Annotated in this window: 338 protein-coding genes, 7 tRNA genes, 1 other RNA gene and 7 pseudogenes; 166 read left to right on the plus strand and 187 right to left on the minus strand. The window is 71.1% G+C overall.

Annotation, left to right across the window (positions count from 1 at the left end):
- Positions 1-120 precede the first annotated feature (120 nt).
- Both ACZ7EG_RS03310 and ACZ7EG_RS03315 read right to left on the minus strand, forming a co-directional pair.
- Positions 121-1941, minus strand: a complete 1821-nt coding sequence (locus tag ACZ7EG_RS03310) for a YfjP family GTPase (protein WP_471071494.1) — start codon at positions 1939-1941, stop codon at positions 121-123.
- 3 nt (positions 1942-1944) lie between these two features.
- On the minus strand, positions 1945-3552 hold the full coding sequence (locus ACZ7EG_RS03315; protein WP_471071497.1) for a dynamin family protein: 1608 nt from the start codon (positions 3550-3552) through the stop codon (positions 1945-1947).
- A 321-nt stretch (positions 3553-3873) separates the two neighbouring features.
- On the opposite strand from ACZ7EG_RS03315, the gene ACZ7EG_RS03320 reads away from it, so the two are divergent.
- Positions 3874-3949: transfer RNA gene (locus ACZ7EG_RS03320), tRNA-Arg, on the plus strand.
- A 75-nt stretch (positions 3950-4024) separates the two neighbouring features.
- Here the strand turns inward: ACZ7EG_RS03320 and ACZ7EG_RS03325 are convergent.
- Both ACZ7EG_RS03325 and ACZ7EG_RS03330 read right to left on the minus strand, forming a co-directional pair.
- The gene (locus ACZ7EG_RS03325; RefSeq protein ID WP_471071500.1) at positions 4025-4471 is read right to left on the minus strand and encodes a tyrosine-type recombinase/integrase; all 447 of its coding nucleotides are present in this window, start codon (positions 4469-4471) and stop codon (positions 4025-4027) included.
- Positions 4472-4752: 281 nt separating this feature from the next.
- Complete coding sequence (locus tag ACZ7EG_RS03330; protein ID WP_471072454.1) at positions 4753-5055, minus strand: hypothetical protein; 303 nt, start codon at positions 5053-5055, stop codon at positions 4753-4755.
- On the opposite strand from ACZ7EG_RS03330, the pseudogene ACZ7EG_RS03335 reads away from it, so the two are divergent.
- The 3 genes and pseudogenes from ACZ7EG_RS03335 to ACZ7EG_RS03345 all read left to right on the plus strand — a co-directional run.
- A pseudogene (locus tag ACZ7EG_RS03335) lies at positions 5015-5209 on the plus strand (PIN domain-containing protein); the annotation flags it as partial. The gene ACZ7EG_RS03330 and the pseudogene ACZ7EG_RS03335 sit on opposite strands and share 41 nt — an antisense overlap.
- Before the next feature lie 112 nt (positions 5210-5321).
- Positions 5322-5411: pseudogene (locus tag ACZ7EG_RS03340) on the plus strand (VOC family protein); the annotation flags it as partial.
- A gap of 288 nt (positions 5412-5699) precedes the next feature.
- Positions 5700-6659, plus strand: coding sequence for a D-2-hydroxyacid dehydrogenase family protein (locus ACZ7EG_RS03345; protein ID WP_471071503.1), 960 nt, complete (start codon positions 5700-5702; stop codon positions 6657-6659).
- Between the two features lie 156 nt (positions 6660-6815).
- Here the strand turns inward: ACZ7EG_RS03345 and ACZ7EG_RS03350 are convergent, their stop codons facing one another.
- The 4 genes from ACZ7EG_RS03350 to ACZ7EG_RS03365 form a co-directional block, all read right to left on the minus strand.
- The gene (locus ACZ7EG_RS03350) at positions 6816-7091 is read right to left on the minus strand and encodes a hypothetical protein (RefSeq protein ID WP_471071506.1); all 276 of its coding nucleotides are present in this window, start codon (positions 7089-7091) and stop codon (positions 6816-6818) included.
- A gap of 144 nt (positions 7092-7235) precedes the next feature.
- Positions 7236-7505, minus strand: coding sequence for a hypothetical protein (locus tag ACZ7EG_RS03355; protein WP_471071509.1), 270 nt, complete (start codon positions 7503-7505; stop codon positions 7236-7238).
- Between the two features lie 235 nt (positions 7506-7740).
- Positions 7741-8019, minus strand: coding sequence for a hypothetical protein (locus tag ACZ7EG_RS03360; protein WP_471071513.1), 279 nt, complete (start codon positions 8017-8019; stop codon positions 7741-7743).
- 82 nt (positions 8020-8101) lie between these two features.
- The gene (locus ACZ7EG_RS03365; RefSeq protein WP_471071516.1) at positions 8102-8380 is read right to left on the minus strand and encodes a hypothetical protein; all 279 of its coding nucleotides are present in this window, start codon (positions 8378-8380) and stop codon (positions 8102-8104) included.
- A 388-nt stretch (positions 8381-8768) separates the two neighbouring features.
- Between ACZ7EG_RS03365 and ACZ7EG_RS03370 the strand changes: the two genes are divergently transcribed.
- Complete coding sequence (locus tag ACZ7EG_RS03370; RefSeq protein ID WP_471071519.1) at positions 8769-9068, plus strand: chaplin; 300 nt, start codon at positions 8769-8771, stop codon at positions 9066-9068.
- A 77-nt stretch (positions 9069-9145) separates the two neighbouring features.
- Here ACZ7EG_RS03370 and ACZ7EG_RS03375 read toward each other — a convergent pair whose 3' ends face one another.
- The 4 genes from ACZ7EG_RS03375 to ACZ7EG_RS03390 form a co-directional block, all read right to left on the minus strand.
- A complete protein-coding gene (locus ACZ7EG_RS03375) occupies positions 9146-10012 on the minus strand; it encodes a tyrosinase family protein (RefSeq protein WP_471071523.1) in 867 nt (288 codons plus the stop codon).
- On the minus strand, positions 9996-10484 hold the full coding sequence (locus tag ACZ7EG_RS03380) for a tyrosinase family oxidase copper chaperone (protein ID WP_471071526.1): 489 nt from the start codon (positions 10482-10484) through the stop codon (positions 9996-9998). The genes ACZ7EG_RS03375 and ACZ7EG_RS03380 overlap by 17 nt, the downstream gene beginning before the upstream one ends.
- A gap of 197 nt (positions 10485-10681) precedes the next feature.
- Entirely contained in the window at positions 10682-10804 is a 123-nt protein-coding gene (locus ACZ7EG_RS03385) for a hypothetical protein (protein WP_362038711.1), read from the minus strand.
- Between the two features lie 564 nt (positions 10805-11368).
- Positions 11369-12145, minus strand: a complete 777-nt coding sequence (locus ACZ7EG_RS03390; protein WP_471071528.1) for a hypothetical protein — start codon at positions 12143-12145, stop codon at positions 11369-11371.
- 397 nt (positions 12146-12542) lie between these two features.
- Between ACZ7EG_RS03390 and ACZ7EG_RS03395 the strand changes: the two genes are divergently transcribed.
- From ACZ7EG_RS03395 to ACZ7EG_RS03430, 8 genes are read left to right on the plus strand one after another with little or no spacing between them, the layout of a single operon-like run.
- Entirely contained in the window at positions 12543-13631 is a 1089-nt protein-coding gene (locus ACZ7EG_RS03395) for a DUF3344 domain-containing protein (protein WP_471071531.1), read from the plus strand.
- A 50-nt stretch (positions 13632-13681) separates the two neighbouring features.
- Positions 13682-14932, plus strand: a complete 1251-nt coding sequence (locus ACZ7EG_RS03400) for a glycosyltransferase family 4 protein (protein WP_471071534.1) — start codon at positions 13682-13684, stop codon at positions 14930-14932.
- The gene (locus tag ACZ7EG_RS03405) at positions 14929-16356 is read left to right on the plus strand and encodes an exopolysaccharide biosynthesis polyprenyl glycosylphosphotransferase (protein ID WP_471071537.1); all 1428 of its coding nucleotides are present in this window, start codon (positions 14929-14931) and stop codon (positions 16354-16356) included. The genes ACZ7EG_RS03400 and ACZ7EG_RS03405 overlap by 4 nt, the downstream gene beginning before the upstream one ends.
- Positions 16357-16361: 5 nt before the next feature.
- Positions 16362-17702 carry an O-antigen ligase family protein gene (locus ACZ7EG_RS03410; protein WP_471071540.1) on the plus strand — a complete coding sequence of 447 codons (1341 nt, stop codon included), beginning with the start codon at positions 16362-16364 and terminating at the stop codon, positions 17700-17702.
- Positions 17699-19399, plus strand: a complete 1701-nt coding sequence (locus ACZ7EG_RS03415) for a lipid II flippase MurJ (RefSeq protein WP_471071543.1) — start codon at positions 17699-17701, stop codon at positions 19397-19399. The genes ACZ7EG_RS03410 and ACZ7EG_RS03415 overlap by 4 nt, the downstream gene beginning before the upstream one ends.
- Complete coding sequence (locus tag ACZ7EG_RS03420; RefSeq protein ID WP_471071546.1) at positions 19383-20147, plus strand: polysaccharide deacetylase family protein; 765 nt, start codon at positions 19383-19385, stop codon at positions 20145-20147. Before ACZ7EG_RS03415 ends, ACZ7EG_RS03420 begins: the two co-directional genes overlap by 17 nt.
- A gap of 1 nt (position 20148) precedes the next feature.
- Positions 20149-21300, plus strand: a complete 1152-nt coding sequence (locus ACZ7EG_RS03425; protein ID WP_471071549.1) for a glycosyltransferase — start codon at positions 20149-20151, stop codon at positions 21298-21300.
- The gene (locus ACZ7EG_RS03430; protein ID WP_471071552.1) at positions 21297-21953 is read left to right on the plus strand and encodes a YveK family protein; all 657 of its coding nucleotides are present in this window, start codon (positions 21297-21299) and stop codon (positions 21951-21953) included. The genes ACZ7EG_RS03425 and ACZ7EG_RS03430 overlap by 4 nt, the downstream gene beginning before the upstream one ends.
- Positions 21954-22011: 58 nt before the next feature.
- Here the strand turns inward: ACZ7EG_RS03430 and ACZ7EG_RS03435 are convergent, their stop codons facing one another.
- Positions 22012-23322 carry a glycoside hydrolase family 26 protein gene (locus ACZ7EG_RS03435; RefSeq protein ID WP_471071555.1) on the minus strand — a complete coding sequence of 437 codons (1311 nt, stop codon included), beginning with the start codon at positions 23320-23322 and terminating at the stop codon, positions 22012-22014.
- A gap of 167 nt (positions 23323-23489) precedes the next feature.
- Here ACZ7EG_RS03435 and ACZ7EG_RS03440 point away from each other — a divergent pair, with 167 nt between their 5' ends.
- Both ACZ7EG_RS03440 and ACZ7EG_RS03445 read left to right on the plus strand, forming a co-directional pair.
- On the plus strand, positions 23490-24740 hold the full coding sequence (locus ACZ7EG_RS03440) for a carboxylate--amine ligase (protein WP_471071557.1): 1251 nt from the start codon (positions 23490-23492) through the stop codon (positions 24738-24740).
- Positions 24740-26008 (plus strand): NAD(P)-binding domain-containing protein, encoded by a 1269-nt coding sequence (locus tag ACZ7EG_RS03445; RefSeq protein ID WP_471071560.1) that lies wholly within the window; start codon positions 24740-24742, stop codon positions 26006-26008. The genes ACZ7EG_RS03440 and ACZ7EG_RS03445 overlap by 1 nt, the downstream gene beginning before the upstream one ends.
- 358 nt (positions 26009-26366) lie before the next feature.
- Here the strand turns inward: ACZ7EG_RS03445 and ACZ7EG_RS03450 are convergent, their stop codons facing one another.
- The 4 genes from ACZ7EG_RS03450 to ACZ7EG_RS03465 all read right to left on the minus strand — a co-directional run bounded on the left by ACZ7EG_RS03450 (position 26367) and on the right by ACZ7EG_RS03465 (position 32819).
- Positions 26367-27083 (minus strand): chaplin, encoded by a 717-nt coding sequence (locus ACZ7EG_RS03450; protein ID WP_471071563.1) that lies wholly within the window; start codon positions 27081-27083, stop codon positions 26367-26369.
- 399 nt (positions 27084-27482) lie between these two features.
- Positions 27483-29024, minus strand: a complete 1542-nt coding sequence (locus ACZ7EG_RS03455; RefSeq protein ID WP_471071566.1) for a vWA domain-containing protein — start codon at positions 29022-29024, stop codon at positions 27483-27485.
- A 274-nt stretch (positions 29025-29298) separates the two neighbouring features.
- Positions 29299-30165, minus strand: a complete 867-nt coding sequence (locus tag ACZ7EG_RS03460; RefSeq protein ID WP_471071569.1) for an ABC transporter permease — start codon at positions 30163-30165, stop codon at positions 29299-29301.
- A complete protein-coding gene (locus tag ACZ7EG_RS03465) occupies positions 30162-32819 on the minus strand; it encodes a CocE/NonD family hydrolase (RefSeq protein WP_471071572.1) in 2658 nt (885 codons plus the stop codon). The genes ACZ7EG_RS03460 and ACZ7EG_RS03465 overlap by 4 nt, the downstream gene beginning before the upstream one ends.
- 1273 nt (positions 32820-34092) lie before the next feature.
- Here ACZ7EG_RS03465 and lxmK point away from each other — a divergent pair.
- The 7 genes from lxmK (at position 34093) to ACZ7EG_RS03500 (ending at position 41928) form a co-directional block, all read left to right on the plus strand.
- Positions 34093-35151: a class V lanthionine synthetase subunit LxmK gene (gene lxmK / locus ACZ7EG_RS03470; protein ID WP_471072457.1), complete on the plus strand. Its 1059-nt coding sequence runs from the start codon at positions 34093-34095 to the stop codon at positions 35149-35151.
- Entirely contained in the window at positions 35148-36212 is a 1065-nt protein-coding gene (locus tag ACZ7EG_RS03475) for a T3SS effector HopA1 family protein (RefSeq protein WP_471071575.1), read from the plus strand. The genes lxmK and ACZ7EG_RS03475 overlap by 4 nt, the downstream gene beginning before the upstream one ends.
- 63 nt (positions 36213-36275) lie before the next feature.
- On the plus strand, positions 36276-38090 hold the full coding sequence (locus ACZ7EG_RS03480; protein WP_471071578.1) for an ABC transporter ATP-binding protein: 1815 nt from the start codon (positions 36276-36278) through the stop codon (positions 38088-38090).
- A complete protein-coding gene (locus ACZ7EG_RS03485) occupies positions 38087-38728 on the plus strand; it encodes a flavoprotein (RefSeq protein WP_471071581.1) in 642 nt (213 codons plus the stop codon). Before ACZ7EG_RS03480 ends, ACZ7EG_RS03485 begins: the two co-directional genes overlap by 4 nt.
- Positions 38729-38748: 20 nt before the next feature.
- Positions 38749-39552: a class I SAM-dependent methyltransferase gene (locus ACZ7EG_RS03490; RefSeq protein ID WP_471071583.1), complete on the plus strand. Its 804-nt coding sequence runs from the start codon at positions 38749-38751 to the stop codon at positions 39550-39552.
- Positions 39553-39646: 94 nt separating this feature from the next.
- A complete protein-coding gene (locus ACZ7EG_RS03495) occupies positions 39647-40642 on the plus strand; it encodes an ABC transporter ATP-binding protein (RefSeq protein WP_471071586.1) in 996 nt (331 codons plus the stop codon).
- The gene (locus ACZ7EG_RS03500) at positions 40639-41928 is read left to right on the plus strand and encodes an ABC transporter permease (protein ID WP_471071589.1); all 1290 of its coding nucleotides are present in this window, start codon (positions 40639-40641) and stop codon (positions 41926-41928) included. Before ACZ7EG_RS03495 ends, ACZ7EG_RS03500 begins: the two co-directional genes overlap by 4 nt.
- A gap of 273 nt (positions 41929-42201) precedes the next feature.
- On the opposite strand, the gene ACZ7EG_RS03505 is transcribed toward ACZ7EG_RS03500, so the two are convergent.
- Complete coding sequence (locus ACZ7EG_RS03505; RefSeq protein WP_471071592.1) at positions 42202-43551, minus strand: M16 family metallopeptidase; 1350 nt, start codon at positions 43549-43551, stop codon at positions 42202-42204.
- On the minus strand, positions 43548-44873 hold the full coding sequence (locus ACZ7EG_RS03510; protein WP_471071595.1) for a M16 family metallopeptidase: 1326 nt from the start codon (positions 44871-44873) through the stop codon (positions 43548-43550). Before ACZ7EG_RS03510 ends, ACZ7EG_RS03505 begins: the two co-directional genes overlap by 4 nt.
- A gap of 180 nt (positions 44874-45053) precedes the next feature.
- On the opposite strand from ACZ7EG_RS03510, the gene ACZ7EG_RS03515 reads away from it, so the two are divergent.
- On the plus strand, positions 45054-45233 hold the full coding sequence (locus tag ACZ7EG_RS03515) for a hypothetical protein (RefSeq protein ID WP_159030605.1): 180 nt from the start codon (positions 45054-45056) through the stop codon (positions 45231-45233).
- Between the two features lie 103 nt (positions 45234-45336).
- Here the strand turns inward: ACZ7EG_RS03515 and ACZ7EG_RS03520 are convergent, their stop codons facing one another.
- Entirely contained in the window at positions 45337-45804 is a 468-nt protein-coding gene (locus tag ACZ7EG_RS03520) for a hypothetical protein (protein WP_471071598.1), read from the minus strand.
- Entirely contained in the window at positions 45801-46073 is a 273-nt protein-coding gene (locus ACZ7EG_RS03525; protein ID WP_471071601.1) for a helix-turn-helix transcriptional regulator, read from the minus strand. The genes ACZ7EG_RS03520 and ACZ7EG_RS03525 overlap by 4 nt, the downstream gene beginning before the upstream one ends.
- Before the next feature lie 95 nt (positions 46074-46168).
- On the opposite strand from ACZ7EG_RS03525, the gene ACZ7EG_RS03530 reads away from it, so the two are divergent.
- Genes ACZ7EG_RS03530 through ACZ7EG_RS03540 form a run of 3 tightly spaced genes read left to right on the plus strand, consistent with a single transcriptional unit; the run spans position 46169 to position 48709 of the window.
- Positions 46169-47158 carry an LLM class flavin-dependent oxidoreductase gene (locus ACZ7EG_RS03530; RefSeq protein ID WP_471071604.1) on the plus strand — a complete coding sequence of 330 codons (990 nt, stop codon included), beginning with the start codon at positions 46169-46171 and terminating at the stop codon, positions 47156-47158.
- Complete coding sequence (locus ACZ7EG_RS03535) at positions 47151-48335, plus strand: phosphotransferase family protein (protein WP_471071607.1); 1185 nt, start codon at positions 47151-47153, stop codon at positions 48333-48335. Before ACZ7EG_RS03530 ends, ACZ7EG_RS03535 begins: the two co-directional genes overlap by 8 nt.
- Complete coding sequence (locus ACZ7EG_RS03540; RefSeq protein ID WP_471071610.1) at positions 48320-48709, plus strand: hypothetical protein; 390 nt, start codon at positions 48320-48322, stop codon at positions 48707-48709. Before ACZ7EG_RS03535 ends, ACZ7EG_RS03540 begins: the two co-directional genes overlap by 16 nt.
- Positions 48710-48810: 101 nt before the next feature.
- Here ACZ7EG_RS03540 and ACZ7EG_RS03545 read toward each other — a convergent pair whose 3' ends face one another.
- From ACZ7EG_RS03545 to iolC, 6 genes and pseudogenes are all read right to left on the minus strand, one after another.
- On the minus strand, positions 48811-49503 hold the full coding sequence (locus tag ACZ7EG_RS03545; protein ID WP_471071613.1) for a GOLPH3/VPS74 family protein: 693 nt from the start codon (positions 49501-49503) through the stop codon (positions 48811-48813).
- Positions 49504-49557: 54 nt separating this feature from the next.
- Positions 49558-51060 carry a CoA-acylating methylmalonate-semialdehyde dehydrogenase gene (mmsA, locus tag ACZ7EG_RS03550; protein ID WP_471071616.1) on the minus strand — a complete coding sequence of 501 codons (1503 nt, stop codon included), beginning with the start codon at positions 51058-51060 and terminating at the stop codon, positions 49558-49560.
- 14 nt (positions 51061-51074) lie between these two features.
- Positions 51075-52958 carry a 3D-(3,5/4)-trihydroxycyclohexane-1,2-dione acylhydrolase (decyclizing) gene (gene iolD / locus ACZ7EG_RS03555; RefSeq protein ID WP_471071619.1) on the minus strand — a complete coding sequence of 628 codons (1884 nt, stop codon included), beginning with the start codon at positions 52956-52958 and terminating at the stop codon, positions 51075-51077.
- A 71-nt stretch (positions 52959-53029) separates the two neighbouring features.
- Positions 53030-53158: pseudogene (locus tag ACZ7EG_RS03560) on the minus strand (5-deoxy-glucuronate isomerase); the annotation flags it as partial.
- Between the two features lie 64 nt (positions 53159-53222).
- A complete protein-coding gene (locus ACZ7EG_RS03565) occupies positions 53223-54113 on the minus strand; it encodes a Cgl0159 family (beta/alpha)8-fold protein (RefSeq protein ID WP_471071622.1) in 891 nt (296 codons plus the stop codon).
- Positions 54110-55060 carry a 5-dehydro-2-deoxygluconokinase gene (iolC, locus tag ACZ7EG_RS03570; RefSeq protein WP_471071625.1) on the minus strand — a complete coding sequence of 317 codons (951 nt, stop codon included), beginning with the start codon at positions 55058-55060 and terminating at the stop codon, positions 54110-54112. The genes ACZ7EG_RS03565 and iolC overlap by 4 nt, the downstream gene beginning before the upstream one ends.
- Before the next feature lie 451 nt (positions 55061-55511).
- Here iolC and ACZ7EG_RS03575 point away from each other — a divergent pair, with 451 nt between their 5' ends.
- Positions 55512-55712 carry a helix-turn-helix transcriptional regulator gene (locus tag ACZ7EG_RS03575; protein WP_104779857.1) on the plus strand — a complete coding sequence of 67 codons (201 nt, stop codon included), beginning with the start codon at positions 55512-55514 and terminating at the stop codon, positions 55710-55712.
- 58 nt (positions 55713-55770) lie between these two features.
- On the opposite strand, the gene ACZ7EG_RS03580 is transcribed toward ACZ7EG_RS03575, so the two are convergent.
- Positions 55771-56814 (minus strand): zinc-dependent alcohol dehydrogenase family protein, encoded by a 1044-nt coding sequence (locus ACZ7EG_RS03580; protein WP_471071629.1) that lies wholly within the window; start codon positions 56812-56814, stop codon positions 55771-55773.
- A 78-nt stretch (positions 56815-56892) separates the two neighbouring features.
- Positions 56893-59100 (minus strand): MMPL family transporter, encoded by a 2208-nt coding sequence (locus ACZ7EG_RS03585; protein WP_471071632.1) that lies wholly within the window; start codon positions 59098-59100, stop codon positions 56893-56895.
- 160 nt (positions 59101-59260) lie between these two features.
- On the opposite strand from ACZ7EG_RS03585, the gene ACZ7EG_RS03590 reads away from it, so the two are divergent.
- From ACZ7EG_RS03590 to ACZ7EG_RS03600, 3 genes are all read left to right on the plus strand, one after another.
- Entirely contained in the window at positions 59261-59938 is a 678-nt protein-coding gene (locus tag ACZ7EG_RS03590; protein WP_471071635.1) for a TetR/AcrR family transcriptional regulator, read from the plus strand.
- A 70-nt stretch (positions 59939-60008) separates the two neighbouring features.
- Positions 60009-60248: a heavy-metal-associated domain-containing protein gene (locus ACZ7EG_RS03595; RefSeq protein ID WP_053671716.1), complete on the plus strand. Its 240-nt coding sequence runs from the start codon at positions 60009-60011 to the stop codon at positions 60246-60248.
- A 148-nt stretch (positions 60249-60396) separates the two neighbouring features.
- Positions 60397-62646: a heavy metal translocating P-type ATPase gene (locus ACZ7EG_RS03600; RefSeq protein WP_471071639.1), complete on the plus strand. Its 2250-nt coding sequence runs from the start codon at positions 60397-60399 to the stop codon at positions 62644-62646.
- 661 nt (positions 62647-63307) lie between these two features.
- On the opposite strand, the gene ACZ7EG_RS03605 is transcribed toward ACZ7EG_RS03600, so the two are convergent.
- Positions 63308-64597, minus strand: coding sequence for a citrate synthase (locus ACZ7EG_RS03605; RefSeq protein ID WP_471071642.1), 1290 nt, complete (start codon positions 64595-64597; stop codon positions 63308-63310).
- A gap of 179 nt (positions 64598-64776) precedes the next feature.
- Entirely contained in the window at positions 64777-67056 is a 2280-nt protein-coding gene (gene recD2, locus ACZ7EG_RS03610; protein ID WP_471071645.1) for an SF1B family DNA helicase RecD2, read from the minus strand.
- Positions 67057-67588: 532 nt separating this feature from the next.
- On the opposite strand from recD2, the gene ACZ7EG_RS03615 reads away from it, so the two are divergent.
- Together ACZ7EG_RS03615 and ACZ7EG_RS03620 are read left to right on the plus strand one after the other, a co-directional pair.
- Positions 67589-67759, plus strand: coding sequence for a hypothetical protein (locus tag ACZ7EG_RS03615; RefSeq protein WP_471071648.1), 171 nt, complete (start codon positions 67589-67591; stop codon positions 67757-67759).
- 149 nt (positions 67760-67908) lie between these two features.
- The gene (locus ACZ7EG_RS03620) at positions 67909-68424 is read left to right on the plus strand and encodes a GNAT family N-acetyltransferase (RefSeq protein ID WP_471071651.1); all 516 of its coding nucleotides are present in this window, start codon (positions 67909-67911) and stop codon (positions 68422-68424) included.
- Between the two features lie 453 nt (positions 68425-68877).
- Here ACZ7EG_RS03620 and ACZ7EG_RS03625 read toward each other — a convergent pair whose 3' ends face one another.
- From ACZ7EG_RS03625 to ACZ7EG_RS03655, 7 genes are all read right to left on the minus strand, one after another.
- On the minus strand, positions 68878-69195 hold the full coding sequence (locus ACZ7EG_RS03625; RefSeq protein ID WP_471071654.1) for a hypothetical protein: 318 nt from the start codon (positions 69193-69195) through the stop codon (positions 68878-68880).
- A gap of 205 nt (positions 69196-69400) precedes the next feature.
- Positions 69401-71584, minus strand: coding sequence for a bifunctional polysaccharide deacetylase/glycosyltransferase family 2 protein (locus ACZ7EG_RS03630; protein WP_471071657.1), 2184 nt, complete (start codon positions 71582-71584; stop codon positions 69401-69403).
- Between the two features lie 922 nt (positions 71585-72506).
- Positions 72507-72896 (minus strand): D-ribose pyranase, encoded by a 390-nt coding sequence (rbsD, locus tag ACZ7EG_RS03635; RefSeq protein WP_471071660.1) that lies wholly within the window; start codon positions 72894-72896, stop codon positions 72507-72509.
- A complete protein-coding gene (locus ACZ7EG_RS03640) occupies positions 72893-73795 on the minus strand; it encodes a ribokinase (protein ID WP_471071663.1) in 903 nt (300 codons plus the stop codon). Before ACZ7EG_RS03640 ends, rbsD begins: the two co-directional genes overlap by 4 nt.
- A 77-nt stretch (positions 73796-73872) precedes the next feature.
- Entirely contained in the window at positions 73873-75822 is a 1950-nt protein-coding gene (locus ACZ7EG_RS03645) for an ABC transporter permease/substrate-binding protein (protein ID WP_471071666.1), read from the minus strand.
- Entirely contained in the window at positions 75812-77350 is a 1539-nt protein-coding gene (locus ACZ7EG_RS03650; protein WP_471071669.1) for a sugar ABC transporter ATP-binding protein, read from the minus strand. The genes ACZ7EG_RS03645 and ACZ7EG_RS03650 overlap by 11 nt, the downstream gene beginning before the upstream one ends.
- The gene (locus ACZ7EG_RS03655; RefSeq protein ID WP_471071672.1) at positions 77347-78366 is read right to left on the minus strand and encodes a LacI family DNA-binding transcriptional regulator; all 1020 of its coding nucleotides are present in this window, start codon (positions 78364-78366) and stop codon (positions 77347-77349) included. Before ACZ7EG_RS03655 ends, ACZ7EG_RS03650 begins: the two co-directional genes overlap by 4 nt.
- 228 nt (positions 78367-78594) lie before the next feature.
- Here ACZ7EG_RS03655 and ACZ7EG_RS03660 point away from each other — a divergent pair, with 228 nt between their 5' ends.
- Together ACZ7EG_RS03660 and ACZ7EG_RS03665 are read left to right on the plus strand one after the other, a co-directional pair.
- Complete coding sequence (locus ACZ7EG_RS03660) at positions 78595-78960, plus strand: cupin domain-containing protein (RefSeq protein WP_471071675.1); 366 nt, start codon at positions 78595-78597, stop codon at positions 78958-78960.
- Positions 78961-79047: 87 nt separating this feature from the next.
- Positions 79048-79695 (plus strand): dihydrofolate reductase family protein, encoded by a 648-nt coding sequence (locus ACZ7EG_RS03665; RefSeq protein ID WP_471071678.1) that lies wholly within the window; start codon positions 79048-79050, stop codon positions 79693-79695.
- 7 nt (positions 79696-79702) lie between these two features.
- Here the strand turns inward: ACZ7EG_RS03665 and ACZ7EG_RS03670 are convergent, their stop codons facing one another.
- On the minus strand, positions 79703-80503 hold the full coding sequence (locus ACZ7EG_RS03670) for an MBL fold metallo-hydrolase (RefSeq protein ID WP_471071681.1): 801 nt from the start codon (positions 80501-80503) through the stop codon (positions 79703-79705).
- A gap of 86 nt (positions 80504-80589) precedes the next feature.
- On the opposite strand from ACZ7EG_RS03670, the gene ACZ7EG_RS03675 reads away from it, so the two are divergent.
- Positions 80590-81183: a CGNR zinc finger domain-containing protein gene (locus tag ACZ7EG_RS03675; protein ID WP_471071685.1), complete on the plus strand. Its 594-nt coding sequence runs from the start codon at positions 80590-80592 to the stop codon at positions 81181-81183.
- 16 nt (positions 81184-81199) lie between these two features.
- On the opposite strand, the gene ACZ7EG_RS03680 is transcribed toward ACZ7EG_RS03675, so the two are convergent.
- On the minus strand, positions 81200-81427 hold the full coding sequence (locus ACZ7EG_RS03680) for a hypothetical protein (protein WP_471071688.1): 228 nt from the start codon (positions 81425-81427) through the stop codon (positions 81200-81202).
- 416 nt (positions 81428-81843) lie between these two features.
- Here ACZ7EG_RS03680 and ACZ7EG_RS03685 point away from each other — a divergent pair, with 416 nt between their 5' ends.
- Both ACZ7EG_RS03685 and ACZ7EG_RS03690 read left to right on the plus strand, forming a co-directional pair.
- Complete coding sequence (locus ACZ7EG_RS03685; protein WP_471071691.1) at positions 81844-82668, plus strand: helix-turn-helix domain-containing protein; 825 nt, start codon at positions 81844-81846, stop codon at positions 82666-82668.
- The gene (locus ACZ7EG_RS03690; protein ID WP_471071694.1) at positions 82655-82864 is read left to right on the plus strand and encodes a DUF397 domain-containing protein; all 210 of its coding nucleotides are present in this window, start codon (positions 82655-82657) and stop codon (positions 82862-82864) included. The genes ACZ7EG_RS03685 and ACZ7EG_RS03690 overlap by 14 nt, the downstream gene beginning before the upstream one ends.
- Here ACZ7EG_RS03690 and ACZ7EG_RS03695 read toward each other — a convergent pair.
- A complete protein-coding gene (locus ACZ7EG_RS03695) occupies positions 82861-83256 on the minus strand; it encodes a MerR family transcriptional regulator (protein WP_471071697.1) in 396 nt (131 codons plus the stop codon). The two genes, ACZ7EG_RS03690 and ACZ7EG_RS03695, sit on opposite strands and share 4 nt — an antisense overlap.
- A gap of 50 nt (positions 83257-83306) precedes the next feature.
- Here ACZ7EG_RS03695 and ACZ7EG_RS03700 point away from each other — a divergent pair, with 50 nt between their 5' ends.
- Complete coding sequence (locus ACZ7EG_RS03700) at positions 83307-84191, plus strand: NAD(P)-dependent oxidoreductase (protein ID WP_471071701.1); 885 nt, start codon at positions 83307-83309, stop codon at positions 84189-84191.
- 286 nt (positions 84192-84477) lie between these two features.
- On the opposite strand, the gene ACZ7EG_RS03705 is transcribed toward ACZ7EG_RS03700, so the two are convergent.
- Genes ACZ7EG_RS03705 through ACZ7EG_RS03715 form a run of 3 tightly spaced genes read right to left on the minus strand, consistent with a single transcriptional unit; the run spans position 84478 to position 86906 of the window.
- Positions 84478-85281 carry a sugar phosphate isomerase/epimerase family protein gene (locus ACZ7EG_RS03705; protein WP_471071704.1) on the minus strand — a complete coding sequence of 268 codons (804 nt, stop codon included), beginning with the start codon at positions 85279-85281 and terminating at the stop codon, positions 84478-84480.
- An 11-nt stretch (positions 85282-85292) separates the two neighbouring features.
- The gene (locus tag ACZ7EG_RS03710; RefSeq protein ID WP_471071707.1) at positions 85293-86258 is read right to left on the minus strand and encodes a bifunctional helix-turn-helix transcriptional regulator/GNAT family N-acetyltransferase; all 966 of its coding nucleotides are present in this window, start codon (positions 86256-86258) and stop codon (positions 85293-85295) included.
- Positions 86259-86309: 51 nt separating this feature from the next.
- Positions 86310-86906, minus strand: a complete 597-nt coding sequence (locus ACZ7EG_RS03715) for a TetR/AcrR family transcriptional regulator (protein ID WP_471071710.1) — start codon at positions 86904-86906, stop codon at positions 86310-86312.
- A 116-nt stretch (positions 86907-87022) separates the two neighbouring features.
- Between ACZ7EG_RS03715 and ACZ7EG_RS03720 the strand changes: the two genes are divergently transcribed.
- Positions 87023-87826: an alpha/beta fold hydrolase gene (locus ACZ7EG_RS03720; protein ID WP_471071713.1), complete on the plus strand. Its 804-nt coding sequence runs from the start codon at positions 87023-87025 to the stop codon at positions 87824-87826.
- A gap of 144 nt (positions 87827-87970) precedes the next feature.
- A complete protein-coding gene (locus tag ACZ7EG_RS03725) occupies positions 87971-88543 on the plus strand; it encodes a dihydrofolate reductase family protein (RefSeq protein WP_471071716.1) in 573 nt (190 codons plus the stop codon).
- 283 nt (positions 88544-88826) lie between these two features.
- Here ACZ7EG_RS03725 and ACZ7EG_RS03730 read toward each other — a convergent pair whose 3' ends face one another.
- The 3 genes from ACZ7EG_RS03730 to ACZ7EG_RS03740 all read right to left on the minus strand — a co-directional run bounded on the left by ACZ7EG_RS03730 (position 88827) and on the right by ACZ7EG_RS03740 (position 91247).
- Complete coding sequence (locus tag ACZ7EG_RS03730) at positions 88827-89234, minus strand: VOC family protein (RefSeq protein WP_471071719.1); 408 nt, start codon at positions 89232-89234, stop codon at positions 88827-88829.
- 181 nt (positions 89235-89415) lie between these two features.
- Entirely contained in the window at positions 89416-90633 is a 1218-nt protein-coding gene (locus ACZ7EG_RS03735; protein WP_471071722.1) for a PP2C family protein-serine/threonine phosphatase, read from the minus strand.
- 374 nt (positions 90634-91007) lie between these two features.
- A complete protein-coding gene (locus ACZ7EG_RS03740) occupies positions 91008-91247 on the minus strand; it encodes a YozE family protein (RefSeq protein WP_471071725.1) in 240 nt (79 codons plus the stop codon).
- 449 nt (positions 91248-91696) lie between these two features.
- On the opposite strand from ACZ7EG_RS03740, the gene ACZ7EG_RS03745 reads away from it, so the two are divergent.
- Positions 91697-91924 carry a hypothetical protein gene (locus ACZ7EG_RS03745; protein WP_471071728.1) on the plus strand — a complete coding sequence of 76 codons (228 nt, stop codon included), beginning with the start codon at positions 91697-91699 and terminating at the stop codon, positions 91922-91924.
- A 251-nt stretch (positions 91925-92175) separates the two neighbouring features.
- Here the strand turns inward: ACZ7EG_RS03745 and ACZ7EG_RS03750 are convergent, their stop codons facing one another.
- Entirely contained in the window at positions 92176-93225 is a 1050-nt protein-coding gene (locus tag ACZ7EG_RS03750; RefSeq protein ID WP_471072460.1) for a LacI family DNA-binding transcriptional regulator, read from the minus strand.
- 340 nt (positions 93226-93565) lie between these two features.
- Here ACZ7EG_RS03750 and ACZ7EG_RS03755 point away from each other — a divergent pair, with 340 nt between their 5' ends.
- The 6 genes and pseudogenes from ACZ7EG_RS03755 (at position 93566) to ACZ7EG_RS03780 (ending at position 100103) form a co-directional block, all read left to right on the plus strand.
- Positions 93566-94717, plus strand: coding sequence for a Gfo/Idh/MocA family protein (locus ACZ7EG_RS03755; RefSeq protein WP_471071731.1), 1152 nt, complete (start codon positions 93566-93568; stop codon positions 94715-94717).
- Entirely contained in the window at positions 94714-95868 is a 1155-nt protein-coding gene (locus tag ACZ7EG_RS03760) for a dihydrodipicolinate synthase family protein (protein ID WP_471071734.1), read from the plus strand. The genes ACZ7EG_RS03755 and ACZ7EG_RS03760 overlap by 4 nt, the downstream gene beginning before the upstream one ends.
- A 32-nt stretch (positions 95869-95900) precedes the next feature.
- A complete protein-coding gene (locus tag ACZ7EG_RS03765; RefSeq protein WP_471072463.1) occupies positions 95901-96698 on the plus strand; it encodes a sugar phosphate isomerase/epimerase family protein in 798 nt (265 codons plus the stop codon).
- A gap of 15 nt (positions 96699-96713) precedes the next feature.
- Positions 96714-97160: pseudogene (locus ACZ7EG_RS03770) on the plus strand (LysR substrate-binding domain-containing protein); the annotation flags it as partial.
- A gap of 331 nt (positions 97161-97491) precedes the next feature.
- Complete coding sequence (locus tag ACZ7EG_RS03775; RefSeq protein WP_471071737.1) at positions 97492-99333, plus strand: glycoside hydrolase family 3 protein; 1842 nt, start codon at positions 97492-97494, stop codon at positions 99331-99333.
- Positions 99334-99446: 113 nt separating this feature from the next.
- On the plus strand, positions 99447-100103 hold the full coding sequence (locus ACZ7EG_RS03780; RefSeq protein ID WP_471071740.1) for a hypothetical protein: 657 nt from the start codon (positions 99447-99449) through the stop codon (positions 100101-100103).
- 24 nt (positions 100104-100127) lie between these two features.
- Here ACZ7EG_RS03780 and ACZ7EG_RS03785 read toward each other — a convergent pair whose 3' ends face one another.
- The 4 genes from ACZ7EG_RS03785 to ACZ7EG_RS03800 all read right to left on the minus strand — a co-directional run bounded on the left by ACZ7EG_RS03785 (position 100128) and on the right by ACZ7EG_RS03800 (position 106541).
- On the minus strand, positions 100128-100673 hold the full coding sequence (locus ACZ7EG_RS03785; protein ID WP_471071743.1) for a DUF4760 domain-containing protein: 546 nt from the start codon (positions 100671-100673) through the stop codon (positions 100128-100130).
- Between the two features lie 97 nt (positions 100674-100770).
- Positions 100771-102207 carry a S28 family serine protease gene (locus tag ACZ7EG_RS03790; protein ID WP_471071746.1) on the minus strand — a complete coding sequence of 479 codons (1437 nt, stop codon included), beginning with the start codon at positions 102205-102207 and terminating at the stop codon, positions 100771-100773.
- Positions 102208-102321: 114 nt separating this feature from the next.
- Entirely contained in the window at positions 102322-102714 is a 393-nt protein-coding gene (locus ACZ7EG_RS03795; protein WP_471071749.1) for a hypothetical protein, read from the minus strand.
- A 107-nt stretch (positions 102715-102821) separates the two neighbouring features.
- The gene (locus ACZ7EG_RS03800; RefSeq protein WP_471071752.1) at positions 102822-106541 is read right to left on the minus strand and encodes an ABC transporter ATP-binding protein; all 3720 of its coding nucleotides are present in this window, start codon (positions 106539-106541) and stop codon (positions 102822-102824) included.
- A gap of 141 nt (positions 106542-106682) precedes the next feature.
- Here ACZ7EG_RS03800 and ACZ7EG_RS03805 point away from each other — a divergent pair, with 141 nt between their 5' ends.
- Positions 106683-107048: a hypothetical protein gene (locus ACZ7EG_RS03805; protein ID WP_471071755.1), complete on the plus strand. Its 366-nt coding sequence runs from the start codon at positions 106683-106685 to the stop codon at positions 107046-107048.
- Positions 107049-107274: 226 nt separating this feature from the next.
- On the opposite strand, the gene ACZ7EG_RS03810 is transcribed toward ACZ7EG_RS03805, so the two are convergent.
- Positions 107275-108126 (minus strand): serine hydrolase, encoded by an 852-nt coding sequence (locus tag ACZ7EG_RS03810; RefSeq protein WP_471071758.1) that lies wholly within the window; start codon positions 108124-108126, stop codon positions 107275-107277.
- A gap of 167 nt (positions 108127-108293) precedes the next feature.
- Between ACZ7EG_RS03810 and ACZ7EG_RS03815 the strand changes: the two genes are divergently transcribed.
- From ACZ7EG_RS03815 to ACZ7EG_RS03825, 3 genes are all read left to right on the plus strand, one after another.
- Positions 108294-110525: an ArnT family glycosyltransferase gene (locus tag ACZ7EG_RS03815; RefSeq protein ID WP_471071761.1), complete on the plus strand. Its 2232-nt coding sequence runs from the start codon at positions 108294-108296 to the stop codon at positions 110523-110525.
- 115 nt (positions 110526-110640) lie between these two features.
- Complete coding sequence (locus tag ACZ7EG_RS03820; RefSeq protein ID WP_471071764.1) at positions 110641-111261, plus strand: DUF7691 family protein; 621 nt, start codon at positions 110641-110643, stop codon at positions 111259-111261.
- Positions 111262-111435: 174 nt separating this feature from the next.
- Positions 111436-112050 (plus strand): hypothetical protein, encoded by a 615-nt coding sequence (locus ACZ7EG_RS03825; RefSeq protein ID WP_471071767.1) that lies wholly within the window; start codon positions 111436-111438, stop codon positions 112048-112050.
- Between the two features lie 25 nt (positions 112051-112075).
- Here ACZ7EG_RS03825 and ACZ7EG_RS03830 read toward each other — a convergent pair whose 3' ends face one another.
- The 3 genes from ACZ7EG_RS03830 to ACZ7EG_RS03840 form a co-directional block, all read right to left on the minus strand.
- Positions 112076-113761, minus strand: a complete 1686-nt coding sequence (locus tag ACZ7EG_RS03830; RefSeq protein ID WP_471071770.1) for a thiamine pyrophosphate-binding protein — start codon at positions 113759-113761, stop codon at positions 112076-112078.
- On the minus strand, positions 113758-114738 hold the full coding sequence (gene speB / locus ACZ7EG_RS03835) for an agmatinase (protein WP_030838119.1): 981 nt from the start codon (positions 114736-114738) through the stop codon (positions 113758-113760). The genes ACZ7EG_RS03830 and speB overlap by 4 nt, the downstream gene beginning before the upstream one ends.
- Before the next feature lie 66 nt (positions 114739-114804).
- Positions 114805-116268, minus strand: a complete 1464-nt coding sequence (locus ACZ7EG_RS03840) for a sodium:solute symporter family protein (protein ID WP_471071773.1) — start codon at positions 116266-116268, stop codon at positions 114805-114807.
- Between the two features lie 123 nt (positions 116269-116391).
- Between ACZ7EG_RS03840 and ACZ7EG_RS03845 the strand changes: the two genes are divergently transcribed.
- Positions 116392-118179 carry a PucR family transcriptional regulator gene (locus ACZ7EG_RS03845; RefSeq protein ID WP_471071776.1) on the plus strand — a complete coding sequence of 596 codons (1788 nt, stop codon included), beginning with the start codon at positions 116392-116394 and terminating at the stop codon, positions 118177-118179.
- A 188-nt stretch (positions 118180-118367) separates the two neighbouring features.
- The gene (locus tag ACZ7EG_RS03850) at positions 118368-119156 is read left to right on the plus strand and encodes a phosphatase (RefSeq protein ID WP_471071779.1); all 789 of its coding nucleotides are present in this window, start codon (positions 118368-118370) and stop codon (positions 119154-119156) included.
- Here the strand turns inward: ACZ7EG_RS03850 and ACZ7EG_RS03855 are convergent.
- From ACZ7EG_RS03855 to ACZ7EG_RS03865, 3 genes are all read right to left on the minus strand, one after another.
- Positions 119149-120030, minus strand: coding sequence for an acyl-CoA thioesterase (locus ACZ7EG_RS03855; protein ID WP_471071782.1), 882 nt, complete (start codon positions 120028-120030; stop codon positions 119149-119151). The genes ACZ7EG_RS03850 and ACZ7EG_RS03855 overlap by 8 nt on opposite strands.
- A gap of 35 nt (positions 120031-120065) precedes the next feature.
- Entirely contained in the window at positions 120066-121223 is a 1158-nt protein-coding gene (locus ACZ7EG_RS03860; protein WP_184558413.1) for an acyl-CoA dehydrogenase family protein, read from the minus strand.
- A 273-nt stretch (positions 121224-121496) separates the two neighbouring features.
- The gene (locus ACZ7EG_RS03865; protein WP_471071786.1) at positions 121497-122108 is read right to left on the minus strand and encodes an SACE_7040 family transcriptional regulator; all 612 of its coding nucleotides are present in this window, start codon (positions 122106-122108) and stop codon (positions 121497-121499) included.
- Positions 122109-122195: 87 nt separating this feature from the next.
- Between ACZ7EG_RS03865 and ACZ7EG_RS03870 the strand changes: the two genes are divergently transcribed.
- The 10 genes from ACZ7EG_RS03870 (at position 122196) to ACZ7EG_RS03915 (ending at position 135423) form a co-directional block, all read left to right on the plus strand.
- Positions 122196-123812 (plus strand): carboxyl transferase domain-containing protein, encoded by a 1617-nt coding sequence (locus tag ACZ7EG_RS03870; protein ID WP_471071789.1) that lies wholly within the window; start codon positions 122196-122198, stop codon positions 123810-123812.
- Between the two features lie 14 nt (positions 123813-123826).
- A complete protein-coding gene (locus ACZ7EG_RS03875; protein ID WP_471071792.1) occupies positions 123827-125743 on the plus strand; it encodes an acetyl/propionyl/methylcrotonyl-CoA carboxylase subunit alpha in 1917 nt (638 codons plus the stop codon).
- A complete protein-coding gene (locus tag ACZ7EG_RS03880) occupies positions 125740-126690 on the plus strand; it encodes a hydroxymethylglutaryl-CoA lyase (RefSeq protein WP_471071795.1) in 951 nt (316 codons plus the stop codon). Before ACZ7EG_RS03875 ends, ACZ7EG_RS03880 begins: the two co-directional genes overlap by 4 nt.
- Before the next feature lie 5 nt (positions 126691-126695).
- Entirely contained in the window at positions 126696-127856 is a 1161-nt protein-coding gene (locus tag ACZ7EG_RS03885) for an acyl-CoA dehydrogenase family protein (RefSeq protein WP_471071798.1), read from the plus strand.
- A 324-nt stretch (positions 127857-128180) separates the two neighbouring features.
- Positions 128181-129224 (plus strand): ABC transporter substrate-binding protein, encoded by a 1044-nt coding sequence (locus ACZ7EG_RS03890; RefSeq protein ID WP_471071801.1) that lies wholly within the window; start codon positions 128181-128183, stop codon positions 129222-129224.
- Between the two features lie 149 nt (positions 129225-129373).
- A complete protein-coding gene (locus tag ACZ7EG_RS03895; RefSeq protein ID WP_471071804.1) occupies positions 129374-130228 on the plus strand; it encodes a siderophore-interacting protein in 855 nt (284 codons plus the stop codon).
- Between the two features lie 168 nt (positions 130229-130396).
- Positions 130397-131839, plus strand: coding sequence for a lysine decarboxylase DesA (desA, locus tag ACZ7EG_RS03900; protein WP_471071807.1), 1443 nt, complete (start codon positions 130397-130399; stop codon positions 131837-131839).
- Positions 131823-133109: a lysine N(6)-hydroxylase/L-ornithine N(5)-oxygenase family protein gene (locus ACZ7EG_RS03905; RefSeq protein ID WP_471071810.1), complete on the plus strand. Its 1287-nt coding sequence runs from the start codon at positions 131823-131825 to the stop codon at positions 133107-133109. Before desA ends, ACZ7EG_RS03905 begins: the two co-directional genes overlap by 17 nt.
- Complete coding sequence (locus ACZ7EG_RS03910) at positions 133106-133657, plus strand: GNAT family N-acetyltransferase (RefSeq protein WP_471071813.1); 552 nt, start codon at positions 133106-133108, stop codon at positions 133655-133657. The genes ACZ7EG_RS03905 and ACZ7EG_RS03910 overlap by 4 nt, the downstream gene beginning before the upstream one ends.
- On the plus strand, positions 133654-135423 hold the full coding sequence (locus tag ACZ7EG_RS03915; RefSeq protein WP_471071816.1) for an IucA/IucC family protein: 1770 nt from the start codon (positions 133654-133656) through the stop codon (positions 135421-135423). Before ACZ7EG_RS03910 ends, ACZ7EG_RS03915 begins: the two co-directional genes overlap by 4 nt.
- 271 nt (positions 135424-135694) lie before the next feature.
- Here ACZ7EG_RS03915 and ACZ7EG_RS03920 read toward each other — a convergent pair whose 3' ends face one another.
- Positions 135695-137230 carry a beta-N-acetylhexosaminidase gene (locus ACZ7EG_RS03920; RefSeq protein ID WP_471072466.1) on the minus strand — a complete coding sequence of 512 codons (1536 nt, stop codon included), beginning with the start codon at positions 137228-137230 and terminating at the stop codon, positions 135695-135697.
- A gap of 148 nt (positions 137231-137378) precedes the next feature.
- On the opposite strand from ACZ7EG_RS03920, the gene ACZ7EG_RS03925 reads away from it, so the two are divergent.
- A complete protein-coding gene (locus ACZ7EG_RS03925) occupies positions 137379-138260 on the plus strand; it encodes a DUF4429 domain-containing protein (protein ID WP_471071819.1) in 882 nt (293 codons plus the stop codon).
- Between the two features lie 202 nt (positions 138261-138462).
- Here the strand turns inward: ACZ7EG_RS03925 and ACZ7EG_RS03930 are convergent.
- Together ACZ7EG_RS03930 and ACZ7EG_RS03935 are read right to left on the minus strand one after the other, a co-directional pair.
- Positions 138463-139046 (minus strand): annotated as a pseudogene (locus tag ACZ7EG_RS03930) (RNA-guided endonuclease TnpB family protein); the annotation flags it as partial.
- Positions 139047-139188: 142 nt separating this feature from the next.
- Positions 139189-139449: pseudogene (locus ACZ7EG_RS03935) on the minus strand (phosphoesterase); the annotation flags it as partial.
- A 73-nt stretch (positions 139450-139522) separates the two neighbouring features.
- Here ACZ7EG_RS03935 and ACZ7EG_RS03940 point away from each other — a divergent pair.
- Both ACZ7EG_RS03940 and glmS read left to right on the plus strand, forming a co-directional pair.
- Entirely contained in the window at positions 139523-139780 is a 258-nt protein-coding gene (locus tag ACZ7EG_RS03940) for a hypothetical protein (RefSeq protein WP_104779792.1), read from the plus strand.
- Between the two features lie 12 nt (positions 139781-139792).
- Positions 139793-141610 (plus strand): glutamine--fructose-6-phosphate transaminase (isomerizing), encoded by a 1818-nt coding sequence (glmS, locus tag ACZ7EG_RS03945; RefSeq protein ID WP_471071822.1) that lies wholly within the window; start codon positions 139793-139795, stop codon positions 141608-141610.
- A 167-nt stretch (positions 141611-141777) separates the two neighbouring features.
- Here glmS and ACZ7EG_RS03950 read toward each other — a convergent pair whose 3' ends face one another.
- Entirely contained in the window at positions 141778-142092 is a 315-nt protein-coding gene (locus ACZ7EG_RS03950; protein ID WP_471071825.1) for a hypothetical protein, read from the minus strand.
- Positions 142093-142216: 124 nt separating this feature from the next.
- Entirely contained in the window at positions 142217-142744 is a 528-nt protein-coding gene (locus ACZ7EG_RS03955) for a universal stress protein (RefSeq protein WP_062927012.1), read from the minus strand.
- Between the two features lie 306 nt (positions 142745-143050).
- On the opposite strand from ACZ7EG_RS03955, the gene ACZ7EG_RS03960 reads away from it, so the two are divergent.
- The 6 genes from ACZ7EG_RS03960 (at position 143051) to ACZ7EG_RS03985 (ending at position 147741) form a co-directional block, all read left to right on the plus strand.
- The gene (locus tag ACZ7EG_RS03960) at positions 143051-143383 is read left to right on the plus strand and encodes a hypothetical protein (RefSeq protein WP_471071828.1); all 333 of its coding nucleotides are present in this window, start codon (positions 143051-143053) and stop codon (positions 143381-143383) included.
- A gap of 377 nt (positions 143384-143760) precedes the next feature.
- Positions 143761-145005 carry a helix-turn-helix domain-containing protein gene (locus ACZ7EG_RS03965; protein ID WP_471071831.1) on the plus strand — a complete coding sequence of 415 codons (1245 nt, stop codon included), beginning with the start codon at positions 143761-143763 and terminating at the stop codon, positions 145003-145005.
- A 104-nt stretch (positions 145006-145109) separates the two neighbouring features.
- Positions 145110-145712: an oligoribonuclease gene (gene orn, locus ACZ7EG_RS03970; RefSeq protein WP_352098053.1), complete on the plus strand. Its 603-nt coding sequence runs from the start codon at positions 145110-145112 to the stop codon at positions 145710-145712.
- A 116-nt stretch (positions 145713-145828) separates the two neighbouring features.
- A tRNA-His gene (locus tag ACZ7EG_RS03975) sits at positions 145829-145901 on the plus strand.
- Positions 145902-145998: 97 nt separating this feature from the next.
- On the plus strand, positions 145999-147189 hold the full coding sequence (locus ACZ7EG_RS03980) for an MFS transporter (RefSeq protein WP_471071834.1): 1191 nt from the start codon (positions 145999-146001) through the stop codon (positions 147187-147189).
- Positions 147190-147210: 21 nt separating this feature from the next.
- The gene (locus ACZ7EG_RS03985) at positions 147211-147741 is read left to right on the plus strand and encodes an NUDIX domain-containing protein (RefSeq protein WP_471071837.1); all 531 of its coding nucleotides are present in this window, start codon (positions 147211-147213) and stop codon (positions 147739-147741) included.
- Positions 147742-147799: 58 nt separating this feature from the next.
- Here ACZ7EG_RS03985 and ACZ7EG_RS03990 read toward each other — a convergent pair whose 3' ends face one another.
- Complete coding sequence (locus ACZ7EG_RS03990) at positions 147800-148855, minus strand: LacI family DNA-binding transcriptional regulator (RefSeq protein WP_471071840.1); 1056 nt, start codon at positions 148853-148855, stop codon at positions 147800-147802.
- A gap of 410 nt (positions 148856-149265) precedes the next feature.
- Here ACZ7EG_RS03990 and ACZ7EG_RS03995 point away from each other — a divergent pair, with 410 nt between their 5' ends.
- From ACZ7EG_RS03995 to ACZ7EG_RS04010, 4 genes are all read left to right on the plus strand, one after another.
- Complete coding sequence (locus tag ACZ7EG_RS03995) at positions 149266-150591, plus strand: ABC transporter substrate-binding protein (protein WP_471071843.1); 1326 nt, start codon at positions 149266-149268, stop codon at positions 150589-150591.
- Between the two features lie 5 nt (positions 150592-150596).
- Entirely contained in the window at positions 150597-151607 is a 1011-nt protein-coding gene (locus ACZ7EG_RS04000) for a carbohydrate ABC transporter permease (protein ID WP_471071846.1), read from the plus strand.
- Positions 151608-151619: 12 nt separating this feature from the next.
- Positions 151620-152525 carry a carbohydrate ABC transporter permease gene (locus ACZ7EG_RS04005; RefSeq protein ID WP_471071849.1) on the plus strand — a complete coding sequence of 302 codons (906 nt, stop codon included), beginning with the start codon at positions 151620-151622 and terminating at the stop codon, positions 152523-152525.
- 97 nt (positions 152526-152622) lie between these two features.
- Positions 152623-154059, plus strand: a complete 1437-nt coding sequence (locus tag ACZ7EG_RS04010; RefSeq protein ID WP_471071852.1) for a GH1 family beta-glucosidase — start codon at positions 152623-152625, stop codon at positions 154057-154059.
- A gap of 61 nt (positions 154060-154120) precedes the next feature.
- Here ACZ7EG_RS04010 and ACZ7EG_RS04015 read toward each other — a convergent pair whose 3' ends face one another.
- The 6 genes from ACZ7EG_RS04015 to ACZ7EG_RS04040 all read right to left on the minus strand — a co-directional run bounded on the left by ACZ7EG_RS04015 (position 154121) and on the right by ACZ7EG_RS04040 (position 161010).
- Positions 154121-155437, minus strand: coding sequence for a glycoside hydrolase family 36 protein (locus tag ACZ7EG_RS04015; RefSeq protein ID WP_471071855.1), 1317 nt, complete (start codon positions 155435-155437; stop codon positions 154121-154123).
- Positions 155438-155463: 26 nt separating this feature from the next.
- Positions 155464-156405, minus strand: a complete 942-nt coding sequence (locus tag ACZ7EG_RS04020) for a carbohydrate ABC transporter permease (protein WP_471071858.1) — start codon at positions 156403-156405, stop codon at positions 155464-155466.
- A complete protein-coding gene (locus ACZ7EG_RS04025; protein ID WP_471071861.1) occupies positions 156402-157385 on the minus strand; it encodes a carbohydrate ABC transporter permease in 984 nt (327 codons plus the stop codon). The genes ACZ7EG_RS04020 and ACZ7EG_RS04025 overlap by 4 nt, the downstream gene beginning before the upstream one ends.
- Before the next feature lie 32 nt (positions 157386-157417).
- On the minus strand, positions 157418-158731 hold the full coding sequence (locus ACZ7EG_RS04030; protein ID WP_471071864.1) for an ABC transporter substrate-binding protein: 1314 nt from the start codon (positions 158729-158731) through the stop codon (positions 157418-157420).
- 186 nt (positions 158732-158917) lie between these two features.
- Positions 158918-160315: a sensor histidine kinase gene (locus tag ACZ7EG_RS04035; protein ID WP_471071867.1), complete on the minus strand. Its 1398-nt coding sequence runs from the start codon at positions 160313-160315 to the stop codon at positions 158918-158920.
- Positions 160312-161010 carry a response regulator transcription factor gene (locus tag ACZ7EG_RS04040; RefSeq protein WP_471071870.1) on the minus strand — a complete coding sequence of 233 codons (699 nt, stop codon included), beginning with the start codon at positions 161008-161010 and terminating at the stop codon, positions 160312-160314. The genes ACZ7EG_RS04035 and ACZ7EG_RS04040 overlap by 4 nt, the downstream gene beginning before the upstream one ends.
- Before the next feature lie 131 nt (positions 161011-161141).
- Between ACZ7EG_RS04040 and ACZ7EG_RS04045 the strand changes: the two genes are divergently transcribed.
- Positions 161142-161651: a hypothetical protein gene (locus tag ACZ7EG_RS04045; RefSeq protein ID WP_471071873.1), complete on the plus strand. Its 510-nt coding sequence runs from the start codon at positions 161142-161144 to the stop codon at positions 161649-161651.
- 192 nt (positions 161652-161843) lie between these two features.
- Here ACZ7EG_RS04045 and ACZ7EG_RS04050 read toward each other — a convergent pair whose 3' ends face one another.
- Positions 161844-162713, minus strand: coding sequence for a spermidine synthase (locus ACZ7EG_RS04050; protein WP_471071876.1), 870 nt, complete (start codon positions 162711-162713; stop codon positions 161844-161846).
- Positions 162714-162778: 65 nt separating this feature from the next.
- Complete coding sequence (locus ACZ7EG_RS04055; protein ID WP_471071878.1) at positions 162779-163174, minus strand: hypothetical protein; 396 nt, start codon at positions 163172-163174, stop codon at positions 162779-162781.
- A 297-nt stretch (positions 163175-163471) separates the two neighbouring features.
- Between ACZ7EG_RS04055 and ACZ7EG_RS04060 the strand changes: the two genes are divergently transcribed.
- Positions 163472-164923: a hypothetical protein gene (locus tag ACZ7EG_RS04060; protein ID WP_471071881.1), complete on the plus strand. Its 1452-nt coding sequence runs from the start codon at positions 163472-163474 to the stop codon at positions 164921-164923.
- A 200-nt stretch (positions 164924-165123) separates the two neighbouring features.
- On the opposite strand, the gene ACZ7EG_RS04065 is transcribed toward ACZ7EG_RS04060, so the two are convergent.
- Positions 165124-165717 (minus strand): histidine phosphatase family protein, encoded by a 594-nt coding sequence (locus tag ACZ7EG_RS04065; RefSeq protein ID WP_471071884.1) that lies wholly within the window; start codon positions 165715-165717, stop codon positions 165124-165126.
- Positions 165718-165904: 187 nt separating this feature from the next.
- Between ACZ7EG_RS04065 and ACZ7EG_RS04070 the strand changes: the two genes are divergently transcribed.
- The 7 genes from ACZ7EG_RS04070 to ACZ7EG_RS04100 all read left to right on the plus strand — a co-directional run bounded on the left by ACZ7EG_RS04070 (position 165905) and on the right by ACZ7EG_RS04100 (position 172774).
- Positions 165905-166930 carry a phosphatase PAP2 family protein gene (locus tag ACZ7EG_RS04070; RefSeq protein ID WP_471071887.1) on the plus strand — a complete coding sequence of 342 codons (1026 nt, stop codon included), beginning with the start codon at positions 165905-165907 and terminating at the stop codon, positions 166928-166930.
- A complete protein-coding gene (locus ACZ7EG_RS04075) occupies positions 166881-168209 on the plus strand; it encodes a hypothetical protein (RefSeq protein WP_471071890.1) in 1329 nt (442 codons plus the stop codon). Before ACZ7EG_RS04070 ends, ACZ7EG_RS04075 begins: the two co-directional genes overlap by 50 nt.
- Entirely contained in the window at positions 168200-169792 is a 1593-nt protein-coding gene (locus ACZ7EG_RS04080) for a hypothetical protein (RefSeq protein WP_471071893.1), read from the plus strand. Before ACZ7EG_RS04075 ends, ACZ7EG_RS04080 begins: the two co-directional genes overlap by 10 nt.
- Entirely contained in the window at positions 169789-171123 is a 1335-nt protein-coding gene (locus tag ACZ7EG_RS04085; RefSeq protein ID WP_471071896.1) for an AAA family ATPase, read from the plus strand. Before ACZ7EG_RS04080 ends, ACZ7EG_RS04085 begins: the two co-directional genes overlap by 4 nt.
- A 312-nt stretch (positions 171124-171435) precedes the next feature.
- Positions 171436-171804: a hypothetical protein gene (locus ACZ7EG_RS04090; RefSeq protein ID WP_471071899.1), complete on the plus strand. Its 369-nt coding sequence runs from the start codon at positions 171436-171438 to the stop codon at positions 171802-171804.
- A gap of 135 nt (positions 171805-171939) precedes the next feature.
- Positions 171940-172710: a bifunctional DNA primase/polymerase gene (locus tag ACZ7EG_RS04095; protein WP_471071902.1), complete on the plus strand. Its 771-nt coding sequence runs from the start codon at positions 171940-171942 to the stop codon at positions 172708-172710.
- Positions 172701-172774 (plus strand) — tRNA-Lys (locus ACZ7EG_RS04100). Before ACZ7EG_RS04095 ends, ACZ7EG_RS04100 begins: the two co-directional genes overlap by 10 nt.
- Before the next feature lie 148 nt (positions 172775-172922).
- Here ACZ7EG_RS04100 and ACZ7EG_RS04105 read toward each other — a convergent pair.
- Positions 172923-174218 carry a M6 family metalloprotease domain-containing protein gene (locus ACZ7EG_RS04105; RefSeq protein WP_471071905.1) on the minus strand — a complete coding sequence of 432 codons (1296 nt, stop codon included), beginning with the start codon at positions 174216-174218 and terminating at the stop codon, positions 172923-172925.
- 277 nt (positions 174219-174495) lie between these two features.
- Between ACZ7EG_RS04105 and ACZ7EG_RS04110 the strand changes: the two genes are divergently transcribed.
- A complete protein-coding gene (locus ACZ7EG_RS04110) occupies positions 174496-176361 on the plus strand; it encodes a putative bifunctional diguanylate cyclase/phosphodiesterase (RefSeq protein ID WP_471071908.1) in 1866 nt (621 codons plus the stop codon).
- On the opposite strand, the gene ACZ7EG_RS04115 is transcribed toward ACZ7EG_RS04110, so the two are convergent.
- Both ACZ7EG_RS04115 and ACZ7EG_RS04120 read right to left on the minus strand, forming a co-directional pair.
- Positions 176331-177449, minus strand: a complete 1119-nt coding sequence (locus ACZ7EG_RS04115) for an LLM class flavin-dependent oxidoreductase (protein WP_471071911.1) — start codon at positions 177447-177449, stop codon at positions 176331-176333. The genes ACZ7EG_RS04110 and ACZ7EG_RS04115 overlap by 31 nt on opposite strands.
- Positions 177450-177540: 91 nt before the next feature.
- On the minus strand, positions 177541-177810 hold the full coding sequence (locus ACZ7EG_RS04120) for a hypothetical protein (RefSeq protein WP_471071914.1): 270 nt from the start codon (positions 177808-177810) through the stop codon (positions 177541-177543).
- 259 nt (positions 177811-178069) lie between these two features.
- Here ACZ7EG_RS04120 and ACZ7EG_RS04125 point away from each other — a divergent pair, with 259 nt between their 5' ends.
- Positions 178070-178291, plus strand: a complete 222-nt coding sequence (locus tag ACZ7EG_RS04125; protein ID WP_471071917.1) for a hypothetical protein — start codon at positions 178070-178072, stop codon at positions 178289-178291.
- A 362-nt stretch (positions 178292-178653) separates the two neighbouring features.
- Here ACZ7EG_RS04125 and ACZ7EG_RS04130 read toward each other — a convergent pair whose 3' ends face one another.
- Positions 178654-179385, minus strand: coding sequence for a maleate cis-trans isomerase family protein (locus ACZ7EG_RS04130; RefSeq protein WP_471071920.1), 732 nt, complete (start codon positions 179383-179385; stop codon positions 178654-178656).
- On the minus strand, positions 179382-180197 hold the full coding sequence (locus ACZ7EG_RS04135; RefSeq protein ID WP_142163762.1) for a maleate cis-trans isomerase family protein: 816 nt from the start codon (positions 180195-180197) through the stop codon (positions 179382-179384). The genes ACZ7EG_RS04130 and ACZ7EG_RS04135 overlap by 4 nt, the downstream gene beginning before the upstream one ends.
- Positions 180198-180393: 196 nt before the next feature.
- On the opposite strand from ACZ7EG_RS04135, the gene ACZ7EG_RS04140 reads away from it, so the two are divergent.
- Both ACZ7EG_RS04140 and ACZ7EG_RS04145 read left to right on the plus strand, forming a co-directional pair.
- Positions 180394-181341: a D-2-hydroxyacid dehydrogenase gene (locus ACZ7EG_RS04140; RefSeq protein ID WP_471071922.1), complete on the plus strand. Its 948-nt coding sequence runs from the start codon at positions 180394-180396 to the stop codon at positions 181339-181341.
- 17 nt (positions 181342-181358) lie between these two features.
- The gene (locus ACZ7EG_RS04145) at positions 181359-182774 is read left to right on the plus strand and encodes an amidase (RefSeq protein WP_471071925.1); all 1416 of its coding nucleotides are present in this window, start codon (positions 181359-181361) and stop codon (positions 182772-182774) included.
- On the opposite strand, the gene ACZ7EG_RS04150 is transcribed toward ACZ7EG_RS04145, so the two are convergent.
- Positions 182755-183249: a DUF3830 family protein gene (locus tag ACZ7EG_RS04150; protein ID WP_471071928.1), complete on the minus strand. Its 495-nt coding sequence runs from the start codon at positions 183247-183249 to the stop codon at positions 182755-182757. The two genes, ACZ7EG_RS04145 and ACZ7EG_RS04150, sit on opposite strands and share 20 nt — an antisense overlap.
- A 107-nt stretch (positions 183250-183356) precedes the next feature.
- Between ACZ7EG_RS04150 and ehuB the strand changes: the two genes are divergently transcribed.
- From ehuB to ACZ7EG_RS04180, 6 genes are all read left to right on the plus strand, one after another.
- Entirely contained in the window at positions 183357-184286 is a 930-nt protein-coding gene (gene ehuB, locus ACZ7EG_RS04155) for an ectoine/hydroxyectoine ABC transporter substrate-binding protein EhuB (protein WP_471071931.1), read from the plus strand.
- Positions 184283-184999 (plus strand): ectoine/hydroxyectoine ABC transporter permease subunit EhuC, encoded by a 717-nt coding sequence (ehuC, locus tag ACZ7EG_RS04160; protein WP_471071934.1) that lies wholly within the window; start codon positions 184283-184285, stop codon positions 184997-184999. Before ehuB ends, ehuC begins: the two co-directional genes overlap by 4 nt.
- Positions 184996-185646, plus strand: coding sequence for an ectoine/hydroxyectoine ABC transporter permease subunit EhuD (gene ehuD / locus ACZ7EG_RS04165; RefSeq protein ID WP_471071937.1), 651 nt, complete (start codon positions 184996-184998; stop codon positions 185644-185646). Before ehuC ends, ehuD begins: the two co-directional genes overlap by 4 nt.
- Entirely contained in the window at positions 185636-186433 is a 798-nt protein-coding gene (gene ehuA / locus ACZ7EG_RS04170; RefSeq protein WP_471071940.1) for an ectoine/hydroxyectoine ABC transporter ATP-binding protein EhuA, read from the plus strand. Before ehuD ends, ehuA begins: the two co-directional genes overlap by 11 nt.
- Before the next feature lie 208 nt (positions 186434-186641).
- Positions 186642-187400, plus strand: coding sequence for an IclR family transcriptional regulator (locus ACZ7EG_RS04175; protein ID WP_471071943.1), 759 nt, complete (start codon positions 186642-186644; stop codon positions 187398-187400).
- Between the two features lie 96 nt (positions 187401-187496).
- Positions 187497-187570: transfer RNA gene (locus ACZ7EG_RS04180), tRNA-Lys, on the plus strand.
- 35 nt (positions 187571-187605) lie between these two features.
- Here the strand turns inward: ACZ7EG_RS04180 and ACZ7EG_RS04185 are convergent.
- The 5 genes from ACZ7EG_RS04185 to ACZ7EG_RS04205 all read right to left on the minus strand — a co-directional run bounded on the left by ACZ7EG_RS04185 (position 187606) and on the right by ACZ7EG_RS04205 (position 191636).
- Positions 187606-187770, minus strand: a complete 165-nt coding sequence (locus ACZ7EG_RS04185) for a hypothetical protein (protein WP_471071946.1) — start codon at positions 187768-187770, stop codon at positions 187606-187608.
- Positions 187771-187810: 40 nt separating this feature from the next.
- Complete coding sequence (locus ACZ7EG_RS04190) at positions 187811-188275, minus strand: DUF3592 domain-containing protein (RefSeq protein ID WP_471071949.1); 465 nt, start codon at positions 188273-188275, stop codon at positions 187811-187813.
- Between the two features lie 106 nt (positions 188276-188381).
- Positions 188382-188987 carry a lytic polysaccharide monooxygenase auxiliary activity family 9 protein gene (locus ACZ7EG_RS04195; protein ID WP_471071952.1) on the minus strand — a complete coding sequence of 202 codons (606 nt, stop codon included), beginning with the start codon at positions 188985-188987 and terminating at the stop codon, positions 188382-188384.
- A gap of 101 nt (positions 188988-189088) precedes the next feature.
- Positions 189089-190210: an SPFH domain-containing protein gene (locus ACZ7EG_RS04200; RefSeq protein ID WP_471071955.1), complete on the minus strand. Its 1122-nt coding sequence runs from the start codon at positions 190208-190210 to the stop codon at positions 189089-189091.
- Between the two features lie 112 nt (positions 190211-190322).
- The gene (locus ACZ7EG_RS04205; RefSeq protein WP_471071958.1) at positions 190323-191636 is read right to left on the minus strand and encodes a peptidoglycan-binding protein; all 1314 of its coding nucleotides are present in this window, start codon (positions 191634-191636) and stop codon (positions 190323-190325) included.
- 196 nt (positions 191637-191832) lie between these two features.
- Here ACZ7EG_RS04205 and ACZ7EG_RS04210 point away from each other — a divergent pair.
- From ACZ7EG_RS04210 to glxA, 4 genes are all read left to right on the plus strand, one after another.
- Positions 191833-191906 (plus strand) — tRNA-Lys (locus tag ACZ7EG_RS04210).
- A gap of 98 nt (positions 191907-192004) precedes the next feature.
- Entirely contained in the window at positions 192005-192718 is a 714-nt protein-coding gene (locus ACZ7EG_RS04215) for a FadR/GntR family transcriptional regulator (protein ID WP_471071961.1), read from the plus strand.
- Between the two features lie 326 nt (positions 192719-193044).
- Positions 193045-195045, plus strand: a complete 2001-nt coding sequence (locus ACZ7EG_RS04220) for a glycosyltransferase family 2 protein (RefSeq protein ID WP_471071964.1) — start codon at positions 193045-193047, stop codon at positions 195043-195045.
- Positions 195042-196982: a radical copper oxidase GlxA gene (glxA, locus tag ACZ7EG_RS04225; RefSeq protein WP_471071967.1), complete on the plus strand. Its 1941-nt coding sequence runs from the start codon at positions 195042-195044 to the stop codon at positions 196980-196982. Before ACZ7EG_RS04220 ends, glxA begins: the two co-directional genes overlap by 4 nt.
- A gap of 88 nt (positions 196983-197070) precedes the next feature.
- On the opposite strand, the gene ACZ7EG_RS04230 is transcribed toward glxA, so the two are convergent.
- From ACZ7EG_RS04230 to ACZ7EG_RS04255, 6 genes are all read right to left on the minus strand, one after another.
- The gene (locus tag ACZ7EG_RS04230) at positions 197071-198108 is read right to left on the minus strand and encodes a glycoside hydrolase family 6 protein (protein ID WP_471071970.1); all 1038 of its coding nucleotides are present in this window, start codon (positions 198106-198108) and stop codon (positions 197071-197073) included.
- Positions 198109-198446: 338 nt separating this feature from the next.
- Positions 198447-199124: a class F sortase gene (locus ACZ7EG_RS04235; protein ID WP_471071973.1), complete on the minus strand. Its 678-nt coding sequence runs from the start codon at positions 199122-199124 to the stop codon at positions 198447-198449.
- Between the two features lie 2 nt (positions 199125-199126).
- Positions 199127-199801 carry a hypothetical protein gene (locus ACZ7EG_RS04240; protein WP_471071976.1) on the minus strand — a complete coding sequence of 225 codons (675 nt, stop codon included), beginning with the start codon at positions 199799-199801 and terminating at the stop codon, positions 199127-199129.
- Between the two features lie 120 nt (positions 199802-199921).
- On the minus strand, positions 199922-200701 hold the full coding sequence (locus ACZ7EG_RS04245; protein WP_471071979.1) for an HAD-IIA family hydrolase: 780 nt from the start codon (positions 200699-200701) through the stop codon (positions 199922-199924).
- 108 nt (positions 200702-200809) lie between these two features.
- On the minus strand, positions 200810-201634 hold the full coding sequence (locus tag ACZ7EG_RS04250) for a hypothetical protein (RefSeq protein ID WP_471071982.1): 825 nt from the start codon (positions 201632-201634) through the stop codon (positions 200810-200812).
- A 115-nt stretch (positions 201635-201749) separates the two neighbouring features.
- Complete coding sequence (locus ACZ7EG_RS04255; RefSeq protein ID WP_471071984.1) at positions 201750-201965, minus strand: hypothetical protein; 216 nt, start codon at positions 201963-201965, stop codon at positions 201750-201752.
- Between the two features lie 121 nt (positions 201966-202086).
- Here ACZ7EG_RS04255 and ACZ7EG_RS04260 point away from each other — a divergent pair, with 121 nt between their 5' ends.
- Positions 202087-202878 (plus strand): TetR/AcrR family transcriptional regulator, encoded by a 792-nt coding sequence (locus ACZ7EG_RS04260; RefSeq protein ID WP_471071987.1) that lies wholly within the window; start codon positions 202087-202089, stop codon positions 202876-202878.
- On the opposite strand, the gene ACZ7EG_RS04265 is transcribed toward ACZ7EG_RS04260, so the two are convergent.
- Complete coding sequence (locus ACZ7EG_RS04265) at positions 202836-204269, minus strand: ROK family transcriptional regulator (protein ID WP_471071990.1); 1434 nt, start codon at positions 204267-204269, stop codon at positions 202836-202838. The two genes, ACZ7EG_RS04260 and ACZ7EG_RS04265, sit on opposite strands and share 43 nt — an antisense overlap.
- A 251-nt stretch (positions 204270-204520) precedes the next feature.
- On the opposite strand from ACZ7EG_RS04265, the gene ACZ7EG_RS04270 reads away from it, so the two are divergent.
- The 3 genes from ACZ7EG_RS04270 (at position 204521) to ACZ7EG_RS04280 (ending at position 207095) form a co-directional block, all read left to right on the plus strand.
- The gene (locus ACZ7EG_RS04270) at positions 204521-205612 is read left to right on the plus strand and encodes a Gfo/Idh/MocA family protein (RefSeq protein WP_471071993.1); all 1092 of its coding nucleotides are present in this window, start codon (positions 204521-204523) and stop codon (positions 205610-205612) included.
- A complete protein-coding gene (locus ACZ7EG_RS04275) occupies positions 205609-206130 on the plus strand; it encodes a heme-degrading domain-containing protein (protein WP_471071996.1) in 522 nt (173 codons plus the stop codon). Before ACZ7EG_RS04270 ends, ACZ7EG_RS04275 begins: the two co-directional genes overlap by 4 nt.
- A gap of 98 nt (positions 206131-206228) precedes the next feature.
- The gene (locus tag ACZ7EG_RS04280; protein ID WP_471071999.1) at positions 206229-207095 is read left to right on the plus strand and encodes an LLM class F420-dependent oxidoreductase; all 867 of its coding nucleotides are present in this window, start codon (positions 206229-206231) and stop codon (positions 207093-207095) included.
- 139 nt (positions 207096-207234) lie between these two features.
- On the opposite strand, the gene ACZ7EG_RS04285 is transcribed toward ACZ7EG_RS04280, so the two are convergent.
- From ACZ7EG_RS04285 to ACZ7EG_RS04295, 3 genes are all read right to left on the minus strand, one after another.
- Positions 207235-208092 (minus strand): fumarylacetoacetate hydrolase family protein, encoded by an 858-nt coding sequence (locus tag ACZ7EG_RS04285; RefSeq protein WP_471072002.1) that lies wholly within the window; start codon positions 208090-208092, stop codon positions 207235-207237.
- Between the two features lie 145 nt (positions 208093-208237).
- A complete protein-coding gene (locus ACZ7EG_RS04290) occupies positions 208238-208948 on the minus strand; it encodes a YidC/Oxa1 family membrane protein insertase (RefSeq protein WP_471072005.1) in 711 nt (236 codons plus the stop codon).
- Positions 208949-209039: 91 nt separating this feature from the next.
- On the minus strand, positions 209040-209351 hold the full coding sequence (locus ACZ7EG_RS04295; protein WP_366718706.1) for a DUF6412 domain-containing protein: 312 nt from the start codon (positions 209349-209351) through the stop codon (positions 209040-209042).
- A gap of 224 nt (positions 209352-209575) precedes the next feature.
- Between ACZ7EG_RS04295 and ACZ7EG_RS04300 the strand changes: the two genes are divergently transcribed.
- The 5 genes from ACZ7EG_RS04300 (at position 209576) to ACZ7EG_RS04320 (ending at position 215447) form a co-directional block, all read left to right on the plus strand.
- Positions 209576-211051, plus strand: a complete 1476-nt coding sequence (locus ACZ7EG_RS04300; RefSeq protein ID WP_471072010.1) for a glycoside hydrolase — start codon at positions 209576-209578, stop codon at positions 211049-211051.
- 120 nt (positions 211052-211171) lie between these two features.
- Positions 211172-212188, plus strand: a complete 1017-nt coding sequence (locus ACZ7EG_RS04305; protein WP_471072013.1) for an SEC-C domain-containing protein — start codon at positions 211172-211174, stop codon at positions 212186-212188.
- Positions 212189-212689: 501 nt separating this feature from the next.
- Positions 212690-213091 (plus strand): very short patch repair endonuclease, encoded by a 402-nt coding sequence (locus ACZ7EG_RS04310; protein WP_471072469.1) that lies wholly within the window; start codon positions 212690-212692, stop codon positions 213089-213091.
- Positions 213088-214083 (plus strand): DNA cytosine methyltransferase, encoded by a 996-nt coding sequence (locus ACZ7EG_RS04315; protein WP_471072016.1) that lies wholly within the window; start codon positions 213088-213090, stop codon positions 214081-214083. The genes ACZ7EG_RS04310 and ACZ7EG_RS04315 overlap by 4 nt, the downstream gene beginning before the upstream one ends.
- Before the next feature lie 11 nt (positions 214084-214094).
- Entirely contained in the window at positions 214095-215447 is a 1353-nt protein-coding gene (locus tag ACZ7EG_RS04320) for a DNA cytosine methyltransferase (RefSeq protein WP_471072019.1), read from the plus strand.
- 16 nt (positions 215448-215463) lie between these two features.
- Here the strand turns inward: ACZ7EG_RS04320 and ACZ7EG_RS04325 are convergent, their stop codons facing one another.
- The 3 genes from ACZ7EG_RS04325 to ACZ7EG_RS04335 are packed head-to-tail and all read right to left on the minus strand — an operon-like array spanning position 215464 to position 219478.
- A complete protein-coding gene (locus ACZ7EG_RS04325; protein WP_471072022.1) occupies positions 215464-216342 on the minus strand; it encodes a DUF6339 family protein in 879 nt (292 codons plus the stop codon).
- A complete protein-coding gene (locus ACZ7EG_RS04330; protein ID WP_471072025.1) occupies positions 216339-217331 on the minus strand; it encodes a hypothetical protein in 993 nt (330 codons plus the stop codon). Before ACZ7EG_RS04330 ends, ACZ7EG_RS04325 begins: the two co-directional genes overlap by 4 nt.
- 2 nt (positions 217332-217333) lie before the next feature.
- Positions 217334-219478, minus strand: coding sequence for a helix-turn-helix transcriptional regulator (locus ACZ7EG_RS04335; RefSeq protein WP_471072028.1), 2145 nt, complete (start codon positions 219476-219478; stop codon positions 217334-217336).
- A 542-nt stretch (positions 219479-220020) separates the two neighbouring features.
- Between ACZ7EG_RS04335 and ACZ7EG_RS04340 the strand changes: the two genes are divergently transcribed.
- From ACZ7EG_RS04340 to drmB, 5 genes are all read left to right on the plus strand, one after another.
- Positions 220021-220227 (plus strand): hypothetical protein, encoded by a 207-nt coding sequence (locus ACZ7EG_RS04340; RefSeq protein ID WP_471072031.1) that lies wholly within the window; start codon positions 220021-220023, stop codon positions 220225-220227.
- 199 nt (positions 220228-220426) lie between these two features.
- On the plus strand, positions 220427-225187 hold the full coding sequence (locus tag ACZ7EG_RS04345) for a DEAD/DEAH box helicase (protein ID WP_471072034.1): 4761 nt from the start codon (positions 220427-220429) through the stop codon (positions 225185-225187).
- Entirely contained in the window at positions 225184-227085 is a 1902-nt protein-coding gene (locus ACZ7EG_RS04350) for a UvrD-helicase domain-containing protein (RefSeq protein ID WP_471072037.1), read from the plus strand. Before ACZ7EG_RS04345 ends, ACZ7EG_RS04350 begins: the two co-directional genes overlap by 4 nt.
- Entirely contained in the window at positions 227082-230342 is a 3261-nt protein-coding gene (locus ACZ7EG_RS04355; protein WP_471072040.1) for a helicase-related protein, read from the plus strand. The genes ACZ7EG_RS04350 and ACZ7EG_RS04355 overlap by 4 nt, the downstream gene beginning before the upstream one ends.
- Entirely contained in the window at positions 230339-232201 is a 1863-nt protein-coding gene (drmB, locus tag ACZ7EG_RS04360; protein ID WP_471072043.1) for a DrmB family protein, read from the plus strand. Before ACZ7EG_RS04355 ends, drmB begins: the two co-directional genes overlap by 4 nt.
- A gap of 18 nt (positions 232202-232219) precedes the next feature.
- Here the strand turns inward: drmB and ACZ7EG_RS04365 are convergent, their stop codons facing one another.
- The gene (locus ACZ7EG_RS04365) at positions 232220-232867 is read right to left on the minus strand and encodes an ATP-binding protein (protein WP_471072472.1); all 648 of its coding nucleotides are present in this window, start codon (positions 232865-232867) and stop codon (positions 232220-232222) included.
- 216 nt (positions 232868-233083) lie between these two features.
- On the opposite strand from ACZ7EG_RS04365, the gene ACZ7EG_RS04370 reads away from it, so the two are divergent.
- Positions 233084-233929 carry a helix-turn-helix domain-containing protein gene (locus tag ACZ7EG_RS04370; protein WP_471072046.1) on the plus strand — a complete coding sequence of 282 codons (846 nt, stop codon included), beginning with the start codon at positions 233084-233086 and terminating at the stop codon, positions 233927-233929.
- A 35-nt stretch (positions 233930-233964) separates the two neighbouring features.
- A complete protein-coding gene (locus tag ACZ7EG_RS04375) occupies positions 233965-234144 on the plus strand; it encodes a DUF397 domain-containing protein (protein WP_471072475.1) in 180 nt (59 codons plus the stop codon).
- Between the two features lie 12 nt (positions 234145-234156).
- Here the strand turns inward: ACZ7EG_RS04375 and ACZ7EG_RS04380 are convergent, their stop codons facing one another.
- From ACZ7EG_RS04380 to ACZ7EG_RS04415, 8 genes are all read right to left on the minus strand, one after another.
- Complete coding sequence (locus ACZ7EG_RS04380) at positions 234157-234501, minus strand: hypothetical protein (protein ID WP_471072049.1); 345 nt, start codon at positions 234499-234501, stop codon at positions 234157-234159.
- Positions 234502-234550: 49 nt separating this feature from the next.
- Complete coding sequence (locus tag ACZ7EG_RS04385) at positions 234551-234955, minus strand: VOC family protein (protein WP_471072052.1); 405 nt, start codon at positions 234953-234955, stop codon at positions 234551-234553.
- A gap of 96 nt (positions 234956-235051) precedes the next feature.
- A complete protein-coding gene (locus ACZ7EG_RS04390; protein ID WP_471072055.1) occupies positions 235052-237766 on the minus strand; it encodes a beta-galactosidase in 2715 nt (904 codons plus the stop codon).
- A complete protein-coding gene (locus tag ACZ7EG_RS04395; RefSeq protein ID WP_471072058.1) occupies positions 237763-238680 on the minus strand; it encodes a carbohydrate ABC transporter permease in 918 nt (305 codons plus the stop codon). The genes ACZ7EG_RS04390 and ACZ7EG_RS04395 overlap by 4 nt, the downstream gene beginning before the upstream one ends.
- On the minus strand, positions 238680-239657 hold the full coding sequence (locus ACZ7EG_RS04400; protein WP_471072061.1) for a carbohydrate ABC transporter permease: 978 nt from the start codon (positions 239655-239657) through the stop codon (positions 238680-238682). Before ACZ7EG_RS04400 ends, ACZ7EG_RS04395 begins: the two co-directional genes overlap by 1 nt.
- A 6-nt stretch (positions 239658-239663) precedes the next feature.
- Positions 239664-240950, minus strand: coding sequence for an ABC transporter substrate-binding protein (locus ACZ7EG_RS04405; protein ID WP_471072064.1), 1287 nt, complete (start codon positions 240948-240950; stop codon positions 239664-239666).
- A 382-nt stretch (positions 240951-241332) separates the two neighbouring features.
- Positions 241333-241794: a DUF2267 domain-containing protein gene (locus ACZ7EG_RS04410; protein WP_471072067.1), complete on the minus strand. Its 462-nt coding sequence runs from the start codon at positions 241792-241794 to the stop codon at positions 241333-241335.
- A gap of 107 nt (positions 241795-241901) precedes the next feature.
- On the minus strand, positions 241902-242327 hold the full coding sequence (locus ACZ7EG_RS04415; RefSeq protein ID WP_471072070.1) for an Hsp20/alpha crystallin family protein: 426 nt from the start codon (positions 242325-242327) through the stop codon (positions 241902-241904).
- Between the two features lie 170 nt (positions 242328-242497).
- On the opposite strand from ACZ7EG_RS04415, the gene ACZ7EG_RS04420 reads away from it, so the two are divergent.
- Together ACZ7EG_RS04420 and ACZ7EG_RS04425 are read left to right on the plus strand one after the other, a co-directional pair.
- Positions 242498-242800: a hypothetical protein gene (locus ACZ7EG_RS04420; protein WP_104779710.1), complete on the plus strand. Its 303-nt coding sequence runs from the start codon at positions 242498-242500 to the stop codon at positions 242798-242800.
- 482 nt (positions 242801-243282) lie between these two features.
- The gene (locus tag ACZ7EG_RS04425; RefSeq protein ID WP_471072478.1) at positions 243283-244737 is read left to right on the plus strand and encodes an alginate lyase family protein; all 1455 of its coding nucleotides are present in this window, start codon (positions 243283-243285) and stop codon (positions 244735-244737) included.
- Positions 244738-245235: 498 nt separating this feature from the next.
- Here the strand turns inward: ACZ7EG_RS04425 and ACZ7EG_RS04430 are convergent, their stop codons facing one another.
- Positions 245236-246756, minus strand: a complete 1521-nt coding sequence (locus ACZ7EG_RS04430) for an MFS transporter (protein WP_471072073.1) — start codon at positions 246754-246756, stop codon at positions 245236-245238.
- A gap of 67 nt (positions 246757-246823) precedes the next feature.
- Positions 246824-248167, minus strand: a complete 1344-nt coding sequence (locus tag ACZ7EG_RS04435; RefSeq protein ID WP_471072076.1) for a DUF445 domain-containing protein — start codon at positions 248165-248167, stop codon at positions 246824-246826.
- Positions 248168-248361: 194 nt separating this feature from the next.
- Here ACZ7EG_RS04435 and ACZ7EG_RS04440 point away from each other — a divergent pair, with 194 nt between their 5' ends.
- Positions 248362-249696: an SGNH/GDSL hydrolase family protein gene (locus ACZ7EG_RS04440; protein ID WP_471072079.1), complete on the plus strand. Its 1335-nt coding sequence runs from the start codon at positions 248362-248364 to the stop codon at positions 249694-249696.
- 368 nt (positions 249697-250064) lie between these two features.
- Here the strand turns inward: ACZ7EG_RS04440 and ACZ7EG_RS04445 are convergent, their stop codons facing one another.
- From ACZ7EG_RS04445 to ACZ7EG_RS04460, 4 genes are read right to left on the minus strand one after another with little or no spacing between them, the layout of a single operon-like run.
- Complete coding sequence (locus ACZ7EG_RS04445) at positions 250065-250790, minus strand: DUF1707 SHOCT-like domain-containing protein (RefSeq protein WP_471072082.1); 726 nt, start codon at positions 250788-250790, stop codon at positions 250065-250067.
- Between the two features lie 33 nt (positions 250791-250823).
- Positions 250824-251831, minus strand: a complete 1008-nt coding sequence (locus ACZ7EG_RS04450) for an ABC transporter ATP-binding protein (protein WP_471072085.1) — start codon at positions 251829-251831, stop codon at positions 250824-250826.
- 1 nt (position 251832) lies between these two features.
- Entirely contained in the window at positions 251833-252654 is an 822-nt protein-coding gene (locus ACZ7EG_RS04455; protein WP_471072088.1) for an ABC transporter permease, read from the minus strand.
- Positions 252647-253447, minus strand: coding sequence for an ABC transporter permease (locus ACZ7EG_RS04460; RefSeq protein ID WP_471072481.1), 801 nt, complete (start codon positions 253445-253447; stop codon positions 252647-252649). The genes ACZ7EG_RS04455 and ACZ7EG_RS04460 overlap by 8 nt, the downstream gene beginning before the upstream one ends.
- Positions 253448-253923: 476 nt before the next feature.
- Here ACZ7EG_RS04460 and ACZ7EG_RS04465 point away from each other — a divergent pair, with 476 nt between their 5' ends.
- Positions 253924-256335: a transglycosylase domain-containing protein gene (locus tag ACZ7EG_RS04465; RefSeq protein ID WP_471072091.1), complete on the plus strand. Its 2412-nt coding sequence runs from the start codon at positions 253924-253926 to the stop codon at positions 256333-256335.
- A 94-nt stretch (positions 256336-256429) separates the two neighbouring features.
- Here the strand turns inward: ACZ7EG_RS04465 and ACZ7EG_RS04470 are convergent, their stop codons facing one another.
- Positions 256430-256786, minus strand: coding sequence for a GroES family chaperonin (locus ACZ7EG_RS04470; RefSeq protein ID WP_104779699.1), 357 nt, complete (start codon positions 256784-256786; stop codon positions 256430-256432).
- Positions 256787-256829: 43 nt separating this feature from the next.
- The gene (locus tag ACZ7EG_RS04475) at positions 256830-257159 is read right to left on the minus strand and encodes a DUF3618 domain-containing protein (protein ID WP_344454100.1); all 330 of its coding nucleotides are present in this window, start codon (positions 257157-257159) and stop codon (positions 256830-256832) included.
- Positions 257160-257254: 95 nt separating this feature from the next.
- On the opposite strand from ACZ7EG_RS04475, the gene bcp reads away from it, so the two are divergent.
- From bcp to ACZ7EG_RS04490, 3 genes are all read left to right on the plus strand, one after another.
- Positions 257255-257722, plus strand: a complete 468-nt coding sequence (gene bcp, locus ACZ7EG_RS04480) for a thioredoxin-dependent thiol peroxidase (RefSeq protein WP_471072100.1) — start codon at positions 257255-257257, stop codon at positions 257720-257722.
- 835 nt (positions 257723-258557) lie between these two features.
- Positions 258558-259358, plus strand: coding sequence for an HNH endonuclease signature motif containing protein (locus ACZ7EG_RS04485; RefSeq protein WP_471072484.1), 801 nt, complete (start codon positions 258558-258560; stop codon positions 259356-259358).
- 7 nt (positions 259359-259365) lie between these two features.
- Positions 259366-259444 (plus strand) — tRNA-Leu (locus ACZ7EG_RS04490).
- Positions 259445-259505: 61 nt separating this feature from the next.
- Here the strand turns inward: ACZ7EG_RS04490 and rdgB are convergent.
- The 4 genes from rdgB to ACZ7EG_RS04510 all read right to left on the minus strand — a co-directional run bounded on the left by rdgB (position 259506) and on the right by ACZ7EG_RS04510 (position 261938).
- Positions 259506-260108 carry an RdgB/HAM1 family non-canonical purine NTP pyrophosphatase gene (rdgB, locus tag ACZ7EG_RS04495; protein ID WP_471072103.1) on the minus strand — a complete coding sequence of 201 codons (603 nt, stop codon included), beginning with the start codon at positions 260106-260108 and terminating at the stop codon, positions 259506-259508.
- A 158-nt stretch (positions 260109-260266) separates the two neighbouring features.
- A complete protein-coding gene (locus tag ACZ7EG_RS04500) occupies positions 260267-260665 on the minus strand; it encodes a hypothetical protein (protein ID WP_471072106.1) in 399 nt (132 codons plus the stop codon).
- Positions 260666-260859: 194 nt separating this feature from the next.
- Entirely contained in the window at positions 260860-261597 is a 738-nt protein-coding gene (gene rph / locus ACZ7EG_RS04505) for a ribonuclease PH (protein ID WP_471072109.1), read from the minus strand.
- A 107-nt stretch (positions 261598-261704) separates the two neighbouring features.
- A complete protein-coding gene (locus tag ACZ7EG_RS04510; RefSeq protein ID WP_086602225.1) occupies positions 261705-261938 on the minus strand; it encodes a PTS sugar transporter subunit IIB in 234 nt (77 codons plus the stop codon).
- Between the two features lie 167 nt (positions 261939-262105).
- On the opposite strand from ACZ7EG_RS04510, the pseudogene ACZ7EG_RS04515 reads away from it, so the two are divergent.
- Together ACZ7EG_RS04515 and ACZ7EG_RS04520 are read left to right on the plus strand one after the other, a co-directional pair.
- Positions 262106-262282 (plus strand): annotated as a pseudogene (locus tag ACZ7EG_RS04515) (PTS transporter subunit EIIC); the annotation flags it as partial.
- 203 nt (positions 262283-262485) lie between these two features.
- A complete protein-coding gene (locus ACZ7EG_RS04520) occupies positions 262486-263748 on the plus strand; it encodes a PTS transporter subunit EIIC (protein ID WP_471072113.1) in 1263 nt (420 codons plus the stop codon).
- Positions 263749-263877: 129 nt separating this feature from the next.
- Here ACZ7EG_RS04520 and ACZ7EG_RS04525 read toward each other — a convergent pair whose 3' ends face one another.
- On the minus strand, positions 263878-264630 hold the full coding sequence (locus ACZ7EG_RS04525; protein ID WP_471072116.1) for an MBL fold metallo-hydrolase: 753 nt from the start codon (positions 264628-264630) through the stop codon (positions 263878-263880).
- A gap of 216 nt (positions 264631-264846) precedes the next feature.
- Between ACZ7EG_RS04525 and ACZ7EG_RS04530 the strand changes: the two genes are divergently transcribed.
- Positions 264847-265293, plus strand: coding sequence for a type II toxin-antitoxin system PemK/MazF family toxin (locus tag ACZ7EG_RS04530; RefSeq protein WP_471072119.1), 447 nt, complete (start codon positions 264847-264849; stop codon positions 265291-265293).
- Positions 265294-265395: 102 nt separating this feature from the next.
- Here the strand turns inward: ACZ7EG_RS04530 and ACZ7EG_RS04535 are convergent, their stop codons facing one another.
- The 7 genes from ACZ7EG_RS04535 to clpS all read right to left on the minus strand — a co-directional run bounded on the left by ACZ7EG_RS04535 (position 265396) and on the right by clpS (position 270245).
- The gene (locus ACZ7EG_RS04535) at positions 265396-266346 is read right to left on the minus strand and encodes a PLP-dependent cysteine synthase family protein (RefSeq protein ID WP_361295438.1); all 951 of its coding nucleotides are present in this window, start codon (positions 266344-266346) and stop codon (positions 265396-265398) included.
- Between the two features lie 6 nt (positions 266347-266352).
- The gene (locus ACZ7EG_RS04540) at positions 266353-266631 is read right to left on the minus strand and encodes a MoaD/ThiS family protein (protein WP_030241696.1); all 279 of its coding nucleotides are present in this window, start codon (positions 266629-266631) and stop codon (positions 266353-266355) included.
- Positions 266632-266746: 115 nt separating this feature from the next.
- Positions 266747-266842, minus strand: coding sequence for a putative leader peptide (locus ACZ7EG_RS04545; RefSeq protein ID WP_311688247.1), 96 nt, complete (start codon positions 266840-266842; stop codon positions 266747-266749).
- Positions 266843-266940: 98 nt separating this feature from the next.
- The gene (locus ACZ7EG_RS04550; RefSeq protein ID WP_031140077.1) at positions 266941-267363 is read right to left on the minus strand and encodes a M67 family metallopeptidase; all 423 of its coding nucleotides are present in this window, start codon (positions 267361-267363) and stop codon (positions 266941-266943) included.
- Positions 267364-267496: 133 nt separating this feature from the next.
- Positions 267497-268921, minus strand: coding sequence for an amino acid permease (locus ACZ7EG_RS04555; RefSeq protein ID WP_471072124.1), 1425 nt, complete (start codon positions 268919-268921; stop codon positions 267497-267499).
- 365 nt (positions 268922-269286) lie between these two features.
- On the minus strand, positions 269287-269895 hold the full coding sequence (locus tag ACZ7EG_RS04560) for a DUF2017 domain-containing protein (protein ID WP_471072127.1): 609 nt from the start codon (positions 269893-269895) through the stop codon (positions 269287-269289).
- 32 nt (positions 269896-269927) lie between these two features.
- On the minus strand, positions 269928-270245 hold the full coding sequence (gene clpS, locus ACZ7EG_RS04565; protein ID WP_020270284.1) for an ATP-dependent Clp protease adapter ClpS: 318 nt from the start codon (positions 270243-270245) through the stop codon (positions 269928-269930).
- A gap of 183 nt (positions 270246-270428) precedes the next feature.
- Between clpS and ACZ7EG_RS04570 the strand changes: the two genes are divergently transcribed.
- Together ACZ7EG_RS04570 and ACZ7EG_RS04575 are read left to right on the plus strand one after the other, a co-directional pair.
- Positions 270429-271775 (plus strand): nicotinate phosphoribosyltransferase, encoded by a 1347-nt coding sequence (locus ACZ7EG_RS04570; protein ID WP_471072131.1) that lies wholly within the window; start codon positions 270429-270431, stop codon positions 271773-271775.
- Between the two features lie 115 nt (positions 271776-271890).
- Positions 271891-272481 (plus strand): nicotinamidase, encoded by a 591-nt coding sequence (locus ACZ7EG_RS04575; protein WP_471072134.1) that lies wholly within the window; start codon positions 271891-271893, stop codon positions 272479-272481.
- 28 nt (positions 272482-272509) lie between these two features.
- Here ACZ7EG_RS04575 and ACZ7EG_RS04580 read toward each other — a convergent pair whose 3' ends face one another.
- Both ACZ7EG_RS04580 and ACZ7EG_RS04585 read right to left on the minus strand, forming a co-directional pair.
- Entirely contained in the window at positions 272510-272854 is a 345-nt protein-coding gene (locus ACZ7EG_RS04580; protein WP_471072137.1) for a hypothetical protein, read from the minus strand.
- 122 nt (positions 272855-272976) lie between these two features.
- Positions 272977-275325 (minus strand): immune inhibitor A domain-containing protein, encoded by a 2349-nt coding sequence (locus ACZ7EG_RS04585; protein WP_471072140.1) that lies wholly within the window; start codon positions 275323-275325, stop codon positions 272977-272979.
- A gap of 415 nt (positions 275326-275740) precedes the next feature.
- Here ACZ7EG_RS04585 and ACZ7EG_RS04590 point away from each other — a divergent pair, with 415 nt between their 5' ends.
- Positions 275741-276019, plus strand: a complete 279-nt coding sequence (locus tag ACZ7EG_RS04590; protein WP_471072487.1) for a hypothetical protein — start codon at positions 275741-275743, stop codon at positions 276017-276019.
- Positions 276020-276063: 44 nt separating this feature from the next.
- On the opposite strand, the gene ACZ7EG_RS04595 is transcribed toward ACZ7EG_RS04590, so the two are convergent.
- Positions 276064-276822: an RDD family protein gene (locus ACZ7EG_RS04595; protein ID WP_471072143.1), complete on the minus strand. Its 759-nt coding sequence runs from the start codon at positions 276820-276822 to the stop codon at positions 276064-276066.
- Positions 276823-276882: 60 nt separating this feature from the next.
- Positions 276883-278709: an RDD family protein gene (locus tag ACZ7EG_RS04600; protein WP_471072146.1), complete on the minus strand. Its 1827-nt coding sequence runs from the start codon at positions 278707-278709 to the stop codon at positions 276883-276885.
- Positions 278710-278955: 246 nt separating this feature from the next.
- Between ACZ7EG_RS04600 and ACZ7EG_RS04605 the strand changes: the two genes are divergently transcribed.
- Positions 278956-279366: an SsgA family sporulation/cell division regulator gene (locus tag ACZ7EG_RS04605; protein ID WP_471072149.1), complete on the plus strand. Its 411-nt coding sequence runs from the start codon at positions 278956-278958 to the stop codon at positions 279364-279366.
- A 10-nt stretch (positions 279367-279376) separates the two neighbouring features.
- Here ACZ7EG_RS04605 and ACZ7EG_RS04610 read toward each other — a convergent pair whose 3' ends face one another.
- On the minus strand, positions 279377-280792 hold the full coding sequence (locus ACZ7EG_RS04610) for an FAD-binding oxidoreductase (RefSeq protein ID WP_471072152.1): 1416 nt from the start codon (positions 280790-280792) through the stop codon (positions 279377-279379).
- Between the two features lie 218 nt (positions 280793-281010).
- Positions 281011-282156 (minus strand): 4-hydroxyphenylpyruvate dioxygenase, encoded by a 1146-nt coding sequence (gene hppD, locus ACZ7EG_RS04615; protein WP_471072155.1) that lies wholly within the window; start codon positions 282154-282156, stop codon positions 281011-281013.
- 123 nt (positions 282157-282279) lie between these two features.
- On the opposite strand from hppD, the gene ACZ7EG_RS04620 reads away from it, so the two are divergent.
- The 7 genes from ACZ7EG_RS04620 to ACZ7EG_RS04650 are packed head-to-tail and all read left to right on the plus strand — an operon-like array spanning position 282280 to position 287262.
- A complete protein-coding gene (locus ACZ7EG_RS04620) occupies positions 282280-282750 on the plus strand; it encodes an Lrp/AsnC family transcriptional regulator (RefSeq protein WP_031140050.1) in 471 nt (156 codons plus the stop codon).
- 40 nt (positions 282751-282790) lie between these two features.
- The gene (locus tag ACZ7EG_RS04625) at positions 282791-283438 is read left to right on the plus strand and encodes an ABC transporter permease (RefSeq protein WP_471072159.1); all 648 of its coding nucleotides are present in this window, start codon (positions 282791-282793) and stop codon (positions 283436-283438) included.
- A complete protein-coding gene (locus ACZ7EG_RS04630) occupies positions 283431-284690 on the plus strand; it encodes a betaine/proline/choline family ABC transporter ATP-binding protein (RefSeq protein ID WP_471072162.1) in 1260 nt (419 codons plus the stop codon). Before ACZ7EG_RS04625 ends, ACZ7EG_RS04630 begins: the two co-directional genes overlap by 8 nt.
- Positions 284687-285487, plus strand: a complete 801-nt coding sequence (locus ACZ7EG_RS04635) for an ABC transporter permease (protein ID WP_471072166.1) — start codon at positions 284687-284689, stop codon at positions 285485-285487. The genes ACZ7EG_RS04630 and ACZ7EG_RS04635 overlap by 4 nt, the downstream gene beginning before the upstream one ends.
- Complete coding sequence (locus ACZ7EG_RS04640) at positions 285484-286446, plus strand: glycine betaine ABC transporter substrate-binding protein (RefSeq protein ID WP_471072169.1); 963 nt, start codon at positions 285484-285486, stop codon at positions 286444-286446. Before ACZ7EG_RS04635 ends, ACZ7EG_RS04640 begins: the two co-directional genes overlap by 4 nt.
- A 47-nt stretch (positions 286447-286493) precedes the next feature.
- Positions 286494-287081, plus strand: coding sequence for an ArsR/SmtB family transcription factor (locus ACZ7EG_RS04645; RefSeq protein WP_471072490.1), 588 nt, complete (start codon positions 286494-286496; stop codon positions 287079-287081).
- Positions 287082-287091: 10 nt separating this feature from the next.
- Positions 287092-287262, plus strand: a complete 171-nt coding sequence (locus ACZ7EG_RS04650) for a hypothetical protein (protein WP_471072172.1) — start codon at positions 287092-287094, stop codon at positions 287260-287262.
- On the opposite strand, the gene ACZ7EG_RS04655 is transcribed toward ACZ7EG_RS04650, so the two are convergent.
- From ACZ7EG_RS04655 to ACZ7EG_RS04670, 4 genes are all read right to left on the minus strand, one after another.
- Entirely contained in the window at positions 287259-288050 is a 792-nt protein-coding gene (locus ACZ7EG_RS04655) for a S16 family serine protease (RefSeq protein ID WP_471072175.1), read from the minus strand. The two genes, ACZ7EG_RS04650 and ACZ7EG_RS04655, sit on opposite strands and share 4 nt — an antisense overlap.
- Positions 288051-288407: 357 nt before the next feature.
- On the minus strand, positions 288408-289049 hold the full coding sequence (locus ACZ7EG_RS04660) for an IclR family transcriptional regulator (RefSeq protein WP_471072178.1): 642 nt from the start codon (positions 289047-289049) through the stop codon (positions 288408-288410).
- Positions 289050-289385: 336 nt separating this feature from the next.
- On the minus strand, positions 289386-291185 hold the full coding sequence (locus ACZ7EG_RS04665; RefSeq protein ID WP_471072181.1) for a DEAD/DEAH box helicase: 1800 nt from the start codon (positions 291183-291185) through the stop codon (positions 289386-289388).
- A 271-nt stretch (positions 291186-291456) separates the two neighbouring features.
- The gene (locus tag ACZ7EG_RS04670) at positions 291457-292950 is read right to left on the minus strand and encodes an MFS transporter (RefSeq protein ID WP_471072184.1); all 1494 of its coding nucleotides are present in this window, start codon (positions 292948-292950) and stop codon (positions 291457-291459) included.
- A 193-nt stretch (positions 292951-293143) separates the two neighbouring features.
- Here ACZ7EG_RS04670 and ACZ7EG_RS04675 point away from each other — a divergent pair.
- A tRNA-Cys gene (locus tag ACZ7EG_RS04675) sits at positions 293144-293215 on the plus strand.
- A 150-nt stretch (positions 293216-293365) separates the two neighbouring features.
- Here ACZ7EG_RS04675 and ACZ7EG_RS04680 read toward each other — a convergent pair.
- On the minus strand, positions 293366-294265 hold the full coding sequence (locus ACZ7EG_RS04680) for an RICIN domain-containing protein (RefSeq protein WP_471072187.1): 900 nt from the start codon (positions 294263-294265) through the stop codon (positions 293366-293368).
- Positions 294266-294619: 354 nt separating this feature from the next.
- A complete protein-coding gene (locus ACZ7EG_RS04685; protein ID WP_471072190.1) occupies positions 294620-295108 on the minus strand; it encodes a DUF6083 domain-containing protein in 489 nt (162 codons plus the stop codon).
- A 223-nt stretch (positions 295109-295331) separates the two neighbouring features.
- Here ACZ7EG_RS04685 and ACZ7EG_RS04690 point away from each other — a divergent pair, with 223 nt between their 5' ends.
- On the plus strand, positions 295332-296552 hold the full coding sequence (locus ACZ7EG_RS04690) for an LPXTG cell wall anchor domain-containing protein (protein ID WP_471072193.1): 1221 nt from the start codon (positions 295332-295334) through the stop codon (positions 296550-296552).
- 12 nt (positions 296553-296564) lie between these two features.
- Here the strand turns inward: ACZ7EG_RS04690 and ACZ7EG_RS04695 are convergent, their stop codons facing one another.
- The 10 genes from ACZ7EG_RS04695 to ACZ7EG_RS04740 form a co-directional block, all read right to left on the minus strand.
- On the minus strand, positions 296565-297731 hold the full coding sequence (locus ACZ7EG_RS04695; protein ID WP_471072196.1) for an SUKH-4 family immunity protein: 1167 nt from the start codon (positions 297729-297731) through the stop codon (positions 296565-296567).
- A gap of 496 nt (positions 297732-298227) precedes the next feature.
- A complete protein-coding gene (locus tag ACZ7EG_RS04700; protein ID WP_471072199.1) occupies positions 298228-300546 on the minus strand; it encodes a xanthine dehydrogenase family protein molybdopterin-binding subunit in 2319 nt (772 codons plus the stop codon).
- The gene (locus tag ACZ7EG_RS04705; protein ID WP_471072202.1) at positions 300543-302909 is read right to left on the minus strand and encodes a 2Fe-2S iron-sulfur cluster-binding protein; all 2367 of its coding nucleotides are present in this window, start codon (positions 302907-302909) and stop codon (positions 300543-300545) included. Before ACZ7EG_RS04705 ends, ACZ7EG_RS04700 begins: the two co-directional genes overlap by 4 nt.
- Positions 302906-303799 carry an FAD binding domain-containing protein gene (locus ACZ7EG_RS04710; RefSeq protein WP_471072205.1) on the minus strand — a complete coding sequence of 298 codons (894 nt, stop codon included), beginning with the start codon at positions 303797-303799 and terminating at the stop codon, positions 302906-302908. Before ACZ7EG_RS04710 ends, ACZ7EG_RS04705 begins: the two co-directional genes overlap by 4 nt.
- Before the next feature lie 259 nt (positions 303800-304058).
- On the minus strand, positions 304059-305684 hold the full coding sequence (locus tag ACZ7EG_RS04715; RefSeq protein WP_471072208.1) for a beta-N-acetylhexosaminidase: 1626 nt from the start codon (positions 305682-305684) through the stop codon (positions 304059-304061).
- A gap of 1 nt (position 305685) precedes the next feature.
- A complete protein-coding gene (locus ACZ7EG_RS04720; protein WP_471072211.1) occupies positions 305686-306531 on the minus strand; it encodes a carbohydrate ABC transporter permease in 846 nt (281 codons plus the stop codon).
- Positions 306528-307526, minus strand: coding sequence for a carbohydrate ABC transporter permease (locus tag ACZ7EG_RS04725; protein ID WP_471072214.1), 999 nt, complete (start codon positions 307524-307526; stop codon positions 306528-306530). Before ACZ7EG_RS04725 ends, ACZ7EG_RS04720 begins: the two co-directional genes overlap by 4 nt.
- Before the next feature lie 5 nt (positions 307527-307531).
- Positions 307532-308830 carry an extracellular solute-binding protein gene (locus ACZ7EG_RS04730; protein WP_471072217.1) on the minus strand — a complete coding sequence of 433 codons (1299 nt, stop codon included), beginning with the start codon at positions 308828-308830 and terminating at the stop codon, positions 307532-307534.
- Positions 308831-309040: 210 nt separating this feature from the next.
- Entirely contained in the window at positions 309041-309316 is a 276-nt protein-coding gene (locus tag ACZ7EG_RS04735; RefSeq protein WP_033308193.1) for a DUF3039 domain-containing protein, read from the minus strand.
- Between the two features lie 29 nt (positions 309317-309345).
- Positions 309346-309918 carry a YqgE/AlgH family protein gene (locus ACZ7EG_RS04740; RefSeq protein WP_471072493.1) on the minus strand — a complete coding sequence of 191 codons (573 nt, stop codon included), beginning with the start codon at positions 309916-309918 and terminating at the stop codon, positions 309346-309348.
- 254 nt (positions 309919-310172) lie between these two features.
- Between ACZ7EG_RS04740 and murA the strand changes: the two genes are divergently transcribed.
- The gene (murA, locus tag ACZ7EG_RS04745; protein WP_362233679.1) at positions 310173-311513 is read left to right on the plus strand and encodes a UDP-N-acetylglucosamine 1-carboxyvinyltransferase; all 1341 of its coding nucleotides are present in this window, start codon (positions 310173-310175) and stop codon (positions 311511-311513) included.
- A gap of 158 nt (positions 311514-311671) precedes the next feature.
- Here murA and ACZ7EG_RS04750 read toward each other — a convergent pair whose 3' ends face one another.
- The 15 genes from ACZ7EG_RS04750 to ACZ7EG_RS04820 all read right to left on the minus strand — a co-directional run bounded on the left by ACZ7EG_RS04750 (position 311672) and on the right by ACZ7EG_RS04820 (position 330552).
- Positions 311672-311953: an HU family DNA-binding protein gene (locus tag ACZ7EG_RS04750; protein WP_003990598.1), complete on the minus strand. Its 282-nt coding sequence runs from the start codon at positions 311951-311953 to the stop codon at positions 311672-311674.
- 330 nt (positions 311954-312283) lie between these two features.
- Positions 312284-313717, minus strand: coding sequence for an NAD-dependent malic enzyme (locus ACZ7EG_RS04755; RefSeq protein WP_471072222.1), 1434 nt, complete (start codon positions 313715-313717; stop codon positions 312284-312286).
- A 353-nt stretch (positions 313718-314070) separates the two neighbouring features.
- Positions 314071-316368 carry a HelD family protein gene (locus ACZ7EG_RS04760; RefSeq protein ID WP_471072225.1) on the minus strand — a complete coding sequence of 766 codons (2298 nt, stop codon included), beginning with the start codon at positions 316366-316368 and terminating at the stop codon, positions 314071-314073.
- A gap of 126 nt (positions 316369-316494) precedes the next feature.
- A complete protein-coding gene (locus ACZ7EG_RS04765; protein WP_471072228.1) occupies positions 316495-317325 on the minus strand; it encodes an anti-sigma factor family protein in 831 nt (276 codons plus the stop codon).
- Positions 317325-317846, minus strand: coding sequence for a sigma-70 family RNA polymerase sigma factor (locus ACZ7EG_RS04770; RefSeq protein WP_010039908.1), 522 nt, complete (start codon positions 317844-317846; stop codon positions 317325-317327). The genes ACZ7EG_RS04765 and ACZ7EG_RS04770 overlap by 1 nt, the downstream gene beginning before the upstream one ends.
- A gap of 352 nt (positions 317847-318198) precedes the next feature.
- Positions 318199-318789, minus strand: a complete 591-nt coding sequence (locus tag ACZ7EG_RS04775) for a CGNR zinc finger domain-containing protein (protein ID WP_471072231.1) — start codon at positions 318787-318789, stop codon at positions 318199-318201.
- Between the two features lie 502 nt (positions 318790-319291).
- Positions 319292-320440 (minus strand): uroporphyrinogen-III synthase, encoded by a 1149-nt coding sequence (locus ACZ7EG_RS04780; protein ID WP_471072234.1) that lies wholly within the window; start codon positions 320438-320440, stop codon positions 319292-319294.
- A gap of 117 nt (positions 320441-320557) precedes the next feature.
- Positions 320558-321943, minus strand: coding sequence for a nitrate/nitrite transporter (locus tag ACZ7EG_RS04785; RefSeq protein ID WP_471072237.1), 1386 nt, complete (start codon positions 321941-321943; stop codon positions 320558-320560).
- 159 nt (positions 321944-322102) lie between these two features.
- Positions 322103-323107, minus strand: a complete 1005-nt coding sequence (locus tag ACZ7EG_RS04790; protein ID WP_471072240.1) for a hypothetical protein — start codon at positions 323105-323107, stop codon at positions 322103-322105.
- Between the two features lie 101 nt (positions 323108-323208).
- Positions 323209-324498, minus strand: a complete 1290-nt coding sequence (locus ACZ7EG_RS04795; RefSeq protein WP_471072243.1) for an acyltransferase family protein — start codon at positions 324496-324498, stop codon at positions 323209-323211.
- Complete coding sequence (locus ACZ7EG_RS04800) at positions 324495-326696, minus strand: polysaccharide deacetylase family protein (protein ID WP_471072246.1); 2202 nt, start codon at positions 326694-326696, stop codon at positions 324495-324497. Before ACZ7EG_RS04800 ends, ACZ7EG_RS04795 begins: the two co-directional genes overlap by 4 nt.
- A 348-nt stretch (positions 326697-327044) precedes the next feature.
- Positions 327045-328070: a hypothetical protein gene (locus ACZ7EG_RS04805; RefSeq protein ID WP_471072249.1), complete on the minus strand. Its 1026-nt coding sequence runs from the start codon at positions 328068-328070 to the stop codon at positions 327045-327047.
- Between the two features lie 168 nt (positions 328071-328238).
- Positions 328239-329204 carry a LysR family transcriptional regulator gene (locus tag ACZ7EG_RS04810; protein ID WP_471072252.1) on the minus strand — a complete coding sequence of 322 codons (966 nt, stop codon included), beginning with the start codon at positions 329202-329204 and terminating at the stop codon, positions 328239-328241.
- A 241-nt stretch (positions 329205-329445) separates the two neighbouring features.
- A complete protein-coding gene (locus tag ACZ7EG_RS04815; protein WP_471072255.1) occupies positions 329446-330294 on the minus strand; it encodes a hypothetical protein in 849 nt (282 codons plus the stop codon).
- Between the two features lie 12 nt (positions 330295-330306).
- Positions 330307-330552, minus strand: a complete 246-nt coding sequence (locus tag ACZ7EG_RS04820) for a hypothetical protein (RefSeq protein ID WP_471072257.1) — start codon at positions 330550-330552, stop codon at positions 330307-330309.
- A 249-nt stretch (positions 330553-330801) separates the two neighbouring features.
- On the opposite strand from ACZ7EG_RS04820, the gene ACZ7EG_RS04825 reads away from it, so the two are divergent.
- Complete coding sequence (locus ACZ7EG_RS04825; RefSeq protein WP_471072260.1) at positions 330802-332022, plus strand: MFS transporter; 1221 nt, start codon at positions 330802-330804, stop codon at positions 332020-332022.
- A 75-nt stretch (positions 332023-332097) separates the two neighbouring features.
- Entirely contained in the window at positions 332098-334347 is a 2250-nt protein-coding gene (gene yicI, locus ACZ7EG_RS04830) for an alpha-xylosidase (protein ID WP_471072263.1), read from the plus strand.
- A gap of 78 nt (positions 334348-334425) precedes the next feature.
- Here the strand turns inward: yicI and ssrA are convergent.
- From ssrA to ftsE, 5 genes are all read right to left on the minus strand, one after another.
- Positions 334426-334814: a transfer-messenger RNA gene (gene ssrA / locus ACZ7EG_RS04835) on the minus strand.
- 99 nt (positions 334815-334913) lie between these two features.
- Positions 334914-335396, minus strand: coding sequence for an SsrA-binding protein SmpB (smpB, locus tag ACZ7EG_RS04840; protein ID WP_471072266.1), 483 nt, complete (start codon positions 335394-335396; stop codon positions 334914-334916).
- A 46-nt stretch (positions 335397-335442) separates the two neighbouring features.
- The gene (locus ACZ7EG_RS04845) at positions 335443-336612 is read right to left on the minus strand and encodes a S41 family peptidase (protein WP_471072268.1); all 1170 of its coding nucleotides are present in this window, start codon (positions 336610-336612) and stop codon (positions 335443-335445) included.
- A gap of 68 nt (positions 336613-336680) precedes the next feature.
- Positions 336681-337598: a permease-like cell division protein FtsX gene (gene ftsX, locus ACZ7EG_RS04850; RefSeq protein ID WP_471072270.1), complete on the minus strand. Its 918-nt coding sequence runs from the start codon at positions 337596-337598 to the stop codon at positions 336681-336683.
- Positions 337599-337638: 40 nt separating this feature from the next.
- A complete protein-coding gene (gene ftsE, locus ACZ7EG_RS04855) occupies positions 337639-338328 on the minus strand; it encodes a cell division ATP-binding protein FtsE (RefSeq protein WP_003990615.1) in 690 nt (229 codons plus the stop codon).
- 256 nt (positions 338329-338584) lie between these two features.
- Between ftsE and ACZ7EG_RS04860 the strand changes: the two genes are divergently transcribed.
- Positions 338585-338776 (plus strand): hypothetical protein, encoded by a 192-nt coding sequence (locus ACZ7EG_RS04860; RefSeq protein WP_471072272.1) that lies wholly within the window; start codon positions 338585-338587, stop codon positions 338774-338776.
- Between the two features lie 99 nt (positions 338777-338875).
- On the opposite strand, the gene ACZ7EG_RS04865 is transcribed toward ACZ7EG_RS04860, so the two are convergent.
- The 4 genes from ACZ7EG_RS04865 to ACZ7EG_RS04880 all read right to left on the minus strand — a co-directional run bounded on the left by ACZ7EG_RS04865 (position 338876) and on the right by ACZ7EG_RS04880 (position 344078).
- Positions 338876-339562 carry a hypothetical protein gene (locus tag ACZ7EG_RS04865; RefSeq protein WP_471072274.1) on the minus strand — a complete coding sequence of 229 codons (687 nt, stop codon included), beginning with the start codon at positions 339560-339562 and terminating at the stop codon, positions 338876-338878.
- Positions 339563-339851: 289 nt separating this feature from the next.
- A complete protein-coding gene (prfB, locus tag ACZ7EG_RS04870; RefSeq protein ID WP_471072276.1) occupies positions 339852-340958 on the minus strand; it encodes a peptide chain release factor 2 in 1107 nt (368 codons plus the stop codon).
- Between the two features lie 58 nt (positions 340959-341016).
- Positions 341017-342264 (minus strand): serine/threonine-protein kinase, encoded by a 1248-nt coding sequence (locus ACZ7EG_RS04875; RefSeq protein WP_471072279.1) that lies wholly within the window; start codon positions 342262-342264, stop codon positions 341017-341019.
- 122 nt (positions 342265-342386) lie between these two features.
- Entirely contained in the window at positions 342387-344078 is a 1692-nt protein-coding gene (locus ACZ7EG_RS04880; RefSeq protein WP_471072282.1) for a serine/threonine-protein kinase, read from the minus strand.
- Between the two features lie 362 nt (positions 344079-344440).
- Between ACZ7EG_RS04880 and ACZ7EG_RS04885 the strand changes: the two genes are divergently transcribed.
- From ACZ7EG_RS04885 to ACZ7EG_RS04925, 9 genes are all read left to right on the plus strand, one after another.
- Positions 344441-348838, plus strand: coding sequence for an FtsK/SpoIIIE domain-containing protein (locus ACZ7EG_RS04885; protein ID WP_471072285.1), 4398 nt, complete (start codon positions 344441-344443; stop codon positions 348836-348838).
- Positions 348839-349015: 177 nt separating this feature from the next.
- The gene (locus tag ACZ7EG_RS04890) at positions 349016-350428 is read left to right on the plus strand and encodes an ABC transporter substrate-binding protein (protein ID WP_471072288.1); all 1413 of its coding nucleotides are present in this window, start codon (positions 349016-349018) and stop codon (positions 350426-350428) included.
- A gap of 4 nt (positions 350429-350432) precedes the next feature.
- Positions 350433-351779, plus strand: a complete 1347-nt coding sequence (locus ACZ7EG_RS04895) for a carbohydrate ABC transporter permease (RefSeq protein WP_471072291.1) — start codon at positions 350433-350435, stop codon at positions 351777-351779.
- Positions 351776-352636, plus strand: a complete 861-nt coding sequence (locus tag ACZ7EG_RS04900; RefSeq protein WP_471072294.1) for a carbohydrate ABC transporter permease — start codon at positions 351776-351778, stop codon at positions 352634-352636. Before ACZ7EG_RS04895 ends, ACZ7EG_RS04900 begins: the two co-directional genes overlap by 4 nt.
- A gap of 143 nt (positions 352637-352779) precedes the next feature.
- Entirely contained in the window at positions 352780-355041 is a 2262-nt protein-coding gene (locus ACZ7EG_RS04905; RefSeq protein ID WP_471072297.1) for a bifunctional glycosyltransferase/CDP-glycerol:glycerophosphate glycerophosphotransferase, read from the plus strand.
- Positions 355042-355206: 165 nt separating this feature from the next.
- Positions 355207-357405, plus strand: a complete 2199-nt coding sequence (locus ACZ7EG_RS04910; protein ID WP_471072300.1) for a bifunctional glycosyltransferase/CDP-glycerol:glycerophosphate glycerophosphotransferase — start codon at positions 355207-355209, stop codon at positions 357403-357405.
- Between the two features lie 8 nt (positions 357406-357413).
- Positions 357414-359654, plus strand: a complete 2241-nt coding sequence (locus tag ACZ7EG_RS04915) for a bifunctional glycosyltransferase/CDP-glycerol:glycerophosphate glycerophosphotransferase (protein WP_471072303.1) — start codon at positions 357414-357416, stop codon at positions 359652-359654.
- On the plus strand, positions 359651-361492 hold the full coding sequence (locus ACZ7EG_RS04920; RefSeq protein WP_471072306.1) for an arabinofuranosyltransferase AftB family protein: 1842 nt from the start codon (positions 359651-359653) through the stop codon (positions 361490-361492). The genes ACZ7EG_RS04915 and ACZ7EG_RS04920 overlap by 4 nt, the downstream gene beginning before the upstream one ends.
- 72 nt (positions 361493-361564) lie before the next feature.
- Complete coding sequence (locus ACZ7EG_RS04925; protein ID WP_471072309.1) at positions 361565-363124, plus strand: hypothetical protein; 1560 nt, start codon at positions 361565-361567, stop codon at positions 363122-363124.
- A 19-nt stretch (positions 363125-363143) separates the two neighbouring features.
- Here ACZ7EG_RS04925 and ACZ7EG_RS04930 read toward each other — a convergent pair whose 3' ends face one another.
- The gene (locus ACZ7EG_RS04930) at positions 363144-363557 is read right to left on the minus strand and encodes an organic hydroperoxide resistance protein (RefSeq protein ID WP_033308229.1); all 414 of its coding nucleotides are present in this window, start codon (positions 363555-363557) and stop codon (positions 363144-363146) included.
- 95 nt (positions 363558-363652) lie between these two features.
- Between ACZ7EG_RS04930 and ACZ7EG_RS04935 the strand changes: the two genes are divergently transcribed.
- Complete coding sequence (locus tag ACZ7EG_RS04935; RefSeq protein WP_471072312.1) at positions 363653-364171, plus strand: MarR family winged helix-turn-helix transcriptional regulator; 519 nt, start codon at positions 363653-363655, stop codon at positions 364169-364171.
- Here ACZ7EG_RS04935 and ACZ7EG_RS04940 read toward each other — a convergent pair.
- Positions 364098-365651, minus strand: coding sequence for a glycosyltransferase family 39 protein (locus tag ACZ7EG_RS04940; protein ID WP_471072315.1), 1554 nt, complete (start codon positions 365649-365651; stop codon positions 364098-364100). The two genes, ACZ7EG_RS04935 and ACZ7EG_RS04940, sit on opposite strands and share 74 nt — an antisense overlap.
- A gap of 145 nt (positions 365652-365796) precedes the next feature.
- Between ACZ7EG_RS04940 and ACZ7EG_RS04945 the strand changes: the two genes are divergently transcribed.
- Entirely contained in the window at positions 365797-367512 is a 1716-nt protein-coding gene (locus ACZ7EG_RS04945) for a glycosyltransferase family 2 protein (RefSeq protein WP_471072318.1), read from the plus strand.
- Between the two features lie 81 nt (positions 367513-367593).
- On the plus strand, positions 367594-368574 hold the full coding sequence (gene galE, locus ACZ7EG_RS04950; protein ID WP_471072321.1) for a UDP-glucose 4-epimerase GalE: 981 nt from the start codon (positions 367594-367596) through the stop codon (positions 368572-368574).
- Positions 368575-368820: 246 nt separating this feature from the next.
- On the opposite strand, the gene ACZ7EG_RS04955 is transcribed toward galE, so the two are convergent.
- Positions 368821-369447, minus strand: a complete 627-nt coding sequence (locus ACZ7EG_RS04955) for a TetR/AcrR family transcriptional regulator (RefSeq protein ID WP_104788443.1) — start codon at positions 369445-369447, stop codon at positions 368821-368823.
- 183 nt (positions 369448-369630) lie between these two features.
- Here ACZ7EG_RS04955 and ACZ7EG_RS04960 point away from each other — a divergent pair, with 183 nt between their 5' ends.
- The 4 genes from ACZ7EG_RS04960 (at position 369631) to ACZ7EG_RS04975 (ending at position 375336) form a co-directional block, all read left to right on the plus strand.
- Positions 369631-370551, plus strand: coding sequence for an ABC transporter permease (locus tag ACZ7EG_RS04960; protein ID WP_471072325.1), 921 nt, complete (start codon positions 369631-369633; stop codon positions 370549-370551).
- Positions 370544-371380, plus strand: coding sequence for an ABC transporter ATP-binding protein (locus tag ACZ7EG_RS04965; RefSeq protein ID WP_471072328.1), 837 nt, complete (start codon positions 370544-370546; stop codon positions 371378-371380). The genes ACZ7EG_RS04960 and ACZ7EG_RS04965 overlap by 8 nt, the downstream gene beginning before the upstream one ends.
- A 117-nt stretch (positions 371381-371497) precedes the next feature.
- Entirely contained in the window at positions 371498-373693 is a 2196-nt protein-coding gene (locus ACZ7EG_RS04970) for a CDP-glycerol glycerophosphotransferase family protein (protein ID WP_471072331.1), read from the plus strand.
- The gene (locus tag ACZ7EG_RS04975; RefSeq protein ID WP_471072334.1) at positions 373690-375336 is read left to right on the plus strand and encodes a glycosyltransferase family 2 protein; all 1647 of its coding nucleotides are present in this window, start codon (positions 373690-373692) and stop codon (positions 375334-375336) included. The genes ACZ7EG_RS04970 and ACZ7EG_RS04975 overlap by 4 nt, the downstream gene beginning before the upstream one ends.
- 160 nt (positions 375337-375496) lie before the next feature.
- Here ACZ7EG_RS04975 and ACZ7EG_RS04980 read toward each other — a convergent pair whose 3' ends face one another.
- The 3 genes from ACZ7EG_RS04980 to ACZ7EG_RS04990 all read right to left on the minus strand — a co-directional run bounded on the left by ACZ7EG_RS04980 (position 375497) and on the right by ACZ7EG_RS04990 (position 382158).
- Positions 375497-380449, minus strand: coding sequence for an NAD-glutamate dehydrogenase (locus ACZ7EG_RS04980; RefSeq protein ID WP_471072337.1), 4953 nt, complete (start codon positions 380447-380449; stop codon positions 375497-375499).
- 458 nt (positions 380450-380907) lie between these two features.
- The gene (locus ACZ7EG_RS04985; RefSeq protein ID WP_471072340.1) at positions 380908-381573 is read right to left on the minus strand and encodes an HAD family hydrolase; all 666 of its coding nucleotides are present in this window, start codon (positions 381571-381573) and stop codon (positions 380908-380910) included.
- A 69-nt stretch (positions 381574-381642) separates the two neighbouring features.
- Positions 381643-382158 (minus strand): DUF6912 family protein, encoded by a 516-nt coding sequence (locus ACZ7EG_RS04990; protein WP_471072343.1) that lies wholly within the window; start codon positions 382156-382158, stop codon positions 381643-381645.
- A 332-nt stretch (positions 382159-382490) separates the two neighbouring features.
- Here ACZ7EG_RS04990 and ACZ7EG_RS04995 point away from each other — a divergent pair, with 332 nt between their 5' ends.
- The gene (locus ACZ7EG_RS04995) at positions 382491-383528 is read left to right on the plus strand and encodes an Rv3235 family protein (RefSeq protein ID WP_471072346.1); all 1038 of its coding nucleotides are present in this window, start codon (positions 382491-382493) and stop codon (positions 383526-383528) included.
- A gap of 125 nt (positions 383529-383653) precedes the next feature.
- Here ACZ7EG_RS04995 and secA read toward each other — a convergent pair whose 3' ends face one another.
- Positions 383654-386500, minus strand: a complete 2847-nt coding sequence (gene secA / locus ACZ7EG_RS05000; RefSeq protein ID WP_471072349.1) for a preprotein translocase subunit SecA — start codon at positions 386498-386500, stop codon at positions 383654-383656.
- Between the two features lie 281 nt (positions 386501-386781).
- On the opposite strand from secA, the gene ACZ7EG_RS05005 reads away from it, so the two are divergent.
- Complete coding sequence (locus ACZ7EG_RS05005; protein WP_471072352.1) at positions 386782-387348, plus strand: GNAT family N-acetyltransferase; 567 nt, start codon at positions 386782-386784, stop codon at positions 387346-387348.
- A 69-nt stretch (positions 387349-387417) separates the two neighbouring features.
- Positions 387418-388590, plus strand: coding sequence for a winged helix-turn-helix domain-containing protein (locus ACZ7EG_RS05010; RefSeq protein ID WP_471072355.1), 1173 nt, complete (start codon positions 387418-387420; stop codon positions 388588-388590).
- Between the two features lie 9 nt (positions 388591-388599).
- Here ACZ7EG_RS05010 and ACZ7EG_RS05015 read toward each other — a convergent pair whose 3' ends face one another.
- From ACZ7EG_RS05015 to mtnA, 7 genes are all read right to left on the minus strand, one after another.
- On the minus strand, positions 388600-389346 hold the full coding sequence (locus tag ACZ7EG_RS05015; protein WP_362038614.1) for a response regulator transcription factor: 747 nt from the start codon (positions 389344-389346) through the stop codon (positions 388600-388602).
- A gap of 206 nt (positions 389347-389552) precedes the next feature.
- Positions 389553-390248 (minus strand): ribosome hibernation-promoting factor, HPF/YfiA family, encoded by a 696-nt coding sequence (hpf, locus tag ACZ7EG_RS05020; RefSeq protein WP_362038616.1) that lies wholly within the window; start codon positions 390246-390248, stop codon positions 389553-389555.
- Between the two features lie 310 nt (positions 390249-390558).
- Positions 390559-391482, minus strand: a complete 924-nt coding sequence (locus ACZ7EG_RS05025; protein WP_471072360.1) for a ComF family protein — start codon at positions 391480-391482, stop codon at positions 390559-390561.
- A gap of 294 nt (positions 391483-391776) precedes the next feature.
- Positions 391777-393606 carry an LpqB family beta-propeller domain-containing protein gene (locus ACZ7EG_RS05030; RefSeq protein ID WP_471072363.1) on the minus strand — a complete coding sequence of 610 codons (1830 nt, stop codon included), beginning with the start codon at positions 393604-393606 and terminating at the stop codon, positions 391777-391779.
- Positions 393596-395803 (minus strand): MtrAB system histidine kinase MtrB, encoded by a 2208-nt coding sequence (gene mtrB / locus ACZ7EG_RS05035; protein WP_471072366.1) that lies wholly within the window; start codon positions 395801-395803, stop codon positions 393596-393598. Before mtrB ends, ACZ7EG_RS05030 begins: the two co-directional genes overlap by 11 nt.
- A 1-nt stretch (position 395804) precedes the next feature.
- Positions 395805-396494 (minus strand): two-component system response regulator MtrA, encoded by a 690-nt coding sequence (mtrA, locus tag ACZ7EG_RS05040; protein WP_009188938.1) that lies wholly within the window; start codon positions 396492-396494, stop codon positions 395805-395807.
- A 173-nt stretch (positions 396495-396667) separates the two neighbouring features.
- Entirely contained in the window at positions 396668-397816 is a 1149-nt protein-coding gene (mtnA, locus tag ACZ7EG_RS05045) for an S-methyl-5-thioribose-1-phosphate isomerase (protein WP_471072369.1), read from the minus strand.
- Positions 397817-397956: 140 nt separating this feature from the next.
- On the opposite strand from mtnA, the gene ACZ7EG_RS05050 reads away from it, so the two are divergent.
- The 5 genes from ACZ7EG_RS05050 to ACZ7EG_RS05070 are packed head-to-tail and all read left to right on the plus strand — an operon-like array spanning position 397957 to position 403564.
- Positions 397957-399300: a DUF7847 domain-containing protein gene (locus ACZ7EG_RS05050; protein WP_471072372.1), complete on the plus strand. Its 1344-nt coding sequence runs from the start codon at positions 397957-397959 to the stop codon at positions 399298-399300.
- Positions 399301-399304: 4 nt separating this feature from the next.
- Positions 399305-400072, plus strand: a complete 768-nt coding sequence (locus ACZ7EG_RS05055) for a DUF4129 domain-containing protein (protein ID WP_471072375.1) — start codon at positions 399305-399307, stop codon at positions 400070-400072.
- Entirely contained in the window at positions 400069-401265 is a 1197-nt protein-coding gene (locus tag ACZ7EG_RS05060; RefSeq protein WP_471072378.1) for a DUF4350 domain-containing protein, read from the plus strand. The genes ACZ7EG_RS05055 and ACZ7EG_RS05060 overlap by 4 nt, the downstream gene beginning before the upstream one ends.
- Positions 401265-402254 carry an AAA family ATPase gene (locus ACZ7EG_RS05065; protein WP_361925588.1) on the plus strand — a complete coding sequence of 330 codons (990 nt, stop codon included), beginning with the start codon at positions 401265-401267 and terminating at the stop codon, positions 402252-402254. The genes ACZ7EG_RS05060 and ACZ7EG_RS05065 overlap by 1 nt, the downstream gene beginning before the upstream one ends.
- Complete coding sequence (locus ACZ7EG_RS05070; protein WP_471072381.1) at positions 402254-403564, plus strand: DUF58 domain-containing protein; 1311 nt, start codon at positions 402254-402256, stop codon at positions 403562-403564. Before ACZ7EG_RS05065 ends, ACZ7EG_RS05070 begins: the two co-directional genes overlap by 1 nt.
- The last annotated feature ends 124 nt before the right edge of the window (positions 403565-403688 follow it).

Consider the following 403688-nt stretch of genomic DNA (forward strand, 5'->3'; position numbering starts at 1 on the left):
CGTAGCGTCCCTCACCGCCGTAGCGTCACCTCACCGCCCCACCCGGCACCTCACCGCCGTAGCGTCCCTCACCGCCCCACCCGGCACCTCACCGCCGTAGAGTCCCTCACCGCCGTAGCGTCACCGTCCCGCTCCCACCACCCTCCCGAACTGCTCCCTGACCTCCCGGTAGCGCAGCAGCTCCGCCGCCACCGGGTCCAATACCCGGGCCCTGCCGCATCCGGACGCCGCCTCCCGCAATCGGCGTTCCGCCTCCAGGCCGTAGCGCCGGGCCGGGCCGCGGGCCGCCATCCGGCAGCTCCACTCGATGATTGGGCCGCCGACGATGCCGATCGCCATCAGCAGCACCGGAACCCCCAGGTTGGGCGACACGACTCCGATGATCTGGCCCAGCAGCCACAGCCCGCCCAGGAACTGCAGGATCGTCATGGACGCCTGGACCAGTACGGCCACCGGCCACCACCCGGGCCGCGGCGGCCGCCCCGTGGGCACGCCCGCACGCGCGGTCAGCTCGTCCAGCGCCTCCGGCAGCCCCTGCGAGCCTCGCACGGCGGCCTCGCGCACCGCCTGCGCCCAGGGCGCGGGCAGCCCGGCCGACGCCCGGTCGGCCACCGTCCGCACCGCCTGCTCGACCCGCTGACGGGCGGTCGCCTCCTCGTCGGCCTGCGTGCGCCCGGGGAGCCGTCCCGTGGTGGGCTCGCCGCGGTCCTGGTACCAGCGCCACAGCCGCAGCCAGGGCGTACCGCAGGCCCGGTTGGCGTTGCGCAGCCACGCCCGCTCGGCCGCCTCGCCCGCCGCCGTGGCGCCCACCGCGTCCGCGAGCCGGTCGGAGAACTCCTCCCGGGCCTGTTCGCTGAGCCCGGTCCGCCGCTGGGTGGCGTAGACGGGCCACAACCGGGCCGCGGCGATGTCCACATCGGCCGAGATGCGACGGTTCGCCGCCCCGCGCTCCGAGACGAACTGGCCGAGCGCCTCGCGCAGTTCACTCACGCCGTCCCCGGTGAGTGCGGACAGCGCGAGCACGGTCGTGCCCGGTTCGCCGTACTCCCCGAGGGCGATGCCGTCCTCGTCCAGGAGCCGCCGCAGATCGTCGAGGACCTGTTCGGCGGCTTCCCCGGGCAGCCGGTCGATCTGGTTGAGGACGACGAACATGACCTCGGCGTGGGCCGCCATGGGCCGCAGATAACGCTCGTGGAGGACGGCGTCCGCGTACTTCTCCGGATCGACGACCCAGATGACCGCGTCGACGAGCGCCAGGATGCGGTCCACGTGCTGACGGTGCTGTACGGCGGCGGAGTCGTGGTCGGGCAGGTCGATCAGGACGAGTCCGCGCAGCGGCGACTCGCCGTCCCCGGACGGCAGCGGGCGGCGGCGCAGCCGGGGCGGGATGCCGAGCCGTTCGATGAGGCCGGCCGCCCCGTCGCTCCAACTGCACGCGATGGGTGCCGCAGTGGTGGGACGGCGTACGCCCGTCTCCGAGATGGTCACCCCCGCGAGCGCGTTGAACAGCTGCGACTTGCCGCTTCCGGTGGCGCCCGCGATGGCGACGACGGTGTGCTGCCCGGAGAGCCTGCGCCGCGCGGACGCCTCGTCGAGCACCCGGCCGGCCTGCGACAGCGTCCGGCTGTCGAGCCGGGTACGGGAGAGCCCCACCAGTTGGCGCAGCGCCTCCAGCCGGGAGCGCAGCGCCCCCTCGTACACCAGTGGGGTCACCGGCGGCGGGACGGCGGAGCGGCTGTCCGTCATGGGGAACCGGTCTCCTTCGGCTGTCTCGTTGACCCGGCGAGCGATGAGCCCGTCGTCCCAGGTTTCCGCTGAGTCGGTGCGCGTCGCGCGTTCGCCGTCCGGGGCACTCCGGTCGGCGGCGCTTGCCGCCTTGCGGGCGTCGTCGTCCGGCTGATCGGCGTGCTCGGTGGGGTCCTGGTCAGTGACGGCGGTCACCGGTCACCTCTCCTTCTGCAGTACGGACAGCGCGGCGATGAGTTCGGCCTGTGGCTCGGGATGGACGTCCAGCGCGTCGAGCGGGGCGAGCCGGCGCTCGCGTTCGGCGTGCAGGACGCGGTCCACGTGCTCGGCGAGCAGCCGCCCGGCCCGGTCGCGCAGCCGCAGCGCGCCATGGGCGCCGATCCGCTCGGCGAGTCCCTCCCCGGCCATCCGGCCCCGGCGGCCGCCCAGCAGGGAGGTGGCGACCAGGGCGGCGACCAGTTCGGGGTCGGGCGCGAGGTTGCGGTCGAGCTCGCGCACCTCGTCCTCGGCGTGCTCCTCCAGTTCCCGCCGCCAACGCCGTACGGCCAGCCCGATGCGTTGCTCGGCGCTGTCCGCCCCCGAGTCGCATGCGGTGAGTTCGGGGGCGGCGGACGCCGGTTCACGTCGCCAGGCGTCTTGGACGCGCTCGTCGGCGGCGGTGACGGCGCACAGCAGCAGCGCGCTGAGGCTCTCCACGAGCGCGTCGAGGAGTTCACCGGCGGTGCAGTCCAGAGGGAAGGCGCGCCACCTCTTGAGCGCGTCCCCGGCGAGGACCGCGCCGCTCTGCAACCGGCCCCGCACGCGCGTGTGCTCGCTGTCGTACGCCCCCTCGACGGCGGAGGTGAGACGCAGTGCGGCGGCGTACTGCGCGGCGGCGGCACCGGCCAGCTCGGGCATCCGGGACTTGAGGGAGTCGAGGACGCCGTACGCCGTGCGGGCGAGGACGTGCTGCCGGGCCGCGGGGTCCTGGGCCTGGTGGATGAGCCAGGTGCGCAACTGGGCGACGGCGGAGGCCGGCAGGAGCCCGCCGCCCCAGGCGGACTCGGGCAGCTCGGGCACGGTGAAGCGCGGCACTTCGCCGAGCCCGGCCTTGGTGAGCAGGGCCCCGTACTGCCGTGACACCTCGTTCACCACCTGGTGGGGCACACGGTCGAGCACGGTCACGAGGGTGACGTCGTACTCCTTGGCGGTGCGCAGCATGTGCCAGGGGACGGCGTCGGCGTAACGGGCGGCGGTGGTGACCATGACCCAGATGTCGGCGGCGCAGATGAGTTCGGCGGCCAGGACGCGGTTGTCGGAGACCAGGGAGTCGATGTCGGGCGCGTCGAGGAGGGCGAGGCCGGGCGGGAGGGTCTCGGCGGCCTCGACGCGCAGCACGCGCGCGGGGTCCTCGCCGGGGAGCAGCAGATCCTCGGTGGATTCCTCCTGGGCCACCCACACGCGCGTGAGATCGGGCAGCACCCTCATCCCACTGAACCAGTGGTGGTCCTCCGGATGGCAGACCAGCACGGGGGTGCGTGTCGTCGGCCGCAGCACGCCCGCCTCGCTGACCCGCCGTCCCACGAGAGAGTTCACCAGGGTCGATTTCCCGGCTCCGGTCGACCCGCCCACGACGGCCAGAAGCGGCGCTTCGGGGTCCCGCAAGCGGGGCACCAAGTAGTCGTCGAGCTGCGCGAGGAGTTCATCGCGGTTGGCACGCGCGCGTGGGGCCCCCGCCAGGGGCAGCGGGAAGCGTGCGGCGGCGACACGGTCGCGCAGGGCGGAGAGTGCGTCGAGCAGCTGAGGCCGTACGTCCAAGGTCACCACATGTGAAGAATGCCCAATTTTAGGGGAATTCTGAAGCATATGAGCATGTCTGCGCGCCGACAGAACACAAGGGACGGAAGGGACGACTGGGACACGGGCACACTCCAGGCATAACGAGTGCACAACACCCGATGCGTCTGACGCCAAAAGCGGTGCACGATTCGTACCTGCCTGCGATTATCAGGACCGCTTCACCGAACCTCCACATCGAGCCACGGAGGCGAAGCAACAGGGACAAGGACGCGGGAGCCCTATCCTTGTCCCCGGCAACGTCACGGTTCGGCCCACACCCGGGCACCAGGACAGAGGCCACCACACCCGGCCCCCGTAGCTCAGTGGATAGAGCAGGCGCCTTCTAAGCGCTTGGCCGCAGGTTCGAGTCCTGCCGGGGGCGCCACCTCCTACCAGCAAAAACGCCCCAGAGGGGATCTCCCCTCCAGGGCGTTTCGCGTCTCTGACGGCAACGGCCTCGTCACTCGCCGGACAGCAGGTCTCCCAGCTTGTCCAGAGCGGCCCGCTTCTCCGTCATGCCGACGTGCGCGTAGATGTTCATCGTCACATCAAGGGCGCTGTGCCCGACGATGTCGCGGACGATGTGCGGCAGGATGCCGAGGCCGAGCAGCAGGGTCACGCAAGTGTGGCGCAGGCCATGAAAGCGGACGTCCAGGCCGAGCCGCTCGCGGATCGGGTAGAACTGCCGGTTCAGGTTCCGTGGCTCGATCGGGATCCCCCGCCGGGTGGTGAAGACCAGGCCGTTTTGCGCGCGCCGCCTCTGCGGCGCGGCCTGCCTCCTGTCTGCGCCCCGGCTGGCGCGCCCGGCGGCTGCGGGTATGAAGGTGGGGGCATCGGCAAGCGGCGTGCGGGATTTTCTGAACTTGCTTCGACATGCTGAGGACCGACCACGAAGGCGAGCAGACATTCGCGCGAGGAGTCCTGCCCCAGCATGCGAGTTGTGCGCCTGTTCAACGGTCGGCCACGCCCCCTGGTGCCCGACAGGTGTGGGCCACCAGGAGGCCGACTGACCAACACACGAAGCGCCCTCCCGGGCCGTCCAGGGGCCATGGAAGGGCGCTCGACGGTGACCAACGCCGACAACTGCCGACAGCTCAGCAGCAGGTCAGAGCGTTGATCGATTAGGCGGCCGCAGGTCACGGCCGCCGATGATCAGTTGTGGCTGCACTGAGGGAGCCACCCTCAGGTTCACCATGAGTGAGATCGCGTTCGATCACGGTCGAGAAGTCTCCGGATCAGCAGGAACGCGCCCACGGCGATCAGGGCCATCCCCATGATGATCAAGGTAGCCCCGACGGCGACCAGAAACGTCCCAATGAAGATCAGGAGCGTCCCTATGATGAATAGAAAGATCGCGAGGACGGTCACAGTTGTCTCCTGTCCTCCCTCCCGCTTTACCCCCTTCCCCGCTCCCGCGCCAATACTCTGCTGCACGCTACCGACGGCTTGCCACGGCAGGATCTGCGCCGCCGTCGTCTCCGCCGGCCGCAAGCCCCGTCCCCGTGTGGCCGACCTGATGATCGCCGCCGTCGCGGCCGCCGAGGAGTTGCCCCTCTTCACCACCACCCCCGATGACTTCCAGGGCCTCGACGACTTGATCACCATCGTGCCCGTCACCCGGCCCGAGGTCCGGCACGACCGGTAGTACCCGTCCGCCCGCCCTGCGCCGGAAGCCAAGGTGCTTCCACTCCAGGTCGCGGACACCCACCGTCCGTCACACGTCACGTGAGACCTCGGTCTGCACGACGATGGCGCCCGCGGAATGCGCACGACTGGTCCCGCTCGGTGCAGTGCTCCTGCGCACGCTGTACGACGGCAAGGATTCGTGCATCCCGATGCTCGAGCTGTTCTTCGAGCTGTTCTTCGAGCTGCTCGACGAGTTCCGCGACGAGTCCCGTGGTGAGTTCCCCGGCGAACAGGGCCGGTCGCAGCCCCATTAGTCCAGATCGAGGGCCCACCCCAACGCTCCCAGTGCTTCGGGACGAAGACGAAGGGGTCGGCGCGAGGCGGTGTCGAGGTTCTGCCGCTTCCCGCAGCCCCAGGGTACGCGCGATCATGGTTTCCTTACCCGAACCGGACCATGCACCGTGAAAACCCTGCACCGTGAAAACCCTGCACCGTGAAAGGGGCCAGCCGTGCGGCTGCGATGCGCTGTACTGGACGACTTTCAGAAGGTCGCGACCGAGGTCGCCGACTGGGCGGAGGTCGCGGACGACGTGGAGGTCGTGGCCTTCGACCGGCACATCGAAGGCGAGGACGACCTGGCAGCGGCGCTGGCCGGCTTCGACATCGTCGTGACCCTGCGCGAACGCGTGCCGTTCCCCGGGGAGTTGATCGCCCGGCTGCCCCGGCTGAAACTGATCGTCGCCTCCGGCATGCGGAACTCCGTCATCGACTACGCGGCCGCCGAGGCCCACGGTGTCACGGTGTGCGGCACGGCCAGTTCCTCCACCCCGCCGGTCGAACTGACCTGGGCGCTGCTGCTCGGCCTCGCACGCGGGATCGTCGAGGAGAGCAACGCCCTGCGCTCCGGCGGCCCCTGGCAGAGCACCGTCGGTGCCGATCTGCACGGCCGACGTCTCGGGCTGCTCGGACTCGGGAAGATCGGCAGCAGGGTCGCGCAGGTCGGGCTCGCCTTCGGCATGCGGGTCGGGGCGTGGAGTCAGAACCTCACCCGGGAGCGTGCCGACGAGGTCGGCGTGGAACTCGCCCCCTCCAAGGAGGAGCTGCTGACGGACAGCGACTTCGTGTCGGTCCATCTCGCTCTCGGCGACCGCACCCGCGGCCTGCTCGGCCGGTCCGAACTCGCCCTCCTCAAGCCGTCCGCCTACCTGATCAACACCTCACGTGCGGCGATCGTCGACCAGGACGCTCTCCTCGACGCCCTGCACGCGGGCCGTATCGCCGGTGCCGGCGTCGACGTCTTCGACATCGAGCCCCTTCCGGCGGACCACCCGATGCGCACGGCACCGCGCCTCCTCGCCACGCCGCACCTCGGGTACGTCTCCCGGACCAACTACGCGACGTACTACGGGCAGGCGGTCGAGAACATCCGCGCGTTCCTCGCGGGCGCGCCCGTTCGCCGGCTGCCTTGACCCGCGTGCGGTGGCGCGCTTTCCATCGGCGGCCACCGGCCGCAGATCCACGACACGCGCATGGCCGGGACCCGGCATCGGGTCCCGGCCATCGCCGGCTGTACGGGTGGTCTCAAGGTCGCCGCCATGAACGAGGCGCCTCGGTCTCGACGGAAGTCAGGCCTTCTTGCCGGGAACGACGGCGCTGCTGACGCAGGACACCTGGCTGTGCGAAGTCGGGCACTCCTGCGTCGAGTGGTTGACGACGGTGACCTTGCCCTGGTCGGTGGTGTACGTGTACTGGCTCAGTTCCACGCAGCGAACGTGACCGTTGCCGTCGTCGACGCACTTGCCGGGGCCACCGTCGGCAGAGGCCTGGGCGGCACCGACACCGATCAGAGCAAAGCTCCCCAGAACTCCCGCTACCGCTGCGATCTTCTTCGAAGTGAGCATTTACCTTTTCCTTTTACGGTCGACCCGCCGCCGGGCAGCCGAGTCGTTCCGGACGCATTAGCGGCAAAGAAGCCAAATGACAGGCCCCGCGGCTCGGACACCTGGTTCGAGCCCCGGGGCCTGCCTGCATCACCTGGTCGGTGATTACTTGCCCAGAGTGAAGGCCTGCGAGCAGTTCACGGACTCGCGCTCGCTGTTGTCCTGGTTGGCGAGACCCAGGATGGCGAGGTTGACGTTGATGTCGTCGATGTTGATGAGTCCCTCACGCGAGTCGTTCTGCTCGCACGACTGGGCCTGCTGGTTGTCGATCTTGACCTTCTCGTCGCCGTCCGAAGCGTGACCAACGCCAGCGCCAAGGAAGCTGACGCTGCCGAGCATGGCCGCGACGACCGCGGCCTTCTGGTACTTGCGCATTACTTCTCCGATTCCTCGAATCGACACAGACCGTAGTGGGCTGGTCACCAACAGTTGCCAACCCTAGGTTGGCTGTGCGTCTTTCGCTCGGGCGAAACGCCCAATCGCGTAAGTTTCTGGAAAAGACGTTTTGTAGTTCCACACACCGGCACACAGCGGGTGACAGAACCCCGAGTCGCCGCCGGGGGCCGCGCACGTCCACGGACAGAGCGAGCCCGCACCGGCCGGCGAGGCGTCAGCTCCCCGCGACGGGAACCGCGACACTGTCGACACAGCTGACCTGGCTGCGCGACGACGGGCAGGTCTGCGTCGAGTCGTTGACGACGGTGACGCTTCCGCGCTTGTCCTTGATGACCTGGTACTCACTCATCTGCACGCAGCGGACATGCCCCGCACCGTCCTCGACGCACGTGCCGGGGCCACCCTGGGCCGACGCCTGGACGGCCCCGAGGCCCATCAGGGCGAAGGTCCCCAGAACCGCCGCCACCGCAGCGGTCTTCTTCGAGTCGAACATCTACCTTTTCCTTCAGTCAGGCGGCAGGCCCCGGGGCTCGGACGCATGGTTCGAGCCACGGGGCCTGCCTTGATCAACCTGATCAGTGGCCGCCACGCAGGGAGAAGGCCTGCGAGCAGGTCAGGGACTCGCGCTCGCTGTTGTCCTGGTTGGCCAGGCCCAGGAGGGCGGCCACGTTGACGTTGACGTCGTCGACGTTGACCAGACCCTGGGTCGAGTCGTTCTGCTCGCACGACTGGGCCTGCTCGTTGTCGAGCTTGAACTTGTCGTCCCCGCCCGCAGCGTGACCAACGCCAGCGCCGAGGAAGCTGACGCTGCCGAGCATGGCCACGACGACCGCGGCCTTCTGGTACTTGCGCATTACTTCTCCGATTCTCGAGTCGACACAGACCGTTATGGTCCGGTCACCGACAGTGGCTAAGATAAGTGGCGTTTGCGGCTTTTGCCACGCGAAACGCCCTGCGGCGTGGCTTTCTCGTGAAAACGCACGTCACAGCGGAGTCGCGCGTCCCCCCGATGGCCCCGTGCCGGACGGCAACCCCGGCCCCGCTGCCGCCCCCACCTGTACAGCCGGCGGAAGAGCGGGGACAAGCGGGGGCCCGCGATCAACACCCGTTTGGCCGAGCCGCTGTTCAAGATGGGTGATCCGGAGAAGATTTGTCGTGACTGGTTCGGGTTCGTCGCGTTGTACGAGCAGTGCGGCCGCTCGTACTGCTGCCGCACTTACCTAGTCAGTAAGGGAGAACGTGATGTCTCGCATCGCGAAGGTTGGCGCTGTTGCTCTCGGCACGGGCGCCGTGGTGCTCAGTGGAGCCGGTCTCGCCGCCGCGGACGCCGGCGCCCACGGCGCTGCCATCGGCTCGCCCGGCGTCCTGTCCGGCAACGTGGTCCAGGTTCCGGTTCACGTGCCGATCAACGTGTGCGGCAACACCGTCAACGTGGTCGGCCTGCTGAACCCGGCTGTCGGCAACGAGTGCAAGAACGAGAGCCACAAGAAGCACGACAAGAACCACGACAAGAAGAGCAAGAAGAGCGGCCACCGCCACTGACTTCTGCTGTCGTGACCCGAGAGCCCCGGCCCCCAAGGCCGGGGCTCTCCTCGTGTCCGGTGAGAATCCGTGTCGGCTCACGCGTAGCGGTAGATCCGGCCGACGTCCTCCAGTTCCGCCGGCGTCACGTCCCACGGCGGCAGGCTCTGGTGCCGTGCCACGATCCGGCCGTGCTGCCGGTCGCCCCGTCCCGGCGGTCTCGCGGGGAGGTAGCCGGCACCGCGGTGCCGGCGTTGCCAGCGGTACCACTGCAGGTCGATGAAGGCGTGGTGCAACCAGAACACGGGGTCGTTGACGGAGGCGCCGCCGAGCATGTCCCCACCGACCCAGCCGTGGACTCGATTGTGGTTGCGCCAGGCCGTGTTGTCGCGGCCGGTGCCCCAGCCCTCGAGTCTGTTGCGGAAACCCCGGGTGACCGTCGAGTCCCAGGGCGCCACGTCGTAGACAGGGTCCTCCAGCGCCCGCTCCAGCTCGCCCTTCGTGGGCAGGCCGACCGGGTTGCCGGGGCGTCCGAGGTTCCGGGTGAGGAACTCCCTGTCGGTCACGTTCACCTTGATGGTCCAGTTGCCTTCCCGGTAGGCGAACGGACCGGTCATCACCTGATGGTCGGAACGGCGCCCGTCGCCCCCGAGGAGATGGGCCGTCCAGGGCGCGGAGGTGGTCTTGCGGTCGCGCGTCCAGTCCCAGTACGGCACCGTCACCGAGGGGTCCACCCGGCGCAGGGCGCGCTCCAGGTCGAGCAGGAACCGGCGGTGCCATGGCAGGAACGACGGCGCCATGTGCGCGGCGCGCAGTCCGAGCTCGCCGTCCGCGGAGAAGTACTCGATGTGCAGCCGCACGAACTCGTCGTACTCGCCCCGCCGTTTGACCTCCAGCAGCGCCTTGACGAACCGCCGCTGCTCGGACCTGGTGAGCGTACCGGCGTCCCTACGTACGTACGCCACGCCGGTTCTCCGTGTGGACGTGGCCCGCGCTTGCCGGGGCCGGCTCACGCAGGCGCTGGCCGGGGCCGAGTGCGTCGACGGCGGCGCGGGCGGCCTCGATCGGTGAGGGATGGGAGCAGTAGTGGTCGACCATGCTCAGCCAGGTGCCGTCGGCCCGGCGCATCAGATGCAGAGGGCGTCCGTCCACCGTGACGTGCCACCGGCCCTGCCCGGCCGGGCCGCGGGGTGGGTTCCACACCATGACGATGCGGCGTCCGTGACGGGTCTCGGTGAAGACGGTGGCGCTCGGAGCGTCCCCGGCCCCGGGGCTCTGCGACCGGAGGGCGGCGGCCACCGGGGCCGCCACAGCGGCGGCGAAGGCGCAGACACGCAGACCGCGCGCCACCTCCCGCCGTGTACTGCCCCGTTTGGGCCTCGCCGGGGCCGCCGGCGCCCCGTCTCCCTCCCGCCCTCCGCCGATGCTGACGGCCATGGTCCACTCCTCGTCCGGTTCCGGTGTCGTAGCCGTAACCGCCGGACGTCCCGTGCGGTCACCGCCGTGCGGCCAGACAAGTGATCGTCCGTCTCCTCCGGGGGGAGGAGGCCGGCCGCGTCACCGGGGGGACACGTACGGAGGGCCGGTCCTCGGACTTTCCGAGGACCGGCCCTCCGTACGGGGTGTTTGCCGCCCTAGAACCACAGGTTGCCGTGCATCGGCTTGGCGTCGTTGACCGCGGACGCGGCGTTCTTCGCCGTGTGGACCAGAGACTCCTTGCCCTCGGCGGTGACGTCCAGGGGGACCTTGGTGCTCACGCCGCCGGTGAAGTCGGTGGACGCCAGGTCGCGCGTGCTCTGAGTGGCCGGAGCGGGCTGAGGGGCGGGGGCCGGGGCGGGCTGGGCGACCGGCGCAGGCTGGGCGACCGGCGCAGGCTGGGCAACCGGCGCAGGCTGAGGGGCCGGAGCAGCCTGAGGGGCGGGAGCAGCCTGAGGGGCGGGAGCAGCCTGGGCAACCGGAGCGGGCTGGGCGACCGGGGCGCTCTGAACCGCCGGAGCGCTCTGGGCGACGGGAGCACTCTGAACCGGAGCAGCCTGAGGAGCCGGCGCAGCCTGAGCAACCGGAGCGGCCTGCACGTCCGGAGCGCTCTGAGCGGCGGGCGCACTGGGAGCGACCATGGCGTCCTGGGCGAACGCGGGCGTGGCGGAACCGGCGGCGATCAGGGATCCGGCAAAGACGGCGGCGGCCTTCAGAGACTTCATCGTGTTCCTTTCTTCGGCAACGCGCGTCGCCGGAGGGGATTCTGTCGCCGTGCCTAACGAGCCCTGGCCTGGGCGGAAACCGGAGATGCCGAAGATTGCCAATACCTCATACGAAATCTATTAAACGACCGAAGAACAACAGTCGTGGCGCCGCTCCCCCGCGAGCGGCGCCACGACCGGGCGGGGGGGGCAGGACGTCGGTGGCAGCACCGGCTCCAGCAGCGGCACATCGGGGAGGATGACGGCCGTCTCCTCGGGGTCCGCCGTCGACGACGGGCCGGACGAATCGTCGGCCACATCGTCGGACGGTGTCGACACGGCGGGTTCCTCCTGGAGCGAGGGGGTGCCCCCGGTCAGCGCGGCGAGGAGGTCGTCGACCCCGCTCAGCAGGTCGTCGACCGAGGGAAGGACGCCGCCGACACCGGAGGTGATCGCCTTCAGGAGGCCGTCGACCGCTCCGACCACGAGGTCCAGCAGGTCGGTCACGGGGTCGGCGGCGCGCGGCACCGACACTCCGGGTACCGCGGCGGGCAGGGCGGGAGCCGGCAGCCGCACCACCGTTGACACGAGCGAGGTCGGCGCACCCTTGGCGGCCGACTCGGCCAGGGCGGTCTTCGCGGCGGCTGCCAGCCTTTCGGCCTCGGCCGGGGGCAGCGTCCCGTTGCTGTCCCGGAGCACGGCGTTCAGCAGGTCGGCGACGGGGGTGAGCTCGCCCCAGTTCAGTTTCCCGACCTGCGCGAGCCGCGCGTCCGTGCCGGGAAGCCGGGCCTCGGGCGCCACACGGTGGCCGTGCCCCCGGGACGATTCGGCCGCCATGGCGACGGGGCCGGTGATCCCGACCAGAACGGCGGCGCAGAGCGCGCCGGACACGATGCGCCGTGCGGACAGAGCGCACATGGGGATTCCTTTCGACGGCGTTGGATCTTGAGCCCACCGTGAAAGCGCCCACTACTTCCCGCAACCGCTCATACGCTTTTCGGGATTTCGCAGTTCCCCCTTTTGCTGTGTCCAGCCTGATCAGACGGTTTGTCAGGGCGCACTCTTCGGACCCCTGATGGAGCAAGGCGGCGGCCCGCGCCGAACGGAAGCCCTCTCCGGGAACGAGTCGACGGCCGGAACCAGCAAATATGTGCGATTTCACGATTCCGACACACTTGTCAGATTTCATCGAATTTCATCGACTATGTCCGGTTGATGACTAGAGTTGCGAACCGCCCGACGCACTCTCAGCGCGGACACATCGCATTCGTGGCGCTCTGCCACGGCCCCCCGTTCGAAAGGGCAACGACCGGTCATGCGTCATTCCTTGGGCCCGCTGTTCCGCCGCGCGACCGTGGGCGTCCTCGCTCTTGCCGCTGTGTGGGCGGCCGGCAGTTCGCCCTCCGCCGCACCGGCCGCCGCGCCCGCGCCGGAAGCCGAGCGTCTCAGCTTCACCGAGCGGTACCGCGCGCTCCAGCACGGCGGCATCGTACGCGCTGCCAACGCATCGATCACCTGCCGCACGGCCCAGGGCCCTTCGTGTCCGGCGGCCCAGGCAGGCGGTCCCGGTGTGAACGGCGACTTCGACATGTTCTACGTCGACGTCGACCGCGACGCCAACACGTACAACTCCACCCGCGCGGAGGTCCGTCTCCCCAGTGGCTCCCGGGTGACGTACGCGCGCCTGTACTGGGGTGGAAATCTGCGCGTGGGCGAACAGAAGCCGCCACAGGACAACGGACGCGTGCTGATCGCCGAACCCGGCGGCGAGTACAAGGAGTTGCTCGCGGACACGACGGTCGGACACCGCGTCATGGACGGCATGGACGCCTTCCAGGCCTCGGCCGACGTGACACGGCTGGTGCGGGAGGGCGGAGCGGGCCTGTACACCGTGGCGCAGGTCAACATCGCCATGGGCAGATCCACGGCCGGGGCCTGGGGCGGCTGGACGCTCGTGGTGGCCTACGAGAACCCGGCGGAGCCGCTGCGGCACCTCGCGGTCTGGGACGGTTTCACCCCGCTGGGGCCCGGTACGGGACAGGAGATCGGCCTGGGCGGCGTCGATTTCGCCGCGGGCGCGTGGGGCCGTGCCGGCCTGGTGGCGTACAACGGCGACCGCGGCACCGGCGGAGACTCGCTCACCGTGACGAGCGGCCAGGCCGTGTCCGCCCTCAGCAACGCCGCCAACCCCCGCGACGACGTCCTCAACTCCACCATCAGCGAGCCCGGGGGGGATGCGGCACGTGTGCCCGCCTACTCCCACACCCTCGGCTACGACTCCGACGTGTTCGATCTCGGAAGCGCCCTGCAGTTCGGCGGGGGCCAGGCCACCTTCCGGATCCAGTCTCAGCAGGACGCGGCGTGGGCCGGCGTGCTCTTCGCCGCCGTCGACGCACGGCGGTGAGCACCCCGCCGCCCGCCCCGAACGCCTTAGCGAGCGAGGAATCCGCGCACATGCACCTGTCATCCACCGCACCTCACCCCAGAGTCCTGCACCTCACCCAGCCGGTGGACGGCGGTGTCGCACGCGTCGTCACCGACCTGGTCCAGGCGCAACTGTCGGACGGCCTGGACGTCACCGTGGCCTGCCCCGACAGCGCGCTCACCACGAAACTGCGGACGCTCGGCGCGCGCGTACGGCACTGGCACGCCACGCGGTCTCCCGGTACGTCGCTCATCCGGGAGGTACGGCACCTGGCACGGGTCATCGACGAGGTGCGTCCCGATCTGATCCACGCGCACAGCGCGAAGGCCGGGCTCGCCGGACGCCTCGCGGTACGCGGGCGGATCCCGACGGTCTTCCAGCCGCACGCCTGGTCGTTCGAGGCGGTCGGCGGAGGCACCGCGACCCTGGCGCTCATGTGGGAACGCTGGGGAGCGCGGTGGGCCTCACGCGTGGTGTGTGTGAGCGAGGCGGAACGCGCGACCGGCATGGGCGCCAGGATCACCGGCCGCTGGACCGTCGTCCCCAACGGCATCGACCCGGAGCGCTTCCGCCCGGCCGCCGCCGACGCCGTACGGGCCAAACTCGCCCCGCTCGCCGGCATCCACCCCACGGCACCGCTCGCCGTGTGCGTGGGACGGCTGTGCCGGCAGAAGGGGCAGGACGTCCTGCTGCAGGCGTGGGAGACCGTCGAACAGCAGGTGCCCGACGCCCGTCTCGTCCTGGTCGGCGACGGGCCGGACCACGACCGGCTTCGCGAGAGCGCCCCGCGCTCCGTGGTGTTCGCCGGAGCCGTCGCCGACGCCTCCCCCTGGTACCAGGCCGCCGATCTCGTCGTCCTGCCGTCCCGCTGGGAGGGCATGGCCCTGGCGCCGCTGGAGGCCATGGCCTGCGGACGGCCGGTCGTGGTCACGGACGTCGACGGCGCCCGGGAGAGTCTGCCTTCCTCCACCTCCGCCCGGTGCCTGGTTCCGCCGGAGGACCCGGCGGCGCTGGCCCGGGCCGTCACCGCGCTGCTGGCAGACCCGCTGCTGCGCGCATCGCTCGGCGACCAGGGCCGCCGGCACGTGCTGTCCGCCCACGACGTGCGGCACACCGCCGAAGCCGTCTCGGACGTCTATCGCGACCTGCTCGGCCCATGGACCGCCACCACCCCCAGCGCTGAACACGGTCAGCCGCTCGACACCGGACGTGGCGCCGAGGCGAACCGGCCAGCACAGCGCGTCGAGCCCACCGAGTACAGGGAGTCCATCCACTCGTGACCGCCGAACGTACCGTGCCCTCCCCCGGCGTACCGCCACGGGACCACGGGTCCTCACCAGTCTCGGTCATGCCCCCGCGCGGCACGACCACCGGCTTCCGGTCGTCCGCCCCGCGGCCCCCGACCCGGCCGGCCTCACCCGTTCCGCTGCTCGTGGCCGACGGCTTCGCCGCCCTTGCGGGCACGCTCGCGCTCACCGGGGCCCAGCGCCACCCGCTCCTCGTCACCCTGCTGATCGTCGCCTCGCTGCTGCCGCGCCGCCGCGACGGGCGGCCGCCCTTGCCCGGGCTGCTGGACGAACTGCCCGCCCTGTGCGGCCGCATCGCGGTGGCGTGGCTGGCCTTCGCGGCGCTTCTGGCGGCGTACCGGCCGGAGCACGCGTTGTCCCTGCCCACCGTGTTGACGGGCCTCGCCCTGCACACTGCGGCCGGCTGCGCGCTGCGCGGAGCCGTGCACGCGCGGCGTCGCGCCGCGTTGCTGCGCCACCCGCACACGGCACTCGTCCTCGGGCCGGTCACGACCGCACAGCGGGTGGCCGCCGCCGTACTGCGTCACCCGCGCTGCGGCGTCCGGCCGGTGGGGATCGTCGCCGAGCAGCCGGAGGGCACCGAGACTCTGCCGGTGCTGACGACCGCCGAGGAGGTGGAGCGTGCGGTCATCCAGAACGGGGTGCGGGCGGTGCTGGCCGTGCACCCCTCCGTACGTTCCGAACAGGAGCCGCTGCTGCGGGTGCTGGCCGATTCGGGCTGCGTGGTCTGGGAGGTCGACGCCGACACCCCGTCGTACGCGGCACGGGAACGACTGGCCGGGTTCTCCTGCCGACGGCTGGACATGTCCCCGGTCCGGCGTGACAGTGCGGCCAAACGGACGCTCGACATCCTTGTGTCGGGGACGCTGTTGTTGCTGGTCAGCCCGCTGCTGCTGACCTTCGCCGCGGTGCTGCGGATCAGCGACGGGCCGGGCGTGGTGTTCCGGCAGGAGCGCATCGGCAGGGGCGGCAAGCCGTTCACACTGCTGAAGTTCCGCACGCACCGCCCGGTCGACGAGCACGAGTCGGCAACCCGGTGGAGCGTGGCGAACGAGAACGAGATGCGCTGGTTCTGCCGGATGCTGCGGCGCACCTCGCTCGACGAACTGCTCCAGCTGTGGAACGTGCTCCGGGGCGACATGAGCCTGGTCGGACCTCGACCCGAACGCCCCTATTTTGTGGCCCAGTTCGGCCAGACCTATCCCGGTTACTCGGTCCGCCACCGGATGCGGACCGGCATCACCGGACTCGCCCAGGTCCACGGCCTGCGCGGCGACACCTCGATCGAGGACCGCTGCCGTTTCGACAACGCCTACATCGACGACTGGTCCCTGTGGCAGGACGTCTGCATTCTGCTGCGCACCGCCGCCACGGTGGTACGTCCCACGGGGAGCTGAGACAGGTGAGCCTCGCACTGACGCCCCTTCCCCGCCGCGACGCCGCGCTGACACCGGCCCTGCTCGTCGTGGCCGTACCGGCCTTGCTGGCGCTGCCACTGACGTCGGACGGAGCGGGGCCCGCCGACGTGTTCTCCGGGCTGGTGGTGGTCTACTGCGTGATGCGTCTCCTGCTCGAACGGCGGCGCCCGCTGTCACCCGCCGCCGCCGTGATTCTGGGTCTGCCGGTCGTGGGGCTCGCGCTGTCCACCATGGGGGCGTTCTCGCCGCAGGCCGGGCTCACCGGCCTGGGACGCTATCTGCAGACCTTCGTTCTCGTTCCGGCGGCCGTACTGCTGCTGCTGCGCGACCGGACCGGCTTCCGGATGGTGGCCTGGGCGTTCGTGGGGCTCGGTCTGTGCCAAGGGGCCCTCGGCGTCCACCAGTTCGTCACCCGGACCGGTGCCTCCTACCAGGGCGCGAACATCCGGGCGGTGGGCACCTTCGGGTCGCACGACGTGATGGGCATGGCGACGGCGGTCTCCCTCGGCCTGGTGTGCGCGGTCGGTATCGCGCTGGGCCGGGTGTCCGTACGGCAGCGGGCGGCCGCCGCCGCGTGCGCAGCGGTGCTGCTGCTGCCGCTCGCGCTCTCCTTCAGCCGGGGAGCCTGGATCGCGACGTTCCTGACGTGCGCCGTGCAGCTGGTCCTGACCGGATGGCGGCGGGCTCTCAAGGTGGCCGCGGCCGCGGTCGCAGCGGGTGTGATCCTGGTGGGCGGGTTCGGTGTGGGCTCGGCTCTTCTGCAACAGCGCATCGGCAGCATCGCCCAGGTCGCCGACGCCCCCGACCAGTCCGTCGTCGACCGGTACACCCTGTGGGCGTCCGCCACGGAGATCTGGCGGCAGCACCCGCTGACAGGGGTCGGGCTGAAGGGTTTCCCCGAGTACCGGGACGGACACGCCACGCTGGCGCTGTCGTCGGGCAGCGAGACCGAAGGCGCGGGAGCTGCGTACCAGCGGCAGCCGCTGCTGTCTCCGCACAACATGTACCTGCTGGTGCTGAGCGAGCAGGGCCTGATCGGGCTGCTCGCGCTCGCCGGGAGCTGGCTGGCGCTGCTGGTGTGCGGGGTGCGGCGGCTTGTGCGCGTCCGCGACCGCGGCCCGGGAGTCGACTGCGGGCTCGTCGCCTGCGGGCTGCTGATCTGGCTGCTGACCGACTTCATGTACGGCGACATCGGCGGACCCTCGACCGTGCTGATCGCCGTGGCGATGGGGCTCGGGGCCTGGTGGGCGCTGACCGGCGACGCGCACGCGGATGCGCCCCGCAGCTCAGTACGTGAGCCCGCCGAGGAGGCTCTGGTTCGATGACGGTGGTGCCTTCGCATTCCCCCGGCTCCGAAACGGACGAAGCGGTGACCGTGCCCCCGGCGCGGACCGCCACCAAGACCGGCGACGGTACCGACCAGGCCTCGGCGCCGTCGTCGGTCTCCAGGAGCTTCCTGGCCAGGGCCGCGCTCGTCACGGCTTCGCTGTCCATCGCCGGTTCACTGCTCGGCCTGGTGCGCGACCAGTCGCTGGCGCGGCTGTTCGGCGCCGGGAGCGACACCGACGCCTTCCTGGTGGCGTGGACGGTTCCGGAGTTCGCCGCCACGCTGCTCATCGAGGACGGGCTGGCGATCGCGCTGATCCCGGCGTTCAGCATGGCGCTGGCCCGTCGTGCCCGGGGCGCACCGGGCGACCCGGTCCGCGCCCTGGTCGGCGCCACCCTGCCCCGGCTCTGTCTCGCCCTCGCCGCGGTGGCCGCCCTGATCGCCGGCACGGCTCCCCACCTGGTCCAGGCTCTCGCTCCCGGTCTGCCCGACCCCCGGCTCGCCGCCGACTGCACCCGGATCACGGCTGTCTGCGTGCTGGCCTTCGGGCTCGCCGGATACTGCAGTGCCGCCCTGCGGGCACACCGCTGTTTCCTCGCGCCCGCGGCGATCTACGTCGTGTACAACACCGGCATCATCGCCGCGATGTTCCTGCTCGGCGAGGGCTGGGGCGTGCGCTCCGCCGCGGTCGGGGTCGCGGCGGGCGGCTGTCTGATGGTGGCGGTGCAACTGCCGTCGCTGTGGCGGCGGCTGGCGTCGCCCACGCCGCACCTCGCCAAGGCCGGGGCGGTGGTCGAGGAGCGGCCGATGCAACTCGCCCTGATCGCCGCGGTGCTCCTGTTCGCCCTGTGCCGCCAGTCGCAGGTCCTCGTGGAACGCTTCCTCGCCTCCGGCCTGCCCTCAGGTGCCATCTCGCACCTGAACTACGCGCAGAAGGTCGCCCAGATCCCGATGACGCTGTCGCTGATGGTGTGCACCGTCACCTTCCCGGTGGTGGCGCGGGCTCTCGCGGACGGCGACACCGCGCGGGCCCGCAGCCGCGTGGAGCGGGATCTGGCGCTCGCCTCGTGGCTGGTGCTGCTGGGCATGTGCGCGGTGGTCGCCTGCGCCCCCCAGATGATCGAACTGCTCTTCCAGCGGGGAGCGTTCACCCCGAGCGACACCGACGCGACAGCGGACGTCATGCGCGTGTACGCCCTCGGGCTGCTGAGTCAGACCCTGGTGGGCGCCCTCGTGCGGTCCTACTTCTCGGCGGGCCGGGCCAGCTGGTACCCGCTCGGCGCGATGGCGGCTGGCATCGCCGTGACGTCCTGGATCGGCGCCGGCTCCGTGCACTCCTGGGGAGTGGCGGGGATCGCCGCCGCGAACGCCCTCGGCATCACCGTCACGGCGACCCTGCTGCTCGCCGGGCTGCGAACGGGCCGGCCGAACAGCACTCACGGCGTCTCGGTCCGGGTCCGGCCGGTCCTGGCCGAGCTGAGCAGGCTGGTGGCCGCCGCGGCCGTCGCCACGGCCGCGGGGGCGTTCGCCGCGAGCCGGCTGCCGTCCCCGGCGGTGGGCCTCACGGCCGGCCTCCTGACCGTGACCTTCGTCTTCGTCCCGCTCAGCTGGGCCTTCGGTGCCCAGAGTTCCGCGTCCGCTCTGCGCTCCCTACGCGCCGTCACACGAAGGCTGGCACATGGCCGTTCCCGTTGACTCCCTCGACACCGACAGACCCCGGGCCCCGCACAGGGGGCCGGCCCCCTGGGTGGCGATGTACCACTCGGTGGGCCACTGCTCGGACGACCCGTACCGCATCACGGTCACGCCCGCACGGCTCGGGGTGCAGCTGGCCTGGCTGCGCCGGCGCGGGCTGCGGGGCGTGTCCGTGACCGAGCTGCTCGCCGCCCGCGCCCGGGGCGAGGGGCACGACCTGGTCGGGCTGACCTTCGACGACGGGTACGCCGACTTCGTCACCGACGCCCTGCCGCTGCTGCACCGCTGGGACTGCGGCGCGACCCTCTTCGTGCTGCCCGGACGGCTCGGTGGCGTCAACGCCTGGGATCCGCTCGGCCCGCGCAAGCCGCTGCTGACCGGGGACGGTATCCGGCGCGCGGCCGCCGAAGGCGTGGAGATCGGCTCGCACGGGCTGACGCACGTCGACCTCACCAAGGCGGACGACCGCACGCTCAAGGCCGAGGTCGCCGAGAGCCGCGCACAGCTCGAGGAGCTGACCGGCACCCCGGTCGACGGCTTCTGCTACCCGTACGGCGCGATCGACGCCCGCGCCGTGGAGGCCGTACGGGAAGCGGGGTACACCTACGCCTGCGCCATTGACCCGGGCCCGCTGACCGGTCCGCACGCCCTGCCGCGCGTGTACGTCGGCCAGGACGACACGGCGTGGCGCCTGCACCTCAAGCACTGGCTGCACCGGCTGCGCCGGCGCGCGGTGGAGGGCCTGTGAGATGAGGGCTCTGCACATCATCACCGGCCTCGGCGTCGGCGGGGCCGAGCAGCAGTTGCGCCTGCTGCTGCGTCATCTGCCCGTCGACTGCGACGTCGTGACGCTCACGAACCCCGGCGCGGTCGCCGAGGGCCTGGCGGCCGACGGGGTCCGTGTCACGCATCTCGGCATGGGCGGCAACCGTGACCTGGCCGCGCTGCCGCGCCTGGTCCGGCTGATCCGCGCCGGCGGCTACGACCTGGTGCACACCCACCTCTACCGGGCCTGTGTCTACGGCCGCTTCGCCGCACGGGTGGCCGGGGTCCGGGCGGTCGTCGCCACCGAACACTCCCTGGGCGACTCACAGATGGAGGGCCGCAGCCTGACGGCAGGGGTGCGCGGGCTGTATCTCGCCAGTGAGCGGCTCGGTTCGGCGACGGTCGCCGTCTCCCCGACGGTGGCCGAGCGCCTGAAGCGCTGGGGCGTGCCCGCGCACCGCATCGAGGTCGTCCCGAACGGCATCGACCTCGACGGCTTCCGCTTCGACCCGGAGCGGCGCGCGCTCGCCCGCCGGCATTTCGGCCTGCCGGAGGACGCCTGGGTCGTGGGCGGTGTCGGCCGGCTCACCGCGGGGAAGCGGTTCGACGTCCTCGTCCGCGCGCTCGCCCTGCTTCCGGACGAGTGCCGGCTGCTGCTGGTGGGCGGCGGCCCCGAGGAGCACGCCCTGCGTCGCACGGCCCACGAGGCCGGAGTGGCCGAGCGCGTCGTCTTCACCGGCGAACGTCCCTACGTGCGCGACGACTCGCCGGGTCCGGACCTGCCTTCACTCACCTCGGCGATGGACCTGCTCGCGTCCCCCTCCACGGAGGAGGCCTTCGGTCTGGCGGCCGTGGAGGCTCTGGCGTCCGGGCTGCCGGTGCTCTACGCCTCCTGCCCGGCCATCGAGGATGTGCGGCCGCCCGCTGCCGCCGGCGCCCGGTGTGTGCGCGGCGGCCCCGAGGCATACGCCCACGCGATGGCCGAGGTCCGCGCGGCCGGCGCCCGGCCACGCAGGGCCTCGGAGGTCGCCCACCACTACAGCATCACCCACTGCGCGGCCCGTCTCACGGACGTGTACGCGACAGCGGTCTCCAGTTCGCCGTCCCTCTCACCTCTGGGAGCCACCTCCTCATGACCGACACTCCGACCCGTCAGCACCGCCTGTCCCCGGCTCGTCTCAGGGGCCTTCCCCTGTGGTCCGTGCTGGCGGCCGGCACCCTCGTCGGGGGTCTGCTCGGCGGCTCCTACGGCTTGCTCACACCCTCCACGTACACGGCCACGAGCTACGTCATCGCCGTACCCACCGAAAAGTCCACGCCGGACGCCGCCCTGGGCTTCGCTCAGGCGTACGGCCGGGTCGCCACGCAGCTCGCGGTGCTCGGGGACGCTCAGGTGTACGCGGGCGTCCCGGTGCGCACCCTGCAGCACAGTGTGCGCACGGCGACGTCGCCGGACGCGCCGATGGTCGCCGTCTCGGCCACTTCCTCGCGTCCCGGCCTCGCCGTCGACATGGCCAACGCGGTCACCCGCTCTCTGACCCGCCACGCGGACGACAGCAGTGACAGCACCCACGTGCGGCTCGTGCGGTTCTCCCGGGCGGTGGAGCCGCGCGAGCCGACGTCCGCGTCACCGGCGGTGACCGGTCTGGTGGGGGCGAGCGCCGGCGGTCTGCTGGGCGGCCTGGCCCTGCTGGCGCGGCCCAGGAAGAGCGGCCGGGACGGCGAGAGTGCCCCGACCCCCTCGGTGCCCGGCCCGGCCGCCGCCGCCGATGTGCGCGGACAACGGTGACGACGGCGGGCCCGGCCCAGCACGGCACCGGGGAGCGGCGTTTCACCAGGCCGGTGGATCACCACCAGTCGAAGCGGAGGCAGAGCTTCCCGCCGAGCCACTCCTCCACCCAGCTGCCCAGGTCCAGCGGTGTGCAGTCCGCCGGGGGCGGCGTCGTGCTGGGCGGGGTCGGCTTCGGCGTGAGGGGCGGGGTCGCCTGGTCGCCGCGGCCGTACAGGGCGGACCGGTAGACGTGGGACGACTTCGGGTTGGCTCCGCACTGCCACACACCGTGCGGGCAGTAGTCGGTCAGCGTGTTGTAAAGCGGCCTGTACTCGTCCATCCAGGCGAGCATGCGCCGCATGTACTCGGGATTGTCACCGTTGCGGAAGAGCCCCCATTCCGGGTAGGAAATGGGTTTGCCGTGAGCCTTCGCGAAATCCACGTGGTGCTGCAGCCCGTAGGGCTCTTTCACCTGTTGGTCGAACGACATTCCGTTCGGCTGGTCATAGGAATCCATGCCGATGACGTCGACCGTGTCGTCCCCCGGATAGCATTTCGTCCAGGGAACGGCATCCCGGCCACGGCTCGGCGTGAAATCGAACCGGAACTTCTGGCCCGGCACGGCACGCATGGTGGCGACGATTCTGTTCCAGTACTTTTTCCAGGCCTCCGGGTCGGGCCCACAGCGATGGGTGTACGTGGTGCCATTCATTTCCCAGCCGAGCACGATGACCGTGTCCGGCACCTTCAGCTCGACCAACCGCTCGGCGAGGACACGGAAGTGGTGATCGAACTCCCCGGCCGCGCCGCGCCGCAGCAGCTGCCTGACCTCGCCGTCGGAGACACCCTCCTCGTTGCGCTCCTGCATGGGGACGTTGAGGACCAGCATCCGGTCGGCCTTCTTGTTGCGCCAGTGCGCCCACACGTCCAGGAAGTCGGCAGCACCCTCGATGTCGCGCCAGCGGTGTCCCGGCAGGTAGGTGTGGCCGACGCGGAGCTCGGTGCCGCCCAGCCAGTGGCTGAACAGCGGCATCCGCGCCACGCCACGGGCGTCGGACCTGAGGAAGACACCGAAGGCGGGAATCTCCTCACCGGCCGCCGCGGTGGTGGCCGGGGCGGGTGTCGGGGGCTGGGTGAGGGCCGGAGGCATGAGGGCCGGAGGGGTGACAGCCGGAGGGGTGAGGGCCGGAGGGGTGAGGGCCGGAGGGGTGAGGGCCGAGGGCGTGGCGGCGGGCGCCACCGGGGTCGGCGCCGGAGCCCGGGGCTCGGCGGCCTGCGCCACCCCCACCTCCGCCACGAGGCCGGAGGCCAGGGCGGCCGACGCGGCGACCGCTGCCGCGCCCAAGGTCAGCCGGCGGACCTTGGCCCGCCTGTGCTGTGGGGCCATGCCTGCTCCTTTCTTCGCTCTCGTGCGGAGTGCTGCCGTAATTGGTGTTATTGACGGGCAGTCATATAAGTGAGTCATAGAAAGACCTGGAACGCCAGTGCCGTTGCGGCTTTCGAGTGCCGGGCTCGCCCGAGCGGGTGAGACGGTCGAAGAGAAAGAGAGAATTCGTGTCGCTGCTCGACATCCGCGTCCCCGCTGTTGTACTGCGGATCGACCGGAATCCTTTCCACCACGGAACACTGGGGGCCGTGCGCTCGCTCGGCAGAGCGGGAGTGGAAGTACACGTCGTCGCTGATACCGCGGGAAGTCCCGTCGGAGCGTCACGTTACGTACGTCAAATGCACCCCCCGCCGCCCCCGGGCGCGTCCACGGAGGACATCCTCGCCGTGCTGCGCCGCGTGGCCGACCGGATCGCGCGGCCCGCCGTACTCGTCCCGATGGACGACGCGAGCGCGATCACCGTGGGGCGGACACGGGACGAGCTCGCGTCCTCCTACCTTCTGCCGGAGATGCCCGGCACCCTGGCCGAGCGCGTCGCCGACAAGGCCGAACTGTCCTCCGTGTGCGCGTCCGCCGAGGTCCCGCACCCCCTGACGCTGATCCCGGACAGTGCGGCCGAGGTCGACGAGGCCGTGCGGCGGCTCGGGCTGCCGCTGGTGGCGAAGTGGAGCCGTCCCTGGCTGCTGCCCGCCGGCGGCGGACTGCGCAGCACGGTGCTGGTGCGGTCCGTACAGCAGGCCCGGGAGCTGTTCTCGCGCACCGAGGAAGCGGGCAGCCGTCTGCTGCTGCAGGCGTACCTGCCACCGGGGCAGGACCGGGACTGGTTCTTCCACGGCTACGCCGACCGCTCGGGTGGCGTGCGCGCGGGCGGGCCGGGCCGCAAGCAGCTGGCCTGGCCGCGGGGGGCGGGCCTGACCGCCGTGGGCTGCTGGACCCCCAATCCCCAGGTGCAGGCGCTGGCCGAGCGGCTCACCGGCGAGCTGGGCTACCGGGGCATCTTCGACCTGGACTTCCGCCGCTGCGGCGAGACGGGCCGATACCACCTGCTCGACTTCAACCCGCGCGCCGGCGCCCAGTTCCGGCTCTTCGCGGACAGCACGGGCCTGGACGTCGTACGGGCCCTGCACCTGGATCTGACGGGCCGTCCACTGCCGGCCGGGGCCCCGATGGCCGGGCGGGCGTTCGTGGTGGAGAACTACGCGCCGTTGGCGGCGCTGCGTGCGGCGCCGGGCGGGCGCGAACTGGCCTGGTACGCCGCGGACGACCGCTCCCCCGGACGGGTCATGTGGGCCCAGTGGTGCCGGCACGCGTCCCGCCGGCTGTGGGAGCGGCTGGGCACGACGACGGTGCCGACGCCCCGGCTGATCCCCCGGGCGGCCTCGCCCTCCCTGACCGACAACAAGAAAGCGAGCAGTTGATGGTGTACGACCTTCTGGTGGTGGGCGCAGGCCCGTACGGTCTGTCGATCGCGTCCCACGCCGCGGCCGCCGGGCTGAACCTGCGCGTGTTCGGCCGGCCCATGGCGTCCTGGCGGGACAACATGCCCCGCGGCATGTTCCTGAAGTCGGAACCGTGGGCGTCCAACCTCTCCGACCCGGCCGGGCAGTGGCGTCTGGAGGTCTACTGCGAGCAGCACGGCTTGACGGCACGTCATGCGCAGCCGATCCCGGTCGAGGCGTTCGCGGAGTACGGCCTGTGGTTCGCGCGCAATGCCGTACCGGAGGTGGACGAGCGCACGGTGACCCGCGTGGCGAACGGGCCCGGCGGTTTCACGGCGGTCACCGAGGACGGGGAGGAGGTGCAGGCGCGCACGGTGGCCCTGGCGGTCGGTGTGATGCCGTTCGTCGAGGTACCGCAGGCACTGCGCGGACTGCATCCCGCCCTGGTGACGCACAGCAGCCACCACAGCGACCTCGACCGCTTCCGCGACAAGGACGTCACGGTGATCGGCGGCGGGCAGGCGGCTCTGGAAACGGCGGCCCTGCTCGCCGAACAGGGCACGCGTGTCCGTGTCCTGGCGCGGGCGGAACAACTGCGGTGGAACGACGTGCCACCGCCCTGGGAGCGCCCCTGGTACCAGTCGGCCCGCTCCCCCCACAGCGGCCTCGGCCCCGGCTGGCGGAACTGGTTCTACGCCGAGCGCCCGAATCTCTTCCGGCGGCTGCCGGAGCCGACCCGGGCACGCATCGCGACCACGGCGCTGGGGCCGGCGGGCGCGTGGTGGGTGCGGGACCGGGTGGAGGGCGTGGTGGAGCTGCTGCCGGGCCATGAGGTCACCGCGGCCAGTGCGGTGCCGGGCGGGGTACGGCTGGACATGGCGAGCCGTACGGGTGCCCTGCGCAGTCTGGAGACCGAACACGTCATCGCCGCCACGGGGTTCCGGGCGCGTTGCGACCGGCTCGGACTGCTCTCCCCCGAGTTGCGCGGAACGCTGGCGGCCCTGCCGGACGGCTCCCCGTCGGTCGGGCGCAGCTTCGAGTCCTCCTGCCCCGGCCTGTTCCTCGCCGGTCTGGTGACGGCCTCGGGCTTCGGCCCGGCCATGCGCTTCGTGCAGGGCGCGTCCTTCACGGCGTCGACACTCGTCCGCGGAGTACGCCGCCGACTCGGGGCGATGCCGGTGGGCGGCGTCGTCCCCGCTCCGGTGGACGGCAGCCGGAGCGAGTCGCCGTCGCCCGTGCACCGCTGACGGGGCCCCACACGGTGACCCGTGGGCCGCTGACGACGACAGCGTCGTCAGCGGCCCGCTCTCGTGCCGGGAAGGGCGGGTCGGCCAAGCCGTGCGACGCGACGGCCGACACCCCCCGGACCTTGGTCGACGGGGGGTGCGGGTGATGCGGTCCGAGGCGGCCACGGCCTCGCGCCGGGGGAACGGCACGTACCGGGGCCACGCCGGCGGTAGCCGCGCTGCCGGTCCGGCCCGTGCGGCGCCCGGTCGCCGGATCGGCTGGGATGTGCCATCGATGACGGCAGGCGCCGGTCTTCCGGCGTGCGGGTGCGGGTGCGGATGCCGGAGAGGTATCCGCACCCGGCCACCCAGGGAACGGCTAGCGGGACGAGGTGGTGCGCCCGCGGCGGTACATCATCACTCCGCCCGCGATCAGGACGGCACTGGCGGCCGATGCCGCGGCCAGGGCCTCGCTGCCGGTCTCGGCCAGCTGCGGCAGGGTGCCGGGCTCCTCCTGCTCCTCCGCTTCCTCGGTGACGGACGAGTCCTCGCTGTCCGGAGGCGTGGAACGCGGCGTCTCGCTGTCCGGCGGGACGGAACCGTCCTTGGCCGGGGGCTTCGGCTCCTCTTCCGTCGACGGCTTGTCGTCGTCGCCGTAGCCGCCGCCGTAGGAGCTGTTCTCACAGTCGTTCTCGAGCGCGTCGTTGAACAGAGCGCCCCCGTCGACGCTGTTGCCGCAGGCGTTCACGGGCACCTCGATCGGCACCTGCACGTTGTTCCCGGACCCCACGCCGGGAGAACCCTTCACCACCGCCGACGCGTCCGAGCCCGCCTCGTGGCCCGACGACTTGTGCGAGATGTTCCTGCAGGAGTTGCCGAACGCGGTGTTCAGCGCCGCGAGCACGTTGACGGTGTTGCCGCACACGTTGACCGGCACGTCCACCGGCACCTGCACGCTGTTCCCGGACAGCACACCAGGGGAATCCTTCGCCACTCCCGACGCGTCGGAGTCAGCGAGGGCGGGGCTGCCGTACAGGGACAGAATCCCCGTGGCGGCGGCCGCCGCGAAAGCTCCCTTGCTCAGGGTCTGTCGCATTGCAGTTGTCCTCCTGCTTGAAGAATTGGGGCGGCCGGCCTCGGAGCGGAGATCCACATCCAGGGCCGACGATGCGGCGGCATGAACAGGTCGCAGTGCTGAACAGGAATCAGGCGTGTGGAATGCTGTCCCGCTGCACAGGGGCTGCGGAGGCAGCGTTACTCGCCGTTGCCCTGCGCGACGGCCGGTCCGCCGGCGAGTGCCGGGACAGCGGCCGTCACCGGCACATCAATGGCGGAAGCGGCGGCCGCCGCAGCGATCATTGCCTCCTTGAGCACTGCGCGTTCCTTTCTCGTGGCGCCGCATGGCTCTACTGCCTCATCAACCCGGTGCAGAAGAATTGGTTCCGCAGGTTCACCCGGTTGGCCCGCGTCCCCGTCCCGGAAGTCCGGGAGGTGTTCAGTCCCGCTGCCGTTCCGCCTGTTCGATGGCCCGGGCGAGTGCGCGCACTGCCCCGTCCTCCGTGCGGTCGGACAACACGCGGGCACGGTGCGCGAGTTCGGTGAAGCCGGCCGGAGCTCCCGGGAGACGGTCGTGGCGGTCGTGGCGGTCGTGGCGGGAGCGGAGGGCGTCGGCGAAGTAGGCCGCCACCGCGGTGACCTGGAAACGGCTGGGGGCGGCCCGCAAGGAGCCGTGGAGGGCGTCGGTCTCCAGGTCACCGGTCTCCTCGTACGGGTCGCGGGTCTCCGGGTCGAGCCAGCGCACGGTGGCGGTGGCGAGGTGGCCCTCGGCGCCGGGCTCGGTGCGCACGGCGTACAGGGCGGTGACGGTGTGGCCGGGGCCGACCTCGCCGCCGTCGACGCGGTCGTCGCGGAAGTCCTCGTCGGCGACGCGCCGGTTGTCGTAGCCGACCAGGTGGAACTCCTCGACCGTCTCCGGGTCGAAGGCGACCTGGGCCTTGGCGTCGCGGGCGGTGAGGTCGACGTTGCGCGGGAGCTGCTCGGAGAAGACCTTGCGGGCCTCGTCGGAGTCGGACACGTAGACGGTGTGGCCGTCGCCCTTGTCGGCGAGGCGTTCCATCAGGGCGTCGCCGTAGTCGCTGCCGACGCCGACGCCGAAGAGGGTGATGCCGTGCTCGCGGCGTTCACCGGCGATGCGCTCCAGGATGGTGTCCGCGTCGGTGTCGCCGGTGTTGGCGAGCGCGTCGGAGATGAGGACGACCCGGTTGGTGGCGCCCTCGCGCAGGCCCTCGGCGGCCGTCTCGTAGCCGGTCTCGACGCCCGCGCCGAGGTTGGTGGAGTCCTGGATGTCCAGGTCGGAGACGGCGTCCTGGATCTCGTCGCGGTTGCCGTCGAGGCGGGTCATGGGCAGGACGGTCTCGGCCTCGTCGCTGAAGGTGACGAGCGCGACCGAGTCGTCGTCGCGCAGCCGGTCCGTCATCACCGAGAGGGACTCCTTGGCGAGGTCCAGGCGGCCCGGTTCGTCCATGGAGCCCGAGACGTCGATGACGAAGGTGAGGGCGGCGGGCGGGCGTTCACCGGAGCGTTCCGTCGTGCGGGTGGCGAGGCCTACGCGGACCAGGGACCAGTCCTTCTCGTCGGTACGGGCGCCGTCGACGGTGACCGAGAAGCCGTTGCCGTCGGGGCGGTCGTAGTCCTGGCGGAAGCTGTTGACGAACTCCTCGGGGCGGACGGTCGACGGGTCGGGCAGCCGCCCGTCGGCGAGGGCCCGGCGGGCGTAGTCGTAGGAGGCGGTGTCGACGTCCAGGGCGAAGGTGGAGAGGTGGTCGGGGTCTTCCCGGCGTTCCTCGCGCTCGTCCGCGTCCCGGCTCGCGGCGGGTGCGGGCTCTTGTGCTCCGTAGTCGGGGCGGTCGGCGGCCTTGCTGTCCTCCCCGGTGTCGGCGCCCCCGCTGCACGCGGTGAGCAGCAGGCCGCTCGCGGCCGTGAGGGCGAGCAGCGCCTTTCGTGTCCGGAACCGCTCCATCGTCCGTACCCCCTGCATCCGTTGACGTCGGCTTCTTGCGACCGTGAGGGTGCAGGGGGCCGGAACGTGCGGTACGCCCTGCATCCGTCGGCGTCGGCTTCTTGCGACTGTGACGGTGCAGGGGGCCGGAACGTGCGGTACGCCCTGCATCCGTCGGCGTCGGCTTCTTGCGACTGTGACGGTGCAGGGGGCCGGAACGTGCGGTACGGGGCGTTGCGGAAGCGTCTCGAAGCGGCCACGGGGGCGGCGCTTCGAGACCGGTGGGTGATCCTCCGTTGACCTGTCCGTAGGCCTAGGAGACGACGTCCTTGCGGGCGAAACCGCGGAAGGCCAGGGCGAACAGGACGAGTGCGTAGGTCACGGAGATCGACGTGCCCTGGATCATGTCCGACCACTCCAGCTGGGGCCGGACGGCGTCGAGCCAGGCGTACTGCCAGTGCGCGGGCAGGAAGTGGCGCCAGTCGCCGAGGGCCGTCACCTCGTCGAGGACGCTGCCGATGATGGTGAGGAACACCGCGCCGCCGACCGCGCCGAGCGGAGCGTCCGTCCGGGTCGACAGCCAGAACGCGAGGGCGGCGGTGACCAGTTGGGACACCATGATGTACGCGACGACGATCAGGATGCGCTGGGCCGCCGTGCCGGTGGACAGGGCGCCGCCGGTGGGGAGTTCGAGCGGGCCCCAGCCGTAGGCGGCCGTCCCCACGAGGAGGGCGACGACCGGGAGCAGGACCATCGCAGCCAGGCTCAGGGTGAGTCCGACGGCGAGCTTGGACCACAGCAGCCGGGCCCGGGGCACGGGGGCGGCGAGCAGATAGCGCAGGGACGACCAGCTCGCCTCGGAGGCGATCGTGTCGCCGCAGAACAGGGCGACGGGGATGACGAGCAGGAAGCCCGCGGCGGAGAAGAGGTTGACGGCGGCGAAGTTGGCCCCGGAGGCGGTCGCCGTGTCCATGAGGTTGACGCGGTTGTTGTTGCCGCCCGGGTCACCGCCGACCTGGAAGGCGATCAGCAGGATGATCGGCAGGGCGAACAGGACGCCGCCCATGACCATGGTGCGGCGCCGCTTCAGCTGCCGGGCCAGCTCGACGCGGAAGGGCAGGGTGCGGCCCGCGCGGTAGCCGTCGGCGACCTCGACGGGCGGCTCGGCGAGCGTGCTCATGCTTCGGCTCCGATCAGGGTGAGGAAGGCGTCCTCCAGGCGGCGGTGGGGGCCCACCGAGCGCACCGCCACGTCCAGGCGTACGAGGTCGGCGACCAGACGCTGCGGGGTGCCGTCGGCGTCGAGCTGGACCAGGAGGCCCTCGTCGGCGCGCACGGCCGAGGCGACGCCGGGAAGGGCGCCGACCTTCTCCACGACGGGCTCGTCCACGGGCGTGGCCGTGCCGACCAGGAGGGTGTCGCCCGAGCCGACGATGTCCTCGACGGGGCCCGCCTGGACGAGCTGCCCGTGGTCCATCACCACGAGGTGGGTGCAGGTCTGCTCGACCTCCGCGAGGAGGTGGCTGGAGACGATGACCGTGCGGCCGGCGGCGGCGTAGCGGATCATCACCTCGCGCATCTCGCGGATCTGGGGCGGGTCCAGGCCGTTGGTCGGTTCGTCGAGGATGAGCAGGTCCGGCAGGCCGAGCATGGCCTGGGCGATGGCGAGGCGCTGGCGCATGCCCTGGGAGTAGGTGCGTACTGCGCGGGCGAGGGCGTCGCCGAGGCCCGCGATCTCCAGGGCCTCCTCCAGGTGCGCGTCCTCGCGCGGGCGGCCCGTCGCGCGCCAGTACAGCTCCAGGTTCTCGCGGCCGGACAGGTGGGGCAGGAAGCCGGCGCCCTCGACGAAGGCGCCCACCCGGGAGAGGACCGGGGCACCCGGGCTGATGGCGTGGCCGAAGACGCGGATCTCGCCGCCGTCGGGCTTGATCAGGCCCATCAGCATGCGCAGGGTGGTCGTCTTGCCCGCCCCGTTGGGGCCGAGCAGCCCGAGGACCTGGCCCTGCTCCACACGGAAGGAGAGGTCCTTGACCGCGTACCGGTCGGTGGACTTCGCGTACCGCTTGGTGAGGTCCGTGATCTGGAGGGGGACTTCGGCCAGGGCCGGGTCCGGCGGGGCGGGTGCGGCCGTGCGGCGGCGGCCCGTGATGATCAGCGCGAACGCGATGCCGGCGCCGGCCAGCGGCAGCCACCACACCCAGGCGGGCAGCCCGTCCTGGGTGTCGCGCTGCCCGAGGGCCGAGGGGACCTTCAGGTCGCCCTCGAGGGAGACGGTGTACGTCGCCGGGGCCGTCGGGGAGGCGTAACCGAGGTCGGTGGAGGCGAGGACCAGGCGGAGCCGGTGGCCGTCGTCGATCTCGTGGTCGATCGCCGGGAGCGTGACGGTGACGTCCTTGCCGGCCTTGGCGCCCTCGACCCTGAGGGGGGTGACGAGTTGCGAGGGCAGCACCTGCTGCGTGCGGCCGCCCGGGCTGACGTCGTAGAGCTTCGCGAAGAGCACGGCGTCGTCGCTGGTGGACTTCACGTGGACGGTGGCGGTGGGCGAGCCGGTGATCTGGAGGTCCTCGCGCATCGGCGCGGACTCGAACGCGGCGAACTGGCCGGGGAAGTCGAGGGAGACGCCGATGCCGAGGGTGGAGAGCTGGCTGAGGCCGCCGGCGGCGCCGAGGCCCGGCAGGGCGGAGACGCCGGGCGGGCTGGCGCCGGGCGGGTTGTCGAAGCTCTGCTCGCGGCCGGCCAGGGAGACGGAACGCTGCTTGCTCTCCAGGCCGGGGTAGCGGTCCGAGGTCACTCCGGTCAGGCGGGATTCGCCGTCGCCGGAGCCCGTGCCGAGGGTGCGGGTGACGCGGAAGGCGGGGCCGGTGTCGGCGCCCTTGTCGTCCTTGAGGTAGCGGTCGAACCAGGATGTCACCCGGCCTTCGATCCGGCCGGTCTCCATGTCGCCGCCGTCGTGGCCGCCGGCGATCCAGTCGACGTCGACGGGGGCGCCGTTGGCTCGGATCGCCTTCGCGGCCTGGTCGGCGTGGCCGAGCGGGAAGAGGGAGTCGGACTGGCCCTGCGTCAGCAGCGTCGGCACCTTGATGTTCTTGCCGACCGCGGACGGCGAACGCTCCTCCAGCAGCTCGCGCGCCTCGGCGTCGGGCCTGCCCGACTCGGCGACCCGCTCGTACATCCGGCACAGCTCGGGCTCGAACTTCAGGCAGCCGCCGCCGGAGTTGACGAAGATGCCGGCCCAGAGCTTCTTGAAGACGCCCTTCGGGAAGAGGGCGTCGGCGAGGTTCCAGTACGTGATCGCCGGGGCGATGGCGTCGACGCGGTCGTCACGGCCCGCGGCGAGCAGGGCGATCGCGCCGCCGTAGGAGGCGCCCGCCATGCCGACGCGGGGGTCGCCCTTCTTGTCGAGCTCGACCTGGGGCTGCTTCGCCAGCCAGTCGATGAGCTTCGAGACGTCGGCGACCTCGCCCTCGGGGTCGTTCAGGCCGATCTTCCCGTTGGACTTGCCGAAGCCGCGGGCCGACCAGGTCAGGACCGCGTAGCCGTCCCGGGCGAGGTCCTCGGCCTGCTGCCGTGCGTCGTTCTTGCTGCCGCCGAAGCCGTGCCCGATCAGGACGGCGGGGCGGCGGCGGTCTGCCCCGGAGGTGAAGAACGAGGTGTCGATGCGGACGCCGTCACCGGTGGCCAGGAACCGGTCCTCGCGGTGGACCGGGGGCGTCTCGTCGTTCGCGACGGCCGTCCACGTGCCCGCGCCCGCGAGGACGACGACGGCGGCCCCGGCGGCGAGCAGCCTCCGGGGCCTCCGCAGCAGCCCGTGGAGTCCGGGCAGTCGAAGATCCATGCGTCAACGGTACGGGGTGAAGCTGTCGGACAGTTGTCGACCGTGGGTCGAACCGGCACCCCTCCCAGAGGAGTACGGGGCTCCTCGGCATACCGCGTCCGCGGTACGCCGACCAGGGGCACTCGCCGCACTCGGCATTCCTTTGTTCTTGGATCGGTGAGCAGAGCACCGACCCGACACCCGTTTTACATGCGAACAAATCCCGAGGGGAGAGCAAAGCACAATCGGAACCTCAAATTCCGCGAAAGTATTTGTAATGTGATGCCCATCACATGGGTAAAGCATTGATCAAGCCGAGTCGACCCTTCGTATACTGTCCGGGTGGACGATCACTGTCCGATGAATGACTCCACGGACAAACCGACCCTTCCACCTCCCGCCCGAAAGGCGCTATCGAAGGGCCGTCCGCACTGTTCGCGTGACCGAACGGCTAGGGGGAAGCATGCTTCAGGCCAAGACTCGCACGATTAGTCCGTACCAGCTCAGTCTCTGATCAGTAGCTCCGCCTGACGCGCGCCTCAGAGGATCTTCACTCCACCGAATTCCTCTTTCTTGACGGCGTGGCGGGCGTGCCGGCCTGGTCGAATGACCGCGGACACATGATGCTGGCATCGACGCCGAGAGAAGAACCGGCGTTTTTGACATGCGCGCCCGTGGGACTGCTGCACGGCCAGGCGAGCAGCGCAATTCTCACGCCCTCAGGCGGAGCTCCGACGCCCCACCGTCGGAGGAAAACATGAGGTTTGACAGGTGACATTGAATAGTTCCTTGAGAGAGCCCCACCTCAGATTAGGGAACGATCACTTGAGAATATTGCAACTCGTCTCCCAGGGCTGCACCATGACGCAGGTCGCCAGACGAATGGAGATGAGCGACCGCACACTACGTCGTAAACTCCGGTCGATCTGCGACTGCGTCGACGTGGAAACCCCGATAGAAGCAGTGGTGTGGGCCGTGCGTCGAAGAATCATCTGACCCGGGAGCGCACGGCAGGCAGGCCGATGCGGCGGCGGATGACGGTTAGCGGAGGAAACCGTCACCCGCCGCCCTTCTTTCCGCCCCGCCGCGACCCCGCTTCACCGCGGCCCGGCGCCGTGACCTGTCACGTCGCCGGGCGGCCTTGCGAACCGCCGCACCTGGGCCCCGCCGGCCGTGGCCGATGCCGGTCAATTCGTTGTCCGGCGGCAGCGCCCCGCGATAGAAAGCCCATGTGGCAGGAGAAAAGATTACATATCCGCAGGGTCGGTCTTCCGCGTCGGCTGTTGACAGCCCCGTGGATCCAGCGGTCGAACAGCTGCTGAACCGGCTCGGGTTGGGATCGTTGAAGGCCTCGGAGCTCTACTCCTATCCCGGTCGGAACGACAACTGGTCAGGTATCACGGACACCGGAAACTCGGTATTCGTGAAAAGACTCAAAGGGAACCCCAAGGAATCCCTGAAACGGTACCGGAGAATCCTGCTCTTCGAGCGTCTCGCACGGGACGGCGAACACCCCTTCCCCCGCCCCGAGTTTCTCGGGGGCGACGAGGAGCAGCGGCTGCTGGTGTTCCGGATGCTCGACGGCATCAGGTCCGGCAGCGAGCTCGCCGCGGACCAGGAGTTCACCGAGTCCATGTCCGCCGAAGCCGGACGGACGCTGGCGGCGCTGCACCGGCTCCCGTACACGGCCGGGGACTTCCCGGAAGCGGATCCCCATCCGTACCCACCGGTCGAGGACCTGCGGTCGCTTCCGCTGGAGAGCTACGTCAACGCCACCGGTGCCTTCGTCGAGGCGTGGGGGATGCTCCAGCGCGACGCCCCGCTGGTCGAGGAGCTGGAGCGGCTGCGAGCGACCGAGGCCGGGGCCCCACGCGTGCCCGTCCACGGAGACCTGCGGCTGGATCAGTTCCTGATCACCGACACGGCGTTCTACGTCAACGACTGGGAGGAGTTCCGGCTCGGCGATCCGGCACGCGACGTCGGATCGTACGTCGGCGAGTGGCTGCACCGTGCGGTGCTGCGCATTCCCGCCCAGGAGACGGACGACGCCTTCTCGGCCGTGCTCACCCACGAGGAGGTCGTGGCGCGGGGCAGTGAGGAGCTGACCCGGGTGCTTCCGCTGATCTCCGCCTTCCACCGGGGCTACCGCGAGGGCGGCGGCCCGGACGACGACGGGTTCGTGGTGCGCGCCACGTCCTACGCCGGATGGCACCTGATCGACCGTCTGATCGCCTCGACCAGGGAGAGCGGCCGGCTGTCGGCCATCGTCCGGGCGGCGGCGGGCATCGGCAGGACCGCACTACTGGATCCGGGGAGCTTCGTCTCCACGGTCGGACTCGGGGAGGCAGCATGAGCACGGGCATCCAGGAGGCCGCCACGGCCGTCCGCCGGCCGGGACGGGCCGACGCGCAGGGGGGAGCGGTACCGGAGCTCGCGGCCGGGCTCCGCCGGGCGCTGGAGGACGTACGGATCACACCGGACGGCAGGACGGCATGGGTGCGCGATGACGAGGTGACCGCCGAGTCCGCGTCGGCGATGCGCTTCCTGCTGGCCCGCACGTTGTACGAAGTGCTGCACACCGGGCGGGGTGTCAAGGACCGCGAGGCGCCCAGGACCTTGCGCGCGCCGGACTTCGAGGCACGGCTGGCAGAGGCGACTCCGCACCGCGAGACGGTCGCAGCGGGAATCCTCACCGGGCAGCGCACGGCTGCCGGCCGGCAGGTCGTGCAGATCGACGGCCTGCGCGTGAACGTACCGGACTCGGTCACGCTGCGGGACAGCGGGCGCACGGCGGGCGATCCCGCACGCCCGGTGGTGCGGATGAACCTCCCGTCGGCCCGCCCGCTCGTCTCTCCCGGGTTCTTCCTCGTGGACAGCGGCGCGGGCCGCACCACCGGCGGCGGCGCTCTGCTGCGGCTGTATCTGAGGGTGGCCGACCCCGACGCGGCGCCCGAGCTGTGGCATGCCGTGCTGAGCGCTCTGGAGGACCGCTCGGCGACCTACCGGGCGAAGATCATCTCCAATCCGGCGAGTCTGCCGCGCAACGACGGCATGGTCGTCTACCTGGGTTCGGGTTCCTGGGACGCCGTCGACACGGTGGTCGAAAGCGCCCTGGCCACCGCCCTGCCGGAGGGGCCCGCCCCCGCTTTCGCCCATGTGCTGGCGCCGGGTGTGACGGCTGCGTGGGAGCCGAAGGACGAGCGGACGGGCATGCGTGCCCTGAGCTTCGGCGAGCACCGGGCGCATGTGGTCGCGCGGGCCTTCGTGGACGCGGCGGAACAAAACCGTGAGCGTCCGACGGCCGCCGAACTGGCCTCCGCGTGTGTCGCGGCGAACGTGGACCCCGCCGACCCCGCCCGCAATCTCGACTCGGACGACTGGCCGTGGAAGACGGCCCTCCGGTCCACGATCTGAGCCGTCCGCCGTGCCTGTGACGGCCGGCCGGATGTCACCGCACACTGCAGGAGGTCCCTCACCATGGCCAGAGCCCCCCGCCCGGACGGCACGGACGAACTACGTGTCTTCGCACAGCTCCTGAAGGGCCGTAAGGCGACCGTCGCCGCCGCGGTGGTGCTGAGCCTGCTCTCCGCCGCCGCCACCCTCGTCCTCCCCCTCCAGGTGCGCGACCTGGTGATGGCCCTGGCCGAGGACGAACGTCCCGTCGGTCCGCTGCTGACGATGGCGGGCCTCGCGGTGGGCGCCGGGCTCGCGTCGGCGGGGTCCTCCTACCTGCTCGCCCGTGCAGGTGAGGGCCTGGTCTCCGAGGCACGGTTCCGCATCGCCTCGCACATTCTGACCCTGCCGCTGCGACGGGTTCGGCGGGAAGGGGCCGGCAACCTGGTCGCCCGGGCCAACTCCGACAGCACCCAGCTGCGTTCCGTCGTGGACGTCGGCGTGGCGCAGATCCCGTCCTCGCTGTTCCTGGCCGTCGGCACCCTGATCGCCATGGGCCTGCTGGACGGCGTCCTGCTGCTCGTCGTGCTCGCCACGTTCACGATCGCCGGCGTCGGCATCTTCCTGTGCGTACGGTCGATCCGCAGCGGTGTCGAACGCCAGCAGAACGCCGTCGGCACCATGTCCCAGCACATGACCGCGGCCGTGCTGTCACTGCCCACGGTCAAGGCGTTCCTCGCCGAACGCCAGGTGGCGGCCACGCTGGGCCACAGCATCGAGGACGCCCGCAAGGCCGCTGTGTCGGTCGCCCGGGTGACGGCCCTGGTCGGACCCACGATGCAACTCGGCCAACAGCTGTCGATCGTCGCGGTGATGGTCACCAGCGGCGCCCGGCTCGCCTCCGGCGACCTCCACATCGGCGAGTTCGCCGCCTTCATCGTCTACCTGCTGCAACTCGTGGCGCCGCTCACCCTGCTGGTCTCGGGGGTCGCCAGAATGCAGAGTGGCCTCGCGGCCCGCGCCCGCCTGAACAGCGTGCTCACGATCGCCCCGGAGAACCCCGGGGGCCTCTCCCCCATCCAGCCGTCACCGACCGCGTCCGCGGTGGAGTTCGAGTCGGTCACCTACCGGGACGGCGGGCGCACCATCATCCACGAGGCGACGTTCGCGGCCCCCGCGCGCGGGCTCACCGCCATCGTCGGGCCGTCGGGGGCGGGAAAGACGACGCTGCTCGGCCTCACCGAACGCTTTCTCCTGCCGGAGTCCGGCCGGATCGCCGTCTGCGGACTGCCTGTCGAGCAGTGGCCCCTGCACCAGTTGCGCGGCGCGATCAGCTACGTCGACCAGAGCTTCACCCTCGTGGAAGGCACGGTACGGCAGAACCTCCTGCTCGGACGGGACGACGAGACGGGTGCCCTGCCGGACAGGGAGCTGTGGCGGGCGCTGGAGGCAGTGGCGCTGCGCGACGCCGTGGAAGCGCTGCCGGACGGCCTGGACACCGAGCTGGGACGGGCCGAGGACCTGTCCGGCGGTCAGCGGCAGCGGCTTGCGGCCGCCCGCGTCCTGCTGCGGGACTCGGCGATCGTCCTGTTCGACGAACCGACGTCGCAACTCGACAGCGAGAACGAGGAACGGCTGCGGACGCTGATGCGCACCCTCGCCGAGGAGCGCGCGGTACTCGTGATCGCGCACCGCATCTCCACGGTGCAGGACGCCGATCTGATCGTGGTCGTGGACGAGGGACGCATCGTCGACCGGGGCACCCACGAGGAGCTGCTGACGCGCTCCGCGCTGTACCAGGAGCTGGTGCACGGACAGTCGCTGCGCGGCGGTGTGCGGCAGCCGGCCGGCGGCGAGCCGGCGCCGGCCACACCGGCGGTCGGGGCGGGGGTCCGGTGAGCAGCGCGGCGACCGCGGCCGAGCCGGTGGGGGCGCGGCGCCTGCTGGTGATCGGGACGGGTTCGGTCACCGCCGCGCATCTGCCCTTCTGGGCGAGCTGGCTGAAGATCGGGCACCCCGCGACGGAGGTGCGGTACGTGCTGACCGGGGCGGCCGGCAGGTTCGTCACCCGGGAGTCGCTGGCCGCCATCGGCGGCTGTGAAGTGCAGACGGACCGGTGGCCCGACGAGCCGGAGCCGAGGGCGCGGCATGTGGACCTCGCACAGTGGCCCGACACGGTCGTCGTCTTCCCGGCGACGCTGAACTACCTGGCCAGGCTTGCTCTGGGGCTGGGCGACTCGCCCTCGCTCCTCGCGCTGCAGTGCACGCGGGCGGCGATCGCGCTGGCGCCCGCGCTGCCGCCCGGTGGCGCGGAGAGCGCGGCGTACGCGGAGCACTCCGCCAAGCTCGGCGCGCGGCGCAACGTGGCCGTCGTGACGCCCCACCCCGGCCGCAGCACGACCAGCGGGAAACGCGAGGCGTGGGCGCCCGCGCCCTTTCCCGACGTGCTGTCCGCGGCCGACCGGCTGCGGGCGGCGCTGGAGGAACCGGCCCTCGGCGGCCCCGACGGACACGAGCCGGAAACCGTATCCACCTGACACCGCACGGAGGCAGCACGATGACCACCGAGACACACCGGCCGACCGACGCCGAGGCGACTTCCGGCGGGAGTGCCGCACCGGGTGGGAACAGCAGCGCGTACGGCGAGTCGCTGGCCGACGTCTACGACTCGCTCTATCCCGCCACCGGCCCCGCCATCGACTCGATGGTCGGCTTCCTCCAGGAGCTGCGCCCCGCCCCGGCCTCCCTGCTCGAACTCGGGGTCGGCACCGGCCGGCTGGCCATTCCGCTGGCCCGGAACGGCTATCGCGTCCACGGAGTGGACGCATCCCCCGCGATGCTGGCGAAACTCCACGAGAACGACTCCACCGGCCGTGTCACCACCGCGGTGGGCGACTTCAGCGCGCTGGTCGTCGAGGAGCGTTACGACCTGGTGCTCACCGCGCTCAACACCTTCTTCATGCTGCCCACCCAGGAGCAGCAGATCAGTTGCCTGCGCGGCATCCACGACGCGCTCGCGGACGACGGTGTCGCCGTCTTCGAGACCTACAACCCGCAGGTGTACCACCGGCTCACCGAGGCGACGACCCGGGTCGGTCATCTGGCACCGGACGCGCTGCTGCTCGACACGATCCAGGTGAACCAGTCGCTCCAGTCCGTCCTGGTCGTCCACACGATCATGAGCGCCGGCGGGCTGCGGAAGGTGCCCGAGGTCAGCCGGTACGCCTGGCCCGCGGAGTTCGACGTGATGGCCCGGCTCGCGGGACTGCGCGTGACGGACCGCTGGGCGGACTGGGACCGCAGCCCGGTCACGGGTCGGTCGGAGAAGCACGTCTACGTGGTAGAGCGGCAGAACGTATGACTACCTTGACGGAGTGATGTGTTAACGCGATACTGTTAACGCAACACTTCATCGAGATAGTGCATCACTCTGTACTTCGCTCTGGAGGTACGACATGACTGCGCCTGTGCTGGAGGTCGACGGCCTGCGCAAGAGGTACGGCAGACGTCAGGCAGTCGCGGACATGACCTTCGGCATCCGTGCCGGTGAGCTGTTCGGCTTCGTGGGGAGCAACGGGGCGGGCAAGACCACCACGATGCGGATCATCCTCGGCGTCCTCACACCCGACGAGGGGGAGGTCCGCTGGCGCGGCCGCCCGGTCGATTTCGCCGCCCGCAGGCAGTTCGGTTACATGCCCGAGGAGCGCGGCCTGTATCCACGGATGAAGGTCGCCGAACACCTGCGGTACCTGGGCGAGTTGCACGGCATGTCGTCGGCTGCCGCGCGGACGGCGGCCGACCGGTGGGTCGAGCGGCTGGACCTCTCCCGGTACGCCTCCGAGGAGGTCCAGAACCTCAGCCTCGGCAACCAGCAGCGGGTCCAGCTGGCCGCGGCGCTGGTCCACGATCCTCAGGTGCTGGTGCTCGACGAGCCGTTCTCGGGCCTGGATCCGGTGGCGGTGGACGTCATGCACGACGTGCTCGTCGAACGGGCCGCCGACAGGGTGCCCGTCATGTTTTCCAGCCACCAACTGTCGCTCGTCGAGCGCGTCTGCGACCGGGTCGGCATCGTCTCGGGCGGGCGCCTCATCGCCTGCGGCACGATCGAGGAGCTGAGCGAGAACGCCGACCGCCGACTGCTGGTCGACGCCCCGGAGGCGGGCGAGAACTGGGCCGCGGGGCTGCGGGGTGTGTCGGTCGTGAGCCGCGAGGGCTCTCGTACGCGGCTTCGCCTGGCGAAGGGCGCGGACGACCAGCGGGTCCTGCACGCGGCGCTGGCCACCGGGCCGGTCTTCACCTTCGTGTCCGAACGCCCCCCGCTGTCGGATCTGTACCGCGACCTGGTCGCCGGAACCGGCGCACACGGGGAGGACACCGGGCGGACGCCGGACACGGAGACCACGGCAGGCGTCGCGACGACAGTGAACGACACCGACGGGGACGAGACATGAACACTGTGACACCAGCGCCGGGCGACACGCGCGGCCCGGACGTCCCGGACCAGGAGTGCGCCTCCGACCCGGGCGGGGGCCCCTCCGGCCCCCGGGACGGCACCGGCGCGCTGTCGGCCCGCCGGGCGGTCGGCCTGGTCGCCCGGCGGGAGATCAACAGCCGGATGCGGACCAGGTCCTTCGTCCTGAGCACCCTGGGGCTCCTGCTCGGCCTCGGCGTCTACGCCCTCGTGATCCTCCTCGCCAAGGACGGCCCGGCCGAGGTGGGCGTCGAGCGGGAGGTCGCGGCGATGCGCCCGGCGCTCGCCGCTGTCGCCGAAAAGGCGGGGGGCGACTTCGAGTTCGTCACCGTCGACGGCGACCGTACGGACCGGATGCTGCGCGACGGAGACCTCTCCGCCGTGCTCGGCGGCACCGACGGGCGGCTCACGCTCTCCGTGGAACGTGAGGCGGACGAGGACCTGCTCGGCGTCGTGCGCGCCACGATCGCCGAGGAGCGCACCACCCGGGAGCTCGAACGCGCCGGCGTGGACCCTGTGGAGTTCAGGGAGCGCGTGGCATCGGCCACGGTAAGGGTCCACGCACTCGAGCCGTCGGAGAACAGCGCGGCCGAGCAGTTCGCGCTGATCATCTCCTCCACCGGGCTGCTGTACTTCTTCTTCGTCTTCTACGGGATCACCCTGGCGCAGGGCGTGGTGGAGGAGAAGAGCAGCCGCGTGGTGGAGTTGCTCCTCTCCACCATCCGCCCCTGGCAGCTCCTCGCCGGAAAGCTCATCGGTGTCGCGGTCGCCGGCCTGACCCAGCTGCTTCTGCTCGGCGGAGCCGCGGTGGCGCTCGCGCAGGGCACCGGCGCCCTCACCCTGCCGAACGCGGTGGGCGGGTCGCTGGTCACGATGGGCGTCTGGTTCCTGCTGGGCTTCTTCCTCTTCGCCGCCCTGCTGGCCGCAGCCGCCGCGCGGGTCTCACGGCAGGAGGACCTGCAAGGGGTGGTGCAGCCGGTGATGCTGCTCATCACCATGCCGTTCGTGCTGGGCATCGCCCTGCTGAGCAAGGACGCGCACGACCCGTTGATCGAATGGCTGTCGCTCGTACCGCCGCTCAGCCCGATCCTGATGCCGGCCCGCATGCTGCTGGGCACCGCCCCCGCCTGGCAGATCGCTCTCTCCCTGGTGCTGGCGGTCGCCGCGCTGGTGGGGATGACCCGTGTCGCCGGGCGGATGTACGCGGGCAGCGTGCTGCGCAGCGGCTCCCGGGTGCCGCTCGCCGAAGCCCTGCGGCTGCGTTAGTTCCCGCCGTACCCGACCGACCCCCTCCTGTCCCTCAGCCCCTGCTGTCCCCACCCCTCCTGACCCCACCCCCTGCTGTCCCCGGCCGACCCCCTGCCGAAAAACCTCGAAGGAGCACCTCATGAGCATGGCCCTCTGGATCGCCGTCGGTATCGCCGTTGTCGTCGCCGTCGTCGCGGGAATCAAGAAGAGCCGGGGCTGACCCGCCCGATCGGCTCACCCCGAGGGGCTGTGCTTCCGAGTGGTCACTCGGAAGCACAGCCCCTCGGGCCGTCAGAAGCTCAGTTCGCCGGTGGTGCCCCTGCGCAGGGGCGCCACCGCCGTCTCGTCGGCGACGACGACCCCGGTGAAACCGGCGGGCCGGAAGAACCGGCGGGCCGCCTCGCCGACCTGGTCGCGGGACACGCCGTCCAGCATTGGCCCCCAGTGGTGCAACCAGTCGGCACCGACCCCGACATGCAGCAGGTTCGCCAGCCCGGACGCCAAGGCTCCCGGTGACGACATCGCCGTCGCGGTGGAACCGACCGCGTAACTCCTGGCGGCATCGATCTCCCGCGCCGAGGGCGGATCGGCGGCCATGCGCTCCAGCTCTTCCCTGATCACCGCGAGAGCCGCGACGGTGTGCTCGGCAGCGGTGTCGGCCTCGACCATCAGCGTCGATGCCCCCGGCACCGACTCCACACCCGAACCGAGCTGGTAGGCGTACCCCTTGTCCTCGCGCAGGCGCGTGACCAGCCGCGAGGCGAAGGACCCGCCGAAGACCAACTGGGCCAGGTGCAGGGCCGGGTAGCCCGGGTCCGTTCGCGGCAGGGCGGGGGCGGCCAGCCGTATCACGCTCTGGACGGCCCCGGGCCGGTCCACCTGCCGCAGGGGCCCGCCCGGGAACCAGGGCGGCACCTCGGGTACGTCGCCTTCGGGCCCGGGCTCCCACGCCTCGAACAGCTCGGTGACCGAGGCCAGGGTTTCCTCCGGCTCCAGGTCTCCGACCAGCACGAGCACCGCGCTCCTGGCGCCCAGATGCCGCGCGTGCAGTCGAGCCAGGTCCTCCCGCGTGCAGGCGGCGGCCTGTTCGGGCGTCGGCTGCCAGCGGGCGGCTCGCTCCTCGCCGTACCTCCGCCGCAGCAGTGCGTGCTGTGCGAGCGCCGCCGGCTGGTGGGTGGCCAACCGTATGCGGCGTGCCAGCCGTTCGCGTTCGTGGGCGACGGCTTCCTCGGTCAGCGGGGGCCCGACGACGGCTTCGGCCAGCAGGGCGAGTACGGCGGGCAGGCCGTCGGCCATGGTGTGACCGGTGACGGTGAGCTTGCGGGCGTCCGCGGAGGCGTCCAGGGTGGCGCCGTGTGCGGCCAGTGCCGCGTCGTGGTCGTCGGCGCTCCGGTGGGCCGTGCCGCGCAGCAGGAGCTCGGCCAGCAGCTGGCAGTGCGCCACCTCCCCGGGTGCCGTGGCGGCGTAGGGCACGGTGAGCCGGATCTCCACCAGAGGGACGACGGGAGCCGAACACACCACCACGCGCAGTCCGTTGCCGAGGGTGAGGTCGGCATCGGGCAGCGGCAGCCGCCCCCGCGCGACGCCCGCCTCCGGCCGGCCGCCGTACCCGAAAGGTGTTGTCGCCGCACCGCCGGTCATGCCGTCCTCTCCCGTGCGATGTCCCGCGGCACGGCCTGGCGCCCTGGCACGAAGCGCACGACCGCCCGGTGGGAGGACCTGAGCCGGGCGGCCGCCCGGCTCACCTGTTCGCCGGTCACGCCGGCGCGTACGAGCTCCGGCAGCGCATGGGTCAGCTCTGCCTCGCCGAAGAGCGTCTCGCGCAGGCCGAGCAACTGTGCCCGGGTGCCCGGATCACCGAGGTCGCGCATCGCCCCGGCGGCCCAGCGGGCGGTCGTGGCACGCAGCTGCCCGGCAGCGGCCTCGTTCGTCGCCAGCGCTTCCAGCGTGCCGTCGAGCGCGTCCAGGACGTGCTCGGCGCCTCGCTCGTGCTCGTGCACGGCGAACAGCGTCAGCAGATCCGGCCCCACCGTGTCCAGGGGCAGCCCGAAGAGACCGCAGCCCACCGAGAGGCTCGACGCCCCCGCGGCCGCGGTGGGACCTCGGCGCAGCAGGGCGTGTCTGCCCTGTCCGAGCAGCGCCGCCAGGACGAGGTGCGCGAGGTAGTCGGCACGCTCGGTGACCGGGTCCGGCATCCGGTAACCCACCGCCACGGCGGGTGAACCGGCGTGCGGGTCGACGACCGTCAGCCGCCGCTCCTCCTCCGGCGCCGGCTCAGGATGATCGGGCGACCGCACCGTCGGACGCGCCGGCAGGTCCTCGAAGTACCGGCGTGCAAGACGTTCCGCCGTGTGGCGGTCGAAGGCGCCGGTGATGGTCACCACGGCATTTCCGGGACCGTAGTGATCGGCGAAGAACCTTTCGCACAACGCGATGTCGAAGGCGGCGAGGTCGACGGTTTCGCCGTAGCCGTCCCTGACGTTCTCCGGGCGCCGGTGCAGGGCCCGCGGCAGTGCCCAGGGATGAGTTCCGTACGGGCGATTGCGGACCATGAGCCGGATCTCCTCGTCGATCACCGCGATCTGTGTGCGGAGGTTCCCCGCGGAAATACAGGGCGAGCGCATTCGGTCCGCTTCGAGCGCGAGCAGCATTTCCAGTGCGGAGCTGGGTCCGGCGGCATAATAAACCGTCACGTCCTGGCGGGTCCGGGCGTCGCCGAAACCGCCGGCACGCTGTACCCGTGGCAGATAACCCTCGGGCTCGGCGCCCCTGCCCCCGCGGAACATGAGGTGCTCGAAGAGATGCGCCAGGCCCGTACGGCCTTCGGGTTCCGTGCGGAAACCGACGCGGTAGTGCACAGCAACACCGATCGAAGCGCCCACGGGATTCGGTGCCAGCAACACCCGAAGGCCATTGTCCAATACCAAGCGATGCAGCTGATCTCGGCTCATCCCGGCGAGCATAGGACCGGGTCAAGTACCGGTTCAACAGGGGACGTTGACCGATTGCGGACAGTGTCCGCATGCGGTCAACTCCGTTGCCATCACGGCACCGTTCGAGGAATGGTTCTGCCACGGCCGGAACGCGGTTGCCGAAATCGCCGGTCCGGTCACCGTCAGAAATCCGAGAACACGGGAGTCGACATGAACACCCAGTCCCTCATCAGCGGTTACTCCACCTACGCCGCCGCCGACGAGATCGTTCCCGCGGTGGAGGCCCCGGCCGCCACCATCACGATCACCACCTCGTCGCAGGCGTGCATCTCCGCCGCGTCCGCCGTTTCGGCCGTCTCGGTCGACAACACCTTCGACCACTCCTGCTGAACCGCGTGACCCGCTGAGAAAAAGGGGCGGGTGCCCACCGCCGCAATCGGTGGGCACCCGCCCTGTCGCACGAGACCCTGATTCCCGCTCCACGCCGGTCGAATCACTCGTCCTCGTCCGCGTCGGCGTCCTCGACGCCCACGCCGGACATTCCCAGGATGACGGAGGGCACGGCGGACGCGGTCAGCATGAGGGTCGTCAGCAGCGCGGGCATCCGTTCGATCATGTCCGGCTGGTTCTGGAAGACGACCATGAGCAGCACCACGGCCATGCCGGCGCCGACCGCGCACTGGTAGCCGATGAAGGAGACCTGGTCGCGCAGCCCGCGTTCGCGTTCGTCCAGTCCCGCCTGGGGCCGTTCGGCCACTCCGCGGGTCATCGAGCGCAGCACCCCCCACAGCAGCAGCCAGAGCACGAAGGCCACGAGCCACCACGAGTCGGAGAACGCGTTGCCGTCCGAGATGAGTGACAGCACCACCATGACCGCGCTCAGCACGCAGAGGGAGAGCGCCACCGGACGCATGGGACTGCGCGTCAGATCCGTCGTCCCGTTGACACCTTGGCGGCTCACGAGCGGTCCTCCTTGTTGTACAGCTGGGCGGAGAGAGGGGCGAAGGGCTTGCGGTTGAAGATCGCTTCCACCGGAAGCTCGAACACGTCGCTGAGCCGGAACGCCAGGTCGAGACTCGGGAAGTAGTCACCCCGCTCGATGGCACCGATGGTCTGCGGGTGCACCTCCACCAGCCCGGCCAGCGCGACGCGACTGAGGCCCCGCTCGGCGCGGAGCACTCTCAGCTGGTTGTAGATCTGCATTCCCTCGCGATGACTCACTGGGCTCATGGAAAAAACGTAGTAGAAACACAACAGTTCGTCAAGGAACAGCAACAGCTCCGGCAGATGTCAGAGCACCAGCGACATAAGGAAGGTGTCCAGCCGTGACCGCCGACAACGTGCTCCCGAGCGTGCTCGTGCCGAACATGCCGGAGACCCCGGACTCCCTGCGGCCCCACACCGAGCTGGTCCGCGACACCGGAGTGCGCCGCCTGTGGACAGGTCAGTCGCTCAAGGTGGAGGCCCACCAGGCGTTCGCCCACCTCGCCGGCGCCGGCATACGCGTCCCCGTCGGCCTCAGCGTGACCCTGATGCCGCTGCGCCATCCGTACGAGGCCGCCCTCCAGGCCCGCTCGCTCGCCCTGCTGACCGGCCTGCCGGTGGTGGCCGGCTACGGCGTCGGCTCGACGGCGTTCGTCCGCAGCCTCAACGGACGCCCGTTCGCCAGCCCGCGCACGATGGCCGCCGAATACCTGCGCACCGTTCGGGCCCTGCTCGACGGGGAGATCGTCGACCACGCGGGCGACTACCACCAGTTGCAGGGCCGGTTGATCCCCATGGAGCATCCGCACGTGGAGGTCGGCGTGGGCGTGCTGCGCCCCAACATGGCCCGGACCGCCGGCGGTGTCGCCGACGTCGCCATCACCTGGATGACCCCGCCCGGGTACATCGCCGAGACGCTGCTGCCCGCCCTGGAGGAAGGGGCCAAGGACAGGGACAGGGACACCCGCTGCCGGGTCGCGACCGTCGTCCATGTCGCGGTGGAGCGCGAAGGCAGGGACCCGCACGTGCTCGCTCACACGGCTGCCTCCGGGCACCTCACCATGGAGCACTACACGGACATGCTGCGCCGGGCCGGCGTGCCCGTCGATCCGGCGGACCCGGTGGCCGGTGCCGCCGCCCTGGTGGACAGTGGCACGTACCTGTACGGCTCGGCCGACCACATCGCCGCGGAGCTGGAGAAGTACCGGAACGCCGGCGTGGACGAGGTGATTCTCAACTGCGCCGGAGTGCTGTTCACCGAGGGCCAGTCAGCGGCGTTGCGGGACACCCGGGAGATCATCGAGGCGGTCGGGCGGCGGAACGGTGGCTGAGCCGGTCGCTTCCGAGCCGGCAGCGCCCGCGGGGCCGCCGGACACGGGGCAGCCTCCCGACACGGAGCCGGTCACCGTACGCGAGTACGGGACGCGCTATCTGCGGATCACCGTGCGCTACCACGGAGCCGCGGGATTCAGCTGGCTGCGCGCCCCGGGACCGGCCCACACCGCTCCACAGCGCCTTCCCCCGGCGGAGGCCGGCGCGGCACTGCGCCGCGTCGACAGCGCCGTCGGTACGGCCGCGGCCGGGACCCGCAGCACCGCCGAAGCTCCGCGCGGCGCCCGGCTCGCCCTGGGCGAACCGGCCGTCGGCTGCGCACGGGACGGGGCGCCCCTGGCGGGCTCGGGCGTGCTCTACCGCGTGCCCGGCGCCGTCTCGGTGGCACGGCTGCTGCCCTCCGGAGACGACACCGCCTTCCGGCTCTCGGTCGACGCGCTGGCCGATCTGGGCAGGACCCTGCGAAGGCTGCACCAGGAGCCGTGGGACCTCCCGGAACGACCGCCCCACCCCGGAGTGCGACGGCTCATGGCCTGGCTCTCCGGGGAGGAGGACGCTCCAGGAACGTCCCGGCTGCGCACGCTGGCCCGTACCCGGCTCGGTCCCTCCCTGTGGGCCCGGCTGACGGACTGGTCCGGGGCCGCGGACGCGCCACCCGGAGGCGGCACGGTCCTGCTGCACGGAGCGCCCAGCACCGGCTGGCTGGTCCCCTCCACTGCCGGTGGCCACACCGCCCTGCTCACCGGCGAAGAGGTCACCGGAGGCGACCCGGCCCTCGATCTCGGCTGGACCCTCGGCGAGTTGCACGAACTGCGCGCCGCCGCCGCCCGGGGCCTCGGCTCCGCCGGAAAGGGCCCGCGGGTGGACTACCCGGCCGCGGCCCACGCTCTGCTCCGCGGTTACACCGGCGGCGACGGCACCGCCGCCGTCCCGCCGGGCACCGCACGCGCGGCCACCCTCCGGCTGGCCGTCCACATGCGGGACTTCGCGTCGTTCGTCGGCTGGCACGAGGACCTGCGCCACTACTGCGACCTGCTGGCGGAAGCACTCAGCGAGGACGGCACTCCCTGCCTTCGCTGGCCCGCGCCACGGTCGTCCGCCGGGGGCGCCCTTTCGGAGACGTCCCCGGGAATTCCGGCACATCAGAAGGGATCGGACCCATGTCACGCACGATGAAATCCCTGGCGGGCGCCGCGCTGCTCGCCCTGGCGCTCTGCGCCCACGGCACGACCGCCCACGCGGCCGAGGGGTGGTCCGTCTCCCACGCGACGGCCTCCGCCTCGGGAACGACCCAGTCAGTGGACTCGGGAGGGCTGTGGCCTGACACCGCCGTCGAGGGAGAACTCCGCAACACCGGCTCCGGGTGCTACACGCTCTGGATCCAGTGGACGGTGGACCTGACCGTGGGACCACCGTTCAAGATGGGCACGCAGTGCGGCGCAGGTTCCGTCCCGGTCCGCTTCCAGAAGCCGGGCGGCCTGGGGACGACCTGGGTGAAGATCTGCCGCGACACGCAGCACACGGACTGCAGCCCCATTCAGTACGTGTGACGAGACGGGCCCACGCCGGTCCAAAGCCGCGCCGGCCCCTCCCCGGAGACCGGGGAGGGGCCGGCGGCTGCCCGTTGCCGGCTCTCCGCCGACCGCTGGGGTCAGCTGCCGGCGGCGATCGTCGTCGTCGCCGTCACGGCGACGATCACCGCCAGCGCCTCCTCCGCCGCCCGCACGACCTGGCGCACCGCCGTCGCGGACCACTGGCCGTGGGAAATGGCCTCCATGGCCTCCCGGACCGCGCGCGCATCGGAGTCCGGGAAGGCCAGCCGGTGCAGCTTCGCGCCGTGCAGCAGGGCGACCAGGGACGCCGTACGCTCGTCCGGCGCCGCTCCTCGAAGGACGGCCGCGTCGAGCCGCTGCCGTACCGCCGCCTCCGCCGAACCGTCCGCCTCGGGATAGCGGCGCACGGAGAAGAGGCCGAGCACCTTCTTCTTCTCCTCCCGGACCAGACCCTTCTCGATCAGGCCCCGGTTCGCCCAGGCGGTCGCGTCCGTCTTCAGCCGGGTGATCCAGTCCCTGGTTCTGCCCGGCCTGTCCCTGCCGGCGATGTCGGCGAGTGCCGTGTCCAGGGCGGGGTCACCCAGCGGCGTGGCGTCGACGACCGTCACCTTGTCGTCGGTCACATCGATCCGGCCGGCCAGCGCCAGCTCCACCAGCAAGGCAGCGGAGACCGCCGGCGCCACCTTCGCCGACTCCTTCGCCGCGCCGGACTCGTCGTCCAGCGAGAGAAGCACGAGCTGCTCGCCCAGAGTCGTCGGGGTTTCCGTGGGGGGGTGCATCGGTGTGTGCATGCCCACAGTCTCCGTGATCGACCGCTCACCCGGCGAAGGAGTGGCCGGTAGCGGTCAGTGGTTGCGCGGGAAGCCCAGGTCCACGCCCGCCGGGGCGTCGGCCGGGTCCGGCCAGCGGGTGGTGACGACCTTGCCGCGGGTGTAGAAGTGCGTGCCGTCGTTGCCGTAGATGTGGTGGTCGCCGAAGAGCGAGTCCTTCCAGCCGCCGAAGGAGTGGTAGCCCACGGGGACCGGGATCGGGACGTTGATGCCGACCATGCCGGCCTCGACCTCCAGCTGGAAGCGGCGGGCCGCGCCGCCGTCCCGGGTGAAGATCGCGGTGCCGTTGCCGAACGGGGAGGCGTTGATCAGGTCCAGGGCCTCCTCGTAGGTCTCGGTGCGCAGCACGGTCAGCACCGGGCCGAAGATCTCGTCCTGGTAGGCCTTGGCGGACGTGGGCACCTTGTCGAGCAGCGAGATGCCGATCCAGTGGCCGTCCTCGAAGCCGTCGACGGTGAAGCCGGTGCCGTCCAGGACGACCTCGCAGCCCTCGGCGGCGGCGCCCTCGACGTAGGAGGCGACCTTGTCGCGGTGGACCTTGGTGATGAGCGGGCCCATCTCGGAGGCCGGGTCGTTGCCCGGGCCGATCTTGATCTTCTCTGCGCGCTCGCGGATCTTCTCCACCAGCTCGTCGCCGATCGAGCCGACGGCGACGACCGCGGAGATGGCCATGCAGCGCTCACCGGCGGAGCCGTAGGCGGCCGAGACGGCGGCGTCGGCGGCCGCGTCGAGGTCGGCGTCGGGCAGCACCAGCATGTGGTTCTTGGCGCCGCCGAGGGCCTGGACACGCTTGCCGTTCGCGGAGGCCGTGGTGTGGATGTAGCGGGCGATCGGGGTCGAGCCTACGAAGGAGACGGCCTTGACGTCCGGGTGCTCCAGCAGCCGGTCGACGGCCACCTTGTCGCCGTGGACGACGTTGAAGACACCGTCGGGCAGGCCCGCCTCGGCGAGCAGTTCGGCGATCTTGATGGAGGCCGACGGGTCCTTCTCCGACGGCTTCAGCACGAAGGTGTTGCCGCACGCGATGGCGAGGGGGAACATCCACATCGGCACCATCGCCGGGAAGTTGAACGGGGTGATGCCCGCGACGACGCCGAGCGGCTGGCGGATCGAGGAGACGTCGACGCGGCTGGCGACCTGCGTGGACAGCTCGCCCTTCAGCTGCACGCTGATGCCGCAGGCCAGGTCGACGATCTCCAGGCCGCGTGCGACCTCTCCGAGGGCGTCGGAATGGACCTTGCCGTGCTCGGCGGTGATCAGCTCGGCGATCGCGTCCCGGTTGGCGTCCAGCAGGGCGCGGAACGCGAACAGGATCGACGTGCGCTGGGCCAGCGAGGACTGGCCCCAGGTCAGGTAGGCCTCCTTGGCGGCGGCGACCGCCGCGTCCACCTCGTCGACCGAGGCGAACGCGACCTTCGTCGTCACCTCGCCGGTCGCCGGATCGGTGACCGGCCCATGCGTGCCCGAGGCGCCTTCGACGGTCTTGCCGCCGATCCAGTGGTTGACGATCTTCGTCATGGCCGGGAACTCCTTCACAGATGGCGGCGTCGGGTGGAGACGTGCCGTTCGTACAGCTCACGTGCCTTGACCGCGGACGGCCGTGTCGCGGTCTCGGCCACAGGTACATCCCACCAGGCCTGCGCGGGAGGCGCGCCCGACACTGTGTCTGCCGTTTGGGTCTCGACGTAGACACATGTGGGAGTGTCGGCCGCCCGGGCCTCGGCGAGGGCCTCCCGCAGGTCCCGGACGGTCTTCGCGCGCAGGACGCGCATGCCGAGGCTGGCCGCGTTGGCGGCGAGGTCGACGGGCAGTGGCGGCCCGGTGTACGAGCCGTCCTCGGCCGGGTAGCGGTAGGCGGTGCCGAACCGCTCGCCGCCCACCGACTCGGACAGGCCGCCGATGGAGGCGTAGCCGTGGTTCTGGACGATCAGGACCTTGATCGCGATGCCCTCCTGCACGGCCGTCACGATCTCCGTCGGCATCATCAGGTACGTGCCGTCGCCGACCAGCGCCCACACGGGCCGGTCCGGGGCGGCCATCTTGACGCCGATGGCGGCCGGTATCTCGTAACCCATGCAGGAGTAGCCGTACTCCAGGTGGTACTGGTCGCGCGACCGGGTCCGCCACAGTTTGTGCAGGTCACCGGGGAGGGAGCCGGCGGCGTTGATCAGGATGTCCGAGGCGTCGACGATCTCGTCCAGGGCGCCGAGGACCTGGGGCTGGGTCGGGCGGGTGTCCGGTTCGTCGACCTCGTAGCAGGCGTCGACGCGCTGCTCCCAGCGTTCCTTGTCCTCGGTGTACTCGGTGGCGTAGGCGGCGGCGACCCGGTGCGCGTGCATCCGGAGGGCCTCGGTCAGCTCCTGCAGGCCGCTACGGGCGTCGGCGACCAGGGGCTGCCCGGCGAGCTTGTGGCCGTCGTAGGGCGCGATGTTGAGGTTGAGGAACCGGACGTCCGGGTTGCCGAACAGCGTGCCGGAGGCGGTGGTGAAGTCGGTGTAGCGGGTGCCGACGCCGATCACCAGGTCGGCGGTGCGGGCGAGTTCGTCCGCGGTGGCGGTGCCGGTGTGGCCGACGCCGCCGACGTCCTGGGGGTGGTCGTGGCGCAGGGAGCCCTTGCCGGCCTGGGTGGAGGCGACCGGTATGCCGGTGGTGTCGGCGAACTCGGCGAGGGCGTCCTCGGCGCGGCTGTGGTGGACGCCGCCGCCCGCGATGACCAGGGGCCTCTTCGCCGAACGGACGATCCGTACCGCCTCGGCCAGTTCCGTCGGGTCGGCGCCGGGGCGCCGTACGGTCCAGACGCGCTCGGCGAAGAACTCCTCCGGCCAGTCGTACGCCTCGGCCTGCACGTCCTGGGGCAGGGCGAGGGTGACGGCGCCGGTCTCGACGGGGTCGGTGAGGACGCGCATCGCGTTCAGCGCCGAGGGGAGCAGGGCTTCGGGGCGGGTGATCCGGTCGAAGTACCTGGAGACCGGGCGCAGGCAGTCGTTGACCGACACGTCGCCCGCGTACGGGACTTCGAGCTGCTGGAGGACCGGGTCGGCGGGGCGGCCGGCGAAGATGTCACCGGGCAGGAGCAGCACCGGCAGGTGGTTGATGGTCGCGAGGGCGGCGCCGGTGACGAGGTTGGTGGCGCCGGGGCCGATGGAGGTCGTCACCGCGTGCGTGGACAGGCGGTTCGACTGGCGGGCGTAGCCGACCGCCGCGTGCACCATGGCCTGTTCGTTGCGGCCTTGGTGGTACGGCATCTGCTCGGCGTGTTCGAGGAGGGCCTGGCCGATGCCGGCGACGTTGCCGTGGCCGAAGATGCCCCAGGTGGCGCCGATGAGCCGCTGCCGGACGCCGTCGCGTTCGGTGTACTGGGCCGACAGGAAGCGCACGAGCGCCTGTGCGACCGTCAGCCTCGTCGTCGAGGTCATCGGTGTCCCTCCCTCTGGGTGGTCACGGATACGCGACGCCCGCACCGGGCGTTCACCGGACGAGGCCGCGTACGCCTGTCCTCGGAGACCTCCGGCGCGGGGCCGTAGCGGGCGGGGAGTTGTCGCTCGCTCTTCGCTCCTGCCAAAGCAAAGCGGCTTCCCGCGCCGGAGGCGATCTGGACCCGGGACCTGCCCGGGAGGGGGAACGCTCGGTGTTCTGTGCTGTCGCCCGTGGTGAAGGTGTGGGTGGTCATGGCGCAGCCCTCACAGCAGTCCGACGGCGGTGTCCACGGCGGCGGCCACATCGCCGTCCGCCGGATACAGCAGCGAGCGGCCGACCACCAGCCCGCGCACGGTGGGCAGTCGCAGGGCGCCACGCCACTTCTCGTACGCCCCGGCCTGCTCCTCGGGGGAGCCCCCGACCTCTCCGCCGAGCAGGACGGCGGGAAGGGTGGAGGTCGCCATGACCTCGGCCATGTCGTCGGGGTTGTCGGTGACCGGCACCTTCAGCCAGGTGTAGGCGGAAGTGCCGCCCAGGCCCGAGGCGATGGCGATCGACTTGGTGACGGCCTCGGCGGAGAGGTCGTTCCTGACCTTGCCCTCGCAGGTGCGGTGGCTGAGGAACGGCTCGACGAAGACGGGGAGCCGACGCGCGGCCATGTCGTCGATCGCGCGGGCGGTGGACTCCATCGTGGTGAGGGAGCCCGGGTCGTCGTAGTCGATGCGCAGGAGCAGCTTGCCCGCGTCGAAGCCCAGGCGCTCGATGTCCTCGGGGCGGTGGCCGGTGAAGCGGTCGTCGAGTTCGAAGCGCGCGCCCTGGAGGCCGCCGCGGTTCATCGAGCCGAGGACGACCTTGCCGTCGAGGGCGCCGAGCAGGAGCAGGTCGTCGAGGATGTCGGCGGTGGCGAGGACGCCGTCGACGCCCGGGCGGGACAGGGCCAGACAGAGGCGTTCGAGGAGGTCGGCGCGGTTGGCCATGGCCATGCTGCGGCCGCCGGCTCCGAGGGCGCCGCGTGCCGGGTGGTCGGCGGCGACGATCATCAGGCGGCCGCTCGTGGCCAGCAGCGGCCGGCGGGTACGGCGGGCGGCGGCCTCGGCGATCGCCTCCGGGCGGTGGCTGCGCAGGTTGACGAGTTCGGAGATGTCGACGGTCACCGGACGGCCCCCGCGGTGACGGCCGCCTCGATCTCGTCCGGGGTGGGCATCGCGGAGGAGCACTCCAGGCGGGAGGCGACGATGGCCCCGGCGGCGTTGGCGTGCCGCATGGTCTTCTCCAGGTCCCAGCCGGCCAGCAGGCCGTGGACCAGGGAGCCGCCGAAGGCGTCGCCGGCGCCGAGTCCGTTGAGGACGTTCACCGGCAGCGGCGGGACTTCGGCGCTCTCACCCTCGCGGTTCACGGCGAGGACGCCCTTGGGGCCCTGCTTGACGACGGCGAGTTCGACGCCCGCGTCGAGGAGCGCACGGGCGGCGGCGTGGGGTTCGCGCACGCCTGTCGCAACCTCCACCTCGTCGAGGTTGCCGACGGCGACGGTGGTGTGCCGCAGTGCCTCCGCGTAGAAGGGGCGGGCCGCGTCGGGGTCGCTCCAGAACATCGGGCGCCAGTCGAGGTCGAAGACCGTCGTGCCGGACTTGGCGCGGTGGGCGAGGGCCGCGAGGGTCGCCGTACGGCTGGGCTCCTCGCTCAGGCCCGTGCCCGTGACCCAGAAGACCCGGGCGTCACGGACGGCGTCGAGGTCGAGCTCGTGGGCGTCGATCTCCAGGTCGGGGGCCTTGGGCCGGCGGTAGAAGTACAGCGGGAAGTCGTCCGGCGGGAAGACCTCGCAGAAGGTGACCGGGGTGGGCAGGCCGGGGACCGGGGTGACCCAGCGGTCGTCCACGCCGAAGTCCCTCAGGGCCTGGTGGAGATAGGTGCCGAAGGGGTCGTCGCCGGTGCGGGTGATCACCGCCGTCCGCCGTCCCAGACGGGCCGCCGCGACCGCGACGTTGCTCGCCGAACCGCCGAGGAACTTGCCGAAGGACGTGACCTGCGGCAGCGGGACGCCGGTCTGCAGCGGATACAGATCCACTCCGATCCGCCCCATGGTGATCAGGTCGTACGTCATCGGTGTCCCCTCGATGCTCGGCTCTCCCCGGCTTTGTAGCCCCCTCTCGACGCCCTGTCAATGTTTTGTCCGGACATTCGGACCAGATCATGACAGCGCTTTCCCCGTGGCGGCGCCCCTGCGGCACCCGCGACCTCACGGTCCGAGTCTTCAGCTCTCCGTCGCGGCCCGCCTCTCCGGTCGGCCGGCGATCGGACCCGAGTGGAACGTCAAGACACCCCGCCGCCGTTACGGCGCGCGTCTTTGCCCCGGATGTGTCACAAACGCCCCTCCTCTGTCACACATGTCACGTGTACGCGGGTCTTCCGTCACACCCGGCGCACAGGCCCTGCCCGGTATCACCGGGCGTCGTTGACCGGACACAGGCTTGTTGATCGCCAGCGCAGCGCCCGGCTCCCCCGGACGGCCGTCCACGGCCGCCGCCGTGGTGCGCGCGGGGAGGGTGCACGTCATGACCGACCGAAGACTCTGGTCGTACAAGGAGATCGCGGCGCACATCCGGGTGCAGCCGGACACCGTGCGGTCCTATCGAAAACACGGGCTGCTGCCCCCGCCCGACCATGTCGAGGGCGGCAAGCCCTACTGGTACGCCGACACGGTCCGGGCCTGGGTCGCCTCCAGGCCCGGCAACCGCGGCCGAAGAACCGACTGACCGGCCCTTGCGCCTTCGTGCCGCACCCTCGCGTGGGGCACGGTCGTCCGCCGGCGCGTCAGCTCCACGGCTCGATGACCGTCGCCCCCGCTCCCGGCGCCGTCCCCATCGCCGCCAGCGCGGCCGGGACCTCCTCCAACGCGATCGTCGACGTCACCAGCAGGTCGGGGCGCAGCACACCGCTGCGGACCAGTTCCAGCATCGGCGGGTAGCTGTGCGCGGCCATGCCATGGCTGCCGAGGAGTTCGAGCTCAAGGGCGATCGCGCGGGCCATCGGCACGGGTGTCGTGCCGTCCGGCGAGGGCAGCAGGCCGACCTGGACGTGCCGGCCGCGGCGGCGCAGGCCGTTCACGGAGGCCGCGCAGGTGCCGGGTGAGCCGAGGGCGTCGAGCGAGAGGTGGGCGCCGCCGCCGGTGAGGTCCCGGACGGCCGCCGCGGTGTCCGGCACGGACGTGGCGTCCAGGCACTGTGCGGCCCCGAAGTTCCGCGCCAGCTCCAGGGCCTGGTCCGACACGTCGACGGCCACCACCCGCGCGCCCGACGCCGCCGCGATCATCACGGCGGAGAGTCCGACCCCGCCGCACCCGTGCACCACGACCCACTCCCCCGCCGCGACCCGGCCCTGCTGCACCACCGCCCGGTACGCCGTGGCGAACCGGCAGCCCAGCGAGGCCGCCGTCGCGAAGGACAGCTCCCCGGGCAGTGCCACGAGGTTCACGTCGGCGTGGTCCAGCGCCACGTACTGGGCGAAAGATCCCCAGTGGGTGAAGCCGGGCTGGGTCTGGCGCTCGCACACCTGGTGGTCGCCCGCCGCGCAGGACGGGCAGGTGCCGCAGGCACAGATGAACGGCACGGTGACCCGGTCGCCGGGCCGCCATCCGGTCACCCGGGCGCCTACGGCCTCGACGACCCCGGCCAGTTCGTGCCCGGGCACGTGCGGCAGGGCGATGTCCGGGTCGTGGCCCTGCCAGCCGTGCCAGTCGCTGCGGCACAGACCGGTGGCCTCGACCCGTACGACGACCCCGTGCTGCGCGGGCTCCGGGTCCGCGACCTCCCGTACCTCGGCCGTCTCCCCGTACCGCTCGAACACCACGGCCCGCATGGACCCACCCGCCTTTCCGTTCGTCTCCGGGACCGCCGACCGCCCTCGCGCCCCCGTCGGTCGCGACTCGGGGGAACGCTAGCCCCGGGCCCCGGCCTTGTCCCGTGCCGGTACCGGCTCCCCCGCCGGCGCCGGCTCCCCCTCGGTCAGGCCGAAGCGCTCGTGGAAGCGGCGCAGGGGGCCCGGGGCCCACCAGGTGGCGCGGCCCGTGAGGCGCATGACCGCGGGGACCAGGAGGCTGCGGACGATCATCGCGTCCATCAGGACCGCCAGGGCGATGCCCAGGCCGAGCATCTTGGTGTTGGTCACCCGGGAGGTGCCTATCGCGACCATGACCACGGCCAGGATGACCGCCGCCGCGGTGATCAGCCCGCCGGTGCGCTGGAGGCCGTGGCGGACGGCCCGGTCGTGGTCGCCGGTGTGGTCGTACTCCTCCTTGACACGGGAGAGCAGGAACACCCCGTAGTCCATGGACAGGCCGAAGGCCACGCAGAACATCAGGACCGGCAGGGTCGTCTCGATGGATCCGGGGCTGGTGAAGCCGAGCAGTCCGGAGAGGTGGCCGTCCTGGAAGACCCAGACGACCGCGCCGAACATGGCCGTCAGACTGAGCGCGTTCAGCACGACCGCCTGGATCGGAATGAGCACGCTGCCCGTGAGGAGGAAGACCAGGAGCAGGGTGACGATCGTGATGAAGACGGCCGCGAGGGGCAGGCGCTCCGCTATGGCGTCCTTGGAGTCGACCAGGACGGCCGCCGTGCCGGTCACCTCGGTGTCGAAGGGGGCTCGGAGCTCGCGCAGTTCACCGACGAGACGCTGCGCCGGATCGCCGACCGCCTCCCCCTTCGGCAGTACCGTGAAGTACGCGGAGTCACCCTTCACCAGCGGCCCGTCCACCCGTGCGACCTCGGGGAGCCGGGCGATCCGCTCCTTGTAGGCGCCGTACTGGGCCTCGGTCGCACGCCCCTCGGCCAGCACTTCGAGGCCGCCGCCGGGGCTGCCCGGGAAGCCCTCCCGGATGTGCTGCTGCACGACATGGGACTCGGAGGCCGAGGGAAGCTGACGGTCGTCCGCGGTGCCGAACTTCACGCCCAGGAAGGGCAGTCCGAGCAGGACGAGGACGGCCGTGGTGCCCAGCGCGAAGACCGGGGCGCGCCGCATGACGAGCGTCGCCGTACGCGCCCAGGCACCGCCCTGTTCCCCGGCCGGCTCCGGCCGGTGGCCCCGCCGGAACACACGGCGCAGGTCCCAGGAGTTGATCCGGTGCCCGAGCAGTATCAGCGCGGCCGGGAGCAGGATCAGCGCGGCCGCCGCGGCCAGCAGGACGACGGCGATCCCGGCGTAGGCGAACGACCGCAGGAAGTACTGCGGGAAGACCAGCATCGCGGCCAGCGACACCGCGACCGTGAGGGCGGAGAACAGCACGGTGCGGCCTGCTGTGCGCAGGGTGGTGCCGATCGCCGTCAGGGGTTCGGCACCCGTCGACAGTTCCTCGCGGAAGCGGCGGACGATGAACAGGGCGTAGTCGATGGCGAGGCCGAGTCCGAGTGCCGTGGTGAGGTTGATCGCGAACACGGACACGTCGGTGAGTTCGGTGAGGCCGCGCAGGATCGCGTTGGTCCCGAGGATGGCGACGATGCCGATGCCGAGCGGCAGCAGGGCCGCGACGGCACTGCCGAAGACCATCACCAGCAGGACGAGCGTCACCGGCAGGGCGATGAGCTCGGCCCGGGTCAGGTCCTCCTGGATGATCGTCTGCATCTCGTGCCGCACGGCGACCGGGCCGCCGACCGTGACCTTCGCCGGGCCGTGCACGCCGCGGTAGTGGGGCGCGATGCGCTCCAGGGTCTCGCCGGCGGTCTTCTCGTCGCCGGTGATGCGGGCGGCGATCAGTGCCTTGTGACCGTCCTGCGAGCGCAGGGCCGCGGCGCGGGACTGCCAGTAGGAGCCGATGCCGGTGACGCCCCGCTCGCTCGCCAGCCGCTCGGTGAGCCGCTGGGCCTCGGCGGCGACGGCCGGGTCGTCGACCGAGGTGTCGCCCGCGTCGAGCAGGAGCAGGAAGTTGGGCTGGGAGCCGGGGAACTCGCGCTCCAGGGCCTTGGTCGCGTATGTGGACTCGGCGGCCGGGTCCTCCCAGCCACCGGCGCCGAGCCGGTCGGCGACGCCGCTGCCGGCCAGCACCGCGAGCGTGGTGAGCACCAGCGCCACCAGCAGCGACAGTCTGGGCCGGGCGGTGACGAAACGGGTCCAGCCCCCGACGCGCGGTGGTGTGTTGACTTCGGTCATCGTGCGGTGTCCCCTTCACCGAGACCCGTGTCCAGGCGCAGCCTGACAGCATGGAGCTGCCATGGACCGACAAACACGAGAGATCGCTCGCATTCCAGGATCCAGAATGCGAGTGACCGCTCGCGTTTGTCAATCACGTGATCAGACCTGGGGATAAGGCGTGCCCGAGAAGCCCGAGAAAGCCGGAACCGAGACGACGGCGGCGGCGGCCGAAGACCGGCCGCGCCGCCGCCAGGCCCGCGGCGAGCGCCGCATCACCCAGCTGCTCGAGGCCGCCGCCGCGGTCTTCTCCACGACGGGCTACACGGCCGCGAGCACCAACGCCATCGCCCGCGAGGCGGGCGTCTCACCGGGCACGCTGTACCAGTTCTTTCCGAACAAGGAAGCGATCGCGATCGAGCTGGGCAGCCGGCTCATGCACGAGATGCGGCAGTCGTACGACGAGGTCCTGACCCCGATCGATCCCGCCTCGACCCCGCTGGAGGAGGTGATCACCGGGGCCGTCGACCGCTTCATCGAGTTCAACGGCCGCCACCCCGCCTTCTTCGCGCTGATGCACGGGCCCGACATCCCGGGCCGTATCGCCGAGGAACACGACGCGCTGCACACCACCCTCGTCGCCCGGGTCGAGGCGCTCCTCGCCCCGTTCGTCCCCGACGCGTCCAGCCCGGCCGTGACCCGCACCGCCCAGATGTGCGTCGGCATCTACAAGGCCGGCCTGGAGCTGATCCTGGCCCACGAGGGCGCCGAGCGGGAGGCGTACGTCCAGGAGCTCAAGGAAGCCCTTCTGCGATACCTGCAACCGCTGGCGGGGGCTTCGTGCGTTGATACCCCCTAGGGGTACAGTTGCCGGTACGGATCCCCCAGCGGACCCCACAGCCCCACATGCCTCTGCGAGGAGTAACGACATGACCGCCCAGACCGACACCACGGGCCCCGTCACCACCGTCTTCAAGGTGAGCGGCATGAGCTGCGGACACTGCGAGGGCGCGGTCTCCGGCGAGATCTCCCAGATCTCCGGGGTGAGCTCGGTGACGGCCGTCGCCAAGACCGGCGAGGTCACCGTCGTCTCCGCGGCCCCGATCGACGACGAGGCCGTGCGCGCCGCCGTCGACGAGGCCGGCTTCGAACTGGCCGGCCGGGCCTGAGTCACCCGGGTCCGGCGGCCGGCAGGTCTGAGACGCGCCGGGCCTGGCACTCGTACCCGTGTACGGGCCGTACGCCGCCGCCCCGGCCCGTACGGCCCGTACGGCCCGTTCCGCGTGCGGGGCGCCCCGCATCTCCAGGAGTGAGGACATGACCAGCACCACCGCCAAGGCGCCGACCGGCCGGGAGCCCGCGCTCGCCGAGGTCGAGCTGCTCATCGGCGGGATGACCTGCGCCTCCTGTGCGGCCCGCGTCGAGAAGAAGCTCAATCGCATGGACGGCGTCACGGCCACGGTCAACTACGCGACGGAGAAAGCACGGGTCGCGTACCCCGAGGGCACCGAGGTCGCCGATCTGATCGCCACCGTGGTGAAGACCGGCTACACCGCCGAAGAGCCCGCGCCCCCGCGGGAGGAGACGTCCGACACCGAGGAGGACACCGAGGAGGACACCGAGCTCTCGGCCCTCCGGCGGCGCCTCACCGTCTCCGCCGCCCTCGCCCTGCCCGTCGTCCTGCCGGCGATGGTCCCGGCCCTGCAGTTCGACAACTGGCAGTGGCTCTCGCTCACGCTCGCCGCACCGGTCGTCGTCTGGGGCGGGCTGCCCTTCCACCGGGCCGCCTGGACGAACGCCCGGCACGGCGCCGCCACCATGGACACGCTGGTCTCCCTGGGCACGCTCGCCGCGTTCGGCTGGTCCCTGTGGGCACTGTTCCTCGGCGACGCGGGCATGCCGGGCATGCGGCACCCGTTCGAGTTGACGGTCTCGCGCGGGGACGGCGCCTCCTCGGTCTACCTGGAGGTCGCCTCCGGCGTCACCGCCTTCATCCTGCTGGGCCGCTGGCTGGAGGCCCGCTCCAAGCGCCGCGCGGGAGCCGCGCTCAGGGCGCTGATGGAACTGGGCGCCAAGGACGTGGCCGTGCTGCGGGACGGGCGCGAGGTGCGGATCCCGGCGCAGCGGCTGGCCGTCGGCGACCGGTTCGTCGTACGGCCCGGGGAGAAGATCGCCACCGACGGCACGGTCGTCGAGGGGACCTCCGCGGTCGACGCCTCGATGCTGACCGGCGAGTCGGTGCCGGTGGATGTGACGGCCGGGGACACGGTCACCGGCGCGACGGTCAACGCGGGCGGCCGGCTGGTCGTCGAGGCCACCCGGGTCGGCGCCGACACCCGGCTCGCGCGGATGGCGAAGCTGGTGGAGGACGCGCAGAACGGCAAGGCCGAGGTGCAACGGCTCGCCGACCGGGTCTCCGGAATCTTCGTGCCGGTGGTGCTGCTGATCGCGGTGGCGACGGCCGGGGCCTGGCTCGGGCTGACCGGGGACGGCGTCGCCGCGTTCACGGCGGCCGTCGCGGTCCTGATCATCGCCTGCCCGTGCGCGCTGGGCCTGGCCACCCCGACCGCGCTGATGGTCGGCACGGGCCGGGGCGCGCAGCTCGGCATCCTCATCAAGGGCCCGGAGGTCCTGGAGTCCACGCGCCGGGTGGACACCGTCGTCCTGGACAAGACCGGCACGGTCACCACCGGCCGGATGACCCTCCAGGAGGTGCACGTCGCCGAGGGCACCGACGAGAAGGAAGTGCTGCGGCTGGCGGGCGCCGTCGAGCACGCCTCCGAGCACCCGGTGGCCCGGGCGATCGCGCGGGGCGCCGAGGAGAGCGCCGGGCCGCTCCCGGACGTCGAAGGGTTCGAGAACGTCCCCGGGCGGGGCGCACTCGGGCGCGTGGAGGGCCGGGACGTCGCCGTGGGGCGGCTCTTCGACGATGTTCCGCCGGAGCTGGCCCGCGCGCGGGACGAGGCCGAGCGGGCCGGGCGTACGGCCGTCCTGGCCGGCTGGGACGGGACGGCGCAGGCCGTGCTGGCCGTGGCGGACGCGGTCAAGGAGACCAGCGCCGAGGCCGTGCGGGAACTGCGCGCGCTGGGGCTCACGCCGGTGCTGCTGACCGGGGACAACCGGACGGTGGCCGCGACGGTGGCCGCGGCCGTGGGGATCGAGCAGGTGGTGGCCGAGGTCCTGCCCGAGGACAAGGTCGCCGCGGTACGACGACTGCAGGCCGAGGGGCGGGTCGTCGCGATGGTGGGCGACGGCGTCAACGACGCGGCCGCGCTCGCCGCCGCCGATCTGGGTCTGGCTCTGGGCACCGGGACGGACGCGGCGATCGAGGCGGGTGATCTGACGCTGGTCCGCGGCGATCTGCGGGTGGCCGCGGACGCGATCCGGCTGTCCCGCCGGACCCTGGCCACGATCAAGGGCAACCTGGTGTGGGCCTTCGGCTACAACGTGGCCGCGCTGCCGCTGGCCGCCGCGGGCCTGCTGAACCCGATGATCGCGGGGGCGGCGATGGCCTTCTCGTCGGTCTTCGTCGTCACGAACAGTCTGCGACTGCGGACATTTCGGTGAAGTAGTCCGAATTCCACCTAAGTTCACGGCGAACGTGATTTGAACCCCTCTGGAGTCCCGAGCCCGGCTCACATAAGCTCTTCACAAGGCTCGCGCATCATCCTTACGCTTGGGTCTCGGACGGGATATCCGGGCTCTTGCGCATCTAATGGACATATGCAAGAGACGCAGATCACAGTGATGTGAACGTAACCATCTAAGGGGTTCGAAGGTCTAAGTTGACGATGTCAGGGAGCGTCTTGGGGGGCGCACCTGGCATCTGGGGATGTCTTGGGGGACTTCCCCAGGTGGGGGTACCTCCCTGCTGCAACGGAGTTGTGAGCACGGGGGAGCGTTGCCGGGGCACGTACACCGGGAAGCTTTGAGCGGCCCTCCCGGGCGTGCGCTGTCCCGGCAGATCGCACCTCACAGAAGTACGGCGAGTTCTGCTCGTTCTGCTCAACAGCGATTCAGGCGCTGTCCTCACAGACGCCCGGCCGGATCCCGTGGGGGGAATCCGAACCGGGACTGGGAAGGCGCCCTGGTCGTCGGCCCGTGGGGGGACCGACGCCGGGGCGCCTTCTTCATTGCGTAAGAAATCCCGTGAGAGATCACGCGGAAGCCCAACGCGAAGGCCCCCGCACCCGGCAAGCGGATACGGGGACCTGACGCGGTACTGCGCTCAGCGCTCCTCGACGGGGACGAAGTCGCGCTCGACCACGCCCGTGTAGATCTGGCGCGGGCGGCCGATGCGGGAGCCCGGCTCCTTGATCATCTCGTGCCACTGGGCGATCCAGCCCGGCAGCCGGCCGAGGGCGAACAGGACCGTGAACATCTCGGTCGGGAAGCCCATGGCCCGGTAGATCAGGCCCGTGTAGAAGTCGACGTTCGGGTAGAGGCTGCGCTGGACGAAGTAGTCGTCGGAGAGCGCGTGCTCCTCCAGCTTCAGCGCGATGTCCAGCAGCTCGTCGGACTTGCCGAGGGCGGACAGCACGTCGTGCGCGGCAGCCTTGATGATCTTGGCGCGCGGGTCGAAGTTCTTGTAGACCCGGTGGCCGAAGCCCATCAGGCGGACGCCGTCCTCCTTGTTCTTCACCTTGCGGATGAAGGTGTCGACGTCGCCGCCGGAGTCGCGGATGCCCTCCAGCATCTCCAGCACGGACTGGTTGGCGCCGCCGTGCAGCGGGCCCCACAGGGCGTTGATGCCGGCGGAGATCGAGGCGAACATGTTCGCCTGCGAGGAGCCGACGAGGCGGACCGTGGAGGTCGAGCAGTTCTGCTCGTGGTCCGCGTGCAGGATCAGCAGCTTGTCGAGCGCGGAGACCACGGTCGGGTCCAGCTCGTACTCCTGCGCCGGGACCGAGAAGGTCATGCGGAGGAAGTTCTCGACGTAGCCGAGGTCGTTGCGCGGGTAGACGAACGGGTGACCGATCGACTTCTTGTACGCGTACGCGGCGATCGTCGGGAGCTTGGCGAGCAGGCGGATCGTGGAGAGGTTGCGCTGGCGCTCGTCGAACGGGTTGTGGCTGTCCTGGTAGAACGTGGACAGCGCCGAGACGACCGAGGAGAGCATCGCCATCGGGTGGGCGTCGCGCGGGAAGCCCTTGTAGAAGTTCTTGACGTCCTCGTGCAGCAGGGTGTGCTGCGTGATGTCGTTCTTGAACACGGAGAGCTCGTCGACGGTCGGCAGCTCGCCGTTGATCAGCAGGTAGGCGACCTCCAGGAAGGTGGAGCGCTCGGCCAGCTGCTCGATCGGGTAGCCGCGGTACCGCAGGATGCCCGCTTCGCCGTCCAGGTACGTGACGGCGGATTTGTACGCGGCCGTGTTGCCGTAACCGCTGTCCAGCGTCACCAGACCGGTCTGGGCGCGGAGCTTTCCGATGTCGAAGCCCTTGTCACCGACGGTGCTGTCGATCACCGGGTAGGTGTACTCGCCGTCGCCGTACCGCAGTACTACAGAGTTGTCGCTCACGTCTTCCCTCACCGACGTTGTGCCTCATCTTCGAGGTTGCCCTGACTGTCTCTACCATCCCCCACTTGGCTCAGGAGAGTGCACTCGGGGTCGACCATCGGGCCTATTGACGGCACTGAGTGCCGTCAACTCGCTCATCCTGCCCCCTGCGTTCCCCTTCCGGAAGTGTCTTGTGACCTTCACGACTCATTTGATCGATCATTTTTTGCTGAACCGAGCCGGAAGTCGAGTGCCGTGCACCGCCGGCCTGCCGAAACGGTGCGCACCGCCTGGCCGATCGCCTTGCGCGAACCGACGAGGACGACCAGCTGCCTGGCCCGGGTGACCGCCGTGTAGAGCAGGTTCCGCTGGAGCATCATCCAGGCGCCCGTGGTCACCGGGATGACGACCGCCGGGTATTCGCTGCCCTGGGAGCGGTGGATCGTCACGGCGTACGCGTGGGCCAGCTCGTCGAGTTCGTCGAACTCGTACGGCACCTCCTCGTCCTCGTCCGTGAGCACCGTCAGGCGCTGGTCGACCGGGTCGAGCGAGGTGACCACCCCGACGGTGCCGTTGAAGACACCGTTCTTGCCCTTCTCGTAATTGTTGCGAATCTGGGTGACCTTGTCGCCGACACGGAACACCCGTCCGCCGAATCTCTTCTCGGGCAGGTCGGGGCGCCCCGGGGTGACGGCCTGCTGGAGCAGGCCGTTGAGGGTGCCCGCGCCGGCCGGGCCGCGGTGCATGGGGGCGAGGACCTGGACGTCCCGGCGCGGGTCCAGGCCGAACTTGGCCGGAATCCTCCGGGCGGCCACGTCGACGGTGAGCCGGCCGGCGGCCTCGGTGTCGTCCTCGACGAAGAGGAAGAAGTCCTTCATGCCGTCCGTGACCGGGTGTCGGCCGCCGTTGATCCGGTGCGCGTTGGTCACCACACCGGACTGCTGGGCCTGCCGGAAGACCCGGGTGAGGCGGACCGCGGGGATCGGGCCGCCGTCGGCCAGGAGGTCCCGCAGGACCTCGCCCGCGCCCACGCTGGGCAGCTGGTCGACGTCCCCGACGAACAGCAGATGCGCCCCCGGCGGGACGGCCTTGACGAGCTTGTTGGCGAGGAGCAGGTCGAGCATGGACGCCTCGTCGACGACCACCAGGTCGGCGTCCAGCGGCCGGTCCCGGTCGTAGGCCGCGTCACCGCCGGGCTTGAGCTCCAGCAGGCGGTGGACGGTGGAGGCCTCGGCGCCGGTGAGCTCGGCCAGGCGTTTGGCGGCCCGGCCCGTGGGGGCGGCGAGCACGACCTTGGCCTTCCTGGCGCGGGCCAGCTCCACGATCGAGCGGACCGTGAAGGACTTGCCGCAGCCCGGGCCGCCGGTGAGGACGGCGACCTTCTCGGTCAGCGCCAGCCTGACGGCGGCCTCCTGCTCGGGGGCGAGATCGGTGCCCGTACGCCCCTTCAGCCAGCTCAGCGCCTTGTCCCAGGCCACGGTCCGGAAGCCCGGCATCCGGTCATCGCCGGTGTGCAGGAGGCGCAGCAGCTGGGCGGAGAGGGAGAGTTCGGCGCGGTGGAAGGGGACGAGGTAGATCGCGGTGACGGGCTCACCGCCGTCCGGGCCGGGCACCTTCTCCCGTACGACGCCGGGGTCCTCGCCGTCCTCCTGCGGCTCGGACAGCTCGGCCAGGCACTCGATGACCAGGCCCGTGTCGACCTGGAGGAGCTTCACCGCGTCCTTGATCAGCTGCTCCTCCGGGAGGAAACAGTGGCCCTGGTCGGTGGACTGGGACAGCGCGTACTGCAGGCCCGCCTTGACGCGCTCCGGGCTGTCGTGCGGGATGCCGACGGACTGGGCGATCCTGTCGGCGGTGAGGAAGCCGATGCCCCAGACGTCGGAGGCGAGCCGGTAGGGCTGGTTCTTCACGACCGAGATGGAGGCGTCGCCGTACTTCTTGTAGATGCGCACGGCGATGGAGGTGGACACCTCGACGGTCTGGAGGAAGAGCATGACCTCCTTGATGGCCTTCTGCTCCTCCCAGGCGTCGGCGATCTTCTTCGTGCGCTTGGGGCCGAGGCCGGGGACCTCGATGAGGCGCTTGGGATCCTGCTCGATGATCGTGAGGGTGTCGGTGCCGAAGTGCTGGGTGATGCGGTCGGCGAAGACCGGTCCGATGCCCTTGACCAGGCCGGAGCCGAGGTAGCGGCGAATGCCCTGGACGGTGGCCGGCAGAACGGTCGTGTAGTTCTCGACGTGGAATTGCTTTCCGTACTGCGGGTGGGAGCCCCAGCGGCCCTCCATGCGCAGGGATTCGCCGACCTGCGCGCCGAGCAGGGCGCCGACGACCGTGAGCAGGTCACCGGCTCCTCTGCCGGTGTCGACCCGGGCGACCGTGTAGCCGTTCTCCTCGTTGGCGTACGTGATGCGTTCGAGTACGCCCTCCAGTATGGCCAGTCGCCGCTCGCCCGTCTGGGCGGCCCCCGCCTGATCGGTCATGATCCGACCGTACCGCCCGGGTACGACAGGGCGGCGGGCCCGGACCTCCGCAGCGGCCCTCATCAAGCGACCGATCAGTATGCGGTCGGAGGCTCACCTTTCACGGCGAATCCACAAGAGAGCCTGAAACTTTACAGTTCAAGCATCCGGGCTGCCCTTTTGTGATTCCGCGACATGGAAGAATTCGGGGGTCATGAATAAAGGGGGGCGGACTCGATTCCGGAGCGACCGTGATGCCGATGCGTCCCCCAGGCCCGAGCACCCCCGGGCGCGCGTACACGGTGGGCACCCTTCTCGTCGGCCTGTGCGCCGTCAGCACGTTGGCCCTGCTCGTGACGGCTCCGCTGTCCGGGCACCGCGCGATCGTGGCCCCGGGGGTCACCGCGTTGAGCGGGAGCACACCCGGCCCTCCCCCGTCGAATGCGGCATCGCTGCCTGAATTCCCGCCCCTTCCGGGTCCGGGACCGGGTTGATTCCGCCTCGGCCGTCCCCTTCCCCGGGCCCGAATGACGGCGAACGACGACGAGGAACGATGTCACCTCAGGCCCAGAGCGTCGCTCTGTGGATCATGTCCGTGGCCATCAACATCACGGCGGCGTGCGCGGGGATCGCCTGGGGCTGGGAGGCCTTCGCGCAGTTCCTGCTGCCGGCGTTCGGGGCGGCGGTGGGGGCGTCGATGGTGAGCTACAGCCTGCGGCGGTGAGGACGCGGCCGTAAGCCCTGCGGACATGCGGCATCGTGGTGCGTCGGTGTCAGGCGGGAAGGGTCTGATCATGCGGGGGCAGAAGGACCCCGGGGGGTGGACGAAAGTCGATTGCCGCCCCGCGATGCCCCTGAGTAGTGTCCCCCGGCATGCCCCCGACCCTGCGCACCCCGCGCCTGTTGCTCGACGCCTACCGCCCGGACGACGAGGAGAGCTTCGTCGCTCTGTTCCAGGACCCGAGGGTGTCCCGGTGGATGGGTGACGGGCCTGCTGCCGAGGCCGAGGACCGGGCGCTGTTCGGGCGGATCTTCAGCAAGGTGTACGCAGGGGACCTGTTCGACGTGTGGGCGGTCCGGCGTGGCGGGCTCCTGGTCGGGCACGCGGAGATCAAGCGGACCGAAGAGGTCGGTGGTCACGAGATCGTCTATGCCCTGGGCCCTGAGGTCTGGGGCAGCGGGCTCGGAACGGAGCTGGCGGAGGCGCTCGTGGGTTACGGTTTCGAAGCGCTCGGGCTGACCGAGGTGCACGCCACCGTGGCCGCGCAGAACCGGGCGTCACTGCGCCTGTTGGGCAGGATCGGGTTCGAACACACCCGGGACATCGTCGAGGACGACGGCGCTCTCACGCGCGTGCTGACCCGCAGGCTCCCGGTGCGCTCTCGGTGACCTCGCGGTCTTGTCCCAGATCATGAGCGTCGCACCGGTCGCCGCGCCGGTGCTCGGCGGGCAGACTCCCGGTGCGCTCTCGGTGACCGCAGACTCCCGACGCGGCTCTTGGTGACCGCAGGCTCCCGGTGCGCTCTCGGTGACGTACGGGTACGGCGACGTCCGGCGGCTCGCCGGGTCGTACCGGTGGGGGCTCGCCAGGTCGTACCGGTGGCGGCTCGCCAGGTCGTACCGGTGGCGGCTCGCCAGGTCGTACCGGTGGCGGCTCTCCGGGTCGTACCGACCGGCGGCTCGCCGGGTCCTTTCCCCCGCCTACGGCGTCTCCCCGCGTCGGGAAGGCCGATGCGGAGACCGGTGCAGGAGGGAGCCCTGGGCTCCCTCCTGTACCCGAAACCGCCCGGCAGGGGCGCTGGGCGGCGCCCGCACCACTCGGCTGCACAGCGCGTCAGGAGGTCAGGAGGCCGGCACGGGCCCCATGACGCCTCTGGTCTCTTCCTGTTCGGCCGTCGCCGTGCCCCCGTCGCACCTGGTCTCCTGGGACCGCCGGCCCTGGGGCCCGAGCAGCGCACTCCAGACGATGTCGTCGAGGCCCTGCCTCTGCACGCGGGTGCTCTGGCACGAAGAGCTCTGGCCCTGGTCGCGGTCGGCCGGCGCGGCGGTGTGGGCCGCGACGGGGGCGGCGGACGTCAGGGCTGCTGCGAGGACGATGACGGTCGCGCCGGCCGAGTGAGCGAGCGAACGGTGCACGGAGTGCAGTCGAGAAGTTTTCATGATCACACCCTGTGCGCAGAAGCACCCGGGAGAAAGGCTGACGGCCCCGAGGGCGGCCCAACTCACCCGATCGTGCGATGCGCTGGGAGCGAGCGGGCGTCGGCGAGGGCGGCGTCAGAGCGTGTCGGTGACCTCGCTGACCTCGGTGAACCTCGTGAGCCATCCGGCCCACGAGGTGTCCGCACCGCCCGCCCTCGGGGCCGGGTCACGGCCGGCCGGTGGAGGGCTGAGGCGGCAGCATCACGTCGCCGCTGCGGTTGAGCCGCTGCCAGGGCAGTCGGTAGCCGTTGATCGCGGTCAGGCAGGACTGGACGAGGACCAGGTACATCACCTGGCGGTAGACGACCTGCTGGAGCGGGAGCGCCCACAGGGGCCGGAGTCGTTCGCCGTCGAGGTGGAAGGCGTACGCGGCGCTGACGGCCTGCACAGCCAGCACGCCGCTCCAGGCCAGCACCGTGGTGAGCGGGTTCCCGAACACCAGGCCGTACAGGGCCATGATGTCGATCAGCGGGGCGAGCAGCGGGGTGAGGATCTGGAAGACGGCCAGCAGGGGCAGCCCCAGGCGGCCGAAGCGGCCCGCGGGGCCACGCTCGACCAGCGCGTGCCGGTGCTTCCACGCGGCCTGCATGGTGCCGTAGCTCCATCGGTAGCGCTGGCGCCACAGTTGTCGCAGCGAGGCCGGTGCCTCGGTCCAGGCGAGGGCGTCCGGCGCGTAGCGGATCTCCCACCCGGCCCGGTGCAGGGCCATGGTGATGTCGGTGTCCTCGGCGAGGGTGTCCGCACTCATCATCCCGGCGTCCCGCAGAGCCTCGACGCGGAATGCCCCCACGGCACCGGGAATGGTGGGCAGGCAGTGCAGCAGGTCGTACATGCGGCGGTCGAGGTTGAAGCCCATGACGTACTCGATGTGCTGCCAGCGGCCGAGCAGACGCCGACGGTTGCCGACCTTGGCGTTGCCCGCGACGGCGCCGACGCGGGGGTCCGCGAACGGCTGGACGAGGCGGCCGACGGTCGAGGGGGCGAAGACGGTGTCGGCGTCCAGCATGACGACGAGGTCGTGCGAGGCCCGCAGGACACCGTTGTTGAGGGCGGACGGTTTGCCGCCGTTGGGCTGCCGGACGACGGTGACGTTCTCCAGGGCGAGGGACTGTGCGAGGTCGGCGGTGCCGTCGCGTGAACCGTCGTCCACGACGATGATCTCGACGGGGTGGTCGCTCGCGGCGAGCGAACGGAGCGTGTTGGGAATGCACAGCTTCTCGTCGTAGGCGGGTATGACGACGCTGACGGGCCGGGTGACGGGTCCGTGAGCGCCGGTGGGCCGGCGCCGGTACCGACGGGCGTGATGGCGGGCCAGCACGAGCAGGAGCACACACCGTGCCAGGACGAGCGAACCGACCACCAGCAGCAGCACGCTGACGGCCGACACCGCTGCCCCCGACACGGTGACGGCGGCCACGAAGATGCGGCCCTGCCACAACTCCGCGGTGCCGACGGGGCTGGTGAGACTGTCGGTGCCGACGAGGTCGGCGAGGGTGGTGAAGCGATACCCCTGGGCCTTCAGCCGGGGAATCAGAGTCTCGAGGGCTTCGACGGTCTGTGATCTGTCTCCTCCCGCGTCGTGCAGGAGGACGACCCCGCCGGCCGGCGCGTCGGGCATGGCCGCCTCGGCGATGGCCCGGGCGCCCGGCCGCCGCCAGTCCTCGGTGTCGTGGTCGATGAATGCCAGGACGTAACCCTGCTCACCCAGACGCCGGGTCACGGTCCACGCCCGGGTGTCGAGGGCCGAGGTGGTCGAGGAGTAGGGCATCCGCATCAGCGACGTGTTGATGCCCCCGGCCCCGGCGAGGGCGAGTTGGGTCAGCGCGAGCTCACGGTCGACGGCGCTCGGGGACTGGGTGGCCAGGTCCGGGTGGGAGAAGGTGTGCACACCGACCTCGTGACCGGAACGGGTCACACGACGCAGAACTTCCGGGTGCCGGACGGTCTGTTGCCCGGTGACGAAGAAGGTGCCGGGCGTTTCGAAGTGGTCGAGAACGGCCAGTACGCGGGGCGTCCACGTGGGGTCGGGGCCGTCGTCGAAGGTCAGCACGACGGTCTTGGCCGGTGCGCGATAGGTCCGCAGGCGGTCCTCGGTCGTGTCGACGACCGGGCCACCGCCGGCGATCTCGTGAGGGACGCCGGTGGAGGGGCGCCCGCCGCGTCCTTCCTGGTCACCGGCGAAGCCCCGCGTGGTGTACCCCTCGATCAGGAGGACCGAGGCGACGAAGGCCAGCAGGACGACGGGAACGACGATGCGAAACCGGTGCCGCGGCGGCAGGGACGCTCGCCTCCGCCGGGGACCGGGCGGCCTCGGTGGGCGGCCGGGTGGCCGGTGAGGGCGCCGTCGCATCAGGGGGCCTCGGCCGCCGAGGGACCCGAGGGCAAGAGGGTGGCGGTGGAGCCGGACGGCGCCACGGGACCGGGGGCCGGGGCAGGGGGCTGGGAGTCGGGCGGCGGCGTTTGCGCAGGGGACTCGGGGGCCGGTGGGGCGGTGGTCGGCGGAGCGGGTGGAGGCGAGGCGGGGGTGGTGCCCGCGCCGGGGGCGGGGGCGGGAGCAGCCGGATCACCGGTGTCCCCGGGCTGCGCCGGTGAGGAAGTCGGTGCTTGTGGTTCCGGTGTGTCAGGAGGTGCCGATGAGCCGACCGATGGGTCCCCGGGCTCCCGGGGCGGAGCGACGGGAGCGCCGGGCTCGGTGGATTGCGGAATGAGCAGGGTGCTCGGGGCGCCGGGGCCCAAGCGGTCCGACGCGGGAAGCTCGCCGGGTGCCCGGGGCGTCGGGCCGGGGGTATGAGGTCCCGGTGCGGCGGGCGCCGCGATGTCGCCGGGCAGGATGGCCCCTGGGGCGAAGGGAGTTGCTCCCATCAGGCTCAGGCCCAGTACCGCCATGTACGTGGCGGCGGCGGTGGCCAGCCCGTAGCCGGTGCGTCGCAGATACCGCGCACGCCGACCGGAGGAGTCGACGAACACAGGGGAGCTCCGCTCACCCGACGACCCCTGTCCCTTATGCCCCCTATTGGCCCGAAGAAGCGCCATAAATTCAGCGTACGCCGCCGCGGAGCGGGAGAGTTCCCCAAGAGACCGGCAAGAATTTCTTACTCCGCCGTGCAACCCTTCTCGCGCTTTGCGGGTCGTACTTGGTGTCAGGACCCTCGGGGGCGGGATCTGGGGGGATCGTGGGGGTTCCTGACGGGAGGGGAAAAGCCGAGGGGGCCCGGTCGACGGACCGGGCCCCCTCGAAACCGTTCAGAGCCTCCTGCGCCCCTTCGCGGATGTCAGAAGAAGACCCCGCACCTCAGCAGGACGTTCGCGTACGGCCGTGCCTCGCCCGTGCGGACGACCAGCCTCGCCCCGGCCGACAGCTCCTTGAGCCGTTCGTGCGACACGAGGTCAAGCCCCGGGAAGTGGCCTTCCAGCAGCGACGACGCCTCCGGGTTGGCTTCCCGCAGCTCCTGCGCCGCCGTCGCCCCCTCGACCACCAGCTCGGCCAGCAGACCCTCCAGTACCTCGGCGAACGACGGCACGCCCGCCCGGAAGGCCAGGTCCACCACCCGGGGGCCGTCGGGGATCGGCATGCCCGCGTCGCACACCAGCACCCCGTCGCCGTGACCCAGCTCGGCCAGCGCTCCGGCGAGGTGACGGTTCAGAATTCCGGCCTTCTTCATGAACCGGCGACCTCCGCCGCCGTCGGGAAGGACGCCTGCGCGCCCTCCTTCGTCACGGTGACGGCACCCACCCGCGCCGCGTACGACGCCGCCTCCACCAGCGACTCGCCCGCGCCCAGCCGGCAGGCCAGCGCCGCGGTGAAGGAGTCGCCCGCTCCCGTCGTGTCCACCGCGTCCACCTTCACGGCCGGCACACGCGCGACACCCTCCGACGACGCCACCAGCGCGCCCTGTCCGCCCAGCGTCACCACCACCGACCTCGGGCCCTTGGCGATCAGGATCCGCGCCCAGTCCTCGGGGGTGTCCCCCACGGCGGAGTCTCCCAGGATCACCTTCGCCTCGTGCTCGTTCACGATCAGCGGGTCGCAGGCCGCCAGCACCTCCTGCGGAAGGGGGCGTGGCGGCGAGGGGTTCAGCACGAAACGGCTCTCGGGCGCCAGGTTCCGTACGGCCTCCACCACCGTCTCCAACGGGATCTCCAGCTGCGCCGACACCACCTTGGAGCCCTGGAAGAGGCACCCGGCGGCCCTGACGTCCTCCGGTGTGAGACGGCCGTTGGCGCCCGGCGAGACGACGATGCTGTTGTCCCCCGACGGGTCGACCGTGATCAGTGCGACGCCGGTCGGCGCCCCGCCCACCAGGACTCCCACCGTGTCGACGCCCGCCTCGCGCTGCGAGTCCAGCAGCAGCCGGCCGTGCGCGTCGTCGCCGACCCGGGCGAGCAGTGCCGTGCGGGCGCCGAGCCGGGCGGCTGCGACCGCCTGGTTCGCGCCCTTGCCGCCCGGGTGGACGGCCAGGTCGGAGCCGAGCACGGTCTCGCCGGCACCGGGCCGGCGCTCCACTCCGATCACCAGGTCGGCGTTGGCCGACCCCACGACCAGGAGGTCGTAGTCGTACATGAGTTGCTCCCCACGTGAGTGACATGGCCGGGTGGTCACCACACGCTGTGGACAACCGCCCGGCCGTTCCCCGACCGTCAGCCGCTGAAGCCGGCCACGTTCTCCTTGGTGACCACCTTCACCGGCACCTTGACCGTCTCCTCGACGTCCTTGCCCTGCAGCGCCTTCAGGGCGTTGTGCACGGCGATCTTCCCCAGCTGGGACGGCTGCTGCGCCACGGACGCGTACAGCGTGCCGCCCTCGACCGCCTTCAGTCCGTCCGGCGTGCCGTCGAAGCCCACGACCGAGACCGACTTGCCGGCCTTGGAGCCCAGGGCCTTGATCGCGCCGAGCGCCATCTCGTCGTTGGCGGCGATGACGCCCTGGACGTCCGGGTGGGCCTGGAGCAGGTTCGACATGACGTCGAGGCCCTTGGTGCGGTCGAAGTCGGCGGGCTGCTGGGCGACGACCTGGATGCCGGGGAAGGCCTTGAGGCCGTTCGCGAAGCCCTGGGCGCGCTCACGGGCGGCGGAGGTGCCCGCCTGGCCCTGGAGGATCACGATCTTGCCCTTGCCGCCCAGCTTGTCGGCGATGGTCTTGGCGGCGAGTTCACCGCCGGCGACGTTGTCGGAGGCGACCAGGGTGTCCACCGCGGCCTTGTTGACGGTCCGGTCCACCGCGATGACCGGGATCTTCGCCTGGTCGGCGGCCTTGACGGAGTTGCTCGCCGCGTCGGAGTCCACCGGGTTGACGATGATCGCGCCCAGGTTCGAACTGGTGAAGTTCTGCAGCTGGTTGGCCTGCTGGGAGGCGTCGTTCTGGGCGTCCGTGACGGTCAGGTCGATGCCCAGCTTCTTCGCCTCGGCCTGGGCGCCCGCCCGGATCTGCACGAAGAAGGGGTTGTTGAGGGTCGACAGCGACAGGCCCATCTTGGGCTTGTCCGCGGAGGCGGCGCCGTTGTGCAGGAAGGACGTGGCGCCGACGATCGCGACGGTGACCACGGCCGCGAGCCCGTAGGTCGCCGCCTGCTTGCCCTTGCCTCCTGGAGAGGCACCGGCCACCGGGGTCGCCCCCGCCTTGCGCCGCAGCGTGTCGAACAGCACCGCGAGTGCGATGACGACACCGATGACGACCTGCTGCCAGAACGCCGAGACGTTCAGCAGGTTCAGCCCGTTGCGCAGCACGGCCAGGATCAGGGCGCCGATGAGCGTGCCGGAGGCCTTGCCGGTGCCGCCCGCGAGGGAGGCGCCGCCGATGACGACGGCGGCGATCGCGTCCAGCTCGTAGCCGTCGGCGGCCTGGGGCTGCGCGGAGGACAGCCGGGCGGCGAGGACGACACCGGCGACGGCGGCGAACACGCCGGAGAAGGCGTAGATGGCGAGCTTCTGCTGCTTCACGCGCAGGCCGGACAGTCGCGCGGCCTCCTCGTTGCCGCCGATCGCGTACATGGAGCGGCCGATGTAGGTCCGGCCGAGCACGAAGGCCGCGATCAGGCCCATGACGACCATCACCAGGACCGGCACCGGCAGCCAGCCGCCGAGGGTGTCCCCGAGGTGGGAGACGGAGTCGGGGAAGGCGATCGGGGAGCCCTCGGAGATCACCAGCGACAGGCCGCGCGCCACCGACAGCATGGCCAGCGTGGCGATGAACGGCGGGAGCTTGCCGTAGGAGATCAGGATGCCGTTGACCAGGCCGCAGACGATGCCCGTCGCTATGGCGAGGAGCACGGCGAGGAGGACCGGGACGCCCGCCGAGGTGGCGCTCCAGGCGAGGACCGTGGCGGACAGCGCCGCGACCGAGCCGACGGACAGGTCGATGCCCGCGGAGACGATCACGAACGTCACACCGAAGGCGAGGATGGCGGTCACGGCCGCCTGCACACCGACGTTGAGGAGGTTGTCCGTCGTCAGGAAGTCGCCGGACAGCGCCGACATCGCGATGACGAGGACGATGAGCGCGGTGAGCGCGCCGTTGTCGAGCAGGAGGCGGCGCAGGCCCCCCGAGGCGTCACCCGCGCCCGTTGTGCTCTTGAGCGTGTCAGTGGCCACGGGAGGCCTCCGTTCCGGTCGTGATCGTGGTCGTGGTGGTCGGGGTGCTGACGGCGAGTGCCATCACGGCGTCCTGGGTCGCCTCGTCGGCGGAGAGTTCACCGGCGATCCGGCCCTGCGCCATCACCAGCACCCGGTCGCTCATGCCGAGCACCTCGGGAAGGTCGCTGGAGATCATCAGGACGGCCGCGCCGGCGGCGGTGAGTTCGTTGACGAGCTGGTAGATCTCGACCTTGGCGCCGACGTCGATGCCGCGCGTCGGCTCGTCGAGGATCAGCACCTTGGTGTCGGCGAGCAGCCACTTGCCGATGACGACCTTCTGCTGGTTGCCGCCGGAGAGGGTGCGGACGTGCTGGCCGAGTCCGGCCATCCGCACGCCGAGCTGCTTCGCGATCCGCTCGGCGGCCTCGCGCTGCCCCTTGAGGTCGACGAGCCCGCCGCGGGTGGCCGACCGCAGGGTCACCAGGCCGAGGTTCTCCTCGACGGAGGCGTCCAGCACCAGGCCCTGGCCCTTGCGGTCCTCGGGAACGAGCCCGATGCCGGCGGTCATGGCCGCGTTGACGTCGTACTTGGCGATCGGGGCGCCGGAGACCTTCACCGTGCCCCTGTCGTACGAGTCGGCTCCGAACACCGCCCGGACGACTTCCGTACGGCCGGCGCCGACCAGCCCGGCGATGCCGACGACCTCACCGGCGTGCACCTCGAAGCCGACGTCGTGGAAGACGCCGTCGCGGGTAAGCCCCTCGACGGACAGCAGGGCGGCGCCGCGGTCGGCCCGCTCGCGCGGGTACTGCTGCTCGATGGAGCGGCCGACCATGAGCCGGACGAGCTCGTCCTCGGGGGTGGAGGCGGGGACCTGCCCGACGCTCTTCCCGTCGCGGATGACGGTCACCCGGTCCCCGAGGGCGGCGATCTCCTCCAGGTGGTGCGTGATGAAGACGATCCCGACGCCGTCCTCGCGCAGCGCGCGCACGATCGCGAAGAGCTTGTCGACCTCCTCGGAGGTGAGCACCGCGGTCGGCTCGTCCATGATCAGCACGCGGGCGTTCAGGCTGAGCGCCTTGGCGATCTCGACCATCTGCAGACGGGCGATGCCGAGTTCGCGGACCCGGGCGCGGGGCGAGACGTCCACCCCGACCCGCTTCAGCAGGGCCTCGGCGTCGGCCTCCATCCGCCCCCGGTCGATCATCCCGAACCGGCGCGGCTGGCGCCCGAGGAAGATGTTCTCCGCGACCGTGAGATCGGGTACCAGGTTGAACTCCTGGTAGATGGTGGCGATCCCGAGCCGTTCGGAGTCCTGCGCACCCTGGATGCGGGTCTCCTCACCGCCGACCAGGATCCGTCCGGCATCGGGGGTGTAGGCGCCGGAGAGCATCTTGATGAGGGTGCTCTTGCCGGCACCGTTCTCACCGAGCAGGACGTGCACCTCGCCCCGGCGCAGGTCGAAGTCGACGCCGTCCAGCGCGACCACGCCCGGGAAGGTCTTGCGTATGCCCTCGATGCGCAGCAACTCGTCCGCGTTGCTCACGTCGTGCTCCTTTGCACTGGGGTGGGATTCTCGCCGCACGAGCGGCGTACGACGAGCCGGGCGGGGAGGGTGACGGACTCGCCGGGCCGGCCCTCGATGCGGTCGACCAGGGCCCGTACGGCGGCCCGGCCCAGCTCGCCCGTGGGCTGGGCGATCGCGGTGATCGGCGGATCGGTGTGCACGAACCACCGGATGTCGTCGAACGCGGCCAGCGCGAGGTCGTCGGGGACGCGCAGGCCACGCGCGCGTACGGCGTCCAGCGCGCCGAGCGCCATCAGGTTGTCGGCCGCGAAGACGACCTCGGGCGGCTCGGCCAGGTCGAGGAAGCCCTCGGTGACCAGCCGGCCGCTCTCGGCCTGGAAGTCGCCCTGCCCTGTGTAGGCGTCGGGCAGTTCGAGGCCGTATTCGCCGAGCGCCTCCCGGAAGACCTCGACGCGCTCGCGGCCGGTGGTGGTCGCCGCCGGGCCCGCGATGATGGCGAGCCTGCGGTGCCCGAGCCCGTACAGATGCGCCACGAGGTCCCGCACGGCGCTCCGCCCGTCCGCCCGCACCACCGGCACGTCCACGCCCGGGATCCACCGGTCCACGAAGACCATGGGCGTCCCGGCCCGCACGGCGTCCAGCATCAGCGGCGAGCCGCCGTCCGTGGGGGAGACGAGCAGTCCGTCGATGCGGCGGTCCAGGAGGTTGCGTACGTGGTGGTCCTGGAGGTCCGGCCGCTCGTCGGCGTTGCCGATGATGACGCTGTAGCCCAGCGCGCGGGCCTCCTCCTCGACGGAGCGTGCCAGCTCGGTGAAGTAGGGGTTCATCACGTCGCTGATGACCAGGCCGAGGGTGTGGGTCTGGTCGGTGCGCAGGGAGCGGGCGACGGCGTTCGGGCGGTAGCCCAGGGTCTCGACGGCGGCCAGCACGCGGGTGCGTGCATCGGCGCTGACCGACGGGTGGTCGTTCAGGACGCGCGAGACCGTGGCGACGGATACGCCGGCCTCGGCAGCGACGTCCTTGATGCTGGCCACCGCCGCTCCACCTCCTTGTGGATCAGTCGGGGAGCACGGGGTGAGTGCTCGTGGAATCGATTACATCGACGGGAGCATGGAATCGATTACACGCGGCTGAAGCAAGCCCCCGGCGGTACCTCTTGACCGGATCGTGATGTCGCGGGGCGCGGCCCGGCGGGCCAGGCTGGAGGTACGGGGGTTTCCTGTGGGGCGTTCGTGGCCTTGGCGGGCCGGAGCGGAGGAACCATGACGGCGGCGACCCGGAACGACGTGCCCGTCGCGCTCGAAGGCGACGGCGTGGAACTGCGCATGATGCCGATCGGCGGCGGCCTGTCGGTGGGCTACATCTCCCTCCCCCGGGGCACGGACATGGGCCCGGCCCTCAAGGGCCTGCCCGACGACGCCCGCCAGTGCCCGCACTGGGGCTACCTGCTCAAGGGCCGGATCAGGATGCGCACGGCCACGGGCGAGGAGGAGTACGAGGCGGGGCAGGCGTACTACTGGGGCCCTGGCCATGTGCCGGTAGCGCTGGAGGACAGCGAGCTGGTGGAGTTCTCGCCGAGTGAGGACTTCCAGCAGGTGATCGAGCACGTGGTGGCGCAGGCCGGGTGAAGCCGGAGCCCTTGATGCGCCGGGCCCGCGCCGATGAGTTTCGCCGGGCCGGGCGGTCTTTCTTGCGTCGACCACAGGAGGAGCGCCGTGACCCAGCTGCTGCGCGTACAGAACTTCAACGTCTCGAGTGACGGATTCGGTGCCGGTGAGGGCCAGAGCCTTGAGAGGCCGTTCGGCCACGCCGACCCCGGCACGATGTTCGCCTGGGCCGGGGCCACGGCCAGCTGGCCCAACCGCACCGCCCCGGGCGGGAGCCGCGGCCTCGACGACTACCTGGTGCGCGACTTCCACCACAACATCGGCGCCGAGATCATGGGCCGCAACAAGTTCAGCCCGCAGCGCGGCCCGTGGGAGAACTACGAGTGGCAGGGCTGGTGGGGCGACGAACCTCCCTTCCATACGCCGGTGTTCGTGATGACCCACTACGAGCGCCCCTCGTTCACCCTCTCCGACACGACGTTCCACTTCGTCGGCGGGGATCCGGCCGAGGTCCTCGCCCAGGCGCGCAAGGCGGCCGGGGGCAAGGACGTACGGCTCGGCGGCGGGGCGACGGTCATCCGGGAGTTCCTGGACGCCGACCTGGTCGACACGCTGCACGTGACGGTCTCGCCCGGCGTGGTGCTCGGGTCCGGCTCACGACTGTGGGAGTCGCCCGAGGAACTGCTCGACCGCTTCCACTGCGATGTGGTGCCCAGCCCGAGCGGGGTGGTTCATCACCTGCTCTGGAGGAAGTGACGGCGGGTCAGGCTCCCTTGCCCCAGTCCAGGCGGTCGGCGAGTCCGGCGGCGGTGAAGGCGGCTGCCAGCTCGTCGCCCCCTTCGGTGAAGTGCGCCCAGCTGTCGTAGTGGACGGGGACGACGCGGCGGGCACCGAGGATCCGGGTGGCCTCCGCGGCCATGGCACTGTCCAGGACGATGACCTGGTTGTCGAAGAGGACGGGGAAGCGGGGAGCACCGGCGAAGAGCACGGCGGTGTCGACGGGGGCGAAACGGCCGGCGATCTCGCGGACCGCGTCGAGTGAGGCGTTGTCGCCGCTGACGTAGACGGTGGGCAGGCCCTCTCCGGTCAGGACGAAGCCGACGACCTGGCCGGTGAACGCCTCGACCTGCTCGCGCGGGCCGGGCCCGTGCAGGGCCGGGACGCCGGTCACGGTGACCGTGCCGCCGCCGGGCCGGTCCAGCTCGACGGACTCCCAGTCGGCCAGGCCCCTGACCTTGTCCCCCAGGCTCTCGCGCAGGCGCTCGCCGCCGCCGGGCGTGGTCAGGGTCAGGGGTATGCCCGGGAGCAGGGCCCGGCCGGAGGTGTCGAGGTTGTCGGGGTGCTCGTCGTGGGAGAGCAGGACCACGTCGACGCCGCCGAGGTCGGCGGGCGTGGCGGCGGCGGGCGCGGTCTTGGTCAGGAGCGGACCCCCGGGCCGGCCGTAGTCGCCGGGGGCGTCGAAGGTCGGGTCGGTCAGGAAGCGCAGGCCGCCGTACTCGAACAGGGCGGTCGGGCCGCCGAGGGCACGGACGGGGAAGTCGGTGGTCACGGGAACAGAAGACATGCAGCACCTCACGGATAGACACGAGCGAACCGTGAGATGACCGTAGCCGCTTCTCACGGATGCGGGCAACCCGTACCATGAGAAATATGGAGGAGCCCGTGACCGAACAGCCCGCCCCGCCGCCCGCCCAGGGCGAGGAGGAGCACCCCTCCCTCGCCCTCGCCAACACCGCGATCGCCCTCCCCGGCGGGCGTACGCTCGACCTCCTGGGCACCCCCGCGCAGGCGAACCAGTGGCTGACCCAGCGCGACCTCGCCCCGGTCGACGCCGGCATGCGGGAGATGTGCGCGGCCCAACTGCGGTCGCTGCGCGAACAGATCAGATCGCTGTTCGCCGCCCGCGTCGACGGCGTGCCCGCCCTGCCCGCGGCCTTGAACGCCGTGAACGACGCGATGACCAGGGTCCCGACGGCCCCGCTGCTGCGGTGGGACGACAAGACCGGCCCCTACCGCACCGCCCCGCACCCCACCACCGCGATCGTCGACCTCGCCCTGGCGACCCTCGCCGCGGACGCCGCCGACCTGCTCACCTCCCCCGAGGCCGAGCGCCTGACCGCCTGCGGCTCCCCGCCCTGCAACCGCTACCTGCTCCGCCACGGCCGCCGCCACTGGTGCTCCACCCGCTGCGGCGACCGCGCCCGCGCGGCCCGGGCCTACGCCCGCCGCACCGAGCAGCACTGACACCGTCCCCTCGCCGTCACGACCGGGGCGCCCGGGCGAGCCGCGCCCCCCTGCTCTCCGCGACCCTTTTGACGTCCCGCAGGGACTCGCTGAGCCGCCGAGCCAGGTAGTGCAGTTCCCCGCTCGTCACCCGGCGCTCCGCGAGGAGTTCGCCGGCATGCCCGAGCAGGGCGTCCGCCATGTCGATCTGCACGTCCTCGATCTCGTCGGCGAGCCGCGCGACATAGCCGGTTCCGTCGCTCACGAGGTAGCACGGCCTGCCTTCGACACTGGCCCACGGCAACAACCGCCCGGCCACAGCACGGCCTCGCTCCCCGCCGGTCATGCGCCCGCCTCCGCCATCAGATAGGGGCGCACCAGCCGGTTGTCCTCTCCCCGCAGCGGACGCTCGCCGGGACGACAGCAGGGCGCCGGGCACACGTACGGGCGCGGGGGTGGTGCCGGTGCCGCCGATCGCCGTCGCCTCCCCCGGGGAGGGAAGAGGGAACGGAGAAACGGTTCCAGGAGCCGGGCGATGAGGTCTACCACGTCTGTCTACCTGCCTTCTCACCTGCGGTGACTGCGTTCTGTTCCGGATCACTCACAGAGTGGGGTCGGCGCTCGCTACGCTGCCAGGGGGTGGAGCTTGACATCGCGCTTGTCAAGAAGAGGAGTTGGCCGATGGACGAACGCCGCATGCTTCGAACACCGCGTCAGAAGTACGGAGAGGAGCTGCGCCTGAGGCGGACCGCCGCCCGCCTCACCCAGGAGGAGCTGGGCGAACAGGTGGTGTGCTCGCCCACGCTGATCAGTCACTTCGAGGCAGGCAGACGCCTCCCCAAGCCGGATGACGCGCGGCGGATCGACCGGGCGCTGGGGACGGACGGGTTCTTCGCGCGGTGGTTGGAGGATCTGGAGTCGCGCTACACCGACCATTTCGCGGCGGTGGCCGAGCTGGAGCAACTGGCTACCCAGATCCAGCAGTTCGCACTCTCTCTGGTTCCCGGAGTGCTTCAGACCGACGACTACGCACGCGCCCTGTTCGGGGCCTACCGTCCCAACCACACGCCCGAGGAACTTGACGAGCTCGTTGTCATTCGAACGCAACGCCGCCGAATCCTCGACGGCCCAACTCAGCCCGTCGTCTGGACGCTGCTCGACGAGGCGGTCCTCCACCGTCGCGTCGGCGGACCGCGGGTCATGGCAGAGCAGTTGCACAAGGTCGCTGACATGGCCGAGTCGGGACGGCTGCGCCTGCACGTCCTTTCCTACGGCGTGGGGGCGCACGCACTCATGCAGAGTCTGCTCACACTCATGACCTTCGAGGACTCGGCCCCGGTGGCCTACGTCGAGGGCTTTCAGACCGGCAACTTGATGGACGATCCGGCTCTGGTGAGTGCCTGTCAGACCGCCTACGCTCTGGCGCTGAGCGACGCGTTGTCGCAGCAGGAGTCACTGGCCCTCGTCAGGGCGGCAGCGGAGGAACATACGCATGATCGACAGTGAGCACAACGCTCTCACCGGCTGGTACAAGTCCAGCTACAGCGGCGGCGATCAAGGCGAGTGCCTCGAAGTCGCCCCCGGCCGCCCCGACGTCCCCGTGCGGGACAGCAAGACTGCCCACGGACCCGCCCTGGCCTTCTCGCGGAGCGGCTGGGCGGTGTTCGTCGCCGCCGTGAAGGACGGGCACATAGGGGCCTAGGAAGACAGCGCGAGGCCGAGCGGCGAATAGCCCTCGCCGCCCATGCGCTCGGCCGCCTCGATGTAGTCGGCGAGGGCGTCACGGGACTGCGCGAGGCTCGCCAGCCGGTCGTCCAGCCGCCGCAGCCGTGACCGCATCGCGGCCAGCAACTCGGGACATCCGACCAGCGTCGGGGCCTCCCCGGTCGCGCAGGGCAGCAGGTATGCGATGTCCTCCGAGGAGAGGCCGGCTCCGAGCAGGTGGCGGATCTGTTTCACGCGCAGCAGGGCACTCTCGTCGTACTCGCGATAGCCGTTCGCCCCGCGGGCCGGTTCCAGCAGACCCTGGGCCTCGTAGTAGCGCAGCTGATGGGCGTTGACGCCCGTCCGTCGGCTCAGTTCCCCGATCCGCATCGACAACCTCGCTTGACCTTCACACCGGTATCAACGTTGACGATGCTGCCATGAACAACGAAACCGCAACACCCGTGACTGTCCTCGGGCTCGGCCTGATGGGCCAGGCACTCGCCGGGGCGTTCCTCAAGGCAGGGCACCCCACGACCGTGTGGAACCGTACGGCCGGCAAGGCCGACCGGCTGGTGGGCGAGGGCGCGCGATCGGCGCCGACCGTCGGCGACGCGGTCCGGGCCGGTTCCCTGACGGTCATCTGCGTCACCGACTACCGAGCCGTGCACGAGGCACTCGGCGCAGCCGATGTGAAGCTGGACGGCACGACCCTGATCAACCTGACCTCGGGCGACTCGGGCCAGGCCCGGGAGACAGCCCGGTGGGCCGAAGCGCGAGGCGCCCACTACTTGGACGGGGCCATCATGGCCATCCCCTCGACCATCGGTACCCCGGACGCGGTGATCCTGCAGAGCGGGACGCGCTCGCACTTCGACGCGTACGAGCCGGCACTCGGCGCGCTCGGCACCGTCACCTACCTCGGTGCGGACCACGGTCTGGCGTCGCTGTACGACGTGGCCGGCCTGGCCATGATGTGGAGCGTGCTGAACGCCTGGCTCCAGGGCACCGCCCTTCTGAGGACGGCCGGGGTCGACGCGGCGGCGTTCGCGCCCTTCGCGCGACAGATCGCCGCCGGTGTCGCCGAATGGCTGCCGGGGTACGCCGCCCAGATCGACAGGGGTTCGTTCCCGGCCGAGGTGTCGGCGCTGGAGACCGACGTGCGGGCGATGGCGCATTTGGTCGAGGAGAGCGAGGCGGCGGGGATCAATGCCGAGCTGCCGAGGCTGCTCAAGGCGATGGCCGATCGTGCGGTCGCCGCCGGACACGGCAAGGAGCAGTATCCGGTGCTGATCGAGGAGTTCGGCAAGCCCGGCGCCCGCTGACCGACGCCTTCGGCCGGAACGCGACATCGCCCCTGACCGGCGCGGGTGCCGTCGACAGACCTGCCAGTCTGCCCCCCGCGGTGCCCGCTGGAGGCGGCACCGGTCGCCCCGGAGGCGGCGTCGGTCCTGTGCACCGCCTCCTTCCAGGCGACCATCTCGACCGGCGCGCCTCGGGGGCGTCGCCCTGGACCGCACGTCGCCGTCCGCGGTCATGCTGCTCGGCGGGTGTATCGCCCTGCTCGCGGTCCTGGCCCCGGGGGCCGCCAGGGCCGCCGAGGCTGACGCGTCACGCCGACTCGTTCAGCAGCCTGCTCAGGTGCTCGCGTCCGGACTCCAGGAGATCGGGCAGGGGTGCCGCCGCCTCGTACCAGCGCTTCTCGTACTCCCAGCAGAGCCAGCCGTCCCAGCCGTGGCGGGAGAGGACCTCGACGCATTCGGCGAGCGGGAGGACGCCCGCGCCGAGGGGCAGGGGGGTCGTGTCGTCGGGGGAGGCGATGTCCTTGACCTGGACGTAGCCGAGGTGCGGGGAGAGCGCCGCGTAGGTCTCGGAGGGCTGTTCGCCGCCGAGCCAGGTGTGCATCACGTCCCAGAGGGCGCCGACCTGGCGGTGGCCGACGAGGCCGAGGATCCGCATCGCGTCGGCGGCGGTGCGGTGCGAGTCGTGGGTTTCGAGGAGGATGCGTACGCCAAGGTCATTGGCGTGTTCGGCGGCCGTGCCCAGGCGCCGGGCGGCCGTCGCGTCCGCCTCCTCGGGGGTCTGGACGTCGAGGTCGCCGCCGGGGAAGACGCGGATGTACGGGGCACCGAGGTCGCGGGCCAGGTCGAGGAGGGCGCGGATCTCGTCCAGGACGGGCTCGTCGTCGCCCGGCGCGGCGACCCGTGCGTAGCCCGCCAGGCCCAGGAGCTCTACGCCCACTCCCTTGAACTCGGCCGCGACGTCCGCCCGTTCGGCGGGGCCGAGGCCGGTGTGGACCGGTTCCTCGGGATGGGTGCGCAACTCCACGCCGTGATAGCCGTGGGCGGTCGCGAGCCGCAGGACGTCGGGCAGGGGCAGGCCGGGGACACCGAGGGTGGAGAACGCCAGCTTCATGTGGACGGACCCTACCCGGCACCCCCGCCTTCGACTCCTCTCCGTCGCTCCTGTGTTGCGTCAAGATCCAGCCGCCAGTCCTGGCCGGTCAGATCCCGGCCGAAGGAGCGGTGCGGTGTCTCCGCGACCAGCTCGAAACCGTGGCGCCGGTAGATGCGGCGGGCCGCGGCGAGGATGTCGTTGGTCCACAGGACCACCTCGCGGTAGCCGGCCTCGCGCGCGAAGTCCACGAGCGCGCCGACCAGGCGGTCGCCGATGCCGAGCCCGCGCGCGTCCGGCTCGACGAGCAGGAGCCTGAGCCGGGCGGCGCCGGGCGCGTCGTCCCGTACACACATCACGCACCCCACCGGCCGGCCGTCCAGCTCGGCGATCCAGGTCCGCTCGAGCCGCGGGTCGTGATCCTCGCCGTAGTCGGCGACGATCCTCGCCACCAGTGCCTCGTAGTCGGCGTCGAAGCCGTACTCGGCCGCGTACAGCGCGGCGTTGCGCTGCACGATCCAGCCGAGGTCGCCGGGGGCGGGCTCGCGCAGCACGACGTCCTCGGCGCGCGGGGCCCGGCTGTCGCCCAGGATCGTCCTCACGGTCCGCAGGGCCTCCGCCAGCCGCGGCCGGTCCTCGGCCCGGACCGTGTCCAGCATCGCCCCGACCGACTGCCGCGCCCGCTCGTCCAGCAGCGCGGCGGTCTGCCGGCCGGGCGTGGTGAGCGTGATGCGGCGGCGGCGCGGATCCGTCTCGGACGGGCCGCGCTCGACCAGCCCGTCCTCCTCGAACCTGTTCAGGATGCGGGTCAGGTACCCGGCGTCCAGGTGCAGCTGGGCCCGCAGGTCGGCGGCGTCCGTACGCGGCGCGTGCGCCAGCTCGTAGAGGACGCGGGACTCGGTGAGGGTGTAGGGGGCGTAGAGCCGGCGGCCGTAGTCGAGGGCGCCGATGAGGTTCGTGTAGAAGCGGTCGAAGGAGCGGATGTCCTGGACGGTCATGGGCCTCGACCCCCGATACTTGACTGAGTCAGAGATACCTGTGGACCGAGCCTAGCTGCTGCCCCTTCGGCTTGGTGTGAGTGCACGGATGACGTGGTCGATCAAGGTGTCGAGATACTCGGGCTCCGGCAGGCCGAGATGGAAGACCAGGCGGTGGTACAGCGGGCCGTAGAACAGATCGAGGGCGACGTCCAGATTCGCGTCCGGGTCGAGCTGGCCCCGTTCTTGAGCACGCCGCATACGCTGCTCGAACTCCTCGATACGCGGCCGGATCAGGCGCTCACGCACATGGCCTGCCAGTTCCGGGTCACGGAGAGCGTCGGCGATCAGCCCTGCGAGGGGGGCGTGCGACGGTGGGGAGAGGAAGCCGATGACGGCGGCCAGCTGTGTGCGCATGTCGGTGGCGAGGTCGCCGGTGTCGGGGTGGGGGGCCACCATGTCGGCCGCCTCGTGGAGGGCTTCGAGAACGACAGCACCTTTGGACGGCCACCACCGATAGATCGTCTTCTTGCTGACCCCGGCGCGGGCCGCGATGCCTTCGATCGTCACTCGGCCGTAGCCCTCTTCGCCACACAGATCGAGCGCCGCGGCGAGGATCGCGTCATGGCTCTTCTGGCTGCGCCGCTGCGGGTTGGGGGGCTTGGTCACGACACCACCGTAACAAGACACGACACGTAGCGTGTTGACAGATGCACGACCGCGCGGGCAGTCTCTGCGACACAGACGACACGCCACGTGTCGTGTCCTATCGAGTGGGGTTTCCTGTGGACAAGGTGTTCTCGGCCGATGGCACGGTCATCGTCTACGAACAGCAGGGGTCGGGCCCTGCGGTGGTGCTCGTCGGCGGTGCGTTCATGACCCGCGGTGATTCCGCCGAGCTGGCAGGCCGGCTGGCCGAACGCTTCACGGTGATCACGTACGACCGTCGCGGGCGCGGTGACAGCGGGGACGCTCCGACCTACGACGTGCAGCGCGAGGTCGAGGACCTGGACGCACTGATCGGGCACGCGGGCGGCAAGGCCATGGTCTTCGGCATGTCCTCCGGCGCCGTGCTGGCACTGGAGGCCACCGCCCGGGGCAGCGCCGTGACACGGCTGGCCCTGTACGAACCACCCTTCATCACCGATGCCGGCCGTCCGCCGCTGCCCACCGACTACGTGGCTCACCTCGAAGAACTCGTAGCGCAGGGCGCGTACGGCGATGCCGTGGCCTACTTCATGACGGCCGCGGTGGGCATGCCGCCGGAGGCGGTCGCCGGTATGCGGCAGGCCCCGTTCTGGGCCGCCATGGAGGCCACGGCCCGCACCCTGCCCTACGACGGTCAGGTCATGGGCGACACCATGTCCGGCCGCCCCCTGCCCGCCGAACGCTGGCAGTCCGTGACGATCCCCGTCCTCGTCGGCAGCGGAGACGCCGGCGCACCGCACATGCTCGCGGGCGCCCAGGAACTCGCCGCGCTGGCAGACAACTTCTCCCTGCACGTCTTCCCCGGCCAGGAGCACGGCATCGAGCCCGAGCTCCTCGCTCCCGTACTGACCGACTTCTTCACTGCCGATGTGCGGGCGTGAGGACCCGCTCGGGGACGGCGGAACCCGTATCCAGGACATCCGCGACCAGGCACGAGACGATCCGGACGGGAGACGGCCGATGAGTTTCTCCGTGTTCCGCAGTCAGAAGACCAGAACCCGACACGAGATACCGAGGAACCCACGATGCGTACGTTGATCAGCACGGCTTTCATCTCGCTCGACGGCGTCGTGGAGGCCCCGGGCGGCGAGCCCGGTTACCGGAACTCCGGCTGGACCTTCAAGTACACCGAGTTCCTTCCCGAGGCGTTCGAGATCAAGGGGCGGGAACAGAAGGAGGCCACGGCGATGATGATGGGCCGCACCAGCTACGAGGCGTTCAGTCCGGTGTGGCCCGACATGGAGGATTTCGCGGACTACAAGGTGATGCCGAAGTACGTCGTCTCCACGACCCTCGCCGAGGAAAACCTGGTGTCGAACTGGGGCGAGACGACGATCCTGCGCTCGCTCGACGACGTCGCCGCGCTGAAGGAGACCGAGGGCGGCCCGATCATCGTCCATGGCAGCGCCTCCCTGAACCAGGCCCTTTCCGACGCGGGCCTGATCGACCGTTACCACCTGCTCGTCTTTCCGCTCCTGCTCGGGGCGGGCAAGCGGCTCTTCAGCGCCACGGACAAGGACGCCCAGAAGCTGCGGCTCGTCGAGCACGAGGCCTATGCCAACGGGTTGCAGAAGAACGTCTTCGACGTCGTCCGCTGACGAGGTCACCCGGACGGGGCTCGCACACTCGCCCTGCCTGCGCGGTCCCGGGCGGGGCACGCTCCGGAGGGCTCGCCCGGCGGGGCTTGCTGGAGGTGCCCCCTGCCCGGCGGGGCTTGGCCGACGGGGCTTGCCCGGCGGGCCTAGCCAGCGGGGCCTGGCCGGAGGCGGCCGCCCGGCAGGGCATAGCCCAATGAGTCTTTCATGTATTCACCTGCAGCACGCGGTTACCCGGCAGCCGCACGGCGTGCGGCTGCCGGGGAGTCTGGCCGGTGGCAGTTGGTCACCGGGCCTGTCCGGGCTGGTAAGTACCAGCACTCCACTCGTGCCCTTCTGGGTCCAGAACCCGGGCGCGTCTGCTGCCCCAAGGTGTGTCCTCAGGCGGAATGACCGCGCGTGCGCCTGCACCGGTGGCGCGGTGATACCAGTCATCGACGTCAGAGGCGTCGGCAAGGCACAGATACAGGCCGCTTCCGCTGCTCGCAGACGACAGGGCCGCGGCGCCCTCCTCGGCGGTCGAGACCATCAGCACGACCTCGTCCTTGCACACCTCGGCGTGCTCGACGTTCCCGTCCGGCCCGTCCTGGCGCGTCGTGATCACGAACCCGAGAGCTGTCAGCCATTCCAGACCTCCTGCTGCGTCGGCGTAGCTCAGGTACGCGAACAGGCGCGTTCGCGAAACATTCGGCATGGTCGCTCCAGTGAGAGTTCCTATGTCTGCTTCGCCCGGCGCCTGCTTCGAGGATGCGTCCGCGCCGGGGCTTGACGTAATCGCGGAGTGGACGGTCCGTCGCCGTCGCCGTCCGCTGTCGAACCGGAGGGGGCGCACGCCTCAGGCATCGGCACGCCGTTGCGACGGCAAGAACGGCGTTTCAGTGCGGCAATCGGTGCTGCTGTTCCTCGGTGTGGTCGGTACGAGCCCGCACCCGCGCCGCGAGGACGGCGACGTCGTCCTCGGCGTGGTCGGTGCTGAGGCCGACGAGCAGGCGGTCGAGGACCTGTTCGGGGCTTGCGTCCGTGGTGAAGGTGAGACGGGTGAGCCGGAGCAGGGACTGGTCGATGTCTTCACCGCGTCGCTCGACGAGCCCGTCGGTGAACAGCACCAGGGTCTGGGACGCGTCCAGGCGGTGGGTGTGCGACTGATATCCGCCGAGGCCGGTGCCGAGGGGCGGGCCGACCGGGACGGGGAGCAGGGTCGCCCTTCCGTGCGTGTCGATCACCGCTGGGGGCAGGTGGCCGGCGCTGGCGAGGGCTACTTGTTCGCGGGCGGGGTCGACGCGCGCGATGAGGCAGGTGGCCGGGCGCCGGTCCGGCTCGCTGGAGGCGATCTCGTCAAGTTGGCGCAGCACGCGGTGGGGCGGCAGGTCGGCGGAGGCGGTGTAGCGCAGAGCAGATCGGTAGGCGGTCATGTCGACGGCCGCTTCCAGCCCGTGGCCCATGACGTCGCCGACCACGAGCAACGTCCGGCCGAAATGCAGCCGGACGGTCTCGCACCAGTCGCCGCCCACCATGGCGCTCTGCCCGGCGGGCCGGTAGCGGACGGCGATGTGCAGGTTGGGGTGGGGCCGGCCGGGCTCCACGCGCAGAGCGTTCTGCAGCTTGGCGACGAGACCGCTGACCTGCTCGTGCTCCCTGGCCTGCCGGATGTGGGAGGCCGCGCGCTCGACCAGCAGGACGCAGACCTCCGCGTCCAGACGGGTGAACGGCCGTGTGCCCGAAGTACACACCAGCGTGCCGTAGCTGTCGTTGCCGGTGGCGAGGGGCACACACAGCGCGGGCCGGGCGGGACCCGGCGGAGAGACCGCGTGTCCGACCCCGCTGGGATCGGCTTGCTGTCGCGCCATGGCCACAACCCATCGGGCATCAGGCAGCGTGTCCGGGTCACCGTGGACAGCCATGTACTGGGTGCCGGCCTCTCCGTTGCCGCGCAGAACGGCGGCCGCACCACCCATCTGCCGCACTGCCTCACGGGTCAGCTCGCCGCAGGTAGTGGCCTCGTCCAGGGTCGTGCCGATCCGAGCCATCGCCCTGCCCACCTCGACGAGACCGGACACGACCACCGCGTCGCGCGAGGACCGAGCGCCGGACACGGCAGACCCGGTCGCCACTGCTCTGCGAACCCACCGGATCCATCGCGCCACACGATCACCATAGAACGAGCCTCTTCAGCGGACCCGCCGCCCACTCGGCTGACCCCGCCCAAGTTCCTGGCCTGCGCGGAAACCCAGTGGCATGTAGTTCTCGAGCAGGCACCTGCCAACCGCGCAACCGTCCTGGCCGGCCCGCTGCCGCACGGGCGGCTGCCGTCCCGGTTCCAGCCTCGCCGCGTTGAAGATCTCACGGCTCTACGCAGGAAGACGTGCAGCGGGCCCGTGCCGGCCGTAACGGCGCGGACCCCTTGGCAGCCTTCCACACGATCAACGCCGGCGAGAGAGGCGCGCGCCTTCCGGATGATCTGGCGGGGTCAGCGGCGGGGTGCGCGTACTGTGGCTGTCTTGTCGTGCGCGGCGTACAGCACCCACGCGTCGACCAGGCTCTGGAGTGCCCCGGTGGAAGCGCCCGCCCGTTCCATGTGGTCGGTGTAGGTGGCCAGCCGGTCGGGCCCGTCGGGCCAGGCCGGGTCAGCGGCGGCCAGGCGGGCGAGGTCACCCAGCGGTGTGCGTGCCTGCTGGAACTGGGTCAGCCATCGCCGGAAACCCTGCATCGCCCGTGGGCCTCTCTTCACATACTCATGGATTGCGGTGCCATGCTGCGCGCCCTGTCATGCACGGTGCATGATCAGGATCGGTATTCGCGTGCTCATGCACCGTCTTGGGCGCCTTTGCCATTCTTCTCCGCCCGGGCCCTGATGGTGAAGGCGTGCTTCGGCCGTCGGCAGCCGGTTGATGCGCTTCCCTACCGATGCAGACTGGAGGGGACGCGCCTACCCGTGTGGGAGGCCGCTGTGGCAGCCAATCCCCCCTTCGTGCCGCCGGGTGTGGCGATCACTGCGGTCGACGGCCAGTGCGCCGAAGTGACCTTGAGCGGAGATGTCAGCGCTGTGATGCTCCGCGAGCTGGAGATCCTTCTCGCTGATCTGCGCCTGCAGAGGGCTCAGTACTGGGTGCTGGACATGCTCTGCCGGAGCAGGGGTTCGAGGCCTTGGAGGAGTCCGTGTCCGTCCATGGCTCGCTGCGGCTCGGCACCGACGGCTGCCGAATGGACTGGCACCTGATCGTCGCATGCCCGCAGCGCGGTCACGTCTGGCTGATCGACGAGTTCGGCGCGACCCCATTCGGCACCCCGCCTGATGCCTCCCTGACCCCCGGTTTCACCGGATGGGTGACCTACTGGGCCCAGGGCCGCTCGTGGTTCGCCGATGATCCAGAAGACGCGGCCTAGCCGGCGGGGCCCGCCCGGGGGCTGCCACAGCACGGCCACGACCGGCGTCAACGCCGCGCCCTGTCGAGCCACAGCTCTGACACCCCCGAGGCATCAACCCCCCGAGCCCCCAGAGCCACAGCCCCGAACCCACGCTCACGCCCCGAGCGCCTCGAACCACAGCCCCGAACCCACGCTCACGCCCCGAGCCCCTCGAACCACAGCCCCGAACCCACCCCCCTCAACGCCGCGCCCCCTCAAGCCGCAGAGTCTCAAGAAGAGCGCGGCACCCCGGAGGACCCCCGCACCATCAACTCCCCCCGCACCGACGCGATCCCCCCGGGCGGCGCCTCCTCACGCCCCATCGCGATCCGCCCGGCGCGGGCCCCGGCCTCGGCCAGCGGCAGCCGCACGGTCGTCAGCGAAGGCACCGCGTCGATGCTGAACGGCAGGTCGTCGAAGCCCGCCACCGACATGTCCTCCGGGATCCGCAGCCCCGAGTCCCGCAGCGCGGCGCACGCGCCCAGCGCGACGGAGTCGTTCGCCGCGACGACCGCCGTCAGCGACGGGTCACGCCGCATCAGCTCCAGTGTGGCCTCGTAGCCGGACCGCCGGTCGTAGCGTCCGTGCACCGTCCATCGCGGGTCCTCCTCGATGCCGTGCGCGGCCAGCGCGGCCCGGTGGCCCTCCAGCCGGTGCCGTGTGGTGGTCCGCTCCTCCGGGCCCGCGATGTACCCGAGCCGCCGGTGCCCGAGCCCGATGAGGTGCTCGGTCAGCTCCTGGCCGCCGCCTCGGTTGCCGAAGGTCAGCGCGATCGCCCCGGTGTCCGGCGCCTGCGGCCGCCCGCACAGCACGACTCGCGTCCCGGCCTCCACCAGCTTCCGCACCTTCGCGTCCATGGCCGCCTGGTGCGCCGCGTCCTCGATCGCCCCGCCGGTCAGCACCACGGCCGCCGCCCGCTGCCGCTGCAGCAGCGTGAGGTACGTCAGCTCCCGCTCGGGAGAGCCGCCGGTGTTGCAGACCACCGCGAGCCTCTCCCCGCCCGCGCGTCCGCCCGGCCCGCCGATCTCGCCCTGGATCGCGCTCGCCATGATTCCGAAGAACGGGTCGGCGATGTCGTTCACCAGGATTCCGACCAGGTCGGAGGTGGCGGCGGCCAGGGCGCTCGCGGGCCCGTTGAGCACATAGTCCAGCTCGTCCACGGCCTTCAGCACCCGCTCGCGGGTGGAGGCCGCCACGGGGTAGTTCCCGTTCAGCACGCGCGACACCGTCGCGGGTGAAACCTGTGCGCGGGCCGCCACGTCCGCCAGGGTCACCGTCATCTCGTCGTCCTCCGGTCGCGCATCTCGTCTCTCGTCTCCGCCCTCGTACACACCCAGACCACGGGCCATGGTTCCGAGCGGAACAGCAGGTCGACCGCCACTGCCCCGACGAACCCATGGCCATGGTTCCGAGCAGACCTTAAGCCCCCGACCCCCCGTTGTTCGCCCCCTCGAACAACTCGTCCTGGTCACGGTCTTGTCCGGACCAGGGTTCAGAGGCTAGCTTCTTCGTATGTAGAAAGCGCTTGCTGCAACGCTCACCAGTCCACGGCCGGCTCGACGGGCCGCCTGTGAAGGGTGGGGCGTACGCGGCGCGACGACCGCGTACGAAGGGAACGACGTGACACGCAAGACGGTGCGTATCGCCATGAACGGCGTGACCGGGCGCATGGGTTACCGCCAGCACCTGGTCCGCTCCATCCTCGCCCTGCGCGAGCAGGGCGGCCTCGACCTCGGCGACGGCACCGTGCTGTGGCCCGAGCCGATCCTGGTCGGCCGCCGCGAGCACGCGCTGCGGGCGCTGGCCGAGCAGCACGGGCTGGAGCACGTCTCGACGGACGTGGACGCGGTCCTCGCCGACGAGACGGTGGACATCTACTTCGACGCGCAGGTCACCTCCGCCCGTGAGGAGGCCCTGAAGAAGGCCATCGCGGCCGGCAAGCACATCTACACCGAGAAGCCGACCGCCACCGGTCTCGACGGCGCCCTGGCCCTCGCCCGGCTGGCCGACGAGGCCGGCATCAAGCACGGCGTCGTCCAGGACAAGCTCTTCCTCCCGGGCCTGCTGAAGCTGAAGCGCCTGATCGACGGCGGCTTCTTCGGCCGGATCCTGTCCGTGCGCGGCGAGTTCGGCTACTGGGTCTTCGAGGGCGACTGGCAGGCCGCCCAGCGCCCGTCGTGGAACTACCGGTCCGAGGACGGCGGCGGCATCGTCGTCGACATGTTCCCGCACTGGGAATACGTGCTGCACGAGCTGTTCGGCCGGGTGAAGTCCGTCCAGGCGCTCACCGCCACGCACATCCCGCAGCGCTGGGACGAGAACGACAAGCCCTACGACGCGACGGCCGACGACGCCGCGTACGGCGTCTTCGAGCTGGAGGGCGGCGCGATCGCCCAGATCAACTCCTCCTGGGCCGTGCGCGTCAACCGCGACGAGCTGGTGGAGTTCCAGGTCGACGGCACCGAGGGCTCCGCGGTCGCGGGCCTGCGCAACTGCCGCGTGCAGCACCGCAGCGCCACCCCCAAGCCGGTCTGGAACCCGGACATCCCCGCCACGGAGGTCTTCCGCGACCAGTGGCAGGAGGTCCCGGACAACACCGAGTTCGACAACGGCTTCAAGGCCCAGTGGGAGCTGTTCCTGCGGCACGTCTACGCCGACGCCCCCTACCACTGGGACCTGCTGGCCGGTGCCCGCGGTGTGCAGCTCGCCGAGCTGGGCCTGAAGTCCTCGGCCGAGGGCCGCCGCCTCGACGTACCGGAGATCTCGCTGTGACGATCCGACTCCCCGGCCCCGACGGTGCGCTGCGGACCTACGAGCCCCGCACCGAACCCCTGGCCGTGACTCCCGGCACGCCCTTCACCTCCCGCACGGTCTTCTCGGCCGCGCACGTCGTCGCCGACCCGTACGCCGACGTCTCCCCGGACTCGCCCGCCGCCGTCGACTGGGAGCTGACCCTCGCCTTCCGCCGCCACCTGTGGTCGCACGGGCTGGGCGTCGCCGAGGCCATGGACACCGCCCAGCGCGGCATGGGCCTGGACTGGGCGGGCGCGGCCGAGCTGATCCGCCGCAGCGCCGCTGAGGCCAAGGCGGTCGGTGGTCTGATCGCCTGCGGTGTCGGCACCGACCAGCTCACCGGCCCGGCGAGCCTGAACGAGGTCCGCGCGGCGTACGAGGAGCAGCTCGCCCTCGTGGAGGAGTCCGGCGCGCAGGCCATCCTGATGGCGTCCCGGGCGCTCGCGGCGGCGGCCTCCGGCCCCGAGGACTACCTGGAGGTCTACGGCCACCTGCTGCGCCAGGCCTCCGAGCCGGTGATCCTGCACTGGCTCGGCCCGATGTTCGACCCGGCCCTGGAGGGCTACTGGGGCTCGGCCGACCTGGACGCGGCGACGGACACGTTCCTGGAGGTGATCGCCGCCCACCCCGACAAGGTCGACGGCATCAAGGTCTCCCTGCTGGACGCCCGGCGCGAGGTCGGCATCCGCCGCCGGCTCCCGCAGGGCGTGCGCTGCTACACCGGCGACGACTTCAACTACCCCGAGCTGATCGCGGGCGACGAGCAGGGCTTCAGCCACGCGCTGCTCGGCATCTTCGACCCGCTGGGCCCGCTGGCGGCGGAGGCGGTCCGGGTCCTGGACACAGGCAACACGCAGGGCTTCCGCGAGCTGCTGGACCCCACGGTCGGGCTCTCCCGCCACCTCTTCCAGACCCCGACCCGCTTCTACAAGACGGGGGTCGTCCTCCTCGCCTGGCTCGCGGACCACCAGCCGCACTTCACGATGGTCGGCGGCCTGCAGTCGGCCCGCTCGCTGCCGCACCTCGCGAAGGCGTACGAACTGGCCGACGGACTGGGTCTGTTCCCCGACCCGAAGCTCGCGGAGGAACGGATGAAGACGCTGCTGAGCGTGTACGGGGTGAACCAGTGAGCGGGTCGTTGGAACGCTTCTCCATCAACCAGATGACGGTGAAGCAGCTGTCGTTGCCGGAACTGGCCGACGGCTGCGCCCGGTTGGGCATCCGCAACGTGGGGCTCTGGCGCGAGCCGGTGCGGGCGCACGGCCTGGAGGCCACGGCCAAGCTGGTCCGGGACGCCGGGCTGACGGTGACGACGTTGTGCCGGGGCGGCTTCTTCACGGCGATCGATCCGGCGGAGCGCGCCGAGGCCCTGACGGACAACCGCCGTGCGATCGACGAGGCGGCGGTCCTGGGCACGGACACCCTGGTCCTGGTCTCGGGCGGTCTGCCCGCCGGTTCCAAGGACCTGCACGGCGCCCGTGAACGCATCGCGGACGCCCTGGCGGAACTGGGCCCGTACGCGCGGGAGCGCGGTGTCCGTCTGGCCATCGAGCCGCTGCACCCCATGTACGCCTCGGACCGCTGTGTGGTGTCGACCCTGGCCCAGGCCCTGGACCTCGCCGAGCGCTTCCCGGCGGACCAGGTCGGTGTCACGGTCGACACGTACCACATCTGGTGGGACGACACCGCGCCCGCGCAGATCGCCCGGGCCGGTGCGGGAGGCCGCATCCACACCTTCCAGCTCGCCGACTGGACGACGCCCCTCCCGGAGGGCGTCCTCACCGGCCGCGGCCAGATCGGTGACGGGTCGATCGACATGCGGGAGTGGCAGGACCACGTGGAGGCGGCCGGCTACACCGGCGCCATCGAGGTGGAGCTGTTCAACGACGTCCTGTGGGCCCGGGACGGCCAGGAGGTACTGGCCGAGACGGCGAAGAGGTTCACCGAACACACTCGCTGACCGGCCCCCCGCACCGCGCCGCCGCCCCGCCCCGCTCACCGGGTGGCCGGGCAGCGGCATGCCCGGGCCCGCGCACCACACCCGTTCGCCGGGCGGACCGCCGTACGGCGGGAGGAGCTGGGCGGGGAACGGTGGATATGCCAGCCGCCGGGGCGGGTCTGCCACGACTGGCTGCTGCGAACGCTGCGCACGGCCGGGCACGAGCCGGACATCGTCCACCAGGCCGACGAGAATCCCACCCTCGTGGCCCTCGTGGCGGCCGGGCTGGGGGTCGCGCTCATCCCGCGACTGGGACGCGGTCCGCTGCCCGCCGGGGTGGTGGAGGTGCCGCTCGACCCGATGCCGGTACGGCGGCTGTACGCGCTGTGGCGGACGGGGGCGGCCCGGCGTCCGGCCATCGCGGAAACCGTACGGGTGCTCGGTGAGCAGTGGCCGAAGGTGGCGGCTCATCCGCCCCGTTGACCTCCTGTTTCCCCCTGCGTACCAACTTGCGGAAATCCGGGCCGGGTCGGGAACCCGGAGCGGACCGGCCCCGTCCAATCGCAGGCTGTCGGAGAGTCACCACGGTGCGGTGTCGGCCCTCGCCACTGGCTGCGATCGCTGACCACCCTCTCCGCCGTACCGCGGCCGGCGGCACCCGCCGCCATCGGCGCGCCCCCCTCCAACCGCGCCGGTGGCGGCCCCCGAGCGTTGCCGCGCGTTCCCTTGACTGGCAGAAACTTCCCGGATATTCGTGACCTCCTGGAAGTTTCCTTCAGTGGATCCGAGCGGATCACCTCCGGAAGGAGCGCACGTGCACGACACCGGCACGGGAAGCACGGGAAGCACGGGAAACACCGCACAGCCCTCCAGACGTACCGTCCTCGCCGCCACGGCCGGCGTCACCGCCGCCCTCGCGGCCGCCGGACCCGCGCACGCCGCCGCCCCGGACGACAGCCGGCTGCGCGCCCTCGTCTCCCGCATGACGCTGGAGGAGAAGGTCGGCCAGCTCTTCGTCATGCGGGTCTACGGCCACTCCGCCACCGCCCCCGACCAGGCCGACATCGACGCCAACCTCAAGGAGATCGGGGTCCGTACGGCCGCCGAGCTGGTGGCGAAGTACCGGGTGGGCGGCATCATCTACTTCACCTGGGCGCACAACACCCGCGAGCCGCACCAGATCGCCGACCTGTCCAACGGCATCCAGAAGGCCTCCCTCGAACTGCCGCGCGGGCTGCCGGTGCTCATCTCCACCGACCAGGAGCACGGGATCGTCGCCCGGGTGGGCGAGCCCGCGACGCTGTTCCCGGGCGCCATGGCCGTCGGGGCGGGCGGGTCGCGGTCCGACGCCCGTGTGCTCGGGCGGATCGCGGGCGCCGAGCTGCGGGCGATGGGAATCCGGCAGGACTACTCCCCCGTGGCCGACGTGAACGTCAACCCGGCCAACCCGGTCATCGGCGTACGGTCCTTCGGTGCCGATCCGCGGGCGGTGTCCGCGCTGGTGGCCGCCGAGGTCGCCGGGTACCAGGGGTCCGGGGTCGCCGCGACCGCCAAGCACTTCCCCGGGCACGGGGACACCAACGTGGACAGCCACACCGGCTTCCCCACCATCACGCACAGCCGGGAGCTGTGGGAGAAGCTCGACGCGCCGCCGTTCCGGGCGGCGATCGCCGCGGGCATCGACTCGATCATGACCGCGCACCTGATGGTCCCGGCCCTCGACGACTCCGGCGACCCGGCCACCCTCTCCCGCCCGATCCTCACCGGCATCCTGCGCGAACGCCTCGGCTACGACGGGGTCGTGATCACCGACTCCCTCGGCATGGAGGGCGTACGGACCAAGTACGGCGACGCCCGGGTGCCGGTGCTGGCGCTGAAGGCCGGTGTGGACCAGCTGCTCAACCCGCCCGACCTGGACCTCGCGTGGAACGCCGTCCTGACGGCCGTGCGCGAGGGCGAGCTCACGGAGGCCCGGCTCGACGCATCGATCCTGCGGGTGCTGCGGCTGAAGTCCAAGCTGGGGCTGTTCCGTTCGCCGTACGTCAGCCACGGCGGTGTGGACCGGACCGTCGGGACCCGGGCGCATCGGGCGGCCGCCGACCGGATCGCCGAGCGCACGACCACGCTGCTCGTCAACGAAGGACGGCTGCTGCCCCTGTCGCGGCGCCGGTACCCCAAGGTGCTGGTGGTCGGAGCGGATCCGGCCTCGCCGTCGGGCACGACCGGCCCGCCCACGGGCGTACTCGCCGGCGCGCTGAGCGAACTGGGCTTCACCGCCACGGCCCTGTCGACCGGCACGGCCCCGTCCGCCGCGACCGTCGCCAAGGCGGTCGCGGCGGCGCGGGAGGCGGACGCGGTGGTCGCCGCCACGTACAACGTCACCGCGAGCAGCAGCCAGAAGACACTGGTGGAGCAGCTCGTGGCGACCGGGAGGCCGGTCGTGGCGGTGGCGATCCGCAACCCGTACGACGTGGCCCGGCTGCCGTCCGTGCGGGCCTGTCTGGCCGCCTACTCCTGGACCGACGTCGAACTGCGGGCCGTCGCACGGGTGATCGCCGGGCGGGTGAGGCCGCGCGGGAAACTGCCCGTGCCGGTGCAACGGGCGGATGATCCGGAACAGGTGCTGTACCCCATCGGCCACGGACTGTCGTACTAGAGGTACGCCACGGACCGTACGCACCACCTCCAACGTGCGCAAACCGTCCTGTATGCCTGGTGTGCACCCGCTACGGCGGGTCACGCTGGGCGAGCACACTCGGGGGGTCGGCGATGCGTGAGCGAAGTGTTGTGGGGGTGGTCTGCGGGCTCCTGGTCCTGATCGGCGCGTTGCTGACCGGCTGCCAGAGTCCGTCACGAGGCGTGGCGGAGGACGGCCGGCCGGGCGAGCCGGCGACCGGGAGGACCACCACCATGTCGCCGGTGCCGACCCGGCCGTCCGGGTACGGGGCGGTGTTCCTCGCGGTCGGCGAGTGCTCCTCGTTCGGTACGACGAGCTTCACCGAGGTGCCGTGCACCGGTGAGCGGGCGGCGGCCCGGGTCGAGGCGCGGCACGACGGCACGGTGCGGGACGGACCGCGCTGTCCCTCGGCCACCGACTTCGTGCTGCACATCAGCGAGCAGCGGCCCGCCTCCGACGAGGACGGCGACGGGGCGGTCCCGCAGGGCTACGCCTGTATGCGCAACCTCCAGCCGCCGCATCCCGGTGATCCGGGTGGCGGGGGCGGGCCCCGCACGATCGTCGGCGACTGCGTCTACGACTCCGGTGACGGGAAGGTCCGCGAGACGGCCTGCGACGGCACGGGCGAACGGCGGCCGCAGTACAAGGTGGTCCGGGCGGTCGTCGAACGGGCCGACTGCCCCGGCCCGACGGCCCTGTACGTCCGGCTGGGCGGGAAACGGCCCGTGGGGTGCGCCCGGCTGCTGTGAGCGGTGCGTCCGTCATCGCCCGCGTCAACGCATCAGCCGGTTGCGCGAGGTTCGTCGCCGGGCCTCGGCCATCAGGTCGCGGACGTTCTCCGCGGGCAGGTCTGCCGCCAGTCGAGCCAGCTCCTCGAAGGTCGACAGGTACGTTCCGGTGCTGCCCTCGCCCCGCAACTGCCTCTCCCGCTCCACGAAGGGCCGGACGGCCTTCCAGACCGAGACGATCCGGGTGCGCAGGACCGTGACCAGCAGGGTCTGGTCGAGCAGACCGAAGACGGCGAGGTTGGCGAACGACTGGTAGTAGTACACGACGCTGCAGAAGGCCGTCTTGGCCTCGGCCGGTAACCCGCGTACTCCGTTCTCCGGGTCGTGCTCGGCTCCCAGGCGGGTGCACACGTAGTCGTGCTGCTCGTGGAACTCCGCGGAACGGAACTCCCTGAGCAGGTCGATCAGCACCGATATGTGGTTGGCGTGCTTCGCGGTGCGGGCCTGCCGTGCGCTGAACACGATGGAGGTCACCACTGCGACGACGGCGATGGCCGTGGTCACGACGTTGAAGACGACAGAACTGTCCATCCGGTCACCGTACGGAGCGTTCACCGCTTGCGCAGGGACATGCGAACCGCCCCTCGGCCCGGAGGGCGAGGGGCGGTCGTGTGCGGGCGGCGGGCGGTTACGGACGCAGCGTCATCTCACGCTGCACGTCCCGCTTGTCGAGCTTGGCGTCGAACTTCGCCAGCGGCTTGGCCGCCTGCGGGTCGGCCTGCACCGCACCAGGGGCGACGCCGGCCCAGTCGAGGATGCGCGCGGTGGCGAGGGCCTTCTGCTCGGGCACGAGGCCCGCGACGTTGGCGCCGTGGTTCATGCCGGGGGCGGTGAAGACGTAGGAGTCCTTCGCGCCCTTGCCGAGGCGGAACGGCTCCGCGCTCCACGGGTCGTTCTGACCGTTGACGAAGAGCATGTGGCGGGCGTTGTGCCGGACCCAGGTGTCCACGTCACGCATCGCCGACGGCTGGAACTTCATGGGGATGTCCCGGGGGACGAAGTTCCGCGGCGGCTGGTAGCCGTAGCGGATGTACTGCTTCTCGACGTGCGGGAACTGGATGGTCGGCGCGCCGAGCTGGGTGCCGGCCTGGTAGTAGTACGGGGTGTAGGTCGTCAGGCCCTGGTCGGCGTAGGCGGAGAAGCCGGAGATCGTGTCGACGGAGTCCCAGATCGCGTCGTCGGTGGCGTTCTTCGCGTCGGCCGGGATCTGGTCGCAGTCGGCCAGCAGGCTGTACTGCCAAAAGCCCCACACGTAGTCGAGGACGGTGGCCTCGTAGGCCTTGTCCAGGCTGCCGATGGTGGTGAAGGTGAGGCCGTTCTCCTCGGCGTAGGCCGCGTACTTCTTCTCCAGCGGCTCGCGGCGCACCAGCGCCTCGCGCTGCACGGCGTTCAGCCGGTCGCGGCACTCCTTGGTGCCGACCCGGGCGAAGAAGCGGTCGTAGGCCGAGTCCTCCTTGTTCACCACGTCGTTGGGGGCGACGTAGGCGACGACGCCGTCCATGTCCCGCGGGTAGAAGCGCTCGTAGTAGGTGGCGGTCATGCCGCCCTTCGAACCGCCTGTGGAGATCCACTTCTTGCCGTAGATGCCCTTCAGCGCCTTGAAGACGCGGTGCTGGTCGCTGGCGGCCTGCCAGATGTCCAGCTTGGACCAGTCGGCCGGGGCGGGCCGGGACGGGGTGAAGTAGCGGTACTCCAGGGAGACCTGGTTGCCGTCCACGATCTGGGTGGGCTCGCTGCGGCGGGGCGTCGTGGAGACGTTGTAGCCGCTGGTGAAGAACACCGTCGGGCGCGAGACGTCCTTGTGCAGCACGGTGATGCGCTGCTGGAACGTGCCCTTCGAGGGCTTTCGGTGGTCGACCGGCTGCGTGTAGTTCAGGACGAAGAAGCGGTAGCCGGTGTACGGCTTCTCCTCGACCAGGCTCATGCCCGGTACGGAGAGCAGTCTCTCCTTGATGTCGGTGGTGCTGTCGGTGCCGGCGGCGTCGGCGGCGGTGGCCGCTCCCGCCGTGCCCAGTGTGCCTATGAGCACCGTGAGCGCCAGCAGCCATCTGAGCGCCTTGCGCATGCGCACTCCCCTGTGAGACAGATGTGCGCCGGAAGCTAGCGGACCAACTCACCGGAGCACCAGGGGACATAGGGATAACCCTGTGCGCGGGGGCGTGTCACCGGGCGCGGGGTGTCAGCACAGGATCCAGCCGGGGCTGAACCTCCCTCGGCCGACCTGGCCCTTGAGCCAGACGCAGCGGCGCCCGGCGTGCACGGTCACCGGGCCCGCGCGGTAGGCGTACGTGCCCTGGTCCACGACCGGCCGGTTGCCGCGCGCCTGCACGCTCACCGACATCGTGCGCTTGGCGCCGGGTTTCCTGTTGAGGGTGACGGCACAGACGTAGCCGCCGCGCTTGTAGACGAGCACGGTCCCGGTGGAGAACGGCAGGGTGCGGACCTTGCGCCCGGGGCAGAGCGCGGATGTCGCGGCCTGCGCCTCGCCCGGGGCCGCGACGGCCAGCAGCCCGGAGGCGGTCAGCACGGCCAGCCCCAGCGCGAGCCGCCGACGTATCGCTCCACTGTCCACTGTCGTCCTCCCGTACCGCGTCCTCCGCGACCATCGGCGTACGCCTGTACGGACGCATGACGTATGTCGGATGGTTGCACGAGCGTTACGGAAACGCTGTCAAGTGATCAGCGGGACACGCCGACCGGCTCCTCCGGCTCCGGGGCGCCGATGAACGTCCGCCACAGCTCCGCGTACCGCCCGCCGCGCGCGAGCAGCTCCTCGTGCGTGCCGTCCTCGGCGACCCGGCCGTGGTCCATGACGACGACCCGGTCGGCGCGGGCGGCGGTGGTGAGGCGGTGGGCGACCACCAGGGTCGTGCGGCGGCCGGCGAGCCGGTCCGTGGCCTGGTTGACCTGGGCCTCCGTGGCCAGGTCCAGGGCGGCCGTGGCCTCGTCGAGCAGCAGCACGTCCGGGTCGACCAGCTCGGCGCGGGCCAGGGCGATCAGCTGGCGCTGCCCTGCGGACAGGTTGCGGCCGCGTTCGGCGACCTCGTGGAGGTAGCCGCCCTCCAGGGTGGCGATCATGTCGTGCGCGCCGACCGCGCGGGCCGCCGCCTCGACCTCGGCGTCGGTGGCGTCGGGGCGGCCGTAGGCGATGGCGTCGCGGACGGTGCCCTGGAAGAGGTACGCCTCCTGCGGGACGACTCCCAGACGGTGCCGGTAGGAGGTGAGGTCCAGGGCCCGCAGGTCGGTGCCGTCGACGGTGACCCGGCCGCCGGTGGGGTCGTAGAAGCGGGCGACGAGCTTGACGAGGGTCGACTTGCCCGCGCCGGTCTCGCCGACGAAGGCGACGGTCTGCCCGGCCGGGATGCGCAGGTCGACCCCGCCGAGGGCCTCTTCGTCGGTCCCGTAGGCGAAGTGCACGTCCTCGAAGGCGATGTCACCGCGCAGCGACGGGACTTCCAGCGGTTCGTCGGCGGACTTCGTCGACGTCGGTTCCCGGAGCAGCTCCTGGATGCGGCCCAGCGAGACGGTCGCCTGCTGGTAGCCGTCGAAGACCTGGGAGAGCTGCTGCACCGGCGCGAAGAACAGGTCGATGTAGAGCAGGTAGGCCACCAGCGAGCCGATCGCCAGGGTCCCGTCGTCGACCCGGGCCCCGCCCACGATCAGCACGGCAGCGGCCGCCACCGACGACAGGAACTGCACGAACGGGAAGTACACCGAGATCAGCCACTGGCCCCGGACGCGGGCCTGACGGTAGCTGTGGCTGCGCTCGGCGAACCGCCGCCCGCCGTCCCGCTCGCGCCGGAAGGCCTGGACGATCCGCAGACCGGAGACCGACTCCTGGAGGTCGGCGTTGACGACCGACACGCGTTCGCGGGCCAGCTCGTACGCCTTCACGCTCGCCCGGCGGAAGAAGACGGTGGCGATGATCAGCGGCGGCAGCGTCGCGAAGACGACCAGCGCGAGCTCCACGTCGATCACCAGCAGCGCGACCATGATCCCGAAGAAGGTGACGACCGAGACGAAGGCCGTGACCAGGCCCGTCTGGAGGAACGTCGACAGCGCGTCGACGTCGGTCGTCATCCGGGTCATGATCCGCCCGGTCAGCTCACGCTCGTAGTAGTCGAGCCCGAGGCGCTGCAGCTGGGAGAAGATCTTCAGCCGGAGCGAGTACAGGACCCGCTCGCCGGTGCGCCCGGTCATCCGGGTCTCACCGACCTGGGCCGCCCACTGCACCGCGACCGTCAGCAGCCCCAGCAGGGCCGCGGCCCATACGGCGCCGAGCGCGGCCTCGGTGACGCCCGAGTCGATGCCGTGCCGGATCAGCACCGGCAGCAGCAGGCCCATGCCCGCGTCGGTGGCGACCAGGGCGAGGCTGATCAGCAGCGGCAGTCCGAAGCCGCGCAGCAGCCGGCGCAGGCCGTAGGAGTCCTCCGGCTGGACGGCCCGCGACTCGTCGATGTCCGGGACGTCGGTGGCCGGGGGCAGCGCCTCGACCTGGGCGAGCAGCTCGGGGGTGGCCGGGCTCTCGGCGAGTGCGGTGTCCTTGCGCTCGCGGTCGCCGCTCCAGAGCCGTGGGGTGACCCCGCGCTCGGCGTCGAACTCGGCGTCCAGCTCGTCCCGTACCGAGGTGTCCTCGGGGGGACAGGCCGGCTGGGCGTGGCCCGGGGAGACCCCGCCCAGCTCGTCGGGGTCGGTGAGCAGACGCCGGTAGAGGGCGGAGCGCTGCTGGAGTTCCTCGTGGGTGCCGATGTCGGCGAGGCGGCCGCCGTCCAGGACGGCGATGCGGTCGGCGAGGTTCAGGGTGGAGCGGCGGTGGGCGATCAGCAGGGTGGTGCGGCCCCGCATGACCTCCTTCAGGGCCCCGTGGATCTCGTGCTCGACCCGCGCGTCCACGGCGGAGGTGGCGTCGTCCAGAACCAGCAGACGCGGGTCGCTGAGGATGGCTCGGGCGAGGGCGACGCGCTGGCGCTGTCCGCCGGAGAGGGTGAGGCCGTGCTCGCCGACCGTGGTGTCGTAGCCGTCGGGCAGCTCACTGATGAAACGGTCCGCCTGGGCGGCGCGGGCGGCCTTCTCGATCTCCTCCGAGGTCGCGTCCGGGCGGCCGTAGGCGATGTTGTTGCGGACCGTGTCGGAGAAGAGGAAGGAGTCCTCCGGGACCAGGCCGATCGCCGCCCGCAGGGACTCCAGGGACAGCTCGCGCACGTCGTGGCCGCCGACCAGGACGGCCCCGCGGCTGACGTCGTAGAAGCGCGGCAGCAGCAGGGAGAGGGTGGACTTGCCGGAGCCGGAGGAACCGACCACGGCGAGGGTCTCGCCCGGGCGGATCTCGAAGCTCAGCCCGTCGAGGACGGGACGGTCGGCGTCGTAGCCGAAGGAGACGTCGTCGAACTCGACCGTCGCGGGGGCGTCGGCGGGCAGGTCCTTGTGGCCGTCCTCGATGGACGGCTCGGTGTCGATCAGCTCCAGGACGCGCTCGGTGCCGGCGCGGGCCTGCTGGCCGACGGTGAGCACCACCGCGAGCATGCGGACCGGGCCGACCAGCTGGGCGAGGTAGGTGGAGAAGGCGACGAACGTGCCGAGCGTGATGTGCCCGCGCACCGCCAGCCAGCCGCCGAGCGCGAGCATGGCGACCTGGCCGAGGGCGGGGACGGCCTGGAGGGCCGGGGTGTAGACGGAGTTCAGGCGGACGGTGCGCAGCCGGCCCGCGAACAGCCGGCGGCCGACCTCCCGGAGCTTGCCGGTCTCCTGCTCCTCCTGCCCGAAGCCCTTCACCACGCGTACTCCGCTGACGGCGCCGTCGACCACGCCCGCGACGGCGGCGGCCTGGGCCTGGGCGTACCAGGTGGAGGGGTGCAGCCGGGTGCGGCTGCGCCTGGCGATCCACCAGAGGGCGGGGGCGACGGCCAGGGCGACCAGGGTGAGCGGGACGGACAGCCACGCCATGATCACCAGGGAGATCAGGAAGAGCATGAAGTTCCCGATGGTCATCGGGAGCATGAAGAGCAGGCCCTGGATCAGCTGCAGGTCGCTGGTGGCACGGCCGACGACCTGGCCGGTGGACAGCTCGTCCTGACGGCGGCCGTCGAGCCGGGTGATCGTGCCGTACATCTCCGTCCGCAGGTCGTGCTGGACGTCGAGGGCGAGGCGGCCGCCGTAGTAGCGGCGGATGTAGGTGAGGACGTAGACGACCAGGGCGGCCGCGACGAGGAGGCCGGCCCAGGTGGTCATGTCCCTGGTGTGCTCGCCGATGACGTCGTCGATGATCACCTTGGTGATCAGGGGGACGAGGGCCATGACGGCCATGCCGACCAGGGAGGAGCCGAGGGCGAGTACGACGTCCTTCGGGTGGCGCCACGCGTAGGCCCACAGTCGTCGTGCCCATCCCCGTTTCGGTGTCACACCGGTACCTTCCGTCCGTCCTGAGCTGCCGGAAGGCGTCAACGCGGGACACCCCCGATTTCATCCCGCGACGCCGCTTCCCCGACCAGAGGACCAGGAACCCGCGACTCATGGCCCAGGCCCGGGCTAGGCTCCCCGGCCATGGTGCCCTCACTCGCTCAGGTGACGCGTCGACCGCGCTTCGCGCGCGCCGAGACCATGGTGGCCCTGTGCGCCGCCCTGTGCTGGCGGATGCTCGCCTTCGCGATGTACGCGGAGGGCTACGACCTCGACCCGAGCGCGCCGCGCCAGATGTCCGGAGACGCGGCGATCGCACACCTGGCCCTGCTCCTCGCGCTCTCGGTCGCGGTGACCTGGTCGCTGCGTCTGCTGCCCTGGCCGCCGCTGCGCACCGCGGTGGACGCACTCGCCGTCGTGCGCCTCGCCGCGGTGCTGCTGCTGTCGGCGGTGATGGCTCTGGCCCTGCTCACCGGGGTCCGCGTTCCGCTGCTGGGCTGGGAGATGTGAGCACGCCGGAAGCGGGGCCCGCGGCATGGGCGTCACCGCAGGGGCGGGCCGGTGACGTCGGGTGCGTGGCCAGGTGAAGGTCGGCCGTTCCGGTGAATCGGCCACACGGAGAGCACTTGCCCCTCTTGTGGTCGTTTGCCCGGATATGGAAAACACTCTTCCCCCCGTGCTCTACACCATCCTCGCCGTCGTCAGGAGGCTCCTGGACGTCCTCGGCTGAGCCCCGTCAGCTCGCCGCCAGATCCTTGTGGATGACCTTGGCCACGGCCTGGATGGTGGCGATGCCGTAGTTCATCGTGCTGTTGCCGTGGGTCAGCACGGTCATCACATAGTCGTGGCCGCCGCCCTTGAACGCGCCGACACTGTGCACCCGCCACCCGTTGGTGGAGCGTTGCAGCCAGCCGTTCTTGACGGCCACGGTGACGCCCGACGGCACTCCGTAGGGGGTGCCCCAGCGCTGGGACGACACGACCTGGCCCATCAGCTTGAGGATGTAGGCCCGGGCGTTGTCGCTCAGGACCGCGTTCCTGGCGGTGAGGAGCTTCAGCAGCTTCTGCTCGTCGGTGACGGTGATCTGGGTCAGGCCCCAGTAGCCGTTCGCCCCGGGCTTGGTCTGCGTCATGCCGGCGGCCGCCAGGAAGTTCTTGATCTTCGTCATGCCGAGCTGCTTCCACAAGGTGGAGGTCGCCGCGTTGTCCGACTTGGTGATCATCGCCTTGGCGAGGGTGTTCTCGCGGTCGGTGAGATACCGGTTCGATTTCTTCGCGTCCCACAGCAGCGTGGCGAGGACGGTGACCTTGACGACGCTGGCCGAGTCGTAGGCGGAGCCCGCGCGCAGGGTGCAGGTCGTGTTGGTGCTGCGGTCGTGGAGGCCGACGGCGACCGTGCCCTTGCGGGTGGCGAGCGCGGCGGTGATGTCCTTCTTCAGCTTGGTGGCCAGCCCGGCCTTGGCCGACGTGCAGGCCACGGCCGGAGGGGCGGCGGAGGCGGGCGTGGCGGCGGCTACGAGCGGCACGAGCACGCCGGTACCCACGGCCACTGCCAGCACTCTCGCGCGGCGGGATATCCCAGAAGTCATGCCCCCCTTGACTCGCGGACGCGGCCGAAAGGTTGCATGGACAACGAGAGCTTGTACGAGTCGTTATCGGGAGCCGCTACGAGTCGTTGTCGGGAGCCGCCCGAATTCACAGACGGCGGCCAGCTTCGGCACAGCGGCCTCCCACCGGAGCTCCCCACCATGCTGGGGTGACCTCTGCCACCGAAACCCAGCTCCGGACCGCCGAGCCCCCGCCGGCCCCGCCCAAGGACGCCGCCCCCGCGCCGCGTTGGTCCCTCCCCGCGCTGCTCGCGATCCTCGCTCTGGCCGCGGCGCTGTACTCCTGGAACCTGTCCGGAGCCGGCCTCAACAGCTTCTACAGCGCCGCCGTGCTGAGCGGCACCGAGAGCTGGAAGGCCTGGTTCTTCGGCTCGTTGGACGCCGGGAACTTCCTCACCGTCGACAAGCCACCGCTCGCGCTGATGGTCATGGGCCTGTCCTGCCGGGTCTTCGGCTACGGCACCTGGCAGATGATGGCGCCGATGGTCGTCGCCGCACTGGCCACCATCTGGATCCTGCACTCCGGTGTGAAGCGGGTGTTCGGGCACGCGGCGGCGGCCGTCGCGGCCCTCGTCCTGGCCCTGACCCCGATCACGGTCGCCATCAACCGGGACAACAACCCCGACACCCTGCTGGTGTTCCTGATGGTGGCCGGTGCGGCGCTCGCCCTGCGTGCGACGCGCGACGGCCGGCTGCTGCCGCTGCTCGGTTCGGCGGCCTGCTTCGGGCTCGCCTTCAACACCAAGATGCTCCAGGGGTACATCGCGCTGCCCGCCGCGTTCGTCGTCTATCTGTACGCGGCGAAGCCGGCGGTGGTGAAGCGGATCGTGAACCTGTGCCTCGCCGCGGTGGTACTGGCCGTCTCCAGCTTCTGGTGGGCCGCGGCCGTGTCACTGGTCCCGGCCTCGGAGCGGCCGTACATCGGCGGTTCGACGGACGGCACCGCCTGGAACCTGATCATGGGCTACAACGGCCTCGGCCGGATCCTCGGCGGCGAGGGCAACGGCGGTGGCGGCGGAGGCGGAGGCTTCTCCGGAACGGCGGGCCTCGGCCGGATGTTCAACGACATCCTCGGCGGCCAGATCTCCTGGCTGATCCCCTTCGCGGGCATCGCGCTCGTCGGCGGCCTGGTGCTGTGCGGCCGCGCCCCGCGCACGGACCCCACCCGGGCCGCACTCCTGCTCTGGGGCGGCTGGACCCTGCTGCACTACCTGACCTTCGCCCTGGCCGAGGGCACCATGCACCCGTACTACACGACCGCACTCGCCCCGGGCATCGCGGCGCTGTGCGGAGGCGGCGGGGCGCTGCTGCTGCGGGCGTTCCGGTCCGACCGGCGGTGGGTGTGGGTGCTGCCGCTCGCGCTGGGTGTCACGGCCGTCTGGGCGGCGGTGCTGCTGCGGCGGGCCTCCGGCTGGCACACCTGGCTGTGGCCTTCCGTCCTGGTCGTCATGGCGCTGGCCGTCGCAGGCCTGCTCGTCTTCCGCTCCGGCGGCTCGGGGCGGCGGCTGCGGCTGCTGGCGGTGTCGGTGGCGGCCGCGGTCGTCGCGTCGGTGGCGGGCCCGGCCGCGTACGCCTGGTCGGTTCCGTCGTCGGGCGCGAGCGGCGGCATGGGCGGTACGAACCCGACGGCAGGACCGACCACGGGCAGCGGCTTCGGCGGGCCCGGGGGCGGGGGCGGCCGGGGCTTCCCGGGCGGTTCCGCTGCCGGGGAGATGCCGGGTGGCGGTGCTCGGCAGGGCGGTGACGACCGGGCCGGCGGCGGCTTCCCCGGCGGCGGGGTGCCGTCCGGCGGGCAGAGCGGGCAGACGCCCGACGGGGCGGGCGGCGAGGGCGGTACGCCCCCGAGCGGCACCGGCCCCGGTGGGGGCGGCACGGCCGGTGCCGGCATGCGCGGCGGCATGGGCGGCGGCATGGGCGGCGGCGCGAGCAGCGAGCTGATCGCGTACCTCAAGAAGCACCAGGACGGCGCCAAGTGGCTGCTGGCGGTGTCGAGTTCGCAGGGCGCCGCCCAGCTGATCCTGAGCAGCGGGGAACCGGTCATCTCCATGTGGGGCTGGTCCGGCAGCGACAAGGCGATGACGCTCGCCAAGCTCAAGGAGCTCGTGAAGAAGGGCGAACTGCACTACATCCAGCTCGGCGGCGGCATGGGCGGCGGTCCCGGTGGCGGCTCCACCGTCAGCTCCGAGGTCACGGCGTGGGTGCAGAAGCACGGCACGGCGGTGCGGGAGAGCGACTACGGCACGAGCGCGAACTCCGGCACCGGCACCGGCACCGGCTCCTCGGCGCAGTCGAGCCAGTCGGGCCAGTCGGGCCAGTCGGGCCAGTCGGGCCAGTCGGGCCAGTCGGCGGTCTACCGCCTCGACCCGTCCGACGTCAGCTGATCCCCCCTCACAATCCCGCACATACGAACGGCCTCGCGCTCTCGGCCCGGGGCTGTTCGCATGTCCCCGATCATGGACACCGGTGTCCGGCGAACGGGTGAAGGGAAGCGCAACGGTGGGCTACTGCCTCGAGATGAGCACCGGCGACATGAGAACGGTGGTGCGGCTGCTCACGGCAGTGGAGCGGACCGAGCGGCAGGAGCGCACCCTCGCCCGGGTGCGCACGGAGTGCGAGCGCACCGACGCCCGCTTCCGGGAGCAGGGCATCGACCTCGACGTCTCCATCGGCCGGGCCCTGGACGAGCTGATCGACGGCACCCCGAGCACCGATCGCTGTCCCGCGTACAGCTACGCCTTCTACCAGGCCGTCGCGGCGCACTTCTCCGACCCCACCGATCTCGGCGCCTGGCGCCGCCCGTCCTGGTTCCGCGCCATGGACGACGAACTGGCCCGGCACGGCGTGCCGTCCGACCTCCTCCCGGGCACGTTCCTGTTCAGCGGCCCGCCGCTGCGGCTGCCCCACCCCGGCGACGTGGTGCCCGCGATCGGCACGCTGCCGACCGGCCGCGCCGCCGGCCTCGCCGACGCCTACACGCGCGTACTCGACCGCCTCGACCCCGAATTCCGCGGCGCGGCCCGCCGGTTCGTCGATGCCATGCGGTGCGAGGCGCAGGAGTGGGAGAGCGCGCGGCAGCTCGGGACGAACCCCGACACGCTGCTCTTCTGGTTCCACTGACCCCTGCCGGAACTCTTGACGCCGCTTTTCCCACCGGGATACTTGCGGTCGACAGCGCGCCAACTGCCGCGTCGAACAAGGGAATTGAGCGGCGGCGTCAATCTGTCCGAGATCCCGAACGTCGTGCGAAGTTTCGCAAGTTTCGTGACGACCACCCCCACAGGAGGATCCGCAATGAGCCCACGCAAGGCATCCCACATGGCCCTCATAGCCGCCCTGACCACCGCTCTGCTGGTCGGCCCCGGCGTCGCCCAGGCCGCGACTGCCCAGGCTCCGCCCGCCCCCACCCGGGACCGCGCCGCCGCGGCGACCATCACCTGGTCCCTCGTCCGCGCGAGCAACCCCACCGAGGACCAGCGCTCGGCCTACGACCTCATCACGAAGGCCATGAACGCGGCGGTGGCCCGCTACAACAACCTCAGCGACCTGGGCAAGACCCTCACCGTCCGCTACGAACCGGGCGTCCCCACAGCCGACGGCAACATCAACGGCACCATCCGCTTCGGCAGCAACCGCAGCTACATGAGCGAGCGGACGGCCCTGCACGAGATCTCACACACCATCGGCGTGGGGACCAGCTCGGGCTGGTCCCGGCTCGGCGGCAGCGGCACCTGGACCGGCGGCCAGGCCACCGCGCTGGTCAAGCAGTACGACGGCTCGGGCGCCAAGATCTCCACCGGCGGCGGCCACTTCTGGCCCTACGGCCTGAACTACGACAACGAGTGGTCGGGCACGGCGGCCGACCGCCATGTCCGCATCGTCGCCGCGATGGTCCGCGACGGTCTGTAGACGACCGGGCGGGGCCGGCCGGCGCTCACCCCAGGTGCGTCGGCGCGAACATCCGCAGCACGGCCGGGAGCAGGACCACCGAGGGCCCGGGCGCCCGAAGCGCCTTCGCGAGGTCCTGCTCCAGGTTCTCCGGGGTCGTCCGGACCCCGGGGACGCCGAAGGACTCCGCCAGGGCCACGTAGTCCGGCCGGGTCAGTTCCGTCGCGGTCGCCTCGCCGAACGCGTCGTTCATGTACGCGCGCAGGATGCCGTAGCCGCCGTCGTCGACGATCAGCCAGGTGACGTTCAGGTCGTACTGGCGGGCCGTGGCCAGCTCGGCGATGGAGTACAGGGCCCCGCCGTCGCCGGAGACGGCGAGGACCGGGCGGGTCGGGTCGGCCGCAGCCGCGCCGAGTGCGGCGGGGAAGGCGTAGCCGAGGCCGCCGGCGCCCTGAGCGGAGTGCATGTGGTTGGGGCCCTTGGCGTCGAAGGCCGACCAGGCCCAGTACGCGAGGATCGTCATGTCCCAGAAGGACGGGGAGTCGGCGGGGAGTGCCGTGCGGACGGACGCCAGGACGTGCTGTTCCAGGGTGAGTTCCTGGGCGGCGATGCGCTCGACGACCTTGGCGAGCACCTCTCGGACCCGGTCCGCGGCCGTCGCGTCCTCGCGGTCCGGCACGGTCTCCAGCAGCGCCTGCAGCGCCAGCCGCGCGTCCGCGTGGATGCCCAGCGCGGGGTGGTTGGACTCCAGCTTGCCGAGGTCCGCCTCGATCTGGATGATCCGGCCACGCGGCTTGAACGTGTGGTAGTTCGAGGAGAGTTCGCCGAGCCCCGAGCCGACGACCAGGAGGACGTCGGCGTCCTCCAGGAAGTCGGTGGTGTGCCTGTCCTCGATCCACGACTGGAGCGACAGCGGGTGCTTCCAGGGGAACGCGCCCTTGCCGCCGGGCGTGGTGACGACCGGCGCCCGGAGCCGCTCCGCCAGCTGCTTCAGCTTGCCGGAGGCGTCCGCCCGGACCACTCCCCCGCCCGCGATGATCGCCGGGCGGGCGGCCCTCGACAGCAGATCGGCGGCCACGGCGGTCAGTTCGGGGCGCGGCGGCAGCTCCTCGGGGAAGGCGTCGCCGCCCGTCACGACCGGGATCGCCGTCTCGGCGAGCAGCACGTCCTGCGGGATCTCCACCCACACCGGGCCGTGCGGGGCGCTCAGCGCCGACGTCCAGGCAGCCTCGATCGCGGAGGGGATCTGGGACTGGGTGCGGACGGTGTGCACGGACTTGACCACGCCTCGGAACGAGGCGGCCTGGTCCGGCAGTTCGTGGAGGTAGCCGTGCCGGCCGCCGCCCAGGCCCGCCGTCGGGATCTGGCTGCTGATCGCCAGCACGGGCGCGGAGGCCGCCGCCGCCTCCTGGAGAGCGGCCAGGGAGGTCAGGGCACCCGGCCCCGTCGACAGCAGCAGGGGCGCGGCCTCGCCGGTGATCCGGCCGTACGCGTCCGCCGCGAACCCGGCGTTGTTCTCCACCCGCAGGCCGATGTACCTGAGGTCGGAGCGGCGCAGCGCGTCGAACATGCCGAGGGCGTGCTGGCCGGGCAGCCCGAAGACGGTCGTCGCGCCGAGCCCGGCCAGCGTCTCCACGACCAGGTCTCCGCCGTTGCGGCCGGAAGGAGGATTGAGGGCGGCCTCCGTCTGGGCGGGCGTGGGGCGGAGCACCAGGTCGTGGTCGTGAGTCACTTGGCTTCCGAGTCCTTCCGGGCCGCGGCGATCTGGCGCGACATGATCGTGGTCAGTTCGTAGGCGGTGTGGGACGCGGCCACCGACGTGATCTCCGCGTGATCGTACGCGGGGGCCACCTCGACCACGTCCGCGGAGACCAGGTTGCAGGAGGCCAGCCCGCGCAGGATCTCCAGCAGTTCGCGCGAGGTCATGCCGCCGGCCTCGGGGGTGCCGGTGCCGGGGGCGTGGGCCGGGTCGAGGCAGTCGATGTCGATGGAGATGTACAGCGGCCGGTCGCCGATGCGCTGGCGCAGCTGGTCGGCGACCTCGTCGGCGCCGCGCCGGTAGACGTCGGCCGAGGTGACGATGCCGAAGCCCATCTTCTCGTCGTCGGTCAGGTCCTGCTTGCCGTAGAGCGGGCCGCGGGTGCCGACGTGGGACAGCGCGGAGGTGTCGAGGATGCCCTCCTCGACCGCGCGGCGGAACGGGGTGCCGTGCGTGTACTCGGCGCCGAAGTAGGTGTCCCAGGTGTCGAGATGGGCGTCGAAGTGCAGCAGCGCCACCGGGCCGTGCTTCTTGGCGACCGAGCGCAGCAGGGGCAGCGCGATGGTGTGGTCGCCGCCGAGCGTCATCAGGCGGGCGCCCGTGCCGAGCAGGTCGTCCGCGGCGGCCTCGACGGTCTCGACGGCCTCGTTGATGTTGAACGGGTTGACGGCGATGTCGCCGCCGTCCGCGACCTGGGCGAGGGCGAACGGGGAGGCGTCCTGCGCCGGGTTGTACGGGCGCAGCAGCCGGGACGCCTCACGGATCGCGTTGCCGCCGAAGCGGGCGCCGGGCCGGTACGAGACGCCCGAGTCGAACGGCACGCCCACGACCGCGACATCGGCCCGGCCGACCTCGTCCAGCCGCGGCAGCCGGGCGAAGGTCGCGGGTCCGGCGTACCGCGGGACGCGGGAGGAGTCGACGGGGCCGCGCGGAGTCTCGTTGCTGCTCATGAAGAAATGCCTTCTTTCCTACGCTTCATCGCGTGTGTACTGCTATGCACTGCTTGTTCTACGACTCTACTTCGGAGCCGCGGCCGGTTCGGACGCGAGTTCGGGTGACCGTCCGGCCAGCCGCTCGCGCCAGGCGGTGAGGACGGCGGCGTCAGTGGCGGGGGTGGCCAGGGAGACCACCAGGTAGGCGGCGAGGGAGGCGAGCAGGCCGTAGTAGACGGGCTCGTTGGCGAGGATGCCGTACGTCGCCATCAGCACGATGACCGCGAGTCCGCCGACCACGACCGAGGCGAGGGCGCCGTAGACCGTGCCCCGCTTCCAGACCAGCCCGCCCAGGATCGGCACCAGCAGTCCGCCGACGAGGAGGTTGTAGGCGACGGTCAGGGCCTCCACCACGTTGTCGATCGCGATGGCCGTGGCGATGACCGCGAGGCCCATCAGCAGGATGAAGGCGCGGTTGCCCTTCACCTCGTCGTGGTCGCCCGCGGGCGTCCTGCCCAGGCCCCGCAGCCGGGACCAGATGTCGTTGTTGGCGACGGTGGCGCAGGCGATCAGCGCGCCTGAGGACGTCGACATCACGGCGGCGAGGGCGGCGGCCAGCACCAGTCCGCGCACTCCGACGGGCAGCTCGTCCTTGACGATGGTCGCGAAGGCGTCGTCCGGGCTGCCGAGCTTGGGGTACAGCACCTTGGCCGCGGTGCCGATGACGGCACCGGCGAGGGCGTAGGCGAGGCAGTAGGTGCCGGCCACGGTCCCGCCCCACTTGGCGGTCCGGTCGCTGCGGGCGGTGAAGACGCGCTGCCAGATGTCCTGCCCGATGAGCATGCCGAAGGTGTAGATCAGCACGTAGGTGAAGATCGTCTCGCCGCCGATGCCCAGGGGGTCGAAGTACTCGGTGGGCAGCTGCGCCTTCATCTCGCCGAACCCGCCGGCCTTCACGACGGCGATGGGCAGCAGCAGGAGCAGCACGCCGATGGTCTTCACGACGAACTGCACCATGTCGGTCAGGGTGATCGACCACATGCCGCCGAGGGTGGAGTACGCGACGACGATCGAGCCGCCGAGGACGATCGCGACCGTGCGGTTCATGTCGAACAGGACGTCGAAGATCGTGGCGTACGCGATGGTCGAGGTGACCGCGAGCATCAGCGTGTACGCCCACATGACGACACCGGAGATGACGCCGGCCCGACCGCCGCCGTAGCGCAGGTCGAGCATCTCGGAGACGGTGTAGACCTTCAGCCGGGCGATGCGGGCGGAGAAGAAGACGGAGAGGGCGAGCAGGCCGAGGCCGATGGTGAAGACCATCCAGGCGCCGGACAGGCCGTACTGGTAGCCCAGGCCCACACCGCCGATGGTGGAGGCGCCGCCGAGGACGATCGCCGCCATGGTGCCGGAGTACATGGCCGGGCCGAGGCGGCGGCCGGCCACGAGGAACTCGCTCTTGGAGCGGGCGCGGCGCATGCCCCACCAGCCCATGGCCAGCATGCCGGCCAGGTACACGACGATGACGGCGTAGTCGACGGCCATGAGGGCCTCCTTCGATCGGTGTCGCCGGCGGGTGACGAGGACTGACCTTAGGTGGCCGGAAAGCGACTGCGAAGTGTACGTTTCATCCATTCGAGCCGGTGCTGGATGGAGGGAACGCACACCATGCCGGAGCCGGCGGTTCCGCCCACCCCACCCGTCCCGCTGACCGCGCTGCTGGCCCGCGAGGACCTGGGCCTGCGGCAGCTCGCGGGGCCGCCCGCCGAGGGTGTCGTCCTCCACTGGGTGCACACCTCGGAGATGGCGGACCCGTTCCCCTATCTGCTGGGCGGCGAGCTGCTGCTCAGCGCCGGCGTGCACATCCCGGGCGCCGCGGACTCGCGGAGTTCCTACTTCGACGACTACGTCTCCCGGATCGTGGCGGCGGGCGGCGCGGCCCTCGGATTCGGGGTGGCGCCGGTGCACGACACCGTGCCGGAGGCACTGGTCGCGGCCTGTGCCTCGCACGGCCTGCCGCTGCTGGAGGTGCCGCCCCGGACCACCTTCTCGGGCATCGCCCGCGCGGTCTGGCAGCTCATGGCCCAGGCCCGCCTGGCGGAACTGCGCCGCGTGACCGAAGCCCAGCAGAGCCTCGCCGCCGCCGCGTCCCGACCCGACCCGGTCCCCTCGGTGCTCCGGCAACTCGCGGGGCGACTGAGCGGCTGGGCCGTGCTGTACGGCCCGGAGGGCACGGAGATCGCGTCGGCGGGACGGAAGCCCGGAGACGAGGTACGGGCGGCACTGACGCGGCTGACGGCGGTGGTACGGCCGGCCGGGTCGACGCCGACAGCGAGTGCGGCACCGCAGACCGGCCCCACCTCACCCACTGGCGGGCCGGTACGGCCGGCCGAGCGAGGCGCCCCGGCAGAGTCCGGCCGTCCCGCCACGGCAACGCCCCCCGACCCCGGCCGTCCCGCCCCCGACCCCGGCCGTCCCGCCCCCGCTTCCGCCACCGACACCGGCCGTCCCGCCACAGCAGCGCCCGCCTACTCCGGCCGTCCCGCCCCAGCTTCCCCCACCGACCCCGGCCGTCCCGCCACAGCAGCGCCCCCCGACCCCGGCCGTCCCGCCACAGCAGCGCCCCCCGACCCCGGCCGTCCCGCCCCCGCTTCCGCCACCGACACCGCCGCCGGCCTCCACCTCGCCGCGTACGCCCTCGGCGCCGGGCACGGCTTCGTACTCGGGGTGGCCGCCCCCCGGCGTGCCTCCGGCGACCACACCGTCGCCTCCGTGGGGGCCGTCCTGCTGTCGTTGCTCACCGGCGAGCAGCAGAGCGGCACCGGGGCCGCCCGTTCCTCGGCGCTGGTGCGGCTGCTGCTGGGCGCGCCGCCCGAGGAGGTCGCGGCGCTGCTGGGCGACGGGCCGTGGCTCGTAGTGCACGCCCGGCCGGACGGGGACGGCACCCCGGACCCCGTCGCGGCCTCCGCACTGGGCGCCGCACTCGGGTCCGCGCTGGTCGACCCGGCGGGCGACACCGTACGCGTCCTGGTCCCGGCCGGGCGGACACCGGCCCCGCTGCCCGGCTGGACCCTGGGCGTCAGCGCCGCCGTCACCCCGCACGACTGGCCCGCCGCCGACACGCAGGCCGCCCGCGCCCTGGCCCGGGCCCGCGCCACCCGCTCCCCGCTGCTGCGGCACAGCGCGCGCCCCGCCCTCGCCGACCTGGTCCCGACCGGGGAGGCGGCGGCCCATGCCCGCGCCGTGCTCGCCCCCGTCACGGCCCACCCCGCGCTCACCGAGACTCTGCGCACCTGGTTGTCCCTGCACGGCAGTTGGGACCGCACGGCCGTCGCCCTGTCCGTGCACCGCAACACCGTGCGGCAGCGCGTCGCCCGCTGCGCGGCCCTGCTGGAGACGGACCTCGACGACCCGGACGTACGGATGGAACTCTGGTTCGCGCTGCGGCACGTCTGAGTGGCTGCGACACGTGTGAGTGGCTACAACACGTCTGAGTCGCTGCGGCACATCTGAGTGGCTACGGCACATCTGAACGGCTACAGCACGTCTGAGTAGGTGAGCGGGGTCCCGCTGAGTACGTGACGCACATCCCAGCGCTCGATACGCCAGGGACGGCCCCCGTCGGCTGCCTCACAATGGATGCCATGCCGATATCCGGGACACCCAGCCGCGCCGAACTCGTCGAACACCTCGTCAGGACGCGCATCGCGGGCGACGTCGCCACCCCCCGCGAGAACAACCTCTCCCACTACCGCAAGCTGGCGAACAGCGACCGCCACTACTGGCTCGGGCTGGAACTCGGCGACCGCTGGAACGACGAGCAGGACGTCCTCGCGGTGATGGCGGAGCGGGTCGGCGTGAACGACGACCCCGAATACCGGTACGGCCAGGACACCATCGACCCGGAGCTGACCGTCGACGGTCTGGAGCGGATGGCCGGGCGGCTGCGCAAGGCGGCGGACGGCCAGCAGCGCGTCCTCTTCGCCACCGGCCACCCCGGCGGCCTCCTCGACGTGCACCGCGCGACCGCGTCGGCGCTGCGCGCGGCCGGCTGCGAGATCGTCGTCATCCCGGACGGGCTGACGACCGAGGAGGGCTACGTCATGCAGTTCGCGGACGTGGCGGTCCTGGAGCACGGCGCCACCCTGTGGCACACCCACTCGGGCGAGCCGATGAAGGCGATCCTGACGGCCCTGGAGCGCGCGGGCCGCCCGCTGCCCGACCTGGTCGTCGCCGACCACGGCTGGGCCGGCTACGCGGGTCAGCACGGCGTGGACTCCGTCGGCTACGCCGACTGCAACGACCCGGCCCTCTTCATCGCCGAGGCCGAGGGCACCGTGCAGGTGACGGTCCCCCTGGACGACCACGTGGTCAGCCCCCGCCACTACGACCCGATGACGGCGTACCTGCTCGCCGAGGCGGGCCTCAGCTAGTGCCCCGCTCGCGCGGGACGCGGACCACGCCCTCCTGGATCACCGTGATGGCCAGCCGCCCGTCCTGCGTGTAGATCCGTGCCTGTCCCAGTCCCCGGCCGCCGTACGCGGACGGGGACTCCTGGTCGTACAGCAGCCACTCGTCGGCGCGGAAGGGCCGGTGGAACCACATCGCGTGGTCCAGCGAGGCCCCGACGACATCCCCGACGGCCCAGCCACCGCGCCCGTGCGCGAGCAGCACGGAGTCGAGCAAGGTCATGTCGGAGACGTAGGTGGCGAGGACGACGTGCAGCAGGGGATCGTCCGCGAGCTTGCCGTTGGTGCGGAACCACACCTGCGAGTGCGGCTCGCGCGGCTCGCCGAACCGGCCGTACGGCGGCTCGTCGACGTACCGGAGATCGACCGCGGCCCGGGCCTCGAGGAACTTCTCCACCACGACGGGATCGAGATGCCCGTACCCGCGCAGCCGCTCCTCGCCGGTCGGGAGGGTCACGGGATCGGGCGAGGCGGGCATCTGCTCCTGGTGATCGAGCCCGTCCTCGTGCACCTGGAACGATGCCGACAGATGGAAGATCGGCTTGCCGTGCTGGACGGCGACCACCCGGCGGGTGGTGAAGGAGCGGCCGTCGCGGATCCGGTCGACCGTGTAGACGATGGGCGCGCCCGGGTCGCCGGGGCGCAGGAAATACGCGTGCAGCGAGTGCGCGGGCCGGTCCTCGGGGACCGTGCGCCCGGCGGCGACGAGCGCCTGGGCCGCGACCTGCCCGCCGAAGACCCGGGGGACGACGGCGGACCGGGACCGGCCCCGGAAGATGTCCTCCTCGATCTGCTCGAGGTCGAGCAGATCGAGGAGGCCCTGAAGTGCATTGCTCATGGCAACTGTTGTACCGGCCAAGGACTACGGCCGGTTTACAGACCCATGTCCTTCGCGATGATCGACTTCATGATCTCGCTGGTGCCGCCGTAGATGCGGTTGACACGGTTGTCCGCGTACAGGCGGGCGATGGGGTACTCGTTCATGAAGCCGTAGCCGCCGTGCAGCTGGAGGCAGCGGTCGATGACGCGGTGGGCGACCTCGGTGCAGAACAGCTTGGCGGAGGCGGCCTCGGCGGGGGTGAGCTCACCGGCGTCCAGGGCCTCGGTCGCGCGGTCGGCGACGGCCTCGGCGGCGTCCACCTCGGCCTGGCAGGCGGCCAGCTCGAACTTGGTGTTCTGGAAGGACGCGACCGTCTTGCCGAAGACGGTGCGGTCCTGGACGTACTGCTTGGCGAACCGCACGGCGGCCTTGGCCTGGGCGTAGGCGCCGAAGGCGATGCCCCAGCGCTCGGAGGCCAGGTTGTGGCCGAGGTAGTAGAAGCCCTTGTTCTCCTCGCCGAGGAGGTCCTCGACGGGGACCTTGACGTCGACGAACGCCAGCTCGGCGGTGTCGGAGGTCTTCAGGCCGAGCTTGTCGAGCTTGCGGCCGACGGAGTAGCCCTCGGACTTGGTGTCCACGGCGAAGAGGGAGATGCCGTGGCGGCGGTCCTCGGCGGTCGGGGCGGAGGTGCGGGCGCAGACGATCATGCGGTCGGCGTGGACGCCGCCGGTGATGAAGGTCTTGGCGCCGTTGAGGACGTAGTGGGTGCCGTCCTCGCTCAGCTTGGCGGTGGACTTCATGCCCGCGAGGTCGGAACCGGTGCCCGGCTCCGTCATCGCGATGGCCCACATCTCCTCGCCGCTGACGAACTTCGGGAGGAAGCGCTTCTTCTGCTCGTCGGTGGCGAGCATCTTGATGTAGGGCAGGGCGAGCAGCACGTGCACGCCGGAGCCGCCGAACGCGACGCCCGCGCGAGCGGTCTCCTCGTACAGCACGGCCTCGAACTTGTGGCTGTCCAGGCCCGCGCCGCCGAACTCCTCGGGCACGTTGATGCCGAAGATGCCCAGCTCACCGAGCTTGTAGTAGAAGTCGCGGGGCGCCTGGCCCGCCGCGAACCACTCGTCGTACACGGGTACGACCTCGGCCTCGATGAAGGCGCGAAGGGTCTCCCGGAACGCCTCGTGATCCTCGTTGAACACCGTACGGCGCACGCCGCCACCTCCAGGACTCCGCATGTCTAAGCGCTTGCTCAGCCTAAGATACCGGCGAGTATCGAGACGCGTCCAGGGTGGGGGCGGGGCGGGGGGCGTAACGCTCGTCACGCTGACGGGCCATCCCGGGCGGCGAGCCGGTGGCGGCATCCGAGAGGTGAGGAAACCCGAGAGGTCAGGACGAAGGAGCCGTCGCCGGCACGAGGAACACCTGCCACGGCGAGTACGCACGATCCGGACAGCTCCACCCGTACCCGGACGTGCCGGGCACCGTCAGCCGGTAGGGGTACCCGCCGCCGCGAACGCCCCCCGTGCCATCCGGTGCAGCAGCTCCGCCATGGCCCCCCGCCCGGGCAACGATCCCGCTCGTCCCAGGTGCGGCGTCGAGTTCAGCAGTCCGAACACCGAGTGCACGGCCGACCGGGCCGCGGGCTCCCCGAGCCCCGGGTACACCTCCCGCACCACCCCCACCCACAACTCCACGTACTGCCGCTGGAGCTGGCGCACCATCTTCCGGTCGGTGTCCCGGAGGCGGTCCAGCTCCCGGTCGTGCAGGGTGATGAGGGGCCGGTCGTCGAGCGCGAAGTCGATATGCCCCTCGATCAGCGAGTCGAGGACCACCTCCGCCCTCGCACCCCCGTCCGCCGCCGCGTCCGCCAGTCGCCGCTTCGCCCCCGTCAGCAACTGCCCGCTGATCCCCACCAGCAGCTCCGCGAGCATCGCGTCCTTGCCCGCGAAGTGCCGGTAGAGCCCGGGCCCGCTGATCCCGACCGCGGCCCCTATCTCGTCGACTCCGACCCCGTGGAAGCCCCGCTCGGCGAACAGCCGCGCGGCCTCCTTGAGGATCTGCTCACGGCGGGTGGGGGCGTCGGTTCTGGTGGCCATGAAATCAATTCTAGACAGGGAGGTTAGCGGTCGTTAACCTGAAGGAAATGCGTTAACGCTCATTAACAAGGTGAGGGGACCCGCAGGATGCACGAGGCACCGGAGCTCACGAGCGCGGCAGACCCCGCGTCGGAGGCCTTTCGGGCCAACGAGGAGGCGCACCACGCCCTCGTCGAGGAGCTGCGCACCAAGCTCGCCGCGGCCGCACAGGGCGGCGGCGAGAAGGCCCGCGCGCGTCACACCGCGCGCGGCAAGCTGCTCCCCCGCGACCGCGTGGACACGCTCCTCGACCCGGGCTCGCCGTTCCTGGAGCTGGCCCCGCTCGCGGCCGACGGGATGTACGAGGGCCAGGCCCCGGCCGCCGGCGTCATCGCCGGAATCGGCAGGGTCAGCGGCCGCGAGACGGTGGTCATCGCCAACGACGCGACGGTCAAGGGCGGCACCTACTACCCGATGACCGTGAAGAAGCACCTCCGCGCCCAGGAGGTCGCCCTCGACAACCGCCTCCCCTGTGTCTACCTGGTGGACTCCGGCGGCGCCTTCCTCCCCATGCAGGACGAGGTCTTCCCCGACCGGGACCACTTCGGCCGCATCTTCTACAACCAGGCCCGCATGTCCGGCGCCGGCATCCCCCAGATCGCCGCCGTCCTCGGCTCCTGCACGGCCGGCGGGGCGTACGTCCCGGCGATGAGCGACGAGGCGGTGATCGTCCGCAACCAGGGCACGATCTTCCTGGGCGGCCCGCCCCTGGTGAAGGCGGCCACCGGCGAGGTCGTCACGGCGGAGGAGCTGGGCGGCGGCGAGGTCCACTCCCGCGTCTCGGGCGTCACGGACCACCTCGCGGAGAACGACGCGCACGCCCTGCGCATCGTCCGCACCATCGTCTCCACCCTCCCCGCGCGCGGGACGCTCCCCTGGGAGGTCACTCAGGCGACGGAACCCAAGGTCGACCCGCACGGCCTCTACGGCGCGGTCCCGGTCGACTCCCGCACCCCCTACGACGTGCGCGAGATCATCGCCCGGGTCGTCGACGGCTCCCGCTTCGCCGAGTTCAAGTCCGAGTTCGGGCAGACCCTGGTCACCGGCTTCGCCCGGATCCACGGCCACCCGGTGGGCATCGTCGCCAACAACGGCATCCTGTTCTCCGAGTCCGCCCAGAAGGGCGCCCACTTCATCGAGCTGTGCGACCAGCGCGGCATCCCGCTGGTGTTCCTGCAGAACATCTCGGGCTTCATGGTCGGCAAGGACTACGAGGCCGGCGGCATCGCCAAACACGGCGCCAAGATGGTCACGGCCGTGGCCTGCACGCGCGTCCCGAAGCTGACGGTCGTGGTCGGCGGCTCGTACGGCGCGGGCAACTACTCCATGTGCGGCAGGGCCTACTCCCCCCGCTTTCTGTGGATGTGGCCGAACGCCAAGATCTCGGTCATGGGCGGCGAGCAGGCCGCCTCGGTCCTCGCCACGGTCAAGCGTGACCAGCTTCAGGCCCGCGGCGAGACCTGGCCCGCGGAGGACGAGGACGCCTTCAAGGCGCCCATCCGCGCCCAGTACGAGCGGCAGGGCAACGCCTACTACGCGACGGCCCGCCTCTGGGACGACGGTGTCATCGACCCGCTGGACACCCGTCAGGTTCTGGGCCTGGCCCTGACCGCCTGCGCCAACGCGCCCCTGGGTGACCCCCAGTTCGGCGTCTTCCGGATGTGAGGGGACGGACGACGATGTTCGAGACAGTGCTGGTGGCCAACCGGGGCGAGATCGCCGTACGCGTCATCCGGACGCTGCGGTCGATGGGCGTGCGCTCGGTGGCGGTCTTCTCCGACGCGGACGCCGACGCCCGGCACGTCCGTGAGGCGGACACGGCGGTGCGGATCGGCCCGGCCCCGGCTTCCGAGAGCTACCTGTCGGTGGAGCGCCTGCTGGAGGCCGCGGCCCGCACGGGCGCGCAGGCCGTCCACCCGGGCTACGGCTTCCTCGCCGAGAACGCCGCCTTCGCGCGCGCCTGCGCCGAGGCCGGCCTGGTCTTCATCGGCCCTCCGGCGGACGCGATCGCGCTCATGGGCGACAAGATCCGCGCCAAGGAGACGGTCCAGGAGGCCGGGGTGCCGGTGGTGCCCGGCGGCCGGGACCCGGAGCTGGCCGAGGCGGCCCGCGCGCTGGGCGCGCCGGTGCTGCTCAAGCCGAGCGCGGGCGGCGGCGGCAAGGGCATGCGCCTGGTGCGGGACCTGACCCGGCTGGAGGACGAGATCGCGTCGGCCCGCCGCGAGGCCCGTGCCTCCTTCGGCGACGACACGCTCCTCGTCGAGCGCTGGATCGACCGTCCCCGGCACATCGAGATCCAGGTCCTGGCCGACGGCCACGGGAACGTGGTCCACCTCGGGGAGCGCGAGTGCTCCCTCCAGCGCCGCCACCAGAAGATCATCGAGGAGGCGCCGAGCGTGCTCCTCGACGAGGAGACGCGCTCCGCGATGGGCGAGGCGGCGGTCCAGGCGGCCCGCTCCTGCGGCTACCGGGGCGCGGGCACGGTGGAGTTCATCGTCCCGGGCACCGATCCGTCGTCGTACTACTTCATGGAGATGAACACCCGCCTCCAGGTGGAGCACCCGGTCACGGAGCTGATCACCGGCCTGGACCTGGTCGAGTGGCAGCTGCGGGTCGCGGCCGGGGAGCCCCTCGGCTTCACCCAGCAGGACGTACGGCTGACCGGTCACGCGGTGGAGGCCCGCATCTGCGCCGAAGACCCGGCCCGCGGCTTCCTCCCCTCCGGCGGCGCGGTGCTCAGGCTGCGCGAGCCCCAGGGCGACGGCGTCCGCACCGACTCGGGCCTCACCGAGGGCACGGAGGTCGGCAGCCTCTACGACCCGATGCTCTCCAAGGTCGTCGCGTACGGCCCCGACCGCGCGACCGCCCTGCGCAAGCTCCGCGCGGCCCTGGCCGGGACGGTCACGCTCGGCGTGCAGACGAACGCCGGGTTCCTGCGCCGTCTGCTCGCCCACCCGGCGGTGGTCTCCGGCGACATGGACACCGGCCTGGTCGAGCGCGAGGTGGAGGGCCTGGTCCCCACGGACGTGCCGGAGGAGGTGTACGAGGCGGCGGCGGCCGTACGCCTGGAGGCCATGAAGCCCGAGCCGGGCGGCTGGACGGACCCCTTCTCGGTCCCCAGCGGCTGGCGCCTGGGCGGCGTACCGAAGCCGCCGGCCTTCCCCTTGCGGGTGCAGGAGCCCCTGGAGTACACCCCGCGCGGCACGGCCACGGTCACCGCCGACCGGGTCTTTGTCACGCTGGACGGCGTCCGCCACACCTTCCACCGCGCCGCCGACTGGCTCGGCCGCGACGGCGACTCCTGGCACGTACGCGACCACGACCCGGTCGCCGCGTCCCTCACCCGTGCCGCCCACGCGGGCGCCGACTCGCTGACCGCCCCGATGCCCGGCACGGTGACGGTGGTGAAGGTCGCGGTCGGCGACGAGGTGAGCGCCGGTCAGAGCCTGCTGGTGGTGGAGGCGATGAAGATGGAGCACGTCATCTCCGCGCCGCACGCCGGAAAGGTCACCGAACTGGACGTGGCACCCGGCACCACGGTCGCCATGGACCAGGTGCTGGCGGTCATCGCACCGCACGAGGAGGCGGCGGAATGACAGTCCCAGGACTTCCGATGGTCGTCCCGAGCAGTGACCTGCCCACCCGGGTCCGCATCCACGAGGTCGGCGCCCGGGACGGCCTGCAGAACGAGAAGGCGACGGTCCCCACGGAGGTCAAGGCGCGGTTCATCCACCGCCTGGCCGACGCCGGCCTGACGACGATCGAGGCGACGAGCTTCGTCCACCCGAAGTGGGTCCCCCAACTGGCGGACGCGGAGCAGCTGTTCCCGATGATCGCCGACCTGCCCGTCGCGCTCCCGGTCCTGGTCCCGAACGAACGCGGCCTGGACCGCGCGCTGACGCTGGGCGCCCGCCGGGTGGCCGTGTTCGCCAGCGCCACGGAGTCCTTCGCCAAGGCCAACCTCAACCGCACGGTGGACGAGGCGCTGGCGATGTTCGAGCCGGTGGTGGCCCGCGCGAAGGCCGATTCGGTCCACGTCCGCGGCTACCTCTCCATGTGCTTCGGCGACCCCTGGGAGGGCGAGGTCCCGATCCCCCAGGTGGTGAAGGTCTGCCGGGCCCTGCTGGACATGGGCTGCGACGAGCTGAGCCTGGGCGACACGATCGGCGTGGCGACCCCCGGTCACGTCGTCGCGCTCCTCGCGGCCCTGGACGAGGCGGGCGTCCCGCCAACCGCCCTCGGCGTCCACTTCCACGACACCTACGGCCAGGCCCTCGCCAACACCCTCGCGGCGCTCCAGCAGGGCGTCACGACGATCGACGCCTCCGCGGGCGGCCTGGGCGGCTGCCCGTACGCGAAGTCGGCCACGGGCAACCTCGCCACCGAAGACCTCGTGTGGATGCTGCGGGGCCTCGGCATCGACACCGGAATCGACCTCGGCCGTCTCGTCGCCGCGAGCGCGTGGATGGCCGCCCACCTGGGCCGACCCAGCCCGTCCCGCACCGTCCGAGCCCTGTCCCACGAGGACACCGAGGAGCACTGATCACCATGGACTACCGTCTCTCCCCCGAGCTGGAGGAACTCCGCCGCACGGTCGAGGAGTTCGCGCACGAGGTGGTGGCGCCGAAGATCGGCGACTTCTACGAGCGGCACGAGTTCCCGTACGAGATCGTCCGCGAGATGGGCCGCATGGGCCTGTTCGGCCTGCCGTTCCCCGAGGAGTACGGCGGCATGGGCGGCGACTACCTGGCCCTCGGCGTGGCCCTGGAGGAACTGGCCCGGGTCGACTCCTCGGTGGCGATCACCCTGGAGGCCGGCGTCTCGCTGGGCGCGATGCCGATCCACCTCTACGGCACCGAGGCCCAGAAGCGCGAGTGGCTCCCCCGCCTCTGCTCGGGCGAAGTGCTGGGCGCCTTCGGCCTGACGGAGCCGGACGGCGGCAGCGACGCGGGCGCGACCCGCACGACGGCACGCCTGGACGAGTCGACGAACGAGTGGGTCATCAACGGCACGAAGTGCTTCATCACCAACTCGGGCACGGACATCACGGGCCTGGTGACGGTCACGGCGGTCACGGGCCGCAAGCCCGACGGCAGGCCGCAGATCTCCTCGATCATCGTCCCGTCCGGCACGCCCGGCTTCACGGTCGCGGCCCCCTACTCCAAGGTCGGCTGGAACGCCTCGGACACCCGCGAGCTGTCCTTCACGGACGTCCGCGTCCCGGCGGCGAACCTCCTGGGCGAGGAGGGCCGCGGTTACGCCCAGTTCCTGCGCATCCTCGACGAGGGCCGCATCGCGATCGCGGCCCTGGCGACGGGGCTGGCACAGGGCTGCGTGGACGAATCGGTCAAGTACGCCAAGGAGCGCCACGCGTTCGGCAGGCCGATCGCCGCGAACCAGGCCATCCAGTTCAAGATCGCGGACATGGAGATGAAGGCCCACACGTCCCGCCTGGCCTGGCGCGACGCGGCGGCCCGCCTGGTGTCCGGCGATCCCTTCAAGAAGGAAGCGGCCCTGGCGAAGCTCCACTCGTCGACGGTGGCGGTGGACAACGCCCGCGAGGCCACCCAGATCCACGGCGGCTACGGCTTCATGAACGAGTACCCGGTGGCCCGCATGTGGCGCGACTCCAAGATCCTGGAGATCGGCGAGGGCACGAGCGAGGTCCAGCGCATGCTGATCGCGCGGGAGTTGGGGCTGGTGGGCTAAGAGGCCGACCGCTGCAGGAACGCCGGATCACCGGGCTCCGCAGGACATCCCCCGCCCCCCGATCCGCCGAAGCACGACCACATGACTTGAGGGCGCCCTCCGTACGGATCTCATGGAGGGCGCCCTCAGGCGTCTGCCGAGCCTTCCACACCACCTCGTGACTCGGATCACCGCACCCTCGGGCATCCCCGCCCTCACTCCCGGGCACACACCCCCCGACCCCCTGGACAAGATCTCAGGTTAGGCTAACCTAAGGTTGATCTCAGCCAAGCGGGTGTCGGCCATGCCCGCCGTGGTTCCGTACGCACGAAAGCAGACCCAGTCATGTCGAACGCCAGAACCGCCCGTTACTCCCGCCGCGGCCTGCTCGCCGCCGGTGGTGCTCTCGGGCTCGGCGCCCTCGTGACCGCGTGTGGCAGCGAAGACTCCAAGGGCGGCGGCTCGGACTCCAAGGGCGCCGCCAAGTCCGGCCCCTGGTCCTTCAAGGACGACCGCGGCAAGACCGTGAACCTGGACCAGGTCCCCACGAAAATCGTCGCGTTCACCGGCGTCGCCGCCGCCCTGTACGACTACGGCATCGAGGTCAAGGGCGTCTTCGGCCCGACGAAGACCAAGGACGGCAAGGCCGACGTCCAGGCCGGCGACATGGACGTCAGCAAGCTGACCGTCTTCGGCAACCAGTTCGACCAGTTCAACGTCGAGCAGTACGCGGCCTTCCAGCCCGAGGTGCTCATCACCACCACCTTCGACGACGCCGGCACCCTCTGGTACGTCCCGGAGGCCTCCAAGGACAAGATCGCCAAGCTCGCCCCGAGCGTGGCCGTATCGGTCTTCGACCGTCAGATGCCGAAGCCGCTGCAGCGCATGGCCGAGCTCGCCGAGTCGCTCGGCGCCGACCTGAAGGACGCGAAGGTCGTCGAGGCGAAGAAGCGCTTCGAGGCCGCCTCCGAGCGACTGCGCAAGGCCGCCAAGTCCCGCCCCGAGATCAAGGTGCTGGCCGGTTCCGCCTCGGACGCCATCTTCTACGTCTCCGGCTCCAACTTCTCCATCGACCTGGAGTACTTCAAGGCCCTCGGCGTGAACCTCGTCGAGCCCCCGAAGAAGGCCATGGAGGCCAACGGCGGCTGGTTCGAGAACCTCAGCTGGGAGAACGTCGACAAGTACCCGGCCGACATCATCATGATGGACGACCGCGCCTCGACCATCCAGCCGGCCGACATCACCGAGGCCACCTGGAAGAAGCTGCCCGCCGTCAAGGCCGGTCAGGTCATCGCGCGTTCGCCCGAGCCGATCCTGTCGTACGACAAGTGCACGCCCCTGGTGGAGAACCTCGCCAAGGCGATCGAGAGCGCGAAGAAGGTCGCCTGACGCCCCATCCGTGGGGGCGCTCCGGGGATGTGACGGGTGCGGGCCCTCGTGGCCGGTCGCGCCCGCGCGGCGGAGCCGCGTGCCGACACAGACCCGCGCCCCCCAGGGTGCCTCCGCCCAACCGCCCCTGACGATGAATCAGGAGTCCCATGACCACCGCCGTGGCCGCCCCGTTCCGTTTCTTCTCCCTCCAGGTCCTGCGGACGAGGCGGCTCGGGCCGTCCCTGGTCCGTGTCACCTTCACAGGCCCCGACCTGCACGCCTTCCACTCCGACGGGCAGGACCAGTCCCTGTCCCTGTTCCTGCCGCACCCGGGGCAGCCCGAGCCGGTCGTCCCGCTCGAACTCGGGGACGGCTGGTGGCAAGGCTGGCGTGAACTCCCGGACGACGTAAGGGCCGTGATGCGCTCGTACACCCTGCGCGACCTGCGCCGGGACCCGGACGAGATCGACATCGACTTCGCCCTGCACGGCATCGGACCGGACGCCTCCGTCCAGGCCGGCCCGGCCTCCCGCTGGGCCGCCCGCGCCACCGCCGGGGACCGGGTCCTGCTGCTCGGCCCTGCCGTCGCCGACAACCGGGCGATCCGCTTCCGGCCGCCCGAGGACACCGACCTCGTCGTCGTCTGGGCCGACGAGACCGCCGTCCCGGCCGCCTCCGCCATCGTCGAGTCGCTGCCGGCCGGCACCCGCGCCCGGGTCTGGCTGGAGGTCCCGCACGTCGGTGACATCCAGGACCTGGTGACCGAGGCCGACGCCGAGATCACCTGGCTGGTCAAGGAGGAGGGGACCGCCGAGGGGTCCCCCATGGCTCTCGGCGCCCTCCGCGACACCCCGCTGCCGCCGGCCGAGCGGCCGTACGTCTGGATCGCCGGCGAGTCCGGGTGCGTGAAGGAGCTGCGCCGGCATTTCGTGCGCGAACTCGGGATCGACCGGCGCAGGGTGACGTTCGTCGGCTACTGGCGGCGCGGTGTGAGCGAGGAGCAGCTGCGGGCGGAGGCGTAGCCGCGGCACCCCCCAGCCCCATCGGGGCCGAGTGACACGAGTGACCACGGTCACTGCGAAGCCCGCCACCACCTCGATCAACTTAGGTTAGGCTTACCTAAGTTCCTGGACGCCGGAGACCAGCCCCTCCCGTCCCACACCGGACTGTCCCCACCGGAGGACCCCCACATGCGCTCGCACCTGCTCAACGACACCACCGCGGAGCAGTACCGCCGCTCCGTGACCGCCGGAGTCGAGCGGGTGGCCGCCAAACTCGCCGCCACCGACCGGCCGTTCACCGGCATCAGCGTCGACGCCCTCTCCCCCCGCATCGACGAGATCGACCTCGACCAGCCGCTGCACGACACCACCGCGGTGCTGGACGAACTGGAGGACGTCTACCTCCGGGACGCGATCTACTTCCACCACCCCCGCTACCTGGCCCACCTCAACTGCCCGGTCGTCATCCCGGCCGTGCTCGGCGAGGCCGTCCTGTCCGCCGTGAACTCCTCGCTGGACACCTGGGACCAGTCGGCCGGCGGCACGCTCATCGAGCGGAAACTGATCGACTGGACGACCGAGCGGATCGGCCTCGGCCCCGCCGCCGACGGCGTGTTCACCTCCGGCGGCACCCAGTCCAACCTCCAGGCGCTGCTGCTGGCCCGTGAGGAGGCCAAGAGCAACGACCTCACCGAACTGCGCATCTTCGCCTCCGAGGTCAGCCACTTCAGCGTGAAGAAGTCCGCGAAGCTGCTCGGGCTCGGCCAGGACGCCGTGGTATCCATACCCGTCGACCACGACAAGCGCATGCAGACCGTCGCGCTCGCCCGTGAGCTGGAGCGCTGCGCGCAGGACGGCCTCGTCCCCATGGCCGTCGTCGCCACCGCCGGCACCACCGACTTCGGCTCCATCGACCCGCTGCCCGAGATCGCCGAGCTGTGCGAGCAGTTCGGCACCTGGATGCACGTCGACGCCGCCTACGGCTGCGGCCTGCTCGCCTCCCTGAAGCACCGGGACCGCATCAACGGCATCGAGCACGCCGACTCGGTCACCGTCGACTACCACAAGTCCTTCTTCCAGCCGGTGAGTTCCTCGGCCGTGCTGGTGCGGGACGCCGCCACGCTGCGCCACGCCACCTACCACGCCGAGTACCTCAACCCGCGCCGCATGGTGGAGGAGCGCATCCCCAACCAGGTGGACAAGTCCCTGCAGACCACCCGCCGCTTCGACGCCCTGAAGCTGTGGATGACGCTGCGGACCATGGGCGCCGACGGCATCGGGCAGCTCTTCGACGAGGTGTGCGACCTGGCCCGGGAGGGCTGGCGGCTGATCGCCGCGGACCCGCGCTTCGACGTCGTCGTGGAGCCGAGCCTGTCGACGCTGGTCTTCCGCTACATCCCGGCGGCCGTCACCGACCCCGCCGAGATCGACCGCGCCAACCTCTACGCCCGCAAGGCCCTGTTCGCCTCCGGTGACGCCATCGTCGCGGGCACCAAGGTCGGCGGTCGCCACTACCTGAAGTTCACCCTGCTCAACCCCGAGACGCAGGTGTCCGACATCGCCGCCGTCCTCGATCTGATCGCCGGCCACGCCGAGCAGTACCTGGGAGAGTCCCTTGACCGCGCGTCCTGAAAACCCGGCCCCCCTTCCTGCGACTCATGACTTCGTGGGCATCGGGCTCGGCCCCTTCAACCTCGGCCTGGCCTGCCTGACCGAGCCGATCGACGAGCTCGACGGCGTCTTCCTGGAGTCCAAGCCCGACTTCGAGTGGCACGCCGGCATGTTCCTGGACGGCGCCCACCTCCAGACCCCGTTCATGTCGGACCTGGTCACCCTCGCCGACCCGACCTCCCCGTACTCCTTCCTGAACTACCTGAAGGAGAAGGGCCGGCTCTACTCGTTCTACATCCGCGAGAACTTCTACCCGCTGCGCGTCGAGTACGACGACTACTGCCGCTGGGCCGCGAACAAACTGAGCAGCGTCCGCTTCTCCACGACGGTCGCCGAGGTGACGTACGAAAACGAGCTCTACGTCGTGCGGACCACCGCCGGTGACACCTACCGGGCCCGTCACCTGGTGCTCGGCACCGGCACCCCGCCCTACATACCCGAGGCCTGCCAGGGCCTGGGCGGCGACTTCCTGCACAACTCCCGCTACCTGAGCCACAAGGCGGAGCTGCAGAAGAAGGACTCCATCACGCTGGTCGGCTCCGGCCAGTCGGCCGCCGAGATCTACTACGACCTGCTCAGCGAGATCGACGTCCACGGCTACCGGCTGAACTGGGTCACCCGCTCCCCGCGCTTCTTCCCGCTGGAGTACACCAAGCTCACGCTGGAGATGACGTCCCCGGAGTACGTCGACTACTTCCGCGAGCTGCCGGAGGCGACCCGCTACCGCCTCACGGGCGAGCAGAAGGGCCTGTTCAAGGGCATCGACGGCGACCTCATCAACGAGATCTTCGACCTGCTCTACCAGAAGAACCTCGGCGGCCCCGTCCCCACCCGGCTGCTCACCAACTCCTCGCTGAACAGCGCGCGGTACGAGAACGGCACGTACACCCTCGGCTTCCGTCAGGAGGAGCAGGGCAAGGACTTCGAGCTGGACTCGCAGGGCCTGGTCCTGGCCACGGGCTACAAGTACGCCGAACCGGAGTTCCTCACGCCGGTCAAGGACCGCCTGGTCTACGACTCGCAGGGCAACTTCGACGTCGCCCGCAACTACGCGATCGACGTCACCGGCCGGGGAATCTTCCTGCAGAACGCCGGGGTCCACACGCACAGCATCACCAGCCCCGACCTGGGCATGGGCCCGTACCGGAACGCCTACATCATCCGCGAGCTGCTCGGCAGCGAGTACTACCCGGTGGAGAAGACGATCGCGTTCCAGGAGTTCGCCGTATGAGCGCCACCACCGGTATCGGAACGCTCACCGTGCGCCCCCTCGACCCGCTGAAGGACGCCGGGCTGCTGCACTCCTGGGTCACCCACCCCAAGGCGGCCTACTGGATGATGCAGGACGCGAAACTCCAGGACGTCGAGCGCGAGTACATGCGGATCGCGGCGCACGAGCACCACGACGCCTACCTCGGTCTGCACGAGGGCCGTCCGGCGTTCCTGATGGAGAAGTACGACCCCCGGTACGTCGAGCTGGTCGGCCTGTACGACCCGGAGCCCGGCGACGTCGGCATGCACTTCCTGGTCGCCCCGACCGACCGCCCGATCCACGGCTTCACCAAGGCCGTCATCACCACCGTGATGGACGAGCTGTTCGCCGACCCGCGCACCCGCCGGGTCGTGGTGGAGCCCGACGTGAGCAACAAGGCAGTCCACGCGCTCAACGAGGCCGTCGGCTTCGTGGCCGAGCGCGAGATCGACAAGCCGGAGAAGCGCGCGCTGCTCAGTTTCTGCACGCGCGCACAGTTCCTGGCCGCCCGAGGAGTAGCCGTATGACCCTGTCCGACGCCGTAGCGCATCTGTCCCCCCACCGCTGGGCGCGGGCCAACCGCCTCCTGATCCGCAAAGCGCTCGCGGAGTTCACGCACGAGCGGCTGATCACCCCCGAGCAGGACGGCGAGCAGTACGTCGTCCGCAGCGACGACGGCCTGACGAGCTACCGCTTCTCCGCGACCCGCCGCGCCCTGGACCACTGGCAGGTCGACGCCGACTCGATCACCCGCCACCGGGACGGCTCCGAACTCCCCCTCGCCGCACTGGACTTCTTCATCGAGCTGCAGAAGTCCCTCGGCCTGAGCGACGACATCCTGCCGGTCTACCTGGAGGAGATCTCCTCCACCCTCTCCGGCACCTGCTACAAGCTCACCAAGCCCGCGACGACGGCGGCCGAACTGGCCCGTGGCGACTTCCAGGCCATCGAGACCGGCATGACCGAGGGCCACCCCTGCTTCGTCGCCAACAACGGCCGGCTCGGCTTCGGCATCCACGAGTACCTGTCCTACGCGCCGGAGACGGCGAGCCCGGTCCGGCTCGTCTGGCTCGCCGCACATCGCTCCCGCGCCGCGTTCACGGCCGGCGTCGGCATCGAGTACGAGTCGTTCCTGCGCGAGGAACTGGGCGTGGAGACCGTCGACCGCTTCCACGGCGTCCTGCGCGATCAGAACCTGGACCCCGACGACTACCTGCTGATCCCGGTCCACCCCTGGCAGTGGTGGAACAAGCTCAGTGTCACCTTCGCGGCCGAGGTGGCCCGTCAGCACCTGGTGTGCCTGGGCGAGGGCGACGACGAGTACCTGGCCCAGCAGTCCATCCGGACCTTCTTCAACCGGACCAGCCCCGAGAAGCACTACGTCAAAACCGCCCTGTCGGTCATCAACATGGGCTTCATGCGCGGTTTGTCGGCGGCCTACATGGAGGCCACCCCGGCGATCAACGACTGGCTGGCCCAGCTCATCGAGGGCGACCCGGTGCTCAGGTCCACCGGCCTGTCGATCATCCGGGAGCGGGCGGCAGTCGGCTACCGGCACCTGGAGTACGAGCAGGCGACGGACCGCTACTCGCCCTACCGCAAGATGCTCGCCGCGCTGTGGCGGGAGAGCCCGGTGCCGTCGCTGAACGAGGGCGAGTCCCTGGCCACCATGGCGTCCCTGGTCCACGTCGACCACGAGGGCGCGTCCGTCGCGGGCGCGCTGATCGAGCAGTCGGGCCTCACCCCGACGCAGTGGCTGCGCCGCTACCTGGAGGCCTACTTCACGCCCCTCCTGCACAGCTTCTACGCCTACGACCTGGTGTTCATGCCGCACGGCGAGAACGTCATCCTGGTGCTGAAGGACGGGGTGGTGCAGCGCGCGATCTACAAGGACATCGCCGAGGAGATCGCGGTCATGGACCCGGACGCGGTGCTGCCGCCGTCGGTGGAGCGGCTGCGGGTGGAGGTCCCGGAGGACAAGAAACTCCTGTCGATCTTCACGGACGTCTTCGACTGCTTCTTCCGCTTCCTCGCGGCGAACCTCGCCACCGAGGGCGTCCTGGAGGAGGACGACTTCTGGCGCACGGTCGCGGACGTCACCCGCGCCTACCAGGAGTCGAGGCCCGAGCTCGCCGACAGGTTCAAGCAGTACGACATGTTCGCGCCCGAGTTCGCCCTCTCCTGCCTCAACCGCCTCCAGCTCCGCAACAACGAGCAGATGGTGGACCTGTCGGACCCGTCGGGCGCCCTGCAGTTGGTGGGCACCCTGAAGAACCCGATAGCCGAGTTCTGACCCCAAGCAGACGGGCACCCCGGAGTACGGTCCTCCGGGGTGCCCGTCATTGTGCTTCTCGGTGCGCAGGGAACTGCGCGTCTTTTCAGGGGCGCGGGGAACTGCGCGTCCTTTCAGGGGCGCGGGGAACTGCGCGTCTTTAGGGGCGCGGGGAACTGCGCGTCCTTTCAGGGGCGCGGGGAACTGCGCGTCCTTTCAGGGGCGCGGGGAACTGCGCGTCTTTAGGGGCGCGGGGAACTGCGCGACAAGCCCCCACCGTCCCGCAGACACATCACCCCCCGGCGGAGCCCCACGCCACCTGCGGCGACCGATACCACTCGATCCCCAGGGCATCCCACCGCTCGGCCTGCGCAGCAAGCCGCCCCCTGTAGCGCTCCCAGTCGTGAGAAGCCCCCGGCGACCACCCCAGCTCCGCGACCCCCGGCAACCGCGGGAACGCCATGAACTCGATGTGCGAGGAGTTCTCAAGGGTCTCCGACCACATCGGCGCCTCGACCCCCTTCACCGCACCGTCCGGCACCCCCGGCAGATACGCCCCGGGATCCCAGTCGTAGGACCGCCGCACCTCGACGTACCCCGCCCAGGACAGCCCCAGCGGCGTCTCCTTGGTGTACTTCATGTCGAGGTACACCCGGTCCGCCGGGGACAGGATCACCCCGGTCCCGTTCTGCGCGGCCTTCGCGACCCGCTGCTTCTCCTCGTCGCTGGTGCCGTCCAAGCCCCAATACTGGGCGAGAGCCCCCTTCGCCGGGGTCGCCCCGGTCAGCTGGTGCCACCCGACCACGGTCTTGCCGTACTTCGCGACGATCGGCTGCACCCGGTCCATGAACTTCACGTAGTCCTCATGGCTGGTGGAGTGCGCCTCGTCGCCCCCGATGTGCAGGTACTTTCCGGGCGTGAGCGCGGCGAGTTCCCGGATCACGTCGTCCACGAAGTCGTACGTGATCTCCTTGCCGACGCACAGCGAACTGAAGCCGACCTCGGTGCCGGTGTAGAGCGGCGGCGCCACACCGTCGCAGTTCAGGTCGGCGTAGGAGGCGAGGGCCGCGTTGGTGTGGCCGGGCATGTCGATCTCGGGCACGACCTCCAGGTAGCGGGAGGCGGCGTACCGCACGATCTCCTTGTAGTCGGCCTTGGTGTAGAAGCCGCCGGGGCCGCCGCCGACCTCCGTCGAACCGCCGTAGGTCGCGAGGCGCGGCCAGGAGTCGATGGCGATGCGCCAGCCCTGGTCGTCGCTGAGGTGCAGATGCAGCTTGTTGATCTTGTACAGGGCCAGCTGGTCGATGTAGCGCTTGACCTGGTCGACGGTGAAGAAGTGCCGGGAGACGTCGAGCATGGCGCCGCGCCAGCCGTAGCGCGGGGTGTCGGTGATCGTGCCGCCCGCGACCAGCCACGGGCCGGGCTGGACGGAGTCCCTCTCGACGGCCGCGGGCAGCAGCTGGCGCAGCGTCTGCACGCCGTGGAAGAGCCCGGCGGGCCGCGCCGCGGTGATGGTGACGCCGCTCGGGCCGCTGTCGAGCCGGTAGCCCTCGGCGCCGAAGGGGCCCTCGGCGATACGCAGCCGGATGCCGCCCGCGCCCTGGGCGGTGACGGGGAGACGGTAGCCGGTCGAGGGGCGCAGGAGCCTCGCAAGGTACTCGCCGACGCCCCGGGTCTCGCGGGAACCGTCGACGCGGATGTGGGTGCCGCGGGTGATCCGGTACGGGGAGCCGCCCGCCTCAGCCGAGGCGGGCGCAGGGACCACCCGGTCCAGCGGGGTGGGCTTCGCCTTCTGCGCGGGAGCGGCCCCGGTCACCGAGGCGGCCATCGCGACCAGCAGCAGGGAGCCGAGAAGGCGGAGCGTTCTGGGGTGCTGTCTCACACGGCCATCTCTCACAAGCGTGTCCCTTCACGAGCCGTTGAGCTCCAAGAGGTCTGGACCACTCTCTCGTGAGACGGGTGGAACAATCCACCCCATGGCGGAAATCATCCAGAAGGACGGCACATGGGCCTTCGACGGGGACGCACTGCGGCTGACTCCGGGACGGGACAAGAACGTCAGCCTGTTACGCAAGGAGCTGGGTGAACTGGTCGTGCCGCTGGGGGCGTTGGCCGGCGTCTCCCTGGAGCAGGGCAAGAAGTCGGGGCGGCTGAGGCTCCGGCTGCGCGACGGCGCCGACCCGCTGCTGCACGCCACGGGCGGCCGGCTCACCGAGCCGCACGACCCCTACCAGCTGATCGTGGAGTCCGACCGCTACGGCGTCGCGGAGTACTTCGTGGACGAGGTCCGCAGTGCCCTGCTCCTCGACCAGGTCCCCGCCGGGCCGGTCGACGCGTATCTGCTGCCGGGCCCGTCGGTCCCCCTGTCGGTCTCCGCCGGGGACGGCACCGCCGGCTTCGACGGCGAGCGCATACGCCTGGAGTGGAACTGGAAGACGGAGGACGCCAAGGCCGCAGCCGGCGCCCGTACGCTCGCGCTCACCGACATCACGGGCGTGGAGTGGCACCCGGCGGCCGGCCTGGAGAACGGGCATCTGCGCTTCACCGTGCGGCACGCTCCCACCAAGACCCCGCCCAAGTACGACCCCAATGCCGTGGAGCTGTGGGGCTTCAAGAAGGACCCGCTGATGGCGTTGGTCGCGGCGGCGGTCCAGGCCAGGCTTCCGCACCCGGCACGGGCCGCCGCGGACCCGGTGGACGCGCGACCGGAGCCGCCTTCTGCTCCGGTCGCGTCCGCCGAGGCCGACCACGACGCCCTGCTGCGCCGTCTGCGCGAGCTCGGTGAGCTGCACCGCACGGGCGTGCTGACGGACGAGGAGTTCACCCTGGCCAAGCAGGCGATCCTCAAGCGGATGTAGCGCGCGCGGCTACTTCGTCCGGCGGGCCACCGTGAAGTGGTCGACCTGGTCACCGTTCTCGGCGATGCCGCGCACCGTCAGCGTGGCCAGGCGCCCCTTCGGCGCGGGGGTGACGTCCACGCGCAGGAAGGAGTAGTCGAGTCGACAGGCTCCTCGGGCTGAAGCCCGAGGATTCTGGCCGTCCTCACCTGTTGCTGTGCCGCTACGCGGCACAGGTTCGGGCGAGGGTTCCATGGCTTCCTGTTTCTTCGCGCTGTGCCGGGACGAGTCCCGGTCTTACCGGCGCTCCGAGGCCGATGCCGCCAGTCCGGCGGCCTGTTTGACGTTGATCGCGGCGTTGTGGTCGCGGTCGTGGAGGGTGCCGCAGGCGGGGCAGGTCCATTCCCGTACGTGCAGGGGTTTGGGTCCGTCCCGATGCCCGCAGGTGGAGCACACCTGGCTGGTGGGCTCGAACCGGCCGATCTTGACGAAGGCCCGCCCGTACCGCTGCGCCTTGTACTGAAGCATGGCCACGAACTGCGACCAGCCCGCGTCATGCACACTCTTCGCCAGCCAGGTGCGCGCCAGTCCCGAGACCGCCAGATCCTCCACCGCGACCGCTTGGTTCTCGCGAATCAACTGAGTGGAGGGCTGGTGGTGAAACTCCTTGCGCGCGTCAGCCACGGCCGCGTGAGCACGGGCGACCTTCGAGCGGGCCTTGGCCCGGTTCTTCGATCCCTTCTGTTTGCGGGACAGCTCCCGCTGGGCTTTCCTCAGCTTCTTCTCCGCGCGGCGCAGAAACCGCGGGTGCCGGGAACACCCGTTCCCCGCCTCACCCCCATGACGCAGTGTCCGGCTCCGCCGGAACGACACCGCGACGCTCCGCGCCGCCGTCACGAGATTCGCTTCACCACCGGGCTGAAGCCCGATGCACTGCGAATGAAGCTCGGTAGCGCACCCGGGACCAGGCCACGGTCTCGTTCTGCTTGCCGCCCTTGACGTTGACGAACGAGGCCACGGAGTCCACGTCGTGCTCGTTGCCCTCGTACGACAGCGGGGCGCTGAACCCGTAGAGGCTGCGGCCCGCCGCACCGGCCGTCACATAGACCACGCCGTCGGTCTCGGGGTAGGCCGTGCCGCCGATCGGAAGCTTCTTGGTGACCTTGTTCCCCTTGATCACGTCGGTGCGCTCGTACTGGTGGCTGTGGCCCCGCCCACAGACACCTGCCCGAAATCGGGCAGAATTCTTGCGAAAGCGTCGCCGGTGCCCCAAGATCTAGCGAGTGCACGACGAACTCGTTGATCATCTGACGCGGTCCACCGCCCTCGGCCGGGGCGAGGCGCTGCGTGTGATCCAGGACGTGCTCGCCTACTTCGACGAGACGACCGAGGAGTACGTCCGTCGCCGCCACCGCGAGCTCCAGGCCCAGGGCCTGGTCAACGCGGAGATCTTCGAACGGATCGAGGCGGACCTCAAATACCGCGCGGTGGCCCCGCCGGAGCTCTCGCTCCGGCAGCTGCGGCGCATCGTCTACGGCTAGGAATACGTATACATGTGCGGAATCGTCGGTTACATCGGGAAGCGTGACGTCGCGCCCCTGCTCCTGGAGGGCCTCCAGCGCCTGGAGTACCGCGGCTACGACTCCGCGGGCATCGTCGTCACCTCCCCGAAGACGTCCGGCCTGAAGATGGTCAAGGCCAAGGGCCGCGTCCGTGACCTGGAGGCGAAGGTCCCGGCCCGCTTCAAGGGCACGACCGGCATCGCCCACACCCGCTGGGCCACCCACGGCGCCCCGTCCGACGTCAACGCCCACCCGCACCTGGACGCCGAGGGCAAGGTCGCCGTCGTCCACAACGGCATCATCGACAACGCCTCCGACCTGCGCCGCAAGCTGGAGGCCGACGGCATCGAGTTCCTCTCCGAGACCGACACCGAGGTCCTGGTCCACCTCATCGCCCGCTCGCAGGCGACCAAGCTGGAGGACAAGGTCCGCGAGACCCTCCGGCTCATCGAGGGCACGTACGGCATCGCCGTCATGCACGCCGACTTCCCCGACCGGATCGTCGTCGCCCGCAACGGCTCCCCGGTCGTGCTCGGCATCGGCGAGAAGGAGATGTTCGTCGCCTCGGACATCGCCGCGCTGGTCTCCCACACCCGCCAGATCGTCACGCTCGACGACGGCGAGATGGCCACCCTCAAGGCCGACGACTTCCGCACCTACACCACCGAGGGCACCCGCACCACGGCGGAGCCCACCACCGTGGAGTGGGAGGCCGCCTCCTACGACATGGGCGGCCACGACACGTACATGCACAAGGAGATCCACGAGCAGGCCGACGCCGTGGACCGCGTGCTGCGCGGCCGCATCGACGACCGCTTCTCCACCGTGCACCTGGGCGGCCTGAACCTGGATGCCCGCGAGGCCCGCCGCATCCGCCGCGTGAAGATCCTGGGCTGCGGCACCTCGTACCACGCGGGCATGATCGGTGCCCAGATGATCGAGCAGCTGGCCCGCATCCCCGCCGACGCCGAGCCGGCCTCGGAGTTCCGCTACCGCAACGCGGTCGTCGACCCCGACACCCTCTACATCGCGGTCTCCCAGTCCGGCGAGACCTACGACGTGCTGGCCGCCGTGCAGGAGCTCAAGCGCAAGGGCGCGCGCGTCCTGGGCGTGGTGAACGTGGTCGGGTCGGCGATCGCCCGTGAGGCTGACGGCGGCATCTACGTGCACGCCGGCCCCGAGGTCTGCGTCGTCTCCACCAAGTGCTTCACCAACACCACGGTCGCCTTCGCCCTCCTCGCCCTCCACCTCGGCCGCACCCGCGACCTGTCGGTCCGGGACGGCAAGCGCATCATCGAGGGCCTGCGCAAGCTGCCCGCGCAGATCGCCGAGATCATGGAATGCGAGGAGGACGTCAAGAAGCTGGCCCTGCAGTTCGCCGAGGCCCGCTCGATGCTCTTCATCGGCCGCGTCCGGGGCTACCCGGTGGCCCGCGAGGCCTCCTTGAAGCTCAAGGAGATCTCCTACATCCACGCCGAGGCCTACCCCGCCTCGGAGCTCAAGCATGGCCCGCTGGCCCTGATCGAGCCGGCCCTGCCGACGGTCGCGATCGTCCCCGACGACGACCTCCTGGAGAAGAACCGCGCCGCCATGGAGGAGATCAAGGCCCGCAGCGGCAAGATCCTCGCCGTGGCCCACCAGCCCCAGGAGAAGGCCGACGAGACGATCGTCGTCCCCAAGAACGAGGACGAGCTGGACCCGATCCTCATGGGCATCCCGCTCCAGCTCCTGGCGTACCACACCGCTTTGGTACTGGGCAGGGACATCGACAAGCCCCGCAACCTGGCCAAGTCGGTGACGGTGGAGTAAGCGCCCTGCATTCAGGGGCGCGGGGAACTGCGCGAGCAACCCCCGCGCTCCCGCACGGGCCTCTCAACGGGACGGACCCCCACGTGCTGCCGCCATCGCACGGGGGGTCCGTTTTCGTCGCCGGGAAGCCGCCCAACTCCCCGGCCCGCGCAGCTACCCGGTGGCCGTCACGCCCCGGCCGGCAGCGCGTCGTGGAAGAACGGTCGGCCGGAGGCACTCCCGGACACGGCCCACGTGAACGACAACGTCCCGAGCACCGAGAACGCCGTACCACCGGCCGCGTTCTGCTCCCGCAGGGCGACCGGCCCCGCGACGAAGAGCGCGATGCCGCCCACGTACTGGGAGATTGACACGGCGTCAGCGGCTGACACGCCGTCGATCAGAGCGGTGTGCCCCGGCCCGAAGGCCAACAGGGTGACTCCCCGGGCGAGTCGACCGGCCACGGTCGTGATTCCGCATCCCGCGAAGACGTCTTGGTCCACGGCGGGCTCCCTTCGCGCATGTGCAGGTGTGCGGTGTTCCGTATATGCCCTTCACAAAGGCACAAACACCTCTACGCGTCAGTGGATTCGCGCGACGCACAAGGGAGTTGCTGCTGCGTGAACGTCAGGGGATGACGATGACGGGCCGCTGCGCCCGCTTGGCGAGCCGCCCGGCGACGGAGCCGAAGATGCGCCCCACGAGACCGTGGGTGGAGCCGACGACGATCGCGTCGGCCTCGTACTCCCGGCCGACCTCTTCGAGTTCGTGGCAGATGTCACCGCCGCGCTCGACCAGGATCCAGGGCACCTCGGCGAGATAGTCCGCACAGGCCAGCTCGAGTCCGAGCACCTCGGTGCGGTGGTCCGGCACGTCCACGAACACCGGCGGCTCGCAGCCGGCCCACACCGTGGTCGGCAGCCGGTTGGCGACATGGACGATGATCAGGCCCGACCCGGAACGATGGGCCATGCCGATGGCGTAAGCCAGGGCGCGCTCACTGGACGTGGAGCCGTCGAAGCCGACGACGACCCCGTGCTTGAAGGCGGGATCGCAGGAATGGCGTGGCTCTTCCGCCGCCAGGGGCTCGGCCGCCGTGGGATCGGCGACGGGCCGCTTGCGGTCCGCGGGTTCGAAGAATTCGTGACCGGCCATGGCTGTCTCGGCGTTGTGATCCTTATACGGGAGGGACGACAGTGTGCGGCGGAGCTGTGTCCGGGAATGGTCTTCCCAACCCCATACCCTCAAGGGTACGGCGCCACGCCTCCTTAGCCCAGATCCCGCTCACGGTGCGTGCGGGTTCCAGGGAGCATGCACGAGGCACCGCCCGTAACGCAATGGTTGCTGCCCTGTACAGGCGGTTTGCACGGGATTCAATGACCCGCGGGGTGATCCGGGCAGCCAGTGACCGACGCCCCGGCCGCGCGTTGAACCCCGTGAGTCACGCCACAGGGAGCACGCATGTCCGCACCACGCCCCGCCGCCGAGGCGGACCGCGCGACCCCGCCGCCGCGGGACACCGCGACGGATGTGGTTCGCTGGGCTGCCTTCAGTTGCCTGCTCGTCCCGGTGGTACTCCTCGGCTGCGGCACCTCTCTCGCCGGTGCCGCCGGCACGGCCCTCGGGCTCGCGGCCGTCACGGGCGCCTGCCGGGTCCTGCTGCGCCAGTCCGAGCGCGGCGCGGCCCGGCTCGCGGCCGAGGACCGGGCACCCCACCGGGGCCGGCGGCACCGCACCGGAACGGGGTCGCACCGTGGCGGACGGCACACCGGGGGAGATACACCGGTCGGCTGACCGGTTTCCGCGCACAGACAGGGTGCTTTTCAGCCAACTTCTCGTACCTGTGCATCACCCCGTCCAACCACCCTCCAACCCCCGTTCGACCTGCACGGAAAGGGCCTCAGGGGGTCCGCGCACCCTACGTGGATTGGCCACCGCGACGAGGCGCACTTCCCTGCACGCCCCACGAGTGCAACGCTTCGTGATCGAATGCTTCACGCCAAGTTGCCAAGTCGACAATGTGCCGAGTGGTGAACCGGCCACTTCGGCACGACGGCACACAGTAGATTCGATCTTGACTGTCTACGGCGGGGGACTCGTGCAGGACCGAGGGGAAACGTGCAGGAGCGACACAACCGAGGAGCCGCGACCACCGAGGGGGGCTTAGCAGTATGAGCCACGACTCCACTGCCGCGCCGGAAGCCGCGGCCCGGAAGCTTTCCGGGCGACGCCGCAAGGAGATCGTCGCGGTGCTGCTGTTCAGCGGCGGCCCCATCTTCGAGAGTTCCATACCGCTGTCGGTGTTCGGGGTTGACCGCCAGGACGCCGGCGTACCGCGCTACCGACTACTGGTGTGCGGGGGCGAGGAAGGTCCGCTACGGACCACCGGGGGACTCGAACTCACCGCACCACATGGCCTGGAAGCGATCTCGCGCGCGGGTACGGTCGTCGTACCGGCCTGGCGTTCGATCACTTCGCCGCCACCGGAGGAGGCGCTGGACGCGCTGCGCCGCGCCCACGAGGAGGGCGCCCGCATCGTCGGGCTGTGCACCGGCGCCTTCGTGCTCGCGGCGGCCGGCCTGCTGGACGGCCGTCCCGCGACGACACACTGGATGTACGCACCGACGCTGGCCAAGCGCTACCCGTCGGTGCACGTGGACCCGCGTGAGCTGTTCGTCGACGACGGCGACGTGCTGACGTCGGCGGGCACGGCAGCGGGCATCGACCTGTGCCTGCACATCGTGCGCACGGACCACGGAAACGAGGCGGCCGGGGCCCTGGCCAGGCGGCTCGTCGTGCCGCCGCGCCGCAGCGGCGGGCAGGAGCGCTACCTCGACAGGTCTTTACCCGAGGAGATCGGCGCCGACCCGCTCGCCGAGGTCGTCGCCTGGGCGCTGGAGCATCTCCACGAGCAGTTCGACGTGGAGACGCTGGCGGCACGCGCGTACATGAGCCGGCGTACGTTCGACCGCCGCTTCCGCTCGCTGACCGGGAGCGCTCCGCTGCAGTGGCTGATCACACAGCGGGTCCTCCAGGCGCAGCGCCTGCTGGAGACGTCGGACTACTCGGTGGACGAGGTGGCGGGGCGCTGCGGCTTCCGGTCGCCGGTCGCCCTGCGCGGGCACTTCCGCCGCCAGCTGGGTTCGTCCCCGGCCGCGTACCGGGCGGCGTACCGCGCCCGGCGTCCGCAGGGCGAACGGCCTCAGGAGACCGAGAGCGCACCGGGCGGCCCCGGGTCCGGCATGCCGGGCCATCCGGGCCACGCGGGGCACCCGGGACAGCCCGGCCAGGCACCGGCCGCGCTGCACCCGGAACACCCGGTGCCGCTGCAGTCCCGCCGTACGGCGGCGGCGAGCGCGGTCGGCCAGTCCCCGGCCCTGTCGGCGAGCCTGCCCGGTCAGCGCAGCGCGCCGTGAACCGGTAGCCGCAGGGCCCGCGGGAAGCATGCCTTCCCGCGGGCCCTGCGGCTTTCGCGGTACGGGCGGTCCGGCCGAGGGCAGCGGGCCGTAAGGTTAGACACATGAACGATCGCATGGTGTGGATCGACTGCGAGATGACCGGCCTCTCGCTGTCGGACGACGCGCTCATCGAGGTGGCCGCCCTCGTGACCGACTCCGAGCTGAACGTGCTCGGGGAAGGCGTGGACATCGTCATCCGGCCGCCGGACCAGGCGCTGGAGACGATGCCGGACGTGGTGCGTCAGATGCACACCGCCTCCGGGCTCCTCGAAGAGCTCGCCGCAGGGACCACCCTGAAGGACGCCGAGGATCAGGTCCTGACGTACGTGAGGGAGTTCGTCAAGGAGCCGGGCAAGGCGCCGCTGTGCGGAAACTCCGTCGGCACGGACCGCGGTTTCCTGCTGCGCGACATGCCGACGCTGGAGAACTACCTCCACTACCGGATCGTCGACGTGTCGTCGGTCAAGGAGCTGGCGCGTCGCTGGTACCCGCGGGCGTACTTCAACAGCCCGCAGAAGAACGGCAACCACCGTGCGCTCGCCGACATCCGCGAGTCGATCGCGGAGCTGCGGTACTACCGCGAGGCCGTGTTCGTCCCGCAGCCCGGGCCCGACTCGGACACCGCGAAGACGATCGCGGCGAAGCACGTTCTGCCTGCGCAGTAGGCGGGGCGGGAGCCCGTCGGGGCGGCGCGACGAAAGGCGGGCGCGAGCACCCCTTCGGACCCTGTACACTTTTTCTCGGCCGGTCAGGGAAGTCACTGACCTCCAAGCCGGTCATGGTGGGTGTAGCTCAGCTGGTAGAGCACCTGGTTGTGGTCCAGGATGCCGCGGGTTCAAGTCCCGTCACTCACCCTGAGTAATCAGCCGGTGGCTTCGTGAAGAAGCCACCGGCTGAAGCTTTTTGCGCGCCTCTCCGAGGCGGCGCGGCAGGCTGGCTACGGTCGGCGGCATGGACGGTCGACGCCCGAGGTGGCGCGCGTGTGTGCTCAGCGGGGCGGTGTTCGCGGTCTGCATGGCCGGCACCACGCTGCCGACTCCCCTCTATCCCCTCTACCAGGACAAGTTCGGCTTCTCCGAGCTGACGGTGACCGTGGTGTACGCCCTGTACGCCTTCGCGGTGATCGGTGTGCTGCTGTTGGTCGGCAACGCCTCGGACGCCGTGGGCAGGCGCCCGGTCCTGCTGTGCGGCCTGGGGTTCGCGGCGTTGAGCGCCGTCTGTTTCCTGAGTGCCACCGGTCTCGGCTGGCTCTACGCGGGGCGTCTGCTGTCGGGGCTGTCCGCCGGGCTGTTCACCGGGGCCGCCACGGCGTACGTGATGGAGCTGGCGCCCGAGGGCGGTGCCTCCCGGGCCACGTTCGTGGCGACCGCCGCCAACATGGGCGGGCTGGGCTGCGGCCCCCTGCTCTCGGGGCTTCTCGCGCAGTACGCACCCTGGCCGCTGTATCTGCCGTTCATCACCCACCTCGCCCTTGTGGCCGCCTCGGCCGCAGTGCTGCTGCGGCTCGCGGAGACGGTACGGGAACGGCAGCCGCTGCGCGCCGTACGCCCGCAGCGGCCCGCTCTGCCCCCGCGGGTGCGGGCGGTGTTCGGTCCCGCCGCCACCGCCTCCTTCGTCGGATTCGCCCTGTTCGGGGTGTTCACCTCGGTCAGCCCGGCCTTCCTCGTGGAGTCCCTGGACGTGGACGACCACGCCGTGAGCGGGCTGATCGTCGCGCTGGCCTTCTTCTCGTCGACGGCCGGGCAACTGGCGGTCGACCGGGTCGGCGTACGGCGCTCCCTGCCGCTGGGGTGCGCCGGGCTCCTCACCGGGCTGGCGCTGCTCGCCGGTGCGCTGCGGTGGGACCAGATGGCCCTGCTGATCGCCAGCGCGCTCGTCGGCGGGATCGGCCAGGGCCTGGCGTTCCGCGGTGCCCTGTCCGACGTGGCCGAGGCCTCTCCCGCGCACCAGCGCGCGGCGGTGATCTCGACCCTGTTCGTGGTGGCCTACGCGGGCATCTCCGTCCCGGTGATCGGCGTCGGCCTGCTGACCGGTCCGATCGGCCTGGAGGGCGCGGGGCTGGTGTTCATCGCGTGCATGGCGGTGCTGGTCGTGACCGCAGCGGTGTACCTGGTGCGTCGGCCGGCCCCGGCCCGGGTGTGAGCGCGTGCGATCGTGAGGCCCATGGGTGAGCTGGTGGAACGGGTCGACGAGCAGGACCGGATCGTCGGGGTGGTCGACCGGGACGAGGCGATCCGCCACGGCTGGCTGCACCGGGTCGCGACGACGGTCTGCCGAGACGCTCGGGGCCGCCTGCTGGTGCACCGCAGGCCGGAGCACCTGTCCCGCTTCCCGGGCCACCACGACTGGCTGATCGGCGGGGGCGTCGCGGTCGGCGAGTCGTACGAGGAGGCGGCGGCCCGGGAACTGGCGGAGGAGCTGGGCGTCCGGGCGCGGGTGCGGTTCGTGTTCTCGTTTCTCTGCCGCGGGGCGATCAGCCCGTACTGGCTCGGGGTGCACGAGGCCGTCGTCCCGGAGCACCTCACCCCCGCCCCGTCCGAGATCGCCTGGCACGGCTGGTTCAGCGAGGCGGAGTTCCGGGAGGTGATCCGGGAGCGGCTGTTCGTGCCCGACGGTCTGGACGCCCTGCGGCACCACCCCGGCCTCGGCTCACGGACCGCCGCCACCGCCCCGCCAACTCCCCAAGGCCAGTGAACCCTTCACCCGGGCGCGCCCGAACGGCTCCGGTCGGCGCGGCCGCAAGTGACGTGCGTCACGACGAGGCCCGGGACACCAGCTCCGTGGCCAGGACCATCTGCCGGCGCTCCAGGCCCCGGGACGCGAGCGGGCGGCGGTCGGCGACCTCGGTGAGCAGGAGGTCCGTCATCCGGCGGCCCATCTCCTCGATGGGCTGGCGGACGCTGGTCAGGGGCGGCTCCATGTGGCGGGCGATGGCGGAGTCGTCGTAGCCGACGAGCGCCACGTCCTCCGGGATGCGGCGGCCCGCATCGCGCAGCGCCCGGCGGGCGCCGGCGGCGGTGACGTCGGAGGCGGCGAAGACCGCGTCGATGTCGGGGCGGCGCTCCAGCAGGGCCCCCATGGCCCGGTGCCCGCCCTCCTCCGTGAAGTCCCCCGCCTCGATCAGCCCCTCGTCCACCCCGAGGCCGGCGTCGCTCATGGCCTCGCGGTAGCCGTCGACACGGCGCTGGGCACCGTAGACGTCGAGGCGGCCGGTGATGTGGGCCACCCGGCTGCGGCCCCGGGACAGCAGGTGCTCGACGGCCTGGCGGGCACCGCCGTAGTTGTCCGAGTCGACCGACGGCAGCGTCTCCGCCGCCGAGCGCGGGCCGCTGATCACCGCCGGGATCTCCAGCTGGGCGAGCAGGTCGGGCAAGGGATCGTCGGCGTGCACCGAGACCAGCAGGACGCCGTCCACGCGGTGGGCCGCCAGGTACTGGGCGAGCCGGGCGCGTTCGCGGTCGCTGCCCGCGAAGATCAGCAGCAGCTGCATCTGTGTGTCGGACAGCGCCACCCCGACGCCCTTCAGCATGTCCGAGAAGTACGGCTCCGCGAAGAACCGGGTCTCCGGCTCGGGCACGACCAGCGCGATGGCGTCCGTACGGTTGGCGGCCAGGGCACGGGCGGCGGTGTTGGGGACGTAACCGAGCTCCGCGACCGCCGCTTCGACGGCAGCGCGCGTCGCGTCGCTGACCCGGGGCGAGCCGTTGATCACCCGCGAGACGGTGCCGCGGCCGACACCGGCGCGCGCCGCCACCTCTTCGAGGGTGGGCCGGCCACCACTTCGGCCCCGCGCTCCGTGGGTTGCCATGGGCTCCGCCTTCCCGTTCACACCCGTACTCTGCGACTGGCCTGGAATTTAACAGGCCCGCCCGCCGTGACGACCGTCGCCGAGGGCTCGCCGCCCCGGCCTTCCGTTTCGGCCGGACGATCCGGTGCGACCGGTAGTCCGACTGGCTCGATTCAACCGGCCCGGGTCCCAACCGGGGCCGGTCCGGATCCAGTTAACAGCCCGATAACTGAACGCATCTCTCCCTGTCCGGTCCCTTGACACCCCCGCCGCGACCGGGGACTCTTCAACACATCACTGGTGGGAGCGCTCCCACACTACCTGACACCTACACAACCCGCACGTTCCCCGCCCGAGCCTTAAGCGCGTGAAAACGGTCCGACGATGCAGTTGGCCGGGGGGTCGGCACGTCAGGACAACAGGAGGACGACATGCGAGCACGCATCCGAACCGCCCGCAAGGCGATGGTCGTCGCGGCCGTCGCGTCGCTGGGCGCCGGGCTGCTGGCCGGCTGTGCCGACGACGGCGGAAACGGCGGCTCCGACTCGTCGGACGGCGACAGCGGCGGCAAGACCACGATCTCGGTGGGCCTCTTCGGCACCATGGGCTTCAAGGAAGCCGGTCTCTACGCCGAGTACGAGAAGCTCAACCCGAAGATCAAGATCGAGCAGAACGTCGTCGAGCGGAACGAGAACTACTACCCGGCGCTGCTGAACCACCTCACCACCAACAGTGGTCTGCTGGACGTCCAGGCCGTCGAAGTCGCCAACATCGCCGAGGTCACGGCCACCCAGGCCGACAAGCTCGAGGACATGTCGAAGGCTCCGGGCGTGGACAAGAGCAAGTGGCTGCCCTGGAAGTGGCAGCAGGCCACCACCAAGGACGGCAAGACCATCGGCCTCGGCACCGACGTCGGCCCGATGGCGATCTGCTACCGGACGGACCTCTTCAAGCAGGCCGGTCTGCCCACCGACCCGGCCGAGGTCGGCAAGCTGTGGGCCGGTGACTGGGCCAAGCTCGTCGACGTCGGCGAGCGGTACAAGTCGAAGGCCCCCAAGGGCACCTTCTTCATGGACTCCCCCGGCGGCCTGATCAACGCGATCCTCGGCAGCGAGAAGGAGAAGTTCTACAACTCCTCCGGTGAGGTCATCTACAAGACGAACCCGGCCGTCAAGGCCGCCTTCGACCTGACCTCCGAGGCCGCCGAGAAGGGCCTGGTGCAGGCGCAGACGCAGTTCCAGCCGGCCTGGAACTCCACTATCGCCAACAACAAGTTCGCCGCGATCGCCTGCCCGCCGTGGATGCTGGGCACGATCAAGGGCAACGCGAAGCCCGACGCCGCCGGCAAGTGGGCCGTGGCGGTCGCGCCCAAGGGCGGCAACTGGGGCGGCACCTTCCTCACCGTGCCGAAGAGCGGCAAGAACGTGAAGGAGGCCCAGAAGTTCGTGACCTGGCTGACCGCGCCGGAGCAGCAGGCGAAGCTGTTCAAGGTGCAGGCCAGCTTCCCGAGCGCCCCGTCCGCCTACACCATGCCCGAAGTGACGGGCGCGACGAACGAGATGACCGGTGACCAGAAGATCGGTCCGATCTTCGCCGAGGCCGCCAAGGCCGCCCCGGTCCAGGTGATCGGCCCGAAGGACCAGATCATCATGCAGGGCCTGTCGGACAACGGCGTGATCCTGGTGACGAAGGGCAAGTCGGCCAAGGACGCCTGGGAGTCCGCAGTCAAGACCATCGACAACAAGCTGGACCAGTGACCCGAATGGCCACCCGCAACGACACAGCCGCGCCCCCCGTGAAGGGGGGCGCGGCCCCGGGCCGCCCGCCCGAGGACGCCGCCGCGGAGAAGGCGCGGCGCCGCCGGGACCGGCTGTCCCGGCGCTGGCAGCGGGACATCCGCTGGAGCCCGTACGCGTTCGTGTCCCCCTTCTTCCTGCTGTTCGTCGCGTTCGGCCTGTTCCCGCTGATCTACACGGGCTGGGCCTCGCTGCACCAGGTGGAGCTGACCGCGCCCACCGACATGAACTGGGTCGGGCTGCGCAACTACACCCGGATCTTCGACGACGAGTTCTTCTGGAACGCGGCGAAGAACACCCTGACCATCGGCATCATCTCCACCGTTCCGCAGTTGCTGATGGCGATGGGCATCGCCCACATCCTCAACTACAAGCTGCGCGCCTCGACGTTCTTCCGCGTCGCGATGCTCGCGCCGTACGCGACGTCGATCGCCGCCGCCTCGCTGGTGTTCGTACTGCTCTTCGGCCGCGACTACGGCATGATCAACTGGGCGCTCGACGCCGTCGGCATCAACCCGGTCGACTGGCAGAACGACAAGTGGCCCTCGCAGATCGCCGTTTCGTCGATCATCATCTGGCGCTGGACCGGCTACAACGCGCTGATCTACCTCGCCGCGATGCAGGCCATCCCGCACGACCTGTACGAGTCGGCGGCCCTGGACGGGGCCAGCCGCTGGCAGCAGTTCATCCATGTGACGCTGCCCGCCCTGCGCCCGACGATCCTGTTCACCTGTGTCGTCTCGACGATCGGGGCGAGCCAGGTCTTCGGCGAGCCGCTGCTGTTCGACGCCAACAAGGGCACGTCCGGTGGCGCGGAGCACCAGTTCCAGACGCTCGGTCTGTATCTGTACGAGCAGGGCTGGGTGGCCCAGCACCTGGGCCGGGCCTCGGCGATCGCGTGGACGATGTTCCTGATCCTGATCGTCATCGGCATCGTCAACTACGTCATCTCGCGCCGGCTGCGCGCCAGTAGTTAAGGAGTTGTGGCCGTGACGACGACTGTGACGCCCCCGGAGACCAAGCCCGTCGAGAAGACCAAGCGCCCCCGGCTGCCGAAGTCCGCGCGGGCCGGCGGGCAGCTGCACGGTGGCCCGATCGCGTACGCGATCCTCATCGTGTTCACCCTCGTTTCGCTGTTCCCGCTGGTGTGGACGGCGATCGCCGCCTCGCGTGACAACCAGCGGCTCGCGCAGACGCCGCCGCCGTTCTGGTTCGGTTCGGGTCTGTTCGACAAGCTGGAGATCGCCTGGAAGGACGCCAACCTGGGTGAGGCGTTCTTCAACACCACGATCGTGGCGGGCACTTCGGCACTGACCATCGTCTTCATGTCGACGATCGCCGGTTTCGCCTTCGCCAAGCTGCGGTTCAGAGGCCGCGGCGCCCTGATGCTGATCGTGATCGGCACGATGATGGTGCCGCCGCAGCTGAGTGTGATCCCGCTGTACATGATGGTCGCCAAGCTCGACTGGACCGACCAGCTGCAGGCGGTCATCCTCCCGTCGCTGGTCAGCGCGTTCGGCGTGTTCTTCATGCGGCAGTACCTGATCCAGGCGCTGCCGGACGAGATCATCGAGGCGGCCCGGGTGGACGGCGCGAGCAGCTGGCGTGTGGTGTGGCACGTGGTGTTCCCGGCGGCGCGGCCCGCGATGGCCGTACTCGGGATGCTGACGTTCGTGCAGACCTGGAACGACTTCATGTGGCCCTTCCTGGTGCTGACCCAGATGGGCAACCCGACCGTGCAGGTCGCCGTCGCGGGCCTGGGCCGCGGTTACACCCCCGACCAGTCCCTGATCATGGCGGGCGCGCTGCTGGGCACACTGCCGCTGCTGATCGTCTTCGCGATCTTCGGCAAGCAGATCGTGGGCGGCATCATGCAGGGTGCCGTCAAGGGCTGATCTTTCCCGGGGCCGGGTCAGCGCCGCTCCGGCCCCTCTTCTCTCCTCCCCTCCCCTTCCACCATCGGTCTCCTCGACCCCCTTTGGGAGCGCTTCCATGCCTGACTCCGAGAACCCGGCCACTGCGGTGACCTTCCCGCCCGCCTTCCTGTGGGGCGCGGCGACGTCCGCGTACCAGATCGAGGGTGCGGTGCGGGAGGACGGCCGGACGCCGTCGATCTGGGACACCTTCAGCCACACACCGGGCAAGACGGCCGGCGGCGACCACGGTGACATCGCTGTCGACCACTACCACCGCTACCGCGACGACGTGGCGCTGATGGCGGAGCTGGGCCTGGGCGCCTACCGCTTCTCCATCTCCTGGTCGCGGGTGCAGCCGACCGGCCGGGGCCCGGCCGTGCAGAAGGGTCTGGACTTCTACCGGCGGCTGGTGGACGAGCTGCTGGCCAAGAACATCAAGCCGGCCGTCACGCTGTACCACTGGGATCTGCCGCAGGATCTGGAGGACGCGGGCGGCTGGCCGGAGCGTGACACGGCGTACCGGTTCGCGGAGTACGCGCAGATCGTCGGCGAGGCGCTGGGTGACCGGGTGGAGCAGTGGATCACGCTCAACGAGCCGTGGTGCAGCGCGTTCCTGGGCTACGCCTCCGGGGTGCACGCCCCGGGCCGTACGGACCCGGCGGCCTCGTTGCGTGCCGCGCACCATCTGAATCTGGCGCACGGGCTGGGCGCGTCCGCGCTGCGCTCGGTGATGCCGGCCCGCAACACGGTCGCGGTGAGCCTCAACTCAGCGGTGGTCAGGCCGCTTTCGCAGGACCCGGCGGATCTGGACGCGGTCCGCAGGATCGACGACCTGGCCAACGGTGTGTTCCACGGGCCGATGCTGCACGGCGCCTATCCGGAGTCGCTGTACGGGGCGACGGCGGGCCTCACGAACTGGGACCACGTCCTGGACGGTGACCTGGAGCTGATCAACCAGCCGCTGGACGCGCTGGGCCTCAACTACTACACGCCCGCGCTGGTCTCGGCGGCGGACGTGTCGTCGAAGGCGCCGCGCGCCGACGGCCACGGGGCGAGCGACCACTCGCCGTGGCCGGCGGCCGACGACGTCGCGTTCCACCAGACGCCCGGCGACCGCACGGAGATGGGCTGGACGATCGACCCGACCGGCCTGCACGAGCTGATCATGCGCTACACCCGGGAGGCGCCGGGCCTGCCGCTGTACATCACGGAGAACGGCGCGGCCTACGACGACAAGATCGACTCCGACGGCCGGGTGCACGACCCGGAGCGGGTCGCCTATCTGCACGGCCATCTCTCGGCGGTCCGCCGCGCGATCACCGACGGTGCGGATGTCCGGGGCTACTACCTGTGGTCGCTGATGGACAACTTCGAGTGGGCGTACGGCTACGGCAAGCGCTTCGGCGCGGTGTACGTGGACTACGCGACGCTGGAACGCACGCCGAAGACGAGCGCGCGGTGGTACGGGCGGGCGGCGCGGACCGGGACGCTGCCCGAGGTCGAGGCGGTCTGACCGACGGGGGACGGGGGCGGGGCGCGGCACGATTAGGGGAGTGCCGCGCCCCGGCCGCGTCTCAGCGGTGGGTGCCCGACAGCAGCCGGCGGGTCGTCTCCACGCCCCACTGGTCCAGGGACAGCAACCGGTCGCTGGAGGCCATCAGGCCCCCGGTGGACTCCACGTGCGCCGCCCACTGTTCGCGGGTTTCGACCGCCGGGCGGGCCATCAGGCAGTCCGGGTCGTTGATCCAGAGGCGGTGGTGCTGCCATTGGCGGGCCGCTCCGGTGAACTCGGCCGGGTCCTGGCCGGGTTGGCTGTAGTCGCCGGCCTCGGGGCTGCGGTGGGGGGCCGTGTCGGGGCTGACGCGCATCGCGTCGAACAGGCCGAGGGAGGGAAGCATCGGGGCGCCGCAGCCCAGGAGGTAGGACTCGGTGCCGATCGCCCCGCGGATCAGTTCGATGCCGGCGCGGTAGGCCGTGAGGGCGTCGACGTCGGCGTGGCGTACGCCGTCCAGGGCGCCCGCGTAGAGGAAGTCGGTCTTGAAGTAGTCGTAGCCCTCGGCGCGCAGGGTCGTGAAGACCTCGGTCAGATACGCCGCCGCGTCCGGGTGGGTGGTGTCCAGGACGAGCAGGTCGTGGCCCCAGTTGCGGCCGGCGTGAGCGAAGCCGCCGGTGGTGTCGCGGACGAGCCAGTCGGGGTGTGCGGCGGCCAGGTCGCTCGCCGGGTCGACGAGGAAGGGGGCAGTCCAGATGCCGGCGCGGCGGCCGCGGGAGCGGATCTTCTCGGCGATCCCCGCGCGGGAGCGGAAGCGCCCGGAGAGGGTGAGCCAGTCGCCGAGGGCCCGCTGGTAGCCGTCGTCGATCTGGACGACGTCGACGGGCAGGTCGAGGGTGTCCATCGCGCGGAGGTTCTCGTGGATGTCGTCCTCGGTGACGGCCGTGAAGTACTCGTACCAGGAACACCAGACGGTCGGTGCCGGGCGGGGGGCGTCGAGGCCGAGGCCGGTGGCCCAGTCGCCCAGGACCGACTGGATGTCCGGGCCGGTCCATTCCTTCACCGGGCCGTCGGCGCTGATCTCGGCGACCCGCCGGTCCCCGGTGGTCAGCCGGATCGACGGCACCTCACGGGTCGGCTCGGCCGCCGCCCACAGCCGGGCCGGTGAGCCGTCGCCGGGGTCGAGGGCGAGCAGGCCCTCGCCCTGGAAGGTGCCGGCCGGGACGGTGACGCCGGGGCGGTAGCAGACCGTGGCCCAGTTGGCGCCGGTCGGGCGGTGAGGCGTCGCGCCGAGGGCGTAGGCGCCGCTGGGGCTCCAGGACTGCCAGCCCTCCTCGTGGACTCGGGCCCTGCGCCGGTCCACCGGCACGGAGGCGACCGGGGTGAAGGGGTGGTGCACGGAGGTTCTCTTTCGGGGAACGGGCGTCAGCCCTTGTTGGCGCCCAGGGTCAGCCCGCTGACGAACTGGCGCTGGAGCGCGAAGTACACGATCAGAGTCGGGATCGCGGTGAGCAGGGCGCCGGCGGCGACCAGGTTGGGGTCGGTGAAGTACTGGCCGGAGAGGTTGTTCAGCGCCGAGGTGATCGGCATGTTCTCGCCGGTGGAGATCAGGACGATGGCCCAGAAGAAGTCGTTGTAGATCCAGATGGAGAGCAGGGTGGCGAGGGCGGCCATCGCCGGCTTGCACAGCGGCAGCACGATCTGCCAGTACAGCCGCCAGACGGAGGCGCCGTCGACCAGGGCGGCCTCGGTGAGCTCGTGCGGCAGCGAGCGCATGTAGTTGCTCAGCACGAACGCGCAGAAACCGGACTGGAACGCCACGTGGATCAGCACCAGGCCGAGCGCGGAGTCGTACAGCTTGCCGCTCATGGTGATGCCGGGCAGGTCGATCAGCAGGTACAGCCGGTACAGCGGGGTGATGATGACCTGCTGGGGCAGCAGGTTGCCGGCCGTGAACACCAGCAGCAGGAACAGGTTGAGCCGGAAGTCGAAGCGGCTGACGTAGAAGGCGACCATCGACGACAGCAGCAGCGTCAGCAGCACGGCCGGGACCGCGACCAGCAGCGTGGTGCCGAAGTAGTGCAGCATCTCCGACTGCTGGAAGGCGTTGGTGAAGTTGTCGAAGGTGAGCTTGTCGGGCCAGGAGACATAGCCCTTGTCGCTGGTCTCCCCGTACGGCCGCATCGCCGCGAGCAGGGCCCACAGCAGGGGCGCGAGCCAGGCCAGCGCCGTGACGACGAGGAAGGTGTGCAGCAGGATCCGGGCGGGGCGGATCGGGGTGCGCTGCCCCCGCGGGCCGCCAGAGTTCAAAGGGGCGGCGCGAAGCGCCACGTTCAGGGTGGTGGTGGGCGACGGGTGGGAGCTCATGCGCGCCGCTCCTTCCGGAAGGTGGCGATCAGATAGGGGATGATCACCGCGAGCGAGATGACCAGCAGGACCACGGCGATCGCGGAGCCGTATCCGATGCGGCTGGACTCGCCGATGATGTTGTTGGTCACCAGGATCGACAGCAACTCGGTGCCCTGGGCGCCCTTGTTGAAGACGAAGACCAGGTCGAAGGCGCGCAGCGCCTCGATGATCGTGACGACCAGGACGACGGTGTTGGTCGGGCGCAGGGTCGGGAAGACGACGTTCTTGAACGTCTGCCACTCGCCCGCGCCGTCCAGGGCGGAGGCCTCGCGCAGGGCGGGGTCGACGCTCTTCAGGCCGGCCAGGTAGAGGATCATCATGTAGCCGGCGTGCCGCCAGGACGCGGCGATGAGCACGGCCCACAGGTTGAGGTCCGGGTCACCGATCCAGTCGATGTAGTGACCGGGCTTGTTGGCGCCGATGATGCTGTTGATCAGGCCCGTGTCCGGGTTGTAGATCAGCTGCCAGACGAAGCCGATGACCGCCAGCGACATCACGACCGGCAGGAAGAACGCGGTCTGGTAGACGCGGCTGAAGCGGATCTTCTTGTCCAGCTGCACGGCGAGGAACAGGCCGAAGGGCGTGGGCAGCAGGATGAGCGCCACGAACCAGATGACGTTGTGCTCGACTGCGGGCCAGAACTGCGGGTTGCTGGTGAACAGCTCCCTGAAGTTCTGCAGTCCGACCCATTTGATGGAGTCGAAGCCGATGCCGTCCCAGGTGGTGAAGGCCAGGGCGATCGAGGCGAGGGCCGTCAGCCACACCAGGGCGACGTGCAGGAGCGTCGGCACGCCCGCCATCAGGCCGAGCGTGAGGCGGTCGCGGCGGGTGAGCAGGCGCCGGTGGCCGTGTGGCGCCTTGGCGGGCGCGGGTGTGGGGGCGGGCCCCGGGGCCGACGGGGCGGCCGGCTCCGGAGCCTTCGCGGGGGTGGCAGTCATGTCTTGATCCGAGTCGTCGAGTCTCCGTTCGGTCAGGAGGAGGCGAAGATCGTCTTCTTCTGGCGTTCGATCGACGAGAGGATGCTGTCGACGTTCTTGGGGTTGCGGACGAAGTTCTGCAGCGCCGGCTGCATCACCGTGGACGTGAAGTCCGGGCGGGAGTCGCGGTCCATGAACTGGGTGAGACTCTTGGCGCCGGAGATCATCTCGAAGGACTTCTTCTGCAGCGCGGTGTACGAAGAGGTGTCGGCCTTGGTGGAGGCGGCCACCACGCTGGAGTCGGCCTTGAGGTAGATCTGCTCGGCCTCGGGCGTGCCCAGGTATTCGAGGAGCTTGACCGCGCCGTCGCGGTTCTTGGGGGCCTTGGACAGCATGAAGCCGTCGGTGGGCGCCTCGACCGTGTCCTGACCGAACTGCGGGTCGATCTCCGGGAAGGCGAAGAAGTCAAGGTCGTCCAGGTCGGCCTTGTTGGTGAACTGCTGGCCGACGAACGTGCCCAGCAGGTACATGCCGGCCTTCTTGGCCACGAGCGTCTGCGCCGCGTCCTGCCAGGTGCGGCCCACCGCGCCCTCCTGGTGGTAGGGAAGGATCTCCGTCCAGTGGTCGAAGACCTTGCGCACCTTGGGGTCGGTCCAGGAGGCCTTGCCGGCCATCAGCTCGACGTGGAAGTCGTAGCCGTTGGTGCGGAAGTTGATCTGGTCGAAGGTGCCCATCGCGGGCCAGGCGTCCTTGTCGCCGAAGGCGATCGGGACCAGCCCGTCCTTCTGCATCCGCTTGCACAGGGCGACGAAGTCGTCCCAGGTGGTGGGGACCTTGTAGCCGTGCTGCGCGAAGACGCTCTTGCGGTAGAAGACGGCCCACGGGTACGAGTACAGCGGCACGAAGTAGTACTTGCCGTCCTCGCCCTTGCTGAGCTTCTGCATCGCCTCGGGGAAGTTGCCGCCGATCTTCTCCCACACGTCGTCGATCGGGGAGGCGAGCTTCTTCGACGCGAAGAATTGCATCCGGTAGCCGGCGAACCAGGTGAACACGTCGTCGGGCGTGCCCTGCAGGTAGGAGTTGATCTGCTCCTGGAACGTGTTGTGGTCCTTGGTGTTCACGTCGACCTTGATGCCGGACTTCTTGGTGAAGGCGGCGTAGATCTCGGCGAACGCCTTCTTCGGCACGGCGTCGGACGAGTTGGAGCCGAGACTGACCGTCTTCGGGTCGGCGGACGAGCCACTGCCGCCGCAGGCGCTCAGCAGGGGTATGCCGGCGCCGAGCAGGGCCGCGCCGCCCATTCCGCGCAGCAGGGTGCGGCGACTGGGGGCGGAGGGGGAGAGACCGGTGGGAGAGAGGTCGTGCATGGACTGCTCCTGAAGGCAGGGTTCGGCCACGAGGGTGTGGCGTGAAATCCAGTCTTAATCGACCAGAAATCAACTTGACCGAACACGGTGGCGCAATGACAGCCGTATGTCCGGTCACGCGTCAAGAGCCGTAGCCTCCATTTGTCGAAACGTGACCGTCCCGTGAAGACGACGTGCCGCGTGCGCTCACCTGGACCGGGAGCGGTTGTACACGGCCGCGAGTCTGCCGGGGCGGCGCCGCCGCAGCTGCCGGTGCCCGCCGCCGGCCGGGGCGCGGCCGTCCAGCTGGATCCAGATCCGCACCTCGGTCCCGCCGAGCACCGAGGAGCCGATCCGCACGTCCCCGCCGGTGGACTCAGCGAGCCGGCGCACGATGTCCAGGCCGAGCCCGGTCGAGCCGTCGCTGCCGGAGCCGCGGCCCCGCGCCATCGCCGCCTCGGGGTCGGGTATGCCGGGACCCGCGTCGGAGACGAGGACGATCACCGCGTCCTCGCCGTTGTGCACGTCGACCGCGAAGGCGGTGCCCTCCGCGGTGTGCCGGAAGACGTTCCCGAGCAGCGCGTCGAGCGCGGCGGCCAGGTCGGCGCGGGCCACGGGTATGCGCACCGGCCGGTCGGCCCCGGCCACCCGCCACTTGCGGCCCTCGTCCTCCGCGAGCGCCGACCAGAACGCCATCCGCTCCCGGACCACCTCGGCCGCGTCGCACCCGGCGCCCGGACCGGCCGCGGCCGTCTGCGGCTTGGCTTCCCGGGCCGTACGGATGATGGTGTCGACCTCGCGCTCCAGCTGCTCGACCGCGGTCCGGGTCTGGTCGGCGGCCGGCCCCTCGCCGAGCGAGGCGGTGTTGAGGCGCAGCACGGTCAGGGGCGTCCGCAGCCGGTGGGACAGGTCGGCCGCCAGCTCCCGCTCGTTCGCCAGGAGCTGGACGACCTGGTCGGCCATCGAGTTGAACGCGACCGCCGCGAGCCGCAGCTCGCTCGGGCCCTCCTCGGGCACACGTACGCCGAGCCGGCCCTCCCCCAGGTCGTGCGCCCCCTCGACCAGGCGCTGCGCGGGACGGACCATGCGGACGCCCAGCCGGTCGGCGACCGCGACCGAGCCGAGGATCAGCGCCACCCCGACCGCGGCGAGAACGGCCCAGGCCGTGCCCACGCCGTTGGTGACGTCGGACTCCGGCACGTACACCTCGACGACCGCGATCTTGCCGGTGCTGAGCGCGACCGGCTGGAGCAGCGTCGAGCCGCCGGGGACGCCGGTGGTGGAGGCGCGGCCCAGCTCGCGCACGGCCGCGATGTCCTCGTCGGCGGCGCGCCGCCGCCCCAGTTCAAGGGCCTTTCGGCCGTCGCCCGCCGGGAGGTGCACGGCCATCCCGGCGTCGGAACCGGCGGCGGCGACGACCCGTTCGAGCTGGTCGCGGTCGGTGGTGATGGACAGGGCCGGGGCGACGGCGGCGGCCTCCCGCTCGGCGTTGGAGAAGGCGCGGTCGCGGGCCATCTCGCGGATGACGAGTCCGAGGGGCACCGCGAAGGCGAGCACGACCATGGTGGTCACGGCCAGTGACACCTTGACCAGGGCCCACCTCATCGCGGCGCCCCCGGTGGTTCGAGCTTCACCCCGACGCCCCGAAGGGTGTGCAGATAGCGCGGGTTGGCCGCCGTCTCGCCCAACTTCCTGCGCAGCCATGACAGATGGACGTCGATGGTCTGGTCGTCGCCGTAGGACTGCTGCCACACCTCGGCGAGCAGTTCCCTGCGGGGGACGACGACGCCGGGCCTGCGGGCCAGGAAGGCGAGCAGGTCGAACTCCCGGCGGGTGAGGTCGAGTCGCGTGCCGTCCAGCTCGGCCTGACGGCGCAACGGATCGACGGTCAGGCCGCCGACCCGGATCGCGGGGGACGGTTCCCCTTCCGCGGCGCCGGAGCGGGCGCGGCGCAGCACGGCCGCCATACGGGCCGAGAGGTGCTCCACCGAGAAGGGCTTGGTCAGGTAGTCGTCCGCCCCGGCGTTCAGCAGCCGGACGATCTCCGTCTCGTCGTCCCGGGCGGTGGCGACGATCACCGGCACGTCCGTGATCCCGCGCAGCATCTTCAGGGCCTCGGACCCGTCGAGATCGGGCAGCCCGAGGTCCAGGATCACCACGTCGAAGCGGACATGGGCGACCTCGCGCAGCGCCTCCAGTGCCGTCCCGACGCTGCGCACGGTGTGCGAGGCGTCGGTCAGGTGGCGGATCAGCGCCGAGCGTACGAACTGGTCGTCCTCGACCACGAGCACACTTGCCATGCGCCGCACCGTACGCCATCTCGAACAGCCGGGTGCGGGGCTGTGGACAACTCCCCGGCCGGGGACAACCGGCCCCCGCAGGACGCCGTTTGCGGGCCACGCGTGGGGCGCGTGAGGCAGTATGGCCCGCGATGCGCAGAGGACTCGTACACGTGTTGGCCTGGCTGCTCGCCACGGGCGCGGCGGTCACGCTGTCGTGGTGGGGCGTCCACACGGTGATGGCGGGCACGGCCTACGACCCGCCGCGCGCCCTGCCCGTCAAGGCCGCCGACGCGTCGTCCACGCGGGAGCCGAAGGCGTCGGCCGCGCCGCCGGAGCGGACGCCTGCACCCGAGCGGCGGCAGCCGAGCACGCCGGCGCCCAGCAGCCCGAGCCCCTCCCCCACGCCGTCGGCCGGCACCGCCGCCCCCGCCGCCTCCGGCCGGGTCAGGAGCTATGACACCGACGGCGGCCGGGCGGTTTTCGACCTCGGGAAGACCGCCGCCTCGCTGGTCTCGGCGACGCCCGGGGCGGGCTGGTCGATGCAGGTGTGGAAGACGGAGTCGTGGATCCGCGTGGAGTTCTCCTCGGGCGCGGACCGGGTGTCGGTGTTCTGCACCTGGCACGACGGGCCGCCTCGGGTGGAGATCGGGACCTACTGAGGGCCGTGGGCGGCCGTCGGTGCCCGTTGAGCGTCGAGGTCGGTCATCGCGCTCGCCGGTCGCCTAAGCCGGTCAGCGGCACCACGGGGAGTGCCGTAGCTGGTCAGCGCGCCGGCTGAGCGCCGTGGCCGGTCAGCGGCACCACGGGGAGTGCCGCAGCCCGTCATCACGCCGACTGAGCGTCGTGGCCGGTCATTTGAACACCGACGCGGGCGGTGCCGGCGACGCCACTGCCGCGAGGTCCGTGACGGCCGCGGCCCCGCCGGTGAAGTCGGTGAGTGTCCTGCCGTGTTCGACGCGGGCGGGGTGCGGGTCGGATGCGGCGAGGCGGGTCAGCTCGGCGACGGGCAGTGGGCGGTCTGAGGCGACCAGGACGGCGTTCCCGAAGCGCTTGCCGCGCAGCACCGCCGGGTCCGCGACCAGCGCGAGCTGCTCGAAGCGGGCGGCGGCGGTGGCGATCTGGCCGCGCAGGTGGGCGAGGGGCGGACCGTCGGCGAGGTTGGCGGCGTAGACACCGCCGGGCCTGAGCGCCCTGCGCACGTCGTCGAGGAACTCGGTCGAGGTCAGGTGGGCCGGTGTCCGGGCCCCGCTGAACACGTCGGTGATGACGAGGTCGGCCCAGCCGTCCGGCACCTTGGCGAGGCCCGCGCGGGCGTCGGCGGAGCGCACCCGTATGCGCGCGTTCGGATCCAAGGGCAGCTCTCGGCGGACCAGTTGGACCAGGGTGCCGTCGCGTTCGACGACCTGCTGGGTGGAACGGGGCCGGGTGGCGGCGACGTAGCGGGCGAGGGTGAGGGCACCGCCGCCGAGGTGCACGGCGTGCAGGGGCCGTCCCGGCGGGGCGACGAGGTCGATCACATGGCCGAGGCGGCGCTGGTACTCGAAGGACAGGTACGCCGGGTCGTCCAGGTCGACGTGCGACTGCGGGGCCCCGTCGATCACCAGCGTCCAGGCCCGGGGCCGCTCGCGGTCGGGGATGAGCTCGGCGAGCCCGCCGTCGACGCTCTCGACGACGGCCTCCGCACCGGCCTGTCTGCGCCGGCCGCCCTTGGACTTTCCCATAGGGTCATTATCGGGGTGGGCTGTAAGCGGGGAGTACGCTCCGGCCGCCCGGGGGCGAGGAGGCCTCAGCGGCAGCTGTCCGCCGCCCTGATCATCCGGGCGGCCTCCCCCAGGGCTTCGCGCAGCACCGCGGGGTCGGTCGCGAGGTCCGCCTCGCCGGGCGGCAGCAGCCAGTCCGAGCCCTCGACGGGAGGATCGGGCGCCAGGGCCGGTCCGCGTCCGTCGGTCCTGGTGCAGGTGCTCCCCGGCACGTCCCACGCGGCGGCCGTCCCCGGCGGCACCAGGAAGCCCAGGGTGTCGCCGTCGTCGTCGTGCAGGACGGGGCCCACCGCGTCCGCCGGTCCCCGGCGCAGGATGTCGACCGCCTCCAGCCCCTGCCGGGCCGGCACCGTCACCACATCGCAGCCGGCCGCCGGTCTGCCCGGCGGCGTACGAGGATCGCTGATCCGGCTGGTCTCCATCCGGCCTCCACCACGAAAACCCCTGTTTGGACGAGCGATCGGGAGTCGGGGGCCTCCCGGTCCGCGAGATTCAACGCGGCGGGACGTCAACGGCTACGGCGGAAGTCAGCCGCAAAGGATGGCACTTCATGGCAGATCACGCATGAGATATCCGGTTTGTAGCCAAACCCAGCGTGGCGACTCCATCACAGCAGGTACGTTCTTGCTCGCCGGACACGGGGCGGACCATGCGGACACCTCGTCACAAGTCGCTCCGCATCCGGCATGGTTCGACGGTTCGCACGGGAGGACCCGGCCATGGCGTCGTCAACGGTGACCTCGTCTCGACCCGACCGGCCGCCACGGCCGAATCTCGCTTTCCGGCGGCTGCGCGGACAGCGCTCGCCGGCCGAGTTCGCCGCGGCGATCCGCCGGGCCGGGCTCGAGATCGGCGAGCAGGTCAGCTGTGACGCGCGGTACATCGGCCGGGTCGAAGCGGGCGAGATCCGCTGCCCCAACTACGCGTACGAACGGGTGTTCCTGCACATGTTCCCAGGCCGCACACTCACCGACCTGGGGTTCGCGCCCCGCTCGTCGGTACGCGGACGCCGGGCGCGCGACACCGAGGACGCGCCCCTGCCGCGCACCGCGAACCGGGCGAACGCCACGAGTGACACCAGCAGGGCGTGCGAGCCCTATGAAACGCGGAACCCGTACGACCCGTACCACCCGCACGACACCTACGAGGAGAGCGACGTGCTACGTCGCGCGTTCATGACCGGCGGAGGCGCCACGGTGGCCGCCGCCTCACTGGGGCCTGTGGGCCTCGCCCGCGACGCCGCGGCGGCACAGCGCCCCGTGCACCGCGCCGGGGCGAGCGACGCGGGTGCCCTGGAAGAAGCCGTCCGCCGGATCCGGCTGCTCGACGACCGGCACGGGGCCGACGGCCTCTACCGCCGCGCCGCCGCCCCGCTCCGTGCCGCCTACGCCCTGCTGGACGCCGGCGCGACCCGCCAGACGACGGCCGACCGGCTCTACTCGGGCGCCGGTGAACTGGCCATCTCCGTGGGCTGGCTGGCCCACGACTCAGGGCGCTTCGACGACGCCCGCTCGCACTACGCGGAGGCCCTGGCGACCGCCCGGATGACCGGGGATCCCGGACTTGAGGCGCACGCCTTCTGCAACACGGCGTTCCTCGCGCGCGACGCGGGCCGGCCGCGCGAGGCGGTCCGGGCGGCCCAGGCCGCACAGCGCGTCGCCCGGCCCGTGGGCTCGGCCCGGCTGATGTCGCTGCTCGCGCTGCGCGAGGCGGGCGGCTGGGCCGGACTCGCCGACCGCGTCGGCTGCGAGCAGGCACTGGCCCGGGCACAGGCCTTCTTCGAACGGGGTCCCTCGGACGCCGACCCCGAGTGGATGAGCTTCTACGGGGAGGCCGAACTGGAGGGTCTGGAAGCCCAGTGCTGGTCCACGCTGGGCGACTGGCCCCGGGCGGCCCGGCATGCCCGCCGGGCGGCCGAGCTGCAGGATCCGCACTTCACCCGGAACATCGCCCTGTACACGGCGGAGCTGGCCGACGACCTCGCGCGCGGCGGCAGGCCGGACGAGGCGGCGGTGGCGGGGATGCGGGTGCTGGATCTGCTGGAGGAGGTCCAGTCGTCCCGCGTCCAGACCATGCTGGCGGCGACGGCCCGGGTACTTCGGCCACACCGCCGCGCCACCGGGGTGACGGCGTTCCTGGAGAGGCACGCCTCGGCGCCGCGCATTGCCTGAGAGCCGGCCGCGATTGCCTGAGAGCCGGCCGCGCATGACCTGGGAGCCGGTCACGCATGACCCGAGAGCCGGACGTGCATGACCTGGGAGCCGGTTACGCATGACCTGAGAGCCGGACGTGCATGACCCGAGTGCCGGTTACGCATGACCCGAGAGCCGGACGCGCATGACCCGAGTGCCGGTTACGCATGACCTGAGGACTACGCGAGGTGTCCCACGTCGTTCCAGCTCTCGATCGCCGGCTCTCCGTAGGCCCAGCCCAGCACCGACAGCGACGTCGGGTTCAGCCGTATCCGGGCCGCGAAGTCGATGGGGAGGCCGAGCCATCGCGCCCCGATGGAGCGGAGGATGTGCCCGTGGGCGAAGACCAGCACGTCGCGGTCCTCGGAGCGGACCCAGGAGACCACCTCGTCGGCCCGGGCCGTGACCTCGGTGAGCGACTCCCCGCCCGGCACACCGTCCCGCCAGATCAGCCAGCCGGGCCGGACGGCCTGGATGTCCGCGGGGGTCATGCCCTCGTACGCCCCGTAGTCCCACTCCAGCAGCGCGTCCCAGCTACGCGCGCGGTCACCGAAGCCGGCCAGTTCGCAGGTCTCACGCGCGCGTGCCAGCGGGCTGGTGCGCACCTCGACGCCGGCCAGGCCCTCGTACGGCGCCCGGTGCAGGCGCTCGCCGAGCAGCTTCGCACCGCGTCGGCCTTCCTCCAGGAGCGGCACGTCGGTCCTGCCCGTGTGCTTGCCGGACAGGGACCACTCGGTCTGTCCGTGGCGGGCCAGCAGGATGCGCGCGGCCATGGGGCACCTTTCCGGAAGAACAACGCAAGGGGAACTCCTCCATCATCGCGCACGTCCGCCGGGGGCAACCGAGGGGGCGATCTCTGCGTCTTCGAAGGCCGGAGGCGCACCCCGGGGCGTGCGCGCACGCCGTACAGTGGCACGGCCAAACGGGTTACGCGTGATGACCAAGGGGGAGGACGATCGGATGCCGCACACCGAGACACCGGGCACCGAGGCGGCCCCCGCGCCCAGGATGCGCTGGTGGACCGAGCTGCCGCTGATCCTTCTGGTGTACGCGTGCTACTCGGCCGGCCGGCTCCTCGCCCGCGGCGACGTCTCCGGCGCCGTCGACAACGGTCTGACGATCCTGCGCTTCGAGAAGGGGCTGTATCTCAACTTCGAGCACCCGCTCAACCGTCTCTTCACGCGCGAGGCGTGGATAGGGATACCCGCCGACTTCTGGTACGCGTCGCTGCACTACCTGGTCACACCGGCCGTCCTGGTGTGGCTCTTCCGCTCCCGGGCCGTGCGCTACCGCGCCGCACGCACCTGGCTGATGACGTCCACCCTCATCGGTCTGATCGGCTTCACGCTGCTGCCGACCTGCCCGCCCCGGCTCCTCGACGCGAGCCACGGCTTCGTGGACACGATGGCCCAGTACAGCTCCTACGGCTGGTGGGGAGGCGCGGCGAGCGCACCACGCGGCATGGGGAACATGACCAACCAGTACGCGGCGATGCCGAGTCTGCACGTGGGCTGGGCCCTGTGGTGCGGAGTGATGCTGTGGCGCTACGGCGGCACACGCGCGACGAAGGCGGCCGCTGTCGCCTACCCCCTGATCACGACGATCGTCGTCATGGGCACCGCCAACCACTACTTCCTCGACGCGGTCGCGGGCGCGGCCGTCATGGGCGCCGGGCTGCTGCTGGCACCCCTCGTGATGCGCACCGCGGACCGGGTCAAGGCGCGGTTCGTGCGGCCGGTGACGCCGGTCGCGGCAGCCTCTCCGACCGACTCCCCCGCCGCGTCTCCGACCGCCTCTCCCGCCGCGTCTCCCACCGGCTCCCCCGCCGCCTCTCCCGCCACGGGTTCCTCGATTGTCAGTGCCGGATGCCAGACTTCCGCGGGTGAGCGAATTCCACGGCAGCGCGAGTCGCGGCTCGGAGCGGGAGCCGAGCCGGGTGCCTCCCCCAAGGACGCGGGGGACGGCGCTCCGGCAACGGCTCGCTGAGCTGCGCGGCCCCGACGTACCCGCGAAGGCACTGGACGCGCGCGCTCTGGCGGCGCTGGCCGCCAACCCCGGTTGTGCGCGGCGCGCGATCCTCGACGGCGCCGGGGTGAACAAGGCGGCGCTGGCGAGCGCGCTGGGCTCGCCGTCCGCCTTCGGGCAGTCGCAGTTCGCGCTCACCAGAGGCAACGCCTTCGAGGCGAAGGTGAAGGCCGACGGCGGCGCGGAGCTGCTGCGGCTGGTGCACGAGAAGCTCGACCGGTCCGCCGAGCCGCCCGTCGAGGCGCGCGTGCCCGACCTGACGGCGACCGGCCCCCGGGGGCGTACGGCCCGTACGGAGCTGGAGCTGCGGGAGGCCACCGCGCACCCCGGCGCCTGGACGCTGCTCGACCATCCGATGCTCGCGCTGGACGTGGCGGGCTCCCCGGCGTTCCTGGAGCCGGACGCGGTGGTGGTGCACCCGGACGGCAGCTGGACGGTCGTGGAGATCAAGTCCTTCCCGCTGCTGGACGGTTCGGCGGACCCGGCGAAGGTCGGGGCGGCCGCCCGCCAGGCGGCGGTGTACGTGCTGGCGCTGGAGGAGGTCGCCGCGCGGCTCGGCACGCAGCCGGAAGGAGGCGCCCCGCTGCTCGGCGTCGAGCCGAGGGAAGGCGCCCCGCTGCTCGGCGTCGAGCCGAAGGAAGGCGCCGCGCAGCTCGGCGTCGAGTCGGAGGAGGTCGCCGCGCGACTCGGCACGGAGCCGGAAGGAGGCGCCCCGCTGCTCGGCGTCGAGTCGCAGGAGGGCGCCGGTGCCGAGGGGGCGACCGTGCCCGCGCCGCGGGTGCGGCACCGGATCCTGCTGGTCTGCCCCCGGGACTTCTCCAACCTGCCGGCCGCTTCCGCCGTCGACATCCGCAAGCAGCGGGCGGTGACGGCCCGCCAGCTGGCCCGGCTGACCCGCATCGAGGACATCGCCGACGCGCTGCCCGAGGGCACCTGCTTCTCACCCGAGCTGCCCGCCGAGGCGCTGACGGCGGCCGTGGAGTCGGTCCCGGCGACGTACGCGCCCGAGTGTCTGTCCGCGTGCGAGCTGGCCTTCCACTGCCGGACCCGCTCCCGCGAGGAGGGCGCGGTGACCTCGCTCGGGCGGCCGCTACGGGCGGAGCTGGGCGGCCTCACCACCGTCGAGGACGTCCTCGCGGCCGCGCGCGGCGAGGCGGGCGATCCCGACGACCCGGCCGTGGCGGCCCTGCGGCGCGCGGCCGCCCTGCGTGCCGAGGCTCTGGAGGCGGCGTGTCGCTGATCTCCACCCTGGCCCGCCTCGAAGCCGTCAGCACGGGCCGTGCCCAGCCCGCCGCCACCGTCCGGCACCGGCATCTCGGCGACCGCCCGCTGGTGTTCGTGCCGCTGACCACCGCCGGTGAGGCCGGTGCCCCGCTCGGCGCGCTGGTCGGCACCGACCGGGACGCGCCGCGTCTGCTGGTCGTCCCGCAGCCCCGGGACCGCGACCTGAGGTTCGCTTTCCTGGCCGAACTGGCCGACGTCGTGCTGCCGTACGTCGACTCCTACGCCGACGCGGTGGAGGCCGCCGAGCGCACCGAGACCGACCCGGAGACCGGCAAACGCGTCAAGGTCGAGGTCGATCTGTGCGCGGACGCGCCCCAGCTGATCGTGCCGAGCCGGGCGGGCATCGACCTGGTGCGGCTGCTCGGGCGCTCGATGCGGTTCCGGCGGACCGCCGAGCAGGATCCGGAGGCCCCCCATCCGGCGCCGCCGCGGGTGCCGCTGCTCGGGCGGTGGCTGACGCACTTCGGGGAGCGGGCCCGGGTGCCCGGCTCCTCGCTGCTGCTGGCGATGACCGACGTCCTGGGCCGGCACTGGGTGACCGGGCAGTCCACCCTGGAGGACCAGCATCTGGGGGCGCTGCTCGCCTGGATCGACCCGCCGGAGGGCGTCACCGGTGCCGAGGCCGCGCTGCGGGCCGAGCTGGAGCGCGACGCGCAGGGGCAGCTGACGTGTCCCCCGGCCGGTCCGGCCACCGACCCGGCGTTCGACAACAAGCTGCTCGCCCCGGCCATCGAGCGTTACGACCGGGCCCGCACCGCCCTCGCCGCGGCCGAGGACGGTCTGGAGGCCGACGACCGGCTCGGGGCGCTGACCGCCGCCGAGCGGGCGATCCGCGACCTGGTGCTCAGCCGCACCCGGCCCACCTGGGACGCGGTCTGGCGGGGCCTCGATCTGCTGCGGGAGCTGCCCGAAGGGGCGCGGGTCGAGGAGCGGTGGACCCGCGACCGCTGGTCGTTCACCGGCCACCGCGACCGCGTTCTGGCCGGTGAACCCCCGCAGCCACGCCGCGACGACGCGGTCACCGCGGCCAACAAGCTCGCCACGCGCGAGCGCGAACAGGCCCGGCTGGAGGCGCAGGAGGCCCTCGACGACCCGCTGGTGATGGCGGGCCGCCGGCTGGCCGGGGAGGCGTTCGCGGGCGAGGTCACCGACGTCGTGATGGCGTACAGCGAGGGCAAGCGGCCGAGCCCGCGCCCCCTGGTCACGGTGCGCACGGACGACCGGCCTTATCTCGGCGAGCGCACGAAGGTGTACCGGTCGCTCGGCGGGAAGCCGCAGTCGGCGGAGTTCGTCGCGGCCGAGGAGGACGGTGCGTGCGTGGTGCTGCGGGTCCTCGACAAGATGGGCCGCGGCAAGGACCCCGAGCCGGGGTCGGTGCCGGAGAAGGGCGACCGGGTCTGCTTCACGCTCTTCGAGCACGAGCAGCGGGGCGGTGCGAAGCTGCCCGACCCGGAGGAGACGCCGTGGACGCACGGCGGGCCGCCGGGTGAGCCGGCTCTGGAGGCCGCGGACCCGGTGACCGAGGAGGATGTGCTGTGACCACGGTGTTCGATCCTTCGGCCGCCGCGGCGCAGGCCACCGACGCGATCCTGCACGACACGCTGCACGGCACCGCGCGCGGTGTCGTCGTGGACTCCCCGCCGGGCGCGGGCAAGTCCACGCTGGTGGTCCGCGCGGCCCTGGAGCTGGCGGAGGCGGGTCACTCCCTGATGGTGGTCGCGCAGACCAACGCCCAGGTCGACGATCTCGTCCTGCGGCTCGCCGAGAAGAGCCCCGAGCTGCCGGTGGGCCGGTTGCACAGCAGCGACTCCGACCCGTACGACAAGGCGCTCGACGACCTGCCGAACGTACGCACGTCGGCCAAGGCGGCCGACCTCGCCGGGCTGGCGGTGGTGATCTCGACGGCGGCGAAGTGGGCGCATGTCAAGGTGGACGAGCCGTGGCGGCACGCGATCGTCGACGAGGCATACCAGATGCGCTCGGACGCGCTGCTCGCCGTGGCCGGGCTGTTCGAGCGGGCGTTGTTCGTGGGTGACCCGGGGCAACTCGACCCGTTCGCGATCGTGGGCAGCGAGCAGTGGGCGGGCCTGGCGTACGACCCGTCGGCCTCGGCGGTGACGACCCTGCTGGCGCACAACCCGGACCTGCCCCAGCACCGCCTGCCGGTGTCCTGGCGGCTCCCGGCCTCCGCGGCCCCCCTGGTCTCGGACGCGTTCTACCCGTACACACCGTTCCGCAGCGGCACCGGCCCCGGCGACCGGACCCTGGCCTTCGGTGTGCCGTCGGACGGCTCGGGCCCCGACCGGGTGATCGACGAGGCGGCCGGGTCGGGCTGGGGCCTGCTGGAGCTGCCCGCCCGGCACACGCCGCGCACGGATCCGGAGGCGGTCCGGGCGGTGGCCACGGTCGTACGGCGCCTGCTGGACCGGGCGGGCGCTGCGACCTCGGAGCGCTCCCCGGCCCCGACTCCCCTCACCGCGGACCGGATCGCCGTCGGCACGGCCCACCGGGACCAGGCGGCCGCGGTCCGCGCGGCGTTGGCCGGCCTCGGCGTCACCGACGTGGTCGTGGACACGGCAAACCGGCTCCAGGGCCGCGAGTACGACGTCACGGTGGTCCTCCACCCCCTCTCCGGCCGCCCCGACGCGACGGCCTTCCACCTGGAGACGGGCCGCCTCTGCGTCCTGACCTCCCGCCACCGCCACGCCTGCATCGTGGTCTGCCGGGCGGGCGTGACCGACCTCTTGGACGACTACCCGTCGACGGAGCCGGTCCAGTTGGGGACGGTGGTGAAGTTCCCGGACGGCTGGGAGGCGAATCACGCGGTGCTGGCGCACCTGGCGGAGCACCGGGTCGTATGGCGGGCGTGAACCGCGCTTCCGGACCTGCCCGCCTCCCCCCGGTCCGCCGGCCGGAGGCCGGCACGCCGCCGGAGGCGGCCGATGAACACAGCCCGGACGGCTGGGAGGCGAATCACGCGGTGCTGGCGCACCCGGCGGAGCACCAGGTCGTGTGGCGGGCGTGATCTGGCCGGAACGAGACGTGCCGGGCGGGCCCTGCCGAACACCGGGTGGTGCCGCAGCCGTACCCACTACCGCGATGCCCACTTGCGCGCCCGCGAGACAATGGACGGTGGCCCACTCCCCCGAGAGGGTCAGTGCGACGTACGAGGAGGAGAAGACATGGCGGAGCCCACGCCGCGTCGGAACGAACCGCGGCTACGCCCCGCGCCCCTGCTCTTCGAGCCCGCGGAGGCGGCCTCCGACCCTGAGCACTTCTTCGACCTCGAGTCGATCGACGACCCCCGGGCGCTGCTGGCCCGGGCGACGGAGCTGACGCTGGCGTTCCGTGCCGCGGCGGACCGGGCGGTGGAGTTCCAGGCGATGGCGGCGGCGCAGCTGGCCGATCCGCGCAGGTTCGACCGGCTGACGACGGCCGACATCGCCGAGCGGGCCGAGTGGACCGAGGACTACGCCAAGAAGATGGTCGAGTTCGGGCGGGATCTGATGCGGGGCGGCGTCGAGGGCCGGGGGCCCGGCGGCACCGCCTGACACGGCCCTTGCAGCCACCCTTCCCGATCACGTGGCATATGCCAGGTGGGCAAGATACTCGCTCCCACCCCCTCCTGTCCCGATTTCCCGCAACCCTCGGGAACCGCACGCTCACGCCGGGTAGACATGGTTGCCATGAGCAGCGCATGGAACGCCTCCGATGTCACCCCCGACGGGGCCGCCTGGCTCGCCTCGGCAGGAACGTATCCGCGAAGCACGCTCGCCCTCTGGGAGGAGCGGCCGGACGCGCCGGTCGTGCTGCCCTGCGGCTCGGTCTTCGACGTGGTCAGCGCGCCCGCGATGTTCGGCCGGCGCATGCTCGACCGGCTGTGGGACGACGGCCCGGGCTCGGGGCCGGTCGCGGAGTTCCGGGGCCGGATGCTGCTGTTCGCCGCCCCGGGGACGGCGCAGCGACTCCCCGTACTGCTGGAGTGGGAGGAGTGGGGCACCCGCGACCGGGGCGGGGACGCCCGGGAGGCCCGCCGCACGAACGTCGTACCGCCACTGCTGTGCCACGGCACCGGCGACGCGGTGACCGTCCCGGCCCCTTCGGAGAGCACTTCCTCCGCCGGCCCGGCGCCGTCCGAGAGCATTTCCCCTGCCGGCCCTGTGCCGTCCGAGAGCACTTCCCTCGCCGGCCCGGCCCCTTCGGAGAGCATCTCCCCCGCCGGCCCGGCCCCGTCCGAGAGCATCTCCCCCACAGGCCCGGCGCCCACCGGAACCACCGCTCCCGCCCGGTCCGCCACCCGCTGGCTCGTCGCCCCCGACACCCGTCAGCCCTGGCTCCCCGGCCCCGAGGTACTGCTCTGGGCGGCCGTCCGGGCGGCCCGCTCGGCGGTGCGGATTTCGATTTTTCCTCCCGCCGACCAGGGTGCTAAGGTCTACGACGTCAGCAGGCGCCGCTAGCTCAGTTGGTTAGAGCAGCTGACTCTTAATCAGCGGGTCCGGGGTTCGAGTCCCTGGCGGCGCACGTTGTCGATGGCGGTCTGTGGTCGCGGAAAACGCGAACACAGACCGCCATCGTCGTTTCTGCGCGGCGTCGCCGCGCGCGATGGGTCGCGATGGGTGCTCCGCCACCCATGCCCCCGTCACTCGGCGTCGCGGCACCCCGCACCCCCTCAGCGCCCCACCGCGATCTTCACCGTCCACGCCCCCGAAGCCGTGCGCCCCTCCACCTTCACCCGCACCTCTTCCCCCGGCACCGTGAAGCTCTCCCCGATGCCGATCGGGGCGTCCGCGAGGGGTGGGTAGACGGAGTCCTCCCAGCAGGCGTCCGTGCGCGGATGGGCGTCGATCACCTGGATGGGCCCGCCCCCGGACTGCGCCCCGCCCCGCACCCGGTACACCAGCACCCCCTGCCGGCACGCGGCCGCGTCGTTGCCCACCGGCCCCCGCGCCTCGAAGGCGAGCACGCTGTCGAGCCCCGTCCGCACCACGGCGAGCTTGGTGCCCCGCCCGAGCCCGAAGGCCTGCGCCCCGGCGGACCCCGTCACCGGCGCCCCCGGCCCCGCCGTCAGCGGCTCCAGGGTCAGCCGGGCGGACCCGGCGTCCTGCACGCACCGCACCTGCCGTGAATCCAGCCAGCCCAGCTTCCACTTGTGCCACGCGAAGAGGTCGGGCGCGAGTCCGAACTGGCTGCCCATCAGGTCCCAGTCGCCGACGTGCGTGTCCCAGTCGCCCTTGCCGTCCGAGGGCCGGTGGTACAGGTCGGGAAGGTCGAACACGTGCCCGGTCTCGTGGGCGAGGACCAGCCGGTCCGGCGGGTGCTGCTCGAACACCGTGACGATCCGGCGCAGGTCGGTGCCATCGGCCCGCAGCGGGCTCGTCAGGTTCACCACCTTGGTCGCGTCCGAGTCCACGCCGGGCGCGTCCGGGTCGGCGACGAAGTACACGACGTCGTAGCGCGAGAAGTCGACCCGGGGGTCGGCCACGGAGAGGGCGTCGCGCAGGTAGGCGGCCCGGTGCGCGGGGCTCCAGTCCCGCTTTATGTCGTACGCGGTGGACGGCTTCGGCATCTGGATCCAGTGCCGCAGTGCGTGCGGGCGCAGGGTGAAGCGGCCGTAGGAAGCCTGTTCGAAGAAGCGGGTGGTGGCCGGGAAGTGGTCGGCGGTCAGCTCCCGCGGGGTGGTCAGCGGGTGGGAGTCCGGGAAGGACAGGAAGACCATGACCGCGTCCAGGGACCGGGCCGGGCGCGGATAGGCGGCGTTCCAGGTGTCCAGACCCTCCGAGTGATGGGCGTCGGTCCGGGTCAGGGCGCAGGGCGCGGCCGAGTCGGACTCGGCGGCCGAGGGGCCGGCGCCGAGGGAGGTGGCGGCGAGCGCCGACATGGTGGTGAACACGGCCGCGGTGCTGCGCAGTCGGGCGCGCGGAAACGGACGCGGCACGGGTACCTCCGGGTACGGTTCGCGGGACACCGCACCCAGCCTGTGATGATTTGTAGTACTGCGCCCTGTTTGCCTGCACCGGTCGGGTGAAGGGGCCGAAAAATCGCGGAAGGCGACACCCCCGAAGCACTCACAGAACGTCACAACTGGTCGGGGGCCTGAAGAAGCCGTCCAGGTGCGTGCAGAAACGATCTGGCAGAAGGGCCGGTTGACCGAGGAGACTGGACACCGGCTGGAAGGCCCTGGGGCCAGCCTCTATGATCGGCACACTTTCCTGACCTTTCCTGCACGGACAGAGATCGAATACATGCGGGAGCGAGCGGTGAGCGGAACCTCCGAAGGGCCGGCGCCCGCGGCAGACCTGGACCGGCCGGTCGTCACAGAGAGTGAGATCGAGACGTCTCCCCGTACCGAGCCACCGTCCCGGCAGCCCTACCGCTCGGTCTTCACGGCCGCCCCGCTCGCCATGGCGGTCGTGGACCGGGAGGGCACGGTCGTCAGCGCCAACGACGCGCTCGCCACGCTGCTCGGCACCGGCCCGGACGGGCCGGCCGGGTCCGTCGCCGCCGACCTGGTCGACCTCACCTCCGACGCCCGCACCTGGCACGCCTACCGCGAGGTGCTGCGCGGCCGGCAGTCCCGGTTGCGCTGCACGCGCCGGCTCAAGCACCCCGACGGGCACTCGCTGTGGGTGCAGGTGACGGTCACCCCGCTGCCCGCCGAGGACGACGGCGTACTGCTGTCCGTCGCCGACATCAGCGCCCGCCGGGAACTCCAGGCCCGGCTGCGGCACTTGCAGATGCACGACCCGGTGACCCGGCTGCCCAACCGCACGCTGTTCTTCGAACGGCTGTCGGCCGCGCTGGAGGCGGAGTCCTACGAGCGGAGCGGCACGGGCCGGATCGGGCTGTGCTACCTGGACCTGGACGGCTTCAAGGCCATCAACGACACCCTCGGGCACCGCGTCGGCGACCGGCTGCTGGCCGCCGTCGCCGAGCGCCTCATGCGCTGCGCGGACGAGGCGGGGCACTCACGGACCAGCATCCCGCTGGTGGCCCGGCTCGGCGGTGACGAGTTCGCGCTGCTCGTCGAGGACTCCACGGGCACCGAACAGCTGGCCGAACTGGCCGAGTCGGCGCTGCGCGCGGTCCAGGACCCCTTCGACATCTCCGGACAGCGGCTGTCGGTCTCGGCGTCGATCGGGGTCGTGGAGCGGCACGCCGCGGGCACCACCCCCACCGCACTGATGCAGGCGGCCGACACCACGCTCTACTGGGCGAAGGCGGACGGCAAGGCCCGCTGGACGCTGTTCGACCCGGAGCGCAACGCCCACCGCATGACCCGCCAGGCCCTGGCCTCCACGCTCCGGCCGGCCATCGACCGGGGCGAGTTCCAGCTGGAGTACCAGCCGCTGGTGGGCATGGAGGACGACCGGCTGCACGGGGTCGAGGCGCTCATCCGCTGGAATCATCCTCAGTTCGGCGTACTGACGCCGAATCGGTTCATCGGACTTGCGGAGGAGGACGGTTCCATCGTCCCGCTGGGCCGCTGGGTGCTGCGTACGGCCTGCCGGCAGGCCCGGCGGTGGCAGCTTGACCACCCGGACGAGCCGCCGATCTTCGTCAGCGTGAACGTGGCGGTGCGGCAGGTCTGGGACTCCGACCTGGTGGCCGACGTGGCTCAGACCCTGGCCGAGACGGGCCTCGCGCCGCATCTGCTCCAGCTGGAGCTGACGGAGTCGGCGGTGATGGGCTCGGCGGGCCGCCCGCTGCAGACCCTGAAGGCGCTCAGTGACATGGGGGTGCGGATCGCCATCGACGACTTCGGCACCGGCTACTCCAACCTCGCGTACCTCAGCCGGCTGCCGGTGTCGGTGCTGAAGCTGGACGGATCGTTCGTGCGTGGCTTCCAGTACGACGACCGGGAGGCGGCCGCCCGCGCGAACCCGGCCGACGCGGTCGTCGTGGAGGCGATGATCCAGCTCGCGCACCGGCTCGGGCTGACCGTCACGGCCGAATGCGTCGAGACCTCGGCGCAGGCGACCCGGCTGCGCAGCATCGGCTGCGACACCGGACAGGGCTGGCTCTACTCCCGCCCGGTGCCACCGGACCGCATCTCCGAGCTGCTGGGCACCCCGGACGTTCAGGCCGAGGCGGGCGTCGGCAACCCGTAGGCGTCGGCGATGAGTTCGTAGGAGCGTACGCGGACGTCGCCGCCGTGCGCGTTGGCCGTGATCATCAGCTCGTCGGCGCCGGTGCGCTTGGCGAGGTCGTCCAGGCCGGAGCGCACCTCGTCCGGGGTGCCGTGGATGACGTTGGCGTTCCAGGAGTCGACGAATTCGCGCTCCATGGGGCTGAACTCGTAGGCCTCCGCCTCCTCCGGGGTGGGCACGAGGCCGGGGCGGCCGGTGCGCAGCCGGACCATGCTGAGGGCGGCGGAGAGCACCTGCCGGCGGGCCTCCCGCTCCTCGTCGGCGGCGAACGCGGAGACGCCGATGAGGGCGTACGGCTCGTCGAGCACGGCGGACGGCTGGAAGGACTCCCGGTACAGGTCCAGGGCCGGGATCGTGTTCTGCGCCGAGAAGTGGTGCGCGAAGGCGAAGGGCAGGCCGAGGACACCGGCCAGACGGGCGCTGAAGCCGGAGGAGCCGAGCAGCCAGAGCGGCGGACGGTGCGGGGACTGCACGCCGCCGGGGGACGTGGCCTGCACAGGGCCGGGGACCGCGTGGATGCGGCGGTACGGATGGCCGTCGGGGAAGTCGTCGTCGAGGAAGCGGGTCAGCTCGGCGAGCTGCTGGGGGAAGTCGTCGGCGCCCTCGTTCAGCCGTTCCGTGCGGCGCAGGGCAGCGGCCGTGGCGCCGTCCGTGCCGGGGGCGCGGCCGAGACCGAGGTCGATCCGGCCCGGGGCCATGGCCTCCAGCGTCCCGAACTGCTCGGCGATCACGAGCGGGGCGTGATTGGGCAGCATCACACCGCCCGAGCCGAGCCGGATGCGGTCGGTGTGGGCGGCGAGGTGGGCCAGGATCACGGCCGGGGAGGAGGAGGCCACGCCCGGCATGGAGTGGTGCTCGGCGACCCAGTAGCGGTGGAAGCCGCGGTTCTCCGCGAGGCGGGCCAGGTCGACGCTGGTGCGCAGGGCGTCGGAGGCGGTGCGGCCGGCCCCCACGGTGACCAGGTCCAGTACGGACAGGGGGACGGGGGCGCTGCCCTGTGCTGCGCCGCGTATCTCGTCTGCCGCGCCGCGTGTCTCGTCTGCCGCCACGGTGGGGTGCCTCCTACTGTGGGCCGTGTGCTGTCGTTCCGGCCCTAACAGGGGACTGTCTCCGGTTATTCCCCGGGGGGCGTGACCGGGGTCAGGCGGCACGCTCCCAGTCGCTGCGGACACTGTCGTGCGGAGGCGGGCGGTCGGCCTTCTCGCGCGCTCGCAGGACGGCCCAGGCGAGGGCTGACACACAGACGAGCCACCAGGGCAGCGGCCACACGGACCCCCACCAGCGGGCCCGGGGATGGAGGAAGGCGTCCGCGGCGGCGGAGACCATGGCCGCGGCCAGGCTCCAGCACAGCAGGCGCCCGGCCAGCTGGACAGCGCTTGCAGAGGATCTGAACGGGCCCGGTTCGGCCATCGGGAGTCCTTCACGGCACGACTGGCTGCGGACGTGGCCAGTGTGCACGGAATGGACGGCGGAGGGGGAACGCGCTTTCGGTCAATCGAAGTTTCGTCTGATGTGGCGGAGTTGAGCATTCCTCAGCACCGGGTGGGGTGTTGAAGCGCTTATGTCCCCATGTGCACCGAAGAAGGGGTGGGACCGATTCCGGCCCCCATGGAGAGCACGTTCGAGGGCATGGCCCCTTTTCTCAACCGCCCTGGGGCACTCGGACTCCATGACGACTGGTGCGCACCGGGTGGCACGAGCGGCCGGCTGCCTCAAGGCGGCGTTCGTGGTGGCCGTCGGCATGAATCTGGCCGCGGCCCTGTGGGACCCGAGTGGAGCCCTGTGGAGGGCGGCCCGGGCGACGGCGAGTGTGCTGTTCACGCTCGCCCTCGTCGCCTACATCGTGCTGCGGGTGCTCCGGTGGCGTCGCACGCGGAGCGGCCGTCCGTGAGCGGGGACAGGACCGGCCTGCGCGCCCGCCTGCGCGGCGCGGTCGCGGCGGGCTGCTTCGGAGCCGTGGTCGCAGCCCCACAGGAGCTGCTCGACTCCGGTGCCGGCTGGGACTTCCTCCTGACCATGTCGGTCGGAGCAGTCACCGGCTCAGCCTTCGGCTTCGCGTTTCCCTCGGTACTTCGCGGCGGCCGCCGGGAGATGCCCACCGTCCCACCACCGCCGTCTCCCCCACCCCCACCACCGGAGCCTCCCCCACCCCCACCACCGGAGCGAAGGACGTAAACCCTGGGGTGACTCGGGCCGTTGCTTCCTCGCCCGCCACGGCGCCGGCCGCAGGGGGCGAGGATCAGGCCTCCTGCCTCAGGCCTGGACGACCGGCTCACGTGTGAAGAGCGCTCCCAGCTCCGGCGCGTTCACCCGGCGGTCCGCCAGGCGCAGGCCCTCCCAGACCGTGACCTGGTTGGCGGTGAGGATCGGCTTGCCGAGTTCCTTCTCCAGGGCCTGGATGTGGGCGGCCGTGTGGAGGGCCGTGTCGGGCAGGAGGAGCGCCTCGGCGTCGGGGTGGTCGGAGTTCCGGGCCAGGGCGAGGAGTTCGGCCTCGCCCCACGTGCCGACCTCGGCGGCCGTGATGATGCCGGAGCTGTTGACCGACACGACCTCCACACCGGCCGCGCGGAGGAACTCCGCGAAGAGCCGCGCCACGTCCTCCGGGTAGGTCGCACCGATCGCGACCCTGCGCGCCCCCACCTCCCGCACGGCGTGCACGAAGGCGAAGGACGTCGACGAGGCCGGCATGCCGGCGGTCTGGGCCAGGGCGCGGACCTGCTCCTGCGCGCCGTCCCACCCGTAGACGAAGCTGCCGCTCGTGCAGGCCCACACCACGGCGTCCGCACCGGCGTGCCGCAGTTCCTGGACACCCGTCGCGAGCCGCCCGGCGGAGCCCATCTCGAGCAGCGCGTCCACCCGGTGCGCGTCCTCACCGATGTCGGTGTGCACCAGCTCCACCCGGATGTCGCTGCCCAGCAACTGCTCGATGCGCGGATAGTCGTCCTCGGCGGAGTGGCCCGGGTAGAGAAATCCCAGTGCTGTCATGTCCAGCCTTCCTGCTGCTGCTCTTCTTCCGGCAGTACGGGACCGGGGTCCGCCCCCGGCGCTGCGGGACCGGAACGCGCCGCCGGATTGATCAGCGCTTGGTACGGCCCCACCGCACGGGTACCCAGTCGGCGCAGTGCCGCCCACATCGTCACTTGGTTGGCCGAGATCACGGGGATGCGCAGCTCGGCCTCCAGCTGGGGGATCACGTCGTACGTGGGCAGGTTGGTGCAGCTGATGAACAGCGCGTCGGCGTCACCGCGGACGGCCTGCCGCGCCATGTCCACCACCTCCCGGTAGGGGACCTTCCAGATGTGGCGGGTCAGCCCCATGAAGGCGCAGCCGGAGATCGTGACACCGGCCTGGGCGACGTAGGCCTCCAGCGACTGCGTCACCGAGACCGTGTACGGCGTCACCAGCGCCACCCGGCGCACGTCCAGCTCCACCAGGGCCTCCAGCAGCGCGCCGGAGGTGGTGATCGCCGGTACGGCGCCGGCCCGGCTCATCGCCTCGCACATCGCCCGCTCGCCCATCATGCCGCCGACGAAGCTGCCCGACGTGCAGGCGTAGGCCACGACCTCGGGGGCGATGGCGTTGAGCGTGCGGACCGCCTCACTCAGCGTCTCGTGCTCGCTGACCAGGCGGGCCAGGTCGAGACTCACCTCGACCGGCACGAACGGTGTGCGGGTCATATGGAGGGAGACCTCGTCCGGCACCCAGCGCCACAGTTCGCGGTCGAGTGCGAAGTCGAAGGGGGCGACGACGCCGACCCCGCGCTGCGGGCTGGGCCCGCCGAGAAATGAGACGTCCATGGCAGGCACCGGCCTCACGCTGGGCAACTAGTGTGCAACGGATCGTGGGAACGCCCGTGTTGACGACGGTAGGTTCGGGTGCGAGCGTGGTCAATCCGCCCGGATCACTCCTTGGTCAACACCGGGTTAACTCGTCGTCACCGACCGGCGCCCCGGGGCCGGCCGGCCCCGCCGATCGGCTGGAGAACGGCTGCTCATGCCCACCCCCACCCTCCTCGTCCTGGACGCCGAACCCCTCCCCCGCCTCGGCCGCCTCACCGGCCGCGCCCGTATCGAACACACCGACGCGGCGCATCTGGCCGAGCGCCTCCCGCGCGCGGATGTACTCCTGGTGTGGGACTTCACCTCGCGCGCCGTGCGAGACGCCTGGCCGGGCGAGGGCCCGCGGCCACGCTGGGTGCATACGGCCAGCGCCGGCGTGGACCATCTGATGTGTCCGGAACTCGCCGCTTCAAAGACGGTGGTGACGAACGCGCGCGGCATCTTCGACCAGCCGATCGCGGAGTACGTCGCCGCGCTCGTCCTGGCGATGGCCAAGGATCTGCCGCGCACGCTGGAGCTGCAGCGGAAGCGGACCTGGCGACACCGCGAGTCGCACCGGATCGCCGGGAGCCGGGCCGTGGTGGTCGGGTCCGGACCGATCGGCCGGGCGATCGCGCGCACGCTGGGGGCGCTGGACATCACCACCGCGGTCGTGGGCCGTGCCGCGCGCTCCGGCGTGCACGGCCCGGAGGACCTGGACCGGCTGCTGGCCCGCGCCGACTGGGTGATCGCGGCGGCGCCGCTCACCGACGAGACGCACGGGATGTTCGACGCCCGCCGCTTTAGCCTGATGCAGCCGTCCGCCCGGTTCGTCAACATCGGCCGCGGCCAGCTGGTCGTCGAGGACGCGCTCGCCGAGGCCCTGACCAAGCGCTGGATCGCGGGCGCCGCCCTGGACGTCTTCGAGGCCGAACCCCTGCCGTCCGAAAGCCCGTTGTGGCAGGCACCGGACCTGATCGTGTCCCCGCACATGAGCGGCGACGTCGTCGGCTGGCGCGATGAGCTCGGCGCCCAGTTCGTGGAGCTCTACGAAACCTGGGCGAGCGGGGAGCCGCTGAAGAACGTGGTCGACAAGCAGCGTGGGTACGTACCGGGTCACTGACGTTCCTTGGAGGGTGGATGACCGAGCTCACCGACCTGACCGCCGTACGGCTCCTCGAGGGGTACCGCAAGGGCGAGTGGAGCCCCGTGGAGGCGACCCGGGCGGCGCTGGAGCGGGCCGAGGCGATCCAGCCGGAGGTGAACGCCTTCGTCCGGCTGACCGCCGAGGACGCGCTGGAGCGGGCCGGGGAGTCGCAGGAGCGATGGCGGCGCGGTGAGCCGCGCGGGCTGCTGGACGGGGTGCCGGTCACCGTCAAGGACATCCTGCTGCAGCGCGGGGCGCCGACCCTGCGCGGGTCGAGGGCCGTGGATCCGGCGGGGCGGTGGGACGAGGACGCGCCGTCCGTGGCCCGGCTGCGCGAGCACGGGGCGGTGTTCATCGGCAAGACGACGACCCCCGAGTTCGGCTGGAAGGGCGTGACGGACTCGCCGCTCAGCGGTGTGACGCGCAACCCGTGCGACCCCTCGCGCACCGCGGGCGGGTCGAGCGGCGGCAGCGCCGCGGCCGTGGCGCTCGGCGCGGGACCGCTGTCGCTGGGCACGGACGGCGGCGGCAGTGTGCGCATCCCCGCGTCGTTCTGCGGGATCTTCGCGCTGAAGCCGACGTACGGGCGGGTGCCGCTCTACCCGGCGAGCGCGTTCGGCACGCTGGCGCACGTCGGGCCGATGACCCGGGACGCGGCGGACGCCGCGCTGCTGATGGACGTCATCGGCCATCCGGACTCGCGCGACTGGTCGGCGCTCGCGGCCCCGGCCGGTCCGTACACGGACGGCCTGGCGGGCGGGGCCGGGGTACGCGGGCTGCGGGTCGCGTACTCGCCGGCGCTGGGCGGGCAGGTGGCGGTGCAGCCTGAGGTCGCGAGGGCGGTGCGGCGGGCGGTGGAGCGGCTGGCGGAGCTCGGCGCGTACGTCACGGAGACCGACCCGGACCTGACCGACCCGGTGGAGGCCTTCCACACCCTGTGGTTCAGCGGGGCGGCCCGGGTGACCCAGCACCTGGGCCCGCACCAGCGGGAGTTGCTGGACCCGGGGCTGCGGGAGATCTGTGCGCGGGGCGCCCGGTACTCGGCGCTGGACTATCTGGCCGCGGTGGACGTCCGGATGGACCTGGGCCGTCGGATGGGCCGTTTCCACGACACCTACGACCTGCTCGTCACGCCGACCATGCCGCTCACCGCGTTCGAGGCGGGCGCCGAGGTACCGAAGGGTTCCGGCCACCGGCGGTGGACGGGCTGGACCCCGTTCACCTACCCGTTCAACATGACGCAGCAGCCCGCGGCGAGCGTGCCGGTCGGCTCGGACGCGGACGGTCTGCCGATCGGTCTGCAGCTCGTGGCCGCCCGGCACCGGGACGATCTGGTGCTGCGGGCGGCCCACGCGCTGTACGAGGCGGGGGTGGCCTCCGGCGGCCGGCCTACGCCCTCCGGAAGCTGAGCGACTCCCCCGCCGCTCCCGACCTCCACAGGTCGTTGCACGCCTCGGCCATGGCCTCCAGGCCGTCGACGACCTGGCCCCAGACGATGCCCGGGACCCAGCCGACATCGCCGTTCAGCAGCAGGTTGTTGCGCTCGTAGAACAGGGCCAGGTCGACGAGCGTGGTCCCGGCGCGGACCTCACGGTCGTAGCCGTAGGCCTTGGTCCCCAACTCCGCCCCGGCGAAGGTGAAATAGCACAGGTCGCCGGGAATCGGAGTGATGGTCGGGTTTTCCAGGGGTGGTTCGGTTTCGGCGAAGGGCGGGAAAAGGGCGTAGATCTCGTTGCGTGCGTACTTCGCGTGGTAGACGTCGCCGGCCAGCGGAAGGGAATCCCAGACGGCCGCGCAGGTGATCGGCGCGCGGTCGTCCAGCAGCCTGGCCGTGCAGGTCACGTCGCGCTTGACCAGCGAGACTTCGATGTAGCGATCAGCCATGCCCTCCATGGGAGTGCCCGCCGCCGCTGAGGTCAAGAGCGCACGGGGTGAGTGCGGGGCTTGAAAAGATCGGCATAACTCGGAGGCGGTCGGGTAGCCGCGCGCCCATGGCTCCACCACAGAGAAGCCCATTCAGAGGTCCCGACCCCATACCCCGGCCCGTCTCCGGGCCCACGCGCCGGTCGCTGCTCGCGGGGGTGGCGGCGCTCGGCGCGCTGGGCGCCGCCGGATGCAGCAAGGTCGCCACCGCCTCGGACGTCAAGGGCGGTGACCTGCTCGGCCGGCTCCGGGCGGCGGGCGTCGTCCGGCTCGGCATCGCCGGCGAGATCCCGTTCGGCTTCATCGACACGAACGGCGAACTGACCGGTGAGGCACCGGAACTGGCCAAGGTGATCTTCAAGCGGCTCGGCGTCGACCGGGTGCAGCCCGTGCCGACCGAGTTCGGCTCGCTCATCCCGGGCCTGAACTCCCAGCAGTTCGACGTCGTGGCCGCCGGGATGTACGTCAACCCCGAGCGCTGCGAGCAGGTCATCTTCGCCGACCCCGACTACCAGATGCTCGACTCGTTCATCGTGCGCAAGGGCAACCCGAAGGGGTTGCACAGCTACAAGGACGTCGTCGAGAAGAAGGCGAAGTTCGCCACCGGGACCGGCTACGCCGAGATCCAGTACGCCGTCGAGGCGGGGTACAAGGAGAGCGAGATCCTGATCGTCCCGGACCAGGTCGCGGGCCTGAACGCGGTCGAGGCGGGGCGTGTGGACGTGTTCGCCGGTACGGCTCTCACCGTACGCGAGGTGGTGAAGAAGTCCGCCAAGGCGGAGGCCACCGAGCCGTTCAAGCCGATCGTGGGCGGCAAGCCGCACGTCGACGGAGGCGCCTTCGCGTTCCGGCCGACCGAGACCAACCTGCGCGACGCCTTCAACGTGGAGCTGCGCAAGCTCAAGAAGAGCGGTGAACTCTTCCGCATCCTCAAACCCTTCGGTTTCACGAAGGCCGAGATGACGGAGCTGACCGCGAAGGAGCTCTGCGGCGGATGACCTCGGGACTCTGGGAACTCGTACTCAAGGGCGTCTGGGTCACGGTCCAGCTGCTCGTCTGCAGCGCCCTGCTGGGCGCCGCGGTGTCCTTCGCCGTCGGCGTCGCGCGCACCCACCGGCTGTGGATCGTCCGCTTCCTCGCGGGCGTCTACACCGAGGTGTTCCGCGGCACGTCGGCGCTGGTGATGATCTTCTGGGTGTACTTCGTGCTGCCCATCGCCTTCGGCTGGCAGCTGGTGCCGCTGTGGGCGGGCACCCTCGCCCTCGGCCTGACCTACGGGGCGTACGGCTCCGAGATCGTGCGCGGCGCGCTGAACGCGGTCGACCCGGCGCAGAAGGAGGGCGGCATCGCCCTCAGCTTCACGCCCTGGCAGCGGCTGCGGCTGATCCTGTTGCCGCAGGCGGTGCCGGAGATGATCCCGCCGTTCTCCAACCTGCTGGTCGAACTGCTCAAGGGCACCGCCCTGGTGTCCATCATGGGCATGGGTGACCTGGCGTTCAGCGGCAACCTCGTGCGTCTGGCGCTCCAGGAGAGCGCGGAGATCTACACGATCGTGCTGCTGATCTACTTCGTGATCGCCTTCGTTCTGACCCGCGGCATGCGGGGCCTGGAGCGCAAGCTCAAGGCCGGCACGGGCAAGCAGGTCGGGAGCACGCCCGACCAGGAGCTGGACCGTCCGCAGACCACCGGTGTGGGAGGTGCTGTCGCATGAAGTGGGACTGGAGCGCTGTGAGCGGCTTCCTGCCGCACCTCTGGGACGGTCTGCTGGTCACCCTGCAGATCCTGGCCCTCGGCTCGGTGATCTCGTTCGCGCTGGGCCTGGTGTGGGCGCTGCTGATGCGGGTGCCCTCGCGCTGGGTGACCTGGCCGGTCGGCGTGGTCACGGAGTTCGTCCGCAACACCCCGCTGCTGGTGCAGCTGTTCTTCCTCTTCTACGTGCTGCCCGAGTGGGGCCTGACCTTCTCGGCGCTGACCACCGGCGTCTTCGCGATCGGCCTGCACTACTCGACGTACACGATGCAGGTCTACCGGGCCGGTATCGAGGCCGTGCCGGTCGGCCAGTGGGAGGCGGCGACGGCGCTGAACCTGCCGCTGCGCCGGACCTGGACCGCGGTGATCCTGCCGCAGGCGGTGCGCCGGGTCGTCCCCGCGCTCGGCAACTACGTCATCTCCATGCTCAAGGACACGCCGATGGTCATGGCCATCACCGTGCTGGAGATGCTCGGCCAGGCGCGCCTGTACTCGCAGGAGCACTTCCAGTTCACCGAGCCGCTGACGGTGATCGGCGTGGCCTTCATCGTCATTTCCTACCTGGCCTCCCTTGCCCTGCGAGCCCTGGAGCGACGCCTTGCCCACTGACACTCTCCCCAATCCCGGGACCAACCCCGAGAAGAACCCCGCCCAGAGCACCGGCGAGCTGATCCGGCTGGAGCAGGTCACCAAGCGGTTCGGGAGCAACACCGTCCTGGACCACCTGGACTTCTCGGTCGACGCCGGCAAGCACGTCACCCTGATCGGGCCGTCCGGGTCCGGCAAGACCACGATCCTGCGGCTGCTGATGACCTTGCTCAAGCCCGACGAGGGCACGATCACGGTCGACGGGCAGCAGTTGTTCCCGGCCTCCGACAAGCAGGTCCGCGAGGTCCGCAAGAAGATCGGGATGGTGTTCCAGCAGTTCAACCTGTTCCCGAACATGACGGTGCTGCGGAACATCACCGAGGCGCCGGTCACCGTCCTCGGCATGTCCAAGGACGAGGCGGTGGAGCGGGCCAAGGGCCTGCTGGAGATGGTGGGCCTGGCCGACAAGTGCGACGCGCACCCGGCCCAGCTCTCCGGCGGCCAGCAGCAGCGGGTGGCGATCGCCCGGGCTCTGGCGATGCGCCCGCAGGTGCTGCTGCTGGACGAGGTGACTTCCGCGCTCGACCCCGAGCTGGTCGCCGGCGTCCTCGACGTCCTCAGGGACATCGCCCGCTCCACGGACATCACGATGCTCTGCGTGACCCACGAGATGAATTTCGCCCGGGACATCTCCGACCGGGTACTGATGTTCGACAACGGCCGGATCATCGAGTCGGGCACACCGGAAAAGATCTTCAGTGATCCGGAGCTGGACCGGACCCGGGAGTTTCTCAGCGCAGTGCTGTGACTACAGCTGGTGAACAGGCAGAACACCCCGCCCTTTGACCGGGCCGCGACTGGGGCATGCTTCTGGCACATGCCAGAGTGCCATTGCCCCAGTCCGGGGCCCCGGGAATCTTGTCAACCCCCGCTCCCCGCAAGCCCATTGCCGGTTAACCTGGAAGAGGTTCACTGACCGGATTACGGCCCTACAGCAAGCGCAGGGGGAGACCACCGTGGCGCTGAAGCACGAGCCGACCACCCCGTACCACTCGGCCCAGGAAGCCCTGCGCGTCCTGGAGACGGTGGCGCGCGGTACCAGCGGCGTCACCGACGCCGAGATAGCCCTGCACACCGGTATCGCACCGGAGCGACTGACCACGCTCCTGCGCATGCTGCGCCGCGAGGGCTACATCGAGCAGATCACCGACGGCGCCTACGTCACGGGCGAGACCCTGGCCCGCCTCGGCTCCGCCCACCACCGCGAGCAGGCCCTGCGCGACAAGCTCCAGCGCGCCCTGGACCGGCTGCGGGACTCGGTCGGCGCCGCCGTCTACATGAGCCGGTACGTCGACGGCGAGATCAGCATCACCCAGTACGCCGACAGCCCGTCGGCGCCCGCGGTCAACGAGTGGGTCGACTTCCGCTCCTCGGCCCACGCCACCGCCATCGGCAAGAGCCTGCTCACCCAGCTCGACCACGCCGGCCGCCGCGACCACCTCGCCCGGCACAAGATGGCCCGCCTCACCTCGCGCACCATCACCAGCGACCGGCTCCTGCTCTCCCGCCTGGAGGCGCAACCGCCCACCGTCCCCGTCCTGGACCTCCAGGAATACGCGATCGGCACAGTCTGCGCGGCCGTCCCGATCACGGCCGGCTCCTCCGTCGGCTGCCTGGCCCTGTCCCTCCCGATCGAGCACGCCCACCGCCTGCGCCAGGCCGCGGACACCCTCAACCGCCACGCGGCACCGGTGCTGCTCTCGATGACGATCTAGCCCTGCGCCGGGTGGTCCGGAGCACCCCCCGGCATTGGGTAGTATTTTCTCGTCGCCCACCGCGGAACACGATTCCGCCAGGGGGGCGAGAGTCATGCGCCGCTAGCTCAGTTGGTTAGAGCAGCTGACTCTTAATCAGCGGGTCCGGGGTTCGAGTCCCTGGCGGCGCACGGATGAGGGGCCTCTCGTGGGAGCGAGGGGCCCCTCAGCACGTCTCGGATCCCCTTCGGTCAGCCTGCGGTACGCCCCCTGCCCGGGCGGCCGCCACCTCGTGGTGCGTCAGAGTCCGGTCCTCGTACCGCAGGCCGGGGCGGTGGTCGCCCCACCGGGCGGCGATGAGTTCCGCGACCGTGCTCGCCCTGGAGTCCATGGGCGCGCACGGTAGCCGACGCAGCGTCAGGTGTGGAGCGCTACGGCTGCAGGAAGTCGCCCACGGCGGAGAACATCGTGTACGTCACCGCCATGAAGCCGATGGCGAAGAGGATGAACGTGCCGAGGAAGGCGAGCAGACATCCCGTGCCCGCGACGAGCTTCCCCTGCGCCGGGGGCCTGGCCGTGGCGCGCTCCGGGTGGTCCGCCGGGTAGTGCACGGTGACGATGTCGCCCTCGAGGGTCGTCCCCGGCCCGCCGTGCTCCTCGAAGCGGACGCCCCGGCCGTCGCGCGTGGTGAACGCGTACACGTGGTGCAGAGTGGTGTGCACCGAGCTGTCGCCGCCCCCACTCGTCGTGGTGTACGACCGCAGACAGCGGGCCTCGGCGGTCAGGCCGCTGTTCCAGGCGCGGCTGATCCGCACGGAGCGGCGGATCACCACGACCACGGCACAGGAAGCGCCCGCGATCATGAGCGTGGGCACGATGTAGAACAAGGCTTCCATGAGCTCCCCCGATGCCCTGGGCGGCCTTCGAGCGGCCGGCGTGGCAGGAACTTACCCACACCGGCCGCAGCGGTGACTCAAGAGAAGCTCAGAGGTTCGGAAGGGCTCAGAAGGTCACGTCCGAGCAGGCGTAGAACGCGTTGGCCGTGTCGGCGATCGTCCACACGGCCACGATGACGTGCCGGCCGCTGAGCCCGGTCGGCAGCCTGCCGCTGTGCGAGAGCGTGGACGGCGGGCGCTGCCCGTTGTACGGCACCGTGAAGAACGGGGTGAGGTTGAGGTCGGAGCGGGCCAGGTTGTGGTTCTGGTTCCAGCCCGGCTTGGTGACGTAGTACTTGAAGTCGGTCGTGGCGTGCATGGCCGTGAACTGCCAGCGGAACGTGTAGTTCTGGCCGCCCGTCACCCTGGTGGCGGGCCAGGCGCCGCCGGACGGCGTCCGCGGTGCGCTGAGCTGGCTGAACTGGCCGAGGCCGGCGTTGCAGATCTGCCCGTCGGCGGGGCCGGAGGCCGGGAAGCCCTTCGGGCCCTCGACGCTCTGCGGCTCCCACTGGATCGAGCCGCAGTTGGTCACGGTGCCGTTCTGGCAGAGCTTCTGCCGGCTGATGGGGAGGTCGGTGTAGCCGTGGCCGCTGGCACCGCCGGAGGAGAACACGAGGGCTCCGGTCGTGGCCAGTCCCACCGCGGCTGCGGACAACTTGGTCCTGGTACGCATGCTGCCGCTCCTGGAGAACGTGGGGGAGGTTCGGTGAGCCGTGCATGTAGGTCTAGACCAAGTTCGAGATTATGGGCACTGGTTGAACATGTCCATACCAATCACGGGGCTGTTTCTCCCCGGCCGGCGCAGAACGCCACCGTCAGGTCCTTCACCAGCACCTTCCGCTCGTAGTCGTCGAGTTCGACCAGCCCCCGCATCGTCAGCCGGGTCACCGTGTCCTCCACCGAGTCCACGACAGAGGTGAGCACGCTCGCCCGGTGCTGCGCGTCCAGCGCGGCGATCCGGCGGCGGTGCATGGCGGCGGCCACCTCGGGGGCGTACTCCACCCGCACCGGCTGCACCGAGAACACCTCGAGGCCGACCGGGGCCGCGTCCGCCGCCACCAGCCGGGTCAGCGCCTCGGCAGCCGTGTCCCCGGCGCCCCGCGGCCCGCCCGGCATCTCCACCGGCACCCGCGCCAACGCCGCCGCGACGCACTCACGCAGATACGCCTCGTGGTCCTCGACGCCCAGCATGGCCCGGGCGGTGTCCCGCACCCGCCACACCACCAGCACGACCACCCGCAGCGCGACCCCGCCCCCGTCCACCGCGGGCACGGGCTCGCTGCGCCAGTGCCGCAGCCGTACGTCCACCCGGCGGCGCAGCAGCAGCGGGTTGACCCACAGCAGGCCGGAGCGCCGGACGGTCCCCCGGTAGCGGCCGAACAGGTCCAGCACCCAGGCCCGCCCGGTGCGTCCCCGGGCCAGCCCGCCGAGCCCGAACAGCCCGAGCGCCCCGGCCCCCGCGTACGCCGCCCACTGCGCGGGGCCGAGCCCGGCCCCGGCGTACGCGGGCAGCCGCAGCGCCTCCAGCGCCAGCGGCGGCAGCACCCCCGCCCACCAGGAGGTGGCCACGCACCCGGCCGCGCCACAGGCCCCGGCCAGGACGCCCGCGGCACCGGGCAGCACCCGCGCGGGCCGCTCCACCAGCCCTGGGTCGACCTCCGGCACCGGGCGCTTCGGGGCGGCGGCCGGGCGCCTGAGGCGCGGCTGCTCCCCCGTGCCCTGCCTGCGGCCGACGACCGCCGGCCTCACCGGCACCGGTGCGGGGTCGGGGTCGTCGCGGAAGAGCAGGTGGACGGGGATCTCGGTGGTGGCCTCGTTCTGGATGAGCCGGGCGGGCCGGGCCGGTCCGTCGCCCGGCCCGTCGGACTCGGACGTGTGGGAAGTGGTCGTACTCATGCGTGCCTCCAGCCTCCGCGCCAGATGCGTCACAACGGTGGTCCCGGATGCGGGACCCTCGGGGGCCCGACCGGGATGGGGGCCCCGGAGGGGGCCGAGGGACCTCGGGGTCCTACGAGAAGAGGCGCCGCCAGGTTTCCGGGCCCGGATAGCCGTCCGCCGCGCCGCCCCGCCAGCCCTGGGTGCGCTGGAAGGCCTCGACGCCGCGCCGGTCCGCCTCGCTCCAGGCCGGCCCCGGTCCGATCCGGTAGAACCTGCCGAACCCCTTCCGTACGAGCTGATCGCCCAGCTGGGTGACGTAGATGTTGTTCGCGCCGGGGCGGAACAGCGCCCGCCCCGGGTAGCCGGGGACCCCGTGGGAGGCGGGCGGCGGGCCGACCGCCCCGTCCTTCACGTCCTCGCCCTGGGCCGTGACCAGCAGCTCCCAGGTGCGCGGGTCGGGCAGCCCCTCGGCTTCCGCGCCGGTCCAGCCCTGGGCCAGCTGGAACGCCCGGGTCGCCCGCCGGTCGGCATCGGTCCAGCGCGGCCCCGGGCCCGACGCGTACGCGCCGCCCGCCCCGCGTGCGACGAGCATGCGGCCGAGCTGCGTGACGTACTTGTTGTTCGCGCCGGGGCCGAAATACACCGCTCCCGGGTACGGAGTGGCGGCCGGGGCGCCGGCCTGTCCGTCGTCCTTCCCGGAGACCGACTCCTGCGCGGTGACGCCCTTGTAGCGGTAGGGCACGTACCGGTCGGAGTTGTTCCAGTAGGCGTACGGGGTGGACTGCCGGCGGGTGTGCGGTGGGGTCTGCTCGTAGGCGGTGTAGGAGGTGTGCGTGCTGTCCGTCCAGCCGCCGAAAATGGTGACATGCGAACCTTTCTCGGGGTCGGACGCATTGTGGAACAGCAGAATGTCGCCCGGCTGGAGTTCCTCCTTGGAAATCTTCTCCCCGTACGCCGCGAGGCTGCCCGTCCATTCATTTCCGGGCAGCCGCCAGGCCATCGATACATAGCCCGAACAGTCCTGCCGGTAACCGTCGGACCAGTAGGCGCTCATGTTGTACGGCACTTTCGCGGCGACCCAGGTCTTGGCCCTGTTGATGATCTCCGCGCGAGTGATGGCAGTGGGCTCGGGGGCGGCGGAGGGCTCTGGCGGAAGACCTGGGGGGCCGTGCAGCGGGGACGTCGCACCCTGAGGGGTATCGGGCTCGTCACCTGCGGGAATGCCCGGTCGGTGCGGGGCGTGCGGGGCCGCTGCGGCCGGTACGGTGTGGCCCGCGCCGAGGGCGGCGGAGGCCACGGCGGCCAGGGCGAGAGCCCGGTGCGCCGCCGGGTGGGCGCTTGCGCGGCCGGCCCAGGAATGCGGGAGAGCGCGGCGCCAGTGGACGCAGCCCGGGCAGTCGCAGTCGCTCGCAGGGTCGATTTCCTCGAATACCGGCGACTCCATGCGATTCCCCTCACACTTCCGGCGGAAAATGCGGCGCCCGGGCACCGGAGGGCGCGCCTGGCCAGTTTCGCAACTGTCTTCCCTGCGCGCATGCTGACGGTCCGAATGATGTACGCGAGCGCCTCGCCGGGGCCCGCACCCCCGGGCGGTGGTCAGGAGCACCTCTCGACGTCCTGTAGGGTTACGACGTCAGCAGGCGCCGCTAGCTCAGTTGGTTAGAGCAGCTGACTCTTAATCAGCGGGTCCGGGGTTCGAGTCCCTGGCGGCGCACCGACCGGAAGGCCCCTCGCGGAAGCGGGGGGCTTTTTGTATGCCGCTGTATGTCCTTTCGAGGTCCCCGTTCGGGCCTGGCCGGATACCCTCTGGCCATGGCAGCGCGTGACCTACAGGAGCGGATCAAGAAGCTCATCATCGACCGCCGGCTGGCCTCCGGGGCCCCGCTGCCGACCGAGCCCGAGCTGATGGAGCACCTCGGCGCGAGCCGGAACTCGGTGCGGGAGGCTCTGAAGGCGCTCCAGGCGATGGGCATCGTGGAGATCCGGCACGGCTTCGGTACCTATGTCGGCCCGATGTCCCTGGCCCCGATGATCGAGGGTCTCGCCTTCCGTACGGTCGCCGGGCACTACCGGGGCGAGGACTCCCTGCTCCAGTTGCTGGAGCTGAGGGAGGCGGTGGAGACGGGGCTCGTGTCCCGGCTCGCCGGGCGGATGCCGGAAGCGGACCTCCTTGAACTGGACGCGCTCGTCGACCGTATGGAAGAGCAGGCAGCGCGCGGAGCCGGCCTCGCCGAGACCGACCGGGCCTTTCACGCCACCCTCTACCGGGGGCTGGACAACGTGTTGCTGTGCGAGGTCCTGGAGGCGTTCTGGGATGCCTTCCACCGGGTCCGCACGGACCTGGGAGGCGAGCCGCAGGACCCGAAGGTGACCTGGCGGCAGCACCGGGAGATCCTCGACGCGGTGCGGTCCGGCGACTCGATGCGGGCGGAGGAGGCCATACGAGAGCACTTCGGTAACATTCGCGCCCGCCTGTCGACAACGTCTCCACAGGGCCCCCACACCCGTCACAATGAACGCGTATGACCGGTAACCACCGTGTTTCGCATCTTGCGATCATGATGAGCGCCGTAGAACCTTGGTTTTCTGGTTTTACAGGATGCCGCGATTTCGCGGCAGTTGGGGGGATTCGGAGCCGGTTGCGGACTGGGCGGGGATAGGGGCCCCGTTCATGAACCCGATGCCGTGGGGGGCATCATGCAACCGGAAGGTCGCGTTGCCGTGTCTATAGGGTGTGGATGACGTGGTGACTGCGACCCACCACTGATACGTCTGTGAAGGTCGAGGGGGACCAGCAGCAGGCGGTAGGAAGCTACGAAACACGCGGCTGTCCGCGTGTGGGGGGATGACTCATGACGTCGAGGCCCACGGGTGCCCGGCAGGAAAACGACCCGTCCCAGACGACCCAGCTCAGGGTGCCGGCACACCGGATGAGCACGACGGGGACGTTCCGGCGGATCAAGAAAACGCTGCCGAGATACGACTACGAGCACTACAGCCGGCTCGCTGGTCCCCTCACCCAGCCGGATCCGAACAAGCCGTACAAGGTGCAGTACCGCTCGCTCATCTCACAGGAGCCGCACCGCATCCGGGTCGCCCTGATGCTGGCCGCGGCCCCGGTGCTGTCCCTGGTGCTGCTGTTCTGGCTGCTCCAGCCCGAGCACTGGACCGAGCGCGACTACCCGGCCTTCGACTGGCTGCCCGCGCTCGACATGGTGATGCTCGTCTCGATCGGCCTGATCGAGTTCTTCCGCTGCATGAACGTGCTGTCCAACGCGCACGCCACGCTGGTGGCCCGCGACCCGATCCCGGTGGTCCCCGAGACCGGCACGAGAGTGGCCTTCCTCACCTCCTTCGTGCCCGGCAAGGAGCCGCTGGAGATGGTGACGAAGACCCTGGAGGCGGCCGTCAGGATCCGCCACCGGGGCCTGATGCACGTGTGGCTGCTCGACGAGGGCGACGACCCCGATGTGAAGGCGGTCTGCGAGCGCCTCGGTGTGCACCACTTCTCCCGCAAGGGCGTCGCAAAGTGGAACCAGGCCAAGGGCCCGCACCGCGCCAAGACCAAGCACGGCAACTACAACGCCTGGCTCGAGGCGCACGGCGACGACTACGACTTCTTCGCCTCGGTCGACACCGACCACGTGCCGCTGCCCAACTACCTGGAGCGGATGCTCGGCTTCTTCCGCGACCCGGACGTCGGCTTCGTCATCGGCCCGCAGGTCTACGGCAACTACGACAACCCCATCACCAAGGCCGCCGAGTCGCAGCAGTTCCTCTTCCACGCGCTGATCCAGCGCGCCGGCAACCGCTACGGCTCCCCCATGTTCGTCGGCACGTCCAACGCGGTGCGCATCAAGGCGCTGAAGCAGATCGGCGGTCTGTACGACTCGATCACCGAGGACATGGCGACCGGCTTCGAGATGCACCGCCACAAGAACCCGGCGACGGGCAGGAAGTGGCGCTCGGTGTACACGCCGGACGTGCTCGCGGTCGGTGAGGGCCCGAGCGCCTGGACGGACTTCTTCACCCAGCAGATGCGCTGGTCGCGAGGGACGTACGAGACGATCATCGGGCAGTACTGGAAGGGCTGGTACTCGCTGCCGCCGAGCAAGCTCTTCAACTACACGATGATGATCATCTTCTACCCGATGTCGGCCCTCAACTGGATCCTGGCGGCGCTGAGCTGCTGCCTGTTCCTGGGCCTGGGCGCCTCGGGTGTGAACATCGACCCGGCGGTCTGGCTGATGCTCTACGGCAACGCCTCCGCCCTGCAGATCGGCCTGTACGTCTGGAACCGCCGGCACAACGTCTCGCCGCACGAGCCGGAGGGCTCCGGCGGTGTGGCCGGCATGGTGATGTCCGCGCTGTCGGCGCCGCTGTACGCGAAGGCGCTCATCGACTCGATGCTGCGGCGCAAGAGCAAGTTCGTGGTCACGCCCAAGGGCGACTCGGCGAGCCCGGACCGCTGGTTCGGCACGTTCCGCTACCACTGGTACTTCGTCGCGATCTTCGGTGGGTCGATCACGGCCGGCTTCGTGTTCGGCCATTCCCACCCCGCGATGATCATCTGGGCGACGTTCGCGCTGCTGATCACCGCCTCGCCGGTGTTCGCCTGGCGCTGGCAGCTGCGGCAGGACGCGAAGAAGCCCGCCGCCCAGGGGGCGGAAGAGCCGCAGGACCCTGCGGGACCGAACCGGACGCAGCCGCTGCCCATCCCGCAGCAGCCGTCGGGGCACACCCCGCAGCACAAGCCCACGTGGGCCGCCACCCCGGGCGCAGACGGGGAGGTCGGGGGATCCGACCAGACCATGCAGATCGCCCTTGGTGGACTTGGGGGACGTAAGGAATGAACGACCGTGCAGGCCGCCGCCGGGCCCGTCGACTCGCGATCGGCACGGCGGTGGTACTCGCGCTGGCCGGGATGAACGGGCCGTGGCTCTACCGCTTCAGCACCGAGAAATACCACCAGTACACAATCAACAAGCCGGAGTACAAGGCCGCCAACGGCAAGTGGGAGATAGTCGACTTCCCCGAGGAGTACCGGCAGAACACCATCCACGCGGCGCTGCTGCGCACCGGCAAGGTGCTGCTCGTCGCGGGGTCGGGCAACGACCAGGACAACTTCGACGCGAAGAGGTTCGACACCCGGATCTGGGACCCGCTCAAAGGCACCGTCAAGAAGGTCCCCACGCCGGCCGACCTGTTCTGCACCGGCCACACCCAGCTCGCCAACGGCAATCTGCTGATCGCGGGCGGCACCAAACGCTACGAGAAGCTCCAGGGTGACGTCACCAAGGCCGGCGGCCTGATGATCGTCCACAACGAGAACCCGGACAAGCCGATCACCCTGCCGGCCGGCACCACGTTCACCGGCAAGAAGAACGGCAAGACCTTCGTCTCCAAGGACCCGGTGCTCGTACCGCGCGCGAAGAAGGTCTTCGACAAGGCGACCGGCAGATTCCTGCGCAACGACCCCGGCCTGGGCCGGATCTACGTCGAGGCGCAGAAGCGGGGCAAGAAGTTCGAGACGGGCACGCAGGACAACTACCGCGTGCACGGCCTGAAGGGCGCCGACGCCAAGAACACCTACGGCATCGCGCAGAAACTCGCCCTCGACAAGAAGGACTTCCAGGGCATCCGGGACGCCTTCGAGTTCGACCCGGTGGCCGAGAAGTACATCAAGGTCGACCCGATGAAGGAGGCCCGCTGGTACCCGACGCTCACCACCCTGAGCGACGGGAAGATCCTCAGCGTCTCCGGGCTCGACGACATCGGCCAGCTGGTCCCGGGCAAGAACGAGGTCTTCGACCCGAAGACCAAGAAGTGGACCTACACGGACAAGGTCCGGCAGTTCCCGACCTACCCGGCGCTGTTCCTCATGCAGAACGGCAAGGTCTTCTACTCGGGTTCCAACGCGGGCTACGGGCCGGACAACGTCGGCCGTGAGCCGGGCGTCTGGGACGTGGACACCAACAAGTTCAAGAAGGTCCCGGGCCTGAGCGACCCCACTCTGATGGAGACGTCCGGCACGGTGCTGCTGCCGCCGGCGCAGGACGAGAAGTACATGGTGGTCGGCGGCGGTGGCGTCGGCGAGTCCGAGAAGTCCAGCGAGAAGACCCGGATCGTCGACCTGAAGAAGGCGAACCCGCGCTTCGTCGACGGCCCGTCCCTGGACAAGGGCACGCGCTACCCGAACGCCTCGATCCTGCCCGACGACAGCGTGCTGATCTCCGGCGGCTCGGAGGACTACCGCGGTCGCGGCGACTCCAACATCTTCGAGGCGCGGCTCTACGACACGGAGAAGAACGAGCTCAGGCGCGTCGCCGACCCGCTCGTGGGCCGCAACTACCACTCCGGGTCGATCCTGCTGCCCGACGGACGCGTGATGTTCTTCGGCTCCGACTCGCTGTACGCCGACAAGGCCAACACCAAGCCGGGCGAGTTCGAGCAGCGCATCGAGATCTACACGCCGCCCTACCTGTACGGCGACGGGGACCGGCCCTCGCTGGCGGGGGGCCCGCAGACCATCGAGCGCGGCGGTACGGGGACGTTCACCTCGTCGGACGCGGCGAGGGTCAAGAAGGTCCGGCTGATCCGGCCGAGCGCCGCCACGCACGTCACGGACGTCGACCAGCGGTCGATCGCCCTGGACTTCAAGGCGTCCGGTGACAAGCTGAAGGTCACCGTGCCGGAGAACCGGAACCTGGTCCAGGCGGGCTGGTACATGCTGTTCGTGACGGACGCGGACGGGACTCCGAGCAAGGCTCAGTGGGTCAAGGTGCCCTGACGGCCGACGGCACGACGAAGGGGCGCTCTCCGCGAGGAGGGCGCCCCTTGTCCATGAGCCGGTGCGTCGGCCGCCCGGGCCGGCCGGGTCAGCCGGTGGCCTTCGCCAGCTTCAGCGCGTAGTCCGCCCACCACTGGCCCGCCTTCGGGCCGCCCTTGCACTCGCCGTCCGACTCGCCGGGCCGCTTCACCCACAGGTACGCGTCGACCAGCGGGTCCGCCGTCTTCGTCGTCGGGGTCTCCCCGAGGGAGCGGCCCGGCGGGTTGCACCAGCGCTCGTCGGGCTTGCCGTCGTTGTAAGGGCCCTTGCCGTTGCGGCTGGTGTCGATGACGAAGTGCTTGCCGCCGACCTTGGCGGAGAGCCGCTTGCCGTAGGCGATGGAGTCGTCGGTGGAGTAGAAGTTGGAGACGTTGACCGAGAAGCCGTCGGCCTTCTCGATACCGGCCCACTTCAGCGGCTCGAAGATCTGGTCGGGGTTCTGCCAGCCGGCGTTGCCCGCGTCCAGGTAGACCTTCGTGTTCTTCAGCGACTTCAGCTTGGTGACGGCGCCCTTGAGGAGGTCGTAGCGCTCCTCGTGGAACTGCTCCGGGGTGCAGCCGTCGACCAGGTGCAGCAGGGCGTCCGGTTCCAGGACGACCGTGGCGGGCCGGTCGCCGATGCCCGCGGCGACGCCGTCGAGCCACTCGCGGTAGGCGTTGCCGTCGGCGGCGCCGCCCTGCGAGTACTGGCCGCAGTCGCGGTGCGGGATGTTGTAGAGGACGAGCAGGGCCGTGCGACCGGCCTTGTCGGCGGCCTCGGTGAAGCCCCGGGTCTGCTCCTGCGGGTCGTCCGGGCCGACCCACTCGGCGACCGGCTGCTCGGCGATCTTGCGGATCTGCTCGGCGTCCTGCTTCTTGCCCGACTTCTCCAGGGCGGCGACCTCCCGGGCCGCCGTCCCGTCCGGATTGACCCAGAAGGGGGCCTTTTCCTTGGGCTGTTGGGTGATCCCGGCGCCCGTGTCGCCACGCTCGTCCGATCCGTCTCCTCCATCGGAGGAGGAACACCCCGTCACCAGCAGTGCCGCCCCCAGCACCACTGCGGACATCCGCCTCCTGGCGAACGCCCCGGCCCCCCTGCTGCCGTACATCCAACTCCCCCTTGGGTGCACCGTTCCAAGTCTCAATCCTGACATACGTCCCGCGACGCCCACGAGGCGAACCCCGCCGACGCGATGACGCAGCGCCACCGTATCGGGACGTGGTGTTATCCGACCTCTGGGCCGGGGCGGCCCTTTGGTTCTGAAGTCTTCACAGCACATGCCCGACCTTCGGCCAGAGATTCACCCACCGTGACCCCCGTGGCCTCCCGCGCAGCTCGCCGGGTCACTCCCGCAGCCCGCGCGCGGTCGAGGACCGGCCCGGTCGGCGGCTTCAGGGGGAGCGGGCCGTCGACCGGGCCGGGTGGCCGCACCGTGCCGGGCACTGCCTAGGGGCCGGTTCCCGTCAGGTACGCCGAGACGACCACGTTCGCCGTGTAGCTGCGGGTCGTACGGTCGAAGCTGCCGCCGCAGGTGACCAGCCGCAGTTCGGCCCGGCCCGATTCGCGCGGCCCGTAGGCCTGGTGGGCGTCGAAGCGGTCGCGGGTGAGGACCTGGACGGACTCGACGGTGAACTCGGCGATCCTGGCGTCGGCCCGGACCACCCTGATCGTCTGGCCCGGCCGCATGGCACTGACCTTGTAGAAGACGGCGGGCCGGGACTCGGTGTCGACATGACCGACCATCAGCGCGGTACCGGGCGCCCCGGGCGCGACCCCGCCGGCGTACCAGCCGACCACGCCCGGCTGGTCGTACGGCGGTGGGTCGAGCGCCCCGCGTGCGTCGAGACCGCGCGCCACCACGGGGGCCTGGACGCCGAGCCCGGGGATGTCGACGCGCTGCGGCAGCGCGTCGCCCAGCGGGCGGTGTTCCGGCGGCAGCTTGATGTCCGGGGGCCGCCCGGCCGCCGCCATGTCGCCCGTGGTGGGCGCCGAGATGCCGTGCCGCATCTCGGTGACCTCGCGGCCCCACAGCCACAGCCCGAGCAGCAGCACGACCCAGGCCATGCCGGTCAGCAGGCGGCCGGTGCCCGAGAAGCGTCTCTGAACGTGATCGCGATCGTGCATCGTCAGTCCGTCCCGCGGCCCCGGCGGACACCGCGCAGCGCGAGGACCACCGCCGCGGCCGCCCCCACGAGCACGAGTCCGGTCACCCCCTGCGCCGCACCGGGACCGGCGCCGCGCTCCTCGGCGGCGAGGGAATCGGCGGCACCGCCTCCACCCGCCCGGACGGGGGCGACGGGCGAGGCGGGTGCGCCGGGCCGGCGGGAGGGGAGCGCCTCCTCGCCGCCGCCGGGCGCGGACGACTGTCCGCCCTCGGGCAAGGGCGGCCGGCCGCCCTTGCCGGGGGCGGGCGGCTGGCCACCGGCTCCGGGCACGGCGGCCGACGGGGCCACGGGGGGTCCCGCCTCGCCGTCCCGGACGGTGAACGTGCCGGTCCGACGCGTGGCACCGCAGGTGACCCGCACGGCGTACGAACCCGCCTTGAGCGTGGAGCGGACGCGGCTGTCGCCGACGAGCTCGTCGGCGCCTGCGACGGTGAGCCGCGCGTCCGCGACGAACGCCGCCGAGGCGGCCACGGCCGTTCGCTGGGCACAGCCGGTCACGCGGAGCGTGACGTCACTGCCGGGGGCGGGGCGCGCCGGGGTCACCGAGACACTCCCCGCGTCCACCGCGTAGGCCGCCGGTGTGAGGGCGACGACGGCCAGGACGCTCGTACAGACAGTGACTCTCAGGGAACCCATCGTGAACCTCCAGTTGCCTGGAGCCTCCCCCGCCCGGTGGGCCGCCGCATCCTCAGGGACGCGGCGGCTGCTCCGTACGGGTGACCTGGGGTTTGAGCCCGCCAGCCGCCGGGCCGGGCGTCAGACCCGGTCGACGAGGTCCGCGATCGAGTCCAAGACCTGCGACGGCCGGTACGGGAAGTCCTCGACCTGTTCGGGCCGGGTCAGGCCGGTGAGCACCAGGAACGTCTGCATCCCGGCCTCCATGCCGGCCAGCACGTCGGTGTCCATGCGGTCGCCGATCATCGCGCTGGTCTCGGAATGCGCCCCGATGGCGTTCAGCCCGGTCCGCATCATCAGCGGGTTGGGCTTGCCCGCGAAGTACGGCTTCTTGCCGGTCGCCTGGGTGATCAGCGCGGCCACCGCGCCGGTCGCGGGCAGCGGTCCCTCGGTGGAGGGGCCCGTCTCGTCGGGGTTGGTGCAGATGAACCGGGCGCCGCCGAGGATGAGCCGCACCGCCTTCGTCATGGCCGTGAAGGAGTACGTACGGGTCTCGCCCAGGACGACGTAGTCCGGCTCGTGGTCGGTCAGGATGTAGCCGATGTCGTGCAGCGCGGTGGTCAGCCCGGCCTCGCCGATGACGTACGCCGATCCGCCCGGCCGCTGGTCGTCCAGGAACTGAGCGGTGGCCAGGGCCGAGGTCCAGATGGACTCGATCGGCACCTCCAGACCCATGCGGCGCAGCCGGGCGTGCAGGTCGCGCGGGGTGTACATCGAGTTGTTGGTGAGGACCAGGAAGGGTTTCCCGGACTCGCGCAGCTTCTTCAGGAAGGCGTCTGCGCCGGGGATCGGCACGCCCTCGTGGATGAGCACACCGTCCATGTCGGTGAGCCACGATTCGATGGGCTTGCGGTCTGCCATGTGCGGGATCTCCTGCCGTACGCGGTCCAGCGTGCGACCCAGCCTAGACAGTGGCGGGATCTTGCGGAACGGTCCGCGTACGGCGTCCCGACTGGCGGGACGGCCTGCCTAGGGTCCTTCCGGTGAATCTCCGCGGCGGCGGCGTGCGACGAGCAGTGCCGCGCCGCCGGCGAGCAGCAGGACCGCGGTGGCCGCGGCGACCCGGGTGCCGGCGCCGGTCCGGGCCAGTTCCTCCGCGAACGGGAAACGGTCCTCGCGGGGCGGGACGGAGGCCTCGGGGTCGGGGCGCGATTCCGTACCCGTGTCGGTGTCGGTGTCGGTGTCCGTGTCGGTGTCCGTGTCGGTGCCGGTCCCCGACCCGCCGTCGTCGATGCGGAACCGGTAGTCGTTCGACTGCCCGACCCAGTCGCCGTCGTCGTCGTGCCGCTGCACGACCGCGGCGTTGGCCGTGACCTCGTTGGGCACGGCGTCCGAGGTGAGCGTGAGCCGCACCTTCACGGTGACGGTGTCGCCCGGTCCGACGGTGAACCCGGCGAAGCCGTCCTCCTCGTCGGCGAACGCCCCGACGAGTTCGTCCTCTCCGGTCTTCTCGAACCGCACGGGGTGGGCGTGCGCCCCCTCGAAGAACTCGAGGCGGGGCTGGGACGGCTCCAGGGCCCGTTTGCCGTCGACGAGCACGACGACGGGGTGGATCCCTGTGCAGGTCCGGTCGGTCGTGTTGGTCAGGTCGACGGACCAGGTCCCGAATCCGCCACCGGCCGTGTAGGAGTCCGGGCCGCCGTGGATGCGGGTGGTGAGCGGGAAGGTGTGGTCGTCGGGCGCGGCACAGGCGGGCGGCGGGGCCTTCGCGTGCGCCGGATGAGCACCGGGAAGCAGGACGGCAGCCGCCGCTGCCGCCGCCAGGCACAAGTGAGCGGGCGTGCAAAGTCGCATGATGATGTGACATTCCGAGCGGAGAGGCTCATGAGACGACACCGCCGCGAACCGGCCCCGAACGGCGGCGCGGATCCGCCCGGTCGGCGGACAGGGCCTGACGGCGGCCCGGGCCTCAGCGGCGCCCCAGGGCCTTCGCGCGGGTGTGGGCCCAACTCGCGAGGACGACGCCGATCGCGGTGAGGACCGCGTAGGTCACCAGCAGTGGGACGAAGCCGCCGGGCAGTGCGCCCAGGAGGCCTCGCTCGTCGTCGATGAGGAGCCGGGCGAGCCCCTGGACGCACACCGCCAGCAGCAGCATGCCGAAAACCTGCAAGACGTCGTACTTCACCGGCCTCCCTTTCCGTGGCGCGTGACGTTACGAACGTATCAATCGACGTCAGCGAATCCGCCCCTTATAGCTGGCAATCCTGCACTTACGTCACACTTTCTCAACGCGCTATCGTGAAACAGTGCGTGACGAAAGAAAGCGGGCCTGCCCGGTGTGCGGCACGGCTCTTGCCCGTCCGGGCCGGGGCCGTCCCCCCGTCTACTGCTCCCGGAGCTGCCAGGCCCGGGCCTACCGCCGCCGCAGGCAGCCGCTGCCCGAGCCCGGCACACCCCCTGCGTCCCGGCCGACGGACGTCGCAGCGCGGCAGCGTCGCCGGATCGCTGAGGCGGTGTGGCGGATCGCCGCCGGGCAGGGCCTGGACGCGGCGAGCATGCGCAGGATCGCGGTGGAGGCTGGGGTGTCACTGCGGGTCGTGCAGTACCACTTCGACTCCAAGCACGCCCTCCTGGTCGCCGCGCTGCGCCTGCTGCACGAGGAGAACGAGCGGCTGGCCCGGGCGCGCATCCCGTACGACATGACGGACCCCTGCGCGCTGCTGCGGGCGGTGCTGGACGAGTTCCTGCCGCTGGACGGGCAACGCACCTTCGCGCTGCGCGTGTTCACGGCGTACTACGCGCGCAGTCTGACCGATCCCGAACTCGCGGCGGTCTTCCTGGCGGCCGAGCAGCCATTGGAAGGGCTCGTCGCAGACATCATCGCGGCCGGTGCGGCGGCGGGGAGTACGGCCCCCGGCGTCGACCCGGCTCACGAGGCCGACCTCCTGGTGTCGGGAGCGGTCGGGCTTGGCCTGGACGTCGTGCACGAACGCCGTTCCCTCGCGGGCGTACGAACGGTGCTGGACTACCACCTGGCCAGGATCTTCCCCCCGTCTCAACCGTCCCCGCGCCCGAACACCGGCCCCAGCACCAGCTGAGCCGCCCCCACCGCCACGGCCCCGTCTCCCCCGGCCGTGACGCGTACCGGTACGGCGTCCTGGCCCGTGCGCCGGGCCCTCGCCTCCAGCACCGCGCCGACCCCGCCCACGAAGGCATCCGGCGCCGCCGCCACCGTACGGCCGCCGAGCAGGACGACGTCGATGTCGAGCAGCCCGACGAGGTTCGCCGCACCGGCCCCCAGCACCCGCGCCGCCTCGTCCAGATCTCCGCGCGCCACGGCACCGAGGCACAGGGCCTCGACGCAACCCCGGTCCCCGCAGGTGCAGGGCGGGCCGTCGAGCTGGATCACCTGGTGGCCGAACTCCCCGGCCCCGGTCCTGGCGCCCCGGTGCACGCTGCCGCCGATGACCAGCCCGGCCCCCAGCCCCGTGCCGAGGTGCAGGTACGCGAAGGAGCCGCGCTCACCTCCGGCGGCGAGGCCCAGTGCCGCCGCGTTGGTGTCCTTGTCCACCACGACCGGCACCCCGAACCGCTCGGCCAGCGCCTCACGCAGCGGGAAGCCGTCCCACTCGGCGAATCCGGTCACCCGGTGCAGCACCCCCCGGCCGTGGTCGAGCGGCCCGGGCACCGCGACACCGACCCCGAGCAGGGCCGGATCGAGCCCGGAGAGCCCCTGCGGACAGCCCCCGTCCGCCCCAGCCCGCTCTCGCCGCGAGCCCCCGTCGTCCGCGGCCGGCGCCTGCCGGGAGCCCACCTCCACCCCGGCCGCCTCGCGCCGCGAGCCCCCGTCGCCCCTGGCCGGCCCCCGCCGACAGCCCCCGTCGAGTCCGCCCGGCCCGGGCCGGGCGCCCCGGCCGCCCCCAGCCGGCTCCGCCCGCAAGGCTCCTTCACCCCCGGCCGGCCCCAGCCGACAGCCCCCGTCAAGCCCGATCGGCCCGCGACGGGCGCCCCGGTCGCCCCCGGCCGGCTCCGCCCGCAAGGCTCCTTCACCCCCGGCCGGCCCCTGCCGGGAGGCCCCGTCGCCGTCCCCTGCCCGCAGCACCCCCGCCACCGCCTCCCGCACAGCAGCCAGTACGGCCTCGGACCCCGCCCCCAGATCCAGCGCTGCCCGCCGCTCCCGCACCACGGCCCCCCGCAGGTCCACGAGAACGACCCGCACTTCGTCCCGGTCCAGATGGACCCCGACCGCGTGCCCGGCCTCCGGCACCAGCCGCAGCACGGTGCGCGGCTTCCCCCCGGTCGATGCCCGGCGTCCGGCCTCCGCCGCGAGCCCGTCCTCCCGCAGCCGGGCCGTGATCTTGCTGACGGCCTGCGGGGTGAGCCCGGTCCGCTCGGCGAGTTCGAGGCGGCTGATGCCCTCGTCCCCGGCGGTCCGCAGCAGGTCGAGCACCAGCGCGGCGTTGTGGCTGCGCAGGGAGAGCAGGTTCACCCCGCCGCCCCCCGCGCCGGCCGCACCGGCTGCTCCCGCAGCTCCCGCCCCGGCCGTACAGGCTGCTCCCGCAGCTCCCGCCCCGGCCGTACCGGCTGCTCCCACAGCTCCCGCCCCGGCCGCACCGGCTGCCCTCGCAGCTCCCGCCCTGTGCATGCCGCCCACTCCGCCCGTACGGTCGTCCGCCCTGTCCACGCCCCCATTGTCCCCGGCGCTTGCACTTTGGCAACAGCGTTGCGAAAGTGGGTGGCATGACTGGCACACCCCTCGGCACAGCCCCCGGCTCGCCTCTCCGCGTCGGCCTCGTCGGCTACGGCCTCGCCGGCTCCGTCTTCCACGCCCCGCTGATCGCCGCCACGCAGGGCCTCGCCCTCGACACGGTGGTCACCTCGAACCCGGAACGGCAGCAGCAGGCCCGTGCCGAGTTCCCGGACGTACGTCTCGCCGCCGCGCCGGACGAGCTGTTCGACCGGGCCGCCGAGCTGGACCTGGTCGTCATCGCGTCCCCGAACAAGACGCACGTGCCGCTCGCGACGACCGCGCTGAAGGCCGGTCTGCCGGTCGTGGTCGACAAGCCCGTCGCGGGTACGGCGGCCGAGGCCCGTGCGCTCGCCGCCCTCGCCGAGGAGCGCGGACTGCTCCTCTCCGTCTTCCAGAACCGCCGCTGGGACAACGACTTCCTGACCCTGCGCAAGCTGCTGGACGAGGGCGAGCTGGGCGACGTGTGGCGGTTCGAGTCCCGCTTCGAGCGCTGGCGCCCGAAGCCGAAGGGCGGCTGGCGGGAGTCCGGCGACCCCGCGGAGATCGGGGGTCTGCTCTACGACCTCGGCAGCCACGTCGTCGACCAGGCCCTGGTCCTGTTCGGCCCGGCGGCCTCCGTGTACGCGGAGACGGACATCCGCCGCCCGGGCGCCGAGACCGACGACGACACCTTCATCGCGATCACGCACACCGGCGGCGTCCGCTCCCACCTCTACGTCTCCGCGACGACCGCCCAACTCGGCCCCCGATTCCGCGTCCTGGGCTCCACAGCCGGTTACGTCAAGTACGGCCTCGACCCCCAGGAGGCGGCGCTCCGGGACGGTCTGCGCCCCGGCCCCGGCTGGGGTGCGGAGCCCGAGTCGCTGTGGGGCCGCGTGGGCTCCGGTGAGTCCCCGGTGACCGGCGGCGGACGCGCCGAACCCACCCTCCCGGGCGACTACCCCGCTTACTATGCGGCCGTGGCGAAGGCCCTGTCGGAGGGCGCCCCGAACCCGGTGACCGCGCGGGAGGCGGCCGCCGCCCTGGACGTCCTGGAGGCCGCTCGTCGTTCGGCCCTCGAGAAGGTGACGGTGACCCTGTGACCCACAAGAGCAACCCCTCCCACAGCCAGGGGCTCACCCCGAAGTTCCACCCGGAACTCACCCCGAGCCTGGAAGAGCTGGAGAAGCAGGAACGTGTCCTGGTGTTCCGCCAGTTCACGTACGACGACGCCTGGGCGCTCGGCTCGCTCCTCGTCGAGATGGCCCGGGAACGGCAGGCCCCCGTCGCGATCGACATCCACCGCTCCGGCCAGCAGCTCTTCCACGCGGCACTGCCCGGCTCCACGCCGGACAACGACGCCTGGATCGCCCGCAAGCGCCGGGTGGTCGAGCGCTACGGCTCCGCCTCCTACCTGGTCGGCGCCCGCTTCCGCGCCAAGGGCGGCACGTTCGAGGAGTCCTCGCGCCTCGACCCCGGCACCTACGCGGCCCACGGCGGCTCCTTCCCGATCACCGTCGAGGGCGTGGGCGTGATCGGCGCGGTGACGGTCTCCGGACTGCCGCAACTCGACGACCACCGGATGGTGGTGGAGGCGCTGGAGCGGTTCCTCGACCGCTGAGTCCTTCGCGGAATGAGCGGAGACACCCTCCGGTTGGCACCCGTGTACCCGTGTATCCGTGACCAAGCACGGCGCCCCAACCGGAGGGACCCTCACCGATGACCACCCCCCTGAAGGAGACCCTCGGCCGGTACGGCATCTGGAGCGTGGGCCTGCGCTCCGAGGACCCGGACCGCCGAGGCGAACTCGCCGAGGCCGCCGCCGAACTGGAGGAACTCGGCTACGGCGCCCTCTGGCTGGGCGGCAACAGCTCCGCCGCCAACGCCGCCCCGCTCATCGAGGCGACCTCGAGGATCGGGGTCGGCACCAGCATCCAGAGCATCTGGCAGCACGAGCCGGAAGCCGCCGCGTCGGCCTTCGCGGACCTCGAGTCGTCCCACCCCGGGCGTTTCCTGCTGGGCCTCGGAGTGAGCCACGCCAAGCGGGTGGAGCAGTACGCCCGCCCCTACTCGGCCCTGGTCGGCCACCTCGACGGCCTGGACGCCGCCGGGGTGCCGGAGGACCGCCGGCTGCTGGCCGCCCTGGGCCCGAAGTCGCTGCGGCTGGCCCGCGACCGGGCGGCGGGCTCCATCCCGTACCTGGTCACCCCGGAGCACACGGCGCACGCCCGCGAGATCCTGGGCGAGGCCCCGCTGCTGGCCCCGGAGCTGGGCGTCGTCCCGGAGACGGACCCGGCCCGCGCCCGCGCCCTGGCCCGCGAGTTCCTGGAGATCTACCTCCCCCTGCCGAACTACACCAACAACTTCCTCCGGCACGGCTTCACCGAGGACGACCTGTCGGACGGCGGCAGCGACCGTCTGGTCGACGCCCTGTTCGCCTGGGGCGACGACACGGCGATCCGCACGAAGATCGACGCCTTCTTCGCAGCGGGCGCGGACCACGTCGCCCTCCAGGTCCTGGACGGCGAACCGCGGGACGCCCTCCCGAGGAAGGCCTGGCGCGAGCTGGCAGCCGTGCTGGACTGACGTTCTCCCTGGGGCGCCGCGAGCCGGCAGCCCTGCTGCGCTTACGTCCTCTTCAGGGGCGCGGGGAACTGCGCGACGAGCCACAGACGGCCCGCAGCCGACACGCCGGCGCAGTTCCCCGGTTCTCCCAGCGGAGCGCCTACGCGTCCTTGAACTCCTGCCGCTGCCGCCCGAGTCCCTCGATCTCCAGCTCCACGACATCCCCGGCCCGCAGGAACGGCTTCGGCTCGGGTGCTCCCAGCGCCACCCCCGCCGGCGTCCCGGTGTTGATCACATCGCCCGGGTACAGCGTCATGAACTGGCTGAGGTACCGCACGACCTCCCCGACCGGGAAGATCTGCTCGGCCGTGGTCCCGTCCTGCTTCAGCTCGCCGTTGACCCACAGTTTCAGGGACAGGTCCTGCGGATCCGGTACCTCGTCCGCGGTCACCAGCCACGGCCCCAGGGGATTGAACGTCTCGCAGTTCTTCCCCTTGTCCCAGGTCCCGCCCCGCTCGATCTGGAACTCCCGCTCGGACACGTCATGCGCCACGGCGTACCCGGCGACATGCGCGAGCGCCTCATCGGCGGACTCCAGATACCTGGCCGTACGACCGATGACGACGGCCAGCTCGACCTCCCAGTCGGTCTTGCGGGCCCGGCGCGGCACGAGGACGGTGTCGTGCGGCCCGACCACGGTGTCCGGCGCCTTCATGAAGACGACCGGCTCGGCGGGCGGCTCCGCGCCTGTCTCGCGCGCGTGGTCGTGGTAGTTCAGCCCGATGCAGACGATCTTGCCGATCCGCCCCAGCGGCGGCCCGACCCGCAGCCCCGTGGCGTCCAGTACGGGCAGGTCACCGGCGTCGGCGGCGGCCCGGACCCGGCCGAGCGCCTCCTCGTCGGCGAGCAGCGCTCCGTCGATGTCGGCGACGACGCCCGACAGGTCCCGCAGGGCCCCCTCGGCGTCCAGCAGCGCGGGCCGCTCCGCCCCGGCCGTACCGACTCGCATCAGCTTCATGATCAGTCTCCCTCGATCGCGGGCGCCCGACCGATGCGCGCGACCCGGATGCGGCGGGGCAAAGCCATCGGAGGACCGGCCGATCCTCCAACCCCGCGGTGCACTCCGCAATACCCCGTTCACGTACTGGACCCGGCCCGGCCGGTCACCGGTACAGCACGGCCCGCTCGACGGCACTCCACGTCGTACTGGTGACGACGTACAGCGCGGCGGCCAGCGGTACGACGGCCACGGTGACCAGCGTGAAGAACGACATGAACGGCATCACCCTGCTCACCGCCCCCAGCCCGGGCAACTGCTCCCCGTCACCGGCCCGGGCGGCCGGGTTCGCGGCCATCATGCGCTTGCTGAGCCGGTAGCTGAACGCGGCGACGCACCCGACGACCAGGAACAGCCCGGCGTAGACCAGCCCCGCGCCACTCAGGAGGCCGCCGTCGAGCGCGTCCTCCCACCGCTCCCCGAGCGGTGCGGCGAACAGCTGGTGGCCGAGCAGCCCGTTGGCCTCGCCGCCGATCGTGTCGCTGGAGAACAGGTGGTAGAGCAGGAAGAACGCGGGGATCTGGAGCATCCCCGGCAGGCAGCCGGCCAACGGCGACACCTTCTCCTCGGCGTGCAGCTCCAGCACGGCCTTCTGGAGTTTCTCGGGGTTCTTGCCGTGCTTCTTCCGCAGCTCGGCGATCTTCGGCTGGAGCGCGGTCCTGGCCTTCTGGCCGCGTGCGGCGGCCCGGGACAGGGGGTGGACGAGGAGGCGTACGAGCGCGGTGAACAGGACGATCGCCGCGGCGGCGGCCGAGGCGCCGAACAGCGGCTGGAGCAGGTCGGCGAGGTGCTCGACCAGGTTGGCGAAGACGGACATGGGTGAGCCCTCCGGGGGTCTCGTCGTGCCGGAAGTGGGTCAAAGCGGCATGACGACCCGCGCGGGGTCACTTCAGGTGTGGAGGTGTCCCCTACGCGACGGTCGCCCGGAGGGCGTGACCGGGTGCCCGGGGCCGGGTGCGTCCTCGGGCGTCGGGATCGCGCTGGGGCAGGAAGGCCGTACGCCGGTCCCGGTCGCGGATGGCCGTACGCACCCGCGTGCGCGGCACGGCGGGCGCGCAGCGGGAGGCGACGACGGCGCAGAGCGCGAGGGCGGAAGAGGCCGCGGCGGTGGCGGCGAGGGCGACGGTGGCGGAGAGGCTGCCGGTGTCGAGCAGCGCCACCTCGACGAGCAGGAAGAGCAGCGCGAGGGCCGGACGCAGCGTCGCCCAGCTCCGGTTCATCGGCCGCCCCCTCCTCCCGTACGCGTGTATGCCCTTTCGTTCGTTATACAGGATCACCCTCCGGAAGGGACCGGTGACTTCGTAAACGGGTTTGAAGAAGGTTCGTCAGAACCCTCGACAACCCACACGCCACACCCGATGCTTCTCGTCACCAACCACGGGGACACCCCTGTGACGCCGGGCCGGGGACCGGCGTCTGCCCCCCTCTCCCTTACGGAGGAACCGTGATCCGACGCAGAAGTCTGCTGGCCGCAGCAGGCGGTACGTTCCTCGGCAGCGCCCTGGCGACGGGCACCGCGCACGCGGACGCCACGATCGCCGTCAACCCGTCGACGACGTACGGCACCTGGGAGGGCTGGGGCACCTCCCTCGCCTGGTGGGCCAACGTCTTCGGCGGCCGGGACGACTTCGCCGACCTGTTCTTCACCACCAAGTCCGTGACGTACAACGGCCGTTCCCTTCCCGGTCTGGGCCTCAACATCGCCCGCTACAACCTCGGCGCGTGCAGTTGGAACAGCGTCGGCGGCGAGACGATGGTGAAGTCGCCCAACATCCCCGCCTTCAAGCAGATCGAGGGCTTCTGGCAGGACTGGAACAACGAGGACCCCACGTCCTCGGCGTGGAAGTGGACGGCGGACGCCAACCAGCGAGCGATGCTGGTGAAGGCGACGCAACGCGGCGCGGTCACCGAACTGTTCGCCAACTCCCCGATGTGGTGGATGTGCAGCAACCACAACCCCTCGGGCGCGTCGGGCGGCGGCAACAACCTCCAGACCTGGAACTACCGCCAGCACGCGAGCCACTTGGCGGCGACAGCCCTGTACGCCAAGAACAACTGGGGCGTGAACTTCGCGACGGTCGACCCCTTCAACGAGCCGGCCTCCACCTGGTGGACCGCGACCGGCACCCAGGAGGGCTGCCACATGGACCCGGCGGTCCAGGCGGCCGTCCTCCCGTACATGCGCAGCGAACTGGACAAGCGGGGCCTGACCGGCCTGCGCATAGCGGCCTCGGACGAGACGAACTACGACACGGCCCGCTCCACGTGGTCGTCCTTCAACTCGACCACCAAGGGCCTGGTCTCCCAGGTCAACGTGCACGGCTACCAGGGCTCGGGCGGCCGCCGCGACCTCCTCTACACGGACGTGGTGACCACCTCCCGCAAGAAGCTGTGGAACTCCGAGACGGGCGACAGCGACGGCACGGGCCTGACGATGGCCTCCAACCTCTGCCTCGACTTCCGCTGGCTGCACCCGACGGCCTGGTGCTACTGGCAGGTCATGGACCCGTCGACGGGCTGGGCGATGATCGCCTATGACGCGAACACCCTCCAGCCGACCACCGTCCAGACCAAGCACTACGTGATGGCCCACTTCAGCCGCCACATCCGCCCCGGCATGACGATCCTGCACACGGGCGTGGACTACGCGGTGGCGGCCTACGACGCGACGGCCCGCCGCCTGGTGATCGTCGCGGTGAACACCTCCACCTCGGCCCAGACCCTCGCCTTCGACCTCTCCCGCTTCGCGACGGTGACGGGCGGCTCCGGGGGCCTGGTCCCGCGCTGGAACACGGTCACGACGGGCGGCGGCGACCTCTACACGGCACGCTCGGACATCCGCCTCAGTGGCAAGTCGGTGAGCGTCCCATTCACCGCGAAGTCGGTCCAAACGCTGCAGGTGGACAACGTGACGCTGTAGCCGGACTCGGCGACGGTTCGGAGCGAACCGTAAAGCCCTGGTGATGAGCGTGAGAGTCGGCCGGGGGTCTGGCCTGCGCATCTCTCACGCTCGTCACCTCCCGGCAGTACGGTGTCCCCCATGCGCCCCGACACGCCTGCCGAAAACGTCGACCACACCGCCGAGGCGGCACGCCTGGAGCGGACCGCCGGCCTGTATCCCGAGGACGCCGAGGCCCTGCTGCTGCGGGCGGCGGCCCATCTGGAGCTCTCCGGCGACCGCCCCAACGCGACCACCCTCTACGACCGCCTGCTGTCCTCCCCCGACGGCCTGGAGAACCCCCACCTGGTACGGGCGCTCAAGGCCTCGAACCTCTGGGAGTACGGCCACGAGGCCGAGGCCCGGGCGATCATCGAGGGCGTCCGGGCGGCGTCCCCCAAGGACCCGGCCCCCTGGGTGATCGTCGCGGAGTCCCTGGAGTCCCACGACGAACTGGAAGCGGCCCACGAGACGTTCACGGAGGCCGTGCACCGCCTCCTGACGGACGTCGAGGAGCCCCCCTACGCCACCCACCCCCTTCTCTTCGGCCGCCACCGCGTACGGCGCATGCTCGGCAAGTCCCACGACGAGTGGGACGCCCTGGCGGACTCGGTCCACTCCCTCCCGATCACCCTGGACGAACTCCACGACCCCAAGCGCGTGTGGTCCCTGGGCTCGGAGAACCCAGCGGAACTGGAGGCGGAGATCCTCCGCCTCCGAGCGGAACTGGGCGCGTACCGGGAGGCCCTCTCCCGCCCCTTCCCGGTGGCGATCCTGCACTGGCCGGCGGACGAGCTCACGGAACTCTTGGAGGCATATCCGTCACTGTCGACGGAGTACCCCTCCCACGGCGAGCACCTGGCCTCGATAGAGCAGTCCCTGCGCGAACTGTCCTCCTCCGGCACCCCGAACCTGGGCATCGTCACGGGCACGGTCCCGTCGTACGAGGCCTTCGCAGCATCGGAACTCTCCTCCCCGACCGACGCGACACTGCTTCCCCAGTACGCAACGACCCTGGCGGCGAGGGGGCGGGCTGTGGCTTGGCCGCCGCAGCAGGGGGCGGCTTGCTGGTGCGGGTCGGGGCGGATGTACGGCGAGTGCCACGGCAGCACGGCCTGAGATCCCACTGCCCTTGATCAAGGAGGACCGCCGGCCAGGCGCCGCTGACCCGACCCGGCGTGCGCGGAACCGCTGACGCGCCCGTCACGCCGGGCACCTGCACAGCGCGCGGCGCCGCCACCGACCCTAGGCCCCCGCTCCCCCGGGCCGCCCGCTCGCTTCTCTCCCGTGCCGGAGCGGCCCGGGTCAAGGGTGGCCCGCAGGGCCATCGGCGCCAGCCGACGCGGAACGCAGCGCAGCGGAGTGAAGCGCCCTTGAGGCGGGGCGCGGAAGCGCGACACTGGCAGGAAGCGGGCAGCCCGACAGCCCGAAAACGATCAGCTTGCGGCAAAGGCCCTTCGTATGTCGGTGGCTACTGCTAGAACTGACCGCATCGCCATGAGTGATCGGGTATGGATCGGCTCATGCCCGGAAGCAGCCATCATCGACCGTGACGACATGCATGCGTGAGGCTCGACAGTGAACAGCGTGACGCCTTCGTCTCCCGGCGTCTCGGCCCGCATGAAAAGGCAGGCGAGCAAGGACACGGCCGTCGAGCTGGCCGTGCGGCGGCTGCTGCACGCGGCCGGGATGCGGTACCGCGTGGAATATCCCGTGCCGGGCCTGCCCAGACGGCGTATCGACGTGGCGTTCCCCCGGGCCAAGGTCGCGGTCCTCATCGACGGCTGCTTCTGGCACGGCTGCCCCCAGCACGCCACTCACCCGAAGGCCAACGCGGACTGGTGGCGCACCAAGTTGGACCGGAACATGGCCCGCGACCGGGAGACGACGGAGCATCTGCTCGCAGCGGGGTGGACGGTGCTGCGGTTCTGGGAGCACGAAGCTCCCGAAGAAGTAGCGGTACGGGTGGCGGCAGCCGTGCAGCGACGTCGGTCGGAACGAACAAGGGGGAAAGAAAAGTGAGCGGACTCACCTTCGTAGATGTGTGCTCGGGGGCAGGTGGACTTGCTCTCGGTCTGGAGCGGGCGGGGTTCAAACCGCGTCTTCTGCTGGACGACGATGTTCCCGCCGTCACGACTCTGCGGACCAATCGGCCGCTGTGGAACGTGCTGCACACCGACCTGCTGGACTTCGATCCCGCCGAGCACCCGGTGAGCTACGACGTGGATCTCCTCGCGGCGGGTCTGCCACGGGTGAAGTCGAATGCGACCGTCGGGCGAGCGGACTCCGGTATGGAGGAGCGGCTGTTGGAGGCCGCTGTCTACCTCGTGCACGCGATCAGGCCTCGAGCTGTGCTCATAGAGAACGTTCCCGGGCTCGCTGACGCGGACGACTATCAGCCGTTCCGTGACTTCGCCCGGGCCGAACTCGCCCACTTAGGGTACGAATTCAGCTGGTTTGTCATGAATGCCGTTGATTTCGGCGTTCCGCAAAGCCGCAAGCAGGGCGTCCTGGTGGCCGTCGAACGGGATCGGGCCCAAGCGTTCCGACCGCCCTCGCCTACCGTGCTGGAGCCGACGACGGTCGGTGCCGCTCTGGGGCCGTCCATGGCCTCGCGCGGTTGGCAGGACGCCGCCCGCTGGGCCGCCCAAGCCGACCAACCGGCTCCGACGCTGGTCGGAGGGTCGAAGAATCGGGGTGGCGCCGACCTGGGACCGACCGGAGCCAAGCGCAAGTGGGCGACCATGGGCGTCAACGCTCACACGCTGGGTGACACGGTCCCCGGCCCTGAGTTCATTTGGGATCCCGAACTCGGCAGGGACAACATGGTGAAGATCACGGTTGAACAGGCGGCCCTACTTCAGGGGTTTCCCGTCTCCTGGGAGATCGCCGGGCTCAAGACCGCCCGCTACCGCCAGATCGGCCACGCGACCCCGCCGCCCGTCGGAGAGGCGCTGGGACGGGCCTTCGCCGAAGCACTGGAGGGCGGGCCGGCAGTGTCCGCGGCCGGCTAGACTTCCGCCACATGACCAGCGCGGCGCCACACCAGTCCATCCTCGACAAGCCCTTTGTCCTGGATCTCTTCGCGGGGCCCGGAGGGCTGGATGTCGCAGGACAAGCACTCGACATCCCGAGTCTCGGCATCGAGTGGGACAGAAGCGCGTGTCTGACACGGTACGCGGCCGGACTGGACACCCTCCACGCCGACGTAAGCGCGGTCCGCCGGGAAACGTTCGAATCGTTGCCGCCGGAGATCAACGTGCTCGCCGGCGGCCCACCGTGTCAGACGTACTCGGTGGCCGGGAGCGGCGCCGGCCGCAAGGCCCTGGAGGAGGTCAAGGGCTACATCGAACGACTCATGGCTGGCGACTCCGACCAGGAGATCGACAAGGAACTCAAGAAGCTCAGCGATCCGCGCACCGCCTTGGTCCTCGAACCCCTCCGGTACGCGATCCAGGCGACCAGGAGCCCGAACCGCGGCAACCGACCGTACGACGTCATCGTTCTGGAACAGGTCCCCGCGGTCGAGGCGCTCTGGCACCACTACGCCTTGGTGTTGGAGAACACCGGTCTCCCCGATGGCACCAAGTACAAGGTCGTCGTCGATGTCCTCGACACCGAGACCTACGGAGTGCCGCAGACGCGCTCCCGAGCCGTACTGATCGCTCGTCGTGACGGGCTCGGTGAGCCCGCGCTGCCCGCGCCGACCCACCACGCCTACGAAGCGAAGGAGTGGAATCGCAGGAACGAAAGGATCTCGGCTCAGACCCATCAGCCGACCCTTGACGAGGAGAGCGCCCCGGAGCCTCAAGAACGCCGGGAGGAGGACGAGCGGGAACAGTGGACGTCCATGGGCAAGGCATTGGCCGGCCCGGTGGGTACGCACCCGGGGCGCAAGACACCCTTCCTGGTTCGCTCGAACTACGGTAGCTCCGGAAACCCAGGGCGCCGCGGCGTACGGACCGACCGGCAGCCCGCCGCCACCGTCACCGGCCGCATCTCCCGATTCGTGGTCTTTGAACACCTTGATGACAACATCGTCTACGAGGGCCCTCGCTTCAGCATGAACGAGGCGGGAATGCTGCAGAGTTTCCCGCCCGACTACCCCTGGTCCGGTACGGCACAGGCCCAGCAAGTGGGTAATGCCGTACCTCCCCTCTTCGGCGCACACCTGCTGAGCGCCGCGCTCGGTCTTCCCGCGCCGACCCCTGACGCGCTGAGGACACCGTGGCAGCCGGCCACGGAGGAACAGCGCGCCAAGCTACGGAGCCAGGGGTGCGGGGCGGCGGACGACTGCACCGCCCGCTGCCCGCGCCCTGAGGATCAGGCGCCGCCCAGCTCGGTCTCGCGCCCGCGCAAGAAGAAGTCCCCGCGGTAGCTCAAGGGCCGCCGGATCAGTCCTCGTTCTTCCTGCCCCTGACCGGCGCTGTCTCGAACAACTCGGCAAAGTAGTTGGTGAGTTCGGCCACGGACCTCTCCGGCACCGGGTCCTCGTCAGGCCCCTCCGGGAGTGCGTGCCGTGCCACCGGCGGCGCTGTGTCCGCCTCAGCGATCCACTCGCGCAAACGGGTGGGGTCCCTGGGCTCGTCCGGTGCGAGAGCGTCATACGTCAGGGTCGCTCCCGCCGTATTGATCGCCACGCTGAGCCCGTTGACCTCTCGGCCGGTAGTCACTTGCCCGCTTTTCAGGAGGCGGACGAGTGCCTGAGCAGTGGGACGGTGGTCGATCAGCTCCATCCGGAGGACAGTGTGGATGAGGTCCTGATTCCCGCAAGCGACCTCGACGGGCTCGTAGTCAGGACCGTTCCGGAAGAGTTCAGCCGCCCACCACAGGCGCGAGAAACACTGACGGTCCGCGGGACCCCGGAAGCGATCCGCTGCGACGCGCCTCACCGGCCTGCTCGCCGTCGCCTCCGACAGGTGACGCCACGCGACGTAATCGGGGGCCACCGCCAGGGCGATGTGATTCCACAGTCGCTTGTCCGCCGCCTCCCGCCGCGTCAGCCGCAGCGTGGCATGCAGTCGCGGCGCGAGCCACGCGTCAGCTCGGGTGCGGTCCTCCTGGAACTCGAACATGGCGTCATCCACCAAGCTGCGGATCGGCTCCGCCGACCATCTGGCGTCGTCCTCAGGAAGCGGCTCGACAACCTTGGCGAGATCGACGCCACCGTGCACCTGCTCCGCTTTGAGCAGCTCCTCGGTGAGGAACGGATCGACGGCCGAGCCGGCGAGCAGCGCCAAGCGGTCCGGTACGTGGTTCGGTTGGGTGATCACGTCTTCTCCCGGTTCATCTGTTCCAGACCGCGGATGGCGTAGGCAAGCGCCTTGGTGGCATCGGCCCGTCGAGCCGCCGCGTAGTGGATCCGGGTCTGTAGCTCTGCCCAGCCCGAATCGCCTGTGCGACGGCGATGGACCTGCCGGAGAGCCTCCTCGACATGCACGCCTGGAACCACGTCAGGGAGCATCTCCCGGAGCACCTCGCCCTGCCAGTCGACCGGGAAGACCGGACCGCCGCCGGGTTCCACCTCCAGATCGCCGATGGCGCCGTGGAACACCGCCGTCCAGACGTCAGCGGCCATCTGAGCGATGAGGAGGTCACGCACCTTGCTGTCCACACCGGTGCCGCTGCTGTCCAGCAATCCGAGGACCCCTTCCACGTCGGTGTTTACAAACACTGTGGGGACCCGGGCCGAAGTGTCCACGATCCAGGGCACGTCGGCGTAGGTGTGCAGCCACTCCCTGGAGCTCTTGCTGAACGATGCCTTCTGAACGTCCAGTTGGAGTCCACGGACCGGCTCCTCGGAGACCGTGTCGATGATCCAACTTCGGTCCGTCTCCGCGATCGCTCGTCCCCGCACTCCGTCCACCGTCCCGACCGCATGCACGGCGAGGGAGGCCCGACTCAAGTGGTTGTCACGGAGTACCTCCAGTGAGCCGGACCAGTCCCGGCCGTCCTCAGCGTCACGTGTGAGGTCTGCGGAGGTGCGGACGTTGGTCTCGCCGTCCGTCAGTACGGCGAGGACGCGCAGGTCGGACCAGGCCGCGTCCGGCGCGTTCGCGCCGGGCGGCAGCGTCGCCGAGAGGCCGATCGTGGCGCTCACCCAGTCGCTGTGGCCGGCGATGCCCAGTGCGACGGCTTGCTGTTGGGTCGAGTAGGAAGTGGTCTCCAGTTGATCCCTGGTGCCGTCGGAGAGCTTGAGGGAGACCGAGGTCACCCGGAGTGCGACCGGCCGGTTGAGTCGCTTGTACGGGTAGAACTTCACCGTCACTCCCCCTTGCCGACACGAAGTTCGACCACGAGGCGGGTGAGCGTGGTCCTGACCGGGTGGCTGGTGACGTCGGTGGAACCTCGGAACTTCGCGCGACGCACGCCCGGTGTGAAGCGCAGGGCCCCGTCCTCCACCTCACAGCCCTCTACGGCCTCGAGTTCCGCCCAGTCCAGCTTCGGGCGGCCTCCGGAGCGCACGTCCATCTGGGCTACCGGCACCATCGGGACGACCTCGTCGCCACGCGGGATACTCACTTCGGCGGTGATCTGCCACTCCCCAGCGTCACCGATCGACGCGTCGAGTCCGTCCAGTACCGGAACCACCGGGCCGGAAGGTGCCTTGGCCTTGGGCCTGGATTTCACGGTCAATGCCTTGCGCAGGGCCTCGCCGCCTTCACGGCTGCCGCGCTTGGGCCGTGCGACGAGTTCCCTCACCGCAGTGTTGACCTCGGTGGTCAGCGTGTTGATCCGCCGATACGCGGAGGGCGACCAGCGCAGGGTCAGTTCCTCCGTCTGTCCCCAGCGGTCGTGCTCAGGCGGTTCTGCCGCACGCAGGAACTCCTCGGCTTCCTTCGCGAAGGGAGCCGATTCCCCGGCAGCCTCCCCCACCAAGAGCACGGCCTGGAAAGGATTGGTCCCGAGCGGCAGGTTCGGAACCCCGACCCTTTTCACGGTCATACGGTTGCCACGCAGCGAGTGCACCTGGTTCTTCGGTGTGTCCTTGTCATTGTCGGCTTCGGTGACCAACAGGACCGCTTGGTGCGTACCGAGTGTGCCGCGGGCGCCCCCGGACAGCGGCAGCCGCAGCGGAACGCTCCGCGCCGCCACCTGCCCGGCTTCGGTGAGCCGATCCACGGTGGTGCCCTCGTAGTGCGCCCGCAGCGCACGGGTTCGGGAGGGTTGCTCGGCAGACGGGTCCACCTGCTCCTCCGCGACGACCACGTCGCCGTTGCGCATGGAGCGGACCGAGACCTCCAGCAGGGGAAGCCTGCTGCCCCCGCCGGTCATCGCCGCCCAGAAATCACGCCCGAGCGCCTCGACCAGACGGCGGTGCATCTTCCGGATGTCGCGCGTGTCCTCGCCGCCGTCCTCATCCGGGGTCTCGCCGTCGGTATCGGACGAGTCGTCCTCGAGGCTGGCCACGTCGTGCGCGCCGACGATGAGGAAGGAAGTACCGGGTTCGTCGCTTTCCCGGGTCAAGTGCAGGCGAGCCACCGTCTCCTCATCCGCCCACCAGGACCGGGCAACCATGGCACCGGGTGAATCGGGGTCGGGGCGTCCGAACCAGGCGGGGCCCGCGTAGGGCTCGCCGCCGACCTCACGCCACGGCAGTTCGAGACGGCCGATGACACGCCTCTCGGTACGCCCCTCATGGGGCTCGGACAGAGTGGAGTTGATGAGCACGAGGCCGAGAGCGCTGGTGGCCCACAACGTGGCCTTGCCCAGCCCGTACGAACCACCCGCGCCATGACCGGACTTGAGGCTTTCGAGTTGGCGCCTGACCACTGCGGCGAATTTGCCGTCCGCGTAGTCGTCGCCGATGAGCCCGGAAGCGTTGTAGTCATCGATCCGTAGCAGGACCAGGCGGCCCTTCTCGTACATGTCGCGCACCCCGGCATCCACGACCCGGCCGACCTTCTGGTTACCGGCGATCTCCGAGACTGCGGAGTAGTGCGGGAAGAGATCGTTCCAGAGAATCGCCTCGCGGAAGGCGTCCAGGGCCTCGCCGGTCAGCTCGTGCAGGGTGTAACGCACACGGACCGGTCGGCCGTTCTCCGTCAGGCGCTCGTCGAGACTGTTCTGGCAGGTCTCGCGTGCGAGGACCTGGACGTCGGCGTCGAACGCGAAGGCCGCGGCATTGCCCAGGTCCCGGCCACCGTCGGGGTAGCCGGGGCGGTGATACCAGGTGACCGGCAGGCCGGCCTGGGTGTCTGTGGTGCGGGTGTGCACCGTGCCGAGGTCTGTGCCCAGCGCCTTGGCGATGTCCTGCATGACGGTCGGGCGGGGGGTCGACCTCCCGGTGATCCATGCGGAGACGGCCGCCCGAGTCAGCTCGAGTTCCTGGGCCAGTTCGGCCTGCGTCTTCCCCGCGAGTTTGAGTTGACGGGCCAGCCAGGGCCCGAACTCCTCACCTGTCTCCACGTGCCACCTGCTCTTCCCCTAGGAACCGCCTGCGACTCCCAGGCGGCTGACTGGGAGGCTAATTTGACACGCTGGACACTGTCAACCAGGAGTTGATCGAACCCGGGCGCCCGGGAGACTTGCGCCGGTGGGTCAATTTGCCCAGTTTTAGGTCTACTTACGCCGTGCTCCACAAGAGGAGCGCCCAACTACCCACTAAAGAGCGGGAGTTGGGGTTGACCCGGAGGCCGACTCTCAATTAATATGAGTCGCGGCGAAGAGTTTCGCCCTGCTCGCTTCCCTAAATGAAATTTGAGGGGTCGGGCGGCAGGCCACACGTATGCCCAAATCGGCATCTAGGACCAAAGTCCACAGGCGTAGCCCAACCTCACACAGGTAGATTCTCATCAAGAGCAAGGCGCTGGCCACACAGTCCCGTAACCTGCTAGCCTAATTTACCAGGGAAACGTTTTACCCAAGATTTCTTGCAATCCATTTTCCACGAGGGGTCAACTGTGCCTTTATATACCCTTGTGCGATACGACGCGACAGGGGGATTTAATATGGACGAGTACTACGGCTACGACTTGGATTCTTCCCGTGGCCTGAGCACGCTCAACTCAGACATCGCACAGGGGGTTGTTGAGCCTAAGGCAGCAGCAGACCTCCTGAGAGGCCACCCGTGCGAAGATGAATTCTTGGAAAGATTCCCTGAGCTGCGGGACTTCATTCAGGAACCTCCCCACGACGACACCGCCCCTGCGGCCTGACCTTCCCAGGCCACTCCGAAAGGTCGGAGCCCTTCGCCACATCCTCTTGACGCCTTCACCAGCGGAAAAGCGAAGGTTCAACGCGCCTACACCCCCGGCACCACTGGAAAACACCCGTGGGCCGGCTGCACAAAGCAGCAGCCGGCCCATCACGTACGCTTTCGCCCAGAATCCTTGACACTTCAGGAGTACAGGATCAGTGTCGCCTTCGTTCTCTCCCGTAGTTCAAACCGTCATCGAGCAATCTTCTCGGGTCCTGCAGACGTATGCCGTAGACCCCGGTCTCGTGGCCGAGCACGCCAATGGAGAGCGTCGCATCACCCAAGGCGGATATGGTGATCGTCAGCTCTTCGAACTCGTCCAGAACGCAGCCGACGAGATCTCTGAAGAGCCCGGCGGAAGAGTTCACGTCGTTCTCACAGAAACTCATCTGTACTGCGCGAACGAAGGAAAACCCGTCACTCCTGAGGGAGCGGAAACCATTCTTCGGATGAGCATGTCGAAGAAGCGCGGAGGGCAGATCGGAAGGTTCGGGGTCGGCGTTAAATCGGTCCTCGTCGTGACCGACACACCTGAATTCTTCAGCAGTACGGGAAGTTTCGGATTCGACCGTGCCTGGTCGTACGAGCAAATCAAGAACGTGCCCGGCGTGGCCGCCAGGTACGGCTGTGAATTCGACGCCCCCGTTCTCCGGATGGCGCGTCCCCTTGACGTGCTGGCTGAGCGCGCCGGCGACCCCGTCCTGCACGAGCTGCTGACCTGGGCGACCACCGTAGTACGCCTGCCCCTGCTGCCGAAGACGGACCGGCGTCTGGGCCTGGACATGCACGGCGGGCGCGCCAGGGATCACGGAGAGCCCCGCGACGAGTTCCCCGTGGGCTTTCAGCTCTTCTCACCGCACGTCGCGAAGGTAGTCCTCGAGGACCGTCGTCACATCCCGGCTGTTCGCCGGGTCCTGACAACGCGGCAAATCGGCGATCTGCACACCGTGACCGAGGAACGGACCGGGAAGACCACCACGATCCGTTGGCGGGTCTTCACCACCACCCACACACCCGGTCCGGCGGCACGGGCAGACGCGGGCGAACTGCACGACCGGCTCTCGCTCGACCTCTCCTGGGGCGTTCCAGCCTTGGAAAAGGATTCGGAGAGCGGTCTGTACATCAACTCACGGACCCGTGGCCGCGGTACGTTCTGGTCCTTCTTCCCAACCAAGTACGAAATGTCACTGAGTGGCATCCTCAACGGAGCCTGGAAGACCAACGAGGACCGGCAGAATCTCCTCGACTCCTCCCCGTTCAACCAGGAGATGATCCGGGTCGCGGCGCAGTTGGTCGTCGATTCGCTCCCCTCTCTCGCCCCCGCCGAAGACCCGGCTGCCTACCTCCCGCTACTGCCCGGCCGTGTCAAGGAGGCGATCAGCTGGGCCGACGAGTTCCTGACCCGGGAGATCTGGGATCGCACCGCGGACAGTCCGTCACTGCCCGACCAGGACGGCGTCCTGCGCATCCCGACCGAGCTGCGCGTCCACCCTCGACTCGACAGGGACCTGAAGAGGCTGTCCAGTTGGCTCCGGATGTGGCACGAGTGCCCCGAACGCCCTTCGAACTGGCTGCACCCGAGCGTCGAGGCGGACTCCCTGCGCTCCGGAAAGGTCGAGCACATTCTCGCCGCGGCCGGGCACGGGCGGACCGACGTCCGCGAATGGCTGGAGGCCCTGGTCGAGAGCGGCACCGCTGAGTCGTCGGCCGTGGCCATCCGCATTCTCGCGGACATGATCGAGTTCAGCTCCCCCTACGCCGATGAGGCGCGCAAGGCCCGCATCGTACTGACCGAAGACCACGGTCTCGTCGCCCCGGTGCGTGGCAAGGTGTTTCGCCGCGCCGATCAGGGTGGACTGCGCGAGTCCCTGGTCTACGTGGTCGACCAACTCGCGCAGGACCCGTCGCTCATGCACGCGCTCAACGTCCTGGGCATTCGGGAGGCCGATGTCGAGGGCCGGTTCTTCAGCGTTCTCGACCAGGGCTTCGACCACTACAGCGAGTCGGAATGGGAGCGGTTCTGGGAGCTCTTCCGCCAGGCCGGGGCCCGTCGCGTGGCCCATAAGGTCTTGGAACGAGTGTCCACGCCGCGCTCAACGCTCCGAGTGCGGACTGTTGACGGCAAGTTCCGCCCTGTCGAGAACTGCATGCTGCCGGGTGTTGTGGTCGACACGCAGCGCGACCCGAGCGTCGCCGTCGACATGGCGTTCCATTCCGACGACGCTCCCTTCCTCTCGCAGATCGGCCTGCGAGAGCGACCGTCCGGTGGGGTGCAGCCAGACGCGGACGAGACCTGGTTCGAGGAGTACCGCGCCGCCGTCCACGCCGCCTATCTGCGCGGTCTGGACAGCCGCGCTCCCCGTCCGGCACTGAACCGGATGAGGGTCGAAGGCGCCGCGTTCGGCGGCCCACTGCACCTCTTCCGTGCCCTTTCCGAGGAGTCACGTGCGGCCTTTCTGAAGGTACTGCCCGATGACGCGGTGGTGGACAACTGGACGCGGCAGATCGGCGCGCAGACCAGCACCCGGCAGGCGGTGATCTCGCCGATCCGGTGGATGTTGAGGAAGTACGGCACGGTCGACACCTCGCAAGGGATCAAGCCGCTGCGGGAAGCCGTCGGCCCCCAACTCGCCGCCTACCGGGACGTGCTGCCGGTCGCCGACATCTCCCCCGAGAAGGCCCGCAAGCTGCGGCTCCCGATCACCGTCGACGAGGTTCCTGCCGACCGTTGGGATGCCCTCCTCGACGAGGTGTCCCGTAGCGAGGACGACTCCTTCGTCGGCACCACCTATGTGATGCTCACCCGTTTCGGTGCCGACTTTCCGGAGGACTCCCTGACCCGTTGCCGGGTCGGTGACTCTTGGGACACCCGCCCAGACGAGGAGATCACCCTCGCCGTCAATGCGGCCGAGTACCGGGCGCTCCGTGCCGAACAGTTGCCCGCGCTCCTCGTGCCGACCACCGAGGACGCCGAGCTGATGATCGAGAAGTGGGGCATGCTCCGCTACGCCGATGTGATCAGCCGGGAGACCCGCGAGGTGGTCGAGGGCGACCCGGTGCCGCTCGTCGAGCTGTACCCGGCCCTGCGTCAGCGTCTGCACAGCGGAAACCGCAACAGCCTCGTGCAGCGCTGCAGCGAGCTGGAGGAGATCACCCGTACGCCCAACGGGACTCACGCCACTCCGCTCAAGGCAGTCAGTCAGAACGGCATCGTCAAGGTTCGTGTCCCGCTTGACCCCGAACCGATGCTGATCCTGATCGACCACGAACTCGGGCTCGGGCTCGGACCGGCCGGTTGTCGGGCCGTCCTGGAGCACCAGGACCGCATGGCGCGGGACAGCGCGATGCAGGCCGCGCAGAAGGCCGTACGCGAGACCGAGGACGTGGTCGCCAAGATCGAGATGCTGATCGGGGCGGAGGCGCTGCGTGCCGGGCTCCCTGAAGGACTGATGGATGCCGAACTGCAGGCGACCGACGGCGTGGAGCCGTCCGGACGTCGGGTCGCGCAGATGGCGTTCAACGCGCACGGCGACGGCGTGCTCCAGCAGCACGCACGCGACATCCAGGCGCGCTTCCCCAACGCCCCGGTCGGCTACACGGGTTCGTCGGCAGCCATCGCCTTCGTCTCGGAACTGAGGCTGCCTGTCGCATTCGCCGGCTCGAGGACTCCTTCCCCTCCTGCCTTCGAGACCGTCGAGGGCCCTCAGGATTTCCCGAGTCTCCACGGCTACCAGGAGGATCTGGTCCGGAATATCTCCACCATGCTCGACCGGCTGGCCCCGCAGCGCGGCATGCTGTCCCTGCCCACCGGCGCGGGCAAGACCCGAGTCACCGCCGAGGCCGTGATTCGGTGGGTCAAGCGATTCGGCGACCTCAAGGGGCCGCTGCTGTGGATCGCGCAGACCGAGGAGCTGTGCGAACAGGCGGTCCAAAGCTGGAAGTTCGTCTGGAGCAAGGTCGGAGCGGAACGTCCGCTCACCATCAGTCGGCTGTGGAGCAGCAACGAGGTCGGCAACGTCGTCGAGCACCCCCACCTGGTGGTCGCCACCGACGCCAAGTTGGAGCGGTGCCTGGGCACCGACCAGTACGCCTGGCTGCGACAGGCCGCCTTGGTGATCGTGGACGAGGCCCACACCGCTATCTCCAAGCGATACACCGAGATCCTGGGCCGATTGGGACTCACCCAGTACGAGACCGGGCGCCACCTCCTCGGGTTGACGGCGACCCCGTTCCGCAACACCAACGAGGAAGAGACCCGCCGGCTGGTCAGTCGTTTCGGCAACCGCCGTCTCGACGAAGGTGTATTCCCCTCCGGGGACCCGTACCGAGACCTGCAGAACTGGGGGATGCTGGCCCAGGTCGAGCACCGCACCCTGCAGGGCGGCAAGATCGAGCTGACCCGGGACGAGAAGACCCACGCCGACCGCATGGCGACGCTCTCTCGCTCCGCCGAGCAGCGGCTCGCCGACGACCACGAGCGCAGTCGCCGCATCGTCGACGAGGTAGCCGCTCTGCCCGCGAATTGGCCGACGCTGCTCTTCGCCACCTCCGTGGATCACGCGAAGTACCTCGCGGCCATGCTCAACGACCGCGACATCCGTTCGGCCGCGGTCGACTCGACGACCAGCGCCCAGGACCGTCGCACCCGTATCGAGAATTTCCGAAACGGCCGCATTCGTGTGCTCACCAACTACGGTGTTCTCACCCAGGGCTTCGACGCGCCGGCCACCCGCGCCGTCGTGGTGGCCAGGCCGGTCTACAGCACCAACGTGTACCAGCAGATGATCGGTCGCGGCCTGCGCGGACCCCTGAACGGCGGCAAGGACAGCTGCCTGATCCTCAACGTCAGCGACAACATCGAGAACTTCGACACCCAGCTCGCCTTCAACCAGTTCGAGCACCTCTGGAGCCGTTCGTGACCGACGCCTACCTCGACAGTCCACCGCTCACCGAGGAGCAGCGGGCCGTTGTGGAGCAGCCTTGGGACGCCCGCGTCCTGGTGACCGCCGGCGCCGGGGCCGGCAAGACCCACACGCTGGTACGCCGGCTCGACGCACTGTGCGGGAACGAGGACCTGGAGGAGTCGCTGGAGGCCTCCGAGATCTTGGTGCTCACCTTCTCCAGGGCGGCGGCCCGAGAGCTGCGGGAGCGAATCGCCCGATACGGTGAGCGCGCGCGCCGGGTGCGGGCGCAGACCTTCGACGCCTGGGCGTACGGCGTGCTGCGACAGGCGCACCCGGACAACGACTGGAGCGCGGCCTCATTCCTGGAGCGGATCGAGGCGGCAGCCCGCGCGGTAGAGAAAGGAGCGCTGGAGGCCGGCGACGCCGTGCCCCCCGCCCACGTGGTCATCGACGAGGTGCAGGACCTCCTGGGCGGCCGTCGGGAACTCGTGGAGGCGCTGCTCGACCGTTATCAGGAGAGCTGCGGCTTCACCGTGGTCGGTGACGCCGCGCAGTCCGTCTACGGCTTCCAGATCACGGACCTGACCGAACGCGCCGACGAGACCGGCCGGTTCTTCGACTGGCTGCGTGCCTCGTACCCTGACGACCTGGTCGAACTCCGCCTTACCAAGAACTTTCGAGCGTCCACTCCGGAGGCCCGGATCGCGCTGGCCCACGGGCCGCGTCTCCAAGACGTCACGGATGCCGACGAGGCCGCGGCCCTCTACGAGGAGATGCGCGAACTGCTCCTCGATCCGGCGAACGGCATGGGAGCCCTCACAGACCCGTTCACCCTCGACGGGCTCCGCAACTTCCCCGACGCCTGCGCGATTCTCGCCCGTGACAACCGGCAGGCCCTCGTCGTCTCCGAGCTGCTCCACGAGCACGGGGTGGCACATCGACTGCGGCGCCCGTTGGAGGACCGTCCGGTCCCGTACTGGGTCGCTGAATTGTTGCGCCGCACCGACTCCGCAACGCTCGCCGAGGACCGGTTCGGGTCGCTGTTCGCGGAGATACCTCTGCCGTACGAGCGAACCCCGGAAGCGGTGTGGACCGCGCTGCGCCGGGCCGCCCGTGGCCCGGGGCGAGGCGTCCTCGACCTGGACCGGCTGCGCCGCCTGGTCACCGACGGCCGTTTCCCGGACGAGCTGGCCGATCCCGAGACGGCACGCATCGTGGTCTCCACGGTGCACCGAGCCAAGGGGTTGGAGTTCGACCGGGTGATCGTCCTCGCCCCGCCGACCGTCGCGGAGTTGCAGAAGCAGTTCAAAGAGGAACTGGATCTCCCGGCCGAGGCCCGTGCCCTGTACGTGGCCCTGACGCGAGCCCGTCAGGACCTGTATCACGCGGACAGGCCCGAGCTGCCGATCTTCAAACGGGCCGGTGGCAGGGCGAACGGCCGCAGGTTTCTGGGCGGCTGGAGACCGTACGACCGCTACGGGATCGTCGGCGAGTCCGGTGACGTGTGCGCGGACAACCCTCCCGGCCATGAGACCGACGCCGTGACGGCCCAGTCCTACCTTCTGGAACACGTCGCCCCCGGCCACGAAGTGGTGTTGCGCAGGCGTCATGACCTGCCGCTCGGCGAGTGGCAGAGCCCGCCGTACGCCCTGCTGCACAACGGGAGGGAGATCGGCGAGGTCTCGGAACGGTTCCGGCAGGAGCTGTTCCAGGTGCAGAAGGTGAACCGCACGTGGGACCCCTGGTGGCCCGACGAGATCCACGGGCTTCGGATCGACACCCTGGAGTCCGTCGCAGGCAGCACTGCCGCCAGTGCCAATGCCGGCCTCGGTGACCGGGGTGTGTGGATCGCGCCCCGGATCACCGGAATCGGAAGGTACCGGCGGGCGAACGACGAGGAGCAGCGCGCATGAGCGACACGGAGAACCGGCACGCGGAGCACTACCGGGTTCGAGACGAGGAGCTGCTGGCCGGCCTCCGCCGCGAGCTTCTCGGTCCTGCACCGGACGCGGCTCCGGAGGACCGAGCGGAAATCCTTGCCCGGGATGCCCCGATCGACCGCTATCTGGCCGGTGTCCTCTACCCGAGGTCGGCTGACGACGCAGCCGAGCAGAGGATGCGCGAGGACGACGCGGAGCACGAAGGGTTGGACATGACCCCCGTGCGTACCCGCGACAACATGGAAGAGTCCGGGACGGCGCAAGAGGTCGGCGCCGCCGGGGCTCGCCGGCCCTCCTCCATGGGGCTCACCTTCGCGATCGCCCCGGCCATGAGCGATTCCGTCGTGGTCCACGCGCGGGCCGCCGCTTACCGGCCCACGGACGCGGACGGCAACCCTGTTCCCGCCCGTCGCGCCGAGGCCCGCACCACCTCCGACCAGCAGGAGCACTGGCGGCGTGAGGAACTCGCGCTGCCCGACACCACGGTGGACGTGACCACGCCTGCTCCTGACCTGCGGTTCAGGTTGGCCGACGGCGTCGCACTGCGCGTCAACGTCCGGCGGCCCGACGCGGCGTCGGGCACGGTGACCGTAACGGTGACCCTGGTCAACACGCACAAGGTCGGCGAGCGGGAGCTGCAGGACGCGTTCTCCCTGTTCCAGTGCGGGCTCGTCGTCCGTGCCGCCGACGGATCCAGCGCTTTCGTCGAGCGTCCCGCCCCCGATGTCGCGCACGATCCGGAGGTCGCCACCAGCCGCCTGCTGCACCGCCACGTCCCGACCTTCGCCGTCGGGCACGGCTGCGCCGCCGAGTGGGACTGGGCTCCGCCGCCGATCGGCGTGACGGACTCCTCCGGGCCAGCCGGTGTGTCCGAGGTGCGGAGCGAGTTCGTGCCGACCGTGGAGGTGCTGCTGACCGACTCCAACCCGGAGATCGACAGCTCCGCCCTGTCCATGCTCGGTCTGGCGGAGCAGCCTGACGTGGGGGTCATCTCCGCGCTGGAAGCACTCGCCACGGGCTACGAGCGGTGGATCGACCGCAAGCAGGCCGAGGCCGTCGCCCTGATCGGCGGCGCGTACGACAAGGCCGCCCGCGACCAGGTCGACGCCTGCCGCGAGGCGCTGGGCCGGGTCCGCGAGGGCATCGACCTCCTGCGCACCAAGCCCGACCTGATGCGGGCCTTCCGACTGGCCAACCAGGCCATGGCCGAGCAGCGGGCTCGAAGCGCCTGGGTGAAGAGTGGTCGCAACGGCTCCCCCGCACCCGCCGAGGGCCGTTGGCGGCCGTTCCAGATCGCCTTCGTCCTGCTCTGCCTGGCCGGCATCGACGACCCCGAGCACCGCGACCGCGAGATCTCCGACCTCCTGTGGTTCCCCACCGGTGGTGGAAAGACGGAGGCGTACCTCGGGCTGATCGCGCTCACTTCCTTCCTGCGCCGGATCCGGCTCGGTGCGAGCGGCGGTGGGGTCACCGTCCTGATGCGGTACACCCTGCGTCTTCTGACCCTCCAGCAGTTCGAGCGCGCCACGATCCTGCTCTGCGCCATGGAACGGATGCGTCGCGACAACCTTGGGGAGCTGGGCGGCGAACCGTTCTCCCTCGGCATGTGGGTCGGTGAATCGGCCACGCCCAACAAGCTGAAGGACGCAGGCGACCAACTGGCGGAACTCCACAAGGACCTCGACAAGCGCCTGGCGACCAAGAACCCTGTCCAGTTGCATGGCTGCCCCTGGTGCGGCACCCGCCTGGACGCCCGCGCGTACGAGGTCGACGAGGAAGCGAAGCGCATGTACGTCCGCTGCCCCGGTGCGGGTTGCGACTTCGCGGACGGTCTGCCCGTTCATCTGATCGACGAAGCGGTGTACGACGCCCGGCCGACGTTGGTCATCGCGACCGTCGACAAGTTCGCGTCCATGCCGTGGCGTCCGGCCACCGCCGCCCTGTTCAACCGGGACGACCCGAGCGACCGCACGCCGCCGCCCGAGCTGATCGTGCAGGACGAACTCCACCTCATCTCGGGCCCGTTGGGCACACTCACCGGACTCTACGAGACGGCCGTCGACGAGCTCGCCGGTCGCCCCAAGGTGATTGCCTCGACGGCGACCATCCGACGCGCCGCCAACCAGGGCCGCAGCCTCTTCGACCGCGAGGTCCGCCAGTTCCCACCCGCGGGCCTTGACTCCCGTGACTCCTGGTTCGCGGTGGAGACCCCGCGCGAGGACAAGGCGAGCCGACGTTACGTCGGTCTCCTCGCCCCCGGTACCAGCCAGTCCACCCTGCTCATCCGCACCTACGCGACGCTGCTGCACCGGGCCAAGCAGGCGAAGACCTCGGACGAAGTGCGGGACGCCTACTGGAGTCTGGTCGGCTACTTCAACAGTCTCCGACTGCTCTCCGCGGCCGAACTCCAGGTTCATGACGACGTGGTGGCATATCTGGAGCTGCTGGCCGCGCGCGAGGAGACCACCGTGCGTTCCATCGCCCACTATTCGGAGCTGACCAGTCGCATTGATGCCAGCGAGATCCCGGCCCGCCTCAAGGGCATCGAGCGGGCATTCCCCGACCCGGACGTCGTGGACGTCCTCCTGGCGACCAACATGATCGCGGTCGGCGTCGATGTGGATCGGCTCGGGCTGATGGCCGTGATGGGTCAGCCGCAGACCACCGCCGAGTACATCCAAGCCACCAGCCGCGTCGGCCGCGCCCATCCCGGACTGGTCGCCGTGATGCTCAACTCGACGCGCTCACGCGACCGCTCTCACTACGAGAGCTTCCTGCACTTCCACTCCGCGTTGTACCGCGAGGTCGAGTCGACGTCCGTCACCCCCTTCTCCGCCCGTGCCCGCGAACGCGGACTGCACGCGGTGGTCGTGGCGCTGACCCGGATCCTGATCCCGGAGGCACGGCCCAACGAGGCTGCGGGCAGGGTGGAGTCGTACGAGCACCGCATCCGCGACGAGGTCAAGCCCGTCCTCCTCGACCGAGTGCGCGCCGTCACCCCCGAGGAGGCCGACGCCGTCTCCCGTGCATTCGACGAGTTCCTGGGCTGGTGGTGCGACGAGGCCGACATCCACAACGGCCTGCTCTTCGAACCGAGGAAGGGCAGGCGCACCCCATCGCTTCTGCAGCCGTACGACGATGAGGCCGAGAACGCCGAGGCCTGGCCCACCCTGTGGAGCCTGCGCGATGTCGATGCCGAGTCCGCCCTGTTCATGGAGGCCACCCGATGACCCCGCCCCCCGCGCGCCGTCGCCGCGCCGGCGCGAACGGCTCTGCGCCTGTCCACAACCTTCCGCGTCGCGGCGCGGTCCGTCGCGCCCAGGCGATCACCACCTACGGCGTCGGATCGCTGATCGCGGTCGACCATGAGTCCTTCGTCGTCTCCGGCCTGGACGGGGCTGATGAACACTGGAGCACGGACGAAGCGCCGCGCATCTACGAACGTCGACTCGCTCGCATCCTGAAGGTCGAACACTTCCGGCTGCCGCCCGCGTCCGACGAGTACAGCAAGGACGGCATCCGAGTCCGTCGCTTCCCGCTCATGCACTCCTGCCCGGAGTGCAACGAGTTGCGCCGTCATCGCGACTTCAACCCGCCGCCGGGCAAGAGCCTGTGCGGCACCTGTGAGGCCGACCTGGTCCCCTCTCGCTTCGTGATCGCCTGTGAGGCAGGCCACCTCGACGAGTTCCCGTACTGGCACTGGGTTCACCGCGCCGCAGGGAGCGGCACGACGTCCGCCGGCCAGTGCGGCGGCACTCTCAGGCTGCGCACCTCCGGCCGCAGCTCCTCGCTCCGCTCGATCGTCGTGTCGTGCAGCTGCGGGGTGCCCGAGGTGTCGATGGAGGGCTCCTTCCGCAAGAGCGCTCTCAAGGACCTCGGCCTGCGTTGCCGGGGCACCCGACCGTGGCTCGGCACCTCCGTTCCGGCCGAGAGTTGCAGCCGCGCCGCGCGCACCCTCCAGCGTGGTTCCTCCGCCGTATGGCAGCCGGTGCTGAAGTCCGCGCTGTCCATCCCGCCTTGGAGTGACGGGCGGGCGGACGTGCTCGCCGAGTACTGGGACCGGCTTCGGGAGCTGGACACCAGAGCAGAGGTGGAGGATCGCCTCAAATTCGTCTTCGGAGACGACATTCCGGTGCCCATCGACGAGGTCATGGCGCTCCTCGCCGCGGAACGCGAGGAGGATCCCGCAGCCAACGAGGTGCCCTCTTTCGACCACCGTTACCGAGCCCTGCGCAACAAGGAGTACGAGCGCCTCCGCGCTGGCAACGACGAGCGTGAGCGCTCCCGCAACGAGCAGTTCATCTGTGAGACTCCACTCACCTCCCCGGACGCGCTCGAAGGCACCGGCGTCACCGGTCCCATGCTGGTCAAGAAGCTCCGCGAGGTCCGCGCGCTCAAGGCGTTCACCCGCCTCGCCGATCCCAACTCGGCCACCGAGGCCTATGAAGCCGCACTCTCGGACACTCGTCTGAACTGGCTGCCCGCCATGGAGGTACGCGGCGAAGGCGTCTTCCTGCGCTTGGCAGAGGATCGGCTTGCAGCCTGGGAGAAGCTCACCGCCGTGAGCGACCGCGCCGAACGCGTTCGTAGCGCCCACCAGCGCCTGATGGAGCAGTGGGCCTCCGACCCCACCCAGGTTCAGCCCTCCCCCGCTTCCCCCCGCATGGTGTTGCTGCACACCCTGGCCCACGTCCTCATCAACGAGTGGAGCTTGGACGCCGGCTACCCGGCCGCCGCCCTCCGCGAACGCCTCTACGCCGACGAGGAAATGGCCGGCTTGCTCGTCTACACCGCCACCAGCGACTCCGCGGGCAGTCTCGGCGGCCTGGTCGCCCAGGGCGAGCCCGAAAGACTGGCAGGCGCGATCCGGTCGGCGATCCGCCGGGCCTCCTGGTGCTCCGCCGACCCCCTGTGCGTCGAAACCGAGGCCTCCGGCACCGGCGGGACGAACCTCGCTGCCTGCCACGCCTGCGTGATGCTCCCGGAGACGAGTTGCGAGCACAACAACATCCTGCTCGACCGCGCTCTGCTGGTCGGAACGCCGGAGGATCCCGAGGTGGGCTTCTTCGCGGAGGTACTGCACCCCTGACAACGGCTGGGGAGAACTTCACTCACCTTGACGCGGGGCGGCGTGCTCGGCCTCAAAGCGCATCTGTGCTCGGTCGAGCATGTCGTCCGCGTCTCGGCCGTGAGCTCGGAACCAGTGGAGGAAGTCAGTGATCGCCGCGATCACCGTCTCTTCCGCAGCGGTCGAGGTCAATCTGCTCGCACCCACCCTGTGCCGGGGCTGTGCAGCGGCAGCGTAGTGGCGCAGCAAGGCCTCGGCGCGCATCACGCTGGAGGCTTGAACGTGCCCGTCCGCCGTGGCGAGCCGTGTCGCCAGCTCACACCACGTGATCTTCCGATCCGGGCGTAGCAGCACGCCCCAGCGGTCGGCGACCGCGTCCACGAGAGCCATCCCGCGCCCCTCCTCGGCGTCCGTGTCCGCGTCGCGGAGAGTGGGAAGGGCACGCGTGTCAGGGTCGTGCACCTCGATGCGCAGGTGCTTGCTCTTCATGGAAACGACCAGTGTTGCGGGGGTGCCGGGTCCCACATGGGTGATGACGTTGGAGACCAGCTCACTGACGCACAGTTGAGCTTCGTCGACCAGGTGCTGCAACCCCCAGACACCCAGGTGCAGCCGCATGATCCGGCGCAGGGCCGCCACTTCCGCGGGTTCGGCCGTGAAGGCGATATCCCATGGTTTGCGTGGCATGCATGCTTCCTGACTCACGCGGACCCCTTTCATCGCGGTTGACACCGCATCGACAGCGCAACGTCACGGACACTCACGGTGAGTTGCATCGGCGACCAGAGTGCGGGGAACGCATCCCGTTCTGCAATGTGCAGCAAGGGATTCCCACTTCTGAGTGATTGGCAAGCACACCCCTTGGCGCGAGACTGAACGCTCGCTATTGGAAAGAGGGTTGAGATGGCCGGATCGCCCACGGCACGCCGACGGCGCCTCTCGATCGAGCTGAAGAAGCTTCGAGAGAAGAGCGCCCTGACCTGCGCTCAGGTCGGCGAGGCCCTGGATTGGAGCGGCTCCAAGGTCAACCGGATGGAGACGGGCAGCGGACGCGTCCAGCCCTCGGACATCGACGCCCTGTGCCGCTTCTACGACACGAGCGACGAGCTGCGCGAGTTCCTCAAGTCACTGGCTCGGCAGGCGAAAGTGCGCGGTTGGTGGCAGGTCCACGGCGCCGGCGTGCCCGAGTGGTTCAACATCTACATCGGCCTGGAACAGGACGCATCGACCTTCCGCCAGTACCAGTGCGAGGTGGTGCCCGGTCTCATGCAGACCGAGGTGTACGCGTCCGAGCTTCACAAGGCCGGGGCACATATGTCGGTCGAGGACATCGCGAAGGCGGTACGTGTGCGCATGGAACGCCAGGCCATGCTGCGACAGGCGGAGGCTCCGGACGCCTGGTTCATCGTGAACGAGGGCGCGCTGCGCCACGTCATCGGTGATCGTGCCTTGATGCGGGAACAGTTGGAACGAGTTCTGGAGACGGCGGAACTGCCGACCGTGACGCTGCAGGTCCTTCCCTTCGACTCAGGGACCTGTCCGACCACCGGGTCGTTCACCATGCTGGGCTTCCCGGCCCCCGAGGATCCGGACATCGTCTACCGGGACGGCATTACGGATGCTGTGTACCTGGAGGGCGAGCATCATGTACGTGAGTACACGAGGGCGTTCGACGGTCTGCGAGCGGCAGCCCTGAGCCCTCAGCGCTCGACCCTGTTGATCGAGTCGATCTTGAAGGATTACACGTAGTGATATCGCCTGAGTCCGACGCCAGCAGCCGTCTCGTGTGGTTCCGGTCGTCCTACAGCAACGGTGCCGGAGGCGAGTGCGTGGAGTGCGCGCTCACGAGTCGTGGCGCTTTCGTTCGCGACTCGAAGAGGGTAGAAGCGAAGGTTATTGCTGTGAGCGGCGATGCGTGGCGCCTCTTCATCCAGCCCATGAAGTGCGTCAGCACGAGGCCCTGACCCGGACGTGACCTAGCCCGGCCCCTCCTCGAACCGATACTGCTCCACCAGTTCCTCCCAATCCCCGGCCTCGCCCTCGCTCACAGCAACGGTCCGCGTCTCGCCCACGAGCGTGCGCACCCGCTCCGCCACCTGTGTGGCCCGGCCGCTGGACGTATACACGCCCAGGACGAGGGCGGTGGAGGTGTCGGGGTCCTCGCCGGCGAGGGTGAAGCTCCAGGGGATCTCGCAGGGCGGGGCGTGGTCGGGGTCCGGGCACAGGAGGCGTTCGATCGGGTCCTGGAGTGCCAGTGCCTCTTGTGAGGTCGGGCAGCCGTGGATCCGGATCTCGTACACCCTTGGTTCGTCTTCGTCCATTGGCACTGGCCCTTCCCAATTCCAGATTCCAGATCAGCCGCGCCTCTGGTCAGCCCAGTTCACCCCGCTCGATGCAGAACTCGTTGCCCTCCGGGTCCGCCATCACGACCCAGCCTCGGCCGTTCGGGAGGGTGCGGTCCGTGAGGACCTGGGCGCCCAGGGACACGGCGCGTTCGACCTCCTCGGCGCGGGTGCGGCCGGTGGGGCCCATGTCGAAGTGGATGCGGTTCTTCGTCGCTTTGGCCTCCTCGACTCTGACGAAGAGGAGGCCGGGCGCGCCGTCCGGGAGTTCCACCAGGACCTCGTCATCCCCGGGCTTGTCGATGTCGGAGACGGGGTGGCCCAGGAACTCGGCCCAGAAGCATGCCAGTTCGTAGGGCTCGCCCGTGCAGTCGAAGGTGATGTGGCGGATGGTGGGATGGGGAGTGGGATTGGGATTCGGGCTGGGGTGCAACGGTCGTCTCCCTCACGTTGTCCGGCGCGCCGGCGGCGCTTCGCAGGATGCGTGGGGAGACCCGGGCCTGTCGAACGATTTGGCGTCCTCGGGCGGTCAGTCCGAGGACTCCAGCCGCAGCACGCGAAGCTCCGGAGCGTTCGGTCCGGCGGAGCCGCGCACCAGCAGGGTCAGCCCGGACCAGCCCGGCGGGATCCAGAGGACGTTCGCGTCCCCTCCGGAGAAGTCCGGCCGGTCGCCGACCCAGACCCGGCCCACGCACTCCCCGCCTGCCCATCCGGTCACCCGGATCTGTGTGCCGTCCGGCCGCAGCAGGAGGCCGCCGTGGGACTCCGGCAGGTCGACGTCGAGCCATGCCTCCTCCCCCGGTGCGAGGGTCAGCGGCAGCGGGACCTCCTGCCCGGGGGCGGTTTCGGTGGCGAAGCCGGTCAGCAGGGCGTCGTCCTGTGCGGAACACGTCCAGTCCGTCACCGGGTCCAGGCCGAGCTGTTCGGCACGGAGGCCGCCGCCGCTGGGGTGGTGCGGCAGCGTGACCGAGATGCGGTGCGTGCCCGCGGGCAACAGAACCCACGGATCCTCGGCGTGGACGGTGTGGACGCTATGGGGCGCATGCGGCTCGGGGACGGTGTCGACGGTGAGCGGCTCGCCGTCGGTCACAGTGACCCGCACCGGCTCGACCACCCCTTTGAGATGCAGAGCCACCGCGGTGTCCGACCGGATCTCGCGGGTGTAGGTGACGGGGACGCCGACGCGGGTACTGCTCCAGCCGCCCAGCTCGCGCAAGGGCGCCGGCCGGCCCGCCCAGTGACCGTGCACCGACCACAGCGCCGACACGTCCGTCGTCTCCCGGACCGTCCACACCGTGCCGAGCCCGCGCAGCGCTCCGAGGCGGAGGGCCGGGAGGCGTGCGTCGTCGAAGTTCGCGTGCCCCCAGATCTCCACTACGGCCTCGACGTCGACGGAACCGGTCGCTTCCCGGACGTCGATCCGCCGGGTGGCGCCGAACCCGGCGATCGTCGGGCGCGCCCGGCCGGCCACCGACAGGTCGACGATGTCCGCCGCCCCGACGAGCAGCAGTTCGTCGACGCCCGTGAGATCCGTCGTGGTCCGGTAGGTCCCGCGCCCCCGGTACACACCGAGGGACTCCAGCGTCGGCGGCAGCTCGTGCCGGCCCGCCGCCCGTTCGGGAACGGTGGTGTCCACTCGTCGGCGCGCGCGCCGCACCGCCACGGGCGGCGATGCGGGCCGCGCGGGCGGCGGTGCGTAGAGATGCACGGTGCCGTTCCGGTCCGTGGCGCGCAGGCGTACGGCGTCTGCCGGGGTCAGCGCTACGAGGGTCAGCCCTGCGGCCGTGGCCCGCTGCGGCGCTCCGGCCGCCGGTGCCGGTATCTCGACCCGGGTGTCCCCGACCACGACGGTGACCGGCACCTCGGAGGAGAACACCAGCACACCCTCCCCCGCCGCCACCAGGTCCGCCGACGCCAGAGTGAGCGTCCCTTCGTGGCCCCACGGCCCCAGGGGCACGTCCACCAGCATCAACGGGCACGAGTCCGCCGCGACGGCGACCGGCACCCCGTTCACGACCGCCGTTCCCGCCCCGGCCTCCGCTCCGGCCGCCGTTCCGAGATGCGGTACGGCGAGGAGCCGGCCCCCTCCGCCGAGTCGCAGGGCCGACGGTGAGGAACTGGTCGGGAAGTCGGTGGTGACCGGCGTGGGCGGGGTGGTCGGGGTGGCGAGTGCCAGGCGTGGTCCCAGGGTGTCGATGACGCGGTCGAGGATCTGGGCCTCGGCGTACTCGGGGCGCTCGGTTCCGGTGGAGGAGACGTAGCCGCCGAAGTCGTAGCCGTGGCTCATGAGGTTGCCGGGCCTGCCCCAGTTCCCCGCGGACGGGGTGTATCCGAAGTTCCAGCCGGAGGACTGGAGGTAGGGGGCGATCAGCGAGGCGCCGCTGGCCAGGAGCCGGCGCAGGGTGCGGTGGCGGCGGTTGGTCTCGGTGATCAGCAGGGGCAGGTCGCGCTCCGCCAGCAGCTCGGCGTAGCGCCGCACTTCGGGTTCGATGTGCGGGGAGTCGTCGTCCGGGTAGAAGTTGCACGCCGGTACGACACCGGGGACGTCGCCGGTGGCGCCTTCGAGGTCGCCCTGTCCGGAGCAGGCGATCAGCGGCACGGTGATGCCGTGACGGACGGCCTGGTCACGCAGGGCGGTGAGATAGCCGGTCCGGTCCTCGCAGTCGAAGAAGTCCAGCTCGTTCTCCAACTGCATCATGATCACAGGGCCGTTCGCCGGGTACTGACGCTCGGCGAGGAGCGGCAGCGCCTGGTCGAACCAGGCGGTGACCCGGTCGAGGAAGCGCGGCTCGTGCTGACGGACCCTCAGCTGGGGGTCCAGGCCCAGCCAGGCCGGCAGTGCGCCGCCGTCCCACTCGGAGCAGATGTAGGGGCCGGGCCGCGCGATGACGTACAGCCCCTCCTCCTGCGCGAGGTCGAGGAAGGCGGCGACGTCCCGCCGGCCCTCGAAGGACCAGCGGCCGGGTGCCGTCTCGTGGAAGTTCCACGGCAGGTAGACGTCCACGCAGGTGTAGCCGGAGGCCCGGACCTGGGCGAGCCGGGCGCGCCACTGCTCCCGGGGCAGGCGGAAGTAGAACAGGGACGCGCACAGCACGAGCTGCGGGCCGCCCTCGAAGCGGATGCCGCGGGCGTCGAGCGCGATGCCCTGGTCGGGTGTGGTGGTGGGGTCGGGTGTGGTGCCCTGACCCAGTGTGGTGGAGGGGTCGGGTGTGGTGCCCTGACCGAGTGTGGTGGGGTGGCTCACTTGACTCCCGCGCTTCCGCCGCTGATGTCCATTTCGTACAGGTACTTCTGGCCGAGGTAGTAGACGAGGATCATCGGCAGGGCGAGCAGGATCGAGCCGACCATCACCAGGTTCCAGGGCGGCGCCTGGCCCGCCTGCGAAGTGGCGGTGATGTACTGCACGCCCAGGGCGAGCGGCATCTTCGACTCGTCGTTGAGGTAGATCAGGGGGCCCATGAAGTCGCCCCAGGTGTGGGTGAGCGTGAAGATGCCGATGGCGATCAGGACGGGCCGGAGCATCGGGAACATGATCCGCCGGTAGACACCGAAGAAGCCCAGGCCGTCCATCATCGCGGCCTCGTCGAGCTCGCTGGGCAGCCGGGAGACGAACTGCCGTACCAGGAAGACGTTGAAGGCGTTGGAGAAGAAGTTCGGCACGATCAGCGGCAGGAAGGTGTTCACCCAGCCCAGGTCCCGGAACAGGATGAACTGGGGGATCATCGTGATCTGGGTCGGGATCATCATCGTGGCGATGACGACGAGGAACATCGTGTTCTTGCCCGGCGCCCGCAGCCGTGCGAAGGCGTAGCCGACCAGGCCGCTGGAGAGGACCTGTCCCACCACGGAGAACAGCGAGATGAGCACCGAGTTGAGCAGGAAGGTGCCCACCGGCAGCTCGGTGCCGAACACCCGGGAGAAGTTGTCCCAGTGGAACTCGCGCGGGATGATCGTGAACGCGCCGTTGTTCACGGTGGCGTCGCCGGCCAGGGCGATCGAACCGACGAAGACCAGCGGAGTGGTCAGGACCGCCGCGACGATCAGCAGGGTGCCGTAGGTGAACGGGGTCGCGCGGAACGCCCGTACGGCGGGGGCCTGCCCCTCCGCGGGCCGGTCCTCGTGCCCGCGCTTGCGCACAGGGGTCACCAGGGTCGCCATCACTTCACCTCGGTCTCGTAGAACACCCAGCGCCGGGTGGTGCGGAAGGCGATCACCGTGAACACCATGATCACCAGGAACAGCAGCCAGGAGATCGCCGAGGCGTAGCCCATGCGGTAGTAGCTGAACGCCTGGTCGAACAGGAGCGGCACCATGGTCTGGGCCGCGTCGTAGCCCGCGGGGTTCTTGCCCTTGGGGATGAGGATGTAGACCTGCGAGAAGATCTGGAACGCGTTGATCAGGCCCATGATCAGGTTGAAGAAGATGATGGGCGTCAGGTGCGGCAGCGTGATGCTCCAGAACTGCCGGGTCGCGCTCGCGCCGTCGACCTCGGCCGCCTCGTACAGCTCACGCGGGATGCCCCTCATCGCGGCGAGCAGCAGCACGGTCGCGGCACCCGCGCCCCACGCCGACATCAGGATCAGGGCGGGCTTGACCCAGGGTCCGTCGAGCAGCCAGTTGGGGCCCGAGAGTCCGAACAGGCCGAGGAAGTCGTTGATCGGGCCGTTCGGCGCGAGCACCATCCGGAAGATCATCGCCGTGGCGACCAGCGGGATCAGCGTCGGCAGATAGATCAGGGTGCGGAACAACTTGCGCGCCCTGACCTGCTTGTTGAGCAGGTTCGCCAGCCACAGCCCGAGCACCAGGCCCAGCGGGACCGAGATCGCCGCGTAGTAGAAGGTGTTCCACAGCGCCTTCCAGAACGCCGGATCGTCGGTGAGGATCTTGACGTAGTTCTGGAAGCCGACCCACTTCGGCGAGGTGAAGGAGTCCCAGTCGGTCAGGGAGTAGTAGATCGACGCGATCATCGGCCCGAGCAGGAAGACCAGGAAGCCGATCACCCACGGTGAGATGAACAGGTAGAAGGAGAGCGCCTCACGGCGCCGCCGCTTGGAGAGTTTCGGCTTCCTCGGTGACGCGGGCTTCTTCGCGGCCGCCGAGGACGTCTCGGGGGTGGGGGCCGTCGTGGTCGCCATCGCCGGTCATCCCGCGGACTTGATGAGGGACTCGAGGTCCTTCTGCACGGCGGTCAGCGCCTTCTTGGCGCTGCGCTCCTTGCCGAGCCAGAAGTCGGCGAGGCCCTTCGAGAACACGTCCTGCATCTCGTTCCACTCGGGGATGAACGGCGCCCGGAAGACGAACGCGCTCGACTCGGCGAACACGCCCATGTCGACGTCCGTCTTCATCCACGACGGCTTGAGGAAGGCCTGGCTCTTCTGCACCTCGAGGTTGGCCGGCACGTCCTGGCCGGAGGCGATGATCTCCGTCTGCGCCTCGGGGGAGGTGAGGAAGTCGATCGCCTTGAAGGCGTTGTCGCGCTGCTTGGAGGTACGGGAGATCGCGAGTCCGCTGCCGAACGCCGACACGGCCTGCTTCTTGCCGCGCCACATGGGCGCGATGTCCCAGCCGAACTTCACCTTCGTCAGGCCCGACATGACCCAGAAGCCGTTGGCGTGGGTGGCGACCTTCTGGTTGGGGAACGCCTGGTCGCCGCCGATGTCGGGGCCCATGTCGGCGTAGTCCGCCTTGCTCGGCACCACCTTGTGCTTGAAGACCAGGTCGCCCGCCCACTGGAGCGCCTCGACGACCTCGTCGCTGTCGACCGCGGGCCGGCCCTGGGCGTCGATGATGGTGCCGCCGTTCTGGTAGGCGAGGCTCCACCACTGCGGAAACCATTCGGCACCGCTGTATCCCCATACCTTCCCGGGGACCGTCAGCTCCTTGAACGCGTCGAGGGCGTCGTCCCACGTCCAGTCCGCGGTGGGGGCCTTGATGCCCTTCTTGTCGAACATGTCCTTGTTGTAGAACACGGTGACGGCGCCGGAGCGGTCCGGGATCGCATACAGCTTGTCCTGGTACGTGTAGAGCGAGCCGACCGGACCGAACCGCTGCCCGGGGTCGAGCTTCGTCTGCTTGGCGAGGTCGTCGAGGGGCAGCAGCTGGTTCTTGCTGGAGTACGTGTTGACGCTCTCGGCGACCTGCATGATGTCCGGCCCGGTGCCGCCGGCGATCATCGTCTGCACCTTCTGCGGGTAGGCGTCGCCCGGGATCAGCTGCAGCTTGATCTTCAGGTCCGGGTGCTTCTTGACCAGCAGGTCGATGCGGGCCTGATACGTCTTGCGGTCGGGGTCGCCGCCCCACACCGTCATCACCAGCGGAGCGTCAGCCGAACCGCTGCCGGACCCGCACGCCGTCAGCGTGATGACCCCCGCCGCGACTCCCAGCCCCAGAAAACCCCGACGAGAAAACCGCGCACTGTCAAGCGTCATGGCACTGCCCTTCCTTGAGACATGCACACGCCTTGAGGTCGCCCGGATGATCAGGCCGGACTTCGAATGGCGGTTAAAATAACCATCGTTTTAAGTCAGCGACAAGACCTTGTTTCGTGTGGGTTCAGTCGTGACCCGGAGCTCGAGGAAGCACAAAAGCGGGCATTGGCGCGGTCGTTGCAGGTGGACCGGCGCGGGTGCCACGGGGGCGTCTTCGGCTTCGGCGGCCACACGGCCATGCCGCCGGCCGCGTCCCACCGCAAAGAGCCCCCCTTGTCGTCGGTTTGACCGGCATGCGCGTCGACGGCCACCCCTGCGTGACAGGTCGACGGCCACCCCCTGCGTGACAGGTGGTGGCCGTCGTACGCCTCGCGGCGGGAACCTACGACGCCGGGGTCAGGTCCGCTCGGCCGAACAGGAGGGCGTAGCCCGTCGGGAGTTGGGCCAGGATGCGGGTGACCAGGTCGTCGCCGATGAGGGGCGGCAGTGCGCTGAGGACCGAGCTGACGTCCCAGCGGGCCGTGGCGGGCGTCGCTCCGGGGGTGCGTGAGGCGACCTCGTCGACGAATCGTGCGGCCGTGAGGCGGTGCGTGGCCGGGATCTGGGAGGCGATCAGCCGGGCGGCCTCCGCGGGCAGGGCGCGGGCCAGGTCGACCCGTTCGTCGCCGGTGACGTGGGTGCCGAGGGCGGCCAGCACGGTACGGGTGACCTGCTCCGCCTTCGACCGGGTGGGGTACAGGCCCGACTCGCGGACCGCTTCGACCAGCTGGGGCCAGCCGTCGTCCTCGGCTGCCGCGTGAGGGGCGCGTCTCGTCGTCACACGGGGCACCGTCGTCGTGCTCATGTGTGGGGTTTTCCTCCGGGTGTGTGCGGGGGTGCGGCTCGTGGGGGCTGTCGCGCCGCCGGGGGATCGGGCCGGCGGCGCGGCCTGCCTGTGGGCGTGCGGTGAGGTCAGCCGCCGATCTGCCTGCGCGCGTCGCCGCCGGTGATCTGGATGCGGCGGGGCTTGGCCTGCTCGGCCACCGGGATGCGCAGGGTCAGGACGCCGGCCTCGTAGGAGGCGTCGATGCGCTCCGTGTCGAGTGTGTCGCCGAGGAAGAGCTGCCGGGTGAAGGTGCCGGTGGGGCGCTCGGCGACGAGCGGTTCCGCGCCCTCGGGGGCGGGGGACCTGCGCTCGGCTCGGACGTTCAGGACGTTGCGCTCGACGTCCAGCTCGATCGTCTCGGGGTCGATGCCGGGGAGGTCGAAGTGGACGAAGAAGTCGTCCCCGGAGCGGTAGGCGTCCATCGCCATCGCCGTCGGGCGGGTGGCGGCGGGGCCGAAGACCTGCTGGGTGAGTCGGTCGAGCTCACGGAAGGGGTCCGTGCGCATGAGCATCACTGGTCACTCCTCTCTTCGGGTGCAGTGGGTGCGATGCCCTCACGTTCTGCGTCTTCTTATATAGCTCGGAGGAGGAAACTTGACAAGCCCAGGCTCAGGTTCGGGTTTCCGAAGCCTGCGGGCTAGCCTCAAGATCCCGAACAGGGCGTACGACGCAGGAGGCAGGTATGGCGAAGGTTCCCAGTGCGGTGGTCGCCGCGAGCGGGCTCGTGGGCGGGTACGGCGTGGCCCGCTGGACCCGGCAGCGGCCGCTCGGCGGGGTCGTGCTCGCCGTGGCCGGTGTGGCGGCCGCGCGGCAGTGGCGGCAGCAGGCCGGCGGGGTGGCCGCGGGGGCGTTGTCGGCCGCTTATGTCGCCGCCTTCGCCGGGTCGCATCCGCTGGCGAAGAAGGTGGGTGCCTGGCCTGCCGTGTTCGGTGTGGCGGGAGCCGTGGGGCTGGCGTCGTGGGCGGTCGCGGACCGGCGCGGCTGACCGGCCGGCCTCGGTGAGCCGGCTCGGCCGACCGGCTCACCACGGCGGACGCAGCGAGCCGCGACAGCGAGCGGACGCAGGGAGCCGGTACAGCGAGCGGACGCAGGGAGCGGACGCAGGGAGCCGGCACAGCGAGCGGACGCCTGGAACCGGCACAGTCGGCGGACACAGCGTGTCGGCACAGCCGGGGACGCAAGAAGCCGGCACAGCAAAGAACCCGGCCCTGAATCCCAGGGCCGGGTTCTTGTCGGAGCGCCGGGCAGGCCTTGCACCTGCATTTCCCCACAGGAAGTGGGGCGTCTTTCCTTGGACCACCAACGCATCGTCTGGCTGCCGGAGTTCCGGCGGCTGGACACAGATCAACTATAGCGCAGTTTCTGTTATCGCCTCACCCTCCGGCCGTCTCCTCACCGTCCCCCGCAGGTACGCGACTTACGACGCCGAGGTACGACGACGTGACACGACAGATCAGCCGCCGGAGCATGCTGAAGGCAACGGGCATCGGTATGGGTGCCGGTATCGGCACCGGTATCGGGACCGGTATCGGTGCGACCGCGCTCGCCACCCCGGCCCGGGCCGCCGGCGCCCCCCTCGTTCACCCCGGGCTGCTGCACACCCGTGCCGACCTGGACCGTATGGCGGCCAAGGTGAGGGCGGGGGCCAGACCGTACACCGCCGGGTTCGCCAAGCTCACCGCCAACCGGCATGCGCAGAGCGGGTGGAGGGCGAATCCGCAGGCCGTCGTGTACCGGGGGTCGGGCACGCCGGAGAACTACGGGATCCTCTACAACGACATCCACGCCGCCTACCAGAACGCCCTGCGCTTCCACGTCAGCGGCGAGGAGGCGTACGCCGACACCGCCGTGGCGATCCTCAACGCCTGGTCGGGGAAGCTGACCCGGCTGGAGGGCAGTGCCGATCGGTTCCTGGCGGCGGGGCTGTACGGCTACCAGTTCGCGAACGCCGCCGAACTGGTCCGGGACCACGGGGACTTCGACCTGGGACGGGCGCGGGAGCTGCTGCTGAACGTCTTCCATCCGCTCAGCGACGACTTCCTGAGCCGTCACAACAACGCCGTCGTCACCAACTACTGGCCCAACTGGGATCTGACGGCCATCGCCTGCGTCCTCGCGACCGGGATCTTCTGCGACGAACGGGCCGTGGTCGAGCGGGCCGTGGAGTACTTCAAGCACGGGGACGGCATGGGGTCGGTCAGGCACGCGATCCCCGTCGTCCACGCGGACGGGTTCGGCGAGTGGGTCGAGGCCGGGCGGGACCAGGGGCATGCGCTGCTCGGGGTCGGGCTGATGGGCACGGTGTGCGAGATGGCGTGGAACCAGGGGATCGATCTGTACGGGTACGACGACAGCCGGTTCCTCAAGGGGGCGCAGTACGTGGCCAAGTGGAGCCTGGGCGGGGATGTGCCGTACACGGCCAACACACGGAAGAAGGGGGCGATCGGGGGCTGGTCGGGAGTGGAGACCGCGTCCGGTGCCGCGCAGGTGGATCCGGGGATGACCCGGCCCATCTGGGCGATGATCGCCAACCACTACACCAAGCGGCGGGGGTTGCCGGCGTCGTACCTCACGCGGGCTGCCGCCAAGGCCGCGCCCGAGGGCGGGGGCGGGGACTACGGGCCCAACAGCGGGGGGTTCGATCAACTGGGGTTCGGGACACTCGCGTTCACCCGGGACCGGGTGGAGGAGCCGGTCGGGGGCCCTTCGCCGAGTCCGGGGCCGTCCGGCGGGTCGCGGGGCGCCGCCGAGGGGGCCCGGCCGCAGGCTTCGGCGTCTCCGGTGGAGGGGGAGGACCTCGCCGCGACCGGTTCCGGGGATGCGGCGGGGTGGGCCGCCGCGGCGGGAATCGGTGCGGTGGCGGGCGGGTTGCTGTTGCTGCGGAGGCGTAACCAGGGGCGGGGGCAGAGGGCGGGCGAGTAGCGCCCGGGGCGGGGGCAGAGGGCGGGCGAGTAGCGCCCGGGGCGTCTGCGGGTCGAGCAGCCGCAGGCGGACGGCTTCGTGCGAGCGCGGCAGCCATGTCGCTCCGCGCTCCGCAGCAACAGCAACCCGCCCGTAGACCCGGCCTGCCGGGCCCGACCCGCTGTCGGACCCGGCCGTAGGGGTCTTCGTGCGAGCGCGGCAGCCGTGTCGCTCCGCGCTCCGCGCAGGGGGACAGCACGTACGAGCGCCGCAGTCGTCCCCTACCGCTCCGCGCTCGCACGTGCTGTCGGTCGAAGGAGCCGTGGTGCGCCCACCGGCCACCAGCTCCGGCTGTTCAGCCCCTGCTGTCGGACCCGGCGGGCCCGACCCGCTGTCGGACCCGGCCTTAGGCCCGACCTGGCGTGTCCGACCCGGACCGGCGTGTCCGACCCGGACCGGCGTGTCCGACCCGCCGTCGGACCGGCGGACCCGACCCGCTGTCGGACCGGGCCGTAGGCCTTACGCCGTCGTCGGCCGGGCCCCCTCCGTCCCGCGGCCGCCCTTGGACGCGGCCTCCGTCGCCCCGCTGCCCGCCGCCGTGAGCGGCTGGGCGATGTCCTCCAGGGAGCGGCGTTCCGCCTTCACCGCAAGGAGGGCTGCCACCAGGCCGGCCAGGCACATCAGCGTCGCGCCGATCGAGAAGGCGAGGACCGTGTCGGCGACGACACCGGATTCCGTGAGCTTGGCGAACAGCAGCGGGCCGCTGATGCCGCCGGCCGCGGTGCCGATGGCGTAGAAGAACGCGATCGACATGGCCCGGGTCTCCATCGGGAAGACCTCGGAGACCGTCAGGTAGGCGCTGGACGCGCCGGCCGAGGCGAAGAACAGAACCGCGCACCAGCAGGCCGTCATCGTGGTCGCGCTCAGGGAGCCGTGGTCGAAGAGCCAGGCGGTGCCGAAGAGGAGCAGGCCGGACAGGATGTAGGTGCCGGAGATCATGATGCGGCGGCCGACCGTGTCGAAGAGCTTGCCGAGGAACAGCGGGCCGAAGAAGTTGCCGATGGCGATGACCGCGAAGTAGTAGCCGGTGTTGCCGCTCGGGACGTCGAAGAACGTCGTCAGGATCGCGCCGAAGCCGAAGGTGATCGCGTTGTAGAGGAACGCCTGGCCGATGAAGAGGGAGAAGCCGAGGACGGCCCGCTTGCGGTAGTCGGAGAAGACCGTGCGGCCGATCTCCAGGAAGGAGACGCTGCGGCGCTGGTGGATGGTGATCTCGCCCTCGGCGCGGGGCAGCGGCTCGCCCCTCTCCTCCTCGATCTTGCTCTCGATGGAGGAGACGATGCGTTCCGCTTCGTCGTCGCGGCCGTGGATCAGCAGCCAGCGCGGGCTTTCGGGGACATGTCGGCGGACGAGGAGGATCACGAGGGACAGGACCGCGCCGAGCGCGAAGGTGAGGCGCCAGCCGACGTTCGCCGCGAAGATGTCCGTGTCCAGCGCGACGATCGACAGCAGCGAGCCGAAGACGGCTCCCAGCCAGAAGCTGCCGTTGATCATCAGGTCGGTGCGGCCGCGGTACTCCTTGGGGATGAGTTCGTCGATGGCGGAGTTGATGGCCGCGTACTCGCCGCCGATGCCGAAGCCGGTGAGGAACCGGAAGAGGAAGAACCACCAGGTGTCGAAGGAGATCGCGGTGAGGGCCGTGGCGGCCAGGTAGACCGCCAGGGTGATCATGAAGAGCCTTTTACGCCCCCATTTGTCGGTCAGACGGCCCCAGAAAAGCGCGCCCAGGCAGGCGCCCGCCACGTACAGGGCGGCTGCCATGCCGGTGACCTCGCCGGAGGTGATGGGCAGGCCGCTGCCGGGCTCCGAGAGGCGGCTGGCGATGTTGCCCACGACAGTGACTTCGAGCCCGTCGAGGATCCACACGGTGCCGAGACCGATGACGATCGTCCAGTGCCAGCGCGACCACGGGAGGCGGTCGAGGCGGGCGGGAATGTCGGTGGTCACGGTGTGGCCGGTGTCGGCCTGGGCGTGGGTCATGGGCCCCCTCCTCTGCGAGCGGAACCCAGGTCGGGTGCCCTGACCGGCTTCTCTTACGCCCGAAGCCTCACGCGCCCAGCGCGTGCGACACCGTGTGGATGAGCAGGCCGGCCAGGGAGCCGACGACCGTGCCGTTGATGCGGATGAACTGCAGGTCGCGACCGATGTTCGCCTCGATCTTCCGCGTGGTGTGCTCGGCGTCCCAGCTCGCCACGGTGTCGGTGATCAGGGAGGTGATCTCCTTGCGGTAGGTGGTGACGACGTAGACGGCCGCGTCCTCCACCCACTGGTCGACCTTGTCCTGCACCTTGCGCTCGCCCGCCATCCGCGAACCCAGCGACAGCAGCGACGCCCGTACGCGCAGCCGCAGCTCGCTGCGCTCGTCCTCGGCGGCCGAGACGATCATGGACCGCACGGCCGTCCAGGCGCTGGTGATGAGGTCCTGGACCTCGCCGCGGCCGAGGACCTCGCCCTTGAGCCGCTCGACGCGGGCGCGGGTGTCGGTGTCGGACTGGAGGTCGCCCGCGAAGTCGGCGAGGAAGCGGTCCAGAGCGCCGCGCGCCGGGTGGCCGGGCATGTCGCGCATCTCGGTGGCGAAGCGCAGCAGTTCCCGGTAGACGCGCTCGCCGACCTTCCGGTCGACGAACTTCGGCGTCCAGCCCGGGGCGCCGCCCTCCACCGCGTCCATCACCTCCTCGCGGTGCAGCACCAGCCAGTCGTGCGCGCGGGTGACGATCAGGTCGACGACGCGTTTGTGGCCGCCGTCGGCGACGACCTTCTCCAGCATCTTGCCGATGCCGGGCCCGATCTCCTGGGCGCCCGCACGACGGGTGATGGCCTCGCCGACCACGGCCTGGACGTCGGAGTCGCGCAGGACCGTCAGGGCGCCGCGCAGGGCGGTGGACAGCTCGGCGGTGACCCGGTCGGCGTGTTCGGGGACCGCGAGCCAGGCGCCGAGGCGGCTGCCGATGCCGACGGCGCGCAGCCGCTGCCGTACGACGTCCTCGGAAAGGAAGTTCTCGCCGACGAACTCGCCCAGGGAGACGCCCAGCTGGTCCTTCTTGGTGGGGATGATCGCGGTGTGCGGGATGGGGATGCCGAGGGGGTGCCGGAAGAGGGCGGTGACGGCGAACCAGTCGGCGAGCGCGCCGACCATGCCCGCCTCGGAGGCGGCGGCGACATAGACCGCCCACGTCCCGGCGCCGGAGTTGTGCGCCCAGGTGGACAGGACGTAGACCAGCGCCACGAACACCAGGAGCCCGGTGGCGGTGAGTTTCATTCGGCGTACGCCGCGCTGTTTCTCCTCGTCCGCAGGGCTGAAGGTCGTCATCGCACGGTTCACCGCGCCGCCGGGACGGGCATGCTGCCCTCCGACACCGGCACCCTTTTCTGCTGCTTTCGTCCGTTCCATCCGCTCCACCCGCTTGGTGATCCCGCACACATTGTCCCTTCCTGACCGACTCCTGGAACGGAACAGGAGTTCCCGGCGTCTGTCAGGAGGGGTGATTGCCACGGGGTGCTGTGAGCTTCCCCCGGCCCATGCCGCATCATGGGCACATCAGATCGGAGCCTTGGGCTCCCATCGCCCGAGGAGAACTGAACAGCATGACCCGAGGACGTGGCTACGCCCTCCTGGCCCTGGTCGTCGCAGCGATCGTGGGCCTTTCCACCGCCATATACGTCGGCGTGGCGTCCGACGACGGCCTGCGCATCCGGAACGCCCTCGGCGACGGCCGCGCCCCCCACAACTCCGCCGCCCCCGCCTCCACCGGCACCTGGGTCGGCACCTGGTCCACGTCCCCCTCCGCAGCCGAACCCGGCACCGAGACAACGGGCATGGCGGACCGTTCGGTACGCAACGTCGTCCACACCAGCGTCGGCGGTACGAGTGCCCGCGTGACGCTGTCCAATCTCTACGGCCAGTCGCCGCTGAGCATCACGCGGGCGACGATCGCCGTCTCCGCGGGCAGCGGCACGCCGACCGCACTCGCCGACACCATGCGGCAGCTCACCTTCGGCGGCGGGCCCACGGTCGTCATCCCGCCCGGCCGGCAGGTCATGAGCGACGCGGTACGGGTCGTCGTCCCGCACGACTCCGACGTCCTGATCACCACCTACACGCCCACAAGCTCCGGCCCGGTGACCTACCACCGGCACGCCCGGCAGATCTCCTACGTCGCCCAGGGCGACCACGCGCAGGACGCCACGGGCACGCCGTACACCGAGCGGACCACGTCCTGGCGGTACCTGACGGCGCTGGACGTGCTGAGCAACGAGTCCGACGGCACGGTCGTCGTCCTCGGCGACTCCCTGACGGACGGCATCACCTCCACGCCGGACACCAACAGCCGCTGGACCGACGTGCTGTCCGACCGGCTGCGCTCCGAGATCGCCTCCGGGCGGGACCTGCCCCGCTACAGCGTCGTCAACCAGGGCATCAGCGGCAACCGGGTCCTCGCCGACGGCCTGGGCCGCCCCGCGGACAACCCCAGCGGCCTGAACCGCTTCGGGCGGGACGTGCTGGAGCGGACGAACGTCAAGGTCGTCGTCATCGACCTCGGCGTCAACGACATCCTGCGCAACCCGCGCCTCGCCGACCCGAACGCGATCCTCGCCGGGCTGCGGACGATGGTCGGACAGGCCCACGCGCGCGGCGTGAAGGTGGTCGGAGCGACGCTGATGCCGTTCTACGGGCACCGCGGATACACGGAGGCGCGTGAGGCGGTCCGCCAGACGATCAACGCGGAGATCCGCGCCGGGCGGGTGTACGACGCCGTGGCCGACTTCGACCAGGCGCTGCGCGACCCGTACGACCCGCGGCGGCTGCGGCCCGACTACGACTCGGGCGACCATCTGCACCCCAGCGACAAGGGGTACGCGCGGATGGCGGAGTCCTTCGACCTGCAGACGCTGAAGGGGTCCGCGCCGGCGGAGCTGTAGCCCTGCCCCGTCCCGTGCCCGCCGCCTGCCCGCAGACGGCGGGCACGCCGCTGCCGGGGCACCGCTCACACGCCGACGCGGCATGCACCCCGACGCCGGAGCTCAGCGCCCACGCCGACACACGCCAGGCACCCCGACGCCGGAACCCAGCGCCCACGCCGACACACGCCAGGCACCCCGACGCCGGAACCCAGCGCCCACGCCGACACACGCCAGGCACCCCGACGCCGGGACTCAGCGCCCACGCCGACACACGCCAGGCACCCCGACGCCAGAACCCAGCACCCGCAACGACACACGGCAGCACCCCCCCGACGCCAGAACCCAGCACCCGCACCGACACACGGCAGCCACCCCGACGCCAGGGCTCAGTGTCCGCCGTGTCGGTGCCGGCGGTGCGGCTCGTCCAGCTCCCGCCGTCCCGCCCTGCGCTCCAGCTTCTCCTGGCGGCGCTCCTCGCGGATCCGCAGCTTCTCCGCGCGGGCCGGCTTGCGCTGGACCCCGACGCCGCCCCACAGCGCGAACCCGGTCACGATCACCCTCGGTGCGCCCGGCTCGCCCGGCACGCCCTCCTCGCGCTGGTCGAAGCCGCCCATGACGCCGATACCGCGGACGACGACCTCGACGCCGGGCGGCACGATCACATCCACCCCGCCCATGATCGCGATCGCGTTGATCTCGACCTCGTGGTCCGCGAAGCGCGCCTCGCGCAGGTCGATCTCCCCGCCGCCCCAGAAGGCGAGGCAGGTGAACCGCCGGGGCATCGTCCAGCGCCCCTTGCGCTGGAAGCCGGACATCACGGCGACGGCCCACGTGGAGGACCCCTCGCCGCCGACGATCCGCCCGGACCAGTCCGGCCCGGCGGCGGGATCCTTCTTCAAAGACACCGACGGCACCGTGACGCCCGCTGCCGGCAGGTCCCGGGTGATCGGCGCCAGCTCCCCGTACGTCCGTGCTCTGTACGTCGCGTCCAGCCGCTCCTCGAACTCCTCCATGTCGAGGCGCCCCTCCGCGAGGGCGTCCCGCAGGATCTCGGCGACCTGTTCACGGTCGGCGTCGGAGGCGCGCAGGTCCGGGACGGCGTCGTCGGTCATACACAGCAGATTACGAGTTCACCCCGCCGGGTGCTACGAGATCGCCCGCTCGGCCTGATCCGCGTACATCTTCGCGATCACCGCCTCGATGTCCGGCTCCCGCACCGACAGGTCCACCAGCGGATACTCGGCAGCGATCCGCGCCACGAGCGGCGCCGCCGACTCCCCCGCCGGGAACGCCAGCCACTGCCGCGGACCGTCCACGCGGACGACCCGAGCGGGCGCGGGCGCCTCGATCGGCGGAAGTTCCCGCTCCAGGTCCACCACCAGGACCCGCTCGCTCTCCCCCGCCTCGTGCAACCCGGCGAGCGGGCCGTCGTACATCAGGCGCCCGTGGTCGATGACCATCACCCGCTTGCACAACTGCTCGATGTCCTGGAGGTCGTGCGTCGTCAGCAGCACCGTCGTGCCGCGCTCGGCGTTCAACTCCCGCAGGAACTCCCGCACCTTCGACTTGGAGACGACGTCCAGCCCGATCGTCGGCTCGTCCAGGTACAGCACCTCCGGGTCGTGCAGCAGCGCCGCCACGACGTCGCCGCGCATCCGCTGACCGAGGGAGAGTTGCCGCACCGGCACGTCCAGCAGGTCGCCCAGGTCGAGAAGTTCGACCAGACGGTCGAGGTTCTCCCGGTAACGGGCGTCCGGGATCCGGTACATGCGGTGCATCAGCCGGTAGGAGTCCAGCAGCGGCAGGTCCCACCACAGCGTCGTGCGCTGCCCGAACACCACGCCGATACGGTGCGCGAGGCGCGTCCGCTCCCGGGAGGGGTCGATGCCGGCCACCCGCAGCCGTCCCGCGCTGGGCGTGAGGATGCCGGTCAGCATCTTGATCGTGGTGGACTTGCCGGCGCCGTTGGGGCCGATGTAGCCGACCATCTCGCCGCGTTCCACACGGAAGGAGATCGAGTCGACGGCCCGCACCCGCCGCCGCTCCCGCTTCATGAAGCCGGTCTTCTTGCGCACCTCGAAGACCTTCTCGACACCGTCGAGTTCGATGAACCCGCTCTCCGGTTCGATGAACCCGCTCTCCGACCCGGTCAACTCAACTCCCTGTACTCCGGTACGAACGAAGCCCCGTCCGCCACGCCAGCCCGGCCAGCGCACAGCACGCCACCGCCACCGGCGGCGAGGCGAACGCCGCCCAGCCGGGCAGCCCGATCGGGTACGGCCGCCCCAGCACATAGGTGGCGGGCACCCAGTTGACGAAGGCCAGCGGCAGCATGAAGGTCACGCCCCGCACCAGGTCCTTGCCGAACACCGACGGCGGGTACTGCAAGAGCGTCGTCCCGCCGTAGGTGAAGGCGTTCTGCACCTCGGCGGCGTCCTGCGCGTAGATCTGGAAGGCCGCGCCCGCCACGAACACCGCCGAGAAGATCGCCGCGCCGCTGACCACCATCACCGGCACCAGCAGCACCTTCGGCACGCTCCAGTCGACGTCCACCGACACCAGCGCCCAGCCCAGCACCACCGCGCCCTGGGTGATCCGGCCCAGCCTCCGCAGCGCGAACCGGTCGGCGCCGACCTGGGCCAGCACCGGCACGGGACGCACCAGCAGCGTGTCGAACGAGCCGTCGCGCATCCGGGCGCCCAGGACGTCCATCGAGCCGAGCACCAGATCGGCGATCCCGAACGACGTCACCGACAGCCCGTAGAGGAAGGCCACCTCGGGCAGCGACCAGCCGCCCAGCGAGTCGACCTGCGAGAACATCAGCAGGATCCCCACGAAGTCCAGGCCGGTCACCGTCAGGTTGCCGAACACCGTGACGACGAAGGAGGTCCGGTAGGCCATGCTGGAGCGCACCCACATCCCGGCGATCAGCCGGTAGGCCCGCAGACCCTCCAGCAGGACACTGCGCTCAGCCACCCTGCACCACCACCCGCCGCGTCGCGGCCGACTGCAGCAGCCGCCCCGCCGCCAGCAGCGCCACGGCCCACGCCGCCTGGAAGGCGAACGCCCGCAGCGGGTCCGTCTCCCCCATCAGCACGTCCGCCGGCATCTGGATCTGCGCCGCCCACGGCAGCACCCGCACCACCTCGCCGAACACACCCGGGAAGGCGTTCAGCGGCAGCACCATGCCCGAGAAGAAGATTCCCGTGATCACCAGCACCTGGTTGACGCCCATGCCGTCCAGCAGCCAGAACACGCTCAGCGCCGCCAGATAGCGGATCCCGAAGCTCACGACCGCCGCCAGCAACAGGGTGACCAGGAAGGCCGCCCAGGGGGTGACCGACGTCGGCAGTGCCATCGGGAAGAAGAGCGCACCGAACGCGAACGGGACCACACCCCGCCCCAGCATCTGGAACAACGCCCGCCCCACGTCCCCCGCCAGCCACCACAGTTGAAGATCGGCCGGCCGGTACAGGTCGACGGCGATCTCACCGGTGCGGATGCGGTCCATCAGGTCCTTCTCGGCACCCCCGCCCTGGATCGCCAGCGTCGCGTAGAGGCACTGCCCCAGCCAGACATAGGTCACGGCCTGCGCCTGGTCGTACCCCCCGAGATGCGGCTTCTCGTCCCACAGCGCCAGATACGTGTAGACGAGGATGACGCCGAAGACGGTGTTGGTGAACACACCGGCCACCGTGGCCGCCCGATACGTCGCGTACCGCCTGAACCCGCCCGCCGCGACGGCCGCGTACAACCGTCCCGAGCCCACATCCACAGCCCTCCTCGCCGCCCGGCACCGAAGCGCAGGAGCCTAGTGCTCCGACGAAAGGGTGTGCCACGCAATTTCGGGGAGCGGCGGAAGCGCCGCGGTGCGGGCGCGCACCGGCCCAGACGGTACGATCCGTTGCGTCCGCGCGGGCCGAGGCGCCCGTGGCCAGGGCGAGCAGCGTGACGGTGGTGCCGGCCGGGCGGAGCGTGGGAGCCGTCGCGATCCACGGTCGGGTCCCCCTTCGGGCGAACGTCGCGCAGGCGAGATCACGATTCGGGCAGGAGTGCGGAGCACCGCGTTTCACCCTGTGCCCGCCCGCGCACTCGCCCACGCGGCCCGCCTCACCACACGGCTCACAGCCCGGCCCTCGATCAGGGAACTGATCAACGGATGGGACAGTCTTCATCACAGGGGCACAAGAGCGAGCAGAGACGTACGGAACGACGTACGACGCGAAACAGGAGTCCGTGCACGACATGAGTGACGAGCCTCAGCCGCAGCAGCCGAATCCGGGCTGGGCATCGACAGAGCCGCAGGCGCACGCCGACGGCGACCCGGGCACGCCCGAGGGCACGGCGGCCGGGAAACCGAAGCGGACCGGCTGGCGCCGGGCGATCCCGACCTGGCGCATGACGCTCGGCGGCTTCATCATCGTCGTACTGCTGCTGGTCGGCGGCCTCTTCCTGGGCTACTCCCTCGTGAAGATCCCCCCGGCCAACGCGCTCGCCACCAAGCAGGCCAACGTCTACCTCTACGCGGACGGCTCCGCGATCGCCCGCGACGGCGAGGTCAACCGGGAGAACGTCACCCTCCCCCAGATCTCCAAGGACGCCCAGCACGCGATCCTGGCCGCCGAGGACCGCGACTTCTACACCGAGTCCGCCGTCGACCCCAAAGCCATGGTCCGCGCCGCCTGGAACACCGCCCTCGGCAAGGGCAAGCAGTCCGGCTCCACCATCACCCAGCAGTACGTGAAGAACTACTACCTGCGCCAGGAACAGACCGTCACGCGCAAGGCCAAGGAGTTCTTCATCGCGATCAAGCTGGACCGCGAGGTCAGCAAGGACCACATCCTCGAGGGCTACCTCAACACCAGCTACTTCGGCCGCAACGCCTACGGCATCCAGGCCGCCGCCCAGGCCTACTACGGCATGGACGCCAAGGACCTCGACCCGGCCCGCGCCGCCTACCTCGCCGCGCTCGTCAACGCGCCCAGCCAGTACGACGTCGTCGCCCACCCCGAGAACCGGAAGGCCGCCGAGTCCCGCTGGAACTACGTCCTGGACGGCATGGTCAAGAAGGGCTGGCTCAGCGAGTCGAAGCGGACCGGCATGAAGTTCCCCATGCCGAAGGAGTCCACCCTCTCCACCGGCATGTCCGGGCAGCGCGGCTACATCGTCCGGATCGTCAAGGACTACCTCACCGATAACAAGATCATCGACGAGAGCAAGCTCGACGCCGGCGGCTACCGCATCACGACGACCCTGCAGAAGGGCAAGCAGGACGCGTTCGTGAAGGCCGTCAACGACAAGCTGATGTCCAAGCTCGACAAGAAGAACAACAAGGTCGACACCTACGTCCGCGCCGGCGGCGCCTCCGTCGATCCCAAGACCGGCAAGGTCGTGGCGATGTACAACGGCGTCGACTACGTCAAGCAGTACACCCCGAACGCCACCCGCAGGGACTTCCAGGTCGGCTCCACCTTCAAACCGTTCGTGTTCACCTCGGCCGTCGAGAACCACTCCGAGACCCAGGACGGCCGCGTCATCACCCCGAACACCATCTACGACGGCACCAACAAGCGTTCCGTGCAGGGCTGGACCGGCGACCCCTACGCCCCCGAGAACGAGGACCAGCGCTCCTACGGCGACATCACCGTCACCGAGGCCACCGACAGCTCCGTGAACTCGGTGTACGCGCAGATGGCCGCCGACGTCGGCCCCGCCAAGGTCAAGCAGACCGCGATCGACCTGGGCGTCCCCGAGGCCACCCCCGACCTCGCCGACGGCCCCGCCATCGCGCTCGGCACCGCCACCGCCAGCGTCCTCGACATGGCCGAGGCCTACGCCACCCTCGCCAACCACGGCCGGCACGGCACGTACACGATCGTCGACAAGGTCACCAAGGAGGGCACGCCCATCGAGCTGCCCGAGCGGCGCACCCGGCAGGCCGTCAGCCGCGAGGCCGCCGACACCACCACCTCGATGCTGCGGAGCGTCGTCCAGAACGGCACGGCCTCCGCCGCGCAGGCCGCGGGCCGCCCCGTCGCCGGCAAGACCGGCACCGCCGAGGAGGACACGGCGGCCTGGTTCGCGGGCTACACGCCCGACCTCGCCACCGTCGTCTCCGTCATGGGCCAGGACCCCGTCACCGCCGCCCACAAGTCGCTGTACGGCGCCATGGGCCTGCCGCGCATCAACGGTGGTGGCGCACCCGCCGAGATCTGGACGCAGTTCACCCAGGACGCCCTCAAGGGCAAGCCCGCCAAGGAGTTCGACCTCAGGCTCCAGCCCGGCGCCGACGTCTCGCAGGCCCCCAGCAGCGAGGCCCCGGCCGAACCGAGCACCGGCGCCACCACCGACGGCGGCACGACCACCGGCGGCGAGGAAACCGGCACCCAGACGCCCGAGCAGAGCCCCAGCGCCCCCGAGGGGCAGACCGAGGGCCAGACCGACGGCGGCACCACCGACGGCGGCACCGGCGGCGAGTCCCCCACCGGTGGCGGCACCGCGGACGGCGGCACGACCGACGGCGGCACGACCGACGGCGGTACGACCGACGGCGGTACGACGGAGGGCGGTGGCGGCGACGCGACCGACGGCGGCGCCACGGGCGGCCCGACCGGCCCCGGCTGGGGCGTGGCCCCGCAGGGCGCACGCCGCGAGTAGCAACGCAGCCGCGAGTAGCAACGCAGCAAAGCCGCACGGCACGGCGAGGGGGCCGGTGACCACCGTCACCGGCCCCCTCGCACCGCCATGGGACCTAGAGGTACAGGCCCGTCGAGTCCTCGGCGCCCTCGAACCGGTCCGCGGCCACCGCGTGCAGATCACGCTCGCGCATGAGCACGTAGGCGATCCCCCGCACCTCGACCTCCGCGCGGTCCTCCGGGTCGAACAGCACCCGGTCACCCGCCTCCACGGTCCGCACGTTCTGCCCCACCGCGACGACCTCGGCCCACGCCAGCCGCCGGCCGACCGCCGCCGTGGCGGGGATCAGGATGCCGCCGCCGGAACGCCGCTCGCCCTCGCTGGTGTCCTGCCGCACGAGTACGCGGTCGTGCAGCATCCGGATGGGCAGCTTGTCCGGATGGGTGCTCTGCTCGTTTCTCTTGGCGCTCACGCCTGAAACCTACCTGTCTTCCCGGCAGACGTACGCAGTCGGGTCAGCCCTTGCGGCGCCGCGTGCTGACCGCGAGCAGCCCGACCACACCCACCACGACGAGCGCGACCGGTACGACCCGCTCGAGCCGGGGCGCGCCCTCCTCGTCCACGAACCGGGCGCGCACGTCCGTGACGGCCCGGTTCACCCCCACGTAGGCCCGCCCGAGCGTGTGATCGATGTTGGAAGCGACCTTGGCCTTGGCATCCCCGACGATCGTCTTGGGGTGCACCCGCACCCCGATCTCGTCGAGGGTCTCGGCCAGGGTCGCGCGGCGGCGCCTGATGTCCGCCTCGATCTGCGCCGGGGTCCTGGTGTCCGCCGTGTCCGCCACCGTGTCGCCTCCGAAGTCGGTGTGAAGCCTGTGTGGGACAGTCTGTCAGCTCCACGGCTCATCACACTGTCAGCACCCCCGGTTACCCTGGCCCGATGAGCGAGCGACTCCAGCCGGGGGACGTGGCCCCCGCCTTCACCCTGCCCGACGCCGACGGCACCGAGGTGTCCCTGGCGGACCACAAGGGCCGCAAGGTCATCGTGTACTTCTACCCGGCCGCCCTCACCCCCGGCTGCACCAAGCAGGCCTGTGACTTCACGGACAACCTGGAGCTGCTGGCGGGCGCGGGCTACGACGTCATCGGCATCTCCCCCGACAAGCCGGAGAAGCTGGCCAAGTTCCGCGACAAGGAGTCCCTCAAGGTCACACTGCTGGCCGACCCGGACAAGCAGGTCCTGGAGTCCTACGGCGCCTTCGGCGAGAAGAAGCTGTACGGCAAGACGGTCGTCGGCGTCATCCGCTCCACGATCGTGGTGGACGAGGAGGGCAAGGTCGAACGCGCCCTGTACAACGTCAAGGCGACGGGCCACGTAGCCAAGATCATCAAGGACCTCGAGGTCTGAGGCCCCGCTGATCGCTTCGAGAGCGGCTCGTACCGGAGAGACTCCGGTACGAGCCGCTCCGCATTCCGCCCGCATTTCGAGCGTGACTGTCCGATAAACGGTTCGTTACTCCGTGCGAGACCACGAACGGGTGGTCGGGGACGGAGGGGCGTTTCATGGGGGCCAGGTACACCCGCGGGCTACTGGAAGAAGCAGCCCGGGCGACAGCGAACTGGGACGACGCCGTTCGGTGGTGCGGAGGCACGCCCACCCCCGGCAGCAGACGCTATCTGCGGAAGAAGATGGCCGAAGCGGGAGTGGACGTCTCACACTTCCCGGCGAGGTGGGCGCGGCACACCGAGGAAAGACTCCGCGAGGCGGTGGCGGCGTCGACCGGCATCAAGGAAGTGCTCCGCCTCCTCGGCGTGAGCCCTGTCGGTGGCAATCACGCGCACATCAGCCGCCGCATCGCCACGCTGGGCATCGACACATCTCACTTCGAGACATCAGCGCCAGGGCCGAGACGATCTCGCGGCGATCTCCTCAGCCTTGGGACCCCCCAAGCCGGCAGAATCCCGGGAAGTCGACTGCTTCGGCATCTGTTGCGCACCGGGGTCCCGCGGAAATGCGCGATGTGCGGCACGGATCCCTGGTGGAACGGCAAGCCCCTCCGGCTGGAGGTCGACCACATCAACGGCGAATGGTGGGACAACCGTCCGGGGAACCTTCAGCTGCTCTGCCCCAACTGCCATGCCGTGACCGACACATACCGGGGTCGCAGGCGAAGGGGGGCCTCGTGAGCAAGCCGAGGTACACACGAGACTTGCTGACTCGCACCGCTGCCGATGCCACCAGCATGGTCGACCTGATGCGCCGGGTCGAAGCCCCTATGGGGAGCGGCCCTCGCCGTTATCTCAGCAAGCGGCTGCAGCACTACGGCATCGACATCTCCCACTTCCGCGAGGAACCGCTGCCGGAACGCGAACCGCGCAGCTATCCGGAAGAGCTCCTCAGAGAAGCCGCCGCCCGATCGACCAGCATCAGGGAGGTGGTGGAGTACATGGGGCTTTCTCCATACGACAGCCCGTACGGATACATCAGGAAGAAGCTGGACCGCTTCCGGATCGACACCTCGCACTTCGTCGGAAGGAGCGGCAATCACTCAGGGGCCCTCTTTCCACGCGAAGAAATCACACGAGCCGTCGCCGCATCACACAGCTTGGCGGGCGTGATGCGCATGCTCGGCCTCTCCCCTGTCGGCGGTTCCGGGCGAGCGAGGGTCCGACACAGCATCGAGTCCTACGGCCTGTCGACCGCCCATTTCACGGGGCAGGCCCATTTGCGCGGCACGGCCTCCCCACATCGCAAATCCGCGGCACAGATCCTGGTGCGGCTTGCTCCTGGCTCTCCACGCGCCCGGACGGTCCTTCTCAGGCGAGCACTCGACGACCTCGGTGTGCCCCACGTGTGCAACGAGTGCGGCATTGGGGAGAACTGGCAGGGCAGAAGACTCGTCCTGGAACTCGACCACATCAACGGCGATCGACTGGATAACCGGATCGAGAATCTGCGATATCTGTGCCCCTCCTGTCACAGTCAGACGAAGACCCACTCCCGACCTCGCCGCACCGCCACCGCTTGCGGCCCAGTACAGTAACCGCGACGGGTCCGTACCCCAGCTGGCCAAGAGGGCGCCGGTTTAGGTCCGGTGTGTCGTGGGTTCGAGTCCCACCGGGCCCACCAGCCACAGGGGCGCAGCACCTCCACGGTGCCGCGCCCCTCGGCGTACGTGACTCACAGTCCCTCAGCCCAACAGCTCCCGCACCACCGGCACCAACGCCCGGAACGCCTTGCCCCGGTGGCTGATCGCGTTCTTCTCCTGGGGGGTCAACTCCGCGCACGTGCGCGTCTCCCCCTCGGGCTGGAGGATCGGGTCGTAGCCGAAGCCGCCCGTGCCCGTCGGCTCGTGGCGGAGGGTGCCGGGGAGTTGGCCCTCGACCACCCTTTCCGTGCCGTCGGGCAGGGCCAGGGCCGCCGCGCAGGCGAAGTGGGCGCCTCGGTGTTCGTCGGCGATGTCGGAGAGCTGGGCGAGGAGGAGGTCGAGGTTGGCCTTGTCGTCGCCGTGGCGGCCGGACCAGCGGGCGGAGAAGATGCCGGGTGCGCCGTTGAGGACATCGACGCAGAGACCGGAGTCGTCGGCGACCGCGGGCAGGCCCGTCGCCCGGGCCAGGGCGTGAGCCTTGAGGAGGGCGTTCTCCGCGAAGGTGACGCCGGTTTCCTTGACGTCGGGGATGTCGGGATAGGCGTCGGCGCCGACGAGTTCGAGGGGCAGTCCGGCTTCGGCGAGGATCGCGCGAAGTTCGGTGATCTTCCCGGCGTTACGGGTGGCGAGGATCAGGCGACTCATGGGCCCAGTATTGCGGGGGCCGCAGGCCGCTCCCCCTCAGGGCCCGGGCCGTAGGCCGCGCCCCTCAGGGCCCGGGGCCGTAGACCGCGCCCCTCAGGGGCGCGGGGAACTGCGCGAGCGGCCACGACGCATTCGCACCCGGCCACCGCCCCGCAGTGCTACGGCGTGCAGACCTTCGTCAGTTCGCCCGCCGCGGCCGTCACCGGGCTGATGTCGGGCGTCTCGTCGCCGTTCTTGATCGATGTGCGGACGTTGTCGACGGCCTTGTTCAGGTCGTCCACGGCCTTGCCGACGTCCGCGTTGTCGGTCTTGTCGCCGATCTCGCCCAGGTTCTTGTCGATGGAGTCGAGGGACTCGTCGAGCTGCGTGGGGTCGTTGGCCGCGCTGTCGACCGCCTGCTGGAGTTCGGTGACGCTGTCGGCGATGGCGTCGGCGGTCTGGACGCAGTCCAGCGCCTTGTCGACGGCGGCGCAGCCGGTGGTGAGTCCGGCGGTCAGCGCGACGGCCGCCAGGGTGGCGGCAGCGACTGCGGTGCGGCGTCGGCGGCTCGCGGCCATGGAGCGGTCCCTCTCGTTCGGTCGGGCCGGTCGGGCCCGCGCGGCTGGCCGGGCGCACAGGGATGAGCCGTGCGCCCGTACTCCTTCAGACGCGAGTGTGCTCGGCGCGGTTGCCCGTGCCGAGCACCCGTCTTGGCGTGCCTTTTACTTTTCGGGTTGCTTTTCGAGTCGTTTCTTCGAGTCGTTTCTTCGAGTTACTTCTCGAGGACGGCGTCGAGCGCGGTGCGCTGGTGGGCGGCGAGTTCGTCGCAGCCGGCGACGGCGAGGTCGAGGAGGGCGTTGAGTTCGTCGCGGGCGAAGGGTTCGGCCTCGGCGGTGCCCTGGACCTCGACGAAGCGGCCGTCGCCGGTGCAGACGACGTTCATGTCGGTGTCGGCCCTGACGTCTTCTTCGTAGCAGAGGTCGAGGAGGGGGATGCCTCCGACGATGCCGACGGAGACGGCGGAGACGGTGCCGGTGAGGGGCTTGCGGCCGGCCTTGATGAGTTTCTTGCCCTGGGCCCAGGCGATGGCGTCGGCGAGGGCGACGTAGGCGCCGGTGATGGCTGCCGTGCGGGTGCCGCCGTCGGCCTGCAGGACGTCGCAGTCGAGGACGATCGTGTTCTCGCCGAGGGCCTTGTAGTCGATGACGGCACGCAGGGAGCGGCCGATGAGGCGGCTGATCTCGTGGGTGCGGCCGCCGATCTTGCCCCGGACGGATTCGCGGTCGCCGCGGGTGTTGGTGGCGCGCGGCAGCATGGAGTATTCGGCGGTGACCCAGCCTTCGCCGCTGCCCTTGCGCCAGCGCGGGACGCCTTCGGTGACGGAGGCGGTGCAGAAGACCTTGGTGTCGCCGAAGGAGACGAGGACGGAGCCTTCGGCGTGCTTGCTCCAGCCGCGCTCGATGGTGATGGGGCGGAGCTGTTGGGGGGTGCGGCCGTCGATTCGAGACATGCGGCTGAGCCTATCCGTACCGCGGAAGGGGCCCTTCCCGCGGTGGGAGGGGCCCCGGTGGTGGGGTGGGGGTCTCAGGGGGTGAAGCCCGGGACGATCCCCGCCCTTCACATCATGTCTTCGATCTCCGCCGCGATGGGGTCGGCGTCGGTGCCGATGACGACCTGGATCGCGGTGCCCATCTTGACGACGCCGTGGGCGCCGGCGGCCTTCAGGGCGGTCTCGTCGACCTTGGCGGGGTCCACGACCTCGGTGCGGAGGCGGGTGATGCAGCCTTCGACTTCTTCGATGTTGTCGATGCCGCCGAGCCCGGCAACGATCTTCTCAGCCTTGGTGGCCATGTTCGTTCTCCCTGATCCGAACCGCTTTGTCGCAGTAACCCACAGTTGAACCGTCTTCGCGAGCGGCCCTGTCGTGTGCGCCGAAGGACGGCGCCACGTTCGTGCGACCGTCGAACGACTGGTCTACACCACGAGCCTGCCTCTCGACAAAAGTCGGTGGACGAAGGCGCGAGGGGTTCAGTTTCCCCGCGGGGCCGATCGACTGGGTCATCGACTGGAATCCGGCCACGCGGCCGTGGCTGATCATTCCGATCGGGCTGGGGTGCGCGCTCCCCTATTACGTGATCTTCCTGTTCGCGACCAGCGCGTTCGACCCGAGGACTCCGGGGCGGGATCCCGAGCAGGGTGGGAGGACGGCGCCAGTGCGTGATCGTCCGCAGCGGGCGGAATTGGCGGGTTCCACTCGTTCGGCCTACCGTGCTACAACTGGTCTACACCACTCACCGGTGGAGGTCGCGCGGTGGATGCCGCGTTCCCCTTTCTTTGAGACGCCGCCGTCCCCCGTCGCATTCTTCCTGGGCGGCGCCGTGCCCCATGGAGGAAGTTCATGTCCATAGACACCGCCGCGCCCGCGAGCCCGAAGAAAGGCTCGGCCGTGATGGCCGTCATGCAGCGGATCGGCCGCAGTCTCATGCTGCCCGTGGCGGTGCTGCCCGCCGCCGCGTTGCTGGTCCGGCTCGGCAACGCCGACATGCTCGGACGCGAGTCGTTCCCCGCGTTCATCACCAAGATCGCGAGCTTCATGGCGGCCGGTGGCAACGCGATCCTCGACAACATGGCCCTGCTGTTCGCCGTGGGCATCGCGATCGGTTTCGCCAAGAAATCGGACGGCTCCACGGCGCTCGCGGCCGTGGTCGGCTACCTGGTCTTCAAGAACGTGCTGGCCACGTTCACCGACAAGAACCTGCCGAAGGTCGCAACGGCCGTCGACGGCAAGGTCGTGATGGTCGACGCCCCGGTGGACGCCAAGGTCCTCGGCGGTGTGGTGATGGGCCTCGTCGTGGCGCTGCTCTACCAGCGGTTCTACCGCACCAAGCTGCCGGACTGGGCGGGCTTCTTCGGCGGCCGTCGTCTGGTGCCGATCCTGTCGGCCTTCGCGGGCCTGGTCATCGGCATCGTCTTCGGTTACGTCTGGCCGGTCCTCGGCACGGCCCTGCACAACCTCGGCGAGTGGCTGGTCGGCTCCGGGGCGGTCGGCGCGGGCATCTTCGGTGTCGCCAACCGTGCGCTGATCCCGATCGGCATGCACCACCTGCTCAACTCCTTCCCCTGGCTCCAGGCCGGCACCTACGAGGGCAAGAGCGGCGACATCTCCCGGTTCCTCGCGGGCGACCCGACCGCCGGGCAGTTCATGACCGGGTTCTTCCCGATCATGATGTTCGCCCTGCCCGCCGCATGCCTGGCGATCGTGCACTGCGCCCGGCCCGAGCGCCGCAAGGTCGTCGGCGGCATGATGTTCTCCCTCGCGCTGACCTCGTTCGTCACGGGTGTCACCGAGCCGATCGAGTTCACCTTCATGTTCATCGCCCCGGTGCTCTACGCGATCCACGCCGTGCTCACCGGTGTCTCGATGGCGCTGACCTGGGCCCTGGGGATGAAGGACGGCTTCGGCTTCTCGGCCGGTGCGGTGGACTTCCTCCTCAACCTGGGCATCGCGACCAACCCGTGGGGCCTGGCCCTGGTCGGGCTGTGCTTCGCGGCGGTCTACTACGTGGTGTTCCGCTTCGCGATCACCAGGTTCAACCTGCCGACGCCGGGCCGGGAGTCCGACGAGGAACTCGCCGAGCTGCAGAAGGCGGAGGCGAAGTAACCCGCAGCCCGCAGCCCGCAGCCCGCAGCCACGCGAAGGCCCCGGAACCAGAACTCAAGTTCTGGTTCCGGGGCCTTCGCGCGTGCTCCGGGCCCTCGCGCGCCTACCAGGACGGGGTGCCGTGGACCGCTAGATCTGGTACGTCTGCCCCGGCGCGGCCAGGTCCACCCGGCCGTCGTAGACCTCGCGGGCGTCGACGAGGTTGACCTGGGGGTCCGTCCACGGCGGGATGTGGGTGAGAACCAGGCGGCGGGCACCGGCCCGGGCCGCCGTCTCCCCTGCCTCGCGGCCGTTGAGATGCAGGTCGGGGATCTCCTCCTTGCCGTGTGTGAACGCCGCCTCGCACAGGAACAGGTCGGCGTCCCGGGCCAGTTCGTCCAGCGCGGGGCTCACTCCGGTGTCGCCCGAGTACGCCAGCGTCCGGCCGCCGTGCTCGATCCGGATGCCGTACGCCTCCACGGGGTGGGCCACCCGCTCGGTGTGCACCGTGAAGGGGCCGAGTTCGAAGGTGGACGGCTTGACCGTGTGGAAGTCGAAGACCTCGCTCATGGAGGAAGCGGAGGGGGTGTCCGCGTAGGCGGTGGTCAGCCGGTGTTCCGTGCCTTCGGGGCCGAAGACGGGAAGCGGATCGCAGCGGCCGCCGTCGTGGCGGTAGTAGCGCGCCACGAAGTACGCGCACATGTCGATGCAGTGGTCGGCGTGCAGATGGCTGAGGAAGATCGCGTCGAGGTCGTAGAGACCGCAGTGGCGCTGCAGCTCGCCCAGGGCACCGTTGCCCATGTCGAGAAGCAGCCGGAAGCCGTCGGCCTCGACGAGGTAGCTCGAGCAGGCCGATTCCGCGGACGGGAATGACCCCGAGCAGCCGACGACGGTGAGCTTCATGAAGCAGAAACCTCCGCTGGCGGGATAAGTCTGAGAGGGGCGTCGGGGGTCGTGCGGTCCGTCGAGCGTAAGGCGCAAAACCTCCGGTAGCTCCTCCGCAAAGGCCTGTTGTGGGCGAACTCACCTGTGGTGTCACCGGTTCGGCTGGCAGAGCCGGGGGGGTGATCCCTGTGAGGGGGGCGCGCGGCAGGGGCGGCGCCGGTAACGTCTTTCAGTATGGACACGTCCTGGTGGCTGGCGCTCGCCGCGGTGGTGCTGCTCGCGCTCATCGCCACGCTCGTCGACGGCTGGGGCCGGGGCCGGCGTCCGTCGGCCCTGCGCGGCCGGAGTGCGGGCCCCGTCCTCGCGGAGAGCCGGCCGCAGCCGGCGGAGATCTGGTGGGCCGATGTCCCCTACGAGGACGAGGCCCGTACGAAGGACCGGCCCTGTCTGGTGCTGGCGGTGCGCGGGGAGCGGGCGACGGTCGCGAAGATCACCACCCGGTTCCGTGACGAGCGCACCGGGGTGATCCCGCTGCCGCCGGGCTCGGTCGGCGACGCCCAGGGCCGCGCGAGTTTCCTGGAGACGGACGAGTTGCGGGAGGTCCCGGTGTGGGGCTTCCGGCGTCGGGTCGGCGTGGTGGATCCGACGCTGTGGGACCAGGTGCGGTACCTGGCGGGCTGAACACGGGCCGAGGGGCGCCGGAGGCGGCGCTGCAAGGGAGGCACCGGAAAAGGGCTGGAGTCGTGGACTCCAGCCCTTCGTGTCGGTGGTGCTCGCCGTCGGCTAGGCCCAGAGCTGGCCCTGGAGGGTGTCGATGGCTTCCTCGGTCGTGGCCGCCGTGTAGACGCCGGTCGAGAGGTACTTCCAGCCGCCGTCGGCGACGACGAAGACGATGTCGGCCGGCTCTCCGGCCTTGACGGCCTTCTTGCCGACGCCGATCGCGGCGTGCAGCGCGGCGCCCGTGGAGACACCGGCGAAGATGCCCTCCTGCTGGAGCAGCTCGCGGGTGCGGGTGACGGCGTCCGCGGAGCCGACCGAGAAGCGGCTGGTGAGGACGGAGGCGTCGTACAGCTCGGGGACGAAGCCCTCGTCGAGGTTGCGCAGGCCGTAGACCAGGTCGTCGTAGCGCGGTTCGGCGGCGACGATCTGGACGTCCGGCTTGTGCTCGCGCAGGAAGCGGCCGACGCCCATGAGGGTGCCGGTGGTGCCGAGGCCGGCCACGAAGTGCGTGACGGACGGCAGGTCGGCGAGGATCTCGGGGCCGGTCGTGGCGTAGTGGGCGCCGGCGTTGTCCGGGTTGCCGTACTGGTAGAGCATCACCCAGTCCGGGTGCTCGGCCGAGAGCTCCTTGGCGACGCGCACGGCGGTGTTGGAGCCGCCCGCCGCCGGTGAGGAGACGATCTCCGCGCCCCACATGCCCAGCAGGTCCCGGCGTTCCTGCGAGGTGTTCTCCGGCATCACGCAGACGATGCGGTAGCCCTTGAGCTTCGCCGCCATGGCCAGGGAGATGCCGGTGTTGCCCGACGTCGGCTCGAGGATGGTGCAGCCCGGGGTCAGGCGGCCGTCCTTCTCCGCCTGCTCGATCATGTGCAGGGCGGGACGGTCCTTGACCGACCCCGTCGGGTTGCGGTCCTCCAGCTTCGCCCAGATGCGGACGTCGGCGGACGGCGACAGCCGCGGCAGGCGCACCAGGGGGGTGTTGCCGACCGCGGCCAGGGGGGAGTCGTAGCGCATGGTCGATCAGACCATGCCGCCGGCCACGGCCGGCAGGATCGTGACGTTGTCGCCGTCCGACAGCTTGGTGTTGATGCCGTCGAGGAAGCGGACGTCCTCGTCGTTCAGGTACACGTTGACGAAGCGGCGCAGCTGGTCGCCGTCGACGATGCGGGCCTGGATGCCCGGGTGCCGGGTCTCGAGGTCGTTGAAGAGCTCGGCGAGGGTGTCTCCCTTGCCCTCCACTGCCTTCTGACCGTCGGTGTAGGTGCGGAGGATGGTCGGGATGCGGACCTCGATGGCCATGGCTTCAGGGCTCCTGTCGGGAGTAGTCAGTCGGGGCGCGCGGCAGCGCAGGAACAGCAGGTGGTGCGTGTGTGCAGCGCCGCGGCTCACGGCCGTACGGCGGCAGGGACCGGCGTCAACAGATGGCGCTGGCGAGCCTGCACAGGTCGACGTGCAGCCGCGCCACGAGCAGATCGCCCGGCGTCTTTTCGCTCACGTCGTGGAAAACCATGGGCTCATCGTATCGATTCCCGGTCCGGGTTCTGGAATGTGATCCCACATGGCGGACGTTTTCGGGCCGGGGAGTGAGACCGCCCTGTTCAGACGTCCTCAGTAGGCCTCGACGACCTGGACCTCCTCCTCCGTGACCTCGCCCTCGACGATCCGGAAGGAGCGGAACTGGAACTCGCCGGCCCCGTCGGTGTCGGCGGTGGAGACGAGGACGTAGTGGGCGCCGGGCTCGTTGGCGTAGGAGATGTCGGTGCGCGAGGGGTAGGCCTCGGTCGCGGTGTGGGAGTGGTAGATGACCACCGGCTCCTCGTCGCGGTCGTCCATCTCCCGGTAGAGCTTGAGCAGGTCGCCGGAGTCGAACTCGTAGAACGTGGGCGACATGGCCGCGTTGAGCATGGGGATGAAGCGCTCGGGGCGGTCCGAGCCCGCCGGTCCGGCGACGACGCCGCACGCCTCGTCGGGGTGGTCCTTGCGCGCGTGGGCGACGATCTGGTCGACGAGGGCCTGGGTGATGGTCAGCATGCTCGCCAGGATAAGCAGAGGGGCCGTTCCGTACCGAGGGTTGGTACGGAACGGCCCATATGCCGGACGCCCTGAGCGGCGGCCGCAGAGAGTTCCACGAGTACTCCCTGCGGCCGGGCGTCCCGCGGGTTGGTCAGCCGACCTGTTCGAGCTCCGGGTCGCGGCGCTCGGTGAGCTGCGGGTTGCGGCGCTTGAGGAGCGCCCAGCCGACGCCGAGGGCGACGGCCCAGCCGGCGGCGACGTACAGGCAGACCCGGGCGTCCTTGTCGTACGCGATCATGCAGGTCACGCCGATGAGGAAGAGGAGTGCGACCCAGCTGAACAGGGCACCGCCGGGGGCGGGGAAGGACGAGGCGCGCAGCCGGCCCGCGTCGACCGCGGCGCGGTAGCGGATGTGGCTGACGAGGATCATCATCCAGGTCCAGATGCCGGCCGCGGTGGCGACGGAGGTGACGTAGAGGAACGCCTTCTCCGGGACGACGTAGTTCAGGACGACGCCGATGCCCATCAGCGCCACGGAGACGGTGATGCCGACGGCGGGCGTCTTGCGGGCGTTGAGCTTGCCGAACGCCTGCGGGGCCTCGCTGTTGGCGGCCAGGTCGCGCAGCATGCGGCCGGTGGAGTACATGCCCGAGTTGCAGGACGACAGGGCGGCGGTGAGCACCACGAAGTTGACGATGCCCGCGGCGAGCGGGATGCCGATCTTGCCGAAGGCGTGCACGAACGGGCTCTCACCGGCGGAGAACTCGGTCCACTTCACGACGGAGAGGATCACCAGCAGGGCGCCGACGTAGAAGACGATAATGCGCCAGGGCAGCGTGTTGATGGCCTTGGGCAGGGTCTTCTCGGGGTTCTCGGACTCGCCCGCGGTGACGCCGACGAGCTCGACGGCGAGGTAGGCGAACATGACGCCCTGGAGGGTCATCAGGCTGGAGCCGATGCCGTTGGGGAAGAAGCCGTCGTGCGCCCAGAGGTTGGAGACGGTGGCGGTGTCACCGGCGTCGGAGAAGCCGAGGGTGAGCACGCCGAGGCCGATGACGATCATGCCGATGATGGCGGTGACCTTGATCATCGAGAACCAGAACTCGACCTCGCCGAAGATCTTGACGGAGATCAGGTTGACGCCGAAGAGCACCACCAGGAACACCAGGGCGCTGACCCACTGCGGGATCTCGGGGAACCAGAAGTGGATGTAGATCGCGGCGGCCGTGAGTTCGGCCATGCCGGTGACCACCCACATGAGCCAGTACGTCCAGCCCGTGACGAACCCGAAGAACGGGCCGAGGAACTCGCGGGCGTACTCGGCGAAGGAGCCGGAGACCGGACGGTAGAGCAGCAGCTCGCCCAGCGCTCGCATGATGAAGAAGATGATCACGCCCGCGAGGGCGTACATGAGGATGATGCTGGGGCCGGCCTTGGCGATGTTCGCCCCGGCGCCCATGAACAGGCCGACGCCGATGGCGCCGCCGATCGCGATCATCTGGACCTGACGGCTGCCGAGTCCGCGCTCGTAGCCCTCTTCAGGTGCTTTCTCCGTGTCGACCTGCGCAGAGGTCATGTGTGGTGCGCCTTTCTCCATGCCGACCCGGGCCTCTCGTCGGCCTCGGATCGGGTTTCGATCCCCCCGGAATGATGGAGCTGAGCGGGCCCGGAAGCCCGCTCGTGCCTGGCCGGCGGTTGCCGGCTCGGTGGCGCACCCGGCCGAACATTCGGGTGGTGTTCTGCCGGGCGGTCGTGAAGATTTATCACGCCAGAAACACTGATCACAGGAGCGCGATGTGGCGCACCGCACAGGGAAAAGCAGACAAAGCGCACCCGAAGAGGCCATAGGAGGCGGGTGCGGTGACGCGATCGTTATCCGGATTTGAGTGTCCTCTGAGCGAACACTCTTCGGTCACTCGACGGTCACAGAATCTGCACCGATCAGGGCATAAGGGTTCCGACCAGCGTCTCCTGGAGTCCACCGAGCCACAGGTAGGCCATCACCATCGGCTTGCGCGGATCGTCGTCCGGGAGGCGGTAGAGGAGGTCGGTGTCCTCGTCGTCGGTGATCTCCAGCCGCGAGCCGATCGCGAGCCGCAGGTCGTTCAGGGCCCCCAGCCACTGCTGGGACTCGGCCGGCGAGAGCTTCAGCACGGCACCGCCCTCGCCGGCGGAGGTCGAGGAGAGCGCGTCGAGGGAGCGGATCACCGCGAGGGCGCTGTCCCGCTTGCCGGCCCGCAGGTCGTTCTCGGTGTAGCGGCGGAACTCCGCGGAGTGCGCCCGCTGCTCCTCGGCGTCCCGCGGCGAGGCGGGCTGCTCGGGGTCGCTGTAGGCGTCCGGGAAGAGCCGCCTGAGCACCGGGTCGCTGGGCGGCTCGCTCGGGCCCTCGGTGAACAGCTCGGCGAGCGGGTCGTCGGGGGCGTCCGCGCCGGGGCCGGGGCCGATGAGCTCCAGGAGCTGGACGGCCAGCGACCGGATGATGGAGATCTCGACGTCGTCGAGGGCGACGGCCGCGCCGCCGCCGGGGAGCGGTTCGAAGGTTCCGGGCATGAACGCCTTTTCGCTGCTGGGCGGGGTGCTGGCTACTTGCGGTCCTGCTGGAGGGTGGCCCACAGGCCGTAGCCGTGCATGGCCTGCACGTCGCGTTCCATCTCCTCGCGGCTGCCGCTGGAGACGACCGCCCGGCCCTTGTGGTGGACGTCGAGCATGAGCTTGGTGGCCTTGTCCTTGGAGTAGCCGAAGTACGTCTGGAAGACGTACGTCACGTAGCTCATGAGGTTGACCGGGTCGTTGTGGACGATCGTGACCCACGGGAGGTCCGGCTCGGGTACGGCGAAGACCTCCTCCGCCGACTCGGTGCGTTCGATCTCCAGGGGCGCGGGTGACGTCACACTGCCCATGCTGCCACCCGAGGGGGGTAGTCGCACAAACGGGCCTGGCCGTAAGGCGATCGCGTCTCTCCGGACTGCAATCGTCAGATTGACGAAATGGGGGTACGCTCCTCACCATACTGAGGACACCGGGGGCGAACCCCAAACCGACGGCCGGCAGGCAACCCGGCTAGAACGGCGAGGAGAGCTGAAGTGGACGTAGCGGACCTTGGGCTGCCGGTGGACGTTCCCTCGACGGCTCTCTTCACGGACCAGTACGAGCTGACGATGCTGCGGGCCGCCCTCGCGTCGGGCACGGCCGAGCGGCGGAGCGTGTTCGAGGTCTTCACCCGGCGGCTGCCGGACGGGCGCCGCTACGGCGTCGTGGGAGGCACCGGGCGGGTGCTGGACGCGGTGGAGAACTTCCGTTTCGACCCGGCCGTGCTGACCTTCCTGCGCGAGCGGGGGATCGTCGACGAGGAGACCCTCCAGTGGCTCTCCGGCTACCGGTTCAGCGGCGACATCTGGGGCTACCCCGAGGGCGAGGTGTACTTCCCGGGTTCGCCGATCATGCGGGTCGAGGGCACGTTCGCCGAGTGCGTCCTGCTGGAGACCGTGATCCTCTCGATCCTCAACCACGACTCGGCGATCGCGGCGGCCGCCTCGCGCATGTCGGCGGCCGCGGGTGAGCGGCCGCTGATCGAGATGGGCGCCCGGCGCACCCACGAGCTGGCGGCGGTGGCGGCCTCCCGCGCCGCGTACGTCGGCGGTTTCGCCACCACCTCCGACCTGGCGGCCGGCTTCCGGTACGGCATCCCCACCGTCGGCACCTCCGCGCACGCCTTCACCCTGCTGCACGACAGCGAGCGGGACGCCTTCCAGGCGCAGGTGAACACGCTGGGCCGGGGCACCACCCTGCTGGTGGACACCTACGACGTCGCCGAGGCGGTCCGCACGGCCGTCGAGGTCGCCGGCACCGAGCTGGGCGCGGTGCGGATCGACTCCGGCGACCTGCTCCTGGTCGCCCACCGGGTGCGGCAGCAGCTGGACGAGCTGGGCGCGACCGGCACGAAGATCGTCGTGACCTCCGACCTGGACGAGTACGCGATCGCCTCGCTGGCGGCGGCGCCGGTGGACGCCTACGGCGTCGGGACACAGCTGGTGACCGGCTCCGGCCACCCGACCTCCTCGATGGTCTACAAGCTGGTCGCGCGGGCCGAGTCCGCCGACCCGAAGGCGCCGCTGGTACCGGTGGCGAAGAAGTCCACCGGCGGCAAGACGTCGGTCGGCGGACGCAAGTGGGCCGCGCGGCGGCCGGACTCCTACGGGGTCGCCGAGGCCGAGGTGATCGGCACCGGGCCGGTGCCGCCCGAGCTCGCGGACCGGCAGCTGCTGGTCGAGCTCGTCAAGGGCGGCGAGGTGGTGGCGCGCGAGCCCCTGGACGCGGCGCGCGAGCGGCACAAGAGGGCGCGCGCGGGTCTTCCGATGTCGGCCACGCAGCTCTCGCGCGGGGAGCCCGTCCTTCACACGGAGTACCTGCACGAGACCTCGGGTAGCTAATTGCGGTGTGCCGAGATGCGCCGACCCGCGACCCCTCCCGTCCGCTCCTCCTTGTCAATAGGCTCGGTGGTGCACCGGCCGGGCTTGCCGACCTCATAGCCGAAGGACACCGACCATGCGCCGCGCCTTGATCGTCGTCGATGTGCAGAACGACTTCTGTGAGGGGGGCAGCCTCGCGGTGTCCGGCGGTGCCGATGTGGCCGCCGCCGTCACGGAACTGATCGGGCAGGCGGCCGGGTCCGGCTACCAGCACGTCGTGGCCACCCGCGACCACCACATCGCCCCCGGCGGCCACTTCTCCGCCAACCCGGACTACGCCCGCTCCTGGCCCGCGCACTGCGTCGCGGGCACGGAGGGCGTCGGCTTCCATCCGAACTTCGCCCCCGCGGTCGCCTCCGGGTCGATCGACGCGGTGTTCGACAAGGGGGCGTACTCGGCGGCGTACAGCGGTTTCGAGGGCGCCGACGAGAACGGCACGCCGCTGGCCGACTGGCTGCGCTCGCGCGAGGTCACCGAGGTCGACGTGGTCGGCATCGCCACGGACCACTGCGTGAAGGCCACCGCGCTGGACGCCGCCCGGGAGGGCTTCCGTACGCAGGTCCTGCTGGACCTGACGGCCGGGGTGGCCCAGGAGAGCACCGAGCGGGCCCTGGAGGAGCTGCGCGAGGCGGGCGTGGAGCTGTCGGGCAAGCCGGTCGTGCAGTAGTCCCGCGCCTCGGCGGGCCCCGCGCGGGTCAGGTGGTGGCCGTCGGGCGCCGCAGGAGGGCCCTGATCGGGCGCCACAGCTCCTGGACCAGGTCGGGGCCGGCCGCGACACCGTTGTCGGGGGCCGTGCGCCATATGAGGCCGTCGGGGTGGTGCAGGACCGCGGTGATCTCGTCGGGGGTCGGCGGGGCGGCGTTGCCGCGCAGGTAGACCGACCGCAGACCGAGGTTGCGGAGCCTGGTCAGGGCCCGGGCTCGGTTCACGGAGTGGACGAGGACACGGACGGCGCCGGGGCCGTCGGCGGCGGGGCTGGGCAGGTTCAGCGCCACCACCACCGTGCCGTTCGGCAGCTTGCAGAAGCCTCCTGCGGCCATGCGCTCATCCCCCCGTGTCGGTCGGTGTCAATAAGAGAGCCACAGGACGCACCTAAACACGGATCGGCGGTGACCCGCCAGTGGGTCACCGCCGATCATGTTCTGACCTGCAAGGATGCGGATTACCTACCCGCGGCGCCGACCTCCAGCTCGATCGTCGAGCCGTCCTTGGCCTCCTTGAGGATCTTGATCTTCGTGTTGGTGTCAGTGATCTTGACACCCGCGGTGGGGTTCGACTCGTCGTAGTAGTCGTTCTTCCGGTCGTTGAAGACCGAGACGCCCTTCGAGCCCGGGATGTACTTCGCCACGTCCGCCTTGTGCAGCGTCATGCCGTCGGTGCGGTAGAGGCTGAACGGCGAGTCGTAGGCCTGGATGCGGTTGCGCATCAGCGTGCCGTCGGCCCACTTCAGCTGGTCCGGGTGCGAGTCGATCGGCAGGACGAGACCGGTGCCCTGGTGCTGGCTGGTGTTGTTGTCCGCCTGGGAGGTGTCCCACTTCCAGATCAGCAGGCCGTTCTGGTACGCGTAGTGCTCCACCCAGTCCGGGCGCGCCGTGAAGCCGAAGTTGTACGGGCCGGTCTTCAGCGTCTTGTCGTACGACACGTACTGCCGGTTCTCGGCGATGTAGTACTGGGCGTAGTCCTTGGTGAAGGACGCGCCGATGCGGGAGAAGCCGGTGGCCTTCCACGCGGCGTCCGCGGTCTCGGCGTTGTCGGTGAAGACGGGGGCGCCGTCGGCGGTCACCGTGATCGCGTCGGCCGCGAAGCCCTTCTGGGCCACGCCGCCGTCGGTCTGGTAGCGGAAGCGCAGGTCGATCTTCTTGCCGGCGTAGGCGTCGAGCGGGAAGGCGAGCTTCTTGTAGCCGTCGACCGTGCCGGTCAGCACCGGCTTGTCGCTGCCGTCGCGCGGGATCGGCTGACCGTCCACCGTGCCGTCGAGAGCGGTCCAGTTGGCGCCGCCGTCGGTCGAGACCTCGGTGTAGAGGTAGTCGTAGTTGGCCTCGATGTCGTACCAGCCGTCGAGGGTCAGCTGCGCCTTCGACTTGCCGGTCAGGTCGACCGAACGCGCCAGGGTGTTCTTCAGGTTGTCACCGCTGCCGCTCCACCACTGGGACTTGCCCTCGGCGGGGGTGACGATCTCGGTGGTGACCGCCTTCTTGGGGAGGTCGACGACCAGGGCCTGCTTGTGCTTGGTGTTGTACTCGGCCACGCCCAGCTTGTGCCAGGAGTTGACGCCGGCCTTGGCCTTGTCGTAGTTCAGCCAGCCGAGCTGCAGCTTGTCCCAGGCGGTCATGTCGCCGGGCAGGTCGCCGATCTCGTTCTTGCCGGTGCCGAGCCAGGAACCGGACGACATCAGCGTCCAGAAGCCGGTGGAGTTCTCGCCGCCCGAGGTGTCGTAGTGGTCCGGCAGACCGAGGTCGTGGCCGTACTCGTGGGCGTAGACGCCGAGTCCGCCGTTCTCCGGCTGGACGGTGTAGTCGCCGACCCAGATGCCGGTGTCGCCGATCTTCGCGCCGCCGAGCTTGTTGTTCTCGGGGCCGGTGGCGCCGGCGTCGGTGCCGAAGGCGTACCAGCGGTGGGCCCAGATCGCGTCGGTGCCCTGGGCGCCGCCGCCCGCGGACTCGTCCTCACCGGCGTGCACGATCTGGAAGTGGTCGATGTAGCCGTCGGGCTCGTTGAAGTCGCCGTCGCCGTCGAAGTCGTAGCGGTCCCACTCGTCGAACCGGGCGACGTCCGCCTTGATCTGGGCGTCGGTGCGGCCCGCGGCCTTCTGCTGCGCGACCCAGGCGTTCAGACCGTCGCTGACGACGTTCCACACACTCGGGCAGTTGGTGTCACCGCAGGCGTTGTTGCCGTAACGCGCCTCGTTGTAGGGGACCTTGACCCAGTCGGAGACCTCGCCGTCGACCGAGTAGCGGCCCGAGGACTGCTTCTCGTAGTAGGTCTTGACCGAGTCGACGCCCTTGCCGGAACCGAAGTACAGGTCCTGGAAGTAGTCCCGGTCGTAGTCGGCCCTCCACGCCGTGGAGTTGTCCTTCTTGCGGTCGGGCTTGGGTATCGCGTTGTGCAGCGGGCCCGCCGTGCCGCCGAAGCGGCTGTCGACCTTGTCCCCGAACTCGACCAGGATCGTGAAGATCTTGTCGGTCTTCTCGCGGCCGAGCTCGACGTACTTGTCGTCGCCCTTCTTGCCCTTGAGCTGGACGACCTTCGAACCCTCGCGGTTCTTGACCTTGCTCTTGCCGGATATGACCTGCTTCAGGGCCTCCTGGCGCTGAGCGTCCTGCGTCTTGCTCAGCGGGCCTTCGAGGTCGTGCTCGTCATGGTGACGATCCGCCGGGTCGTGCCGGTCCACGGTGGTGGACCGGGGGGCCGAGGCGTCGTCGGCCACCGCGTACGTCGAGGCGGTGGCGGTGGCCGCCGCGAGCGCCACGCTTATGGCGGCCGCTCTGAACGTCCAGGTTCTACTGGTCACTTGAGATCCTCCCCCGCGTTCGGGCGCGCGGCAGGCGGGGTCCCGGTCGTGGAAGTCCGCGCGCACGTGATCAACGCGTGTAGTCAAGTGACGACATTTGACTAGAGGTTTAGAAGAAAAGACAGACCTTGACTTGGACAGGTCAAGTGCACTATGCGGAGGCAGCGTTCGTTTTACGGACAACCGAACGGTTGTCGTGTGGCCCCTCCCCACCGGCCGTGCGGGCGCGTGGATATGTCCACCACGTGGACGTCATGACTCCGTGCGCCCCCTGTGCACCGCCCTTGTTGGTTAGGTCACGCTTACCGTCGGTTCCGGTCGGGCACCCTGCCCGAGAGAATGTCGTTCGGCGGAACGCCCTCAAGTCGGCGCAATGCCGGGCCGACACCCCGTGGACCCCACATTCGAGGACATGATGGCCATGCCCCGTCCGACTGCCGCACAGCTCGCCTACGGTTCGTGCACCGTGATCTTCTCGACCCTCGCCATGCTGCTGCTGTCCCAGACGAGTTCGGGCGCGGGGATCGCGGTCGTCGCCCTCGCGGCGCTCGCCCTCGGGTTGCTGGTCGCCATGACCGTGCCGCTGCCCGGGAAGCGTCCCGCCGCGGTGGCTCAGCCCGCGCCCCCCGAACCGCTCCGGGCCTCGGTCCCGGCACCGGCCCCGGAGCCGGTGCGCGAACGGGCGGCTTCCTGACCGCCCGCTGACCTTTCTTTACCTCCTGCCGTTCCCCAGCCGCCTCATCTGGTGCTGACCACGACCGTTTTGGCTGCCTTGTCGTGCAGGCCCTGCTTGTAGGGCCGGTCGAAGTAGCTCCAGCCGCCCGCGATCGCGATCCAGAAGCAGAAGCAGCAGAAGGCGAACGGGATCCACAGCACCGCGGCGCGCGTCAGCGCGATCTGCACGGAGGGCGTCGCACCGTTGTCCAGGTTGGCCACGCGCATGCGCAGCAGCTTCTTGCCGAGGGTCTGGCCGGTGCTCGCGGTCAGGACGGTGTCGTAGGCGATGTAGAGGACAGCGGCGACCGCCGACTGCCAGAGCGACCTGCCGAGCTCGATGCGGTCGCTGTCCACGTCGTACTCGTCGACGTTGAATCCCCAGGTGAGCAGCCAGACGACGGCACCCACCAGGATCATGTCGATGATGCGCGCGAGCGTGCGCTGGACGCTGTCGGCGAGCGGGGGCATGCCGGCGAGGGGGTCGGTGGGGTAGGAGCCGCCGCCGTACGGATCACCGCCGTAGGGGCCGCCGCCACCGGGGGGACCGCCACCGCCTGGCGAACCGCCCCCGAAGCCGCCGCCCGGGCCACCGCCGGGACCACCCGGGCCGCCGGGGCCACCCGGGCCGTAGGGGTCGCCCGGGCCGCCCCCGGACGGCGGGGGTTCGCTGCCGTGGGGCGTGCCGGTGCCGTCGCCGGGCTGCTCGTTCGGGGGGCGCTTCCTGAACGGGTCGTCTTCCGGCGGCTGCTGACCCGAGCCGGGGGGCGGTTCACTGCTCATGGGCCGAGTCGACCGCGAACCCCCGGCCTCCGCATCCGGCAGACGGCTGTCCGAGGGAGCTCAGCCCGCGACGAACGTGTGTGCTGCCTTGTCGTGCCAGCACTGGCGCCAGGGCCGGTCGAAGAGGCACCAGGCCATGCCGAGGATCCCGACGACGAGGAGCCCGGGCACGCTGTAGACCAGCCAGCGGCGCAGGGCCGCGCCGAACTCCGGGGAGTCGTGCCCCTCGATGTCCCGGACTTCGAGGCCCATCAGTCTCTTGCCGAGGGTGCGGCCCCACTTGGCGGTGGGCAGCACCTCGCACAGGACACCGGCGAGCAGCAGGACGGCCAGGATGATGCCGAGGTAGACCGAGGTGGTGCCGTCGAGCAGCCAGACCGTGACGGTCTCGCCGGACAGCCTGGCCGCGTCGATCTTCCCCTCGACGTGGTCGATCGCCTTGGTGCCGAGCGGTACGGCGGCCGTGGCGGTGAGGGCGGCGAGGACGACGGTGTCCAGCAGCCGGGCGACGAGCCGCTTGCCGAGTCCGGCGGGGCGGGCCTCGGCCTGGCGCCGGGCAGCCGCCTGGAACACGTCCTCGACCGGCGGCTTCCAGGGCGCGACGGGCTGCTCGTCACCGCCTCCCGATCCGGCGAGCCGGTGCACCTGCTGCGCCCAGGAGGACTGGCCGCCGCCGGGCCCGGGACTGAGAGGGGCGGAGGCGGCGGGTTGGGCACTGCCGGGCACGCCGGACTGCGGAGGGACGGTCGGGGCGGCCTGGGGTCCGGACAGTGCCGTCGGGGAGGCCCCGGAGACCTGGGCGGCGGAGGCCCGGGCGGCGGCCGCCTTGCCGGCGCCGAAGCCGGGCCCCGCGGAGCCGCTCCCGGAACCGGCCGGCCCGCCCTGCGCGCCGAACGCGGGTCCCGACGGGCTCCCGCCGGAGCCCGTCGAACCGGGCCGGCCGCCGAAGGCGGGTGCCGCCGGGCCACTGCCCGAGCCGGCCGGCCCGAAGCCACCGCCGGCCGCCCCGGCCTGTCCCGCGGAACCGGACGCCGCCGAGTCGCCACCGGACCCGGCCGGCCCGAAGCCGGAACCGCCGGCCCCGCCCTGCGTACCGAACCCGGACGCCGCCGAACCGCCCGCACCCGCCGGTCCGAAACCCGGACCTGAGGAACCGCTCCCGGAGCCACCGGTGCCGCGCTGCGCGCCGAACCCGGCACCGGCCGCGCCGCGGTCCGGTCCCCCGGCCGGTTTCGAACCTCCACCGGCCGGGCCCGAGCGCGGGGGCACCGCGCGGAACGTCATCGTGCCGTCGTCGGGGGCATCGGCCGGGGCCGCCCCTCCCCCGGGATTTCCCGTCGGGCGGCGGAACACGAACGTGCTGCCCCCCGCCGCGGCCTGCGCCTCCCGGTCGGCCGGGGGGACGTCCGCCGTGCCGTCGCCGCGGGCGGGCTCCCCGTCGGGCCGCTGGTCGGCGTGCGGCAGCCTCGGGTCGCCACCACGGGCGCCCTGCGGGACCGCGCCCTGTGCCCCCTGCGGCGCGCCCCACGAGACGCGGCGGTCCTGGTCGCCGCCGAAGCCGGACTGCCGGGAGCGGTCGGCGCCCCAGGCGGAGGCCGGTTCGGGACGGCTGCCGTGCTGGGCGTCGGCGGCGGACTGCGACCCGGCCGGCTCCTCGACGGGGTCCTCGTCGAAGAAGTGCGGGCCGGTCTCCTCGACCGAGCCGGGCTGCGCCGCCCCCGCGCCGGGCGGTGGCGCGAGCGACTCGCCGTCCCCAGGGGCCGGCCGGCTGGTGCCCGGCACCCAGGAGGCACCGTTCCAGTACCGGACATATCCAGGAATGGACGGGTCCGGGTAATACCCTTCGCGGGGCCTGTCGTCACCGGGGGCCGGGGTTGGGGCGCTCATGTCCGTCGTCCCGTATCTGCTCGGGGGCCAAATGGGGGCCTCCACATCTATCAGACGAGCGCAAGCCCCACCGCCGCTCCCACCGGAACCACCCCTTTCGAGCACCGATGTGCTACGCACCGCACCGCTGCGGGCGGGTCCCCCTGCGAAAAAACTTCCGGCAAGGCGCGTAATGCCGCGGCCGCGCCCCGCTCTCTCCTGCTGACCGGCCCTCACGGGCAGCCGTCAGGAGAAGGGAAGACCGCCATGCGGACCGTCGTGGAGCGGGAACTGGAACTGAAACTCGTCCTGTCGCCCGAGCGCAGGATCCCGGTGCCTGCCCGGCTCGGGTACCTCACCGACGACCCCTACGCCGTTCACGTCACCTTCCACGTCGACACCGAGCACCCGGTGCACTGGACGTTCGCCCGGGAGCTGATGGTGGAGGGTGTGTTCCGGCCCTGCGGGCAGGGGGACGTGCGGGTGTGGCCGACGAAGACCGAGGGGCGCGGCGTCGTGCTGATGGCGCTGAGTTCACCCGACGGGGACGCCCTGCTGGAGGCTCCGGCGGCGGCGGTGTCGGCCTGGCTGGAGCGGACGCTGCGGGTGGTGCCGCCGGGGACGGAGGGTGAGCAGCTCGGGCTGGACGACGAGCTGGCCCAGCTGCTCGCCCAGTGAGCGGCCGGCCTCAGAAGAGCTTGCCCGGGTTCAGGATGTTCAGCGGGTCGAAGGCCTGCTTGACGGCCCGCTGCATCTCCATGCCCACGGGGCCGATCTCGCGCGCCAGCCATTCCTTCTTCAGGACGCCGACGCCGTGCTCGCCGGTGATGGTGCCGCCGAGTTCCAGGCCGAGGGCCATGATCTCGTCGAAGGACTCGCGGGCACGCCGGGACTCGTCGGGGTCCGCCGGATCGAAACAGACCGTCGGATGGGTGTTGCCGTCGCCCGCGTGGGCGACGACACCGATGGTGAGCTGGTACTTCTGGGCGATCCGGTCCACCCCTTCGAGCATCTCGGCGAGCCGGGAGCGGGGCACGCACACGTCGTCGATCATCGTCACGCCCTTGACCGCCTCCAACGCGGTGAGGGACAACCGCCGGGCCTGGAGCAGCAGTTCGGACTCGGTCACGTCGTCGGCGGGGACGACCTGGGTGGCGCCGGCCGCCTCGCACAGGGCGCCGACGGCGGCGAGGTCGGCGGCCGGGGCGGTGGTGTCGAACGCGGCCAGCAGCAGGGCCTCGGTGCTCTCGGGGAGGCCCATCTGCGCCATGGCGTTGACGGCCTTGACCGTCGTACGGTCCATGAGTTCGAGGAGTGACGGGACGTGGCCGCCCTCCATGATCCGGCACACGGCGTCACAGGCCGCGGCGGCCGAGGCGAACTCGGCGGCCAGCACCAGTTGCTCGGGCGGCTTGGGGCGCAGCCCGAGGACGGCCCGTACGACGATGCCGAGCGAGCCCTCGGAGCCGACGAACAGCCGGGTCAGGTCGTAGCCTGCGACGCCCTTGGCGGTGCGGCGGCCGGTGGACATCAGGCGTCCGTCGGCGAGGACGACGTCGAGGCCGAGGACGTACTCGGCGGTGACGCCGTACTTGACGCAGCACAGGCCGCCGGAGGCCGTGCCGATGTTGCCGCCGATGGTGCACATCTCCCAGCTGGAGGGGTCCGGCGGGTAGTAGAGGCCGTGTTCGCCGACGGCCCGGGACAGGGCGGCGTTGACGACTCCGGGCTCGACGACGGCGATGCGGTCGACCGGGTTGATCTCCAGGATCCGGTCCATCTTCGTCAGGGACAGCACGATGCAGCCGTCGGAGGCGTTGGCGGCGCCGGACAGTCCGGTGCGGGCGCCCTGCGGGACGACGGGGACGCGCAGGGCGGTGGCGGTGCGCATCACGTGCTGGACCTGCTCGGTCGTGCGGGGCAGCACGACCACGGCCGGGCTGCCGGCCGGGCAGAAGCTCGCCATGTCGTTGGCGTAGGAGGCCGTGACGTCGGGGTCGGTGAGGACCGCTTCGGCGGGGAGGCCGCCGAGCAGCAGGTCCACGAGGTCGCCGGTCGCTGCGGTGTCCTCGGAGCGGGGCGCTTCGATACGGCTCATGATCACAGGTTCGCACCCGGGGCCATCGGATGTGAACCCCGTCGGCGGCGCCCTTCGGCTGCCGCGGCGCAACCAGGTGCAGCTCGGCGTTGGCCGGTCGTGCGGGTGCCCCGTGACACCCGCACGACCCGTGACACCCGGACGACCCGCGGCAGCGACGGCACCCGCGGCATCGGCCGCACCGGCCGCACCGGCGGCACCGGCGGCACCGGCGGCACCGGCGGCTACAGGTTGCCGCGGCGCTCCTGCTCGCGCTCGATCGCCTCGAACAGGGCCTTGAAGTTGCCCTTGCCGAAGCCCATGGAGCCGTGGCGTTCGATGATCTCGAAGAAGACCGTCGGACGGTCCTGGACCGGCTTGGTGAAGATCTGCAGCAGGTAGCCGTCCTCGTCGCGGTCGGCGAGGATCTTCAGCTCCCGCAGGGTGTCGATCGGGACGCGGGTCTCGCCGACCCACTCCCCCAGCGTGTCGTAGTAGGAGTCGGGCGTGTTGAGGAACTCGACGCCGGCCGCGCGCATCGTGCGGACCGTCTGCACGATGTCGCCCGTGTTGAGCGCGATGTGCTGCACGCCCGCGCCGCCGTAGAACTCCAGGTACTCGTCGATCTGGGACTTCTTCTTGGCGATGGCCGGTTCGTTGATCGGGAACTTGACCTTGAGCGTGCCGTCGGCGACGACCTTGGACATCAGCGCGCTGTACTCGGTGGCGATGTCGTCGCCCACGAACTCCTTCATGTTCGTGAAGCCCATGACCTTGTTGTAGAAGCCGACCCACTCGTTCATCTTGCCGAGCTCGACGTTGCCGACGCAGTGGTCGATCGCCTGGAAGGTGCGCTGGGCGGGCGGCTCGACCATCGGCCTGGCCGCGACGTAGCCGGGCAGGTAGGGGCCGTCGTAGCCGGAGCGCTCGACCAGGGTGTGGCGGGTCTCGCCGTAGGTGGCGATGGCGGCCAGGACGACCGTGCCGTGGTCGTCCTTCTGCTCGTACGGCTCGGCGACGGAGCGGGCTCCGTGCTCCAGGGCGTAGGCGTAGGCGGCGCGCGCGTCCGGGACCTCGATGGCGAGGTCGACGACGCCGTCGCCGTGCTCGGCCACGTGCTTCGCGAGGAAGTGGCCCCATTCGGTGGTGGGCTTGATGACCGAGGTGAGGACGAAGCGGGCGGAGCCGTTCTCCAGCACGTAGCTCGCGGTCTCGCGGCTGCCGTTCTCCGGTCCGGAGTAGGCGACCAGCTTCATGCCGAAGGCGGTGGAGTAGTAGTGCGCCGCCTGCTTGGCGTTGCCCACGGCGAAGACGACCGCGTCCATTCCCTTGACCGGGAAGGGGTCGGCCTGCCGGGCGGTGTCGGGAGTGTGGTGTGTGGTCTGCGTCATAGCCGCAGGGTCTCCCCGACCGGCAAGGTGCGCAATAGTTTGCGTTTCAGCTGGGCAATCTGTTCAGCAATGCGGGCGTATTCTCGGCCCTTCTGTACAGGATGACCATGCCGGGAGGCTGCTGTGGCGATCGATCATCTGGACGGACGGATCATTCTGCTGCTGGCCCGGGAGCCGCGGATCGGGGTGCTGGAGATGTCCCGGCGGCTGGGGGTGGCCCGGGGCACCGCACAGGCGCGGCTGGACCGGCTTCAGTCGAACGGAGTCATCCGCGGATTCGGTCCGCAGGTGGACCCGGCCGCGCTCGGCTACCCCGTCACGGCGTTCGCGACGCTGCAGATCCGGCAGGGGCAAGGGGCCGACGTACGGGCGCACTTGGCGACCGTGCCGGAGGTGCTGGAGCTGCACACCACCACCGGCACCGGGGACATGTTGTGCCGTCTCGTGGCCCGCTCCAACGCCGATCTCCAGCGTGTGATCGACCGGGTCGTCGGTTTTGATGGCATCGTCCGGGCCTCCACGGCGATCGTCATGGAGAACCCCGTTCCGCTGCGGATCATCCCGCTCGTGGAGCAGGCCGCGGAGGAGACCTGACACGTGGCGCAGGAGACCTGACGTGTAGGGGTGAGCGCGTGTGAACTTCTGGGAGTACCTGGTCAGCCGGCACCAGCAGCTGCTCACGGACGCCTACCAGCACGCGAGCGTGGTCTTCCAGTGCATGGTCGTCGCGACGGCGCTCGGGGTGCTGATCGGCGTGGTCACCTACCGCAGCGAGTGGGCCGGGAACCTCGCGACCACGACCACCGCCACCGTCCTGACCGTGCCGGCGCTCGCCCTGATCGGTCTGCTCATCCCCCTCGTGGGCCTCGGAGTGCCGCCCACGGTGATCGCACTGACGCTGTACGGGCTGCTGCCGGTCGTGCGCAACGCGATCGTCGGGCTGCGCGGTGTCGATCCGGCGCTGGTGGACGCGGCCACCGGCATCGGGATGTCCCGGCCGGCCCGGCTGGTGCGGATCGAGCTGCCGCTGGCCTGGCCGCCCGTCCTGACCGGGATCCGCGTCTCCACCCAGATGCTGATGGGCATCGCGGCCATCGCGGCGTACGCCTCCGGCCCGGGCCTCGGCAACGTCATCTTCCGCGGCCTCGCCTCGCTGGGCAGCGCCAACGCGCTCAACCAGGTCCTCGCGGGCACGCTCGGCATCATCATCCTGGCGCTGCTGTTCGACGCCGCGTACGTCCTGATCGGACGGCTGACCATTCCCAGGGGGATCCGTGCCTGAGACCGGCGACCACGGCGCCTCCATCGAGCTGGAGAGCCTGACCAAGCGCTACCCCGGCAGTGCGCAGCCGGCCGTGGACAACGTGAGCATGCAGATCAAGGCGGGCGAGGTCGTCGTCCTGGTCGGCCCCTCGGGCTGCGGGAAGTCCACCACGCTCAAGATGATCAACCGGCTGATCGAGCCGACCGGCGGCCGCATCCGCATCGGCGGCGAGGACGTCACCGACATGGATCCGGTCAAGCTGCGCCGCAGGGTCGGCTACGCCATCCAGTCCGCCGGCCTTTTCCCGCACATGACGGTGGCGCAGAACATCGGGATCGTTCCGAGGATGATCGGCTGGCCGAAGGCACGGATCAAGGAGCGGACCGAGGAGCTCCTCGACCTCGTCGGCCTCGACCCCGGGGAGTTCCACGGCCGCTACCCGCGCCGGCTCTCCGGCGGACAGCAGCAGCGTGTGGGCGTGGCCCGGGCGCTGGCCGCCGATCCCCCGGTGCTGCTGATGGACGAGCCGTTCGGGGCGGTGGACCCGATCACCCGTGAGCACCTCCAGGACGAGCTGATCCGGCTGCAGCACGAGCTGCACAAGACGATCGTCTTCGTCACCCACGACTTCGACGAGGCGATCAAGATCGGCGACCGGATCGCCGTGCTGCGCGAGCGGTCGCACATCGCGCAGTTCGACGCCCCCGAGGCGATCCTCACCAACCCGGCGGACGACTTCGTGTCGGGGTTCGTGGGCGCCGGTGCGGCGCTGAAGCGCCTGAACCTGACCCGCGTACGGGACGTGGAGATCACCGACTATCCGACGGTCACGGTCGACGACCCGCTGCAGGAGATCTTCAACGTGCTGCGGAGCAGCGGCAGCAACGAGATCCTGCTGCTCGACCGGCGCGGCCGTCCCTACAAGTGGCTGCGGCGCGGGGATCTGATGCGGGCCCGGGGGTCGCTGGCCCGCGCCGGGACGCTGGTGAGCGACACGGTCACCCGGGACGCGACCCTGCGCGACGCGCTGGAGGCGGTGCTCACCGACAACGCCGGGCGGGTGGCGGTGACCGGACGGCGCGGCGAGTACACGGGTGTCGTCGACATGGGGACCCTGATGAACTCCGTGCACGAGATGCTGGAGGCGGACCGGCTCGACGCGATGGAGCACCAGCACGAACTGGAGTCGCTGCGGGCCTCGCAGACGCACGCCGAGCAGGAGGGGGCCGCGGGCCCGGCGGGCGTGGGCGTCCCGGGAGGGAAGCGGTGACCGCCACGGAGGTCGGGGGGACCTCCGGGCCCGTCGCGGAGGCGCCCCAGGCAAAGCGCCCGCCCGCCCGTCTGACCTGGCAGAAGCTGACGTTCCTGCCGGCCGCCCTGATCGCCGTGCTGCTCGCCACCTGGCTCTGGTTCCGGCAGGCCGACCTGGACGCGCTCACCCGCAACGCCCTGTCGGGCGGCCAGGTCACCAAGGCTCTGTGGCAGCACATCCAACTGACCGCGATCTCCACGTTCTTCGTGCTGATCATCGCGATCCCGCTGGGCATCCTGCTGACCCGCGGGGCGCTGCGCAGGGCCACCCCGGTGGCGATGGCGTTCGCCAACACGGGCCAGGCGACCCCGGCGATCGGCCTGCTCGCCCTCCTGGTGATCTGGCTGGGCATCGGCCGCAGGGCCGCCCTGATCGGCATGATCATCTACGCCATCCTGCCGGTGCTCGCCAACACGATCACGGGCCTGAAGGCGAACGACCCGACCCTGCTGGAGGCGGCCCGCGGCATCGGCATGTCCCCCACGGGGGTGCTGACCCGGGTGGAACTCCCGCTCGCGGTCCCGTTGATCCTCGCGGGCGTGCGCACGGCCCTCGTCCTGAACGTCGGTACGGCGACCCTGGCGGTCTTCGGCGGGGGCGGTGGCCTCGGCGTGCTGATCACGACCGGCATCACCAACCAGCGGATGCCGGTGCTGGTGCTGGGATCGGTCCTCACGGTGGTGCTGGCGCTGCTGGTGGACTGGCTGGCGTCGATCGTCGAACTGCTGCTGCGGCCGCGGGGGTTGCAGCCGTGAGAGGGCGTACGTGCCTGGCGTCCGCCGGCCTGCTGCTGGCGGCGGCCGGGTGCGGCCTGACCAGCGGCTCTCCCCTGACCGACGACGTGAAGCCGGGCTCGATCGGCCGGGGTGAGCCGCTGAAGGGCGCGCAACTGACCGTGACGTCGAAGTCGTTCACCGAGCAGCTGATCCTCGGCTCGATCATGGGCATCGCGTTCCAGGCGGCCGGAGCGGACGTGATCGACCGCACCGGCATCCAGGGCTCCATCGGCAGCCGTGAGGCGGTCCGCAAGGGCGACGCGGACGCCGGGTACGAGTACACCGGCACGGCCTGGATCACGTACCTCGGGCACAGCAAGCCGATCACCGATCCGCAGGCGCAGTGGGACGCGGTGAAGAAGGAGGACGCGAAGAACGGGCTGGTCTGGCTGCCGCCGTCGAGACTCGACAACACCTACGCGCTGGCGATGAACCGGCAGAACGCGAAGAGGTACGGCACGAAGACCATGTCGGAGGTGGCGAAGCTGGCGAAGTCCGACCCGGGGGCCGTGAAGCTCTGCGTGGAGGTCGAGTTCGCGAACCGGGCGGACGGGCTGCCGGGCATGCAGAAGGCCTACGGCATGGACGTCCCGGCGCGGGACATCACGCAGATGGACACCGGGATCATCTACACCCAGACGGACAAGGGCAGTTGCACGTTCGGTGAGGTGTTCACCACCGACGGGCGCATCAAGTCCATGAACCTGGCGGTGATGGACGACGACCGCAAGTTCTTCCCCAACTACAACGCCGCGCCGATGATCAACGCGAAGTCCCTGAAGGAGTGGCCGGCGATCGCGGAGGTCCTGAACCCGGTGACGGCGAAGCTGGACAACGCCGTGGCACAGACGCTCAACGCGAAGGTGGATGTGGACGGGGAGGATCCGCACCAGGTGGCGCTGGACTGGATGGTGGCGGAGGGGTTCGTCGACGAGTGAGTTACAAAGATAGCGTTGCAAAGGAAGCTTTGCAACGCTATCTTTGCATCGTGAGCGAGCCCGAGAACACATCCGTACGGCAACTCGACGCCCGATCCCTGCGGGGACTGGCGCACCCCCTGCGCATGCAGCTGCTGGACGCCCTGCGCTTCGGCGGCCCGGCAACCGCGTCGCAACTGGCCCAGAAGCTGCACGAGTCCAGCGGAGCCACCAGCTACCACCTCCGCCAACTCGCGGAGTACGGCTTCATCGAGGACGCCCCCGAGCACGGCAAGGGGCGCGAGCGGTGGTGGAAGGCGGTGCACCACGGCCTCCGCTTCGACGACGCCCTGCTCACCGACTCGGATCCGGCCGTACGCGGCGCGGCGGACCTGTACCTGCACGAGGTCGCCACCACGCAGGCCCGGGACCTGTCCACCTGGCTGGGCAACCGCGGCTCATGGCCCGAGCAGTGGAGCGACTCCTGGGACATGAGCAGCGCGACGCTGAGTCTCACTCCGGAACTGACACGCGAGCTCGTCGAGAAGATGCACGAGCTGGTCGAGACCTACCGCGACCGAGCCGCCGCCGAGGACGCACCCGGCACCGAGCAGGTCCGCATCCACACGCACGCCTTCCCTGTTCGCACCGACTGAAGGGTTCGCCATGCACCCGGACATCCACCTCGCCCTGCACCACGCCCGCGCCGCCGAACTCCGTGCCGAGGCCGGGCCCCGTCCGGCACCCCCGCACGACCTCCGTGCGCGGCTGGGATGGACCCTCATAGAAGTCGGACTGAAACTCGCCACCCGGCCCGGGCCGGTCCCCGCCCACTAACAGCTGGGCACGGAACCCTTCCCCGTCTCCAGGGCCACCAGCGAACTCACCGTGCTCTTCAGCGTGGTCACCGGAATCAGCCGCAGCCCCTTCGGAAGCTCGGCGCGAGCGTCCCCGCACTCCGCCTTGGGGACCAGGAACACCGTGGCACCGTCCCGCCTCGCGGCCTGGGTCTTGAGGGCGACGCCCCCCACCGCACCGACCCGGCCGGCCGCGTCGATCGTGCCCGTACCGGCGATGACCCGGCCGCCGGTGAGATCGCCGCCGGTGCCGTCGCCGTCGAGCTTGTCGACGATCCCGAGGGAGAAGAGCAGCCCGGCGCTGGGGCCGCCCACGTCCGCGAGCTTCAGGCTGACCTCGACGTCCTTGTCGTCGAGGCCGAGGTACCCCAGCGCGGCCTGCGTCGCCGCGTCCTGGGACTCCTTCATCTGCTTCTCGTTGTGCCGCTCGATCTCCTTGACGTTGCCCCCGCTCGGGTAGACGGAGTCGCGCGGCATGACCGCCTGGTCGGTACGGAACCAGCTGTCGATGACGTCGGGGAGCGAGACCCGGGTGTCCGGGGAGGTCGCCTCGATGGTGGTCATCCGCAACTGGCCCCGGGTGTCCCGGACCGGCGCACCGGAGATGGTGATCACCTCCGTGCCCTTGTTCTCACCGAGCACGTTCGCCGTCAGCCCCGGCTGCGCCACCGAGAACGGCAGCGGCGCGAACACCGCCGTCGCGAGCAGGGCCACGACGGGCAGGGCGCAGACGGCGATGGCCTGGGGGCGCGTGAGGCGAGAGAACACGGGATCAATCTAACGCGGGAGGGGGACACCGCCGGGACCAGGGCGCCCGGGGCCCGAGCGGGCAGACGGCCGGCTGCCGGCACACGGCGTCCCCCGCCGATGCCGGGACCAGGGCGCCCGGGGCCCGAGCGTTCCGGCCGCCGGAGCGCCCGGGGCCCGAGCGTTCCGGCCGCCGGCCGTCAGCACACGGCATCCCGCCCCGATGCGGAAAAACCACCAGGCCTCAGCACACCGCGTCCGGCCGCCGCCACAGTCAGACCGCCGGCCGTCAGCACACGGCATCCCGCCCCGATGCGGAAAAACCGCCAGGCCTCAGCACACCGCGTCCGGCCGCCGCCACGGGCAGACCGCCGGCTGTCAGCGCAGTGCCTCCGCGACCTCCCGGGCCGCGTCGACGACCCGCGGCCCCACCCGTTCCGGCACCGCCTCGGCCAGCATCACCACGCCCACGCTGCCCTCGACGCCCGTCACGCCCAGCAGCGGTGCCGCGGCCCCCCAGGCGCCCGCCTCCAGCTCCCCGTGGGTCAGCATGTAACCGGGTTCGGCCATCGGGTGCTGCCGGGCCGCGAGTATCGCCTTGCCGGCGGCGCCCCGGTCCAGGGGATGCCGGAACCCGGCGCGGTAGGCGACGTGATAGTCCGTCCAGGTCGGCTCCACGACGGCCACGGCCAGGGCGTCCGCCCCGTCGACCATGGTCAGATGCGCCGTCGCGCCGATGTCCTCGGCCAGTGACCGCAGCGCCGGCAGCGCGGCCTCCCGCACCAGCGGATGGACCTGCCGCCCCAGACGCAGCACGCCGAGCCCGACCCGGGCACGTCCGCCGAGGTCACGGCGTATGAGGGCGTGCTGTTCCAGCGTGGCGAGCAACCGGTACACGACGGTCCGGTTCACGCCCAGCCGGAGGGAGAGTTCGGTCACGGTCAGCCCGTGGTCCGTGTCGGCGAGCAGCTTGAGGACCCGCAGTCCCCGGTCGAGCGTCTGGGAGGTCTCCGCGGTCACGACGCCCACTCCTTAGTGGTGAGGTCGGCGGCTCCCTGGTCGGCGGATGCGTCACCGAGTCCCGTCGGTGACGCGCTTCAGAGGCCGCCGATCGGTCGGCGGCCCGGCCTGTCCGGGCCGCGTCGCTTCACGGCTGCGCTCCGCGGCGGCGCTGCCACGGGGCGTGTGCGTAGCCGGACAGTAGCGAAGCAGGTTCGCTGAGCGGAAGCCTCCGTCCAGAATCCGGGCACGGGACGGGGCGTGATGCTGGACTTTGCGGCGGTATGCGCACCCGGCAGGGGCGCGGGGAACGGCGCGACCAGCCACACACGACCCGCGGGCGACGCGCGAGGAGCGTCACTTCATCCGCGTGGCCCACTCCTGCACCTTGGCGATCCGCTGCCGCAGCTGCCCGGCCGTCGCCTCCGCCGCCGGAGGCCCTCCGCACACGCGCCGCAGCTCGGTGTGGATGACCCCGTGCGGCTTGCCGCTCTGGTGGACGTACGCGCCGACCATCGTGTTGAGCTGGCGCCGCAGCTCCATCATCTCCTTGTGGGAGACCACGGGCCGCCGCTCGGCGGGCACTTCGAGCAGGTCGGCTTCCTCGTCCGGCTTCTTGCGGCTGTGCGCGATCTGCCGGGCCTGCCGCTTCTGCAGCAGCAGCTGCACCTGGTCGGGCTCCAGCAGACCCGGGATGCCGAGGTAGTCCTGCTCCTCCTCGCTGCCCGGGTGGGCCTGCATGCCGAACTCGGCGCCGTTGTACATGACCCGGTCGAAGACGGCGTCGGACTCCAGCGCCTCGAAGGAGAACTGCTCCTGCTCGCCGGTGTCCTCGTCCTGCTCCCGGTTCGCCTCGTCCATCTCCTTCTCGGACTCGGCGTACGGGTCCTCCTCGCCCTGCTTCTTGGGCTTGTCGAGGACGTGGTCGCGCTCGCGCTCCATCTCGTTGGCGAAGGAGAGCAGGTCTGGCACCGTCGGCAGGAACACCGAGGCGGTCTCGCCGCGCCGCCGGGACCGCACGAAACGCCCGACGGCCTGGGCGAAGAAGAGGGGGGTCGAGATGGTGGTGGCGTAGACGCCCACCGCGAGCCGCGGCACGTCGACACCCTCGGACACCATGCGCACCGCGACCATCCACCGGTCGGTGCTCGCGCTGAAGTCGTCGATGTTCTTCGAGGCGCCGGTGTCGTCGGAGAGCACGACCGTGGCCTTGCTGCCGGTGATCTCGCGGATCAGCTTGGCGTACGCACGCGCGGAGTCCTGGTCCGCGGCGATGACGAGCGCACCCGCGTCCGGGATGGCCTTCCGCACCTCGGTCAGCCGCTGGTCGGCGGCGCGCAGCACGGCGGGCATCCACTCACCGCGCGGGTCGAGGGCGGTCCGCCAGGCCTGGCTGACGGCGTCCTTGGTCATGGGCTCGCCCAGCCGGGCGGCGATCTCGTCGCCGGCCTTGGTGCGCCAGCGCATGTTGCCGCTGTAGGAGAGGAAGATGACGGGCCGCACGACGTTGTCCGCGAGGGCGTTGCCGTAGCCGTAGGTGTAGTCGGCGGCGGAGCGCCGGATCCCGTCGTTGCCCTCCTCGTACGTCACGAAGGGGATGGGGTTGGTGTCGGACCGGAAGGGCGTACCGGTCAGGGCGAGCCGTCGCGTCGCGGGCTCGAAGGCCTCGAGGCAGGCCTCGCCCCAGGACTTGCTGTCACCGGCGTGGTGGATCTCGTCGAGGATGACGAGCGTCTTGCGCTGTTCCACGCGGTTGCGGTGGAGCATGGGCCGGACGCCGACACCGGCGTACGTCACGGCGACGCCGTGGTACTCCCGGCCGAGCGGCCCGGCGCTGTACTCCGGGTCGAGCTTGATCCCTATGCGGGCCGCGGCCTCCGCCCACTGCTTCTTCAGGTGCTCGGTCGGGGCGACCACGGTCACCTGCTGGACGACGTGGTGGTGCAGCAGCCAGGAGGCCAGCGTCAGCGCGAAGGTCGTCTTGCCCGCGCCGGGGGTGGCGACCGCCAGGAAGTCCCGCGGCTGCTCCTGGATGTACTTGTCCATCGCACCCTGCTGCCATGCGCGCAGCTTGCTGGCGGTACCCCAGGGGGCGCGGCCGGGGAACGCCGGGGACAGGTGGTGCGAGGCGGAACTGGTGCCGGCGGTGGTAGTCACGGTCTCCGTTGGGGGTCGGGCGGCTCGTGCGAGGGAGCCTGACGGCTCGGCTACGTATGACAACCGGGCCACCCTACCGGCGCCCCGAGCCGGTCAACGCGCGGACCGGGCCGGGGCACCTGCGGGTGGGACCGACGTCACAGCCCCGCAACCGCCCCGCGATCCTCCCGACCTCCCCCTCGGCCCCGGAGGCGACGTCGACGACCAGCGCGTAGGCCGTGTCCTGGTCCCTTTCCGGTCAGATCGACGTCATGGAGGGGCGTGGAAGGTGCTACGGCCGTCGCTCCCGCAGCCGCGTCGACACCCAGGCCCCGGCCAGGGCCACCGCCGCCATCGGCAGGAACACGGCGGTGAAGGCGGCCGGGTGGGAGCCGGAGGTGTGGGTGGTCGCGTGGGAGAGCGTGCCGCCGCCGAGCGCGGCGAAGGCGGCGCCGCCGGCGGACAGCAGGACGACGTTGGAGAGCGCGTCGGAGATCTGCAGGGCGGCGGAGTTGGTGCCGGCCTCCTCGGGGGCCGAGAGCTTGAGCAGCAGGACGCTCGTGGAGGAGATCACGAGCCCCATCCCGAAGCAGCCGAAGGCCCAGGCGACGGCCACGGTCCAGACGGGCACGGAATCGACGAGCACACTCGGCGCCGTCGCGATGGCCGCGGCCACCAGCAGCATCCCGACCGTGGTCAGCCGCTCCCGGTACGGCTCCACTCGCGAGCGCGACTGCACCCACGAGCCCAGCGCCCACGTGCCCCCGCCCGCGGCGAGCGAGAACCCGGCCAGCGTCGGACTGAGCCCGCGCTGCGTGACGAGCATCAGCGGCACGAACGACTCGGCGGCGATGAAGGACCCGGCGGCGACGCCGCGCAACAGCACGACCGAGGGCAGCCCGCGGACGGCCCGGTAGGTGCCGCGCGGCAGCAGCCCGAGCACGGCCGGCACGAGCAGGGCCATGCCCACGGCACCGGGCAGGAGGGAGAGCGGCCGCAGGTCCTGGGCGGCGTACTGGAGCAGTCCGGCGCCCAGGGAGATGGCCAGGGCGAGCCGGATGCGCCGGCGGTCGAAGGAGGCGGGCTCCTCCGCCCCGACGGGAGTCCCCGCCGTGGCGGACTGCGCGGCGGTCCGTCCCGCCGGGCCGGACGCGCGGCGCCGTAGCTGCGGCAGCGCGAGCGCGAGCGGGAAGACGACGAGCACGGGTATCCCCACGAACACCCATCGCCATCCCAACTGCTCGGTCACCGTGCCGGCGGCGAGCGGGCCGACGATCGACGGCAGCACCCAGCTCGCGGCGAACGCGGCCATGATGGACGGCCGCAGCCGCTCCGGGTAGGCCCGCCCGACGACGACGTACAGCGCGACGATCACCAACCCGCCGCCGAAGCCCTGCACGGCCCGCCCCAGGATGAACACCCACATCGTCCCGGCGGTCCCGGACAACAGCAGTCCGGCCCCGAAGGAGGCGATGCCCGCCGTCAACGGCCCCAGCGGGCCGCGCCGGTCCGACCACTGCCCGGAGAGCACCATCCCGAACAGACTGGTCGTGAAGTACCCGGAGAACGCGAACGCGTACAGAGACACCCCGTCCAGCTCCCGGGCCGCGACGGGCATCGCCGTCCCCACGGCGGTCGCCTCGAAGGCGATGAGCAGCACGACGGAGACGATCCCGACACTCAACGCCCGGTACGCCGCGCCCAGTACCCCCTCTTCCCGCTCTGCTGCGGAGGGCGGTTCAGCGGCTTCCTCGACATCGGCACCACGCGGCTTCGGCACGGTCATGCCCGTCAGCGTAAGGTGCACGCCCCACTTTGACCCCTGTCCGAAGACGGTCGCCGCCTAGGACCTTGGTCGTACCCCCCTCTTCCCGGCCACTCCCTTCATGAACGGCATATGGCAGTCACATTGCAGCCCGCGCGATGCCCTTGAGCCCCACCCCACCCCGGCCTACGGTCATGACACCGAGTGCAAACACGGCCGTGTGCCCGAGTGGTTCAGGGGCTCGCCTGCAAAGCGAGTTACGTGGGTTCGAATCCCGCCACGGCCTCTATCGCCTTGACCAGGCAAAACGAAAGGTCAGCACGCCGGAAGGAATTCCGCCCTGCAACCGCCCGTCTCAGTTGCCGTCTCACTTGGTCGAACAGAGCCTTGCCGGGAGCGAGCGAGGTCGCTGGATCACGCGCCCGCCAGAGTCGTCTCAGAATCTCCACTGCCACCGCTGATTTTCGCCGCCCCACCAATCCCATTGAGTCAGAGGGGCGCCGTTTTGTGTTGAAATCCCTTCGATGTCGAGCACCTTTCCGCTGTGCCTCGCCGTCAATTTGACGGACTTCCAGACGGTGGGCCCGCGAGGACCTACAAACTCGGGCCGGAACTGCTGATTGTGCCCTCCCCGCCAGTCCCACTGAATGATCGGCGCCCCATTTTCAGTGGACCCGTCACGAACATCAAGGACCTTGCCGCTATGGTCCGCAACGATACGCATGTAGCCTTCGCCTACCGACTCCATTCGGAACCGTTGCATTCCACCTCCCCACCAGTCCCATTGAATGATCGGCGCCCCGTTTTCAGTGGACCCGTCACGAACATCAAGGACCTTGCCGCTATGGTCTGCAAACATCGGCCGAACCGGCGACCTGGCAAACGTAACGACGTAGAGAAACCTTTGACCGCCGGCTGGCTTTGTGCATCCACCCATATGCGTGAAACTCGGCTCTTCAATTAGCTCTCTATGCCGCCCCGTGCTTACGTTCAGCCACCAATTGATCGCCGAATCAATCGAAAAAACTGGCGAGTTATAGTATCGGATCTCACCCATGCGTTCCGGGGCCCACCCCCGCCCGGCAGCCGCTTCAGTGATCCGACCACCTGGAGTACTACCGTCCGATCCTAGATGCTTCTTAGCGACATCGGAGTTCGCATCCTCGTAGATCCACGGGTTGCGAGCCATGTCTCCGATGTGACGGGAAGCGGCAGCAAATAGTTGATTGTCATAAAAGAGAGGGGAGCGTCCAATGCTCGCCCGATGCTCGTTTATTCGATCATACAGAGCCCTCGGTTGGGCGATATTCCCGAGAGGACGGATTCCGGTACCCACGGCACCTCCCAATCACCGATAGCGGGCCGCTACACCTCTTCCAGTTTGCGACTGTTACCTCATACGCCGCAACTTGAGCAACATGTCGCGTAGTTCAGTTGAATATGCGACGTTCTAAAGTTTCTAGCCACCACCAAAGCCCCACTCAAGTTAGTGATGAGAGGGGCCTCGCCCAGGTTGATGCTTCTCTTCAATCGTTGAGAGATTGCCAGATCAGACTGTCCACCTGCTTCGCGATACCGGTACGCACCGCATCCACCATGTGCTGATACCGGGTGGCCATGGCGGTCGTCGACCAATCCCGCCACGGCCTCCAGCGTCAGCCCGCCGAGCGCTGACACGGGTTCCGTGGCGTCAGCCGGCGTTCGGAAGTGCTGCCGGGCCGGTGTCCCCGTCGGCCTTTCGCCGTGCCCTGCGGGCGTTTTCCGCACGTACGGCGTCCAGCCATCGCCAGATGCCCGCCTCCTCCGGGCTCAGACCGGGGCAGGCGATGCGATGCGGGACGCGGCACACCGCACCGGGTGCGGGCTCGTCCTCGCGGCCGTTCCACGCCGTGCCGTTGGAGTCCACGTACCAGCGGTGCCAGGCGGGCACCATGTGCGCGGGTACCGGCTTGCCCGGTTCGAGGAGGACATGGCCGCCGTAGTAGGTGACGTGCCGTTCAGCGGTCAGCCCGCAGTCGGGGCAATCCGGTGGAGCGGGTGGCTCCGGGCCGGTGGCACCTTCCCTCGCGGCCTGTGCCCGGTCGGTGTTCTCCCACGGCCGCGGCGCATCAGGGGGCCGCTGCCGGTGTCCGTCGGGGTCGGGTAACGGGATGATGCTCGACTCGTCTGTGTCCCCCATGGCCCGAGCATGTGCGGGAGTTGAGGGGCGGGGAAGGGCGCGTTCAGGGCGCAACGGGGCAATCCGCCGAGTGCCCGGATCCGACGCGCCATTCGATTTCCGGCCCGGGAAAGTCCCGCACAACCCCAAGCGCCTCTCAGGTGTCCAGAACATGACCGGTAGCCCACGCTCCGGTCGTCGTGCCTTCCGGGGCCGACGAGGAATCCCGACGAGGAGAACCACCGTGCACCTGCGCCCCTCGGCAGCCGTCCTGACCGCTGCCGTGATCGCCGTCGCCGGTCCCGCTGTCGCCGCGCCCCTGGCGCACGCGGAGGGGGGCGAACCCGAACTGGTCGTGTCGGCCCTGCCGTCCGCGGCCCCCAAGCCGGGTGAGGTCTACGACAAGTCCGTCACCCTCACCAATCAGGGCACGGCCGCCGTGGACGGGGTGACCTTCCGGGTGCGTCTGACGCGCGGGCTGGACTTCCCCGAGCAGGTGAAGGGCTGCACCTACTCGACCGTCGAGGACCAGGTGCGGCAGGCACTCTGCGAGCTCGACACGGTCATCGCACCCGGCGCCTCCGTCACCACGCCCGTCCGGTTCAAGGCGCTGGACAAGGCACTGATGGAGTCCGTCGAGTACGGCACGAGCGCGACCGGTGACGCCCCGGGCGAGGGATTCGACGAAAGCTACCGGCGGCTCACCCTGACCGCGGACAACACCGCCGACCTCGTCGCGGTCGGCGAGGACACCGAGGCGCTGGCGGGCGAGGAGCAGTCGGTGACGGCGACCCTGCGCAACGACGGCCCGGGCTGGGTGCAGAACCAGGAGAGCGACGACCTTCCGGGCCTGCTGGTGCAGATCCCGCCGGGCACCGTCGCCGTCGGAGTGCCGAAGGGCTGCGCGCCGTTCGGGATCGACGGGCCGAGCGGGCCGCAGGGGACCACGGGCAAGCCCAAGTACGTGTGCTGGCCGCAGGACGGGACCCTCGACGTCGGTCAGTCCCTGGACTACACCTTCACGCTGAAGATCAAGGAGTCCGCGCAGGACACCGAGGGCGAGGTCAAGGCGTCGTCGGTCTACGACATCGCCCCGAAGTACGACGCGAACCGGGCCAACAACACCGCCGTGATCAGCATCGACCTGCCGAGCGACTACGAGCCGGAGCCGAGCCCCTCGGACGGCGCCGACGGTGGCTCCGGCGACGGCGGCAACGGCAACGGCAACGACCCGGAGGGTCAGGCCGCCGGTGGTACGGGCGTCACTGCCTCCCCCTCGGCGTCCGCGCCGGCCTCGGAGGGCACCACGACCGGTGGCTCCACCGGCAGCACCACCGGCGGCAGCCTCGCCACCACCGGATCCGACGGCACCCCGCTCCTCGCCGGTGCGGCTGCCGCCGCCGCGGTGCTCGGAGGCGGCCTGGTCTTCGCCGTCCGCCGCCGCAACGCCGTCAAGTCCGGCTGACGGCGACCCTCGTCAGAGCACCCCGCCGGCCTCGTCCTGGAACGCGTCCGTCCAGTAGTGGCGGACCGTTCTGCCCGCGGTGGCGCCCGTGGGGTCCACTGCCGACAGGACCTGGAGCATCGTCATGGCCAGCTGGTCGTAGGTGTCGGTCGTCAGCTCGTGCGCCGCCTGGGCGTCGATCGCACGCTCGCGGTGCAGGAGCCAGAGGGTGAAGGCGAGGGTCGACACGTCCGTGTTCAGCGGGTACAGCGTCGCCTCGGGTTCGCTCCAGTTCAGGACGGCACCCGTCGCGCCGTCGACGACCAGGCTGTTGTCCTCGACCAGGTGGCCGAGGCGGATCAGGCGGTGGGCCCCCGCGGGGAGTTCGGCCGGAGCCTCGGTGTCGGCGTAGTACTCGGCGAGCGTCGCCAGGGGAACGTCCGTGTCCAGGGAGAAGACGTGGGCGTCCTCCGGCAGGCCCACCTCGCGCAGGAAACGGCGGGTCGGCTCGTGCGTGAGGGTCGCGGGGAAGTCGACGTCCTCGAAGCGGGCCACCTTGCCGGGGCCGAACTCCTGGTCCAGGAGACGGTGCGGGAGGTCCAGGGAGAGGCCGGACGCGCCGCCCCGGCCTGCCACCAGGGACAAGGGCCGGATCAGTGCCGCCATCTTCCAGAACGGGGCCGGTTCGCCGTCCGCGCCGTCCCGGAACACCGCGAGCAGGTGCTGCGAGGCCTCCGCCACCGCCTTGAGGCCGAAGCGGCCCGCGTAGGAGGCGAACTGGCCGCGCAGACCGGCCAGTTCGTCCGTGGCCTCCGCGAAGCGGACCAGCGTCCGCAGCGAGGGGGCCAGGGGGCGGCGGTCCATCAGGTCGGGGCGGTCGTGCAGGACGTACGTCGTCGAGATCTCGCCCGTCGCGCCGTCCAGCAGGACCGATTCCGTCTCCAGGCCGACCGGGCCCAGCAGTCCGCCTATCACCAGCTGCTCGCTCAGCTCGGCCGGGAGGCGGTCGTCCGGGTCGCCGGTCGAGTCGGCGACCGTGCGCAGTCCCTCGCGGCTCAGCTCCGCGAAGCTCAGCACGCCGCTGTCGCAGGGCAGTCCGGGGCCGGTCAGCCAGTGCCGCGTGGACGCGTGCGTCACCCACGGGTCCAGCTCGGACTCGGTCAGGGTGATCACCGCGGAACCGGCGTCGGTCGTACTCATGGGCTCCCCCGCATGTGCTTGCTCACCGTCCCCTGGCGGAGCACGGCAGGCCGCCCGGACCAGCCCGGCAGCCGTTCCCCACTGCCCAGAACAGTACGCCCCACCACTGACAACGCCCCGGAACAGCGACGCGCGCCCGACGACCACGCCGCGTCACCTCACAAGACGCTCAGAGCACCCTCGCGCGTTCCCTTTCCGCCGAAATCGCTTTCATTTCTGGCGTCGCGTCAGTTGCACGCGGGTGGAGCGGAGTCCGGTGCGCGGGATCCGGCGCGCGAGGGTCCGGTGCCCCGGTGCGCGAGGGTCCAGTGCGCGGGGTCCGGTGCCCCGGTGCGCGGGATCCGGTGCCCCGGCGCGCGGGATCCGGCGCGCGAGGGTCCGGTGCGCGGGGTCCGGTCCGCGGAGTCCGGTACGCGGAGTCCGGTACGCGGAGTCCGGTCCGCGGAGTCCGGTCCGCGGAGTCCGGTACGCGGGGCCGCCGCGGGCGGCCGCGGCCTCAGGCCCGTTCCGTGACCACGGCTGCCTGGGGACGGATGGGGAGGCGGTTCACGGGCCGGCCCGTCGCGGCGCGGACGGCCGACGCGACGGCCGCCGGGGACGTCACCACCGGCACCGCGCTGACCGCCTTGGCCCCGAAGGGGGCGACCACGTCCCGTTCCTCCACCAGCCGGACGATGCGGATGTCGGGCGCGTCGAGGGCGGTCGGGAGGGCGTAACCGGTCAGGTCGGGGTGGCGGACGATGCCGCGCGGCGTGCGGAGGTTCTCGGTGAGCGCGATGCCCACGCCCTGGGTCACGCCCGCCTCGATCCGGGCGGCGAGCTGGGCCGGGTTCAGGACGCGGCCCACGTCCTGGGCGACGGCCAGTTCCACGACCCGCACGGAGCCGATCTCGATGTCGACGTCCACCACCGCGCGGATCGCGCAGAAGGCCATGCCCACGAAGGCGTCGCCCTGGCCGGTCTCGTTCAGCGGCTCGGTCGGGTGCGGTCGGCACTGGGCGGTGGCCCACAACTCCTTGCCGTCCAGCGCCTCGGTGACGGTCGTGGAGAGGACCCCGTCGTACGACGTGATCTTCCCGTCGGTGATCTGGAGCAGTTCCGTCGACATGCCGAACTTGTGGGCCAGCGGCTGGAGGAGCTGCGTGCGGACCATCTTCGCCGCGCGCTCCACAGCCCCGCCCGAGACCCAGGTGTGGCGGCCGCGGCAGCCCGCGCCCGCCGGGGGCTGGTCGGTGTCGACCGGCGCCACGTGCACCTCGTCGATGCCGAGTGTCTCCTGGACGATCTGCCGGGCCAGCGTCGTGAAGCCCTGCCCGGTCTCGACGGCCGCGCACAGCACCGTCGCGACCCCGTCGTGGACCTTCACCGTGGCCGTGGAGACCTCGTCCGCGCCCTCCGCGCCGAGCATGTGCACCATGCCCACGCCGTAGCCCACGCCCCGGCGCACCGCGCCCGGCTCCCCCGCGCCCTCGGGTCCGCCGGGCAGCAGCCACTCGTCCTCGGGCGTGTCCTTGGGCAGGGGCGGCAGCGGGAAGTCCCGTACGGCCTGGAGGAGTTCGGCGACCGGGGCCGGGCAGGTCACGGTCTGGCCGGTCGGCAGCACGTCGCCGGTCGCCAGCGCGTTGCGCAGCCGCACTTCCGCCGGGTCGAGGCCGAGCTTCTTGGCGATCTTGTCCATCTGCGCCTCGTAGGCGGCGCAGACCTGCATGGCGCCCTCGCCGCGTACGTGGCCGGACGGGGGGTTGTTGGTGCGTACGGCCCAGCCTTCGATGAAGGCGTTCGGGACGACGTACGGGCCGCAGGCGAACGCGACGGCGGCGGCCAGGGCCTCGGAGGAGGTGTCGGCGTAGGCGCCCGCGTCGAGCAGGATCTGCGCCTCGACCTTGACGAGTCTGCCCTCGGCGTCGGCGTGGTGGCGGTAGCGCAGCAGGGTGGGGTGCCGGTGGACGTGGCCGAGGAAGGACTCCTCGCGCGTGGCGGTGAGTTTCACCGGGCAGCCGGTGCGCAGCGCCAGCAGGCCGAGCGGAAGCTGGAAGCCCTGGTCCTCGCGGTCGGCGGTGGCGCCGGGGACGCCGGTGACGACGACCTTGACGCGCTCGGGCTCCAGGCCGAAGGCGGCGGCGGCCGCGTCGCGGTCGGCGTGCGGGTCGGTGGAGGCGAGGTACAGCTCCACCCCGCCGTCCGGGCGCGGCACGGCCAGGCCCGCCTCGGCGCCGATGGGCGCGGGGTCCTGGCGGCCGATGCGGTACAGGCCCTCGACGACGATCTCGCCGGCCGCCTCCGGGTCGCCGTGGCGCAGCGGGATGTGCCGGATCAGGTTGCCGTCGGGGTGCAGCGGCTCGGCCTCGAAGGCCTGTTCGGGGTCGGTCACCGGGTCGAGCACCTCGTACTCGACGATGACGGCGGCCGCCGCCATGCGCGCGGTGTCCGGGTGGTCGGCGGCGACGGCGGCGATGGGCTCGCCGTGGTGGCGTACGACCTCGGAGGCGAAGACCGGGCGGTCGGCCGTGCCGCGACCGTGGAACGGGCTGCCGGGGATGTCCTCGTGGGTGACGACGGCGCGGACGCCGGGCATCTCACGCGCGTGGGTGGTGTCGATGGACACGATGCGCGCGTGCGGGTGCGGTGAGCGCAGCACGGCCGCCCACAGCAGGCCCTCGGCCCACAGGTCGGCGGCGTAGGGGAAGGTCCCCTCCGTCTTGGCGCGGGCGTCGGCGGGCGGGAGCGAGGCGCCGATGCCGTGCGGGAGCGGTTCCGGGGCCGGGGCGGCCTCCGCGGCCTGTGCGGCCTGTGCGGTGGCTGCTTCGTTGCTCACGCGGGGCCTCCGTCCTGGCCGTAGGGCTGGTCGTGCGCTTCTGGGGAGTGCGGTCCGGGGGCGTGCGGTTCCGGGGGCGCCCCGAAGGCCGACGCGTTCACGCCACCGGCGCCGGGGCCCGCCTGGCGCGGGATGCGGGCCTCTTCGGTGTCGCCGTCGCCCGGCGCGGAGTGGGCCTCGCGTTCGGCGACGACTTCCTTGACGGCGTCCACCACGCCGCGGTAGCCCGAGCAGCGGCACAGGTTGCCGCACAGCGCCTGGCGGGTCTCCAGCTCGGTGGGCGCCGGGTTGCCCTCCAGCAGGTCGTGCACGGTCATCGCCATGCCGGGGATGCAGAAGCCGCACTGCACGGCGCCGCAGCGCGCGAGCGCCCGCTGCACGTCCGACGGCCGGCCGTCCTCGGCCAGGCCCTCGACGGTACGGACCTCGCTGCCGGCGGCGGTCACGGCGGGGACCAGGCAGGACGCCACGAGCCGCCCGTCCACCTGGACGTTGCACGCGCCGCACTCGCCCTGTGAGCAGCCGTCCTTGGCGCCCGCGAGTCCGAGCCGCTCACGCAGCACGTACAGCAGGGACTCGCCGATCCACGCGTCGGCGACGGGGCGTTCGGTGCCGTTGACGCGCAGGACGTAGGAGGCGAGGGGGTGTTCCTCCTGGGGGGCGGTGCCGGCCGGGGCGTCCGGGGCGTCGGCCGGGTGGGTCGCCGGGTCCTCGTCCGGGGCCGGATCGTCCTGGGGCCCGCCGTCGGCGGTCTCCTGGCCTGGGTCGGCGTCGGTGTCCGCCTCCGTCGGGGCCTGCAGGGGCCCTGCAGCGGGCTCGGAGGGGCTGTCGGCGGCCTCCGGGGCCCCTGGAGCGTCCGGCGCGTCCTCGGCGTGCTCACCGGCTCCGGGAGCGGCCTGTGAGGCTTCGTAGGCGTCCTGCGGGAGCGAGGCGGCTTCCGGGCGCGCCTCGGGCAGGGGTTCGCCCGGGAAGTCGCCGGGTGCCTCGGCGTACGGGGGCTCGGGCGGGAGAGCGGCGGGCATCGGGTGACCGGTGGAGCGGGACGACTCGGGCCGGTGCCCGGGGAGGCCGGCGGACTCCGGCCCCTGGTCGGCGTATTCGGGCTGCTCGGTCCCGTGACCGGCGTACTCGGGCCGCTCCGGACCCCGCTCGGCGTACTCGGGCCGCTCCGGACCCCGCTCGGCGTACTCAGGCCGCTCCGGACCCTGCTCGGCGTATTCGGGCTGCTCGGTCCCGTGACCGGCGTACTCGGGCTGCTCCCGCCCCTGCTCGGCGTACTCGGGCCGCTCGGTCCCGTGACCGGCGTACTCGGCCGACTCCGGACCCTGCTCGGCGAACCGGGACCGGTCCGTCGGGTGGCCGGACTCCCCGGGCCCCACCGGTGCGTAGTCCGACGGCTGAGGCGCGCGAGGGGCGCCGGGCGTCTCCGGCGCGTGGCCGAACTCCCCGGGGTGCGCGGGGCCGGTGTCCTCATGGACGTGCGGCGCGTGCCCGTCCTGTGGGTGCCGGGGCTCCGACTCGTCCGGGCCCGCCTGCTGCTCCGGTGCGTATCCGGAGGCCGGTCCGGCGTCGGGCCGCTGCTCTGGCGCGTGGCCCTGGTCGTGCTCCCGCTCGTGGGGGTGGCCCGGGTGGGCCGCCTCCTGCCCCGCCGGGTCCTGCGGGTCCTGCTGCCCCCACGGCCGGCCCGCGGCCTGCGTCGCCCAGGGCGCGGGCGCGCCGCCGGGCAGCGTGGCCGGCGGGGTGCCGCCCCACTGCTCGACGAGCGAGGACGTGGTGAATTCACCCGATTCGTCCGGAAGGTCGCCCCCGGCGACGGGGATGGACCACTGTCCGGTCACGTCATGACCGGGCGCGGCCTCGGCCGCCGCCGCGGCCTCCTCGAAGTTCCACTGGCCGGTCACCGGGGGCCTGTACGTGAACCGGTCGTCCCCGCCGTACTGCGGCGCCGTCGCGTCGGAGCCGTAGGGGGTCCCCGGGGCGTACGGCGCTTCGGAGCCGCCGTAGGGCTGCTCCGGCTCGTCGTGACCCTGCTCCGGGTGCGCGCCGTGCCCGTGACCGTGCTGCTGGTGCGCGGCGTTCGGGTCGTGCCACTGCGCCCCGTCGACCGGCGCGCCGGGGACCGGCCACGCGCCCGTGGCCGCCGGATCGGTGCCGGCCGTCGTCGCGGGGTTGACCGTTATCTGCGGCGGTACGTAGCCGTGGCCGGGCGCGGCCAGCGGGCTGTCGGCGGCCAGCAGGGCGTCGACGCCCCCCTCGGGCAGTTCGACGAAGGCGGTGGCGCCGTCGTCGTACTCGCCCTGGGGCAGCGGGTCCCAGCGGCTCCCGCCCCGGGGCGTGCCCTCTCCGTGCCGGTCGTCGGTCACGACAGCGCCCTCCCCAGTGCTCGTCGGGCCAGCGCGGCGACGGTGCGCCGCAGGTGCAGTACGGCGGGCGGAAGCGGTGCGACCGAGCCGTCCTCGGCCGGCGCCGCGTCGGGGATGCAGGCCGCGGCGACGTACTCCCCGAAGGCGTTCAGCGCCTCCGGGACGAGCGCGCGGTTGTTGTCCCAGTCGATGAGGCCGGCCACCCACTGCTCGGCCTCCAGGGGCCGCAGCGCCATCGGCGCTATGGCTCCCACCGCGCAGCGCACGCCCCGGCGCGCGGGGTCCAGGACCAGGGCCACGGAGGCGACCGCGCGCCCCGGGCCGGTCCGGCCGGTCGCCTTCAGGAAGACCTGCGGGGCGTGCAGCAGCGGCACGCGCACGAACCCGATGAGTTCGCCGGCGCGCAGCATGTCCATCCCGGCCAGCAGGTGCGAGACGGGGATCTCCCGGCGGGCTCCGCCCGGCCCCGCGATGATCAGGGTCGCCTCCAGGGCGGCCAGCACCGGCAGCGCGTCGCCGGTGGGCGCGGCCGAGGCGATGTTGCCGCCGAGGGTGCCCGCGTTGCGGATGTGCGGCGGGCCGGCGGCGCGCGCGGCGGCGGCGAGCGCCGGGATCAGCGCCGCGAAGTCGGGGCGGCCCATGCGCGCGTGCGTGAGGCCCGCGCCGAGCAGCGCGTGACCGTCCAGGTACTGCCAGCCGCGGATCTCGCTGATCCGGCCGAGCCCCACCAGGGCGGCGGGCCTGAGCTGCCCGGAGTTGACGGAGGCCATCAAGTCGGTGCCGCCCGCGACGGGCACGGCGGCGGGCACGGCGGTGAGCGCCGCGACGGCCTCGTCCAGCGTCGTGGGCAGCGTGACGGCCTGCGCCGCCTGCGGTGCGTGCGTGGTCAAACCGGCTGCCCCTTCCCGCTGCCCCACCTGGTCCCACCTGTGCTGCCGTACGGTACGTGCTGACAGGGCGGACGTGGCAACTCTGGCACATCTTGGCGAGAGCCGAAGACACGGGTCCGCTAGGAGGCATTCGCCCACCTCACCGACGAGATGGTCCGTTTTCGTACGGGTTCGCCATTGCATGGCGATTGGCACTTTCGATGACCCTTGTGCGCTTTTTCCGTGGCCTGTTCGAGCTGTTCGGTCGCGGCGGCCGGCGCTACCGGCTGGGCGGCGGGCCGTCGATCGGGCGGCCCAGTACCCCGGGGCGCCGCTGCCAGGGCAGCGGGCCCGCCGGGGGCCGGTAGGCGACGCCCAGGGCGTCGAGGCGCCGGTAGTGGGTGGTCATACGGCGCTGGAACTCGGCGAAATCCCGTTCCGCCGGGGCGGGCAGGACGCTCCAGGCGACTTCGGCGAAGGCCGCGAGGCGGGGGAAGGCCTGGTAGTCCACGCGTGCGTGGTCCTCCATCACCTCGGTCCACAGGTTGGCCTGCGTGCCCAGCACGTGCCGGGCCTCCTCGGACGTCAACTCCGGTGGAACGGGCTCGAACCGGTAGACGTCCTCCAGGGTGCGCACCCACCCGATCGGTACCGGCTCCTCGGGGCCCGGGTCCTGACGGTGGTCCAGGTACACCTGCTGCTCGGGACACATGACGACGTCGTGGCCGGCCCGGGCGGCGGCGATGCCTCCGGCGTAACCACGCCAGGACGACACGGCCGCGCCCTTCGCCAGACCGCCCTCCAGGATCTCGTCCCAGCCGATCAGCCGCCGTCCGCGCACGGCGAGCCAGGTGTCGAAGTGCCCGATGAACCAGGACTGGAGCTGGTCCTCGTCCGCGAGCCCGAGTTCCCTGATACGCGCCTGGGCCGTCTGTGACCGCCGCCACTGGTCCTTGGGGCATTCGTCGCCGCCGATGTGCACGAACTCCGAGGGGAACAACCGGAGCACTTCCTCGAAGACGCCCTCGTAGAAGCGCAGGGTGTTGTCAGTGGGGGCGAGTACGTTCGGGTTGATTCCCCAGGTGTCCCAGACGGAGAGGGCGGTCGTGTCGATGACGTCGGTGTTGCCGAGTTCCGGGTATGCGGCGATGGCGGCCTGCGAGTGGCCGGGTACGTCGATTTCGGGGACGACGGTGATATGCCGTTCGGCGGCGTAGGCGACGATCTCCCGGATGTCGTCCTGGGTGTAGTAGCCGCCGTGCGGCTTGTCCTCCCACAACGGCGAGGCGCGGTGGCCGGTTTTCGTACGGGCGCGCCAGGAGCCGATCTCGGTCAGCCGCGGATGCCGCTCGATCTCGATGCGCCAGCCCTGGTCGTCCGTCAGATGGAAGTGGAAGACGTTGAGTTTGTGCGCCGCCATCAGATCGAGGTGACGCAACACGCCTTCCTTGGGCGTGAAGTGCCGTGCGACGTCCAGCATCAGGCCGCGCCAGCGGAATCGGGGGGCGTCCTCGATCCTGAGGTGCGGCACGCTCCAGACGCGGTCACGATCGAGCGGGGCCCTGCGGTACGCGTCCGGGCCGAGGAGCTGCCGCAGGGTCTGGGCGCCCCAGAAGACACCGGCCGCGTCGCCGCCCTCGACGAGGACGCCGTCGGGGCCGCTGACGAGGCGGTACTCCTCGGGGCCGAGCCGGGGGTCGAGTCGCAGTCCGATGCCGTCGCCGCCGGCGTCGTCGCGTTCCCGCCCCTCGCGCAGCGGCAGGCCCGTGGCCTGCCGAAGTGCGGCGCTCAGCCAGTGGCCGACGCCTTCCGTCGCGGGGTCGGCGCAGAGCCGGGAGTGCCGTGTCAGCCGCACCTCGCCGGAACCGGCGACGGCACTGCGGGGCGCGGGAATCAGTTCGGTCACGTCAGTCCTTCACCGCTCCGCCCAGTCCGGAGACCAGGCGCCGCTGTACGAGTACGAAGAAGACCAGGACCGGGATCGTCATGACCGTGGAGGCGGCCATGACTCCGCCCCAGTCCGGGTCGTCCGGCTTGTAGAAGACGAGCAGGGCCATCGGCAGCGTCGACTGCGAGGTGTCGCTGATGATGAACGACTTGGCGAACAGGAAGTCGTTCCAGGCGGAGATGAACGAAAACACGCTGGTGGCCACGAGACCCGGCAGGACGAGCGGGAAAAGGATCTGCCAGAGGAATCGCGCCCTGCTCGCCCCGTCGATGTACGCGGCCTCCTCCAGCGCCTCCGGAACGGCTTTCACGAACCCCCGCAGCATCCAGATCGCGAAGGGCAGCGAGAAGGCGATGTGGGGCAGGACCAGCGAGCCCAGCGTGTTCAGCTGACCGGCGTCCCGCATGAGGAAGAAGAGCGGGATGGTCAGGGCTTCCACGGGCACCGTCTGGGCCACCAGAAACATGATCAGAAGGGTGGTCCGGAGGCGGAAGCGGAATCGTGTGACGGCGGTCGCGGCGAGAAACGCGATCAGCGCGGAGGCGATCACGACCGAGCCCGCCACGACAAGGCTGTTGAGGAAGTAACGGCCGAATTCCTGCTGCCCGAAGACCCGCCGGAAGGAATCCAGGGAGGGCGCGAGCGTCCACGGCCGGGGGTGGCTCGACTCGATCTCCCCGGCCGGTTTGAAGGCGCTGAGCACCATCCAGTAGAGGGGAAAGGCGACGACGACCGCGATCAGCAGGGCGGAGGCCTCCGCGGCCGGCCTGCCCGGGCGGCGCACACGGGCGCGCGGCGGGTTCACAGTTCCTCCCCCTGGCGGCGCAGCAGCCGCAGGTACACCAGCGTGACGGCGAGCAGGATCAGCAGCATCACGACGCCGATCGCCGAGCCGAGGCCGTACTGCGAGGACGCGAAGGCCTGCTGGTAGGCGTAGACGTTCAGGACCAGGTTCTGGCCGGCGATGCCGCCGCCGTTCGTCATGACGTAGATCTGGGTGAAGACCTTGAAGTCCCAGATGACCGACTGGATGGTGACGACGACCAGGATCGGCCGGAGCATCGGGGCGAGCACGGAGCGCCAGATGCGCCACTGCGAGGCCCCGTCCAGGGAGGCGGCCTCCAGCACTTCGGTGGGTACGGCGCGGATCCCCGCGTAGACGGTCACCATCACGAACGGGAAGGAGCACCACACCACTTCGAGCAGTACCAGGAAGAAGGCACTGAGGCGGCCGTAGGTCCACGAGTGGTCGCCGAGGCCCAGCATCCGGTTGACCGGGCCGAAGTCGGGGTCGAAGAGGAACAGCCACACCGTGGAGCCGGTCACGGCCGGGGTCGCCCACGCGCCCAGGGCGGCCAGCATCAGCGCGAGCCGCGGTACGGCCCGGACACGTGTGAGGAGCACGGCCAGGGCGCAGCCGACGGCGAGCGTGGCGACGACACAGGCCGCCGCGAACAGCACGGTGGCGAGCAGCACCTGCCAGAACTGCGGATCCCCGAACAGTGCGGCGTAGTTCCCGAACCCCTCGAAGGTGGCCGGCTCCCCACCGCTGACCTGTGCCTGCGTGTACTGGAAGAACGAGATCAGCCCGAGCTGCCAGATCGGGTAGCCGAGCAGTCCGCCGAGCACGAGGAGCGCGGGCGCGAGATACAGCCAGGGGGTCCAGCCGCCGGTACCACGGGCGGCCCGGCGCGCCGCGCGGCCGCCCCGATCGTCAGCGGCCTCGCGCGGGGGCCGGGGGGACGGCACGGTCGGTGCCGCGGCGGCCGCGGGGGTCTTCACGGAACCGCGGTCGTTCACCCGGCTCACCCCGCGGAGCCGAACGCGGAGTTCATCTTCTTCGCGGCGTCCTCGGAGGCCTTCGTGACGTCCTTCTTGCCGCTGATGACCTCCTGGAACATCGTCGGCAGGACGAGGGAGGAGTCGATCTGGGCCCAGGCGGGCGAGGCGGGGACGAACTTGGTGCCGGCGGACAGGGTCCGCACGAAGGGCTTCACGAACGGCTCCTGCCGCGCGACCTGCTGGCGGACGTCGGTGAAGGTCGGCAGGAAGCCCATCGCGTCGAAGAGTTCGCTCTGCGTCTTCTTCGAGGCGAGCTGCTCCATCAGCTGCACGGCGAGCGTGCGATGGGACGTGCTCTTCAGGACTCCGATGTTGTTGCCGCCCGCGAAGGCCGGGGCGATCGAGCCGGACTTCACACCCGGCAGCGGGACGACGGCGTACTTGCCCTTGACCTTGCCGGCCTCGACGGCGGTGTGGCTGAAGTCGCCGCCGATCGCCATGCCCGCCTTGCCCGCGGCGAACGCGGAGATCGTGTCGTTGCCGCCCATGCCCGCGCACTTGGCGGCCGGGCAGTTGTCGTCACCGAAGAGCGACGTGTACGCCTTGATGCCCTTGCGGGCCTGAGGGCTGTCGATGCCGGACGCGTACGAGCCGCTCTTGCCGTTGGCGAGCTCACCGCCGTTGGCCCACACGAACGGCATCGCGCCGTAGGTGTAGGCGCCGCCGACCACCAGCCCGTACAGCTCGGGCTTGGCGGCGCGTATCGCGCGGGCGGTGGAGGCGAGTTCGTCCATCGTTCTCGGGACGGACAGGCCGAGCTCCTTGAAGACGTCCGTGCGGTAGTACAGGGCGCGGACACCGACGTAGAAGGGGGCGCCGTAGAGCTTGCCGTCCACCGTCACCGACTGCTTCGCCGTCGGGTCGGTGTCCTTCGCCTCGCCCCAGTCGCCGAACTCCTTCGTGACGTCGAGGAGTCCGCCGTCCTTCACATAGCCGGCCGTGTCGGTGTTGCCGTACTCCATCACGTCGGGCGCGGAGGCGGGGTCGTTGAAGGCGGCCTTGACCCGCTGGGCGCGGGTGTCGATGGGGATGTACTCGACGTCGACCTTCGTGCCCTTGTGGGCCTTCTCGAAGTCGGCGACGACGGAGTCGACGACCTTCTGCTTGGGGGCGTTGCCGACCTCCTGGAAGAGCCACACGCGCAGCGTGCCGGTCTTCTCGTCCTTGTCGGAGGAGGAGTTCGAGGAGGTCTGGGGCGCGCAGGCGGTGGCCAGGAGAGCGGCGAGCGCGGTGAGCCCGGCAAAACGGACGGACAGCTTCATGGAGTGCTCCTCCGAGGAAGTGTTGCAACATGCGCAATGAAGGTTTCGCTGTGCACAACACTCGGAGGCTAGGGACTGCATGAACACGCCCACAAGAGGTCTCAACCACTCTGTGACCGGCAGACGCACCCCGTGCAACGCCCGGACAGCACAAAAGCCCCCAGGGCGCGCAAAACGCACCCTGGGGGCCTCACGCCCCGCGAGTCAGGCCTACTTGTCGCCCTTGTCGTCGTCCCCGGAGCTCATGGACTCGTAGATCTCCTTGCACATGGGACACACGGGGTACTTCTTCGGGTCGCGGCCCGGTACCCAGACCTTGCCGCACAGCGCCACGACGGGGGTGCCGTCGAGGGCGCTCGCCATGATCTTGTCCTTCTGGACGTAATGGGCGAAGCGCTCGTGGTCACCGTCACCGTGCGAGGTCTGCGGCGTCGGCTCAACGAGGGTCCCCGTACCAGTCCCGCGCTCGGGCTCGAGAGTGCTCATAGGGCCAAGGGTACTGAAGCTCACACGCATCAGTTGAGCGAAGGGTCGTCCGGGTACGTCGCCACCATCGCCACCTCGCTGCGCTGGCGGCGCAGCACCTCGCGCCAGAGCCGCTCGGGCGACGGGGACGAGACGTCACCGGGCTCCGACTCGACCACGTACCAGGCGCCGTCCGCCAGCTCGTCCTCCAGCTGGCCAGGGCCCCAGCCGGCGTAGCCGGCGAAGATGCGCAGGGAGCCGAGTGCGGAGGCCAGCAGCTCCGGCGGGGTCTCCAGATCGACCAGGCCGATCGCACCGTGCACCCGGCGCCAGCCCAGCGGGGCGGCCTCGCCGGAGGCGCCGCCGGGGACGACCGCGACCCCGAGGGCGGAGTCCAGCGACACCGGGCCGCCCTGGAACACGACACCCGGTTCCACGGCGAGATCCCCCCAGCCCTCCAGGATGTCCCCCACGTCCACCGGGGTGGGGCGGTTGAGGACGACGCCGAGCGAGCCCTCCTCGTCGTGGTCGAGGAGCAGCACCACCGCACGGTCGAAGTTCGGGTCCGCCAGGGCGGGGGTGGCCACGAGCAACCGCCCTGTGAGCGAGGACACCTCGGTCATGGCAGACATGATCCCGCATTCTCCCCGCGCGTGGGGAGGCAATGCGGCACGGGGAGGGGGCCGCAGCTCAGGGCGCACCGAGGCGTCCCACGCGCACGAAAACCGGCCGTGACCCCATGTGCCCGGCAGGGAACGGTTCGTGTTGTGACAGAGCAGTGACGTGGCTGGGTCTCCCTCAGGCTTACAGAAGGGGGGTGGTGGGCGATTACCCTTTCCCTTCTGGCCCCTGCCCGACTCCATGGAACGCGAGATTCATGACCGTCAACGACGATGTCCTGCTTGTCCACGGCGGAACCCCGCTGGAGGGCGAGATCCGTGTCCGCGGTGCGAAGAACCTCGTACCGAAGGCCATGGTCGCAGCGCTGCTGGGCAGCGCTCCGAGCCGGCTGCGCAACGTTCCTGACATCCGCGACGTCCGGGTCGTGCGGGGTCTGCTGCAGCTGCACGGTGTGACGGTCCGTCCGGGTGACGAGCCCGGCGAACTGGTGATGGATCCGACGCGCGTGGAGAGCGCGAACGTCGCTGACATCGATGCCCACGCCGGTTCGAGCCGGATCCCGATCCTGTTCTGCGGTCCTCTGCTGCACCGCCTCGGCCACGCGTTCATCCCCGGTCTCGGCGGCTGCGACATCGGCGGCCGGCCCATCGACTTCCACTTCGAGGTGCTGCGGCAGTTCGGCGCGAAGATCGAGAAGCGGGCGGACGGCCAGTACCTGGAGGCGCCCCGGCGACTGCGCGGCACGAAGATCGCCCTGCCGTACCCGTCCGTCGGCGCGACCGAGCAGGTACTGCTGACGGCCGTCCTCGCGGAGGGCGTCACGGAGCTGTCCAACGCGGCCGTCGAGCCGGAGATCGAGGACCTCATCTGCGTGCTGCAGAAGATGGGCGCGATCATCGCGATGGACACCGACCGGACGATCCGCATCACGGGTGTGGACCAGCTCGGCGGCTACAACCACCGCGCCCTCCCGGACCGCCTGGAGGCCGCGTCCTGGGCGTCGGCGGCGCTGGCGACCGAGGGCGACATCTACGTCCGCGGCGCGCAGCAGCGCTCGATGATGACGTTCCTGAACACCTACCGGAAGGTGGGCGGTGCCTTCGAGATCGACGACGAGGGCATCCGCTTCTGGCACCCCGGCGGCCAGCTGAAGTCCATCGCGCTGGAGACGGACGTCCACCCGGGCTTCCAGACCGACTGGCAGCAGCCGCTGGTGGTGGCGCTCACGCAGGCCACGGGCCTGTCGATCATCCACGAGACGGTCTACGAGTCCCGCCTCGGCTTCACGTCCGCCCTGAACCAGATGGGCGCGCACATCCAGCTCTACCGCGAGTGCCTGGGCGGCTCGAACTGCCGCTTCGGCCAGCGCAACTTCCTGCACTCGGCCGTCGTCTCGGGTCCGACCAAGCTGCAGGGCGCGGACCTGGTCATCCCCGACCTCCGCGGCGGCTTCTCGTACCTGATCGCGGCTCTGGCGGCCCAGGGCACGTCCCGCGTCCACGGCATCGGCCTCATCAACCGCGGCTACGAGAACTTCATGGAGAAACTGGTGGAGCTCGGCGCGAAGGTGGAGCTGCCGGGCAAGGCGCTCGGGTAGTCCCGCACCGCACACGCCGAGGGGCGGCCACCTGGATCCAGGTGGCCGCCCCTCGGCGTTTCATGCGGCTCTGCTTGGCGCGCCCCGAAGGGGCGCGGGGAACTGCGCGACCGGCCACAGGCGGCCCGCAGTTGCCCACGGCGCACGCAACGGGCCGCTTACTTACCCTTGGCCGCTTCCTTGAGCTTCGAGCCCGCGGAGACCTTCACGCTGTAACCGGCGGGGATCTGGATGGGCTCGCCGGTCTGCGGGTTGCGGGCGGTACGAGCGGCACGGTGGGTGCGCTCGAAGGTCAGGAAGCCGGGGATGGTGACCTTCTCGTCGCCCTTGGAGACGATGTCGCCGACGACGTCGGCGAACGCGGCCAGCACGGCGTCGGCGTCCTTGCGAGTCACCTCGGCGCGGTCGGCCAGCGCGGCCACCAGCTCACTGCGGTTCATGTTCTTACTCCCGTGTTCATCTTGCCGTTGAGGCGTCAGATCGAAGCCGATGCTGCCAGGGTCCTCGATGAGTCCCCGGACCCGGGTCCGTCGTCAGACCCTCGCGCCCAGGGACGCATCCTGCCCCTACCTGCGGCGGGAAAGCCAATCCGGCACCCGCTGGAGTCGTGAGAACACCCTTGGGGAGTCACACGAAAAGAGGGCCTGAGCCTGGCGCCACGATAGCTCCGCTGCTGACAGGGTTCTTGCGACGCGCCGGGTTCCAGGCTGCCGTGGGGTTACTCACAGTGCGGGGGGCCGGGCCCCGTGGGGCCCGGTTCGGCCTCGGCCTCAGACGCCGGACGAGCCGCCCACCGTCGCGCCGGCCGCCTTGGCGGCCTCCCGCACGGCGCCGGCGACCGCGCCCGCGACCTTGTCGTTGAAGACGCTCGGGATGATGTAGTTCGGGTTCAGCTCGTCCTCGGTCACCACGTCCGCGAGGGCGGTCGCGGCGGCCAGCATCATCTCGGTGTTGACCGTACGGGACTGCGCGTCCAGCAGGCCGCGGAAGACACCCGGGAAGACCAGCACGTTGTTGATCTGGTTCGGGAAGTCCGAGCGGCCGGTGGCGACAACGGCCGCGGTCTGGCGGGCGATTGCCGGGTCGACCTCGGGGTCCGGGTTCGCAAGCGCGAACACGATGGCGCCCTCGGCCATGGCGGCCACGTCGTCGCCGTCGAGGACGTTCGGGGCCGAGACACCGATGAAGACGTCGGCGCCGCGCACGGCCTCCTTGAGGGTGCCGGTGAGGCCCTCGGGGTTGGTGTTGTCGGCGATCCAGCGCAGCGCCGAGTCGGGGGCGGCGTCCACCAGGTCCTCACGGCCCGCGTGCACGACACCGTGGATGTCGGCGACGACGGCGTTCTTGACGCCCGCGGCGAGCAGCAGCTTCAGGATGGCCGTACCGGCGGCGCCGGCGCCGGACATGACGACGCGGATGTTCTCCATGGCCTTGCCGGTGACGCGCAGTGCGTTCGTCAGGGCGGCGAGGACGACGATCGCGGTGCCGTGCTGGTCGTCGTGGAAGACGGGGATGTCGAGGGCCTCGCGCAGCCGGGCCTCGATCTCGAAGCAGCGCGGGGCGGAGATGTCCTCGAGGTTGATGCCCGCGAAGCCCGGGGCGATCGCCTTGACGATCTCGACGATCGCGTCGGTGTCCTGGGTGTCGAGGCAGATCGGCCAGGCGTCGATGCCGGCGAACCGCTTGAACAGGGCGGCCTTGCCCTCCATGACGGGCAGTGCGGCCTTGGGGCCGATGTTGCCCAGGCCCAGCACGGCGGAGCCGTCCGTCACGACCGCAACGGAGTTGCGCTTGATGGTGAGGCGGCGGGCGTCCTCGGGGTTCTCGGCGATCGCCATGCACACCCGGGCCACGCCCGGGGTGTAGACCATGGACAGGTCGTCACGGTTGCGGATGGGGTGCTTGGACGCCATCTCGATCTTGCCGCCGAGGTGCATGAGGAAGGTCCGGTCCGAGACCTTGCCCAGCGTGACGCCCTCGATGCCGCGGAGTTCCTCCACGATCTCGTCCGCGTGCGCGGTCGACGTCGCCGCGATGGTGACGTCGATGCGGAGCTTCTCGTGACCGGACGCGGTGACGTCGAGGCCGGTCACCGAGCCTCCGGAGGACTCCACGGCGGTGGTGAGCTGCGAGACGGCGGTTCCGCTCGCGGGCACCTCCAGCCGGACCGTCATCGAGTAGGAGACGCTGGGCGCCGTTGCCATGGCCGACTTCCTCTGCTTTCACCTGACGCTGAAATTGTGCCGTCCGATCGTCGCACCTACCGCTGAGTAGCAGGTAGCCGCCCTCGATTGCGAACTTTTTGTTCGCGGAAAGGGCGCGGAAAGGGCCGGAGAGGGGCCAGCAAAAGAGACCCACGTCACGTGGACGTGGGTCTCTTCGAAGAGAGGTGGCACCGACCCGCCATGCTCGCCTCGCGGCAAGTGGTCGCTCGTAGCGACGAAGGTTGGGCCCGGGGGCTTGGATCGAGCCGGTGCCACATCCAGGCTAACAAACAGATCCCGTAAGGCCATTCCCGTATCGGTAGTTCATTTCGCCGGCAAGTGGGTATCGGGCCTCAGTCCCTGAGCAGATCCGGAACCCCCGCCGCGTCGGGCTCGTCCCGGTCGGCCGAGACGACCGTGAGCTGCTGGGTGGCGCGGGTCAGCGCGACGTAGAGGACGCGCAGTCCGGCCGGGGACTCGTCGGCGATCTCCGCCGGGGAGACCACGACCGTCGCGTCGTACTCCAGGCCCTTGGCCTCCAGGCTGCCGAGGGCCACGACCCGGTCGCCGAGACCGGCGAGCCAGCGGCGGGCCTCCTCGCGGCGCTGCATGGCGACGACCACGCCGACCGTGCCGTCGACGCGCTCCAGCAGCCGGGCGGCCTCGTCGCGAACGGTCGCGCCGAGGGTGTCCTCCACGACGGTGAAGCGGGGTTCGACGCCGGTGGAGCGGACCGCCTTCGGCGACACGGAGCCCGGCATGGCCAGCGCGAGGACCTTCGAGGCCAGCTCGGCGATCTCGGCCGGGTTGCGGTAGTTCACCGTGAGTTCGAAGCGGCGGCGGGGGCGGGTGCCGAGGGCCTCGTCACGGGCCTCGGCGGCCTCGTCCGGGTCGGACCAGGAGGACTGCGCCGGGTCGCCGACGACCGTCCAGGTGGCGTGCCGGCCGCGGCGGCCGACCATGCGCCACTGCATCGGGGTGAGGTCCTGCGCCTCGTCGACGATGACGTGGGCGTACTCGACGCGTTCCAGCGCGAGGCGTTCGGCGCGCTCGCGCTGCGACTCCTCGCGCACCGGCATCAGCTCCTCCAGGCCGGTGAGCTGGTCGAGCGGGTCGAGTTCGCGCTTACGGCGGGGGCGGGCCGGGGCGCCGAGGACGGCCTGGAGCTCGTCGAGCAGGGCGATGTCGTGCACGGTGCGGCCCTCGCGCTTGAGGGAACGGGCGACCTTGCGGACCTCGCCGGGGTTGAGGATGCGCCGGGCCCAGCGGCCGAGGCGGCGTTCGTCGGCCATGGCGTCCAGGACGGCCGCCGGGGTCAGCTCCGGCCACCAGGCGTCGAGGAAGGCGATGAAGGCGTCCTCGGAGGTGATGTCCTCGTCGAAGGAGGAGCGCAGCTCGGCCGCGAGTTCGGGGTCGGAGTGCCGGCCGGCCGCGCCGGACCGCTCCCACAGGGCGTCCAGGAGCAGCTTGCGGGCGCGGGGGCGCAGCAGGTTCACCGGGGCGGTGCCGCCGAGGGCGGCGCGGCGGATGTCCTCCAGTTCCCGGGCCTCCAGCTCCAGGCGGCGGCCGAAGGCGACCACGCGCAGCCGGGCCGGCGGGTCGTTCAGCTCCAGGGCGCCGCGCGCGGCCTTGCGCAGCACCTTGAGCATGCGGGAGGAGCCCTTGGCACGGGCCACGGACGGGGAGTCGTAGAGCGTGGCCTCGGCGCCCTCGACCAGGGAGCCGATGGCGCGGATGGCGACCTGGCCCTCCTCGCCGAGGGAGGGCAGCACGCCCTCGGTGTAGGCGACGAGCAGCGGGGTCGGCGAGACGATCAGGATGCCGCCCGCGTACCGGCGCCGGTCCTGGTAGAGGAGGTAGGCGGCGCGGTGCAGGGCGACCGCGGTCTTGCCGGTGCCCGGGCCGCCCTCGACGTACGTCACGGAGGCGGCGGGGGCGCGGATGACCAGGTCCTGCTCGGCCTGGATGGAGGCGACGATGTCGCGCATGGTGTGGCTGCGGGCCTGGCCGAGCGCGGCCATCAGGGCGCCGTCGCCGATGACGGGCAGTTCGTCGCCGTCGAGGTACGCCGTCAGCTCGGGGCGCATCAGGTCGTCCTCGACGCCCAGGACCCGGCGGCCCTTGGAGCGGATGACGCGGCGGCGGACGACCCGGCCGGGGTCGACCGGGGTGGAGCGGTAGAAGGGGGCGGCGGCCGGGGCCCGCCAGTCGATGACCAGCGGCGCGTAGTCCCGGTCGAGGACGCCGATGCGGCCGATGTGCAGGGTCTCGGCGATGTCGGCGGTGCTGTCGGGGCGTACGGCGCCCTCCGCCGGCTCGATCGCGGTGTACGCCCCGTCGGGGCCCTTCTTGCCGTCCTTGCCGGTCAGCAGGTCGATACGGCCGAAGAGGAAGTCCTCGAACTCGTTGTTCAGCCGGCTGAGGTGGATGCCCGCGCGGAAGACCTGCGCGTCCCGCTCGGCGAGTGCGCCGGGGGTGCCGACCTGGCCACGCCGGGCCGCGTCCTGCATGAGGAACTCCGCCTCGTGGATCTTCTCCTCGAGGCGCCGGTACACCCGGTCCAGGTGTTCCTGTTCGACGTGGATCTCCCGGTCACGAACCGAGTCGTGCACCGAACCGACCGCGCCTTGTCTGTGAGCCTGAGCGGCCACCGGGCCCCCTTCTGACGTGCTGGGCAGCCGTCAACCGTACGCGAAGGGGACCCCCGGAAGCTACGGGCCGGCGGGCAGGCGCGGGACCTGTTGCCCCAAAGGCACCCGCCAGGCCGCCGAACGGCCCTACGCGTCGACCTCGACCAGCCGCTTTCCGTCGAAGGTGACGACCTCGAAGTGGTCGATCTCGTTCGGCTCGAAGGCGGCGCCGCCCTGGACGTACAGGGGCTCCTTGGCCTTGTCGGACTTGGCGTCCGGGAGGCCGTAGCCCCACTCCGGGACGGACCAGGAGGACAGGGTCTCGCGCTCGCCGTTCTTGCCGACCGCGACGAGGGCGCACTTGAGCGGACCCTTGACGTTCTTCAGCTCCAGGACCATGCCCGTGCCCCAGTCCTTCTTCTGGACGGCGACGGTGGCGGAGACCTTGGTGTTCGGGTCGGTGGCGGTGATCTTGTCGGAGATGCCGTCGAAGGCGGCCTTGGCGGGGCTCGCCGCGAGCGGGCGGTTCTCCGCACCGCCGCCGCCGTCGCCGCCGTTGGTCGCGACCGCGACGAACGGGCCGCCGATGATCAGCGCGCCGGCCGCGGCCACCATGTAGAAGCTGCGGCGGCGCTTCTGGGCGCGGCGGTCGGCGACCTCGTCGACCAGCTTCTCCACCAGGCGCGGCCGGGGCTTCGCGGACAGCGAATCGCCGATCGCGGGTGTGCTGCCGGAGCCGGGGAGGTCGGCGAGGGCGGCGAGCATCGGCTCCATGCCGGCCAGTTCGTCGAGCTGCTGGGCGCACCATTCGCAGGTGGCGAGGTGGGCCTCGAAAGCGGTTGCTTCGGCGTCGTCGAGGATGCCGAGGGCGTAGGCGCCGACGGTCTCGTGCTCGTTCGGCACCGGAGATTCCTGCATGGGGCCAGACATACCCATGCCTCCCGTACCGAACCCTTGGTTACCCCCGTAAACACTCATCACGCCGTCACCCCCCGCTCCTCCAGTGCGAGCTTCATCGAACGCAGGGCGTAGAAGACCCTGGAGCGGACGGTGCCGCTGGGTATGCCCAGGGTCTCGGCCGCCTCGTTGACGGTACGCCCCTTGAAATACGTCTCGACGAGCACCTCCCGGTGGGCGGGCGTCAGGTCGTCGAGTGCGTCCGAGAGAGTCATCAGCCACAGCGCCTTGTCGATCTCGTCCTCCGCGGGGATGACCTCCAGCGGCGACGGGTCGACCTCCTGCGGCCGGGCCTGCCGGCTGCGGTGGCCGTCGATGACGATGCGCCGGGCGACCGTCACCAGCCAGGGGCGTACCGATCCGGTCGCTCTGTTGAGCTGACCGGCGTTCTTCCAGGCACGGATGAGCGTCTCCTGGACGACGTCCTCGGCGCGCTGCCGGTCTCCGGCGACCAGGCGCAGGACGTATGCCAGCAGGGGTCCGGCGTGTTCGCGATAGAGCGCACGCATCAGCTCCTCATCGGGTTCCGAGGGCTGGGACATGCGATGTCGGGCCCTCGGTGCACGTTCATTGGCCACGACGGAATCCTTGCGCACGCCCACCTCCGGTGTCCGGGGGTTCCCCCAGTCGGTCGCTCCACATGCCGTACGGAAACGAGCGGTTGGGCGTTCAAAGAGACCCGACAGTTTTCTTCAGGATGACGTGACGAGCGGGACATGGGGTCACATTCCCACCCCGCGTTCTTTACATTTCCGCCACATCGGCAAGATCAAGCCAGGCCTTCCCTACGGTGGCGTAGGTAAACGGCATGTAACCGAAATCACTTTGCCGCCGCGGTCGCAGAAGTAGCATTTAGGACAAGGGAATTGAGTGCACGGACCACTCAATTCCGTTTCACGCGCGGGCGAGTGCCGCGCGGCGGCGATGCCGGGCGACGCGTTCGCGGTTCCCGCAGACCTCGCTGGAGCACCAGCGCCTCCTGCGTCCGCGGGAGGTGTCGAGGTACACGATGGGGCAGTTGTCCCCTTCGCACTGGCGCAGGGCCGCGCGGGCGACGGGGTCGGTCAGCAGGTCCACGGCGTCCCGGGCGACGGCCGCGAGCAGGGCGGCGCAGCCGGGCGGGCCGTCCAGCCGTCGCAGCAGCCGGCCGTCCTCGCCGCGGACCGCGCGGGGTGCCGGAGGCGCGGTGCGGGCCAGGTCGTTCACGCGGGCGAGGGCCAGGTCGTACGTCGCGACTCCGGGTCTGGGCCGGCAGCGCACCAACCGATCGATCTGGGCGCGCAGTTCACGGAAGGCGAGCAGCCAGCCGGTGTCGGCGTGGGCCAGGGCGGTGTCCGCCGGGACGAGTCCGGAGCCGGTGATCCAGGCGCACAGCACGTCCACGGAGTCGAGCCGCTCCTCGGGGTGCGTGGTGGTCAGCAGATCCAGGCAGATCCGCCCGGTGTCGAAGCGCAGCTCGTTCGGCGTGGCCGTACTCAGTGCCATGTGCCTGTCACCGCCTAGGGGTTCACCCCGGTCGCGAGGGCTTCGGTGAGACGCCGGTGAGAGCCGGTGGACCGCTCCCTCCTACAGTGCCTGCCCGCCACGACTCCGGAAACCCCCCGCGCAGAGGCCGACGGGACGGGTGTCCCGACCGCGCCGTGCGACCGGGCCGTCGCCGGAGCCGGCCGTCCCGCTCCTGCCGGGCCCGGCACCGGCGCCCCACCACACCGCAAGGGTCACGCTCGCCCGGCCGGGCACCCATCAAGCGACCGGCGAGCGACACGAGCCCGGACCCCCGGCGCCGGGACCCCGCCCGGCCGACACCCGCGGCGGAGCCCGCCCCGGCGCCCGAGCGGATCCCGGAGACCACCCCGAGAGCTGACCTGAGCTCTCCCGGTGGCCCACCGCCCCGCCGACACCCCGCGAACCCAGGCCGGACCACTGCAATAAGTCCCGATCGGGACGGGCCGACAGAGGCGGATTCCGGCTCAACCCCCGGACGGGCTCACGCGTCCGCGTACTTCGTCTCCGCGCTCGGGTCCAGGGCCAGGCGGTAGCCCCGCTTGACCACCGTCTGGATCAGTTTCGGGGTGCCGAGGGCCGTGCGCAGGCGGGCCATTGCGGTCTCCACCGCGTGTTCGTCACGGCCCGAGCCGGGAAGGGCCCGCAGGAGGTCCGCGCGGGCGACGACCCAGCCGGGGCGGCGGGAGAGGGCGCGCAGGAGGGCCATGCCGGCGGGCGGGACGGGCTTGAGGTCACCGTCGACCACGACGGCGTGGCCGCGGATCTCCACGCGATGCCCGGCGACGGGCAACGACCGGGCCCGCGCGGGCAGTTCCTGGCAGAGGATCTGGACCAGGGGGCCGAGCCGGAAGCGTTCCGGCTGGATCGTGTCGATGCCGCGGGACTGCAGGGGCAGGGCGGTGACCGGGCCCACGCAGGCAGGCAGGACGTCGTGGCTCAGAGCCGCCAGCACCTCGTCGAGCAGTCCGCGGTCCTTCGCCCGGGAGAGGAGGGAGGCCGCGGCCGGGGCACTGGTGAAGGTGACCGCGTCCAGGGCGCGGGCGGCCGTCGCGTCCAGGAGACGGTCGACCGGGGTGATGTCCTCCGGCGGCATCCAGCGGTAGACGGGCACCCCGACCACCTCGGCCCCGCCCTCCCGCAGCGCCTCCACGAACCCGGGCAGCGGCTCACCGTGCAGCTGGATCGCGATCCGCAGCCCCTCGACCCCCTCCTCCAGGAGGCGGTCCAGGACCTCCGCCATGGACTCCGACGACGGCGACCACTCCTCCGTCAGCCCGGCTGCCCGGACCGCTCCCTTCACCTTGGGCCCGCGCGCCAGGATCCGTACGCCGCCCAGCCGCGACAGCAACTCCTCCCCCAGCCCCCAGCCGTCGGCGGCCTCGACCCAGCCCCGGAAGCCGATCGCGGTCGTGGCCACGACGATGTCCGGCACCTGCTCGATGATGTCCTTCGTCGCGGCCAGCAGCTCGCTGTCGTCGGCGAGCGGCACGATCCGCAGGGCAGGGGCGTGCAGGACGGCGGCACCGCGTCGCTGCAGCAGCACCCCGAGCTCGTCGGCCCGGCGCGCGGCCGTCACACCCACGGTGAAACCCGCCAGGGGCCCGTGGTCCGGTCGCTGTTCTTCGTACATGGCTCTCGTCCCGCACTCGAGTCGTCGTACTTCGTGGGTACGGCGTACCTACATGCCGATCGAGCCTGTCAACGGCTCGTGACAGGCTCGGATCGGCATGATGTCGCTGGTGTTACGTCAGACCTTGGCGTAGCTGAGCTGCGGCTCCGCGTCCGAGGTCGCCGTGGTGGCGGGTACCCGGGTGGTCGTACGGCGAAGGTATACGGACCAGGTGACCGCGAAGCAGACCGCGTAGAAGGCGAGGAAGGCGACGAACGCCCCGGTGCCGGATCCGTAGGAGAGGAAGGACTGGCGGAAGGCGAGGTTGATGCCGACACCGCCGAGCGCGCCCACCGCGCCGATGAGTCCCATGGAGGCACCGGAGAGCCGGCGCCCGTAGGCCGCGGCCGCCTCGCCCTGCAGCCCCTTGGCGAGGGCCTTGTTCTGGAAGATGCCCGGGATCATCTTGAACGTCGAGCCGTTGCCGAGCCCGCTGAGCACGAACAGCACCACGAACGCCCCGGTGAACAGCGCCAGCGACTTCTCCATGGAGGCGCCGATCAGGACCGCCGTGGCGACGCCCATGCCGACGTAGTTCCACAGGCTGATCTTCGCGCCGCCGTACTTGTCGGCCAGCCAGCCGCCCAGGGGCCGGATCAGCGAGCCGAGGAGCGGACCGATGAAGGTGACGTACGCCGCCTCCAGCGGGGTACGTCCGAACTGGTTCTGGAGGACCTGCCCGAAGGCGAAGCTGTAGCCGATGAACGACCCGAACGTGCCGATGTAGAGGAAGGACATGATCCACGTGTGGGCGTCCCGCGCGGCGTCCTTGGCGGCACCGGTGTCGTTCTTGACGTTCTCCAGGTTGTCCATGAACAGCGCGGCCATGACGGCGGCGACGACGATCAGCGGGATGTAGAGCCCGAGCAGCACACGCGGCCCGCCGCCGGCGCCGATGATCGCGAGAGCGGCCAGCTGGATCACCGGTACGCCGATGTTGCCGCCGCCCGCGTTCAGGCCGAGAGCCCAGCCCTTCTTCCGCAGCGGGAAGAAGGCGTTGATGTTGGTCATCGAGGAGGCGAAGTTGCCGCCGCCGATGCCGGCGAGGAGGCCGACGAGCAGGAACGTGGAGAAGGAGGTGCCCGGCTCCATCACCATGAACGCGGCGACGGTCGGGACGAGGAGGAGGCCGGCGGAGATGATCGTCCAGTTCCGTCCGCCGAAGATCGCCACGGCGAAGGTGTAGGGGACGCGGACGACGGCACCGACCAGCGTGACCATCGAGGTCAGCATGAACTTGTCGGCGGGGGTCAGTCCGTACTCCGGACCCATGAACAGCACCAGCACGGACCACAGGGTCCAGATCGAGAAACCGATGTGCTCGGACAGCACGGAGAAGAAGAGGTTCCGACGGGCGACCTTCTCCCCGGTCTCCTTCCAGAACGTCTCGTTCTCCGGGTCCCAGTGCCGGATCCAGCGTCCGCCCTTGCTCGGGGGTGCGGGTGCTGTGCCAGGACCTGTCATGACGCCTCCATTGTGCTCCGGGCTCGGTCGTACTTCGACTGACTGATCCCGAAGGTAGGGAGGACGCGTTTCCTGCCGTGTGGCACCCGAGTGACCGCGAGGGAACTTCGCTCTCACCCCGGGCTCGGGCGGGATGAGAGGTTCCGGGAGGTTTCCGCCTCAGTGCCGCGGGGGCTGCCCGTGGAGGTTCTGCTGGGGGTGGGGCTGGTGGTACGGCTGGGCGTACGGGCCTGGAGGCTGCGCACCGTAGGGGCCGGGCGCGGGCTGACCCGGGTACGGGGCCTGGGCGGGCTGACCGCCGTAAGGGGGCTGCGCGGGCTGACCGCCGTAGGGAGCCTGCGCGGGCTGACCGCCGTAGGGAGCCTGCGCGGGCTGACCGGGGTACGGCCCCGGTGCCGGCTGGGCGTACGGCCCCGGTGCCGGCTGGGCGTACGGCCCCGGTGCCGGCTGGGCGTACGGACCGGGCGTCTGCTGCCCGTAGGCCGCCGGCGCCCCCGTCGCCGGACCCGGCTGATGGCCCGGCCCGGCCCCGTACGGCCCGGCCGCGAACGGGTTGCCCTGCCCGGGCTGCTGCGCCCCCGGCGGCAGATATCGAAGCCGCCCGTTCTCGTCGCGCACCGGCGTGAAGCCCGCCGCCTGCAGCCGGGCCGCGAACTTGGCGTTGCGCTTGCGCGTCACCAGGAAACCGATGCCGAAGACCGCCATGAGCAGCAGCCACACCACGCCGGCCGCGACGAAGTCGCTGGACCGGCCCCCGAAACGGAAGGCGAGGATCACACAGCCGACGGTGACGCCGAGAGCCCCGTACCCCATGCGCTTCTCGGCGTTCTTGCCGGTGAGGTCGAAGTTGATGCGGGCTTTGAGGAGTTCGAACGCGTCCGGTACGAGGGGCGGCAGGGAGACGCCGTCGGCCGCGTCGGGGTACTGCGCCCAGTTCTGCCCGGCCCGGGCCCGGGCCTGCGGGCTCGGGTCGGGCACGAGCAGCATGATGAGCGCGCCGTTGCGGCCGCTGCTCTGGCGGACGTCGGCGTACTCGTAGCCGAACTGCTTGGCCACGAAGGCCAGCCGGGCGAGCTTCTTCACGGACGCCATCGGGCTGGTCAGCTCGACCGGTTCCCCGCTCGCCATCAGCCGCAGCATCTTCTGTGTCTGCCGCTTGCTCATTCCACCGCTCCCCCGGGCCACCCGTTCACAGACGCAACTCGGGCAGTTTTGCACACGGGCACAGCCCCGGGGAACGGGCCCTCACCCGCGTCGGCCCACCCCTACCGCCGGCGCCTGCGGCTGTTGCCGCCTCGCCCGTTCGGCCACCACCGCGGCGATCGCTTCGCCGCGATGTCCTCGACCCAGCCGAACATGAGGATCGCCGCACCGATCAGCGGCCAGACCAGGGCGAACATCCAGAGGGTGTACGTGGTGTCCAGGGCGGACACCGCGCTGTCGCTCTGGAGGAACGGCAGCTCGTACAACAGGTCGAGGATCGGGACCGTGGCCATGATGAGGAGGTTGTGCCAGAGGTAGATCGTGACGGCGCGGTTGTTGGAGAGCGTCACGAGCTTGTCCCACCTGGCCAGCCGGCCCGGGAGTTCGCGCCAGGACGGGGAGTACTGGAGCAGGATCACCACGAAGCCGAAGGACCAGGCCGCCTGGGCCAGGGGGATGTCGTTGAGGTCCCAGCCGTCGGGGCCCAGATGACCCGAGGCCCACCACAGGCCGAAGGCCATGAGCAGGGCCGCGCAGGAGATCGACAGGTAGCGGGGGATCTGCTTGAGCAGGCCCTCGTGGTGGGCGAAGCCCAGGATCCAGCAGCCGCCGTAGACCGCGAAGTCGGTCACCGCGTTGCCCGTCTCGCCGGGGATCTTCACCAGGCCCGTGCCGACGACCGCCGTGAGGCCCAGTGGTGCCAGCAGCGTCGGCCACGGCGCCCGGCGGAACGCCCACAGCAGCAGCGGGGAGGCGATGACGAACCAGAGGTAGGCCCGCAGGTACCACAGCGGACCGGCCGCCTGCACCGCCCAGGTTTCCTCCAGCAGCCCGGACTTGGCACCGAGGTGCCAGGGGAAGGGCGGGGCGCCGACGGGGAAGAAGTAGTTGGCCAGGTCGACCAGGCCCCAGGCACCGCCGTGGTCCGGGTCCTTCAGCGGGTTCCAGCCGGCCGCGAACATCATCGCCAGCACCACCACGCCGAACACCCAGAGCGGGGGCAGGAGGCGGCGGATCCGGCCCCGGATCACACCGAGCGCCGGGCGGTTCAGCGAGCGCGCCATCAGGGAGCCCGCCAGCGCGAACATCACGCCCATCGACGGGAACAGCACCGTCAGCCACGCCCAGCCGAACAGGTGGTAGACGACGACACGGACCAGGGCGATCGAGCGCAGCAGGTCGAGGTAGCGGTCACGGCCGCCGCCCTGGCGCGCCGGCGCGGCGGGGGCGGTCGCGGTGGCGGTTCCGCCCTCCGGTGCGGTGTCGGTCGTGCGCTGCTGCGGCATGCCGTAGGACGCCCCAGGCATGCCGGACGCCGCCGATGACGTGGGGATCGGGTTTCCGTGGGTCATGCCACCGGCCTCCGCTCGGAGCTGTTCTGGGACCGCTGGCGCGGCACGGGGCCGCCGCCGGGCGCGTCGACCACGCCGGTGCGCCGCAGCTTCTGCCAGCGCAGCCGGCCGCCGGTGAGGGCGGTGATCCAGGACTGGAGCAGTACGACGTACATCAGCTGGCGGTACAGGATCTGCTGCAGGGGCAGCGAGACGAGGTGGGTCATGCGCTCGCGGTCGAGCCGGAAGGCGTAGGCCGCGCAGACCGCCTGGATCGCCAGGACGCCGAGCCACGCCATGATCGTCTTCTGGGTGGGGCCGAACACGAGGCCGTAGATGAGGAACACGTCGATCAGCGGGGCCAGCAGGGGCGCCAGGACCATGAAGAGGGACACCAGCGGCAGGCCGACGCGGCCGAAGCGGCCCGAGGGGCCCTTGTCGACCAGGGCCCGGCGGTGTTTCCAGATGGCCTGCATGGTGCCGTACGACCAGCGGTAGCGCTGGGACCACAGCTGCTGGACCGTCTCCGGCGCCTCGGTCCAGGCACGGGCGTTCTCCGCGTAGACCACGCGCCAGCCGTCGCGGTGCAGGGCCATGGTGATGTCGGTGTCCTCGGCGAGCGTGTCGTCGCTCATGCCGCCGACCCGTTCCAGCGCGCTGCGGCGGAAGGCTCCGACCGCGCCGGGGATCGTCGGCATGCAGCGCAGCACGTCGTACATCCGGCGGTCGAGGTTGAAGCCCATCACGTATTCGATGTGCTGCCAGGCGCCGATGAGGGTGTCCTTGTTGCCGACCTTGGCGTTGCCCGCCACCGCGCCCACGCGCGGGTCGCCGAAGGGCTGCACCAGTTCGCGCACGGTGGACGGTTCGAAGACCGTGTCGCCGTCCATCATCACGATCAGGTCGTAGCGGGCGTTGGCCACACCGCGGTTGAGCGCGGCCGGCTTGCCCGCGTTGAGCTGGCGGACGACCCGGACGTTCGGCAGGCCCATGGCCTCCACGATCCGTGAGGTGCCGTCGGAGGAGCCGTCGTCGATGACGAGGACCTCGATGGGGTGGTCGCTCTCGGCGAGGGAACGGACCGTGTTCTCGATGCACTTGGCCTCGTTGTACGCCGGGACCAGGACCGACACCGGTTCGGTGATCGGCGCTCCCCAGCGGAAGCCGCGGCGGCGCACCCGGCGTGCGTGCACCCCGGAGAGCAGCAGCATCAGCACGAAACGGCCGATGACGAGGGTGCCGACGATCGCGAGTCCGACGACCAGTCCGTCGGTGAGGTGCTCCGAGGCCTGGACCAGGAAGATCCACGCCGCGCCCTTCCACCGGTCGAGGCCGGTGACGCGGGAGTGCGCGCTCGGGGCGTCGAGGGCCTCGGTGAGGTTGCTGAACGCGTAGCCCTTCTCGCGCAGGTCGGGCAGCATGCGGTCCAGTGCCTCGACGGTCTGGTGGCGGTCGCCGCCGGAGTCGTGCATCAGGACGATCGCGCCCTTGCCGCCCTTGGGCGTGGCACGTCGGACGATCTCGGCGACGCCGGGCTTGCGCCAGTCCTCGCTGTCGGTGTTGTTGACGACGGTGATGTAGCCGCGGCCGCCGATGTACTCGGTCACCGGCCAGGACCTGTTGTCCATGGCGTCGGCGAAGGAGGAGTACGGCGGCCGGAAGAGGGAGGTACGGATGCCCGCCGCGCCGGAGAGGGCGAGCTGGTTCTGGGACAGTTCCCAGTCGATGCGCTTCTTGGACTGGTAGGACAGGTCGGGGTGGTTGAAGGTGTGCAGGCCGACCTCGTGGCCTTCGTCGACCATGCGCCGGACGAGGTCGGGGTAGCGCGAGGCCATGGTGCCGGTGACGAAGAAGACCGCGTGCGCGTCGTGCTTCTTCAGCATGTCCAGGACTTTCGGCGTCCAGACCGGGTCGGGGCCGTCGTCGAAGGTGAGCACCAGGTGGTGGTCGGGCACACGCAGGCTCTCGGTGCGGCCGCTGCGGGCATCGATGACGGGCCCGCCGCTCATGATCTTCTCCGGCACCTGGTCGGTGGCGGCGGGCGGCCTGACCCGGTGGTCGGCGAGGATCTCGCTGTGCACGTATCCGCGCAGCATGAGCATCGCCCCCAGCGCGACGAGCACGAGCAGGGGCAGCAACAGACGCATGGGCAGGCGCCGGCGCCTGGAGCCGCCAGGGGCTCGGGACGCGGGCCCGGAACGGCGAGTACGGGATGCCATGAGTGGTGGAACTCCGGGTGGTGCGGGATGGGGTGGTACGGGGACGGGGCGGGCGGACGGTGTGGCGGGAAGGGCCCGGCCGGGCGGGGACGTCGCGGCTGCGCGCGGTGTCCGCGACGTCCTGGGGGTCCCGCCGTGTGAGCGGGGCGGGACCGACGGAGCGGCTGATTCGAGGTGGTCCCGGCCCCGGAGGACTCGGGTTCCTGCGGGTCGGCCGGATGCGGCGGGAAAGGATGCGCCCGGCCGGAAGCGGAGGTGCGGCGCCCGGAGCGGCGGGCGCCGCACGTGCGACGCGGCCCGGGCGGCGACGCGGTTCAGGCGACGACGCGACCCGGGCGGCGACGCGGTCTAGGCGGCGGGCGTCTCGGCGGCGGGCTGCGGTTCGGCCGGGGCCTCCGCGACGGGCTGTGGCTCGGCCGGCCCTTCCGCGACGGTGCCGCCGTCGCCGCCGGTGCCCGTCGTCTCGGTGGGCTGAGGGGTGGCCACGCCCGTGGGTGTCGGGTCGGGGACCGGCGTGCTCGGCGGGTCCGCCGGTTTGGTCGGGGCCGGGTCGGTGGCCTTGGTGCCCGGTTTCGGGGTGGTCCGGGTCGCGGTCGGCGAGGGCTCGGCGGACGCGCCGGGGCGCGTGCCGGGGTCGGCGGTGGCCTCGGGCGCGGCGGCGCTGGGGCCGGGCGCGGGTGCGGTGGCGTCGCCGGTCGCCGGCGTGCTGCCCGGCGCTGTGGCGCCGGTGTCTCCCGCGTCTCCGGGCGGTGCCGACTCGGCGGTCAGCGGCGGGCTGTCGACCTGCCCGGCCGGCGGGTTGTCCTCCCTGGTCGGCACGGGCAGCCAGGGGGCGTTGGAGTTGCCCGACAGCAGCGTGGCGACGATGACGACGGCGTAGACCCCGCAGGCCAGGGCGATGGCCATGCCGATCCGGCGGTAGCGGCGGCTGCGGCGGCCGGACTCGTCGACGAAGACGGGGCGGTCGGCGGGGGCCTCGGCGCCCGTGCCGTTGGCGACCTGACGCAGGAAGCCGTCCCCGAGCTGCACGGCGTCGAGCTGGATGGTGACCTCGTGCGGATCGTGGGTCTGGCCGTCCGTGCCGCGGACGTGCTCCGACGGGCCGGCCTCCTCCTGCTCCTGCCAGGGGTCGCGGACCGAGGTCCGGCTCCCCCGCTCCGGGGCGAACGAAGCGGCCTCGCCGTCGCTCTGGCGGGGAATACCGGCCAGTACCTCCGTCCCCGCGGGCAGCAGGTGGCTCGCCGTCCGGACGTCATGGCCGGGGAAGACCTGCGTGGCTCTCCTGTCCCGGCCTCTGCCGTCCGACGGGAGTTCCCCGGTAGTTGCAGCGGCCTCGGGCCACTCGGGTTGGGCGTCTTCTCGCCACTCTTTCACGCGCACGCACTTCCCCCCACGGGATGGTTCAGGTGCGCTTGACGACCTGAGCACCCGCCGTCGGACCGGGCCCCCACCCGTCCGAACGCACCCCTATTACCACACCGTGCTCAGGCATTGAATGTAGCGCACGGGGAGGTTGTGTGTGTGCGCGGGTGTCGAATCGTGTCAGTCGTGAGACGTCATGAGGACATCGTCACCGGCCGGAATCCACCCTCCGGTGGGCCGCCGCAGCCACCCCTCCTCGGCGGCGAGTCGGGCCGCCGCCCGCCGCAGCGCGTCGAACGCGGGGTGGATCAGGCCCTTGCGCCACACCAGGGAGACGGGGGACAACGGGACCGGGTCGACCAGCGGTCGGACCACCGTCGACGGCAGGGCCGGGAAGTCCACGACAGCCAGGATCGGGTTGCGCGTTCTGGCCATGATCCGCTGGAACTCCTCGTCTCCGACGGCCAGCGGCGCGGGTGGCGCGATATCGATGTTCCGGCCCTCGAACAGCAGCCGCGCGAGGCCGGTCCACTCGGGTGTGCGCGGATTGCCGGCGCCCGCATAGACGCTCTCACCGGCCAGCTCGGCCAGCGGCACGGCCTCCAGGGCGGCGAGCCGGTGGTCCTCGGGCAGCACGACCGCCATCGGCTCGAACCGCACGGGCTGGTGGTCGAGTCCGGCCCGCAGCGCCGGATCCAGTCCGGCGAACCGTCCGAACGACGCGTCCAGCCGGCCGGCGAGCAGTTCACCGGCGGCTCCGGTCAGGCCGCTTTCGTAACGGGCCATCAGCTCGTGCCGGCGGGCGAGTTCGCGCGCCTCGTGCAGGACGCGGCGCGGTGTGGCCAGGCCCGGGGAGTTGAGGTCGACCAGCAGCGGCCGGGCCTGGCCGAAGGCGGCGAGCAGCTCGTCCTGGGCCCGGAGCAGCCGACGGGCGTACGGCAGCAGCCGCTCCCCGTCGGGGGTGAGCGTCACCTGCCGGGTGGTCCGCACGAACAACTCGGCCCCCAACTCCCGCTCCAGCCGCCGCACGTCCCGGCTGAGCGCCTGCTGAGCCACGTGCAACCGCACCGCGGCACGCGTGAAGTGCAACTCCTCGGCGACGGTGACGAAACCACGCAGCAGGCGAGGGTCGAGGTGGGCGGACATGCGGTGAACCTACAGCGGCCCGGGGGCCGGGCACACGCGCTCACTCGGTACACAGGGTCAACAGTTCCTGCCCCTTGTGACGGCGTTGTCGCGCCAGGTGCGGCCCCGGTCGTCGGAGTGGACGTAGCCGGTGTCCGGCCCGCGCCACGCTTAGTGCGGGGGACGCGGGTATGCCGGGGCCTCGGCGGCACACGACGGCACAGGGAGCGGGGGTGCCGGTGCCGTCGTGGCACCGGCCCGCTCAGGTGCCGATGCTCCCTCGGGGGGTGCCGCCCTGGCCCCTCCCGGGGGCCGCTGCCCCTGGGGCCTCCGGCCCCGTCCGGCCCTCCGCACCCGCCGCCGGCGGAGCCTGGCCCACCCTGTGACGCGGCACCGACCGCATCGGCGGCCTGGTCAGGGTGATCTGGCGGACGACCTGCTGGAAGCACGCCAGGGCCGCCAGGCCGGGCAGGGCCGCCGCCGCGATGCCGAGGATGGTCCGGGGCGCCTGGACGACGCACAGCAGCACGGCGATGCAGGAGAAGACCAGGACCACGCACCAGGAGTGCACGGCACGGCGCTGGTGCAGCGCGGCCCGCAGGACGGACAGCGAGCCCACCATCCAGGGCCCGTACACCAGCAGGGGCCACCAGGTGCGCAGCCCCCGTGCCGCGGGGGACACGGCGACCAGGCGCAGCGGGTCGTAGGCGACGACACCGCTCAGGAGGCTCACCGCGGAAGCGATGACGGCGGCCAGGGCCGCGACGAGGAGGCTCGTGGTGCGGAGCACGCCCGCGGCCTTGCGGGCCCGGACCTTGCGGTGCCGTCTCGGGACGTCCCGCACGGGCGGCAGTTCCTCGGTGATGTCCTGGAGGCGCCGCATGTGGGTCACCGGCGCGGAGGCCGGGGCCGAGGCCGGGGCCGGGGCCGCGGCGGGAGGCCGGTCCTCGTCGCGGGGGGCAGGAATCCTCGCCTGCTCTCCGAGTGCTTCCTCGAGGATGAACGCGAGTTCTTCGGCGGGGTCCCAGGTAGGGTCCGGTGGTGTCAGTGGTGTGATGAAATCCCGGGCCGGAGCCCGATGCCGGCCGGTGCCCTCAACTTTGTCGTACACGGCGTGCCCCGCTTATTCCGCGAGCGCGAAAGCGGGCCAATCCGTCGCACTGATCCACCGTCGAGCAAGATCCTTTTCCAGCGTGCTCATGGCGTCGATGAAATCGCGCAGCACCCCCTCGGTCACCTGCAGCGTGACCGGACAACCGCCTTTGGTGAGCGTCCCGTTGACTGTCGCCGACGAGTGCGCTGGAGCGGGAATGTAGGTGTACGGGCCGAGCGTTACCGCCCAGCCGACTTTCCTGGTCGCCTCGGTCATGTACCGACTAACCGTCGGTCCACTTCGGCGGATGCGCGGCAAACGAGTGAAGGAATTTCGCGAATGAGCATCTTTTCCATGCACTGTGAGGAGCATCAGTAATCTCTATAACCCTGTATGAAGAACAGGGAGCAAATGTTTCTCGCCATGGACTTTTCGGCCTCGCGTCAGGGATTCACAACCCAGGTGCGTGAGTGTGCGCGGAACAGGTGTTGGACCTCTTGATCGTCCCCGGGCGACGGTGGACGCATGCCCCGACTCTCCCCGTACCGCCGCCTGTTCCGCCTGCCGGGCGCCAGCGCGTTCACCGCCGGGAACCTCATCGCCCGCCTGCCGATGGGCATGTTCAGTGTCAGCGCGGTCGTGATGATCGCCGGAAGCCGGGGCTCGTACGCCCTCGCCGGCGCCGTCACCGCGACGGGACTCGCGGCTACCGCACTGGTCGCGCCGTGGATCGCGCGGCTCGTCGACCGGTACGGCCAGGCCCGGGTGGCCCTGCCCGCCACGGTGATCGCCGTACTCGGTTCCCTCTCGCTGCTGCTGTGCGTGCGCCACGACGCCCCCGGCTGGACCCTGTTCGCCTCCTACGCCGCCACCGCCACGACCCCCAACACCGGCGGCATGTCCCGGGCCCGCTGGGCGCACCTGCTGGCCGGCGACCCCAAGGCGCTGCACACCGCCAACTCCTTCGAACAGGCGGCGGACGAACTGTGCTTCATGCTCGGCCCGGTGCTCGCGGCCTTCCTGTGCGGGACCTGCTTCCCCGAGGCGGGCACATTGGCCGGCGCGGTGCTGCTGCTGACCGGCATGGTCCTGTTCACGACCCGGCGCGCGACGGAGCCCCCGGTCCGCGCGCACATACCCGGCAAGGCACCCCTGCGCGCCCCCGGGATCCCCCCGCTGCTCGCGGTCTGCCTGGCGATGGGCGGCGTCTTCGGCGCGACGGAGGTCGTCACGCTGGCCTTCGCCGACGCGCAGGGGCGGCAGCCGGCGGCCGGTGCCGTGCTCGCACTGCAGGCCGCGGGCTCCTGCGCGGCGGGCCTGCTGTACGGCGCGGTGAGGCCCACCGGCCCGGCCGCGTCCCGGCTCCCCCGGTGCGTGGCCGCGATGACCGCGCTGCTGACCCTGCCCCTGCTGGCCGCGGCCCTCACCGGTTCGCTCCTCCTGCTGGCGGCCGCGCTGCTCGTCGCCGGGATGGCGACGGCCCCGACGATGGTCACCACCATGACGCTGGTCCAGGAACGCACTCCCGAGGGCCGGCTGAACGAGGGCATGACCCTCGCGGTGACCGGCCTGCTCGGCGGCATCGCCTGCGGCAGCGCGATCGGCGGCTGGACGGTGGAGCACCTCTCCCCGACGACGGGCTACACGGTCCCGGTGACGGCGGCGGCCACGGCCCTGCTCCTGTCTCTGACCTTGTCCCTGGGCGGCTTTTCGAATCGCTTCACCAAGAGCCTTGAACCCCATTGACGTCCTGACGCCCCCCGCATACGTTCGATCGTCGAAGCGCTTCGACGCCATGCGTCGGGAGAGTAGGGACCCCAGATGAAGTTCACCGACGGCTACTGGCTCCTGCGCGAGGGCGTGACCGCGTCACACCCGTCCCAGGTCCTCGACGTCACCGAGCGGGACGGCGCACTGGAGATCCACGCGCCGACCCGGCCCATCCGCTCCCGCGGCGACCTGATGACGGGCCCGGTGTTCACCGTCAAGGTGCACTCCCCCATGCCCGACGTCATCGGACTGACCCTGACGCACTTCACCGGCGGGGAGCCCCGCGGCCCCGAGTTCGAGCTCACGACGTCGGCCACCACCGCCGAGATCGCGTACGACGACGAGCACGCGAGCCTGACCTCCGGCGACCTGTCGGTCCGGCTGGCCCGCGGCGGCCCCTGGCACGTCGAGTTCCTCGCGCACGGCCGCACGCTCACCAGCAGCGGCCACAAGAACGCGGGCATCATGCGAGACGCCTCCGGCGCGCACCACCTGCGCGAACAACTGGTCCTGACGGTCGGCACGTCCGTCTACGGCCTCGGTGAGCGCTTCGGCCCGCTGGTGAAGAACGGGCAGGTCGTCGACATCTGGCAGGCCGACGGCGGCACGTGCAGCGAACAGGCCTACAAGAACGTGCCGTTCTACCTCACGGACGCCGGCTACGGCGTCTTCGTCGACCACCCGGGCCAGGTGTCCTTCGAGGTCGCCTCGGAGGTGGTGTCCCGGGTGCAGTTCAGCGCGGAGACCCAGGAGCTGACGTACTACGTCATCCACGGCCCCACTCCCAAGGACATCCTGCGCCGGTACACGGCCCTGACCGGCCGCCCGGCCCTGCCGCCCGCCTGGTCGTTCGGCCTGTGGCTGTCGACGTCCTTCACCACCTCGTACGACGAGGAGACGGTGACGTCCTTCATCGAAGGCATGCGGGAGCGCGAACTGCCGCTGTCGGTCTTCCACTTCGACTGCTTCTGGATGCGGGAGTTCCACTGGTGCGACTTCCGGTGGGACCCGCGGGTCTTCCCGGACCCGGAGGGCATGCTGGCCCGGATGAAAGCCCGTGACCTGCGCGTCTCCGTCTGGATCAACCCGTACATCGCTCAGCGCTCCCCGCTGTTCGACGAGGGCAAGGCGCTCGGGCACCTGCTGAGGCGACCGGACGGCAGCGTCTGGCAGTGGGACATGTGGCAGCCCGGCATGGCCCTGGTCGACTTCACGTCACCGGCCGCCCGCGACTGGTACGCCGCCAAGCTGGAGACGCTGCTCGCGCAGGGCGTCGACTGCTTCAAGACCGACTTCGGCGAGCGGGTGCCCCTCGACGTGGTCTGGTCCGACGGCTCGGACCCGGAGCGGATGCACAACTACTACACGTACCTGTACAACCGCACCGTCTTCGAGGTGCTGCGCAAGCACCGCGGCGAGCAGGAGGCCATCGTCTTCGCCCGCTCCGCGACGGCGGGCAGCCAGCAGTTCCCCGTGCACTGGGGCGGTGACTGCGAGGCGACGTACGAGTCGATGGCGGAGTCGCTGCGCGGCGGGCTGTCCCTCGGCCTGTCGGGCTTCGGCTTCTGGAGCCATGACATCGGCGGCTTCGAGGGCACCCCCACACCGGCCCTGTTCAAGCGCTGGCTGGCCTTCGGGCTGCTCTCCTCGCACAGCCGACTGCACGGCAGCCGGTCCTACCGGGTCCCCTGGCACTTCGACGAGGAGTCGGTCGACGTGGCCCGCCACTTCACCCGGCTGAAGCTCCGCCTCATGCCCTACCTGTACGAAGCGGCCCGCACGGCCCACACCGAGGGCCTGCCCGTGATGCGGGCCATGGTGCTGGAGTTCCCGGACGACCCGGGGTGCGCCCACCTGGAACGGCAGTACATGCTCGGCCCGGATCTGCTGGTCGCTCCGGTGTTCAGCGACGAGGGCGACGTCACGTACTACGTGCCCGAGGGCACCTGGACGCACCTGCTGACCGGCGAGCCGGTGACCGGCCCGCGCTGGGTGCGCGAGCGGCACGGCTTCCTGAGCGCGCCGCTGCTGGTCCGGCCCGGCGCGGTCATCCCGTTCGGGGCGCGGGACGACCGCCCGGACTACGACCACGCCGACGGGGTGACCCTGCGGGCGTACGGCCTGCGGCCCGGCGACGAGGTGACGGTTCCGGTCGGGGACGTGACCTTCACGGTCGTCCGCGAGGGGAACACCCTGCGGGCCACGTGCGCCGCCCCGGCAGCCGCCTGGAGCCTGGCCACGGGCACCCGCGAGGTCCAGGCCGCGCCCGGCACGGGGCTCCTCACGCTGGAGCTCGGCTGATCGTCGAAATCACGGAGTACACCCCCATGACAAAGGCCCCGCCGCTCTGAAGCGGCGGGGCCTTCGCCCACATGGGATGAGTGGAGATGGCGGGAATCGAACCCGCGTCCAACGGTGCAGAATCAGGGCTTCTCCGTGTGCAGTTCGCTGTGATTTTCTCGGCCCCGGCGATCACGCGAACAAGTCGCCGACGGGCCCAGTCACTGTTTGATTTCCCATCGGGCCCCGTGACCGGGCTCGATGGTTTAGTTCCCTAGATTATGCCAGGATCCGGGCCGGGAACACTCCCGGGCTGACACCCATTTAGGGTCCTTCAGTCACTGCTTATCAGGCAGCGAGGGCGAAGGACTGGGAATCGCGCTTGGTGTTGGCGATTATTTTTTGCGACATATGGTTTACGAGATCATTGCCGCTTCCTCGACACGCTTCCCCTGCTTCGACAGCCGCTGTCGAAACCGATCATCCCCATGTTGTGTTGACAATCCCCTCCGAAGAGGGACGCGCACCCGCCGTGGGGTGCAGACACCATCGTACGTGACCAACGCGGGTCGGTGCCAGCGTATTCCCTACGCCCCGCGCTGCCTCCGCTTCACCGCCGCGATCGCGCGGTCGGTCTCCCGGCGGTCCTGCTTCTCCCGCAGCGCCTGACGCTTGTCGTACTCCTTCTTGCCCTTCGCCAGCGCGATCTCGACCTTGGCCCGGCCGTCCTTGAAGTACAGCGCGAGGGGCACGATGGTGTGGCCCGTCTCGCCCGTCTTCGAGGCCAGCTTGTCGATCTCCGCGCGGTGCAGCAGCAGCTTCCGCTTGCGCCGGGCGCTGTGGTTGGTCCACGTGCCCTGGCTGTACTCCGGCACGTGCACGTTGTACAGCCACGCCTCGTGCTGATCCAGCTGCACGAAGCCGTCGACCAGCGACGCACGTCCCTGGCGCAGGGACTTCACCTCGGTCCCGGTGAGGACCAAGCCGGCCTCGTAGGTGTCGACGATGAGGTAGTCGTGCCGCGCCTTCTTGTTCTGGGCGATCAGCTTGCGCCCTTTTTCCTTAGCCATAGTGCCGACCATTTTCGCACTACGGAGGGCCCCGACGGAAAGTCGATTACGAGGAGCTCGCCAGGCCGCGCAGTACGGTCCCGGCCCGCTGGAGGGCGTCCTCGCCGGTCTCCAGGTCGGGCGTGATGCCCCGGCCGTCGACGCCGCGGCCGGAGGGGGTGCGGTAGTGCCCGACGGTCAGCTCCGCGACGGAGCCGTCGGGCAGCCGGCTCGGCATCTGGACCGAGCCCTTGCCGAAGGTGCGGGAGCCCACGACGAGCGCCCGTCCGCGGTCCTGAACGGCGCCGGTGAGGAGCTCGGCCGCACTCATCGTCCCGCCGTCGACGAGCGCGACCAGCGGTCTCGTGGTGTCCCCGCCGGACTCGGCGTGCAGGGCGCGCTGCTCGCCGTCGACGTCGTAGGTGGCGACCAGGCCGCCGTCGAGGAAGGCGGATGCGGCGGTCACGGCCTCGGTGACCAGGCCGCCGGAGTTGCCGCGCAGGTCGAGGACGATCCCGGCGCGGGGCGGGGTCCGGCGGACCGCTTCACGGACCTGGTGGCCGGAGCCCTTGGTGAAGGTGTCGACCTTGATGACGGTGACGCGGCCCGCGAGCTCCCGGACGGTGACCGAGTCCGTGGACAGCTGGGCCCGGCGCACGGTTTCCGTCCACGCGCGACCGCCGCGCTCCAGGCCGAGACGGACGGTGGTGCCCGCGGGGGCGTCGGTGGCGTCGCCGCGCAGTAAGGAGACGACCTCGGTGACGGGCCGGCCGTCGGTCTTCTCTCCGTCGACGCTGCGCAGCAGGTCTCCGGGGCGGATGCCGGCGGTGGCGGCGGGCGACCCGGCGCGCACCCTCGTCACCTCGATGCGGCCGTCCCGTCCACTGCGGGCCCACAGGCCGACGCCGGTGTACTGGCCGTCGAGGGACTCCTCGAACTCCTCGTACTCGCCCGGGGAGTAGACGGCACCCCAGCGGTCCCCGCTGCGGCTGACGGCGCGCTTGGCGGCCTGGACCGGGGACGTGCCGTCGTCCATGGCCTCCTCGGCGGCCCGGGCGACATCCGCGCGGTGTGCGGCCGAACCCGCCGAACGGACCACGTCCGGCGCGGACTTCTCCCGGCCCTGGGGCAGCGCCCCGGTGGCCGCACCGGCGACGAGCACGCTCGTGAACACCAACGTCAGGGCGGCCCCGCGACGGATGCGACGGGGCTGACAGAACGGGTCACGACCTGACATGCCGGTGAGTCTAGGACAAGCGGAAGGGCCGTACGGTCGGTTGACCGTACGGCCCCTCTTGGCATGCGTCACACCTTCAAGTACTTGCGCAGCGCGAAGAACGCGGCCAACGCGGGCATCAGAAGGCTCGTCGCGAGGATGAGCGGCAGCTTGGTGAGGACGGCGTCCCAGCCGATGAAGTTGATCAGTGTCAGCTGGTCGGCCAGGGCGAGTCCGTGGTCGATGAGGAAGTACCGGGCGAGCAGCAGGAAACCGCACGCGAGGGTGCCGCCGATGAGTCCGGCGACCGCGGCCTCCATGATGAACGGCGCCTGGATGTAGAAGCCGGAGGCGCCGACCAGCCGCATGATGCCGGTCTCACGCCGGCGGCTGAACGCCGAGACGCGCACGGTGTTGACGATCAGCATCAGCGCGACGACCAGCATCAGTGCCATCACCGCGCGGGCAGCCCAGTTCATGCCGTTCAGCAGCTTGAACAGATTGTCCAGGATGCCCTTTTGGTCCTGTACGGACTGCACGCCGTCCCGGCCGTTGAAGGCGGTGGCGATGACCTGGTACTTCTCCGGGTCCTTCAGCTTGATGCGGTACGACTCCTGCATCTGGTCCGGCGTGAGGGAGCTGGCGAGCGGGGAGTCGCCGAACTGCTCCTTGTAGTGCTTGTACGCCTGGTCCTGCGACTCGTACGTGACCGCCTGGACGACGTTCATCTTGTCGAGGTCGGCCTTGATCTGCTTCTTCTGGTCGTCGGTGACCGCGCCCTTGGCGCAGTTCGGGTCCGACTCGGCGTCGCTCTTGTTGCAGAGGAAGACCGAGACGTTGACCTTGTCGTACCAGTAGCCCTTCATGGTGTTGACCTGGTCGCTCATCAGGAGCGACCCGCCGAACAGGGCGAGCGACAGGGCGACGGAGACGACGACGGCGAAGGTCATCGTCAGGTTGCGGCGGAGACCGACACCGATCTCCGACAGGACGAACTGGGCGCGCATGGCGAGCGGTTATGCCTTTCCGTGGATCTCGGGTGCGGTATCAGTGCTGGTAGCCGTAGACACCGCGGGCCTGGTCGCGGACGAGGCGGCCCTTCTCCAGTTCGATGACGCGCTTGCGCATCTGGTCCACGATGTTCTGGTCGTGCGTGGCCATCACCACGGTCGTGCCCGTCCGGTTGATGCGGTCGAGCAGCTTCATGATGCCGACGGACGTCTGCGGGTCGAGGTTGCCGGTGGGCTCGTCGGCGATGAGCAGCTTGGGGCGGTTGACGAAGGCCCGCGCGATGGCGACGCGCTGCTGCTCACCACCGGACAGCTCGCCGGGCATCCGGTCCTCCTTGCCGCCGAGCCCGACGAGGTCGAGCACCTGCGGAACGGACTTGCGGATCTCGCCGCGCGACTTGCCGATGACCTCCTGCGCGAAGGCGACGTTCTCGCCGACCGTCTTGTTCGGCAGCAGGCGGAAGTCCTGGAACACCGTCCCCAGCTGGCGCCGCATCTGCGGAACCTTCCAGTTGGAGAGGCGGGCGAGGTCCTTGCCCAGAACGTGCACCTGACCGTGACTGCACCGCTCCTCGCGGAGGATCAGCCGCAGGAAGGTGGACTTTCCGGAGCCGGAGGACCCCACGAGGAAGACGAACTCGCCTTTCTCGACCTCCAGGGATACATCCCTGAGGGCGGGGCGGGTCTGTTTGGGGTAGACCTTGGAGACGTTGTCGAATCGGATCACGGATGCACCACGGGTCGCCGGGGGTAGATGAGCGTGACCATACGCGAACCGGGTGGGGCACCGCAGTCACCGACCGTGGTTGCGCCACGGTTGTGCCGTTTTGTACAGAGCGCCGGGGGGCGTGGGCGGACTGTGCGTACCACCACAGAAAACGCGCAGCCGCGCGAGGGCCGAAGGAACCTGGCAAAGTGGAGGGGGAACATTCCCGCCCCCACGGACGTTGAACACGTGGAACCGGCGCAAGGAGGGCAAGCGCATGACGTACGACCGGCTGGTGTGCGCGAACTGCGCGTCCCCCGTGAACGAGGGCCGCTGCGCCGTGTGCCGCGCGAACCGTGAGCGGATGCAGCAGGAGAACTTCCTCGCGGGCATGAACCCGATGGCTCTGATCGCACTGCTGACGGTGCTGATCGCCGCGGTGGCCCTGCTGGCGCACCAGACGGCGTAGGCGGTACGCAGCCCCCAGACATGGCCGAGGGCCCGGAGCGTTTCGCTCCGGGCCCTCGGTGGTGCGCTGTGCGTACGGTCCGTACGGCCGCGGCTACCGTCAGGCGGCAGCCCCGCCGCGGCCGCCCACGAGGCGCGGCAGCAGACGGAAGCCGACACCGCCGGCGATCATCGTGGCGGCGCCGATCACCAGGAAGGTGGTCTGCGCGGCACCCGTCTCGGCGAGCTCCTGGCCGTTGCCCTGGGCCTGGGCCTGCGAGGCCGGGGTGGAGTCCGAGCCGATCTCGGTGAGCGCGGAGGAGCCCTCCTCCTGCGGCGAGGTGCCGCCGTCGGGGTCGGCATTGTTGCCGTCGCCGATGCTGCCACCGTTGCCGTTGCCGTTGCCGTTGCCGTTGCCGCCGCCGTTGCCGTTGCCGCCGCCGTTGCCGCCGCCGTTCCCGTTGCCCGGGTCGGACGGGACGTCGGTCGGCTCCTCGGTGGGCTCGGTGGGCTCGTCGGTAGGCTCGGTCGGCTCGTCGGTGGGCTCCTCGGTCGACGGCGGGTCCGTCGGGAGGTCCGTCGGCGGGTCGGTCGGGAGCTCGGTCGGCGGGTCCGTCGGCAGCTCGGTCGGCGGGGCCGTCGGGTCGTCGCCGGCGCTCACGCCGACACCGACACTGGTGTCGCCGAGGCCGACATTCACGCCCAGGTCGAGAGCGGATGCCGCACCGGCGGCGGTCAGCGAGGCACCGGCGGCGATCACGGCACCGGCGGCTATCCGCGCGACACGAATCCGCGTCTTCTTCGTCATGTGGTTGCTACCCCCAGTAGCTCATCGTCATTAGGCAGCGCTCGGGGCTGTGCTCGACGGGGACAACTGCGGTGAAAGGCGCCCCGGTTCACATGCGCCCCAGAGACACGCATGCCGCGCTTTACCCTTCCCATTTTTCAAGAACACGTCAAGGTCGTTTACGGCCGCCATGTCCAACTACGGGGGCTATGCCGGGAGTCTGAGGCTGTGACTGTGATGTAAAACCCGGACATGGAGCACGGAAAAGGCAACTGCCGCCCTGATGGCGGCAGTTGCCTTGTCGACAAACTTACTTCTCCTGCTGCTTGCGCCAGCGAATTCCGGCTTCGAGGAACCCGTCGATCTCGCCGTTGAACACGGCCTCGGGGTTGCCGACCTCGAACTCGGTGCGCAGGTCCTTCACCATCTGGTACGGGTGCAGCACGTACGAACGCATCTGGTTGCCCCAGGAATTGCCGCCGTCGCCCTTGAGGGCGTCCATCTTGGCCTGCTCCTCCTGGCGACGCCGCTCCAGCAGCTTGGCCTGGAGCACGTTCATGGCCGTGGCCTTGTTCTGGATCTGCGACCGCTCGTTCTGGCAGGAGACGACGATGCCGGTGGGGATGTGGGTGAGGCGCACCGCGGAGTCGGTGGTGTTGACGCCCTGGCCGCCCGGGCCGGACGAGCGGTACACGTCCACCCGCAGTTCGGACTCGTCGATCTCGATGTGGTCGGTCTGCTCGACCACGGGCAGGATCTCGACGCCTGCGAAGGAGGTCTGGCGCCGGCCCTGGTTGTCGAAGGGCGAGATGCGCACGAGCCGGTGCGTGCCCTGCTCGACGGAGAGCGTGCCGTACGCGTAGGGCACCTGGACGGCGAAGGTGGTCGACTTGATGCCGGCCTCTTCCGCGTACGACGTCTCGTAGATCTCGGTCTTGTAGCCGTGCTGCTCGGCCCACCGCAGGTACATGCGCTGGAGCTTCTCGGCGAAGTCGGCGGCGTCGACGCCACCCGCCTCGGCGCGGATGTTCACCAGCGCCTCCCGGGAGTCGTACTCACCGGAGAGGAGCGTGCGGACCTCCATCTCGTCCAGCGCCTTCTTCACGGCGACCAGCTCGGACTCGGCCTCGGCGCGGGTGTCCGGGTCGTCCTCCTCCTCGGCCATCTCGAAGAGAACGCCCAGGTCGTCGATGCGACCGCGCAGGGCCTCGGCCTTGCGCACCTCGGCCTGGAGGTGGGACAGCTTGCTGGTGATCTTCTGCGCCTCATCGGGGTTGTCCCAGAGGGACGGCGCGGCCGCCTGCTCCTCGAGCACGGCGATGTCTGCCCTCAGCTTCTCGAGGTCCAGAACGGCCTCGATCGACTCCATGGTCGAGGAGAGGGACTTGAGCTCTTCGGATACGTCGACGACTGCCACGCCCTCCAGCGTAACGGCTCCGCCCGGCGGCCATCGCCGGGCGGCCGGAGCAGGCGGCTCAAGGGGTCTGCGGGGCCGAGTTCTGCGTGTCCTGGGGAGGTGCGCTTCCGTCGTCGTCCGACGTGGTCAGCCAGGCTCCGACGCCGATCGCCGCCGCGAGGGCGACCGCGCCCGCTCCCAGGGCCATCCGGCGGCGCCGGGTCGCGGCGCGGTTGCGGGCCGAGCCAGGGCGGGGGGCGCCGGCGGTGCGCGGGGCCCGGGCCGTGCCGTGGGCGCCGCCGGCCAGCTCGTCGGGGGCGGGGACGCGCATCGAGGTGTGGGTGTCGCGGTTGGAGTCGGTGGGCTTCGCGCCCGGCACCAGGGGGACCGCGCCCCGCCGCCGGACCCGCTCCCCGGCCGGGGCCGGTCCGGCGGGCTGCTCCTCGCGGTCGGCCTCCTCCGCGGACTCGGTGTCCGGCTCGTCGACCTCCAGCGGGGGCATGCCCGCCAGCATCGGCAGCAGCTCCCGCAGCCGGGCCCCGAGCTCCGAGGCCCGCAGCCGCGAGGCCGGGGCCTTGGCCAGGCACTGCACCAGCAGCTGCCACAGCTCGTCCGGGATACCGGGCAACGGGACGACCGTCTCCGTGACGTGCCGGCGCAGGACCGCGCCCGGGTGTCCGCCGCCGAAGGGGGTGAAGCCCGCCAGCAGCTCGTAGAGGACCGTGGCGAGCGCGTAGATGTCGACGGACGCGCGCGGGGGCAGGCCCTCGACGATCTCCGGGGCGAGGTAGTCGGGGGTGCCGATGATCTTCGTGGCCTTGGTCCGGCGCGGGGTGTCGATGAGCTTGGCCACGCCGAAGTCGGTCAGCAGCGCGCGGTGGGAGCCGCCGGGGCCGAGGGGGCCCTGCATGTCCAGGAGGACGTTCTCCGGCTTGACGTCCCGGTGCACGACTCCCGCGGCGTGCGCGGCCGCCAGTCCGTCGGCGATGTCGGCCGCGATGGCGACGGCCGCCTCGGGGGCCATGCGCCGGTCCCGGTCCAGGCGGGTGCGCAGGTCCGTGCCGCGGACGAGGTCCATGACCAGGGCCAGGTCGTTGCCGTCGACGACCAGATCCCGCACCGACACCACGTGCGGGTGCTCCAGGCCGAGCAGGGCCGTGCGCTCCTGGACGAAGCGTCCGACGAGTTCCTGGTCGGACGCGAGGTCCTCGCGCAGCAGCTTGATGGCGACGGGACCTTCGGGGCCCTCGCCCAGCCACACCGTGCCGGCGCTGCCCCGCCCGAGGATCTGGTGGGCGGTGTACCGGCTGCCGATCTTCCGTGCCAAGGCTGCTCCTACCGACGCGTGTTGTCGCTAAAACTACGCGTCCGAGGAGCCAACCTTCACCGGGGAGGCGGAAATCACCCGCCGGATGTCGACAAATCACCAACCCCGCAGGGCGGTTCCGGTCAGTTCGTGCCGGAACCGCTCCCGCCGAGCTTCTCGAACCAGCCGGTCACGGTGCTGAACCAGTCGGTGAGCTGGTCCCAGTAGCCCTTGCCGGTGCCGATCCACTCCTGCAGCGGGCTCAGTTCCCAGATCAGCCAGCCCGCGACGAACAGGATGACGATCGTGAAGAGGCAGCCCTTCAGGCAGCCGAGGCCTGGGATCCGCATCCGGTTGGCGCTGCGCTGCCGCGGCTGCCGGGGCTCGCGCTGCGGCTGCTGGGGCTGCTGCGGCTGGGGCGGGGGCGCGGGCGGGGCGTAGCGCTGCGGCGGCTGGGGCCGCTGTGGCTGCGGGGCGTACTGCTGGGGCTGCTGCTGCGGATGGCCGTAGCCGGGCCCGGGCGGGGGTGCCTGGCGGCGCGGGGGCTGTTGCGGCCGCGCGACCTGGCGCTGAGGGCGGCGCCGCAGCGGGTCCTCGTTCGGGTCGAGGTACTGGACCTGCGTCTGTTCGTTGCGGTCGCGGGCCGCCCGCAGCTGGTTCTGCCAGGGGTGCGGGTCCTCGGGGCCGCCCTGCTGGTTCTGCCCGCCCGGGTGGCCGGGCGAGCCCGGCGGGACGGGCGGCATGACGGCGGTCGGGTCGGCCGCGCCCCGGTGGTTCATGACGGCGGTGGGGTCGGCCGCGCCGGCCGGACCGCCGGTGTGCGGCAGGACGCTGGTCGCCCCGTTCGGGTCGTACGAGCCCGCGCCCTGCGGAAGGACCTGGGTCGGGTCGGCCGCGCCGGGCGTGTCCGGCACGGGCGCGGGGGCCGGGTCCGGCATCAGCAGCATGCCGACGCCCTCGGCGGCGGCGATCTGCGCGGAGTTCGCGTGCACCCCGATGCCCTCGGCCACGACGCGCAGGCCGCGGGCGAGATTCACGGCGCTGGGGCGCTCGTCCGGGTTCTTGCGCAGGCAGCGCTCGATGACCGTCCACAGCGGGTCGGGGACCGTGGAGGGGCGGCGCGGCTCGGCGCTCAGGTGCTGGTGCAGCACCTCCAGGGCGGAGCCGCCGGCGAACGGCGGGCGGCCGGTGACCAGCTCGTACAGCAGGATGCCGGCGCCGTAGATGTCGACGGCGGAGGTCTGCGGGCGGCCCTCGGCGGACTCCGGCGCGACGTACGCGGGCGTACCGACGAACTCCTGGGTGCGGGTCAGTCCCGGGGAGTCGGCCAGCCGGGCGATGCCGAAGTCGGTCAGCAGCGGGTGCATCCGCCCGTCGTACTGCTGGAGCAGGACGTTGGCCGGCTTGAGGTCGCGGTGGACGACGCCGTCGGCGTGGCTGGCGGCGAGGGCGTCGGCGATCTGGGCCGTGAGCAGGGCCGCGGCGACCGGGGTGAACGGCCCGTTCTCGCGCAGGTAGCGGTGCAGGTCGGGGCCCTCGACGAGGTCCATGACCAGCGCCAGCAGCTCGCCCTCGACGACCAGGTCGCGGACCCGGACGATGTTCGGGTGGGTCAGCCGCAGCAGGACGGACCGCTCACGCAGGAACCGCATGACGATGTCCGGGTCGCCGGCCAGCTCCTCCTTGAGGACCTTGATCGCGACGGTCTCGCCGGGCTGCCCCGGCACGGCCGCCTCGGCGCCCGCGGTCTCGCGCTGGCGGGCTCGCCAGACGGTGCCCGTGGCGCCGCGTCCGAGCGGCTCCTCGAGCAGGTACTTGCTGCCTACCGGCCGCACGTCATGCGCTCCCTGGTGCTTGCCTTGCCTGCTGGCCTGTCCGACCCACTGTAGTGCCGGGGGGCCGGGGACCGGAGTGTCGTCGTTCTGTGGGTCTTACGTAGCGGCCCTCACACCCGTTCGAAGGGAAGACGCTCACCTCGGTCTCGTGGTTGCCGGCAAGGAACGTGAGTGATCTCAAGCGGTCGCCTGTGGGTCATCTCTCAGGCACTTTTGCGGGCAGAGCCGACCATTCAAGATCACCTTTTTCGGAGCGACGGGCGCACTGTCAGTGGCAGGTGCGAGGATGCTGCCAGTACTGGCCGACGTGCTGGGGCGGGGTGGGGGACTCCGCGCCCGGGCAGAAGGGACCGCTGACGGCGATGCAGATCCGGCTGACCGTCGTAGATCCGCTGGGCCCGTCGGCGCCGGCGCAAGATCGCGCCCCGCGCAGCGACGTGCTGGTCACGGCACCCGCCGGTACGGCGCTCGCCGCGGTGGCGTCGGCGCTCGCCCAGGCGGTCTCCGGCGGTGACGGCTCGGGCACGCCCGTGCTGTACGCCGGGGAGCAGCGGCTGGACGCCCAGCGCTGCACGCTCGGCGAGCCGCCGCTGACCGACGGTGCCGTGCTGTCCGTCGGCGCGCCGGGCGAGCCGGAGCCGCATCCGGAGCTGGCGGACGCCCCGGCCCAGTTGCAGGTCGTGGCCGGGCCCGACGCCGGCGGCGTCCATCTCCTGCACGGCGGCGAGATCCGCATCGGCCGCTCCGCGGACGCCGACGTACCGCTCGACGACCCGGACGTCTCCCGGCTGCACTGCGCGGTGACGGTGAGCGCGGACGGCCGCGTCGCGATCGCCGACCTCGACTCCACGAACGGCACGACGGTGAGCGGCGCGCGGGTGGGCGGCCGGGCGGTCCCCTTCGTGCCGGGTGCGCTGCTGCGGATCGGCGAGTCGGCCCTGCGGCTGGCTCCCGCGGGGGGCCCGGGGGCCCGGGTGGAGACGACTCCGGACGGCGAGGGGCACGTGCGCGTGGCCGGGCCCGCGGTGGCATCCGGCCCCGGCAAGGCGACTCCGAGAACGGCCGGGCCCACGGACTCCACGCATCACGGCAACGGCTCGGTGGCCTGGGGCACGCCGACTGCTCCCGGGCGCGGCTCCGCCGATCCGGCTGTGGTGCCGGGGCAGGGCGGGGCGCCGCGCATCGAGAGCGGAGGTGCGGGCTCGGGGTCGGAGGCGACGCGGCTCGGTAACGGAAGTGCGGGCTCCGGGTCGGGGGCGGTGCGCATCGAGAGCGGAGGTGCGGGCTCCGGGTCGGAGGCAGCGCGGCTCGGGGGCGGAGGTGCGGGCTCCGGGTCGGAAGCGCCGAGGATCGAGGGCCGGGGCCCGAGGTCGGAAGCGCCGCGGACAAAGGGCGGCGGCGCCGGGCCGGAAGCGCCGCAGGAGCGGGGTCGCGGCTGGGGGGCCCGCGCTGCGGACAGCGGGGGCGAAGCCCGCTCGGGGGGCCGCCGGAACGAGATGCCGCCCCGGGGTGCCGACGGCGAAGCCCGGCCGGGACGCCGGAGCGACGTGCCGTCCCCCGGTCCCGCGGGCACCGCCCCTGCGGGAGGCCACCGCAACGAGGTCCCGACCCCGGGCGCCGGCAGCGAAGCCCGGCCGGGACGCCGGAGCGACGTTCCGGCTCCGGGTACCGGCAGCGAACCCCGCTCCGGAGGACACCGGAGCGAGATGCCGCCCCCCGACGCCGCAGGCACCATAGGCCACGGCAACGAGGTCCCGGCCCCGGGCGCCGGCAGCGGAGCCCGGCCGGGACGCCGGAGCGACGTTCCGGCTCCGGGTACCGGCAGCGAACCCCGCTCCGGAGGACACCGGAGCGAGATGCCGCCCCACGGCGCCGGGGGCGCTGCCCACGCCGGGGACGGTTGGAGTGAAGTGCCGCCCGGGGGCACCGGGGGTGAGGCGCGGCGGCAGACGGCCGGTGGTGGATCACGGTCCGGGTCCGCCGGGTCCGGGCAGACGTTCCCGGAGGCTCACGGAACGCGCCCCGGTTCGCCGGAAGACACGCTCCGGGCCACTCGGCGGCACGACGTCCCTCAGGGTTCGTCGCCCCTGGCTCCGCCCGGCCCCGCGCGACAGCGCGATGCGCTCCGGCCGGCGAGCGGTGCCGGGGACACGCATGCGGGTCGTTCCGGCGCCGGGGCGTTCGGTGCCGCGGTCCCCGACCGCCCCGGACAGGCCTACGGCGGCGACGCCGGCGCCGGCGCCACAGACGGAAGCGGTCACCGCCCCTGGAGCCCGGACCCCGGTACCGACGACGCGGCCCTCGCCGACCAGCGTGCGGGGCGCGGGCGCAAGGGCACCCCCCTCCGCGGCACCGACGTGCCCCCGGGGCCCCGCAGACGGGGCGGGCTCGGGGCGTGGGCCCGGCGGCTGGCCGGAGGGCGCGGCGAGCAGGCGGCGGAACCGCGCGAGACGTACGAGGACGAGCCGGCCACGGCGGTGGCCACGGAGCACCACCCGGTCGTCGTGCCGGCCGCACCGGAGACCTGGCCGGACCCGGCCACGCTGCTGCTCACGGCCCTCGGTCCCGGACCCCGGCTGTGGGAGCGCGGTCCCGGCCACCCGGAAGCGCTCGCCGTGCGGCTCGGTACGGCCGACCGGGCGGCACCGGACGGCTCGGGCCTGTTGCCCGCCGTCCCCGTGACCGCCGGTCTGCGCGAGGTGGGCGCACTGGGGCTGGCCGGGCCGCGGGCGCGGCTGGCCGGGCTGACGCGTGCCGTCCTGGCCCAGCTCACCGCCCTGCACTCCCCCGACACGCTGGAGATCGTCCTGATCGCCGCGGACCGCTCGCGTTCCCTTGAGGAGCGCACCGCCGAGTGGTCCTGGCTGGGCTGGCTGCCGCACGTGCGCCCGGGGCACGGGCAGGACTGCCGGCTGCTCCTGGCCCACGACCGCGAGCAGGCCGCCGCCCGCACCGACGAGCTCACCCGCCGTCTGGAGGACCAGCTGGCGGACACGGGCCAGGTCGGCATCCCCGCGGGGGCCGGCAACCCGTCGACGAGTGCCTCGGCGAGCCGCGGCTCACAGCCCGACGGCGCCCCCACCCCGCACCACACCGTCCCTGCTCCCCGCCGCCCCTCCTGGGCCCTGGGCGACAGCGCCGGCAGCGACGCGGCAGGCGGTTTCCCCGGCCCGTACACCGTCGTGGTCGTCGACGGCGATCCCGGTGGTGCCGACCTGCGCGGAGCCCTCGCGCGGCTGGCGCTGGAGGGCCCCCGGGCCGGTATCCACGTCGTCTGCCTGGCCGAGACGGCAGCCGCCTCCCCGGCCTCGCCGGTCACGGAGACGTACGAGGCGGCCTGCGCGGTGGCGCCGACCTTCCGGCAGTGCGGCGCGGTCGCGCTGCTCAGCGGGGACGTGGCGACGGCCCTGCGGCTGATGCGCGTGGCCCGTACCGGCGGCGACGGCTCGTCGGCCGGGCCCGTCGGGCACGGCACGGTCGCCACCGTCGACGCCGTCTCCGCGGCCTGGGCCGAGCGGTTCGCACGGGCGCTGGCGCCGCTGCGGACGGACGGCGCGGCGAGCGAACGCCACCCGCGGGTCTCCGCACCGCTGCCGCAGGCGGCCCGGCTGCTGGACGAGCTGGGCCTGGCCCGCGCCACCCCGGCGTCGCTGATGGCCCGCTGGGCGGACGCGGCCGACGACGCCGAGGCGCTGGGCGGACGCGTGCGCGCGGTGCTGGGCGCCGGGCCGCGCGGCCCGGTCGGCGCGGACCTCGCCGCCCAGGGGCCGCATCTGCTGATCGAGGGCCCGCCGGGCAGCGGCCGTACGGAGCTGCTGCGGTCGATCGTCGCGTCCCTGGCCGCGGCCGAGCGGCCGGACCGCCTCGGCATCGTGCTGGTCGACGGCCGGGGCGGCCCGGGCGCGGGCGGCGGCAACGGCGAGGGACTGCAGGTGTGTACGGACGTGCCGCATGTCACCACCCTGCTCATGGCCCACGACCCGGTCCGGATGCGGGAGTTCGCGCAGTCGCTGAGCGCCGAGCTGAAGCGGCGCGCCGAGCTGCTCGGGCGGTCCGACTTCGCCGAGTGGCACACCGGCCGCGAGCTGTCGGGCCGTATGGTCGCGCAGCGCACGGCGTCGGCCCGGGGCGGCGCCCAGGCCGACGCGGCCGGCGCGGGAGGGGCCGGCGACCTCGACTCGCCGTCGAGTTCCACCATGCGGCTGCGGCCCGGCGCGGCCCGGCGGCGGACGGAGGCGGCCCCGCCCCCGCTGCCCCGGCTCGTCGTGGTCGTCGACGACCTGGACGCGCTGGTCGCCCCGGCGCTGGGCTCGACCGGGCGGCCCGCGGCCGGGTCGGTGATGCGCGCGCTGGAGGCGGTGGCCCGGGACGGCGAGCGGCTCGGCGTCCATCTGGTGGCGGCCACCGGCCCGTGCCCCCGTACGGCGGAGACGGAACCGGTGCGCCGGGCCACCCTGCGCGTCGTGCTCGACGCCCCGGCCCCGGGCCCGGAGGAGCCCGCGCCCGGGCGGGGAAGGCTGACCGGTGCGGACGGGCGGGTCACCCCGTTCCAGGGCGGCCGGGTCACCGGCCGGATCCCGCGGACGGCGACGCTGCGTCCCACGGTCGTGCCCCTGGAATGGCACCGCATGGGTGACCCTCCGGCCCGGCGTCCGGTGCGGGAACTCGGAAACGGCCCGACCGACCTGGCACTGTTGGCCAGCGCGCTGGAAAGGGCGGCACGGGAGGTAGCGGCTGCGAAGGTGCCGTCGCTCCTGTGACCGAGGACGGCCGTCGGCCCCGCCCGGCGTCATGGGGCCGCGTCCCTGGTCACGAGGGAGTCACGATCCCCCGCTTGACAGCGGATGCCATCTTGCCGCCCCCGCACACCCGGGCGTAGACCAGATCGCACGGGAGCGCGCTCGACGTTCGACGAGGAACGAAGAAGCGGGGCAGTCATGCGCATGACGAGCAGCACCATCCGGACACGCTGGTCGCCCGAGCGGGACACGGCGACCCCCCAGAGCCGCAGAGCCGTCAAGGCCGCGGCCGCCGTCGCGGCGGGAGCCCTCGCGCTCTCGCTCAGCGCCTGCGGAAGCAGCGACAGCGACAGCAGTGGAAGCACGGGCGACACCACGGAAACCGCCGGCAGCGTCACCCTTCCCAAGCTGGACGGGACGAGCCTCGAGGTCGCCGCCGTGTGGACCGGCACCGAACAGGACAACTTCAAGAAGGTCCTGCAGGAGTTCGAGAAGCGCACGGGCGCCAAGGTCACGTTCGTGCCCGCACAGGACCCGATCATCAACTTCATCGGCTCGAAGGTGGCCGGCGGGCAGCCGCCGGACATCGTGATGCTGCCGCAGCCGGGCGCCATCAAGCAGGCCGTCGACAAGGGCTGGGCCAAGCCGCTGGGCTCCGACACCGTCAAGGAGCTCGGCGAGAACTACTCGCAGGGCTGGCAGGACATCGGCAAGGTGAACGGCAAGCCGTACGGCGTCTACTACAAGGCCGCCAACAAGTCCCTGATCTGGTACAACAACCAGGTCTTCGAGAACGCGGGGGCCAGTGAGCCCGAGACCTGGCCGGACCTGCTCAACACCGCGCAGACGGTCTTCGACTCCGGCGTCACCCCGTTCTCCATCGGCGGGGCCGAGGGCTGGACGCTGACCGACTGGTTCGAGAACGTCTACCTCTCCCAGGCCGGCCCGGAGAAGTACGACCAGCTGGCCAAGCACGAGATCAAGTGGACGGACCCGTCCGTGAAGGACGCGCTGACCACCCTCGCGCAGGTCTGGGGCAAGCCCGACTGGATCGCCGGCGGGGCGAACGGGGCGCTGCAGACGGACTTCCCGGCGTCCGTCACGCAGGTCTTCACCGGCGGGGACCAGCCCAAGGCGGCCATGGTCGCGGCGGGTGACTTCGCGCAGGTCAACATCCCGTCGAGCATGAAGATCGGGACGGACGCGAAGGTGTTCCCGTTCCCGGCCGTGGGTGACCAGGGTCCGGTGGTCTCGGGCGGCGACGCGGCCGTGATCCTGGAGGACTCGAAGGGCTCGCAGGCCCTGGCGACCTGGCTCGCCTCGCCCGACGCGGCGCAGATCCAGGCCGAGCTGGGCGGCTACCTCTCGCCGAACAAGAACGTGCCGAACTCCGCGTACCCGAACGCGGTGCAGCAGAAGATCGCCAAGGCGCTCATCGACGCCGGTGACGACTTCCGCTTCGACATGTCCGATCAGGCCCCGCAGGCCTTCGGCGGTACGCCCGGCAAGGGCGAGTGGAAGATCCTGCAGGACTTCCTGAAGAACCCGAAGGACGTCGCGGGGACGCAGGCGAAGCTGGAGGCCGAAGCAGCCGCGGCGTACGGGAACTGACGTCATGACGTCGGTTTCGGCGGCAGGGGGCACCAAGCCCCCTGCCGCTCCCAAGTCGCGCAAGAGTGTGACCGGTACCCGCAGGACCGTCGCGGCGCTGTTCCTGCTGCCCGCGCTGGTCCTGCTCGGCGCGCTCGTGGTGTACCCGATCGGGTACTCGGTCGTGCGCAGCTTCTACGACCAGTCCGGTGACGGCTTCGCCGGAATAGACAACTACAAGGCCCTCTTCACCGACGAGGGCATCCGCACCGCGCTGAAGAACAACATCATCTGGGTGGTGTTCGCGCCGACGATCGCGACCGCGCTCGGCCTGATCTTCGCGGTGCTGACCGAACGGGTGCGCTGGGGCACGGCGTTCAAGCTGGTCGTCTTCATGCCGATGGCGATCTCGATGCTGGCGGCGGGCATCATCTTCCGCCTGGTGTACGACCAGGATCCGGACAAGGGGGTCGCGAACGCGGTGTGGGTGGGCGTCCACGACACGTTCGCCCAGGCGTCGGCGTTCCCGAAGGCCCACCCGGGCCGCGAATCGCCGCTGAAGCCGGCCGGCGGGGGCGCGTTCATCACCACGTCGCCCGTCCGCACGGGCGAGGCGGTCTCGCTCCCCCTGGTGGGTGTGGCGCCGGATCTGATGCCCGACGGCGCGAAGGCCGCGGTGGCGCCGAAGCCCGGATCGGACAAGATCACGGGCACGACCTGGCAGGACTTCACGCGCGGCAAGGGCGTCGGCACACTCAACAGTGTCGACCCGTCCGAGCTGGGCTACGCCGGCATGCGGGTCGAGGCCGTGAAGGACGGCAAGGTCGTCGCGTCGACGACGGCCGCAGGCGACGGCACCTTCACCCTGCCGGCCTCCGCCGACGGGGCCCAACTCCGGCTCCCGGCGAGCAACTTCAAGGAACCGTACAACGGCCTGGACTGGCTCGGCCCGTCCCTGGTCACCCCGGCCATCATCGGCTCGTACATCTGGATGTGGGCGGGATTCGCGATGGTGCTGATCGCGGCCGGGCTCGCGAGTGTGCCCCGGGAGCTGCTGGAGGCGGCCCGGGTCGACGGCGCGAGCGAGTGGCAGGTGTTCAGACGCGTCACGGTGCCGCTGCTGGCACCGGTCCTCGCGGTCGTCGCCGTCACCTTGATGATCAACGTGCTGAAGATCTTCGACCTGGTCTTCATCATCGCTCCGGGCTCCTCCCAGGACGACGCGAACGTCCTCGCCTTGGAGCTGTACCGCAAGGGCTTCTCCGAGGACCAGCCGGGCATCGCCAGCGCCATCTCGGTGTTCCTGCTGCTGCTCGTGATCCCGGTGATGTGGTTCAACGTGCGTCGGCTCAGGCGGGAGGTGCGGCGATGAAGGCCACGCAGTCGCTGGGATCGCGGCTCGCCGAGGGGGTCGGCGGCGGGCTGCTGCGGGTGTTCCTCATCGTCATCGGACTGTTCTGGCTGGTGCCCACGATCGGGCTGCTGCTGTCCAGTCTCCGTGCGCCGGAGGACATCGCGGCGAGCGGCTGGTGGAAGGTGTTCACCGAGCCCTCGCAGCTCACCTTCGACAGCTACCAGAAGCTGCTGGAGAACGAGGACATCACCAGCAGCCTGCTGAACACGGTGTGGATCACCGTGCCCGCGACCCTGCTGGTGGTGATCATCGGGTCGCTGGCCGGCTACGCCTTCGCGTGGATGGAGTTCCCGGGCCGGGACTGGTGGTTCCTGGGCGTGGTCGGTCTGCTGGTCGTGCCCGTGCAGGTGGCGCTGATCCCGATCGCCGAACTCTTCGGCAAGATCGGCGTCTTCGGCTCGGTGCTGGGCGTGGTGCTCTTCCACGTCGGTTTCGGACTGCCGTTCGCGGTGTTCCTGCTGCGGAACTTCTTCGCGGAGATCCCGAGGGAGCTGCTGGAGGCGGCGCGCCTGGACGGGGCGGGTGAACTGCGCCTGTTCTTCCGTGTCGTGATGCCTCTCGGCGCCCCGGCGATCGCCGCGCTCGGCATCTTCCAGTTCCTGTGGGTGTGGAACGACCTGCTGGTCGCGCTGATCTTCTCGGACTCCGGGAGCCAGCCGATCACGGTCGCACTGCAGACGCAGGTACGGCAGTTCGGCAACAACATCGACGTGCTGGCACCCGGCGCGTTCATCTCGATGGTGGTCCCGCTGGCCGTCTTCTTCGCGTTCCAGCGGCAGTTCGTGTCCGGCGTGATGGCGGGCGCGGTCAAGTAGCGAGCAGAGCACGGTAGTCGAAGGGGTGGGCCGAGGGACGGCCCGCCCCTTCCGCGTTCCCCCGGATGCCGTAGCCACCGTAACCAAGTCGGCCCATCGGCCGTTCCCGGGCCGAACGCCCGCGCCGACCGATGGATGGCCTCTTGCCCAGGTTCAGTGTCATTGTCCCCGCGTACCAGGTTCAGGCGTACCTGCACGAGTGCCTCGAATCGGTGCTCTCCCAGTCCTGTCCCGATCTGGAACTGATCGTCGTCGACGACTGCTCGCCGGACGCGTGCGGTGCGATCATCGACGAGTTCGCCGCCCGCGACACGCGCGTACGCCCCGTCCATCTGCCAAAGAACGTGGGCCTGGGCCGCGCGAGAAACGCCGGCGTGGCGCACGCGAGCGGCGACTACCTGCTGTTCCTGGACAGCGACGACACCCTCACGCCCGACGCGCTCCGGTCGATCGCCGACCGGCTGAAGGAGACGGGCGAGCCGGACGTGCTGGTCTTCGACTACGCGCGCACCTACTGGACGGGGGAGGCGATCCGCAACCAGGCGGCCCTGCAGCTCACCGAGCAGGGCCCGGCGCCGTTCCGCCTGGAGGACCGGCCGGGGCTGCTGCGGCTGCTGATGGTCGCCTGGAACAAGGCCTACCGGCGGGAGTTCGTGGAGGAGGGGGGCTTCGTCTTCCCGCCCGGCGTCTACGAGGACACGCCCTGGACGTACCCGGTGCTGATGACCGCCGAGTCGATCGCGACCCTCGACCGGGTCTGTGTGCACTACCGGCAGCGGCGGCAGGGCAGCATCCTGCGCACCACCAGCGAACGGCACTTCGACGTCTTCGAGCAGTACGACCGGGTCTTCGCCTATCTCGACGAGCGCCCCGAACTGGCCCGGTGGCGGCCGGTGTTGTTCCGCCGCATGGTGCATCATCTGGTGGTCGTGTACTCCCGGCGGGACCGGCTGCCCCGGGGCTCGCGCGCCGACTTCCTGCGCCGGGCCCGCGCCCACTACCGCCGCTACCGCACCCCCGGCGCCCCCGTGCCCCTGCGCTGCCGGATCCACCACGTCCTGATCCGCTTCGGCCTGCACCGCACCTACCGCACCCTCCAGCTGGCGTCGGCCCTGCACCGCGCCACCGCCCGGACCACCGGGAAGGTGCTGCGGGGCCTGCGGTCGGCGGCCCTCAGGACCCACTACCGCGTGCAGCGCTGCCTGCCGCTGCGCGCCGACCGCGCCGTCTTCGCCGCCTACGACGGCCGCGGCCACGGCTGCAACCCGGGCGCGCTGGAGGCCGCGTTCCGCGACCTCGCGCCGCACATCCGCACGGCGTGGATCGCCCGCCCCGAACACCACCACACGATCCCGCCCGGCCCGCGCCGCCTCGTCCCCGGGACGGCCGCCTACTGGACGGCGCTCGCCCGCTCCCGCTACCTGGTCAGCAACACCGGCTTCGACGACCGGCTGGCCAAGCGCCGGGGCCAGGTCCTGATCCAGACCGGGCACGGCACCCCGCTCGGCCACATCGGCCTCGACCTCCAGGAGCGCCCCGCGGCGGCCCGCGGCCGTGACTTCGCGCGGCTGCTGAAGGACGTCGACCGGTGGGACTACGTGCTGTCCGCCAACCGCCACACCACACTGACGAACGAGCGCGTCCACCCCGGCCGCTACACCACGCTGGAGTACGGCTACCCCCGCAACGACGTGTTCCGGACGGCCACCCCGGCGGACGTGGCCCGGCTGCGCGCCTCGCTGGGCATCCCGCGGGGCGCGGTGGCGATCCTGTACGCGCCGACCCACCGCGACTACCGCCGTTCCCAGCGTCACGCCCTCGACCTCCAGCGGATCGTGCGCCGCCTCGGTCCGCGTTTCGTCGTCCTGGCCCGCGCCCACCACGCCTACGACGCCCCGCTGACCAGCACCTGCGGCCGGGTCGTCGACGTCTCCGGCCACCCGAGCGTCGAGTCGCTCTGCCTGGCCTCGGACGCCCTGGTCACGGACTACTCGTCGCTGATGTTCGACTACGCCAACCTGGACCGGCCGATCGTCGTCCTCGCCGACGACTGGGAGGCGTACGACGCGGCCCGCGGCACCTACTTCGACCTGCGCGACGTCCCGCCGGGCGCGATCGCCCGCGGCGAGGACGAGCTGATCGACATCTTCGCCACCGGCCACTGGCGCGGCTCCCGCTCGGCCCAGCTGCGGGCGGCGTTCCGCGAGCGGTTCTGCACGTACGACGACGGGCGGGCCGCCGAGCGGGTGGTGCGCCGGGTCGTGCTCGGGGAGTCGGAGCTGCCGCCGGTCGTGCCGCTCGGCGAGCGGCGCCCGGTGCCCTCGGCGGCGGCCTCGCTGACGCGTGAGCCGCTCACCACGGTGCTGCTGCCGACCGGTCCCCACGCCGTCACCGACAGCCTCTGACCACGGTTCGCCCTCGGGGAGTCCGCATGCCCTCCAGCCCGTCGCGGCCGACGCCCTCCCGGCCGCCCTCCTGGCGGCCGTCGGGGCGTCCGGGACGCCCGCGCGCCGGGTGAGGCGGCCCGCCTCCCCCGCCTTGTGAAGACCGCCCTCGACAGAAAGAGCAGAATGCCCCGCTTCAGCATCGTCGTCCCGTCCCATGGGGTCGCGGGCCGGCTGTCCCTGGCGCTGGACTCCGTCCTCGCCCAGTCGTTCGGCGACTTCGAGCTGATCCCGGTGTGCGACGCGCCCGACGCACCGGCGGCGGACGTCGTCGCCGGGTACGCCGAGCGGGACTCCCGGGTGACACCGGTGCACTCGCCGCCGTCGGACGGACTGGCCGGGGCCCGCAACACCGGGCTCCGGGCGGCCGTCGGCGGCCATGTGCTGTTCCTCGACGGCGACGACGTCCTGGTCCCAGGGGCGCTGGCGGCCCTGGACGCCCGGCTGGGCGAGACCGGGGACGTGGACGTCCTGTACGCCGAGCACGAGCGCACCCCCTGGTGGGAGGGCGAGCCGACCAACCCGGCCGCGCCCCTGCTGGTCAGGACGCCGGACGGGGCCTTCTCCCCCGGCCGGGCCCCGCGGCTGACGGGCGTGGCGCTCCCGGCGTGGAGCGCGCTGTACCGCCGGGCCTTCCTCACCGAGCAGGGCATCGCCTTCCCCGGGAACCACTACACCGACGTCGGTTTCGGCGGGCTGGTCGCCCTGCGGGCGGAGCGGGTGGCGGTGCTGCGCGCGGTCGTCGTCCGGCATCTGCTGCGCCGGCAGGGCAACCGGCTCGGCCTGCCCGGCGATCACCACACCGAGCTGCTCGACCAGTGCGAGCTGGTGCTGGCACAGGCGGCGGAGCAGGGGCTTTCGGCGGACCGTCTGTCGCCGCTGTTCGAGCAGCTCTTCGCCGCCGTGCTGAAGACGGCCGCCCATCCACGACGGCTGACGTCCGGACGCCGGGCCTTCTTCCGGCGGGCGAGCGCGCTCTACCGGCGGCACCGCCCGGCCGGTTACCGGACGCCCGGCGGCAGCCTCGGCGTCCAGCACCGGCTGCTGGCCTCCGGGTCGTACCCGGCGTTCCGCGCCCTGCGCGCCGCCAACCGGACGGCGCTGCGGGCCGCCGCGCTGCTCCCCCGCCCACGGGGGCTGCGCACCCGGCTGCGCTATGCGCTCGGCCTGCGTCTCCCGCTCGAGAAGAACCTCGTCGTGTACTGCGCGTACTGGGGCCGCGGCTACGTCTGCAACCCGGCCGCGATCCACGCCAAGGCCCGCGAACTCGCGCCGCACCTGCGCGCGGTGTTCCTGGTCGAACCGGACGCGGTGGGCAGCGTGCCGCCGGACGTGGAGTACGCGGTGATCGGCAGCCGGAAGTACTGGCAGGTGCTGGCCCGCGCCGGGTACCTCGTCAACAACGCCAACTTCGCGGACGCCGTGGTCAAGCGCCCCGGCAGCGTGCACCTCCAGACCCAGCACGGCACCCCGCTGAAGACGATGGGCGCCGACCAGGCGACGTACCCCGTGGTGGCCGCGGCGACCGGCAGCATCGCCAGGCTGCTGGCCCGGGTGGACCGCTGGGACTACAACCTGACCTCCAACCGGCACTCCACCGAGATGTGGGAGCGGGCGTTCCCGAGCGCGCACGAGACGCTCGAGTACGGCTATCCGCGCAACGACGTCTACTGCACGGCGTCCGCCGAGGACGTGGCCCGCGTCCGCAAGGAACTGGGCGTCCCCGACGGCAAGAAGGCCCTGCTGTACGCGCCCACGCACCGCGACTACGCCACGGGCTTCGAGACCGGCCTGGACCTGTCGGAGTTCTGCGAGGCGATCGGCGACGACTACGTGGTGCTGCTGCGCGCCCACTACTTCTACGACCAGGGGCCCGGAAGGGGCGGCGGGCGGATCATCGACGTCACCGGGCACCGCTCGTCGGAGGACGTGTGCCTGGCCGCGGACGCCCTGATCACGGACTACTCGTCGATCATGTTCGACTACGCCAACCTGGACCGGCCGATCGTCGTGTACGCCGACGACTGGGACGTCTACCGGGAGACCCGGGGCGTCTACTTCGACCTGATGGAGCTCCCGCCCGGCCGGGTCGCGCGGACCCCCGAGGAGCTGGCGACCGTCTTCCGCGACGGCTCCTGGGCGGACGAGACCGCCACGTCCCTGCGGGCCGCGTTCCGGGAGCGCTTCTGCCAGTTCGACGACGGTCGGGCCGCCGAACGCGTCGTGCGCCGGGTGCTGCTGGGGGAGCCGCCCGAGTCGATCCCGCCGGTGGTCCCGCTCGCGGAGCGCGTCCCGGCCCCCGCCGCCACCCTCGTGAGGAGCTGACCGAAGAAGTGCCCCGCTTCAGCATCATCGTCCCCGTCTACAAGGTGCAGGGCTTCCTGCGCGAGTGTCTCGACTCGGTGCTCGGCCAGTCCCACGGCGACTTCGAGGTGATCGCCGTGGACGACCGCTCGCCCGACGGCAGCGGCGCCATCCTCGACGCGTACGCCGCCCGCGACGACCGGGTGCGGGTGCTGCACCTGCCCGAGAACGTGGGCCTCGGCCGGGCCCGCAACGCCGGTCTCGCGCAGGCGGCCGGTGACTACGTGCTGTTCCTGGACAGCGACGACCACTACACGCCGGGCCTGCTGGCCGCCGTCGCCGCCCGGCTGGCGGCGACCGACGACCCGGACATCCTGGTCTTCGACCATGTGCGCACCCACTGGTGGGGCCGGGGCGGGCGCAGCGAGGCGGCGGGCCTGCTGGCCGCGGCGGGCCTGGAGACGTTCGGCATCCGGGAGAGCCCGCAGTATCTGAACCTGTTCCTGGTCGCCTGGAACAAGGCCTACCGGCGGTCGTTCTTCCAGGAGCACGGCCTTCAGTACGCGGCGGGGCTGTACGAGGACGCGCCGGTCACCTACCGGTCGATGGTGCTGGCCGAGCGCATCGCCTGCCTGGACCGGATCGGCGTGGAGTACCGCCAGCGCCGGCAGGGCGCGATCACGAAGACGCCCGGGCGCCGGCACTTCGACATCTTCGCGCAGTACGAGGGGCTGTTCACATTCCTGGAGCAGCGCCCGGACCTCGACTGGGCGCGGCCGCTGCTGCTGGAGCGGGCGCTGGACCACATGCTGTTCGTGCTGGCCCGCGAGGACCGGGTCCGGCCCGCCGACCGGGGCGACTTCTACCGCGAGATCCGCTCCTTCCACCGCCGTCACCTCCCCGAGGGCGGCTTCCCTCGGCCGGACGGCTGGCGCGGGATGGAGATGCGGCTGCTGGCCTCGGCGCCCTACGCGTCGTACGCGGCGGCGCGCGGGCTGCGGGACCTGCGCGCAGCCGCCCTGGGCGGGCGGCGACGGGTGGCGAAGAGGGCCTCGGAGGCGGCCCTGCGCGGCTGGTACGGGGCCCGGTCGAAGCGTCCCCTCGACCCGCACCTCGCGGTCTACTCCGCGACCCACCACCGGGGGGTGACCGGTGATCCGGCCGCGATCCACGAGAAGGCACGTGAGATCGCCCCGCACATCCGGGGCGTGTGGGTGGTGCGGGAGGACGCCGTGGACGCCCTGCCGCCCGGCATCGAGTACGTGGCGCCGGGCTCGCGGCGCTACCACGAGGTCATGGCGCGGGCCACGTACTGGGTGAACAACGTCAACTGGCCGGGCACCCTGGTCAAGCGGCCCGGGAGCGTGCACATCCACACCCACCAGGGCACCCCGCTGAAGTACATGGGCGCCGACCTGCTGACCAAGCCGGGCGCCCGGCACGGCTTCGACGTGCCGCAGATGCTGCGCCGGGCGGACCGCTGGGACTACAGCCTGGTCGCGGGGCGGCACGCGGAGCAGGCGTGGGAGCGGGCGTACCCGTGTCACTTCACCTCGCTGCGGACCGGCAGCCCGCGCAACGACGTGCTGGTCGGCGCCGGTCCGGAGCGGGGGCTGGAGGTGCGCGAGCGGCTCGGCATCCCGGCCGACCACACGGTCGTGCTGTACGCGCCGACCCGCCGTGACTACCGGCGGGGCGGCCATGTCGACCGGTTCGACCTCGCCCGGTTCGCCGAGGACCTGGGCCCCGGGCACACGCTGGTCGTCCGGCTGCACCCGTCGCTCGCGGCGGGTGTCGCGCGGGGCCTGGGCCTGGCCGACCTGCACCGGCGGGGGGTGCTGGTGGACGCGACCGACGAGCAGCACGTCGAGGACGTGCTGCTCGCCTCCGACGTGCTGGTCACCGACTACTCCGCCCTGCTGTTCGACTACGCCCTGCTGGACCGGCCGATCGTCGTCCACGCCGACGACTGGGGCGCGTTCGCGGCGAGCCGGGGCGCCTACTTCGACATCACGGCCGACGCGCCGGGCCATGTGTCGCGCTCGTACCGCGAGCTGGCCTGGCTGTTCGCGTCCGGCACCTGGCAGGACGCGGAGGCGGCGCGGCTGCGCTCCGGTTTCCGGGAGCGGTACTGCGAGTTCGAGGACGGGCGGGCCGCCGAGCGGGTCGTCCGGCTGCTGATGCTGGGCGAGCGGGGCGGGGCGCTGCTGCCCGTGGCCCGCCGGATGGAGGGCGTCCGCACGCGACCCGAGGCGCTGATCGAGGGATGAGGACTCCCGCGACCCCCGAGGCCGTCCCCTCCCTGCCCGGCCAGCGGGCCTCCTCGGCCCGGCCGGCCGACGTGGCCGAGCGGCTGCGGCCGGTGCGCCGGTGGCACGCCGCCCTGGTCGCCGTGCCCACCGCGGCCCTGTTCGTGCTGGGCTACCGGCGCCGCTGGATCTGCGACGACGGGCTCATCTACTTGCGCCCGGTCCGGCAGATCCTGGCGGGCAACGGGCCGGTGTTCAACGTCGGGGAGCGGGCGGAGAGTTCGACCGGCACCCTCTGGCAGTGGCTGCTCGCGCTCGTCACCTGGGTCGCCGGCGAGGACCCGGCGTTCCTCGCGGTCGGACTGGGGCTGCTGCTGAGCACCGCCGGGTTCGCCTTCGCCCTGCTCGCCACGTGCCGGCTGCACCGGGGCGCCGGACCGCTGCTCCCGGCGGGCGTGTTCGTGCTGCTTGCCGTGCCGCCGTTCTGGTCGTACATGACGTCGGGTCTGGAGAGCGGTCTCGGCACCTTCTGGACCGGCCTGTCGTGGTGGCTGCTGACGCGGACCCGGCGTGGGCAGAAAGCTCAGGGGACGTGCACGGCCGCCTTCGTGTTCGGGCTGGGTCCGCTGGTCCGGCCCGATCTCGCGGTGGTCACGGCGTGCTTCCTGGCCGCCCAGTGGTGGGTGCTGCGCCCTTCCCGGCGCGGTACGGCGGCGATGCTGGCGTCGGCGGGAGCGGTGCCGCTGGCGTACGAGGTCTTCCGGGCGGGGTACTACGGGATCCTGGTGCCGCTGCCCGCCATCGCCAAGGAGGCGAGTGCCAGCGACTGGAGCCGGGGCGCCGGGTATGTGCAGGAGACGCTCGGGCCGTACTGGCTGTGGCCCGTCGTCCCGGTGCTCGGGGCGCTGGCCGTGCTGCTGGTGCGGCGCGCCCGCCGGGAGCAGCGGGGCCGCGTCACGGGGCGGGCCTCGCTCGCGGTGCTGCTGGCGCCGCTCGCCGCGGGCCTGCTGCTGGCCGGGTACGTCGTGCGCGTCGGCGGCGACTACATGCACGCCCGCATGATCCTGCCCGCGCTGGTGCTGCTGCTCCTGCCGGTGCTGGTCGTGCCGGCGACCAGGGTCACCGGTGCCGCGAGCGTGCTGCTGGCGGTGTGGCTGTGCGCGGCGGTCAGCCCGCTGCGGGCGCCGTTCGACGTGCGCAGCACGCCCGGGTCGTTCAACGTGCGCAGTTCCGACGTGGAGGGCCTCGGCGACCACAACCCGGTGCGCACCGCCACCTGGGTGGCCAACTGGCCCGCCCTGCCCGAGGGGCGCGCCATGCTGGCCCGGGCGGAGCGTGCGCCCGGGCCGACGCTGCTCTACTTCGACGCCGGACGGCGGCTGCACGCGACGCCGATGCGCGAGGACTCCCCGTACCGGGTGGTGATCGTGGGCCGTCACCTCGGCGTGACGGGAGCGGCGGCGCCGCTGGACGCCTACGTCAACGACGCCTGGGGGCTGGCCAGTCCGATCGGTGCGCATCTGGCGCTGGAGCGGTGGAGCTGGCCGGGGCACGAGAAGTTCCTGCGCAACTACTGGGTCTTCGCCGAGTGGGCGGCGAAGCACCCGCCGCAGCGCGACCTGCTGCGGGCCGGGGCCTCACGGGAGGCGGTCCTGGCGGCCCGTGCCGCGCTGGGCTGCGGCGAACTCGCCGAGCTGCGGGAATCGGTGCGCGCCCCGCTCACCGCCGAGCGGTTCTGGCGCAACCTCACCGGGGCGGTCGAGCGGACGCGGTTCCGCTTCGCGCGCTGGCCGGCGGCGGCGCAGCAGGCGCTGTGCGACGGACGGTCGGCAGGTGGGGGCAGCGGCCTCACCCGATGAAGTGATCCGGGGTCAGGGCATGCGTAGGGGCGGGAACATTCGGCGCATGTCCCAGACCCCCTTCACCCTCCTGTGAGCGCCCCGGTCCTGGTCCGGCGGGCTGTGCGCGGCGCGACCGCACTGCGCGGCGGCCGTGTCGGCAGGCTCACCCCGTACCGGTTCTACGGCGCGCTGTTCTGGCTGGTGATGACGCTGGCGTACTGGCGGATCCCGCTGTGCTGCGACGCCGGGCAGCACGCGGCGGTCATCGAGCGGCTCAAGGACGATCTGCTGCACCCGGCCCACACCATGGCGGACCTGCCGGGCGAGGGCAGCCCGTACTACGGGCCGTACGCCGTCGCCCAGGGCGTTGTGGCGCGGCTGACGGGGCTGTCCGGCTGGGAGGTCGTGAAACTCGCCGGGCCGGTGCACCTGCTGGTGCTGCTGACGGGGATCGGCCGCTTCGTCAGGACCCTCACCCCGCGTCCCTGGGCGCCGGTGTGGGCCCTGCTGTTCATGACGCTGCTGTGGGGCAGCACGCGGATCTTGTGGAGCGGCTACCTCGGGCTGATGTCGATGACGACGAACCTGGGCTACCCGTCCACGATCGCCATCGGCCTGACGTTCTGGGCGTGGGCCTGGACCGGCACCCGGGCGCGGGACGACGCCCCCGCCGTGCGGTTCGTCGGTCCGAGCGGGCTCGGCGGCTGGTGGGGGTACGCCGGGATCGGCGCCCTGTACGGGCTGATCCTGCTCACCCACCCCGTGACGGCGGCCTCGGCGCTCACCGGGGCGGCGGCGGTCGTGGCGGCCCGGCAGCGCGGCTGGCGCCGCCCGGTCGTGGCCCGCTGGGCCCTCACCGGGGCGGTCTGCGCGGCGGTCGCGGTGGCGTGGCCGTACTACGACGTGCTGACGCTGGTCGGTGACACCGGCATGGACGCGATGCACCGGCAGCTGTACGAGAGGATGCTCGCCAATTCCTGGCTCGCGCTGCTCGGCCTGCCCGCGCTGTGGGCCCGGGTCCGCAGGTCGGCGCGTGATCCGCTGGTCTGGATGTTCCTGCTGGAGTGCCTGCTGGTGGCGTACGGCTGGGCGAGCGGGCGCTACACGTACGCCCGGGCCCTGTGGGCCGTGCTGGTGCCGCTGCAGTTCGCCCTGGCGGTGGAGCTGGCGGCGCCCAGGCCCTGGCGGCGGGCCAGGCGGGTGCTGGGCGGGGTGGCGGCGGCCGGGGTGTGCGTCGGGTTCGTCACCGTGCACGCCGGGGCGGTCGTGCCGCGCTCGGTCGACCCGGTGGGGTTCACGCAGCCGACGCGCTGGCCGTCGTACGACTGGGCCGCGCGGCACATCGGGCCCGGCGAGGTGGTGATCACCGACGGGTACTTCGCCTCGCACGCCATCGCCGGGTACGGGCCGAACCTCGCCGCGCCCATCTGGCCCGACCCCGCCCTGGACGAGCGGCGGCGGGAACGCCGGGCGGCCGACGTCCGCGCCTATCTCGCCCCGGGCTCGACCCGCGCCGAGCGGTCCGCCGTCGTCCGCCGCTACCACGTGCGGTGGCTGCTGCTGACGCGCTGGCACCCGGTGCCCGAGGAGGCCGTGGTGGTGGCGTGGAGCCGCCGGACGGGGGAGGTGCTGGCGCGGGTCGGGGGGTGAGGTCCGATGCCCTTGAGACCTACTCGATGACGAGGTCGACCTCGATGTTGCCGCGGGTGGCGTTGGAGTACGGGCAGACCTGGTGGGCCTGCTCGACCAGCTTGCGGCCGGTCGCCTCGTCCACGCTGTCGGGCAGCTCCACGCGGAGGGTGACGGCGAGTCCGAAGCCCTCGCCCTGCTTGCCTATGGAGACCTCGGCGGTCACGGCGGCGTCGCTGACGTCGACCTTGGCCGCGCGGCCGACGAGGCCGAGGGCGCTGCCGAAGCAGGCGGCGTAACCGGCGGCGAAGAGCTGCTCGGGGTTGGTGCCCTGGCCGTTGCCGCCCATCGCCTGGGGCACGCCCAGGGCGAGGTCCAGCACGCCGTCGGAGCTGACGGCGCGGCCGTCGCGGCCGTGGGTGGCGGTGGCGACAGCGGTGTAGAGCGCGTCCATGGAAGACCTTCCCTCTCACGTCATGGTTCGGCGGCCCGCTTCCGGGCCGCCCGACACCCAGAATTAGAGCACACAATTAAGTTGTGCGCAATTGAATGGTGGGCGCGGGCTACCCTGGAGGCATGAACACGCCCGACGACGACTGGCTCCGGCTGGACCAGCAGATCTGCTTCTCCCTGCACGCGGCCTCCCGCGCCTTCAACGGCGTCTACCGCCAGATCCTCAAGGACCTCGGCCTCACCTACCCGCAGTACCTGGTGATGCTCGTGCTCTGGGAGCACGACGAGCTGCCCGTGAAGAAGCTCGGCGAGCACCTGCGTCTCGACTCCGGCACGCTGTCGCCGCTGCTGAAGCGGCTGGAGGCGGCCGGCCTGGTGCGCCGGGAGCGCAGTGCGCGCGACGAGCGGTCGGTGGAGGTGCGACTGACCGAGGAGGGCGTCGCGCTGCGCGGACGGGCGCTTCAGGTGCCGCGCCGGATCGCCTCCTCGACCGGCTTCGGCCCCGAGGAGGTCCGCGCCCTGCGCGCCCGCCTCGACGAGCTCACCACCGCACTCGACGCGGCCGCGGCGCTCGCGGAGCCGCAGGGCGGCTCGCCGGGAACCGGGCCGTCGTAGCCGCACCGGGCGGGATGCCGGCCGGCCGCCGCCGGACGTGGAGGCGGAGGACCACTCCGTCCTGGGTGTGTTCCTCCCGGACGGTGAACTCCTCCCTCAGGAGGGCGAGCTTGGTCCGCTCGACCGGATCGGCCGGGAGCCGGCGCGGGTTCAGCACGTGCGCCTCGGCGACGACCCAGACGCGGTCCACCGTGGCGAGCCGCCGGCGCAGTTCCCCGGGGGTCGCCTCCCGGCCCCACAGCGTCGCGGAGCGGGGCGCGGACTCCCGCAGTGCGATGTCCCGCGCCCGCCGGAACCCCTTCGGGTAGGCCAGCGCGGCGAGCCTGCCGACCGACGGCACGAACAGCACCGGGTCACCGGGGCGCAGCTGGCGGACGGCGAGCGCGGAGACCACGGCGAGGTTGTCCGGGCGGTGGGCGGCGGAACGGTCCTTGCGGTACACGGGCAGCTGGGCCAGGAAGGTGACGGTGAGGGCGAGAACGCCGGTGACGCCCACGACGGCCCGCACCCGTCGTCCGCCGACCCGCGTCCGCCTGCCGTCGAACCGCACCCGCCCCAGCGCCCGGCCCACTCGCCCGGCCCCTGCCGCGACCAGCAGGGACGCGCCCGCCAGCGAGTAGAGCACGTACCGGTCGTGATAGAGCGGCCGGATCTGCGACACGGTCATCAGGATCCCCGGCGGCACGAGCAGCAGCGGCACCGCGACCGCGGCCGTGCGCCGCTCCCGGAGTCCCACGGCCATCAGCAGCAGCGCGCCCCAGAACACCGGCCCCGCCGGACCGGGAGTGAAGTTCCGGGCGAGCCGCTCGACCCGGTCCCACCCGGGCGGCACCAGCCACGCCACCTGCCCGGCCTGCCCCTGCGACACCCACACCAGCGGCAGCAGAAGCAGTGCCGCCGCCCCCGCCGCGCGCCCCCAGCCGGACCACACCGTCCTCGGCGCCCGCAGCAGCGCCAGCGTCAGCGCGTGCGCGCCCAGCACCGGCACCGCCAGCTCGTGCAGCGCACAGGTCAGGGCGACGACCGTCCCGTATCCCCACCAAACCCGGGCCCCCGCCCCCTCCGCGGCCCTCAGGAGCAGCAGCGTCGCCCCTGCCACACCCCCCGCGACAAGCGCGTACGACCGTCCCTCCTGGGCGTAGTGGCCGGTCATCGGGGTGATCGCATAGAGGACACCGGCCAACAGGCCGACCCGGGGCCCGGCCAGCCGGACGCCCAGGGCCGCGACCAGGCCGGCGGTCGCCGTCGCCGCGCACACCGACGGAAGGCGCAGCACGACCTCGTCCGGGTGGACGGTGAGGACGGCGTGCATGAACAGGTAGTACAGGCCGTGCACCGCGTCCACGTCGTGCAGCAGCCGCCAGATCTGCGGCACCGTGCGCTGCGCGACCTGGAAGGTGACGCTCTCGTCCCCCCACATGCCGCCGCGGTCCAGTCCCCACAGCCCGGTCGCCAGCATCACCGCCATGGGAACCGCCACGGGCGTCACCCCGGTGGCGAACCTGCCGCTCCCCCTCGACTGTCCGCTCTTCACGGCCCGATTCTGCGCTGAACAAGAGACTTCGCATTGGTTTGATGGTGTGTTATCACTTTCATGTCATTCGCCCGGCTTACGATCCGCCGTGATGAATGCCGAGAGTGAGACCGAGAGTGTGACCGGGACGGACGCCGGGAGACCGCTCGCCGAGGTCGCCGTCGTGGTGATCGGTTTCGACGACGCCGCCCATGTGACGGACGCCGTGCGCTCGGCGCTCGGCCAGGGGCCGGCCGTGCGCGAGGTGGTGGCCGTCGACGACTGCTCCAAGGACGGCAGCGCCGGCCTGCTGGAACGGCTCGCCGCCTCGGAACCCCGCCTGAAGGTGATCCGCCGCCGGGTCAACAGCGGCGGCTGCGGTACCCCGCGCAACACCGGGCTCGGCGCGGTGACCTCGCCGTACGTGATGTTCCTGGACAGCGACGACATCCTGCCGCCCGGCGCGGTCGAGGCGCTGCTCCGAGCGGCGCAGGGCGCGCACGCGGAGGTCGCGGGCGGCCTGTGCGTACGCCGGGAACTGCCGTCGGGGCGCGAAGTCCCCTGGCAGGAGCGCCTCTACGCGCTGCACGCCGTGGTGCCGCACCCCGCGCGGCGACCGCGCCTGGTCCACGACACGCTCTGCGTCAACAAGCTCTACCGCACCGACTTCCTGCGCGCGCACGGCATCCGCTTCCCCGAGGGCCGCTTCCCGTACGAGGACGTCGTCTTCACCGCCCGCGTGCTGGCCGCGGCCCCGCGTATCGCCCTGGTCCCGGACCGGGTCTACCTCTGGCACGTGCGCCGGTCCGCCGGGCGGCTGTCGATCTCCCTCGACCGGGCCGGTGTCGAGAACTGGCGGGCCCGTACCGAGGCGTGCCGGCAGGCGCACGAGGTGCTGCTGGGCGCCGGGCAGAAGGAACTCGCGCGGGCCGTGCGCGCCAAGTTCCTCGACCACGACCTTCGGATGTACGTGCGGGAACTGATGTTGCGTGACGCCGCTTACCGGCGCGCATGGTGGGAGCTCACGCGGGCGCACCTCGCGGAGTACGACGCCGACGACTGGGCCCGCAACCCGGCCGCTCCCGGCCGGCTGGTCGGGCGGGTCGTCCTGGCCTCCCCGGAGCCGTGCGACCTGCCCCGGCTGCGGGAGCTCGCGGCCCGCCCGGCCCGCCTGTGCCCGCCGTACGCCCGTGCCGCGGACGGCACGCCCGTCTGGTCGCACGGGCTCCCGCAGGTCTCCCTGGAGCCCCTGCAGGCCCGGCCGGTGCGTGCGCTGCCCCTCGCCGTCGACGGGGAGCTGCGGCTGCGGCCGGGCGCGCGGGGCACCCGGCTTCGGCTGCGGCTGCGGCTGCGGCTGCGGCTGCACGAGCTGTACGGGCGGGTGGCGCAGGCGGGCCCGGAGGCGGTGGAGGTGGAGTGGCGGCACCGGGACGACGGTGAGGTCGTGGTCCGGGGTGCGAGCGCGGCGCTCGTGCCGTGTGCGGGGGCGCACCCCGAGGCTCCGCGGACCGCCGGCCCCGACGGCCACGAGGCCTCCTGGTCGGCGGAGACGGCCGTCGACCTCGCCGCACTGGCCGCGCTCGGCGCGGGCACCTGGGACCTGCGCCTTCGCGTCCGCTTCCGCGACGGCGCGAGCCGGGACGTCACGGCGCACGCTCTCGCGGGCGCCGGTCTGCTGCGCCGCAGCGCCGTCCCGAGCGCCCGGCAGGGCGTGGTACTCGTACAGCCGTACTCCACCCACTCCGGTGCGCTGGCGCTGCGGGTGGCTCCCGGCGTACGCGGTGTGCTGTCGGTCGTACGCGCACGACTGCGCCGCCTGCTTCACTGAGGGCACGACGACAGCGACGAATGCGACGAATCAGCGCGCAGCACCACCACCACGGGCCAACTGACGAGGGGACGGCCGCACATGACCTGGTTGATCACCGGCGGCGCCGGCTACATCGGCGCGCATGTCGTACGGGCGATGGCCGCGGCGGGCGAACGGGCCGTGGTGTACGACGACCTGTCCACCGGCATCGGTGAGCGCGTGCCCGACGGGGTGCCGCTGGTGGTGGGCTCGACCCTGGACGCCGAGCGGCTCGCCCGCACCCTCGCGGACCACTCGGTCACCGGCGTCGTCCACCTCGCGGCGAAGAAGCAGGTGGGCGAGTCCGTCGAACGGCCGCTGCACTACTACCGGGAGAACGTCGAGGGCCTGCGGGTGCTGCTCGACGCCGTGACGGCGGCGAACGTGCCGTCCCTCGTCTTCTCCTCCTCGGCGGCGGTGTACGGCATGCCGGACGTGGACCTGGTCACGGAGGAGACGCCGTGCGAGCCCATGTCGCCGTACGGCGAGACCAAGCTGGCCGGTGAGTGGCTGGTCCGTGCGACGGGCCGGGCGACCGGGCTGTCGACGGCGTCCCTGCGCTACTTCAACGTGGCGGGCGCGGCCGGCCCGGAGCTCGCGGACACCGGCGTCTGCAACCTCGTGCCGATGGTCTTCGAAAAGCTCACGGAGGGCGCGTCGCCGAGCGTCTTCGGCGACGACTACCCGACCCCGGACGGCACCTGCGTACGCGACTACATCCACGTCGTCGACCTGGCCGAGGCCCATGTCGCGGCGGCCCGCGTGCTGCGCTCCTCCCCCGGCCGCGACCTCACGCTCAACATCGGCCGGGGCGAGGGCGTCTCCGTCCGCGAGATGATCGACCGCATAAACGCGGTCACCGGCCACGACCGGCCGCCGGCCGTCGCCCCGCGCCGCCCGGGCGACCCGGCCCGCGTGGTCGCCTCCGCCGACCGCGCGGCCGCGGAACTGGGCTGGAAGGCCCGGCTGGACGTGCAGGACATGATCACGTCGGCCTGGGAGGGGTGGGTACGGCTCCACCCGGAGGCACGGCGGGACTGATCCGCCCGACCCGGGAGGGGTGGGTACGGCTCCACCCGGAGGCACGGCGGAGCTGATCCGCCCGACCCGGGAAGAGGGGGTACGGCTCCACCCGGAGGCACAGCAGGACTGATCCGCCCGGCCCGGGAGGGGTGGGTACGGCTCCACCCGGAGGCACGGCAGAGCTGATCCGCCCGACCCGGGAGGGAACCCTCGGGCGCCTGCCCGGGGGGGTTCACTCGAACGGGGTCCCGTCACGGGCCCGTCCTACAGCGCCTTCAGCCCCTCCGAGGTGGCCCGGGCCAGGGCGCCCAGGTACCCCTTCGGGAGCTTCGGGCTGCGGATCACCACCGAGCGCCAGTAAAGGGGTCCGGAGATCAGGTCGAGGGCGAGATCGTGGTCGATGCCCTCGCGCAGCTCGCCGCGGCGTTCCGCCGCCGTAACGATGCCGGTGGCGACGCCGTCCTGGCCCTCCCGCAGGGCCTTCTGCATGGCCTCGGCGATGTCCGGGTTGCGGGCCGCCTCCGCCTGGAGATCGGGGATGACCTGCGAGGCGACGGGGTGACGCAGTGCGCGGGACGTCACCTCGTAGAGAAGCCGCAGGTCGCCCTCCAGGGAGCCGGTGTCCGGCGCGGGCAGGCCCTGCACGGCAAGCGCCGAGACGATGTCGAGGACCAGGTGCAGCTTGGAGCGCCAGCGGCGGTACACCGCCGTCTTCCCGACCCCGGCCCGGCGCGCGATCCCCTCGATGGACATCCGTGCGTAGCCGACGGCCGCGAGCTCCTCGAAGACGGCCGCCCGGATCGCTTCCGTCACGTCCTCCCGCAGTACGGCCGCCCCAGCGGGGGCCCGGCGACGCGGGGGCTGCTGGGGCTCGTCGGGGTTCGTCGTCATGCCGACAGCATAGGGCGTCACGACGAAACGGTTGCGTTCCGACGTTCGTCCGACGTACGCTCCCGTTGCGACGATACGGTCCCGTCCCGACGTAAGAGTCCGTGAAGAGTCCGGTAAGAGACCACCCCGCCCCTGCTCTTCGCGGCCCCCCGGTCCCACAGCCCCCGAGCGAAAGCAGCGGATGTGAGTACGGTCCTCCACACACCGCCCCAGCCCCCGGCCCCCGCCCCGGCCGACCACGACCTCGCGGCCCTCGCCGCCCGCCACGGCCTCACGGTCAGCGGCGCGCGGCCTTCCCTGCCCGAGTACGTCCGCCGGCTGTGGGCCCGCCGCCACTTCATCACCGCATTCGCCACCGCCAAGCTCACCGCCCAATACAGCCAGGCCAAGCTCGGCCAGGTCTGGCAGGTGATGACCCCGCTGCTGAACGCGGCGGTCTACTACTTCATCTTCGGCGTGCTGCTCGGCACCAAGCACGGCGTGCCGGACTACATCCCGTTCCTGGTCACGGGCGTGTTCATCTGGACGTTCACGCAGAGCTCGATCATGGCGGGCACCCGCGCGATCTCCGGCAACCTCGGCCTGGTGCGGGCCCTGCACTTCCCGCGCGCCGCACTGCCGCTCTCCTTCTGCCTCCAGCAGCTCCAGCAGCTGCTGTTCTCGATGGGCGCGCTGGTCGTCATCCTGCTCTGCTTCGGCGTGCCGGTGTCCGCCTCCTGGCTGCTGGCGTTCCCGGCCCTCGCGCTGCAGTTCACCTTCAACGCCGGCGTCTCGATGATCATGGCGAGGTGGGGCGCCAAGACCCCGGACATCGCCCAGCTGATGCCGTTCATTCTGCGCACCTGGATGTACGTCTCGGGTGTCATGTGGAGCATCGACAAGCTGGCGCAGAAGGACAGCCTGCCCCACGTGGTGACCATCGCCCTGGCCGCCAACCCCGCCGCCGTCTACATCGACCTGATGCGCTTCGCCCTGATCGACAGCTTCGACGCGAGCCGGCTCCCCGCCCACGTATGGGCGCTCGCCGCAGGCTGGGCGCTGGTCGCCGGAGTCGGCGGCTTCATCTACTTCTGGAAGGCCGAGGAGACGTACGGACGTGGCTGAGCACCCGAGCGAGAAGATCCCCACCGTCGTCGCCGACGGCGTCGACATCGTCTACCGCGTCAACGGCACCGGCGCCGGACGCGGCTCCGCGACCGCCGCCCTCAACCGCATCGTGCGCCGCAGGCAGACCGAGAAGGCCTCGGGCGTGCGCCGGGTGCACGCCGTGAAGAACGTGTCCTTCGTCGCCTACCGGGGTGAGGCGATCGGCCTTATCGGCACCAACGGCTCCGGCAAGTCGACCCTGCTGAAGGCCGTCGCCGGGCTCCTCCCCGTGGAGAACGGCCATATCTACACCGACGGTCAGCCCTCCCTGCTCGGAGTCAACGCCGCCCTGATGAACGACCTGACCGGCGAGCGCAACGTGCACCTCGGCGGCCTGGCCATGGGCATGTCCCGCGAACAGATCAAGGACCGCTACCAGGAGATCGTCGACTTCTCGGGCATCAACGAGAAGGGCGACTTCATCACCCTGCCGATGCGGACCTACTCCTCCGGCATGGCCGCCCGGCTGCGGTTCTCCATCGCCGCCGCCAAGGACCACGACGTCCTGCTGATCGACGAGGCGCTGGCCACCGGCGACCGTTCCTTCCAGAAGCGCTCGGAGGAGCGCATCCGCGAGCTGCGCAAGCACGCGGGCACGGTGTTCCTGGTCAGCCACAACAACAAGTCGATCCGCGACACCTGCGACCGGGTGCTGTGGCTGGAGCGCGGCGAGCTGCGCATGGACGGGCCGACGGAGGACGTCCTCAAGGAGTACGAGGCGTTCACCGGCGACAAGGCGGACAAGCCGAAGCCGAAAGCCAAGCCGAAGGTCGCCGTCTCCTCATGAAGCCCGCCGTCCCCTCGTGAAGCCCGCCGTTCCCTCGTGAGGCCCACCCGGTCGGCCCTTTTGTCTCATTGATGGCAGCATGACCGCATACGGTGCAGCTGTGAGAGGGGGCCCGGGATGGCCGAGCTCAGTGTGATCGTCCACGGGCCGAACGTTCAGGACCATCTGACGGAACTCCTCGGCTCCCTCGCCGCCCATCCCCTGCCGGACGCCGAGGTGATCGTGGCGGCGGTCGGCGACTGGGCCCGGGAGACCGCCGAGCGGCACGCCCCGGACATCCATGTCGTGCCGCTGCCGGACGGCACCGGTGCCGCGGCGGCCCGGGCGGCGGGCGCGGCCCGGGCGTCCGGCCGCTGGCTGCACTTCGTGCACGCCAAGGACGGCCTGCCCGCCGGCACCCCCCGCACCGTCGCGGAGCGGGTGGCCGAACTGCCCGGCGAGGTCGACGTCCTCCTGCTCGACCACGTCCGCAGCACCTGGCACACCTCCGGCATGCCCTCTCCCGACGGCCCGCTGCTCGCCCGGGCGGGCCGCGCCGAGGTCGCCCTCGACGACTGCGCGCCCCTGCTGCGGCTCACCCCGCTGCTCGGCACCCGCGTGCTGCGCGCGGAGTTCTGGCGGGCGCACGAGCACCGGCTCGCCACCGACGACGAGCCGTATGCCGCCCTGGCCGCCCTGCTGCTCGCCGACCGCGTCGCCTGCCTGCCGCACGTCGCCTACGAGGACCGCCGGCTGCGCCCCGCGAGCCTGCCCCCGGTCGCGCCCGAGCAGCGGTACGGCCTCGTCGAGCGCTACGAGTCCCTCCTCGACCTCACCCGCGACCGGCGCGCCGCGCACACCGTGCTCTACGACGTGATGGTCCGCGACTGCCTGCGCACCTTCGCGCGCGGCGGCATGCCGGAGGAGGTCGCGCGCGAGTTCTTCCGCAGGGCGTCCCTGGCCGCCCTGCGCCGCCGTCCCGAGGGCTACCGCCGCCCGGCCGGGCTCGAAGGCGTCCGCCGCTCCCTGCTGGAGGAGGGCGCCTACGCGAAGTACCGGGCCTTCCAGGCCGTCAACCGCGCCCGCCGCACCGCCAGATCGGCCGTACGGACCCGTAAGCGCCAGGCCGGTGCCAAACTCCGCGACCACCAGTACCGCAGGGCGCTCGGCCGTCCCGTCAACCCGCATCTCGCGGTGTTCGCGGCGTACTGGAACCGCGGCGTCGCCTGCAACCCCGCCGCGATCGCCGCCAAGCTCGCCGAACTCGCCCCGCAGATCCACGCGGTGTGGGTGGTCGCCGAGGAGAACGCGGCGCTCCTGCCGCCCGGCACCGACCACGTGGTGCCCGGCAGCCGCCGCTACTGGGAGGTGCTGGCGACCGCCAAGTACCTCGTCAACAACGTCAACTTCCCCAACGCGGTGGTCAAGCGCCCCGACGCGATCCACGTCCAGACCCATCACGGCACGCCACTGAAGCGCATGGGCCTCGACCAGATGGCGTTCCCGGCCGCCGCGCAGGGCCTGGACTTCCGGGCGCTGCTTGAGCGCATCGACAGGTGGGACTTCAGCGTCTCGGCCAACAGCCACACCACCCGCATGTGGGAGCGCGCGTACCCGTCGCGGTACGTCTCCCTGGACCACGGCTATCCGCGCAACGACGTCTACTACACGGCCGGCGCCGACGACATCCGCGCGGTCCGCGACCGCCTCGGCATCGCCCCGGGACGCCGTGCCGTCCTGTACGCGCCCACCCACCGCGACTACGAGGCCGGCTGGACACCGCGCCTGGACCTCGCCGCTCTCGCCGACCGCCTGGGCGACGACACGGTCCTGCTCGTGCGCGGCCACTACTTCTACGGCGGCGCCGCCTCCCCGCTCACCAACCTGCGCCGCACGGGCCGGATCGTCGACGTCTCCTCCTACGACCCCGTCGAGGAGCTGTGCCTGGCGGCGGACGTCCTGGTCACGGACTACTCCTCGATCATGTTCGACTACGCCAACCTCGACCGGCCGATCGTGATCCACGCCGACGACTGGGAGACGTACCGCACGACGCGGGGCGTCTACTTCGACCTGATGGACCAGGCCCCGGGCCCGGTCGCCCGCACCCAGCAGGAGCTGACGGAGATCCTCACCACCGAGGCCTGGCGCGACGAGAGCGCCGCGAAGACCCGCGGCGTCTTCCGGCGCCGGTTCTGCGAGTACGACGACGGACGCGCCGCCGAACGCGTCGTCCGCCGGGTCTTCCTCGGCCAGGACGAACGGGACCTGCCTCCCGTGCTGCCGATCGAGGAGCGCACCCCGGCCCCGACCCCGCAGGAGGCGACCGCATGAGCACCCCCGACGTCACCGTGACGGTCATCGTCTACAACGACGCCGAGCGCCTGACCCGCGCGGTCGAATCGGTCCGCCGACAGACCCACCCGAACCTCGAGATCATCATCAGCGACGACCACTCCACGGACGCCACCCCCGCGGTGGCCCAGCGGCTGGCGGCCGAGGACCCCCGCATCCGCCACCTCCGCCTGGAGCGGAACAGCGGCGGCTGCAGCGCCCCGCGCAACCGCGCCCTGCAGATCGCGCGGGCGCCGTTCCTGATGTTCCTCGACAGCGACGACGAACTCCCCCACGACGCGGTCGAACTGCTGCTCGCCGCACACCGCGAACGCGAGATCGACTTCGCGATGGGCGCGGTGCAGCGGGTCCGGGTGGACAACGGCCGCCGCTCCACGTGGATGCCGCACCTGGTCGCCGAGCGCCGCACCCTCGACGGCATCGAGGCCGACCCGCGCCTGCTCTTCGAGCACCTGGCCACCAGCAAGATGTACGCCCGCGCCTTCCTCGACCGGCACGAGCTGCGTTTCCCCGAGGGCATCCACTACGAGGACCAGTTCTTCTCGGTGAAGGCGTACTGCCTGGCCAAGAGCTTCACGATCATCCCGGAACCGGTCTACCGCTGGTACGTGGCGCCCTTCGCGGACTACGAGACGGCCTCGATATCGAACCAGCGGCACAAGCTCGCCAACGTCCGGGACCGCGTCCACGTCCAGCACCTCATCGACGCGTTCCTGACCGAGAGCGGGCACGAGGCGCTGCGCGAGGACAAGGACCACAAGTTCCTCAAGCACGACCTGCGGATGTACGCCGGTGACCTGCCCTACCGGGACGACGCCTGGCTGACGTCCTTCGCGGACATCGTCACGCCCTACCTCGACACGCTCGCGCCGGGCGCGTTCGCACGCCTCCCGCGCGCCGAACGCGTCGTCATCCAGCTGATCCGCGACCGCCGTCTGCCGGAGGCACGCCTGGCCGCCCGGGGCCTGGGCCACGGAGTGGGCCCGAGGAGCGTGACCACCGACGCGGCAGGCCGCCCCTACTGGGGAGAGCGGGTCCCCGAGTCGGAGTGGTCACGCCGCGAACTGAGCGTCTCCGACCTGGAGCTGGAGACCCGTCCCTTCCCGAGCGCCCAGTTCCGCCACGAGATCAAGGAGATCACCCGGGGGCCGGGCGCTTCGATCGACCTCACGATCCGCACCTACGACCCGGCGCTGCGCCTCCCCGTCGGCCCTCAGCGCGCGACCCTCCTCATCGCCCCGGGCGGCCGCCGCCTCCACGTCCCCTTCCGTCTCTCCCCGGTCCGCCCCGGCCTCTTCGAGGGCCACGCCCATCTGGATCTCGGGGCGGCCCCGCTCCCCCTCCAGGGCTTCGCGGGAATCCGCCACCCGCTGCTCCGCCTCCAGCACCAGGGATTGTCGAACACGGGCCTGCTGCTGGCCCCCCTGATCTTCCCGGCCCTGACGACCCGTGTCCCGTCCCACCACCTGACGGTGGAACCGGAGGGCCACAACCCGGGCCGCCTCCAGGTCCGCTGGGAGCCGGTGGGCATGACGGCGGCCCTGATCCGCCCGACGGTACGCAGACTGGCCCGCCCGAGAGTGAAACGGGTGGTGCGGCTGGTGGCGAGCGCACTGAAGTAGCGCCCCTCGACTGCGGCCATGCGCGCCCCTGACGGCCCGCACCGTCACGCCCCGAGCCTTGGCCGGATCGGGTGGCTCCTCCCGCCGAATCGCCCCGAGAACGCCAAGAACAAGTGCCCCGGGCCGGAACCGGCCCGGGGCACCCGTCACGCCGTACGCCCTACGAGTGCGTCCGCAGCAGCGTCCTCATCGTGCGCATCGCCACCGACAGGTTGGCGAGGTCGAACGCGTCGGAGCTCTGGATGTCCTCCAGTGTGGTGCGGGCCCGGCCGAGGATCGCCGCGTTCTTCTGCTCCCACGCCTTGAAGCGCTGTTCGGGCGTCGAGGTGCCGTTGCCCACCGCCAGGACGTCGGCGGTCAGCGCCGCGTGCGCCGCGTACAGGTCCTCGCGGATCGCCGCGCGGGCCATCGACTGCCAGCGGTCGGCGCGGGGCAGCTCGATGATGCGGTCCATGAGCTGGGTGATGCGCAGCCGGTCGGCGAGGTCGTAGTAGACCTCGGCGACGTCCAGCGGCTCCCGGCCCATGCGGTCGGCGATCGAGACGATGTCGAGCGTCGGGAAGGCCGAGGAGAAGCCCGCCACCCTGGTGGCGAGTTCGGCCGGGACGCCGGCGCCCGTCAGCTCGTCGTAGATCTTCTGGTACCACTCCAGGTCGGCGCCGCGCAGCAGCTTCGGCAGCTCACCCCAGACCTGCTCGACCCGGTCGGCGAAGAAGTCGACCGTCCCGGCGAGCTCCAGCGGCTGCGGCCGGTTGTTGAGCAGCCAGCGCGTGCCGCGCTCCACCAGGCGGCGCGCGTGCAGCCGGATGCGGGTCTGGACCTCGGCCTCGACCTTGTTGTCGAGCGCCTCGACCCCGTCCCACACCGGGGACTGGCGGAAGATCGCCCGGGCCGCGGTCTGCGCCCGCACGATCTCCTCGAGCGACGCGCCGGTCTCCTCGCGCAACCGGTGCAGGTACGTCGTACCGCCCGTGTTCACCGTGTCGTTCACCAGCACGGTCGTGGTGATCTCACGGCGCAGCGGGTGGCTGACGAGGTGCTCGGGGAACTGCTCGCGCAGCTCGGTCGGGAAGTACGCGTGCAGCAGGGTGCTCAGGTACGGGTCGTCCGGCAGCGAGGTGTGCAGCAGCTCCTCGGCGACCGTGATCTTCGTGTACGCCAGCAGGACGGCCGTCTCCGGGCCGGTCAGGCCCTGGCCCTGGGCGAGCCGCTCGCGGATCTGCCGGTCGGTGGGCAGGAACTCCAGCGCCCGGTCGAGGTGTCCCTCCCTGACCAGGTGCTTCATGAAGCGCTGCTGGGCGTGGAGCATCGCACTGGACTGGGCGAGGGCGTTGGCGATCGCCGTGTTCTGCGCGTAGTTGTTGCGCAGCACCAGGCGGCCGACCTCGTCGGTCATCTCGGCGAGCAGCTTGTTGCGCTGCTTGACGGTCATGTCGCCGTCCCGGACCAGACCGTTCAGCAGGATCTTGATGTTCACCTCGTGGTCGGAGGTGTCCACACCCGCGCTGTTGTCGATGGCGTCGGTGTTGATCCGGCCGCCCTGCAGCGCGAACTCGATCCGGCCGAGCTGGGTCAGGCCGAGGTTGCCGCCCTCGCCGACGACCTTGACGCGCAGGTCCTTGCCGTCGACGCGGATGGCGTCGTTGGCCTTGTCACCGACGTCCGCGTTGGACTCGGCGGAGGACTTGACGTACGTGCCGATGCCGCCGTTCCACAGCAGGTCCACCGGCGCGTGGAGGATCGCCTTCATCAGGTCGGCCGGGGTCAGCTTGGTGACCTTGGTCTCGATGCCGAGGGCCTCGCGGATGTGGGCGTTGACCGGGATCGCCTTGGCCGTGCGCGGGAAGATGCCGCCGCCGGCCGACAGCAGCTCCGTGTTGTAGTCCTCCCAGCTGGAGCGGGGCAGCTCGAACAGACGGCGGCGCTCGGCGTAGGAGGTGGCGGCGTCCGGGTTCGGGTCGATGAAGATGTGCCGGTGGTCGAAGGCCGCCACCAGGCGGATGTGCTCGGAGAGCAGCATGCCGTTGCCGAACACGTCACCGGACATGTCGCCGATGCCGACGACCGTGAAGTCCTCGGTCTGGGTGTCGACGCCCATGTCGCGGAAGTGCCGCTTGACCGACTCCCAGGCGCCGCGGGCGGTGATGCCCATGCCCTTGTGGTCGTAGCCGGCGGAACCGCCGGAGGCGAAGGCGTCACCGAGCCAGAAGTTGTAGTTCTCGGCGACCCCGTTGGCGATGTCGGAGAAGGTCGCGGTGCCCTTGTCGGCGGCGACGACGAGGTAGGTGTCGTCCTCGTCGTGCCGGACGACGTCGGCCGGGGGCACGACCTCGCCCGCGACCATGTTGTCGGTGATGTCGAGCAGGGCCGAGATGAACGTCTTGTAGCTGGCGATGCCCTCGGCCATCCACGCGTCCCGGTCCACGGACGGGTCCGGCAGCTGCTTGGCGACGAAGCCGCCCTTGGCGCCGACCGGCACGATGACGGTGTTCTTCACCATCTGCGCCTTGACCAGGCCGAGGATCTCGGTGCGGAAGTCCTCACGCCGGTCGGACCAGCGCAGACCACCGCGCGCGACCTTGCCGAAGCGCAGGTGCACGCCCTCGACCCGCGGCGAGTACACCCAGATCTCGAACGCCGGGCGGGGCGCCGGAAGGTCGGGGATGGCCTGCGGGTCGAACTTCATGGAGACGTAGTCGTGCGGCATGCCGCCCGCCGCCTCCTGGAAGAAGTTGGTCCGCAGCGTCGCCTTGATGACGGTCAGGAAGGACCTGAGGATCCGGTCCTCGTCGAGCGAGGCCACCTGGTCGAGGGCCGCGTCGAGCTCTTCCAGCAGCGCGTCCACGATCTCGTGGCCCGCGCGCTGCCGGTCGGGCGACATCCGCGCCTCGAACAGGGAGACGAGCAGGCGGGTGGTGTGGACGTTGTTGCGGAGGGTGTCCTCCATGTAGTCCTGGCTGAACGTCGACGCCGCCTGGCGCAGGTACTTCGCGTACGCCCGCAGCACCGTCGCCTGGCGCCAGGTCAGCCCGGCGCTGAGCACGAGGGCGTTGAAGCCGTCGTTCTCCGCCTTGCCGGTCCAGGTGGCGGCGAAGGCGTCCTGGAAGCGCTCGCGGGCGTCGTCACCGAAGTGGTCCCCGGCACCGTTGGCGCGGGGCATGCGCAGACCGAAGTCGTAGATCCAGACAACGCTGCGGTCCGAGCAGCGCAGCTCGTAGGGCCGCTCGTCGACGACCTCGACCCCGAGCCGGTTGAGGACCGGCAGGACGGCGGAGAGGGAGATGGCGTCGCCCGTGCGGTAGATCTTGAAGCGGCGCTCCTCGGGGGCGGCGCCCACCGGCTCGTACAGGCTGAGCGCGAAGTCCTTGTCCGCCTCGGCGTTCAGCTGCTCGAGGTGGACGAGGTCGGCGACCGCGGCGCGCGGGTTGTGGTCGGCCTTGTAGCCCTCGGGGAAGGCGTGCGCGTAGCGGCGCATCGCCTCGGCCGCGTGCTCCTCGCCGAGCTCGGCGTTGAGCGCCTCGGCGAAGGCGTCCTCCCAGGAGCGGGCGGCCTCCACCAGCCGGGCCTCGATGCGCTCCTTGTCGGAGTCGGACAGTTCCGGCAGCTCGGTGCCCTGCGGGACCCGGACCACGAAGTGCAGCCGGGACAGGATCGACTCGGTGTTCCAGGCGGTGAAGTCGACGCTGATGCCGCCCAGCTCCTCCTTGAGGATCTCGATGATCCTCAGGCGCACGGCCGTGGTGTAGCGGTCGCGCGGGAGGTAGACGAGGGCGGAGTAGTAGCGGCCGTACTCGTCCTGGCGCAGGTAGAGCCTGAGGCGCCTGCGCTCCTGGAGGTAGAGGACGGAGGTGACGATGGACCGCAGCTCGTCGACCGGGGTCTGGAACAGTTCGTCGCGCGGGTACGTCTCCAGGATCTGTGTCAGGTCGCGGCCGTCGTGGCTGTTGGGCGAGAACCCGGCGCTCTCCAGGACCTCCTCGACCTTGCGCCGGATGACCGGCACCCGGCGCACGGACTCGGTGTACGCGGCGGAGGAGAACAGGCCGAGGAACCGGCGCTCGCCGATGACGTTGCCGTCGGCGTCGAACTTCTTGACGCCGATGTAGTCCAGGTACGACGGCCGGTGCACGGTCGCCCTGCTGTTGGCCTTGGTCAGCACGAGCAGCTTGTGCTCACGTGCCTTGGCCCGGGCGTCGGCGGGCAGCCGCTCGAAGGACGGGCTGACCGGGTGGCTCTCCTCGGCCGCGTGGTGCGGGTCCGCGCGCAGTATGCCGAGCCCGGTGCCGGGCACGGCGGCCAGCGAGTCGTCGTCGCGCAGCTGGTACTCGCGGTAGCCGAGGAAGGTGAAGTGGTCGTCGGCCAGCCAGCGCAGCAGCTCGCGGGCCTCCTCGACCTGGGGTCCGGGCAGGTCGCCGGGGATGGGCTCGTCCGGCAGCCCCTCCGCCAGCCGGATCGCCGCTTCCCGCATCTTGCCCCAGTCCTCGACGGCCTCACGGGCGTCGGACAGCACGCGCAGCAGGTCGGCGGTGATCTGCTTCAGATCGGCCCGGTCGGTCTCGCGGTCGATCTCGACGTGGATCCAGGACTCGACGTGCGCGTCGTGGGGAAGGTCTCCGGTCGCCGGGGTCGACAGGACCTCGATGAGCTTGCCGGTGACATCGCGCCGCACGACGAACTGCGGGTGGATGACGACGTGGATCCCGCGCCCCTGCCGCGTCAGCTCGTTGGTGACGGAGTCGACGAGGAAGGGCATGTCGTCGGTGACGACCTCGACCACGGAGTGGCTGCAGGTCCACCCGTTCTCTTCCACCGTGGGGGTGTGCACCCGCACGTTGGCCGTGCCCTGGGGGCGGTTCTCGGCCAGCCGGTAGTGCGATACGGCAGCTCCGAAGACGTCGACCGGGTCGCGGTCGGTGAGGTCCTCCGGGGCCGTGTGCAGGTAGTAACGCTGGAGGAACGTGAGGAGGGTCTCGCGGTCCGGGGCCTTCTGGGCGTCTGGGGTCTCCTCGCCCGTCGACCCGGTCGGTAGGTGCCCCCCGACCGGGCTGTTCTCAGCTACCCGGGCGGCCCTCTCGAGCAACTCGGCCTTGGCTTCGTCCAGCTTGGTCTGCATTGTCCTCTGGCTCCTGTCGCGCGCCGTTGCGTGACGTAGAAGGAAGTACGGCCTCTGCGCTGACGGCCTCACGTCGTGACACGGGGTATCCGGTCTGTTCCGACGGTATGCCGCAAGGCGAGATGAGCGGGGGTGTCTGAGCCATTCTTGAGCTGCGCCACCGGTGTGACGCTGCTCTCTGCGACGCTCGGGTACGGGTGATGCTCGGCGTCCCGGGAGTCCTCGATGGCACGTCCCGCCCGCGAAGACCAGCGACTGCCGCCCGGTCACGGATGTCGTCCGTGCTCTCCGGGCGCAGGGCAGGGACGACGACGTCCCCGCGAACTATCGCGCTGATCACGCCACCAAGGCTATCGCTCCTCACAGGGGCTCCGTCATGAGCCGTATGTGTACAAAACCAGCCGTGGAAGTTTGACGTTCTGCACAGTGCCGCTACGGGTTCCCGTCAGGAAGGCCGGTCACGCCGCGAGCCGCTCCGCCTCCGCGACCGCTTCCTCCAGCGTGTCCACGACAGGAACGCCGACGGCTTCCAGGCTCACTCTGCTGTGCGATCCGCCGGTGTACAGCACCGCCCGGGCCCCGACATGCAGCGCCGCCACCGCGTCGTCCGCGGCGTCCCCGATCACCACGGTACGCTCCGGCGCCACCCCGCTCAGCGACGCCAGGTGCCGCACCATGTGCTCGGCCTTGCTGCCCCCCGACGGCCCGGTCCGCCCGTCCACCCGTATGAAGTGCGGCTCGATCCCGAACCCCCGCACCAGCGGTACCAGCTCCTCGTGCACGTACATGCTCAGGATCGACTGGCTGCGCCCCGCCGACCGCCACCCGGACAGCAGCTCCACGGCCCCCGCCGTCAGCCCGCACGCCGTCCGGTGCTCGGCGTAGTACCGGTGGAAGACGTCGTCCATGGCCTCCCACTCGGCCTCGGTCGGCAGCCGCCCCATCAGCCGCTCGTAGAACTTCGGCACCGGTACGCAGTACAGCTCCCGGTACTTCTCCAGCGTCAGCGGCTCGAGGCCCAACTCGGCGAAGGCCGCGTTCGTCGCCCCGATGATCGCGTCGATGTCGTGGAACAGCGTCCCGTTCCAGTCCCAGACGATGTGCGCGCCCGTCTTCATCCCCATGCCCGAAAACGTACCCGCCCCCACTGACAATCAAGAGAGCGGCGCTTCAACGCGCCCCCGGTGACGGGTTCAGTCCCCGCGTCCCACCAGGTTCGCGATCTCCTGGGTGGCGAACCACAGCAGCTCGTGGTCCTCCGCCCCGTCCACGACGAACTGTGCGTCGTCGTCCCCGTCGTCCGCCGCCGGCAGTGCGTCGGCGGCCGCCGTCACATCGGCCTCCGCGTCCGTCGCGTCGACGTGCACCGACGCCGCCTTGCCGAGCGGCACCGGGCCCGCGACCCGCACCTCCCCCAGCGCCGCAGGATCGAGCCCCCGGTCGGGGTCCGCGCTCACGGCCCGGTCGGCGACGTCGACGGCGATCACGACCCGGCGCCGCGGCGCCCCGGGCTCGGCGGCCACCAGGCGCAGCGAGGCCAGCGCGGCCCGGCCGAGTGCCGCGTACTCCAGTTCCTCGATGTCGTCGGAGACGTACCACTCGCGCAGCCCCGGCGTCACGGCGTAGGCGACGAACGGCCCGCTTCCCAGCTCACCCGTCTTGTACGCCTCGGCGAGGCCGGGGAGGGTCAGGGGCACGTAGACACGCATGGCTGGCCGCTTTCGTGGTCGTGGTGGTCGTGTTCGGAGGTCTCGGCACGGCTCCGGAAGGTCTTCAGGATACGTGCGGGGCGTCCCCTTTCGAGCCCCGCCCCGTGCCGCCGGACGCGTCCACCCGCGGCCCGGAATTCACCCGGGACGGCCCCCGGCACACAAGGGCTCCCTCCTCCGACATCACCCGGATAGGTGGCATTTCCTGCACCCGCGACCCGAACCGCGCTTCCTTGCCGGGGCCCCCGTCCACCCCGTACAAGATCACCAACCCGAAGTTACTCCCCGGTATCCACCGGGCCCACGAAACGGGGACCCCCATGCACAAGGTCATGACCAGGACCCACCACCGCTCGACGCCCCGCCCCTCGCCCCACAGCGACACACGCCGCCCGGCCCCGACCACGGCACCCCGCCCACCGGCGACCACCACAGCTCACACCCCGGCCGGTACTTCACCTCGCACCCCCGGGAACGCCGCACCCCGCACCCCCGGCACCTCAGCCCTCGCCCCGTCGAGTGCCGCATCCCGCACCCCCGGGAACGCCGCACCCCCCACACCCGGGAACGCCGCACCCCGCACCCCCGGCACCTCAGCCCTCGCCCCGTCGAGTGCCGCATCCCGCACCCCCGGGAACGCCGCACCCCCCACACCCGGGAACGCCGCACCCCGCACCCCCGGCACCTCAGCCCTCGCCCCGTCGAGTGCCGCATCCCGCACCCCCGTCGGCACCGTCTCCACGCCGCCGCGTGCCGGCGGCTCCGCGCCTCCGCGCTCTCCCGGCAGCGGACGGGGCCGGCCCCCGGCTGCCGGCGGTCGTCCGCCGGCCTCCGCCCGCGCCAGGGCTTCCCGCACCCGCCCAGCGGACACGCGCCCACCGTCCCTCTCGGCAACCCGCGCAGCCCCGCGCCGGGCCCCTGAAGCAAACGCCTCCCCGGCCCGCCCGAACACCACCGCCCCCGCCCCCGCCTCCACCGAAACCGCCCCACGTGTCCCGGCCGCCCGCTCACGTCACGCGGCGGTCCCCCAGCTCCTGCCCACCGACGTTTTCGCCGACCTCCTCGTCGCCGTCCTGAGCGGCCACCGCCCCGTCCACTCGATGCTCCGGCACACCCGCGGCCGCGCCTACGACGAGCTGGCCTGGCTGGCCGAACGTGGCCCCCTGCGCACCCGCGGCGCCCGCCCCGTCGTCCGCGACATCGGCTGGTTCGAACCCCGGCCGGGCGCCATCGAGGCCTTCGCCCGCATCGGCGCCGGCGACCGGCTGCGCGCCATGGCCTTCCGCCTGGAACTCGGCCAGGACCTCCGCTGGCGCTGCACGGCGGTGGAACTCGGCGGCCCCCGCCCGCCCCGCCCGGAGTGCGACTGAGGCCTGCCGAGGCCCCCGGAAAGCGGGTGCCGGTGCGTCGGGCACCGGCACCACGGACCCTCGCCCACGACGAGGGGCCGGACACCCGCGGGTGTCCGGCCCCTCAAGCCGCTACGCGGCAACCGTCACTTCTTGCGACGCCCCCGGCCCCGCGCCTGCTTGCGCCGCTCCGCACGCGTCAGGCCGTCGGCCTCGGAGCGCACCGGCTCGCCGTCCTCGGTGAAGTCGCCCTCGATGGTGCCGCCCTCACCGTCGACCGTCGGCGCGGAGAAGTGGAGGTTGCGCCGCTGCGGGACGTCGAGCCCCTTGGCACGGATCTCCGGACGGGAACCCGCCTGGGCCGGCACCGCGTCGCGCTTCTCCAGGTCGGCCACCGGCTTGGTGTCCTCGACCGGGACCTCCTCGACCTGCTGCTCGACCTGGACCTCCAGGTTGAACAGGTAGCCGACGGACTCCTCCTTGATGCCCTCCATCATGGCGGTGAACATGTCGAAGCCCTCGCGCTGGTACTCGACCAGCGGGTCCTTCTGCGCCATGGCGCGCAGGCCGATGCCCTCCTGGAGGTAGTCCATCTCGTAGAGGTGCTCGCGCCACTTGCGGTCCAGGACCGACAGCACGACCCGGCGCTCCAGCTCGCGCATGATCTCGGAGCCGAGCTGCGCCTCACGCGCCGCGTACTGCTCGTGGATGTCGTCCTTGATGGAGTCGCCGATGAACTCGGCGGTCAGCCCGGCGCGGTCGCCGGCCGCCTCCTCCAGCTCCTCGACGGTGACATCGCACGGGTAGAGCTGCTTGAAAGCGCCCCACAGCCGGTCGAGGTCCCAGTCCTCCGGGAAGCCCTCGGCGGTCTCGGCCTGGACGTAGGCGTCGATGGTGTCGTCCATGAAGTGCTGCACCTGCTCGTGCAGGTCCTCGCCCTCCAGGACGCGGCGCCGCTCGCCGTAGATGACCTCGCGCTGGCGGTTGAGGACCTCGTCGTACTTCAGGACGTTCTTACGGGTCTCGAAGTTCTGCTGCTCGACCTGCGACTGGGCGGAGGCGATCGCGCGCGTGACCATCTTGTTCTCGATCGGCACGTCGTCCGGGACGTTCGCCATCGACATGACGCGCTCGACCATCTGGGCCTTGAACAGGCGCATCAGGTCATCGCCGAGGGAGAGGTAGAAGCGCGACTCGCCCGGGTCGCCCTGACGGCCGGAACGACCGCGAAGCTGGTTGTCGATGCGCCGCGACTCGTGCCGCTCGGTGCCGAGCACGTAGAGCCCGCCGAGCCTCTCGACCTCGTCCTTCTCGTTCTGGACGGCCTTCTCGGCCCGCTCCAGCGCCTCGGGCAGGGCGTGCGCCCACTCCTCGATGTGCTCCTCCGGGTCGAGGCCGCGCTGGCGCAGCTCCGCCTCGGCGAGGTCCTCCGGGCTGCCGCCGAGCTTGATGTCCGTACCACGGCCGGCCATGTTGGTGGCCACCGTGACGGCGCCCTTGCGGCCGGCCTGGGCGACGATCGTCGCCTCCCGGTCGTGCTGCTTGGCGTTGAGCACCTCGTGCTGGATGCCGCGCTTGCTGAGCTGCTGCGAGAGGTACTCGGACTTCTCGACGGAGGTGGTACCGACGAGGATCGGCTGCCCCTTGCGGTGCTTCTCCTCGATGTCGTCGACGACCGCCTCGAACTTGGCGACCTCGGTGCGGTAGATCAGGTCGGACTGGTCCTTGCGGACCATCGGCCGGTTGGTCGGGATCGGCACCACGCCGAGCTTGTAGATCTGGTGGAACTCCGCGGCCTCGGTCATGGCCGTACCGGTCATGCCGCACAGACCGGGCTGTTCCTTGCCGTTGTGATCGTGGCGCTTGTAGAGGCGGAAGAAGTTCTGGAGGGTGATCGTGGCGAGCGTCTGGTTCTCGTCCTTGATCGGCACCGCTTCCTTCGCCTCGATGGCCTGGTGCATGCCCTCGTTGTAGCGGCGGCCCGCGAGGATACGTCCGGTGTGCTCGTCGACGATCATGACCTCGTCGTCGATGATGACGTAGTCCTTGTCCTTCTTGAAGAGCTCCTTGGCCTTGATGGCGTTGTTCAGGTAGCCCACCAGAGGGGTGTTCACCGACTCGTAGAGGTTGTCGATGCCCAGCCAGTCCTCGACCTTGGCGACGCCGGACTCGTGGATGGCGACCGTGCGCTTCTTCTCGTCGACGTCGTAGTCGCCGGTCTCCTCGATGCCCTTGAGCGGCTGGCCGGCCTCGCCGCGCTTGAGGCGCTTGACCAGCTTCGCGAAGTCCCCGTACCACTTGGTGGCCTGGTCGGCCGGGCCGGAGATGATCAGCGGCGTACGGGCCTCGTCGATGAGGATGGAGTCGACCTCGTCGACGATGGCGAAGTTGTGGCCGCGCTGGACGAGCTCGTCCTGGGACCACGCCATGTTGTCGCGCAGGTAGTCGAAGCCGAACTCGTTGTTCGTGCCGTACGTGATGTCGCAGGCGTACTGCTCGCGGCGCTGAGCCGGCGTCATGTTGGCGAGGATGCAGCCGACCTCGAGCCCCAGGAACCGGTGGACGCGGCCCATCATCTCGGAGTCACGCTCGGCCAGGTAGTCGTTGACCGTGATGATGTGGACGCCCTTGCCGGACAGCGCGTTCAGGTACGCCGGCAGTGTGCCGACGAGGGTCTTGCCCTCACCGGTCTTCATCTCGGCCACGTAGCCCATGTGCAGGGCCGCGCCGCCCATCATCTGCACGTCGTAGTGACGCTGGCCGAGGACGCGCTTGGCGGCCTCGCGGACGGTGGCGAACGCCTCGGGCAGCAGGTCGTCCAGGGTCTCGCCGTCGGCGTAGCGCTGCTTGTACTCATCGGTGAGAGCGCGCAGCTCGGCGTCGGAGAGGTCGACGAAGTCCTCTTCGATGGAGTTGACCTGGTCCGCGATGCGGTGCAGCTTGCGCAGGATCTTGCCTTCGCCTGCACGCATGATCTTCGAGAGGACGGACACGGGGGTTGGTCTCCTTGCCGGTCGGGCCTGGGACGGTCGGTTACCACTTGACTTACTGAGCAACGGCCATCGTATGCGAGGACCCCGCCGCGCCGGGAGGGCCTGCCGTGACGGCGACCGTCCGCTGCTTCAATTCTGATTCACGTCTGCTTCAAAGGGGACAACGTGCAGCACCCCCGGATAGTGCCGCACCTCTCCACCGAATTGCACAAAGCGTGATCGCTCCCTCACCGAGAGCAAAACAGATGGCACTGTGGTCCGCCGCCGAGCAGAATCGGCCGATGGACCCCGTCACCCTCACCACGGACCGCCTCCTGCTGCGCACGGTGGGCCCGCAGGACACCGACGCGGTGTACGACGCCTGCCAGGACCCCGACATCCAGCGCTGGACCACGATCCCCTCGCCCTACCTGCGCGAGCACGCCCGGAGTTTCACGGAACAACTCGTCCCGGACGGCTGGGCGGACGGCTCCATGCTCACCTTCGGCGTCTTCCTGCACTCCGGAGAACTGGCGGGCATGCTCAGCATCACGATGCGCGCCCTGGGCATGGGCGAGATCGGCTTCTGGGCCGCGAAGCAGCACCGCGCCAACGGCTACGTCACCGAGGCCGCCCTCGCCGCCTGCCGCTGGTCCTTCACCCATGCCGCGCTCGACCGCGTCGAATGGCGGGCGGCCGTGGGCAACCGGGCTTCCCGCGCGGTGGCGGAACGAGCGGGCTTCACGATCGAGGGCACACTGCGGTCCGCCACGAACAACAAGGGAGTACGCCACGACACCTGGGTGGGTTCCCTGCTCCCCTCGGACATGGGCCTGCCGTCGACGGCCCCGTACCTGCCCGCGCGCTGACCGTCTCGGCCACCCTGGTAAATCCGCAGGTCACACCGCCTTGTCAGTCCCACCCCCTACTCTGCGACCATGACCACCCCGCGCCCCACCGCTGAGCTCTCCGCCGACGAGGCCCGGAGAATCGCGCTCCGCGCCCAGGGCTTCCTCGGAGTGCCCGACCGCCGCTCCGGCGTCCGCGGCATCCTCCGCCACCTGGGCGCGATACAGCTCGACACCATCTCGGTCCTGGCCCGCTCCCATGAACTCGTCCCGTACGCCCGCCTGGGCGCGGTGGGCCGGAAGACGGTGGAGAACGCCTACTGGCAGGACACGCACTCCTTCGAGTACTGGTCGCACGCCGCGTGCATCCTGCCCATCGAGGAATGGCCCCACTTCGCCTTCCGCCGCCGCGCCTACCGCAACCGCCCGCACTGGAATCACGAACTCCCCGACGGCGCCTACGACCAGGTCATCAAGCAGCTCCGCTCCGAAGGCCCCCTCACGGCGACGGAGCTGGGCGGCGCGAAGAAGACGAACGACTGGTGGGACTGGTCCGGCTCCAAGGTCGCCGTCGAACGCGCCCTGATGCACGGCGAGGTGGTCTGCGTGGAGCGCCGCGGCTGGAAGCGCCTCTACGACCTCGCCGAGCGCGCCATTCCCGAGGAGCTGCTGCACGACGAGCTGGACGACACCGAGTGCCTGCGCCGCCTGGTCCGCCTGGCCGGCCGCTCCCTGGGAGTCGGGACGCGCGCGGACATCGCCGACTACCACCGTCTCAAGGGTGAGCAGGTAGACGCGGTGATCGCCGATTCGGGTCTGGTCCCGGTCGTGGTCGAGGGCTGGGGCAAGCCCGCGTGGGCCGACCCCGCGGCCCTGGAGACGCCCCCGCGCGGCCGCCACCGCACCACGCTCCTGTCGCCCTTCGACTCCCTGATCTGGGAGCGGGCGCGCACGGAGCGGATCTTCGGCTTCACACACCGCTTGGAGGCCTACGTCCCCAAACAGAAGCGTGTGTACGGCTACTTCGCGATGCCGGTACTGGCCGGCGGGCGTCTCGTCGGCCGCGTGGACCCGGCCCGCGAGGGTCGCACCCTGGTGGCCAAGCAGGTCACGCTCGACGGCCCCAAGGCGGTCCCGGCCGTCGCCCAGGCCCTGGTGGAGGCGGCGACCTGGGTGGACTGCACGGACGTCCGCGTCGAACGGGTCGACACGCCGGGCCTGCGCGAGCCCCTGGCGAAGGAACTCGCCCGTGCTCTCGGCTGAGACCGGCCCCTAGCGGATTTCGAGGATCTTCTCCCGCATCGCGTACACCACCGCTTCCATCCTGGAGTGCAGTTGCAGCTTCTCCAGGATGTTGCGGACGTGGTTCTTCACGGTGTTCTCGGAGATGAACAACTCCTTGGCGATGTCCCGGTTGTTCATACCCGTGGCGACGAGCTTGAGGACTTCGAGTTCACGGTCGGTCAGGCGCGGTGCGGGCACCAGACGCCGTTCGTCCGTGCGCTGGATCATCGACTTGAACTCGGTGAGGAGTTTCGACGCCATGGACGGGCTGATCTGCGACTGCCCGTCGGCCACCGCGCGGATGGCGGTGGCCACCTCGTCCGTGGAGATCTCCTTGAGGAGATAGCCGGTCGCACCCGCCTTGATGGCGTCGTAGAGATCGGCCTCTTCGTCGCTGATCGTCAGCATGATGATCTTTGCGCTGGGTGCCACCTCCTTGATGGAGGTGCACGCCTCGATCCCGCCCCGCTTGGGCATCCGCACGTCCATCAGGACGATGTCGGGCAGCAGGTCGGCGGCCTTCTCGACGGCCTCGGCGCCGTCGCCCGCCTCCCCGACGACCTGGATGTCCTCCTCGGCGGCGAGCACGATCTCAAGGCCACGACGGAACAAGGCGTGGTCGTCCACCACGAGGACTCTGATCGGTTCCTTGCGTGGAGTCCCCGAGTCCGGGCCCATGCCGACGACGCCGTCGTCGGCATCCCCGTCACGCATCGGTCCGAAGCTGTCCGCCATCGTTCCTCCCCCTGAAGGCTGTGGCCTTGAGGTCCTGAGCCATCGCCAACCCAGAGCAACGACCCACCGGTTGGGCCGTGGTCATCATGATTTCATGCCTGGACGGCACCGGGGTGCCGGAGCGGGGCGCGTAGTGGTCGCACGGAGGTGCCCCTGGGGGCGCACACGCGCTCCAGGGGCACCTGTTCCGCTGTCACCCGGCATGGTCAGCCGCCGAGCGCACCACCCGCGTCGGGAGAGTGCGCCTGTGTGACCATCGTGTCCGTGCTGAGGTGGATCACGCCGTAGTCGTAGGCGTGCCGTCGGTAGACGACACTCGGTTCCTTGGTCTCGGAGTCGACGAACAGATAGAAGTCGTGCCCGACCAGCTCCATCTCGTAGAGAGCCTGGTCGAGGGTCATGGGTGCTGCGACGTGCGTCTTCTCACGGACGACGATGGGACCGTCACCCTGCACTTCCAGCGAGCCGATCTTCTTCGTGGGTACGGCCTCGGGCTCCTCCTCGGAGGTCGGCACCAGGCCGTTCCCGTTGAGCGTCGCCACGCCCGGGACGTGGTCGGCGACCTCGGCGGCCGGGATCCGGCGCGCACCACGGCGCGAGTACCGCTTGTCGTGCTGCCTGCGCAGCCGCGCTTCCAGCTTTTCCGCCGCCAGGTCGAGCGCCGCGTACGGATCGCTCGCCGCTGCCTCCGCCCGGATCACCGGGCCACGGGAGCGGAGCGTGATCTCCACTCGGTCACAGCGGTCGGCCTGCCGGGGGTTGGGCTCCTTGGACACCTCGACGTCGAGGCTGATCACCTTGCCATCGAGCTTCTGGATCTTCTCCAGCTTCAGCTTCTCGGCCACGTGCTTCCGGAACCGCTCGGGCACCTCGGTCTTGCGGCCCTTGACGACGATGTCCACGCAGAACTCCGTTCCCGGATCGCTCCGCTTCGGTGCGGAGCGTCTCCCTTTTGCACCAGGCTCCGGTGAGTCCCGGAACCTCGGACTCGGTGACTTCCACCTCCTCCCCCGTGAGCGAGATCTCCACTCCACCGCCGCGAGTGATGAAAAAAACCCGCAGTACGGCATTCGGATTGAAGAGGTGTGGCCTGCGGCTTTCCCTCTCAACCGAACATATCTCGCCCGGCCGGATGTCGTCACCCTCTACTGCGGCGTACCTCCGTTCAGGTGAAAAGGCCCTCTCGTTACCTGCAACGACACAAGATCTCAGTCAGTTCCGGTTCATTTCGAAAGAGTCCGGTGAGGCCGCGACCACTGCCGCGCACGCCACGTCAACGACTCCGTCGGCGTCGACCACCCCCGCATTCACCTGCCGGGCGGGCCGCCGGCCCGTCCTCTCCCGCCTTGATCCGACGTTCTGTTCCTCTCTGCTTTCCCAGGTCTCTCCCCCGTACACGGCCGAAGTTCCTGCATCGTTCCAAATCGGCCCCGTCGCCCCGGGCGGCGTCCGAGACCCGTGCGAGGCCGCCCGCACGGCGCGCGCGGCCTCCGCCAGGGACGCCCCCGTGGTCATCACGTCGTCGACGAGGACGACCGGCCCGCCGCGGAGCAGCCGGTCACCTCCCGGCACCACCGCCAGCGCGCCCGCGAGATTGGCCAGTCGCTGCCGGGAGTTGAGCCCCGACTGGTCGGCCACGCCCCGTCGCTGCCGCAGCACACCGACCACCCGGGCCGGAAGCCCCCTCCGCCGCAACTCACCCGCCGCCGCGAGCGCGATCCGCCGCGCCGGATCATGCCCCCGGGCCCGCACGGCCCGCCGCCCGGACGGCACCGGCACGAGCAGCACGGGAACCCCGCCGCCCCGGGGCCACGCCACCCCGGCCCCCGCCGAAACCGGGACGCCCCGGAGCCCCGCGTACACGGCTCCCGCCAGGGCCACCCCGAGCGGCCCCGCGAGCGCCAGGGCACCCCGCTCCTTGTGGGCCAGCAGCGTCGCCCGGACCTCGTCCGCATACGGCGCCGCCGCGTACACCCACGGCAGCCCCGGCGGCTCCGGCACCGGCAGCACCCGATGCACCGCTCCTCCGCTCAGCACCGCACGGCACCGCGCGCACAGCACCGTACGAGGCATCCCGCAGCCCCCGCACTCGCCCGGCAGCACCAGTTCGGTCAGGTCCTGCCACCACCCCCGCATGGCCACCACTGTGCCGACACGGGCCGGAGCCCGCCACCCCTGTGGACAACTGCCTGTGGACGACCAACCGCTCCGCCACCTGCACGTCCCCCACACGAGTGACACCCTCAGGAATCACAGCGAACCCGAGCGGTGCCGTCAGGGGAACCGACAGACCGGGACGAGCGGTGCCCGCAGAAGTCACAAGCAGCTTCGGGCACGCCGACGGCCGCCCCCGACGAGACCGACCTCGCCAGCAGCGGCCGCCCGAACCCCGCACACCCCGGTCACCCCTGCCACCGGAGCGCCCACGCCTCACCCCGGATAGACCGGCGCCGTCCCCTCCGTCACCTTCTGCCACTGCTCGCCCGACGGAAGGCGGACGATGCCGTCCACCGAGTACGCCACCAGCGGAAGCTGGTCGTCCTCGGAGGCGGTGACCTCCTTGACTCCGGCCAGGGCCGCGGGGGCCGGCACGTCCGGCGTGGAGCCGTCGATCTGGACGTACCGCATCTGCTCCACCCCGCCGTGCTCGCGCCCGACCACCACGAGCCGGCTGTCCCCGGCCCACGACATGGTGGTGACCTCCTCCAACTCCGGCGTAGCGGAGCGCAGTTCGGCCACGCTGACGGCCGGCTTCCCGCCCGGCCTCTCGTCGCGCTCGATCAGCCCGACGAGCAGGGTCTTCTTGCCGCCCTTCTCCACGACCAGCGCGATCCGTACCCCGTCGGCGGCCACTCGCACGGACTGGATCCGTCCGCCCAGGTCCGGCATGCGCACCTCCACCGGGTCGCCCTTGCCCTCCTGGAAGAAGACCAGCCGGGGATGGTCGGGGTCGCGGTCGGCCACCCACAAGCCGTCGTCCGCGTCCCAGCTGGGGGTCGTCAGCCGGTCCTTCTCGGCACCACCCCGGCTGCGCAGCACCGGCTCGCCCAGCGAACCGCCCGAGACCAGCGATCCCACGTACAGCGACTTGCCGTCGAGGCTGACCCCGGCCGCGGTGTGTTCGTCACGCGAGACCGCCGCCGACCGCAGCGCCGTTTCGCCCTCGCCGAGCGCTCCGGGCGCCGGGTCCGGCTTGGTGCCGCTGTTGCCCGCGGGGATCCGTACGAGCCGGTGCTCGCCGTCCACGAAGTACAGGTAGTCGGGGTGCCGCGCCGAGCTCCTGGTCGCGGCCGTGTCGGCCCCGTCCTGCGTGAGCGAGCACAGCTCCGCCCCGTCGGCCCGCAGCACCACCTCGTCCACGGCCGGGCTGAGATTGCGCAACGTGAACAGGATCTGGGCGGCCATCTCCCGGCACCGGCTCGCTCCGATGCCCGCGGCCTTGTCGTTGAGCGGGACCGTCAGCCTGTTCCGGTCGTCCGGCGTCAGCGCGCCGGCGTTCTTCGCCAGGGCCGTACCGGTGGGGAAGCTCGACCTGACCACCGGCCCGAGCCACCGCGTGGGCCCCTTGAGCAGGGAACTCACCATCTGCGTCATGGGCTCGACGCGCCGGCGCACATAGACGGGGTCGGCGACCGCCGTGGGCTGGGCGCTCGACCCGGCCGCGGAGGTGTTCGAAGCGAAGTAGTACTTGCTGAGGGACATGTAGTTGCGCTGGAAGTCGGACTCGCCCATGACGACGCCCTGCGGCAAGGCGTCGATCCGCCACTGCCGCTTGGCGTCCTGCGTCAGGTGCACGCTCCTGCCGTACGCCCCAGTGGCGGGCGCGTACGCCTGCTGCGCGTCGACGGTGGCGACCTTGGTGCCGGTCAGCATGTACGAGATCTCGCCCGTGGCCTCCCCGCCGCCCCCCGCCTCGGGCTTGGCGCCCGGCCCGTCGGTCAGCACCGTGGCGGACACCTCGGGCCGCCATGTCTTCGCGGCCTGGCCGGTCAGGTACTGACGTGCGGTCTTGTAATGCGGATCGTCGCTGGTGAGCGCCTCGAGGAAGCCCTGCACGATCTCCGAGGGAGGCGCGTCCTCCCCCGGCGGCACGGCGAACACCCGCACCTGCGTCTCCTGGCGCGGGGTGGACTCCACGCCCCGCAGATCCCCGCTGTCCGGCATCGAGGCACACCCCGCCAGCACCAGGACGCCACCGGCGGCGTACGCCATCACGCGCGCGGGCCTGTGCCGGCCGCGCCCCTCGCGGTCAGCGCCCACGAGATGCCTCCCCTTGCCTGTCCACGTCCCCCGGCGCGGCCTCCCGGCCGCCAGGGCCCGTGGAGCCGTTGTCCTCGTCCCGCGGCCCGTTCGGCTCCGGGTCCCGTCCGGTCCGGCCGCCGGCACCCTCGTCGCGCACGGCACCCCCGTCGCGCCCGGCCCCCTCCCGGGTGCTCGGGCCCTCACCGGGGCCGAACTGCTTGTCCTTCGCCGCGTCGTCCTGCGGTCGCGCACCCGAGGCGGGCCGGGGCACCACGCGCGAACCATTGCCGGGCAGGGCCGTCGGGTCCGCCGTCGGGGCCACACGCGGGGGTATCGGGTCCCGCTTCGACCCCTGGGTCGCCGGTCCGCTCGCCGGCTGCGCCGGTACGGTCGCCCGCTTCTCGCCGTCCCCGCCGCACGGCAGTCCGGCGTCGTCGAGACCCCGGTTCCGCCGGGAGTCCTTGGGCTCCAGCGGTATCGGGGAGCCCCGCAGCGGCTCGTCGGCCGTCCTGGGCAGCGTCAGCCGGAACTGCGAGCCGCCGCCCGGCTCGCCCCACGCCTGCAGCCAGCCGCCGTGCAGCCGCGCGTCCTCCAGGGCGATGGACAGCCCCAGCCCCGTACCACCCGTCGTACGCGCGCGTGCCGGGTCGGCCCGCCAGAAGCGGCTGAAGACCCGGGTCGCCTCACCGGGCTTGAGCCCGACCCCGTAGTCCCGTACCGCCACGGCGACCGCACCACCCGCCGCGGCGAGCTTGACGACGACGTCCTTGCCCTCGCCGTGCTCGACGGCGTTGACGACGAGGTTGCGCAGCACCCGCTCCACGCGCCGCGCATCGGCCTCGGCGACGACGGGCTGCTGGTCCCCGCGGATGCGGATCAGGGTGCCCTTGCGCTCCGCGAGCGGCTCGGCCCCGCTGACCACCCGCCGTACGACGTCCCTGAGGTCTATCGGCTCCGCCTCCAGAGCCGCGGCGCCCGCGTCGAACCGGCTGATCTCCAGCAGGTCCGCGAGCAGCGACTCGAACCGGTCCAGCTGGTCGGCCAGCAGCTCCGCCGACCGCGCGGTGATCGGGTCGAAGTCCTCCCGCGCCTCGTGGATGACGTCCGCGGCCATCCGTACGGTCGTCAGCGGCGTACGCAGCTCGTGCGACACGTCCGACACGAACCGGCGCTGCATCCGCGACAGGTCCTCCAGCTGGCTGATCTTCAACTGGAGGTTCTGCGCCATCTTGTTGAAGGCCTCACCGAGCCGTGCGATGTCGTCCTCGCCGGTGACCTTCATACGTTCCTGGAGCCGCCCGGCCGACAGCCGCTCGGCGATCCCCGCCGCCATCCGCACCGGCGTGACGACCTGCCTCACGACGAGCCACGCGATGGCCCCGAGCAGGACGACGACGAACAGCCCGGCCGTCGCCAGCGTGCCCTTGACCAGGCTCAGCGACTTCTCCTCCTGAGTCAGCGGGAAGAGGTAGTACAGCTGGTAGGGGTCGCCGTTGGGGTCGTTGACCTGCTTGCCGATGACAAGGCCCGGCTGGGAGTCCTGGGTCTCGTTGTTGTAGATGATCCGCGTGTAGCTCTGCGCGGCCGTCGTGCTGCTGCCGATCCGCTCACGCAGGTCGGCGGGCACGCTCTTGCTCCAGTTCACCTCGCCCGAGGCACGCGGTCCGCGCCCGCCGGTGCCGTCCGCGTCGGAGGCCGGGAGCGTGACCACGTCGAAGGCGCCCTGGCCACCGCTGGACAGGGACGAGACGAGGTCGCTCATCCACTGGATGACGTTCTGCGCGGGCCGGCCGTCCACCGTGGCGACATCGTCGCCCGTGCCGCTCGCGGCCTCGTCGGCCCGCTGCTTGGCCACCGCGAACCCACCCGTGGCCTGGCTCTGGGACGCCTTCACCTTGGCGTCCAGCAGACCGTTGCGCACCTGCCCGATGACGACGAAGCCCAGCAGCAGCACCACGCCCAGCGACATCAGCAGCGTCGTGACGACGACCTTGAGCTGGATGTTGCGCCGCCACAGCCGCATGACGGGCAACAGCGGCCGGCGCACCCACCGCATGAACAGGCGGATGACCGGGCTGCCCTGCATTCCGCCCTGGAGCAGCAGCCCGCTCTCCAGGAACCGCCCCCAGCGGGAGCCTGACCTCTTCCGCCCGACAGGCCGCTCCGGGCGGGCCCCGGACCGGCCGGGCGCCGAAGCGGCACTGTCGCCGGACATGTCAGCTCGGCCCTGCCTTGTACCCGACGCCACGGACGGTCACCACGATCTCCGGCTTCTCCGGGTCCTTCTCGACCTTGGAGCGCAGCCGCTGCACATGGACGTTGACCAGCCGCGTGTCCGCCGCGTGCCGGTAGCCCCAGACCTGCTCGAGCAGCACCTCGCGCGTGAACACCTGCCACGGCTTGCGCGCGAGCGCGACCAGCAGGTCGAACTCCAGCGGCGTCAGCGCGATCGACTGCCCGTCCCGCTTCACGGAGTGCCCCGCCACGTCGATGACCAGGTCACCGATGGCGAGCTGCTCCGGAGCGGGCTCCTCCGACCTCCTGAGCCGCGCCCGGATCCGGGCCACCAGCTCCTTCGGCTTGAACGGCTTGACGATGTAGTCGTCGGCACCGGATTCCAGGCCCACGACCACGTCGACGGTGTCGCTCTTCGCCGTCAGCATCACGATCGGCACACCCGACTCCGCCCTGATCAGACGGCACACCTCGATGCCGTCCCGGCCGGGCAGCATCAGATCGAGCAGCACCAGATCGGGCTTGGCCTCACGGAACGCGGCCAGCGCCTTGTCACCGTCGGCCACGAACGACGGCTCGAAACCCTCACCACGCAGCACAATGCCGAGCATCTCGGCCAGTGCGGTGTCGTCGTCGACGACAAGGACTCGTCCCTTCATAAACGACATCATCCCATTCTCATAACAGTGGCGAAGGCAGTGGTGAGGTAGGTCACCGGCCAGTGACCATAGTCGCAGCAAGCGCTACTGTCTGCCCTCGCCCGCCCGCAGATGATCTCCGGCAGGGTCGAGAGGCGGGGACGCCGGGGCCCGCCCCCACCCCGCGCACCCTCGCAGCGCCCGGCTCAGCCCGCCGTCACCCGGCGCGACCGCGCACACACCTCCGCGAGTGCCTCAGCCGTCACAGGCGAAACGACACCCTCCTCCGTGACGATCGCCGTCACCAGCTCGGGCGGGGTCACGTCGAACGCCGGGTTGTACGCCTGCGTCCCCAGCGGCGCCACCGGAATCCCGCCGCCCGCCTCCGTACCGACCACCTGCACCTGCGGCGCCGTCACCTCGGTCACCTCGTGCCCGGGCCGCTGCTCCACCTCGATGGACGCCCCGTCCGCCGTGTCCAGATCCACCGTCGTCACCGGCGCCACCACGATGAACGGCACATGGTGGTACCGCGCCAGCACCGCCAGCGGATAGCTCCCGACCTTGTTCGCCACCGAACCGTCCGCCGTGATGCGGTCCGCCCCGATCAGCACCGCGTCCACCTCCCCGGCGGCGAACAGCGACCCCGCCGCGTTGTCGGTGAGCAGCGTGTACGCCATCCCGCTGCGGGCCGCCTCGTACGCCGTCAGGCGGGCGCCCTGCAGCAACGGCCGCGTCTCGTCCACCCACAGCCGCCGCAGCCGCCCCGTCCGGTGCGCCGCGAGCGCCACCGCGAACGCCGTCCCCTCGCCGCCCGACACCAGCGAACCGGTGTTGCAGTGGGTGAGGACCCGGTGCCCGCCACCGGGCAGCAGCTCGTTCAGCAGCGTCAGCCCGTGCTCGGCCATCCGGCCGCTGGCCTCGGCGTCCTCCCGGTGCAGCTGCCGTGCCGCGGCCAGCGCCGCCGCGGCCGCCTGCCGGACGTCACCGTCCTTGGCGAACGCCGCCTCGTACGCCGACTGCGCCCGGCGCACCCCCACGGCCAGGTTCACCGCGGTCGGCCGGGCACCCGCCAGCGCGGCCGCCGCCTCGCCCACGTCGAAGCCCCGCACGGCGGCGAGCGCGACGCCGTACGCCCCCGCGATGCCGAGCAGCGGCGCTCCGCGCACGGCGAGCGAGCCAATCGCCTCCACGAGTGCGGACGCGTCCGTACAGACCAGTTCGACCTCCTCGGCCGGCAGCCTCGTCTGGTCCAGCAGGACCAGAACAGGGCCTTCCGGTGGCTCTTCCCAGCGGATCGCCGGGATCTCGGTCGGCCGTTTGTCATCGCCGCTGTGCGCGTACTGATCAGCCATGCCGTCAGTCTGCCCCCTATCGAGCGGACAATTGAAGGTACGCAGCCCATACCGCGGCCGGTCACTCCAAGACCACCCCATGGCACGATGGCTGCCAACCTGCCGCCGCGACCGCGGACGGGCACCGTGAAGGAGCGACGATGAACGACACTCCGGGCTGGGCCTCGCCCGGATCCGCCCCGTCCGACGGGCAGAAGCCGGACCAGTCCGGCCCTGCCGAGCCCACCGACCGCCCCACCTCCGCACAGCCCGCGGACCAGCCGGCCCAGACCCCGCAGAGCCCGGGCCCGCAGTGGTCCAAGGAGCAGCCGCCCCCCTCCCAGTGGTCCGCCCCCAGCGGCCCGAACGCCCCCGGCCAGGCGCCCCCACCCCCGCCCCCCGGCCCGGGCTGGGGCCACCAACCCCCCGGCGGACACGGCCCCGCGGGCCCCGGCGGGTACGGCGCCCCCGCAGGCCACGGCGGCTGGGGAAGCGGCTGGGGCGGTCCCCCGCCCGCCGCCAAGCCCGGCGTCATCCCGCTCCGCCCGCTCGGCGTGGGCGAGATCCTCGACGGCGCGGTCTCCACCATGCGCACCTACTGGCGCACGGTCCTGGGCATCTCGCTGACCGTCGCCGTCCTCACCGAGGTCATCGTCGTCCTCTTCCAGGGCCTGGTCCTGGACGACACCAGCACCGACGCCCTCAACGACCCCAGCGCCAGCCTCAGCGAGCTGAGCCGCGCCATGGGCGACGCCCTGCTCAACTCCACCGTCGTCTTCGTGCTCTCCCTGGTCGGCACCGTCATCGCGACCGCCCTGCTCACCACCGTCACCAGCCGCGCCGTACTCGGTAGGCCGGTGACCATCGGCGAGGCCTGGCGGGACGCCCGCCCTCAGGTCCTCAAACTCTTCGGTCTCATCTGCCTGTTGCTGCTCATCACCGCCGGCATCGTCACCGTGGGCACCCTGCCCGGCATCCTCGTCGGCGTCGCCGTGAACGGCGGAGCAGGCGTCGGCCTCACCGTCCTGGGCGTCATCGGCGCCGGCATCGTCGCACTCTGGCTGATGATCCGCTTCTCCCTCGCCTCTCCCGCTCTCATGCTGGAGAAGCAGGGCATCAAGAAGGCCATGAGCCGCTCCGCGAAGCTCGTCCAGGGCACCTGGTGGCGGATCTTCGGCATCCAGCTGCTCGCCACGCTCATCGCGAACGTCGTCGCCTCGATCATCGTCATCCCCTTCACCCTCCTCGCCGCGGCCCTCAGCGGCGACGGCCTCACCGGCTGGCTCAACACCGGTGTCGGCAGCCTGGGCTGGACGTTCCTCATCATCAGCGGCATCGGTTCGGTGATCGGCTCCATGATCACCTTCCCGATCACGGCGGGTGTCACCGTGCTCCTCTACATCGACCAGCGCATCCGCCGCGAGGCCCTCGACCTCGAACTGGCCCGCGCCGCCGGCGTCCAGGGCTACGGCTCCACCGCCCCCGGCGCCACCCCGGGGAGCTGATGCGGTGAGCCGGGCGGGGGAACTTCTCACCACGGCGCTGCCACGCGCCGGCATACGGACGCTGCTGAGCGCCCACGACAGCACGCTGCTGTCATCGGCCCGCTCCGCGGATGAGCCGCCCCTCACCACGCCGCGCGACCCAGCTCGCGAGGCGGCCCGGCGCGAGCTGTCCAAGCGGATGTACCACGAGAACGACCCCAGCCTCTTCCAGCGCGCCCTCGACGCCTTCTGGGACTGGCTCGGCGAACTCCTCAACGCCGCCTCGGACGCCACCCCCGGCGGCACACTCGGTCTGCTCGTCATCGTCCTGGCCGTCATCGCCGTCCTGGCCGCCCTGTGGTGGCGCCTGGGTACCCCACGCCGCCAACCCATCTCGTCCGCAGCCCTGTTCGACGACCGCCCCCGCAGCGCCGCCGACCACCGCGCCGCCGCCGAGGCACACGCCGCCCAGGGCCACTGGAGCCAGGCCGTCCAGGAACGCATGCGGGCCCTCGTCCGCGCCCTCGAGGAACGCGCCCTCCTCGACGTCCGCCCGGGCCGCACCGCCGACGAGGCCGCAGCCGAAGCCGGACGCGCCCTGCCCGCCCACACCGACCGACTGCGCACCGCCGCCCGCGACTTCGACGACGTCACATACGGCGGCCGCTCGGCGACCGAGCAGTCGTACCACCGCATCGCCGAACTCGACCGCGACCTGGAACGCACCAAGCCCCAGCTCGCGACGAGCAGCGCCGCCACGGCCCCCCACACCCGCCCGGGAGCCGCCGAATGACCACCGAGGCCACCCTCACGTCCACCTCGGCCTCGCCCACCGCCCGCCAGGTGTGGGCCCGCGCGCGCGGCATCGCCCTCGCCCTCGTGGTGCTCCTCGCGGGAGCGATCGCCATCGCCGTCATCCGCTCCGACGCCCGCCACGGCGAACTCGACCCGCGCTCCGCCGATCCGCACGGCAGCCGCGCCGTCGCCGAACTCCTCGCCGACCGGGGCGTGGACACCCGCGTGGTCACCACCCTCGACGAAGCAGCCGCCGCGGCCGGACCGGACACCACCCTTCTGGTCGCCGTCCCCGACCTGTTGACTCCCAGTCAGCAGACCCGGCTGCACAACGCGTTCGCCGAATCCCACGGCCGCACCGTCCTGGTCGCCTCCGGCAGCGCCTCCATCGAACGGCTCGCCCCCGGCGTCACCGCCGACCCCGCCACCAGCCTCGACTCGACGCTCGCCCCCGACTGCGACCTGCCCGCCGCCCGGCGCGCCGGCACCGCCGACACGGGCGGCGTCCGCTACTCCACCACCCACCTCGGCGCCGACGCGTGCTACCCCAGCGAACGCCTGGCCACCCTGATGCGCATCCCGGACCAGCTCGGGGACGGCGACACCATCGCCCTCGGCGCGCCCGACATCCTCCTCAACGACCGCCTCGACGAGCACGGCAACGCCTCGCTCGCCCTGCAACTCCTCGGCTCGCGCCCCCATCTGGTCTGGTACCTCCCCTCGCTCTCCGACGCGTCGGCCTCCGGCCCCGACGACGAACGCAGCCTCTTCGACCTGCTCCCCTCGGGCTGGCTCTGGGGCACCCTGCAGCTCTTCATCGCCGCAGCCCTGGCCGCCCTCTGGCGGGCACGCCGACTCGGCCCCCTGGTGCCCGAAAAACTCCCCGTCGCGATCCGCGCCTCCGAAACAGCCGAAGGCCGCGCCCGCCTCTACCGCAAGACCGACGCCCGCGACCGCGCGGCCAACGCTCTCCGCTCCACCACCCGCACCCGCCTCGCCCCCCTCACAGGCGTCCCCGTCACCCAGGCGCACGCGCCCGAGGCCCTGCTCCCCGCCCTGTCCGCCCACCTCCACGGCGACGGCCAGGACCTGCACGCCCTCCTCTTCGGACCACCGCCCAGCGACGACGCAGCACTCATCGCACTCGCCGACCGACTCGACGCCCTCGAAAGAGAGGTACGCCGTCCATGATGGACCCGACCACTGACAACGCCGGGAACACCGGGGACCCGGGCACCGCCCGAGACGCCCTGGAGGCCCTGCGCGCCGAGATCGCCAAGGCCGTGGTCGGCCAGGACCCCGCCGTCACCGGCCTCGTCGTCGCCCTGCTCTGCCGCGGCCACGTCCTCCTCGAAGGCGTCCCCGGCGTGGCCAAGACCCTCCTGGTCCGCGCCCTCGCCTCCGCCCTCGAACTCGACACCAAACGCGTCCAGTTCACCCCCGACCTCATGCCCAGCGACGTCACCGGCTCCCTGGTCTACGACACCCGCAGCGCCGAGTTCTCCTTCCAGCCCGGCCCGGTCTTCACCAACCTCCTCCTCGCCGACGAGATCAACCGCACGCCCCCCAAGACCCAGTCGTCCCTCCTGGAAGCCATGGAGGAACGCCAGGTCACCGTCGACGGCACCCCCCGCCTCCTCCCCGACCCGTTCCTGGTCGCAGCGACCCAGAACCCGGTCGAGTACGAGGGCACCTACCCCCTCCCGGAAGCCCAGCTGGACCGCTTCCTCCTCAAACTCACCATCCCCCTCCCCTCCCGCCAGGACGAGATCGACGTCCTCACCCGCCACGCCGAGGGATTCAACCCACGCGACCTCCACGCCGCCGGCGTACGCCCCGTAGCGGGCCCCGCCGACCTGGAGGCGGCCCGCGCCGCGGTCGCCAAGACGACGATCTCCCCGGAGATCACCGCCTACGTCGTCGACATCTGCCGCGCCACCCGCGAGTCGCCGTCCCTCACCCTCGGCGTCTCCCCCCGAGGCGCCACGGCCCTCCTGGCCACCGCCCGCGCCTGGGCCTGGCTGACCGGCCGCGACTACGTCATCCCCGACGATGTGAAGGCACTCGCCCTCCCCACCCTCCGGCACCGCGTACAACTGCGCCCGGAGGCCGAGATGGAAGGCGTGACGGCCGACTCCGTCATCAACGCGATCCTCGCCCACGTCCCCGTCCCCCGCTGATGGCGCTCACCGGACGCGCCGCCCTCCTCGCGGCCCTGGGCTCCCTCCCCGTCGGCATCTGGGAGCCCAGCTGGACGGGCATCCTTGCGGTCAACGCCCCGCTGGCCGTGGCCTGCGCCTGCGACTTCGCGCTGGCCGCCCCCGTACGCCAACTGGGCCTGACCCGCTCCGGCGACACCTCCGTACGCCTCGGCGACACGGCGGACGTGACGCTCACGGTCACCAACCCGTCCCGGCGCCCCCTCCGTGCCCGGCTCCGCGACGCCTGGCCCCCCAGCAGCTGGCAGCCGGGCACGGAGGGGGCGGTCTCCCGCCACCGCCTCACGATCCCCCCGGGCGAACGCCGCCGCGTGACCACCCGCCTCAGCCCCACCCGCAGAGGCGACCGCCGATCCGACCGCGTCACCATCCGCTCCTACGGCCCCCTCGGCCTCTTCTCCCGCCAGGGCACCCACAAGGTCCCGTGGACGGTACGCGTCCTGCCCCCGTTCACCAGCCGCAAGCACCTGCCCTCGAAACTGGCCCGCCTACGCGAACTGGACGGCCGCACCAGCGTCCTCACCCGCGGCGAGGGCACGGAGTTCGACAGCCTGCGCGAATACGTCCCAGGCGACGACACCCGTTCCATCGACTGGCGCGCCACAGCCCGCCAGACCACAGTCGCCGTACGTACCTGGCGCCCCGAGCGCGACCGCCACATCCTGCTGGTCCTGGACACCGGCCGCACCTCGGCCGGCCGCGTGGGCGACGCACCCCGCCTCGACGCGTCGATGGATGCGGCCCTCCTCCTCGCAGCCCTCGCCTCCCGCGCCGGCGACCGCGTGGACCTCCTCGCCTACGACCGGAAGGTCCGCGCCCTCGTCCAGGGCCGCACCGCAGGCGATGTCCTTCCCGCTCTGGTCAACGCGATGGCCACACTCGAGCCGGAACTCGTCGAGACGAATGCCCGGGGCCTGACGGCCACCGCCCTGCGCACGTCCCCTCGCCGCTCCTTGATCGTCCTGCTCACGACCCTGGACGCGGCCCCCGTCGAGGAGGGCCTGCTCCCGGTCCTCTCTCAGCTCACCCAGCGCCACACGGTCCTGCTGGCATCGGTAGCGGATCCGCACATCAGTGAAATGGCCAAGGCCCGCGGAAATGTGGACGCCGTCTACGAGGCAGCCGCAGCCGCTCAGGCCCAGTCGGAACGACACCGCACCGCGGAGCAACTCCGCCGCCACGGCGTCACGGTCGTCGACGCCACGCCGGACGACCTGGCGCCGGCGTTGGCGGATGCGTACTTGGCCTTGAAGGCAGCCGGACGCCTATGACAAACAGCGAGCCCCCGAAAGGGGGCCCGTAAACGCAGAAAACCCCCGCATCCGAAGATGCGGGGGTTTTCCCAAAAATTGTTCGGCGGCGTCCTACTCTCCCACAGGGTCCCCCCTGCAGTAC

It is taken from the genome of Streptomyces sp. NPDC037100 (assembly GCF_055606225.1).

Coding starts and splice junctions, on each gene's coding strand:
- ACZ7EG_RS03965 (WP_471071831.1), top strand. CDS start 143,761: ATGAGCCACGACTCCACTGCCGCGCCGGAAGCCGCGGCCCGGAAGCTT.
- ACZ7EG_RS04025 (WP_471071861.1), bottom strand. CDS start 157,385: ATGACTGCCACCCCCGCGAAGGCTCCGGAGCCGGCCGCCCCGTCGGCC.
- clpS (WP_020270284.1), bottom strand. CDS start 270,245: ATGGGCAGTGTGACGTCACCCGCGCCCCTGGAGATCGAACGCACCGAG.
- ACZ7EG_RS03380 (WP_471071526.1), bottom strand. CDS start 10,484: ATGGCCGTCAGCATCGGCGGAGGGCGGGAGGGAGACGGGGCGCCGGCG.
- ACZ7EG_RS04070 (WP_471071887.1), top strand. CDS start 165,905: ATGCCGCACACCGAGACACCGGGCACCGAGGCGGCCCCCGCGCCCAGG.
- ACZ7EG_RS04125 (WP_471071917.1), top strand. CDS start 178,070: ATGACGACTGGTGCGCACCGGGTGGCACGAGCGGCCGGCTGCCTCAAG.
- ACZ7EG_RS03985 (WP_471071837.1), top strand. CDS start 147,211: ATGGGTGAGCTGGTGGAACGGGTCGACGAGCAGGACCGGATCGTCGGG.
- ACZ7EG_RS04825 (WP_471072260.1), top strand. CDS start 330,802: ATGCCCCGACTCTCCCCGTACCGCCGCCTGTTCCGCCTGCCGGGCGCC.
- ehuC (WP_471071934.1), top strand. CDS start 184,283: ATGACCTCGGGACTCTGGGAACTCGTACTCAAGGGCGTCTGGGTCACG.
- ACZ7EG_RS04540 (WP_030241696.1), bottom strand. CDS start 266,631: ATGGCCATCGAGGTCCGCATCCCGACCATCCTCCGCACCTACACCGAC.
- ACZ7EG_RS03480 (WP_471071578.1), top strand. CDS start 36,276: ATGGCCAGAGCCCCCCGCCCGGACGGCACGGACGAACTACGTGTCTTC.
- ACZ7EG_RS03475 (WP_471071575.1), top strand. CDS start 35,148: ATGAGCACGGGCATCCAGGAGGCCGCCACGGCCGTCCGCCGGCCGGGA.
- ACZ7EG_RS03710 (WP_471071707.1), bottom strand. CDS start 86,258: ATGACCGTCCAGGACATCCGCTCCTTCGACCGCTTCTACACGAACCTC.
- ACZ7EG_RS04550 (WP_031140077.1), bottom strand. CDS start 267,363: ATGCTGACCATCACCCAGGCCCTCGTCGACCAGATCGTCGCCCACGCG.
- ACZ7EG_RS03705 (WP_471071704.1), bottom strand. CDS start 85,281: ATGAAGCTGGCGTTCTCCACCCTCGGTGTCCCCGGCCTGCCCCTGCCC.
- ACZ7EG_RS04865 (WP_471072274.1), bottom strand. CDS start 339,562: ATGACGAAGAAGACGCGGATTCGTGTCGCGCGGATAGCCGCCGGTGCC.
- ACZ7EG_RS04235 (WP_471071973.1), bottom strand. CDS start 199,124: ATGCACGATCGCGATCACGTTCAGAGACGCTTCTCGGGCACCGGCCGC.
- ACZ7EG_RS03675 (WP_471071685.1), top strand. CDS start 80,590: ATGGAGGAGCCCGTGACCGAACAGCCCGCCCCGCCGCCCGCCCAGGGC.
- ACZ7EG_RS04020 (WP_471071858.1), bottom strand. CDS start 156,405: ATGAGCTCCCACCCGTCGCCCACCACCACCCTGAACGTGGCGCTTCGC.
- ACZ7EG_RS04770 (WP_010039908.1), bottom strand. CDS start 317,846: ATGTCCCAGCCCTCGGAACCCGATGAGGAGCTGATGCGTGCGCTCTAT.
- ACZ7EG_RS04685 (WP_471072190.1), bottom strand. CDS start 295,108: ATGGGGGACACAGACGAGTCGAGCATCATCCCGTTACCCGACCCCGAC.
- ACZ7EG_RS05015 (WP_362038614.1), bottom strand. CDS start 389,346: ATGGCGGACAGCTTCGGACCGATGCGTGACGGGGATGCCGACGACGGC.
- ACZ7EG_RS04735 (WP_033308193.1), bottom strand. CDS start 309,316: ATGAGCACTCTCGAGCCCGAGCGCGGGACTGGTACGGGGACCCTCGTT.
- rdgB (WP_471072103.1), bottom strand. CDS start 260,108: ATGAGTCGCCTGATCCTCGCCACCCGTAACGCCGGGAAGATCACCGAA.
- ACZ7EG_RS04945 (WP_471072318.1), top strand. CDS start 365,797: ATGAATGCCGAGAGTGAGACCGAGAGTGTGACCGGGACGGACGCCGGG.
- ACZ7EG_RS04780 (WP_471072234.1), bottom strand. CDS start 320,440: ATGTACGAAGAACAGCGACCGGACCACGGGCCCCTGGCGGGTTTCACC.
- ACZ7EG_RS03425 (WP_471071549.1), top strand. CDS start 20,149: ATGAGGGCTCTGCACATCATCACCGGCCTCGGCGTCGGCGGGGCCGAG.
- rbsD (WP_471071660.1), bottom strand. CDS start 72,896: ATGAAGAAGGCCGGAATTCTGAACCGTCACCTCGCCGGAGCGCTGGCC.
- mtrA (WP_009188938.1), bottom strand. CDS start 396,494: ATGATGTCGTTTATGAAGGGACGAGTCCTTGTCGTCGACGACGACACC.
- ACZ7EG_RS03630 (WP_471071657.1), bottom strand. CDS start 71,584: ATGCGACGGCGCCCTCACCGGCCACCCGGCCGCCCACCGAGGCCGCCC.
- ACZ7EG_RS04430 (WP_471072073.1), bottom strand. CDS start 246,756: ATGACCCACGCCCAGGCCGACACCGGCCACACCGTGACCACCGACATT.
- rph (WP_471072109.1), bottom strand. CDS start 261,597: ATGTCTCGAATCGACGGCCGCACCCCCCAACAGCTCCGCCCCATCACC.
- ACZ7EG_RS05060 (WP_471072378.1), top strand. CDS start 400,069: ATGACCACCGAGGCCACCCTCACGTCCACCTCGGCCTCGCCCACCGCC.
- galE (WP_471072321.1), top strand. CDS start 367,594: ATGACCTGGTTGATCACCGGCGGCGCCGGCTACATCGGCGCGCATGTC.
- ACZ7EG_RS04010 (WP_471071852.1), top strand. CDS start 152,623: ATGCCTGACTCCGAGAACCCGGCCACTGCGGTGACCTTCCCGCCCGCC.
- ACZ7EG_RS04790 (WP_471072240.1), bottom strand. CDS start 323,107: ATGAGCAAGCGGCAGACACAGAAGATGCTGCGGCTGATGGCGAGCGGG.
- ACZ7EG_RS04890 (WP_471072288.1), top strand. CDS start 349,016: ATGCGCATGACGAGCAGCACCATCCGGACACGCTGGTCGCCCGAGCGG.
- ACZ7EG_RS03640 (WP_471071663.1), bottom strand. CDS start 73,795: ATGTACGACTACGACCTCCTGGTCGTGGGGTCGGCCAACGCCGACCTG.
- ACZ7EG_RS04420 (WP_104779710.1), top strand. CDS start 242,498: ATGGCGAAGGTTCCCAGTGCGGTGGTCGCCGCGAGCGGGCTCGTGGGC.
- glxA (WP_471071967.1), top strand. CDS start 195,042: ATGAACGACCGTGCAGGCCGCCGCCGGGCCCGTCGACTCGCGATCGGC.
- ACZ7EG_RS04730 (WP_471072217.1), bottom strand. CDS start 308,830: ATGAAGCTGTCCGTCCGTTTTGCCGGGCTCACCGCGCTCGCCGCTCTC.
- ACZ7EG_RS03750 (WP_471072460.1), bottom strand. CDS start 93,225: ATGACGGTGACCCTGGCGGACGTGGCGGCCCGCGCACAGGTTTCACCC.
- ACZ7EG_RS04800 (WP_471072246.1), bottom strand. CDS start 326,696: ATGGCATCCCGTACTCGCCGTTCCGGGCCCGCGTCCCGAGCCCCTGGC.
- ACZ7EG_RS04605 (WP_471072149.1), top strand. CDS start 278,956: ATGCGGACCGTCGTGGAGCGGGAACTGGAACTGAAACTCGTCCTGTCG.
- ACZ7EG_RS03490 (WP_471071583.1), top strand. CDS start 38,749: ATGACCACCGAGACACACCGGCCGACCGACGCCGAGGCGACTTCCGGC.
- murA (WP_362233679.1), top strand. CDS start 310,173: ATGACCGTCAACGACGATGTCCTGCTTGTCCACGGCGGAACCCCGCTG.
- ACZ7EG_RS03920 (WP_471072466.1), bottom strand. CDS start 137,230: ATGGCCGCCTCGGTGACCGGGGCCGCTCCCGCGCAGAAGGCGAAGCCC.
- ACZ7EG_RS04910 (WP_471072300.1), top strand. CDS start 355,207: ATGCCCCGCTTCAGCATCGTCGTCCCGTCCCATGGGGTCGCGGGCCGG.
- ACZ7EG_RS03845 (WP_471071776.1), top strand. CDS start 116,392: ATGCCGGAGCCGGCGGTTCCGCCCACCCCACCCGTCCCGCTGACCGCG.
- ACZ7EG_RS04750 (WP_003990598.1), bottom strand. CDS start 311,953: ATGAACCGCAGTGAGCTGGTGGCCGCGCTGGCCGACCGCGCCGAGGTG.
- ACZ7EG_RS04250 (WP_471071982.1), bottom strand. CDS start 201,634: ATGCGACTTTGCACGCCCGCTCACTTGTGCCTGGCGGCGGCAGCGGCG.
- ACZ7EG_RS04670 (WP_471072184.1), bottom strand. CDS start 292,950: ATGACCGTGCCGAAGCCGCGTGGTGCCGATGTCGAGGAAGCCGCTGAA.
- ACZ7EG_RS03460 (WP_471071569.1), bottom strand. CDS start 30,165: ATGAGCACGCTCGCCGAGCCGCCCGTCGAGGTCGCCGACGGCTACCGC.
- ACZ7EG_RS03600 (WP_471071639.1), top strand. CDS start 60,397: ATGACCAGCACCACCGCCAAGGCGCCGACCGGCCGGGAGCCCGCGCTC.
- ACZ7EG_RS04580 (WP_471072137.1), bottom strand. CDS start 272,854: ATGGCCGCAGGAGGCTTCTGCAAGCTGCCGAACGGCACGGTGGTGGTG.
- ACZ7EG_RS04185 (WP_471071946.1), bottom strand. CDS start 187,770: ATGGACTCCAGGGCGAGCACGGTCGCGGAACTCATCGCCGCCCGGTGG.
- ACZ7EG_RS03615 (WP_471071648.1), top strand. CDS start 67,589: ATGTCACCTCAGGCCCAGAGCGTCGCTCTGTGGATCATGTCCGTGGCC.
- ACZ7EG_RS04040 (WP_471071870.1), bottom strand. CDS start 161,010: ATGGCAAGTGTGCTCGTGGTCGAGGACGACCAGTTCGTACGCTCGGCG.
- ACZ7EG_RS04295 (WP_366718706.1), bottom strand. CDS start 209,351: ATGAACCGGAGCTGGGCGACGCTGCGTCCGGCCCTCGCGCTGCTCTTC.
- ACZ7EG_RS03525 (WP_471071601.1), bottom strand. CDS start 46,073: ATGAGCCCAGTGAGTCATCGCGAGGGAATGCAGATCTACAACCAGCTG.
- ACZ7EG_RS04955 (WP_104788443.1), bottom strand. CDS start 369,447: ATGACGACGAACCCCGACGAGCCCCAGCAGCCCCCGCGTCGCCGGGCC.
- ACZ7EG_RS03790 (WP_471071746.1), bottom strand. CDS start 102,207: ATGCGCAAGGCGCTCAGATGGCTGCTGGCGCTCACGGTGCTCATAGGC.
- ACZ7EG_RS03810 (WP_471071758.1), bottom strand. CDS start 108,126: ATGACTTCTGGGATATCCCGCCGCGCGAGAGTGCTGGCAGTGGCCGTG.
- ACZ7EG_RS04810 (WP_471072252.1), bottom strand. CDS start 329,204: ATGTCCGCCCACCTCGACCCTCGCCTGCTGCGTGGTTTCGTCACCGTC.
- ACZ7EG_RS04895 (WP_471072291.1), top strand. CDS start 350,433: ATGACGTCGGTTTCGGCGGCAGGGGGCACCAAGCCCCCTGCCGCTCCC.
- ACZ7EG_RS04090 (WP_471071899.1), top strand. CDS start 171,436: ATGGCGGAGCCCACGCCGCGTCGGAACGAACCGCGGCTACGCCCCGCG.
- ACZ7EG_RS04595 (WP_471072143.1), bottom strand. CDS start 276,822: ATGAGCAGTGAACCGCCCCCCGGCTCGGGTCAGCAGCCGCCGGAAGAC.
- ACZ7EG_RS04425 (WP_471072478.1), top strand. CDS start 243,283: ATGCTGAAGGCAACGGGCATCGGTATGGGTGCCGGTATCGGCACCGGT.
- ftsX (WP_471072270.1), bottom strand. CDS start 337,598: ATGCGCGCCCAGTTCGTCCTGTCGGAGATCGGTGTCGGTCTCCGCCGC.
- ACZ7EG_RS03840 (WP_471071773.1), bottom strand. CDS start 116,268: ATGGCCGTCGACTACGCCGTCATCGTCGTGTACCTGGCCGGCATGCTG.
- ACZ7EG_RS04415 (WP_471072070.1), bottom strand. CDS start 242,327: ATGCTCATGCGCACGGACCCCTTCCGTGAGCTCGACCGACTCACCCAG.
- ACZ7EG_RS04205 (WP_471071958.1), bottom strand. CDS start 191,636: ATGGAGTCGCCGGTATTCGAGGAAATCGACCCTGCGAGCGACTGCGAC.
- ACZ7EG_RS03395 (WP_471071531.1), top strand. CDS start 12,543: ATGCGTCATTCCTTGGGCCCGCTGTTCCGCCGCGCGACCGTGGGCGTC.
- ACZ7EG_RS04370 (WP_471072046.1), top strand. CDS start 233,084: ATGGCCGGATCGCCCACGGCACGCCGACGGCGCCTCTCGATCGAGCTG.
- ACZ7EG_RS03890 (WP_471071801.1), top strand. CDS start 128,181: ATGTCGAACGCCAGAACCGCCCGTTACTCCCGCCGCGGCCTGCTCGCC.
- ACZ7EG_RS03580 (WP_471071629.1), bottom strand. CDS start 56,814: ATGCGGGCCGTGGTGTTCGAGCGGTACGGGGAGACGGCCGAGGTACGG.
- ACZ7EG_RS04590 (WP_471072487.1), top strand. CDS start 275,741: ATGGCCATGCCCCGTCCGACTGCCGCACAGCTCGCCTACGGTTCGTGC.
- ACZ7EG_RS04410 (WP_471072067.1), bottom strand. CDS start 241,794: ATGAGCACGACGACGGTGCCCCGTGTGACGACGAGACGCGCCCCTCAC.
- ACZ7EG_RS04310 (WP_471072469.1), top strand. CDS start 212,690: ATGAAAAGGCAGGCGAGCAAGGACACGGCCGTCGAGCTGGCCGTGCGG.
- ACZ7EG_RS04245 (WP_471071979.1), bottom strand. CDS start 200,701: ATGGCAGACCGCAAGCCCATCGAATCGTGGCTCACCGACATGGACGGT.
- ACZ7EG_RS03495 (WP_471071586.1), top strand. CDS start 39,647: ATGACTGCGCCTGTGCTGGAGGTCGACGGCCTGCGCAAGAGGTACGGC.
- ACZ7EG_RS03585 (WP_471071632.1), bottom strand. CDS start 59,100: ATGACCGAAGTCAACACACCACCGCGCGTCGGGGGCTGGACCCGTTTC.
- ACZ7EG_RS04000 (WP_471071846.1), top strand. CDS start 150,597: ATGGCCACCCGCAACGACACAGCCGCGCCCCCCGTGAAGGGGGGCGCG.
- ACZ7EG_RS04280 (WP_471071999.1), top strand. CDS start 206,229: ATGACCACCCCCCTGAAGGAGACCCTCGGCCGGTACGGCATCTGGAGC.
- ehuB (WP_471071931.1), top strand. CDS start 183,357: ATGGCTCCACCACAGAGAAGCCCATTCAGAGGTCCCGACCCCATACCC.
- ACZ7EG_RS04060 (WP_471071881.1), top strand. CDS start 163,472: ATGGCGTCGTCAACGGTGACCTCGTCTCGACCCGACCGGCCGCCACGG.
- ACZ7EG_RS03540 (WP_471071610.1), top strand. CDS start 48,320: ATGTCACGCACGATGAAATCCCTGGCGGGCGCCGCGCTGCTCGCCCTG.
- ACZ7EG_RS04130 (WP_471071920.1), bottom strand. CDS start 179,385: ATGACAGCACTGGGATTTCTCTACCCGGGCCACTCCGCCGAGGACGAC.
- ACZ7EG_RS04500 (WP_471072106.1), bottom strand. CDS start 260,665: ATGGCCGCGAGCCGCCGACGCCGCACCGCAGTCGCTGCCGCCACCCTG.
- smpB (WP_471072266.1), bottom strand. CDS start 335,396: ATGGCTAAGGAAAAAGGGCGCAAGCTGATCGCCCAGAACAAGAAGGCG.
- ACZ7EG_RS03355 (WP_471071509.1), bottom strand. CDS start 7,505: ATGCGCAAGTACCAGAAGGCCGCGGTCGTCGCGGCCATGCTCGGCAGC.
- ACZ7EG_RS04990 (WP_471072343.1), bottom strand. CDS start 382,158: ATGCGTGTCTACGTGCCCCTGACCCTCCCCGGCCTCGCCGAGGCGTAC.
- speB (WP_030838119.1), bottom strand. CDS start 114,738: ATGAGCAGCAACGAGACTCCGCGCGGCCCCGTCGACTCCTCCCGCGTC.
- ACZ7EG_RS03430 (WP_471071552.1), top strand. CDS start 21,297: ATGACCGACACTCCGACCCGTCAGCACCGCCTGTCCCCGGCTCGTCTC.
- ACZ7EG_RS03350 (WP_471071506.1), bottom strand. CDS start 7,091: ATGCTCACTTCGAAGAAGATCGCAGCGGTAGCGGGAGTTCTGGGGAGC.
- ACZ7EG_RS04970 (WP_471072331.1), top strand. CDS start 371,498: ATGGCCGAGCTCAGTGTGATCGTCCACGGGCCGAACGTTCAGGACCAT.
- ACZ7EG_RS04980 (WP_471072337.1), bottom strand. CDS start 380,449: ATGCAGACCAAGCTGGACGAAGCCAAGGCCGAGTTGCTCGAGAGGGCC.
- ACZ7EG_RS04740 (WP_471072493.1), bottom strand. CDS start 309,918: ATGACCGAGGTGTCCTCGCTCACAGGGCGGTTGCTCGTGGCCACCCCC.
- ACZ7EG_RS03785 (WP_471071743.1), bottom strand. CDS start 100,673: ATGGACAGTTCTGTCGTCTTCAACGTCGTGACCACGGCCATCGCCGTC.
- ACZ7EG_RS04145 (WP_471071925.1), top strand. CDS start 181,359: ATGACCGAGCTCACCGACCTGACCGCCGTACGGCTCCTCGAGGGGTAC.
- ACZ7EG_RS04445 (WP_471072082.1), bottom strand. CDS start 250,790: ATGACCGACGACGCCGTCCCGGACCTGCGCGCCTCCGACGCCGACCGT.
- ACZ7EG_RS03370 (WP_471071519.1), top strand. CDS start 8,769: ATGTCTCGCATCGCGAAGGTTGGCGCTGTTGCTCTCGGCACGGGCGCC.
- ACZ7EG_RS04995 (WP_471072346.1), top strand. CDS start 382,491: ATGACCAGGACCCACCACCGCTCGACGCCCCGCCCCTCGCCCCACAGC.
- ACZ7EG_RS04135 (WP_142163762.1), bottom strand. CDS start 180,197: ATGGACGTCTCATTTCTCGGCGGGCCCAGCCCGCAGCGCGGGGTCGGC.
- ACZ7EG_RS03885 (WP_471071798.1), top strand. CDS start 126,696: ATGGACTACCGTCTCTCCCCCGAGCTGGAGGAACTCCGCCGCACGGTC.
- ACZ7EG_RS03455 (WP_471071566.1), bottom strand. CDS start 29,024: ATGCAGGGGGTACGGACGATGGAGCGGTTCCGGACACGAAAGGCGCTG.
- ACZ7EG_RS04380 (WP_471072049.1), bottom strand. CDS start 234,501: ATGGACGAAGACGAACCAAGGGTGTACGAGATCCGGATCCACGGCTGC.
- ACZ7EG_RS03620 (WP_471071651.1), top strand. CDS start 67,909: ATGCCCCCGACCCTGCGCACCCCGCGCCTGTTGCTCGACGCCTACCGC.
- ACZ7EG_RS03575 (WP_104779857.1), top strand. CDS start 55,512: ATGACCGACCGAAGACTCTGGTCGTACAAGGAGATCGCGGCGCACATC.
- ACZ7EG_RS03855 (WP_471071782.1), bottom strand. CDS start 120,030: ATGAGCAATGCACTTCAGGGCCTCCTCGATCTGCTCGACCTCGAGCAG.
- ACZ7EG_RS03995 (WP_471071843.1), top strand. CDS start 149,266: ATGCGAGCACGCATCCGAACCGCCCGCAAGGCGATGGTCGTCGCGGCC.
- glmS (WP_471071822.1), top strand. CDS start 139,793: ATGTGCGGAATCGTCGGTTACATCGGGAAGCGTGACGTCGCGCCCCTG.
- ACZ7EG_RS03960 (WP_471071828.1), top strand. CDS start 143,051: ATGTCCGCACCACGCCCCGCCGCCGAGGCGGACCGCGCGACCCCGCCG.
- iolC (WP_471071625.1), bottom strand. CDS start 55,060: ATGACGTACGACCTGATCACCATGGGGCGGATCGGAGTGGATCTGTAT.
- ACZ7EG_RS03805 (WP_471071755.1), top strand. CDS start 106,683: ATGGTGCCCTCACTCGCTCAGGTGACGCGTCGACCGCGCTTCGCGCGC.
- ACZ7EG_RS03670 (WP_471071681.1), bottom strand. CDS start 80,503: ATGTCTTCTGTTCCCGTGACCACCGACTTCCCCGTCCGTGCCCTCGGC.
- ACZ7EG_RS03505 (WP_471071592.1), bottom strand. CDS start 43,551: ATGACCGGCGGTGCGGCGACAACACCTTTCGGGTACGGCGGCCGGCCG.
- ACZ7EG_RS03725 (WP_471071716.1), top strand. CDS start 87,971: ATGCGTACGTTGATCAGCACGGCTTTCATCTCGCTCGACGGCGTCGTG.
- ACZ7EG_RS03420 (WP_471071546.1), top strand. CDS start 19,383: ATGGCCGTTCCCGTTGACTCCCTCGACACCGACAGACCCCGGGCCCCG.
- ACZ7EG_RS03545 (WP_471071613.1), bottom strand. CDS start 49,503: ATGCACACACCGATGCACCCCCCCACGGAAACCCCGACGACTCTGGGC.
- ACZ7EG_RS04120 (WP_471071914.1), bottom strand. CDS start 177,810: ATGGCCGAACCGGGCCCGTTCAGATCCTCTGCAAGCGCTGTCCAGCTG.
- ACZ7EG_RS05025 (WP_471072360.1), bottom strand. CDS start 391,482: ATGCGGGGGTGGTGGCAGGACCTGACCGAACTGGTGCTGCCGGGCGAG.
- ACZ7EG_RS04055 (WP_471071878.1), bottom strand. CDS start 163,174: ATGGAGACCAGCCGGATCAGCGATCCTCGTACGCCGCCGGGCAGACCG.
- ACZ7EG_RS03595 (WP_053671716.1), top strand. CDS start 60,009: ATGACCGCCCAGACCGACACCACGGGCCCCGTCACCACCGTCTTCAAG.
- ACZ7EG_RS04095 (WP_471071902.1), top strand. CDS start 171,940: ATGAGCAGCGCATGGAACGCCTCCGATGTCACCCCCGACGGGGCCGCC.
- ACZ7EG_RS04190 (WP_471071949.1), bottom strand. CDS start 188,275: ATGGAAGCCTTGTTCTACATCGTGCCCACGCTCATGATCGCGGGCGCT.
- ACZ7EG_RS04045 (WP_471071873.1), top strand. CDS start 161,142: ATGCGCAGAGGACTCGTACACGTGTTGGCCTGGCTGCTCGCCACGGGC.
- ACZ7EG_RS04775 (WP_471072231.1), bottom strand. CDS start 318,789: ATGGCACTGAGTACGGCCACGCCGAACGAGCTGCGCTTCGACACCGGG.
- ACZ7EG_RS03730 (WP_471071719.1), bottom strand. CDS start 89,234: ATGCCGAATGTTTCGCGAACGCGCCTGTTCGCGTACCTGAGCTACGCC.
- ACZ7EG_RS04575 (WP_471072134.1), top strand. CDS start 271,891: ATGCGCCGCGCCTTGATCGTCGTCGATGTGCAGAACGACTTCTGTGAG.
- yicI (WP_471072263.1), top strand. CDS start 332,098: ATGAAGTTCACCGACGGCTACTGGCTCCTGCGCGAGGGCGTGACCGCG.
- ACZ7EG_RS03660 (WP_471071675.1), top strand. CDS start 78,595: ATGACGGCGGCGACCCGGAACGACGTGCCCGTCGCGCTCGAAGGCGAC.
- ACZ7EG_RS03690 (WP_471071694.1), top strand. CDS start 82,655: ATGATCGACAGTGAGCACAACGCTCTCACCGGCTGGTACAAGTCCAGC.
- ACZ7EG_RS03515 (WP_159030605.1), top strand. CDS start 45,054: ATGAACACCCAGTCCCTCATCAGCGGTTACTCCACCTACGCCGCCGCC.
- ACZ7EG_RS04985 (WP_471072340.1), bottom strand. CDS start 381,573: ATGGGGATGAAGACGGGCGCGCACATCGTCTGGGACTGGAACGGGACG.
- ACZ7EG_RS03880 (WP_471071795.1), top strand. CDS start 125,740: ATGACAGTCCCAGGACTTCCGATGGTCGTCCCGAGCAGTGACCTGCCC.
- ACZ7EG_RS04560 (WP_471072127.1), bottom strand. CDS start 269,895: ATGCCCGGAACCTTCGAACCGCTCCCCGGCGGCGGCGCGGCCGTCGCC.
- ACZ7EG_RS03780 (WP_471071740.1), top strand. CDS start 99,447: ATGCGTGAGCGAAGTGTTGTGGGGGTGGTCTGCGGGCTCCTGGTCCTG.
- ACZ7EG_RS04485 (WP_471072484.1), top strand. CDS start 258,558: ATGGTCGACCTGATGCGCCGGGTCGAAGCCCCTATGGGGAGCGGCCCT.
- ACZ7EG_RS04270 (WP_471071993.1), top strand. CDS start 204,521: ATGACTGGCACACCCCTCGGCACAGCCCCCGGCTCGCCTCTCCGCGTC.
- ACZ7EG_RS04035 (WP_471071867.1), bottom strand. CDS start 160,315: ATGAGGTGGGCCCTGGTCAAGGTGTCACTGGCCGTGACCACCATGGTC.
- orn (WP_352098053.1), top strand. CDS start 145,110: ATGAACGATCGCATGGTGTGGATCGACTGCGAGATGACCGGCCTCTCG.
- ACZ7EG_RS04535 (WP_361295438.1), bottom strand. CDS start 266,346: ATGCGCTACGACTCCCCCCTGGCCGCGGTCGGCAACACCCCCCTGGTG.
- ACZ7EG_RS03875 (WP_471071792.1), top strand. CDS start 123,827: ATGTTCGAGACAGTGCTGGTGGCCAACCGGGGCGAGATCGCCGTACGC.
- ACZ7EG_RS04365 (WP_471072472.1), bottom strand. CDS start 232,867: ATGCCACGCAAACCATGGGATATCGCCTTCACGGCCGAACCCGCGGAA.
- ACZ7EG_RS03325 (WP_471071500.1), bottom strand. CDS start 4,471: ATGTCTGCTCGCCTTCGTGGTCGGTCCTCAGCATGTCGAAGCAAGTTC.
- ACZ7EG_RS03695 (WP_471071697.1), bottom strand. CDS start 83,256: ATGCGGATCGGGGAACTGAGCCGACGGACGGGCGTCAACGCCCATCAG.
- ACZ7EG_RS03465 (WP_471071572.1), bottom strand. CDS start 32,819: ATGGATCTTCGACTGCCCGGACTCCACGGGCTGCTGCGGAGGCCCCGG.
- ACZ7EG_RS04230 (WP_471071970.1), bottom strand. CDS start 198,108: ATGTACGGCAGCAGGGGGGCCGGGGCGTTCGCCAGGAGGCGGATGTCC.
- ACZ7EG_RS03360 (WP_471071513.1), bottom strand. CDS start 8,019: ATGTTCGACTCGAAGAAGACCGCTGCGGTGGCGGCGGTTCTGGGGACC.
- ACZ7EG_RS04220 (WP_471071964.1), top strand. CDS start 193,045: ATGACGTCGAGGCCCACGGGTGCCCGGCAGGAAAACGACCCGTCCCAG.
- ACZ7EG_RS03895 (WP_471071804.1), top strand. CDS start 129,374: ATGACCACCGCCGTGGCCGCCCCGTTCCGTTTCTTCTCCCTCCAGGTC.
- ACZ7EG_RS04150 (WP_471071928.1), bottom strand. CDS start 183,249: ATGGCTGATCGCTACATCGAAGTCTCGCTGGTCAAGCGCGACGTGACC.
- ACZ7EG_RS04140 (WP_471071922.1), top strand. CDS start 180,394: ATGCCCACCCCCACCCTCCTCGTCCTGGACGCCGAACCCCTCCCCCGC.
- ACZ7EG_RS04510 (WP_086602225.1), bottom strand. CDS start 261,938: ATGGCCACCAAGGCTGAGAAGATCGTTGCCGGGCTCGGCGGCATCGAC.
- ACZ7EG_RS03450 (WP_471071563.1), bottom strand. CDS start 27,083: ATGCGACAGACCCTGAGCAAGGGAGCTTTCGCGGCGGCCGCCGCCACG.
- ACZ7EG_RS04355 (WP_471072040.1), top strand. CDS start 227,082: ATGAGCGACACGGAGAACCGGCACGCGGAGCACTACCGGGTTCGAGAC.
- ACZ7EG_RS05005 (WP_471072352.1), top strand. CDS start 386,782: ATGGACCCCGTCACCCTCACCACGGACCGCCTCCTGCTGCGCACGGTG.
- mtnA (WP_471072369.1), bottom strand. CDS start 397,816: ATGGCTGATCAGTACGCGCACAGCGGCGATGACAAACGGCCGACCGAG.
- ACZ7EG_RS04195 (WP_471071952.1), bottom strand. CDS start 188,987: ATGCGTACCAGGACCAAGTTGTCCGCAGCCGCGGTGGGACTGGCCACG.
- ACZ7EG_RS03625 (WP_471071654.1), bottom strand. CDS start 69,195: ATGAAAACTTCTCGACTGCACTCCGTGCACCGTTCGCTCGCTCACTCG.
- ACZ7EG_RS04975 (WP_471072334.1), top strand. CDS start 373,690: ATGAGCACCCCCGACGTCACCGTGACGGTCATCGTCTACAACGACGCC.
- ACZ7EG_RS04520 (WP_471072113.1), top strand. CDS start 262,486: ATGTCCATAGACACCGCCGCGCCCGCGAGCCCGAAGAAAGGCTCGGCC.
- iolD (WP_471071619.1), bottom strand. CDS start 52,958: ATGACCTCGACGACGAGGCTGACGGTCGCACAGGCGCTCGTGCGCTTC.
- ACZ7EG_RS04555 (WP_471072124.1), bottom strand. CDS start 268,921: ATGACCTCTGCGCAGGTCGACACGGAGAAAGCACCTGAAGAGGGCTAC.
- desA (WP_471071807.1), top strand. CDS start 130,397: ATGCGCTCGCACCTGCTCAACGACACCACCGCGGAGCAGTACCGCCGC.
- ACZ7EG_RS04525 (WP_471072116.1), bottom strand. CDS start 264,630: ATGAAGCTCACCGTCGTCGGCTGCTCGGGGTCATTCCCGTCCGCGGAA.
- ACZ7EG_RS04885 (WP_471072285.1), top strand. CDS start 344,441: ATGCAGATCCGGCTGACCGTCGTAGATCCGCTGGGCCCGTCGGCGCCG.
- ACZ7EG_RS04110 (WP_471071908.1), top strand. CDS start 174,496: ATGCGGGAGCGAGCGGTGAGCGGAACCTCCGAAGGGCCGGCGCCCGCG.
- ACZ7EG_RS04650 (WP_471072172.1), top strand. CDS start 287,092: ATGCACCCGGACATCCACCTCGCCCTGCACCACGCCCGCGCCGCCGAA.
- ACZ7EG_RS03445 (WP_471071560.1), top strand. CDS start 24,740: ATGGTGTACGACCTTCTGGTGGTGGGCGCAGGCCCGTACGGTCTGTCG.
- ACZ7EG_RS03740 (WP_471071725.1), bottom strand. CDS start 91,247: ATGCAGGGTTTCCGGCGATGGCTGACCCAGTTCCAGCAGGCACGCACA.
- ACZ7EG_RS03500 (WP_471071589.1), top strand. CDS start 40,639: ATGAACACTGTGACACCAGCGCCGGGCGACACGCGCGGCCCGGACGTC.
- ACZ7EG_RS03910 (WP_471071813.1), top strand. CDS start 133,106: ATGAGCGCCACCACCGGTATCGGAACGCTCACCGTGCGCCCCCTCGAC.
- ACZ7EG_RS04240 (WP_471071976.1), bottom strand. CDS start 199,801: ATGGGTTCCCTGAGAGTCACTGTCTGTACGAGCGTCCTGGCCGTCGTC.
- ACZ7EG_RS03870 (WP_471071789.1), top strand. CDS start 122,196: ATGCACGAGGCACCGGAGCTCACGAGCGCGGCAGACCCCGCGTCGGAG.
- ACZ7EG_RS04820 (WP_471072257.1), bottom strand. CDS start 330,552: ATGACCGAGGCGACCAGGAAAGTCGGCTGGGCGGTAACGCTCGGCCCG.
- ACZ7EG_RS04030 (WP_471071864.1), bottom strand. CDS start 158,731: ATGCACGACCTCTCTCCCACCGGTCTCTCCCCCTCCGCCCCCAGTCGC.
- bcp (WP_471072100.1), top strand. CDS start 257,255: ATGAGCGAGCGACTCCAGCCGGGGGACGTGGCCCCCGCCTTCACCCTG.
- ACZ7EG_RS04285 (WP_471072002.1), bottom strand. CDS start 208,092: ATGAAGCTGATGCGAGTCGGTACGGCCGGGGCGGAGCGGCCCGCGCTG.
- ACZ7EG_RS03925 (WP_471071819.1), top strand. CDS start 137,379: ATGGCGGAAATCATCCAGAAGGACGGCACATGGGCCTTCGACGGGGAC.
- recD2 (WP_471071645.1), bottom strand. CDS start 67,056: ATGACCGATCAGGCGGGGGCCGCCCAGACGGGCGAGCGGCGACTGGCC.
- ACZ7EG_RS05070 (WP_471072381.1), top strand. CDS start 402,254: ATGGCGCTCACCGGACGCGCCGCCCTCCTCGCGGCCCTGGGCTCCCTC.
- mtrB (WP_471072366.1), bottom strand. CDS start 395,803: ATGTCCGGCGACAGTGCCGCTTCGGCGCCCGGCCGGTCCGGGGCCCGC.
- ACZ7EG_RS03980 (WP_471071834.1), top strand. CDS start 145,999: ATGGACGGTCGACGCCCGAGGTGGCGCGCGTGTGTGCTCAGCGGGGCG.
- ACZ7EG_RS04845 (WP_471072268.1), bottom strand. CDS start 336,612: ATGTCAGGTCGTGACCCGTTCTGTCAGCCCCGTCGCATCCGTCGCGGG.
- ACZ7EG_RS03435 (WP_471071555.1), bottom strand. CDS start 23,322: ATGGCCCCACAGCACAGGCGGGCCAAGGTCCGCCGGCTGACCTTGGGC.
- ACZ7EG_RS04920 (WP_471072306.1), top strand. CDS start 359,651: ATGAGGACTCCCGCGACCCCCGAGGCCGTCCCCTCCCTGCCCGGCCAG.
- ACZ7EG_RS03955 (WP_062927012.1), bottom strand. CDS start 142,744: ATGGCCGGTCACGAATTCTTCGAACCCGCGGACCGCAAGCGGCCCGTC.
- ACZ7EG_RS04395 (WP_471072058.1), bottom strand. CDS start 238,680: ATGGCGACCCTGGTGACCCCTGTGCGCAAGCGCGGGCACGAGGACCGG.
- ACZ7EG_RS04305 (WP_471072013.1), top strand. CDS start 211,172: ATGCGCCCCGACACGCCTGCCGAAAACGTCGACCACACCGCCGAGGCG.
- ACZ7EG_RS04795 (WP_471072243.1), bottom strand. CDS start 324,498: ATGACCCACGGAAACCCGATCCCCACGTCATCGGCGGCGTCCGGCATG.
- ACZ7EG_RS04320 (WP_471072019.1), top strand. CDS start 214,095: ATGACCAGCGCGGCGCCACACCAGTCCATCCTCGACAAGCCCTTTGTC.
- ACZ7EG_RS04215 (WP_471071961.1), top strand. CDS start 192,005: ATGGCAGCGCGTGACCTACAGGAGCGGATCAAGAAGCTCATCATCGAC.
- ACZ7EG_RS04930 (WP_033308229.1), bottom strand. CDS start 363,557: ATGGACGCGCTCTACACCGCTGTCGCCACCGCCACCCACGGCCGCGAC.
- ACZ7EG_RS03400 (WP_471071534.1), top strand. CDS start 13,682: ATGCACCTGTCATCCACCGCACCTCACCCCAGAGTCCTGCACCTCACC.
- ACZ7EG_RS03685 (WP_471071691.1), top strand. CDS start 81,844: ATGGACGAACGCCGCATGCTTCGAACACCGCGTCAGAAGTACGGAGAG.
- ACZ7EG_RS04785 (WP_471072237.1), bottom strand. CDS start 321,943: ATGACAGGTCCTGGCACAGCACCCGCACCCCCGAGCAAGGGCGGACGC.
- ACZ7EG_RS04860 (WP_471072272.1), top strand. CDS start 338,585: ATGACGTACGACCGGCTGGTGTGCGCGAACTGCGCGTCCCCCGTGAAC.
- ACZ7EG_RS03990 (WP_471071840.1), bottom strand. CDS start 148,855: ATGGCAACCCACGGAGCGCGGGGCCGAAGTGGTGGCCGGCCCACCCTC.
- ACZ7EG_RS04600 (WP_471072146.1), bottom strand. CDS start 278,709: ATGAGCGCCCCAACCCCGGCCCCCGGTGACGACAGGCCCCGCGAAGGG.
- ACZ7EG_RS04065 (WP_471071884.1), bottom strand. CDS start 165,717: ATGGCCGCGCGCATCCTGCTGGCCCGCCACGGACAGACCGAGTGGTCC.
- ACZ7EG_RS04400 (WP_471072061.1), bottom strand. CDS start 239,657: ATGGCGACCACGACGGCCCCCACCCCCGAGACGTCCTCGGCGGCCGCG.
- ACZ7EG_RS03510 (WP_471071595.1), bottom strand. CDS start 44,873: ATGCTCGCCGGGATGAGCCGAGATCAGCTGCATCGCTTGGTATTGGAC.
- hppD (WP_471072155.1), bottom strand. CDS start 282,156: ATGACGCAGACCACACACCACACTCCCGACACCGCCCGGCAGGCCGAC.
- ACZ7EG_RS04340 (WP_471072031.1), top strand. CDS start 220,021: ATGGACGAGTACTACGGCTACGACTTGGATTCTTCCCGTGGCCTGAGC.
- ACZ7EG_RS04290 (WP_471072005.1), bottom strand. CDS start 208,948: ATGTCCGTCTTCGCCAACCTGGTCGAGCACCTCGCCGACCTGCTCCAG.
- ACZ7EG_RS04405 (WP_471072064.1), bottom strand. CDS start 240,950: ATGACGCTTGACAGTGCGCGGTTTTCTCGTCGGGGTTTTCTGGGGCTG.
- ACZ7EG_RS05010 (WP_471072355.1), top strand. CDS start 387,418: ATGACCACCCCGCGCCCCACCGCTGAGCTCTCCGCCGACGAGGCCCGG.
- ACZ7EG_RS03365 (WP_471071516.1), bottom strand. CDS start 8,380: ATGCGCAAGTACCAGAAGGCCGCGGTCGTCGTGGCCATGCTCGGCAGC.
- ACZ7EG_RS03765 (WP_471072463.1), top strand. CDS start 95,901: ATGACGGTGAAGCAGCTGTCGTTGCCGGAACTGGCCGACGGCTGCGCC.
- ACZ7EG_RS04440 (WP_471072079.1), top strand. CDS start 248,362: ATGACCCGAGGACGTGGCTACGCCCTCCTGGCCCTGGTCGTCGCAGCG.
- ACZ7EG_RS03700 (WP_471071701.1), top strand. CDS start 83,307: ATGAACAACGAAACCGCAACACCCGTGACTGTCCTCGGGCTCGGCCTG.
- ACZ7EG_RS03415 (WP_471071543.1), top strand. CDS start 17,699: ATGACGGTGGTGCCTTCGCATTCCCCCGGCTCCGAAACGGACGAAGCG.
- ACZ7EG_RS03825 (WP_471071767.1), top strand. CDS start 111,436: ATGAGCCCACGCAAGGCATCCCACATGGCCCTCATAGCCGCCCTGACC.
- ACZ7EG_RS04465 (WP_471072091.1), top strand. CDS start 253,924: ATGAGTGACGAGCCTCAGCCGCAGCAGCCGAATCCGGGCTGGGCATCG.
- ACZ7EG_RS04050 (WP_471071876.1), bottom strand. CDS start 162,713: ATGGGAAAGTCCAAGGGCGGCCGGCGCAGACAGGCCGGTGCGGAGGCC.
- ACZ7EG_RS05065 (WP_361925588.1), top strand. CDS start 401,265: ATGGACCCGACCACTGACAACGCCGGGAACACCGGGGACCCGGGCACC.
- ACZ7EG_RS04435 (WP_471072076.1), bottom strand. CDS start 248,167: ATGGAACGGACGAAAGCAGCAGAAAAGGGTGCCGGTGTCGGAGGGCAG.
- ACZ7EG_RS05050 (WP_471072372.1), top strand. CDS start 397,957: ATGAACGACACTCCGGGCTGGGCCTCGCCCGGATCCGCCCCGTCCGAC.
- ACZ7EG_RS04935 (WP_471072312.1), top strand. CDS start 363,653: ATGGTGGGCGCGGGCTACCCTGGAGGCATGAACACGCCCGACGACGAC.
- mmsA (WP_471071616.1), bottom strand. CDS start 51,060: ATGACGAAGATCGTCAACCACTGGATCGGCGGCAAGACCGTCGAAGGC.
- ACZ7EG_RS04545 (WP_311688247.1), bottom strand. CDS start 266,842: ATGGTTTTCCACGACGTGAGCGAAAAGACGCCGGGCGATCTGCTCGTG.
- ACZ7EG_RS04530 (WP_471072119.1), top strand. CDS start 264,847: ATGGACACGTCCTGGTGGCTGGCGCTCGCCGCGGTGGTGCTGCTCGCG.
- ACZ7EG_RS04765 (WP_471072228.1), bottom strand. CDS start 317,325: ATGAGTGTTTACGGGGGTAACCAAGGGTTCGGTACGGGAGGCATGGGT.
- ACZ7EG_RS03865 (WP_471071786.1), bottom strand. CDS start 122,108: ATGGCCACCAGAACCGACGCCCCCACCCGCCGTGAGCAGATCCTCAAG.
- ACZ7EG_RS03850 (WP_471071779.1), top strand. CDS start 118,368: ATGCCGATATCCGGGACACCCAGCCGCGCCGAACTCGTCGAACACCTC.
- ACZ7EG_RS04200 (WP_471071955.1), bottom strand. CDS start 190,210: ATGAGTACGACCACTTCCCACACGTCCGAGTCCGACGGGCCGGGCGAC.
- ACZ7EG_RS04695 (WP_471072196.1), bottom strand. CDS start 297,731: ATGAGTACGACCGACGCCGGTTCCGCGGTGATCACCCTGACCGAGTCC.
- ACZ7EG_RS03915 (WP_471071816.1), top strand. CDS start 133,654: ATGACCCTGTCCGACGCCGTAGCGCATCTGTCCCCCCACCGCTGGGCG.
- ACZ7EG_RS04900 (WP_471072294.1), top strand. CDS start 351,776: ATGAAGGCCACGCAGTCGCTGGGATCGCGGCTCGCCGAGGGGGTCGGC.
- ACZ7EG_RS04755 (WP_471072222.1), bottom strand. CDS start 313,717: ATGGCAACGGCGCCCAGCGTCTCCTACTCGATGACGGTCCGGCTGGAG.
- drmB (WP_471072043.1), top strand. CDS start 230,339: ATGACCCCGCCCCCCGCGCGCCGTCGCCGCGCCGGCGCGAACGGCTCT.
- ehuD (WP_471071937.1), top strand. CDS start 184,996: ATGAAGTGGGACTGGAGCGCTGTGAGCGGCTTCCTGCCGCACCTCTGG.
- ACZ7EG_RS03390 (WP_471071528.1), bottom strand. CDS start 12,145: ATGTGCGCTCTGTCCGCACGGCGCATCGTGTCCGGCGCGCTCTGCGCC.